Origin of the sequence: Mesorhizobium sp. YM1C-6-2, from assembly GCF_003666685.1 — a bacterium.
Lineage (GTDB): Bacteria > Pseudomonadota > Alphaproteobacteria > Rhizobiales > Rhizobiaceae > Mesorhizobium_K.
Window position 1 is genome coordinate 1 of the sequence record NZ_RCIZ01000005.1, and the last position, 374,594, is coordinate 374,594.

The 374,594-nt window shown below is 64.7% G+C and carries 373 protein-coding genes, 7 tRNA genes, 1 other RNA gene and 4 pseudogenes; 150 read left to right on the plus strand and 235 right to left on the minus strand.

Annotation, left to right across the window (positions count from 1 at the left end; translation table 11 throughout):
• Window positions 1–135: 135 nt before the first annotated feature.
• From D8676_RS14075 to D8676_RS14085, 3 genes are all read right to left on the minus strand, one after another.
• Window positions 136–1,494 carry a DUF3300 domain-containing protein gene (locus tag D8676_RS14075; RefSeq protein WP_121581649.1) on the minus strand — a complete coding sequence of 453 codons (1,359 nt, stop codon included), beginning with the start codon at window positions 1,492–1,494 and terminating at the stop codon, window positions 136–138.
• Between the two features lie 568 nt (window positions 1,495–2,062).
• Window positions 2,063–2,138, minus strand: a tRNA-Lys gene (locus D8676_RS14080).
• 147 nt (window positions 2,139–2,285) lie between these two features.
• Window positions 2,286–3,197, minus strand: coding sequence for a PhzF family phenazine biosynthesis protein (locus tag D8676_RS14085; RefSeq protein ID WP_121581651.1), 912 nt, complete (start codon window positions 3,195–3,197; stop codon window positions 2,286–2,288).
• A gap of 110 nt (window positions 3,198–3,307) precedes the next feature.
• Between D8676_RS14085 and D8676_RS14090 the strand changes: the two genes are divergently transcribed.
• From D8676_RS14090 to D8676_RS14100, 3 genes are read left to right on the plus strand one after another with little or no spacing between them, the layout of a single operon-like run.
• Window positions 3,308–4,642: an efflux RND transporter periplasmic adaptor subunit gene (locus D8676_RS14090; RefSeq protein ID WP_121581653.1), complete on the plus strand. Its 1,335-nt coding sequence runs from the start codon at window positions 3,308–3,310 to the stop codon at window positions 4,640–4,642.
• Complete coding sequence (locus tag D8676_RS14095) at window positions 4,642–5,358, plus strand: ABC transporter ATP-binding protein (RefSeq protein WP_121581655.1); 717 nt, start codon at window positions 4,642–4,644, stop codon at window positions 5,356–5,358. The genes D8676_RS14090 and D8676_RS14095 overlap by 1 nt, the downstream gene beginning before the upstream one ends.
• Complete coding sequence (locus D8676_RS14100) at window positions 5,358–6,566, plus strand: ABC transporter permease (RefSeq protein WP_121581657.1); 1,209 nt, start codon at window positions 5,358–5,360, stop codon at window positions 6,564–6,566. The genes D8676_RS14095 and D8676_RS14100 overlap by 1 nt, the downstream gene beginning before the upstream one ends.
• Window positions 6,567–6,571: 5 nt before the next feature.
• Here the strand turns inward: D8676_RS14100 and D8676_RS14105 are convergent, their stop codons facing one another.
• Together D8676_RS14105 and D8676_RS14110 are read right to left on the minus strand one after the other, a co-directional pair.
• Complete coding sequence (locus D8676_RS14105) at window positions 6,572–7,291, minus strand: hypothetical protein (protein WP_121581659.1); 720 nt, start codon at window positions 7,289–7,291, stop codon at window positions 6,572–6,574.
• A 10-nt stretch (window positions 7,292–7,301) separates the two neighbouring features.
• Window positions 7,302–8,414: an endonuclease/exonuclease/phosphatase family protein gene (locus tag D8676_RS14110; RefSeq protein ID WP_121581661.1), complete on the minus strand. Its 1,113-nt coding sequence runs from the start codon at window positions 8,412–8,414 to the stop codon at window positions 7,302–7,304.
• A 174-nt stretch (window positions 8,415–8,588) separates the two neighbouring features.
• Between D8676_RS14110 and D8676_RS14115 the strand changes: the two genes are divergently transcribed.
• On the plus strand, window positions 8,589–9,026 hold the full coding sequence (locus D8676_RS14115; RefSeq protein ID WP_121581663.1) for a BA14K family protein: 438 nt from the start codon (window positions 8,589–8,591) through the stop codon (window positions 9,024–9,026).
• Window positions 9,027–9,154: 128 nt separating this feature from the next.
• Window positions 9,155–9,448, plus strand: coding sequence for a PilZ domain-containing protein (locus D8676_RS14120; protein WP_121581665.1), 294 nt, complete (start codon window positions 9,155–9,157; stop codon window positions 9,446–9,448).
• Between the two features lie 72 nt (window positions 9,449–9,520).
• Here the strand turns inward: D8676_RS14120 and D8676_RS14125 are convergent, their stop codons facing one another.
• The 10 genes and pseudogenes from D8676_RS14125 to D8676_RS14170 all read right to left on the minus strand — a co-directional run bounded on the left by D8676_RS14125 (window position 9,521) and on the right by D8676_RS14170 (window position 22,062).
• Window positions 9,521–9,754 (minus strand): hypothetical protein, encoded by a 234-nt coding sequence (locus tag D8676_RS14125; protein ID WP_121581667.1) that lies wholly within the window; start codon window positions 9,752–9,754, stop codon window positions 9,521–9,523.
• Window positions 9,755–9,768: 14 nt separating this feature from the next.
• A complete protein-coding gene (locus tag D8676_RS14130; RefSeq protein ID WP_121581669.1) occupies window positions 9,769–10,836 on the minus strand; it encodes a hypothetical protein in 1,068 nt (355 codons plus the stop codon).
• A gap of 201 nt (window positions 10,837–11,037) precedes the next feature.
• Window positions 11,038–12,057, minus strand: a complete 1,020-nt coding sequence (gene ilvC / locus D8676_RS14135) for a ketol-acid reductoisomerase (protein ID WP_121581671.1) — start codon at window positions 12,055–12,057, stop codon at window positions 11,038–11,040.
• Window positions 12,058–12,083: 26 nt separating this feature from the next.
• Complete coding sequence (locus D8676_RS14140) at window positions 12,084–12,731, minus strand: TetR/AcrR family transcriptional regulator C-terminal domain-containing protein (RefSeq protein ID WP_121581673.1); 648 nt, start codon at window positions 12,729–12,731, stop codon at window positions 12,084–12,086.
• 76 nt (window positions 12,732–12,807) lie between these two features.
• The gene (locus D8676_RS14145) at window positions 12,808–13,866 is read right to left on the minus strand and encodes an acyltransferase (RefSeq protein ID WP_121581674.1); all 1,059 of its coding nucleotides are present in this window, start codon (window positions 13,864–13,866) and stop codon (window positions 12,808–12,810) included.
• A gap of 76 nt (window positions 13,867–13,942) precedes the next feature.
• Complete coding sequence (locus D8676_RS14150; protein WP_121581676.1) at window positions 13,943–15,553, minus strand: ABC-F family ATP-binding cassette domain-containing protein; 1,611 nt, start codon at window positions 15,551–15,553, stop codon at window positions 13,943–13,945.
• Window positions 15,554–15,715: 162 nt separating this feature from the next.
• Complete coding sequence (locus D8676_RS14155; protein ID WP_121581678.1) at window positions 15,716–17,821, minus strand: EAL domain-containing protein; 2,106 nt, start codon at window positions 17,819–17,821, stop codon at window positions 15,716–15,718.
• A gap of 245 nt (window positions 17,822–18,066) precedes the next feature.
• Window positions 18,067–19,911, minus strand: a pseudogene (locus D8676_RS14160) (potassium transporter Kup); the annotation flags it as partial.
• Window positions 19,912–20,089: 178 nt separating this feature from the next.
• Window positions 20,090–20,830 (minus strand): pyridoxine 5'-phosphate synthase, encoded by a 741-nt coding sequence (locus D8676_RS14165; protein WP_121581680.1) that lies wholly within the window; start codon window positions 20,828–20,830, stop codon window positions 20,090–20,092.
• Window positions 20,831–20,934: 104 nt separating this feature from the next.
• The gene (locus D8676_RS14170) at window positions 20,935–22,062 is read right to left on the minus strand and encodes an ATP-dependent RecD-like DNA helicase (protein WP_121581682.1); all 1,128 of its coding nucleotides are present in this window, start codon (window positions 22,060–22,062) and stop codon (window positions 20,935–20,937) included.
• Between the two features lie 155 nt (window positions 22,063–22,217).
• Here D8676_RS14170 and D8676_RS14175 point away from each other — a divergent pair, with 155 nt between their 5' ends.
• The 3 genes from D8676_RS14175 (at window position 22,218) to D8676_RS14185 (ending at window position 24,779) form a co-directional block, all read left to right on the plus strand.
• Entirely contained in the window at window positions 22,218–22,931 is a 714-nt protein-coding gene (locus tag D8676_RS14175; RefSeq protein ID WP_121581684.1) for a gamma-glutamylcyclotransferase, read from the plus strand.
• Between the two features lie 208 nt (window positions 22,932–23,139).
• Window positions 23,140–24,393 (plus strand): PQQ-dependent sugar dehydrogenase, encoded by a 1,254-nt coding sequence (locus D8676_RS14180; RefSeq protein WP_121581686.1) that lies wholly within the window; start codon window positions 23,140–23,142, stop codon window positions 24,391–24,393.
• A 53-nt stretch (window positions 24,394–24,446) separates the two neighbouring features.
• Window positions 24,447–24,779 (plus strand): cytochrome c, encoded by a 333-nt coding sequence (locus D8676_RS14185; protein WP_121581688.1) that lies wholly within the window; start codon window positions 24,447–24,449, stop codon window positions 24,777–24,779.
• A 12-nt stretch (window positions 24,780–24,791) separates the two neighbouring features.
• Here the strand turns inward: D8676_RS14185 and D8676_RS14190 are convergent, their stop codons facing one another.
• From D8676_RS14190 to nthA, 3 genes are read right to left on the minus strand one after another with little or no spacing between them, the layout of a single operon-like run.
• The gene (locus D8676_RS14190; protein WP_183097102.1) at window positions 24,792–25,130 is read right to left on the minus strand and encodes a nitrile hydratase accessory protein; all 339 of its coding nucleotides are present in this window, start codon (window positions 25,128–25,130) and stop codon (window positions 24,792–24,794) included.
• Window positions 25,117–25,776, minus strand: coding sequence for a nitrile hydratase subunit beta (gene nthB, locus D8676_RS14195; protein ID WP_121581692.1), 660 nt, complete (start codon window positions 25,774–25,776; stop codon window positions 25,117–25,119). The genes D8676_RS14190 and nthB overlap by 14 nt, the downstream gene beginning before the upstream one ends.
• Entirely contained in the window at window positions 25,773–26,390 is a 618-nt protein-coding gene (nthA, locus tag D8676_RS14200) for a nitrile hydratase subunit alpha (protein WP_121581694.1), read from the minus strand. The genes nthB and nthA overlap by 4 nt, the downstream gene beginning before the upstream one ends.
• A 319-nt stretch (window positions 26,391–26,709) precedes the next feature.
• On the opposite strand from nthA, the gene D8676_RS14205 reads away from it, so the two are divergent.
• The gene (locus D8676_RS14205) at window positions 26,710–26,916 is read left to right on the plus strand and encodes a hypothetical protein (protein WP_121581696.1); all 207 of its coding nucleotides are present in this window, start codon (window positions 26,710–26,712) and stop codon (window positions 26,914–26,916) included.
• A gap of 109 nt (window positions 26,917–27,025) precedes the next feature.
• Here the strand turns inward: D8676_RS14205 and D8676_RS14210 are convergent, their stop codons facing one another.
• The 3 genes from D8676_RS14210 to D8676_RS14220 form a co-directional block, all read right to left on the minus strand.
• The gene (locus D8676_RS14210; protein WP_121581698.1) at window positions 27,026–27,622 is read right to left on the minus strand and encodes a LysE family translocator; all 597 of its coding nucleotides are present in this window, start codon (window positions 27,620–27,622) and stop codon (window positions 27,026–27,028) included.
• Between the two features lie 139 nt (window positions 27,623–27,761).
• Complete coding sequence (gene ilvN, locus D8676_RS14215; RefSeq protein WP_121581700.1) at window positions 27,762–28,334, minus strand: acetolactate synthase small subunit; 573 nt, start codon at window positions 28,332–28,334, stop codon at window positions 27,762–27,764.
• A gap of 53 nt (window positions 28,335–28,387) precedes the next feature.
• Window positions 28,388–30,169, minus strand: a complete 1,782-nt coding sequence (locus D8676_RS14220; RefSeq protein ID WP_121581702.1) for an acetolactate synthase 3 large subunit — start codon at window positions 30,167–30,169, stop codon at window positions 28,388–28,390.
• A gap of 371 nt (window positions 30,170–30,540) precedes the next feature.
• Here D8676_RS14220 and D8676_RS14225 point away from each other — a divergent pair, with 371 nt between their 5' ends.
• A complete protein-coding gene (locus D8676_RS14225; RefSeq protein WP_121581704.1) occupies window positions 30,541–32,367 on the plus strand; it encodes an ATP-binding protein in 1,827 nt (608 codons plus the stop codon).
• 20 nt (window positions 32,368–32,387) lie between these two features.
• On the opposite strand, the gene D8676_RS14230 is transcribed toward D8676_RS14225, so the two are convergent.
• From D8676_RS14230 to miaA, 3 genes are read right to left on the minus strand one after another with little or no spacing between them, the layout of a single operon-like run.
• On the minus strand, window positions 32,388–33,110 hold the full coding sequence (locus D8676_RS14230) for a gamma-glutamylcyclotransferase (RefSeq protein WP_210210726.1): 723 nt from the start codon (window positions 33,108–33,110) through the stop codon (window positions 32,388–32,390).
• 48 nt (window positions 33,111–33,158) lie between these two features.
• Window positions 33,159–33,950, minus strand: a complete 792-nt coding sequence (locus tag D8676_RS14235; RefSeq protein ID WP_121581706.1) for a GGDEF domain-containing protein — start codon at window positions 33,948–33,950, stop codon at window positions 33,159–33,161.
• A gap of 56 nt (window positions 33,951–34,006) precedes the next feature.
• Entirely contained in the window at window positions 34,007–35,002 is a 996-nt protein-coding gene (gene miaA, locus D8676_RS14240) for a tRNA (adenosine(37)-N6)-dimethylallyltransferase MiaA (RefSeq protein WP_121581708.1), read from the minus strand.
• Between miaA and serB the strand changes: the two genes are divergently transcribed.
• Window positions 34,986–35,873 carry a phosphoserine phosphatase SerB gene (serB, locus tag D8676_RS14245; protein ID WP_121581710.1) on the plus strand — a complete coding sequence of 296 codons (888 nt, stop codon included), beginning with the start codon at window positions 34,986–34,988 and terminating at the stop codon, window positions 35,871–35,873. The two genes, miaA and serB, sit on opposite strands and share 17 nt — an antisense overlap.
• Window positions 35,870–36,430 (plus strand): GNAT family N-acetyltransferase, encoded by a 561-nt coding sequence (locus D8676_RS14250; protein ID WP_121581712.1) that lies wholly within the window; start codon window positions 35,870–35,872, stop codon window positions 36,428–36,430. The genes serB and D8676_RS14250 overlap by 4 nt, the downstream gene beginning before the upstream one ends.
• On the opposite strand, the gene D8676_RS14255 is transcribed toward D8676_RS14250, so the two are convergent.
• The 8 genes from D8676_RS14255 to D8676_RS14290 form a co-directional block, all read right to left on the minus strand.
• On the minus strand, window positions 36,427–36,687 hold the full coding sequence (locus D8676_RS14255) for a pilus assembly protein HicB (RefSeq protein WP_121581714.1): 261 nt from the start codon (window positions 36,685–36,687) through the stop codon (window positions 36,427–36,429). The genes D8676_RS14250 and D8676_RS14255 overlap by 4 nt on opposite strands.
• On the minus strand, window positions 36,684–37,109 hold the full coding sequence (locus tag D8676_RS14260) for a putative toxin-antitoxin system toxin component, PIN family (RefSeq protein ID WP_121581716.1): 426 nt from the start codon (window positions 37,107–37,109) through the stop codon (window positions 36,684–36,686). The genes D8676_RS14255 and D8676_RS14260 overlap by 4 nt, the downstream gene beginning before the upstream one ends.
• Window positions 37,110–37,157: 48 nt before the next feature.
• Window positions 37,158–38,702, minus strand: a complete 1,545-nt coding sequence (locus tag D8676_RS14265; RefSeq protein ID WP_245426815.1) for a DegQ family serine endoprotease — start codon at window positions 38,700–38,702, stop codon at window positions 37,158–37,160.
• A 115-nt stretch (window positions 38,703–38,817) separates the two neighbouring features.
• Complete coding sequence (locus D8676_RS14270) at window positions 38,818–39,003, minus strand: DUF2065 family protein (protein WP_121581718.1); 186 nt, start codon at window positions 39,001–39,003, stop codon at window positions 38,818–38,820.
• 13 nt (window positions 39,004–39,016) lie between these two features.
• Window positions 39,017–40,000 carry a protease modulator HflC gene (locus tag D8676_RS14275; RefSeq protein ID WP_121581720.1) on the minus strand — a complete coding sequence of 328 codons (984 nt, stop codon included), beginning with the start codon at window positions 39,998–40,000 and terminating at the stop codon, window positions 39,017–39,019.
• Window positions 40,000–41,115, minus strand: a complete 1,116-nt coding sequence (hflK, locus tag D8676_RS14280) for an FtsH protease activity modulator HflK (protein WP_121581721.1) — start codon at window positions 41,113–41,115, stop codon at window positions 40,000–40,002. Before hflK ends, D8676_RS14275 begins: the two co-directional genes overlap by 1 nt.
• Window positions 41,116–41,230: 115 nt before the next feature.
• The gene (locus D8676_RS14285; protein WP_121581723.1) at window positions 41,231–41,752 is read right to left on the minus strand and encodes a dihydrofolate reductase; all 522 of its coding nucleotides are present in this window, start codon (window positions 41,750–41,752) and stop codon (window positions 41,231–41,233) included.
• 14 nt (window positions 41,753–41,766) lie between these two features.
• Complete coding sequence (locus D8676_RS14290; RefSeq protein WP_121581724.1) at window positions 41,767–42,561, minus strand: thymidylate synthase; 795 nt, start codon at window positions 42,559–42,561, stop codon at window positions 41,767–41,769.
• 171 nt (window positions 42,562–42,732) lie between these two features.
• On the opposite strand from D8676_RS14290, the gene D8676_RS14295 reads away from it, so the two are divergent.
• The 6 genes from D8676_RS14295 (at window position 42,733) to D8676_RS14320 (ending at window position 46,791) form a co-directional block, all read left to right on the plus strand.
• Complete coding sequence (locus tag D8676_RS14295; RefSeq protein ID WP_245426817.1) at window positions 42,733–43,860, plus strand: multicopper oxidase domain-containing protein; 1,128 nt, start codon at window positions 42,733–42,735, stop codon at window positions 43,858–43,860.
• Entirely contained in the window at window positions 43,857–45,065 is a 1,209-nt protein-coding gene (locus D8676_RS14300; RefSeq protein ID WP_121581728.1) for a metal transporter, read from the plus strand. The genes D8676_RS14295 and D8676_RS14300 overlap by 4 nt, the downstream gene beginning before the upstream one ends.
• A gap of 42 nt (window positions 45,066–45,107) precedes the next feature.
• Window positions 45,108–45,466, plus strand: a transfer-messenger RNA (tmRNA) gene (gene ssrA, locus D8676_RS14305).
• 49 nt (window positions 45,467–45,515) lie between these two features.
• Window positions 45,516–45,812 carry a nucleotidyltransferase family protein gene (locus D8676_RS14310; protein WP_121581730.1) on the plus strand — a complete coding sequence of 99 codons (297 nt, stop codon included), beginning with the start codon at window positions 45,516–45,518 and terminating at the stop codon, window positions 45,810–45,812.
• Window positions 45,802–46,146, plus strand: a complete 345-nt coding sequence (locus D8676_RS14315; RefSeq protein WP_121581732.1) for a HepT-like ribonuclease domain-containing protein — start codon at window positions 45,802–45,804, stop codon at window positions 46,144–46,146. Before D8676_RS14310 ends, D8676_RS14315 begins: the two co-directional genes overlap by 11 nt.
• A 78-nt stretch (window positions 46,147–46,224) precedes the next feature.
• Complete coding sequence (locus D8676_RS14320; RefSeq protein WP_121581734.1) at window positions 46,225–46,791, plus strand: AAA family ATPase; 567 nt, start codon at window positions 46,225–46,227, stop codon at window positions 46,789–46,791.
• 60 nt (window positions 46,792–46,851) lie between these two features.
• On the opposite strand, the gene D8676_RS14325 is transcribed toward D8676_RS14320, so the two are convergent.
• Complete coding sequence (locus D8676_RS14325) at window positions 46,852–48,060, minus strand: multidrug effflux MFS transporter (protein ID WP_121581735.1); 1,209 nt, start codon at window positions 48,058–48,060, stop codon at window positions 46,852–46,854.
• Window positions 48,061–48,229: 169 nt separating this feature from the next.
• Between D8676_RS14325 and D8676_RS14330 the strand changes: the two genes are divergently transcribed.
• The 5 genes from D8676_RS14330 (at window position 48,230) to D8676_RS14350 (ending at window position 50,793) form a co-directional block, all read left to right on the plus strand.
• Window positions 48,230–48,910 (plus strand): TetR/AcrR family transcriptional regulator, encoded by a 681-nt coding sequence (locus tag D8676_RS14330; protein ID WP_121581737.1) that lies wholly within the window; start codon window positions 48,230–48,232, stop codon window positions 48,908–48,910.
• Between the two features lie 129 nt (window positions 48,911–49,039).
• On the plus strand, window positions 49,040–49,735 hold the full coding sequence (locus D8676_RS14335) for a hypothetical protein (RefSeq protein WP_121581739.1): 696 nt from the start codon (window positions 49,040–49,042) through the stop codon (window positions 49,733–49,735).
• Window positions 49,736–49,812: 77 nt separating this feature from the next.
• Window positions 49,813–50,355 (plus strand): SspB family protein, encoded by a 543-nt coding sequence (locus tag D8676_RS14340; RefSeq protein ID WP_121581741.1) that lies wholly within the window; start codon window positions 49,813–49,815, stop codon window positions 50,353–50,355.
• 7 nt (window positions 50,356–50,362) lie between these two features.
• Window positions 50,363–50,551 (plus strand): DUF4169 family protein, encoded by a 189-nt coding sequence (locus D8676_RS14345; RefSeq protein WP_121581743.1) that lies wholly within the window; start codon window positions 50,363–50,365, stop codon window positions 50,549–50,551.
• An 8-nt stretch (window positions 50,552–50,559) separates the two neighbouring features.
• Complete coding sequence (locus D8676_RS14350; protein ID WP_121581745.1) at window positions 50,560–50,793, plus strand: ribbon-helix-helix domain-containing protein; 234 nt, start codon at window positions 50,560–50,562, stop codon at window positions 50,791–50,793.
• 52 nt (window positions 50,794–50,845) lie between these two features.
• Here the strand turns inward: D8676_RS14350 and D8676_RS14355 are convergent, their stop codons facing one another.
• The 3 genes from D8676_RS14355 to D8676_RS14365 form a co-directional block, all read right to left on the minus strand.
• Complete coding sequence (locus tag D8676_RS14355; protein WP_121581747.1) at window positions 50,846–54,943, minus strand: AsmA-like C-terminal region-containing protein; 4,098 nt, start codon at window positions 54,941–54,943, stop codon at window positions 50,846–50,848.
• A gap of 116 nt (window positions 54,944–55,059) precedes the next feature.
• Window positions 55,060–55,584: a hypothetical protein gene (locus tag D8676_RS14360; protein ID WP_121581749.1), complete on the minus strand. Its 525-nt coding sequence runs from the start codon at window positions 55,582–55,584 to the stop codon at window positions 55,060–55,062.
• Between the two features lie 73 nt (window positions 55,585–55,657).
• The gene (locus D8676_RS14365; RefSeq protein ID WP_121581751.1) at window positions 55,658–57,088 is read right to left on the minus strand and encodes an FAD-linked oxidase C-terminal domain-containing protein; all 1,431 of its coding nucleotides are present in this window, start codon (window positions 57,086–57,088) and stop codon (window positions 55,658–55,660) included.
• Between the two features lie 107 nt (window positions 57,089–57,195).
• Between D8676_RS14365 and D8676_RS14370 the strand changes: the two genes are divergently transcribed.
• Both D8676_RS14370 and D8676_RS14375 read left to right on the plus strand, forming a co-directional pair.
• Window positions 57,196–57,681, plus strand: a complete 486-nt coding sequence (locus D8676_RS14370) for a thioesterase family protein (RefSeq protein WP_121581753.1) — start codon at window positions 57,196–57,198, stop codon at window positions 57,679–57,681.
• A 177-nt stretch (window positions 57,682–57,858) separates the two neighbouring features.
• Window positions 57,859–58,056, plus strand: coding sequence for a hypothetical protein (locus tag D8676_RS14375; protein ID WP_121582066.1), 198 nt, complete (start codon window positions 57,859–57,861; stop codon window positions 58,054–58,056).
• 39 nt (window positions 58,057–58,095) lie between these two features.
• Here the strand turns inward: D8676_RS14375 and D8676_RS14380 are convergent, their stop codons facing one another.
• The gene (locus D8676_RS14380) at window positions 58,096–58,971 is read right to left on the minus strand and encodes a dienelactone hydrolase family protein (RefSeq protein WP_121581756.1); all 876 of its coding nucleotides are present in this window, start codon (window positions 58,969–58,971) and stop codon (window positions 58,096–58,098) included.
• A 282-nt stretch (window positions 58,972–59,253) separates the two neighbouring features.
• On the opposite strand from D8676_RS14380, the gene D8676_RS14385 reads away from it, so the two are divergent.
• Window positions 59,254–59,919 (plus strand): L,D-transpeptidase, encoded by a 666-nt coding sequence (locus tag D8676_RS14385; RefSeq protein ID WP_121581758.1) that lies wholly within the window; start codon window positions 59,254–59,256, stop codon window positions 59,917–59,919.
• A 10-nt stretch (window positions 59,920–59,929) separates the two neighbouring features.
• Complete coding sequence (locus D8676_RS14390) at window positions 59,930–60,484, plus strand: OmpA family protein (RefSeq protein ID WP_121581760.1); 555 nt, start codon at window positions 59,930–59,932, stop codon at window positions 60,482–60,484.
• A gap of 117 nt (window positions 60,485–60,601) precedes the next feature.
• On the opposite strand, the gene D8676_RS14395 is transcribed toward D8676_RS14390, so the two are convergent.
• The gene (locus D8676_RS14395; RefSeq protein WP_121581762.1) at window positions 60,602–61,138 is read right to left on the minus strand and encodes a glyoxalase superfamily protein; all 537 of its coding nucleotides are present in this window, start codon (window positions 61,136–61,138) and stop codon (window positions 60,602–60,604) included.
• Between the two features lie 284 nt (window positions 61,139–61,422).
• Here D8676_RS14395 and D8676_RS14400 point away from each other — a divergent pair, with 284 nt between their 5' ends.
• Both D8676_RS14400 and D8676_RS14405 read left to right on the plus strand, forming a co-directional pair.
• Complete coding sequence (locus tag D8676_RS14400; RefSeq protein ID WP_121581764.1) at window positions 61,423–62,265, plus strand: hypothetical protein; 843 nt, start codon at window positions 61,423–61,425, stop codon at window positions 62,263–62,265.
• A gap of 51 nt (window positions 62,266–62,316) precedes the next feature.
• A complete protein-coding gene (locus D8676_RS14405; protein WP_121581765.1) occupies window positions 62,317–65,046 on the plus strand; it encodes a UvrD-helicase domain-containing protein in 2,730 nt (909 codons plus the stop codon).
• 108 nt (window positions 65,047–65,154) lie between these two features.
• On the opposite strand, the gene D8676_RS14410 is transcribed toward D8676_RS14405, so the two are convergent.
• Together D8676_RS14410 and D8676_RS14415 are read right to left on the minus strand one after the other, a co-directional pair.
• On the minus strand, window positions 65,155–65,988 hold the full coding sequence (locus D8676_RS14410) for a DUF1194 domain-containing protein (RefSeq protein WP_121581767.1): 834 nt from the start codon (window positions 65,986–65,988) through the stop codon (window positions 65,155–65,157).
• Window positions 65,989–66,097: 109 nt separating this feature from the next.
• On the minus strand, window positions 66,098–67,081 hold the full coding sequence (locus D8676_RS14415; RefSeq protein WP_121581769.1) for an AraC family transcriptional regulator: 984 nt from the start codon (window positions 67,079–67,081) through the stop codon (window positions 66,098–66,100).
• Window positions 67,082–67,478: 397 nt separating this feature from the next.
• On the opposite strand from D8676_RS14415, the gene D8676_RS14420 reads away from it, so the two are divergent.
• The 3 genes from D8676_RS14420 (at window position 67,479) to D8676_RS14430 (ending at window position 70,874) form a co-directional block, all read left to right on the plus strand.
• The gene (locus D8676_RS14420) at window positions 67,479–68,873 is read left to right on the plus strand and encodes a DUF2778 domain-containing protein (RefSeq protein WP_183097103.1); all 1,395 of its coding nucleotides are present in this window, start codon (window positions 67,479–67,481) and stop codon (window positions 68,871–68,873) included.
• Window positions 68,874–68,967: 94 nt separating this feature from the next.
• On the plus strand, window positions 68,968–69,258 hold the full coding sequence (locus D8676_RS14425) for a DUF3175 domain-containing protein (protein WP_121581772.1): 291 nt from the start codon (window positions 68,968–68,970) through the stop codon (window positions 69,256–69,258).
• A gap of 137 nt (window positions 69,259–69,395) precedes the next feature.
• Window positions 69,396–70,874: an MATE family efflux transporter gene (locus D8676_RS14430; protein WP_121581774.1), complete on the plus strand. Its 1,479-nt coding sequence runs from the start codon at window positions 69,396–69,398 to the stop codon at window positions 70,872–70,874.
• Window positions 70,875–70,890: 16 nt separating this feature from the next.
• Here the strand turns inward: D8676_RS14430 and D8676_RS14435 are convergent, their stop codons facing one another.
• A complete protein-coding gene (locus tag D8676_RS14435; protein WP_121581776.1) occupies window positions 70,891–71,175 on the minus strand; it encodes a hypothetical protein in 285 nt (94 codons plus the stop codon).
• 577 nt (window positions 71,176–71,752) lie between these two features.
• On the opposite strand from D8676_RS14435, the gene D8676_RS14440 reads away from it, so the two are divergent.
• Entirely contained in the window at window positions 71,753–72,613 is an 861-nt protein-coding gene (locus D8676_RS14440; protein ID WP_121582067.1) for an SDR family NAD(P)-dependent oxidoreductase, read from the plus strand.
• A 62-nt stretch (window positions 72,614–72,675) separates the two neighbouring features.
• On the opposite strand, the gene D8676_RS14445 is transcribed toward D8676_RS14440, so the two are convergent.
• Entirely contained in the window at window positions 72,676–73,311 is a 636-nt protein-coding gene (locus D8676_RS14445; RefSeq protein WP_121581778.1) for a DapH/DapD/GlmU-related protein, read from the minus strand.
• Window positions 73,312–73,347: 36 nt separating this feature from the next.
• Window positions 73,348–73,818, minus strand: a complete 471-nt coding sequence (locus tag D8676_RS14450; protein ID WP_245426834.1) for a CreA family protein — start codon at window positions 73,816–73,818, stop codon at window positions 73,348–73,350.
• 100 nt (window positions 73,819–73,918) lie between these two features.
• Between D8676_RS14450 and D8676_RS14455 the strand changes: the two genes are divergently transcribed.
• Genes D8676_RS14455 through D8676_RS14465 form a run of 3 tightly spaced genes read left to right on the plus strand, consistent with a single transcriptional unit; the run spans window position 73,919 to window position 75,610 of the window.
• Window positions 73,919–74,122: a hypothetical protein gene (locus tag D8676_RS14455; RefSeq protein ID WP_147448198.1), complete on the plus strand. Its 204-nt coding sequence runs from the start codon at window positions 73,919–73,921 to the stop codon at window positions 74,120–74,122.
• A 34-nt stretch (window positions 74,123–74,156) separates the two neighbouring features.
• Entirely contained in the window at window positions 74,157–74,735 is a 579-nt protein-coding gene (locus D8676_RS14460; RefSeq protein ID WP_121581784.1) for an SCO family protein, read from the plus strand.
• Between the two features lie 2 nt (window positions 74,736–74,737).
• On the plus strand, window positions 74,738–75,610 hold the full coding sequence (locus tag D8676_RS14465; RefSeq protein WP_121582068.1) for a 50S ribosomal protein L11 methyltransferase: 873 nt from the start codon (window positions 74,738–74,740) through the stop codon (window positions 75,608–75,610).
• 5 nt (window positions 75,611–75,615) lie between these two features.
• On the opposite strand, the gene D8676_RS14470 is transcribed toward D8676_RS14465, so the two are convergent.
• Window positions 75,616–75,807 carry a hypothetical protein gene (locus D8676_RS14470; protein ID WP_121581786.1) on the minus strand — a complete coding sequence of 64 codons (192 nt, stop codon included), beginning with the start codon at window positions 75,805–75,807 and terminating at the stop codon, window positions 75,616–75,618.
• Between the two features lie 195 nt (window positions 75,808–76,002).
• On the opposite strand from D8676_RS14470, the gene D8676_RS14475 reads away from it, so the two are divergent.
• Window positions 76,003–77,847: an aminopeptidase P family protein gene (locus D8676_RS14475; protein ID WP_121581787.1), complete on the plus strand. Its 1,845-nt coding sequence runs from the start codon at window positions 76,003–76,005 to the stop codon at window positions 77,845–77,847.
• A 13-nt stretch (window positions 77,848–77,860) separates the two neighbouring features.
• On the opposite strand, the gene D8676_RS14480 is transcribed toward D8676_RS14475, so the two are convergent.
• The 3 genes from D8676_RS14480 to ligA all read right to left on the minus strand — a co-directional run bounded on the left by D8676_RS14480 (window position 77,861) and on the right by ligA (window position 81,190).
• Complete coding sequence (locus D8676_RS14480) at window positions 77,861–78,157, minus strand: AzlD family protein (protein ID WP_121581789.1); 297 nt, start codon at window positions 78,155–78,157, stop codon at window positions 77,861–77,863.
• The gene (locus tag D8676_RS14485; RefSeq protein ID WP_121581791.1) at window positions 78,154–78,906 is read right to left on the minus strand and encodes an AzlC family ABC transporter permease; all 753 of its coding nucleotides are present in this window, start codon (window positions 78,904–78,906) and stop codon (window positions 78,154–78,156) included. Before D8676_RS14485 ends, D8676_RS14480 begins: the two co-directional genes overlap by 4 nt.
• Window positions 78,907–79,009: 103 nt before the next feature.
• Window positions 79,010–81,190 carry an NAD-dependent DNA ligase LigA gene (gene ligA / locus D8676_RS14490; protein WP_121581793.1) on the minus strand — a complete coding sequence of 727 codons (2,181 nt, stop codon included), beginning with the start codon at window positions 81,188–81,190 and terminating at the stop codon, window positions 79,010–79,012.
• Between the two features lie 626 nt (window positions 81,191–81,816).
• Here ligA and D8676_RS14495 point away from each other — a divergent pair.
• Window positions 81,817–82,977, plus strand: a complete 1,161-nt coding sequence (locus tag D8676_RS14495; protein ID WP_121581795.1) for an acyltransferase — start codon at window positions 81,817–81,819, stop codon at window positions 82,975–82,977.
• 142 nt (window positions 82,978–83,119) lie between these two features.
• Here the strand turns inward: D8676_RS14495 and rplQ are convergent, their stop codons facing one another.
• From rplQ to rpsL, 31 genes are all read right to left on the minus strand, one after another.
• A complete protein-coding gene (gene rplQ / locus D8676_RS14500) occupies window positions 83,120–83,551 on the minus strand; it encodes a 50S ribosomal protein L17 (protein ID WP_121581797.1) in 432 nt (143 codons plus the stop codon).
• Window positions 83,552–83,657: 106 nt separating this feature from the next.
• The gene (locus tag D8676_RS14505; protein WP_121581799.1) at window positions 83,658–84,668 is read right to left on the minus strand and encodes a DNA-directed RNA polymerase subunit alpha; all 1,011 of its coding nucleotides are present in this window, start codon (window positions 84,666–84,668) and stop codon (window positions 83,658–83,660) included.
• Between the two features lie 140 nt (window positions 84,669–84,808).
• Complete coding sequence (rpsK, locus tag D8676_RS14510; RefSeq protein WP_121581801.1) at window positions 84,809–85,198, minus strand: 30S ribosomal protein S11; 390 nt, start codon at window positions 85,196–85,198, stop codon at window positions 84,809–84,811.
• A gap of 134 nt (window positions 85,199–85,332) precedes the next feature.
• On the minus strand, window positions 85,333–85,701 hold the full coding sequence (gene rpsM / locus D8676_RS14515; RefSeq protein ID WP_121582069.1) for a 30S ribosomal protein S13: 369 nt from the start codon (window positions 85,699–85,701) through the stop codon (window positions 85,333–85,335).
• 194 nt (window positions 85,702–85,895) lie between these two features.
• Window positions 85,896–86,477, minus strand: a complete 582-nt coding sequence (locus D8676_RS14520; RefSeq protein ID WP_121581803.1) for an adenylate kinase — start codon at window positions 86,475–86,477, stop codon at window positions 85,896–85,898.
• Window positions 86,474–87,814: a preprotein translocase subunit SecY gene (gene secY / locus D8676_RS14525; RefSeq protein ID WP_121581804.1), complete on the minus strand. Its 1,341-nt coding sequence runs from the start codon at window positions 87,812–87,814 to the stop codon at window positions 86,474–86,476. Before secY ends, D8676_RS14520 begins: the two co-directional genes overlap by 4 nt.
• 136 nt (window positions 87,815–87,950) lie before the next feature.
• Window positions 87,951–88,427 (minus strand): 50S ribosomal protein L15, encoded by a 477-nt coding sequence (gene rplO / locus D8676_RS14530; protein ID WP_121581805.1) that lies wholly within the window; start codon window positions 88,425–88,427, stop codon window positions 87,951–87,953.
• Between the two features lie 24 nt (window positions 88,428–88,451).
• Window positions 88,452–88,649, minus strand: coding sequence for a 50S ribosomal protein L30 (rpmD, locus tag D8676_RS14535; RefSeq protein ID WP_121581806.1), 198 nt, complete (start codon window positions 88,647–88,649; stop codon window positions 88,452–88,454).
• A gap of 23 nt (window positions 88,650–88,672) precedes the next feature.
• Window positions 88,673–89,242 (minus strand): 30S ribosomal protein S5, encoded by a 570-nt coding sequence (rpsE, locus tag D8676_RS14540; protein WP_121581807.1) that lies wholly within the window; start codon window positions 89,240–89,242, stop codon window positions 88,673–88,675.
• Between the two features lie 130 nt (window positions 89,243–89,372).
• Window positions 89,373–89,732, minus strand: coding sequence for a 50S ribosomal protein L18 (rplR, locus tag D8676_RS14545; protein ID WP_121581808.1), 360 nt, complete (start codon window positions 89,730–89,732; stop codon window positions 89,373–89,375).
• Window positions 89,733–89,865: 133 nt separating this feature from the next.
• Complete coding sequence (rplF, locus tag D8676_RS14550) at window positions 89,866–90,399, minus strand: 50S ribosomal protein L6 (protein ID WP_121581809.1); 534 nt, start codon at window positions 90,397–90,399, stop codon at window positions 89,866–89,868.
• A gap of 34 nt (window positions 90,400–90,433) precedes the next feature.
• A complete protein-coding gene (gene rpsH, locus D8676_RS14555; protein ID WP_121581810.1) occupies window positions 90,434–90,832 on the minus strand; it encodes a 30S ribosomal protein S8 in 399 nt (132 codons plus the stop codon).
• Window positions 90,833–90,844: 12 nt separating this feature from the next.
• Window positions 90,845–91,150: a 30S ribosomal protein S14 gene (gene rpsN / locus D8676_RS14560; RefSeq protein ID WP_121581811.1), complete on the minus strand. Its 306-nt coding sequence runs from the start codon at window positions 91,148–91,150 to the stop codon at window positions 90,845–90,847.
• Window positions 91,151–91,177: 27 nt separating this feature from the next.
• Window positions 91,178–91,759, minus strand: a complete 582-nt coding sequence (gene rplE, locus D8676_RS14565) for a 50S ribosomal protein L5 (protein WP_121581812.1) — start codon at window positions 91,757–91,759, stop codon at window positions 91,178–91,180.
• Entirely contained in the window at window positions 91,752–92,063 is a 312-nt protein-coding gene (gene rplX, locus D8676_RS14570) for a 50S ribosomal protein L24 (protein ID WP_121581813.1), read from the minus strand. Before rplX ends, rplE begins: the two co-directional genes overlap by 8 nt.
• Before the next feature lie 11 nt (window positions 92,064–92,074).
• Window positions 92,075–92,443: a 50S ribosomal protein L14 gene (gene rplN, locus D8676_RS14575; protein ID WP_024924768.1), complete on the minus strand. Its 369-nt coding sequence runs from the start codon at window positions 92,441–92,443 to the stop codon at window positions 92,075–92,077.
• A gap of 76 nt (window positions 92,444–92,519) precedes the next feature.
• Window positions 92,520–92,762 (minus strand): 30S ribosomal protein S17, encoded by a 243-nt coding sequence (gene rpsQ / locus D8676_RS14580; RefSeq protein WP_121581814.1) that lies wholly within the window; start codon window positions 92,760–92,762, stop codon window positions 92,520–92,522.
• 10 nt (window positions 92,763–92,772) lie between these two features.
• A complete protein-coding gene (gene rpmC, locus D8676_RS14585; protein ID WP_121581815.1) occupies window positions 92,773–92,973 on the minus strand; it encodes a 50S ribosomal protein L29 in 201 nt (66 codons plus the stop codon).
• A gap of 14 nt (window positions 92,974–92,987) precedes the next feature.
• Window positions 92,988–93,401 carry a 50S ribosomal protein L16 gene (gene rplP / locus D8676_RS14590; RefSeq protein WP_121581816.1) on the minus strand — a complete coding sequence of 138 codons (414 nt, stop codon included), beginning with the start codon at window positions 93,399–93,401 and terminating at the stop codon, window positions 92,988–92,990.
• A gap of 28 nt (window positions 93,402–93,429) precedes the next feature.
• Complete coding sequence (gene rpsC / locus D8676_RS14595; protein ID WP_121581817.1) at window positions 93,430–94,152, minus strand: 30S ribosomal protein S3; 723 nt, start codon at window positions 94,150–94,152, stop codon at window positions 93,430–93,432.
• Entirely contained in the window at window positions 94,152–94,541 is a 390-nt protein-coding gene (rplV, locus tag D8676_RS14600) for a 50S ribosomal protein L22 (protein WP_121581818.1), read from the minus strand. Before rplV ends, rpsC begins: the two co-directional genes overlap by 1 nt.
• A gap of 2 nt (window positions 94,542–94,543) precedes the next feature.
• Window positions 94,544–94,822: a 30S ribosomal protein S19 gene (rpsS, locus tag D8676_RS14605; protein ID WP_121581819.1), complete on the minus strand. Its 279-nt coding sequence runs from the start codon at window positions 94,820–94,822 to the stop codon at window positions 94,544–94,546.
• A 16-nt stretch (window positions 94,823–94,838) separates the two neighbouring features.
• Window positions 94,839–95,672 carry a 50S ribosomal protein L2 gene (gene rplB, locus D8676_RS14610; RefSeq protein ID WP_121581820.1) on the minus strand — a complete coding sequence of 278 codons (834 nt, stop codon included), beginning with the start codon at window positions 95,670–95,672 and terminating at the stop codon, window positions 94,839–94,841.
• Window positions 95,673–95,695: 23 nt separating this feature from the next.
• Window positions 95,696–95,989 (minus strand): 50S ribosomal protein L23, encoded by a 294-nt coding sequence (locus tag D8676_RS14615; RefSeq protein ID WP_121581821.1) that lies wholly within the window; start codon window positions 95,987–95,989, stop codon window positions 95,696–95,698.
• The gene (rplD, locus tag D8676_RS14620; RefSeq protein ID WP_121581822.1) at window positions 95,986–96,606 is read right to left on the minus strand and encodes a 50S ribosomal protein L4; all 621 of its coding nucleotides are present in this window, start codon (window positions 96,604–96,606) and stop codon (window positions 95,986–95,988) included. The genes D8676_RS14615 and rplD overlap by 4 nt, the downstream gene beginning before the upstream one ends.
• 2 nt (window positions 96,607–96,608) lie before the next feature.
• Window positions 96,609–97,322: a 50S ribosomal protein L3 gene (rplC, locus tag D8676_RS14625; protein WP_121581824.1), complete on the minus strand. Its 714-nt coding sequence runs from the start codon at window positions 97,320–97,322 to the stop codon at window positions 96,609–96,611.
• 59 nt (window positions 97,323–97,381) lie between these two features.
• Window positions 97,382–97,690, minus strand: coding sequence for a 30S ribosomal protein S10 (rpsJ, locus tag D8676_RS14630; protein ID WP_006205468.1), 309 nt, complete (start codon window positions 97,688–97,690; stop codon window positions 97,382–97,384).
• Window positions 97,691–97,759: 69 nt separating this feature from the next.
• A complete protein-coding gene (gene tuf, locus D8676_RS14635) occupies window positions 97,760–98,935 on the minus strand; it encodes an elongation factor Tu (RefSeq protein ID WP_121581825.1) in 1,176 nt (391 codons plus the stop codon).
• 66 nt (window positions 98,936–99,001) lie between these two features.
• Window positions 99,002–101,092, minus strand: coding sequence for an elongation factor G (gene fusA, locus D8676_RS14640; protein ID WP_121581826.1), 2,091 nt, complete (start codon window positions 101,090–101,092; stop codon window positions 99,002–99,004).
• Between the two features lie 29 nt (window positions 101,093–101,121).
• Window positions 101,122–101,592 (minus strand): 30S ribosomal protein S7, encoded by a 471-nt coding sequence (rpsG, locus tag D8676_RS14645; protein WP_121581827.1) that lies wholly within the window; start codon window positions 101,590–101,592, stop codon window positions 101,122–101,124.
• A gap of 62 nt (window positions 101,593–101,654) precedes the next feature.
• Window positions 101,655–102,026 carry a 30S ribosomal protein S12 gene (gene rpsL, locus D8676_RS14650; RefSeq protein ID WP_106775706.1) on the minus strand — a complete coding sequence of 124 codons (372 nt, stop codon included), beginning with the start codon at window positions 102,024–102,026 and terminating at the stop codon, window positions 101,655–101,657.
• A gap of 502 nt (window positions 102,027–102,528) precedes the next feature.
• On the opposite strand from rpsL, the gene D8676_RS14655 reads away from it, so the two are divergent.
• Complete coding sequence (locus D8676_RS14655; RefSeq protein ID WP_121581828.1) at window positions 102,529–102,810, plus strand: transcriptional regulator; 282 nt, start codon at window positions 102,529–102,531, stop codon at window positions 102,808–102,810.
• Window positions 102,811–102,816: 6 nt separating this feature from the next.
• On the opposite strand, the gene D8676_RS14660 is transcribed toward D8676_RS14655, so the two are convergent.
• Both D8676_RS14660 and D8676_RS14665 read right to left on the minus strand, forming a co-directional pair.
• The gene (locus D8676_RS14660; protein ID WP_121581829.1) at window positions 102,817–104,229 is read right to left on the minus strand and encodes an APC family permease; all 1,413 of its coding nucleotides are present in this window, start codon (window positions 104,227–104,229) and stop codon (window positions 102,817–102,819) included.
• Between the two features lie 147 nt (window positions 104,230–104,376).
• Window positions 104,377–105,624, minus strand: a complete 1,248-nt coding sequence (locus tag D8676_RS14665; protein ID WP_121581830.1) for an acyltransferase family protein — start codon at window positions 105,622–105,624, stop codon at window positions 104,377–104,379.
• 205 nt (window positions 105,625–105,829) lie between these two features.
• Here D8676_RS14665 and D8676_RS14670 point away from each other — a divergent pair, with 205 nt between their 5' ends.
• Complete coding sequence (locus D8676_RS14670) at window positions 105,830–106,765, plus strand: Gfo/Idh/MocA family oxidoreductase (protein ID WP_121582070.1); 936 nt, start codon at window positions 105,830–105,832, stop codon at window positions 106,763–106,765.
• Window positions 106,766–106,772: 7 nt separating this feature from the next.
• Here D8676_RS14670 and D8676_RS14675 read toward each other — a convergent pair whose 3' ends face one another.
• The 10 genes from D8676_RS14675 to D8676_RS14720 all read right to left on the minus strand — a co-directional run bounded on the left by D8676_RS14675 (window position 106,773) and on the right by D8676_RS14720 (window position 120,420).
• Window positions 106,773–107,441: an O-methyltransferase gene (locus D8676_RS14675; protein WP_121581831.1), complete on the minus strand. Its 669-nt coding sequence runs from the start codon at window positions 107,439–107,441 to the stop codon at window positions 106,773–106,775.
• A gap of 86 nt (window positions 107,442–107,527) precedes the next feature.
• A complete protein-coding gene (gene rpoC / locus D8676_RS14680; protein WP_121581832.1) occupies window positions 107,528–111,727 on the minus strand; it encodes a DNA-directed RNA polymerase subunit beta' in 4,200 nt (1,399 codons plus the stop codon).
• Between the two features lie 131 nt (window positions 111,728–111,858).
• Window positions 111,859–115,995, minus strand: a complete 4,137-nt coding sequence (rpoB, locus tag D8676_RS14685) for a DNA-directed RNA polymerase subunit beta (RefSeq protein ID WP_121581833.1) — start codon at window positions 115,993–115,995, stop codon at window positions 111,859–111,861.
• Window positions 115,996–116,234: 239 nt separating this feature from the next.
• On the minus strand, window positions 116,235–116,612 hold the full coding sequence (gene rplL, locus D8676_RS14690) for a 50S ribosomal protein L7/L12 (protein ID WP_121581834.1): 378 nt from the start codon (window positions 116,610–116,612) through the stop codon (window positions 116,235–116,237).
• Between the two features lie 56 nt (window positions 116,613–116,668).
• A complete protein-coding gene (rplJ, locus tag D8676_RS14695; protein ID WP_121581835.1) occupies window positions 116,669–117,187 on the minus strand; it encodes a 50S ribosomal protein L10 in 519 nt (172 codons plus the stop codon).
• 392 nt (window positions 117,188–117,579) lie between these two features.
• On the minus strand, window positions 117,580–118,281 hold the full coding sequence (rplA, locus tag D8676_RS14700; protein ID WP_121581836.1) for a 50S ribosomal protein L1: 702 nt from the start codon (window positions 118,279–118,281) through the stop codon (window positions 117,580–117,582).
• A gap of 4 nt (window positions 118,282–118,285) precedes the next feature.
• Window positions 118,286–118,714, minus strand: a complete 429-nt coding sequence (rplK, locus tag D8676_RS14705) for a 50S ribosomal protein L11 (protein ID WP_121581837.1) — start codon at window positions 118,712–118,714, stop codon at window positions 118,286–118,288.
• A gap of 164 nt (window positions 118,715–118,878) precedes the next feature.
• Window positions 118,879–119,418: a transcription termination/antitermination protein NusG gene (nusG, locus tag D8676_RS14710; RefSeq protein WP_121581838.1), complete on the minus strand. Its 540-nt coding sequence runs from the start codon at window positions 119,416–119,418 to the stop codon at window positions 118,879–118,881.
• A 57-nt stretch (window positions 119,419–119,475) separates the two neighbouring features.
• The gene (gene secE, locus D8676_RS14715; RefSeq protein ID WP_121581839.1) at window positions 119,476–119,679 is read right to left on the minus strand and encodes a preprotein translocase subunit SecE; all 204 of its coding nucleotides are present in this window, start codon (window positions 119,677–119,679) and stop codon (window positions 119,476–119,478) included.
• A gap of 336 nt (window positions 119,680–120,015) precedes the next feature.
• Window positions 120,016–120,420: a MerR family transcriptional regulator gene (locus tag D8676_RS14720; RefSeq protein ID WP_121581840.1), complete on the minus strand. Its 405-nt coding sequence runs from the start codon at window positions 120,418–120,420 to the stop codon at window positions 120,016–120,018.
• Window positions 120,421–120,477: 57 nt separating this feature from the next.
• Between D8676_RS14720 and D8676_RS14725 the strand changes: the two genes are divergently transcribed.
• Window positions 120,478–121,272 carry a glutaredoxin family protein gene (locus D8676_RS14725; protein ID WP_121581841.1) on the plus strand — a complete coding sequence of 265 codons (795 nt, stop codon included), beginning with the start codon at window positions 120,478–120,480 and terminating at the stop codon, window positions 121,270–121,272.
• 68 nt (window positions 121,273–121,340) lie between these two features.
• Here the strand turns inward: D8676_RS14725 and D8676_RS14730 are convergent, their stop codons facing one another.
• Genes D8676_RS14730 through D8676_RS14745 form a run of 4 tightly spaced genes read right to left on the minus strand, consistent with a single transcriptional unit; the run spans window position 121,341 to window position 124,688 of the window.
• A complete protein-coding gene (locus D8676_RS14730) occupies window positions 121,341–121,955 on the minus strand; it encodes a DsbA family protein (RefSeq protein WP_183097104.1) in 615 nt (204 codons plus the stop codon).
• A complete protein-coding gene (locus D8676_RS14735; RefSeq protein WP_121581843.1) occupies window positions 121,952–123,310 on the minus strand; it encodes an ATP-binding protein in 1,359 nt (452 codons plus the stop codon). The genes D8676_RS14730 and D8676_RS14735 overlap by 4 nt, the downstream gene beginning before the upstream one ends.
• A complete protein-coding gene (locus D8676_RS14740; RefSeq protein WP_121581844.1) occupies window positions 123,307–123,972 on the minus strand; it encodes a response regulator in 666 nt (221 codons plus the stop codon). Before D8676_RS14740 ends, D8676_RS14735 begins: the two co-directional genes overlap by 4 nt.
• A gap of 56 nt (window positions 123,973–124,028) precedes the next feature.
• Complete coding sequence (locus D8676_RS14745; protein WP_121582071.1) at window positions 124,029–124,688, minus strand: L,D-transpeptidase; 660 nt, start codon at window positions 124,686–124,688, stop codon at window positions 124,029–124,031.
• A 220-nt stretch (window positions 124,689–124,908) separates the two neighbouring features.
• Between D8676_RS14745 and dsbD the strand changes: the two genes are divergently transcribed.
• The 3 genes from dsbD to D8676_RS14760 are packed head-to-tail and all read left to right on the plus strand — an operon-like array spanning window position 124,909 to window position 128,165.
• The gene (gene dsbD / locus D8676_RS14750) at window positions 124,909–126,732 is read left to right on the plus strand and encodes a protein-disulfide reductase DsbD (protein WP_121581845.1); all 1,824 of its coding nucleotides are present in this window, start codon (window positions 124,909–124,911) and stop codon (window positions 126,730–126,732) included.
• 1 nt (window position 126,733) lies between these two features.
• A complete protein-coding gene (locus D8676_RS14755; RefSeq protein WP_121581846.1) occupies window positions 126,734–127,540 on the plus strand; it encodes a TlpA disulfide reductase family protein in 807 nt (268 codons plus the stop codon).
• A gap of 19 nt (window positions 127,541–127,559) precedes the next feature.
• Entirely contained in the window at window positions 127,560–128,165 is a 606-nt protein-coding gene (locus D8676_RS14760; protein WP_121581847.1) for a DsbA family protein, read from the plus strand.
• A gap of 90 nt (window positions 128,166–128,255) precedes the next feature.
• Here D8676_RS14760 and D8676_RS14765 read toward each other — a convergent pair whose 3' ends face one another.
• The 5 genes from D8676_RS14765 to tuf (D8676_RS14785) all read right to left on the minus strand — a co-directional run bounded on the left by D8676_RS14765 (window position 128,256) and on the right by tuf (D8676_RS14785) (window position 131,429).
• Window positions 128,256–128,711, minus strand: a complete 456-nt coding sequence (locus D8676_RS14765; protein WP_245426819.1) for a DUF411 domain-containing protein — start codon at window positions 128,709–128,711, stop codon at window positions 128,256–128,258.
• The gene (locus tag D8676_RS14770) at window positions 128,708–129,343 is read right to left on the minus strand and encodes an SCO family protein (RefSeq protein WP_121581849.1); all 636 of its coding nucleotides are present in this window, start codon (window positions 129,341–129,343) and stop codon (window positions 128,708–128,710) included. The genes D8676_RS14765 and D8676_RS14770 overlap by 4 nt, the downstream gene beginning before the upstream one ends.
• Window positions 129,340–129,852 (minus strand): copper chaperone PCu(A)C, encoded by a 513-nt coding sequence (locus D8676_RS14775; protein ID WP_121581850.1) that lies wholly within the window; start codon window positions 129,850–129,852, stop codon window positions 129,340–129,342. Before D8676_RS14775 ends, D8676_RS14770 begins: the two co-directional genes overlap by 4 nt.
• 212 nt (window positions 129,853–130,064) lie before the next feature.
• Window positions 130,065–130,140: transfer RNA gene (locus D8676_RS14780), tRNA-Trp, on the minus strand.
• Between the two features lie 113 nt (window positions 130,141–130,253).
• A complete protein-coding gene (gene tuf, locus D8676_RS14785; protein WP_121581851.1) occupies window positions 130,254–131,429 on the minus strand; it encodes an elongation factor Tu in 1,176 nt (391 codons plus the stop codon).
• Between the two features lie 320 nt (window positions 131,430–131,749).
• Between tuf (D8676_RS14785) and D8676_RS14790 the strand changes: the two genes are divergently transcribed.
• The 3 genes from D8676_RS14790 (at window position 131,750) to xth (ending at window position 134,204) form a co-directional block, all read left to right on the plus strand.
• On the plus strand, window positions 131,750–132,049 hold the full coding sequence (locus tag D8676_RS14790) for a DUF1236 domain-containing protein (protein ID WP_121581852.1): 300 nt from the start codon (window positions 131,750–131,752) through the stop codon (window positions 132,047–132,049).
• Window positions 132,050–132,175: 126 nt separating this feature from the next.
• A complete protein-coding gene (locus tag D8676_RS14795; protein WP_121581853.1) occupies window positions 132,176–133,381 on the plus strand; it encodes a glycosyltransferase family 87 protein in 1,206 nt (401 codons plus the stop codon).
• A gap of 52 nt (window positions 133,382–133,433) precedes the next feature.
• A complete protein-coding gene (gene xth / locus D8676_RS14800) occupies window positions 133,434–134,204 on the plus strand; it encodes an exodeoxyribonuclease III (protein WP_121581854.1) in 771 nt (256 codons plus the stop codon).
• A 7-nt stretch (window positions 134,205–134,211) separates the two neighbouring features.
• Here the strand turns inward: xth and D8676_RS14805 are convergent.
• Window positions 134,212–134,285 (minus strand) — tRNA-Gly (locus D8676_RS14805).
• Window positions 134,286–134,390: 105 nt separating this feature from the next.
• Window positions 134,391–134,475 (minus strand) — tRNA-Tyr (locus D8676_RS14810).
• A gap of 182 nt (window positions 134,476–134,657) precedes the next feature.
• Here D8676_RS14810 and D8676_RS14815 point away from each other — a divergent pair.
• Window positions 134,658–135,533: an RNA methyltransferase gene (locus tag D8676_RS14815; protein WP_121581855.1), complete on the plus strand. Its 876-nt coding sequence runs from the start codon at window positions 134,658–134,660 to the stop codon at window positions 135,531–135,533.
• Between the two features lie 5 nt (window positions 135,534–135,538).
• Here the strand turns inward: D8676_RS14815 and D8676_RS14820 are convergent, their stop codons facing one another.
• The 3 genes from D8676_RS14820 to gcl form a co-directional block, all read right to left on the minus strand.
• Entirely contained in the window at window positions 135,539–136,426 is an 888-nt protein-coding gene (locus D8676_RS14820; protein ID WP_121581856.1) for a 2-hydroxy-3-oxopropionate reductase, read from the minus strand.
• A 126-nt stretch (window positions 136,427–136,552) separates the two neighbouring features.
• The gene (hyi, locus tag D8676_RS14825) at window positions 136,553–137,350 is read right to left on the minus strand and encodes a hydroxypyruvate isomerase (protein WP_121581857.1); all 798 of its coding nucleotides are present in this window, start codon (window positions 137,348–137,350) and stop codon (window positions 136,553–136,555) included.
• 11 nt (window positions 137,351–137,361) lie between these two features.
• Entirely contained in the window at window positions 137,362–139,143 is a 1,782-nt protein-coding gene (gene gcl / locus D8676_RS14830; protein ID WP_121581858.1) for a glyoxylate carboligase, read from the minus strand.
• 202 nt (window positions 139,144–139,345) lie between these two features.
• On the opposite strand from gcl, the gene bhcR reads away from it, so the two are divergent.
• Window positions 139,346–140,164 (plus strand): HTH-type transcriptional regulator BhcR, encoded by an 819-nt coding sequence (gene bhcR / locus D8676_RS14835; protein ID WP_121581859.1) that lies wholly within the window; start codon window positions 139,346–139,348, stop codon window positions 140,162–140,164.
• Window positions 140,165–140,229: 65 nt separating this feature from the next.
• Here bhcR and D8676_RS14840 read toward each other — a convergent pair whose 3' ends face one another.
• On the minus strand, window positions 140,230–140,541 hold the full coding sequence (locus tag D8676_RS14840; RefSeq protein ID WP_121581860.1) for a BA14K family protein: 312 nt from the start codon (window positions 140,539–140,541) through the stop codon (window positions 140,230–140,232).
• Window positions 140,542–140,667: 126 nt separating this feature from the next.
• Complete coding sequence (locus D8676_RS27340; protein WP_183097105.1) at window positions 140,668–140,841, minus strand: hypothetical protein; 174 nt, start codon at window positions 140,839–140,841, stop codon at window positions 140,668–140,670.
• 169 nt (window positions 140,842–141,010) lie between these two features.
• Here D8676_RS27340 and D8676_RS14845 point away from each other — a divergent pair.
• The 8 genes from D8676_RS14845 to D8676_RS14880 all read left to right on the plus strand — a co-directional run bounded on the left by D8676_RS14845 (window position 141,011) and on the right by D8676_RS14880 (window position 146,063).
• Window positions 141,011–141,085 (plus strand) — tRNA-Thr (locus tag D8676_RS14845).
• 85 nt (window positions 141,086–141,170) lie between these two features.
• On the plus strand, window positions 141,171–141,512 hold the full coding sequence (locus D8676_RS14850; protein ID WP_121581861.1) for a hypothetical protein: 342 nt from the start codon (window positions 141,171–141,173) through the stop codon (window positions 141,510–141,512).
• Between the two features lie 98 nt (window positions 141,513–141,610).
• Window positions 141,611–143,110, plus strand: coding sequence for an Asp-tRNA(Asn)/Glu-tRNA(Gln) amidotransferase subunit GatB (gene gatB / locus D8676_RS14855; protein ID WP_121581862.1), 1,500 nt, complete (start codon window positions 141,611–141,613; stop codon window positions 143,108–143,110).
• Window positions 143,110–143,607 (plus strand): GNAT family N-acetyltransferase, encoded by a 498-nt coding sequence (locus tag D8676_RS14860; RefSeq protein WP_121581863.1) that lies wholly within the window; start codon window positions 143,110–143,112, stop codon window positions 143,605–143,607. Before gatB ends, D8676_RS14860 begins: the two co-directional genes overlap by 1 nt.
• Window positions 143,608–143,813: 206 nt before the next feature.
• The gene (locus D8676_RS14865; protein WP_121581864.1) at window positions 143,814–144,212 is read left to right on the plus strand and encodes an NADH:ubiquinone oxidoreductase subunit NDUFA12; all 399 of its coding nucleotides are present in this window, start codon (window positions 143,814–143,816) and stop codon (window positions 144,210–144,212) included.
• Between the two features lie 122 nt (window positions 144,213–144,334).
• A complete protein-coding gene (locus D8676_RS14870; RefSeq protein WP_121581865.1) occupies window positions 144,335–144,769 on the plus strand; it encodes a DUF2155 domain-containing protein in 435 nt (144 codons plus the stop codon).
• Between the two features lie 5 nt (window positions 144,770–144,774).
• A complete protein-coding gene (gene blaOXA / locus D8676_RS14875) occupies window positions 144,775–145,608 on the plus strand; it encodes a class D beta-lactamase (protein ID WP_210210727.1) in 834 nt (277 codons plus the stop codon).
• A gap of 77 nt (window positions 145,609–145,685) precedes the next feature.
• Window positions 145,686–146,063 carry a hypothetical protein gene (locus tag D8676_RS14880; protein WP_245426821.1) on the plus strand — a complete coding sequence of 126 codons (378 nt, stop codon included), beginning with the start codon at window positions 145,686–145,688 and terminating at the stop codon, window positions 146,061–146,063.
• 18 nt (window positions 146,064–146,081) lie between these two features.
• Here the strand turns inward: D8676_RS14880 and aat are convergent, their stop codons facing one another.
• The 6 genes from aat to D8676_RS14910 form a co-directional block, all read right to left on the minus strand.
• The gene (gene aat, locus D8676_RS14885; RefSeq protein ID WP_121581866.1) at window positions 146,082–146,699 is read right to left on the minus strand and encodes a leucyl/phenylalanyl-tRNA--protein transferase; all 618 of its coding nucleotides are present in this window, start codon (window positions 146,697–146,699) and stop codon (window positions 146,082–146,084) included.
• A gap of 21 nt (window positions 146,700–146,720) precedes the next feature.
• On the minus strand, window positions 146,721–148,067 hold the full coding sequence (gene accC / locus D8676_RS14890; protein ID WP_121581867.1) for an acetyl-CoA carboxylase biotin carboxylase subunit: 1,347 nt from the start codon (window positions 148,065–148,067) through the stop codon (window positions 146,721–146,723).
• Window positions 148,068–148,085: 18 nt separating this feature from the next.
• Window positions 148,086–148,559, minus strand: coding sequence for an acetyl-CoA carboxylase biotin carboxyl carrier protein (accB, locus tag D8676_RS14895; protein ID WP_121581868.1), 474 nt, complete (start codon window positions 148,557–148,559; stop codon window positions 148,086–148,088).
• A gap of 26 nt (window positions 148,560–148,585) precedes the next feature.
• Window positions 148,586–149,020, minus strand: a complete 435-nt coding sequence (aroQ, locus tag D8676_RS14900) for a type II 3-dehydroquinate dehydratase (protein WP_121581869.1) — start codon at window positions 149,018–149,020, stop codon at window positions 148,586–148,588.
• Between the two features lie 136 nt (window positions 149,021–149,156).
• The gene (locus D8676_RS14905; RefSeq protein ID WP_121581870.1) at window positions 149,157–149,978 is read right to left on the minus strand and encodes a DsbA family protein; all 822 of its coding nucleotides are present in this window, start codon (window positions 149,976–149,978) and stop codon (window positions 149,157–149,159) included.
• Between the two features lie 60 nt (window positions 149,979–150,038).
• Complete coding sequence (locus D8676_RS14910; protein ID WP_121582074.1) at window positions 150,039–151,430, minus strand: M48 family metalloprotease; 1,392 nt, start codon at window positions 151,428–151,430, stop codon at window positions 150,039–150,041.
• A gap of 127 nt (window positions 151,431–151,557) precedes the next feature.
• Here D8676_RS14910 and D8676_RS14915 point away from each other — a divergent pair, with 127 nt between their 5' ends.
• Entirely contained in the window at window positions 151,558–152,706 is a 1,149-nt protein-coding gene (locus D8676_RS14915) for an aminotransferase class I/II-fold pyridoxal phosphate-dependent enzyme (RefSeq protein WP_121581871.1), read from the plus strand.
• Between the two features lie 16 nt (window positions 152,707–152,722).
• Here the strand turns inward: D8676_RS14915 and D8676_RS14920 are convergent, their stop codons facing one another.
• Both D8676_RS14920 and D8676_RS14925 read right to left on the minus strand, forming a co-directional pair.
• A complete protein-coding gene (locus tag D8676_RS14920; protein WP_121581872.1) occupies window positions 152,723–152,971 on the minus strand; it encodes a ParB N-terminal domain-containing protein in 249 nt (82 codons plus the stop codon).
• Window positions 152,972–153,165: 194 nt separating this feature from the next.
• Window positions 153,166–153,603, minus strand: a complete 438-nt coding sequence (locus D8676_RS14925; RefSeq protein ID WP_245426823.1) for a hypothetical protein — start codon at window positions 153,601–153,603, stop codon at window positions 153,166–153,168.
• Window positions 153,604–153,855: 252 nt separating this feature from the next.
• On the opposite strand from D8676_RS14925, the gene D8676_RS14930 reads away from it, so the two are divergent.
• On the plus strand, window positions 153,856–154,902 hold the full coding sequence (locus D8676_RS14930) for a DUF1176 domain-containing protein (RefSeq protein ID WP_121581874.1): 1,047 nt from the start codon (window positions 153,856–153,858) through the stop codon (window positions 154,900–154,902).
• Window positions 154,903–154,915: 13 nt separating this feature from the next.
• Here D8676_RS14930 and D8676_RS14935 read toward each other — a convergent pair whose 3' ends face one another.
• The 7 genes from D8676_RS14935 to D8676_RS14965 are packed head-to-tail and all read right to left on the minus strand — an operon-like array spanning window position 154,916 to window position 161,178.
• A complete protein-coding gene (locus D8676_RS14935; protein ID WP_121581875.1) occupies window positions 154,916–155,797 on the minus strand; it encodes an alpha/beta hydrolase in 882 nt (293 codons plus the stop codon).
• A 3-nt stretch (window positions 155,798–155,800) separates the two neighbouring features.
• Window positions 155,801–157,411, minus strand: a complete 1,611-nt coding sequence (locus tag D8676_RS14940) for a molybdopterin-binding/glycosyltransferase family 2 protein (protein ID WP_121581876.1) — start codon at window positions 157,409–157,411, stop codon at window positions 155,801–155,803.
• Window positions 157,408–158,124: an XdhC family protein gene (locus tag D8676_RS14945; RefSeq protein WP_121581877.1), complete on the minus strand. Its 717-nt coding sequence runs from the start codon at window positions 158,122–158,124 to the stop codon at window positions 157,408–157,410. Before D8676_RS14945 ends, D8676_RS14940 begins: the two co-directional genes overlap by 4 nt.
• A 9-nt stretch (window positions 158,125–158,133) precedes the next feature.
• The gene (locus D8676_RS14950) at window positions 158,134–158,472 is read right to left on the minus strand and encodes an XdhC family protein (protein ID WP_121581878.1); all 339 of its coding nucleotides are present in this window, start codon (window positions 158,470–158,472) and stop codon (window positions 158,134–158,136) included.
• Window positions 158,473–158,493: 21 nt separating this feature from the next.
• Entirely contained in the window at window positions 158,494–159,723 is a 1,230-nt protein-coding gene (locus D8676_RS14955) for a VWA domain-containing protein (protein ID WP_121581879.1), read from the minus strand.
• 5 nt (window positions 159,724–159,728) lie between these two features.
• Entirely contained in the window at window positions 159,729–160,661 is a 933-nt protein-coding gene (locus D8676_RS14960) for a MoxR family ATPase (protein ID WP_121581880.1), read from the minus strand.
• A gap of 22 nt (window positions 160,662–160,683) precedes the next feature.
• The gene (locus D8676_RS14965; protein WP_121581881.1) at window positions 160,684–161,178 is read right to left on the minus strand and encodes a flavin reductase; all 495 of its coding nucleotides are present in this window, start codon (window positions 161,176–161,178) and stop codon (window positions 160,684–160,686) included.
• Window positions 161,179–161,363: 185 nt separating this feature from the next.
• Between D8676_RS14965 and D8676_RS14970 the strand changes: the two genes are divergently transcribed.
• From D8676_RS14970 to D8676_RS14995, 6 genes are all read left to right on the plus strand, one after another.
• Window positions 161,364–162,437, plus strand: a complete 1,074-nt coding sequence (locus tag D8676_RS14970; protein WP_121581882.1) for a branched-chain amino acid ABC transporter substrate-binding protein — start codon at window positions 161,364–161,366, stop codon at window positions 162,435–162,437.
• The gene (locus tag D8676_RS14975; protein WP_121581883.1) at window positions 162,437–163,444 is read left to right on the plus strand and encodes a P1 family peptidase; all 1,008 of its coding nucleotides are present in this window, start codon (window positions 162,437–162,439) and stop codon (window positions 163,442–163,444) included. Before D8676_RS14970 ends, D8676_RS14975 begins: the two co-directional genes overlap by 1 nt.
• 108 nt (window positions 163,445–163,552) lie before the next feature.
• Window positions 163,553–164,077: a hypothetical protein gene (locus D8676_RS14980; protein WP_245426825.1), complete on the plus strand. Its 525-nt coding sequence runs from the start codon at window positions 163,553–163,555 to the stop codon at window positions 164,075–164,077.
• A gap of 61 nt (window positions 164,078–164,138) precedes the next feature.
• Entirely contained in the window at window positions 164,139–165,446 is a 1,308-nt protein-coding gene (purB, locus tag D8676_RS14985; RefSeq protein ID WP_121581884.1) for an adenylosuccinate lyase, read from the plus strand.
• Window positions 165,446–166,018, plus strand: a complete 573-nt coding sequence (locus tag D8676_RS14990; protein WP_121581885.1) for an alpha/beta hydrolase — start codon at window positions 165,446–165,448, stop codon at window positions 166,016–166,018. The genes purB and D8676_RS14990 overlap by 1 nt, the downstream gene beginning before the upstream one ends.
• A gap of 61 nt (window positions 166,019–166,079) precedes the next feature.
• Window positions 166,080–166,259, plus strand: a complete 180-nt coding sequence (locus D8676_RS14995; protein ID WP_147448199.1) for a hypothetical protein — start codon at window positions 166,080–166,082, stop codon at window positions 166,257–166,259.
• Between the two features lie 36 nt (window positions 166,260–166,295).
• Here the strand turns inward: D8676_RS14995 and D8676_RS15000 are convergent, their stop codons facing one another.
• Window positions 166,296–167,111 (minus strand): VOC family protein, encoded by an 816-nt coding sequence (locus tag D8676_RS15000; RefSeq protein ID WP_121581887.1) that lies wholly within the window; start codon window positions 167,109–167,111, stop codon window positions 166,296–166,298.
• A gap of 147 nt (window positions 167,112–167,258) precedes the next feature.
• On the opposite strand from D8676_RS15000, the gene D8676_RS15005 reads away from it, so the two are divergent.
• Window positions 167,259–167,807 (plus strand): alpha/beta hydrolase, encoded by a 549-nt coding sequence (locus tag D8676_RS15005; RefSeq protein ID WP_121582076.1) that lies wholly within the window; start codon window positions 167,259–167,261, stop codon window positions 167,805–167,807.
• Here the strand turns inward: D8676_RS15005 and D8676_RS15010 are convergent.
• Complete coding sequence (locus D8676_RS15010) at window positions 167,804–168,586, minus strand: HpcH/HpaI aldolase/citrate lyase family protein (protein WP_121581888.1); 783 nt, start codon at window positions 168,584–168,586, stop codon at window positions 167,804–167,806. The two genes, D8676_RS15005 and D8676_RS15010, sit on opposite strands and share 4 nt — an antisense overlap.
• Window positions 168,587–168,688: 102 nt before the next feature.
• Entirely contained in the window at window positions 168,689–169,006 is a 318-nt protein-coding gene (locus D8676_RS15015; protein WP_121581889.1) for a DUF1476 domain-containing protein, read from the minus strand.
• A 255-nt stretch (window positions 169,007–169,261) separates the two neighbouring features.
• On the opposite strand from D8676_RS15015, the gene purC reads away from it, so the two are divergent.
• The 8 genes from purC to D8676_RS15055 all read left to right on the plus strand — a co-directional run bounded on the left by purC (window position 169,262) and on the right by D8676_RS15055 (window position 174,640).
• Window positions 169,262–170,056: a phosphoribosylaminoimidazolesuccinocarboxamide synthase gene (gene purC / locus D8676_RS15020; protein ID WP_121581890.1), complete on the plus strand. Its 795-nt coding sequence runs from the start codon at window positions 169,262–169,264 to the stop codon at window positions 170,054–170,056.
• A gap of 28 nt (window positions 170,057–170,084) precedes the next feature.
• Window positions 170,085–170,327, plus strand: coding sequence for a phosphoribosylformylglycinamidine synthase subunit PurS (gene purS / locus D8676_RS15025; RefSeq protein ID WP_121581891.1), 243 nt, complete (start codon window positions 170,085–170,087; stop codon window positions 170,325–170,327).
• 20 nt (window positions 170,328–170,347) lie between these two features.
• Window positions 170,348–170,581, plus strand: coding sequence for a hypothetical protein (locus D8676_RS15030; RefSeq protein ID WP_121581892.1), 234 nt, complete (start codon window positions 170,348–170,350; stop codon window positions 170,579–170,581).
• Complete coding sequence (gene purQ / locus D8676_RS15035; RefSeq protein ID WP_121581893.1) at window positions 170,578–171,258, plus strand: phosphoribosylformylglycinamidine synthase subunit PurQ; 681 nt, start codon at window positions 170,578–170,580, stop codon at window positions 171,256–171,258. Before D8676_RS15030 ends, purQ begins: the two co-directional genes overlap by 4 nt.
• A gap of 78 nt (window positions 171,259–171,336) precedes the next feature.
• On the plus strand, window positions 171,337–171,750 hold the full coding sequence (locus D8676_RS15040; protein WP_121581894.1) for a hypothetical protein: 414 nt from the start codon (window positions 171,337–171,339) through the stop codon (window positions 171,748–171,750).
• Between the two features lie 179 nt (window positions 171,751–171,929).
• The gene (gene purL, locus D8676_RS15045) at window positions 171,930–174,158 is read left to right on the plus strand and encodes a phosphoribosylformylglycinamidine synthase subunit PurL (RefSeq protein WP_121581895.1); all 2,229 of its coding nucleotides are present in this window, start codon (window positions 171,930–171,932) and stop codon (window positions 174,156–174,158) included.
• Window positions 174,159–174,172: 14 nt separating this feature from the next.
• Complete coding sequence (locus D8676_RS15050; RefSeq protein WP_121581896.1) at window positions 174,173–174,406, plus strand: BolA family transcriptional regulator; 234 nt, start codon at window positions 174,173–174,175, stop codon at window positions 174,404–174,406.
• A 6-nt stretch (window positions 174,407–174,412) separates the two neighbouring features.
• Window positions 174,413–174,640 (plus strand): hypothetical protein, encoded by a 228-nt coding sequence (locus tag D8676_RS15055; RefSeq protein ID WP_121581897.1) that lies wholly within the window; start codon window positions 174,413–174,415, stop codon window positions 174,638–174,640.
• Here the strand turns inward: D8676_RS15055 and D8676_RS15060 are convergent.
• Entirely contained in the window at window positions 174,634–175,425 is a 792-nt protein-coding gene (locus D8676_RS15060; protein WP_121581898.1) for a phosphodiester glycosidase family protein, read from the minus strand. The two genes, D8676_RS15055 and D8676_RS15060, sit on opposite strands and share 7 nt — an antisense overlap.
• 165 nt (window positions 175,426–175,590) lie before the next feature.
• On the opposite strand from D8676_RS15060, the gene grxD reads away from it, so the two are divergent.
• Window positions 175,591–175,923, plus strand: coding sequence for a Grx4 family monothiol glutaredoxin (gene grxD, locus D8676_RS15065; RefSeq protein WP_121581899.1), 333 nt, complete (start codon window positions 175,591–175,593; stop codon window positions 175,921–175,923).
• Window positions 175,924–176,015: 92 nt separating this feature from the next.
• On the plus strand, window positions 176,016–177,269 hold the full coding sequence (locus D8676_RS15070) for a multidrug effflux MFS transporter (protein ID WP_121581900.1): 1,254 nt from the start codon (window positions 176,016–176,018) through the stop codon (window positions 177,267–177,269).
• On the opposite strand, the gene ttcA is transcribed toward D8676_RS15070, so the two are convergent.
• The 4 genes from ttcA to D8676_RS15090 form a co-directional block, all read right to left on the minus strand.
• Complete coding sequence (gene ttcA / locus D8676_RS15075; protein ID WP_121581901.1) at window positions 177,248–178,126, minus strand: tRNA 2-thiocytidine(32) synthetase TtcA; 879 nt, start codon at window positions 178,124–178,126, stop codon at window positions 177,248–177,250. The two genes, D8676_RS15070 and ttcA, sit on opposite strands and share 22 nt — an antisense overlap.
• Before the next feature lie 15 nt (window positions 178,127–178,141).
• Window positions 178,142–179,071, minus strand: coding sequence for a glutaminase (locus D8676_RS15080; RefSeq protein ID WP_121581902.1), 930 nt, complete (start codon window positions 179,069–179,071; stop codon window positions 178,142–178,144).
• 75 nt (window positions 179,072–179,146) lie between these two features.
• Window positions 179,147–179,764, minus strand: coding sequence for a 30S ribosomal protein S4 (rpsD, locus tag D8676_RS15085; protein ID WP_121581903.1), 618 nt, complete (start codon window positions 179,762–179,764; stop codon window positions 179,147–179,149).
• 223 nt (window positions 179,765–179,987) lie between these two features.
• Entirely contained in the window at window positions 179,988–180,176 is a 189-nt protein-coding gene (locus tag D8676_RS15090) for a DUF3008 family protein (RefSeq protein WP_121581904.1), read from the minus strand.
• Window positions 180,177–180,254: 78 nt separating this feature from the next.
• On the opposite strand from D8676_RS15090, the gene D8676_RS15095 reads away from it, so the two are divergent.
• Window positions 180,255–180,980, plus strand: a complete 726-nt coding sequence (locus D8676_RS15095; protein WP_121581905.1) for a DUF4336 domain-containing protein — start codon at window positions 180,255–180,257, stop codon at window positions 180,978–180,980.
• On the opposite strand, the gene murI is transcribed toward D8676_RS15095, so the two are convergent.
• Both murI and D8676_RS15105 read right to left on the minus strand, forming a co-directional pair.
• On the minus strand, window positions 180,970–181,785 hold the full coding sequence (murI, locus tag D8676_RS15100) for a glutamate racemase (RefSeq protein WP_121581906.1): 816 nt from the start codon (window positions 181,783–181,785) through the stop codon (window positions 180,970–180,972). The genes D8676_RS15095 and murI overlap by 11 nt on opposite strands.
• Complete coding sequence (locus D8676_RS15105) at window positions 181,778–182,656, minus strand: RNA methyltransferase (RefSeq protein WP_121581907.1); 879 nt, start codon at window positions 182,654–182,656, stop codon at window positions 181,778–181,780. Before D8676_RS15105 ends, murI begins: the two co-directional genes overlap by 8 nt.
• 84 nt (window positions 182,657–182,740) lie before the next feature.
• On the opposite strand from D8676_RS15105, the gene D8676_RS15110 reads away from it, so the two are divergent.
• Window positions 182,741–183,094 carry a TfoX/Sxy family protein gene (locus tag D8676_RS15110; protein WP_210210728.1) on the plus strand — a complete coding sequence of 118 codons (354 nt, stop codon included), beginning with the start codon at window positions 182,741–182,743 and terminating at the stop codon, window positions 183,092–183,094.
• Window positions 183,095–183,250: 156 nt separating this feature from the next.
• Window positions 183,251–185,254, plus strand: a complete 2,004-nt coding sequence (locus D8676_RS15115) for a PhoX family phosphatase (RefSeq protein ID WP_121581909.1) — start codon at window positions 183,251–183,253, stop codon at window positions 185,252–185,254.
• A gap of 69 nt (window positions 185,255–185,323) precedes the next feature.
• Here D8676_RS15115 and D8676_RS15120 read toward each other — a convergent pair whose 3' ends face one another.
• Window positions 185,324–185,638 carry a hypothetical protein gene (locus tag D8676_RS15120; protein WP_121581910.1) on the minus strand — a complete coding sequence of 105 codons (315 nt, stop codon included), beginning with the start codon at window positions 185,636–185,638 and terminating at the stop codon, window positions 185,324–185,326.
• 251 nt (window positions 185,639–185,889) lie between these two features.
• Between D8676_RS15120 and D8676_RS15125 the strand changes: the two genes are divergently transcribed.
• Window positions 185,890–187,104, plus strand: coding sequence for an NADP-dependent isocitrate dehydrogenase (locus D8676_RS15125; RefSeq protein WP_121581911.1), 1,215 nt, complete (start codon window positions 185,890–185,892; stop codon window positions 187,102–187,104).
• Here the strand turns inward: D8676_RS15125 and D8676_RS15130 are convergent, their stop codons facing one another.
• The 3 genes from D8676_RS15130 to recA form a co-directional block, all read right to left on the minus strand.
• Complete coding sequence (locus D8676_RS15130; protein ID WP_121581912.1) at window positions 187,105–187,389, minus strand: TfoX/Sxy family protein; 285 nt, start codon at window positions 187,387–187,389, stop codon at window positions 187,105–187,107. It lies immediately after the preceding gene.
• Window positions 187,390–187,409: 20 nt separating this feature from the next.
• A complete protein-coding gene (gene alaS / locus D8676_RS15135; RefSeq protein WP_121582077.1) occupies window positions 187,410–190,082 on the minus strand; it encodes an alanine--tRNA ligase in 2,673 nt (890 codons plus the stop codon).
• 1,060 nt (window positions 190,083–191,142) lie between these two features.
• Window positions 191,143–192,237 carry a recombinase RecA gene (gene recA / locus D8676_RS15140; RefSeq protein ID WP_121581913.1) on the minus strand — a complete coding sequence of 365 codons (1,095 nt, stop codon included), beginning with the start codon at window positions 192,235–192,237 and terminating at the stop codon, window positions 191,143–191,145.
• A 284-nt stretch (window positions 192,238–192,521) separates the two neighbouring features.
• Here recA and D8676_RS15145 point away from each other — a divergent pair, with 284 nt between their 5' ends.
• Window positions 192,522–193,484 carry a carbohydrate kinase family protein gene (locus D8676_RS15145; protein ID WP_121581914.1) on the plus strand — a complete coding sequence of 321 codons (963 nt, stop codon included), beginning with the start codon at window positions 192,522–192,524 and terminating at the stop codon, window positions 193,482–193,484.
• On the plus strand, window positions 193,481–194,398 hold the full coding sequence (locus D8676_RS15150; protein ID WP_121581915.1) for a pseudouridine-5'-phosphate glycosidase: 918 nt from the start codon (window positions 193,481–193,483) through the stop codon (window positions 194,396–194,398). The genes D8676_RS15145 and D8676_RS15150 overlap by 4 nt, the downstream gene beginning before the upstream one ends.
• Before the next feature lie 61 nt (window positions 194,399–194,459).
• On the opposite strand, the gene D8676_RS15155 is transcribed toward D8676_RS15150, so the two are convergent.
• On the minus strand, window positions 194,460–194,783 hold the full coding sequence (locus D8676_RS15155; protein WP_121582078.1) for a TfoX/Sxy family protein: 324 nt from the start codon (window positions 194,781–194,783) through the stop codon (window positions 194,460–194,462).
• Between the two features lie 94 nt (window positions 194,784–194,877).
• On the opposite strand from D8676_RS15155, the gene D8676_RS15160 reads away from it, so the two are divergent.
• The gene (locus D8676_RS15160) at window positions 194,878–195,375 is read left to right on the plus strand and encodes a GFA family protein (protein WP_121581916.1); all 498 of its coding nucleotides are present in this window, start codon (window positions 194,878–194,880) and stop codon (window positions 195,373–195,375) included.
• A 165-nt stretch (window positions 195,376–195,540) separates the two neighbouring features.
• Here the strand turns inward: D8676_RS15160 and sufA are convergent, their stop codons facing one another.
• The 10 genes from sufA to D8676_RS15210 form a co-directional block, all read right to left on the minus strand.
• Window positions 195,541–195,927, minus strand: a complete 387-nt coding sequence (gene sufA, locus D8676_RS15165; protein WP_121581917.1) for a Fe-S cluster assembly scaffold SufA — start codon at window positions 195,925–195,927, stop codon at window positions 195,541–195,543.
• Between the two features lie 49 nt (window positions 195,928–195,976).
• Window positions 195,977–196,297, minus strand: a complete 321-nt coding sequence (locus D8676_RS15170) for a hypothetical protein (protein ID WP_121581918.1) — start codon at window positions 196,295–196,297, stop codon at window positions 195,977–195,979.
• A gap of 20 nt (window positions 196,298–196,317) precedes the next feature.
• Window positions 196,318–196,797 carry a DUF4375 domain-containing protein gene (locus D8676_RS15175; RefSeq protein WP_121581919.1) on the minus strand — a complete coding sequence of 160 codons (480 nt, stop codon included), beginning with the start codon at window positions 196,795–196,797 and terminating at the stop codon, window positions 196,318–196,320.
• 59 nt (window positions 196,798–196,856) lie between these two features.
• Window positions 196,857–197,279, minus strand: a complete 423-nt coding sequence (locus D8676_RS15180) for an SUF system Fe-S cluster assembly protein (protein ID WP_245426828.1) — start codon at window positions 197,277–197,279, stop codon at window positions 196,857–196,859.
• 5 nt (window positions 197,280–197,284) lie between these two features.
• Window positions 197,285–198,526 (minus strand): cysteine desulfurase, encoded by a 1,242-nt coding sequence (locus D8676_RS15185; RefSeq protein ID WP_121581921.1) that lies wholly within the window; start codon window positions 198,524–198,526, stop codon window positions 197,285–197,287.
• An 89-nt stretch (window positions 198,527–198,615) separates the two neighbouring features.
• Complete coding sequence (gene sufD, locus D8676_RS15190; RefSeq protein ID WP_121581922.1) at window positions 198,616–199,887, minus strand: Fe-S cluster assembly protein SufD; 1,272 nt, start codon at window positions 199,885–199,887, stop codon at window positions 198,616–198,618.
• Window positions 199,888–199,903: 16 nt separating this feature from the next.
• Complete coding sequence (sufC, locus tag D8676_RS15195; protein WP_121581923.1) at window positions 199,904–200,659, minus strand: Fe-S cluster assembly ATPase SufC; 756 nt, start codon at window positions 200,657–200,659, stop codon at window positions 199,904–199,906.
• Window positions 200,660–200,672: 13 nt separating this feature from the next.
• Complete coding sequence (locus D8676_RS15200; protein ID WP_121581924.1) at window positions 200,673–201,044, minus strand: hypothetical protein; 372 nt, start codon at window positions 201,042–201,044, stop codon at window positions 200,673–200,675.
• Window positions 201,041–202,561 (minus strand): Fe-S cluster assembly protein SufB, encoded by a 1,521-nt coding sequence (gene sufB / locus D8676_RS15205; protein ID WP_121582079.1) that lies wholly within the window; start codon window positions 202,559–202,561, stop codon window positions 201,041–201,043. The genes D8676_RS15200 and sufB overlap by 4 nt, the downstream gene beginning before the upstream one ends.
• Before the next feature lie 230 nt (window positions 202,562–202,791).
• The gene (locus D8676_RS15210) at window positions 202,792–203,955 is read right to left on the minus strand and encodes a cysteine desulfurase family protein (RefSeq protein WP_121581925.1); all 1,164 of its coding nucleotides are present in this window, start codon (window positions 203,953–203,955) and stop codon (window positions 202,792–202,794) included.
• Between the two features lie 228 nt (window positions 203,956–204,183).
• On the opposite strand from D8676_RS15210, the gene D8676_RS15215 reads away from it, so the two are divergent.
• On the plus strand, window positions 204,184–204,858 hold the full coding sequence (locus D8676_RS15215; RefSeq protein ID WP_121581926.1) for an alpha/beta hydrolase: 675 nt from the start codon (window positions 204,184–204,186) through the stop codon (window positions 204,856–204,858).
• 168 nt (window positions 204,859–205,026) lie between these two features.
• On the plus strand, window positions 205,027–205,461 hold the full coding sequence (locus D8676_RS27345) for a hypothetical protein (RefSeq protein ID WP_183097106.1): 435 nt from the start codon (window positions 205,027–205,029) through the stop codon (window positions 205,459–205,461).
• Between the two features lie 56 nt (window positions 205,462–205,517).
• Here the strand turns inward: D8676_RS27345 and D8676_RS15225 are convergent, their stop codons facing one another.
• Window positions 205,518–206,654, minus strand: a complete 1,137-nt coding sequence (locus tag D8676_RS15225; protein WP_121581927.1) for an anhydro-N-acetylmuramic acid kinase — start codon at window positions 206,652–206,654, stop codon at window positions 205,518–205,520.
• A gap of 102 nt (window positions 206,655–206,756) precedes the next feature.
• Here D8676_RS15225 and tyrS point away from each other — a divergent pair, with 102 nt between their 5' ends.
• Window positions 206,757–208,010: a tyrosine--tRNA ligase gene (gene tyrS / locus D8676_RS15230; protein WP_121581928.1), complete on the plus strand. Its 1,254-nt coding sequence runs from the start codon at window positions 206,757–206,759 to the stop codon at window positions 208,008–208,010.
• Between the two features lie 156 nt (window positions 208,011–208,166).
• A complete protein-coding gene (locus D8676_RS15235) occupies window positions 208,167–208,556 on the plus strand; it encodes a RidA family protein (RefSeq protein ID WP_121581929.1) in 390 nt (129 codons plus the stop codon).
• A 28-nt stretch (window positions 208,557–208,584) separates the two neighbouring features.
• On the opposite strand, the gene D8676_RS15240 is transcribed toward D8676_RS15235, so the two are convergent.
• Window positions 208,585–211,899 carry a DUF3971 domain-containing protein gene (locus tag D8676_RS15240; protein ID WP_348629016.1) on the minus strand — a complete coding sequence of 1,105 codons (3,315 nt, stop codon included), beginning with the start codon at window positions 211,897–211,899 and terminating at the stop codon, window positions 208,585–208,587.
• Window positions 211,900–212,081: 182 nt separating this feature from the next.
• Here D8676_RS15240 and D8676_RS15245 point away from each other — a divergent pair, with 182 nt between their 5' ends.
• Window positions 212,082–212,549 (plus strand): peroxiredoxin, encoded by a 468-nt coding sequence (locus D8676_RS15245; RefSeq protein ID WP_121581931.1) that lies wholly within the window; start codon window positions 212,082–212,084, stop codon window positions 212,547–212,549.
• Between the two features lie 338 nt (window positions 212,550–212,887).
• The gene (locus D8676_RS15250; RefSeq protein WP_121581932.1) at window positions 212,888–214,174 is read left to right on the plus strand and encodes a M23 family metallopeptidase; all 1,287 of its coding nucleotides are present in this window, start codon (window positions 212,888–212,890) and stop codon (window positions 214,172–214,174) included.
• A gap of 5 nt (window positions 214,175–214,179) precedes the next feature.
• Here D8676_RS15250 and D8676_RS15255 read toward each other — a convergent pair whose 3' ends face one another.
• The 23 genes from D8676_RS15255 to D8676_RS15365 form a co-directional block, all read right to left on the minus strand.
• Complete coding sequence (locus D8676_RS15255; RefSeq protein ID WP_121581933.1) at window positions 214,180–214,488, minus strand: Dabb family protein; 309 nt, start codon at window positions 214,486–214,488, stop codon at window positions 214,180–214,182.
• Between the two features lie 31 nt (window positions 214,489–214,519).
• Window positions 214,520–216,133: a GMC family oxidoreductase N-terminal domain-containing protein gene (locus tag D8676_RS15260; RefSeq protein ID WP_121581934.1), complete on the minus strand. Its 1,614-nt coding sequence runs from the start codon at window positions 216,131–216,133 to the stop codon at window positions 214,520–214,522.
• 126 nt (window positions 216,134–216,259) lie between these two features.
• Window positions 216,260–217,021 carry a 3-ketoacyl-ACP reductase gene (locus tag D8676_RS15265; RefSeq protein ID WP_121581935.1) on the minus strand — a complete coding sequence of 254 codons (762 nt, stop codon included), beginning with the start codon at window positions 217,019–217,021 and terminating at the stop codon, window positions 216,260–216,262.
• Window positions 217,018–218,523, minus strand: coding sequence for a GMC family oxidoreductase (locus D8676_RS15270; RefSeq protein ID WP_121581936.1), 1,506 nt, complete (start codon window positions 218,521–218,523; stop codon window positions 217,018–217,020). The genes D8676_RS15265 and D8676_RS15270 overlap by 4 nt, the downstream gene beginning before the upstream one ends.
• A gap of 6 nt (window positions 218,524–218,529) precedes the next feature.
• Window positions 218,530–219,645 carry an ABC transporter ATP-binding protein gene (locus tag D8676_RS15275; RefSeq protein ID WP_121581937.1) on the minus strand — a complete coding sequence of 372 codons (1,116 nt, stop codon included), beginning with the start codon at window positions 219,643–219,645 and terminating at the stop codon, window positions 218,530–218,532.
• A gap of 4 nt (window positions 219,646–219,649) precedes the next feature.
• Window positions 219,650–220,534: a carbohydrate ABC transporter permease gene (locus tag D8676_RS15280; RefSeq protein ID WP_121581938.1), complete on the minus strand. Its 885-nt coding sequence runs from the start codon at window positions 220,532–220,534 to the stop codon at window positions 219,650–219,652.
• On the minus strand, window positions 220,531–221,466 hold the full coding sequence (locus D8676_RS15285; protein WP_183097107.1) for a sugar ABC transporter permease: 936 nt from the start codon (window positions 221,464–221,466) through the stop codon (window positions 220,531–220,533). The genes D8676_RS15280 and D8676_RS15285 overlap by 4 nt, the downstream gene beginning before the upstream one ends.
• A 189-nt stretch (window positions 221,467–221,655) precedes the next feature.
• Window positions 221,656–222,900, minus strand: a complete 1,245-nt coding sequence (locus D8676_RS15290; RefSeq protein ID WP_183097119.1) for an ABC transporter substrate-binding protein — start codon at window positions 222,898–222,900, stop codon at window positions 221,656–221,658.
• A 64-nt stretch (window positions 222,901–222,964) separates the two neighbouring features.
• Complete coding sequence (locus D8676_RS15295) at window positions 222,965–224,476, minus strand: aldehyde dehydrogenase family protein (protein WP_121581939.1); 1,512 nt, start codon at window positions 224,474–224,476, stop codon at window positions 222,965–222,967.
• 25 nt (window positions 224,477–224,501) lie between these two features.
• Complete coding sequence (locus tag D8676_RS15300; RefSeq protein WP_121581940.1) at window positions 224,502–225,278, minus strand: enoyl-CoA hydratase/isomerase family protein; 777 nt, start codon at window positions 225,276–225,278, stop codon at window positions 224,502–224,504.
• The gene (locus D8676_RS15305; protein ID WP_121581941.1) at window positions 225,271–226,884 is read right to left on the minus strand and encodes an acyl CoA:acetate/3-ketoacid CoA transferase; all 1,614 of its coding nucleotides are present in this window, start codon (window positions 226,882–226,884) and stop codon (window positions 225,271–225,273) included. Before D8676_RS15305 ends, D8676_RS15300 begins: the two co-directional genes overlap by 8 nt.
• Complete coding sequence (locus D8676_RS15310) at window positions 226,881–227,927, minus strand: LacI family DNA-binding transcriptional regulator (protein WP_121581942.1); 1,047 nt, start codon at window positions 227,925–227,927, stop codon at window positions 226,881–226,883. Before D8676_RS15310 ends, D8676_RS15305 begins: the two co-directional genes overlap by 4 nt.
• A 161-nt stretch (window positions 227,928–228,088) precedes the next feature.
• Window positions 228,089–228,388 (minus strand): hypothetical protein, encoded by a 300-nt coding sequence (locus D8676_RS15315; RefSeq protein WP_121581943.1) that lies wholly within the window; start codon window positions 228,386–228,388, stop codon window positions 228,089–228,091.
• Window positions 228,389–228,522: 134 nt separating this feature from the next.
• Window positions 228,523–228,870 carry a hypothetical protein gene (locus D8676_RS15320; RefSeq protein ID WP_121581944.1) on the minus strand — a complete coding sequence of 116 codons (348 nt, stop codon included), beginning with the start codon at window positions 228,868–228,870 and terminating at the stop codon, window positions 228,523–228,525.
• Between the two features lie 389 nt (window positions 228,871–229,259).
• Complete coding sequence (locus tag D8676_RS15325; RefSeq protein WP_121581945.1) at window positions 229,260–231,314, minus strand: AIPR family protein; 2,055 nt, start codon at window positions 231,312–231,314, stop codon at window positions 229,260–229,262.
• On the minus strand, window positions 231,314–232,279 hold the full coding sequence (locus D8676_RS15330) for a PD-(D/E)XK motif protein (RefSeq protein WP_121581946.1): 966 nt from the start codon (window positions 232,277–232,279) through the stop codon (window positions 231,314–231,316). The genes D8676_RS15325 and D8676_RS15330 overlap by 1 nt, the downstream gene beginning before the upstream one ends.
• Window positions 232,272–234,932: a Z1 domain-containing protein gene (locus D8676_RS15335; protein WP_121581947.1), complete on the minus strand. Its 2,661-nt coding sequence runs from the start codon at window positions 234,930–234,932 to the stop codon at window positions 232,272–232,274. The genes D8676_RS15330 and D8676_RS15335 overlap by 8 nt, the downstream gene beginning before the upstream one ends.
• Entirely contained in the window at window positions 234,929–236,407 is a 1,479-nt protein-coding gene (locus D8676_RS15340) for an ATP-binding protein (RefSeq protein ID WP_121581948.1), read from the minus strand. The genes D8676_RS15335 and D8676_RS15340 overlap by 4 nt, the downstream gene beginning before the upstream one ends.
• Complete coding sequence (locus tag D8676_RS15345; protein WP_183097108.1) at window positions 236,407–236,826, minus strand: very short patch repair endonuclease; 420 nt, start codon at window positions 236,824–236,826, stop codon at window positions 236,407–236,409. Before D8676_RS15345 ends, D8676_RS15340 begins: the two co-directional genes overlap by 1 nt.
• Window positions 236,826–238,430, minus strand: a complete 1,605-nt coding sequence (locus tag D8676_RS15350; RefSeq protein WP_121581950.1) for a DNA cytosine methyltransferase — start codon at window positions 238,428–238,430, stop codon at window positions 236,826–236,828. The genes D8676_RS15345 and D8676_RS15350 overlap by 1 nt, the downstream gene beginning before the upstream one ends.
• A 14-nt stretch (window positions 238,431–238,444) precedes the next feature.
• Entirely contained in the window at window positions 238,445–238,894 is a 450-nt protein-coding gene (locus tag D8676_RS15355; protein WP_121581951.1) for a dCMP deaminase family protein, read from the minus strand.
• A gap of 2 nt (window positions 238,895–238,896) precedes the next feature.
• Window positions 238,897–240,879 (minus strand): HEAT repeat domain-containing protein, encoded by a 1,983-nt coding sequence (locus D8676_RS15360; RefSeq protein ID WP_183097109.1) that lies wholly within the window; start codon window positions 240,877–240,879, stop codon window positions 238,897–238,899.
• Between the two features lies 1 nt (window position 240,880).
• Window positions 240,881–241,963, minus strand: coding sequence for a hypothetical protein (locus tag D8676_RS15365; RefSeq protein ID WP_210210729.1), 1,083 nt, complete (start codon window positions 241,961–241,963; stop codon window positions 240,881–240,883).
• 194 nt (window positions 241,964–242,157) lie between these two features.
• Here D8676_RS15365 and D8676_RS15370 point away from each other — a divergent pair, with 194 nt between their 5' ends.
• The 7 genes from D8676_RS15370 to D8676_RS15400 all read left to right on the plus strand — a co-directional run bounded on the left by D8676_RS15370 (window position 242,158) and on the right by D8676_RS15400 (window position 249,496).
• Window positions 242,158–243,039, plus strand: a complete 882-nt coding sequence (locus tag D8676_RS15370; protein WP_147448200.1) for a hypothetical protein — start codon at window positions 242,158–242,160, stop codon at window positions 243,037–243,039.
• A 108-nt stretch (window positions 243,040–243,147) separates the two neighbouring features.
• Window positions 243,148–243,624: a hypothetical protein gene (locus tag D8676_RS15375; protein WP_121581955.1), complete on the plus strand. Its 477-nt coding sequence runs from the start codon at window positions 243,148–243,150 to the stop codon at window positions 243,622–243,624.
• Window positions 243,624–245,528 carry an ATP-binding protein gene (locus D8676_RS15380; protein WP_183097112.1) on the plus strand — a complete coding sequence of 635 codons (1,905 nt, stop codon included), beginning with the start codon at window positions 243,624–243,626 and terminating at the stop codon, window positions 245,526–245,528. Before D8676_RS15375 ends, D8676_RS15380 begins: the two co-directional genes overlap by 1 nt.
• An 80-nt stretch (window positions 245,529–245,608) precedes the next feature.
• Entirely contained in the window at window positions 245,609–245,866 is a 258-nt protein-coding gene (locus D8676_RS27920) for a DUF6634 family protein (RefSeq protein ID WP_348629018.1), read from the plus strand.
• 8 nt (window positions 245,867–245,874) lie between these two features.
• On the plus strand, window positions 245,875–246,639 hold the full coding sequence (locus tag D8676_RS15390) for an ATP-dependent Zn protease (protein WP_183097113.1): 765 nt from the start codon (window positions 245,875–245,877) through the stop codon (window positions 246,637–246,639).
• A 618-nt stretch (window positions 246,640–247,257) separates the two neighbouring features.
• Complete coding sequence (locus D8676_RS15395; RefSeq protein WP_147448201.1) at window positions 247,258–247,689, plus strand: hypothetical protein; 432 nt, start codon at window positions 247,258–247,260, stop codon at window positions 247,687–247,689.
• A 616-nt stretch (window positions 247,690–248,305) separates the two neighbouring features.
• Window positions 248,306–249,496, plus strand: coding sequence for a hypothetical protein (locus tag D8676_RS15400; RefSeq protein ID WP_147448202.1), 1,191 nt, complete (start codon window positions 248,306–248,308; stop codon window positions 249,494–249,496).
• A 63-nt stretch (window positions 249,497–249,559) separates the two neighbouring features.
• Here D8676_RS15400 and D8676_RS15405 read toward each other — a convergent pair.
• Window positions 249,560–249,636: transfer RNA gene (locus D8676_RS15405), tRNA-Asp, on the minus strand.
• A 220-nt stretch (window positions 249,637–249,856) separates the two neighbouring features.
• On the opposite strand from D8676_RS15405, the gene D8676_RS15410 reads away from it, so the two are divergent.
• Window positions 249,857–249,932 (plus strand) — tRNA-Val (locus D8676_RS15410).
• A gap of 172 nt (window positions 249,933–250,104) precedes the next feature.
• Here D8676_RS15410 and D8676_RS27925 read toward each other — a convergent pair.
• Entirely contained in the window at window positions 250,105–250,911 is an 807-nt protein-coding gene (locus D8676_RS27925; RefSeq protein ID WP_121581961.1) for a molybdopterin cofactor-binding domain-containing protein, read from the minus strand.
• Between the two features lie 6 nt (window positions 250,912–250,917).
• Window positions 250,918–252,321, minus strand: a complete 1,404-nt coding sequence (locus D8676_RS27930) for a xanthine dehydrogenase family protein (RefSeq protein ID WP_348629019.1) — start codon at window positions 252,319–252,321, stop codon at window positions 250,918–250,920.
• Between D8676_RS27930 and D8676_RS27685 the strand changes: the two are divergent.
• From D8676_RS27685 to D8676_RS15480, 11 genes and pseudogenes are all read left to right on the plus strand, one after another.
• A pseudogene (locus D8676_RS27685) lies at window positions 252,256–252,525 on the plus strand (S-(hydroxymethyl)glutathione dehydrogenase); the annotation flags it as partial. The gene D8676_RS27930 and the pseudogene D8676_RS27685 overlap by 66 nt on opposite strands.
• 462 nt (window positions 252,526–252,987) lie before the next feature.
• On the plus strand, window positions 252,988–253,692 hold the full coding sequence (locus D8676_RS15435) for a GntR family transcriptional regulator (protein ID WP_121581963.1): 705 nt from the start codon (window positions 252,988–252,990) through the stop codon (window positions 253,690–253,692).
• A gap of 50 nt (window positions 253,693–253,742) precedes the next feature.
• On the plus strand, window positions 253,743–254,885 hold the full coding sequence (locus tag D8676_RS15440) for a mandelate racemase/muconate lactonizing enzyme family protein (RefSeq protein ID WP_121581964.1): 1,143 nt from the start codon (window positions 253,743–253,745) through the stop codon (window positions 254,883–254,885).
• Between the two features lie 89 nt (window positions 254,886–254,974).
• A complete protein-coding gene (locus D8676_RS15445) occupies window positions 254,975–256,015 on the plus strand; it encodes a succinylglutamate desuccinylase/aspartoacylase family protein (RefSeq protein ID WP_121581965.1) in 1,041 nt (346 codons plus the stop codon).
• 80 nt (window positions 256,016–256,095) lie between these two features.
• Window positions 256,096–257,589 (plus strand): M81 family metallopeptidase, encoded by a 1,494-nt coding sequence (locus D8676_RS15450; RefSeq protein ID WP_121581966.1) that lies wholly within the window; start codon window positions 256,096–256,098, stop codon window positions 257,587–257,589.
• 51 nt (window positions 257,590–257,640) lie between these two features.
• Window positions 257,641–258,816, plus strand: coding sequence for a mandelate racemase/muconate lactonizing enzyme family protein (locus D8676_RS15455; protein ID WP_121581967.1), 1,176 nt, complete (start codon window positions 257,641–257,643; stop codon window positions 258,814–258,816).
• 28 nt (window positions 258,817–258,844) lie between these two features.
• Entirely contained in the window at window positions 258,845–259,867 is a 1,023-nt protein-coding gene (locus D8676_RS15460) for an ABC transporter ATP-binding protein (protein WP_245426831.1), read from the plus strand.
• Entirely contained in the window at window positions 259,864–260,898 is a 1,035-nt protein-coding gene (locus tag D8676_RS15465; RefSeq protein WP_121581969.1) for an ABC transporter ATP-binding protein, read from the plus strand. The genes D8676_RS15460 and D8676_RS15465 overlap by 4 nt, the downstream gene beginning before the upstream one ends.
• A gap of 24 nt (window positions 260,899–260,922) precedes the next feature.
• A complete protein-coding gene (locus tag D8676_RS15470) occupies window positions 260,923–262,467 on the plus strand; it encodes an ABC transporter substrate-binding protein (protein ID WP_121581970.1) in 1,545 nt (514 codons plus the stop codon).
• 66 nt (window positions 262,468–262,533) lie between these two features.
• Window positions 262,534–263,478: an ABC transporter permease gene (locus D8676_RS15475; protein WP_121581971.1), complete on the plus strand. Its 945-nt coding sequence runs from the start codon at window positions 262,534–262,536 to the stop codon at window positions 263,476–263,478.
• Window positions 263,475–264,344, plus strand: coding sequence for an ABC transporter permease (locus D8676_RS15480; protein WP_121581972.1), 870 nt, complete (start codon window positions 263,475–263,477; stop codon window positions 264,342–264,344). Before D8676_RS15475 ends, D8676_RS15480 begins: the two co-directional genes overlap by 4 nt.
• Window positions 264,345–264,810: 466 nt before the next feature.
• Here the strand turns inward: D8676_RS15480 and D8676_RS15485 are convergent, their stop codons facing one another.
• Both D8676_RS15485 and D8676_RS15490 read right to left on the minus strand, forming a co-directional pair.
• Window positions 264,811–265,569 carry a FecR domain-containing protein gene (locus D8676_RS15485; RefSeq protein WP_121581973.1) on the minus strand — a complete coding sequence of 253 codons (759 nt, stop codon included), beginning with the start codon at window positions 265,567–265,569 and terminating at the stop codon, window positions 264,811–264,813.
• 11 nt (window positions 265,570–265,580) lie between these two features.
• A complete protein-coding gene (locus D8676_RS15490; RefSeq protein ID WP_121581974.1) occupies window positions 265,581–266,846 on the minus strand; it encodes a porin in 1,266 nt (421 codons plus the stop codon).
• Between the two features lie 818 nt (window positions 266,847–267,664).
• Between D8676_RS15490 and D8676_RS15495 the strand changes: the two genes are divergently transcribed.
• From D8676_RS15495 to D8676_RS15520, 6 genes are read left to right on the plus strand one after another with little or no spacing between them, the layout of a single operon-like run.
• Window positions 267,665–269,269 carry an ABC transporter substrate-binding protein gene (locus tag D8676_RS15495; protein ID WP_121581975.1) on the plus strand — a complete coding sequence of 535 codons (1,605 nt, stop codon included), beginning with the start codon at window positions 267,665–267,667 and terminating at the stop codon, window positions 269,267–269,269.
• A 37-nt stretch (window positions 269,270–269,306) separates the two neighbouring features.
• Entirely contained in the window at window positions 269,307–270,296 is a 990-nt protein-coding gene (locus D8676_RS15500; protein WP_121581976.1) for an ABC transporter permease, read from the plus strand.
• Window positions 270,293–271,123, plus strand: coding sequence for an ABC transporter permease (locus D8676_RS15505; protein WP_121581977.1), 831 nt, complete (start codon window positions 270,293–270,295; stop codon window positions 271,121–271,123). The genes D8676_RS15500 and D8676_RS15505 overlap by 4 nt, the downstream gene beginning before the upstream one ends.
• Window positions 271,120–271,914, plus strand: a complete 795-nt coding sequence (locus tag D8676_RS15510; RefSeq protein WP_121581978.1) for an ABC transporter ATP-binding protein — start codon at window positions 271,120–271,122, stop codon at window positions 271,912–271,914. Before D8676_RS15505 ends, D8676_RS15510 begins: the two co-directional genes overlap by 4 nt.
• A complete protein-coding gene (locus D8676_RS15515; RefSeq protein ID WP_121581979.1) occupies window positions 271,911–272,687 on the plus strand; it encodes an ATP-binding cassette domain-containing protein in 777 nt (258 codons plus the stop codon). Before D8676_RS15510 ends, D8676_RS15515 begins: the two co-directional genes overlap by 4 nt.
• On the plus strand, window positions 272,680–273,789 hold the full coding sequence (locus tag D8676_RS15520) for an aminotransferase class V-fold PLP-dependent enzyme (protein ID WP_245426832.1): 1,110 nt from the start codon (window positions 272,680–272,682) through the stop codon (window positions 273,787–273,789). The genes D8676_RS15515 and D8676_RS15520 overlap by 8 nt, the downstream gene beginning before the upstream one ends.
• 8 nt (window positions 273,790–273,797) lie before the next feature.
• On the opposite strand, the gene D8676_RS15525 is transcribed toward D8676_RS15520, so the two are convergent.
• The 6 genes from D8676_RS15525 to D8676_RS15550 all read right to left on the minus strand — a co-directional run bounded on the left by D8676_RS15525 (window position 273,798) and on the right by D8676_RS15550 (window position 278,266).
• A complete protein-coding gene (locus D8676_RS15525) occupies window positions 273,798–274,340 on the minus strand; it encodes a MerR family transcriptional regulator (RefSeq protein ID WP_121581981.1) in 543 nt (180 codons plus the stop codon).
• A gap of 129 nt (window positions 274,341–274,469) precedes the next feature.
• The gene (locus tag D8676_RS15530; protein WP_121581982.1) at window positions 274,470–274,793 is read right to left on the minus strand and encodes an integration host factor subunit alpha; all 324 of its coding nucleotides are present in this window, start codon (window positions 274,791–274,793) and stop codon (window positions 274,470–274,472) included.
• 157 nt (window positions 274,794–274,950) lie between these two features.
• Window positions 274,951–275,922 (minus strand): beta-ketoacyl-ACP synthase III, encoded by a 972-nt coding sequence (locus tag D8676_RS15535; RefSeq protein ID WP_121581983.1) that lies wholly within the window; start codon window positions 275,920–275,922, stop codon window positions 274,951–274,953.
• Between the two features lie 9 nt (window positions 275,923–275,931).
• Window positions 275,932–276,996 (minus strand): phosphate acyltransferase PlsX, encoded by a 1,065-nt coding sequence (gene plsX, locus D8676_RS15540; RefSeq protein WP_121581984.1) that lies wholly within the window; start codon window positions 276,994–276,996, stop codon window positions 275,932–275,934.
• A gap of 157 nt (window positions 276,997–277,153) precedes the next feature.
• Window positions 277,154–277,711, minus strand: coding sequence for a DUF177 domain-containing protein (locus tag D8676_RS15545; RefSeq protein WP_121581985.1), 558 nt, complete (start codon window positions 277,709–277,711; stop codon window positions 277,154–277,156).
• Between the two features lie 12 nt (window positions 277,712–277,723).
• The gene (locus tag D8676_RS15550) at window positions 277,724–278,266 is read right to left on the minus strand and encodes a ubiquinol-cytochrome C chaperone family protein (RefSeq protein ID WP_121581986.1); all 543 of its coding nucleotides are present in this window, start codon (window positions 278,264–278,266) and stop codon (window positions 277,724–277,726) included.
• Between the two features lie 123 nt (window positions 278,267–278,389).
• Between D8676_RS15550 and D8676_RS15555 the strand changes: the two genes are divergently transcribed.
• Window positions 278,390–278,938, plus strand: coding sequence for an outer membrane protein assembly factor BamE (locus tag D8676_RS15555; RefSeq protein WP_121581987.1), 549 nt, complete (start codon window positions 278,390–278,392; stop codon window positions 278,936–278,938).
• Window positions 278,939–279,022: 84 nt separating this feature from the next.
• Here the strand turns inward: D8676_RS15555 and D8676_RS15560 are convergent, their stop codons facing one another.
• Both D8676_RS15560 and D8676_RS15565 read right to left on the minus strand, forming a co-directional pair.
• Window positions 279,023–281,164, minus strand: coding sequence for a sodium-translocating pyrophosphatase (locus tag D8676_RS15560; RefSeq protein ID WP_121581988.1), 2,142 nt, complete (start codon window positions 281,162–281,164; stop codon window positions 279,023–279,025).
• 230 nt (window positions 281,165–281,394) lie between these two features.
• On the minus strand, window positions 281,395–282,603 hold the full coding sequence (locus D8676_RS15565) for an MFS transporter (RefSeq protein WP_121581989.1): 1,209 nt from the start codon (window positions 282,601–282,603) through the stop codon (window positions 281,395–281,397).
• A gap of 79 nt (window positions 282,604–282,682) precedes the next feature.
• Between D8676_RS15565 and D8676_RS15570 the strand changes: the two genes are divergently transcribed.
• Complete coding sequence (locus D8676_RS15570; RefSeq protein ID WP_121581990.1) at window positions 282,683–283,369, plus strand: metalloregulator ArsR/SmtB family transcription factor; 687 nt, start codon at window positions 282,683–282,685, stop codon at window positions 283,367–283,369.
• Window positions 283,370–283,384: 15 nt separating this feature from the next.
• Here the strand turns inward: D8676_RS15570 and nusB are convergent, their stop codons facing one another.
• The 7 genes and pseudogenes from nusB to glyA form a co-directional block, all read right to left on the minus strand.
• A complete protein-coding gene (gene nusB, locus D8676_RS15575) occupies window positions 283,385–283,885 on the minus strand; it encodes a transcription antitermination factor NusB (protein ID WP_121581991.1) in 501 nt (166 codons plus the stop codon).
• Between the two features lie 2 nt (window positions 283,886–283,887).
• Window positions 283,888–284,376: a 6,7-dimethyl-8-ribityllumazine synthase gene (ribH, locus tag D8676_RS15580; RefSeq protein WP_121581992.1), complete on the minus strand. Its 489-nt coding sequence runs from the start codon at window positions 284,374–284,376 to the stop codon at window positions 283,888–283,890.
• A 101-nt stretch (window positions 284,377–284,477) separates the two neighbouring features.
• Complete coding sequence (locus D8676_RS15585) at window positions 284,478–285,095, minus strand: riboflavin synthase (RefSeq protein ID WP_121582082.1); 618 nt, start codon at window positions 285,093–285,095, stop codon at window positions 284,478–284,480.
• Window positions 285,095–286,219: a bifunctional diaminohydroxyphosphoribosylaminopyrimidine deaminase/5-amino-6-(5-phosphoribosylamino)uracil reductase RibD gene (ribD, locus tag D8676_RS15590; RefSeq protein ID WP_121581993.1), complete on the minus strand. Its 1,125-nt coding sequence runs from the start codon at window positions 286,217–286,219 to the stop codon at window positions 285,095–285,097. The genes D8676_RS15585 and ribD overlap by 1 nt, the downstream gene beginning before the upstream one ends.
• 3 nt (window positions 286,220–286,222) lie before the next feature.
• The gene (gene nrdR / locus D8676_RS15595; protein ID WP_121581994.1) at window positions 286,223–286,687 is read right to left on the minus strand and encodes a transcriptional regulator NrdR; all 465 of its coding nucleotides are present in this window, start codon (window positions 286,685–286,687) and stop codon (window positions 286,223–286,225) included.
• 104 nt (window positions 286,688–286,791) lie between these two features.
• Window positions 286,792–287,561: pseudogene (locus D8676_RS15600) on the minus strand (isocitrate lyase/phosphoenolpyruvate mutase family protein).
• A gap of 95 nt (window positions 287,562–287,656) precedes the next feature.
• Window positions 287,657–288,970 (minus strand): serine hydroxymethyltransferase, encoded by a 1,314-nt coding sequence (glyA, locus tag D8676_RS15605; RefSeq protein WP_121581995.1) that lies wholly within the window; start codon window positions 288,968–288,970, stop codon window positions 287,657–287,659.
• A gap of 477 nt (window positions 288,971–289,447) precedes the next feature.
• Here glyA and D8676_RS15610 point away from each other — a divergent pair, with 477 nt between their 5' ends.
• Window positions 289,448–290,671 carry a serine hydrolase gene (locus D8676_RS15610; protein ID WP_121582083.1) on the plus strand — a complete coding sequence of 408 codons (1,224 nt, stop codon included), beginning with the start codon at window positions 289,448–289,450 and terminating at the stop codon, window positions 290,669–290,671.
• Window positions 290,672–290,730: 59 nt separating this feature from the next.
• Here D8676_RS15610 and D8676_RS15615 read toward each other — a convergent pair whose 3' ends face one another.
• From D8676_RS15615 to D8676_RS15635, 5 genes are all read right to left on the minus strand, one after another.
• The gene (locus tag D8676_RS15615) at window positions 290,731–291,981 is read right to left on the minus strand and encodes a L,D-transpeptidase family protein (RefSeq protein ID WP_121582084.1); all 1,251 of its coding nucleotides are present in this window, start codon (window positions 291,979–291,981) and stop codon (window positions 290,731–290,733) included.
• Between the two features lie 289 nt (window positions 291,982–292,270).
• Window positions 292,271–292,786: a MarR family winged helix-turn-helix transcriptional regulator gene (locus tag D8676_RS15620; RefSeq protein WP_121581996.1), complete on the minus strand. Its 516-nt coding sequence runs from the start codon at window positions 292,784–292,786 to the stop codon at window positions 292,271–292,273.
• 205 nt (window positions 292,787–292,991) lie between these two features.
• Window positions 292,992–293,411 carry a DUF6163 family protein gene (locus D8676_RS15625; RefSeq protein ID WP_121581997.1) on the minus strand — a complete coding sequence of 140 codons (420 nt, stop codon included), beginning with the start codon at window positions 293,409–293,411 and terminating at the stop codon, window positions 292,992–292,994.
• Window positions 293,408–294,451 (minus strand): enoyl-CoA hydratase/isomerase family protein, encoded by a 1,044-nt coding sequence (locus tag D8676_RS15630; protein WP_121581998.1) that lies wholly within the window; start codon window positions 294,449–294,451, stop codon window positions 293,408–293,410. Before D8676_RS15630 ends, D8676_RS15625 begins: the two co-directional genes overlap by 4 nt.
• Before the next feature lie 102 nt (window positions 294,452–294,553).
• On the minus strand, window positions 294,554–294,904 hold the full coding sequence (locus D8676_RS15635; protein WP_121581999.1) for a glyoxalase superfamily protein: 351 nt from the start codon (window positions 294,902–294,904) through the stop codon (window positions 294,554–294,556).
• A gap of 89 nt (window positions 294,905–294,993) precedes the next feature.
• Between D8676_RS15635 and D8676_RS15640 the strand changes: the two genes are divergently transcribed.
• The 4 genes from D8676_RS15640 to D8676_RS15655 all read left to right on the plus strand — a co-directional run bounded on the left by D8676_RS15640 (window position 294,994) and on the right by D8676_RS15655 (window position 299,256).
• Window positions 294,994–295,806, plus strand: coding sequence for a DUF2066 domain-containing protein (locus D8676_RS15640; protein ID WP_121582000.1), 813 nt, complete (start codon window positions 294,994–294,996; stop codon window positions 295,804–295,806).
• Between the two features lie 70 nt (window positions 295,807–295,876).
• Window positions 295,877–296,908: a porphobilinogen synthase gene (gene hemB / locus D8676_RS15645; RefSeq protein WP_121582001.1), complete on the plus strand. Its 1,032-nt coding sequence runs from the start codon at window positions 295,877–295,879 to the stop codon at window positions 296,906–296,908.
• 152 nt (window positions 296,909–297,060) lie between these two features.
• A complete protein-coding gene (locus D8676_RS15650; RefSeq protein ID WP_121582002.1) occupies window positions 297,061–297,414 on the plus strand; it encodes a DUF423 domain-containing protein in 354 nt (117 codons plus the stop codon).
• 66 nt (window positions 297,415–297,480) lie between these two features.
• Entirely contained in the window at window positions 297,481–299,256 is a 1,776-nt protein-coding gene (locus tag D8676_RS15655; protein WP_121582003.1) for an SLC13 family permease, read from the plus strand.
• A gap of 9 nt (window positions 299,257–299,265) precedes the next feature.
• On the opposite strand, the gene D8676_RS15660 is transcribed toward D8676_RS15655, so the two are convergent.
• On the minus strand, window positions 299,266–299,967 hold the full coding sequence (locus D8676_RS15660) for a DUF2270 domain-containing protein (RefSeq protein WP_121582004.1): 702 nt from the start codon (window positions 299,965–299,967) through the stop codon (window positions 299,266–299,268).
• 101 nt (window positions 299,968–300,068) lie between these two features.
• Window positions 300,069–300,212: a hypothetical protein gene (locus D8676_RS27350; RefSeq protein ID WP_183097114.1), complete on the minus strand. Its 144-nt coding sequence runs from the start codon at window positions 300,210–300,212 to the stop codon at window positions 300,069–300,071.
• Between the two features lie 150 nt (window positions 300,213–300,362).
• Between D8676_RS27350 and D8676_RS15665 the strand changes: the two genes are divergently transcribed.
• Window positions 300,363–301,427: a LacI family DNA-binding transcriptional regulator gene (locus D8676_RS15665; protein ID WP_121582005.1), complete on the plus strand. Its 1,065-nt coding sequence runs from the start codon at window positions 300,363–300,365 to the stop codon at window positions 301,425–301,427.
• Window positions 301,428–301,429: 2 nt separating this feature from the next.
• Here the strand turns inward: D8676_RS15665 and D8676_RS15670 are convergent, their stop codons facing one another.
• Together D8676_RS15670 and D8676_RS15675 are read right to left on the minus strand one after the other, a co-directional pair.
• The gene (locus D8676_RS15670; RefSeq protein ID WP_183097115.1) at window positions 301,430–301,927 is read right to left on the minus strand and encodes a VOC family protein; all 498 of its coding nucleotides are present in this window, start codon (window positions 301,925–301,927) and stop codon (window positions 301,430–301,432) included.
• A 15-nt stretch (window positions 301,928–301,942) separates the two neighbouring features.
• Window positions 301,943–302,377 carry a VOC family protein gene (locus tag D8676_RS15675; RefSeq protein ID WP_121582006.1) on the minus strand — a complete coding sequence of 145 codons (435 nt, stop codon included), beginning with the start codon at window positions 302,375–302,377 and terminating at the stop codon, window positions 301,943–301,945.
• A 190-nt stretch (window positions 302,378–302,567) separates the two neighbouring features.
• Here D8676_RS15675 and D8676_RS15680 point away from each other — a divergent pair, with 190 nt between their 5' ends.
• From D8676_RS15680 to D8676_RS15690, 3 genes are all read left to right on the plus strand, one after another.
• Window positions 302,568–303,038, plus strand: a complete 471-nt coding sequence (locus D8676_RS15680) for an RDD family protein (RefSeq protein ID WP_121582007.1) — start codon at window positions 302,568–302,570, stop codon at window positions 303,036–303,038.
• Window positions 303,039–303,174: 136 nt separating this feature from the next.
• The gene (locus D8676_RS15685; protein ID WP_121582008.1) at window positions 303,175–303,930 is read left to right on the plus strand and encodes an arginyltransferase; all 756 of its coding nucleotides are present in this window, start codon (window positions 303,175–303,177) and stop codon (window positions 303,928–303,930) included.
• A gap of 134 nt (window positions 303,931–304,064) precedes the next feature.
• The gene (locus D8676_RS15690) at window positions 304,065–304,964 is read left to right on the plus strand and encodes a DMT family transporter (RefSeq protein ID WP_121582009.1); all 900 of its coding nucleotides are present in this window, start codon (window positions 304,065–304,067) and stop codon (window positions 304,962–304,964) included.
• A gap of 1 nt (window position 304,965) precedes the next feature.
• On the opposite strand, the gene D8676_RS15695 is transcribed toward D8676_RS15690, so the two are convergent.
• The 6 genes from D8676_RS15695 to D8676_RS15720 all read right to left on the minus strand — a co-directional run bounded on the left by D8676_RS15695 (window position 304,966) and on the right by D8676_RS15720 (window position 311,433).
• The gene (locus D8676_RS15695) at window positions 304,966–305,445 is read right to left on the minus strand and encodes a CAP domain-containing protein (protein ID WP_121582010.1); all 480 of its coding nucleotides are present in this window, start codon (window positions 305,443–305,445) and stop codon (window positions 304,966–304,968) included.
• A 23-nt stretch (window positions 305,446–305,468) separates the two neighbouring features.
• Entirely contained in the window at window positions 305,469–306,692 is a 1,224-nt protein-coding gene (locus D8676_RS15700) for an AI-2E family transporter (protein WP_121582011.1), read from the minus strand.
• A gap of 88 nt (window positions 306,693–306,780) precedes the next feature.
• Window positions 306,781–307,836, minus strand: coding sequence for a GH25 family lysozyme (locus tag D8676_RS15705; protein WP_121582012.1), 1,056 nt, complete (start codon window positions 307,834–307,836; stop codon window positions 306,781–306,783).
• 231 nt (window positions 307,837–308,067) lie between these two features.
• On the minus strand, window positions 308,068–308,265 hold the full coding sequence (locus D8676_RS15710) for a hypothetical protein (RefSeq protein ID WP_121582013.1): 198 nt from the start codon (window positions 308,263–308,265) through the stop codon (window positions 308,068–308,070).
• 157 nt (window positions 308,266–308,422) lie between these two features.
• Entirely contained in the window at window positions 308,423–310,945 is a 2,523-nt protein-coding gene (gene secD / locus D8676_RS15715) for a protein translocase subunit SecD (RefSeq protein WP_121582014.1), read from the minus strand.
• Between the two features lie 95 nt (window positions 310,946–311,040).
• Window positions 311,041–311,433 (minus strand): hypothetical protein, encoded by a 393-nt coding sequence (locus D8676_RS15720; RefSeq protein ID WP_121582015.1) that lies wholly within the window; start codon window positions 311,431–311,433, stop codon window positions 311,041–311,043.
• Between the two features lie 805 nt (window positions 311,434–312,238).
• Here D8676_RS15720 and D8676_RS15725 point away from each other — a divergent pair.
• Together D8676_RS15725 and D8676_RS27050 are read left to right on the plus strand one after the other, a co-directional pair.
• Entirely contained in the window at window positions 312,239–316,033 is a 3,795-nt protein-coding gene (locus tag D8676_RS15725) for a vitamin B12-dependent ribonucleotide reductase (protein ID WP_121582016.1), read from the plus strand.
• 262 nt (window positions 316,034–316,295) lie between these two features.
• The gene (locus tag D8676_RS27050) at window positions 316,296–316,940 is read left to right on the plus strand and encodes a hypothetical protein (protein WP_147448204.1); all 645 of its coding nucleotides are present in this window, start codon (window positions 316,296–316,298) and stop codon (window positions 316,938–316,940) included.
• Between the two features lie 360 nt (window positions 316,941–317,300).
• Here the strand turns inward: D8676_RS27050 and D8676_RS15730 are convergent, their stop codons facing one another.
• Both D8676_RS15730 and D8676_RS15735 read right to left on the minus strand, forming a co-directional pair.
• A complete protein-coding gene (locus D8676_RS15730; protein WP_121582017.1) occupies window positions 317,301–317,588 on the minus strand; it encodes a GIY-YIG nuclease family protein in 288 nt (95 codons plus the stop codon).
• A gap of 69 nt (window positions 317,589–317,657) precedes the next feature.
• On the minus strand, window positions 317,658–317,837 hold the full coding sequence (locus D8676_RS15735; RefSeq protein WP_121582018.1) for a hypothetical protein: 180 nt from the start codon (window positions 317,835–317,837) through the stop codon (window positions 317,658–317,660).
• A 325-nt stretch (window positions 317,838–318,162) separates the two neighbouring features.
• Between D8676_RS15735 and D8676_RS15740 the strand changes: the two genes are divergently transcribed.
• Window positions 318,163–319,653 (plus strand): catalase, encoded by a 1,491-nt coding sequence (locus D8676_RS15740; protein WP_121582019.1) that lies wholly within the window; start codon window positions 318,163–318,165, stop codon window positions 319,651–319,653.
• Between the two features lie 152 nt (window positions 319,654–319,805).
• The gene (locus D8676_RS15745; protein ID WP_121582020.1) at window positions 319,806–320,084 is read left to right on the plus strand and encodes an acylphosphatase; all 279 of its coding nucleotides are present in this window, start codon (window positions 319,806–319,808) and stop codon (window positions 320,082–320,084) included.
• A 4-nt stretch (window positions 320,085–320,088) separates the two neighbouring features.
• Here the strand turns inward: D8676_RS15745 and D8676_RS15750 are convergent, their stop codons facing one another.
• On the minus strand, window positions 320,089–320,505 hold the full coding sequence (locus D8676_RS15750; protein ID WP_121582021.1) for a hypothetical protein: 417 nt from the start codon (window positions 320,503–320,505) through the stop codon (window positions 320,089–320,091).
• Between the two features lie 179 nt (window positions 320,506–320,684).
• Between D8676_RS15750 and D8676_RS15755 the strand changes: the two genes are divergently transcribed.
• Together D8676_RS15755 and D8676_RS15760 are read left to right on the plus strand one after the other, a co-directional pair.
• Window positions 320,685–320,867, plus strand: coding sequence for a DUF1508 domain-containing protein (locus tag D8676_RS15755; protein WP_121582022.1), 183 nt, complete (start codon window positions 320,685–320,687; stop codon window positions 320,865–320,867).
• Window positions 320,868–320,930: 63 nt separating this feature from the next.
• Window positions 320,931–321,488, plus strand: coding sequence for a type 1 glutamine amidotransferase domain-containing protein (locus D8676_RS15760; RefSeq protein ID WP_121582023.1), 558 nt, complete (start codon window positions 320,931–320,933; stop codon window positions 321,486–321,488).
• A 66-nt stretch (window positions 321,489–321,554) separates the two neighbouring features.
• On the opposite strand, the gene D8676_RS15765 is transcribed toward D8676_RS15760, so the two are convergent.
• From D8676_RS15765 to D8676_RS15800, 8 genes are all read right to left on the minus strand, one after another.
• The gene (locus D8676_RS15765) at window positions 321,555–322,019 is read right to left on the minus strand and encodes an SRPBCC domain-containing protein (RefSeq protein WP_121582024.1); all 465 of its coding nucleotides are present in this window, start codon (window positions 322,017–322,019) and stop codon (window positions 321,555–321,557) included.
• Window positions 322,016–322,381, minus strand: a complete 366-nt coding sequence (locus tag D8676_RS15770) for a metalloregulator ArsR/SmtB family transcription factor (RefSeq protein ID WP_121582025.1) — start codon at window positions 322,379–322,381, stop codon at window positions 322,016–322,018. The genes D8676_RS15765 and D8676_RS15770 overlap by 4 nt, the downstream gene beginning before the upstream one ends.
• Window positions 322,382–322,526: 145 nt before the next feature.
• Window positions 322,527–325,652, minus strand: coding sequence for an efflux RND transporter permease subunit (locus D8676_RS15775; protein WP_121582026.1), 3,126 nt, complete (start codon window positions 325,650–325,652; stop codon window positions 322,527–322,529).
• Window positions 325,649–326,857 (minus strand): efflux RND transporter periplasmic adaptor subunit, encoded by a 1,209-nt coding sequence (locus D8676_RS15780; protein ID WP_121582086.1) that lies wholly within the window; start codon window positions 326,855–326,857, stop codon window positions 325,649–325,651. Before D8676_RS15780 ends, D8676_RS15775 begins: the two co-directional genes overlap by 4 nt.
• A 40-nt stretch (window positions 326,858–326,897) precedes the next feature.
• Window positions 326,898–327,584, minus strand: a complete 687-nt coding sequence (locus D8676_RS15785; protein ID WP_121582087.1) for a TetR/AcrR family transcriptional regulator — start codon at window positions 327,582–327,584, stop codon at window positions 326,898–326,900.
• A 398-nt stretch (window positions 327,585–327,982) separates the two neighbouring features.
• Window positions 327,983–330,337 carry a DNA topoisomerase IV subunit A gene (locus D8676_RS15790; RefSeq protein ID WP_121582027.1) on the minus strand — a complete coding sequence of 785 codons (2,355 nt, stop codon included), beginning with the start codon at window positions 330,335–330,337 and terminating at the stop codon, window positions 327,983–327,985.
• Between the two features lie 160 nt (window positions 330,338–330,497).
• Window positions 330,498–332,282 (minus strand): aspartate--tRNA ligase, encoded by a 1,785-nt coding sequence (gene aspS / locus D8676_RS15795; RefSeq protein ID WP_183097120.1) that lies wholly within the window; start codon window positions 332,280–332,282, stop codon window positions 330,498–330,500.
• A 103-nt stretch (window positions 332,283–332,385) separates the two neighbouring features.
• Complete coding sequence (locus D8676_RS15800; protein WP_210210730.1) at window positions 332,386–332,805, minus strand: GNAT family N-acetyltransferase; 420 nt, start codon at window positions 332,803–332,805, stop codon at window positions 332,386–332,388.
• A gap of 245 nt (window positions 332,806–333,050) precedes the next feature.
• On the opposite strand from D8676_RS15800, the gene D8676_RS15805 reads away from it, so the two are divergent.
• Together D8676_RS15805 and rnd are read left to right on the plus strand one after the other, a co-directional pair.
• Window positions 333,051–334,298, plus strand: a complete 1,248-nt coding sequence (locus D8676_RS15805) for an MFS transporter (protein ID WP_121582030.1) — start codon at window positions 333,051–333,053, stop codon at window positions 334,296–334,298.
• An 84-nt stretch (window positions 334,299–334,382) separates the two neighbouring features.
• A complete protein-coding gene (rnd, locus tag D8676_RS15810) occupies window positions 334,383–335,540 on the plus strand; it encodes a ribonuclease D (RefSeq protein WP_121582031.1) in 1,158 nt (385 codons plus the stop codon).
• Between the two features lie 127 nt (window positions 335,541–335,667).
• Here rnd and guaB read toward each other — a convergent pair whose 3' ends face one another.
• Window positions 335,668–337,167: an IMP dehydrogenase gene (gene guaB / locus D8676_RS15815; protein WP_121582032.1), complete on the minus strand. Its 1,500-nt coding sequence runs from the start codon at window positions 337,165–337,167 to the stop codon at window positions 335,668–335,670.
• Window positions 337,168–337,404: 237 nt separating this feature from the next.
• Here guaB and D8676_RS15820 point away from each other — a divergent pair, with 237 nt between their 5' ends.
• Complete coding sequence (locus D8676_RS15820; protein ID WP_281034285.1) at window positions 337,405–338,865, plus strand: MFS transporter; 1,461 nt, start codon at window positions 337,405–337,407, stop codon at window positions 338,863–338,865.
• On the opposite strand, the gene D8676_RS15825 is transcribed toward D8676_RS15820, so the two are convergent.
• From D8676_RS15825 to glp, 6 genes are all read right to left on the minus strand, one after another.
• Entirely contained in the window at window positions 338,862–339,575 is a 714-nt protein-coding gene (locus D8676_RS15825) for an RlmE family RNA methyltransferase (RefSeq protein WP_121582088.1), read from the minus strand. The genes D8676_RS15820 and D8676_RS15825 overlap by 4 nt on opposite strands.
• Window positions 339,572–340,924, minus strand: a complete 1,353-nt coding sequence (locus D8676_RS15830; protein ID WP_121582034.1) for a Ppx/GppA phosphatase family protein — start codon at window positions 340,922–340,924, stop codon at window positions 339,572–339,574. Before D8676_RS15830 ends, D8676_RS15825 begins: the two co-directional genes overlap by 4 nt.
• A gap of 306 nt (window positions 340,925–341,230) precedes the next feature.
• Entirely contained in the window at window positions 341,231–344,023 is a 2,793-nt protein-coding gene (fdhF, locus tag D8676_RS15835) for a formate dehydrogenase subunit alpha (RefSeq protein WP_121582035.1), read from the minus strand.
• Window positions 344,023–345,696 carry an NAD(P)H-dependent oxidoreductase subunit E gene (locus D8676_RS15840; protein WP_121582036.1) on the minus strand — a complete coding sequence of 558 codons (1,674 nt, stop codon included), beginning with the start codon at window positions 345,694–345,696 and terminating at the stop codon, window positions 344,023–344,025. The genes fdhF and D8676_RS15840 overlap by 1 nt, the downstream gene beginning before the upstream one ends.
• Before the next feature lie 155 nt (window positions 345,697–345,851).
• Window positions 345,852–346,085, minus strand: coding sequence for a sulfurtransferase TusA family protein (locus D8676_RS15845; RefSeq protein WP_121582089.1), 234 nt, complete (start codon window positions 346,083–346,085; stop codon window positions 345,852–345,854).
• Between the two features lie 89 nt (window positions 346,086–346,174).
• Window positions 346,175–347,431, minus strand: a complete 1,257-nt coding sequence (glp, locus tag D8676_RS15850) for a gephyrin-like molybdotransferase Glp (RefSeq protein WP_121582037.1) — start codon at window positions 347,429–347,431, stop codon at window positions 346,175–346,177.
• A 136-nt stretch (window positions 347,432–347,567) separates the two neighbouring features.
• On the opposite strand from glp, the gene D8676_RS15855 reads away from it, so the two are divergent.
• Window positions 347,568–348,461, plus strand: coding sequence for a formate dehydrogenase accessory sulfurtransferase FdhD (locus tag D8676_RS15855; RefSeq protein WP_121582038.1), 894 nt, complete (start codon window positions 347,568–347,570; stop codon window positions 348,459–348,461).
• Window positions 348,451–349,080, plus strand: coding sequence for a molybdenum cofactor guanylyltransferase MobA (mobA, locus tag D8676_RS15860; protein WP_121582039.1), 630 nt, complete (start codon window positions 348,451–348,453; stop codon window positions 349,078–349,080). The genes D8676_RS15855 and mobA overlap by 11 nt, the downstream gene beginning before the upstream one ends.
• Here mobA and D8676_RS15865 read toward each other — a convergent pair.
• From D8676_RS15865 to D8676_RS15885, 5 genes are all read right to left on the minus strand, one after another.
• Window positions 349,077–351,026 (minus strand): molybdopterin biosynthesis protein, encoded by a 1,950-nt coding sequence (locus D8676_RS15865; RefSeq protein ID WP_121582040.1) that lies wholly within the window; start codon window positions 351,024–351,026, stop codon window positions 349,077–349,079. The genes mobA and D8676_RS15865 overlap by 4 nt on opposite strands.
• A gap of 10 nt (window positions 351,027–351,036) precedes the next feature.
• The gene (locus tag D8676_RS15870; protein ID WP_348629017.1) at window positions 351,037–352,137 is read right to left on the minus strand and encodes a molybdopterin-binding protein; all 1,101 of its coding nucleotides are present in this window, start codon (window positions 352,135–352,137) and stop codon (window positions 351,037–351,039) included.
• A 72-nt stretch (window positions 352,138–352,209) separates the two neighbouring features.
• Window positions 352,210–353,043, minus strand: coding sequence for an extracellular solute-binding protein (locus D8676_RS15875; RefSeq protein WP_121582090.1), 834 nt, complete (start codon window positions 353,041–353,043; stop codon window positions 352,210–352,212).
• Between the two features lie 20 nt (window positions 353,044–353,063).
• Window positions 353,064–353,786: an ATP-binding cassette domain-containing protein gene (locus D8676_RS15880; protein WP_121582042.1), complete on the minus strand. Its 723-nt coding sequence runs from the start codon at window positions 353,784–353,786 to the stop codon at window positions 353,064–353,066.
• A gap of 3 nt (window positions 353,787–353,789) precedes the next feature.
• Window positions 353,790–354,482 (minus strand): ABC transporter permease, encoded by a 693-nt coding sequence (locus D8676_RS15885; RefSeq protein WP_121582043.1) that lies wholly within the window; start codon window positions 354,480–354,482, stop codon window positions 353,790–353,792.
• Between the two features lie 91 nt (window positions 354,483–354,573).
• Here D8676_RS15885 and D8676_RS15890 point away from each other — a divergent pair, with 91 nt between their 5' ends.
• Window positions 354,574–355,449, plus strand: a complete 876-nt coding sequence (locus D8676_RS15890) for a helix-turn-helix transcriptional regulator (RefSeq protein WP_121582044.1) — start codon at window positions 354,574–354,576, stop codon at window positions 355,447–355,449.
• Window positions 355,450–355,543: 94 nt separating this feature from the next.
• On the opposite strand, the gene D8676_RS15895 is transcribed toward D8676_RS15890, so the two are convergent.
• Window positions 355,544–356,785, minus strand: a complete 1,242-nt coding sequence (locus D8676_RS15895) for an acyltransferase (protein ID WP_121582045.1) — start codon at window positions 356,783–356,785, stop codon at window positions 355,544–355,546.
• Window positions 356,757–358,496, minus strand: coding sequence for a DUF4091 domain-containing protein (locus D8676_RS15900; RefSeq protein ID WP_121582046.1), 1,740 nt, complete (start codon window positions 358,494–358,496; stop codon window positions 356,757–356,759). The genes D8676_RS15895 and D8676_RS15900 overlap by 29 nt, the downstream gene beginning before the upstream one ends.
• A 43-nt stretch (window positions 358,497–358,539) precedes the next feature.
• On the opposite strand from D8676_RS15900, the pseudogene D8676_RS15905 reads away from it, so the two are divergent.
• Window positions 358,540–358,731, plus strand: a pseudogene (locus D8676_RS15905) (substrate-binding domain-containing protein); the annotation flags it as partial.
• 29 nt (window positions 358,732–358,760) lie between these two features.
• On the opposite strand, the gene D8676_RS15910 reads toward D8676_RS15905, so the two are convergent.
• The gene (locus D8676_RS15910; RefSeq protein WP_121582047.1) at window positions 358,761–358,967 is read right to left on the minus strand and encodes a DUF6494 family protein; all 207 of its coding nucleotides are present in this window, start codon (window positions 358,965–358,967) and stop codon (window positions 358,761–358,763) included.
• Window positions 358,968–359,057: 90 nt separating this feature from the next.
• Here D8676_RS15910 and D8676_RS15915 point away from each other — a divergent pair, with 90 nt between their 5' ends.
• The gene (locus D8676_RS15915) at window positions 359,058–360,362 is read left to right on the plus strand and encodes a hypothetical protein (RefSeq protein WP_121582048.1); all 1,305 of its coding nucleotides are present in this window, start codon (window positions 359,058–359,060) and stop codon (window positions 360,360–360,362) included.
• 2 nt (window positions 360,363–360,364) lie between these two features.
• Here the strand turns inward: D8676_RS15915 and D8676_RS15920 are convergent, their stop codons facing one another.
• On the minus strand, window positions 360,365–362,404 hold the full coding sequence (locus D8676_RS15920; protein WP_121582049.1) for a 4Fe-4S binding protein: 2,040 nt from the start codon (window positions 362,402–362,404) through the stop codon (window positions 360,365–360,367).
• A gap of 102 nt (window positions 362,405–362,506) precedes the next feature.
• Between D8676_RS15920 and D8676_RS15925 the strand changes: the two genes are divergently transcribed.
• The 10 genes from D8676_RS15925 (at window position 362,507) to D8676_RS15970 (ending at window position 371,811) form a co-directional block, all read left to right on the plus strand.
• Window positions 362,507–363,253, plus strand: a complete 747-nt coding sequence (locus D8676_RS15925) for a biotin/lipoate--protein ligase family protein (protein WP_121582050.1) — start codon at window positions 362,507–362,509, stop codon at window positions 363,251–363,253.
• Entirely contained in the window at window positions 363,244–363,786 is a 543-nt protein-coding gene (locus D8676_RS15930) for a DUF6505 family protein (RefSeq protein WP_121582051.1), read from the plus strand. Before D8676_RS15925 ends, D8676_RS15930 begins: the two co-directional genes overlap by 10 nt.
• Window positions 363,783–364,799, plus strand: a complete 1,017-nt coding sequence (locus D8676_RS15935) for a DUF6352 family protein (protein WP_121582052.1) — start codon at window positions 363,783–363,785, stop codon at window positions 364,797–364,799. Before D8676_RS15930 ends, D8676_RS15935 begins: the two co-directional genes overlap by 4 nt.
• 11 nt (window positions 364,800–364,810) lie before the next feature.
• The gene (locus tag D8676_RS15940; RefSeq protein WP_121582053.1) at window positions 364,811–365,323 is read left to right on the plus strand and encodes a DUF3305 domain-containing protein; all 513 of its coding nucleotides are present in this window, start codon (window positions 364,811–364,813) and stop codon (window positions 365,321–365,323) included.
• Window positions 365,320–366,033: a DUF3306 domain-containing protein gene (locus D8676_RS15945; protein WP_121582054.1), complete on the plus strand. Its 714-nt coding sequence runs from the start codon at window positions 365,320–365,322 to the stop codon at window positions 366,031–366,033. Before D8676_RS15940 ends, D8676_RS15945 begins: the two co-directional genes overlap by 4 nt.
• A gap of 89 nt (window positions 366,034–366,122) precedes the next feature.
• The gene (locus D8676_RS15950) at window positions 366,123–366,926 is read left to right on the plus strand and encodes a Cro/CI family transcriptional regulator (RefSeq protein WP_121582055.1); all 804 of its coding nucleotides are present in this window, start codon (window positions 366,123–366,125) and stop codon (window positions 366,924–366,926) included.
• 41 nt (window positions 366,927–366,967) lie between these two features.
• Window positions 366,968–367,177, plus strand: coding sequence for a formate dehydrogenase (locus D8676_RS15955; protein WP_121582056.1), 210 nt, complete (start codon window positions 366,968–366,970; stop codon window positions 367,175–367,177).
• A 7-nt stretch (window positions 367,178–367,184) separates the two neighbouring features.
• Window positions 367,185–370,106 carry a formate dehydrogenase subunit alpha gene (locus D8676_RS15960; protein WP_121582057.1) on the plus strand — a complete coding sequence of 974 codons (2,922 nt, stop codon included), beginning with the start codon at window positions 367,185–367,187 and terminating at the stop codon, window positions 370,104–370,106.
• A 16-nt stretch (window positions 370,107–370,122) separates the two neighbouring features.
• A complete protein-coding gene (gene fdh3B, locus D8676_RS15965) occupies window positions 370,123–370,719 on the plus strand; it encodes a formate dehydrogenase FDH3 subunit beta (protein WP_121582058.1) in 597 nt (198 codons plus the stop codon).
• A gap of 63 nt (window positions 370,720–370,782) precedes the next feature.
• Window positions 370,783–371,811, plus strand: coding sequence for a formate dehydrogenase subunit gamma (locus tag D8676_RS15970; protein WP_121582059.1), 1,029 nt, complete (start codon window positions 370,783–370,785; stop codon window positions 371,809–371,811).
• Window positions 371,812–372,038: 227 nt separating this feature from the next.
• Here D8676_RS15970 and D8676_RS15975 read toward each other — a convergent pair whose 3' ends face one another.
• Together D8676_RS15975 and D8676_RS15980 are read right to left on the minus strand one after the other, a co-directional pair.
• Window positions 372,039–372,254 carry a hypothetical protein gene (locus tag D8676_RS15975; protein WP_121582060.1) on the minus strand — a complete coding sequence of 72 codons (216 nt, stop codon included), beginning with the start codon at window positions 372,252–372,254 and terminating at the stop codon, window positions 372,039–372,041.
• Between the two features lie 69 nt (window positions 372,255–372,323).
• A complete protein-coding gene (locus D8676_RS15980; protein WP_121582061.1) occupies window positions 372,324–372,995 on the minus strand; it encodes a hypothetical protein in 672 nt (223 codons plus the stop codon).
• A gap of 859 nt (window positions 372,996–373,854) precedes the next feature.
• Between D8676_RS15980 and D8676_RS15985 the strand changes: the two genes are divergently transcribed.
• Complete coding sequence (locus tag D8676_RS15985) at window positions 373,855–374,523, plus strand: transposase domain-containing protein (RefSeq protein ID WP_121582062.1); 669 nt, start codon at window positions 373,855–373,857, stop codon at window positions 374,521–374,523.
• Window positions 374,524–374,594: the final 71 nt, after the last annotated feature.

The window sequence follows — 374,594 nt, forward strand, 5'->3', positions numbered from 1 at the left end:
AGCTCGGCTATCGCAGCATCCTGCGCAAAGGCGAGTGCCGGAAGTGCCGCCGCCAGACCGAGAGAGAGCGCCGCCGCACAGGTCGAACGGATGAGCTTGCCTTGGAACATCTTCTTCATGGTCCGATCCTCCCTATCAGCGCCGGCGTCCGCCGCCGCCACGCCCGCCGCCCCCTCGCCCGCCATGAACTTTCCGCGGACCGCCGCGCTGGCCGCCACCCATCGATTTGTGGCCGCGGTTGGAGCTTATCTTGGCCGACTTGCCGCGCTGCGGATTGCCAAGGCCCGACGACTTCTTGGGACGATTGTCAGCCCTCTGCCCGGGCTTTGGCTTGCCGCCCTTGCGCGAAGCCTGTGGCCGCTGTTTGTCGCCCTTGGCGGCCGCCTTGCGGTTGGCGGGCTTGCTCGCGGCCGGGCGCTTGTCGCCTGCGGGCCTGGCTTTCGCGCCACCCTGCGCCTTGAGGCCGTCCTGCACGCTCTTGCGCACGTCCTTCGTGCCGCCGGGCCTGTTGCCGGGTCGATCGCGGGTCTCCGCTCTCTTGATGTCCTTGGCCCGGTCGCGCAGGGCATTGTCGCCATTCTGCTTGACCCGGTTCTTGAACTCGTTGCGGTCGAAGTTGTTCAGCTTGTCGCGGTCGATATTGATCTTGTCGCGGTCGATGTTGTTCCAGTCGACGTCGTTGAAGTCGATCTTGCCGTTGAAGTCGCGGTTGTTGAAGCAGTGGTTGCAGTCGATGTCGATGTCGCCGCCGTCCCAATCCCCTCCCCAGACGCCCCAGTCGTCCCAGTCGACGACCGCGCCCCAGAACGCTCCGGTTATCGCCCCGGCGAAGAAGGTGGCGGTCGGATACCAATAATAGGGATAGGGTTCGGGATAGTAGGAGATCGGTGCCGGCGCATAGTCCTCGACGTAGAGCATCTCGGGCTCGTACCGGGGAACGTAGACCTTTTCCGGATCGGCCGGCCTGATGACGACGTTCTCGTTCTCCTCGCTGACCTGGACCTTGTCGTCGCTCTTGATGATGCCCTTGGCGACGGCCTCGTCGCGCAACTGCTGGATGGCGACGAGCACGTCCTTCTGCTGGTAGGCGATCGCGTTGCCGAAGGCCTGCGTCCAGTCGAGATCGTCGCTCATCATCTTGACGATCTCCGGATAGTTGAGCAGCGACACCACGCTGCCGTCCCACCCGTCCTTGGGCTTCAGGCTCTTGTCCTTCTGGTATTGCTCGAGGAAGCGCGCCGCCTCGACGATCTGCAGAGGGTAGAGCGAAGCCCCGGAGATCAGCGCGACCAGCTCGTCCGGATAGAGCGCGATCCGCGCCACCAGGACTTCGAGCTCATCATCGCTCAAGGGCTTGGGCGAGCTCGCATCCTCGGCAGCATCCGCTGCCGCGGTCTGTTCCTGCGCAAAGCTTGCAGCCGGCGGCAATGCCGTCAGCAGCAGAGCGATGGATGCAGATGCAAAAGCTAACCTCAACCCGCCACTTCCGATCATCGCACATCTCCTCAGCCCGCGCCAAGCCAATGTCATTGCGATCTGGCGGACGATCGTTCGACGGTCCGCGACCGGATCGAACGTGCCCACCTTGGAGGATTGCCGACAATGGCCGACCCTGTCGGATCAGTGCGCTACCAAGATTTCGCCGGAGCGGCACGTAACTTACGGTAAGCTACCAGCGTCGCGCATAGCAGGCGAACATCGGCGTCATTGCGTGTCTCCGATCGCCGCAGGCAACATCAAGGCATCGGGGATGGAAACGCTGAATCCGAGCGGAGAAGGCGCCAACCTGCCTGTCCGTGCTTGGGAGGCGGCGCATGGACACGGGGCTAGAGTGAATCAGCGAGGGCGTTTTTCATGTCGGCGATCTGCTGTTCAAGGACGGAGGGCCGCACGGCCTGAAAACGACCTCTGAAGAAGTCATCATTCGAAAGCCGCGGCAGCATCTGCGGGGGGAGATGATCCGCAGGTCCGCATGTCAGTCCTGGCCCGCGCCCGCATGGAAAACCAATGGCAGCGCGATATGCAGGCCTGACAGCAAGGGGGAAGGATCGATGGATCTGCTTGGTGGGTGATGCAGGGATCGAACCTGCGACCCGCTGATTAAGAGTCAGCTGCTCTACCAACTGAGCTAATCACCCACGAGCCGGCGAACCGGAAGTCGCGGCGGATATAGCCACAGCGCCCCGCCCTGTCCAGCCCCTAAGCTGGTGAAGTTTGAAAAGGCTGTCGACTGCGACGAAAAAGACTTGGCTGCCGCGGGTCTGAGCAGCCCGCCCGCCCGGAGATCAGGCGTACAGAACGCCCTCGGCCACCTTGACCGCATGACCGCCGATGCGCGCGCGCTGCATCCTGCCGGCCTCGACGTCGATCTCCAGCCGGATACTGGACGGGCGGCCCATCTCGATCCCCTGTTCGATCCAGTAGCGCCCGGAGCCGTCCACCTGGCTGTCGAAATGGAGAATCACCCCGGAGAAGGCGGCCGCGGCCGAGCCCGTCGCCGGGTCTTCGTAGGACGGGTTGCCCGGCACGAACATGCGCGCGTGGAAGGCGCTGTCGTGATGGACCGTATCGCGGCAGTAGACATAGGCGGATGCCGCGAGCCCTTCGCCCTTGGACGGCGCGAGTTCCATCCAGGAGGCGTTGTCGAAGCGGACCCGCGCGGCAGCGTCGAGGCTGGCGACCGGCACGGTCACGTAGGGAACGCCGGCCGACCAGAGGCCCGGGCGATGATTCTCGAAGCCGATCTCATGCGCCGGGAGGCCGAGGGCCGCGCCAAGCGCCGCCGAATCGGCCGAGAGGGACAGCTGCTCGGGAAGTTTCGGCAGGTCGAACTCGGCGAAGGTCGCACCCCTGCCCTTGCTGACCGCGCAGCGCACCGGCCCGACATTTTCTTCCAGCACGAACATGCCCGCGGTGCCGTCGTCGCCCGCCTGCTCCGCAAGCGCGATCGCCGAGCCGACCGTCGGGTGGCCCGCGAAAGGCATCTCGTAGTCTGGCGTGAAGATGCGGATCCGCGCGCGGTGGCGCGGATTGTCGGGCGGCAGCAGGAACACCGATTCCGACAGGTTGAACTCGCGCGCTATTCGCTGCATGGCGGCGGCGTCCAGGCCTTCGCAGTCGACGACGACGCCCAGCGGATTGCCGGACAGCGCGGTGTCGGTGAAAACATCATAGACGAAATATTTACGCGATTTCATGGGCTTGCGGCTCGCCTCAAATGAAACATGAGCGAAATTTAACTTGTAATTGCAGCCGTTCGGGACGACCTCTTCCCCCGAAGGGATATTCTGAACCATAGGGGTCCGCAATGGACCAGATCGTCGACCGGGACCGCAACCGGCCGGACACTGACAAAGACGGGCGGCCGCTGGGCCGGCCCGAAGGCGAAGCGACGCCCTCCGCGCAGCAGGCGCTGGGGCTTGGCTCCGCCGGCGTGCGCGGCAGGCACCGCAAAGGCTGGCTCTATGCGCTGGCGGCGGCGGCACTCGCCGCGGCCGGCATCGGCTACTGGCAGTTCGGCAGCGCCGCGCCACAGGTAAGCTATGCAACGGCCCCCGCCGAGATCGGCGACATCACCGTCGAGGTCTCCGCCACAGGCACGCTGCAGCCGCTGATCCAGGTCGACATTTCGAGCGAGCTTTCGGGCGTCATGCGTTCGGTGGCGGTGGAAGAGAACCAGCGCGTCAAGCAGGGCGAGGTGCTGGCCGAGCTCGACACCACCAGGCTGTCGGCGCAGATCGACCGCGCCGAGGCTTCGGTGAAGTCGGCCGAAGCCAAGATCCTGGAAGCAAAGACGACGCTGACAGAGACCGAACAGGCCTTTGTCCGCGCCGAGCAGCTTCTGAATCGAGGCATGACGTCGAAGCAGGCGCTGGACACCGCGACCGCCGCACGCGACCGCGCCGACGCCAACGTCGCCATGGCGGAAGCCAACCTCGCCATCGCCGAGGCCGAGCTGAAGCAGCAGCAGGCGGACCTGGTGAAAAGCAAGATTTACGCGCCGATCGACGGCATCGTGCTGACCCGCTCGGTCAATCCCGGCCAGACGGTCGCTTCCTCCATGCAGGCGCCTGTGCTCTTCGTGCTCGCCGCCAATCTCGAGAACATGGAGCTGAAGGCGGCGATCGACGAAGCGGATATCGGCGGCGTGAAACCCGGCCAGACGGCGCGCTTCACCGTCGACGCCTTCCCGGAGCGCAGCTTCGACGCGGACATACGTGACATCTCATTCGCCTCGGTCACCACCGAGGGCGTGGTGACCTACAATGCCCGCCTCGACGTTGACAACAGCGAACTGCTTCTGCGGCCGGGCATGACCGCGACGGTTGCCGTGGTGACACGCGAGGCGAAGGGCGTCGTCACCGTGCCCGCCGCAGCCTTCCGCTTCAGCCCGCCGGCGGCAGGCGAGCGCCGCGGTTTCAGCATGCGCGACCTCTTCATGCCGCGCATGCGCATGGGCCGCCGCGGCGGCGAGCAGCAAACAGGCGGCGAAGCCGGCATGCGCACGCTCTACGTGCTGAAGAACGGCGCGCCGCAGGCAGTCGAGGTGAAGACAGGCGCGACCGACGGCGAGGTCTTCGAGATCGTCTCGGGGCTGGCCGAGGGCGACCAGGTCATCACCGCCATCCGGCAGGCACGCTGATGAACCTCGCGGTGCGGCAGAAACCGCTCATCACCTTCGACCAGGTCTGGAAGACCTACGGCAAGGGCGAGGCAAAGGTGCATGCGCTGGCTGGCATCGACCTTTCCATCGACCGTGGCGAGTTCGTCGCCATCATGGGACCGTCCGGCTCCGGCAAGTCGACTGCGATGAACATCATCGGCTGCCTCGATACGCCGACATCGGGCCGCTACGGCTTCCTCGACGTCGACGCCGGCCGGCTCGACCGTGGCAGCCGCGCGACGCTGAGAAACCTCTACATCGGCTTCGTCTTCCAGGGCTACAACCTGCTGCCGCGCACAACCGCGGTGGAGAATGTCGAACTGCCGCTGATCTACCGCGGCGTCGCCTCGGCCGAGCGCCGCGAACTGTCGATGAAGGCGCTCGAGGATGTCGGGCTGAAGGGGCGCGAGACGCATACGCCGGCCGAGCTTTCGGGCGGCCAGCAGCAGCGCGTGGCGATCGCCCGCGCCATCGTGACCCGCCCTACCCTGCTCGTCGCCGACGAACCGACCGGCAATCTCGACACGGCGCGCAGCCACGAGATCATGGACCTGCTGACAAGGCTCAACGAGGAACTCGGCCTGACCGTCGTCATGGTGACGCACGAGGCCGACATCGCGGCCTACGCGCAGCGCACGATCCGCTTCCTCGACGGGCATGTGGCGTCGGACAGCCTCAATCTGGAGGCTGCGTGATGCTCTGGGAGACCGTCCGCCTCGCGCTGCTTTCGGTCCGCCGCAACGCGCTGCGCTCCTTCCTGACACTGCTCGGCATCGTCATCGGCGTCGCGGCGGTCATCGCCATGATCACCATCGGCTCGGGAACCACCGAGAAGGTACGCGGTGATATCTCGAAACTCGGCAGCAACCTGCTCGTGGTGCGCGCAGCGCGGCCCGACCGCTCGGGCTCCACCTCCTTCACGCCGAAGCAGCTCGACGACAGGGATGTCGCGGCGCTGGCGAACGGCCTGACCAACGCGAAGGCGGTTGCCGCAGCGGCGCAGAAGCAGGTTCGCGTCGTCTACGGCGCGCAGAACGTGGCAGCTGAGGTGACCGGCACCGAGCCGGACTTTTTCATCGCCCGTGACTGGAACATCGCGCTCGGCCGCGCCTTCACGGAATCGGAAGTGCGCGGCGGAACCAGCGTGTGCGTTATCGGCGAGACGGTGCGCAGCCAGTTCTTCGGGACCGGCGACCCGATCGGCCAGGCGATCCGCGTCAACCGCTCGAGCTGCAAGGTGATCGGCGTGCTCGAAGCCAAGGGCACGTCGGGCTTCGGCATGGACCAGGACAATGTGGTGATGATGCCGCTCGCCGGCTTCCAGCGCCGCGTCGCCGGCAACCGCGACGTGGGCTCGATCTATGTGGCGGCCGCCGACGGCGTGCCGACATCGGTGGTGCAGGACGACATCGAGACGATCCTGCGCGACACCAGGCGCATCGCGCCGGGTGCCGACGACAATTTCGAGATCCGCGACATGACGCAGATCGCCGACGCCATGGCCAGCGCGACGACGACGATGACCGGCATGCTGGGCGCGGTGGCCGGCGTCAGCCTGCTCGTCGGCGGCATCGGTATCATGAACATCATGCTGGTCTCGGTGACCGAGCGCACGCGCGAGATCGGCATCCGCCTCGCCATCGGCGCGCATGAGCGGCATATCCTCGTACAGTTCCTGGTCGAGGCGACGGTGCTGTCGCTGCTCGGCGGGCTGATCGGCATCGCGCTTGGCCTGAGCCTCGCCGGCGCGGCGTCAGCGGCCTTGTCCATACCGTTTGCCCCGAGCGCGGCGGTGATCCTGCTCGCCGTCGGCTTCTCGGCGCTGATCGGCATGGTGTTCGGTTTCTTCCCGGCCCTGCGCGGCGCGAGGCTCGATCCGATCGAGGCGCTCAGGCATGAGTAGCGAAACTAGTCGCTTCTGCCATTCTGGAAATGCCACTCAATCATCGGCTGCATATGCCCCATCAGCCCGTCGGGTAAATCGCGCGCGTCGCGGATGATCACCGGCTCCTCGATCTCCGGTTCGCTCTCGCCCGCAACGAAGTCGCGGATGCACGACGCGATCTCGTCGGCCGTCCCGTCGAGGAAATAGCGGCGGAAAATGACGGTGCCCTTCTCGGTGGCGAGCGCGTAATGGCGCTTGCCGCGCGGCACGCCTGAAATGTCGAGGCCTGTCTCCTCGAGCACCTCGCGCACCATGTTGCCGTGCGCGTCGACCATGCCATCGGGAAAATCCTCGGGCTCGAAGGAGCCGGCGGCGAAGTAGACGCGGCCGGCATTGACCGTATGCGCGGCCATGCGGATCGCCACCAGTGCATTGTCACTCGACACCAGCATCGGATGCGCGAAGGCATGCGCGGCCGTGGCAACGCGATCCTTGCGCCAATGGAGAAAGGTCGAATAGCGGACGGCGTGGCAGCGCCCGAACAGCTTGCCCGCATCGTAGCCGAATTCCGAGAGCAGCACGACGGTGCCGTCGAAGAGCGCGGGCTTGGCGGCGACCTCACGACGCCAGTTTTCGGCGATCGCCTCTTCCCTGCCGCGCTCGAACGGGTGCTGCGCGGGATCGAGCCGGACATCGATCTCGTCGACTGGCAGGATGACGCCGAGGGGCAGCGCGAAACTCAAGCGAGGCTCCTCACGCAATGTCCAGTGTGACCGCGACTGGACAGTGGTCCGACGCCTTGGGGCGGTCCCAGCCGATACGAGGATAGCGCTCGACCTCCTGGCCCGGCGGAAAGGGCGTGCGCCAGGGCTGGCCGCCACGCACAATGTCGGGGATCGCCTTGGCATTGCGTCGCGCCAGCGCCGGCGAGACCAGGATATAATCGAGCTGGCAGAGATGCCGCTCCTGCGGGCCGCGCGTATGGTAGAGCGTCCACCGGTCGAGCTCGGGCCGGCGCTCGACGATGTTTTCGCAGAAATCGCCGGCGGTGAGCACATTGAGGCTCGACTGCGCCTCCACGACCGGTTCGAACTGAAAGCCGCTATGCGCCTCGCCCGAGATCAGCACGCGCTCGCGATAATCGTTCATGTCGCCGCAGATCACCCAATGCTTGGCGCCGGCGTGGTCCTTGCCGAAGCGCTCCTCGATGATCCTGCGCACGGCCTGGGCCTCGGCCATGCGGATCGGCATCGTCGCCTCGCGTCCGTCGAGCCCGTTGCGCGGGCTGCCCATCGACTTGAAATGCACGGAGTAGATGGTGAGCGGCCGGCCGCCGACCGTCACGTCGATCTCCAGGCAGTCGCGGCGGAAGATGCGCTCGTTCTCGGCTTCGCCGAGCGCCGCGAGTTCCGGCGTATGCAGGCCGAACTCGGCGTAGGTGACATGCGCGTGGCTGGTCATGCGCACGAACTCGATCGGCTGCCCGTGCGCGGTTTCGGCGCGCAGCATCACGGCGACGTCGATGCCGCGCGAATCGTTGCCCGAGGTCGTGTATTTCTGCCGGTAGCCCTGCCCCACCATCTTGAACAGATAGCCGTATTCGAAGGCCTTCAGCGCCTCCATGTTGTCGACCTCCTGCAGGCACAGGATGTCGGCGCGCGTAGCGGCGATGGCGAGCGCGGTAAGCTGGCGCGTGTCGTCCGCATGGGCGATGGTGCGGGCCTGCTCCAGCAGCCGGTACTCGGCCTCGTTGCGGATCTCGAACAGCGCGAGCGTACGGTCCTGGTGAAGCTGGTTGCGGAAGCCGGAATAATCGAACCTGTTCATCAGGTTCTCGACATTGAAGGTGGCGAGGCGCAGCGACATGGGCGCGACCTTTGCCCGCAAGCGCCGCCAATGACAAGAGCCAGCCAGGCAGACCACGGTGCGCCGATGCGGCGGGTCCTGCCGTGCCATTCATCCTGCGTTCAGGCGAGGCCCGGGATAATCCGGGCTTCCTTCGGAACGTGGGCGTGGGGCTGTGCTTCTTGGAGGACCGACATGAATTTCCGGTTCCATCGGCGCATCGGCCACGGGCTGATCGCGCTCGGCGTGCTGGCCGTTCTCGCCGTGCCCGCGGCAGCGACGCCCCTTGCCGGCGCCAGCCGCGCAAACACGGCGCCTGCGGCCGCGGATATCCGCCCGGACACCCTCAACATCAACCATCGCCGCTACCGGTGTTATAGCGGCTGGTGCGGCAACAGACACTGGCGCGACGACGACTGGCGGTACCGTAACTACCGCCGCAACTACTATGTGCAACCACGCCTCTATTACGGCGCGCCCGCCTACAGATATGTCCAGCCGCGCCGCTACTACCGCACGGGTTCGGCGCACGTCGCCTGGTGCTACGACCGCTACCGTTCCTACCGGGCATGGGACAACACCTATCAGCCTTATCACGGTCCACGCCGGCAGTGCTGGTCGCCCTACCGCTGACGGCCGAGGGCTGCGTGCAACGCGTGCAGCCCTCGGATTTTGCTGGAGAATTCGAAGAATTTAGCGTTAACGGCTCGTGAAGCATATGCACCTACGGTGCCCGTCACTCAAACGGGTGAGCAGCACGGATGGCCGCACCAGCCGACTCCAAGCCGGAAAGGGAGCACAGGCGGCGTGTGCTCAAGGGCGCGGCGATCCTGTCCGGCGTCGCCAATTCGGCCGTCTCCTGCACGATCCGCAACATGCACGGCAACGGCGCCGAACTCGTCGTGCCGGTCGAAGCCAGGATTCCGGAGGAATTCCTGCTCTACGTGCCGGCCGATGGCATCGGCTACCGTGCGACCCTTCGTTGGCGCAAGCTCGACCGCTGCGGCGTGCAGTTTTCCGGGACCGAGCCGAAGCCGCACTGGCACTACGGCTGACTGTCCAGGCTTGTCGGCCTGCGGGACGACAGGCATTCGCGATCGGCGTCGAAAACCTCGCAGAATTGACGATCAATAAGCGGTGTTCGCTCCGACGACGTCGACCACCACGTCCAGCCCCTTGAATTCCGTCGGCAGTTGCGAGGCCGTTTCCGGCTTCTTGACGAGAACGTTGATCGCCAGGTCGTCGCCGGCGGCATTCAGCCCGATGCCGATGCCCAGAAGTTCCTCGTCGGCGCCGAACTTTTCCTGAAAAGCCCGCTGGATTTCCGTGGCCTGCGCCATCGAATGTTTGAGTTCGCTCACGCGCCTCCGCCTTGTCAGATCAAGGTGATGCCGAGTTGGGTCAGTACCGATGATATAGGATTGCATCCGGTAACACCAACATTGCCGGCCCCGCCGACATTGGACCCGGCAAAGAGGAGGGCGACCGGCTGACCGCTGCCGTCGACGATCAGCGATCCGCTGTCGCCGGGACGCGAGAACGGCGCCACCGGTGTGTTCGCCATCTCGACCAGGATCTGGTTGTCGAATCGCGCCACCCCGATGCCCATGTTGACCTGGTAGTTGTTGACGTTGACGGCCCTGACCCTGCCCCGCGTATGGCGCGTCGTGCGTCCGGTCTTGAAGACGGTCATGCCGGGCATGGCTGTCGCGACCGACGACGGGTTAACGGTGATCGCAGGCATCGGCACGTTGGCGCTGTCGTAAAGCGTCGCGCGGTCCTCTTGCCGGCCGTGCTGTAATATCGTGGCGAAGGCCGCGTCGACGGCGTTGGGCACGCCACCGAACTGGATCGGCACGAAGCGGGACAGCACCGCAACCGCGTCCCTGCCCGGATTGCCGTTGTCGAGTGCGCCCGGCTGCATGATCGGGGTCTGCAGCGCCACCCTGTTCACGTCCGCCAGCACGTGATTGTTCGACAGGACGCCGACATGGCCGGTCTGTCCGTCTTTGGCGAAGCAGCCCATCGTACCCGCGTAGCCGACAGTCACCGGCGAGGCGCTGCATCCCAGCCGTATGGGATTGTTGCGCACCTGGGTCCAGGACGCGTCCTGGCGGCCGATGTAGAGCACCTCCGCCTCACCATGCGCCAGCGTCACGATCCTTTCGACGATCTGGCTGCCTTGGACCGCCTCGTCCTGGACCAGCACCGCCAGGCGGGAATCCTCCTCGCCCATTCCTTCCGCGACGCCGAGCGCGATCTCGTCGGTCTGCTTCCTCGGCAACTCCACCGGGTCTCCCCCCGCTTCGAACGCGACGGTCGCGGCCGGGTCGACGAACAGGCCGGGAAGCGGCGTCATGCCGGCGGCGGCTGGCACCTCGACAAACTCGAAAACCTCGCGGAAGACCCGCGCCTGGACTTCCAGAGCTGAATCGAACTTCATGGCACAATTCCCCTATTGATTGCATTAGCAATGCATTAATAAATATCATAGGTTGCTTTCGACGAGAAGCAGCCTGGGCATCTCAGGGGAAGGTAAAAAAAGCCGACGAGTTGCCCCGCCGGCTTTCTGGTCTCTTTTGGCGATCGCCGCGCGCCCGCAGGGCGAAGCCCGGCGACGCGCAGCAAGAAGGCGTGGATCGCCTCAGTTCTTGGTCTTGTCCACCAGCTGGTTCTTGGCGATCCAGGGCATCATGGCGCGAAGTTTCGCACCGACTTCCTCGATCTGGTGGCTGTCGTTCATGCGACGGATGCCCTTGAAGCGCGAGGCGCCCGAACGGTATTCCTGCATCCACTCCGAGGTGAACTTGCCGGTCTGGATGTCCTTCAGCACGCGCTTCATCTCGGCCTTGGTCTCGGCGGTGATGATGCGCGGGCCGGAGACATACTCGCCCCACTCGGCGGTGTTGGAGATCGAGTAGTTCATGTTGGCGATGCCGCCTTCGTAGATCAGGTCGACGATCAGCTTCACTTCGTGCAGGCACTCGAAGTAAGCCATCTCGGGCGCGTAGCCGGCTTCCACCAGCGTCTCGAAGCCAGCGCGGATAAGCTCGACCAGACCGCCGCAGAGCACCACCTGTTCGCCGAACAGGTCGGTCTCGCACTCTTCCTTGAAGTTGGTCTCGATGATGCCCGAACGTCCGCCGCCGACGCCGCAGGCGTAGGACAGGCCGAGGTCGAGTGCGTTGCCGGACGCGTCCTGATGCACGGCGACCAGGCACGGCACGCCGCCGCCCTTCTGGTATTCGCCGCGCACCGTGTGGCCCGGGCCCTTCGGCGCGACCATCAGCACGTCGACCGTCTTCTTCGGCTCGATCAGGCCGAAATGCACGTTGAGGCCATGTGCGAAGGCGATCGCTGCGCCGTCGCGGATGTTGTCGGCGATCTCGTTCTTGTAGATGTCGGCCTGCAGCTCGTCGGGTGCAGCCATCATCATCAGGTCGGCCCACTTGGCGGCTTCCGCCACGGTCATCACCTTCAGGCCGTCGGCCTCGACCTTCTTGGCGGTGGGAGAACCGGCCTTGAGGCCGATGCCGATCTCCTTGACGCCGGATTCCTTGAGGTTGAGCGCATGCGCCCGACCCTGGCTGCCGTAGCCGATGATGGCGACCTTCTTGCCCTTGATCAGATTGAGATCGGCGTCGCGATCGTAATAGACACGCATGGATAATTTTCCTTCCTGGTTGAATGTCAGAGTGGTGGATTTTTCGAGCGCCCGCCGGCGCCGAAAAGCGTGAAGAACTGGTCGACGGCGTGTTTGGCCTCCCGCTCGACCGCCGCCGCGGAGAGTTTCAGCGGATCGCCAAGCAGAAGCCGGATCTGCACGTCGCGGCCGACCAGGCCGAAAAAGGTACGGAACGCCTCTTCGGCGTCGTCGAAGGCTAGCAGCCCGGCCGCCCTGCCCGCTTCGAGCAGCGGCTTCAGCCGCTCGCCGATGGCGAAGCGGCCGTTGTCTAGCACCAGCCGGCCGAGATTGCTCCTGCCCGAGCCGGCATGGCCAACAGCGACCCGGTTGAGCGCGACCGACGTGCGGCTCGAGATGACCTTCAGCCAGTTGGCGGCGAAGGCTTCCAGGCTGTCGTGCAGCGCCTCGGCATCGAGCTTCTGCTGGTCGTAATTGCCGGCGCGGACTTTGGAGGCCTGCCAGCGCACGGTCGCGGCGAGCAGCCCGTCGCGGTCGCCGAACCATTTATAGAGCGTTTCCTTGGAGCAGCTCGCACGCCGCGCCACCGCGGTCATGGTAAGCTGGTCGCCGCCCTCGACCAGAATGTCGAGCACAGCGTCGAGCACCGCCTGCTGGCGCTCGGTGGGAGCTTCCTTTTCCAATGTTTCAGACACTGCCGCGAACCGTACCGTACGTTACGGTTCGCCTACTACGACTTGCCGCGCTGCGCAAGCCTGCTGACATGACGCCTTAAGCGACCGCCAAGCTCCGGTCGCGCCAGCGGCGCAGGGGTTTCTCGATCCAGATGCGGATCATGGCGGCAAGAGCGATCGAAATTGCGGCAGTGATCGTAAACGTCTCGGTCGGGCTCATCACCTCGCGCAGGACACGGACAACAGGATAGTGCACGAGATAGATCGAATAGGACAGCAGGCCGCAGGCTACCAGCGGCCGCCATGCAAGCATCCGGAAAAACAGGCTGTCGCGGCAGTGTACGGCGGAGAGAACCACCGACGCCGACGCGAACTCTGCAGCGATCGTTCCATTGGTGAACTGGAACCATGACGGCAGGGTCATCGCGGCTGTCAGTATCGCCAGAAGAGCAAGACCAGCCCATCCGATCGCCTCGCTGCTGGGCTTCCAGGGGATGAGGCCGGCGATCGAACCGAGCATTAGACCGCTCAGGCGAGCGTCAAACCGAAAATAGGTCCAGTGCCAGTCGGCGAAAAACCAATAATCAAAGATGCGCCAACCGGTCGCCGCGACATAGAGGCCGAAGAAAATCACGGCGAGCTTCGCCGCTTCGATACGACGGGTCAACAGGATCGCGAGCGGCCAGACCAGATAAAAATGCTCCTCGACCGACAGGGACCAGGTGTGGCGCAGAAGTTCGGGTTCACCCCAGAAAGGGTAGGAATAATCCGTCAGGTAGAACATCGCGAGCAGCACGTCGCGCTGCCAGTCCGTATCAGCAATCAGTGGAACGCAGCAGGCATAGAGCACAAGCATTGCGAGCAGCGGCGGCCACAGTCTCAGCGCCCGCCGCCAGTAGAAGCGCAGAACGTCGATCCTGCCGGTTGCCGCAACCTCGGCCCGCAAGAGGCGGGTGATCAGGAACCCGCTAAGCACGAAGAAAAGATCGACGCCGAGAAATCCTCCGGACATGAAGGGAAAAGCGGAGTGAAAGCCCACAACGGCCAGAGCAGCAAGCCCGCGCAACCCGTCCAGCGCCGGATTATATTCCAGCGCAGGAGTGCTCAGCGATCCCGACGAACGGGAGACAGCTTCGATGGTCGAGGCGTAGGTCATACGCTGTTCAACGTTGGCTCAGGGGTGAGGTTTATCGAACAGCAGTAAATGAAAGATGGAGCACGCATCGTCGGCTTCACAGGCCATCGGCCGCCATCGACCCCGCACCGCCAAGCTTGATGCGTCGCCCAATTCCGACATTGGCGAGAAAAGCCTCGTCGTGGCTGACGATCAAGAGGGCGCCGTCATAGGCGCGGAGCCCCGCCTCCACGGCTTCGATGGAATCGATGTCGAGATGGTTGGTCGGCTCGTCGAGGATGATCAGAGGCGGGGGAGCAGCGCCGCCAAGCACGCAGGCAAGCCCCGCCCGCAGAAGCTGCCCTCCGCTCAGTGTACCGGCCCGTTGCAGGGCGGCGTCGGCGCGGAACATGAAGCGCGCAAGCGCTGCTCGGCAGGCATTCTCGTCCGCATCGGGATTGAACCGCAGAAAATTGTCGCGGATCGAGCTTTCCGGGTCGAGAAGGCTCATCCGCTGGTCGAGCACGGCAAACGGCGTCATGACCGAAACCGTGCCGCTCGACGGCGCGAGCGTGCCGGCGATGAGGGAAAGCAGCGTCGTCTTGCCCGAACCGTTTGCGCCGGTGATCGCGATGCGTTCTGGGCCGACAACCTGCAGCGAGAAATCGCGAAGCACCGGTCGGCCGGGCACATAGCCGGCATCGACTCCGTCCAGCCTGAGCACCGTCCTGCCCGCCGGCAGGCCGGTGGAGCAGAGCGCCACGTTGAGCGGCTGCAGCACTTCGATCCGCCGCCGCGCGTCGGCGGCCACCTCCTCGGCCCGCACGCCCTGGCGTTCGGCGAGCCGCGCACCCTGCCCGCGCGTACCCTCGGCGCGGTTCTTCAGGCCATTGGCAAGTATCTTGGGCATGTCGCCTCTGGCGGCCTTGCGCCGGCCGCCGCCGTCGCGCCGGTCCTGCCGCTCGGTGCGTTCCTGCGCCGCCTTCTGAAGCAGGGCGACCTGCTTCTCGGCATCGGCGAGATCCCGCTCGGCCGCCGCCAGTTCGAGCGACTTGCGCTCGCGGTACCGGCTCCAGTTGCCGCCGCAGCGGGTCACCCCCAAACTCGTCATCTCGACGATCGCGTCCATCGTCTCCAGAAGCTCGCGGTCGTGGCTGACGACGATCGCGCCGGCCCGCCAGGTCGACAGAAGGGAGATCACCGCGGCGCGGCCATCCCGATCGAGATTGTTGGTCGGCTCGTCGAGCAGCAGAAAATCCGGCTCGGCGAAGACGAGGGCGGCGAGCCCTGCCCGCGTCCGCTGCCCGCCCGAAAGCGAAGCAAGCTTCGTCCGCGGGGCGGCGTCGAGCCCGATGCGCGCCAGCGCCGCCTCGATACGGGCCTCGAGCGTCCAGTCTGCCTCGGCGACCTCGTCGGCTTGCGCGTCGCCGCGCTCCGCCCGTTCGAGCAAAGCCAGCGCGTCCGATACGCCGAAGAGATCGGCGACCGTCTCGCGCTCGCCGACCTGCACCGTCTGGCGCAACAGGCCGAGCCGTCCCTCGACGGTGACGCTGCCCGCCTGCGGCCGCAACTCGCCGGTAATCAGCCTGAACAGCGTCGTCTTGCCGACGCCGTTGCGGCCGACAAGGCCGGCGCGCTCGCGCCCGAACTGCAGATTGAGGTTTTCGAAGATTTGCCGGCCGTCGGGCAAAGCCCACGCCAGACCGGCGAGCGTGATGGAAGCAGACATGATTTCTCCGATGGCAAAGCGACTGGCATTGCTGTCGGCTGAAAATCACATCGATCTGCTTCTCCTGATAATTGGCTGGACGTCAGATAGCCCGTTCGGTCCTGTTTCGCAACCCGAGGGCCGGCGGCAGAGCCGATCGCCCCTGCTGGCACTGGCCGGAGGCTAGAAGGCGACGGAACGCGCCAGCGCCGGCGGCTGGAAAATCTCGGTATAGGCGCTGCGGGACGGACGTCGTTCGTTGCCGGTCCGTGCGCGGCCGTCGACCAGACCGGCGATCTCGGAAGCGGGCTGCGGCCGGCCGAACAGGTAGCCCTGCACCTCCGAGCACCCCTGCTCGCGCAGGAAGTCGAGATGCTCCTGCCGCTCCACGCCTTCCGCCAGCACCGTGATGTCCAGGCTGTTGGCGAGCAGGATCGTCGCCTTGACGATCGCCGTCGAGGCCCTGTCCGTTCCGACGCCTTCGACGAAGGAACGGTCGATCTTGATCTTGTCGAAGGGGAATTTCTGCAGCGTCGACAGCGACGCATAGCCCGTGCCGTAGTCGTCCATGGCGATGGCGACGCCGAGCAGCTTCAGCTGCCGCAGGATCTGCAGCGTGCCGTGCAGATCGTCGATGATGCTCGCTTCGGTGATCTCGAGTTCCAGCCTCGCGGGCGGCAGGCCGGTTTCGATCAGCGCCTCGTGAACGATGCGCGACAGGTCGGACTGGCTGAGCTGGGCGGCGGCGATGTTGACCGACAGCTTGAGCGGCTTTGCCCAGCGTGCGGCTTCGGCGCAGGCGCTGCGCAGCACCCATTCGCCGATCGGCAGGATCAGCCCGGTTTCCTCGGCGATCGGAATGAACTCGCCAGGCAGCACCAGCCCGCGATGCGGATGGTTCCAGCGCAGCAGCGCTTCGAAGCCAATCACTTCGCCGGTCGCCACCGCGATCTGCGGCTGGTAATAGAGCGTGAGTTCGTCGCGCTCGATGGCGCCGTTCAGTTCCATCGTGAGAGCGCTCCTGGCGCGCCTGCCCTCATCCATCGAGTGGTCGTAGAAGCAGATCTTGTTGCCGGCCTGCCGCTTGGCCCGGTACATGGCGAGATCGGCAACGCCGATCAGCTCGTCGGCGTCGCGGGCGTCCGAGGGGTAGAGGCTGACGCCGAGACTGGCCCCGACCGAGAAGCTGCGCTCCTGTCGCACCACCGGCAGCGAAATGCAGCCGACCAGCCGGCGGGCGAATTCGAGCGCATCGCTGGCGCCGTCGACCCCCTGCTTCACGGCCACGAACTCGTCGCCGCCGGCGCGGGCGACGAATTCGCCGACGCGCATGGTTTCGCCGAGCCTGGCGGCAAGCGCCTGCAGCAGCGCGTCGCCGGCGCGATGGCCGTGGACGTCGTTCACATCCTTGAAGCGGTCGAGGTCCATCACGATGACGGCGACCTTGCCCTCCTCCGCGGCGCAGGCCTTCAGCACATCAGGAAGGTGCGAGGCGAGATGGGCGCGGTTGGGCATGCCGGTGAGCGCGTCGTGCAGGGCCGCGTGCCGGAAACCGTCGAGCACCTCGCGGCGCGAGCGCGCATCGATGACGTAAAGTCCGAGCCCGGCAACGACCGAAAGGATCGCCATCACGCTGATGGCCACGAGCTCGCTGGAAAACGCCTGCGGCAGCAGCCCGAACGACGGCCCCGGGACGAAGGTCGCCGCACCCATGGCGGTGAAGTGCATGGAGCAGATGGCGAGGACGAGCAGGCCCGCGCCAAGCGTCTGGCCGCGCACGGTGGAGACACGTGCGCAGCGGTTGACCGCGAGCGTCGCCAGCAGCACGCCCAGGACGACGGAGGCGACGACGAGATCTGCCGCCCACTCGACATGACCCGCCACCTGGAGCCCGGCCATGCCGGTAAAATGCATGGCGGCAATGCCGAGGCCAATCACCGCTCCTCCGGCTTCGATCATGAAGGTGGGGCCGCCGGCGGCGGCAAGGTGCAGTCCCGCCGCGGTGAAGACCATGGCGATGGCGAGCGAGGCCAGCGTCAGCGTCGGCTCATATGTGTAGCCGGTCGGCGGGTCGAAGCCGAGCATCGCGACGAAATGGGTGGTCCAGATGGCGGTGCCGCCGGCCATGCCCGAAAGCAGCACCCATACGAGCCGGTTGGAACCCTGGAGCTGTCTTGCCCTGTCGAACAGCCCCATGGTCATCATGGAGCCGGCGACGCATACGATGGCCGCAACGAGCACATACCAATAGTTGTGTTCGTAGGCTAGGCAAGTAAGTACGCGAAGCATTCCGGCCCCCGGCAGTCCCCCGCGGGCAATATCACCTTGAATCCAAAAGAATTTCCTAAGGGATCAGGTAAAACTGCGAGATGCCGATGCTGTCCGTGGCGGTGGGTATTTTCGCACCGCGCCGGATCGATGGGCCGATGCCATCCTTTCGAAGTATTTTCCGCTTGGCCGGCGCCGCTGGCGCGAGCGCCTATGGCACGGCACCTCGAGCGAACGCGCCAGACTGCGCAATTCGCCCGCTCGTGTCAGATGGCGACCTGCGTGCCGATCTCGACCACGCGGCCGGTGGGAATCTGGAAATATTCGGTAGCGTCGGAGGCGGTGCGCGCCAGCCCGATATAGAGCCTGTCCTGCCAGAGCGGCATGCCCGAATTCGCGGCCGGCTTAAGCGACCGGCGGGAGAGGAAGAACGACGTCGTCATGATGTCGAACTTCCAGCCCTGCTTGCGGCAGATCGCCATCGCCTTCGGAATGTTCGGCTGCTCCATATAGCCGAAATTGAGCGTCACCCGCATGAACAGCTCGTTGATCGGCTCAAGCGTGGCGCGGTCCTTTTCCAGCACCGTCGGCTGCTGCGCGGTGACGACCGAAAGGATCACGTTCTGCTCGTGCAGGACCTTGTAGTGCTTGAGGCTGTGCATCAGCGCAGTCGGCGCGCTCAGCGGGTCGCTGGTGAGGAAGACAGCCGTGCCCGGCACCAGGATCGGCGGCTTCTTGGCGAGGTTCGCGGCCAGGAAGTCGAGCGGAATCTCGTTCTTGCGCGTCTTCTCGAAGAGATGCCTCGAGCCGCGGACCCAGGTCCACATGATGAGGCACATCAGAAGCGCGACGCCGATCGAGGCCCAGCCGCCGTCGGCGATCTTGGCGGCGTTGGCCAGGAAGAAGCCGGTGTCGACGACGAAAAAGACCGCGATCAGGCTGGCCGTGGCGGTAAGCCGCCATTTCCAGCGGTGACGCATGACGATGAACAGCAGGATCGTCGTCACCAGCATCTCGCCGGTCACGGAGATACCGTAGGCGGCGGCCAGCTTGCTCGAAGCGCCGAAGCCGACGACGAGCACCATGACGCCGAGCGCCAGCATGAAGTTGACGCGCGGCAGGTAGATCTGGCCCGACTGCATCTCGGACGTGTGCTGGATCTCGAAGCGTGGCAGCAGGCCGAGCTGCACCGCCTGGCGCGTCAGCGAATAGGCGCCGGAGATGACGGCCTGGCTGGCGATGACGGTCGCCGCCGTGGCCAGACCGACCATCGGCAGCAGCGCCCATTGCGGCAGCATCTCGAAGAAGGGGTTTTGCGGCGTGCCGCCATGCGCCAGCACGAACGCCCCCTGCCCGAAATAGTTGAGCAGCAGGCAGGGGAACACGATCGCCGCCCAGGTGAGCACGATCGGCCGGCGCCCGAAATGGCCAAGGTCGACGTAGAGCGCCTCGGCGCCGGTGACCGCAAGGAACACCGCGCCGATGGTGACGAAGGCCACCTGCGGCTGCGCGGCCAGGTAGGAGAACGCGTAGTAGGGATTGATCGAATAGAACACCGTGGGGTCGTCGGCGATATGCGTGAGGCCGGCAACGCCGAGCACGACGAACCAGGCCAGCATGATCGGCCCGAAGACAATGGCGACGCTGCCCGTACCGAAGCGCTGGACAGCGAAGAGCACAGCCAGGATGACGAGCGTGATCGGCACGACATAGGGATCGAAGGCCGGGGTCACGACCTTCAGGCCTTCCACCGCCGACAGCACCGAGATCGCCGGCGTGATGATGGCGTCGCCGAAGAACAGCGCCGCTCCGCACACGCCGATGGTGAGGATCGCTGCGCTGGCGCGCGGATAGGCGCTGCGGGCGAGCGCCATCAGCGACAGCGTGCCGCCCTCGCCTTCATTGTCGGCGCGCAGCACGAAGATCACATATTTGATGGTGACGATGATCGTCAGCGCCCAGACGATGAGCGATAGGACGCCCAGGATCTCCATGCGCAGGGCCGTGCCGCCGCCCGACGCGGCATGCAGCGCCTCGCGGAACGCGTAGATCGGGCTCGTGCCGATGTCGCCATAGACGACGCCGAGCGCGCCAATCATCAGGACGCCGGTTCTGCTCGAAACGGGGTGTCCCGGCTGGCCGGCAGCTTCGGTTCCGCCGCCGGCTGGTTGGTGCGTCATCAAACGCTACTCCGACAAAACGGGCGCGGCTCTACACCCCTCCTCCGCCTTTTGCAATTGCTGCACTGCAAAAAAGCGGTGCAAGCAGGAGCGACCCGCATGGTGGAGCCTACCACCCGCACGCTTTGAGGAAACGGCCGATCGTACCGGCCATGCCATATTCCAGCGCGTCGGCGGTCAACCCGTGGCCGATGGACACTTCCGCGAGGTGCGGGATCCTCTCGGCCAGCGCCGGCAGGTTTGCGACGGTGAGGTCGTGGCCGGCATTGACGGCGAGCCCCGCCGCCTGCGCGGCGTCGGCGGTCTTCTGGAGCCTGTCCAGCTCACGCTTTGCCGCGTCTGGATCGTCGTGGAACGCACCGTATGGCCCGGTGTAGAGTTCGATGCGATCGGCTCCCGTGTCGCGCGCGGCGGTAATGTCCTCGGCGTCGGGGTCGGAGAAAAGCGAGACGCGGAAACCGCCCTTCTTCAATCTTCTGACGATTGGCGTCAGGAAAGATGCCTGGGCCGTGAAATCCCAGCCATGGTCCGATGTCGGCTGCGCCGGATCGTCGGGCACCAGCGTCACCTGATTCGGCTGGTTCGCCTCCACGAGGCTCAGGAAATCCTCGGTCGGATAGCCTTCGATGTTGAACTCGGCGGCCGGGAACTCGTCGTCGATCAGCGCCCTGAGTTCCGGCAGGTCGGAATGGCGGGTGTGTCGCTGGTCGGGCCTGGGGTGGACCGTCAGCCCATGCGCGCCGGCGGCGAGCGCGATGCGCCCGAGCCCGGTGACGCTCGGCCACGGCAGGTCGCGCCGGTTGCGCAGCATCGCTATGGCGTTGAGATTGACGGAAAGCTTGGCGGGCATGGTACGGACCTCGGCCTTTCGGGACCGCCTCTATACAGGCTTCGGCCACGCCATGCAGCGGATTTCCGCTGACCCAGCGGGATCCGCCGCATTACCTGACGATATCACCTGACGATGGTCAGGCGTTCGGCCGCCCGCGTGATCGCGGTGTAGAGCCAGCGCTGGCGCGTATCCTTGAAGGCCCAGCTCTCGTCGAAGAGCACGATCTCGTTCCATTGCGAGCCCTGCGCCTTGTGGACGGTCAGCGCGTAGCCGTAGTCGAAATCGTCGAAACGCTTCTTCTGCTGCCAGGGGATCTCCTCGTCCGGATTCTCGAAGGCGGCCTTCAGCAGCTTGATCTTGGCGACGCCGCGGTCCGGATCGTCCTCCTCCGGCGAGACGAGCAGGTTGATGCCGGGCTTCACCGTCTCGCGCGACGACGTCATGACCTTCCACAGCGAACCGTTGAGCAGGCCTTTCGCGGGATCGTTGCGCAGGCACACCAGCTTGTCGCCTGCCTGCGGGTAGTTGGCGGAAAAACCCTTGAGCTCGCGCAGGCGCGCATTGTAGCGGCGGCGCGTGCGGTTGGTGCCGACCAGCACCTGGTCGGCCTTGAGCACCAGCTCCTGCGTCACCTGCTCGCGGCCGATCACCTGCGCCGTGCCGTAGTCGCCGTGCATGAATTCGCGCCCTTCGCGCACGTCGAGCGCCAGTCGGATGATCGGATTGTCCCGCGCCTGCCGGTGGATCTCGGTCAGGAGCACGTCTGGCTCATGCTCGGTGAAGAAGCCGCCGCCCGAGATCGGCGGCAGCTGCGCCGGGTCGCCGAGCACGAGAATGGGCGTGCCGAAGGACTGCAGGTCCTTGCCGAGCTGCTCGTCGACCATCGAGCATTCGTCGATGATGATGAGTTTTGCGCGCGCCACCGGGCTCTGGCGGTTGAGCGCGAAGGTCGGGTTGATCGACGTCTTGCCGGTCGATTCGTCCTCGACCGCCTCCTCGCCGCGCGGGCGATAGATAAGCGAATGGATGGTGCGGGCGTTGGTGGCGCCCTTGGAGCGCAGCACCTGCGCGGCCTTGCCGGTGAAGGCTGCGAACTGCACCTGCCCGTCGACATGTTCGGCGAAATAGCGCGCGAGCGTCGTCTTGCCGGTTCCGGCATAACCGAACAGGCGGAAGATCTGCGGCCGGCCGTCCTTCAGCCATCGCGCCACCGCCTTCAGCGCGTCGTCCTGCTGGGGAGAAAATTCCATGCGCCTGACTGGCAGGATTCGGGTTTGAGGGGCAAGGACGCATCGTCCTGCGCCGCGATACGAACAAACAGGGAACATGGACGCGCCGTGTTTGTCAAGCGCTTTACATGGCAAGGTCCTGCGCTAGCATCCGCTTATCTGGATGGGGACCTCCAATGCCGAATCGGCGCGCTTTGTCGCTCACGCCCGAACTCGTGGCCTCATGCGAACGCGAAGTGGCCGATCCAGGTCCTGCCGCCGGCCTGGTCCAACTGACCGACGCCGAGGTTTCGGCCAAGGCAGAAGAGCTGGACCGCGAGTGCGGCGACGCTCCGCTCTGGCTGTTCGCCTACGGCTCGCTGATCTGGAAGCCGGATTTCGAGGCGGTGGAGGCGAAGCGTGCAGTAGCCCGCGGCTGGCACCGGTCCTTCTGCATCGAACTGCCGCGCTGGCGCGGGTCGCCGGACCTGCCCGGCCAGATGATGGCAATCGTACGCGGCGGCACCTGTCATGGCGTCGCCTTCCGGCTGCCTGACGAGAACCGCGTCGCCCAGCTCTACCGGATGCTCAACAGGGAATCCGACTACGAGGGTGATCTCGACAACGCTCGCTGGCTGAACATCGACAGCGCCGAGGGAAAAGTGCGCGCGCTGGCCTTCTGGGCAGCGCCGACAAAAAGCTTTCCCTTCCTGAAACTGTCGCCGGAGGAAACCGCAAAACGCATCGCGCGCGCCTGCGGCCATCTCGGCTCCAACGCGGCCTATCTCTACAACACCATCGTCAAGCTCGAGGAATACGGCATCCACGACCGCAACCTCTGGCAACTGCAGGAGCTAGTGGCCGACGAGATCAGGCGGCAGCGGGACATGAACGGAGCGGCGGTGCTGTAGGCCTCCCGCCGCACGGAACCACGCCGCCGGCTCGATATACCCGATATTGCATTGCACAAAGATCAAGACATCCAATTCATTTGGACGGATTGAATAATACTTTTGTCTCAACTTTATTGCTCTGCAGGCTCCAACAGTTGTTGCCAAGAGCTTTCATGTTATGCTTCGGCGTTAGGGCGGGCGGCTCTTGACTGAAGTGGAGGAGGAAATGAAAGACCGCCTATTTGCTTCGACGGCCGCGCTTATCCTCGCATCTACCGGGTTGGCGCAGGCACAGGACAACATGCAGAAGCTTGAAAACATGCAGACGACCGGGACCGGGTCGGATGCCTTCCAGTTTGTGCCGCAGGACGACGAAAACGCCGCACAGCTCCGCAAGAACCTGGAGAACGTCAAGCTCCCAGACGGTTTCAAGATCAATCTCTACGCGGTCGTTCCCGACGCCCGCCACATGGCCGTGGGTCCGCAGGGCATCGTCACCTTCGTCGGCACGCGCAAGGACGCGGTGTGGGCTGTCACCGACCGCAACAAGGACGGCACCGCCGACGAGGTGAAGCGGTTTGCGCCGTCGCTGGAGTTCGCCATCCCCAACGGCGTGTGCTTCTCCAAGGACGGGTTCCTCTACATTGCCGAACGCAATCGCGTGCGCACCTTCCCGGCGGCGGAGTTCTTCTACGAAAGCCCCGACGTGGCGGTGGGCGACGTCGTCAAGGAGGGCGAGCTCATCCCGGGCGCCGACGAATCCTTCAACCACACCGCACGCGTCTGCGCGGTCGGTCCCGACAAGAAGATCTACATACAGATCGGCCAGCCCTTCAACGTACCCTCGCCCGAGAAGCAGGAGGAGTTCAAGAAGTCGGGCATTGGCGGCATTATCCGCATGGATCAGAACGGCGCCAACCGCGAGATCTTTGCCGACGGACTGCGCAACCCGGTCGGCTTCGACTTCGATCCCGCCACCGGCGACCTGTGGACGAACGACAACCAGGTCGACGGCATGGGCGACGACACCCCGCCCGGCGAATTGAACCGCGTCACCGAGATGGGCCAGAACTTCGGCTTCCCATGGTATGGCGGAGGCAAGGTCCGCACCGAGGAGTACAAGAACAGCGAACCGCCCGCCGACGTGGTCTTCCCCGTCGTCGAAACGATCGCGCATGCAGCCGATCTCGGCATGGTGTTCTACACCGGCCGGAAGTTTCCCGACCGCTACAAGCAGGGCGTCTTCACGGCCCAGCACGGTTCGTGGAACCGCACCGACCCGGCCGGCGCGCGCGTGCTGTTCACGCCGCTGAACGAGGACGGCACCGCCGGGGAGCAGGAGGAATTCGCCGCCGGCTGGCTGACCGCCGATGGCGAATACATCGGCAGGCCGACCGCGCTCACGCAACTGCGTGACGGATCGCTGCTCGTTTCCGACGATTTCGCCGGAGCGATCTACCGCATCTCCTACGGCGACTGAGCAAACCGGAGGTCACGGCAAATCGCCGTGACCTCTCTTCGGGGATCTCCACCATGCTTCGCTATCTTGCCGGCGTCGCCGGCTTTCTCGCGATCCTGCCGGCGATGCCGGCGCCCGTGGCGGCGGCCGACGCGGCGGCAGGCAAGACCAAGGCCGCCAAATGCAGCGTCTGTCACGGCCTCGACGGTCTCGCAAAGAACCCGGACGCGCCAAATCTCGCCGGCGACAGCGCCAACTACATCCGCAAGCAACTCGGCGCCTACAGGAGCGGCGAGCGCAAGGATCCGCAGATGAGCATCATGGCCAAGGGTCTCAGCGACGACGACATAGCCGACCTCGCCGCCTGGTATTCGAGCCTGAAAGTGACTGTCGAGATGCCGAAATAGGCGGCCCCCGCGCTACCGCTGCGGATCGTTCTCCAGGAGGATCGGCTTGCCGTGTGGGGTTGCATGCGCGGCGCGTTCCCAGGCTGCGGCCAAGGCGTCGACTTCCGCCGTCGGCGCCACGCCTTTCGAGACGAGAAGTTTTTCCAGCGCCGCCAGCCAGTGCTCATAGTAGTCGTGGCCGTCGTCGGAGGCATCCTGCCTCTTCACTTCCGCCGACAGCGCCTCGGCCCATTCGCCCCACGAAAACAGCCCCTTCTCGTGCAGGGCGACCGTCAGCGCAAAAGCTTCCGCCTGCCATGGCTCGGCAAAGACCGGCTCGTCGATGCCGGGCGGGAGTTCACGCTGGTTCAAGATAGCTCTCCCAGGCGTCGATCGAGACGGTCAGCGTCGGGTCGGCGTCCTCGCCCCAGATCTCACGCCCGTCGAAGACGACGGTGTAGACCCATTGCGGATTCTCGCCTTCGCCATGCGCATTGGTGTCGGGGAAGACGTACCCTTCACGCACGGCCTCGACCACGCCGTGCCTGCCGCGCGCATAACGCGGCAGCCTGGTGTGGCCGGTCGGGCTGAAATTGCGGGTGACGATCCGGTCGCCCGTCTTGAAGCGCGGCGGCGTCCCGACCGGCCGGTCGCAGGGGCCGCCGCGCGCAAGGACGGCCGGCACGTCAGCGGCCTTCAGCACGCGCTTCGGCTGCGTGGCGCCATCAACCGCCCTGCCCTCGGCAAGGTCGCGCTCGCTGACGAAGCCGTGGCGCTTGAGCAGCCGCTCCAGCCCCTTGATCCAGATCTCGTAATAGGTCGAGGACAGGTAGTCGACCGGATGGCGGTTCTCCCGCGCGTGGCGGCTCTCGTCGATGTTCCAGAACCCAAAGGTGCCGGCGCAGAGCGTGACGCCGAGCGCACGCTTTTCCCAGTCGGCATGGAAGACCGGCTCGTCCGTCTCGGGCGCGACCGGCCCGAGCCCCATCTGGCCGCCGAGATCGTGCGGGCCGTTCATGCGGCTTCGGGCTCCAGCGCCACGCCGGTGCCGATCATCGAGTCGCGCGTGACCAGCCCGGCGAGATCGTCCTCGCTCCAGCCTTCGGTGCCGGCGGGCCGCTGCGGCACCACGAGGTAGCGCAGCTCGGCGGTCGAATCCCACACGCGGACCTTCTTGTCCTTCGGCAGCGTCAGCCCGAACTCTTCGAGCACGCCGCGCGGGTCGATGACGGCGCGGCTGCGATAGGGAGGCGCCTTGTACCAGACGGGCGGCAGGCCGAGCACGCTCCACGGATAGCAGGAGCAGAGCGTGCAGACGACCAGGTTGTGGGTTTCGTCTGTGTTGAAGGCGGCCTGCATGTGCTCGCCCTGGCGGCCGGTGAAGCCGAGCGAGGCGATCGCGGCGGTCGCGTCCTGCCGCAGCCAGTCGGCATAGGCCGGGTCGCTCCAGGCGCGCGCCACGACCCTGGCGCCGTTGCGCGGCCCGACCTTGGTCTCGTAGGTGTCGACGATGACGTCGATCGCGGCGGGGTCGATCAGCCCTTTCTGGGTCAGGATCGTCTCCAGCGCGCGAACCCGCGCGGCCATCGGGTCGAGCTCGTTGTCGTGATGATGGTCGTGATCGTGTGACATGGCCACAAGCTACGACCTTGCCGGCTCCCGGACAAGGCGGCGGCGGGGTTCCGCGGCTACCACCGTCAAATTTGACAAGCTTGGCCCGGTGGCCGAGAACAGCGCCTATGTTGCCCGTTTCTTTTGCCCTGCTGATAGTCTGCAAAGGCGGCCTTCTCATAGGCTGACTGCCTGGCGCCACTACCTGCGAGAGCAAGAGCGGCGCCAGGATAGGCGACCAAAATCCCAACCGAATTCTTGCGGACTGCCTGCGGCGGATTTGCTGCGCGCGTATGCGCGCGCTCGCCAAAGCCGGCGGCCATCACCTGGATTATGCGATATGACCTTCAGATACAGCTTCACCTTCCCGATCAGCGGCCCCAACAAGCTGCCACGCTTCAAGAAATGGGCCGAGGAACATGCACAGGAAGTCGAGATCAGCCTGCCCCTTCAGGTTCCGATCAAGAGCGAAGCCATGACCATCCGCCTGAAATCCGCCGACGATCGCGAGAAGCTTGAGACCAGGCTGACCGGCGTCAAACTCTAGCGCCTGAGCAACGGTGGCGGGCCCCGCCCGCCACCGCCCGGGCCGTCTAGCCCGACGGTCGCTGTGCCTGAGCCCGCCGCTCGTGCGGCCAAGGACGGCAGGGGCGGAATTATCCAAGCATCGGCCAGAGGCTGGCGGCGAGCAGCACGCCCATGGCGACGTTGAACCATTTGAGCCGGACAGGATCGGCGAGGAAGCCGCGCAGCGCCATGCCGAAACCCGCCCAGGTCGAGACGCTGGGCAGGTTCACCACCGCGAAGGCGCCAGCCACGATGAGCATCGAGAGGAACGGCGCCTGCGGGTTGGTGTAGATGGCCATCGCGCTGACCGCCATCACCCAGGCCTTCGGATTGACCCATTGGAACGCTGCGGCCTCGAGGAAGGTCATCGGCCGCGCTCCGGAGTCGGCGCCGCTACCTATCGAGCGCGACATGGCGATCCGCCAGGCGAGATAGAGAAGGTAGGCGCCGCCGAGCACCTTGAGCGCCAGATGAAGCGAAGGAAACGCTGTCAGCATCGCGCCGAGCCCCAGGCCCACGCCAAGCAGCAGCGACAGAAACCCGCCGCCGATGCCGAGCATATGCGGGACGCTGCGCACGAAGCCGAAATTCACGCCTGAAGTAAGCAGCATCAGGTTGTTCGGCCCCGGCGTGATCGAGGTCGCGAAAGCGAAGGCCAGCAGGGCCAGGAAAGCGTCAAGGGACATCGGATTCACACAAGGTCAGCACTGCTGACTTAAATTATCGGTCCGAGCGGCGGACGCGCCATAACCGTCAAGCGGTTATGCCAGGGGTGGCGCCAGGATTGCGCGTATGTCCCGGATGGCTCGGGCTGCAGCCGGAGGGCTACATCCCCTGCGGGCCGCGGTTCATGGCGGCGACGCCGGTGCGGCAGATCTCGACCAGCCCGAGCGGCTTCATGATGGCGATGAACTGGTCGACCTTGGAGCCCTTGCCGGTGATCTCGAAGATGAAGTGCTCGGTGTTGGCGTCGATGACGCTGGCGCGGAACGCGTCGGCGAGTCGCAGGGCCTCGACGCGATTGTCGCCCTTGCCGGCGACCTTCACCAGCGCGAGCTCGCGCTCCAGCGGGCGGTCCTGACCGAGTTCCCTGGCGCGAACGGTGAGGTCGACCACGCCGTGCACCGGCACGATGCGCTCGAGCTGATGCTTGATCTGCTCCAGCACATGCGGCGTGCCGCGCGTGACGATGGTGATGCGCGACAGGTGCTTCTCGTGCTCGGTCTCGGAGACCGTGAGGCTCTCGATGTTGTAGCCGCGGCCGGAGAAGAGGCCGATGACGCGCGCAAGCACGCCCGGCTCGTTGTCGACGAGCACCGAGAGCGTGTGCGTCTCGGGAAGCTCGGTCTCCTTGGCGATGAAATAGGCGGAGCCGGTGGGTTGAAGCTGGGCGTTCATGTCTGAATCTCGATCTCGGGAACTTGTGCTAACTTGCTGTACGGCCGGCGTTTTTACACCAGCTCCCTGCCCTTGGCGTCGATGGCGTTGGCCACCGCCTCGTCGGTCGCCTCGTCGGGGAGCAGCATCTCGTTATGCGCCTTGCCCGACGGGATCATCGGGAAGCAGTTGGCGAGCGCGGCGACGCGGCAGTCGAAGATCACCGGCTTCTTGACGTCGATCATCTCCTTGATCGCGGCGTCGAGATCGCCCGGCTTCTCACAGCGTATGCCATGCGCGCCATAGGCCTGGGCGAGCAGCACGAAGTCCGGCATCGCCTCGGTGTAGGAATGCGACAGCCGGTTGCCGTGTAGCAGCTGCTGCCACTGCCGCACCATGCCCATGTACTGGTTGTTGAGGATGAAGATCTTGATCGGCGCCTCGTACTGCACCGCGCAGCTCATCTCCTGGATGGTCATCTGCACCGAGGCGTCGCCGGCGATGTCGATGACCAGCGCGTCGGGATGCGCGATCTGCACGCCGAGCGCGGCCGGCAGGCCGTAGCCCATCGTGCCCAGTCCGCCCGATGTCATCCAGCGGTTCGGCTGGTCGAAGTGGAAATGCTGCGCGGCCCACATCTGGTGCTGGCCGACCTCGGTGGTGATGTAGGTGTCCTTGCCCTTGGTCGCCTCGAACAGACGCTGGATGGCGTATTGCGGCATGATGACGTCGTCGTTCATCCGGTAGGCGAGCGAGTCGCGCGCGCGCCAGCGGGCGATCTGCTCCCACCAGGGATGCAGCGTCTTCTTGTCGGTCTTGGCGGTCGCCCGCCACAGCCGCACCATGTCCTCCAGCACGTGGCCGACATCGCCCAGTATGCCGATGTCGGCCCGCACGTTCTTGTTGATCGAGGACGGGTCGATGTCGACGTGGATCTTCTTCGAGTTCGGCGAGAAGGCGTTGATGCGGCCGGTGATGCGGTCATCGAAGCGCGCGCCCAGGCACAGCATCACGTCGCAGTCATGCATGGCCATGTTGGCCTCGTAGGTGCCGTGCATGCCGAGCATGCCGAGCCAGTTCTTGCCCGATGCCGGATAGGCGCCGAGCCCCATCAGCGTCGAGGTGATCGGGAAGCCGCTCAGCTCGACCAGCTCGCGCAGCAACTGGCTCGCCTCCGGGCCGGAATTGATGACGCCGCCGCCGGAATAGATGATGGGCTTCTTCGCATTGGCGAGCAGCGCGACTGCGGCCTTGATCTTCTCCAGGTCGCCCTGGACCTTCGGCTGATAGGAGGTGCGCGGCGCGGTCTGCGGCGGCGTATAGATGCCCTTGGCGAACTGGACATCCTTCGGGATGTCGACGACGACAGGGCCAGGCCGGCCCGTCGTGGCGACGTGGAAGGCTTCGTGGATGATCGCGGCGAGTTCGTTGACGTCCTTCACCAGCCAGTTGTGCTTGGTGCAGGGGCGCGTGATGCCGACAGTATCGCATTCCTGGAAGGCGTCCGAGCCGATCAGCGCGGTCGGCACCTGCCCGGTCAGGCAGACGAGCGGGATGGAATCCATCAGCGCGTCCTGCAGCGCGGTCACCGCATTGGTGGCGCCAGGGCCGGAGGTGACCAGCATCACGCCCGGCTTGCCGGTCGAGCGCGCATAGCCTTCCGCCGCATGGCCGGCGCCCTGCTCGTGGCGGACCAGGATGTGCTGGATGTCTTCCTGCTGGAACAGCTCGTCATAGATCGGAAGGACCGCGCCGCCCGGATAGCCGAACAGGTGGAGGACGCCGTTGTCCTTCAGCGCCTGCACCACCATTTCGGCGCCGGTCATCTCACGCCGTTCGTTCTGTCCGTTGCTCATCGGTCCGTTCCGTTTCTGCTCGCCATCGGCGAATTTCAGTCTTTAGTCCAGGTAACAAAAAAGGCCCCCGAGGGAGCCTTGGCATTTGCGCATGGGGTGCTGTCGCCCGGCGGTCACACCGCCTTGCCCATGCGCATTCCTACTACGAGAATGAGTGTCGTTTTCATGGGCGCGGACTTTAAGGGCGGAATCCGGGGCGAGTCAATCACTGATTTCGCCGTCAGACATTACTTGCCGAGCAAACGGCCGCCGCTGCCGACGGATGCAATTTTAGCGGCGGGTTCAATCTCTTCTCAACCATCCCCCCTCACCCGGCTTTAACTGCGAATGGGTAACCTCTCCGGACAGGCAGGCGGACAGGGACAGACTTGATGTACGCACAGGAGAACTCCCGCGGAGAGGCGGTTCCGCAGGAGCGGCGCGACGCCGCCCAGAACGACTCGCGCATCCTCGGCCATGTCGTGCGCTGCGACGGAGCGCGCGCCACCATCGCCGCCTTTGCCGACACCGAGGAAGGCACAGTGACCGGCCTCTGGACGGTCGGCCGCATGATCTCCATCAATCTCGGCACCGCCCGCACCGTCGGACTGGTCTATGCCATCGGCAAGGCCGACCTCGCCTGGAACCAGGGCCGGCAGAATGCCATCGAGGTCAATGTCGAGCTGATCGGCGAGGTGCGCGACCGCGAGGCGCCCCAGCCGCCCGTCTTCGATCGTGGCATCACCGTCTATCCCCACATTGGCGCGATCGCCCACCGCATCCGCGCGCGCGACCTGCAGGCCGTCTACGACCTCGCCGACCGTCATGCGATCACCATCGGCCAGCTTTCGCAGGACGAAAACATCGAGGCGCGCATCGCGATAGACGACACGCTGGCGCGCCACTTCGCCATCGTCGGCACGACCGGCGTCGGCAAGTCGACTGCGGTCTCGCTTCTGATGCGCAAGGCGATCGAGGCCCGTCCGGATCTGCGCGTCCTCATTCTCGACCCGCACAACGAATTCGCCGGCTCGCTGCCGGAATATTGCGTGCGCGTCGACGCGGGTTCGCTCGACCTGCCGTTCTGGATGTTCCGGCTGGAGGAATTCACGGAGGTTCTGTTCCGCGGCCGCGAGGCGGACCCCGAGGAGGTCGACATCCTGCGCGATCTCATACCGATGGCGAAGAACCTCTATCGCAACCCGGCCGGCGGAGCTTTCCTGCGTCGCGGCGTCGATGCGCTGACCGCCGACACGCCGGTGCCTTACCGCATGGCCGATCTGATCAAGCAGATCGACGAGCGCATGGGGCTTCTGGAGAGCAAGAACGACCGCCCGATCCTGAAGTCGCTGAGGACGCGCATCGAATCCGCTGTCGCCGACCCGCGCTACAAGTTCATGTTCAACTCGCGGCTGATCGAGGACACGATCCACGAGACGATCGGCAACATCTTCCGTGTTCCGCATGAGGGCCGGCCGGTCACCTGCTTCGAGATGGCGGGCATGCCCTCCGAAGTGGTCAACTCGGTGTGCTCGGTGCTCGCGCGCCTCGCCTTCGACCTGGCGCTGTGGAGCGAAGGCAAGCTACGCTTGCTGGTGCTCTGCGAGGAGGCGCATCGCTACATGCCGGCCGATCCCAGGCTGGGCTTCGCGCCGACCAGGCACGCTCTGTCGCGCATCGCCAAGGAAGGCCGCAAATATGGCTGCTACCTCGGCGTGGTGACACAGCGCCCCGGCGAACTCGACCCGACCATCCTGTCGCAATGCTCGACCTTCTTCGCCATGCGGCTCGCCAACGAGCACGACCAGTCGATCATCCGCTCGGCGATCGCCGATTCCTCGGCGTCGAGCCTCGCCTTCCTCTCCTCCATGGGCCAGCGCGAGGCGATCGCCTTCGGTGAAGGCGTCGCCACCACCATGCGCCTGAAATTCGAGCGGCTGGACGCCAGGCTCATCCCCGGCACCCAGAAGAGGCATCAGGAGGAGATGGCGGCCGGCGACGGAAGCGATGTCGACCTCATCAACATCGTCGAGCGCCTCCGCAACGTGCCCAAGGCGCAGTCGAACCTCGCCTTCGCCGAGCCCGTCAGCGCCCAGCTGCAGCCGGGCGACCCTGGCTACCGCAAGCCGGAGTCGCCTGCCCCGCGTTCGGTGCCCGACCAGGACGACATCGATTTCGGCTACGGGCTGAAGCCCGGCCGCTTCGGTTCGCGGACGTAGGAAGAGCCGACGTCAGCATTCTATCCACCAGAAGCCGCGGGGACGGGCGCGGCTTCGATCCGTTCGGCCACCAGATCCTGCAGTCGCCACAAATAGGCGTCGCTCAAACCGAGTTCTTCGAGGTGACTGACCGTACTGAGCAGGTACTCGGCCATAGAACCCAGACGCCCCACCGCATTGGCCAGGACATCGGCCACTTCTTCCGCCGTCAGATTGCCTACATAGGAGCCCGAATTGCGGTCGATCGCAAAAGTCAGCGCCCGTAGCGGCCCCTCCTCCGTCGCCAGGTTGATCCAACGGGCGGGAAAAGGATGCGGGATGACATGGATCTCTCGCCGCAGCAGCGAAAGAAGGTTCGCTTCGACGGACCGGCCGGGCAGCCTGTATGCGAGCCCTTTGCAACTGCCGCCACGATCAAGTGCAAGCATCAGGCCGGGCCGCCGTTCGGTCCCGCGAAACCATTTGTCCCAGCCGAGACAGAACGATCGGCGCCATCCCCTCACAAGCGCCTTCCGCGTGTCGGTGAATTCGAACGCCGGGTTCCAGATCAGGGACCCGTACGCAAAGACCCACAGGTCGTTCTGGCTCGGGGCGGCCGTCAGGATGTCGTTCGCCAGCTTGCGGCGATCCTCGTCGGTGGCGGGTCTTCGATCTGACGCGAAAGACGCCGGCGAGATGTCTCCCGCATCGAGCATGACGCGCGCAATGTGTTCCGGCGTAAGGCGCAGTGGATGTTTCGCCATGGCTGCTCGACCCGAAGGCCGGCCATCATGCAGGGATAGCCCGGAATCTCAAGCGCAGACGCGGTTCCTGCCGGTCTTCTTGGCCTGGTAGAGCTGCTGGTCGGCCCGCCGGAACAGCCCGTCGGCATTCTCCTTGCGATCCCATACGGCAAGGCCGACGCTGGCCGTCACCTTCAGCCGGACGCTTCCGGACACGATTACCATGCCGGCCACCGCCTTGCGGATGCGCTCGGCGAAACGCACGAGCGTGTCGACGTCCATGTTGGGTGCAACCACGGCGAACTCCTCGCCGCCCAGCCGCGCCACCACGTCGTGATAACGGGTCATGTCTTTCAGGCAGCCGGCCACCGCCCTCAGCACCTCGTCGCCTATGTCGTGGCCGTGCGTATCGTTGATCTGCTTGAAATGGTCGAGATCGACGATCATCAGCCCGACCGGCTTCTCGATACGACGGAACTCGCCCAGATATTCCTTCAGCGCATCGTCGAAATAGCGCCGGTTCTGCATGCCGGTGAGTGCGTCGGTGAGCGCCGCATATTCGAGCTTCTGCGAGCGCGCCGACAGCGTCTCGGTCATGGCGCGCAGCTTGTTCTCTTCCCTGACCTGCCTGCGGATGAGCGGGAAGATGAAAAACAGGCCGAAGACCAGCCCCGTGGCAAGCAGCAGCCCGGTGGCGAAGAGGAGTTTCGACAGATAGGCGACGTCCGCGTAGCGTTCCGGCTCCGCCAGCCCGTTTGCGATCGAAAACAGCACGTCATAGGCGTGAAAGATCATCACGCCGGCCGCAAGGATGACCGCGATGAACAAGAAGAAAGCGGCTTCGGACTTGTGCAGGCGCATATTCTCCCCGCCGACGGCACCGTTCCCGCTTATGCCATCGGCGACCTTACGGAGGGTTAATCGGCGCGGTTGCTGGAGCCCCCGCCCGGACGGCCCGGCAAGGGCCCCGGCGGGTCCATGACGTGCGAAACATCCGGCTGGCGCAGGCGGCTCCAATGCGCGCCAAGCTGATGGCGGAACCAGGTCGACTGGCGTTTGGCATACTGCCTGGTCGCGATCTTGGCGCGTTCGATCGCCTCCGCCATCGGGATCTCGCCCGCCAGCGCGGCCCCAAGCTCGCGCACGCCGATCGCCTTCATGGCCGGCAGTTGCGGGTCCAGCCCGAGCGCCTTAAGCGCCTTCACCTCCTCCAGCGCGCCTGTGTCGAGCATCGCATCGAAGCGCCGGTCGATGCGGCCGACGAGTTCGGCGCGGTCGGGCTCGATGACGATGAAACGGGCGCTTTCGAGATCGATCAGCGGCGTACCGCGTTCCCCCTGCCATTCTAGGATCGAGCGACCGGAGGCCTCCAGCACCTCGAGCGCCCGGACGATGCGCTGGCCGTCGCCGGTGCGCAGCGTCGCCGCCGCCTGCGGGTCTTCGCGCATCAGGATGCGATGCAGCCTTTCGGGGCCCTTCTCCGCAAGTTCGCCGCGCCAGCGCTCGCGGACCGGTCCGGGGATGTCCGGCATCTCGGAGATGCCTTCCTCCAGGGCGCGGAAATAAAGCCCCGTGCCGCCGACGAAGATCGGCCGGGCCGTCGAAAACCGGCCGCTGCCGGCGAGCGAGATCACGTCGCGCAGCCAGGCACCGGTCGAATAGGCGACGCCGGGATCGACATGGCCGTAGAGCAGATGCGGCGCGCGCCGCATCTCGTTGGCGCCCGGCCGCGCCGTCAGAACGTCGAGCACCGAATAGACCTGCATCGAATCGGCGTTGACGACGACGCCCCCGAGCGTCTCGGCAAGCTCCAGCGCCAGCCGCGACTTGCCGCTCGCGGTCGGGCCCGCTATCAGGATCGCGTTCCTGATGCCTCCCTTCCCGCCGGATTTTTCGATGCCGCTCGTCGCCACGCTGATTTCCCATCCCGCCGCGCGTCGTCTGTCGCGGCCGCTGGCGACTATGGCGTCCCAGGCGGTCGGCGCAAGCGCGATCTCCTGGCTCGGCGAGGAGATCGCCTGCGATCTTGTCCTGCCCGCCGGCATGGACAGGAAAGAGGCCGCCGCTGCGCTCCACGAAAAGCTCGCCTCCGAGCCGATCGACATCGTCGTCCACGACGCATCCGCCAGGCGCAAGAAGATTCTGCTCGCCGACATGGATTCGACCATGATCGACCAGGAATGCATCGATGAGCTTGCCGACGAGGTCGGGCTGAAGGAGCGCGTGGCGGCGATCACCGCCCGTTCCATGAACGGCGAGATCGCCTTCGAGCCGGCGCTCCGGGAGCGCGTCGCACTGATGAAGGACCTCGAGCTTTCGGTCGTCGACCGCATCATCCGGGACCGCCTGACGCTGGCGTCCGGCGGCCGGGCGCTGGTGCAGACGATGCGTCAGCACGGCGCATGGACGGCGCTCGTCTCGGGCGGCTTCGACGTGTTCACCTCGAAGATCGCCGAAAAGCTCGGCTTCCACGAGAACCGCGCCAACCGCCTTGTCGTCGCAAATGGTCGGCTGACGGGCGAGGTCGCCGAGCCGATCCTCGGCCGCGCCGCAAAGGCCGAGGCGCTTTCCGACATCGCCCTCAGCCACCATGCCGACGCCGAGGATGTGCTCGCCGTCGGCGATGGCGCCAACGACCTCGACATGATCCAGCTTGCCGGCATGGGCGTCGCCCTCCACGCCAAGCCGGCCGTCGCGGCCGAGGCGAAGATCCGCATCGACCACGGCGACCTCACCGCTTTGCTCTACCTGCAGGGCTATCGCGAGGAAGAATTCGCCGGATGACGCCGATCCGCACCGAGCGGCTGATCCTGCGCAACTGGGAGGAGCGCGACCGCGACCTCTTCCACCGCATCAATTCCGACGACCGCGTGATGGAGTTCTTCGATTTCCGCCGCGACCGGGAAAACGCCGACGTCGTCATGGATCGCATGCGCGAGGAGATCGCGCGCGACGGTTTTGGCTGGACGCCCGCCGAGATCGCCGCAACAAGCGAATGCATCGGCTTCATCGGCCTGCACCGGGCGGAGGTCCCCGGCGTGGCGCCGGAGGGCGCGTTCGAGATCGGCTGGCGCCTGGCGCCGGAATTCTGGGGCAACGGCTTTGCAAGCGAAGGAGCCCGGGCGCTGCTCGATTTCGGCTTCGATCGGCTTAAACTCGACGAGATATTCTCCTTCGCCGTGCGCAGCAATGTCCGCTCGACCGCGGTGATGGAGCGCCTCGGCATGCGCCGCGATCCGTCAGCCGACTTCGACCACCCCCGCGTCGCCGACCCGCAGCTCAAGGGGCATGTGCTCTACCGCCTCAAGCGCGAGGACTGGCTGGCCGACTCCGATCACTAGCGGCGCGGGGGCGGAAGCTCGTCACCAGGTTCAGCCGCCCGCGATGGAACGCGATCTAGAAGTGCAGCAAGACCTTCGCCGGTCGCCTTGCCCGCCCGGCGCTTCAGGAACGCTTCTGCGGTTTCGATCGAGCCAACTTTCTGCGCAACGGCCGAAGCTATCCATTGATTGAGGGAAACGCCGTCCCGTCGGGCCAGGCGCGCAGCGGCCTCTTTGACTGAATTTGGAAGCTTCAACGGATAGGTAGCTTTGCTCATTTTCGTATCCTTTGAAGAAGATCGGCAGGACGGAGGATATCGATCTCGAACCTGCCTTGGACCGCCGCAAAATCACGTACATTGTGCGTTACCAAGGCTTCCGCTCGACCGTTGATCGCTGCCTCTAGAACGAGTTCATCCTTCGGATCCGCCAATATCGGACGCCACAAGAAATGAACTTCCACAGGTTCGGATAGCGCGGCGAACTCGCCCAGGAGCAGATCCACCTCAGGCAACCCAAATCCATGTACAGCAAGTTGCTCGGGCCTCGTAAGCACGGCTTCGTACTCAAGAAAAAGCGCCGTGGTGACGAGCGGACGAATTTGTTTCGCCGCAACTGCCTTTAGAATCTCAAACGACGCGCCGGCATTGCTCCTGAGGCCGGACGCCAACACATTAGTGTCCAGCACCGCGCGCAGCATCACTTTACATGATATGACATCCTATAGGATGTATCAAGTGGAAAGCGTTCAATCCATCCGCACCGTCACGAAGCGCAGCTCGCCCGTCTTCGAGGACAGCATCAGGAGCGCGTTCTTGCGGCCCTGCTCCTTCAACGCGGCGACGCGGTCAAGCACGTCCTTCGGCGCCGAGACCGATTCCTGCGCGATCTCGGTGATCACGTCGCCGGCGGCGATGCCGCGCTCGGCGGCGGCCGAATCCGGCGCCACTTCGGTGACGACCACGCCCGAGACATCCGGACCGATGCCGAACTTGGTACGCGCTTCCTCGGTCAGTTCGCCGACCGTCATACCGAGCACCGAGGCGGTGGCGACGGGGCCGCCGTCTTCCCCGGGCTGCGCGCCTTCCGCCTCGACGAGCTTCTCGCCCTCCTCGAGACGGCCGAGCGTGACCTTGACGGTGACTTCCTCGCCCTTGCGCAGGACGACCACCTCGACCTCCTTGCCGACCGGGCTCTCCGCCACGGCCAGCGGCAGTTCGCGGCTCTCGTTGATATCCTTGCCGTCGAACTTGATGATCACGTCGCCGACCTCGATGACGCCGTTGTCGACCGGCCCGCCCTTGATGATGCCGGATACCAGCGCGCCCCTGGCGAGCTTGATGCCGAGGCTTTCGGCGATCTCGTCGGTCACCGGCTGGATGCGCACGCCGAGCCAGCCGCGGCGGGTCTCGCCGAACTCCCGCAACTGCGAGACGACGCCGATCGCCATCTCCGCGGGGATCGAGAAACCGATGCCGATCGAGCCGCCAGACGGCGAGATGATCGCCGTGTTGATGCCCACGACCTCGCCATACATGTTGAACAGCGGGCCGCCGGAATTGCCGCGGTTGATCGCGGCGTCGGTCTGGATGAAGTCGTCATAGGGACCGGCGTCGATGTCGCGGTTGCGCGCCGAGATGATGCCGACCGTGACCGTTCCGCCGAGGCCGAATGGGTTGCCGATCGCCATCACCCAGTCGCCGATGCGCATCTTGTCGGAATCGCCAAACTTGACCGCCTTCAGCTTTTTGAGCGTCGGATCGACCTTCAGCACGGCGATGTCGGTCTTGGGATCGGTGCCGACCAGCTCGGCCTTCAGCTTGGAGCCGTCGGAGAAGTTGACCTCGATCTCGTCGGCGTCGGCGATCACGTGGTTGTTGGTGACGATGATGCCCTCTTCCGCATCGACGACGAAGCCGGAGCCCAGCGACTGGACCTGCTGCGGGCCACCTCCGCCTTGCCGGTCCTTGAAGAACTCATCGAAGAAGTCCTGGAAGGGCGAACCTTCCGGCGCCTGCGGCAGCGGCACGGTGCCCTGCCCTTCGCTGCCCGTTATCCGCTGCGAGGTCGACACGTTGACAACTGCGCCGAGCAGACCCTCGGCGAGATCGGCGACCGAAGCGGGCCCGGCCTGCGTGACATGCGGCGCGGCGGGAGCGGACGCCGGCGGCTGGGCTTCCGTCCCGGAGCTCGTCTGCGCGAAGGATGGAGCCGCCGAGACGCCGGGGAGCACGGCAAGCGCCGCGGCCAAAAGAAAATTGCGCAGGGCAGGCATAGGATGGTGGCGGTTCATGCGGCTGCTCCCGGTCGCTTCGATGGAAACCGCCCGGCACGCGGGCTGGCATCATGTTCGCAAGAAATAAGGCCTGTTTTGGGCTTTGGCTACGAATGCGAGAATAAATTCTCCATTATCCTCGCACCAGCCAGACGACGCCGACGCCCAAAGCTATCGACACCAGCCCAAGCACCCGCAACACATTCTCGGGCGTGCCCAGGACCTCCGTCGCCAGCCGTTTAGCAAGACCCGGAAAGCCGCCATAGACCAGGCCCTCGACGACGAGGACCAAGCCTATCGCGGCCAGGAAATCGGACACGGGCCAACCCGGTTCAGGGGTTGGCGCCGGTCGCCTCGGACGGCGTCGGGGCCGGTTCCGGTATCGCTCCGGTCGCCCCCGCGGCCGGCGCGGGCGCGGCTGGAGCCGGTTGCGCCGCCCCGCCCTGCTTGGTCAGGAAGTAGCGGAAGAAATCCGAATCCGGCGACAGCACCATCGTCGTGCCGGTTCCCAGCAGCGCGTTCGAATAGGCGATCATCGAGCGGTAGAACTCGAAGAAGCCCGGGTCGCGCTGGAAGGCCTCGGCGAAGATGGCGTTGCGTTCGGCCTCGCCTTCACCGCGCAGGATCTCCGATTCCTTGCGCGCCTCGGCGACGATCTCGACCACTTCGCGGTCGGCGCGGGCGCGGATGCGCTGCGCCGCCTCACGACCGCGGGCGCGCAGCCTTTCGGCCTCCGCCAGACGCTCGGCCTTCATGCGGTCGTAGGTCTGCTGCGAGACTTCGGCCGTCAGGTCGGTGCGGCGGATACGCACGTCCTCGATCTGCAGGCCGAGCGAGGTCGCGTCCGGACGAAGCTGGTCGCGCACCTCGCGCATCATCTCGGCGCGCTCTTCCGACAGCGCCGATTCGAAGCCGCGCACGCCGTAGACCCGGCGCAGCGCCGCGTCGAGGCGGGTGCGCAGCCGCGCCTCCGCCTGGCTGACGCTGCCCGAGACCGCCTGGCGGAACGTCCGCGGATCGGAGATGCGGTAGGCGACGAAGGCGTCGACCTCATAGAACTTGCCGCCGGAAACCTGGACGCGGATGTCGTCGAGGTCGAAGCGCAGGATGCGGTCGTCGATGATCTGAACGTTGTCCGCCTCGAAGAAGGCGAACGGCGCCTTGAAATAGATGCCGGGCTCGCTCTTGACGTCGACGATCTCACCGAAGCGCAGCACGATCGCCTGCTGGCGCTCGTTGACCACGAAGATCGACGAATAGATCAGGAACAGGATGACGGCCGCGATGACCGCGATGAAGGGAAGACGGTTTGCCATCAGTTTGCCCCCTGCACCTGGCCCTGGGTCGCCGGAGCGGCCCGCTTCTGCAGTTCGGGCAGCGGCAGGTACGGCACCACGCCCTGCCCATCCTGGCCGACGATCACCTTGTTCGAATCCTTCAGCACCTTCTCCATCGTCTCGATGAACAGGCGCTCGCGGGTGATGTCCGGCGCCTTGGCGTATTCGTTGTAGACTGAGATGAAGCGCTGCGCCTCACCCTGTGCTTCCTGCACGACGCGGTTCTTGTAGGCGGCCGCCTCTTCGCGGACCTGTGCCGCCTCGCCGCGCGCCTGGCCGAGCTGCTGGTTGGAATACTGGTTCGATTCCTCGACGAAACGGTCCTCGTCCTGCTCGGCGCGCTGCACCTCGTCGAAGGCGTCGGCCACTTCGCGCGGCGGCGCCGCATCCTCGATCGAGATCGCGTTGATCGCCAGCCCGGCGCCGTAGCTGTCGAGCGTCGTCTGGATGATGTCGCGCACCGCGTCGGCTATGCCCTGGCGGTCGTCGCGGAAAATGTCCTGCGCCGGCCGGCGGCCGACCGCCTCGCGCATGGCGCTCTCGCCGATCTGGCGCACCATCTCGTCGGGATCGGCAACGTTGAACAGATAGGCTTCCGGGTTGGAGACCTGGTAGGCGATCGAGAAGCGAACGTCGACGATGTTCTGGTCGCCCGACAGCATCAGGCCGGACGAGGTGTTGCCGCGCGCCTCGCCCACCTGGATGAGCTTTTCGGCGGTGTTGGCGTATTCGACCGTTTCGATCGGCCACCAGTGGAAATGCAGGCCCGGTTCCGAAAGCTCCTGCTTCGGCTTTCCGAAACGCAGCTCGACCGCGAGTTCGTCCGGCTGCACGGTGTAGATCGACTGGAAGAGCCACAGCGCCACGAGCGCCAGGCCGATCAGGCCGAACAGCGCCGGACTCGCGCCGCCGCCGCCCGGCAGCGCCTGCTTCAGCCTGTCCTGGCCGCGGCGGATGATATCCTCGAGATCCGGAGGATTGCCTTGCGGGCCGCCCGGACCGCGCGGTCCCTGGCCCCACGGGCCTCCGCCGCCGCCATTACCGCCGCCGCCGCCCCACGGACCGCCGCCGCCGCTCTTGTCGTTCCAGGGCATGAATGTCCTTTCGGTACTCTTTTGACCCAGGCGCCCGGCAATAGCCCGCACGCCTCCCTGCGCCTTCTATAGGGATGAGCGGCTTAGCTTTCAACGCGCCGCTTTTTATTGGATTTCAATGCACTGCCGCGCGCCGCTCGTAAACGGCGTAACGTGTCGCATGGGTGTCCTTCTCGCCGGCAGGGAAATCCTCAGCACCGGCAAGATACCAGATTTCCGGGTCTATCGGCGGAAAAACCGTATCGCCGTCGACCTTTGCGAGCACATGGGTGACATGGAGCCTGTCGGCGAGCGGCAGCGCCTGGGCGTAGATTTGGCCGCCGCCGATCACGCAGATTTCATCGGCGCCGGCCATGCAGCGCGCCCGTGTTCTGGCAAGAGAGATCGCATCGTCCAGCGAAGAGACGGTCTCCGCGCCCTCCGCGCGATAGGTCTTGTCGCGGGTGACGACGATGTTCAGCCGCCCCGGCAACGGCCGTTTCGGGAAGCTCTCCCAGGTCTTGCGGCCCATGACGATCGGCTTGCCCATGGTCTGCGCCTTGAAGCGCTTGAGATCGGACGAAAGCCGCCAGGGCAGCCCGCCCTCGCGACCGATGACGCCGTTCTCGGCAATCGCCACATAGATCGCGATGTGCATGCGCGGTGCTCCGGCTAGACCGCGATCGGCGCCTTGATCGTCGCGTCCGCCTCATAATTCTCGAGGCGGAAATCCTCGAAGCGGAACGCGAACAGATCATCCACCGCCGGATTGATCCACATGGTCGGTAGCGGTTTCGGCCGGCGCTGGAGTTGCTCGCGCGCCTGTTCGAAATGATTGGAGTAGAGATGCGCGTCGCCGAGTGTGTGAACGAAGTCGCCCGGCTTCAGCCCGGTCACCTGCGCGACCATCATGGTGAGCAGCGCGTAGGACGCGATATTGAAGGGCACGCCGAGGAAGATGTCAGCCGAGCGCTGGTAGAGCTGGCAGGACAGCCTGCCGTCGGACACGTAGAACTGGAACAGGCAGTGGCAGGGCGGCAGCGCCATCTGGTCCACTTCCTCCGGGTTCCAGGCCGAGACGATGAGCCGGCGCGAGTTCGGGTTCTTCCTGATCTGGATAAGCAGGTTGGCGATCTGGTCGATCTCGCCGCCGTCCCGGGTCGGCCACGAGCGCCACTGCTTGCCGTAGACCGGGCCGAGCTCGCCCTTCTCGTCGGCCCACTCGTCCCAGATGGTGACGCCGTTGTCGTTGAGATATTTGATGTTGGTGTCGCCGGCCAGGAACCACAGCAACTCGTGGATGATAGACTTGAGATGCAGCTTCTTGGTGGTCGTGACCGGAAACCCCTCCGAGAGATCGAAGCGCATCTGGTAGCCGAACACCGAACGCGTGCCGGTGCCGGTGCGGTCGCCGCGGTCGGAACCGTGGTCGAGGACGTGCTGCAGGAGATCGAGATATTGCCGCATGTGTCTCTGTCGAATCTGTCGGGACGGGGACGAATATAGACGACGGCATGCCCTACGGCCACCGAAAGCGCTTATCCACACCCCGCCGCATGCCCCTCTCCCGTCCGGATTGCACGGTCCGGTTTCCCGTGGCATAATTGCAAATGGTTCTCAATTGCAGAAAGCGCTTCCATGGCTGGAATGTGGTTTCGCGAGGCAATCAGCAGGCGTGGCTTGCTGTGGGGCGGCGCGGCGGCGGCGACCGGCAGCGTCATCAGCGCCGGAACGTCGTTCGGCCAGAACGCGCATGACGGGCACACGGCGGTCGCCCGGACTGGCTATTCCTCCGCCCCTGCCGACCACGGCGGCGCGCACGGGGCGATGATCACGGTCGGCGAAGTCGACGATATCCGCAACGGTTTTGCCCCCGCCGCGCTGCTGACGGAGTGGGATACCGGCACGGTAAGCAGGACCCCGGATGGCCGCGTGCTTCGCACCTTCGAGGTCGATGCGATCGACAAGGAGATCGAGATCGCGCCCGGCATCTTCTTCCCGGCATGGACCTATAACGGCCGCGTGCCCGGTCCTTCACTCAGGGCGACGGAAGGCGATCGGCTGAGGATCGTTTTTCGCAATCTCGGCTCGCATCCGCACTCGATGCATTTCCACGGCATCCATGCGGCACGCATGGACGGCGTTCCCGGCGCAGGCCTGATCGGCCCCGGCGAAGAGTTCGTCTACGAGTTCGATGCAAGACCGTTCGGCTGCCACCTATACCATTGCCACGCGCTGCCGCTGAAGCGGCACATACACAAGGGCATGTACGGGCTCTTCGTGATCGATCCCGATCCGCAGCGGCACCCCGAATTCGCCGATGTCGCGCGGTCCCGCCTGCTCGGGACGCAGGAGAATGCCGCCTGGCAGGAATTCGCCATGGTGATGAACGCGTTCGACACCAATTTCGACAGCGAGAACGAAATCTACGCGGTCAACACCGTCGCTCACGCCTACATGAAAAAGCCGATCCGCATCGTTCGCGACCGGCCGGTCCGCATCTACCTCGCCAACATCGTCGAGTTCGATCCGGTCAACTCCTTCCACCTCCATGCCAATTTCTTCGATTATTTCGAGCAAGGCACGACGCTCACCCCGACGCTGAAGACCGTCGATCTGATAACCCAGGTCCAGGCACAGCGCGGAATCCTCGAATTCACCTATGCCGAGCACGAGCCGGGGCTCTACATGTTCCACCCGCACCAGTCCGAATTCACCGAACTCGGCTGGGTCGGAATGTTCGACGTGGTGGAGACGGTCGCATGAACGAGGCTCCGCACATCGCCGTCGCCGCGCCGCTCCCGCCTGCCAAAACACAGCGTCGTCTCGCGTGGTTCTGGCTTGCCCTGCCGTTCGTTGCGATCCTGCTGGCGGTTGCCTGGCTGGTCGCAACGGACCCGCTGAAGAGTTTCCAGAACGGCGCCCCGCCGGTCGAGAACCTGACCTTCGAACGGACGATCCTCTCCGCCGACGGCATCAGCTTCCTCGTCCGCGCGGGCGGTTCCGGCCCCATGACGATCGCCCAGGTCCAGGTGGACGACGCCTACTGGCAATTCGAACAGGACCCTCCGGGCCCCCTCGCCCGCGGATCGACCGCCTGGATCGCGGTGCCGTTTCCCTGGGTTCTGGGTGAAGCCCACGCCATCAACATCGTCACCAATACGGGTGCGACCTTCCGCCACGAGATCCCGGTGGCTGTGCCGACCCCCGTCCAGGACAGGGCGAGCCTCACCTCGCAGGCGATCCTCGGCATCTTCGTCGGGCTGGTTCCCGTCGCCGTCGGCATGCTGTTCTATCCTGTGCTCAGGGGCGTCGGCCGCGACGGCATGAATTTCCTGCTGGCGCTGACCGTCGGCCTGCTCGCCTTCCTGGCGGTGGACGCGACCGCCGAGGCGTTCGAACTCGCCGGCGAGGCCGCTCCCCTGTTTCAGGGGCAAGTCATGGTCGTGCTCGCGGGCGCCACCGCCTTCCTGTTCCTGATGGCGGCCGGACGCCGCCAGGGCGCGCCGACCGGGCTTTCGCTGGCAACCTTCATCGCGCTCGGCATCGGACTGCACAATCTCGGCGAGGGGTTGGCGATCGGCGCCGCCTTCGCGGCAGGCGCCGCCGGACTCGGTACCTTCCTGGTGCTCGGCTTCATGGCCCATAACGTCACCGAGGGCATCGGCATCGCCGCCCCGCTTCTGAAGGTGCGGACGCCGCTCTGGACCTTCGCCGCGCTTGCCTTGCTGGCCGGCGGTCCGGCCGTCGTCGGGCTGTGGATCGGCAGCCTCGCCTACGCGCCCCAGTGGTCTGCCTTGGCGCTGGCCGTGGGTGCTGGCGCGATCCTACAAGTCATCGTCGAGGTGACGGCCTATCTCATGCGCGCCGACGGCAGGGGCCGCACGGCGCTGACGGCGCCCGCCACGATCGCCGGATTGGCCGCGGGCGTCGCCGTCATGTACCTGACGGCGATGCTGGTGAAGGTCTGACGCCGGCCTTGGAAATCATTTCATATGGATGAACGTCGCTGACCGCTTCACATCGGGCGTCGCTATGCCTATATTCGTCGCGTCAGCTTGTCTGACTATGGCGATAAACAGGCGATGTAATAAGCCGTTCGGACCCGGGGGCGGTACCCGGCGCCTCCACCACAAGCCGCTGGCCACTTGGCGGCTTCTGATGGGGGCGAAATAGGATCGACGAAGGTGTAAAGATCGTTCTTTTGCCCGGCATTGTACCACCGTTATCGGGCTAAACCTTATAGTTGCCAACGACAACTATGCTGAGGCACGTCTCGCTGCTTAATGCGGCGCGATAGTCTCGAATCAAGCCCTAGGGGTTAGCCCCTCTAGGCGGGGTTCGGAGGTACCTGGCAACAGAAACCTCCACCTTCTCCTCCCAATCTTCCTCAGGACCTCGGCAACTGGTATCCTCGCGTCATGACGCTGGAACAGGCACTTCAGACCCTACGCAGGGCGGAAGCGGGGCTTCGCGCCAAGGGAATCGTGCATGCCGGCATCTTCGGCTCTACCGCGCGCGGCGAACAGCATGCGGCGAGCGACATCGACGTCATCGTCGATTTCGATCCCTCTGCCCGGATCACGGTTTACGATTATGTGGGCATCAAGGACGATATCGCGGAGCTTTTCGAACAGCCGGTCGACGTCATCGATCGCCAGGGCCTGAAGCCCCATCTGCGCGAACCCGTGACGCGCGACCTCGTCTATGCCTTCTGAACGCGCCAGGTCGGCCCTCATTGACATCCTGCGCAACATCGAGCTTGCAGAAAGCTTCGCGCAACACTTGTCGATCGAGCAGTTCAAGACCGACATCCAGCGCATATATGCGACCACTCGAGCCCTGGAGATAATCTCCGAGGCTTCGCGACGCCTGCCGGACAACCTGAAAGCGCGGCATCCGGCCGTTCCGTGGAAGCAAATCGCCGGCGCCGGCAATGTGTACCGCCACGGCTATGAGATGATCGCGGCAGAGGTGCTCTGGCAGACTGTGCAGACAGGACTGACCGGCCTTCGCAAGGCCGTCGAGGCTGAACTCGCTTCATCCGGATAAGCGTCGGTCCAGGCGAGCAACACTCCGAAACCACCGATTTTTGCAGCCCATGAGTGCCCACTCTGAAAGGAGCCCTTTTTGCAAAATCCACACGACCGTTTCTTCGTGCTGACCGGCGGGCCGGGGGCCGGCAAGACGACGTTGATCGAGGCGCTGAAGGCGCGCGGCTTTGCGACCACCGACGAGGCCGGCCGCGGCGTCATCCGCGAACAGATGCAGGGCGGCGGCGACGGCCTTCCCTGGCTCGATCGCGAACGTTTCGCCGAACTGATGTTCGATTGGGAGCTCCGCTCATATCGGCAGGCGGAGCGGCAGGACGGCCCGGTCATCTTCGACCGCGGCCTTCCCGACACGATTGGCTATCTCAGGCTGGAAGGGCTGGAGGTGCCAGCCTGGATGGAAGAGGAGGCGTTGCGCCTCCGCTACAACAGGCGCGTCTTCGTCGCGCCGCCGTGGAAGGAGATCTACGGCAGGGACGAAGAGCGGCGACAAGACTGGGAAGTCGCCGTGCGCACCCATGCCGTCATGGTCGAGACCTACACGGAGCTCGGCTATGAGCTTATCGAGCTGCCGCTCGTCTCCGTGGCGCAACGTGCCGCCTTCGTGCTTGCCGAGACCGGCGCCGAAGTTCCGCCACGGGCGTAGCAACCGGCAACGAAAAGGCCGGGCGGACCCGGCCTCATCCCGACGACGTCCTTCAGTCTCTCATTCGGCCGCCGCGACGGCCTCGGCCTCTACGCCTGGCCTCAGCGTGACCAGCGTCAACAGGAGCGCGATCGCCGCGCAGACCGCGATGGAAGCCATCATGGGCAGCGGCTTGCCGCTGGCGAAGATGCCGGCGACCGTCATGGCGGCGACGCCGGTGACCATATGCAGCGTGCCCATCAGCGCGGCGGCCGTTCCGGCGATCTTGCCATGAGCATCCATCGCCAGGACCGAGGTCGTCGGGATGACGAGGCCGAGGAAGCCGTAGCCGACGAAAAGCGTCGCCGCGAGCACCCAGAGCGAATCCATCCCCGCCGCCATCAGGACGCTGCCGGCGATCATGGACACAGCAAAGCCCAGCACCGCCGGACGGACGACGCGAACGAGGCCGAACCTGTGCGTCAGCCAGCCGCTGGTCTGCGAAACCCCGAAGAAGGAGATCGCATTGACCGCGAAGAAGACGCTGTAGGCCGACGGCGACAGGCCGTAGTGGTCGATGATGACGAAGGACGAGTTCGCCAGATAAACGAAGAAGCTGGAGACGCCGAAGCCGCCGATCAGCACCAGGCCGAGGAACGTCCGGTCGCGCATCAGATATCCGTAGCCTCTCCAGGCGGAACCGAAGGAACTGTCGCCCCGGCGGGCGGCCGGATGCGTTTCCTCCATGCCGAAGGCGAGCAGGAAGAAGCCGAGGACCGCCGCGATCGCGACCGCCCAGAACACGGCCCGCCAGCCGAACGCCTCGATAATGAAGCTTCCGGTCAATGGCGCCAGGATGGGCGAGATGCTGAAGACCAGCATGAGCAGCGACATCAGCTTGGCGGCTTCCGGACCCGTATGCAGATCGCGGACCACTGCGCGCGGCACGACCATGCCGGTGCTGGTGCCGAGCCCCTGAAGCAGGCGGAAGAAGATCAGCCATTCGATGCTGGGCGCGAGGGCAGCCCCGATGCTGGCGAGGACGAATACGACCAGGCCGCCATACATGACCGGCTTGCGGCCATACATGTCGGCGAGAGGCCCGACCACCAGCGGAGCGACGGCCGAGGCCACGAACATCACGACGAGCGTCATCTGCACGGCGAACGGGCTTGCACCGAGGTCGGCCCCGATGGTGGGCAGTGCCGGCAGGTACATGTCGATGGAGAACGGTCCGACGGCCGAAACGAGGCCGAGCACAAGTGCGATGCGGAGGAAACCGGAATTCATGATGCAGACTTTCAATTCGATCGCCAGCAGCCGGATTCGAACCTGACCGCCGACACAAGAGCGTATGATGCCCGTCTCCGCTGACTCCCCCGCCATCGCAACAGATATCAATACAGTCCAATTTTTTAGACAGCGTTGTCTAATTCGTCAATCCGGGCTACAAAGCTTCATGGCGCTTTCTGACATCGCTCCTGACATCCAGCCGGCCCGAAGCCATGCGGCGAAACGCGTTTCGATCCTGGAAGCTGCCACTGATGTCTTCTGCCGGGAGGGCTATGCCGGCGCCAACATCGACATGATCGCCGCCGAAGCCGGGGTGTCGCGCCAGACGATCTACAATCATCACGGCGACAAGGAAAAGCTCTTCGTCGCCGTCGTGCGCGCGCTGACCGAGCGCGCCAATGCCGGCATCTTCGCCACCCTCGCCACCTTCCCCGATCATCCGGCCGACATCGAGGCGGAGCTCGTCGCGTTCGCTGTCAGGCTGAACCGCAACTGCATCTGCAACAGCGACGGCAAATATCTGCGCAAGCTGCTTGAGGCCGAGGGCCAGCGCTATCCGGAACTCTTTGCCGGCTGGCGCCAGGACGGGCCGGGCAAGATCTGGGCGGCGCTGGCCGCGCGCTTTGCCCGCCTCGCCCATGGCGGCCATCTCGACGTCGACGATCCCGACGTCGCCGCGCGCCAGTTCATGGCGCTGATCAATGCCGATCTGCACGTTTCCATGGTGCTCGGCGAGCAGCTCGGCGAGGAGCGCGTGCGCGAGGCCGCGAAGAACGCGGTGCGCACTTTCCTGCGCGCCTACGGCAGGCCGTCCGCCCTCCCCCGGCAATCCCGGACGGTCAACTGAAACCGATTCCGGTTTCCTGACCGATGCGATAGAACGGACCGGCTTTCAGGTTCCGGAAGTGTCGGGCCGCGCCCCTCAGACACGAATGTCGTCGTGATCGAGAGGCCGGGTTGGGGGAGGAACTGTTTCTTGTCGGCGAGCGAGGCGCTTCGGCATTTTCCGTGGCGCCGGCAGTTGAGGGTCTTCGCCTTCGCATTGCTGGCGCTGCTTTTGGCGGCCGATCTTCTCCTGATCGGCCTGCATGTCCTGTGGGGATACGACCACTGGATCTGGAACATGGAGGACGAGACCGGCCTCAGCGAACGGTTCCAGCACCTGAAATGGGCCGTGGCGGCCGTCCTGCTGCTCATCCTCTTCATGCGCAGGCGCGCCTTGATCTATGCCGCCTGGGCCCTGCTGTTCGCCTACTTCGCCATCGACGATTCGATCCGGCTTCACGAACGGGTGGGCTCATGGCTGGTGCGGGTGCTCGACCTCAGGAGTTTCGAGGACATCTATCTCGAGCATTTCTCGTATTTCTATCTGCGCGCGCAGGAGTTCGGCGAACTCATCGTGGCGGCGAGCCTCGGCGTCATCATCGTCGTCGTTCTCTTTGTCGCCTGGCCCCGCCCCGACGCTGTCAGCGAGAAGATCGTGGCCAAGCGGCTGATCGCCTGGCTTCTCCTGTTCGCCGTCTTCGCGGTCGGGTTCGACATGCTCCACACGATGGTGTGGGAAATCTATCCGCCGGCTATCGAACTGGTCGGCGTGATCGAGGATGGCGGCGAGATGATCTGCGCCAGCATCCTCGTCTACGGCCTGACGCTGGAACTCGCGCGGGCCTGAACGGGTTCCTATAACTGTTTACGCCGGGCCCAAGCTTGATTACAGCTAATCGGACGATTCAACGGGCGCCAGACCGCATGGCCGAAGACCATATCCGCTACGACATTCTCGCCCAGGAGGCTTTGCGCGGCGTCATGCGCAAGGTCCTGGCCGAAGTGGCGCGGACGGGGTTGCCCGGCAACCACCACTTCTTCATCACCTTCCTGACCGGCGCGCCGGGCGTGCGCGTCTCGCCGCGCCTGCGCGAAAAATATCCCGAGCAGATGACCATCGTGATCCAGTTCCAGTACTGGGACCTGAAGGTCAGCGACACCGGCTTCGAGGTCGGCCTCTCCTTCTCCGACGTGCCCGAGCGGCTGGAGATCCCCTTCTCCGCGGTGCGCGGCTTCTACGATCCGTCGGTCAATTTCGAGCTCGAGTTCGACGTGAAGACCGAGGCGCCTGCAGCGGTCGAGGAGAAGCCCGCCAAGCCGCAGGCGGATACGAAAGCCGCCGCGCCGGCGAAGAAGTCCGAAGGCAAGAAGAAGCCGGCCGAGGCCGCCAAGGAACCGGCCGCAGAGGCGCCGCCGGCCGGCAAGGGCGCCGACGTCGTTTCGCTCGACGCCTTCCGCAAGAAGTAGCCTCTCCATGTCGAACGTCGTCAACCTCCGCATGGCCCGCAAGCGCAAGGTTCGGGCCGCGAAGGAACAGGCGGCCGTCGAAAGCCGCGCCCTCCACGGGCGCTCCAAGGCGGAGAAGCTGCGCGACCGGACGCAGGCTGAAAAGGCTGCAAGCTTCGTCGAAGGCCACAGGCTCGGCGACAGCGACAAGGCCTGATTGCGACCGTGAGCCTGGTCCGCAAGCACTCCGTCACCATTCGCGGCCACCGCACGAGCTTCTCGCTGGAGAAACCCTTCCTCGACGATCTGCGCGCCATCGCGGCGACGCGAAACATCACCCTCGCGGCGCTTGTGGCTGAAGTCGACGAAGGACGGCCGCGCGAGGCCAATCTTTCCTCCGCGCTGCGGATTTTCGTGCTCGATCAAGCGAAGCGGAATTCGAAGCTCACCGCCGGCTAGACGTCTTCGTCCTGGACATCGCCGCTGCCAACCCCCGCAGCCCGTACCGGGATTAGGGAGCCCCCTGCAACATCCTCATGAAGCCGTCATCGGCAAGCGGAGCAAAAGCATCCGGCGGAGCATCCGGCCGGCCGACATCGGCGCGCGGACGCGGCGTGTTCTCGGTCCCTGAAGCAGGCGGCGCGGTTTCGGCTTCGCGGCGCGCTGCCTCCTCGATCGCGCGCGCGGCCCGCTCTTGCCGGATGCGTTCCTCCTGCCGCGCCTTCTCCTCCGCCGCCAGCCGGGCGCGTGTCTCGGCCTCCACCTTTGCCGCTGCTTCGGCCTCGCGTTTCGCAGCCTCCGCCTCCAGGCGCGCCCGCTCTTCGGCCTCGCGCCTGGCCTTCGCCTCCGCTTCCAGCCGTGCCTTTTCCTCCGCTTCGAGCTTGGCGGCGGCTTCCGCCTCCAGGCGGGCGGCCGCCTCGGCCTGCTGCCTGGCTTCCTCGGCGGCGATCCTGGCGCGCTCCTCGGCCGCTCTCCTCGCCTCCGCCTCGGCTTTCAACCGGGCCTTTTCGGCCTCGGCCTGCCGCTCGCGCTCCTCCGCCTCCGCTTTCAGCCGGGCTTCTTCTTCGGCCTTGCGCCGCGCTTCGGCCTCGGCTTCCGCCTTGCGCCTCGCCTCTTCCTGCTCCTTGCGCCATGCCTCGGTGGCGCGGTCGTGCTCTTGCTGCAGCGCCGCGTAGTAGCGCGCCTCACGCCGCAGCCTCTGCTTTTCGAGAAGCGCCGACTGCATCCCCTCGACCCGCGCCTGCTCGGTCTCCAGCGCGCGCTGCGTCAGGAACTGCGCGAGCGGCTCGCTGTCGAAGCGGCGGACCGGCGCCCTGATCGGACCTTGCAGGCTGAAGCGCAGCGCCGGCTCCGAGCCCACCAGCGCTTCCTGTCCGGCTTCATAGGTCAGCGTGCCGTCGATAGAGACCTCGCCGGTGTTGAAGTCGGTCTGGAGATTGGCCTCGATCCTTCCGGCGGCATTGCTCAGCGTCAGTGGCGGCGCGCGCAGCACGCCCGCCGCGACCGTGAACGCCGCCTCGCCGGGATCGGCCTCAAAGCTGCCGGCGCCGGCGACGATCGGCGCAAAACCCGCCGTCTTGGCCGCGTCGATGTCCTTGCCGAACTCGTCGGCGCGGGCGATCAACTGAGGCAAGGCGAGCGGGTTGACGCCGTCGACCACCAGCGAGCGGAAGGCCGCGGTGCCCGAGCCCGAAAGCGTCGCCACCAGCCCGCTGACCGACTTGCCGCTGGCCGAGAGCGCCGTCGACATGTCGCCCGAGCCGCGCAGGCCGGCGTCGCCGAGGGCAGACGCGATGTCGGCGCCGGAAAGCTTCATCTGCGCGGAAAGGAGCCCGGTGCCGTCATTGTTCTTGAGCTCGAACAGACCGGTCAAGGCGCCGCCGTGCAGCTTGCCGGAAACATCGGAAAGCCTGAGGCTCTGGTCGTCGAGCATCAGCGCCAGGCTGGCGTCGTAGACGCTCACCGCCGGCCCCGCCGTCACCGTCGCGGCCGAGACGCCGAGCTCTGCGCTGAACGGCGCGGTGACCTTCGGCGCAAAGGGAACGGACGACCAGCCATCGCCCGTGCCTTCGAGCGCCGGCTCGCCGAGCACCATCGCCGCCAGCGGCTCGAGATTCATCTCGTCGAGCGTCAGTTGTCCGGTGAGGTGCGGCTTGCCGCTCTTGACCGCCGCGTTGAGGTCGCCGGCGACAGCGCCCTCGTTCACCGTTCCCGTCAGCCGGTCGAGCACGAGCAGCCCGTCGGCGTAGTCGGCATCCGCCTCCAGTTCGACGCGCATGCCGGTACCCATCGCCGGCAGCGCCACGCTCGCCGTCATCAACCACGGCTCTATGTCCGGCGCGCTGAGCCGCGCCGCGCCTTTCACGGCGACGCCGCCGTCGGCGAGCCTCGCCGTGCCGGCAAAGCCGGTCGAGAAGTCGCCTGCCCTCAGGCTGGCCGAGGTCGCCATCTCGCCCGACAGCTTGCCCTTCAGCGAGAAGTCGGTCTCGCCGGGGCCGGTGAGCCCGAGCGGCAGCACCGGCAGCCCGTAAAGCGCGAGCAGCTCGGTCGCATCGTCGTTGCGTCCCGAGAGCACGACCGAAACGTCGGCGTCGGCCGCCTGCCCCGGCCGGGCGCTGCCCGACATCGTCGCCGACAGGGCCGTGCCGCCGGCGGTGCCGTTGGCGCTGGCGGCGATGCCAGTGGTGCCGTCGTCATTGGCCGCGGCGGTCGCCACGACGTCGAGCCGCGCATCCTGGAACAGGCCGGGATAAGCCGCGGCGCGCGCCTGCAGCGCCTGGACCATCACGTTGGCCCCATAGCGGCCGGCGGCCGCGTCGAGCAGCGGCGCGAGATCGACGGCGATCAGCGAGGCATCGATGTTGCCGGAGGGGTTTTCTGGGAAGTCGCGCACGGTGCCGGTCGCGCTGACCGTCGCGCCGGCAAGGTCGCCAATCGACAGGCGGTCGATCTCCAGCAGACCCTCGCGCAGCCTCAACGCCGTATCCACCGATTGCGCCGTCAGGCCGGCGGCACTGACCGGACCGGCCTTCACCTCCAGGTCGAGGTCGCCGTCGGCGAAACGGTTCACGCCGACATCGCTGACGAAAAGCGAGGCGAAGGCAGCCAGTCCGTCGACGTCGAGCGCGCCGCCGGAGAGTTTCAGCACGGTCGCCGGTTTTGCGTCCAGCGGCTGCCGGCGCTCGGCCTCGCCGCGGAAGGTCGCGCTGCCGAGCCCGAGTTCCAGATTGCTGAAGGCCTGGCGTTCCTGCGTCAGGTCGACATCGGCGCGGAAGCCGGCGGCGGGAAGCCGCCTGATCGCATCGTCGACATCCTGCGCGACCCAGGCGGCGAAGCCCGAGGGCTGGCCGACCGCGAGCAACAGCGAGCCCGAGAAGCCGAAATCGCCTTCGGTGCGCAGCATGCCGTCGGCTTCGAGCGTCGAACGTCCGGGCAACGTCGCGGCAAGCGACTTCACCGTCCAGCCGCCGGTCGCCGGCTCGGCGGACAGGCGTACGTCGCGGACCGTCGTGTCGCCGGCCACGACGGCCGGCAGATTGACCTCGAGCGTTCCCGGTATCGAGGGTTTCGGCAGGTCGAGCAGCGCTTCCTGCAGCGCCGCAAGCCGCTCGGCCAGCGTCAGGCCGCTGCCGGATGCGTCGACGCCGATCGCCTCGTCGAAGCGCACCTGCGCCCCGTTGAGCGACAGGGCGAAGCGCGGCTCGGCCCCGAACTCGACGAACCCCTTGCCGTCGGCCGAGTACGGATTGTCGAGCGGCCCCGTCTCGAAGCGGAACGGGTCGAGCGCCAGCCGTTCGTTGTCGAGCGCGAACTTGCCCTTGATGCGGAAACCGGGGCCCTTTGCCGCCGGCGGCGGCGCTTCGCCCTCGACCTGGTCGCGGCGCGCCGCCAGGTGAAAGTCACCGGCATATTTCGCCGCCGCGCCGCCGTCGAAGCGCAGTTCGCCGTCTGATTCGATCGAGACCTTCTGCACCTCGGGCTCGGCCTGTATTCGGAGCCGCATGGCGCCGTTGCTGGCCTGGCCGGTGTTGACCGTCACCGCCGTGCGCAGGCCGTCGACGCGCATCGAACCGATCATGCGCCACGGACCTGCGATCGAGCGGGCCGACACCTCCGTGTTGATCTCGGTCAGCCGGTGCGTACGGCCGCTGGCGGCATGGCGCAGGCTCACCTGGCCTTCGGTGATGGTTAGCTTTTCGATCGAGATGGCGTTGAAGGGCGTGGAAGGCCGCACCGCCCAGTCGATCGCGCCGTCGGCCGCGACTTCGATCGTCGCCTTCGGCCGCACCAGGCGCATGTCGAAGATATGGAAGTCGCCGGAGAGCAGCGGCGCAAGCTCGGCGTCCATCGAGAAGGTCTCGGCGGTCATCGCCGGCTCGCCGTCCGGACCTCCTGCCACTTCGACGTCGGAGAAGGTCACCGACGGGAACGGTAGGATCGTCGCCGTCGCTTCCCCGTGCACGGTGACCTTGCGCCCCAGTATGGCGCTCGCCTCGCGCTCGAAACCGGCACGGTAGCTCGACCATTCGACAAAGTAAGGGGCCACCAGCGCCGCAGTCAGCGCCAGCACGAAGAGTCCCCCGAAGATCACGAACAGCCGTGCCAGCATCGGTCCTGAAAGCGTGCCTGAAACCCGCCGCTAGTTTACCTGCATCGGCGTGTCGATAAAGTGGCGATTTCAACGCAGTGCGGCGGGACGCGAAGAGCGCGCCCGACGCACCCGGCCTAGCGTGCGTCGCGCTTTGCCTGGGCCACGGCTGCGGCCTTGCGCTGGCGGCCGCGTTCCATCGGCCGGATCAGGCTTTTGCTCTTGCTGCTTTCGACGGCCCGCATGCCCGCATGCGCCCGGCGGGAGTTGAAATCGGCGGGGCGCTCGGCGGTCTTCTCCTTCTTGAGCGCAAGCGCATGTCGCGCGTTGTCGACAAGCTCGATTCGCGCCGCGAGCTGGCGCCGGCGCTCATGCTCGCCGTTGAGGCGGCGCATGCTCCTCGCCAATACGCCGAGCTTTACCCTGGTGCCGTCGTCCTTGGCCGCCGGCCGCGCTCCCTTCGGCGCTGCCTTGCCGCGCATCTCGCGACGTTTGCGGTTGGCTTCCGACTGCGCGCGGTCACGGCGCTCGCGCAGTGTCTTCAGGAGATCGCGCAGCTCGGCATCCGAAAGGTCCTGGACTGTCGGATGATAGGAGTTCTGGACGAGCGTCCATTCCTCGGCGCTCAGCGCCCGCTCTTCCTGTTTGCGCGAAATGGCCATATCCGGGATTCCTCGCCTGACGATGCTGTCGGCACGAAGTGTCCGGCCAAATCACCCTGGGGTCAAGCTCGGCTCAGGAAGCCCTGTTTCCGGCGCCCGGCCAGATCTTGCCCGGATTGAGAATGTTGTAGGGATCGAGCGCCGCCTTGATGGTGCGCATGACGTCGACGCCCTCGCGGCCGATCTCCCCTTCGATGAAGCCGATCTTGCCCTGCCCGATGCCGTGCTCGCCGGTGCAGGTGCCGTCCATGCGCTGCGCCCGCGCGTTGAGCCGGGCGCAGAACTCTTCGGCCAGCTCGATCTCCTTGGGATTGTCCATGTCCATCAGGACCATGGTGTGGAAATTGCCGTCGCCGACATGGCCGACGATCGGCGCGATCAGCCCCATCTCGGCGATGTCTGCCTCGGTCTCGGCGATACATTCGGCCAGCCGGGAGATCGGCACGCAGACGTCGGTGGAAAGCCCGCGCGAGCCGGGGCGCAGTGTCAGCGACGCCCAGTAGGCGTCGTGGCGCGCCTTCCAGAGCTTGTTGCGCTCCTCCGCGACGCTGGTCCAGATGAACGGCCCGCCGCCGAACTCGCTGGCGATCTCGCCGAAGGATTCCGCCTGTTCGGCCACACTTGCATCGCTGCCGTGGAATTCGAGGAAGAGGCACGGCCCTTCGGGGTAGTCGAGCTTCGAATAGTTGATCAGCGCGCGCATCTGCAGCGCGTTGGCAAGTTCGATGCGCGCTACCGGGATGCCCATCTGGATGGTCGCGATCACTGCCTCGCAGGCCTGTTCGACGCTCGGGAACGGGCAGACGCCGCCCGAGATCGCCTGCGGAATGCCGGCGAGCTTCAGCGTCAGCGAGGTGATGATGCCGAGCGTCCCCTCGGAGCCGACGATGAGCCGCGTCAGGTCGTAGCCGGCCGAGCTTTTCTTGGCGCGCTTGCCGGTGGTGACCACGCTGCCGTCGGCCATCACCGCCGTCAGCGACAGCACGTTCTCGCGCATTGTGCCGTAACGCACGGCATTGGTTCCGGAAGCGCGCGTCGCCGCCATGCCGCCAAGGCTGGCGTTGGCGCCGGGATCGATTGGGAAGAACAGTCCGGTGTCGCGCAGGTAGTCGTTGAGTTCGTGCCGCGTCACCCCGGGCTCCACCGTGCAGTCGAGATCCTGCGGGTTGACCTCGATGACGCGGTTCATGCGCGAGGTGTCGAGCGAGATGCCGCCGCCCGGCGCGTTGACCGCGCCTTCGAGGGAGGTGCCCGTCCCGAAGGCGATCACCGGCACCCGGTGCTCGGCGCAGGCGCGCACGACCTCCTGCACCTCCTCCGTGCTCTCGGCGAACACGACGCCGTCCGGCGCCTGGTTCGGGATGTAGGTGGTGGTGTGCCCGTGCTGCTCGCAGATTGCCTGCCCGGTCTGCAGGCGCTCGCCGAAGCGCTGCTTCAGCACGCCGAGCACCGCGGCGATGCCGGCTTCATTGCGTTCCACTTTGTTGAGGTCGCTGAGAGCCATGATTTCCTGCGCATTTGGGCCAGCCCGGCCCTTGTTCTCCGGCTATGGACGCGTAGTGTCACCAGCGGCGCGGCTTGTCCAGCGTCCCAAGGAACAGGCCACGACCGATGACGACCATTGCCGCGCCCATCGTCTCCCGCACCATGGAGATCGAGAAGGACTGGATAGACTACAACGGCCACCTCAACATGGCCTACTACAACGTGCTCTTCGACCGCGGCTCGGACGAGGCCTTCGAGCTGATGGGCATGGGCCCGGCCTATGCGCGCGACCGCCGGCTCACCATCTACACGGCCGAAGCCCATGTCTGCTACGTGCGCGAGTTGCATCTCGGCGACAAGGTGACCGTCAGCTTCAACCTCATCGACAATGACGAGAAGCGGCTGCGCGCCTACCAGGAGATCCGCCACGCCGACGGCTGGCTCGCGGCGACCTCCGAGACGCTCTCCCTCCATGTCGACATGAGCGGGCCGAAGGTCGCCCCCTTCCCGTCCGACGTGATGGCGCGCGTCGAGGCCATCCGCGCCGCCCACGCCGCCCTTCCCATGCCGGAGCGGGCCGGCCGCTCGATCGCCATCAAGCGCAAGCCCTGAGCACGGCTCAGGGCGCCTGCCGCTATTGCGGCGATGCAACACCTTGCGGCCGAATTAACCTTTACAGTCCGTTAACGTGCAAAAGCCGCCAGGCCGCCATTGATCCCCGCCGACGACTCGGCAGAGATTTGCCAGCGTTCGGATCGGAGACCCGGGCGAAGGTGGCTTGGGATGCAGATGAAGCAGGACATCGGGTTGGTTGCGCATCGGCTGGCGGACGACCAGCGCATCAGCGACTATGATTTCTGGCGGGCGCTGAAGAACCTCGACAACGAGATCTACCGCAAGGCCGGCGAGCACCAGCCGATCCCGATCGAGATGATCCGCTGGCGCGCCATCATCAAACAGGCCCGCTCGCGGCGGGGCGTCCACTAGCCCGCCGCTCCTGCATGCGGCAACGCGGAATGGCTGCCGCTAAGCCAGCTTCTCCTTGAAGAAGGCGATCGTGCGGCCCCAGGCCAGGTCCGCTGCTGCCTTGTCGTAGCGCGCGGCCGAGGTGTCGTTGTTGAAGGCGTGCTGCGCGCCCTCGTAGATGTAGACGGTAAAATCCTTGCCAGCCGCTTCGAGCGCCGCCTTGTAGGCGTCGATACCGGCATTGATGCGCTCGTCCTGCCCCGCATAATGCAAGAGCAGGGCCGCCTCGATCTTCGGCACGTCCGCCGCGTCCGCCTGGCGGCCGTAATAGGCGACGCCCGCCAGCAGGTCCGGCTCGGCGACGGCAAGGTTGTTGACCGCGCCGCCGCCCCAGCAGAAGCCCATCGCGCCGACCTTGCCGGTGCCGAGTTCATGGTTCTGGAGGAAGTCGACGGTGGCGACGCCATCGACGACGACCTGCCCCGGATCCAGCTTGCCGATCATCTCGCGGGCCTTTTCCTCGTCGCCGGGCGTGCCGCCGAGCGGCGACAGATAGTCCGGCGCGAGCACCAGGAAACCTTCCAGCGCCACGCGGCGCGCCACATCCCTTATATGCGCGTTGAGCCCCCGGTTTTCGTGGATGACGATCACGGTCGGGAGCTTGCCGTTCTGGTCCGCCGGGTGGACGAGGTAGCCCGTCATCTCTTCCGTTGCGCCCGGCCAGCTCACGTCGGCGCCCTTCAGCCGGGGATCGTCGGCCGGCACGATCTCGGCGGCCGCCGGATTGGCGGCGAGCAGTGGCGCGATCGTTGCCGCGGCCGCGCCGGAACCCGCGAGTTTCGTCAGCTTCTCCATGAAGCCACGGCGGTCGAGCGTGAGATGGGTGTATTCGTCATAGGCGTCGATCATCGCCTGGGTGATGTCGGGTCGGGTCATGTCGCTCCTCCTCCATTCCTCTGCGGCAGAACTAGTCCCGCCGTCGCCAGCGTCGAGTCACAGATGGGTGATGTAGCAGCAAGCGGCCGCTCCCGACAGGTGTTTGCCGATCAAGCAAAACGGACGTCCGGGCCCCCATTCAGGAAGTCGAAAGAAGCCTTCGGTTAGCTTTCTGCCTGGGCGGGTCTACCGGCCGCTTGGCCAAGTTGCCGGAAAACCGGCGTTATTGTATGCTGCCGCCAAACATCCGGCCGGATCACGGCCGTGCCGTGGAGGGGAACCATGGAACTGAACCGTCGCGAACTGCTGCTCGGCGCAGCGGCCACGGCTGCTGTCGGCGCCGGCATCGTGCCCGCCGAGGCACAGAAGAAGACGTCCTGGTTCGCCGGAACCGCGGTCGACAACGGCGTCACCTTCAGGCTGACCAACTTCGCCGTCATCGACAAGCGGTGGCACAAGCAGATGGTCAAGTACAAGTCGTCGGAGCCGGCCGGCACGGTCGTCGTCGATACCCGGCACCACTTCCTCTACCTCATCATGGAGAACGGCACCGCCATCCGCTACGGCGTCGGCGTCGGCCGCGAGGGCTTCCAGTGGTTCGGACGCGCCAATATCGACCGCAAGGCGTTGTGGCCGAAGTGGACGCCGCCGCCGGAGATGCGCCAGCGCCAGCCCGACCTGCCCCTCTCCGTCGAAGGCGGCTCGCCGACCAACCCGCTCGGGCCGCGCGCCCTGTACCTTTTCAACAATGGCGGCGACACCGGCTACCGGCTGCATGGCACGCTCGAGCCGGGCAGCATCGGCAAGGACGTGTCATCCGGCTGCATCCGCATGTTCCCCGAACATGTGATCGACCTCTACCAGCGCTGCCCGATCGGAACGGCCACGCAGGTCCTGCCCCATATCGCGGACCGGGCGCCCCCGGTCGACGACGTCCAGAACGGTTGAGCCAATAGAGATGATCGTAGCTTTGAAGATGGCGAGGGCCGGCGTGTTCGCCGGCCTTTTGATGTTTGCCGCCTCGTGTTCCACCACCAGCGACGGGCTCACCCCGTCCAATCCGAGCGATACGCTCGCCTCGCAGGCGGGCGGCTACACCGATGACCCGGCTGCGGGCTTCGAGAACGTAAAGCCGGGCACGGAGGAGGACTTCATCCTTTCCGCTGGCCGGCGCATCTACTTCGCCGAGGGCTCCGCCACCCTCGACGAAACGGCGAGGGCGACGATCGACAACCAGGTCGCCTTCCTGCAGAAATATCCAAAATGGTTCGCCAAGCTGCAGGGCTTCGCCGACGATCCCGGCGGCAATGCCAAGATGGTGCAGCTTTCGCAGCAGCGCGCCGACGCGGTGATGAACTACATGATATCAGGCGGCGTCGCGCCCAACCGCTTGTGGGCGAAGGGCTACGGCAAGGACCGCGAGGTGCGCTCCTGCAGCGAGCGCGCCTGCAAGGTGCAGAACCGCCGCGTCGTCACCAACCTGCGCCTGCAGCGCGAGGACAACGGCAGCTGATCCGCCTTCCTGCCCTCCTCGAACGCGGCTCCGGGACTCGTCAGACTGAACCTCTCAACGCCGTCATCCTCGGGCTTGTCCCGAGGATCTGCCGGCGCGAATCCCGATTGCTGTCGGCTATTGCTCCATGAAGCGGATGCGGTTGCCGAACGGGTCGATGACCTCGCATTCCAGCCCCCAGTCCTGCTTGTTCAGGCCCGGCCGGTTGTATTTGTAGTCCTTGCCGATCAGTGATTTCTGCCAGGCCTCGACGCCCTTCATGTAGACGACCGAGGTGCAGCCGGGACTGGCGTCGCCCGAATGCTCGGAGAGATGCAGCCGCATGCCGCCGAGCGACACCTGGCAGTAGAGCGGCGCGCCCGCGTGGAACCGGTGTTCCCAGTCGACGGTGAAGCCGAGGAAATCCCGATAGAACTCCATCGCCCGGGCCTCGTCGAAGATGCGCACGATCGGCACCGGCTGGCTAAACGAGATGCCATCGCTCGGGCCGGCCGCCTCCCTTTCCAGCCTGGCGGACAAGATATTCCAGTTGTCGTAGCCGAACTGACGCGCGACGATCTCGAGCGCCTCGCTATGGCTGATATCGATATTCTTTTCGGCAAGCGACTGGCGGATGGACTTCGCCATCACCTTTGCGTCCTGTGCGGTTCGCATGGTTTTCGATCCTCTTCGGCAGGCGAAAGCGTCATCGATGTCCGCATTGCCGATGCCTTCGCCCTGACGGAAGGGATCAGACTCGAGAGAAGCGACGCATTCGCCATACCCTTGCGGGCGCGGACTGCCGGCTGCGTCGAGCCGGCGTCACGCTAGCCCAGCACAACCTCAAGCGTCAATTCGGCCACATTATCCCGACCTCGCAAATCGCAGGCGTGCCTTGACTTGCGTTTCCCCCACCCCCCAAGATGCCGACCGTATCCAAAGTTCGGGCGCGGGGGAAAATGAAGAAAATTTCAAATATACTGGTTGGACAACTTTTCCTTCTTGTCCTTTGGTTCGGCCCGGGACTGGTTTCCGAAACCGCTGCACAAGAGCAACCGACACTCCAGAGCATCAATGACATCAATGGATTTCACGATTTCTTCGCCGCAATAAAGCGGTCGTTCCACGACGGTTTCGACGAGTTTTCGGGGCCAAAGCCCGAGAAGTTGGTGGATGCGTGGGCCGTAGCATCTGAAGAGGCATTCAACGCGGACCGGCTAGTCGCGGCCGTGGAGGCGCGGATGGCAGGCAAACTGACCGATGCGGAACTTCGTGAGCTCTACGGGTACTTTTCATCACCCTTAGGTCTCAAGGTGAGTGCTCTGGAGATCGCCAACGCGAAGGCGGGCGACACAAAAGCCAGGGAAGTTGAAGGCCAGCGTATCTTCAAGGATTTGGCGGCGAAGGATCCTGAACGCGTGGCGCTGTACAACCGTATGCTCGAAGGACTCGGCGCCATCGATTTTGCCGAAGTTGTCACCCTGAACATGACCTACGGCATGGTGGCCGGAATGTTTGCCGCAGCGGAAACGCCGGTAACCGACGAGGTTATGCTTGCTTTGGTCAAACAAGCGACTGCGGACATACGGCAAACCGCCGAAAAGATCATCCAGGCAGACACCGCAATAACCTATCGCGATCTGCCGGGCGAAGAACTTGAGAAGCATGTGGAATTTCTCGAAACACCAGCCGGCACACGCTACTACGAACTCAGTCTGCAAGCTGTCGACCAGGTCTTGAGCAAGGAAGCGCGTGATTTCGGCAGCCGCCTTTTCGCTGCGCTGGGAATGCGCAAGGCATAGCCTCACGTTCGAAGCTGGCCTTTCCCTTCCGAATCACTACATTCGGAACAAATGGTGGACTTTCCCGACGACATGCCGTTCTTCGACGAGGAGCCGAAGCCCAGTGGGCGTGCTCCCGGCGCTCCGCGTCCGCGTGAAGACGCGCCTGCGCCGGCCCCGCGTGCCGGTGGTCTGGGAATTGCCGCGCGCGCGATGGCGGCGCGTCAGGGCCACAACCAGCCGCCTGACTATCTGAAGGGCCTCAATCCCGAGCAGCGGCTCGCCGTCGAGACGACCGAAGGCCCAGTGCTGGTGCTCGCCGGCGCCGGCACCGGCAAGACGCGGGTGCTGACCACCCGCATCGCCCACATCCTCGCCACCGGCCTCGCCTACCCCTCGCAGATCCTCGCCGTCACCTTCACCAACAAGGCCGCGCGCGAGATGAAGCAGCGCGTCGGCATGCTGATCGGCGACGAGAATGTCGAGGGCATGCCCTGGCTCGGCACCTTCCACTCGATCGGCGTCAAGCTCCTGCGCCGCCATGCCGAGCTGGCCGGACTGAAGAGCGATTTCACCATCCTCGACACCGATGATGTGATCCGCCTCCTCAAGCAGTTGATCCAGGCGGAGAGCCTCGACGACAAGCGCTGGCCGCCACGCCAGTTCGCCATGATGATCGACGGCTGGAAGAACAAGGGTTTTGGTCCGAACGACATTCCGGAAGGCGACGCGAGGAGTTTCGGCAACGGCAAGGGGCGCGAGCTCTTTCGCGCCTATCAGGAGCGGCTGAAGACCCTCAACGCCTGCGATTTCGGCGACCTTTTGTGTCATCCAATCAGGATTTTCCGCGAAAATCCTGACGTGCTGAAGGAATATCATCGCAGGTTCAAATACATCCTCGTCGACGAATACCAGGACACCAACACCGCGCAGTATCTCTGGCTGCGGCTGCTCGCGCAAAGGCCGCAGGCGAAGCCCGATCAAAGCGGGCTCCCTTCGGCCGAAGGCCGCAAGTCCGACCGGACGTCCGAGCCTATGCGAGGCCCCCGCGGAGGGCCCGCGCCGGCAGGCGCGGAACCGCCCGTGAGCGAAAATAATCAGCAGCAGATAAACATTTGCTGCGTCGGCGACGATGACCAGTCGATCTATGGCTGGCGCGGGGCCGAGGTCGATAACATCCTGCGCTTCGACAAGGATTTTCCGGGCGCCACCATCATCCGGCTGGAGCGCAACTACCGCTCGACCGCGCACATACTGGGGGCCGCGTCGCACCTCATCGCCCACAATGAGGGCCGCTTCGGCAAGACGCTGTTCACCGACCGCGACGACCCCGACGACGGCAAGGTCATCGTCCATGCCGCCTGGGATTCGGACGAGGAAGCGCGCGCCGTCGGCGAGGAGATCGAGCAGGCGCAGCGCCGCGGCCACAGCCTGAACGACATGGCCATTCTCGTGCGCGCCTCCTTCCAGACGCGCTCCTTCGAGGATCGCTTCATCGAGATCGGGCTGAACTACCGCGTCATCGGCGGCCCGCGCTTCTACGAGCGGCAGGAAATCCGCGATGCGATGGCTTATTTCCGCGTCGTTGCGCAAGGCGCCGACGATCTCGCCTTCGAGCGCATCGTCAACGTGCCCAAGCGCGGGCTTGGCGAAGCCACCATCCGCCAGATCCACGACACGGCGCGCGCTCTCGGCGTGCCGATGCTCGCCGCCGCCGCCCAGCTCGCCGAAAGCGACGAGCTGAAGCCCAAGCCGCGCGCGGCGCTTCGCGAGGTCGCCGCCAACTTCGCCCGCTGGCAGGCCGCGCTCGAGACCACGCCGCACACCGAGCTCGCCGAGACCATCCTCGAGGAGTCCGGCTATACCGACATGTGGAAGAACGACCGCTCGGCCGAAGCGCCCGGCCGGCTCGAAAACCTCAAGGAACTCATCCGCTCGATGGAGGAGTACGAGTCGATGCGCTCCTTCCTGGAGCATGTCGCGCTCGTCATGGACGCCGAGCAGAACGCCGAGCTCGACGCCGTCAACATCATGACGCTCCACTCGGCCAAGGGGCTGGAGTTCGACACCGTCTTCCTGCCGGGCTGGGAGGAAGGTCTCTTCCCCCACCAGCGCGCGCTGGACGAGGGCGGACGCTCGGGGCTGGAGGAGGAGCGCCGCCTCGCCTATGTCGGCCTCACCCGCGCCAAGAAACATCTGCACATCTGGTTCGTCTCCAACCGCCGCATCCACGGCCTCTGGCAGTCGACCATACCGTCGCGTTTCCTCGACGAACTGCCGGAGGCGCATGTCGAGGTGTCCGACACCGGCAACTCCTATGGCGGCTACGGCAATCCTTATGGCGGCGGCTCCTTCGCGTCGGGACGCGGCGGAGCCAGAGGGGGGGATCGCCGCAATCCCTACGGCGCCTCGCGCTTCGACAATGTCGACTCGGCCGGCAACGGCGCCTTCTCCAACACCTACGCCACGCCGGGCTGGGCGCGCGCCCAGGCGAACCGCACCGAAGCGACCGACCGCAACTGGGGTTCGCGTTCCGGCCACCAGGTCGAGCGCATAGGCTATGGCGAGACGGACTCGGGCTACGGCGCCGGTCGAACCTCGGTGAAGGGCCGCACCATCGAGGGCGAACTTGTCGCCAAATCCGTCTCCGACACACCCTCCCCCTTCAACATCGGCGACCGCGTATTCCACCAGAAATTCGGCAACGGCAACGTCGCGGCGATCGAGGGCAACAAGCTCACCATCGACTTCGACAAGGCCGGCCAGAAGAAGGTGCTCGACGGCTTCGTGCAGCCTGTCTAGAGCAATTCCAGCAAAAAGTGTGCAGAGGTCTCGCGTCCAGAATTGCTGTAAAAGCAAATAGATAGAGCGGTCTCCTGATTCGGATAAGGCGAACCGTGCCAGGCGCCGTCATTCCCTGATTGGGCCGATCAACGCCGTCTCGTCGCCCGCTTCCGTCAGTTCCGCGCTCAGCGTCGCGTCCCTGATCTCGCGCAGCAGCTTGCGCCTGATCGCGTCCGAATAGTCGGATATGGCCCAGACCGGCTCCACGAACGCGCCGGCGCCGCCGATCACGCGGTCCCGAAAATAGGCAAGCATGTCGGCCGGCGTCATCGTCTCCTCGCCTCCCTCGACGACCCCGTCGAGCGGGCTCTTGTAGATGACCGCCATGGCGTTGATCGTGGCGCCGCGCTCCAGCAGGCGCTCGCGCGAGCGGTCGAGGTCGAGCGCACGATCGTCCGGCCCGTCCCCCGACAGATTGACGACGATGCGGCCGGCCGAAAGGGTGCTGCCGTCGATGAGCAGGAGCGCGTGGTCCAGCGCCGCCGCGATCGACGTCCCCCGGCGAAGCGTCGACGGTTTGTTGCGTTCGATCCTTTCGGCGAATTCCCAAGCGCTTGTGACGCCGTCAATCACCATCCACGGAACGACGGTCCGCTGGCGCCGCGCGCCGCCCCACTCGAAATAGGTCACGGCGATCCGGCCGGCCGGCCCGCCGGTGATGGCCTTTATGATTTCGGGGTCGCGGAACGCCCCGGCGAACCCTGCCGCCTGCAGGAATTTTTCCTCGGCGTCCATCGAGGTCGAGACGTCGGCTGCGATGACCAGTTGCACGTCGACGAAGGATGAATCGACGCCGTCGGTGCCCGCCATGCCGGACGAAGGCAGGCACGCTGTGAATGCCAGCAGGAACATCGCCCAGGCAAGCCGGGTGGCAGTCTGGCGAAGAATTTTGAGCGGCACTGTTCCTCCAACGGCCAGAGCGCACGAGCGGCCCCGGCCGCGAGCCTTGCCGTTCTAGGAGAATCGGGCTTTGCCGTGCGTCCAAACGCCGTGCCCGGCGTCTCCGATGTCAGGAGACGAGCCGGACCTGTCGGAACGCTGTCGGGCTCATGCCGAAATGGCGGCGGAACGCCCGCGCGAAAGTCGCGCCGCTGCTGAAGCCGCAGGACGCGGCGATCTGTTCGATCGGTTTAGCGACGTCTGCCGCGAGCATCGCCGAAGCCTGCCTGAAGCGGCGGGCCTCGACGACGTCGCCGATCGTCTGGCCGTTGCCCTCGAACACGCGGAAAAGCTGCGAGCGCGAGCATCCGACTGCTTCGGCGACCGCCCGCGCCGTCAGGTGGGGATTGCCGATATTGACGCTTATGTAACGGCAGGCGGCGGCGAAAAGGGCGTCGGCGTGGCGGCCGGCGTCGAGCGATCCGCCGCGACGTGATGCCTGCGCGAGCGCACCCAGCGCAAGGTCGGCCGCGACCTTCATGGCGATCTTCGCCGTGTCGGCGTCGAGCGCCTCCCCCATCGCCGCCATTGCCTGCAGATGCGCCTCCAGAAGCTGCGCCAGCCCGCTGGGAGCAAGCGCGAGGAAACCCTTGTCGAGCAAGGAACCGCCGTCGTCGAGGTTTTGCACGACCAGCGCCCGCGGCAGCGCCAGATAGAGGTGCGAATGGCCGGAGGTGATGGTGCTGAGCGGCCGGGTGCCGTCGACCACCGAGACGCCCGAGGCCGGCGTGATCACCCTGTCCTCGCTGCCCGGCTGCGCCAGCCGCACCTTGCCCGACGTCGCCATGCTCAGCATGACGAAGTCTCCGCACGGTTTCGAAAAGCGGGCGATGGTGTCGTCGCTTCGCCCTGATCCGAACTCGACGCCGTCGGGGCTGAGGATGCGGACGAGGTCCGCCCGGTAGTTTCCGAGCCCGTCGCGGTCGGGCAGGTCGAGGTCGACGAGGAAATTCAGGCTCCGCCAGTAGTCGAAGCGCTGGCGTGGCGGCAGATGCCGGGTGGATATGCGGTCGATGCGCGGCAGGCCCGTATCGCTGCCCGGTTCCCGTTTCATGCCGCCCCCACGGCTTTGAGGCACCGGTTCTTCAGTGCCTGGCCTGCGTCCACTCCCGATCGATCAATTCACCTGTTTTCGCCCGGAAACCGGCTCGCACGCAACCCTTGCAGGCCAACGGTCGAAAAGCGAACCCGTTTTGGCCGCAAAATCTCCTTGATTGATTGACACTCCTTCAGCGTGCCTGGGGTGCGGTTTCGACCGCGAAAACGACAGTAAAGACGGGTTTTAAGCCTGCATCGGGGACGGGGCAAAGATTGGTTAACCATCTTTGTCCATCCTTTAGACAATCGGCAACACGAACGGGCGCGGCTTTTTCAGCCGCGTCGGACATGTGGCAGCCGCTGCCGCGCACATGCTGTGTGCGCTGTATGTGTGTGTGAGAGAGACGGGTTACATGGCGTTTTTGCGTAGGGGGACCGGGGACAAGGGTCCTGGCTCGAGCCTTCTGTCGAGGGCACTTCTGAAAACCCTTCGCTGGGCCGCTATCCCCTGTCTGGGGGTCGCGCTGGCCTCCTGGTCGGTGGCGACGCTCGCCGGCCTGCATTCCGCCGCCACGCTCGCCTATACCGGCACGATCGCGCCCTCGCCCCTGTCGATGGAAGCGCAGGCTCCCCGCCTGCCGCACCAGAAACCCGCCGCAAGCGCCCCGAAGAAGCTCGTCGTCCCCGCCGCGAAAGCGGCGAGCCTGGCCTCGCTCTTGCCTGCGCAGACCACGGCAAGGCTCGCTCCGGCAGCGCTCGTGGAAGAACCCGCCGACCCGTTCGGCAAGGTCGTCGCCGAGGCGAAGCTGTCGCGCGAAAAGCTGCTTGCCGCCTTCGCCAGCGCCGGCATGGCGATCGAGGAGGCAAGCGCTGCCGAGCCGGTCAAGCTCGCTCTGGCGATGCCGAGCGCCGAACGTTTCCATCGCTTCAGCGAGGATGCCGCGCTCTCCCAGGCGGCTGCTCCGGCCAATGCCGCCGCGTCCGATGTCGACCCGCTGTCGCCGCTTGTCCTGGGCGCGATCGGCCTCAACACCGAGATTGCCTACGCTGCCGCTGAGGCAAGCCCGCAAAACCCGGTCCAGCTCGCGCTCGCCTCGCTGGCTCTCGATCCCTACGGCATGGGCGGGGCCGAAACCGGCGACGACTACATGCCGGACGCGGTGGACCTGCCGCCGGCCAAGCCCGAATCCAGGCCCGCCAAGGCCGACGCGAAGCCCGAGCGCAAGCCGACGGACATCGCCAGGGAAGAAGCCGCCCCGGCCCGCAAACCCGGCAGGGCGCAGCGCGAGGAGCCGCAGCAGGAGCTCGCCTATGCGCGGCCCGACAAGCCGGAAGGCAGCGTCGGCCGGGCCTTCAGGAACCTCTTCAACGACACGCCGAACGCCGGCAACAAGGTCGCGATCTACGACATCTCCGCGGCCGTGGTGCACATGCCCGACGGCACCAAGCTCGAGGCGCATTCCGGCATCGGCAAGATGGCCGACAACCCGCGCTACGTGCATGTGAAGATGAACGGTCCGACGCCGCCCAACACCTACAAGCTGACGATGCGCGAGAAGCGTTTCCACGGCGTCGAGGCCGTCCGCATGACCCCGGTCGGCGACCAGACCATGCACGGCCGCGACGGCATTCTCGCGCATTCCTATTTGCTGCGCGGCGGCCGCGCGGAATCGCACGGCTGCGTCGCCTTCGCCAACTACCCCAAATTCCTCAAGGCCTTCAAACAGGGCAAGATCACGCACATGGTCGTGGTGCCGAGCCTCTCCAAGGCGCAGCTTCGCCTCGTGTCCAACGGGCGCGGCGTGTAGTCCCGGCGTCACCCCGCAGGCGTCATCTGCGGGCCGGAACGTTTCCCGCGCTGGCCTGTTAGCCCTCGTCGTCAACGGATGAGGAGGGCGAGCCATGCCCGCCGCAAAAAAGACCGCAGGAAAATGGTCGCACGAGGTCACCGAGCACAGCGACGCGCTGGCGCTTGAGTCCGACGTCTTCAAGTCCGACGATCCCCGGGAGATCGCCAGATCGCTGAAGAAGTCCGCCGAGGCGAGCCAGAAGCGCAAGTCCGAGCCCTTCCGCTCGGCCATGTCCATGCTCACCTTCTACATCAACCGCGCCGGCAAGAACCTGCCGCAAAAGCGTAAGAAGGTGCTCGAAAAGGCGAAGGACGAGCTGCGGCACGAATTCGGCCGCGCCTGAAACCAGGAAAACGGGAACCGGTTTCGGTCCCGCTTTGCGCAAACCGAAGCACCAGTGCCGGCAGGCGGCGACTGGCCCCATCGCCGCCATCGGTCTTCCGCATTCCCTCCCCGCGCTTGCCGTGCTAGCCCAAGGCAATGTCCGCCTCCATTAAAGGCAAGCGCCGCGCCGGCCACGACCTCACCAGCGGCCCGATCACCTCGACGCTGCTCCTCTTCGCGCTGCCGGTGCTCGGCTCGAACGTATTGCAGTCGCTGAACGGCTCTATAAACGCCGTCTGGGTCGGCCGCTTCCTCGGCGAAACGGCGCTGGCCGCCACCTCCAACGCCAACCTCGTGCTGTTCCTGATCCTCGGGACCATGTTCGGCATCGGCATGGCGGCGACCATACTGGTCGCTCAGTCGGTCGGCGCCAGGGATCTGCCCCACGCCAGGAAGATCGTCGGCACCAGCGCCACCTTCTTCTTCGCCGTCTCCATCGTCTTCGCCGTCGGCGGCTGGTTCCTGGTCGACGCGATCCTGAACGTGCTGGGCACACCATCGGATGCGCTGCCGCTCGCCCGTTCCTATCTCAGGATCATCTTCATCGCCGTGCCTGCGATGAACCTGCTCACCTTCGTCATGACTATCCTGCGCGGCGCCGGCGATTCGCGCACGCCCTTCTATTTCATGGCGCTCGCCGTCGTGCTTGATGTCGTGCTGAACCCGCTGCTCATCGCCGGCGTCGGCCCGGTGCCGGCGCTGGGCATCGCAGGCTCGGCGCTGGCGACGCTGGTCAGCCAGGCGGTCGCGGTCACCGCCATCCTCGTGCTCCTCTACGCCAGGAAACATCCGCTGCGGCTGGCCGGCGCCGACCTCGCTTTGTTCAGGCCCGATCCGGCGCTGCTTCGGATCGTCGTCGCCATGGGCGTGCCGATGGGCCTGCAGATGATCGTCATCTCGGCCTCGGCGCTGGTCCTGATGGGCATCGTCAACAGTTACGGTTCGCAGACGGCGGCAGCCTACGGTATCGCCGCGCAGCTCTGGACCTATATCCAGATGCCGGCGCTGGCGATCGGCGCGGCGGTGTCCTCCATGGCGGCGCAGAACGTCGGCGCCGGCCGCTGGGACCGCATCGGCCGCATCACCGGTTCGGGCATCGGCTTCAACCTTGTGCTGACCGGCGTGCTGGTGGCGCTGCTCTATGTCTTCGACCGCGCGGTGCTCAGCCTTTTCCTGACCGGCAGCAGCGCCGCGATCGACCAGGCGGTGCATATCAACAACCTCGCCTCCTGGTCCTTCATCCTGTTCGGCGTCACCATCGTGCTTTTCGCCACGGTGCGCGCCACCGGCGCGGTGACGGCGCCTCTCGTCATCCTCATCATCTCGGTGCTCTTCGTGCGCACCGGCTTCGCCTACGGCCTGCAGGGCTGGCTCGGGCCCGACGCGATCTGGTGGAGCTTTCCGGTCGGCTCGGTCGCCTCGCTGGCGCTCGCCGCGGGCTACTACCGCTTCGGCGGCTGGCGCACTCTCCGCATGATCAAGGACGAGCGCGTGGCCGCCGGCGAACCGCCCGATACCGGCCTTGGCGTGCCGCGCGGCAGGGCGGGACTGTCCGAAGCCGCCGAGGACGAGTGACGGCTGCCAGCGGCAGCTACTGGCGCATTTCCTTGAGTTTCTCGGCAGCGCTTGCGGCAAGGTCGGCGTAGCGCGTTTCCAGCGCCGTCGCCTTGTCGACCACCGGGAAATCGTGGCCCATGCCCTCCAGCGCCGCCTTCAGCTTCTCGACGAACTCCGCCTGCTTCTCCAGTTCCGAGAAAAGCGCCTTCACCTGCTCCAGCGTGATGTCTGGATCGGACAGCATCTTCGGCACGATCTTGCGCATCTTGTTGCCGGCGCGGATTTCTTCATCGAGGATTTTCAGCCAGTCCGTCGCCATACCCGTTCTCCTGCCCCACTCTGTCCGCGCCCCACTCCGAGACATAGCTTTCGCCCGGCAATCCGCAAAGAGACGGACGAGCATAACGGCAAACGCCGGAAGGTGAACAGATTTCCGTCCTCCCCGCGCCAAACCTCTGATTTCGCTGGAAAATTAAAATAGTTGGCGGAATTCGATTCACAGCCTTCGGGCCTTCCGTACAATGGCGGCATCTCCCTCGCGGGAACACGGGTCATGAACCGGATGAGCGTGGAGGGGACGGTACCGGTTCGGTCGCGCGGAGGTGGCGCGGCTGGGTGATGAGCCCCGAGGACCGGGCCCTGACCGAGGTCGCGCGGTGAAACGATTCTGCGTCCCCTCCAGGTAGGGCAAGCAAGCCGGCGGGGCACGGGAAACCGGCCACGTAATACAATTTGAGAGGCTCGGGTCCCGTGCCCCGCTTCCCACCTTTCCAGGCAATGGCCAGATGCGAAAGCAGGCGTGGCAACGGTGAAGCACGTACTTCTTTCGCCGGAGGTGCATGGAAAAAATCGGCTGAGCCATTAGATTGCCAGTCGACAGCATCGAGGAGAGCGACATGACCGCCGAGATCACCGATATTCCCGCCCTCGCCAAGGGTCGCACGGCGGTTATCACCGGAGGCGCAAGCGGCATCGGACTGGCCACGGCGAAACGCCTCGCCGGAGCCGGCATGAACGTCGTCATCGCCGACCGCGCAGGCGCGGCGATCGATGCGGCGGCGCTCGCCGTGGCCGAGTCGGCCGGCAGCCGGGGCAAGGTGCTTGCCGTCGCCTGCGACGTGGCGAGGCCCGACGACCTCAAGGCGCTGGCGGGCAAGGCCTATGAACAATTCGGCGAAGTGTCGTTGCTGATGAACAATGCCGGGATCGGCAACAACCCCGGCAAGCCGTGGGAAAACCTCGACGCCTGGAAGCGGCTGATCGACATCAACTTCTGGGGCGTCGTCCACGGCGTGCAGGCCTTCGCCGCGCGGATGCTCGAGCAGGACAGGCCGGGGATGATCGTCAACACCGGCTCGAAGCAGGGCATCACCACGCCGCCCGGCAATCTCGCCTACAACGTCTCCAAATCCGCGCTGAAGACCTACACCGAAGGACTGGCGCACGCCCTGCGCAACGAACCCGGCGCGAAGGTCTCGGCGCATCTGCTGATTCCCGGCTTCACCTTCACCGGCATAACCGAAGGCCATACGACGAAGCCGGCGGGCGCCTGGACGGCCGAGCAGGTCGTCGACTTCATGCTCGCCTCGCTGGCGCGCGGCGACTTCTACATTCTCTGCCCCGACAACGAGACCGAGCGCCGCACCGACGAGCGGCGCATGGCCTGGGCGATGGGCGACATCATCGAGAACCGCCCTGCCCTGTCGCGCTGGCATCCTGATTACGGCCAGGCTTTTTCAGAATTCCTGAAAGACTGAACTTGAGCAGGCCCGGGAAAGGTGGACACCAGTTTTCCCGGAGCGCCGCGAAGGAAGAAAATTCAGCGGCCCGACCAGCGCTCGAGAAACTCTTCGATCGGCAGCGCCTGCATGTCGGGAATGGCGTCGGCGAGCTTCGCCACCGGCCAGTCCCACCAGGCCAGCGCCTCGATACGCTCGGAAATCTCCGGTGCGAAACGCTGCCGCAGCCGCCTCGCCGGCGCCCCTGCCATGATCTCGTAGGCATCGACGTCTCGGGTGACGACCGCGTTGGCGCCGATCACCGCCCCGTTGCCGATCGAAACACCCGGCAGCACGACCGCGCCATGGCCGATCCATACGTCGTGGCCGATGCGCACCCGCTTGCCCTGCCGCCGCGCCTTGAAGCCTCCGTCGACGCCCAGCCAGCGGAAATATTCGTTCGGCCGGTAGCTGACCTTGTGCTGCGTGATGCGCTCGATCGGATGCTCCAGAGCGTTGATGCGCGTGTTTGCGGCAATCGAGCAGAACTTGCCGATCTCGGTATAGATCGCCTCCGCATTGCGCTCGAAATAGGTGAAGTCGCCGACCGTGACCTCGCGCAGGACGACGCGCTCGCCGATCGCGGCATAGCGCCCGAGCCGGCAGGCCTTCAGCTCCGCCGTCGGGTGGATGCGCGGCTCCGGATCCTTGAAACGCAGCTCGTCGGGCTTGTCCATTGCCTGGCCATACGCCGCCCGCCGCCCGCCGGCAAGCTATTGGGGCTTGCCCTTCTCCCAGACGACCTCCTGCCCGAACAGCGGCACCGTCGTCATCGACATCTTGGCCGAGCCGTCCTGCACCTGGCGCGAATGGGCGAGATAGATCAGCGTGTCATTGGCCTTGTCGTAGATGCGGTTCACCACCTGCTCCTTCCAGATCAGGCTGATGCCCTGCTTGAAGATTTCCTCGCCACCCTCGTCGAGATCGATGTCGCCGATCTTGATCGGCCCGGTCTGCTGGCAGGAGATGGCGGTGTCGGAGGGATCCTCGAACCAATTGCCCTTCTGCAGCCGGTCGATGACGCCGCGGTCGAAATAGGAGACGTGGCAGGTCACGCCCTCGACCTTCGGGTCCTTAACCGCCTCGACGATGATATCATTGCCGAGCCAGTCGACGCCGACCTCGCCGACCTGCTGGGCAGAGGCCGGGCCGGCGGTCGTGGCCAGCGCCAGAACCGCGAACATCGAAAAGAGCTTTTGCCGCATCGAAATCTCCTGGAACGTCCGGCTCTGAGTTGGGCGTTCGCCCGCCGCCTTGCAAGTCCGCCTGCTCGAACGCGGCATCATGGCTCTTTTTCGCGTCGCGGCGAAAGGCTATATCAGGCACATGAAGCAGCTTTCGCATATGCCTGCCGCGACGATCACGAAGATCGCGCTCGGCGTTGCGTTGCTTGCTGCGGCGACGGGGCTTGCCTTCGCATCCTGGATCGACAAGGGCGCCGCCATCTTCATGGCGACGGTCGAGTCCGGGCTCGCATGGTGCTTCTGACGCCGCCGACGCCAACAGACGGACACTTTCAGACATGATGCGCAGCATTCTCGTCGGTATTCTCGTCCTGATGGCAGCCGGTGTCGGCTTCCTCACCTTCGACTGGTACCGCAGGTCGACCGGAGCCGAAGCCTATGGGGCGCCTTTCACTCTCGTCGACCAGAAGGGCGCGCCGATCACCGAAGCCGCCTTCCGCGGCCATCCGAGCGCCGTCTTCTTCGGCTTCACCCATTGTCCCGAGGTCTGTCCGACGACGCTCTTCGAGCTCGACGGATGGCTGAAGCAGCTCGGCGACGAGGGCAAGAACCTGCGCGCCTATTTCGTCACCGTCGATCCGGAGCGCGACACTGCCGAGACCATGAACGCTTATGTCGGCAACGTGTCCGAGCGCATCACCGGCATCACCGGCGAGCCGGACAAGGTCCACGCGATGGCCAAGGATTTTGGCATCTACTGGCGCAAGGTCGATCTCGAAGGCGGAGACTATACGATGGACCATACCGCCTCCGTCATCCTGCTCGACAGCAACGGCGCCTTCGCCGGCACCATCGCCTACCAGGAAAATCCGGACACCGCGCTCGCCAAGCTGAAGCGCCTCGCAGCCGAAGGATGACCGTGCCGCAGACGCGCCTTCACGTCGTCACCGACAATGCCGGCGCCGACCGGCTCTTCCCGGCATTGGAGGCCGCCTTCGAAGAGGACGGGCTGCCGCTTTCGGTCTTCGATCTCGACGAGGCCAACGGCATCAAGGAAGTCTCGCTTTACGCGACCGAGGAGGTCGAGCAGGTCGAGCAGCGGCTCCGTCTGATCATGGACGACGCCGGGGTCGATGCCGAGATCGGCCGCGAGGTCCTGCCGGACATCGACTGGGTCGCCAAGTCGCTGGAGGGACTGCAGCCTGTCCGCGCCGGCCGTTTTCTCGTCCACGGCTCGCATGACCGCCACAAGCGGCGCACCGGCGACCTCGCGATCGAGATCGAGGCGGGGCTCGCTTTCGGTACCGGCCATCACGGCACGACCTCCGGCTGCCTCGAGATGATCGAGACTGTGGTGCGCCGCGAGCGTCCGAAGAATGCGCTGGACCTCGGCACCGGCAGCGCCGTACTTGCCATCGCAGTCGCCAAGCTTGCCCATATCCCGGTGCTGGCTACTGACATCGACCCCGTCGCAACGAAGGTCGCCGCGCAGAATGTCAGGCTAAACCGGGTCTCGGCCTATGTGGAGACCCGGACCGCACCGGGCTTTGCCGACCCGATCTTCCGAGCTCGCGCCCCTTTCGACCTGATCGTCGCCAATATCCTGGCCCGCCCGCTGATGCGGCTTGCGCCCGACATGGCGCGCTCGGTCAGGCTCGGCGGCTCGCTGATCCTGTCAGGCATTCTGGAGCGCCAGCGCAACGCCGTGCTCTCGGCTTATATCGGCCAGAATCTCCGTCACGTCCGCACGCTCACCCGCGGCGAATGGGTGACGCTCCACCTGAAGCGCTGAGGTGTTCAGAGATAGGTTCGGATCGAATTCGGACGCTTGCTCAACTCGGCCCGGCTGTAGCCGTATCTGAGGAGCGTATCGTCGTCGAACGCCAGGAGCACGCCGTTTACGTAACGATTGGCTTCACGCTGGCGCGCTTCCACGATGGCATCGAGGAGGCTTCTGAAGAATCCGCTCTTGCGGTTCGTGGCGGTCACAGTCGTTCTCCTTTCAGAACGAAATCGCAACTCCTCCACGCCTCGAAACTAGGTGCTTCGCTTCCCCGCGAACAGCGCCAACAATGCATGCCTGCCATCCGTTTCCCGCATGAGCCGCTTGGCACAAGCGCCGCGCGTTGCAACGTTTTTGCGAGACAGGTAGGTTCCTGCCCGGTTTGATGCGGAAAGCACCTCATGTTCCAGAGCTTCGATGAAGTGAACGACCCCACACTGGGCCGTGAGCGCGTGGCGCGGCTGCGCGAATGGCTGACCAGGAACGACCTCGACGGCTTCATCGTGCCGCGCTCCGACGAGCACCAAGGCGAATATGTGGCCGCCCGCTCGGAACGCCTGAAGTGGTTGACCGGCTTTTCCGGCTCGGCCGGCGTCGCCATCGTGCTCGTCGGCCGCGCCGTCGTCTTCGTCGACGGGCGGTATACGCTGCAGGTGCGCGACCAGACTGACCCGCAAGTGTTCGCCTATGAAAGCCTGATCGACAACCCGCCGCCGAAATGGATCAAGGCCAATCTCGGCAAGGGCGCGCGCCTCGGCTTCGATCCCTGGCTGCACACGATCGGCGACGTGAAGGCGCTGAGGGAAGCCGCGGAAAAAACAGGCGCGGAGCTTGTTCCGGTGGACGCCAATCCGATCGACCAACTGTGGGCCGACCAGCCGGCTGCGCCGCTGGAGCCCGTCGAAATCCACCCGATCGAGTACGCCGGGGAGTTGGCCAAGGACAAGCTCTCGCGGCTCGCCGCGGCGATTGCCAAGGAAGGCGCCACGCACACTGTGCTGACCGACCCCTCCTCGCTCGCCTGGGCCTTCAACATCCGCGGCGCAGACGTGCCGCATACGCCGCTTGCGCTCGGCTTCGCCGTCCTCGCGGCCGAGGGGCCGCATCTGCTTTTCATGGACAAGCGCAAGTTGCCAATGAAGACGGAGGCCTACCTCACCCAGCTTGCCGATCTGCGCCCGCCATCCGCCTTGGAAGCCGAACTCGTGGCCCTTGCGAAAAGCGGCGCCAGGATCGCGCTGGACCCCGTGCTGGCGGCAGACAGGCTGCGCACACTGGTCACCGAGAATGGCGGTGCGGTCGTCACTGCGCCGGACCCGGCCCGCATCCCGCGCGCCACCAAGAACGGCGCGGAAATCGCCGGCGCGCGCGCCGCTCATCGGCGCGACGGCGCAGCGGTGGTGAAGCTGCTGTGCTGGCTGGATGCCCAAGCGCCGGACACGCTGGACGAGATCGCCGTCGTCACCAAGCTCGAGGAGAAGCGGCGCATTACCGGCGACGAGACGCAGATGCCGCTACGCGACGTCTCCTTCGCCACCATCGCAGGCGCCGGTCCGAACGGCGCGATCATGCACTATCGCGTTTCCAGCGCCACCAACCGGCCGCTGAGGAGCGGCGAGCTCTTCCTGCTCGATTCCGGCGGACAGTATCAGGACGGCACCACCGACATCACCCGCACTGTGCCGATCGGCCAGCCGACCGAGGAAATGCGTACGCGCTACACGCTTGTGCTGAAGGGGATGATCGAGATCTCGATGCTGCGCTTCCCGCCGGGCGTGCGCGGCTCGGACCTCGATGCGGTGGCAAGGCTGGCGTTGTGGAAGGCCGGCCTCGACTACGCGCACGGCACCGGCCATGGCGTCGGCTCCTACCTCTCGGTGCATGAAGGGCCGCAGCGGCTGGCCAAGACCGGCACCGAGAAGCTGCTCGAAGGCATGATCCTGTCCAACGAGCCGGGCTACTACAAGCCGGGGAGCTACGGCATCCGGCTGGAGAACCTGATCCTGGTGACGCCGGCCGAAGCATTGCCGGACGGCGACATAGCCATGCACGGTTTCGAGACGCTGACCCTCGCTCCCTTCGACAAGCGCATGCTGAAGACCGACCTGCTCAACCGCGACGAGGTGCACTGGCTCGACGAGTACCATGCCCGCGTGATGCGCGAGATCGGGCCGATGGTCGGCGGCGAGGTGCTGGCCTGGCTCGAGAAGGCGACCGCGCCGCTCCCGCACGACGACAAGGGCTGAGCGGCGACGCCCATCAGCCCATGAACTGCCGCGCGGCGATCAGGACGACCGCCCCGATCAGGAAGATCGCAAGCAGGCCCGCGCGCAGCGAGACGATGGCGGCCACTGCGAGCGCAAGCAGCTCCGCCGGCCCGGCAGAGACCGCGGCCGGCGCGACCAGCGTGGTGAGGACGGCTGCCGGCACCGCGTTCAGCCCGGCCTCGACGCGGGGATGGATGCGCTCGAAGCGCGACAGCACCAGATGGCCGCCGACGCGCGTCAGGTAGGTCGCCACCGCGCCCCAGAAGATGATCCACAGCGTGGTGCTCATAGCTCGGCGCCCTCTTGCGCGCCAGGCCCGACCTCGACCTTGTTCGAGCGAACAGGCATGACGGCGGCGAGGAGGATGCCGGCGGCGGCGCCGACGGAGACATGCCAGGGCGAGCCGATCGTCCGGTAGGCGACGACAGAGGCGATCGCACTGGCGATCACCACCGGCAGCCACATCGGCCGCTTGCGGAAACCCATGACCAGTCCGAGGAAATAGATCGGCAGCAGGAAGTCGATGCCGAGCGCATGCGTGTCGGGGATGAGCCGCCCGAATGTCGCGCCGAGCCAACTCATGAAGACCCAGGACACGTAGATCGCCAGACCCATGCCCGCATACCAGGCGAAGCCGACCTTCTCGCCCGACTCGGCCTTGCGCTCGGCTTCCGCGAAGAGCGGGTCGGTGAGAAGGAAATAGCCGGCAGCCTGCTGCGCCAGCGGCCAGTGGGAAAGCTTGCGGCCAATCGAGGCGGAATAGAGCACATGCCGGAAATTGACGGCGAAGATCGACAGCACGACGAGCCACGGCGCAATCTTCTGGCCGAACAACTCGATGCCGACCATCTGGCTTGCACCGCCATAGATCGCGGCGCTCATCAGCGTCGCCTCCCCGACGGTCATGCCATTGTCGACCGCCAGCGCCCCGAACAGGACACCGAATGGCGCCGACGCCACCATGACGGGAAAGCCGAGCTTGGCCCCCGCCCAGAAATCGCTGAGGGTGCTGCTTTCGGAGATGGCTTCGGCAGACATTGTTCGGGGAGTTCCGTTGAGCACGGACATATAGGTATGCCGCGCCGCCAAGTCAGATGAATTCGCTTGAGCCATCTATCAAAGCTGGTGATGCCAGCGGTTGTCAGCCGGGCTTGCCGACGCGCTCGAACCACTGATCCTCGTCGATCACCTCGATGCCGAGCTCGGTCGCCTGCTTGAGCTTCGAGCCGGCGCCCGGGCCGGCGACGACGAGGTCGGTCTTCTTCGACACCGAGCCGGCGACCTTGGCGCCCAGCCGCTCGGCCATCGCCTTCGCCTCGTCGCGCGACATCTTTTCGAGCGAGCCGGTGAAGACGACGGTCTTGCCGGCGACCGGCGAGGACACGTCCGCGACCGGCTCCTCGTCCTGCGGGGTGACGCCAGCGGCGAGCAGCGCCTCGACAGCCTCGCGATTGTGCTCCTCGGCGAAGAAATCGACGAGCGCTTCGGCGACGATGCCGCCGATGCCGTTGACGCCGACGATCTCCTGCCATTCGGCATTGCCGGGATCGCCCTTGCCTTCCGGCGGCTTCGCCGCCTCGGCGACCGTCCGCAGCTTGTCGAAGCTCAGGAAATGCCGCGCCAAGCGCTTGGCATTGGTCTCGCCGATATGGCGGATGCCGAGCGCGAACAGGAAGCGCGACAGATCGACCTTGCGGCGCGCGTCGATGGCGTCGAACAGCTTCTTCACCGACACTGCCCCGAAGCCGTCGATCTTCTCGAGCTTCTCCAACGACGCTTCCAGCGTGGCAGGCAGGCTTTCCTGCCGTCGTTTCAGCGTGAAGATGTCAGCAGGTGTCGAGATCTTCAGCGCCTCCTTGTCGGTGTTGAAGAAGAACTCGATCTGCTTCTCGCCAAGACCTTCGATGTCGAAGGCGTTGCGCGAGACGAAATGGCGGATGCGCTCGACCGCCTGTGCGGGACAGATCAGCCCCCCGGTGCAGCGCCGCACCGCCTCGCCCTCCTCCCGCACGGCATGGCTGTCGCAGGCCGGGCAGCGGTCCGGGAAAACGTAGGGCACGGAATCCCTGGGGCGCTTTTCCGGCAATATGTCGAGTATCTGAGGGATGACATCGCCGGCGCGCTGCACGATGACGGTGTCGCCGATGCGAATGTCCCGGCCCTCTCGGATCGGCTCGCCCTTGTTGCCTATGCCCTTGATGTAGTCCTCGTTATGGAGCGTCGCATTGACGACGACCACGCCGCCGACCGTCACCGGCTCCAGCCGCGCCACCGGCGTCAGCGCGCCGGTGCGACCGACCTGGATGTCGATCGCGGTCAACACTGTCGTCGCCTTCTCGGCGGGGAACTTGTGCGCGGTCGCCCAGCGGGGGCTGCGCGAACGGAAACCGAGACGTTCCTGCAGGTCAAGCCGGTCGACCTTGTAGACGACGCCGTCTATGTCATAGGGCAACTCGGCGCGCTCGGCTTCGATCTCGCGATAGTGCCGGAGCAGTTCCTCGGTGGATTTGCAGCGGACCATCTGGTCGTTGACGCGAAAACCCCAATCGGCAAAGCGTCTCACCACGTCATACTGGGTGGTTCCCAACGGCTCGCTGGTCTCGCCCCAGGCATAGGCGAAGAATTTCAGCGGGCGCGACTTCGTCACCTCCGGGTTCTTCTGGCGCAGGCTGCCGGCGGCCGAGTTGCGCGGATTCGCGAAGGTCTGGCCGGTCTCGGCCATGCGCTTCTGCAGGTCGAGGAAATCATCGCGGCGCATATAGACCTCGCCGCGGACCTCGACGATGTCGGGCGCGTCCTTGGGCAATTGCTGCGGAATCTCTCCAATGGTGCGGATGTTGGCGGTGACGTTCTCACCCGTGGTGCCATCGCCGCGGGTCGCCGCAGTCACCAGCCGCCGCTGTTCATAGCGAAGCGACATGGAAAGCCCGTCGATCTTGGGCTCGGCGGTGAAGACGAGCTCGGCATCGGCCGAAAGGCTGAGGAAGCGCCGGACGCTGGTCACGAAGTCGACCACGTCCTCGTCGGAAAAGACGTTGTCCAGGGAAAGCATCGGCCGCGAGTGCCGGACCTGCGCGAAGGTGGCCGAGGGCGCCGCACCCACGCGGCGAGAGGGCGAATCATCGCGGATGAGCTCGGGAAAACGCGCCTCGATTTGCGCGTTGCGCAGCTTCAGCGCATCGTATTCGGCGTCCGAGACGGTCGGTGCGTCCTCGGCATGATAGCGGCGGTCGTGGCCGGCGATCTCGTCGGCGAGCCGCGCCAGTTCGGCGGCGGCCTCTTCCTGGGTCAGCGATTCGACTGGTGTTGCCGGCTTGGACATAGGGGGTTCCGTATTTTGGCGGGACTATGAGCCGAGCGACGCAAAAGGTTCAAGGGTGGGGTTGTGGACTGCTGCCAGCAGTTGACGCGTTTCGTCGTCGCCACGCCCTGCTTTCGCAGTCTGACCATTGTGGGAGGCGGCGCATGGCTGCGACGTCTTCTAAGTAATCTAGTTGACGCGCTGCCATGCGCCGCCGGCGTTTTTCCCGCTGCCGTGCCCGGCCCATCCCCTTCCGATAGGCTGGAGGAGCGGGCGCGCAGGCCAGCTACGGGACCGGAGCCGCCCGCGTGACCAACGCGGGACGCGATCCAGCGCCACACTTGCCTGGATGGAGGTCGTGCACACCCGTTCCCACAAGCAAGCTGCTGACAGGGAGTATGCGGGAGGCGAAGAGGCTGTGAATCAATAGGTCAGGCGAGAATGCCAAGAAATCGTACAAGCCATTGATTTCAGGGCGGTAAAAGATTTGTGAGCAAGGAAATTTGTTCACGCTGGTCGGAGGCATGTCGGACATCAGGGAAATTCCCCTTGGATGACCGTTAACCTTTCATTAAGAAACTTCTCCGCGCTGCGCGATGCGATGCTAGATATCGTGGCAAGGCCCCCCGACCTCCAGAGTTTCTGAAATGACCCACGTCGCTTCGGTCCAGGACCGCCATGCGATAGCGATCGACGCGGCGCCGAAGAAGGCGCAGGCGAAACCGCGTGAGCATATTGCCTACATCGAATATTTTCGGGCAGTGGCGATCCTGCTGATCGTCGCCGGCCATACCTATGCAGTCTCCTGGACGCATTTCGTCAACGAAGATCCGCAAATGCGGGTAACGTGGCTCAATGTCATCCCGGCACTGATCACCGGAGGCACAGCCTATTTCGTCTTCATCTCGGGCTTCCTCTACCGGCAGGTCTTCTACGGCCGCGTGTCGTTCGGCGATTTCATGCGCAAGAAGGCGCTCTATGTCGGCCTGCCCTATGCCATCCTCGCGACCCCGCTTGCCCTGGCGGAGATGTGGCTCGGCCCGTTCTCCGTTACCGTGATGAAAGAAGGCGTCGCCTACCCGCACAGCTATTTCGTCGACTTCATCGTGCTGTTTTCGACCGGCCGCATGGTCACGGCCTATTGGTACATCCCGTTCATCTTCCTCGTCTTCCTGGCGTCGCCTTTGTTCGACCGCTTCATCGAGTTGTCCAAAGGCTGGCGCGCCGCGGTCATGGCCGCATCGATCGCCGTCGCGTTCTGGGTCGTGCGGCCAGTCGACAACCTGAACCCCGTCCAGTGCTTCTTCTACTTCGCCAACATCTACATGTTCGGCATCCTGTTCTGCGAATATCGCAAGCCGATCATGAACGTCATCAGCCGGCCGATCGTCATTGCCGGATTGGCGGTGGCGATCCTTGCCATTGCCTCGGTGCAGGCGATGGTCATGCATTATCCCGGCAATCTGGAGCGCATGCCGGAAGACGGCCTGGGTTTCGTCGGCTTCGACGCGATGCTCGTCCAGAAATATGTCGGCATCCTGCTGTTCTGCGGCCTGCTTGCGCATGTCGGAGGCTGGCTGAAGCGGCCGCTGAGCTTCATTGCCGAGCACAGCTTCGGACTGTTCTTCATCCACGGCATCGTGATCGCGGTGCTGATGCGGCTTCCAGAACCGTTCTCGCCGCATGTCGGAGAGCCGATCGCCGATCTCGCGCTCTACAGCTTCTCCGTGATCGTCATCAGCCTGACGATCGTCGTGATCGGCAAATACATCACCGGAAAATACAGCCGCTACGTGATCGGCTGCTGAAGCCGATCAGCTATCGCTTCGGATCTGCCCACGGGTCCTGGGCCGCGGCTGCTTCAAACTGATGCCACAGACGCGCGCCACTGCGGGCGCAACGAAAAAGGGGCCCGAAGGCCCCTTAAACTGTTTCGCGAAAGCGAAAGGATCAGGCCGCGACGGCCTCGCCCTCGGCATCAGCCGCCTCGGCGCGGGCGCGGTCGCCAGCACCCTTGGCCGAGGTGTCGCGATCGACGAACTCGATAACCGCCATCGCGGCGTTGTCGCCGTGACGGAAGCCCGCCTTCATGATGCGCAGGTAACCGCCGTTGCGCTGCGCATAACGCGGCGCGACGGTCTCGAACAGGCGCTTGACGACGCTTTCGTTGCCGATCTGGGCGATAACCTGACGGCGAGCATGCAGGTCGCCGCGCTTGCCCAGCGTGACGAGCTTCTCGACGATCGGGCGCAAATCCTTCGCCTTCTCGAGCGTGGTGACAATCTGCTCGTGCTCGATGAGAGACACAGCGAGGTTGGCGAACATCGACTTGCGGTGGCTTACGCTGCGGGCGAAGCGACGGCCTTTGAAACCGTGGCGCATGGCTGTCTTCCTTCTTCAGTTGTTCAAGAGGCCACGGCCTCTGATGGTTTTCCGCATGGCCATCGGACCGGACGAACCGGTCCTCGGAACCATGCTCTATTCAGGCTCAGTACTGGTCTTCGTAACGCTTTGCGAGGTCTTCGATGTTCTCCGGCGGCCAATCCGGCACTTCCATGCCGAGGTGCAGGCCCATGGCCGCCAGCACTTCCTTGATCTCGTTCAGCGACTTGCGGCCGAAGTTCGGGGTGCGCAGCATCTCCGCCTCGGTCTTCTGGATCAGGTCGCCGATATAGACGATGTTGTCGTTCTTCAGGCAGTTGGCCGAGCGGACCGAAAGCTCCAGCTCGTCGACCTTCTTCAGCAGAGCCGGGTTGAAGGCGAGCTCGGTGACCGCCTCGGCCGCGACTTCCTTCTGCGGCTCGTCGAAGTTGACGAAGAGGCCGAGCTGGTCCTGCAGGATGCGCGCGGCGAAAGCCACGGCGTCCTCGCCGGTGACCGAGCCATTGGTCTCGATCGTCATGGTCAGCTTGTCGTAGTCGAGGACCTGGCCCTCGCGGGTGTTCTCGACCTTGTAGGAGACCTTCTTGACCGGCGAATAGAGGCTGTCGACCGGGATCAGCCCGATCGGCGCATCCTCGGCGCGGTTGCGGTCGGCCGGCACGTAACCCTTGCCGTTGTCGACGGTGAACTCCATGCGGATCTCAGCGCCCTCGTCGAGGGTGCAGATCACGTGGTCGGGGTTCAGGATCTCGACGTCGCCCACGGTCTGGATGTCGCCGGCGGTGACGGCGCCCGGACCCTGCTTGCGCACGACCATGCGCTTGGGGCCGTCGCCTTCCATCTTGATGGCGATTTCCTTGATGTTGAGAACGATGTCGGTGACGTCCTCACGCACGCCGGCGATCGAGGAGAACTCGTGCAGCACGCCGTCGATCTGGACGGCGGTGACGGCAGCGCCGCGCAGCGACGACAGGAGCACGCGGCGAAGCGCGTTGCCCAGCGTCAGGCCGAAGCCGCGCTCGAGCGGCTCGGCGACCAGCGTCGTCAGGGTCTTGCCCTTCGACGAGAAGTCTATCTTGTTCGGCTTGATCAGCTCTTGCCAGTTTTTCTGGATCATTCAGGTCTTCCTTCCGTTGTGCCGCCACCATCCAATCGTGGCGGTCGCCCTGGAAAGCCGTGGAGGAGCGTTTCGTAATTCAAGGGCAGGACCCGAAGCCCCTGCCCCAACGCTCGCGCGGCGGTTCTACGCTTATATAGTCAGACGCGCCGCTTCTTGCGCGGGCGGCAGCCATTGTGCGGGATCGGCGTAACGTCGCGGATCGAGGTGATGGTGAAGCCGCCGGCCTGCAGCGCGCGCAGCGCCGACTCACGGCCGGAACCCGGACCGCAGACCTCGACCTCGAGCATGCGCATGCCGTGCTCCTGCGCCTTCTTGGCGACATCCTCGGCAGCCATCTGGGCGGCGAACGGGGTCGACTTGCGCGAACCCTTGAAGCCCTGGGCGCCGGCCGACGACCAGGCGATCGTGTTGCCCTGCGCGTCGGTGATGGTGATCATCGTGTTGTTGAAGGTGGAGTTCACGTGGGCGGTGCCCGACGAGATGTTCTTGCGTTCGCGACGGCGGACGCGTCCGGCTTCCTTGGCCATGTCTTACCTTTCTATCGATCTCAACGCCGCCGTAATGCCAGCGGCTACACCAGGAGAGAGGGAAGTAAGGGAATTGGGCAGTAGGGGAATAGGGACGGACCCAACCTGCTGCCTTACTCCCCTACTCCCCTAAATTACTTCTTCTTGCCGGCGATCGCCTTCGCCGGACCCTTGCGGGTGCGGGCGTTGGTGTGCGTGCGCTGACCGCGGACCGGCAGGTTGCGGCGATGGCGCAGGCCGCGGTAGCAGCCGAGGTCCATCAGGCGCTTGATGTTCATCGAGGTCTCGCGGCGCAGGTCGCCCTCGACCTGGTAGTCGCGGTCGATCGTCTCGCGGATCTGGAGCACTTCGGCGTCCGTCAGCTGGTTGACGCGGCGGTCGACCGGAATGCCGACCTTGTCGACGATCTCCTGGGCGAACTTCTTGCCGATGCCGTGAATATACTGGAGCGCGATCACGACGCGCTTGTTGGTCGGTATGTTGACGCCTGCTATACGGGCCATCTTCATCTCCATCTGAGCCGGGTTCAGCCTTGCTGTCCGGCGGGTTGTCGTTGACCCGCGTCCGGTGGAGGCCGGCCCTTGCGGGTATCTTCCAATTCAATAAGGCCGCCTTGTCCCTCGGGACCGGGCAGCCTCACGCCTGATTTGGAGATGCGCCGCTATAGTCCAGCGGCGCAATCCAGTCAACCGTTAGTTCAGGCCTTGAGCAGATCGTCGATCTGCTGCGTCACCGAATCGATGTCGGCCATGCCGTCGACCTGCCTGAGCTGACCCTTGGCGTAATAATAGCCGATCAGCGGCGCGGTCTTCTTGTAGTATTCGCGCAGGCGCTCGGGGAACACCGCGGGGTCGTCGTCCTTGCGCACCGGCTTGCCGGCGGCTTTCGTCTCCTCCGCCCGCTTGGCGATGCGGCCGACCAGCGCCTTGTCGTCTACGACGAGCTCGACGACGACGTCGAGCTTCTGCCCGCGATCCTTCAGCATCTTCTCGACCGCGTCCGCCTGGGCGAGCGTCCTGGGATAGCCATCGAGGATGAAGCCGCCGGCGCAGTCCTGCTGGTCGATTCGCTCGGCGACGATCGCGTTGACGATCTCGTCGGAGACGAGCTCGCCGGCGTCCATCACGGCCTTGGCCTTCTGGCCGACCGGCGTCTGGGCGGCAACCGCCGCGCGCAGCATGTCGCCCGTGGAGAGCTGCGGGATGCCGTGTTTCTCAACCAGTCTCTGCGCTTGCGTTCCCTTGCCCGCGCCCGGCGGTCCGAGCAGTATCAGCCTCATCTTCCCTTCTTACCCCCGCGGAGCTTCGACTTCTTGATCAGTCCCTCATACTGGTGCGCGATCAGGTGACCCTGAATCTGCGCGACCGTGTCGAGCGTTACACTGACAACAATCAGAAGCGAAGTGCCACCAAGGTAGAAAGGCACGCCAGTCGCCGAAATGAGGAATTCCGGCAGCAGGCAGACGACGACCAGGTAGACGGCGCCGACGGCGGTGATGCGGGTGAGCACGTAGTCGATGTATTCGGCGGTGCGTTCGCCCGGACGGTAGCCGGGGATGAAGCCGGAGTGCTTCTTCAGCTGGTCGGCCGTGTCCTTCGGATTGAACACGATTGCCGTGTAGAAGAAGGCGAAGAAGGCGATCATCGCGGCATACAGCGCCATGTAGAGCGGCTGGCCGTGGCCGAGCGCAGCGAGCATCGTCGACGCCCAGCCGGGCATGTCGGTGGTCGCCGAGAAACCGGCAACGGTCGCCGGCAGGAGCAGCAGCGACGACGCGAAGATCGGCGGGATAACGCCCGAGGTGTTGAGCTTCAACGGCAGGTGCGACGTATCGCCCTGGAACATCCGGTTGCCGACCTGGCGCTTCGGATACTGGATGAGAAGGCGGCGCTGCGCACGCTCGAAGAACACGATCGCCGCGATCACAACGATCGCCAGCACGATGATCGCCAGGATCAGGCCGGTCGACAGGGCGCCGGTGCGGCCGAGTTCCAGCGTGCCGCCGATGGCGCTGGGCAGGCCGGCGACGATGCCGGCGAAGATGATCAGCGAAATGCCGTTGCCGATGCCGCGCGCGGTGATCTGCTCGCCGAGCCACATCAGGAACATGGTGCCGCCAACCAGCGTGATCACCGCCGATATGCGGAAGAAGATGCCGGGATCGGTGACGATGCCGTTGCCGCCTTCAAGGCCGACCGAAATGCCGTAGGCCTGGACGATGGCGAGCAGCACGGTGCCGTAGCGGGTGTACTGGTTGATGACCTTGCGGCCCTGCTCGCCTTCCTTCTTCAGCGCCTCAAGCGTCGGGATGACCGACGTCATAAGCTGCATGATGATGGAGGCGGAGATGTAGGGCATGATGCCCAGCGCGAAGATCGCCATGCGCTCGACGGCGCCGCCGGCAAACATGTTGAACATGCCGAGCACGCCGCCAGACTGCTGCTGGAAGGCCTGGGCGAAAGCGTCGGGATTGATTCCGGGAAGCGGAATGTAGGTGCCGAGGCGGTAGACGAGGAGAGCGCCGAGGGTAAACCAGATGCGCTTCTTGAGATCCTCGGCCTTGGCGAAGGCTGCGAAATTCAGATTCGATGCTAGTTGTTCAGCAGCCGATGCCATGCAAGATTCTCCGCTTGGTCACGCCGAGGTGCGCCCGTGGCGGGCATCGCGTGTCGCCGAGGTTCCGAGATAGGCTCCGGGCGACCAAGTTGCAAGCGGCGGCAATCCCCTTGCCGCCGCCCGTCTGAAGGGCCCGTTACTCGGCAGCTTCCGCTTTCGCGGGAAGCTTGACCGAACCCCCGGCCTTCTCGACTTTCTCGATCGCGGCCTTGGAAGCGCCGGCGATATCGAAGGAAAGCTTCGCCTTGAGGTCGCCGTCCGACAGCAGACGCACGCCGTCCAGCGCGCGGCGGATGACGCCGGCCTTGATCAGCGCTTCGGCGTCGACGGTCGCCTTGGCGTCCAGCTTCTTGGCGTCGACCGCCTGCTGGATGCGGGCGAGCGACACGACGTTGAAGTCCTTCGCGTTCGGATTCTTGAAGCCGCGCTTCGGCAGGCGACGATAGAGCGGCATCTGGCCGCCCTCGAAGCCGTTGATGGCGACGCCGGAACGCGACTTCTGGCCCTTCACGCCGCGGCCGCCGGTCTTGCCCGAGCCGGAACCGATACCGCGCCCGAGGCGCTTCTTCGAGTGGGTCGCGCCCTCGTTGTCCCTGAGGTCGTTGAGTTTCATCGTCTTTCTCCTCGCGCCCTGCCCTTACTTCTCGTCGACGACGCGAACGAGGTGGGAAACGGCGGCGATCATGCCGCGAACCGAAGGAGTGTCCTCCAGCGTGCGGCGCCTGTGCATCTTGTTGAGGCCGAGGCCGACCAGCGTCGCGCGCTGCTCCTTAGGCCGGCGGATCGGGCTGCCGATCTGCTCGACGGTCACGGTCTTGGTAGCTTTCTTGGCCATGGTGCTGATCCTGTGGCTCCGACCTACTCTTCAGCCGCGACCGCGTTGCCGCGGCGAGCCTGGAGGGTCGAGTACTTGATGCCACGCTGAGCGGCCACATCCTTCGGATGCTTCTGGCTCTTCAGCGCGTCGAAGGTAGCGCGAACCATGTTGTAGGGGTTCGACGAGCCCATCGACTTGGCGACGACGTCATGCATGCCGAGCGTCTCGAACACAGCGCGCATCGGACCGCCGGCGATGATGCCGGTACCGGGCTTGGCAGCCCGCAGGAGAACCTTGCCGGCGCCGTGGCGGCCTTCGACGTCGTGATGCAGCGTGCGGCCCGAACGCAGCGGCACGAAGATCAGGTCGCGCTTGGCGCTCTCAGTCGCCTTGCGGATGGCCTCCGGCACTTCACGCGCCTTGCCGTGGCCGAAGCCGACGCGGCCCTTCTGGTCGCCGACCACCACGAGTGCGGCGAAGCCGAAGCGACGGCCACCCTTGACCACCTTGGCGACGCGGTTGATGTGGACCAGCTTGTCGACGAATTCGCTGTCGCGCTCTTCGCGGTCCCGGCCACGATCGCGGCCGCCTTCTCTACGTTCCTGTGCCATATCCTGTCCTTGTTCTTTTCCGGAAGCACGGGTTGAGTTTGCCAGCCCTATTGGGCTGGCGGCGAAAATCGGTCTTCTTCCTGCACAATCCTGGATGAAAAGCCAGCAGACTTTTCGTCCAGGCCAACAATTAGAAGTTCAGGCCGGCCTCGCGGGCGGCGTCGGCCAGCGCCTTGACGCGGCCGTGATAGATGTACGGCCCACGATCGAAGACGACTTCCTTGACGCCGGCCTTGGCGGCGCGCTCGGCGACGAGCTTGCCGACAGCGGCGGCAGCGGCGGTGTCGGCGCCGGTCTTCAGCGAACCCTTCAGGTCCTTCTCCAGGCTCGAAGCCGAGGCGATGGTGTGGCCCTTGGCGTCGTCGATGATCTGCGCGTGGATGTTCTTCGACGAACGATAGACCGACAGACGCAGGCGGCCGTTGGCGACAGCCTTGATCTGGCGGCGGATGCGCTGGGCGCGACGCTGGGTGGATTCTTTCGAAGCCATGTCTTTACTTCCTTGCCTTCCTTAACCGGAGGCCGCCATGTGCGGTAAGCGAATGCACTTCCCGCGGCAGAGCCTCCGTGGCGTTGGTATCAGATGAATGGCAGGACCGATCGATCCTACCATCATCCACTCGTTACTTCTTCTTGCCTTCCTTGCGCACGATGCGCTCGCCGGCATACTTCACGCCCTTGCCCTTGTAGGGCTCGGGACCGCGGTACTTGCGGATCTCGGCGGCCACCTGGCCGACCTGCTGCTTGTCGATGCCGGCCACGGTGATTTCGGTCGGCTTCGGCACGGTGATCGTGATGCCCTGCGGGGGCTCGTAGACCACGTCGTGGCTGAAGCCGAGCGCGAGCTGCAGGTTCTTGCCCTGCAGCGCCGCACGATAACCGACGCCGCTGATCTCAAGCTTCTTCTCGAAGCCTTCCTTCACGCCGTTCAGGATGTTGACGATCTGGGTGCGGGACATGCCCCACTTCGACCGTGCATCCTTCGACTGGTCGCGCGGCTCGACGGAGATCTCGTTGTTCTCCATCTTGACCAGCACTTCTTCGTTGACGACGAACTTCAGCTCGCCCTTCGGACCCTTCGCCGTGACGGTCTGGCCGCTGACCGTTGCGGTCACGCCCTGCGGCACGGATACGGGTTTCTTGCCAATACGAGACATTGTCGTCTCCTCGTTCTCGTGTCTGTTCAGCCGATCAGAATATCTGGCAAAGCACTTCGCCGCCGACGTTCTGCTCGCGCGCCTCGTGGTCGGCCATCACACCTTTCGGCGTCGAAAGGATGGCGATGCCGAGGCCGTTGGCGACGTGCGGGATCGACTTGGCCGAAACGTAGACGCGACGGCCCGGCTTCGACACGCGGGCGATCTCGCGGATCACCGGAGCGCCGTCGAAATACTTCAGCTCGATCTCGATCTCGGACTTGCCGTTGTCGAAGTCAGTCTGGCTGTAGTCGCGGATGTAGCCTTCCGACTTCATCACGTCGAGCACGCGGGCGCGCAGCCGGGAAGCCGGCGTCGACACGCTCGACTTCTTGCGGCCGTAAGCGTTGCGGATGCGGGTGAGCATATCGCCCAGAGGATCACTCAAAGACATGTCAGTCCTCCTTTACCAGCTGGACTTGACGAGCCCGGGGATGACCCCCGAGTTGCCGAGTTGACGAAGCGCAACGCGCGACATGCCGAGCTTGCGATAGTAGGCGCGCGGACGGCCGGTGACTTCGCAGCGGTTGCGGATGCGGATCTTGGATGCGTTGCGCGGCATCGCGGAGAGCTTCAGCTGGGCGCGGAAGCGTTCCTCGAGCGGCTTCGACTGATCCATGATGATCGCCTTCAGCGCCTTGCGCTTCGCAGCGTCGCGCGCCACGAGCCGGCGGCGCCTGTTGTTCTTCTCGACTGAGCTGGTCTTTGCCATTTCAGATTCTTCCTTTGCTCGCTGCCGTTACTGCCGGAAGGGGAAGTTGAAGCCCTTGAGCAGCGCCCTGGCTTCGTCGTCCGTCTTGGCGGTCGTACAAACGATGATGTCCATGCCCCAGATCTGATCGACCTTGTCGTAGTTGATCTCCGGGAACACGATGTGCTCCTTGATGCCCATGGCGTAGTTGCCACGGCCGTCAAAGCTCTTCGGGTTCAGGCCGCGGAAGTCGCGGACGCGCGGCAGCGCGATCGTGACCAGGCGGTCCAGGAACTCGTACATGCGCTCCTTGCGGAGCGTCACCTTGGTGCCGATCGGCATGTCCTCACGCACCTTGAAGCCGGCGATCGACTTGCGGGCGCGGGTGATGACGGCCTTCTGGCCAGCGATCAGCGCGAGGTCCTCGGCCGCGACCGAAGGCTTCTTGGAGTCGCCGGTGGCCTCGCCAACGCCCATGTTCAGCACGATCTTGTCGAGACGCGGGATCTGCATCTCGTTGTCGTAGTTGAACTGCTCCTGCAGGGCCTTGCGGATATTCTCCTCATAGACCTTCCTGAGGCGCGGCTGGTTGGCGGCTTTCGCCTGGCCTTTTTCTGCTGCCTTAGCCATTGATGACCTCTCCCGAGCGCTTGGCGAAACGCACCTTCTTGTCGCCCTCGACGCGGAAGCCGACGCGGGTCGGCTTGCCGTCCTTGGGATCGGCGATCGCGAGATTCGACAGGTGGATCGGCGCTTCCTTAGTGATGATGCCGCCTTCCTGCGATTGGGTTTGCTTCTGGTGGCGGCGAACCTGGTTCACGCCACGCACGACGGCCTTGTCTTCCTTCGGCAGGACCGACAGCACCTCGCCGGTGCGTCCCTTGTCCTTGCCGGCCAGAACGACGACCTTGTCGCCTTTCTTGATCTTCTGCATTTTCCGGCTCCTTACAGCACTTCAGGCGCCAGCGAGATGATCTTCATGTGGTTCTTGGCGCGAAGCTCGCGCGGAACCGGCCCGAAGATACGGGTGCCGACTGGCTCTTTCTTGTTGTCGACCAGAACGGCCGCATTCTTGTCGAAACGGATCACGCTGCCATCGGGGCGGCGGATGTCCTTGGCCGTGCGAACCACGACCGCCTTCATCACATCGCCCTTCTTAACGCGGCCGCGCGGAATGGCTTCCTTGATCGAGACGACGATGATGTCGCCGACCGAGGCATACTTCCGCTTCGAACCGCCCAGCACCTTGATGCACATGACACGACGGGCGCCGGAATTGTCCGCGACGTCGAGGTTTGTTTGCATCTGAATCATGACTGGCCGCCTTCTTCATTCACCGGGGACCGGCTCCCGCCTTCCCGCTCATCCAAAATTCGTTATTGCGCCCAACTTACTGAGCTTGGGCCTCGGTGATCACGACCCAGCGCTTGTCCCGGGAAATCGGCTTCGATTCCTGGATGTAGACCTGGTCGCCCACCTTGCAGGCGTTGTTCTCGTCATGCGCCTTGTACTTCTTGGTGGAGCGCACGACCTTCTTCATCACCGGATGGGTGAAGCGGCGCTCGACCTTTACGACGACCGTCTTCTCGTTCTTGTCGCTGACGACGGTTCCCTGCAGAATGCGCTTTGGCATGATCTTGTCCTTATGCCTTCTTGGCCGAAGCTTTTTCGGCAGAGATAGTCTTGATGCGCGCGATGTCCTTGCGGACCTGCTTGACGCGCGCAGTCTTCTCGAGCTGGCCGGTGGCCTTCTGGAAGCGCAGGTTGAACTGCTCCTTCTTGAGGCTCGCCAGCTCGTCGTTGAGCTGGTCGGCGGTCTTGGTTCTGATCTCGGAGGCCTTCATCGTGCCATCCCTTCCTATTCTGCGATGCGCTGGACGAAGCGCGTCCTGACCGAGAGCTTGGCCGCGCCGAGGCGGAGCGCCTCGCGGGCGATCTCCTCGGAAACGCCGTCGATCTCGAACATGACGCGGCCGGGCTTCACGCGGCACGCCCAGTAGTCGACCGCGCCCTTGCCCTTGCCCATGCGGACTTCGGTCGGCTTCGAGGTCACCGGAACGTCCGGGAACACGCGGATCCAGACGCGACCGGCACGCTTCATCTCACGCGTGATGGCGCGGCGGGCCGCCTCGATCTCGCGCGCGGTCACCCGGTTCGGCTCCAACGCCTTCAGCCCGAAGCCGCCGAAATCCAAATTGGTGCCGCCCTTGGCGGCGCCGTGGATGCGGCCCTTGAACTGCTTGCGGAACTTTGTGCGCTTTGGCTGCAGCATCGTTCTAACTCCAAATTCCTAATGCGGCTCAGGCGTTCTCGCGGCGACGGCCGCGTTCACGATCGCCACCGCCATGCGAATGATCGCCTTCGGTGGCGCGGCGCTCAGAAGCCATCGGGTCGTGCTCGAGGATCTCGCCCTTGAACACCCAGACCTTGACGCCGCAGGTTCCGTAGGCGGTCTGCGCCTCGGCGGTGCCGTAGTCGACGTCGGCGCGCAGCGTGTGCAGCGGCACGCGACCCTCGCGGTACCATTCCATGCGGGCGATTTCGGCGCCGCCCAGACGGCCCGAGCAGTTGATGCGGATGCCCTCGGCGCCGAGACGCATTGCCGACTGCACGGCGCGCTTCATGGCGCGACGGAAGGCGATGCGACGCTCGAGCTGCTGCGCGATCGACTGCGCGACCAGCGTGGCGTCGGTCTCCGGCTTCCTCACCTCGACGATGTTGAGGTGGGTCTCGGACTTCGTCATCTCCATCAGCTTCTTGCGAAGCTTCTCGATGTCGGCGCCCTTCTTGCCGATGATCAGGCCCGGACGGGCGGCGTGGATCGTGACGCGGCACTTCTTGTGCGGACGCTCGATCACCACCTTCGAGATCGCGGCCTGCTTGAGTTCCTTCTCAAGATACTCGCGGATCTTGATGTCCTCGTGCAGCAGCTTGGAATACTCGCCGGTGTTTGCGTACCAGCGCGAGTCCCAGGTGCGGTTGATGCCGAGGCGGAAACCGATCGGATTGATTTTCTGGCCCATTATGCGGCCTCCCCTTTTTCCTCGACTTCACGAACGACGATCGTGAGGTGAGCGAACGGCTTCTCGATGCGGCTGGCGCGGCCGCGGCCACGAGCGTGGAAACGCTTCATGACGATCGACTTGCCGACATAGGCCTCGGCCACGATCAGCGCGTCGACATCGAGGTCGTGGTTGTTTTCCGCGTTGGCTATCGCCGATTCCAGCGTCTTCTTCACCGTCTCGGAGATACGCTTGCGCGAGAACTCCAGGTCGTTGAGCGCTGCCGCGACCTTCTTGCCGCGGATCAGTTGCGCAACGAGGTTCAGCTTCTGCGGGCTGATACGGATGGTGCGGAGGACCGCACGCGCCTCGTTGTCAGCAAGCCTGCGCGGAGCTTTGGCCTTGCCCATCTTTATTTCCTCTTCGCCTTCTTATCCGCGCCGTGACCGTAATAGGTCCGGGTCGGAGCGAACTCACCGAACTTGTGGCCGACCATGTCCTCGTTCACGGAGACCGGGATATGCTTCTGGCCGTTGTAGACGCCGAAGGTGAGGCCGACGAACTGCGGCAGGATGGTGGAGCGGCGGCTCCACATCTTGATCACCTCGTTGCGGCCGCCGTCGCGAACCTTGTCTGCCTTCTTGAGCAGATAGCCGTCGATGAACGGGCCTTTCCAGACTGAACGTGTCACTTCAGACTACCTCTTCTTAGCTCTTGCGCTGGTGGCGCGAGCGAACGATGAACTTGTCGGTCGACTTGTTCGACCGCGTCTTCTTGCCCTTGGTCGGCTTGCCCCACGGGGTGACCGGGTGGCGGCCGCCCGAGGTGCGACCCTCGCCGCCGCCGTGCGGGTGGTCGACCGGGTTCATGGTGACGCCGCGGTTATGCGGGCGCTTGCCGAGCCAGACCTTGCGGCCGGCCTTGCCGAGGTTGATGTTGCCGTGGTCGGGGTTCGACACGGCGCCAACAGTGGCAAGGCACTGACCGGAGACGATGCGCTGCTCACCCGAGTTGAGGCGCAGGATCGCCATGCCCTGGTCGCGGCCGACGAGCTGGGCATAGGAGCCGGCCGAACGCGCGACCTGGCCGCCCTTGCCGGGCTTCAGCTCGACATTGTGGATGATCGTGCCGACCGGCATGGCCGCCAGCGGCATCGCGTTGCCGGGCTTCACGTCGACCGAGTTGCCGGCGATGATCTTGTCGCCGGGAGCGAGGCGCTGCGGGGCGATGATGTAGTTCAGCTCGCCGTCCTCGTACTTAATCAGCGCGATGAAGGCGGTGCGGTTCGGATCGTATTCGAGCCGCTCCACCGTCGCCGACATGTCGAACTTGCGGCGCTTGAAATCGATGATGCGGTACGAACGCTTGTGACCGCCGCCGATGAAGCGGGCCGTGATGCGGCCGTAGTTGTTGCGGCCGCCCGACTTGGTCAGGCCTTCCGTCAGGCCCTTGACCGGCTTGCCCTTGTAGAGAGCCGAACGGTCGACAAGCACCAGCTGGCGCGTGCTCGGCGTTACGGGATTATATGTCTTCAGTGCCATTTTTGCTGTCCTCGCGCCTTTGCTCAGAGGCCCGTCGCGACGTCGATCGAGTGGCCGTCGGCCAGCGTGACCACCGCCTTCTTCACGTCGCCCTGACGGCCGATCGTGCCACGGAACCGCTTCAGCTTGCCCTTGCGGACGAGCGTGTTGACGGCCGTGACCTTGACGCTGAACAGCGCCTCGATGGCTGCCTTGATCTCAGGCTTGGTCGCCTTCTTGGCGACGTTGAACACGACCTGGTTCTGCTCCGAGGCCATGGTCGACTTTTCGGTGATCGCCGGGCTGACAATCACGTCGTAGTGGCGAAGGTCAGTCATTTAAAGCGCTCCTCGAGAGCCTCGACGGCGGCCTTCGAAAGGACCAGCGTGCCGCGGCGCAGAATGTCGTAGACGTTGATGCCCTGGATCGGCAGCACGTCGATGTTCGGGATGTTGGTGGCAGCCCGCTTGAAGTTCACGTCGAGTTCGGCGCCGCCGATGACCAGCGCGTTCGACAGGCCGAGCTTCTCGAAGCTCGCCGCGAGCGCCTTGGTCTTGGCCTCGTTCAGCGTCAGCTCGTCGAGGATGATGATGCTCTCCGACTTCGCCTTGGCCGACAGCGCATGCTTCAGGCCGAGAGCGCGAACCTTCTTGGGAAGGTCGTGCTCGTGGCTGCGAACGACCGGGCCGTGGGCCTTGCCGCCGCCGCGGAACTGCGGTGCGCGAGCCGAATGGTGACGAGCGCGGCCCGTACCCTTCTGCTTGTACATCTTGGCGCCGGTGCGCGAGATCTCGGCGCGGCCCTTGGTCTTGTGCGTGCCCTGCTGCTTCTTGGCAAGCTGCCAGCGAACGACGCGCTGCAGGATGTCCTCGCGCGGATCAAGCCCGAAGATCGCTTCGTTGAGCTTCAGCTTGCCGGCGTCCTTGCCGGCGAGGGTGGTGATCTTGAGATCCATTGTTATGCTCCCTCGGCGGCCGTGTCGGTCTTGGCTTCAGCCTTCGCCCGCAGCGCTGCCGGCTTCGGCGCGTCCTTCGGCAGGTCGGCCTTCGCCGCGTCGCGGACCAGGATCCAGGCGCCCTTGGTGCCGGGAACGGCGCCGCGGATGAGGATCAGACCGCGGTCGGCGTCGGTGGAAACCACCTCGACGTTCTGCGTGGTCACGCGGGTCGCGCCCATGTGGCCAGCCATCTTCTTGCCCTTGAACACCTTGCCCGGGTCCTGGCGCTGGCCGGTCGAGCCGTGCGTGCGGTGCGACACCGAGTTACCGTGGGTCGCGCGGCCGCCACCGAAATGGTGACGCTTGATGACGCCCTGGAAGCCCTTACCGGTGGTGGTGCCCGTCACGTCGACCTTCTGGCCGGCGACGAAATGGTCGACGGTGATCTCGGCGCCGACGTCGAGCAGGTTCTCGGCGGAAACGCGGAACTCCGCGAGCTTCGCCTTGGGCTCGACCGAAGCGGTCGCGAAATGGCCGCGCATCGCCTTCGACGTGTTCTTCACCTTGGCGAGGCCAACGCCGAGCTGGACGGCAGTGTAGCCGTTCTTCTCTTCCGTGCGCTGCGCCACGACCTGGCAGTTCTCCATGCGGAGAACAGTGACCGGCACATGCTCGCCGGCGTCGTTGTAGACGCGGGTCATGCCGACCTTCTGTGCAATTACACCTGAACGCATTTTTTCGTTCTTCCTTCAGAGGAGCCCTTGGGCGAACCCGACAGGCTCATGTCTTTGCCTTAGAGCTTGATCTCGACGTCCACGCCCGCCGCGAGGTCGAGCTTCATCAGCGCATCGACGGTCTGCGGGGTCGGGTCGACGATGTCGAGCAGGCGCTTGTGGGTGCGCATTTCGAACTGCTCGCGGCTCTTCTTGTCGACGTGAGGCGACCGGTTGACGGTGAACTTCTCGATCCGCGTCGGCAGCGGGATGGGGCCGCGGACGTTTGCGCCGGTGCGCTTGGCCGTCGAGACGATCTCACGCGTCGACGCGTCGAGGACGCGATGATCGAACGCTTTAAGTCGGATGCGGATATTCTGTCCGTTCATCTGGTCATTCCTTGTTCTGGCGCGGCGCGGGCGTTACCCCGCCCGCGACAGATCTGTTCTTCTTTGTTCTTACTCGACGATTGCGGCGACGATGCCGGCGCCGACGGTGCGGCCGCCTTCGCGGATGGCGAAGCGCAGGCGCTCTTCCATGGCGATCGGCACGATCAGCTGCACGTCGACCGTCACGTTGTCGCCGGGCATCACCATCTCGGTGCCGGCCGGCAGCGTCACGATGCCCGTCACGTCAGTCGTGCGGAAATAGAACTGCGGACGGTAGTTGGTGAAGAACGGCGTGTGGCGGCCGCCCTCCTCCTTGGTCAGGATGTAGGCCTCGGCCTTGAACTTGGTGTGCGGCGTCACCGAACCCGGCTTGGCCAGAACCTGGCCGCGCTCCACACCCTCACGGTCGATGCCGCGCAGCAGCGCGCCGATGTTGTCGCCGGCCTGGCCCTGGTCGAGCAGCTTGCGGAACATCTCGACGCCCGTGCAGGTCGTCTTCACCGTCGGACGGATGCCGACGATCTCCAGTTCCTCGCCGACCTTGACGATGCCGCGCTCGACGCGACCCGTCACAACCGTGCCGCGGCCCGAGATCGAGAACACGTCCTCGATCGGCAGCAGGAACGGCTTGTCGATCGGACGCTCAGGCGTCGGGATGTAGCGGTCGACCTCTTCCATCAGCTTCCGGACCGCGTTCTCGCCGATCTCCTTGTCGCCGTCTTCCAGCGCAACGAGGGCCGAACCCTTGATGATCGGAATGTCGTCGCCGGGGAACTCGTACTTCGACAGAAGCTCGCGAACCTCAAGCTCGACAAGCTCGAGAAGCTCGGCGTCGTCGACCATGTCGACCTTGTTCAGGAACACCACGATCGCCGGAACGCCGACCTGGCGGGCGAGCAGGATGTGCTCGCGCGTCTGCGGCATCGGGCCGTCAGCAGCCGAAACGACCAGGATCGCGCCGTCCATCTGCGCCGCACCCGTGATCATGTTCTTCACATAGTCGGCGTGGCCGGGGCAGTCGACATGCGCATAGTGACGGTTCGGCGTCTCGTACTCGACATGCGAGGTCGAGATCGTGATGCCGCGCGCCTTCTCCTCAGGCGCAGCATCAATCTGCTCATACGCCTTGAACTCGCCAAAAAACTTCGTGATCGCCGCCGTCAGCGACGTCTTGCCATGGTCAACGTGACCAATCGTGCCAACATTCACATGAGGCTTGGTGCGCTCGAATTTACCTTTTGCCATGTGAGGTCTCCATTCCTGCCGCCCGGTTACGGGCTTTAATTAAGGTTTCGCGTCAAGCCTTTGGAATTACGCGTATTTCTTCTGGACTTCCTGAGCGACCGCGGTCGGCACAGGCTCATAGTGGTCGAACTGCATCGTGTACTGGGCGCGGCCCTGCGACATCGAACGCAGGTTGTCCACGTACTTGAACATGTTCGCCAGCGGCACCATCGCGTTGACGACGACGGCCACGCCGCGCGTCTCCTGGCCCTGGATCTGGCCGCGACGGCTGTTCAGGTCGCCGATGACGTTGCCGACGTAATCTTCCGGCGTCACCACCTCGACCTTCATGATCGGCTCCAGCAACTGGACGCCGAGCTTCGGGGCAGCTTCCTTGAAGCAGGCACGCGAAGCGATTTCGAAGGCGAGCACCGAGGAGTCGACGTCGTGGAACGCACCGTCGACCAGCGTCGCCTTCACGCCGATCATCGGGAAGCCGGCGAACGGGCCGGAACCCATCACGCTGAGCAGGCCCTTCTCGACGCCCGGGATGTATTCCTTCGGAACCGCACCGCCGACGATCTTGGAGTCGAACGAGAAATCCTCGCTCTCGGTGTTCGGCTCGAAGATGATCTTGACGCGGGCGAACTGGCCCGTACCGCCGGTCTGCTTCTTGTGCGTGTAGTCCTGCTCGTGCTTGCGGCTGATCGTCTCGCGATAAGCAACCTGCGGGGCGCCGATATTCGCCTCGACCTTGAACTCGCGACGCATGCGGTCGACGAGGATGTCCAGGTGCAGCTCGCCCATGCCGGCGATGATCGTCTGGCCGCTTTCCTCGTCCGTCTTGACGCGGAAGGACGGATCCTCGGCCGCCAGACGGTTGAGCGCCAGGCCCATCTTCTCCTGGTCGTTCTTCGTCTTCGGCTCGATGGCGATCTGGATAACCGGATCGGGGAACTCCATGCGCTCCAGGATCACCGGATGCAGCGGATCGCAGAGCGTGTCGCCCGTGGTCGTGTCCTTGAGGCCGGCCAGCGCAACGATGTCGCCAGCATAGGCTTCCTCGATGTCCTCGCGGGAATTCGAGTGCATCTGAAGCATGCGGCCGACGCGCTCTTTCTTACCCTTCACGGTGTTATCCAGGGACACGCCCTTCTTCAGGACGCCCGAATAAATACGCGCGAAGGTCAGCGAGCCGACGAAGGGATCGTTCATGATCTTGAATGCCAGCATCGACAGCGGCTCGCTGTCAGACGACTTGCGAACAACCTCGGCGTCGGTCTTAGGGTCGATGCCGCGGATGTCCGGAACCTCGTCCGGAGCCGGCAGGAAGTCCACCACCGCGTCGAGCAGCGGCTGAACGCCCTTGTTCTTGAAGGCGGTGCCGCAGAATACCGGGTGGAACTTGACGGCGATCGTGCCCTTGCGGATCAGCGCGCGCAGCTCGTCGTTCGACGGCGCGTTGCCCTCGAGGTAGGCGTTCATCGCCTCGTCGTCCATCTCGACGGCGGTCTCGATCAGCATCTCGCGATACTGCTCGGCCTTCTCCTTGAGATCGGCCGGGATCTCGACGACGTCCCAGGCGGCGCCGAGCGACTCGTCGCGCCATACCAGCGCGTTCATTTCGATCAGGTCGACGACGCCCTTGAAGTCGCTTTCAGCGCCGATAGGCAGCTGCATCGCGACCGGGATCGCGCCGAGACGCGACTTGATCATGTCGAGGCAGCGGTAGAAGTCGGCGCCGATCTTGTCCATCTTGTTGCAGAAGATCATGCGCGGAACATGATACTTCTCGGCCTGACGCCAGACGGTCTCGGTCTGCGGCTCGACGCCGGCGTTGGAATCGAGCAGCGCGATGGCGCCGTCGAGCACGCGCAGCGAGCGCTCCACCTCGATGGTGAAGTCGACGTGGCCGGGGGTGTCGATGATGTTGAAGCGGCGCATCTTGCCGTCGCGACCCTTCCAGAAGGTCGTGGTGGCAGCGGACGTGATCGTGATGCCGCGCTCCTGCTCCTGCTCCATCCAGTCCATGGTCGAGGCGCCGTCATGCGTCTCGCCCATCTTATGGTTCTTGCCCGTGTAATACAGGATACGCTCGGTCGTCGTCGTCTTGCCGGCATCGATGTGGGCCATGATGCCGAAGTTACGATAGTCGTGGAGATTATATTCGCGGGCCATGGGAGCTGCCTCTTAAGTCTCGTTCGCGCTTACCAGCGGTAGTGCGCGAAAGCGCGGTTGGCTTCCGCCATCTTGTGGGTGTCTTCACGCTTCTTCACGGCGGTGCCGCGGTTGTTGGCCGCGTCCATCAGCTCGCCGGAGAGGCGGTCGACCATGGTGGTCTCGTTGCGGTTGCGCGCAGCCGAGATCAGCCAACGGATGGCGAGCGCCTGGCGACGCTCCGGACGGACGTCGACCGGAACCTGGTAGGTCGCACCACCGACGCGGCGGGAACGGACCTCGACATGCGGCGCGACATTGTCGAGCGCCTGATGGAAGACCGTGACCGGCTCTTGCTTGGTCTTGGCCTGAACCTGGTCGAGCGCACCGTAGACGATGGTCTCGGCGACCGACTTCTTGCCGTCATACATGACGGCGTTCATGAACTTGGTGACGACGAGATCGCCGAACTTCGGGTCCGGGTTGATCTCACGCTTATCTGCACTGTGACGACGGGACATGCTCTTGTCTCTCTTGTCTCAAGCCCGGCGCACAAACGAAAAGCGCCGAAGCCGGGGAACCCTTACTTCGGACGCTTGGCGCCGTATTTCGAGCGGCGCTGCTTGCGGTTCTTCACACCCTGCGTATCGAGCACGCCGCGGATGATATGATAGCGGACGCCCGGAAGGTCTTTCACGCGGCCGCCGCGGATCATCACGACGGAGTGCTCCTGGAGGTTGTGACCCTCGCCAGGAATGTAGCCGATCACCTCGAAGCCGTTGGTCAAGCGGATCTTCGCAACCTTGCGCAGCGCGGAGTTCGGCTTCTTCGGCGTCGTCGTGTAGACGCGCGTGCAGACGCCCCGCTTCTGCGGGTTCTGCTGCATGGCCGGGACCTTGTTGCGCGTCGCCGGCGCCTGGCGCGGCTTGCGGATCAGCTGGTTGACGGTAGGCATTAAACCCTCTTGTCTCTCAATTCCTATCTTGAGCCCGCTTCGGACCCGTCTTGCCTTCGAGGCGTCGTCCGCATTTCCATACGCAAATTCGGGCCACAAACCGCGCTTTGCGGTGCTGCCCGAACAAAAAGCAGAGGAAGCGGAAGCCGCTTCGTGCGTGCCGGAAATGTGCAGTCGCTCGTAAGACGAACCCTGTTTGAGGCAAACTCCGGGGCGAGCCGCCCTGGAAAGCAAAACCTCACATCGGCTCAGATTGCGCGGCTTCTACTCGCAACGCCCCGAAGCGTCAAGCCCGGTGCCGCGTTTTCTCATCCCAAATAGGCGCATGCCTGTCATGCTTCAAGAGCGCGACATTTTCTTGCGCGATCTCGCAACTGCGAAACACATTGTGACCGGCTTTGGACTGTAACGACCGCCGCGATGATGCGAAAATCGTCCGGTCATGCGAATCTCTCCACGATACGGCCGAGCGCCCGAGTCGCTGCGCGAAGGAATCACCGCGATGAACGACAATGAGGAGCGGCCGGTCACGATCATCATCGGCCGGGTCCGGCGGGCGAAGAACGCTCCCTGGGACGGCGTGCATCTTCTGCTGACGGCGCCCGACGACGAGACGGCAGTCCGCCTGGCGCTGACCGCCCTCACCCGCGAGGGATATGTCGAGGCGGAGCTCGACCAGATCGGCGACATGGAAGGCGAGCCCGACGAGGAGCCGCACATGTCCGCCTACCAGGGCGCGCTCGAAGGCGAGGTCTCGATCGTGATGGTGAAGGACGAGCGCTAGCCCGCCTCAGTTCCTCGGCCCGTCGCCGCCAATGTCGGCCATCTCCGGTTCCGCCGGCTGGACACCCATCGACCGGTTGATGGCGACCGTCACGAACCAGAGCACTATGCCGATCGCGATCAGTATGCCGGCGATCAGGTACTGGACCGGGTCGCGGCCGGTCCACGGCCCTGCAAAGAAGGCGCAGGCAATGGCGCCGGCGACCGGCAGGAACGTCGGCGTCCTGAAGTGCTCGTGCCCGACCTTGTCCTTGCGCAGCACCAGCACCGCGACGTTCACCACGGTGAAGACGCAGAGCAGGAGCAGCGCCGTGGTGCCGCCGAGCGCGGGCACCTCGCCGACGAAAGTGATCAGGGCGAACGCCAGCAGCGTGGTGAAGCCGATCGCCACATAGGGCGTGCGCCTGACGGCATGCACCTTGCCGAGCGGCGGCGGCAGGACGCGCTCCCGGCTCATGCCGTAGACCAGCCGGCTCGCCATCAGCATGTTGATCAGCGCGCTGTTGGCCACCGCGAACATCGTGATGAAGCCGAATATCCAAAGCGGGAAATTCGGCGCGCCCGCCTGCACGACCTTCAGGAGCGGCGTTTCGCCTTCTCCAAGCTCCTCCGGCGAAACCAGCGTGATGGAGGACACCGAGACCAGCACGTAGATCACGCCGGTGATCAGAAGGCCCGCGAGCAGTATCTTCGGGAATATCTTCGACGGATTTTGCGTCTCCTCGGCCATGTTGACCGAATCCTCGAAGCCGACCATGGCGAAGAAGGCGAGCGTGGTGGCGCCGATCACCGCCCAGAAGGCGCTTCTGTCGGGGGCTGCGTGAAACTGGGTCACCCGCGAGAGATCCCCCTCGCCCGCGCCGATCGCCCAGAGGCCGATCAGGATGATGATCAAAAGGCCGGTGAGTTCGATGACGGTCAGCACGACGTTGGCCTTGACGCTCTCGCCGACGCCGCGAAAGTTGACGATCGCCACCACAGCCATGAAGGCCAAGCCGACCAGCGTTATGCCCAAGGCTGCGAAATCGAAGCCGAAAGCGGTCGACAGATTGGCGGCAAAGGCCCGCGACGCCGTGGACGCCGAGGTGATGCCCGAGCACATCACCGCGAAGGCGACGATGAAGGTGACGAAGTGGATGCCGAACGCCTTGTGCGTGTAGAGCGCGGCACCGGCGGCCTTCGGATACTTTGTCACCAGCTCCAGATAGGAGAAGGCGGTCACCAGCGCGACGATGAAGGCCACGAGGAACGGAAGCCAGACGACACCGCCGACCTGGTTGGCGACCTGTCCGGTCAGCGCATAGATGCCGGTGCCCAATATGTCGCCGACGATGAATAGAAGGAGCAGCCAGGGGCCGAGCACGCGGTGCAGGCTGGGCTCGACAGGCGTCGCGGTCCGGTTTGCAGCAACGTCCGCCATCAGTCCCTCCGTCGAATGAATAGGTCGTTGGAAAGAAAGTCCTTGGTTGAGTATGGGGCGATGCCGGGCGAAATCAAACTACCGTTTTCGCGCCATGCTGACAGAAGGCGCCATGGAATCCGCTGCAGCGCCCGCATTCCGGCGCATTCAACGGGCCGTGGGTTCCAGCAGCGGCAGCGGCTGCAAGGCTTTTTTCTCGCGCAGCGGCAGACCGAACAGCGGCCTCAGCACGGCCACCCTGCGAATCAACTCATAGCTCAGGACGCAGCCGAGGATCGTCGCCCCAAGGATCGCCGCCACCTCGATGGCCAGCGGCACCTCGTGCATGGTGAACCAGTAACCGGAAACCACGATGATCGTCTGGTGCACGATATAATAGGGGAACACCGCCGCCGTCAGATAGGTCAGCGCACGGCTGGGGCGGTTTGCGAACCGGCGAGCGAGGCCGAGCAGCATCACGAAGATCGACCACGCGTAGAGCGCCCGCAGTAGCAGCGCGGCGTAGAGCAACCTCGTGTCGGCCGCCATGTCGAACTGGTTCAACCAGGCCGTCAGCAACAACCCGCCGAGAACAAGCGAAAGGCCGATGGAGGCCGGCAAGGCATGGTCGACGGCGTTCCAGAAATCCTCGTTCTTCGCCGCAAGGAAGCCTATGAGGAAGAATGTGAAGGTCCGGGCGACGCCGGCCCAATCGCCGAAATCCGTCGATGAAAGATAGACTTCCAGTATTGCGACATAGAGGACGAACGGGATCGCGGGAACGAAAAGCAGTCGCCACGACCGGCCGCGGGCGAGCCAGCCGAAGAAGGGATCGCCAAGCGCGCCGGTTGCGGCTCTCAGCACCGGCAGGGCCGCCGCCACGATCAACGTGTAGGCCAGGATGGCGGCCACGTACCAGAGGTGATGTAGGTCGGGCAGGCTGAACGCGTACCGGCCCAGGCCAAGATAGTCGCGATAGAAGGCAAGAAAGCCGGGCGGGATCTCGCCGAGATAGCGCAGCGCCACATAGCTTTGCGGCACACAAATCACCAACGCTCCGAATGCCAGCGGCACGAACAGCCTAGTGGAGCGCGCCAGCACAAATCCACCCAGGGGAGCCTTGTCGATGGCAAAACGGACCGCAACGCCGGAGATGAAGAACAGGAGCGCCAGTCGCCACGGATTTATCAATCCCATCACGGGTTCGATGGCAGGGGAACTGTAGCGGCTCTTAACGTGCGCATCCCAGGTCACGTAGAGGATGCCTACGTGGTAGAAGATCAGGACGCCGAAGGCGCATACCCGCAGCCAATCGAGATCGTATCGCCGTCCGGGGCCGATTCCCGGCGTCTCGGCGCTTGGGGCGGGATCGCGTGCCGACGTCCCATGTTCTGCCGGTGCGTATGACGTCGTCATTGCAGATCCCGGGGCCTGACGCCGCTAGAACGCAGACAAGCTACGAATCGCGGTGCGCGGGTCAAGCGCGGTGTTTCATCCGACGAAAATTTCCGGGCTTGTTCCGCGGCCGGTGCAGAGATCTGCCGATTTGGAGCCGTGGCGCCCGCTTGCGCGGCCTCCTTGTTCTGCTAATCACCGCCTGAAACCAGTCGGGATGGAACCCATGTCGCCAAACCAAACGCCCATAAGGCTCGGCATCGTCGGTGTCGGCAAGATCGTGCGCGACCAGCATCTTCCCGCATTGGCCAAGGACAATGACTACCGTCTCGTCGCTGCCGCGAGCCCGCATGCCACGGTAGACGGAATCCCCAATTTCAAGACCATCGAGGAGATGCTGGCCTCCGGCATCGAGATCGACGCCGTGTCGCTCTGCATGCCGCCGCAGGTCCGCTACCATGCGGCACGCGCTGCGCTCGAGGCCGGCAAGCATGTCTTCCTCGAAAAGCCGCCCGGCGCCACCGTCAGCGAGGTCGAGGATCTGAAGGCGCTCGCCGCCGAAAAGGGCGTGTCACTCTTCGCGAGCTGGCATTCGCGTTATGCGCCGGCTGTAGAAGCCGCCCGCGCCTTCCTTGCCGGCACGACTGCGCGCAGGGTTAGCCTCGTCTGGAAGGAGGATGTCCGCAAATGGCACCCGGGCCAGGCGTGGATCTGGGAAGCTGGCGGCTTCGGGGTCTTCGACCCGTTCATCAACTGCCTGTCCATCGTCACGCACATCCTGCCGCCGCTGCACATCACGCGCGCCGAACTGGATTTTCCCGCTAACCGCGATGCGCCGGTTGCCGCACGCATGGCATTCGCCGGCTCAAACGGCCTGACCGCCGATGCCGAGATCGACTGGCTGCAAACCGGCCCGCAAAGCTGGGACATCATCGTCGAAACGGACGCCGGAAAAATGACCCTTTCAAACGGCGGCGCAAAGCTCGCCATCGACGGGCGCATCGTGCATGAGGAGCCGGAGCAGGAATATCCGATGCTCTACCGGCGCTTTGCCGAGATCGTACGGGCTGGAAAATCCGACGCCGACATCGCGCCGCTGCAGCATATCGCCGACGCCTTCATGCTCGGCAGGCGCAACGTGGTCGGGGCGTTCTACGACTGACCTGAGCTTATTGCCCGACGATGGCGATTGCGAAGCCGTCATAGCCCTTGGCGCCGACGGTCTGGATCGCCGTGCCTTCGAGCCCGGCCTCCTTCGCGAGAAAGGAGAAGGCCGCCCTCGCCCCCTCGACATTGGGGTCCCGCCCGCTCTCGTCGAGCACCGCGCCGTCGCGGATGACGTTGTCGCACACGATCACGGTTCCCGGCCTGGACAGCCGCATAGCCCAGGCGAGATAGTTCGGATTGTTCGGCTTGTCGGCATCGATGAAGACAAGATCGAAGGGCGCAGATTTCTCGGCGCCGAGAGCTTCCAGCGACTGCAGCGCCGGACCCACGCGCAGGTCAATCAGATCGGCAAACCCCGCCACCTTGAAGTTCACCCGCGCGACATCCGCATGATGCGGGTCGAGCTCCAGCGTCACGAGACTGCCGTCCTTCGGCAGCGCGCGGGCGAGCCATATGGTCGAATAGCCACCGAGCGTGCCGATCTCAAGAATGCGCTTTGCCCTGTTCATGCGCGCCAGCAGATAGAGCAGCTTGCCTTGCGCCGGCGAGACGTCGATCGCCGGCAGGCCGCCGCTGCGGTTCGACCGCAGCGCCGCTTCGAGGACCGTATCGGCGGGCAGCAGATTGTCGACGATGTAGTCGTCGACTGCGCTCCAGGTCTTCTCGTTCATGGCTTTCCTCCGCGCTAGGGTTCTTCCGGCACCAAACAAAAAGGGGCCCGATCGGGCCCCTTTCCAGTTTTCCTGCCAGCGCTGCCTTACTCGGCGGCGTTGGTCATGTCGGTGAGCATCGCGTCGGCCGTCTCCGCGCCGCTCGCCTTGCGGCGCTCGTCGAGGATGAGCTCGTCGCGATGGGTCGCGATGCGCCGGATCGCGCTCATCTGACCGCCGGTGCCGGCCGGGATCAGGCGGCCGACGATGACGTTCTCCTTGAGGCCCTGGAGCATGTCGGTCTTGCCGGCAACCGCCGCTTCCGTCAGCACGCGGGTCGTCTCCTGGAAGGAGGCGGCCGAGATGAAGGACGGCGTCTGCAGCGAGGCCTTGGTGATACCGAGCAGCACCGGCTGGCCTTCGGCGGGCGTCTTGCCCTCCTCGATCAGACGGTCGTTGATCTCCTCGAGCTCGATCACGTCGACATGGTCGCCAGGGATGTAGGTCGAGTCGCCCTGAACCGTGATCTCGACCTTCTGCAGCATCTGGCGAACGATCACCTCGATGTGCTTGTCGTTGATCAACACGCCCTGCAGCCGGTAGACCTCCTGGATCTCGTTGACGAGGTAGGAAGCCAAGGCTTCCACGCCCTTGATCGCCAGGATGTCGTGCGGCGCCGGGTTGCCGTCGAGGATGTAGTCGCCCTTCTCGATGGCGTCGCCGTCCTGCAGATGGAACGGCTTGCCCTTCGGGATCAGGTACTCGACCGGCTCCAGGGTGGAGTCGTGCGGCTCGATGATGACGCGACGCTTGTTCTTGTAGTCGCGCCCGAAGCGGATCGTGCCGTCGATCTCGGCGATGATAGCGTGATCCTTCGGACGACGCGCCTCGAACAGCTCGGCCACACGCGGCAGACCGCCGGTGATGTCCTTGGTCTTGGCGCTTTCCATCGGGATACGCGCCAGCACGTCGCCGGGCTTCACATGAGCGCCCGGATCGACCGAGAGGACCGCTTCCACCGAAAGCTGGAAGCGGGCGTCGCCGCCCTTGGAGAGCTTCGCCACCTTGCCCTTCGAGTCGAGCACGGTGATCGCCGGCTTGAGGTCGGAACCGCGCGGCGTGGACCGCCAGTCGATGACCTCGCGCTTGGTGATGCCGGTCGATTCGTCGGTCGTCTCCTGCACGGAGAGGCCGTCGACCAGATCCTCGAACGCCACCTTGCCGGCCAGTTCGGTCAGCACCGGGCGGGTATAGGGGTCCCACTCGGCGACGCGCTGGCCGCGCTTCACCTTGTCGCCGTCATCCACGTAGATGCGCGAACCGTAGGTGACGCGGTGCGTGGCGCGCTCCTTGCCGGCCTCGTCGAGGATCAGGATCGCCATGTTGCGGCCCATCACCACGAGGTGGCCGTCGGAGTTGCGGACCACGTTGCGGTTGCGGATCTGCACCGTGCCCTCATACGAGGCTTCCAGGAAGGACGAGTCGACGACCTGCGCCGTGCCGCCCATGTGGAAGGTACGCATGGTGAGCTGCGTGCCCGGCTCGCCGATCGACTGCGCGGCGATGACGCCGACAGCCTCGCCCTGGTTGACAGGGGTACCGCGTGCCAGGTCGCGGCCGTAGCAGACCGCGCAGACGCCGGTCCTGACCTCGCAGGTCAGCGCCGAACGGATGCGGACGGACTGGACGCCGGCCTTCTCGATCACCTCGATGTCGCGCTCGTCCATCAGCTTGCCGCCCTTGACGAGCAGGTCGCCGGTGACCGGATGGTTGATGTTCTCGAGCGCGGTGCGGCCAAGGATACGCTGGCCGAGCGAAGCGACCACCTGGCCCGCATCGACGATCGGCTGCATGGTGAGGCCCTTTTCGGTGCCGCAGTCGAGCGAGTTGACGATGCAGTCCTGAGCGACGTCGACGAGGCGGCGCGTCAGATAGCCGGAGTTGGCCGTCTTCAGAGCCGTGTCGGCGAGACCCTTGCGGGCGCCGTGCGTCGAGTTGAAGTACTCGAGAACGGTCAGGCCTTCCTTGAAGTTCGAGATGATCGGCGTCTCGATGATCTCGCCCGACGGCTTGGCCATCAGGCCGCGCATGCCGGCAAGCTGGCGCATCTGGGTCGGCGAACCACGCGCGCCCGAATGCGACATCATGTAGATCGAGTTCATCGGCTTCTGGCGGCCGGTGTTCTCGTCGAACTCGACCGCCTTGATGCGGGCCATCATCTGGTCGGCCACGCGCTCCGAGCACTTGGCCCAGGCGTCGACCACCTTGTTGTACTTCTCGCCCTGGGTGATCAGGCCGTCATTGTACTGCTGCTCGTACTCCTTGGCGAGCGCCTCGGTCTTGGCGACCTCGCCTGCCTTGGTGTCCGGGATCAGCATGTCGTCCTTGCCGAACGAGATGCCGGCCCTGCAGGCATGGCTAAAGCCGAGCGCCATGATGCGGTCGCAGAAGATCACCGTCTCCTTCTGACCGCAGTGGCGGTACACGGTGTCGATCATCTTGGAGATGTTCTTCTTGGTCATCTCCTGGTTGGCTGTCTCGAACGGCACGTTGACGTTCTTGGGCAGCAGCTCGCCGATGATCATGCGGCCGGGCGTGGTGTCGTAGATCTTCGACACGAGCTTGCCCTTGGCATCGACCGTCTTGAAGCGGCCCTTGATCTTGGCGTGCAGCGTCACCGCCTTCGTCTCCAGCGCATGCTGCAGCTCGCCCATGTCGGCGAACATCATGCCCTGGCCCGGCTCGTTCTCGTTGACGATCGACAGGTAGTAGAGGCCGAGAACCATGTCCTGCGACGGCACGATGATCGGCGCGCCGGAGGCCGGGTGCAGGATGTTGTTGGTCGACATCATCAGCACGCGGGCCTCGAGCTGAGCCTCGAGCGACAGCGGAACGTGGACGGCCATCTGGTCGCCGTCGAAGTCGGCGTTGAAGGCCGTGCAGACCAGCGGATGAAGCTGGATCGCCTTGCCTTCGATCAGGGTCGGCTCGAACGCCTGGATGCCGAGGCGGTGCAGCGTCGGCGCGCGGTTCAGAAGCACCGGATGCTCGCGGATCACCTCGTCGAGGATGTCCCAGACTTCCGGCTTCTCCTTCTCGACCAGCTTCTTCGCCTGCTTGACGGTCGAGGAGTAACCCTTGGCGTCGAGGCGGGCGTAGATGAACGGCTTGAACAGTTCGAGCGCCATCTTCTTCGGCAGGCCGCACTGGTGCAGCTTGAGCTCCGGACCGGTCACGATGACCGAGCGGCCGGAATAGTCGACGCGCTTGCCGAGCAGGTTCTGGCGGAACCGGCCCTGCTTGCCCTTGAGCATGTCGGACAGCGACTTCAGCGGACGCTTGTTGGCACCGGTGATGACGCGGCCGCGGCGGCCGTTGTCGAACAGCGCGTCAACCGCTTCCTGAAGCATGCGCTTCTCGTTACGGATGATGATGCCGGGAGCGCGCAACTCGATCAGCCGCTTCAGACGGTTGTTGCGGTTGATGACGCGGCGATAGAGATCGTTCAAGTCGGACGTCGCGAAGCGGCCGCCGTCCAGCGGGACCAGCGGGCGCAGGTCCGGCGGGATCACCGGCACGACCTTCATGATCATCCATTCCGGACGGTTGCCGGACTCCATGAAGTTCTCGACGACCTTCAGCCGCTTCAGATACTTCTTCTGCTTCAGCTCGGACGTCGTCGAGGCAAGCTCGGAACGCAGCTCGCCCGCGATCTTCTCGAGATCCATCGCGGCCAGCAGGTCATGGATGGCCTCGGCGCCGATCATTGCGGTGAAGCTGTCCTCGCCATATTCGTCGACGGCAATCATGTATTCTTCCTCGCTGAGAAGCTGGTGCTCCTTCAGCGCGGTGAGGCCGGGCTCGGTGACGATGTAGTTCTCGAAGTAGAGGACGCGCTCGATGTCCTTCAGGGTCATGTCGAGCAGCGTGCCGATGCGGCTCGGCAGCGACTTCAGGAACCAGATGTGCGCGACCGGGGCGGCGAGCTCGATGTGGCCCATGCGCTCGCGGCGCACGCGCGACAACGTGACTTCGACGCCGCACTTCTCGCAGATGACGCCCTTGTACTTCATGCGCTTGTACTTGCCGCACAGGCACTCGTAGTCCTTGATCGGACCGAAGATGCGCGCGCAGAACAGACCGTCACGCTCGGGCTTGAACGTGCGGTAGTTGATGGTCTCCGGCTTCTTGATCTCGCCGAACGACCAGGACAGAATCTTTTCAGGGCTCGCCAGCGATATCCGGATCGAATCGAACACCTGCACGGGCGCCTGGGGATTGAAGAGATTCATGACCTCTTGGTTCATGCCGTTCTCCTTTGCGGGGTTCGGGGCAACCCCATTTCCAGTTCAGTACCGGGCGTTGCCGCCCAAAGGTCCGGCGTTGGCCGGGAAATCCGTCCGGCGCGCCGCAGCCTCTGCCGCAGCGCGCCTTCCTGTTATTCTGCCGCGTCGGGCAGACGGGTCGGCTGTTCGTCGACCTTCGTGTTTTCGAGCTCGACGTTGAGGCCCAGCGAACGCATCTCCTTGACGAGAACGTTGAAGCTCTCCGGAATGCCCGCCTCGAAGGTGTCGTCGCCTCTGACGATCGCCTCGTAGACCTTGGTGCGGCCCGCGACGTCGTCCGACTTGACCGTCAGCATCTCCTGCAGCGTGTAGGCGGCGCCGTAGGCTTCGAGCGCCCAGACCTCCATTTCGCCGAAGCGCTGGCCACCGAACTGCGCCTTGCCGCCCAGCGGCTGCTGGGTGACGAGCGAGTACGGACCGATCGAACGCGCGTGGATCTTGTCGTCCACGAGGTGGTGAAGCTTGAGCATGTAGATGTAGCCCATGGTCACCTTGCGGTCGAACGGCTCGCCGGTACGTCCGTCGTAGAGCGTCGACTGGCCGCTGGTGTGCAGACCCGCCTCCTCCAACATCTCGTTGATGTTGATCTCATGCGCGCCATCGAACACCGGCGTGGCGATGGAAACGCCGCGCCGCATCTGCTCGCCGAGACGCACGATCGACTCGTCGTCGTACTGCCGGACCTGCTCGTTGCGGTCGTTGGCCGGGATCAGATGCTCGAGCGTCTTCCTCAGCGGCTTGATGTCTCCAGCCGCCTTGTAGGCGTCGATCAGCTCGCCGATCTTCCTGCCCATTCCGGCGCAGGCCCAGCCGAGATGCGTCTCCAGAATCTGGCCGACGTTCATGCGCGACGGCACGCCCAACGGGTTGAGCACGATGTCGGCATGGGTGCCGTCCTCAAGGAAAGGCATGTCCTCGACCGGAACGATCTTGGACACGACGCCCTTGTTGCCGTGACGGCCGGCCATCTTGTCGCCGGGCTGCATCTTGCGCTTCACGGCAACGAAGACCTTGACCATCTTCATGACGCCCGGAGGCATTTCGTCGCCGCGCTGCACCTTCTCGACCTTGTCCATGAAACGCTGCTCGAGCGCCTTCTTGGACTCGTCGTACTGGCCGCGCAGGGCTTCCAGTTCGCCCTGGAGCTTCTCGTTGTCGACGGCGAACTGCCACCACTGCGAACGCGGATAGTCCTCAAGCACTTCCTTGTTGAGCTTGGAGCCCTTCTTGAAGCCCTTCGGTCCGGCGATAGCCTCCTTGTTCTTCAGCATGTCGGACAGACGGCTGTAGACGTTGCGGTCCAGGATGGCCTGCTCGTCGTCGCGGTCCTTGGCGAGACGCTCGATCTCCTCGCGCTCGATCGCCATGGCGCGCTCGTCCTTCTCCACGCCGTGGCGGTTGAAGACGCGCACTTCGACGACCGTGCCGAAGGTTCCCGGAGGCATGCGCATCGACGTGTCGCGCACGTCGGACGCCTTCTCGCCGAAGATGGCGCGCAGAAGCTTCTCTTCCGGCGTCATCGGGCTCTCGCCCTTCGGCGTGATCTTGCCGACCAGGATATCGCCCGGCTGCACTTCCGCGCCGATGTAGACGATGCCCGCCTCGTCGAGGTTCTTCAGCGCTTCTTCCGAGACGTTCGGAATATCGCGCGTGATCTCCTCCGGCCCGAGCTTGGTGTCGCGAGCCATGACCTCGAACTCCTCGATGTGGATCGAGGTGAAGACGTCGTCGGCCACGATACGCTCGGAGAGCAGGATCGAGTCCTCGTAGTTGTAGCCGTTCCACGGCATGAACGCGACGAGCACGTTGCGGCCGAGGGCCAGATCGCCGAGGTCGGTCGAGGGACCGTCCGCGATGATGTCGCCCTTGTTGACCTTGTCACCCATCTTCACCAGAGGACGCTGGTTGATGCAGGTGTTCTGGTTCGAACGCTGGAACTTCATCAGCCGGTAGATGTCGACGCCGGACTTGCCCGGGTCGAGATCCTCCGTCGCGCGGATGACGATACGCGTCGCGTCGACCTGGTCGACCACGCCGCCGCGGCGAGCGCCGATGGCGGCGCCGGAGTCGCGGGCGACGATCGGCTCCATGCCGGTGCCGACGAACGGAGCCTCGGCGCGCACCAGCGGCACGGCCTGACGCTGCATGTTCGAGCCCATCAGAGCGCGGTTGGCGTCGTCGTTCTCAAGGAACGGGATCAGCGCCGCGGCAACCGAGACGAGCTGCTTCGGCGACACGTCCATCAGGTCGACGTTCTCGCGCGGAGCCATCATGACTTCGCCGGCGTGGCGACAGATGACGAACTCGTCGACGAAGCCGCCCTTTTTGTCGAGCTCGGCGTTGGCCTGCGCGACGTAGTGCTTGGCCTCTTCCATCGCGCTGAGATAGACGACGTCCGGGGTCACCTTGCCGTTCACGATCTTGCGGTACGGCGTCTCGATGAAGCCGTACTTGTTGACGCGAGCGAAGGTCGCAAGGCTGTTGATCAGGCCGATGTTCGGGCCTTCCGGCGTCTCGATCGGGCAGATGCGGCCATAGTGCGTCGGGTGCACGTCGCGCACCTCGAAGCCGGCACGCTCGCGGGTCAGACCGCCTGGTCCAAGCGCCGACAGGCGGCGCTTGTGGGTGATCTCGGACAGCGGATTGGTCTGGTCCATGAACTGCGAGAGCTGCGAGGAGCCGAAGAACTCGCGCACGGCGGCAGCCGCCGGCTTGGCGTTGATCAGATCCTGCGGCATGACCGTGTCGATCTCGATCGAGGACATACGCTCCTTGATCGCGCGCTCCATGCGCAGCAGGCCGACGCGGTACTGGTTCTCCATCAGCTCGCCGACCGAACGCACGCGGCGGTTGCCGAGATTGTCGATGTCGTCGATCTCGCCCTTGCCGTCGCGCAGCTCGACCAGCGTCTTGACCACGGCAAGGATGTCCTCCTTGCGCAGCACGCGCACGGTGTCCTCGGCGTCGAGCTCAAGGCGCATGTTCATCTTGACGCGGCCGACGGCCGAGAGGTCGTAACGGTCGGCATCGAAGAACAGCGAGTTGAACATCGCCTCGGCCGTCTCCAGCGTCGGCGGCTCGCCAGGACGCATGACGCGGTAGATGTCGAACAGCGCATCCTGCCGGCTCTCGTTCTTGTCGATCGCCAGCGTGTTGCGGATGTAGCCGCCGACATTGATGTGGTCGATGTCGAGGATCTGGACTTCCTTGTCGCCGGCCTCGAGCAGCACCTTCAGCGTCTTCTCGTCGATCTCGTCGCCGGCCTCGAGGAATATCTCGCCGGTCTTGTAGTCAACGATGTCCTCGGCGAGGTAGGTGCCCAGAAGGTCCTCGTCGGTCGCCTTGATGGCCTTCAGCCCCTTGTCGTGGAGCTGCTTGGCCTGGCGGGCGGTGATCTTCTTGCCCTGCTCGACCACGACCTCGCCGGTGTCGGCGTCAATGAGATCGTTGACGGCCTTCAGGCCCTTGAAGCGGTCGACGGAGAACGGGATGCGCCAGTGGTCCTTGGAGCGCTTGTAGGTGATCTTGTTGTAGAAGGTCGACAGGATCTCCTCGCCGTCCATGCCGAGCGCCATCAGCAGGCTCGTCACCGGAATCTTGCGGCGGCGGTCGATACGGGCGTGCACGACGTCCTTGCTATCGAACTCGATGTCGAGCCAGGAGCCGCGATAGGGGATCACGCGGGCAGCGAAAAGCAGCTTGCCCGACGAATGCGACTTGCCCTTGTCGTGGTCGAAGAAGACGCCCGGCGAACGGTGCATCTGCGAGACGATCACGCGCTCGGTGCCGTTGATGATGAAGGTGCCGTTCAGCGTCATGAGCGGCATGTCGCCCATGTACACGTCCTGCTCCTTGATGTCCTTGATCGACTTCGCGCCGGTGTCCTCGTCGATATCGAACACGATGAGGCGCAGCGTCACCTTCAGCGGCGCGGCATAAGTCAGATCGCGCTGACGGCACTCGTCGACGTCGAACTTCGGACCCTCGAACTCGTACTTGACGAATTCGAGCATCGACGAACCGGAGAAATCGGAGATCGGGAACACCGACTTGAAGACGGCCTGCAGACCCTCGTCGGCACGTCCGCCTTCCGGTTCCTCGACCATCAGGAACTGGTCATACGAAGCCTTCTGAACCTCGATGAGGTTCGGCATCTCCGCGACTTCGGGGATATTTCCGAAGAATTTTCTAACGCGTCTGCGGCCATTGAATGAAAGGGTCTGGGCCATCGTCGCTCCTTAGCTTGCTCTTCTTGGGGCGCGGCCTCGGCCTGCTCGCGCCTTGCAGATTCCTCCGGGCCTCGGCTGGCGGCCCGCTAAAACGGTGAAAAACCCGTTTCCTGAAGGCCGTTTTCGGCCTTCAGGAAAGAGGTTCCCCACGACTTGCCCCCGTTACGCGGGCGTTCCCTGCCCGGCCTTGTCGCCGGCGGGATCGGCGGACGGCTTGCGCCGCCCGCCAAACGCAACGCTTACTTCAGGTCGACCTTGGCGCCGGCTGCTTCGAGCTGGGCCTTGAACTTCTCGGCGTCGGCCTTGGAAACGGCTTCCTTGACCGGCTTCGGAGCAGCCTCGACCAGATCCTTGGCTTCCTTGAGGCCAAGACCGGTGATGGCGCGGACTTCCTTGATGACGTTGATCTTCTGAGCGCCGGCATCCGTCAGGACGACGTCGAACTCGGTCTTCTCCTCGACCGGAGCAGCAGCGGCGGCAGCACCGCCAGCAGCAGCGACAGCCACCGGAGCAGCAGCCGAAACGCCCCACTTCTCTTCGAGGAGCTTCGAGAGCTCGGCCGCCTCGAGGACGGTCAGCGCGGAGAGGTCTTCAACGATCTTTGCGAGATCAGCCATTTTTTCATTCCTTCAAAAGTTTGAACACGTGTTGTCGGTGATGGCGAAGAACGGCCTCATGCCGCCTCGTCCTTCCGGGCATAGGCGCCGATGACGCGCGCGACCGAAGCCGCGGGTGCATTGACGACCTGGGCGATCCGGGTTGCCGGCGTGGCGATCATGCCAACCAGCCTGGCGCGCAGCTCGTCGAGCGACGGGAGCGTGGCAAGTGCCTTCACACCGTCGGCATTGAGAGCGGTCGCTCCCATCGCGCCACCGAGAATGATGAGCTTCTCATTCCCCTTGGCGAAATCGGAGGCGACCTTCGGCGCCGTGATCGGATCTTCCGAATAAGCGATCAGCGTCTGTCCCTTGAACAGATCGATGATGCTCTCGGATTCCGTGCCCTGAAGAGCGATCTTGGCGAGACGGTTCTTCGCGACTTTGACGGTGCCGCCGGCCTGACGCATCTTCGAGCGAAGATCGTTCATCTGCGCGACGGTGATACCGGCATAGTGGGCCACGACGACTGATCCGGCGCCCTTGAAAGCGTCGTTCAGGTCCGTGACGAGTTCGCGTTTTTCCGCTCTGTCCACTGCCTATCTCCAGTTGACCGCCTTCCCATTTGCGGGATTGCGGCCGGTTGCCTTCTGCCGGCCGGGCTTTCCATTCCTGGATCACCCGAACGACGGTTCAGAGGATCCTGCCCCCTTTCGCCACACCGGCCCGGCTTCATCCGGAACTCCGATGCGCAGACAAAAGGCAAACACGGTTCAAACCTTTCTTTGGAGCCCTGGGCTCCGCTGTCGGGTCCGTACCCGTCTCATGCAGGCCATGCGATTAAGGCCGTGGCTGAAGAGCTTCGGGCCGCCTGCAATCTCGGACAGGATGACCGGAAACATCTCTGCCTCCGGTATCCGGGCCGCTTGTGAGGCCCGGAATTCTTGTTGTAGATCGGCTGTTTAACTGCCGATCCTAAATCGAAACATCAAGGCGCGACGGTCAGGCTCGCGATGTCGAGCCTCAGGCCGGGGCCCATCGTCGAGGTGACCGACACCTTCTTGATGTAGTTGCCCTTGGCGCCAGCCGGCTTGGCCTTGGTGACCGCGTCGGCGAAAGCGCGGACGTTCTCTTCCAGCGCCTTAACGTCGAAGGAAGCCTTGCCGACACCGGCGTGCACGATGCCCGCCTTCTCGACGCGGAACTCCACCGCACCGCCCTTGGAGGCCTTCACGGCACCCGCGACGTCGGTGGTGACCGTGCCGACCTTCGGGTTCGGCATCATGCCGCGAGGGCCGAGCACCTTACCGAGACGACCGACCAGCGGCATCATGTCCGGGGTGGCGATGCAGCGGTCGAAGTCGATCGTGCCCTTCTGCACGATCTCGACGAGGTCCTCGGCTCCGACGATGTCGGCGCCGGCGGCCTTCGCCTCATCGGCCTTGGCGCCCTTGGCGAACACGGCGACGCGCACGGTGCGGCCGGTGCCGTTCGGCAGGTTGACCACGCCGCGGACCATCTGGTCGGCATGGCGCGGGTCGACACCGAGGTTCATCGCGACCTCGACCGTCTCGTCGAACTTCGCCGTCGCGCGCTCCTTGAGCAGCTTCAGCGCCTCGTCGAGCGGATAGGCCTTGTTGCGGTCGATGCCCTCGCGGGACTTGGCTACACGCTTTGCAATCTTTGCCATCGTCTTAGCCCACCACTTCCAGACCCATCGAGCGGGCGGAGCCCTCGACCATGCGCATGGCCGCCTCGACGTCGTTCGCGTTCAGGTCCTTCATCTTCGCTTCGGCGATCTCGCGCACCTTGTCGCGGGCGATCGTGCCGGCCTTCGTCTTGCCCGGCTCCTTCGAGCCCGACTTCAGGTTGGCGGCCTTCTTCAGGAAATAGGTCACCGGCGGCGTCTTCATGACGAAGGTGAACGACTTGTCCTGATAGTAGGTGATCACGACCGGAATCGGCGATCCCTTTTCCATTTCCTGCGACTGGGCGTTGAACGCCTTGCAGAATTCCATGATGTTGATGCCGCGCTGACCAAGCGCCGGACCGATCGGGGGCGACGGGGTCGCCGATCCTGCCGGAACCTGGAGCTTGAGCTGGCCCGCTATTTTCTTAGCCATTCTCTCTGCCTCTGTTTCGGGCCGGACAAATCGTCCGGCGGTTGCAGTCCGGTGGTCCGGTTCCGGCGGCCGGCTATTTGAGCCGCCCTCGCCTCCCACCCGTTCCGGCCGTGAAAGCTCTCACGGCCCTCGTCCCGCCAGTCGCCCGGCGGCGAACGATCCGATCAGCCCTTCTCGACCTGACCGAATTCCAGATCGACGGGCACGGCGCGCCCGAAGATCGAAACTTCCACCTTGAGCCGCGCGCGCTCCTCGTCGACGTCCTGGACGGTGCCGTTGAACGAGGCGAAGGGTCCGTCGGACACGCGAACCTGCTCGCCGATCTCGAACGTCACCGAAGGCTTCGGCCGCTCCACGCCCTCCTGGACCTGGTGCAGGATGCGCTCGGCCTCCTTCTCGGTGATGTACATCGGCTTGGCAGAATGCTTGTCCTCGCCGAGGAAGCCGGTGACGCGCGGCGTGTTCTTGACCAGGCTGATGACCGCGTCGTTGAGGTCAGCCTTCATCAGCACATAGCCGGGGAAGAACTTGCGCTCGGCATCGACCTTCTTGCCGCGGCGCACCTCGACGACCTTCTCGGTCGGGACGACGATCTGCTCTATGCGGTCACGCAGGCCCTTCTGCTTGGCCTTGTTGTCGATGTCCTCCGCGACCTTCTTCTCGAAGTTCGAATAGGCGTGGACAATGTACCACCGCGCAGTCATCCCAAGAAATTCTCCAAAAACGTCCGCTACCAGATCGCCAGTATCAAAATCGCCGCGTCAGCGCCCGATTCCGAGGATGAGTTCGACCCCGAAGGCCATGACCTGATCGGCCGCGAAAAAGAAGAGCATCGCGATAATCGCGAAGACCAGAACCATCACCGTCGAGATCATGGTTTCGCGCCGGGTCGGCCACGTCACCTTCCCCGTTTCCGCCCTTACCTGCTGCAGGAAGGTAAAGGGGTTCGTAGTCTTTGACGCCATGTGCCGCTTGTCCTGCCGCCTTCGGTTAATCCGAAGAGTTCTCTATTTCCGTGCCCGGAAACGCCTCGCCGCACCAAACTCAACCGCGAATCACGATACGTTCAGGCAAGCAATTAAGGCGCGCAAAGACGGTTTCCCCCCTCAGCGCGCCGTAGGTTTCTGGAGGCGATATATAGGCTGGCGCAGAAATTAACAAGTCCCGATTGCACAAAAGCCGCCGCTCGCACTGCACTCAAGGCCTCCAACGACCGCGAACGCTGCAAGTAGTGCGGCGGGCGGCTCCAGTCAAATGGCAGCTTTTGGCCCAATACTCCGGAAGCAAGCCGTCGCCACACGTCACAGATCGAAGGAAGCCAGGATGGGGCATGGCCCGGCACTTCCTTCGGCACACTCGCTGGCCAGCCGCCGCAGCGAGTCGCGGGCGCGCTGCATCTCGGCGATCTTGTCGTCCAGAACCTTGATGCGCCGCCTTGCGAGTTCCCTTGCGCGGCTGCGATTCTCGCCGGCATCGAGCGCCAGAAGCTCCTTGATCTCCGCCAGCGTGAACCCTGCCGCCTGCGCCTGCCTGATAAACCGCAGGCGGCGCACGTCTTCGCGGTCGTAGCGACGAACTCCCGTTTCGCGCGTTGGGGTCTGGAGCAAGCCATTGCGCTGGTAGAAACGGATCGTTTCCACCCCTACGCCCCCCGCAGCGGCAAGCCTGCCGATCGTCAGCGGTTTTGCCTCTTGACTCTGTACCATGGTACGGACCCTATATCACTGCCGACGAGTTCACAAGACACAAGAAGGAGACGTGATATGTCGGCCACGGCAAGTCGCCAGTCGGACCACAAGAAGGCAGTCCTCCACCGGATGGTGCTGCCCGAGCACACCTGCCCCTACGGCCTCAAGGCCAAGGATCTGTTGCAGCGGTCGGGCTACGAGGTCGAGGACCATCACCTAACCACGCGCCAGGAGACGGACGCGTTCAAGGCGCGGCATGGCGTTGCGACGACGCCGCAGATCTTCGTCGGCGGCGAGCGCATCGGGGGATATGACGATCTCCGCAGGTTCCTCGGCAAGCCCGTCGCGGACCCGAAGGCGACTACCTACCGTCCGGTGATCGTGCTGTTCGCGATGACCGCGCTGACGGCAATGGCGGCGAGCTATGCCGTCACGGGCAACGCCTTTACCGTTCGGGCGGCCGAGTGGTTCATCGCCTTCTCGATGGTCGTGCTGGCGCTGCTGAAGCTCCAGAACGTCGAGAGCTTCGCAACGATGTTCCTGAACTACGACCTGCTCGCCAAGCGGTGGGTGCCCTACAGCTACATCTACCCTTACGCCGAGGGCCTGGCGGGCGTGCTGATGGTGGCCGGCGCCCTGACATGGCTGTCGGTTCCGGTCGCGCTGTTTATCGGCACGATCGGCGCCGTGTCCGTCTTCAAGGCCGTCTACATCGACAGGCGTGAGCTGAAGTGCGCCTGCGTCGGCGGGTCGAGCAACGTGCCGCTCGGTTTCATCTCGCTGACCGAGAACCTGATGATGATCGCCATGGCGATCTGGATGGCGCTGGCGGCATTCGGCCTCGCGGTGGGTACCGCTCACCCGATGTAGGCTGAGGGCTTGCCTGCCAAGGCTTGCAGTGCGCGGCCGGCCGGGACACCCCGGCCGGCCGCGGCTTTTCAACTCGGCTGCTGGCGGTCGCCTCTCGCCTGGCCGATCGCCGTGCGGATTTCTTCCGGGTTCAAGGGTTTTTGGTAAAGCTGCGATCCGATTATGAAGGCAGGCGTACCCTGCAGTGAAAAGGCGCGCGCCTGCGCCCGGTTGCGCTCCAGCAGCGCGTCGATCCCGTCGATATGAAGTTCGAGCGCGTCCCGGACCTTGCCCACGTCGATGCCGCTGTCGCGCATGGCGCCGTCGATACTGCGCTGCGTCAGTCCGCCCTCGATCTCCATCACGGCGGAATGTGCGGCGGCATACGAACCGAGCCGGTCGGCCGCAAGCACCATGCGCGCCGCGTACAACACGAGATCGCCGTTGATCGGCCAGTCCTTCATCACCTGGCGGATGCCGCCGTCCTCGTCGACGATGCGCTTGAGATGCGGATGGACGGCCTTGCAGGATGGGCAGGCGTAGTCGAAAAACTCGGCGATCGTCACGTCCCCGGCTGGATTGCCGAGCACGGGAAGAGCCGGATCGAACAGGATCTCGGACAGCGGAGGAAGCTCGCGCGCGCCAGCGCCCGTGGAGGCGATCGCTACGACGGATGCGCCCAGGAACTGCCGTCTCGAAATCACGATTCGCCGGTTCCGCCCGGCAGCGACAGCACCGCCGACAGGCCATGCGGGTCGCGGTTCCGCAGCAGCAGCGAGCCGCCCATCCGCGTTGCGGCTTCTTCCGCGATCGAGAGCCCAAGGCCGCTTCCTGCCGGCGACCTGTCGCGGCCACGAAAGAACCGCTCGGTGACGCGGGGCAGCTCGCTTGCCGGGATGCCGGGACCGTCATCTTCGACACCGATGTCGACGCCAGCGCCGGCCTGCGTGATGCGAACGGTTACCTTGGCGCCATCGGGAGAGTGCCTGACCGCGTTCTCGATCAGATTGCGCAGGGCCATCGTGAGGAAGGCGGGATCGAAGCAGGCTTCGACGTCCGCATCATTCTTTTCGACCGCGATCGCGAGGTTTCCGTTCGGCGGCATCTCGGCCACGACCCGCTCGACGATTTCGACAGGGCGGCCCCTGGTCAGCGCCGGCGCATTGTCTGTCGCCTCGATGGCCGCCAGGTCGAGAAGCTGCCGGACAAGCCGGGACGTGCGGTCGACGCCCGCCGATATCTGCCGGAGCGCATTGGCATGAACGTCGCCATCGCTGCTGGCGAGCGCGATCTGGGCCTGTGTCTTCAGGCCGGCAAGCGGGGTCTTCAGCTCATGCGCGGCGAAGGCGGTGAAGCTTTTCTCGCGCTCGCGCGCGTCGGCGACGCGCCTGAACAGGCCGTTGAGCGCGTGAACGGCCGGCGCGATCTCGCTGGGCAGCTTCTGGTCGGGCAGCGGGCGCAGGTCGGTGGCCGGACGCGAGGAGAGCGTATCGGCCATGTCGTTGAGGGGAGCCATCCCGCGTCTCACGCTCACCCAGATGCCGCCCGCGAGAATCGGCAGGATGAGCCCGGCAGGAAGGACCAGCCCCTTGATGACATCGCTCACCAAGTGGTCGCGCACCCAGATGCTGTCGCCGACCATGACGCGGACGCCGAGGTCCGTGTTCTCGATGGTGTAGATCCGCCAGGCCTCGCCATCGACCGTCCTTTCCGAAAAACCGCTCCGCGCGTCGGTCAGGCGCTCTTCCGGCGCGTGTTCGGAGCGCCCGACGAGGGCGCCGTCCAGCGACCAGATCTGACAGGAAAGCTGGCGCTCGTAGTGCTGCTGCCCCATTTCGAAATGTGCGGCGGCATCGCTCCCGCCCTCGGCAAGCGCCACCTCGACGCGGCGGTCCGTCAGCAGCGAGTTCACCATGCGCGCGGCCTCCATGAGACGGGCGTCGAGGACGCGTTCGAGCTCGGCCTGGGTGCCTAGATAAATCCACGCGACGGCCAGCAGCCAGACCAGCCCCGTCGAGCCGAGAAGTACGGTGAGCAGCCTCGTCCTGATGGAACTCACGGGCTCTCCTCCGCCAGCCTGTAGCCTAGCCCGCGCACCGTCCGGATGAAGCTCGTCCCGAGCTTGGCGCGCAGGTGATGGACGTGAACCTCCACGGCGTTGCTCTCGACCTCTTCCTGCCAGCCGTAGAGCGTCTCTTCCAGGGTCGACCGGGAAACGGTCGAGCCGGGGCGCTCCATCAGGACGCGGAGCACGCCGAACTCCCGCCTGGTCAGGGCGAGCGGCTTGCCGTCGAGGCTCGCCACCTGGCGAGCCGGGTCGAGAGTCACACCCCGCCATTCCAGCATTGCGGTAGCGCGTCCCGTGCCACGCCGCGCCACCGCGCGCACGCGGGCGGCCAGCTCGTCGAGATCGAACGGCTTGCCGACATAGTCGTCGGCGCCGGCGTCAAGGCCGGCAATCCGATCCGGCACCTGGTCGCGGGCCGTCAGCAACAGAACGGGCGTAGCGTCCTTCCGCCGCCGCAGGGAGGACAGGATGTCGAGCCCCGACCCGTCCGGCAGCATCAGGTCGAGCACCAGCGCATCATAGGACTGGGTCTCAAGCGCGGTGAACGCTTCCTCGCAGGTCGCCACCGCGTCGACGGTGAAGCCCGCCAGCCCGAGCCCCACTGACAGGCCGTCAAACAGCATGGGATCGTCTTCGACTATGAGAATCCGCATGTATCGTTCCCCGGGACGGCCCTGATCCTATAGGCCGGCTCCTCGCGCCGGCGTCTTCATCCTACCAGAAGATGCTTCATGGACGGGTCGGGAATGACCATGATGCGGCTTCCGTCGCGGACCTCGCCATGCAGGTGAATGATATCCTGGTTGACCAGCCGGATGCAGCCGGAGGACACGGCCTTGCCGATGCTCCAGGCTTCGGGAGTACCGTGGACGCGGTAGAGCGTATCCTTGCCGTCCTTGTGAATGTAGAGGGCGCGGGCGCCAAGCGGATTCTTTAGGCCCGGATCCATGCCGCCATTCGCTATGCTGTAGGGTTCCAGCGTCGGCTGGCGCGCAACCATGGAATCCGGCGGCGTCCAGCGCGGCCATTCGCGCTTGTAGGCGACGATCGCGCGGCCGGACCAGGCAAAGCCTTCGCGTCCGACGCCGATGCCGTAGCGCGTCGCGCGCCCGTTTCGCTTGACGTGGTAGAGATACTTGTTCGGCGTGTCGACGATCAGGGTGCCCGGCTCCTCGTCCGTCGGATAGTCGATCTCGGTTCGCCAGAAGCGGCGATCCAGTTTCTTGATATCCACCTCCGGGATCGGAAACCTCTCGGTCGGCACCGCCTGGTACATCGCCGGCACGACAGGTTTGGGAGCGGGTGCCACGCTCTTCGCGGCCGCAACCGGAACCTCGCCCTGTGTCGCGACGCATCCGGATACCGTCATTGCGCCCAACCCTATCAGGAAAGAGCGCCGGCCGACGCTCCCGCTGCGTGTCCCTGCCTTGCCGCTGGCCGCAACGGTCTCGAAGTCGCGCGTCATCTGGAATACCTCTGCTGTTTCCACGCGGCTCCCAAACCTTCCTACCTTAAGGCTGCCTTAAGCTCAGTCGCCCACCCGACCGGAGAACGAGGTTCAACCTCCGATACGGACAAGCGACGAGGCGATGAAGAAGACTGTTATCGGCATACTGGGAATGCTTGCATTTCAGGTCTTCGCGCCTGCCGCCGCATCACCCGGCGAGCCGCTTCCGGTGGACCGGGCGTTCGCGATCTCGATCCAGCATGGCTCCGGCGGATCGCTGTCGCTCGAATGGGATATCGCCGACGGCTACTACCTCTACCGCGACCGGGTTGCTGCGCGGATACCGGACGGAGCCGCGCTGACGGTCGAGACCACGCCCGGCCTCGTCAAGGACGATCCGAACTTCGGATCTACGGAAATCTACTATCGGCACGCCGAGGCGGTCGTTCCCGATCCAGGGTCTGGCCCCATCGAGATCACCTACCAGGGCTGCCAGGAAGACGGCATCTGCTACGCGCCTGAGATACGTCTCGTCGACCCCGTCACATTGGCCGTTTCGGACCCGGCTCCGCTCGGCGCATATCCTGCGGTGAACTGGGAAACGGAAGCAGCGGCGCCTCCGGCCGCCGAGGCGGGAGCACCGCAGGCAGCAGGTCCGGCAGACTTCGCACTGGCGCCGGACGACGGGCTGGTTCAGTCGCTGCTCGGCAACGGCGGGACGCTTCTCGTCATTGCCACGTTCCTGCTCTTCGGGCTGCTGCTCGCCTTCACCCCTTGCGTCTTCCCGATGTATCCGATCCTTGCCGGCGCATTGGCGCGGCAAGGCGACCGCCTGACGGCGCGCCGCGGCTTCGTCCTCTCGGCCATCTACGTCATCGCTCTCGCCTCGGCCTTCGCAATGCTGGGCGCCGCCGCCGGCTGGTCCGGCCAGAACCTGCAGATGGTGCTGCAGTCGCCGTTCACGGCCGCGGCCGTCGCCGTCATATTCGTCGCCCTCGCCTTGTCCATGTTCGGCCTGTTCGAGCTGCAATTGCCGACCGCCCTGACCAGTTGGGTCGCCGCGCGCACCGGAGCAACGGCCGGGTCGAAGCGCTCGGTCGCCTTGCTCGGTTTCTCGTCCGTGCTGATCGTCGGGCCGTGCGTCACGGCGCCGCTCGCCGGTGCGCTTCTCTATATCGCGCAGACGGGTAACGTCGCCCTCGGTGCCGCGGCGCTGTTCATGCTCGGCATCGGCAAGGGCTTGCCGCTGATCGTCATGGGAACTCTCGGCGGCGGCGCCCTGCCGCGGGCCGGCGCGTGGATGGAAGACGTCAAGCGCGTATTCGGCTTCGGCTTTCTGGCGACCGCCATCTGGATGGCGACGCCCCTGCTGCCACCCCGGCTGGACCTGGTGCTCTGGGGCGTCCTGCTGATCGGCGTGGCGAGTTTTGCGTTCACGGCCAGACGGTCCGAGGGCACGGTCCTGATGGCAAGCCGCGCTGTCGGCGCCGTCGCGCTGATCTACGGGGCAATCCTGATGGTCGGAGCCTCGGCGGGCGCCACCGATCCGCTGAAGCCGCTCGCAACGCTCGCCGCACGCGGCCAGTCCCTCCCCGCCGCGGAAGAACTTCAATTCGCGACGATCTCGACGTCGCCGGACCTGCAAGGGAAGCTCGACGCGGCGAACGGCCGGCCGACGCTTGTCTACTTCACCGCCGACTGGTGCGTGACCTGCCACACGATCGAACGCTCGGTTCTGCCCGACGACGCCGTGCGCCGGGGACTGGCCGGATTCCAGCTTGTCAAAGCCGACCTGAGCGATTTCGACTGGGACAATGCCGCGCTGATGGAAAAGCTCCGCGTGGCCGGGCCGCCGACCATGCTGTTCTTCGACGCGAACGCCCGCGAGGCTGCCGGCACCCGGCTGGTTGGAGCAGTGACCGTGGACACCCTGTTACGGTCGGCAGCCCGGCTGGAGAACCTCTGAGATGAACGCTGTCTCCCTCGGTCCGATCGTGATGGCGGCGGATCGCTTCGCAGTCATTCTCGGCATATTCGCCTTCATCATCGTGACGGGAATCCTCGCGCGCCGGATCGACCAACGCTTCAACGCCTGGTCCTGGTGGGTCCTGATCGGTGGGATCGTGGCGGCTCGCGCAGGCCACGTGCTGGTCCACTGGCAGAACTTCGCCGCGGAACCGCTTCGCATGTTCGCTCTCTGGGAAGGCGGTTTCCACTGGCCGACCGCGCTCGCCGCGGTCGCCCTCAGCGTCTTTCTGGTGCTTCGAACCGCGCGGCTGCGCCTGTGGGCGCTGCTTCCCCTGGCGCTCGGCCTCGTCGTCTGGAACACCGCCTTGCAACTCTCCGGCGAAACGCAGGCGATTGCCCTTCCCGCCGCGACATTCGAGACCCTCGCTGGCAACGGTCGCGTGCTCGACGCAAAACCGGCGACCCCCAAGGTGATCAACCTGTGGGCCAGCTGGTGCCCGCCCTGCCGGCGCGAAATGCCGATGATGGCCGAGATGGCGTCGAGTTCCGAAGAAACGGAGTTCATCTTCGCCAATCAGGGCGAGAGCCGGCAGATCGTCGAGCGCTATCTCGCCCAAGCTGGCCTTTCCCTCGACACCGTCCTTCTCGACCAGTTCGGCGACCTCGGACGCCACTACCGCGCGCCAGGGCTCCCGGCGACGCTCTTTGTCGGCGCCGACGGCGTCCTGTCGCATGCCCATCTGGGCGAGATCTCACGCGAGACCCTGCAGTCCAACATCGACCGCCTGCGGGCGACCTATCCCTAACCTTGAAGGCGCAGATACGATGATGAACCGAAGGGACGTCCTGAAGATTGCGGCGGCCGGATCGGCGGTGACGGCGCTTTCCTTTCCCGTACTCGCGCAATCGTCTCCTGGCGTCGAGGAGGTGCTGTTCGATCCCGAAATACCGGCTCTCGGCAACCCCGGCGGCAATGTCACGGTGGCCGAGTATTTCGACTACCAGTGCCCCTTCTGCAAGCGCGGCCATGAGGATCTGATGGACGTCGTCAGGAAGGATGGCAATGTCCGCCTCGTGATGAAGGACTGGCCGATCTTCGGCGGCGCGTCCGTCCATGCGTCAAGCCTGGTGCTGGCGTCGGGCGACAGCTACGAGAGGGCGCTGAATGCGCTGATGGCGACCCCCGGCCGCCTCGGGAAGGACGAGGTGGACGCCACCCTGAGCAAGGCCGGTCTCGATCCCTCCACCCTGCTTGCCGCCTTCAAGAAGGACATGGACCGCGTCGACGCCATCCTCGCCCGCAACATGGACCAGGCAAACGCCTTCGGTTTCGGCGGCACGCCTGCCTTCATCATCGGCACCCGCATCTATCACGGCGCGATGGACAGGCAGGCGCTGCTCGACGCCATCGCTACGGCGCGGGCGGGCTAGGGCCGTGCGCAGGACCGGCTGCGTCCGGAACGGGATTGTCGGGCTGGACGCGTCATTGGCGACCGGCTTGCGGCCGCCAACGGCGAGCGTTCATCGATAGCTTGCAAAAACTTCTGTCGTCCCGTCACGCTTCACGAGAAGGACGTCGTAGGGATCGGCATCGGGTCCAGCCTCGCCCATCCCCGGGGAGCCGTAAGGCATGTCGGGCACGGTCAGGCCGATCGCATCCGGGCGCTCGGCAAGCAGCCGCTGGACGTCCCGCGCCGGCACATGCCCTTCGATCACATAGCCGTCGATCTTGCCCGTATGGCAGGAGGTCAGGCCGGGCTTCAGCCCGGCTTCCGTCTTCACCTGCATCAGGTCGGCCATCGGCAGGTTCCTGATTTCCGTCTCGAAGCCGTTCTCCTCCATGTGGCGGGTCCAGCTGATGCAGCAGCCGCATCCGGCGGTGCTCAGCACCTCTATCGTCTGCGCCGCCGAAGCGACGCCCGGGAGAAGCGTGAAGGCCGTGGCGGCCGCCCGCAGCATTGCACCAAGTCCGTTCATGTTCCTGTCTCCGGTGTCGTGTTCGCGATCAGGCGGCGCAGCTTCGCCGTCTGCGTTTCCCTGGGCTCATGCAGGTCCAAAATGCCTTTGAACCGGCCGGCCGCGTCCATGAGGATAATACCCGCCGTGTGGTCCATCGTGTAGTCCCCTCCCTCGAGGGGAACCTTCCGATAGTACGCCTTGAAGGCCTTCACCGCCGCGTCGGTCTCCTCGATCGTGCCCCGCAGCGCCGTGATCCTCGGGTCGAAGGCGGACATGTAGGCGGCGAGTTGCTCCGCCGTGTCGCGCTCGGGATCGACGGTGATGAACAGCACTTCCAGCCGGTCGGCGTCCGGACCGAGATCCGCCAGAAGCCCACTCAGCTCGTACAGCGTCGTCGGACATATGTCCGGGCAATGGGTGAAGCCGAAGAACACGGCGTAAGGCCTGCCGAGGAGATCCTTGTCGGAAAGAGCGCCGCCGCGGTGCGTGGCAAGACGAAACGGTCCCCCGACAAGAGCGGCGCCTGTGTCCTGCGAGGGTTGCGGCAGGCCTGCGGTCCTGTAGGCCAGCCCTGCGTAGACGGCGATGACAGCGGACAGAATGGCTATGCCGGTCCAGGCTGCAATCCGGATCGCCCGCAGCCACGTCATTGCGCTGATTCCCCGTGGCCGCCGTGGTGGGCAGAAGCCGGCTCTTCCTTCGCCGGACCGCGCATCGGCTCGACAGCGAACTCCACGTCGACCGCTCCGGCTTTTTCGAACGTCAGGCTGGCGGGAAACTTGCCGCCTTCTTCAGGCAGTCCCGAGGGCTTGATGAACATAATATGCGTCCCGCCCGGCTTCAGTTCCACCGTCTCGCCCGGAGCGATCTCGATGCCGTCCGCGGCCGGCCGCATCCGGGCGACGCCGTCCTCCACGGACGAGACATGGATTTCCACCCGCTCCGCGAGCCGGGAACCGCCGCCGACAAGGCGGTCAGACTCTGAACCGTTGTTGGTGATGCTCACATACCCACCGACTACGGGGGCCGAAGGCGGCGCCTTGCGCGACCAGGGATGCGCGATGGTGAGTGAGCCCGCCGTGTAGTCGTGTGCAAGCACCGGCAGCGCCCAGGACAGGCAAGCGGCCGCAGCGGCGAGAACGACCAGGTTTCGGGTCATCGTCTTCCTTTCAACGGCTGATGAGGCCGGGCGCGCCCGCGGTAGTCCGCCCGACGCCGGCCTCACGGCATGCGACCGCCACACCATATGCGAAACGTCTCCGACGTGCCCGCGAAGGATTGCCGCATCCGCGGCTTCAAGCGACATGCATGCCGCGATGCCGTGGCGAGTGAACTGCGTCGGACTCTGCAGGAATAATCAGGGAGATGATTTGGCAGGGGCAGCAGGGCTCGAACCTGCGACCTGCGGTTTTGGAGACCGCCGCTCTACCAACTGAGCTATACCCCTAACGCGGTGGCTTCATTTCACAAAGCCTTGGCCGTTTCAAGACCCTTGCGCCGCTGTTCGCAAACAAAGAAGGGCGGCCGAAGCCGCCCTTCAGAAGCCGGGGTGACCCGGATTTACTCGACGATTGCGGCGACGATGCCGGCGCCGACGGTGCGGCCGCCTTCGCGGATGGCGAAGCGCAGGCGCTCTTCCATGGCGATCGGCACGATCAGCTGCACGTCGACCGTCACGTTGTCGCCGGGCATCACCATCTCGGTGCCGGCCGGCAGCGTCACGATGCCCGTCACGTCAGTCGTGCGGAAGTAGAACTGCGGACGGTAGTTGGTGAAGAACGGCGTGTGGCGGCCGCCCTCCTCCTTGGTCAGGATGTAGGCCTCGGCCTTGAACTTGGTGTGCGGCGTCACCGAACCCGGCTTGGCCAGAACCTGGCCGCGCTCAACACCCTCGCGGTCGACGCCGCGGATCAGCGCGCCGATGTTGTCGCCGGCCTGGCCCTGGTCGAGCAGCTTGCGGAACATCTCGACGCCCGTCACCGTCGTCTTCGTCGTCGGACGGATGCCGACGATCTCGACTTCCTCGCCGACCTTGACGATGCCGCGCTCAACGCGACCCGTCACAACCGTGCCGCGGCCCGAGATCGAGAACACGTCCTCGATCGGCAGCAGGAACGGCTTGTCGATCGGACGCTCAGGCGTCGGGATGTAGCGGTCGACCTCTTCCATCAGCTTCCTGACCGCGTTCTCGCCGATCTCCTTGTCGCCGTCTTCCAGCGCAACGAGGGCCGAACCCTTGATGATCGGAATGTCGTCGCCGGGGAACTCGTATTTCGACAGAAGCTCGCGAACCTCAAGCTCGACAAGCTCGAGAAGCTCGGCGTCGTCGACCATGTCGACCTTGTTCAGGAACACCACGATCGCCGGAACGCCGACCTGGCGGGCCAGAAGAATGTGCTCGCGCGTCTGCGGCATCGGGCCGTCGGCAGCCGAAACAACCAGGATCGCGCCGTCCATCTGCGCCGCACCCGTGATCATGTTCTTCACATAGTCGGCGTGGCCGGGGCAGTCGACGTGCGCATAGTGACGGTTCGGCGTCTCGTACTCGACATGCGAGGTCGAGATCGTGATGCCGCGCGCCTTCTCCTCAGGCGCAGCATCAATCTGCTCATACGCCTTGAACTCGCCAAAAAACTTCGTGATCGCCGCCGTCAGCGACGTCTTGCCATGGTCAACGTGACCAATCGTGCCAACATTCACATGAGGCTTGGTGCGCTCGAATTTACCTTTTGCCATTTGATCTTTCCTAGGGCAGCAAGACAGGACGAATTTCGAATTCGGGGCGATTAGCGACAAAGGCCCGAAAACACAAGGGCCTTTGAGATCGCGGGCGGACCCGGGGCGCTTCGCAAGCCCGGCCATGCCAGCTCGCAGGGACGCAGAATCAGCTGTCGTCCCGACCCTGCACTCGCGACGGGCGCGCCGACATTCCTTGGAACCGGCACTGCGAGCCTGCGTTAGCCAGCCGACATCGTCTCGAACGAAAGCCGAGTGCTGCGCCTCCCACGCAGCGCCATGGGGGACGACGTCGCAAGTCAACCTCAAGGAGGCCCAAGATGAAATTACGTATCGCAGCTACAGGACTGGCGCTTCTTGCCGGCGTTTCCCTCGCTTCGGCCCAGACCGTCATCATCCAACCCGAGCAGGAAGTGGTGATCAAGGAATACGTCCAGAAGAAACCGCTCGCCTCGATCGATCTGCCCGGCGTTGAGCTCAATATCGGCTCGACCGTCCCGGACGAGGTCGAACTCCATGCCGTCGAGGTGCCGGACGTGAGCTACGAATATGTCGTCGTCGACAACCGCACCGTGCTGGTGGAGCCGGGCACACGCAGGATCGTGCACATCTACGACTGAGTGCACCCCGCCTAGACCCCCGTCCCAAACGAGGCCCGCTCTGCGTGAGCGGGCCTCGTCGCGGCTGCCGAAACCAATCCTTAATCCCGGAACCGAATACTGCCGCCCGAGTGCGGGGCGAGCATCATGTCAATTGAAACGGCGGGCGAGCGCGCGGGGGGAAGCCGGCGCCAGCGCCTGCTGCACCTCTGCGTGTTCGGCATCGTGGTGGCCTATGCGTCGCTGTTCGCGGCCACTTTCTCGATGGGCATCTGGCTGGTCGACAAGGAAGGCGCGCCGATCGCGGCGGACTTCGTCGCCTTCTGGGCAGCCGGAAAGCTCGCGCTTTCCGGGCATGCCTCGGACGCCTATGACTGGGTGATCCACAAGCAGGTCGCGATATCCAACGGCATCGAAGCCAAGGACGCTGCCTCCTATTTTTCCTTTCAGTATCCGCCGACCTTCCTGCTCCTGACCCCGCTGATGGCGCTCCTGTCCTATCCCATCGCGATGTTCCTCTGGAGCGCGGTCGGCCTGCCGTTCTATCTGGGCGCCATCCGGCTCATCGTCGGCGGCTGGCAGGCCACGCTCGCCGCGCTGGCCTGGCCGGCCGTGTTCTGGAACATCGTGGTGGGGCAGACCGGGTTCCTCACCGCCGCCCTGCTCGGCGCCGGCATCGCGCTGATCGACCGACGCCCGGCGCTCGCCGGCATGCTTTTCGGCCTGCTCACCTACAAGCCGCAATTCGGCCTGCTCATCCCGGTGGCGCTGATCGCGGGTGGACGCTGGCGCGTCGTCGTCTGGGCCGCACTCTCCTGCCTGGCGCTGGCCGCCGCCTCGGTCGGCGCGTTCGGCCCGGGCGCGTGGACGGCGTTCTTCGATTCCATCAGCCGCATCAACGAAGCGATCCTCACTTCCGGCAGCACCGATTTCAGGAAGCTGCAGAGCCTTTACGGCTATCTGCGCGCGCAGGGTTTCGACGCAGCGACCGCGTGGACCGTACACGCCGCGCTGATTGCCGTCCTCGCCATCGGCGTCGCCTGGATCTGGCGCTCCGACCGGTCCTTCGACCTCAAGGCCGCAGCACTTGCAGTCGCCACCATCCTCGCTTCGCCCTATGCGTTCATCTACGATTTCGTGACGCTCGCCATACCGCTCGCCTTCCTCGGACGCACCGGCTTCTCGAACCGGGAAGCGGCTGTCGTGTTCGCGGCCGTCCTTTGCGTGGGATGGGGACCGTCCGACCATCTCGCCACAGGCCTGGTCGCCGGCCTGCTCGTGCTCGGGCTGGTCGTCATGCGGGCGGCCACGGCGCAGCCGGACGGTTTCCGGCAGCAACTGCACGCTGCCTAAGCCGGACACGAGCGACATTTTCCTTCGCCGCCAGTACGGCTAGTCTGGCGTCATGCTGATCGCCACGTTCAACATAAACAACGTCAATCGCCGGCTGGGCAATCTCGTCGACTGGCTGGCCGAGCGCAAACCCGACGTCGCCTGCCTGCAGGAACTCAAGGCCGAGCAGGGGAATTTTCCCGCCGCCGAGCTTTCCCAGGCAGGCTACCGCGCTGTCTGGCAGGGGCAGCGCACATGGAACGGGGTCGCGATCCTAGCGCGCGGCGTCGAACCGGTCCTCACCCGCACGGCCCTCCCCGGCGACCCCCTGGATACCCAGGCCCGCTACATCGAGGCGGCCGTGAACGGCGTGCTGATCGCCTGCCTCTACGCGCCGAACGGAAATCCGCAGCCCGGCCCGAAATTCGATTACAAGCTTGCCTGGCACGAGCGGCTGCGCCTTCACGCCACCGCGCTCAGAAAGACCGGCGCGCCGGTGGTGCTCGCCGGCGACTACAATGTCGCGCCGACCGAGCTCGACATCTATCCGACCAAGTCCTACGCCGACAACGCGCTGGTCCAGCCCGAGAGCCGGGCCGCGTTCAGGAAGCTCGTCGGGCGAAGCTGGACCGACGCGCTGCGCGCAAAATATCCCGACGAGCGGATCTACACGTTCTGGGACTACAAGCGTCAGCGCTGGCAGCGCGATGCGGGGCTCAGGCTCGACCATTTCCTGCTGTCGCCGCCCGCAGCCGAACGCCTAGCAGACGCCGGCGTCGACCGCGGCGTGCGCGGCTGCGAAGGCGCCAGCGACCACGCGCCGGTCTGGATCAGGCTGAGATAGGAAGATCTGGAGCGGGTGAAGGGAATCGAACCCTCGTATTCAGCTTGGAAGGCTGCTGCTCTACCATTGAGCTACACCCGCACCGCGCTGCTTGGCAGCCACCTGTTCTGGCACAGCCGCCCCGAAAAAGCGATTCGGTCAAAAGCAACTGCTTCAGAGGCGATGTGCCGGCTTCCGGTGCGGCAGTGGTGGAGGAGGTTGGATTTGAACCAACGTAGGCTGAGCCAACGGATTTACAGTCCGTCCCCTTTAACCACTCGGGCACTCCTCCGTACTGCGTACCGGAGCCTGCAACGAGGCATTCACCGACCTGGGGGCACGTGCCCCTCAATCGGCGAAGCGCCTTATGGCTGCATGGTTCTGGACTGTCAACCGCGACAACCCGGCGCGGACGGATAATTTCGGATCGCGCCCGCCATAGGCAACCGCCCGCGTTGACGATATAGGACGGCGATGAGCGACGACAAGAAAAGACCGGGCCAGGCGGGGACGCCGAAGGACAAGCATTACGCGAATCTCAGGCGCGCCTTTCGCGACCAGAAGGCTGGTGGAAAACCCGGCAGCGCACCGGCCTTCCGCCCACGTCCAACGATTGCGCCCGGCGAGGCCGCGCCCGACGGACTGGTGCGGCTCTACGGCCTGCACACGGTGCGCGCCGCGCTCGACAATCCCGGCCGCAAGATTTCCCGCATGCTGGTGACCCGCAACGCCGCCGAGCGGCTGGGGCTCGCCGATCTTGCCGCCCTGCCCTTCGCGACCGAACTGGTCGAGCCCAAGGACATCGACAAGATCACGGGTTCGGAGGCGGTGCATCAGGGCGTCGTCATCGAGGCGAAACAGCTGAACCCCAAACCGCTGGACGCGCTCGGCGACACCCGTCTCGTCGTCGTGCTCGACCAGGTCACGGACCCGCACAATGTCGGCGCGATCATGCGCTCGGCGGTTGCTTTCGGGGCCGGCGCGCTGATCACCACCTCGCGCCACAGCCCGACCGAATCCGGCGTGCTCGCAAAATCCGCCTCCGGAGCGCTGGAACATATCGACCACATCGAGGTGAAGAACCTCGCCGATGCGCTCGGCAAGCTCCACGAAACAGGCTTCCAGACAATCGGCCTCGATTCCGACGGCCCCGCCGAAATGGAAAAGACCCTTTCCGGCGAGAAGATCGCGCTGGTGCTCGGGGCGGAAGGCAAGGGACTGCGCCAGAAGACGCGCGAAACGGTCAACGCGCTCGCCAGGCTCGACATGCCTGGAGCGATACGTTCGCTCAACGTGTCGAATGCAGCGGCTGTGGCGATGTACGCGGCGCGTAAGTTTTTGGGGCAATAGCGCCCCTACTTCCCCACCTCGTGACCCGCCATAATCTCCAGCGCCTTCACCAGCCCCGAATGATCGTCCTTGGCGCCGCCATTGGCCGCGCATGAATTGAAGAGCTGCTGCGTGGTCGACGTGTTCGGCAGTGCGACGCCGAGCGATTTTGCGCCTTCGAGTGCGAGATTGAGATCCTTCTGGTGCAGCTCGATCCGGAAGCCCGGCGCAAAGGTCCGCTTGATCATGCGCTCGCCGTGCACTTCGAGGATGCGCGAGGCCGCCAGCCCTCCCATCAGAGCCTGCCTGACCTTGGCCGGATCGGCGCCAGCCTTGGACGCGAAGACTAGGGCTTCGGCGACCGCCTCGATGGTCAGCGCGACCACGATCTGGTTGGCGACCTTGGTTGTCTGGCCGACGCCGTTGGGGCCGACCAGCGTGATGTTCTTGCCCATCTTCTCGAAGACCGGCTTTGCCCGGTCGAACGCTTTCTCCTCGCCGCCGACCATGATGGTCAGCGACGCCGCCTTGGCGCCCACCTCGCCGCCAGAAACCGGCGCGTCGAGATAATCACAGCCGAGCGCATTGATCCTTTTCGCGAACTCCTTGGTCGCGATCGGCGAGATCGAACTCATGTCGATGACCAGCTTGCCCCTGGACAGGCCCTCCGCCACGCCGCGCTGGCCGAACAGAACCTCCTCCACCTGAGGCGTATCCGGCACCATCAGGATGACGATGTCGGCGGCCTTCGCCACGGCGTCGTGGCCGTCCACCGCCTTGAGGCCTTTCGCCCCCAGGTCGGCCGGCGGCGGCTTGCGGTGGCTGCTGGTGACGACATTATAGCCGGCATCGAGCAGGTGCCCCGCCATCGGCGCGCCCATGATGCCGAGCCCGATGAAGCCTATGGTTTCCATGTGATTTTCCTCATCCTGAATCGACAGCGCCGCCCCTCACCTGCCTGCGGGGAGAGGAGAAACTGCCCCAACGCTGGCGTCCGCTCTCCCCGATTGTGGAGAGAGGTTAAGGCTCGGAGGCAAACTTCATGCGGCCGCGCTGCCTGCCTTGTTCATCTGTTTGAACCACCCGAGCCCGGCCTCGGTGCCGTCTCTGGGTTTGTATTCCGCTCCGACCCAGCCCTCGTAGCCGATGCGGTCGAGGTGTTCGTAGAGGAAGGGATAGTTGATCTCGCCCGTCCCCGGCTCGTGACGGCCGGGATTGTCCGCAAGCTGGATATGCGCGATGCGGCCGAGGTTTTGCTCGATGGTACGGGCGAGATCCCCCTCCATGACCTGCATGTGATAGATGTCGTACTGGAACCAGAGGTTCTTCGAACCGACGCGGTCGATGATCGCCAGCGCCTGCCTGGAAGTGGTCAAGAAAAACCCGGGAATGTCGCGTGTGTTGATCGCCTCGATCAGCAACCTGATGCCGGCTTCTTCCAGCTTCCTCGCCGCGTAGCTCAGATTGTGGACGAAAAGGTCCTCCAGCTCCGCCTGCGAGACGCCCTCCGGCGCGATGCCGGCGAGGCAGTTCACTTGGCCGCAGCCGAGCGCCCTCGCGTAGGTGATCGCCGTGTCGACGCTCTTCCTGAACTCGTCGACGCGGTCGGCCAGCACGGCAATGCCGCGCTCGCCCTTCGCCCAGTCGCCCGGCGGCAGGTTGAAGAGCACCTGGGCGAGCCCGTTCTTCTTCAGCCGCGCCGCGACCACTTCCGGCGCGTGATCGTACGGGCCGACATATTCGACGCCCTTGAAGCCGGCGCGGGCAGCCGCGTCGAAACGGTCGAGGAAATCATGCTCGGTGAAGAGCATCGACAGGTTGGCGGAAAATCTCGGCATCTTGCGTTTCCTCAATCCAGCAGGACGACCGCCGTCGGCGCGTCTTCGTTCTTTTCGGCAAGTTCCTCGAACTCGGTGACCTTGTCGATCTCGGTGCCCATCGAAATGTTGGTGACACGCTCGAGGATGAATTCCAGAACGACCGGAACCCGGTGTTCCTTCATCAGCCGCTTCGCCTCCTTGAAGGCGCCGGCGAATTCTTCTGGCCGGCGCACGCGGACTGCCTTGCAGCCCATCGCCTCCGCCACCGCGACATGATCGACGCCGTAGCCGGCCTCGGGATCGTCCGACCGGTTCTGGTTCTCGAAGGCGAGGCTCACCTCGTAGTCCATCGAAAAGCCGCGCTGCGCCTGGCGGATCAAGCCTAGATAGGCGTTGTTCACGACGACATGGATGTAGGGCAGCCTGTGCTGTGCCCCGACCGCCAGTTCCTCGATCAGGAACTGGAAATCATAGTCGCCCGACAGAGCGACGATGTCGGCGTCCGGCCTCGCCGCCCTCACCCCGAGTGCTGCCGGCAGCGTCCAGCCAAGAGGCCCGGCCTGGCCGCAATTGATCCAGTTGCGGGGGCGATAGACGTGCAGGAACTGCGCACCGGCGATCTGGCTGAGGCCGATCGTGGTGACGTAGGTGGTGTCGCGCCCGAACGCCTTGTTCATCTCCTCGTAGACGCGCTGCGGTTTCAGCGGCACCTGGTCGAAATGCGTCTTGCGCTTCATCGTCTTCTTGCGCTGCTGGCACTCTTTTGCCCAGCCCGACCAGTCGGCGAGCTTGCCCGCCGTCTTCCATTCGGTGGCGACGTCGAGCAGCATCTTCAGCGCAGCACCGGCGTCGGAGGCGATGCCGAGGTCCGGCGCGAAGACGCGGCCTATCTGGGTGGGCTCGATGTCGACATGGACGATCTTCTTGCCCTTGGTGTAGGTCTCCACCGAGCCGGTATGGCGGTTCGCCCAGCGGTTGCCGATGCCGAGCACGAAATCCGCCTCCAGCATCGTCGCATTGCCGTAGCGGTGCGAGGTCTGCAGCCCGCACATGCCGGCCATCAGCCGGTGGTCATCCGGGATGGTGCCCCAGCCCATCAGAGTCGGGATGACGGGCACGCCGGTGATTTCGGCGAACTCGATCAGCAGGTCGGAAGCATCGGCATTGATGATGCCGCCGCCGGCGACGATCACAGGCTTCTCGGCCGCATTCAGCATCACCAGCGCCTTCTCCGCCTGGCCACGCGTCATCGCCGGCTTGTAAACGGCGAGCGGTTCATAGGCGTCGATGTCGAACTCGATCTCGGCGAGTTGCACGTCGACCGGCAGGTCGATCAGCACCGGCCCCGGCCGGCCCGAGCGCATAAGGAAAAAGGCCTTCTGCAGCGCCATCGGCACCAAATAGGGTTCCATCACGGTGACCGCCCACTTGGTCACGGGCGCGGCGATCGCCGCGATGTCGACAGCCTGGAAATCTTCCTTGTTGAGCCGCGCGCGCGGTGCCTGCCCGGTGATGCAGAGGATCGGGATCGAATCCGCGGACGCCGAATAGAGCCCGGTGATCATGTCGGTGCCGGCCGGCCCCGACGTGCCGATGCAGAGCCCGATATTGCCTGCCACAGCGCGGGTGAACCCCTCGGCCATGTGGGAGGCCGCCTCGACGTGCCGCGCGAGCACATGCCGGATAGAGCCTCGCGCCTTCAGCGCCGAATAGAACGGATTGATTGCCGCGCCCGGCACGCCGAAGGCGCAGGATATGCCTTCTTTTTCGAGAACGAGAACCGCCGCGTCGACAGCGCGCATCCGGGCCATGACCGTGCTCCTGTTGATTGGATAGCCGGAGCATCGCAGGCCCGAGCTTGTTTTTCAATTTTTCCAGAATATTTTTTCATTTATCAGAGAAAATCCGTAGAAGGCTGTTTTCCAATTGTTTTCGGTTTTTCGATTTCCAGGTCGATTCATGCGGCCGAAAAATTTTTTCATTTTGGCAAGGAAAATCGCTAGAGGTCTACGCATGGAAACGGTCGAAAAGCGCCAGCGCGGACGCCCGCGCTCTTTCAACGCCCCCGCCTACGCCACGTCGGTGCAGGCCCTCGACCGGGGCTTGAAGATCCTCGCGATCGTTGCCGACGGCGATGCGCTTTCGCTCAGCGAGGTCGCGGCGCGGAGCGACATCGCCGCCTCCACCGCCTACCGCATGCTGACCACGCTGGCCTCGCACGGCATGGTCGAGTTCGACAGCCAGGCGCAGCTCTGGTCGGTCGGCGTCGAAACCTACCGCATGGGCTCGGCCTTCCTGCGGCGCAGGAAACTTGTCGACCGAGCCCGCACCGTCATGCAGGAGTTGATGGAGGCAACAGGCGAAACAGCGAATCTCGGCGTCGCCGAAGATGACTGCGTGGTGTTCGTCAGCCAGGTCGAGACACACCAGGCGATCCGTGCCTTCTTCCGGCCTGGCACGCGCAGCCCGTTCCACGCATCGGGCATCGGCAAGGCGATCCTGTCGCATCTGACGCCGGAGCGTATTGCGGCGATCGTGCGCAAGGAAGGGCTGGAGGCCTATACGGACAAGACGCTCGCCGATCCGGCTTCGCTGGCCAGCGACCTCGCGGAAAGCCAGGCGCGCGGCTTCGCCATCGACGACGAGGAACGCAACGAGGGCATGCGCTGCGTGGCCGCGGCGATCTTCAACGAGTTCGGCGAACCGGTCGCCGGTATTTCCGTCTCCGGCCCGACCGTACGCGTGACGCCTCAGCGCGCCACGATGCTTGGCCCGCTGGTTGCCCGGGCGGCGGCGGAAGTCACCAAGGCGATCGGCGGCAAGACGCCCTGACACGCAAGGAGGGACGCCTGGCGTCCCTCCCCCGGAAAGCGCTGAAGCCGATCGATCACCTCCCTTCACAGCCTGCAGCGACGCGGATAGCCGTCGAACGCGATGTAGGTGTCAGTGCGATGGTCATAGGTTCTGTAGCGGGCGTAGCAGCGGTCGACGTGGCTACCCCAAGAGCTGCGGTAATAGCCGTCGTAATATGGCCCGCGGCCGGCATTGGCGATGCCGAGGCCGAGCACAAGGCCACCGACGCCGGCGATCGCGGCCACTTCGCCCTTCGAAAGCTTCTTGGCCTCCGACTGCCCGACGGTGCCCGCCATGGCGCTGGCGATCACGCTCAGCGAAAGCAGGCTGGAAACGAGTTTGGTCCTGAACGACATGATGGTCTCCTGTTCCCGAGGCGTCCGTCCGCCTCATGACCATCAGTCGCGCCGTCGCCGGAAAAGGTTCGAAGCCGTTCGATTTTTCTTCTTGAGCGGCGCGCACGGCCGCAGATCGGCCGTCGCTCAAAATGCGCCGATGCCGGTGACGTGCCTCAGATAGAAGGCAAGCGCGATGAAGCCGGCGACGATCGCCCAGCCCTTCCAGTCCACCCTGGAGGCCCTGATGTCGCGGATCAGCTTCATGAGCACGATCCAGGCGAGGATCACGATCAGCGCAATCACGACGAATCTGAGCATCGCAGACATCTCCCCACGGCCCATCGAGCGGCCGCACCCCGGATGTAGGAAGCCTTCGCTCCTATTTCAGGCCCGGTCCATCCCCGGTTTGTCTTGCGCACCGAGTTTGCATGCCGACGCGCCGTTCCCCATTTTACAGGCGCGCCAGATATGCTAACGGGCGGCCCGTGCCCTTGTAGCTCAGCGGTAGAGCAGCGGTTTTGTAAACCGAAGGTCGGCGGTTCAATCCCGTCCGGGGGCACCATTCCTTTCCGCCTGGCGCATTCCGTTGCCCCAAAATCTCCACTATGCTTGAGCCACGAAACATTGGCAGTTGCTGGGCTTAACTGATGACCGGAATGCGCAGGATCGGCGTTATCGTCGTTGCGGGCAGCATGATGCTCCCGCTCGCCGGCTGCTCGCGCACGTCGGACGGCACGATCGTCATGGACAAGCCGGTGACGCTGCCCACCCTCACCCTGCCCTCTGCGGAGCCGCTCGTCCCGTCCTGGATGAAGCGTAAGCCCGAGCCGGAGCCGGTTTCCGTAGCCCAGAATTTCCCGCCGCCGCCTGAGAAGAAGAAGGCGCCGACGCCACGGAAGACGCAGCCTCCGGTGGTCGCCACGGGTTCGGGCAATCTCGCCTGCAAGAACGTCAGCGAAGGCGGACGCGTGCGCATGATCTGCGAGTAGGCCTCGCGCCTCATGGTCAAGGGGGCGAATGCCTCGCCCTTGCCACTCCCCGCCGTTTGCACTAGCGAAAACCAAACTCATTCGAGACACAGGCCGCCATGTCCATCATCGATACCCGCACGCCAGACGCAAAGCGCCTCGTTCCCGGAGCGACAGGCGATTGGGAGATCGTCATCGGCATGGAGGTCCACGCGCAGGTGACCTCGGAGGCGAAGCTGTTCTCGGGCGCTTCCACCTCCTTCGGCGCCGAGCCCAACTCGAATGTCAGCCTGGTCGACGCGGCCATGCCGGGCATGCTGCCGGTCATCAACGAGGAGTGCGTGCGCCAGGCGATCCGCACCGGTCTCGGCCTCAAGGCGAAGATCAACCACAAGTCCGTCTTCGACCGGAAGAACTACTTCTACCCGGACCTGCCGCAGGGCTACCAGATCTCGCAGTACAAGCAGCCGATCGTCGGCGAAGGCATGGTCACCATCTCGGTCGGCCCCGACAGGCAAGGCCAGTTCGAGGACGTCGAGGTCGGCATCGAGCGCCTGCATCTCGAGCAGGACGCCGGCAAGTCGATCCACGACCAGCATCCGACCCTCTCCTATGTCGACCTCAACCGCTCGGGCGTCGCGCTGATGGAGATCGTGTCGAAGCCCGACATGCGCTCGTCGGACGAGGCGAAGGCCTATCTGACCAAGCTCCGGACGATCGTGCGCTATCTCGGCACCTGCGACGGCAACATGGACGAAGGCTCGATGCGCGCCGACGTCAACGTGTCCGTGCGCCGGCCTGGCGAAGGCTTCGGCACGCGCTGCGAGATCAAGAACGTCAACTCCATCCGCTTCGTCGGCCAGGCGATCGAATACGAGGCGCGCCGCCAGATCGCCATCCTCGAGGACGGCGGCAAGATCGACCAGGAGACGCGGCTGTTCGATCCGAACAAGGGCGAGACGCGCTCGATGCGCTCCAAGGAAGAGGCGCACGACTACCGCTACTTCCCCGATCCGGACCTGCTGCCGCTCGAATTCGACCAGGCCTATGTCGACGCCCTGGCGAAGGACCTGACCGAACTGCCCGACGACAAGAAGGACAGGCTGGTGAATAGCCTCGGCCTCTCGGCCTACGATGCGTCGATTCTCGTCTCGGAAAAGGCGATCGCCGACTATTACGAGAAGGTGGCCAGCGGCCGCGACGGCAAGACGGCCGCCAACTGGGTGATCAACGACCTGCTCGGCGCGCTCAACAAGGCCGGCAAGGGCATCGAGGAAGCTCCCGTTTCGCCCGAGCAGATCGGCGCGGTGATCGACCTCATCAAGGAAGGCACCATTTCCGGCAAGATCGCCAAGGACCTGTTCGAGATCGTCTGGAACGAAGGCGGCGACCCGCGCCAGCTCGTCGAGAGCCGCGGCATGAAGCAGGTCACCGACACCGGCGCGATCGAGAAGGCGGTGGACGAGATCATCGCTGCCAACCCCGACAAGGTCGAGCAGGCGAAAGCCAAGCCCACGCTCGCCGGCTGGTTCGTCGGCCAGGTCATGAAGGCGACCGGTGGCAAGGCCAACCCGCAGGCCGTCAACGACCTCGTCAAGGCGAAGCTCGGCATAGAGTAGTGTTTGTCCGGACCGCCAGCGAACGCGATCTGCAGGCCGTACGCGACCTGCTCGTCGAAACCTGGCACGCCACCTACGACGCGATCTACGGGCCGGAGCGTGTCGCAGCCATCACCGACGACTGGCACTCGCTCCCGTCGCTGAGGCGCCTGCTCGACCAGCCGGGCAGCGAATTCCTCGTCGCCGACGACGGCAGGCAACTCGGCGGCACGGCCTATGCCCTGGCGGATTCGGCCGGCACCACCGTCATGCTGCACCAGCTCTACGTGCTGCCGGCATTTCAGGGCCGCGGCATCGGCGGCATGCTGCTTGACGAGATCATCGAGAGTTTTCCCGATGCGACGCTGTTCAAGCTCGAGGTCGAGGAGGCGAACGCCAGGGCTATCGGCTTCTATCTGTCGCAGGACTTCGTGCAATCCGGCCGCACCGCCAACTGCGGCGCCGAACAGTCCGGCATCCCTGCCCTTCTGTTCGAACGCAGGAGAGGAAGGGGTTAAGCCGCAATTCGCCTGAGGCAGGGTGATCTGCTTCGTCGTGTTGCGCCCGGACGTGCCGACCGGCACGCAGCCGACCGCAGCAGGCGGTCAGCCGCGCCTGTCGGTCAGCTTTTGGCCGGAATTGCGGCGCGGCTTTGCCCTTGCCATTCATCCACGCCGACGCCATAAGCGGTACCCGAGCGACGCCTTCCGGCGACGAGGAATCGATGAAGAAGTTTTGGACGCAGTTTTTCACCTGGTGGAACAGCCAGACGCTCGGCACCCGCTTCCACACCTGGCGCTTCGGCAAGCGCGTGGGCGAGGACGAGGCCGGCAACGTCTATTATGAAGGCGGAACCAATTCGGACGGTCGCACCCGGCGCTGGGTGATCTACAACGGCTACGCCGAAGGCTCGGCCGTGCCGCCGGGCTGGCATGGCTGGCTTCATCACCGGGTCGATACGCCGCCCTCCGCGGAAAACTACAAGCCGCGCGAGTGGCAGAAACCGCATCTGCCGAATCTCACGGGCAGCCCGGCTGCCTATCGTCCGCCGGGTTCGATCCTGGGCGACGCGCGCCGGCCGCAGGTGACCGGCGACTACGACGCCTGGACGCCAGGAAACTGATGTTGCGTGGCGGTGCGGCGGGTCATTTATCGCCACAATTGCCGGTTAGTTGCGTTGCAGGTTTCATGATAGGCAAACGGTCCACGCGTTTTGGACCGGGCGTCACTTCCGGTGCTTCCCAGATGCTTCCTGCCACCCCAGCCACGCTTGCCAGAACGGCACGGATCGCCCTCGCCGCGCTTGCCGCCAGCGTCTCCATCGGCTTGTCGCCGGCGAATGCGGAGCGCATCAGCAATCCCGTCGCCGAGTTCACCGGCGTCGACAAGATCACCGGCCGCATCATCACCTTCGACGTCTATATCGACGAGACGGTGCAGTTTGGAGCACTGCAGGTGACGCCGCGCGTCTGTTACTCGCGGCCGGTCACGGAAGAGCCGAAGACCGATTCCTTCGTCGAGGTCGACGAGATCACGCTCGACCGCAAGATCCGCCGCATCTTCACCGGCTGGATGTTCGCCGAGAGCCCCGGCCTCAATGCCGTGGAGCACGCCGTCTACGACGTCTGGCTGAAGAGCTGCAAGCAATCGTCCGACGTCCCTGCCCCCGAGACGAACTGATAAGCATGCACGACATTTCCCACCGGCTTCAGCGCGCGTTGGCCATGCTCGTGGTCGGCGCCGGCGCGAGCCTTGCCTCCATTGCCGGAGCGGCGGCGGCCGACAAGGTCTGCACGGTGCTTGCCGACGCCGCGACCGGAGCGGTCCTCAAGCAGGAAGGCGAATGCGACCGGCGGGTGCCGCCCGCCTCGACCTTCAAGGTCACCATTGCCCTGATGGGATACGATGCCGGTTTCCTGAAAGACGAGCACGATCCGAAGCTGCCCTTCAAGGAAGGCTATCCCGACTGGATCGAATCCTGGCGCACCGACACCGATCCCGCCGCGTGGATGGAGAATTCCGTCGTCTGGTACTCGCAGCAGGTGACGCAGGCGCTCGGCAAGGAAAAATTCGCGGGATATGTCGAGGCGTTCGACTACGGCAATGCCGACGTGTCGGGCGACAAGGGCAAGGACAACGGATTGACCCGCTCCTGGCTCAGCTCATCGCTGCGGATATCTCCGCTGGAGCAGCTCGACTTCCTGACGAAGGTGGTCGGCAGGAAGTTGCCCGTCAGCACTCATGCCCATGAGATGACCGAGGCGATCATGACGGAGCACGACCTGCCGAACGGCTGGACCGTGCGCGGCAAGACGGGAGCCGGCTTCTCGGTGAACGCCGACGGCACGCCGAACCGCGAGCACCCGTTCGGCTGGTTCGTGGGTTGGGCGAGCAAGGGCGACCGCACGATCGTCTTCGCGCGCCTCAGCGAATTCTCGGCGCGGCAGAAAATGCGCCCGGGCCTCGGCACGCGCGACAGCGTGCTCGAACAACTGCCGGCGATGCTCGACGCCCTCTGATCCGGCACCGAATTCCAGGAACCATCCCCGCGCCGGCGTCGTTTGCCGATATCCCCGACAACAGGAGGATTTCGCAAATGACGGGTACCGAGACGGACCTGCTGGCCATAGAGAAGAAATTCTGGACCGGCGACGAGGCGTATTATCGCGAGCACGTCGACACGGCCTGCCTTGTCGCCTTCGCGGAGATGTCCGGCCTGCTGAGCAACCGGGATCTCGCGGCGACCGTCAAGGACGGCAATCGCTGGAAGAAGCTGGAGCTCGACAGCAAGGGCGTGGTCCGACCGACCGACGACATCGCCATCCTGACCTACGAGGCGACGGCCGAACGCGCCACCGGAGAGCCCCACCACGCCATGGTCAGCACCGGCTATGTCAGGCGCAGCGACGGCTGGAAGATGATGTTCCATTCCCAGACGCCGCTTGGCGCCGAAGGGAAGAAGCGGGCCGGCTGACCGTTCGACTGCCTGGCATCAGGGCCCGAAATCCGCCTCGCCCTTGACCGCTTCCTGCAGCAGCTTCTCGTAGCGCCCGCGCGGCACGTCCATGGCGCCGAAGCGCTTCAGGTGCTCGGTGGTGAACTGGGTGTCGAGGAGCATGAAGCCGCGTTCGCGCATCCGCTCGACCAGATGCACAAGGCAGACCTTCGAGGCGTCGGTCTCGCGCGAGAACATGCTTTCGCCGAAGAAGGCGCGGCCGAGCTTGACGCCGTAGAGCCCGCCGACAAGCCGGCCCTCTCGCCATGCCTCGACCGAATGGCAATGCCCCTGCTCGAAGAGCCTTATATACGCCTCCCTTATGGGCGCGTTGATCCAGGTCGACTGGCGCTCCTCGCGCTCCTCGGCGCAGGCATCGATGACGCCGGCGAAATCGGTGTCGACGCGGATGTCGAAACGGCCCTGCCGAATGACCTTCTTCAGGCTCTTCGGCACATGGAAGGCATCGAGCGGGATGACGCCGCGCATTTCCGGCCGCACCCAGAACACTTCCGGGTCGTCGGCGCTTTCGGCCATCGGAAACACGCCCGAGGCATATGCCTTCAGCAGCAGCTCGGTGGGAATGCTGTAGCCGGGCGCGTAGGGGCGAGTCATCCGCGCTCCCCCCTGCCGGCGCTACTCCGCCGTCTCGGCCAGATATTTTTCAAGCCAGTGAATGTCGTATTCGCCATTGGCGACATCCGGGTTGCCGACGAGGTCGCGGAACAGCGGCAAGGTGGTCTTGATGCCGTCGACGACAAACTCGTCAAGCGCACGCCTCAGCCGCATCATGCATTCGACCCGGTTCCGGCCGTGCACGATCAGCTTGCCGATCAGGCTGTCATAATAGGGCGGAATACGGTAGCCGGAATAGACCCCGCTATCGACGCGTATGCCGAGGCCGCCCGGCGTATGGAAATGGGTGATCGTGCCTGGCGACGGCGCGAAGGTGCGCGGGTCCTCGGCATTGATGCGGCATTCGATGGCATGGCCATGGAAGCGCACCTCGTCCTGCCGCACGGACAGGCCGCCGCCCGAGGCGACGCGGATCTGCTCGTGCACGAGGTCGATGCCGGTGATCGCTTCGGTGACCGGATGCTCGACCTGAAGGCGGGTGTTCATCTCGATGAAATAGAACTCGCCATTCTCGTAGAGGAACTCGATCGTTCCCGCCCCCGAATAGCCGAGATCGGCGACGGCGCTGGCGCAGATGTTGCCGATACGGGAGCGCTCCTCGGCGTTGAGGGCCGGCGAATTCGCCTCCTCCCAGACCTTCTGGTGGCGGCGCTGCAGCGAGCAGTCGCGTTCGCCGAGATGGATGCCGCGGCCCATGCCGTCGCCGAACACCTGGATTTCGATATGGCGCGGCTTCTCGAGATATTTTTCGATATAGACGGCGTCGTCGCCGAAAGCCGCGCCAGCTTCGGACTTGGCCGTGGCAAGCGCGATGTCGAGTTCGGTCTCGTCGCGCGCGACCTTCATGCCGCGTCCGCCGCCGCCGGCCGACGCCTTGATGATCACGGGATAGCCGATCTCGGCGGCGACGCGCCGCGCTTCCTTCTCGTCGGAGATCGCGCCGTCCGAACCCGGGACGACGGGAATGCCGAGGCGCTTGGCGGTGCGCTTGGCCTCGATCTTGTCGCCCATGGTCCGGATATGGTCGCCGGACGGACCGATGAAGGTGATGTTGTGAGCGGCGAGGATGTCGGCGAACTTGGCGTTCTCGGACAGGAAGCCGTAGCCCGGATGCACGGCGTCCGCGCCGGTGATCTCGCAGGCCGCGACGATCTGGTGGATGTTCAGGTAGCTGTCGCGCGACGGCGGCGGGCCTATGCAGACGCTTTCGTCGGCGAGGCGCACATGCATGGCGTCGGCGTCGGCGGTCGAATGGACGACGACCGTCTGGATGCCGAGCTCCTTGCACGCGCGCAGCACGCGAAGGGCGATTTCACCGCGGTTGGCTATGAGGATTTTCTGGAACATGCGCCTCTTCTTCCGGCGCTATTCGATGACGACGAGAGGCATGCCGTATTCGACCGGCTGGGCATCCTCGACAAGGATGGCCGTCACCGTGCCGGAACGCGGCGACGGAATCTGGTTCATTGTCTTCATCGCCTCGATGATCAGCAGGGTCTGACCCTCCTTGACCGCCTGGCCGACCTCGACGAAGGGCTTGGCGTCTGGCGACGGGGCGAGATAGGCGGTGCCGACCATCGGCGAAGGAACCGCGTTTTTCGACGCTTCGGCCGGCGCGCCCCCGGCGGGAGACGCCACCGGCGCGGCGGCGGGAAGCGGCAGCGGGGCGGCATAGGCCGGCGCCGGCGCGGCGACTGCGTGGACGGCCGGAGCCTGCCGCGACACGCGCACCTTGAAGTCGTCGAGCTCGACCTCGATCTCGGTCAGGTTCGTGTCGTTCAGGATGCCCGCGAGATCGCGGATCAGCTGCTGGTCAATGCCGGTCTTTTTTGTCGTCATTTCAAGGCCTTTTCATTGTCCGGTCGTCAAATCCGCGCCGCCAGCGCCTGGAGCGCGAGCTCGTAGCCGATCGGTCCGAACCCGCAGATCATCCCCAATGCATGGGGAGCGACTTTGGAAACATGGCGGAAGGGTTCGCGGGCATGGATGTTCGACAGATGAACCTCCACGACCGGTGTTGGCGTCACTGCGCGGATGGCGTCGTGGATCGCGATGGAAGTGTGTGTGTAGGCGCCGGCATTGAGCACGACGCCCTGCGCCTTCTCGCCGGCCTCCTGGATCCAGTCGACCAGGACGCCCTCGTGATTGGACTGACGGAAGTCCACCTCGACGCCGAGCGAGGCAGCCGCCCGACGGCAGTCGGCTGCGATGTCGTCGAGGGTCTTGTCGCCATAGATCCCAGGCTCGCGCTTGCCGAGCAGATTGAGATTGGGGCCGTTCAGAACGAAGATCGTCTTCAAGCAATGGACCTTTTCTCGCGCCGGCCGTCCCGGCGCGCCGCAACCTCTATAGTGGGCTTAGTCCGCCGCGAAAAGAGCGCAAGAGCCTAGTTTTGCTGTCCACAGCAGGCTGTATGCGAGCGGCGCCGGGGAACTGCTAGTTGGAAGCCTCCGGCGCGGCGGCACGGGTTTCGGCGATCTTCTGGGCCAGCACTTCCTGCCCGAGCGCGCCGAACACGACCTCATTGCCGATCACGTAGGACGGCGTCCCGGTGATCGCCAGGCGGTTCGCCAGCTCGTAGGTCTTTTCGAAGGCATCGTTGATCGCCGGGTTCTTCATCTCCTCGCGAAGCTTCGCCTCGTCAGCGCCGAGCGCCAGCGCGACCTTGATGGCGGCAGCTTCGGTGGCGCGGCCCTGGCCGCCGAGCAACTGATTGTGGAAGTCGCCGTATTTTTCCGGCATCAAGGTGCGGAAGGCCATCGAAACGACGTGCGCCTTGGTCGAATCCGGCCCGAGGATCGGGAATTCCTTGAGCACGAAGCGCAGGTCCGGATCGGCTGCGGTCAGCGCCAGCATGTCTTCCTGGGCGCGTTTGCAGAAGCCGCAATTGTAGTCGTAGAACTCGACGATCGTGGTCTTGCCGTCGGGGTTGCCGACATAGCCGTCATAGGCTGCGTTGAAGATGTCGTCCTTGGCGGATTCGATCACCTCGAGGTTGGCGACGCGCTGCTCCTCGCGCTGCTTCATCTCCAGGGCCTGCTGCATATCGAGCAGGATTTCTGGATTCTGCAGCAGGTATTCGCGGACGATGGTCTCGACCTCGGCGCGGTTCGCGCCGCCCTCGGCGGACGCCACGGCTACCGCCTGCGGCGCGTCGTTGGCCATCGCGACCTCCGGACGGCCGGCGACATAGCCCGCCGCAAGCATTCCGACGGCAACGGCGATACCCGTCGCGCCCAACCATATCGCCTTGCTCATCGTCGCTCGTCCTCTATTCGGTGACAGACACGGCTCTGTCGGAGCCGGTGCCCAAAAGGTTCATTTCTTCTTTTTGGGCGTCTTGTAGTTAATGATGTCCTGCGCCCTGACCCAGCCGGGGGCGCCGCGCTTGAACTTCTGCTGGGCGCGCATGGCAAAGATCTTGGCCTGCTGGTAGTTGCCGCCGTAATAATAACCTTCGGCGGTCGCGAGCTCGGCTTCCGGAACCTCGCCCAATTGACCATAAGCCTGCGCCAAATAGGCATATCCGTTGAAGTTTTCCTTGTCGCGCGACAGGCCTTCCTGGATGACGTTGACGGCCTTCTTGAGGGACTCTGTCTTGCCGGTGGCGATCAGGGCCTGGCCGTAGGAAATCTGCAGGATACCGGACTTGGCGGGATCGAGCTGAACGGCGCGGGCATACGCCTCGGCGGCCTTCTCGGGCTCGTTGGCGCGCAGGAGGACGTCGCCGCGCAACTCCTGGAAATACGGGTTCTTCGGCTGGATCTTGATCAGCGCGTCGGCCTTCTTCAGCGCGTTGCGCGGATTGCCGAAGAGAAGCGCGGCCTGCGCCTCGCCATACTGGGCGGCCAGGCTACCCGGCATCTTCTTGAACAGGCGCGAGGCGGCGGCCTGCCCTTGCGTGTACACCGCGATCTTGGCGCGCATCATGTCGTGACGCTGCTGCAGCGCCTCGGAATCCTTGTTCCCGAAATGCGGGCTCGACTTCACCAGCGTCTCGAGGTTGGCGATACGATCGCGCGGCGTCGGGTGGCTGAGCTGGTAGGGATCGACCTTGGTGCCTGAAAGCGACAGCGCGCTCTGGAAGCGTTCGAAGGTAACGAGCATGCCGTTGCCCGACTGGCCGGTCGCCTCGAGATATCTGATCGCCGACTGGTCGGCGGCCGACTCCTCGGAACGCTGGTAGCCGAGCAGGCCGCGCCGCGCCGCCTCGGTTCCGCCCGCCATCAGGCCCGCGCCGGCCGAAGCAAGGCCGCCCGTGTCGGTGGCAGCGCCCGCCACCATCGCGCCGACGCCGAGCAGCGAGGAAATGACGGCCATGGTTTGCGCGCGGGCGATCTGCTCGCGCAGGCGGTCCTGATGGCCGCCGGCGATATGGCCCGCCTCGTGCGCGATCACGCCGATGATCTCGTTCGGTGTCCCGGCCTGCAGCAGCGCGCCCGTATTGATGAACATGCGGCGGCCGGCGACGAAGGCGTTGAAGCGCTGGTCGTTGACCAGGATGATATCTATGCCCGACTTCGACAGCCCGGCGGCCTTGAAGATCGGCCGCGCATAGTCGCGCACCAGCGCCTCGATCTCCGCATCGCGCACGACCGGCACGCTCTGGGCATGGGCCGCGACGACGCTGGCCGACGCGACGAGCAAGGCGAGCAGCAGCGCTGCGGCGGCGCGGACAAGACCTGTCGTCGAGCGAAGCAAGAGAGTCATGACGGAAAGCACAGGTAAACGAGCAAAGGGGCGATGGAAAGGCTGGGCCGGAATCATCATGAACTTGTGATCCCCATACCAATCGGGCATTTGTGCGGCGCGGTCGGCGACGGAGCAAGGATAAACGATGACGGTAGCGATCTCGAAACGCGGGGATGTCGAGCCGTTTCACGCCATGGACATCCTCGCCGAGGCGAACCGGCTGAAGGCCCTCGGGCAGCCAATCGTGTCGATGGCGGTCGGCCAGCCGTCCGACCCCGCTCCGCAGCGGGTTCGCGATGCCGCGGCCAGGGCGCTGGCCGACGGACGGATCGGCTATACGGATGCGCTGGGCCTCGCCACGCTGCGCCAGACGATTTCCGCTCATTATGCCGAGCACTACGGCGTCGAGGTTCCAGCGAGCCGCATCGCGGTGACCACCGGTTCCTCGGCGGCGTTCAACCTCGCCTTCCTCGCCATGTTCGATACCGGCGACCGCGTTGCCATAGCCGCGCCGGGCTACCCCGCATACCGCAACATCATGGCGGCGCTCGGACTCGAGGTGGTCGAGATCGAGCTGGCGGGCGCCGCCTACCTGCATGCCGAGCATTTGCGCCAGGCACATGCCGAGCGCCCGTTGAAGGGCGTGCTCTTCGCCAGCCCGGCCAATCCGACCGGGGCGGTGATACCCGCAGGCGACCTGCAGGAACTGGTGGAGACAGCGCATGAACTCGGCATCGCCGTCATTTCGGACGAAATCTATCACCGCCTCGCCTATTCGGCGCCGGACGTGACGGCGCTGAGCTTCGGACCTGATGTCACGGTCATCAATTCCTTCTCGAAATATTATTGCATGACGGGATGGCGGATCGGCTGGATGGTGCTGCCCGAGACGCTGGTGCGGCCGGTCGAGCGGATCGCGCAGAGCCTCTACATTTCAGCGCCGGAAATCTCCCAAATAGCGGCCATCGAGGCGTTCGCCGCGAGTGACGAACTCGAAGTTGTCAAGGCCAGATATGCCTGGAACCGCGAGCTCCTGCAGCGCCGCCTGCCCGAACTCGGCTTCACGCTCGCCGCGCCGATGGACGGGGCGTTCTACGCGTTCTGCGATGTCTCGAAGCTGACCAACGACAGCATGGCCTTCGCGCGCAGGATGCTGTCGGAGGCGCAAGTGGCGGCGACGCCCGGGCGCGACTTCGATCCGCTGGCCGGCCACCGCTACATGCGGTTCTCCTATGCCGGCAGCCATGACGACATGGCGCTTGCCATGGATCGCATCGAACGGTGGCTGCGGTAGCGGCGGCTCTCGCCGCCTAGTGCTTGCGCGCCTGCACCAGATAGGCGTCGATCTCGGCCTCGCCGAGCCATTTCATGGCTTCCAGGCGATGCAGGCCTTCGACCAGGATATGGCGCTTGCCGTCGTGACGGACCTGGATCGGCGTCTTCAGGCCGTTCTCGACGATGTCCTCGGCGAGCACCCTCACGGTCTCGGGATGCAGCGTCTTCCTGCGCGCCGCCGGCACGTAGATGCCCTCGACCGGAACCCTGATCACCCTGAGCATGCTGCTCCTCCCCGAACGACGCCCGCCGGCATCAAGGGATAGAGGGTTTGGCCGGCAAGGCCAAGCGCTGGCGGCGCATGGATTGCCGGCATGCTGCTGGACGCCAATGTGCTGATTTTGCCGAAACCCAGGTCTGCCCGACCTGGTTGCAGCGAAAAGCGCAGGCCGTTTACAAATCCGCAGGCCGGCTGCGCTCAACCCTTGGCCTTGGCCAGAGCCCGTCGCTTGGCTTCGTCGATCAGCCCGTTCGCTACCTGCATGCGCGTCAGCGCCAGTTGCCTCATCTGCGGCGCAACCCGATCGGGGTGGTTCTTCAGCGCAAAGGCGCGCCGCAGCCTGCCGAAATCGGCCGGCGCCGCGTCCGCGAGGCCGAGTTCCAGTGCGATCGCGTCGGGTTCGATGGAAGGCGTTTTTTCCGGTCCGGCCCCCGACTGAGCGGTTTCCTCGACGCCGACCTCATCGAGCAGCGCTTCGAGCTCGGCCTCTATGGCCTCGCCCGCCTCGCGGTATTCCGATGCGGCGTTCTCGTCGGAAACCTTGATGCGGCCCGAGTGCAGTTCATCGGCAACGGCCAGGTAGTCGAACGGGATCGTCGGCCGCGGACCGGGGTCCACAGGTTTGTCGGCCGCCACGAACAGGTCGTCGAGCAGCGAAGCGAAATCTCGGTTCGGGCCCGTGGCAGCCTCCCTCTACGCAGGAACATCGGGTCTGGAGCGATAGCCCTAGCCCAGCCTGCGTTAAAAATCGGTCGGCGAGAACGTAAACAGTTTAGCTTTACCCGCCGCTTTTACACGCGCGCATGGCTCCCGCCCCGCGACGGTTCACCAAGCGTCACCCGCACGCCGCAATCGATGTTATGCTCGCCCAAACAGGGAGATTCGACGATGCGGCCCTTTCATCTCGCGCTGCCGGCGGCGGCCTTTCTGTCCTGTCTTTCCGGCATACAAGCCCGCGCGCAGGACATGCCCTACCTCGACGACCGGTCGAGCGCGGCGACGATCGTCAAGTCGCTCTACAATGCGGTGAACCGCAAGGAATATGCCCGTGCCTGGGAGTATTTCGGTGAAGAGAAGCCTGCCAAGGACGTCGAGGCCTTCGCGAAGGGGTACGAGAACACGGCGAAGGTGGAGGTGACCACCGGCAATATCGCCTCGGAGGGCGCGGCCGGCAGCATCTTCTACCATGTGCCGGTTGCGATCCGGTCGGTCAGCACGGACAACAGCGAGAAGGTCTTCGCCGGCTGCTACACCGCGCGGCTCGCCAATCCGGCGATCCAGGAACCGCCGTTCCGTCCGCTGCATATCGAAAAAGGCAGCCTGAAGCCGTCCGATCTCTCCTACGACGAGGCGCTGCCGGAAAGCTGCCCCGACGCGCCGGCGCCGGAAGCGACCGACACGGTCCTGCCACAGGCCAAGGCCGCGTTCGAGGCGTCGCATTCGGCCTGCGACCCACATTCTCCGGGCGCCAACCAGCCCGAGGTTGCGGAATACCAGATCCGGTTCCGCAATGCGTCGGACACCGACGACCAGCCGGAAAGGGAGATGCGGCTCTTCCGCTTCTACTGCGGCGCCGGAGCCTACAACGAGACGCACATCTACTACCAGTATGACGAGGCCGACGGTCTGCGCGAACTGCAGTTCGCGACGCCCGAACTCGACATTCGTTACGAGAACGACGATTTCGAGGGCAAGGTCGAAAGCGTCTCGATCATCGGCTACACGACCGAGGATACGCTGGTGAACTCATCCTATGACGAGGCGGAGCATTCGATCACCTCGCACAACAAATGGCGGGGCATCGGCGACGCCGGGACGACAGGGACGTGGATTTTCCGCAATGGCAGCTTCACGCTCGTGAAATACGACGTCGACGCCTCCTATGACGGCGAGGTCAACCCCGAGGCGGTGCTCGATTTCCACACCGCGCCCTGACGCTGCAAACCAGTCAGGGCGAAACCGATAGCATCCAGTTGAGCGCCTCGCGCCAGTCCGTCATGCGGATCGGCGTGCCGTGGGTGCCGGTCTCGAAGCGCACGAACCGGACCGGATAGCCGGGGGCGCGCGCCGCAATCGAGCGGTAGAACGCCTCCTGCTTCTCGACCGGAAACACCGTGTCGTGGCTGCCCTGGCTGAAAAACACCGGCACCTTGCCCTTGAAGGCGGCGCTGGACAGAAAACCCTCGTCCCAGAGGGAGCCGAGGAGCAGCAGGCCTGAAAGCCGCGTGACGACCGAGCGGTCGGATGCAAGCTCCCAGCAGAGCATTCCGCCCATGGAGCCGCAGGCGACGAATATCTTCGCGCCCGGCGATTGTTCGGCATAATGCGAGATCAGCGCGGCGATCTCAGCGGCGCCCTGTTCGCCGAAATCGGAAAAGTCCGGTGACAGATAGAGCCCGTCATTGCCGGCCATCAGATTCTTGATGCGGTTGAAATTGCCGCCGAAGGTGAAGTCGTCGACGCCCTGCTTTCGGCTGCCGCCGCGCCCGTGCAGATAGATGGTGATGACCGCCGCACCTTTGGTCCTGCCGACCGCGAAATGCCTTATCGTGCCCGCGTCGGTCTTCAGGGCGAGATCCTGCTGGACCTTGCGAACACCGGTCGCAACATATTTGCCGCGCACCCTCCGTTCCGGCACTTGGTCGCGCTTGTCGATGTCGCGCGCCTCGCTGTAGTCGACCACAAGATATGCGCCGCCCGCCTCCGACGAGAGAATGCCGGGATAGGCGAACAATTCGTCCTTGAAGGGTTTGAGCGGCTGCGCGTAAGCCTGCGCGCCGAGCGCAGGCACGAGAAGCAAGGCGAGGGCCAGCGAGAAGCGCAAGGACATGCGTCAGTCTTGAAGCACGCCGCCGGCGCTTTCAAGGGCGTCGCGCGTGTCGACGTCGATCGCCGCGGCTTCGCCGATCTCGACATCGACGACCGGCATGAGCCCGGCCTCGACCAGATGGCGCGCGCCCGTGTCGCCTTCGAGCTGGGCCACGGCCCCGAAAAGAGCGCGCGGCAGAACGACGGGATTGCCGCGCTTGCCGTCATGCGTGGCGCGCACGATCGTCTGTCCTGCCGCCTTCCTGAACGCCGCCAGGAGCCGATCGAGATCGGCCGCGGAGACGCCGGGCATGTCGCCGAGCATGATCAGCGCCCCGGCAGCGTCTTCCGGGACCACGGCGATGCCGGCCTTGAGGGAGCCGGCGAGCCCGGAAACGAAGTCCGGATTGTGCGCCACGCCGACGTCCAGCCCCTGAAGGGCCTCGCGGATGCGTGCTGCCTGATGGCCGGTGACGACGGTGACGCCAGAGACCTTCGCCGCCAGCGCGCGCTCGGCGGTCTGGCGGATCAGCGGCTGCCCGGAAAAATGCGCCATCAGCTTGTTCGGCCCGCCCATGCGGCTCGAGCAGCCCGCGGCAAGCACCACGGCGTGCACTTTGGTCTCGGCGGCGGGCGCCGGGGTTTCGCGCGGCTGGGGCCGCGTGGGGATTTCCATCAGCAGGCCGCCGACGCCCATGCGGGCGATATCGCCCGACGCGACGTCGATCCCAGTCGTCAGGCGGTCGAGCACCCAGTCGAAGCCGTTCTCCTTGGGGCTGCGCGCACAACCGGGCGCGCCGACGACCGGCTTTCCGCCGAGTTTTCCGAGAACCAGAAGGTTGCCAGGGTCGACCGGCATGCCGGCGCGCATCACCTCGCCCCCGGCCCGCCGGATCGCCGCCGGTATGACATCGTCGAAATCGCAAAGCGCCGAGGCGCCGAAGACGAAGATCATGTCGCTGGCGGGCGCCAGCGCATCGATCGCCTCGGACAGTGGGCCGATCTCATGCGGGGTGCGCAATTCGTCGCCGATGGTGCTGCCCGACCGCGCCAGACGGCTCGCCATCACGCGGCTGGTCTTGGCAAGGACGCTGTCCTTCAGGCTCGGCAGCACCGTCTGGACGACGCCGACGGTCATTGGCCGATAGGAATGTACCGCGAATATCTCGGACCCCGCCAGGATGGAGGCAGCCCTGTCGGCGAGCGCGCGCTCGACGGCAAAGGGGATGATCTTCACCGTCGCCACCATGTCGCCCTGCACGACCGGCTTGAATTCGGCGACGGTCGCCAGCGTGATGGCGGGATCGACCGCGTTCAGTCGGTCGACCAGCGATCTGTCGACGGTAAAGACACCGGCCTCCAGCGCGTGCAGGTTGACGCGGCCCGTGGCGGCAGGTTTCGCTTCGATGCCGCGGAAACGCATGGCGCCGGCAATCCTCGCAGCCGCCGCATCCTCATCGAGATCGTCGTCCGACAGAACGGCGGCCACGATCTCGTCGACGCCCGCAGATTTCAGGAACGCTATGTCGTCGGCGGTCAGGCGGTGCGCCTTGCGGAAGCGTCGGTCGCCGGCCGTCGTCGCATGGGCGAGCATCGCGCCTTCGGCTTCCTCCACCCGCACTGGCCCGAATTTCATGCCGCTTCGCCTTTCGACCGGCGTTCGCCGGACATGCCGCGCGAGCGAAACGCACGCACCACCTGCGCCAGTACCGCAACGGCGATCTCGGCGGGGCTAGCAGCGCCTATGTCGAGGCCGATCGGTGCGGCGATGCGCTCGATCTCCTCCGGCTTCGCGCCGAGAGCGAGCAGACGCTCGACGCGCTTGGCATGCGTCTTCCGGCTGCCCAGCGCGCCGATGTAGAAGCAGCCTGCGTCGAGCGCGGCCTTCAGGGCGAAATCGTCGATCTTGGGGTCATGTGTCACCGCTGCGAGCGCGGAGTAGGCGTCGAGCGGCCGCGCGCCGAGAACGGTTTCCGGCCACTCGGGATAAAGGTCCACGTTCGGGAAGCGCTCGGGGCTGGCGAAGGCGGTGCGGGGATCGATGATCTCCAACGGATATCCCGCAATGCGGGCCATCGGCGCCAGGGCCTGGCTGATGTGGACGGCGCCGATCACCACCAGCCGCGGCCGCGGCAGGTGCGCGTTGAGGAAGAACCTCCTGCCGTCGGCCTCGACCGCACCGGATTTGCCCGAGCGGAACGTGTTCGCCAATGCAGCGCCCAGTTCGCCGCCCACCGCCTCGCCTTCCCGCACCAGCGTGGTGCCACCATTTTCGAGATCGGTGACAAGAACCGCTGCGCGGCGGGCGCGGCGCTCCTCGTTCAGGGCCTTGAGTGCGGAGATGTCCATGGCTTCGCCTCAGCCCAGCCGCTCGACATAAACCTTGATGCGGCCGCCGCAGGACAGGCCGACCTGCCATGCGGCCTCGTCGGCAACGCCGAATTCCAGCATCCTGGCCGTGCCGCTGTCGATCACGTCGATCGCCTCGGTGACGACCGCTCCCTCGACGCAGCCGCCCGAGACCGAGCCGTGGAAATTGCCCTCCGCATCGATCACCAGATGGCTGCCGACCGGCCGCGGCGCCGAGCCCCATGTCTCGACCACGGTAGCGACCGCCACCGCGCGGCCTTCGTCCTTCCAGCCTTCGGCGATGATCAGCGGATCGCGGGCGTCATCGAGATGAGCTGTGTTTTCCATCAAAAAACCTCCATCGCGATCTTATGCGGCTCTGGCTTCGAGCCACAAGCGCGGATCGACATTGCGTGAAGCGGAACGGTCCAGCGACCCGCAGAGATCTGCGAGCGCGTTCAGATTGTGCACGGTGCGGAACTCGTCGACGTGAGGCAACATCGCCTTCACCCCGCGCGCCCGCGCCTCGAAACCGTCGAAGCGCAGCAGCGGGTTCAGCCAGATCAGCCGCCGGCAGGATTTCTGAAGCCTCTCCATCTCCCTCGACAGGCCCGTCGTATCGTCGCGTTCGAGCCCGTCGGTGATCAGCAGCACGACCGCCCCCTGCCCCAGCACGCGGCGCGACCAGAGCCGGTTGAACTCGGCCAAAGTGTCGCCGATGCGCGTGCCGCCAGACCAGTCCTTGACGGCGGCCGAACATTCGGCGAGCGCCTCGTCGGGATCGCGATGGCGCATCTGCCGCGTCAGGTTGGTCAGCCGCGTGCCGAAGACGAATGTGTGCACGCGCCGCCGCTTCTCGGTCAGGGCATGCAGGAAGTGCAGGAAGATGCGCGTGTACTGGCTCATCGAGCCGGAGATGTCGGCAAGTACGACCAGCGGCGGATGGACCTCGCGCGGCGAGCGGAAACGCGGCAGGATCAGTTCTCCGCCGGTGCGGGAGGCGAGCCGCATCATGGCGCGCGGGTCGACGCGGCGACCGCCGGGATCGGCCTTGAAACGGCGCGTACGGACGGTGTCGAAGGGCAACTTCAGCCTGGAGATCGCCTGTTTCGCTTCGGAAAGCTCGGCAGCGGTCATCTGCGCGAAATCCTTGCCGCGCAGAAGCTCGTTGCCGGACACGGTGAAGCGCGCGTCCATTTCGATCTCGGGCGTGTCCTCGGCTGGCTGCTGCCTGCGATGCCCCTCGAACAGGGCGTCGCCGACGCGGCTCTCGGCCGGGCGCGGCTTTTGCCGCTCCCTGCGGTCGGGCGCAACCGGCGAGAACATGGCGAGCATCTTCTCGATCAGCTCGCGCGACTTCCAGAACAGCCGGAAGGCCTCGTCGAAGGTCGCATGGTCCTCGCGCCGCGACACCAGCACTGCATGCAGCGTCCAGTAGAAGTCGTCGCGCGAGCCGATGCCGGCGGCAAGCACGGCCTCGATCGCATCCTTCACCGATGCAGGCCCGACCCGCATGCCGGCCTTGCGCAGCGTCCGCGCGAAATAGACGATGTTGTCGGCGATGCGGCCGTCCGGATTGGCAGCGACCGGCAGGGCCATGCCCGTCACTCCGCCGCGGCGGAGAGTTCGGCCTTGACCTCCTTGAGGATACGCCGGCCTTCGCCTTGCTCGATGCGCGCGATGTCGTCCTGGTACTTCAACAGAACGCCGATCGTATCGGATACCGTTTCGGGATCGAGCGCCACCTTGTCGAGTTCGGTCAGCGCGCTCGCCCAGTCGATGGTCTCGGCGACGCCCGGCACCTTGAACAGCTCGATCTGCCTGAGCTTCTGGATGAAGCTGACGACTTCCGCCGACAACCGCTTGTTGGCTTCCGGAACCTTGCGGCTGACGATCTCCAGCTCGCGCGCGGCGTCCGGATAGTCGACCCAGTGGTAGAGGCAGCGCCGCTTCAGCGCGTCATGGATCTCGCGCGTGCGGTTGGTGGTGATGACGACGATCGGCGGCTCCTCAGCCTTGATCGTGCCGAGTTCGGGCACCGTGACCTGGAAGTCGGAGAGGATTTCGAGCAGGAAGGCCTCGAAGGCTTCGTCGGTGCGGTCGAGTTCGTCGATGAGAAGCACGGGGGCGGCCCCTGCCTTGCCGGTCAGCGCATCGAGCACCGGCCGGCGGATCAGGTAGCGCTCGGAGAAGACGTTCTTCTCCATGTCCCTGCGGTCGACCTTGCCGGCCGCCTCCTCCATGCGGATCTCGATCATCTGCGCGGCATAGTTCCACTCGTAGACAGCCGAGGAGACGTCGAGGCCCTCATAGCATTGCAGCCGGATCAGCCGGCGGCCCAGCGATTGCGCCAGCACCTTGGCAATCTCGGTCTTGCCGACGCCCGCCTCGCCTTCGAGGAACAGCGGGCGCTTCATGCGCAGCGACAGGAAAAGCACGGTCGCGAGCGAGCGGTCGGCGACATAATCCGCGCCGGCGAGCAGATCGAGCGTCTCGTCGATTGTCTCGGGCGCCTGGCGCGGCTTGAGCTCGTTCATCGGATCCAAAATCCTGCGGCCTTCAGAAGATACGGTAGCCGCGGTTGAAATACATCAGCGGGTGGACGTCATTGCCGATGCGGATGCCCGCCACCTTGCCGAAAAGGATGCGATGGGTAGCGTGATCCTTGGTGTCGATGATCTCGCAATCGAACACCGCAAGCGCGCCGAGCAGCGTCGGCGCACCGCTCGCGATACGGTCCCATTCCGCCAGCGAGAAACGCTCTTCGACCGGAAGACCGGTCTGGCCTGAAAAAGCCTCGGCAAGCGCCTGCTGGTCGCTCGCCAGCGTGTTCAGCGCAAAATTGCCGTTCCTGATAAAGGCATCGTTCTTCACGTTCTCGCGGTTGAGGCAGACGAGAACGGTCGGCGGCGTATCCGACACGGAACACGCGGCGATCACCGTGGCGCCGCGTTTGCCTGCCTCTCCGTCCGTGGTGACGACGTGGACCGCACCCGCAAACCGCGCCATCGCATCACGATAGGTCTGCGGCCCTACTTCGTTCTTCTTCAGCACTCTGAATTCCTGAGACTGTTTGCCAACCGCTATATATGGCCGGAAATCATGCCCCACAAGCGACGGCACCAACGGTCGCCGGCGGTCCAATTCGTTTGTTGCGCTCGGGCAGACCAGCCTTTACGTCTTGCCGGGCACCGTCGGTGGGCTCCATCCTGCCGCAAAGGGAGAATCACCGCCGCCGCATGCGCCCTCCGATCCGAATGCTTTCTGCCCTTGCAGCGCTCATGCTTGCCGGCGAAGCCGGTGCGCAGGCGTCGATCGGACTTTCCGCGCCGCTGAGCGGTCCTTCCGCCATACTCGGCCAGCAGATGCGTACCGGCGCGGCCATGGCGGCCGAACGCCTCGCCGACCCGACGGTCCGGCTCAGCATCGCGGATGACGGCTGCACGGCCGACGGCGGCGCCAGGGCCGCGCGCGAGCTGGTGGCGGCGCGGGTCCAGGTCGTGGTCGGCTTCCTGTGCAGCGAAGCGATAGAGGCGGCGCTGCCCATCCTGAAGCAGGCAAACATCCCGACGATCACCGTCGGCGTTCGCACCGACAGTCTGACCGACCGCCGGAGCAAGACCGGCTGGCCCGTCTACCGGCTCGGCCCGCGCGCCGACGGCGAGCGCGAGGCGGCCGGCCGCCTGCTTGCGCGGCTTTGGGAACGCGAACTTTTCGCAATTGTCGACGACGGCACGATCTACGGCCGCGAGCTTGCCGAAAGCGTGCGCATCGCGGCGGAAAAGGCAGGACTGACGCCGGTGTTCGTCGATACGTTCAGGCCACAGCTCGACAATCAGATCGGACTGGTCGGCCGCCTGCAGCGGGCCGGCGCCACGCATGTCTTCGCCGGCGGCGACCGCGACGACATAGCGGTGATCGGGCGGGACGCTGCGCAACTGGGGAACGGGCTGACGGTGGCGGCAGGCGAGACGCTGCGCTCGATCGGCGAACCGCCGCTGGCACCCGGCACGCTGATGATCGGCCTGCCCGACTGGCCCAACGTCGCGCTGCCCCCCGTGGCAGCGGCGTTCGCCGAGCGCAGGATCCTGGCGCAGGGTTACGTCCTGCCCGCCTATGCCGCCGTCGAGATCGCGCATGCGGCGATCGCCGACGCGGCGAGCACCGGCGGATCGCCCGGCGAGCTTTCCGGCCGCGATTTTTCCACGGCTATCGGCACGGTCAGCTTCGACGACAAGGGCGACCTGACCGAAAGCCCTTACCGCCTGTTCCGCTACGACGGCCAAAAATTCAATCCGGTGACAGTGCCCTGATGTTCAAGACCGGCGCCAGGAACCTGATCACCGACGTCGCCGGGCTGCGCGTCGGCAATGCTTCCGACGAAAAGCTCAAGTCCGGCGTCACCGTCGTTCGCTGCGACACGCCGGCGGTCGCCGGCGTCCAGGTGTTCGGCGGTGCACCGGGAACGCGCGAGACGGACCTGCTCGAGCCGCACAATACGGTCGACGCGGTGAACGCCATCGTGCTGTCGGGCGGCTCCGCCTTCGGGCTCGACGCGGCATCCGGCGTCCAGGCGGCGCTGCGCGAGAAGGGCATCGGCTTCCACGTGCTCGGCAACCACGTTCCGATCGTGCCCGCCGCCATCCTTTTCGACCTGGCGAATGGCGGCGACAAGGATTGGGGGCGCTATCCGCCCTATCGCGAACTCGGATACGAAGCCGCACAGAACGTATCGCAGGACTTTGCCATCGGCACCGTAGGCGCCGGAGCCGGCACGCTGGTGGCCGGCCTGAAGGGCGGGCTCGGCTCAGCCTCGGCCCTGCTCGACAGCGGCATCCACATCGGCGCGCTGGTGGCGGTGAACTCGGTCGGCTCGGTCACGGTCGGCCACGGCAAGCATTTCTGGGCCGCCCCCTTCGAGATCGGGGACGAGTTCGGCGGTCAGGGCTACCCCTCGCCCTTCCCTGCCGAGGCCCGCAATATCCTGCTGAAATTCCGCGACAACGTGGCCGGCGCCAACACGACGATCGCCGTCATCGCGACCGATGCGGTGCTGACGCCGGCTGCAGCCAAGCGCTTCGCGATCGCCGCCCATGACGGGTTTGCGCGCGCGATCTGGCCGACGCACACGCCCGCCGACGGCGATCTTGTTTTCGCGCTCGCCACCGGCGCCAGCGGCAGGGAGCTTCCGGACGACGACGCCATCGACTTCTACGCTACGGCCGGCGCTACGATGGCGCGCGCCATCGCACGCGGCGTCCATGCAGCGACACCCGCGGAGAACGATCTTTTCCCGACCTGGTCGTCCCGGCACGGCTGAGTCCGGAACGCTACGTTAGGATTCTGCCGCGATACTGACCATCCGGGCAACCAAGAGACGACATATGCATATCGCCCTCCTGCCCGGCGCATTCGGCGCGGAACGGGCATGACAACGGTTTCAGCCGCCAAGCACAGGTCCTGGCTGTCGGGTGCGCTGACCGGCGCACTGCCTCCAGTGCTGCCGGCGCTAGGCGGGGCGGTGCTCTGGGGCGCCGCCATGGGCGCCTGCGCGCTGATGATGCTGGTGCTGGAAAACTGGGAAACGCTGCACAAGATACGCACGGTCGCGGCCCTCTTCGCGCTCGGCGGCGCCCTGGCCTTTCCGCTCGGGCTTATCCTGGCGCGTTTCCTGTCCCACCGGCGACCACGCGATACGGCGTTCGCGGCAGCCTTCCTGTCCTTCGCCTTCGCGACTGCCTGCATCACCGGCGCGCTCTATGCGCTGGACTATCGCACCTACTACGCCCAATGGCATGCCGACGCGTTCACGCGGATTTGGTTCCTCCAGTTCGCGCATACTTTCGCTGCCGCCCTCTATCAGTTCGCCGTGCTTGGCCTCAGGCTTTTCTTCCCATTCGGCTTCATCTGCCTGCTCGTCGCTTCCGCCTGGTTTGCCCGCCACCCGCGTTGAGCATTCTCCTGACGTCTGTTAGGGAGCGGCGGTAAAAAAACCGACAGGAACCGCTCCCGAGATGATCCCCCGCTATTCGCGCCCTGACATGGTCGCCATCTGGTCGCCGGAAACCCGCTTCCGCATCTGGTTCGAGATCGAGGCGCATGCGTGCGACGCGCTTGCCGAAATCGGCGTCATCCCGAAGGAAGCCGCCAAAACCATCTGGGAAAAAGGCGGCGCAGCGACATTCGACGTCGAGCGCATCGACGAGATCGAGCGCGTCACCAAGCACGACGTCATCGCCTTCCTCACCCATCTTGCGGAATTCGTCGGGCCGGATGCACGCTTCATCCACCAGGGCATGACCTCTTCCGACGTGCTCGACACCTGCCTTGCCGTGCAGCTCACCCGCGCCAGCGACATATTGCTTGCCGACCTGGACGCGCTTCTCGTAGCCCTGAAAAAGCGCGCCTTCGAGCACAAGGACACGATCACCATCGGGCGCAGCCACGGCATCCACGCCGAGCCGACCACCTTCGGCGTCAAGCTCGCGCTTGCCTATGCCGAGTTCTCGCGTGCCCGCGAGCGGCTCGTCGCAGCCCGCGAGGACATCGCGACCTGCGCGATCTCCGGCGCCGTCGGCACCTTCGCCAACATCGACCCGCGCGTCGAGGAGCATGTCGCCGCAAAGCTCGGCCTCAGGCCGGAGTCGGTCTCCACGCAGGTCATCCCGCGCGACCGGCACGCCATGTTCTTCGCGACGCTCGGCGTGATCGCCTCCTCTGTCGAGCGGCTCGCGACCGAGATACGGCACCTGCAACGCACCGAGGTGCTGGAGGCGGAGGAATATTTCTCGCCCGGCCAGAAGGGCTCGTCGGCCATGCCGCACAAGCGCAACCCGGTGCTGAGCGAGAACCTGACGGGCCTTGCACGCATGGTGCGCTCCTATGCCATGCCGGCGATGGAGAACGTGGCGCTGTGGCACGAGCGCGACATCTCGCACTCCTCGGTCGAGCGCATGATCGCGCCGGACGCCACGGTGACGCTCGATTTCGCGCTTGCCCGGCTGACCGGGGTCATCGACAAGCTCGTCGTCTACCCCGACAACATGCTGAAGAACCTCAACAAGTTCCGCGGCCTAGTGCATTCGCAGCGCGTGCTGCTGGCGCTGACGCAGGCCGGCGTCAGCCGGGAGGACGCCTACCGCCTCGTGCAGAGAAACGCCATGAAGGTATGGGAGGAAGGCGCTGACTTCCTTGAAGAACTTCTGGCCGACACGGAAGTAACCGCCGCGTTGTCGGAAGCCGAGCTGCGCGAGAAATTCGATCTCGGCTATCATACCAAGCATGTAGACACGATCTTCCGGAGGGTTTTCGGAGAAGCGTAATGATCAGGACAGACGGCGGTTTCGACTTCCTGGCAGTGCCGGGACGCGGCAATTCCAACCCGGATCACTGGATTTCACACTGGTGCGGCGCGTTTCCAAACTCCTCCCGCGTCCTGCAGGCGAATTGGGACAAGCCTGAACCGGCTGCCTGGATCGCCCAGCTCGATGCTGCCGTCGCTATGGCGCCGCGCCGCGTCGTGCTCCTGGCGCATTCTGTGGCGGTCGCGACCACCGTCAAATGGGCGGCACAGGCGAATGAAAGCCAACTCTCGAAAGTCGCCGCAGCCTTCCTGGTAGCGGCCTCGAACGTCGAGGATCCGGATCCCTCCTTCGACCTGATTCGACCTTTTGCGCCTATGCCATTGAAGAGCCTTACTTTTCCGGCCCTGGTGGTGGCCAGCCGGACCGACCCGCGGGTCACTTTCGAGAAGGCGCAGGAGTTCGCGAGCGCCTGGGGAGCGGATTTCGCCGACGCAGGCGATCTCGGCCATATGGGCAACGAGGCGAAGCTCAGATTGTGGCCGAACGGCCTGCTGATGTTGGGCCGTTTGCTTCAAAAGGCGGGCCTTTAGGCCAAGGAACTGTCTGCAACCGCCAAACGTTGTCCGCGACAATCAATCAGGGATGATGATCATGTCGCTCGAAAATGCCGAAGGTCGCCATATCGGAAGAGCCGGTTGGGTCGCGGTCGGGGCGCTGATTGCAAGCGTGGCGTTCGTGATGTTTTTCATCGCTGCAGACCTATTCCAGACCGTCGGCGACGAGATGAAGGCGGACTCCCACGACCCCGCACTGATCATCGAGGGCAAATAGCCTCCGATTGGCCGATTCAGGCTCTTAGCACCTTATCTATCCAGGCTTGCCGGGGAGAACCTTGATCTCCGTGCCCCAAGGGTCCTCGTACGAGGTCTTCCCTTCAGCGTCGGACGACCGCAACTCGACCCATGAAAGCCCGGACCGGCCCTTGTCGCGCTGTCCGGCGCCGGCGCTCTGCCAGGTATTCGCGCCGATATGGTGGTGATAGCCGCCGGTCGACATGAAAACCGCCTGCGCGCCATATTTCGCCACGGTGTCGAAACCAAGCGTCTTCTGCCACCAGTCTTCGGCGGCGAGCGGGTCGCCGACCCTGAGGTGCACATGGCCGACGAGTGCGTTCTCAGGCGCGCCTTTCCAGCCCGGATCTCCCGACGGAACCGAAGCACGCACGCCGGCGACATCCATCCGCTGGGTCGCCATGGCGACGGAGTTTCCGTTCCACGCCCATTCGGTCGGCGGCCGGTCCGCATAGATCTCGATGCCGTTGCCCTCGGGATCGGTCAGGTACGCTGCTTCGCTGACCAGGTGGTCCGACGCGCCGTCGATCGGAATCCGGCTTTCGGCGGCAAAATTGATCCAGCGACCGAGATCGGCGCGCGAGGGCAACAGGAAGGCCGTATGGAAAAGGCCTGCGCTGCGAGGATCGTCCGGCTTGGCCGCCTTGTCGCCTTCGATGACCAGCAGCGGCCTGCCCTTGGCGCCAAGCGTGATCGTCTCGCCGTCCGCCGAAAGCTGCTCCAGCCCCACGACCGCGCTGTAATAGTCCGCCAAGGCCTTTGCGTTGCGGGCCTTTAGCCCGACTTTCGCAACGCTGATCGGTGTCGTGGCCGCAAATGGAAGTTCGCTCATGTCCTGCTCCGCTTCTCTTCGCCCTGAGCATAAAGATCAGCCCGAGTGGCCGTTCACACAAGCAGCAAAAATCCGAACAAGGTGTTCACCAGCAGTTGACACGCTGCAATGGTTGCGTGCCTGCCGCATGGTAGCTACATGCGCGGCATGAAAGTCAAAGACGCAGATATATTGTTTGTCCCCGGCTATACGAATTCCGGCCCGGATCATTGGCAGAGCCGCTGGCAATCGAAGCTCTCGACCGCACGGCGCGTCGAGCAGGCCGAGTGGTCGAAGCCGGTGCGCGAGGACTGGACGGCGGCGATGTCCAACGCGGTGAACGCCTCCGAGCGGCCGGTGGTGATCGTCGCGCATTCGCTCGGCGTGCCGACCGCGATCCAGGCGATCCCGCAGTTCAGGAAGCCGGTCGTCGGCGCATTCCTGGTCGCTCCGCCCGATGTCGCCAATCCGTCAATTCGTCCGAAGCATCTGATGACCTTCGGTCCCTACCCGCGCGACCCGCTGCCTTTCCCCTCTGTGGTGATCGCCAGCCGCAACGACCCCTACAGCACCTTCGAGGTCGCGGAGGAGAACGCCGCCGCCTGGGGTTCGCTGTTCATCGATGCCGGCGAACGCGGGCACATCAATGCTGATTCCGGCCATGGGCCATGGCCGGAAGGCTCGCTAACCTTCGCGAAATTCCTGTCGCAGCTTTAGGATTTCGCCCCGTCGAGCGACGCGCGCACGGCCGAGAGCAGCGCCTCCGAGCCCAGCCGCATGACGGTATGTTCCGAGCCCATCGCGAGCAGCTGGTAGCCCATCGAGGCGTAACGGCCGGCAGTCGTCGGGTCGACAACGTAGATGCCGGCGTATTTGCCTGCCTTGCGGGCGCGACCCGCGATCTGCTCGATCGCCTGCATCATGTCCTCAAGCGTCGCGTTGACGCGCGCGCCGTTCGTCCAGGCGATCGAGAAATCCGACGGGCCGAGGAAGATCGCATCGATGCCTGATGTGTCGAGAATGCGGTCGAGGATGTCGACCGCCGCCCGCGTTTCGATCATGGCGAAGGAGAGCGTGCGCTTGTTGCTCTCGCGCAGCCATTCCGCGAAATCGCCCTTTCCATGCCGCGGGAAGCCATAGGTGGGTCCCCAGGAGCGTTCGCCGACGGGCGGGTATTTCATCGCCGCGGCAAAACGCTGGGCGTCCTCGATGGAATTGACCATCGGCGCGATGACGGCCTCAGCGCCCATGTCCAGCGCCCGGCTCGCCATGTCGAAACGCCCGACCGGAATGCGGACCAAAGCAGGCTTTCCGGCACGGACGACCGGCAGGATGCCGCGCAGCACGCTGTCCTCGTTGTGGCCGCCATGCTGCATGTCGAGGGTCACGGCGTCGAAGCCTTGCGCGGAAAGTATCTCGACGGTCAGCGCATCCGGCACGCCCGACCACGCGCTGCAAACCGTTTCACCCGCAGCCAGCCGTGCTTCCAGCGACATTCAATCCTCCTCAGATCGCGCCTTTGTCGGGCCGATGATACGAAAAAGCAAAGAAAAACCGCCCGTTTCCGGGCGGTTTTTGTTGAGCCAGGCGGTTCGGGCTCAGCCTTTGACCTGTTCGATCGCCTGGGCCATCAACTCGTCCATGGTGCGACGGATCTGGTGTTCCGATTGCGTCACGCCGGCAGCATCGAAATCCGCCTTCACCTTGCGCAGGACGTCGTGGTCGCCGGCTTCCTCGAAATCGGCCGAAACGACTTCCTTGGCGTAAGCCTCGGCGTCGTCGCCCGATTTTCCGAGTTTTTCGGCAGCCCAGAGCCCAAGCAGCTTGTTGCGCCGGACAGTGGCCTTGAACCGCAATTCTTCGTCCATGACGAACTTGCGTTCGAAGCCCTTTTCGCGGTCGCTGAAGTCGCTCATCAAAAATCCTCCGATGGGTGGCGGTCGTCGAGACCGGGATATGGTGGCTGATTGCACAAATCAAAAGGCTAGGCCGCGGTCAATACGGACAACTATGCTGCGGTGCGGTATTTCGCAGCGGAAAGCGGTTGATCGACCGCATTGCACATTGAGCAAACGGTCCGATTCGGATAGACCGGCATTGAACGTGACGGCCTTGGCATTATGTCTGATAGGCCGTTTGGCTGCGCTTGCCCGCAAAATCCAGGAAATCAGATGAAAAATCGCCGCCGCATTTATGAAGGCAAGGCCAAAATCCTTTATGAAGGACCTGAGCCCGGGACGCTTGTTCAATTCTTCAAGGACGACGCCACCGCCTTCAACAAGAAGAAACACGAGGTGGTCGACGGCAAGGGCGTGCTCAACAACCGGATTTCGGAGCACATCTTCAACCATCTGAACCGGATGGGCATTCCTACGCACTTCATCCGCCGGCTGAACATGCGCGAGCAGTTGATCAAGGAAGTCGAGATCATTCCGCTCGAGGTGGTCGTGCGCAACGTTGCCGCCGGTTCGCTGGCCAAGCGCCTCGGCCTCGAGGAAGGCACCGTGCTGCCACGCTCGATTATCGAGTTCTATTACAAGGCCGACGCGCTGGACGACCCGATGGTGTCGGAAGAGCACATCACGGCCTTCGGCTGGGCAAGCCCGCAGGAAATCGACGACATCATGGCGCTTGCCATCCGCGTCAACGACTTCCTATCCGGCCTGTTCCTCGGCGTCGGCATCCAGCTCGTCGACTTCAAGATCGAGTGCGGTCGTCTCTTCGAGGGCGACATGATGAGGATCGTCGTGGCCGACGAGATTTCGCCCGATTCCTGCCGCCTGTGGGACGTCGCCACCCAGGACAAGCTCGACAAGGACCGTTTCCGCCGCGACATGGGCGGGCTGGTCGAGGCCTATCAGGAAGTGGCGCGGCGCCTCGGCATCATGAACGAGAACGAGCCGCCCCGGCCCACCGGACCCGTGCTCGTCGCCACCGGCGACGGCCGCCGCGGCAAGCCGCACTGACCTTCAACCGAACTGGAGCATTCGCAGCGTGATCAAGGCCCGCGTCACCGTCACCCTCAAGAACGGCGTGCTCGACCCGCAGGGCAAGGCCATCGAGCATGCCCTCTCCGGCCTCGGCTTCGGCGGCGTCGGCTCTGTCCGTCAGGGTAAGGTGTTCGACCTCGAGTTGCAGGAGACGGACAAGGCCAAGGCGGAAGCCGAGCTCAAGGCCATGTGCGACAAGCTTCTGGCAAACACCGTCATCGAGAATTACAATGTCTCTCTAACCTGAGGTTGTGGCGGAGAGACGCTGTGACGGACGTTTCCAACGAACTGATGTACGAACTGCTCATGCGCGTGCACGGCGATATCGCTGAAATGAAGTTCGACCTTCAGGAGATCAAGCGTCGGATGACAGGCTCCGAAGAGGCGCTTGCCGGCGTAAACCGAAGGCTCGACCGTCACGACGAACGCCTGGACCGCATAGAACGCCGTCTCGAACTGCGTGAACTCGCTGAACCGCAAAGGCCCTACGACCCGCAATGAAAACCGCCGTAGTCCTCCTCCCCGGCCTAAATCGCGACCGCGACATGATCGCGGCGTTGACCAAGATCTCCGGCAAGGCGCCGGTCACGGTCTGGCAGACCGATACCGAGATCCCTGATGTCGACCTGATCGCCATTCCCGGCGGCTTCTCCTTCGGCGATTATCTGCGCTGCGGGGCGATCGCAGCCCGCTCGCCCGTCATGCGCGCGGTCGCCGAGAAGGCGGCAAAGGGCGTGCAGGTGATCGGGGTGTGCAACGGCTTCCAGATTCTCGTCGAAGCCGGCCTCCTGCCCGGCGCGCTGATGCGCAACAGCTCGCTGAAATTCGTCTGCCGCGAGGTCAAACTCCAGGTGGCGAACGCCAACACCGCCTTCACCCGCAACTATGCGCCCGGCCAGATCATCCGTGCGCCGATCGCCCATCATGACGGCAATTATTTCGCCGACGACGAGACGCTGAAGCGCATCGAGGGCGGTGGCCAGGTCGTGTTCCGCTATGCCGAAGGCACCAACCCCAACGGTTCGATCAACGATATTGCCGGCATTATCAACACGAACGGCAACGTGCTTGGGCTGATGCCGCATCCGGAGAACCTGATCGAGGCCGCGCATGGCGGTACCGACGGCCGTGGCCTCTTCGAGAGCGCGCTCGGCATCCCGTCCCGGCAGGCCGCCTGAACTTCAAAGGCTTGGTAATTCTCATTTAAGACCGGTTGATCCACCATGCGGTCCCGCACGGGCGATTCGAGAGGCCGCATGACAAAGACCATTCTGGCGTTTGCCGGCGTTGCCGCCTCGCTGCTTGTCATTTCCGCCTGCCAATCGGACAAACGCCCGGCCAATCCCGGTGGGTCAGGCAAGAGCGCGTCGTTGCGCGTCATGGAGCAGGTGGCAATCGCCGCGCACAAATGCTGGATCGCCAGCAAGGACCCGGCCTTTGCGAAATATTCCATGGCCAACGAGCTGAACAATTTCGGCGGGACGCCGCGTTTCCTGCTCGTGCCGAAGAACAATTACGGCGGCAAGCCGCTGCTCGTCGTGCAGGCCCGCGGCCATTCGAGTGAGGTCGAGGTGTTCGGCCCCATGATGAACGAGCCGGTCGCTTCGAGAATCGGCGGCGACATCGGCCGCTGGAAATCCGGCGACGGAAGCTGCGGCGCCGCCGCCTGATCACACTGGCGGGGAACCGTTCGCAGGCGTCGCAAACTCGGGTGAAATGGTCGACAATCCAATTCGGGACATGACGGCCAAGGCCGAGCTGTAGATTAGCTCTACAAAGGCTGCATTTTTCTTTGCAGTGCGGTATGAGGCGGCGCGCCCTCCCCGCCATTCGGAGCCGACTGCCGCCCATGACCGCCCAGACCAACATCGCCATCACGCCCGAACTCATCAAGGCGCATGGGCTGAAGCCGGACGAATACCAGCGCATCCTCGACCTCATCGGCCGCGAGCCGAGCTTCACCGAGCTCGGCATCTTCTCGGCCATGTGGAACGAGCACTGCTCCTACAAATCCTCCAAGAAGTGGCTGCGCACGCTCCCCACCAGCGGCCCGCTGGTCATCCAGGGGCCCGGCGAGAATGCCGGCGTCGTCGATATCGGCGACGGTGATTGTGTGGTCTTCAAGATGGAGAGCCACAACCATCCGTCCTACATCGAGCCCTACCAGGGCGCGGCTACCGGTGTCGGCGGCATCCTGCGCGACGTCTTCACCATGGGCGCGCGGCCGATCGCGGCGATGAACGCACTGCGCTTCGGCGCGCCCGACCATCCAAAGACGAGACATCTCGTCGCCGGCGTCGTGTCCGGCGTCGGCGGCTACGGCAATTCCTTCGGCGTGCCTACTGTCGGCGGCGAGGTCAATTTCGACGCCCGCTACAACGGCAACATCCTGGTCAATGCGTTCGCTGCCGGCATCGCCAAGACCGATGCGATCTTCTATTCGAAGGCGGAAGGCGTCGGCCTGCCGGTCGTCTATCTCGGCGCCAAGACCGGCCGCGACGGCGTCGGCGGCGCGACGATGGCCTCGGCTGAATTCGACGACAAGATCGAGGAGAAGCGCCCGACCGTCCAGGTCGGCGACCCCTTCACCGAAAAGTGTCTGCTCGAAGCCTGCCTCGAACTGATGGCCTCGGGCGCCGTCATCGCCATCCAGGACATGGGTGCGGCCGGCCTCACCTGCTCGGCCGTCGAGATGGGCGCCAAGGGCGACCTCGGCATCCTGCTCGACCTCGACAAGGTGCCGGTGCGCGAAGAGCGCATGTCGGCTTACGAGATGATGCTGTCGGAGAGCCAGGAGCGCATGCTCATGGTGCTCAGGCCCGAGAAGGAGAAGGAAGCCGAGGCGATCTTCAGGAAGTGGGACCTCGACTTCGCCGTCGTCGGCCACACGACCGACGATCTGCGCTTTCGCATCGTCCACCAGGGCGACGAAGCGGCTAACCTTCCGATCAAGGATCTCGGCGACAAGGCGCCGGAATACGACCGGCCCTGGGTCGAGCCGAGGAAGCGCGAGCCGCTCGCCGCGGACGACATCCCGCAGGCGGACGTCGCGGATGCGCTGCTGAAGATGCTCGGCGGCCCTGACCTCTCCAGCCGCCGCTGGGTGTGGGAGCAGTACGACACGCTGATCCAGGGCAATTCGCTGCAACTGCCCGGCGGCGACGCCGGCGTCGTGCGCGTCGAGGGCCACGCGACCAAGGCACTCGCCTTCGCCTCCGACGTCACGCCGCGTTATTGCGAGGCCGACCCGTTCGAAGGCGGCAAGCAGGCCGTCGCCGAATGCTGGCGCAACCTGACCGCCACCGGCGCCGACCCGCTCGCGGCGACCGACAACCTCAATTTCGGCAACCCCGAACGCCCCGAGATCATGGGGCAGTTCGTCCATGCGATCAAAGGCATCGGCGAGGCCTGCCGGGCGCTCGGCTTCCCGATCGTGTCCGGCAACGTCTCGCTCTACAACGAGACCAACGGACAGGGCATCCTGCCGACCCCCACGATCGGCGGCGTCGGCCTCCTGCCCGACTGGTCGAAGATGATGCGGGTCGGTTTCGCTGGCGAAAGACAGGTGATCCTGCTCGTCGGCGCGCCACCCGCCTGGGGAACGCATCTGGCGCAATCGATCTACATGCGCGACATCCACGGCCGCACCGACGGCCCGCCGCCGCCTGTCGACCTGGCGCATGAAAAGCGCGTCGGTGACTTCGTGCGCAAGCTGATCCGCAGCGGCACGGCGACCGCCGTGCATGATTGCTCCGACGGCGGTCTCGCCGTCGCGCTGGCCGAGATGGCGATCGCCTCAGGCATCGGCGCCACCATCCCCGGCCTGACCGGCACCGATCCGATCCCGGTTTTCTTCGGCGAGGATCAGGGACGCTATCTGGTGACGCTCGACCTCGATCCGCAAAGCGACGGGATGACCGCGATCTGGGACGAAGCCAAGTCGCTCGGCATCCATGCTCCGTGGATCGGCACCACCGGCGGCGCGGAATTGAAACTCGGCGGGGCGCGTGCGATACCGGTGGCCGAACTGAAGTCCGTTCACGAATCGTGGTTCCCGCGCTTCATGGACGGCAAGTAAGCGGAGACTTTTGCATGGCGATGGATGCGCACGAGATCGAAAGGCTGATCAAGGAGGGCATTCCTGACGCCAAAGTGACGATCCGCGATCTCGCCGGCGATGGCGACCACTATGCGGCGGAAGTCGTGGCCGAGAGCTTTCGCGGCAAGAGCCGCGTGCAGCAGCACCAGATGGTCTACGACGCGCTGAAGGGCAATATGGGCGGCGTGCTGCACGCACTGGCGCTTCAGACCAGCGCGCCGGACTAGACCCGCATGTCCGCGTTCGGCGACTTCGTCAAAGGCGTCGTGACTGACGTGCTCGAGGACATGCTCCGCAAGACATCGTCGAGCAGGCGTGGCAAGCGGCGCAAGCGCACGACCTCAGCGACCGCCGCCGAACGGCTGCGACGCCTCGAAAAGCCGGCCAAAGCCCCGAAGCGCCAGGCAAGTCGCCGCAAAACCGTTCGCACCCGCTCCAAGGCAAAGCGCCGCGCCTACTGAGCGCGCCCCACCGCCTTCCTCCTGACAGCCAGCATCGGTCCGGCCGGATATTTTCCGCCGACCAGATATTTCCGGCCGTCATGCAGCGCGGAGATGGCGCCGTCGAGGAAGAGCGCGTCGCTGCAGCCGAGTTCATCCCGGAAGAGCCGTGCGAAGCTTCCAAGGCTTACCGGCCCGCGTGAGATTGCCAACACCACCCGCTGCTGGTCGTCCACGCCGACACCGTTGCGGATATGGCGCGATGTCCCGTTTTCCTCGAAGCGCGGATGGACCTCGCCGTCGATCACCAGCATCGGTCCGGATTGTGTCGCCAGCCTCGGCCTGATGCCGGCCGCCGCATAGGCAGTCGTCTCGAGCACCCCGGCATTGCCGGCCTCGTCGACGTAGAACACGCCGTTGGGCTTCATGAAGAAGTTCCCCGGCGCGTCGGCCAGATTGAGCGGCGATTGCTCATGGCCTCCCTCCACATAGAGGCCGACCGGGGAAAAGTCCTCGTGATACATGCCTGCGTTCATGGCGAGGATGAAAGGCTCGACGGCAGCCAGCCTCGCAAGATCGCGAAGCGGCTTTCCCGCCTGGTCGGCGCGCGCGAGGACGATCTCATACGCGTCCAGCGCGATTTCGCAGACGATGTAGGACACAGCTTCGAAGGCGAGTTCCCGGCACGTCTCGGGAAGATCGTCAGCCGGCCTGGGAGTGGGAGCCGGCAATGGCTGCCTCCACCACCAGGCGAACCCGATGGCGATCAGCGCCGCGCCGAAAGCCGTGAGAAGCCATGTCTTCATGAGTATCCGGAGAGAATGTCCAACCGCTGATCCGCACCCGCATGACCAGGCGCCTTTGCGGCCTTTCCGTGACGGGTGCCGTTCGCGTCTTGTTTCGGGTCGCCTGTCGGTTTATTTGAGTGTCATGTTTCGAGCCTGACTCCCACAGGCATGAAAGGACAAGCGATGAGCGGAATCAGCGAGTACATCGACAGCGAGGTCAAGGGCAACGACGTCGTCGTCTTCATGAAGGGAACTCCGGGTTTCCCGCAGTGCGGCTTCTCCGGGCAGGTCGTGCAGATCCTCGACTATGTCGGGGTCGACTACAAGGGCGTCAACGTGCTCACCTCCAACGAGCTGCGCCAGGGCATCAAGGACTATTCGAACTGGCCGACCATCCCCCAGCTCTATGTGAAGGGTGAGTTTGTCGGCGGCTGCGACATCATCCGCGAGATGTTCCAGTCTGGCGAGTTGCAGTCGCTGTTCGACGAGAAGGGCGTGGCCGTCAAGGCCGCCTGATAAGCTAGTACCGGTACCGCCCCCAGGGGGCGCCTGCTTTCGAATGCGCCGGTCTCCGGCGCATTTCCTTTTGCATTTCGGAATTTTTTGTCATGGATCAGCAGGCCACTCCTGCCTTGCAGGCTTACAAGCTCTCGCTTCCGCGCTGGGAATTCATCACGCTCGCCGCGGCGCTGATGGCGCTGAACGCGCTCGCCATCGACATCATGCTGCCCGGCCTGCAGCAGATCGGCGCCTCGCTCGGCGTCGAGAACGAGAACCATCGGCAATATGTGATCACCGCCTACATCGCCGGCTTCGGCATCGCGCAACTCGCCTTCGGGCCGTTGTCCGACCGTTTCGGCCGGCGGCCGCCGCTGCTCTTCGGCCTTGGCGTCTATGTGGCCGCCGCGCTGGGCGCGGCATTCGCGCCGAGCTTCATGACGCTGCTCATCCTCCGCTTCGTGCAGGGAATGGGCGCCGCGGCGACCCGCGTCATCACCGTCTCCATCATCCGCGACGTGTTCGGCGGCCGCGCCATGGCCGAGGTGATGTCGCTGGTGTTCATGGTGTTCATGGTGATCCCGGTCGTCGCGCCGGGCCTCGGGCAGATCGTGATGCTGTTTTCCGAATGGCACATGATCTTCGTGATCATGGCGCTGATCGCGCTCGCCTTCACCGTCTGGACGGCATTCCGGTTGCCCGAAACGCTGCATCCCGAATACCGCCGCGCCTTCGACCTGCGCACGATCGCCGGCGGCTTCCGCATCGTGCTCACCAACCGCGTATCGCTCTGCTATACGCTGGCCACCACTTCCGTCTTCGGCGCGCTGTTCGGCTTCATCAACTCCGCCCAGCAGATCTATGTCGGCATATACGGGCTCGGCGTCTGGTTCCCCGTCGTCTTCGCGGCGATCGCCGGCATGATGGCCGTCTCGTCCTTCGCCAATGCGCGGCTGGTAGGCCGCTTCGGCATGCGCAAGCTGTCGCATGGCGCGCTTGTCAGCTTCATCACCATAACGACGATCTGGTTCGTGCTGTCGCTCTTCGGGCAACTGCCGATCTACGTGTTCGTGCCCTTGTTCGCCATCGCCATGCTGGCGTTCGGCTGGATCGGCTCGAACTTCAACTCGATCGCGATGGAGCCGCTCGGCCATCTCGCGGGCACGGCGTCATCCATCCAGGGTTTCATGCAGACGGTCGGCGGCGGCCTCATCGGCGCGACGATCGGCCAGCTCTTCGACGGCACCACGACGCCGCTCGCGGCTGGCTTCTGCGCCGTGTCGGTCACCGCGCTGGTTTTCGTCCTGATCGCGGAGCGCGGCCGGCTCTTCCAGCCGCACAATCAGCCCAAGGCGTCGGGCTGATCAGCCTTCGACGTCAACAAGCCGGCAAAGTCGAACAGATTGCGGTCGAGAAGGTGCGACGGGCGCACATTGGTCAGCGCCCTGATCATCGTGTCCTTGCGGCCGGGCATCTTTGCCTCGATGTCCGACAGCATCGCCTTCATGGCGTTGCGCTGCAGCCCGTCCTGGCTGCCGCAGAGGTCGCAGGGGATGATCGGAAACTGCATCGCCTCGGCGAACTTCTGGAGATCGGCTTCGGCCGAGAAGGCGAGCGGCCTGAGCACGAAGAGATCGCCCTCGTCGTTCAGCAGCTTCGGCGGCATCGCCGCGAGCCGGCCGCCGTGGAACAGGTTCATGAAGAAGGTCTCGAGTATGTCCTCGCGGTGATGGCCGAGCACCAGCGACGAGCAGCCCTCCTCGCGCGCGATGCGGTAGAGATGCCCGCGCCTCAGCCGCGAGCAGAGCGAACAATAGGTGCTGCCCTCGGCGATCTTGTCGGTCACCACTGAATAGGTGTCGCGGTATTCGATGCGGTGCTCGATGCCGTTCCTCGTCAGGAACTCCGGCAAGATATGCTTCGGGAAATTCGGCTGGCCTTGGTCGAGATTGCAGGCGAGCAGATCGACCGGCAGCAGGCCGCGCCATTTCAGGTCGAGCAGGATGGCGAGCAGCCCGTAGGAATCCTTGCCGCCGGAAAGCGCCACCAGCCAGCGATCACCGGGTTTTATCATCGCAAACTGCTCAGCCGTCTCGCGCGTCTGGCGCACGAGGCGCTTGCGCAGCTTGTTGAAGCCGACCGAGGACGGGACGTCGCGGAACATCGGATGCGCTCCGCCTTCGGCGTCGGCAAGCGGATCGTCGGTAATGGCGATGTTCATGGCCAGAATTCCCGGTTACGCGCCAAAGATAGACCATCCGGTGCGCTGCGCCAGCATCTCCAGCGCCTGCGAGCCGAGCAGCGAATTGCCGTTTTCGTTGAGACCCGGCGACCACACCGCGATGGAAGCCTTGCCGGGGGCGACCACCAGTATGCCGCCGCCGACGCCGCTTTTTCCTGGCAGACCGACCCGGTAGGCGAAGTCGCCCGAGCCGTCATAATGGCCGCAGGTCAACATCAGCGCATTGATGCGCCGCGCCCTGCCGCGCGAAACGACCGAGCGTCCCGTCGCCGGATTGTACCCGCCGGCGGCGAGGAACAGGCCGGCGCGCGAGAGCTGCCGGCACGTCATGGCAAGCGCACAATGATGGAAATAGACGCCCAGCACATGCTCGGCCGGATGATCGAGCTTTCCGAAGGCGCGCATGAATTGCGCGAGCGCCACGTTGCGGAAACCGGTCTCGGTCTCCGAGCGCGCGACGCGCTGGTCGATGACGATGGAATCGTCGCCCGCCAGGAAGCGGACGAACTGGACGATCTCGCCGATCGTCTCCTTCGGCTGGTGCCCGGCCAGGAGCACGTCGGCCACGGCGATGGCGCCGGCATTGATGAAGGGATTGCGCGGCTTGCCCTCTTCGCGCTCCAGCTGGACGATCGAGTTGAAGGGGGTGCCGGACGGCTCGCGGCCGACCCGGTTCCAAAGCCGGTCGCCAACCATGCCGAGGGCCAGCGTCAGCGTGAACACCTTGGACACGCTCTGGATCGAGAAGGGCGTGTCGGCGTCGCCGGCCACGAACTCCTGCCCATCGACTGTGGTGACAGCTATGCCGAAATGGGCAGGATCGACCTCGGCCAGCGGCGGTATGTAGTCCGCGACCTTGCCGCGCTCGGTGCGCGCGGCGATCTCCTGGTGGATCTCATTGACCAGCGTCTGCAGATCGTCCATCAGCGATCTCCCATTCCACAGACGAAAAAGCCGCCCGGAGGCGGCTTTCTCACAAATTCAGCGCGCTGAACCCGATTAGCGCGAGTAGAACTCGACCACCAGGTTCGGCTCCATCTGCACCGCGAAGGGCACTTCTGCGAGGCCGGGAACGCGGTTGTAGGTCGCGACCATCTTGTTGTGATCGACCTCGATGTAGTCAGGAACGTCGCGCTCTGCGAGCTGCACCGCTTCCAGAACGGTGACGAGCTGCTTCGACTTCTCGCGCACCTCGATCACGTCGCCGACCTTGCAGCGATACGAGCCGATGTTGGTGCGGCGGCCGTTCACGTTCACATGCCCGTGGTTGATGAACTGGCGGGCGGCGAAAATGGTCGGCACGAACTTGGCGCGATAGACGATGGCGTCGAGGCGCGACTCCAGCAGGCCGATCAGGTTCTCGGAAGTGTCGCCCTTGCGGCGGTTGGCTTCCTCGTAGATCTTGCGGAACTGCTTTTCCGAAACGTCGCCGTAGTGACCCTTCAGCTTCTGCTTGGCGCGCAGCTGCAGGCCGAAGTCGGACAGCTTGCCCTTGCGGCGCTGGCCGTGCTGGCCGGGGCCGTATTCGCGCTTGTTGACCGGGGACTTCGGGCGGCCCCAGATGTTTTCGCCGAGACGGCGGTCGATCTTGTATTTCGCGGATTCGCGCTTGCTCATCGCATTCCCTTTCAAAACGATGCACCCGAAAGCCCATGCCCCGGGTGAAGGAAACGCGCCCTCCTCTGGCCTCCGTTTTCGAGACCTGACAGGGTTTCCCACGCACGCTTTGCGGAAAAACCCACGGGACACGTCAAATAAAACACCGGGCATTGCTGCCCGGCGATGGCGGCGAGATAGGCCAAAGCCGGCGAATTGTCAACGCTTGCAGCAGGCCGACGCGTCAGTGCTTCGGCGTCTTCTTCGGCAGGCCCTTGCGTTTGGTCTCGGCGAATTCCTCGAGTTGCTTCTCGCTCATCGACTCGTACATGCCGCGAGAGGCGCCCTTCAGCTCGCTCTTCTTCGTGTCGCCCCGTTTGGCCGAAAGTGCCGCTCCGGCCGCCTTTTGCTGAACTTGGGATTTGGCAGGCATTGCATAGCTCCCTTTCAGGTTGACTGCCAATCAAACGTCGTGACGATTGCCAGGTTCCGAGCGGGAGCCACGCGAAGTATGGCCGGTTATGACGCCTACCAACCCCAGAACCGGCTGGTCGAGATCGGCGAGCGCATCTGGGTCGCGGACGGACCGGTGCTGCAGTGGTTCGGCATGCCCTTTCCGACGCGCATGACGGTCGTGCTCCTTGAGGACGGCGGCGTCTGGGTCCACTCACCTATAGCGCCCGCTCCCGAACTTGTGACCGCCGTGGAGCGGCTGGGGCCGGTGCGGCACCTCGTATCGCCCAACAAGATCCATCACGTCTCCATCGGAGCCTGGGCAACACGCTTTCCGGACGCGGTCACCTGGGCCTCGCCGGACGTGCGCCGAAGATCGTCCGTGCCGTTCGACCGCGACCTGGAAGATCGGCCGCCGCCGGACTGGGCTGCATGCATCGACCAGCGTATCGCGCGCGGATCGAGGTCGTTGGAGGAAGTCGTGTTCTTCCACAGGCCATCGCGGACGCTGATCCTCGCCGACCTCATCGAGAACTTCGAGCGCGAGCGTCTGCACGGCCTGTTTGCCCGGGCGCTGGCGCGTCTCGGCGGCGTGCTCGCGCCCAGCGGCAAGACACCGCTCGACCTGCGCCTGTCCTTCCTCCGCGGCATGGACAGGATGCGCGGCACCGTCGACTGGATGCTAGCCTGCGCGCCCGAGCGCGTCGTCATCGCGCATGGGCAATGGTTCGCGCGAGACGGCGCCGCCGTCGTGGCGCGGGCATTCGCCTGGGTCAGGCGGTGACGGGCTGCCGGACCGTCAGGCCGAACCCCTGCATCAGCCGGCTCGTGGCGAATTCCGGCTTGCCTGACGTGAAGACCGCGATATCGGCGCGTTCAGCCGCCGCCGCGGGCAGAACGGGCGCACGCTGCGCTGCCAGCAGCGACAGCGCCCGCCTGGCGATCGCCTCGGCGGGATCGAGCCAGTCGACCGGCCAGGGCGCTGTCTTGCGCATGCGGTTCGCCAGGAACGGGTAGTGCGTGCAGGCGAGCACGACGATGTCGGTGCGCGCCCCGTCCTGCTCGATGAAGCAGGGCGCTATCTCGGCGCGCACGGCCTCCTCGTCGACGAAACCGTCGCGCATGTAGATTTCCGCGAGCGCGGCGAGCTTGTCGCTGCCGACAAGCCGGACATGGCATCTCGACGCCCACTGCGTGATCAGGTCACGCGTATACTGGCGCTTCACCGTGCCCGGCGTCGCAAGCACGGAGACGAGGCCCGAGCGTGTCCGTTCCGCCGCCGGCTTGATGGCTGGCACGGTGCCGACAAAGGGATGGCCGGGAAACCGCTCCCGCAAGGCCTCGATCACCAGCGTCGAGGCGGTGTTGCATGCGATCACCGATATCTCGGGATCGTAGCGCTCCAGCAGGTCGGCAAAGAGGGTCAGGATGCGCTCCCTCAGCGCGGGCTCCTCCCAGGCTCCATAGGGGAAACCGGCGTCGTCGGCGACATAGACGAAGCGGCGGTCCGGGATCAGCACGCGCGCCTCGCGCAGCACGGTAAGCCCGCCTATGCCCGAATCGAACATCAGGACCGGCTGGTCAGCCATCGCTGCGCTCCTTGTCCTGCGGCGCGGGCTTGCGGCGATAATCGCCTTCACCATGCGCCTCGCGGTCGGACCGGGCCTTGCGTTCCGGGTATCCCCGGCCGCGCGGGGTCTTCGGCGAGAAATAGTCGAGCGAGGCCAAGACGCCGCGCAGCACCTTTATCTCGGCCTCCGTGAAGCCAGGGCGGGTGAGCACGGCGCGCAGATTGTCGAGCATCTTCGGCTTCTTCGTCGCCGGCCGGAAATAGCCGCGCGCATCGAGCGCCGCTTCCAGATGATCGAGCAGGCCGTGGACGTGATGTTTTTCGGCCGGCGTCACGTCCGGGCCTGCGAAATTGGTGTCCGTCTCGCTTTCCAGGCCCGACTTCATCCACTCATAGGACATCAGCAGCACCGCCTGCGCGATGTTCAGCGAGGCGAATTCGGGATTGACCGGGAAGGTGACGATCTCGTCGGCGAGCGCTACCTCCTCGTTGTAGAGGCCGAAGCGCTCGCGCCCGAACAGGATGCCGGTCTTCTCACCGGCGCTTGCCCGCGACTTCAGCGCCCTGCCCGCCTCGACCGGACCGCGCACTGGCTTGAAGCCGTCGCGCTCGCGCGCCGTGGTCGCGAAGACGAAGTTGAGATCGGCGACGGCCGAAGCGAGATCGTCAAAGAGCCTGACGCCGTCGATGACGTGGTCGGCGCGGCTCGCCGCGGCCCGCGCCTTGTCGTTCGGCCAGCCGTCGCGCGGATTGACGAGCCTGAGCTCGGACAGCCCGAAATTCGCCATGGCGCGCGCGACCATGCCGATGTTCTCCCCAAGCTGCGGCTCGACCAGGATGATGGCCGGACCAGCTGCCGGCCTTGCTTTCTTGTTGTCTGAATCGTTCATGGCGCCAAGTGACTGTCGTTTGCGGCTTTTGCGCGTCCCTGCCATAATCCGCCGTGAAAATGAAGTTTCGGCAAAAGGCTGGCCGTGACGAACGAGCTTGCTGAAAGGATCAGGGCCAGGCTGGGCGGCGATCCCAATGTCGGCGAGATCCGCATGTTCGGCGGCATCTGCTTCACACTGAACCGCAACATGCTGGTAGGCACGATGAAGGACGGGACGCTGCTTGCTCGCGTCGGCGAGGAGCAGGAGGAGGCTGCGCTCGCCAAACCCGGCGCCTCCAGGATGAATTTCACCGGCCGGGAGATGAAGGGGTTCATCATCGTTGCGCAAGGCGCGCTCGACGACAAGGCGCTGAAAGGCTGGATCGCCATGGCGACTTCCTACGTTGGCGCGCTGCCGCCGAAGGCTGAGAAAGAGTCCAGGCGAAAAAACGCCTGAAGTCCCCTCCTTCCCGACGGCCAGCCTGCCCCTGATGTCGTTGGCCGGGCCAACCTTTCCCGGGACAGCGTGGATTGCTTCACATGGCTGTTACAGCCCCCGCCTACGACCGTCACTGGTTCCCAGCCACGCAACCAGTCACGGAGCAATCGAACCATGACCGAACACCCCCCTGTTGCCGCCTCCGGTTTCAGAACCAGCCTTCTCGAGGAAGCGGACGGCCCGGCGCACAATCCCACTGCAAATCCCACCATGGGCGAAATCATCGCCATCCGCTTCTCGCGCCGCGACCTGCTCAAGGGCGCGCTTGCCGTTTCCGCCATCTCGGCGACCGTCGCGCCCGCTGCTCTCCTGACCGCCGAGAGCGCGCGCGCCGCCGGTGCGTCGGCCTTCACCTTCGGAGAGGTCGAGGCGGGCGTTGACGAGAACCATCACGTCGCGACCGGCTACGACGCCGACGTACTGCTGCGCTGGGGCGACCCTCTCTTCCCCGACGCTCCCGAGTTCGACCCGACCGAGCAGAGCGCCGAAAGCCAGAGCAAGCAGTTCGGCTACAACAACGATTTCGTCGGCTACATCCCGTTGCCAGATGCGGCAAATCCCGCCGAGCACGGCCTGCTCGTGGTCAATCACGAATATACCAACGAACACCTGATGTTCCCGGGCATCGTCACCATCGTGGAGGGCAAGGCCGAGGTCGCGCCCGCCGACAAGAACCGCGTCGACATCGAGATGGCCGCACATGGCGGCACGATCGCCGAGATCCGCAAGGTCGACGGCAAGTGGCAATTGGTGAAGGACTCGCCCTACAACCGCCGCATCACCGCGACGACCGAAATGGAAATTACCGGCCCTGCGGCCGGCAGCGAGCGCCTGAAGACCGGCGCCGACCAGACCGGCAGCAAGGTTCTCGGCACGGTCAACAACTGCGCCGGCGGCGTGACGCCCTGGGGCACCTACATCATGGCCGAGGAGAATTTCCACGGTTATTTCATTGGCGAATTGCAGGCCGGCCACAAGGAAACAGCCAACTACGAGCGTCTCGGCGTGCCGGACGCGACCTATGAATGGGGCCGCTTTTACGATCGCTTCGATCTTTCCAAGGAGCCTAACGAGCCGAACCGCTTCGGCTGGATCGTCGAGGTCGATCCCCTAGACGCCAACTCGGTGCCGAAAAAGCGCAGCGCGCTCGGCCGCACCAAACATGAGGGAGCGGAATCGATCGTCTCGAAGGATGGCCGCGTGGTCTTCTATCTCGGCGACGACGAGCGCTTCGACTACGTCTACAAATTCGTCACCGCCGGCACCTTCAACGCCAACGACCGCGCCGCCAACATGAACCTGCTCGACGAAGGCACGCTCTACGTTGCCCGCTTCGCCGCGGACGGCACCATCGAATGGCTGCCGCTCGTCCACGGCGAGGGGCAGCTCACCGCCGAGAACGGCTTCGCCAGCCAGGCCGACATCGTCATCGAGACACGCAAGGCGGCCGACCTGCTCGGCGCGACCAAGATGGACCGCCCCGAGGACGTCCAGCCCAACCCGGTCAACGGTCGCGTCTATGTCATGCTCACCAACAATACCAAGCGCCAGGCGGATCAGGTCGAGCCTGCCAATCCGCGCGCGGACAACGCCTTCGGCCACATCATCGAGATCGCCGAGGCGGACGGCGACTTCGCGGCAACGTCAGGCAAGTGGGAAGTGCTGCTGCAATGCGGCGATCCCTCGGTCGCGGAGGTTGGCGCCACCTTCTCGACCGAAACGACCAGGAACGGCTGGTTCGGCATGCCTGACAACTGCGCCATCGACGCGGCGGGCCGGCTCTGGGTCTCGACGGACGGCAACAATCCCAAGGCCACCGGCCGCACTGACGGCCTGTGGGCGGTCGATACCGAAGGCGATGCGCGCGCCACGTCGAAGCTGTTCTATCGCGTGCCGGTCGGCGCCGAACTCTGCGGCCCGACCTTCACGCCCGACGACCAGTCGCTGTTCGTGGCCGTCCAGCATCCGGGCGACGGCGGCGACGACTGGGAGCCATTCGGCCGCCCCTCCTACTACGAGGACCTGTCGACCCGCTGGCCCGATTTCAAGGACGACGTTCCGGTGCGTCCGGCCGTCGTGGCGATCACCAGGCAGGGCGGCGGCAAGATCGGCGCCTGAGCCGGCTTGTCGCAGTCACGGGCAACGGCGCGGCTTCCCGCGCTGTTGCTTCAGGCGGGCAGGTTGGGACTATTGTTCCCCGGCCTGAATGGAGAGCGCGCTCATCGAGGCGAATGTCTCATGGCGGCAGAGATAGATCGCCTTGCCCGGCAGCTTGGAAAAATCGCCGCCTAGCTCCAGGCAGAGATCGGCAAGCTGATAATCCTTCCAGACGAGCCGCCCCCCGGCGAACACGGGCCGGTCGGGCAGCGGCAGCTTGACGCCGATCTGTTCCTCGACGCGTCGATCCAGTTCGGGTTGGTCCTGTGCCGCGGCGGGCGTGCAGGCGAGAGCTGCAAGCATCGAAAATGCAAGCGGCGCGGAAATGATCGGCTTGGTCGGCATGGCTGGCTGGTCCCTTCGCTAGGAGATATGCCGGAGAGAACGGCCGCCCCCAGCGCTTATTCCCTCCGCACAGTTGAAAAATCATCGTCGCAGCCACTGCGCGCCGCTACGGAGGGATGCTTATTCGTCGGCGGCCGATGGCCACCGTTTCAGGCACCGCCGGCCGCTTTGCCTTCCTCGCATCGGGTGCTATAGGGGCCGCATTCCCAATCCCACGGGCGCTTTGGCCCAACTCCCGAACGAGGCATAGAATGGCGAAGATCAAGGTGGACAATCCTGTCGTCGAGCTCGACGGCGACGAGATGACCCGCATCATCTGGCAGTTCATCAAGGACAAGCTGATCCACCCCTATCTCGACATCGACCTCAAATATTACGACCTCGGCGTCGAGCACCGCGACGCCACCGAAGACCAGGTCACGATCGACGCGGCAAATGCTATCAAGAAATACGGCGTCGGCGTGAAATGCGCCACCATCACCCCCGACGAGGCGCGCGTCGAGGAATTCAAGCTGAAGAAGATGTGGAAGTCGCCCAACGGCACGATCCGCAACATCCTCGGCGGCACCATCTTCCGCGAGCCGATCATCATGAAGAACGTGCCGCGCCTCGTGCCGGGCTGGACGCAGCCGATCATCGTCGGCCGCCACGCCTATGGCGACCAGTACCGCGCCACCGACTTCAAATTCCCCGGCAAGGGCAAGCTCTCGATCAAGTTCGTCGGCGAGGACGGCAAGACGATCGAGCACGAAGTGTTCGACGCACCGTCGGCGGGTGTCGCGATGGCGATGTACAATCTCGATGACTCGATCCGCGAATTCGCGCGCGCCTCGCTGAACTACGGCCTGCTGCGCAACTACCCGGTCTATCTGTCGACCAAGAACACCATCCTCAAGGTCTATGACGGCCGCTTCAAGGACATCTTCCAGGAAGTTTACGAGCAGGAGTTCGAGGCGCAGTTCAAGGAAAAGAAGATCTGGTACGAGCACCGCCTGATCGACGACATGGTGGCCTCCAGCCTGAAGTGGTCGGGCGGCTACGTCTGGGCCTGCAAGAACTATGACGGCGACGTGCAGTCCGATACGGTCGCGCAAGGCTTTGGCTCGCTCGGCCTGATGACCTCGGTGCTGATGACGCCGGACGGCAAGACGGTCGAGGCCGAGGCCGCGCACGGTACCGTCACCCGCCACTACCGCCAGCACCAGAAGGGCGAGGAGACCTCGACCAACTCGATCGCCTCGATCTTCGCCTGGACGCGCGGGCTCGCGCATCGCGCCAAGCTCGACAACAATGCCGAGCTCAAGAAGTTCGCCGACACGCTGGAGAAGGTCTGCATCCAGACGGTCGAGTCCGGCTTCATGACCAAGGACCTGTCGCTGCTGATCGGTCCCGACCAGCCGTGGCTGTCGACCACCGGCTTCCTCGACAAGATCGACGAGAACCTCAAGAAGGCGATGACCGCCTGATCAGGCTTTCAGGGCGGGGGCTTGTTCCCCCGCCTGCCCCGCGCTGGCTTTCAGCGCTGCCTTCTCCACTGGCGACAGGTCGAGCCAGTGACGGCCCTGCAGCGCGGCCTCCAGGGCGTAGAGCGCGTTCAGCGTGACGTGCGAGCCGAACCGGAATTTCAGCCGCCGCCAGGTTTCGACCGCACCAAGCTGCCGTAGCTCGGCTGCCGTCTTCACGTCGATTTCGGCCAGCATCCGGACGGTCGCCGGCCCGAGATTCTTCAGATCGTCGAGCCGGTCCGGCATTGGCTGCCCCAGGGGTTGCGTCAGGCCGCTTCGAGGGCCGCCCTGACCGCCGCAATGGCATCGGCCGCCCTGGTCGCATCCGGACCGCCGGCCTGGGCCATGTCGGGACGGCCGCCGCCGCCCTGACCGCCGAGCGCGGCGGATGCGGTGCGCACCAGATCGACGGCGCTGAAGCGCTTGGTCAGATCGTCGGTGACGCCGACGACGACGCTCGCCTTCCCGTCCTCGCCTGCGCCGACGAAGACAACGACGCCGGAAACCAGAGACGTCTTGCCGGCGTCGGCAAGCGACTTCAGATCCTTCGGTGCAACGCCGGTGACCGACTTGCCGAGGAAGCCGACGCCGGCCACGGTTTCCTTCTCCGTGGTGCCGTCGCCGCCGGCGGGCGCGCCGCCGCCAAGCGCCAGCTTCTTGCGGGCGTCCGACAGCTCGCGCTCCAGCTTCTTGCGCTCATCGAGCAGAGCTTCCACCCGCGCGGGCACGTCGCCCGGCGCGACCTTCAGCGTCGCCGCGACCGATTTCAGGCGGCGGTCCTGCTCGTCGAGATGCCTTCGCGCAGCCTCGCCGGTCAGCGCCTCGATGCGGCGCACGCCGGCCGCGACCGCGCCGTCCGACACGATGCGCACCAGGCCGATATCGCCGGTCGACCTCACATGGGTGCCGCCGCAGAGCTCGACCGAATAGGGCCGGTTGGCCTTGGCGCCGTGCAGGCCGGTGCCCATCGAGACGACACGCACCTCGTCGCCGTACTTCTCGCCGAACAGCGCCATCGCGCCCTCGGCGATGGCATCGTCGACCGACATCAGACGCGTGGTGACCGGGCTGTTCTGCACGACGATCTCGTTGGCCATGCGCTCGACTTCCTCGAGCTCTTCATTGGAGATCGGCTTGTTGTGCGAGATGTCGAAACGCAGGCGCTCGGGCGCGACCAGCGACCCCTTCTGCGCGACATGGGTGCCCAGCACCTCGCGCAGCGCCTCGTGGATCAGGTGCGTGGCGGAGTGGTTGGAACGCAGCCGCGTGCGGCGCGCATGGTCGACCTTCAGTTCGACGGCGGCTCCCACCTTCACCGAGCCTTTCGTGACCTTGCCGTAGTGCACGAAAAGGCCGTCGGCCTTCTTCTGCGTGTCGGTCACGTCGATCGAAAAACCTTCGCCCGAGATGGTTCCGGTGTCGCCCATCTGGCCGCCGGACTCGCCGTAGAACGGCGTCTGGTTGACGACCACGGCGACCGCTTCGCCCGTCTCGGCGGTGTCGACGACGGCGCCGGCCTTCACCAGGGACAGCACTATGCCTTCGGCAACTTCCGTCTCGTAGCCGAGGAACTCGGTCGCGCCGGCCTTCTCGCGAACGGGGAACCAGACTGTCTCCGTCGCCGCCTCGCCGGAACCGGCCCAGCTCTTGCGGGCTTCGGCCTTCTGGCGCTCCATCGCGTCCTGGAAGCCATCGAGGTTGACCGAAATCTCGCGCTGGCGCAGCGCATCCTGGGTCAGGTCGAGCGGGAAGCCGTAGGTGTCGTAGAGCTTGAACGCCGTCTCGCCGTCGAGCATGTCGCCGGCCTTGAGCCCCGCAGCCGCGTCCTCCAGCAGGCCAAGCCCGCGCGACAGCGTCTTGCGGAACCGCGTCTCCTCCAGCTTCAGCGTCTCGGTGATGAGCGCCTCGCCGCGCACCAGCTCCGGATAGGCCTGGCCCATCTCGCGGATCAGGGCCGGCACCAGCTTCCACATCAGCGGCTCGGATGCGCCGAGCAACTGCCCATGGCGCATGGCGCGTCGCATGATGCGGCGAAGCACGTAGCCGCGCCCCTCATTCGAAGGCAGGACGCCGTCGGCGACCAGGAAGGCGGAGGAGCGCAGATGGTCGGCTATGACCCGGAACGACGCCACTGTATCGGCATCGGGACCGCGGCCGAGCGCGGAAGCGGTGAAGTCGATCAGATGGCGGAAAAGATCGGTCTCGAAGACGCTGTCCACGCCCTGCAGGATGGAGGCCATGCGCTCCAGGCCCATGCCGGTGTCGATCGAAGGGCGCGGGAGATCGATGCGCTCCTCCTTCGTCACCTGCTCGTACTGCATGAAGACGAGGTTCCAGAACTCCAGGAAGCGGTCGCCGTCCTCCTCCGGGCTGCCGGGAGGGCCGCCCCAGATGTGCTCGCCGCGATCGATGAATATCTCCGAGCACGGACCGCACGGACCGGTATCGCCCATCGCCCAGAAATTGTCAGAGGTCGGGATGCGGATGATGCGGTCGTCTGAAAAGCCGGCGATCTTCTTCCAGAGCGCGGCGGCGTCGTCGTCCGTATGGTAGACCGTGACGAGCAGCTTGTCCTTCTTCAGCCCGAAATCCCTGGTGATCAGGTTCCAGGCGAGCTCGATGGCCCGTTCCTTGAAATAGTCGCCGAAGGAGAAGTTGCCGAGCATCTCGAAGAAGGTGAGATGGCGCGCGGTGTAGCCGACATTGTCGAGGTCGTTGTGCTTGCCGCCGGCGCGCACGCTCTTCTGCGCGGTGGTGGCGCGCGAATAGGAACGCTGCTCCAGCCCGGTGAAGACGTTCTTGAACTGCACCATGCCGGCATTGGTGAACATCAGCGTCGGATCGTTGCGCGGCACCAGCGGGCTCGAGGCGACGACCTCGTGTCCGTGCTTCCTGAAATAGTCGAGGAATGTCGACCTGATCTCGTTTACGCCACTCATGCGGTTGCCTTCTGGTGCACCGGCCGGATCGGCCGGGAAATTCAAGTTCAGGCCTTTTAGCGGCCGCTCCTATAGCTGTCCAGAAACTCGGATGGAGCTGAGTGGCGCCGGCGTCCACCTCCCCCTTGAGGGAGGTCGGTGAGCCCGAGCGTAGCGAGGGCGAGCCGGGTGGGGTCGGAGGATGCAGCGCTCCGGCGGTTTTCTTGTGTACCGCGATTCATAGATCCCCCCTCTGCGTCTTCTTGCGCTGAGCACTTCGCCGGCGACCCCACCCGTCCAACCGCCTCCGGCGGTTGTCCACCCTCCCCTCAAGGGGGAGGGGTACCGGCGCGTTTCATCATCGCCACGCCTCGTTTCCGATCTGGCCGTTGAAAGAAGTCGGGAAGACGGGAGGGTCGTGACCACCAGTCTAGTTTTAATGTGGGTGGTCGCTCGACCCAGCCTGACCCCTTGGCGTCAGGCGGCGGAAGGCTTTGGGCCTCCGCCCCCGTCCGGTGTCTGTCGCCACCTTCGGCCGGGCACACGTCCTGTCGGCCACGAGATACTCCAGTGGTCCGGGACGTACGGTGCTCCGTCTGCCTCCGTCGCAGAGCCGACCGATAATCTGGCCGCCTCCGCCGGGCATGCCGGCCTGTCGGGCGCCCTCGGGACCGTGGAACCGCTTCCACGGGTGGGAGGTCACCGCCGCCCTCCCCGTCATCCGGTCCATGACCCGGGTTCCCGCGAGAGCGATGCAAGGATTATGTGGGAGGTCAGCGGGTTGTGAATGAACCGGCCGGGGACCGCGAGCAGAAATCGTACAAGCTATTGATTTCAGTGGGACAAAAGATTTTTGAGGGCAGAAATCTTTTCACGGGAGCCAGATGAGGAGATGCCTGCGCCGCCCTGCCATCCTCTCCCCGCAAGCGGGGAGAGGCAAAGCGCTGCTATGGCCGTGCCTCCCCATCCCCCGGGAACAGGCACCGCGAGCGGCGAAGGTCACGGGGCACGGCTTCCCGTCAGCCAAAACAAAACCGCCGGCAGAAGCCGGCGGTCCGTCATGCATCGATTACCGTCGGCGTCACATGCCGCCGGCCGCAGCGTCGTCCTCGTCGAAATCTTCGCGCGAGCCGTTCTCGAGGAATTTCTCGGCGATCAGGCCGGCATTCTGCCTGAGCGCCAGCTCGATCTCGCGCGCCGTGTCGGGATTGTCGCGCAGGAACGTCTTGGCATTCTCGCGGCCCTGGCCGAGGCGCTGCGAATTGTAGGAGAACCAGGCGCCCGACTTCTCGACCACGCCGGCCTTGACGCCGAGGTCGACCAGTTCGCCGGTCTTCGACACGCCCTCGCCATACATGATGTCGAACTCGACCTGCTTGAAGGGCGGCGCCAGCTTGTTCTTCACCACCTTGACGCGGGTCTGGTTGCCGACCACCTCGTCGCGGTCCTTGACCGAGCCGATGCGGCGGATGTCGAGACGCACCGACGCATAGAATTTCAGCGCGTTGCCGCCCGTGGTGGTCTCGGGCGAGCCGAACATGACACCGATCTTCATGCGAATCTGGTTGATGAAGATGACCATCGTGTTGGAGCGCGAGATCGATGCAGTCAGCTTCCTGAGCGCCTGGCTCATCAGGCGGGCCTGCAGGCCCGGCAACGAATCGCCCATCTCGCCTTCGATTTCGGCGCGCGGGGTGAGCGCGGCGACCGAGTCGACCACGAGCACGTCGATCGCGCCGGAGCGCACCAGCGTGTCGCAGATCTCCAGCGCCTGCTCGCCCGTGTCGGGCTGCGAGATCAAGAGGTTCTCGAGGTCGACGCCGAGCTTGCGGGCATAGACCGGGTCGAGCGCGTGTTCGGCGTCGACGAAGGCGCAGATGCCGCCCTTCTTCTGTGCCTCGGCGACCGTGTGCAGCGCCAGCGTTGTCTTGCCCGAGCTTTCCGGCCCGTAAATCTCGATGATGCGGCCGCGCGGCAGGCCGCCGACGCCGAGCGCGATGTCGAGCCCCAGCGAGCCGGTCGAGACAGTCCCGATCTCGACCACCTGCTCGTTCTGGCCGAGCCGCATGATCGAACCCTTGCCGAAGGCACGCTCGATCTGTGAAAGCGCGGCATCCAGAGCCTTTGTTTTGTCCACCGTATTGTCCTCTACGAGCCGCAATGAATTTTGCGCCATGATATCACCCCTTGCTCCTCAATGAAGGCCGGAACTTCTCTGCGTCACAACATGTGTACTCGTTTTGTTCCTATTTTGCAAGAGGCGCTATCTAACTGACTGAATTCGCTTAATAGGATTTGTTACAGTTTCGTTCCCGTGCGGCAAACTATCCACGTCCATAGAACTTCATAACAAGACCGCAGCGGCGGCCGCGACGCCGCCGCTGATTCGGATCGGCGCGGTTGCCTCTCACCCATCCCGCACCCTAATGTCCAGGCGATTTGCAACGTCGCAGGCATCGGATGAGAGCTTCCAGAATCCTCGCGATCGGCGGCGCGCATGTCGACCGGCGCGGCCAGATGACCGGCACCTTCGTGCCGGGCGCCTCGATCCCCGGCACGATGCGCGAGGACGTCGGCGGCGGCGCCTTCAATGCGCTGCGCAGCGCCGTCCAGCGCGGCGCGGAAGGCGCGATGATCTCTTTGCGCGGCGGCGACGCCGCCGGCGGCGCTGTCGGGCTGGCGATCGCCGAGGCGGGCATCCTCGACCTCTCCGCGGTGTTCCTCGACCGCGCGACCCCGAGCTACACCGCGCTGCTCGACCGGGATGGCGACGTGGTGGCGGCGCTGGCCGACATGCAGCTCTACGAGACGGCCTTCCCCAAACAGCTCAGGCGGGCGAAACTGCGCGAGGAGATTGCGGCCGCCGACGCCGTGCTCTGCGACGCCAACATCCCGGCCGTCGGGCTACAGCGGCTGGCTTCCCTCGCCGAAGGCAAGCCGCTTTTCGCGATCGCCATCTCGCCGGCGAAAGCGGTGCGGCTCGCGGAAATCCTGCCCGCGCTCGCCTGCCTCTACATGAACCGGCGCGAGGCGGCGGCGCTCGCCGGCTTGGGCGTCGAAGATCCGGTCGAGGCGATCGTCGACAGGCTGCGGATGCTCGGCCTTCCGCGCGGCGTCATCACTCAGGGCGGCGACCCGGTGGTCGGCTTCGACGCCATCGGGATCACGGCGGTGCCACCGCCCGCGCCGCGAAAGGTGGCCGACGTCACCGGCGCCGGCGATGCGCTGGCCGGCGCGATGACGGTCGCGCTGCTCGGCGGGACGCCGTTCGGCAAAGCGTTGCTCGAAGGCATGGCGGCCGCCCTGCTCGCGGTCGAGAACCCGGCTTCGGTGCCGGCGCTTTCGAAACAGGCGTTCGCCGAGGCATTGGCTCTTGTGTCCGAAGCGGCGGAAAGGCAAATGAGAGCGGGAGCACAGCCATGACGCCAGAAACCGCCCGCCCCTATGTCGATGTCCTGCCCGCCGTGGCCACGGCGCTTGCGGCCGGCCGACCGGTCGTCGCGCTCGAAAGCACGATCATCACGCATGGCATGCCCTATCCGCAGAACAGCGTGATGGCGGCCAATGTCGAGAAGATCATCCTCGGGGAAGGCGCGACGCCCGCCACGATCGCCGTGGTCGGCGGACGCATCAAGATCGGCCTTTCCGACGGCGAGCGGGAAGCGCTGGCGGTGGCGACCGGCCCGATGAAACTGTCCCGCGCCGACCTCGCCTACGCCGTCGCCGAGGGTCGCACCGGCGGCACGACGGTCGCGGCGACGATGATCTGCGCGCACATGGCCGGCATCCGCGTTTTCGCCACCGGCGGCATCGGCGGCGTGCACAAGGGCGCGGAGGAGAGCTTCGACGTCTCCGCCGACCTCGACGAACTGGCGCGCACGCCCGTCATCGTGGTGTCGGCGGGCGCGAAGGCGATCCTCGACATCGAGAAGACGCTGGAGGTGCTGGAGACGCGCGGCGTGCCGGTCGTGGCCGCCGGCTCGGACGTGATGCCCGCCTTCTGGTCGCGCGAATCCCCCTACCGCGCGCCGCTCCGGGTCGACGATCCGAAAGCCATCGCGCGGCTGTTCGCGGCCAGGAAGGCGCTGGGGCTCGGCGGCGGCATGCTGATCGCTAATCCGGTTCCCGAGAGCGACGAAATACCGGCCGGCGAAATGGCCGGTTATATCGAGGTGGCGTATCGGGCGGCGCAGGAGCAGAGGGTCGCCGGCAAGGCGGTGACGCCGTTCCTGCTCGCGAAAATCCTCGAGCTCACCGACGGCGCGAGCCTGAAGACCAACATCGCGCTGGTCGAGAACAATGCGCGGCTCGCTGCGAGGATCGCCAAGGCGCTTTAGGTTCCAGTGCCGGTGATCCTGATTCCGGGTTCCGCTGCGCTACCCCGAAATGACGACGGTTCTACTTCCCGGCCCGCCGGCCTGCCTCATAGGCTTTCCTCGCCCAGGGCGTCATCTCGTCGGCGCTGTCGGCGGCGCCGTCGGGCAACGACCAGTAGGGCATGGCGACCGTTTTGCCGTGGCGCGAATGCACATAGGTCCATCGCCTGCCGCCGGCTGCCTCGTAGTCGGGCGCAACGACGGCGTCGCCCTTCAGCATGAGTTCGCCGCGCAGTTCCACCGCGATGATGACGCCGTCGAAATAGATGCCCTTGCCGCCGAACATGCGGCGGATCGAGACAGGCCCCAGGCCGGAGAACAGATCGGATATCGCGTCGGCGTCCATGGGCAGGAGTATGTCAGCAGGGATGGCGACTGTCATTGCCGGGGGACAGTGGAAACCCATATCCTCCTGACACCAACGGAGGTCGTGCTCGAAAATGCCGGTTCTGCTCAAAGGGTCCTGCCGCTGCGGCGCGGTCGGTTTCGAGGTCGAAAGCCACACGCCCGCACCGTTCATGCTCTGCTACTGCTCGATCTGCCGCAAGCAGCAGGGCGGCGGCGGTTACGCGATCAACCTCGGCGGCGTCTACGAGACGCTGAAGGTGAAGGGCAAGCGCGCGATCGGGGTCTACCGGGCCGAGATCGAGGACGACGAGCGGACGCGCTGCGAGGTGTCGACCGGCGAACGCAATTTTTGCAAGAAATGCGGCTCGGCGCTGTGGCTCTACGATCCGACCTGGCCGGAGCTGGTGCATCCCTTCGCCTCGGCGATCGACAGCGAGCTGCCGAAACCTAGGGAGCGTGTCCACATCATGCTGAAATACAAGGCGTCTTGGGTGGAGCCCGACATCCGCAAGGGCGACAAGACGTTCGACGCCTATCCGGACGAATCGATCGCCGACTGGCACAAGCGCACGAAGATGTGGGTGGAGTGAAAGCAGCGACGCTTTCCCTCCCCATCGCGGAAAGCGTGCCGAGCGAAGCGAGGCGGGCGGGGTAATTATGAAGCGTGGGGCGCAAAGAAAACGTCGCGTGCTGCCTCCGGCTACCCCACCCGGCCCTTCGGGCCACCCTCCCCTCAAGGGGGAGGGAAATCAGCGCTACGCCGCGCTGGCGGCGCGGGCTTCGGCGAGCGCCTTGAGGTCGGCTGGCTTCAGCTCGACGGATTCGCCGCAGCCGCAGGCGGAGCTCTGATTGGGGTTGCGGAAGGTGAAGCCGGTGCGCAGCGTCGTCTTCTCGAAATCCATCTCGGTGCCGAGCAGGAAGAGAGCCGCCTCGGGCGCGACCCAGACCTGCGCGCCGTTCTTCTCGACGTGGTCGTCGCCGGTTTTCGGCTCGGTGACGAGGTCGACCGTATATTCCATACCGGCACAGCCGCCCTTCTTGATGCCAAGGCGCACGCCCCTGGCATTGTCGCGGGCAGCGACGATCTCGTTGACGCGCTCGGCGGCAGCGTCGGTCATCGAAATGACGGCGAAGCGTCCCATGTCATTCTCCAAGCCATGCAGGTTAAAGGCCTGCCGGATGATTCATCCCTTAAAATGGTGAAGTTTTTGGCCCGATGCAAGCAGCACAGGCTAAAGCCGTACGAGCTTCACTCCTGGCATTGAAGGTTGCGGCAAACTCCATCACATCCTCCAGCGTCTCGCCCTCGTGTTGGGTGGTGACTATGAAGCGGCTCCGATCGGAACCATCGCCTATGACAAAATCGTCTATCAAGTCTTCTACTGCAGCCGCATTCTCCCCGACGACCGCGATCAGCACCACGCCGTGGCGCAGGCAGTCCTCGACAAATGGACCAAGAGCATCCGGATTACCAAGCGGCAGTTGCAGCACAATTCTGGGAGCGAGCTTCATTTGACTTCGAGTATCAACAGCTATCTGTTCAAAAGCGCCTTTGCGAACTCGTCAGCCCGGTCTCTATAGCGAGCCCATTCGTCATTGGTGACGGAATAGTACATTGCCTGGGCGGCGCCCCAGCATCGGTCGTTCTTATCGCAGATAGCCTCGACCTGGAGCATACGCTCGTCCCGGTCAAACGGCACCTCGCCGCCGAACTCGTCCTTTGCTGAGCGGGCTGAAGCCGCGAACTTAGCTTGCCCGGTCATTTCGAGACCGCGTATGGCCTCGTCGATCATCGCACCATAGGAATTGTCGAAGTACTGATTGAAGCCACCGTTTTCGACTTCAGCTGTGAGCCACCAAGCGGCGACAACCTCCGGTACGTTTGCAGGCAAACGCTGGATCAAAGCATCGTAGAGCGGACGGTGTTCGAGCGCAGCCCAAAACTCGTCCTTGTATTTATCAAAGAGTTGAGCGCCACCAGACAGCTCGGTGTCCAGTTTCTCTGTCGCCATCGGTTTTTCCGGAGCAACCACAACCAACACCGTCAATGCGGCGGCGCAGGCAGCCCTTCTCAATACCACCCCACCGCGACCTGGGCCTCTTCGGACATGCGGTCGGGGGTCCAGGGCGGGTCGAAGACCATGTCGACCTCGACGTCGGAGACGCCTTCCACCGCGCCGACGGCGTTCTGCACCCAGCCCGGCATCTCGCCGGCGACCGGGCAACCGGGCGCGGTCAGCGTCATCTGGATCTTGATGGTGCGGTCGTCCTCGATGTCGATCTTGTAGATCAGACCGAGCTCGTAGATGTCGGCAGGGATTTCCGGGTCATAGACGGTCTTCAGCGCCGAGACGATGTCGTCGGTGAGCCGCGCCAGCTCGTCGGCGGGGATAGCCGAAGCCTGCGCAGGGGCGGCTTCCGCCGGAGCCGAGGCTTCGGCCGGGAGGCCTGCTGAAGCGTCTGCCGTTTCGGTCGTGGTCTTAACCTCTTCCATAGCCATCACCCGAAGAATTTCCGCGCTTTTTCCAGCGCCTCGACCAGCGCATCCACCTCGGCGCGCGTATTATACATGCCGAAGCTCGCCCTGCATGTGGATGTAACGCCGAACCGTTTCAACAGAGGCTGGGCGCAATGGGTTCCGGCGCGGACCGCGACACCCTGCCGGTCGATGACCATCGACACGTCGTGCGCATGGATGCCCTGCAGCTCGAAGGAGACGATGGCGCCCTTGCCGGGCGCGTCGCCGAAGATGCGCAGCGAGTTGATCGAGCGCAGCCGCTCATGCGCGTAGTCCTTGAGATCGGCCTCGTGGGCTGCGATACGCTCGCGGCCGACCGTCTCCATGTAATCGAGCGCAGCGCCCAGCCCGATCGCCTGCACGATCGGCGGCGTGCCGGCCTCGAAACGGTGCGGCGGGGCGTTGTAGGTGACGTTTTCCTCGGTCACTTCCTCGATCATCTCGCCACCGCCCATGAAGGGGCGCATGCGCTCCAGCATCTCGCTCTTGCCGTAGAGGACGCCGATGCCGGAGGGGCCGTAGACCTTGTGGCCGGTGAAGACGAAGAAATCGCAGCCGAGTTCCTGCACGTCGATCGGCATGTGCACGGCGCTCTGGCTGCCGTCGACCAGCACGGGAATGTTCCGCTTGTGGGCGATCTCGACGATCTCCTTGATCGGCGTCACCGTGCCGAGCGCATTCGACATCTGCGTGATGGCGACGAGCTTGGTGCGATCGGTCAGCCGCTTTTCGAATTCCTCGATGTGGAACGCGCCCTGGTCGTCGACCGGCACCCAGACCAGCCTGGCGCCCTGCCGCTCCCTGATGAAGTGCCAGGGCACGATGTTGGAGTGATGCTCCATGATGGAGATGACGATCTCGTCGCCCTCCCCGATGTTGGGCATGCCGAAACCGTAGGCGACGGTGTTGATAGCGGCGGTCGTGTTCGAGGTAAAGACGATGTTGTCCGTGCTCGGCGCGTTGAGGAAACGGCGCACCGTCTCGCGCGCCTTCTCATAGGCGTCGGTCGAGGCGTTGGAGAGAAAATGCAGGCCGCGATGCACGTTGGCGTAATCGCTGGCATAGGCGTGCTGGATAGCGTCCAGAACCACCTGCGGCTTCTGCGCCGACGCGCCGTTGTCGAGATAGACCAGCGGCTTGCCGTAGACTTCCCGCGACAGGATCGGGAAATCGCGGCGGATCGCCTCGACGTCGTAGGGGGTGGTGGAGATTTTCTGGTCCATGTTTTCCGGCGAATAGCGAATAGCAAATAGCGAATAGATCGCGACCGCTATGCCACCCTATTCGCTACTCCCTATTCGCTATTTGCTTCTCACCCATGTTCGGCGAACCACTTGTCGAGCCGGCCTTCCAAGGCGTCGACAATGGCCTCGTCCTCAAGTTCCTCGATGACCTCGGCGACGAAGGCTTTCACGAGAAGGCCGCGCGCGGTCTTCTCCTCTATGCCGCGCGCCATCAAGTAGAAGAGATGGTTGCGGTCGATCTCGGTGACGGTCGCGCCGTGGCCGCACTGCACGTCGTCGGCGAAGATCTCGAGTTCCGGCTTGGTGGAGAACTCGCCATCGTCGGAGAGAAGCAGCGTGTTGCACGCCATCTTCGCGTCGGTCTTCTGCGCGTACTGGTGCACGTTGATGCGGCCCTGGAAGACGCCGCGCGCCTTGCCGGTGACCACGTTGCGGATGACTTCCGTGGACTCGGTGTGCGGCACGGCATGGTCGAGCACCATGGTCACGTCGGTATGGGTATCGCCGGCAAGAAGATTGATGCCGCGCAGCGTGAAGGTCGAGCCCTCGCCCTTGGCCGCGACATTGATCTCCTGGCGCACCAGCTTGCCGCCGGCGTTCATGACGAACACGACGAGCTTAGCATCCTTGCCGATCCAGGCGTTGAACTGGCCGAGATGCGTGGCCGCCGCGTCGGGCTGCTCCTGCACGATCAGCCAGGTGAGTTCGGCGCCGTCGCCGACGGTCACATTGGCGACCGAGCTGACGAAGGCATCGCCCGTTCCGGTCTGGCGCTCGACGATGACGGCCTTGGCTCCGTTGCCGACGCGCACCGGCAGCCGCACATGCGTCTGGCCGCCGGCCTGGACGTTCTGCAGCTCGATCGGCTGGGAAAGCTCGACGCCCTCGGCGATATCAAGAAAATAACCGTCCGCCACGAAAGCGGTATTCAGCGCGCCGACCGCGTCGTCGGAGCCGCGCGGCTCGAGCGCCGGCGCGAAGCTGCCGTCGGTGAGCTTGTCGGCCACGCGCGTGACGGTGACGCCCTCGACCTTGGCGGTCTTCTCCGAGGAGCGACCGTTCAGCACCGAAAACACGGCCGAACCTTCCAGCACGGGCGCGACGGCCTCGGCCTTCGCCGTCTCGTCGAAGGCCGGCACAGAGGTCAGCAGCCGGCGCAGGTCCGTATAATGCCAGGACTCAACGCGCTTGGTCGGCAGGCCGGTCTTGACCTGCTCTATCGCGTCATCGCGCTTGACCATGACGGCGCCGTCGCCGGGAAGCAGCGACAGGCGTTCGCCGAAGGCGTCGACCAGGGCGGTCTCGGCCGGCGTGAGCTGGGGTACAGCGTGGATGTTCATTCGCTCGCCTCCGGCCTCAGGCCGCCTCGCCGATGATGCCGGCATAGCCGTTCTCTTCGAGCTCCAGCGCCAGGTTCTTGTCGCCCGACTTGATGACCTGGCCGCGGTAGAGCACGTGCACGCTGTCGGGGACGATGTATTCCAGAAGCCGCTGGTAGTGGGTGATGACGACCATCGCACGGTCCGGCGAACGCAGCGCGTTGACGCCGTCGGCAACAATCTTCAGCGCGTCGATGTCGAGGCCGGAGTCGGTCTCGTCGAGCACGCAGAGCTTCGGCTCCAAGAGCTTCATCTGCAGGATCTCGGCGCGCTTCTTCTCGCCGCCGGAGAAGCCGACATTGAGCGGACGCTTCAGCATCGCCATGTCCATGGAGAGATCGCCGGACGCCGCCTTCACCCGCTTCAGGAAATCGGGAATCGACAGCGGCTCCTCGCCGCGCGCCTTGCGCTGCGCGTTCATCGCGACCTTGAGGAACTCCATCGTCGCGACGCCCGGTATCTCCATCGGATACTGGAAGGCGAGGAAGATGCCCTTCGCGGCGCGCTCGGCCGGGTCAAGATCGAGGATCGACTCGCCGTCGTAAAGAATGTCGCCTTCGGTGACTTCGTAGTCCTCACGGCCGGCGAGCACGTAGGAGAGCGTCGACTTGCCGGAGCCGTTCGGCCCCATGATGGCGGCGACCTCGCCCTTGTTCACGGTGAGGTTCAGCCCGCGGATGATCTCGGTGCCGTCTTCGGCGATGCGGGCGTGGAGGTTTCTGATCTCAAGCATATTAGGCCTTCTTCTAATTCTGTCCGCGCCTTGCGATACTTTCGCGCGCAGAGACAACGGCATCCGCGATATTATCTACGTATTGAGCCGAAGTGGCGTCATCATCGAAGGGCCACCGGCCAACTGTCAGGCTAAACGAACAAACATCGATGACTTCGTTTCGCTCCAAATCCAGATCCAACAGATATATCCAATGGCTTGGACCAAAAGAGGCCTTGAAGCCACGCACCAGCACTTGCCAGTTCTTGTTGCGCTCAATCTCCAGATCGATCAAATCTTCGTTTTTAGGGAACCGCTCGTAAAACGCGGTTGTCCTAACCTCTTGGATAATCGCGTCGGTAAAACGCTCCCATCGCAGGTCGATCGTGCCTATGCGTTGAATCACCCCACACTGCCTTCCAAACTGATCCCAATCAGCTTCTGCGCCTCGACGGCGAATTCCATCGGCAGTTCCTGGATGACTTCCTTGACGAAGCCGTTGACGATGAGCGCGATGGCTTCCTCCTCGGGAACGCCGCGCTGCATCACGTAGAACTTCTGGTCCTCGGAAATCTTCGAGGTGGTCGCCTCGTGCTCGAACTTGGCAGTCGCGTTCTTGGCTTCCATGTAGGGCACGGTGTGCGCGCCGCACTGGTCGCCGATCAAAAGCGAGTCGCAGTTGGTGAAGTTGCGCGCGTTGGTCGCCTTGCGGTGCGCAGAGACCTGGCCGCGATAGGTGTTCTGCGAGAAGCCGGCGGCGATGCCCTTGGAGATGATGCGGCTCCTCGTATTCTTGCCGAGGTGGATCATCTTGGTGCCCGAGTCGACCTGCTGGTAGCCGTTCGACACGGCGATCGAGTAGAACTCGCCTTGGCTGTCGTCGCCGCGCAGGATGCAGGACGGGTATTTCCAGGTGATCGCCGAGCCGGTTTCGACCTGCGTCCACGAAATCTTCGAGCGGTCGCCGCGGCAGTCGCCGCGCTTGGTGACGAAGTTGTAGATGCCACCCTTGCCCTGCGCGTCGCCCGGATACCAGTTCTGCACGGTCGAGTACTTGATCTCGGCGTCGTCGAGCGCGATCAGCTCGACCACGGCGGCGTGGAGCTGGTTCTCGTCGCGCTGCGGCGCGGTGCAGCCCTCGAGGTAGGACACGTAGGCGCCCTCCTCCGCGATGATCAGCGTGCGCTCGAACTGGCCGGTGTTCTTCTCGTTGATGCGGAAGTAGGTCGACAGCTCCATCGGGCAGCGCACACCCTTCGGCACGAAGACGAAGGAGCCGTCGGTGAAGACCGCCGAGTTCAGCGTGGCGTAGAAATTGTCGGTCGTCGGCACGACGGTGCCGAGATATTTCTTCACCAGTTCCGGATGCTCGCGGATCGCCTCCGAGATCGAGCAAAAGATGACGCCGGCCTTGGCCAGCTCTTCCTTGAAGGTGGTGACGACGGAGACGCTGTCGAACACCGCGTCGACCGCGACCCTGCGCGGCGCGGCGCCGTTGTCGTTCGCTTCGTCGAGCCCGTCATCGTTTGCGGGCTTCTGCACGCCGGCGAGAATCTCCTGCTCCTTGAGCGGGATGCCGAGCTTGGCATAGGTCTTCAACAGCTCGGGATCGACTTCGTCAAGCGAGGTCGGGCCGGGCGTCGATTTCGGCGCCGCATAATAATGAATGTCCTGGAAGTCGATCTTCGGATAGTCGACGCGCGCCCAGGTCGGCTCGTCGAGCGTCAGCCAGCGGCGATAGGCGCCGAGCCGCCATTCGAGCATCCAGTCCGGCTCGTTCTTCTTGGCCGAGATGAAACGGATGATGTCTTCCGACAGGCCCTTCGGGGCCTTGTCCATCTCGATCTTGGTCTCGAAGCCGTATTTGTATTGATCGACATCGATCTTGCGGACTCGCTCGATCGTCTCCTGCACAGCAGGCATCGCGTTCTCCATCCATGCAGGGTTCAAGGCCCTGCCGTTTTCAAACTATGGCGCCGCTGGGACGGCGTAAGTTCGATATATAGTGCATCCGTTCCGGGAATTCACCCCGGCGGACGGCATGACACCGTCCCGAAAACGCACCGGCTCAAGGCCTTTCGGCCCAATTCCACTTTCCTTCGAGCACGATCCTGTCCAGGAAACCGGTTCCCTCAGGGATCATGCCCGGCCGCTCACGCGGCCTGCGTCGTCCTTCCCGTCCTGCGCGCCAGCATCTGCGCGAGCGCCTTCGCGAACAGGTCGATGTCCTTCGCCATGGTGCCGCGACCGATCGACACGCGCAGCGCACCGTCATTGTCGAAGCCCATCGCCTTCAGCACGTGGCTCGGCCCGACCCTGCCGGACGAACATGCCGAACCCGCCGAGAGCGCGACGCCGGCAAGATCGAATCCGATCTGCGCCGTCTCCGCCTTCAGGCCGGGAATAGCGAAGAATGTCGTGTTGGCAAGACGCTCGGCGTCGCGTCCGAAAATCTCGGCGTCGGGCGCCAGCGACAACACGGTATCCTCGACGCGGTCGCGCATCGCGGCGAGTTCGCCCGCGTGCGACAGCCCGTTCCGCGCGACTTCGGCCGCCGCGCCGAAGCCGGCGATGCCGGCGAGATTTTCCGTGCCGGCGCGGTGGCCCTTCTCCTGGCCGCCGCCGGTGACGAGCGGCTTCGGCATCATCAGGTCCGACGCGGCGACGAAAGCGCCGACGCCCGAGGGCCCGCCGATCTTGTGCGCGGAGAGAATAATATAATCGGCGAGACCGCCGGCTAGGTCGAGCGGGATGCGGCCGGCCGCCTGCACCGCGTCGAGCACGAGCACGCCGCCGGCTGACTTCACGATCTCGCCAATCTCGTGCACGGGTTGAATGACGCCCGTCTCGTTGTTGGCGAGATGGATGGCGACGAGCGGCAGGCCCTCCTCGCGATCATGCGCGGCGAGCGCGGCGGCGAGCGCAGAGAGATCGCAGACACCGTTCGCATCGACAGCGATGCGCATGGCGCGCTCGGGAGAAAACCGTCCGCCGCCGAGCAGGCAAGGATGATCGGCTGCCGAGACATAGAGCTTCGACATGCGGATATCGCCGCGGCCCATCCGCCACTCCGGCGTCAGCAATGTCGAGGCGGCCTCGGTCGCGCCCGAGGTGAAGACGACGTGGTCGGGCTTCATGTTGACGAGTGCGGCGACTTCGCGGCGCGCGTCCTCGACGATGCGGCGCGCGTTGCGGCCCTCGCCGTGAACCGACGAGGGGTTGGCGGACGCGTCGAGCACGGCAAGCATGGCCGCCCGCGCCTCGGATAGCAGCGGCGCGCTCGCATTGTAGTCGAGATAGGCGCGGTAGCCGGTCATTTTTCGTTCGATCCGTCGGCTCGGAGGGCAATCTATAGGGAAGGCGCGTTATTTCCTTGAATTTACAAGGCCAGCCGTCCTATTTACCCGCTTTGCCGGTCGGGTGGCACGCCACCCAGTTTTGAACAATTCTAAACTAGCTTCTAGGAAGGCGCGCGTCCCGCGTCAATGGCTGCGGGAAGAATTGAACCGGCCGGCAGCGTGCAAGATGCGGTAAATGGAGTTTTTATGCCTGAGGTTATTTTCGCGGGTCCGGCAGGTCGCCTCGAAGGACGCTACCAGCCGTCCAAGGAGAAGAGCGCGCCGATCGCGATCATCCTTCACCCTCACCCGCAGTTCGGCGGGACGATGAACAACAAGATCGTCTACGATCTTTTCTACATGTTCCAGAAGCGCAACTTCACCACGTTGCGCTTCAACTTCCGCGGCATCGGACGCAGCCAGGGCGAGTTCGACCACGGCACCGGAGAGCTGTCCGACGCGGCAGCCGCGCTCGACTGGATCCAGTCGCTGCATCCGGACTCGAAGACGTGCTGGGTCGCCGGCTATTCCTTCGGCGCGTGGATCGGCATGCAGCTGCTGATGCGTCGTCCGGAGATCGAAGGCTTCATCTCGATCGCGCCGCAGCCGAACACCTACGACTTCTCCTTCCTCGCTCCGTGTCCGTCGTCGGGCCTGATCATCCACGGCGATGCCGACAAGGTCGCGCCGCCGAAAGACGTGCAAGGTCTGGTCGACAAGCTGCACACGCAGAAGGGCATCACCATCACGCAAAAGACGTTGCCCGGCGCCAACCATTTCTTCTCGAACGACTCCGAACTTCTCATCGAAGAATGCGCGGACTATCTCGACCGTCGTCTCGCCGGCGAGCTGTCGGATCCTCGACCGAAACGTCTGCGCTGATCGTCTCGGCGCCGATCAATAATGACGCGCGCTTCACTAGTGTGACCTTGGCGACAGTGTCGCGGTGGAAAGTTCTGTCGGGCGCTCTACAACTACTCGACAGCCGACTTACTGCATGTCAGGCTCCACTTGTGACGAATCACAATCCCTAGACGAGGGGGAACTCACGTGAGCAAGACTGACACTACCAAGAAGCGTGCCATGGCCGCGACAGCACCGAAGGCGAAGACGACGGCGAAACCCGCCGCCAAGAAGCCGGCGGCGAAAGCTGCGGCGAAGCCTGCTGCCAAGGCCGCTGCGAAACCCGCCGCCGCCAAGAAGGCGCCGGCCAAGAAGCCTGCCGTGAAAGCCGCGGCGAAGCCTGCTGCAAAAGCTGCTGCGAAGCCTGCCGCCAAGAAGGCGCCGGCCAAGAAGCCCGCTGCGAAAGCTGCGGCGAAGCCTGCTGTCAAAGCTGCTGCGAAGCCTGCCGCCAAGAAGGCGCCGGCCAAGAAGCCTGCCGCGAAAGCTGCTGCGAAGCCTGCTGCCAAGACGACGGCCAAGCCCGCTGCAAAGAAGGCTCCGGCAAAGAAGCCTGCTGCAAAGAAGGCTCCTGCCAAGAAGTAAAGTCTCACAGCTCAGGCTGTGTTTTTCGAAGGGCGTTCGGTTCTACCGCGCGCCCTTCAGTCTATTGAGGACTTCGCATTGAGGACCCCGCCGCTCACCGGCCTGTCGCATCCGGTCGTCGTCGGGAACGTCAGCGGCAATCCGTTCAAGGAGCGCACGGCGAGATAGGCCCAGGCCTCCGCCTCGGTGGCGTCGCCGTCGAGCTTCACGTCCTCGGCGACAACGACCCTGGCGCCGCTCTCCTGCGCGCCGACACTGAGATCGCCGACGATGTGCGGGTTCTTGCGGCCGCCGCCGCAAATGATCCAGAGCTTCGGCGCCTCTGGTAAATGCTCCGCCGATTTCAGGATCGCCTCTGCCGATACCGTAGCCAGCGTCCGCGCCCCGTCCGCGAGTTCGAGGCCCCGCGCCGGCTCCAAAGTAAAATCGTTTCGGTCAAGAGATTTGGGACCGCTCTTCTCGAAGAACTTGTTGTCGAGATAGCGATCGACAACGGTGCGGATGACACCGCCTTCGCTGGCGATCGCGCCGCCGGCGTCGAAGGGCACGCCGCCCTCGCGCGCCACCCACTGGTCGATGAGCGTGTTGCCCGGTCCCGTATCGAAGGCGACCGGATCGCCTTCGCGCGGCACGTAAGTAATGTTGGAGATGCCGCCGATATTGACGAAGACCATCGGGAAGTCGCCGGCGAATTCCGCCGGCAGCGAATGCGCAAGCGCCGCATGATAGGCAGGCACCAGCGGTGCGCCCTGCCCTCCATGCTCCATGTCGTTGGCGCGCATGTCGTGGACAACGGGAATGCCTGTCTCCCGCGCCAGCAGCGCGCCGTCGCCAAGCTGCACGGTCAGGCCGAGATGAGGACGGTGCAGCACCGTCTGTCCGTGGAAGCCGATGACGTCCACGGCTTGCCATGCTGCCGGAGCCGCGGCGAGAAAATCGCGCACCGCGCGCGCGTGGCGCAACGTGATCTCGCGCTCGAGCGCGGCGAGATCGCCGGGCCGCTCGTCTCGCTTCGCGATCGACTTCGCCGTATCGAGTGAGGCCTCGATCCGGCGGCGAAAGGCTGCGTCATAGGGCACCGACAGCGAGGGTCCGGTGGCGGCGACAGTCTCGCCGTCCGTCTCCAGCGCCGCGACATCGATGCCGTCCATCGACGTTCCGCTCATCAGGCCAAGCGCACGCAGTGCTGTCATTTTCGCCGCCGTTCTTGTGATTCCCCGCCGCCGGATGCTAAACGCCCGCGATCATACTTGCCATCGCGGCCAAGGCCGCAGGCGATCTCTCGGGAAAACGAAATGTCCGCCTTCAAGTCCGATTTCCTGCGCGTCCTCGACGAGCGCGGTTTCATCCACCAGATCTCCGACCCGGAAGGTCTCGACGCGCTGTTCAAGGCCGAGACGGTGAGCGCCTATATCGGCTTCGATCCGACAGCCCCCAGCCTGCATGCCGGCGGCCTCATCCAGATCATGATGCTGCACTGGATGCAGCAGACAGGCCATCGTCCGATCGCCTTGATGGGCGGCGGCACCGGCATGGTCGGCGATCCGTCCTTCAAGGACGAAGCGCGCAAGCTGATGACGGTCGAGACGATCCAGGAGAACATAGACGGCATCAAGAAGGTCTTCTCGAACTACCTCACCTTCGGCGAAGGGCCGCGCGATGCGCTGATGGTCAACAATGCCGACTGGCTGGTGAAGCTGAACTATCTCGAATTCCTGCGCGATGTCGGCCGGCACTTCTCGGTGAACCGGATGCTCTCCTTCGATTCCGTCAAGCTCAGGCTGGATCGCGACCAGTCGCTGTCGTTCCTCGAGTTCAACTACATGATCCTGCAGGCCTACGACTTCGTGGAGCTGAACAAGCGCTACGGCACGCGGCTGCAGATGGGCGGCTCGGACCAGTGGGGCAACATCATCAACGGCATCGACCTCGGCCACAGGATGGAAACGCCGCAGCTCTTCGCGCTGACCTCGCCTTTGCTGACGACTTCGTCCGGAGCGAAGATGGGCAAGTCGCTCAACGGAGCGGTGTGGCTCAACGCCGACATGCTGAGCCCCTACGAGTTCTGGCAATACTGGCGCAATACGGAGGACGCCGACGTCGAGCGTTTCCTGAGGCTCTACACGACGATGCCGCTCGACGAGGTGGCGCGGCTGGCAGCGCTCGGCGGATCTGAGATCAACGAGGCCAAGAAGGTGCTGGCGACGGAAGTGACCGCCATGCTGCATGGCCGCGCCGATGCCGAGCAGGCCGCCGAGACCGCGCGCAAGACGTTCGAGGAAGGCGTGACCGCCGACACGTTGCCGACGGTGACTGTCGATCGCGCAGCGATCGCGGAAGGCGTCGGCATCCTGTCGCTCTTCGTCAGCGCCGGGCTCGCATCGTCCAACGGCGAGGCGCGCCGCCACGTCCAGGGCGGTGCGGTGCGCGTCAACGACCAGCCGGTCGCGGACGACCGCCGCATCGTCACCGAGGCGGACGTGACCGCCGATGGCGCGATCAAGCTGTCGCTCGGAAAGAAGCGGCACGTCCTTGTTCGGCCGAGTTGAGCCCCCAAAACTGCAAGGCGGAAAACTTCACGTCCGAAGGTTGAAATACGCAGCATAGGTCATACGTGTCCGCATACGCCGCGTATGCGAACAATGCGCTGCTGCCGATGTGTCCCGAATGGGACGCGTCGGTCATCCCTCACAGGAGTTTTCAGCATGAAGCGCGAGGCAATTTCTCCCGAGCATCCGCACGCCAATTTCAAGGCGCATGCCTATTCGCCCGCCATCAGGTCCGGCGATCTTCTCTTCGTCTCAGGCATGGTCGGCGCGCGCCAGGACGGCTCACCCGAACCTGACCACAAGAAGCAGGTCGAACTCGCTTTCCAAAACCTGCAGGAGACGCTGAAGGGCGCAGGCGCAACCTTCGACGACATCGTCGACGTGACGATCTTCATGACGGACCCCGAAAGCCAGATCGACACCGTCCTTGAAGTGAGGGATCGCGTGTTCATGCAGGACCCGCTCCACAACATCACGGCGCTCGGTGTGAACTGGCTGGCCGGTTTCGATTTCGAGATCAAGGTGATCGCCCGCATTCCATCGTAGGCGGAAGGCGACGCAGGCTCGATCGCCCTCAGCGGAATTCGAAGATGGACCGGAAGATGCCGGGCGCGATGACGGAGAGCGGGTTGATCTGCACGGCAGGCTGATCCGCGTCGCCCTCGAGCTTGAAGGTCACGCCGATCAGGCCGCGGTCGCGGCCGTTGCCGAGCAGCGCGCCGATGATCGGTATTTCGCCGAAGATGCGGTTGAGACCATAGGCCGGCATGAAGGTGCCGGTCATGTCCATGTTGCCCTTGGTGTCGTAGAGCATGCCCTGGAAGCTCGCGCCGACCAGCGGCCCGCGCAGGATGCCGTTCGACAGGTTGAGATAACCCGGCCCCTTCTCGATCTGCGAATAACAGCGCTCGAAGGCGACACGCGAGGTGTCGATATCGCGCCTGACCGCCTGGTTGAGGCTTCTCTCTCCGCCCGGCGGCGTAGTCGAGACGATCGAACTCAGCCTGGGCTCGTTGACCAGGAAGAAATCGCGCGCGTCGACCTGCCCGGTCATCGGGCCCTCGGCGCCGCCGGTCAACGAGAGGTCGATCCGGCCGCCTTCCATGTGCTTGTAGATGTCGAGGAAGCGCAGGATCGCGCCGGCGTCCGTCGAGCTCATGCGCATGGCGCGGCCGTTCCCTTCGGCGCCGTTGCGCAACTGCACCTTGGCGCCCGAACCCGCGACTGCATCGACTTCCAGCCGATCCACCCTGTCGCCGCGGCCGCGATATTCGAGCTTCAGGTTGGAGAGTTTCTCGTCGTTGAAGCCGGTGACCGACTTCACGTCCACGCTGACCGAAACGGATCCGCTTTCAGAGGCCTTGGTGGCGGTGCTGGTGTCGGTGGTAAACTGCCGGACCACGGAGCGCGCGTCGAGCGATTTGCCGGTGACGTCGACGGCATATCCCTTGCCGGATTGTTTTACGGTTATTGCGACGTCGTCGTTGCGGTTGAGCCGCACCCGGCTGAACTCGGCCTGCGACAGAGCACCGTCCGAAAGCGTGACGGAACCGGCGATGCCGAAGGTCGCGCCGCTGAGATTGAAGTCAGACAGCGTCGACTTGCCGTCCGCGTTCTCGAGCAGGAAGGTGACATTGCCCGCTATGCCCGGCCCCTTCGTCCATCCTGCCCAGGGGATGTTGAGCTGCGCGCCGGTAAGATCGGCGGTGACCAGCTGCCCGCCGCCTTCCTGTGAATCGAGCGCCACCTTGACCGGTCCCTTCACCATGGCATCCAGACCGGGCACAAGCTGCTCGCGCGTCTTCTCGTCGAGGACAAGCGTGATCGTGCGCTTGCGTTCCACATCGCTCGTACCGAGCGGCTCGACCGCGGCGATCTCGGCGGACACGCCGCTGAGCTTGGCCTTGGCGGCGATGACGGCTTTCGTCTTCTCGACTGATATCGTGCCTTCGGCTTCGGTAACGACCTGGCCGTCGATCGGCCTGGCGATCGACAAGCCCTCGTAGTCGAGCGCCACCAGCCAGTTCAGCCGGTCCCGGTCGACGCCTTTCTGCAGCGGGATGTCGGCCTTCACATTGCCGGAAACCTGGCCCGTGAAGTCGTCCGGCACCAAGCCGACATAGCGCATGGCGTTGATCGGATCGTAGGAAGCGAGCTCGGCAACCGCCGGCGCCTCGCCGGCGACGTCGATGTCGAGCGCGCCGACGACGGGCTGCACATTCGCCTGCTTAACGACCAGAACACCGTTGCTGGCGGCGACGGTGCGGCCGCTCGGCAGATAGACCGTGCCGGACTGAAGGGTGATGTCGACGTCGTTGCCGCGGTAGTCGACCGTGCCCTTCGCGTCGCGCACCGGAGGAATGAGGCCGGCGGTATCGAAACGCGTGCCTTCGAGCTGGAAAGTGCCGAAGGATTCGTTCGCGGTCAGCGGCAGCTCCGCGCCGCTCGGGCGTCCGGGCTCGACCTGATATTGCAACTGCGCTTCCGAGACGCGGCCGCCGAAGACGTTGTTGAGGACCCAGTTGCGGGCACCGCGGGCGGAAAACCACGGCCAGAGCTGCTTGACCTGCGACACCGGCATGTCGTGCACGTTGAAGGCAACGGACAGGCCGGGCGCCTTGCCTTCGACGAAGCGCATGGTGGCGGTGCCCAGCGCTTCGCCGCGCCCGCCCTTCACGACGATGTTGTCGAGCGACAGGATCCTGTCCCGGGTCAGGTACGTCCCGGCGACCTGGAGCGCGGTGGCCATCGCCGGTTCGGGCGATCCTTCGGGCGCGACGGTCGAACGCGCGCTGACGAGATTGAACCGATAGGCCGGCGCGTCATCGGGATTGTCCGTGGCGGGGCGCGGGCCGAGCAGACCCTTGAAGTCGAACTGCGACCGGCCGGTCGACACCTGCAGCCGTTCGATCTCGACCCTGTCGGCGCCGCTGACGAAGCGGGCGGCAACATCGACGCCGCCGGCGATGATGCCGCGCGGTCCGAGGTCGAGCGCGGAATCGGCGAGCTTCAACGATGCGTTTAGCTCTGCCTCGCCGGCGCCGTTGCCCTCGGCACCGGTGAGTTCCAGCTCGACCGCGCCCAGCCGGCTGGCGCTGTCGCCACCTGTCGCCGCTTCCTCAGGTTCCGAGGCGTCGGCCGCGAATTCGAGGTTGGAGATCTGCCCGGTCGAACGGTCGCGCGTGGCCCGGGCTGACAGTTCCACGGTGCGGCCGCCGACTTCCAGTTCCGACGACAGAGCCAGACCGTCCCCCTTGGTGTCGGCGAGGTCGGATTCGACGACGCGGACGCTGACGATCCCCTCGCCGGCCGGCAGCACCAGTTCGACATTGTCGAGGCCAATGCGCCGAAGCGACTTCGCGCCCATGGCGTCGAGCGCCTTGTGGACGAAGGCGAAAACGGCGCCGGCGACGCGGTCAGGCTCGACCAGGCCGCGCTCGTCGGTGAAGGCGGCCAAGAAGTCCGGACCGTCGCCAGAGCGCAGGCCCTCGACCATAATGCGGGCATCCGACAGGCTAGCGCTTGAAACGCGCACGTCGCCCGACAGGAGCGGCAGCAGGCGGACGCCGAAGCGCACGGCGCGGGCCTCGGCGATCATCTGGCCGTCGTCCGCGCGCTTCAGGCTGACGTCGCTGACTTCCAGGGCAAGCAGGCTCATGCCGTCGAGAGTGATGCGCGCAGGACCGACCACGGCGTTGACATCGACGCCGGCAGCCTTCTCCAGCGCCTGCTCGGCGGCGACGCGCAGCCGCTCCGAGCCGATGCCGGAAGCGCCGACAGCATAGATCGCGGCAAACGCCAGCAGGACGAGCGCGGCCGCGCCGCCGGCGATGCGCAGCAGGATCGTCCCGGCACGTTGCGGCAGCCATTTGCGGGCAGGCTTGCGCACTGTCCCGGCGGACGGCAGAGTTGCCAGATCGGCTATCTCGCAGCGCCGGAACCGTATCTTTTCATGCCTAGGTGGTTCGTGCTCCACACGATTTTCCGTATCTCGCGTCGGCGCCGTAGACGACTCCTGCCGCAACACTATATCCCTGCAGCCGTTCATGTAACCCAATCAAGGGCATAGCTATGGCCGAATTGACGCCAGGAGACGACGCGCCGCAATTCTCACTGCCTGCCGACGGCGGCGGAGAGGTCCGGCTGACAGAGCTTCGCGGCAAAATCGTGGTGCTGTTCTTCTATCCGCAGGACAACACCCAGACCTGCACCGTCGAAGCGATCGATTTCTCGAAATTCAACGACGCCTTTCGCGAGGCGGGCGCGGTCGTGATCGGGATATCTCCCGACAGCCTGAAGAAGCACGCCAATTTCAGGAAAAAGCACGGGCTGACGACGCCGCTTGCCGCCGATGAATCACGCGAGGCGATCGAAGCCTATGGCGTGTGGGGCGAGAAGACGATGTTCGGCAGGAAATACATGGGCGTCATCCGCTCGACCTTCCTCATCGACCGCGACGGGAAGATCGCGCGCATCTGGCGCAAGGTCAGGGTTCCCGGCCACGCCGAAGAAGTCCTCGAAGCAGCAAAGGCGCTTTGACGTTTTTTCCGACCGTGGAACAATATCTTTCCAGCGACGTTTCTTCATCTGAAAACATCGTGGGAGAACAATATGTTACGCGGAGTTTTGCTCTGGCTGCTCGGGATTCCAATTCCCATCATCATCCTGCTATGGCTCTTCCTGGATTAGCCTAGCAGTCCGCCCAGTACGCGTATCCTGCGTAGCAAAGCCCTCGCCGTCCTTCACGGAGACGAGGGCTTTCTTTTGCCTCCACCATTGCCGCCGACCCCGCCGCAACGAACCCCGCTAAGGGCTTTGTTAACCTTAACGATGTGTAATCGCCGCATTGTAATCTAGCGGCGTGGGCACTCGTTCCAGTGGCAGAAGCAAATCGGTCAACGGTCTTCGGCAAGCGCAACGAACCACACACGGTCATCATCGCGCGCGGCGACGACATCCGTCATTTCCAGGTCCGTCCGTGGCTCGTGGCGGTTGCCGGCTCGGCATTCGCCGCGATGGCGATCGGCTATCTGCTGGCGACCACCTATCTGGTGCTGAGGGACGACCTGATCGACGCCACGACGGCGCGGCAGGCTCGCCTGCAGCAGGCCTATGAGGACCGCATCTCGGCGCTGCGGGCGCAGGTCGACCGCATCACCAGCCGGCAGATGCTCGACCAGCAACTGATGGAAACGAAGGTCGGCGAACTGCTCGAGCGGCAGACACAGCTCACGGAGCGGCACGGCCGCCTCGCGCCGATCACCGACCGGTTCGGGGCGGACGCCGCGGCCTTGCCGGCCTCGGCCCCGCTGCCGCCGGACAAGCCGGAGGACGGGTGGGAAAACGGGCCTGACCTGCGCGCCACGCTCGACACCGCCGCTTCCGGCCAGCCGGTCCTGGCTGGCGCTTCGGCCCAACCCTTCTCCTTCTGGTCGACGCGCAATTCGCCATCGGTAGAGGGCGAATCCTCCGCCGACCGCGCCGACCGGCTGTTCGTCGCCATCAACCAGTCGCTGCGCACGATCGAATCCGAGCAGCTTTCGCGCATCAACACGCTCGCCCAGGACGCCTACCAGACGGCCGACGCGATCTCGGACGTGCTGGAGGATGCCGGGCTGCGGGTCGAGGCCGGCAGCGGCATCGGCGGTCCCCTCGTGCCGATCGACAACCCCGCGCTCTTCGACGCCAAGGTCAAGGAACTCGACGAAGCGCTTGAAATGCTTGACCGGATGAAATCCGAAGCGCGCCGCCTGCCGATTGCCAACCCCTCGCCCGGCCACTCCGTCTCCAGCACGTTCGGCGTGCGCAAGGACCCGTTGCTGGGATCGCCGGCGCTGCATTCCGGGATGGATTTCCGTGCGCCGATGGGGTCGGAAGCACACGTCACGGCGCCAGGCACGGTGGTGAGCGCCGGCTGGAACGGCGGCTACGGCCGCATGGTCGAGGTCGAACACGCCGACGGCTTCACCACGCGCTACGGCCATCTGAGCAAAATCCTGGTCAAGAAGGGGCAGCAACTGTCTGCCGGCGATATCGTCGGCAAGGTCGGCAGCACCGGCCGCTCGACCGGTCCGCACCTGCACTACGAGGTGCGCCGCAACGGCGAGGCGCTCAATCCTTCCCGCTTCCTGAAGGCAGGCAGGAAAGTCAGCCAGTACCTCTAGTCAGCCTAGGCTCCCACATCGAAGACAAAGAGCCTGTCGGTGCCGCCGTCGATTGCGCCGACAAGGCGTGCGCCGGCCTTCTGGTGATCCGGATGGACGAGGTAGGCGTCGCGTGCCGCGGCGTCGCGGAAGTCGATGGTGAAACCATCGGTGTAACCGCGCGCGAAGGGTTCCGGGCTGACATTGGGGCCGAAGGTCATCCCACCCATGCCATCGACGACATTGCGCAGCGCGTCCAGCTCGGCATGGATCGCCGCACGCTCCGCGTGGCCGACGTCGGCGCGGAAGGAAAAGAAAACGCAATGTCTGATCATTGGCTCAACACCCTCAAGCGGCCGTGCGGCTTTACGAAAAGACGACCGGGGCCAGAGGCTCGCGGCCGAGAATGATGTCGGAGCCCTTTTCGCCGACCATGATGGTCGGTGCGTTGGTGTTGGACGACGGCACGCGCGGCATGATCGAGGCGTCGCAGACACGCAGGTTCTCGATGCCGCGCAGCCTGAGGTCCGGCGTCACCACCGCCATCTCGTCATGGCCCATGCGGCAGGTGCCAACCGGGTGGTGATCGGTCTTGGCGCTGTTGCAGGCATAGTCGAACAGCTGCTCGTCGGTCTGCAGCGACGGGCCGGGCAGCACCTCGCGCTCGACGAACGGTTTCAACGCATTCTGCCGCATGATCTCGCGAGCGATGCGCAGGCCCTTGATCGAAATCTCGCGATCGTAGGGATCGGCCCAGTAGTTCGGGTCGATGAGCGGCGCAGCAGCGGGGTCGCTGCCCGACAGCCTGACCGAGCCGCGCGAGCGCGGCCTGAGGAAGGCCGAGTTCAGCGTCACGCCCGGATTCTTCAGCTTCTCGACGCCGGCCTCGATGCCGGAGCCAAGCCCGAGATGGAACTGGATGTCGGGCTGCGCCGCGGTCGGATCGGCGTACCAGAAGCCACCTGTCTCGAAGAGGCTGGAGGCCACCGGCCCCTTCCTGAAGAGCAGGTATTGCAGCCCCGCCCAGGCCGAGCGGTGGAGCTTTGCGTAATTGTCATAGGTGAAGTCGCCGGAGCATTCGGCGATGACGAAAAGGTCGAGATGGTCCTGCAGGTTCCGGCCGACGCCGGGCAGGTCGTGCACCGGCTTGACGCCGACCGACTTCAGGTGATCGGCCGGGCCGATGCCGGAGAGCATCAGCAGCTTGGGTGAACCGATGGCGCCGGAGCTGACGATGACTTCCCGGTCCGCATGCAGGATTTCCGGCTGGGCGCCGGGGTTGGCGACGATCTCGACACCGATCGCCCTACCCTCCTCGATCACCACGCGGGTGACCATGACGCCGGTGCGCACGGTGAGGTTCTTGCGGCTGGCAATCGGCTGCAGATACGCGACTGAGGCCGAGGAGCGGCGGGCGTTCTTCTGCGTGAGCTGGTAGTAGCCGAGGCCCTCCTGGCTGACGCCGTTAAAGTCCGGGTTGAAAGGGATGCCCATCTCCTGGCCGGCGCGGAAATAGGCCTCGCAGATCGGCAGCGGCGAGACGGGATTGGAGACGCCGAGCGGGCCGCCATAGCAGTGATAGTCGTTGGCGTAGCGCTCGTTGTTCTCGGCGCGCTTGAAATAGGGCAGCACGTCGCGATAGCCCCAGCCTGACAGCCCCTCCTCCTTCTCCCAGGCGTCGTAGTCGCGTGCATTGCCGCGCGTGTAGATCTGCGCGTTGATGGAGGAACCGCCGCCGATCACCTTGGCCTGGGTGTAGCGGAAGACGCGGCCCTTCATGTGCTTCTGCGGCACGGTCGACCAGCCCCAGGAGGCGATGCCTTTGGTCATCCTGGCGAAGCCGGCCGGCATGTGGATCAGCGGATGCCAGTCGCCGCCGCCGGCTTCCAGCAGCGTGACCGAGTTGCCGGGGTCTTCGCTCAGCCTGTTGGCGAGGACGCAGCCTGCCGGCCCGCCGCCGACGATGATGAAGTCGCTCATGGGAGTGCTCGCCGAAGGAACGCTTGCGTGGTCGAGAAAGACCCCCTCTCCGTCTCGGGCTTCGCCCGAGCCACCTCTCCCCCGCTTCGCAGGGGCGAGGAACCCAAGTCCTGCAAGCGCGCCATCTCAAAGCCTCCGCACCGACAGCGCGCCGTCAACATTGAGGATCGAGCCGGTGGCGAAGCCGAGCGTGCCGGCGGCGAGCGTCGCCACCGCCAGACCGACATCGGCCGCCTGGCCCCAGCGGCGTGCGGGCACCAGCCCCTCGCCGATCAGGCCGTCATATTTGTCCGCCACGGCCGCCGTCATGTCGGTGCGGACGATGCCCGGCCGGACCTCGAAGACGGCGATGCCGTCAGCTGCGAGGCGCAGCGCGAGGTTCTTCACCCACATGGAGAGGCCTGCCTTGGAGACACAATAGTCGGGGCGTTCGGGCGAGGCGAATTCGGCGCTGACGGAGGTGATCGTGATGATCGAACGGCCCGGCTTGACGGGGGCGGCGAGCATGGCGCGGGCGACGGTTTGCGAAAGGAAGATGGTGCCGCGCAGGTTGACGTCGAGAACACGGTCGAAGTTCTCGGGCGTGAGTTCCAGCAGATCGCCACGCACGGGCGAGGCCATGCCGGCGTTGTTGACGAGGCAGTCGATCGAGCCGAATTCCTTCCCGGCGGTTTCGAGAACGCCGGCGTGGGTGGAGAGGTCGCCGAGGTCGAAGGCCTTGTAGGCGAGCCGGCCATTGTTGCGCTCGACACCCGCCTGCAGTTCGTCGCTGGGCGCCGGTGCGAGATCGGCGGCGAGGATGTCGAAGCCAGAGGCGGCCAATATCTCGGCGATGGCGAGGCCGATACCGCGATTGGCCCCGGTGACGATGGCAGCGCGACGGGTCATGACGCGAGCTCCGTCCGGCGAATATAGTCCGCCACGCGCAGGGCCTGTGCGGCAACGGTGAGCGACGGGTTGACCGCCGCCGAGGTGGGCAGAAAGCCGGCGTCGACGACGAACAGGTTCTTGTGGTCGAAGGAACGGCACCAGGGGTCGCAGACATGGCCGGCAGGATCGTTTCCGATCCTGGTCGTCCCGCATTGATGCGACGGCAGGCGGCCGTCGACGAGCTGGCTGAGCAGGATGGGATAGCCTGCCGCGCGCATGCGTTCCTTGACCCGCGCAACCAGGGTCTCGTGCGCCTTCATGTTCGAAAAACGCCATTCGAGGATGACCTGCGATCCGTCGAGCCGCACGCGGCTTTCCTTGCGCGGCAGGTCTTCTGAAACGAGATACCAGTCCACCGAACGGCGGCTCAGCATATTCAGCGCAAACTCGGGGACGGCAGAGAGCCGGCTCTTCAGGATTTGCCCGGTGACGCGGCCGAGCAGCTGAACCTGGCCGAGCGGCCCCGAGCCATTTCCGTCGTCGAAATAGAAATCGTTGAAGTGGATGGTCTTCTGGTAGACGGAATCGTTGACCGTGCGTGGGTCGACCGCGAGCATGAAGGTCGCGTTGTGGTTCATGAAGTTGCGGCCGACCTGGTCCGAGCTGTTGGCGAGTCCGTCAGGATTGCGCCCGTCGGCCGAGCTTAGCAGCAGCGTGGCGGAGCGGATGGCCCCTGCCGACAGGATCACCAGCTTGGGCGACAGCCGCTTTTCCTCGCCCTTCTGGCGGTAGACGATCGAGGCGATGCGGTTCTTCTCGTCGGTCTCCAGCCTGACGACGTCGGCGCCGGTCTGGAGATCGATGTCGGGATCCTCGAGAGCCGCGGCCAGCCCGCAGCTCTCGGCGTCCATCTTGCCCGTCAGCGTGTCGGGATAGGCGTCGAACGGCGTCTTGGCGCGGGCAAGCCAGCGGTCGATGTCTACGCCGAGCGGCAGGCTTGCCGGATGCAGTCCGACCGACTTCAGGCGCTCGCGGACCTTTGCGATCGCCGGTTCGTCGGGCACCGGCTTGAAAGGATAATCCCTGGAGTGGAAGGGCTCGGTGGGGTCTTCGCTTGTCGTGCCCCGGACCTGGTAGAGCTGCTCGGCCTTCGAGTACCAGGGCTCCAGTTCCTCGTAAGGGAACGGCCAGGCCGGCGACACGCCGCCTCCCGGGAATTCGAGCTCGGAAAAGTCTTGCCTGCGGTAGCGGAACAGCACTGCGCCGTAGAACTTCGTGTTGCCGCCGACGACATGATAATTGCCGGGGTTGAAGGGCTTGCTCTGTGCGTCGAGCCACATCTCCTTGGGACGGAAATGCGCACGCTGGAAGATGGCGCGGGCGTCGCGCGTCTCGGGCGAGTCGAGCAGGCGCTCGCCTTTCTCCAAAATGGTGACCTTGGCGCCGCTGCCGGCCAGTCCGGCCGCGACCGTCGCGCCGCCCATTCCGGAGCCGATGATGACGATGTCGGGAGAGGCCATTTCGCGTCAGTGAATCCGGTTCTCGGTCGCCGGATCGAAGAACACCGTCTTGGTGAGATTGAAGGTGAGCGGCGTCACCGTGCCGGGCTGGACGTTGGCGTCGGCCCTGAGACGCGCGACAACGCCCTTGCCGCCGAGATTGGTGACGGCGAAAGTGTCGGAGCCGGCGGGTTCCACGACCTCGATGTGGAGGTCGGCGGTTGCCGTGCTCGACGCGTTGCGGTCGGCGCCATCGGGGTCGGTCAGCGCCTCGGGACGGACGCCGAACACCACCTTCTTGCCCTTGAAACCGGCCAGACCGGAGGGCGGATCGGTGACGGCCAGCGACACCGGCGGGCGGCCTTCGCGCTCGAAATTGACGGTGAGGCCGCTGCCGTTTCCCCCGATGGTCGCGGGCACCAGGTTCATCGCCGGCGAGCCCATGAAGTCGGCAACGAACATGTTGACCGGGTTGTTGTAGATCTCGGCCGGCGTGCCGAACTGCTGGAGGATGCCGTCCTTCAGCACGGCGATCTTGGTCGCCAGCGTCATCGCCTCGATCTGGTCGTGGGTGACGTAGACGATGGTGGTGCCCATGCGCTGGTGGAGCCGCTTGATCTCGGTGCGCATGTCGATCCTGAGCTTGGCGTCGAGGTTGGAGAGCGGCTCGTCGAAGAGGAACACCTGCGGGTCACGCACCAGCGCGCGGCCCATGGCGACACGCTGGCGCTGGCCGCCCGAGAGCTGCGACGGTTTGCGGTCGAGCAGATGGCCGATCTGCAGCAGGCTGGCGACATCGGCGATGGCCTTGTCGCGCTCGGGTTTCGGCACGCCGCGTATCTCCATGCCGAAGGCGATGTTCTGCGCAACCGTCATGTTGGGGTAGAGCGCGTAGGACTGGAACACCATGGCGATGTCGCGCTTCGACGGGTGGAGGTCGTTGACCCGCCGGCCGCCGATCCTGATCTCGCCCGAGGTGATCGGCTCCAGCCCGGCGATGGTGTTGAGAAGCGTGGACTTGCCGCAGCCGGACGGGCCGACCAGCACCAGGAAACCGCCCTCCTCGATCTCCAGCGTGACGCCCTTCAGGATGCGCGTCGCACCGAAGGACTTTTCGAGGTTCTGGATCTGCAGGAACGACATCGGCCTAACCCTTGACCGCGCCGGCCATCAGGCCGCGCACGAAATAGCGTCCGGAGACAATGTAGACGACGAGCGTGGGAAGCGCGGCCAGCACCGCACCGGCGAAATGCACGTTGTATTCCTTCACGCCCGTCGACGAGTTGACGAGGTTGTTCAGCGCCACCGTGATCGGGATGGAATCGAAGTCGGCGAAGGACGCGCCGAACAGGAAGTCGTTCCAGATGTTGGTGAACTGCCAGATGACGGTGACGACGATGATCGGTCCCGACGACGGCAGCAGGATGCGGCGGAAGATCTGGAAGAAGGAGGCGCCGTCGATCTGCGCGGCGCGCACCAGCTCGGTCGGGAAGGCCTCGTAATAATTGCGGAAGAAGAGCGTGGTGAAGCCGAGGCCGTAGACCACGTGGATGAGCACGAGGCCGGTGACCGTGCCGGCAAGGCCGAGCTCGCCGAGGATGCGGGCGGACGGGATAAGCACGATCTGGAACGGGATGAAGCAGGCGAGCAGCATCAGGCCGAAGACCATGTTGTCGCCGCGGAAGCGCCATTTGGTCAGCACGTAGCCGTTGAGCGCGCCAAGCAGGGTCGAGACTGCGACGGCCGGCACCACCATCAGGATGGAGTTCAGGAAGTAGGGTTTCAGCCCGGTCGGCGAGACGCCGATCTGCGCCGTCGACCAGGCCGAGAGCCAGGGCTCGATGGTCCAAGTGCTCGGCAGGTCGAGCATCTGGCCCTGGCGGATCTCGTCCAGCGGCTTCAGCGAGTTCACCACCATCACGTAGAGCGGCAGCAGATAATAGACCGCGAAGAGGATGAGCAGGGAGTAGATGACGGCACGGGCAATGATGCCGGTGCGGGCGGCGTTGTCCTGGGAGGGAGCGGCACTCATGAGCGGCGCCCTCCCCTCAGCTCGGAATAGAGATAGGGCACGATGATCGAGAAGATCATCATCATCATGATGATGGCGGACGAAGCGCCCATCGCCATCTCGTTGCGGCCGAAGGTGAACTTCTGCATGAACAGCGCGGGCACCCAGGTGGCGGTACCGGGGCCGCCGTCGGTCATGGCGACGACGAGGTCGTAGGACTTGATGGCGAGGTGCGCGAGCACGACGAAGGCCGACAGGAAGACCGGGCGCATCAGCGGGATGATGATGCGGCGGTAGATCATGACGGTCGAGGCGCCGTCGATCTGTGCTGCTTTTATCACCTCGTTGTCGACGCCGCGTAGGCCGGCCAGGAACATCGCCATGACGAAGCCCGACGACTGCCAGACCGCGGCGATGACGATGGTGTAGATCGCCATCTTGCCTTCCTTGATCCAGCGGAAGGAAAAGCTTTCCCAGCCCCATGTGTGCATGACGTGCTCGAGGCCGATGGAGGGGTCGAGGAACCACTTCCAGGCGACGCCGGTGACGAAGAAGGAAAGCGCCATCGGATAGAGGTAGATCGGGCGCAGGAAGCCCTCCCCGCGGATCTTCTGGTCGAGCAGGATGGCGAGGCCGAGGCCGAGCACCGTGCAGACCGCGATGTAGAGCACGGAAAAGATCGCCAGGTTCTTCAGCGAGACGATCCAGTTCGGGTGGTTGAACAGGCGCACATAATTGCCGAAGCCGACCCAGGTGGAAAAATCGGGCAGGAGCTTCGAGCCGGTGAAGGAGAGCACGGCGGTGAAGAGGATGAAGCCGTAGACGAAGAGCAGGATGAGCGCGAAGCTCGGCGCCAGCACCAGCTTCGGCAGCCATTCCTGCAATGTTTCCCTGGCTCCGCGGTCGGCGCCCTGCGTCAGGACAGGCACGATCTCCGCTTGTGTCTGGGTCATGCGACCGCTCCGGTCAAATATCGAAAAGGTAGCGCCGCCCCTCACCTGCCTGCCGGCATCCTCTTCCCCGTACGGACAGGGAGAGGAGAGCTGGCCGCAGCGTCGGCGCCCCCTCTCCCCGTTCTCACGGGGAGAGGGTAAGGGTGAGGGGCCGCACGATTTTGGCCGAGTTGCCCCAAACCGGGATCGTTACTGCGCTGCCGCCACGGCATTCGCCAGTTCCTCGGCGGCGGCCTTGGAGTCCAGCTCGCCGTTGAAGTGGCGGGTGATGACGTCATACATGGCGTTCTTCACCGCCGCCGGGTTGGCGTGGCCGTGCGCCATCGAGCCGAACAGCTTGCCGCTCTTGTCGGCTTCGGCGAGATCGGCCATCGCCTTCTTGCCGCAGTCGTCGAAGGCGTCGTTCGGCACGTCGGTGCGGGCGGGCGCCGAGCCCTTGACGACGTTGAAGGCCGACTGGAAGGCCGGGTCCTCGATCGCCGAGGCCATCTTCAACTGCGCCGCCTTGTTGGCGTCGCCGACCTTGAACATCATGAACTGGTCGGAGTTGAAGGTGACCGCACCCTGCGTGCCCGGGAAGCGGATGCAGACGAAGTCCGCGCCCGGCTTCAGGCCGGCCTTGAGGAATTCGCCCTTCGCCCAGTCGCCCATGAACTGCATGCCGGCCTTGCCCTCGATGACCATGGCGGAAGCGAGGTTCCAGTCACGGCCGGAGAAGTCGGCGTCGACATATTCCTTGAGCTTGCCCATCTTGTCGAAGACGCCGACCATCTTGTCGCTGTTCAGCGCAGCGGGATCGAGGTCGATCATCGAGGCCTTGTAGAAGTCGGTGCCTTCGGCGAGCACGACGGCGTCGAAGATGGTGGCGTCCTGCCAGGCCTGGCCGCCATGGCCGATCGGCGAGATGCCGTTCGCCTTCATCTTGTCGAGTACGGCGATCAGTTCGTCCCAGGTCTCGGGCGCCTTGCCGCCGGCAGCGTCGAGCGCCTTCTTGTTGATCCAGACCCAGTTGGTCGAGTGGACGTTGACCGGCGCGGCGATCCACTTACCGTCATATTTCGAGAAGGCCTGGAGGGCCGCCGGGATCACCGCATCCCAGTTTTCCTCCGCGGCGACTTCACCGAGATCGCCGACGACACCCTGCTTGGCCCAGTCGGTGATGTCGAAGCCGAGCGCCTGCACGGCAGTCGGCGGGTTGCCGGCGGTGACGCGGGCGCGCAGCGCCGTCATCGCCTGCTCACCGCCGCCGCCGGCGACGGGCATGTCCTTCCAGGTGACGCCTTCCGCTTCGAGGTTCTTCTTCAGCACGTCGAGCGCGGCAGCTTCGCCGCCCGACGTCCACCAGTGCAGGACCTCGACTTCCTCCGCGAAGGACGGCGCGGCATAGGCAGTCAGCGCCGTCGAAAGCATCGTTCCGATAAGCAATTTGCGCAACATGATACTACCTCCCAAAGTTGCGGTTATGCGACCGGCGGACACCCGCCGGGTTCTTCCCAACTCAGCCGACCCACCAACCGGTGCGCTGGCCGCGATGAAACTGGATCGTCTTCTCCTCGGTATAGTCCTCCACGGCGCGCCTCCCGAGTTCGCGCCCAAGGCCGGACTGCTTGTATCCTCCGAACGGCAGTTCGGGATAACCGTCCATGAAGGTGTTGACCCACACCGTTCCGGTCCGGACGCCCCGCGCCACTGTCATGCAGGTGTCGATGTCCCTGGACCAGACGCCCGCAGACAGACCATAAGGCGTGTTGTTGGCGATGCGCAACGCTTCTTCAATCGTTTTAAACGAGAGCACCGAAAGCACCGGGCCGAACACCTCCTCGCGGGCGATGGCCATGCCTTCGGTGACACCGGAGACGATGGTCGGGTCGAGATACTGGCCGGCATTGGATGCTCTGGCGCCGCCCCCCGCCAACACCTCGCCGCCCTCGCCTTTCGCCGCCGAGACGTAGCCCGAGACCTTGGCGAGATGATCGGTCGAGATCATCGCGCCGACCTTGGTGCCGTCGTCGAGCGGGTCGCCCACACGGACTTTCGCCGTCAGTTTCCTCACGGCGGCCAGAAAATCGCTCGCTATGTCCTGGTGGACGATGAGGCGGCTGCCGGCGTTGCAGCATTCGCCGGCATTGAAGAAGCCGCCGAAGACGGCGGCATCGGCCGCAGCCTCGAGGTCGCCGTCGGGGAAGACGATCTGGCCGTTCTTGCCGCCGAGCTCCATCGAGACCTTCTTCAGCGAGTTCGCCGCGCTCGCCATGGTGAGCTTGCCGACGCGCGTCGAGCCGGTGAATGAGACCATCTCGACCGAGGGATGGGCGACCATCGCGGCTCCAACGTCAGCGCCGAGGCCGGCGACGATATTGACCACGCCGGCCGGCACGCCGGCTTCGAGCAGGACGTCGCCAAGCAGGAAGGTGGAGGCCGACGTCATCTCGGACGGCTTGACCACCGCCGTGCAGCCGGCGGCAAGCGCAAAGGGCAGCTTCTGGCTGACGATGAGGAACGGAAAATTCCACGGCGTGATGATGGAGACGACGCCGACCGGCTCACGCAGCACGACGCCGAGCATCGCATCGCCGAGATTGGCATAGGAGTCTCCCGACAGCGTGCGGGCGAGCGAGGCGGCGTAGCGCCAGATGTCGACCGCACCGCCAATCTCACCGCGCGCCTGGGCGATCGGCTTGCCGGATTCCAGCGCGTCGAGGCGGGCTATTTCTTCCAACCTGGCTTCGATGAGGTCGGCAGCCTTGAGCAGGACGTTGGCGCGCTCGCCAGCCTTCATGCGCGGCCAGGGGCCGCTCTCGAACGCCTTGTGCGCAGCCTGCACGGCGAGATCGACGTCCTTCTCATTGGCCTGCGCGTAGCGGGACACGACGAAGCCGTGGCCGGGGCTGCGGCGCTCCAGCGAGCGGCCGTCGACAGCCTCGACCTGTTTTCCGTCGATGAGGAGCCTGTAGCTCTTCGGCGCGCCGGAGGCCTCTGACGGCATGGAGATGTTGAGCGGAGCGTTCATTGAGGAATCGAGTCCGGTTTCGTCCCTAAGTTCTTGAAAATTCTGCCTTGCGCTTTTGCTTGAAGGCCTTCACGCCTTCCTTGAGGTCGCCGGTCAGCGCGATGAAGCCGCTGGCCAGCGCCTCGGCCGCGGCGGCGTTTTCCTCGCCTTCGGCGACCGCGATCATCAGCTTGGCTGCTTCGGTGGCGAGCGGTCCGCGCTCGGCGATTTTTTCCGCCCAGGCCTTTGCTTCGGGGAGCGCCCTGCCCGTCTCGACGACGCGATCGACGACGCCGAGCGACAGCGCCTCGGGCGCTAGCAGCATCTCGCCGCCGAGCACCAGCCGGCGCACGGTCTGCGCGCCGAAGCGGCGCACGGCGCGCTGCGTGCCCGACCAGCCGGGCACGACGCCGATCGACGTCTCTGGGAAGCCTAGTTTCACCTGAGTCTCGGCGACGCGAAGATCGCAGGCAGCGGCAAGTTCCAGCCCGCCGCCGAGCGCATGGCCGGAGAGCACGGCGATGGTCGGCTGGCTGAGCCGCGCCAAGCGGTCGAAGACGCGGTGGCCGTAGCGCACCCATTTCACCTGGAAATCGGCGGCTGACAGGGCGGACCAGGCCTCGACGTCGCCGCCGGCGCAAAAACCCTTGCCCTCGCCGCAGAGGAGGACGACGCGCACGCCATCTGCATCCTCAGCGGCGTCGAGCGCCGTTTCCAGCGCCCGCAGCATCGGGATGTCGAGCGCGTTGAATTTTTCCGGGCGGCGCAGCGTGACGATGCCGACCGCGCCGTCTTGTTCGAAGGTGACCAGATGCTCAGACATGGGCGCCCTCCCCGAGGGGACTCGCCGGCTTGCGCGGCAGGGTGAGGCCGATCGGCGCTTCGGCGAAGAGGCAGGCGTCCATCGTCTTCAGCTTCGGCGACACGATCAGCGGGAATTCGGACTGGTCGAGAACATGCGACTGGAGGTCGACGCCCGGTGCGATCTCGGTCAGCACGATGCCATCAGGCGTCAGCCTCATGACCGCGCGCTCGGTGACATAGGTGATGTCCTGGCCCTGCTCGATGGCGCGGCGGCCGGAGAAGGTGACGTGCTCGACCTCGTTCACCAGTTTCTTCAGCCTGCCGTCCTTCTCGATCACCAGCTTGCCACTTTCGACCGAAAGTTTCGCGCCGGCGTTGAACATGCCGGAGAAGACGATCTTTTTCGCGCGCGCGGTGATGTCGACGAAGCCGCCGGCGCCCGCCGTCACATGCGGTCGGAAGGAGAGTTTTGAGACATTCACCGACCCGTCGCGGCCGATCTCCAGGAAGGAGAGCAGCGAGGCGTCGAAACCCGCACCCTGGAAATAGGTGAACTGGTAGGGCGACGGCACGAAGGCGTCGGCGTTGGAGGCGCAGCCGAAGGCGAAGTCGAGCAGCGGCACGCCGCCGACCGCGCCCTGTTCGATGACCCAGGTGACGTCACCGTGCAGGCCTTCTTCGAGCAGGATGCGGGGAACGTTGGCCGAGATGCCGAAGCCGAGATTGACAGCGCTGCCGGTCTGGAGCTCCTGTGCCACGCGGCGGGCGATCACCTTCTGGATGTTGAACTCCGGCACGCGGAAGCTGTCGAGCGGACGCATGACTTCGCCCGATATGGCGGGGTCGTAGAGCGTCTGCGTGGTCTGCTTCTGCTCGGGATCGACGACGATGTAATCGACCAGCATGCCGGGCACGCGCACGTCGTGCGGACGCAGCGAACCGTCCCTGGTGACGCGCTTGACCTGGGCGATGACGATGCCGCCATTGTTGCGGGCGGCGAGCGCCTGGTCGAGGCCGCCTAGATAGGCGCCCTCGTGCTCGTAGGTGAGGTTGCCGCGTTCGTCGGCGGTGGTGGCGCGGATGATCGCGACCTCCGGCTTGATCGCCGGGAAATAGAGCCAGTCCTCGCCCTCGAACTCGATCTTCTTGACGATCGGCTCGGCGGCGGCCTTCTGGTTCATCGCGCAACCCTGCCGATCAGGGTCGACGAAGGTATCGAGGCCGACCTTGGTGAGCACGCCGGGGCGTTTGGCGGCAGCCTCGCGGTGCATGTCGAACATGATGCCGGACGGGACGTTGTAGGCGGCGACCTCCTCGTTGCCGATCATCTGCCAGATCAGCGGCGGTTCGGCGCTCGACGGCCCGGACGGATAGGAGCCGCCGATGATCTTCTTCAGCAGGCCGCTTTTCGCGATGTGGTCGACGCCCTTGATGCCGCTCATGTCGCCGGCGGCGATCGGATGCAGCGTGGTGAGGTCGCGCGGATGGCCCTCGCGGTCGAAGCGCTCGCCGATCGCCTTCAGCATCAGGTCGGGGCAGCCGAGACCGGAGGACGAGGAAACGGAAACGACCACGCCATCCCCGATGAGGGCGGCTGCCTGAGCGGGAGTGACGAGCTTGCTCACGAAAAAACCTCGTCCTTCGACGCGTTGAGATCGGGACCGCAGCTTTCGCGGACCACGAGATTGACGGCCCCGACATGGTCTTCGGCGCGCGTGGTGCGCGACTGGATCATCCTCAGCACCGAATGCGCGGCGCGCTCGCCGAGCCCTGCCGTGTCCACGGCGACCGAGGTCAGCGCCGGAACATAATGCTGGGCCTCGACCACGTCGTCGAAGCCGACCACGGCGAAGTCGCGCCCCGGCTCCAGGCCGCGCTTGCGCAGGGCAAGCATCGCGCCGAAGGCAACCGCGTCGTTGAAGCAGACGGCGGCGGTAGGCGGATCGGGCAGCGTGAGCGCGGCATCGAGGCAGGCCATGCCGCCCCTGCGGTTGGTCTCGCCCTCGACGATCGTCATGTCCTCGGGCGCGATTCCATTCGCCTCGCACCCCTCGCGAAAGCCATCTGCCCGTTCGTGGTAGACGACCATGTCGGAGAAGCCGCCGAAGAAGGCGAGCCTGCGGTGGCCCTTGCGGATGAGATGGGCGGCGGCGAGCGCCGCGCCCCGATGATTGTCCGGTACCACGGCGGGCACGCGGCCATCCGGCATGCGGCGCATGGCAAGCACGACCGGGATGCCGGCCTGGCGCATCCGGTTGAACGCCTCGGCGGTGGTGCCCCGGGCGGGCGAGACGATGAGGCCGGCGACACCCTGCTCCATCATCGACTTCAGCACCTCCTCCTGGCGGACGGGATTTTCGGCGGTGTTGGCGATGAAGGGAACGACACCGGCCGACTGGAAGACGCGCTCCATGCCGACGGCGAGCTCGGCGAAGAAGGGGTTGGTCAGGTCGTTGATGACCATGCCGATGACGTTGGAATGCGCCTTGCGCAGATTGGCGGCGCCGCGGTTGTAGACGTAGCCGACATCCTCGATCGCCTTGCGGACTTTTGTCGCCGTCTCGGGGCGGATCAGGCTGCTGCCCTGGAGGACCAGCGAAACGGTCGACTTCGACACGCCGGCCTCTCGGGCGATGTCGAGGATCGTCGCCTTCTCGCGCGCGGCCAAGCCCTTCCTCCTCCGCCTCTTTCGTTTGATTTATTGGAACGTTCTAAAACGAGCTGGAAATGCTGTCAATCGGCTAGCATATGGATCCTCGTCTAGTTGGAACGTTCCATTGCAGGCCGAATGAGTCGCGCGCGACGACGGACTCCAGGGAATATGCTGCGCTAGCGGCCCGAGCCGGAGGCGCGGATGCATTTGCGCACCCGGCAGTTCAGCGTGTCGGCGGCCGGGACGCTGCGCAGTTCGGCCCGTTGGCTCGAACTGCAGAAGGTACGGTCGCGCACATAGCGGTCGAAAAGCACGAGCGAGGGATTGCCGGGTGCGGGATAGCGCAGGATCGCCTGGCCGTCATTGAGTGCCGCCTGCACGCGGGCGCAGCTCATCGAACTGCTCTGGTAGCGCTCGATGGCCGAGGCCTCGCCAGACAGCACCAGCGCCGCAATGAGGATCGCAAGCCGCCGCATCGGATATCCCCTCGCGGCCTTTCCCCGCATGCCGGAGCCTGCCGCAACGTCATGTTAGCAAAGGCAGGTGCAGCGCCGGCATGACAATGTCGTGAGGCGATTCGCCGGCCTCGAATCACATGAGGCGACGAAACTCAGCGATAGTCGAAGAACTGGATGTCCTCGCAGCGATAGACCGGGCAGGACGGCGTGTCGGAAGCCGGGATAGAGGCCCTGTCGGTCGTCTGGCCGCCCGGGCAGAAGAGCCGGTTCTTGACGTAGCGATCGTAGAGCGGCAGGCCGGTTCTCGGCGACCGGTACTTCATGATGGCCGCACCGTCGCGGTCTATGGTCGCCTGGATCTTGGAACAGGTCATCGAGGTGGAGGTGTAGCGGCTGATCGCCTGGGCGTCGGCCGCCGGCAAGGAAAGACAGGCGGCCAGACCGAGCAGAAAGAACTTCCCGGCACCGATCTTCGACGGTTTCCCTGCAGCGCACGGCATGGTGATGTCCTCCCCCGGATAGCGCCATCCTGAACCTGCTTCAGGCTCCGCGCAAGGAGGGTCGTGGCAGCGTATGCCGCAACTGCGGAGGTTTCCACGAAGTGGGAGAAATGGCGCGAGTGACGGGGCTCGAACCCGCGACCTCCGGCGTGACAGGCCGCAAGATCATCCTTATTTTTCAATGAAAGTTTCAACTTTTGAATCCTGCGAACGTGCTCCAGGAATCCCTAAAGTTGAAACTGCGGAAGCCGGTCTTAGATCCTCGTCCGCCAAAGCTGCCGCTCAGTCAGGCCACGAGCGTACTATTTTCAACCCGCCGTGGAAAGTGTACTGCCACAAGGGCGCTGGCGCCCATGCACGAGGCAAAGGCTCAGCGTCAACACCCCGATTTATATGATGCCTTCCTGTTGCGCTTTGCCCAGAATCTCGATCAAAACGGCGCTCTGCCGCTCGGTCGGAATCCTCGCGGGCATCTGTGCCGCGATCTGGAGGACGCCGACTTCCTTGGGTGTCAGCAGCCGGCGGCTGGAACCTTCGCGGAGGATCGCCGACCACTGAGCGGGTGGCACCTCGAAGACCTGCCGCTGCACCTCGATCCCGTTGTCGATCTTCTGCGTCTGTCGTGCGGTCTTTGCCTCGTGACGATTGTCCTCGGCTGACGCAAGTCCGGTCCAGAAAGCCTCGGGCAAGAGCTCCGCGATGTTGTCGGCCTGGTCCAGCAGCCGCGTCCAGCAGCCCTCCCGCTTGCACCATTCGGAGATGTTCGAGATGCCCTGCGGCGGCCGGATGATGTCCTCGTTGATGGCGGTGGCGATAGTGACAAGCGCTTCGGACAGAACTACGTCAACTGCCTGAGCGGCCCAGATGCGCTGATAGTCGACGCTGACCTTCCGACGCTTCGTGATCTCGCCTAGCATGGATAGCGTGTAGGCCACGATGTTCGCGCGGTAGCCACCATTGTACCAGGGCTGCGACGAGACCAGCTTCTCGGTCGCTCGGAACAGGATGCCGCGGGCGATCGCCCGCCTGAAATACAGCTCGTTGAAGCCGTCGGACGACTTCTCCCATTCCTTCCCGATCCGCAGCGCGTAGCGGGCGAAGTTCTTCTGGCTGCCGAGATTCACCCACCTGGGATGATCGTCAAAGACGTTCTCGAACTTGGCGAGGTCCGTCTTCGTGAACATCTGCGTCTTCGGATACTCGGCACGGAACCGCTTCTGCTCGCCGGGGGTGAGCTTCGACTGCGCGTCCACATACTGGCCGCGCGCCCGCTCGTAGAACCACTTGGTCTCGCGCTGGGCTCCCTGCTGCGCCGGCGCCCAGACCCGACGCGAGAATTCGGCTATGCGGACATGGAAGGGATGGTTGGAGAAGAAGTCGGCCGCGTTCACCCGGTTCTGCGTGTTGGCATATTCCGAAATACGGGGAACGACCATCTCGCTCTGCTCGCTGTCGATCACCGACAGCTTCATCTGAACGAAGATGCCCGACAGGTCGGCCTTGTCGCGGCGCTGGGTATGGAAGAGTGAGGCGGTCGTCTGGCCCCCGTTTACGATCTGAAGGTCGGTCATGCGGACGATCTGAAGTCCGCTGTCGGTCATCCGCGTCTCGACCTCCTGCGCGGTAGCGGTGATGCCGTTGTTGTAGGCGAAGAACATCTGCGGCTCGTTGAGAATGGTCGCCCGGATGCCCTTGTTCACCTGCGCGCGGGCTTGGAGAAAGGTCCGGACATTCTGTTCCAGCAGCCGCGCGCTGTATCGGTCGTAGAGCGCCGCGAGGATCGTCGCCGGCATGACGATCAGATAGGAGTGATAGGAGTCCTCGCCGAGATTGGCCGGAAGACAGGCGATGCCGTTTCCGAACAGCTCCACGAAATCGATATCGAGCGGTTCCTTGTGGCCGCGTGAGCTGCGCTGGCGCTGAAACCGCGCCATATCCCAGATGTGATAGGTCGCGCGGATGCCGCCAACCTCGCCGTCCAGAAAGGCTTGGAAGCGATCACTCAGGACCCGTTCCGAGGTCAGGTAGAAGTTGACATGGCGAAGCATCGACCTCCGGTCGGCTATTTGCCTGACCAGTCCGTATTCAGGGGTGGTCACATCGGGTTCGAGCGTCCCCTGAAGGCTCGCCTCGAAGAAATTAACGACACGCTTGAAGACGGTGTCCACGTCGGTGCGAGTGAGCGTCTCCAGCTCGCGGCGGCAGTCGAAGTCGGCGACGAAAATGTCGAGCGCGCCCTCGTCGTTGAACCAGTAGCCGTCGACCCGCATACCGCGTTGAGCACGGTAGTGGCAGTGTTCGAATCCCTCGATGAAACCAGTCTCGATCAATTCGATGGAGACCGCCTCCATGAAGGCTTCCAACTGATAGGTGCTATTGGCCTCGGCATCAGCCAGCGTCTCCTGGCGGAAGTCGTGGAAGAACTCCTCTACGGTCTGCTCCATTAGTTCCCCCCGAAAACTCTTCCGTTGTCGCATTCGTAAGGCGCAATGGCTTCCAGCCGGATATCGTAGGCGACACTGTCGATGCCGGTCGGCAATTGCGACCGCATGAGCCGCGGAAAGTGCTTAACAACGAGGTAGCTGCGCACATCGCTCACGACGAAGTGCGGCTGGTCATAGTCGGGCAGCGGTGCATAGCCGTGCGCGACCAGCTTGCGGTCTAACGCCTCGATGGCTTCCGCCTCGGCGAGCTGCATCTGCACCGCGGCGACGATCTCATTGAGGGACTGCGCTCCTGCCGCATCGGGCAGGCTACTCAGCCGGTAGATGCGCAGAAACAGTTCATCGTTGAGCGATTCGAGCTGATCCTCCGAGGAGATACGGACGGTGCTGCGCTCAGTGCCGGACAGCGATTTGATCTCGACCGCTGTGTTGCCGAAGATGAAATCCTGGTGGGATTTTTCCGGGCCTAGCCAGGCTTCGACGGCGGTGGCGGTCGATGGCTGGCGTTCGACCAGCTCTAGGAGAAAGGTGAGTTCGGCGAAGAGGCCGCGCACCTCCTCGGCTGACAGGTGCTGGCTGCGACCGGACAGGAAGGTCTTCCAGCGCCGGATGTGCACCAGCGCGACTGCGAGCGAGCTAGCGGAATCGGTGGCGCGTTCCAGTGCAGATGCGAGGGTGCGGCAGAGGCTCTCAAAAAGATCGCGATCGACCTGTTTTTCAAGGGTGAGAACAAAGCGCTGCTGTCCCGGCTCGCCCCCGCGAAGATCGACGTCAATGCCATGCACCGTGACCATATTCTTCCGGAACTGGTGGGTGTGGTCGCCCTTAAGCTCAACAATGAACAGGCAGGCACCGGTCGTGTCGCGTCCCCAGAAGCAGGGCACGGCGGTTTCGCCGGAAACCTGACGGACGTTGAAATCCGCACCGGGCACCGCGATGTTATCCCACGGCGAGGACTCAGACATCGTAATCTTCGTCCTCGTCCGGGTCATCTCCATAGCCCTGCATCTGCTGGAGCCAGACCTTGTTAACGACCACGTTGATGGTGGTCGAATAGTCTCCGTAGGGAAAGCTCATGCCGAAAGCGGCGATCGGCCCTACCACGGCTCCATCCCTAGGTTCGAGGCTGTGGATCATGAGGAGCGGCCTGTTCCGGACCATCCGGTAGTGCGTATCGGACAGCGCTCCGGTTCCGTCCTCGCCGACCGCCAGCGCTTCCGCCTCCGTGCGCTGCGCATCGTTGAGCCCGAGCTTTTCGTCGCCGCGGGAGGCGACACGATCCTTGTTCAGGCGCCAAGCGGTTCCGTTCGGCTGATCCTTGCCGACGACACGCACTTGGTTTCTCAGCGTAAACGGCCCGCTATCGCCCGGAGCGCCTCCGGGGGAGATGAGCAGGACGTCGGCAACCTGCCGCTTTTCCGCGATCCGTTCGAGATAGTTCACCACATCCGATTTGATGCCGGCGAACATTGAGTGCGTCTCGAAACGGGTCAGGAAATCCTCGATCACCGCGATCGGGACGTCGCGGAAGATCAAGCCCTTACCTGTATCCTCCTCCGCGTGCCCACCGAAGCCGCCGCGCCAGAGTTCGGCTATAAGCTTGAAGTTCCGGGCATTCACCTCCGGATCAGTCGAGACGACGTAGCTCTCCCGCAACCGTCCGCTGAAGCTCTGTTCGACCGTGACCTCTTGGCCGGACCGCATCTTGTTGGCGGCGGTGATCAGCAGGCTGTCCGGGTGCGAGCGGACATAGAGGCCGAAATCCTTCGGACTGAGGCCGTCGCGCCGCATCCGCTTGACCTGCTGGGTGAGTTCTTCGGCTGCGTCGGCGATATGGGAATACCAGTTAATGGAATCGCGCGAGAGATGGACACGGCAGAGATCCTCGAAGCCCGGCCGGTAGCCGAACCAGCGGCCCATCTGCATCAGCGTGTCGTACATCTTGGTATTGCGATACATATAGCTGACGGTCAGACCCTCGATCGTCAGGCCGCGTGACAGGCTGAGACCGCCGACGGCAATGGCAGTGAGGCCGACGCCCTCCTTCTCGTATCGGGTGTAGTCGAGCGCCTCGTCGCTCTTGCTGTTGATGACGTAGAGGTGGAGGTGATCGAACACGCCATTAAGCGCGGCCTTGACCTCAGGCCAAGTGAAGCCCGCATTGGCATATTCGGTATCGAACGCCGCCTTGAGCCCCTGCATGTACACGTTCGCCGAAGAGACCGATTCCGGCATCAGATAGTTGGTCCGGATCGCCTCCCTTATCCTCTTCTCGCGAAGGCTGAGGAAGTCGCGCACGGCCTGCTGCACCGGTACGAAGCGCGATACGTTGATCATCATCGAGCAGTGCTTGCCGGTCTGCCCGCGCAGGTTGCGGATGGCGCGCGCGACAATGAACTCGTCGAGGGCGCGGTAGAGGCTCGGCGGCAGCTCCGGGACGGGGTCGTCCCGCTTGTGCCTGTAAGGAAGGAAGTCCTCACAGTCGTCGATCGGTTTCACGATCGACTGGCTGGTCTCGTCGTCGAGGAACACCTTCTCTGCGCCGAAATAGGTGGTCGGCGCGTCGAGGCAGTAGATGAAGTCGCGTGGGAACAGCTCCTCGCGCACATCATCGTCATAGGCGTCGGGATTGATGAAGATGTTCGCGAATGGCGTCGCCGTGTATCCGACATAACAGGATTTCGCGAACAGCCCCAGGATGCGCCGGATCATGGCGTTCGTTCGGGTCGGGTCGAGATCCTCCTTGTTGGTGTTGATTGAGGCGTTGTCGGCCTCATCGTCGATCAACAGCATCGGCACATCGGAAATCCGGTCGTCGCCCTCAGCGTTGAGCGCCTTCAGCCATTTGTGCAGTGCTGTAAGCGTCGTGACGTTCTTCTTGATGATGAGGATGATCGGCTTGGAGAAATCGTTGATCTTCCAGCCGCTCTTTGCCGCGGTGTTCTTGTTAAAGTCCTCGTTGATGTTGGTGAGCGTCGCCGGATGCGGATAGCCAGGGTCGAGCCCGACACCGATGGAGCGTCGATCCTCCGGATCGCTGGACCGCCCGATGAACGCTTCGTCGATTCGTTCTTGTGTCTGCTTGCGCAGGTTGTTGTGAATGCCGGCGATGACGATGATGAACTTGTAGCCGGCGTCGGCCGCGCGGGCGATCAGGCCGGTATAGTTGGCGGTCTTGCCGGACTGGACGTGTCCGATGACCAGGCCGCGGCGGTTCCAAGTCGTGCCCTCGCTAAGCGGGTCTTGGAGATGCCCAAGGATACGGCCGGTCACGTCACTCAGCGACTGCACCATCCGGGGCGGCCAGCCGTCCTTCAACAGGAAGTTCTCGTAGGCGCCGCCATAGGTCCAACTGATGTCCTCGCGCTTGCGGACCCACTGGTCGTCATGCTTTGCGGCGACGTCAACGAGCGAGACACCTGCGCCCATGCGCGTATCGACCGAGATCATCGCCTCGGTAATGATGTTGCGGAGGTCACCGGTGTAGCCGAAGATCGCGGCGATCTGCCCCGCCTTCTCCTCCACCTGTTCCCGCGTCGGCGTATCGGTCAGGTTGGCCAGACCCGAGATCAGCGCATTGGCAATATTGCGTTCCTCGGTGATGATCGTGGCGGTCATGCGAAAGCCTCTGCGATGAATTTCTCGGCAGCCTCGATCTGCCCGTCGAAGAGGCGCGTCGATCGCACGATCTGGAGGAATGCCTGCGGGTCGCCCGGCCCGTCGCCGTAGAGCACCTGCTTCAGGCTTTTCAGCCGATCCAGCGTCTGCTCCCGGTCCACGGTCGTCTGGCTCACCTCGCGCGGATGCGTCGAATAGTCCGAGTAGATCATCTCAACCGGCAGGGCGGCGGCGATTGAATCGAGCAGCACGCGCAGCGAGGCGGCATCGTCAGGGGACAGGCGGACGCCGAGAGAAGCGACGAGCGGGTGTTCCGCGTTGATGGCGAACCGGATACCGCCATGATCGGCGTAGCGTTCCCAGAGCGGAGCCTGATTCTCCTGGAACAGCTTCTGGCCGCGACCGCGATGGACGGTGACGCTGCGGGCGGTGATCTGGCTGATGATCTGCCGCAGGCGCTCGCGCACGCCGTGCGGCGGCCGGGCGCGCGACTTCTTGATGTCGATGGTCCAGGCTTCATCGAGACTGTTCGGGAAGTCGATCTGGACCCGCGCCAGCTTGGTCGCCTCGCCCTTGGGCACCAGCCGGAACCAGTCGCCCCAGGCCATCAGACGGCCGTTGCGGTAAACGTAGGCGCCCTGGTTCGAGATAAAGTCGCTGCGGTCCTGATAGTAGTCGTACTCGGACGCCGACAGCCGGCTGTGGTGCGGCAGGATGTAGGGCTGCATCACGACCGGCACGTCGTCGATCCAGACCTTCTCCTCGCGGAGCATCTGCGTCGCCTCGTTCTTCCGGCAGAAGGGATCAAAGGCAGCGACCGGGTGGCCGTTGATGCGGATGGACAGCTTCCGCCGCCCCTTCACCTCGCCGGCGAGGAAGCGGTGGAAGACGAGCGACAGATGCCGTTCGACAACCGCCAGCTTCTCGTTGACGATCTCGTCCCGCTTCTGCCCGGTCTCGTCCTCGAACAACCGATCGAGATCCCGCCAGATGACCAGTGTCCCGGTCTCGCCAAGCGTCTCGAAGAAGGGCTGTTCCGCGATCTCACCGGGCTCGAGAACAGAGATGAACCAGTCGTCGTCCTCCTCGATTCGGGCGAGGCTCCATTCGGCGCCGGCGCGTTCGCCTTTTACGGCACTTACCACGGTGAGTCGGCGGCACTGCGAGAACGACGCGGTCTTGAGGCCGAGGCCGAAGCGCCCGAGGTCCTTCGGGCCTCGCTCCTTGCGTGGATCGGTGGCGCCGTGGCGCATCGCCGCGATCACCTCATCCTCCGACATTCCGCGGCCGTTGTCGGCAATGACGAGCACCGGCGCGCTTCGGCTCATGTCGCAGAAGATCTGAATATCGGTCGCATCGGCCGAGATGCTGTTGTCGATCAGGTCGGCAACGGCGGTTTCGAGGGAATAGCCGAGATCGCGGAGGGAAGCCGTCAGACTGGCGGCGCTGGGAGGCAGATGATGCGACCGCGCCATCAGCCGCCGCCCCGGAGTTCATTGGTGAGGCGGCGGACAACGCTTTCCGCGTCGGCCTTCAGCTTGCACTCCCACACGGTGAGGACGGTCCAGCCGGCAGCTTCGAGCGCGATCCGGTTGCGCGCGTCACGGCTGACATTGCCGTCGAACTTCTCCTGCCAGAATTCGCGGCGTGTAGTGGGAGTGGTCGCGTTCCGACAGCCAGGATGTCGGTGCCAGAAGCAGCCGTGCACGAAAATTGCCGTCCGGTATCTGGGCAGGACGACATCCGGCCGGCCGGGTAGCTGCCTCGCATGAAGGCGGAAGCGGAAGCCGGCGCGGTGGAGCAGCGACCGCAGAAGCATCTCTGGGGCAGTGTCCCGCCCCCTGATCCGCGACATGTTCCAACTGCGCCGCTCGCTGGTGAGAGTGTCTGCCATCATCGACCGCCCCGGATCGAGTCGAGCACCTCGGCGACGATTTCAGCGATCTGCTGCGCAAGTTTGGGGGGCACTGCATTGCCGACCTGGTGATACTGCTCGGTGCGAGGGCCGGCGAAGAAGTAGTTGTCCGGAAATGTCTGAAGACGGGCGGCTTCGCGCACAGTCAGGCTCCGGCACTGCGCGGGGTCGTAGTGAATGAAGTAGTGGCCGTCCTTTGAAATGTGCGAGGTGACCGTCGTCGATACCTGCTCCGCAAGCTGCACTCGGAAGCGGTCGGAGAACATCTTGCCGCTGCGGCCTTCCTCGACATTCTGGTGATCGGGAAGGAGATTGGGGGGGAAATCAGCGAGCTTGGGACTGCGCCCGGTCTCCTGAGCGAAGGTCGCCGCATAGAGGTAGCGGCGCAGGTCGGAGGCCATGTGGCTGCGCGCCTCGTGCGCGGTCAGGACCGGCAGGCGTTCGTCATATAGACTGCGCAGCACGTCATGGTTCGGGCGCCGCACGACATAACGGGTGGACGAGGTGAAGCGCGGCGAATGCACTTCGATGAGCTCCTCGAATTTGAGCTTCCGTGCCACCTGGCCCGCATAGACCGCACCGTTGAGCTGCCCGCGGATGTTCATGGTGGAAATCTGCCGGACAGCGCTCAGCCACGCGTCCCGGCTGTCCTTCTCCTTGGACAGACCACTTCGGATCACAGGGAGGGAGCCGATTGTGTCTCGGACGGTGGGAGCGGCCATCTTCCGGAGAAGGGATGGCCGAACCTTCAGGTCGCTGCGGATACCAACGATGAACATCCGGTGCCGCGCCTGCGGAATACCGTGGTCCTCCGCCCGCACCAGGAAGAGCCGGGGATCCACCTCGCCCTCGGCCATCTCTTCCTCGGTGAGAGAATAGAGCCTGTAGGCAAGGTCAGCTGGAGCAGCTGGAATTGCGGTCGCCGGTCGTTGAAGGTCGCGCACTATGCGGTTGATGGCAGACTTGCCCTCGATCGTGGCCGACAGCAGCCCCTTCACATTCTCCATAACGAAGATCGGCGGCCGGTGATCGGCGATGATACGAAGATACTCGAGGTAAAGGGTGTGCTTCTCATCCTGCTCGAATCTTGGATCGCCCTTCATGCGGGAGCGACCGACCAGCGAGTAGGCTTGGCACGGAGGGCCGCCGACAAGCACCCAGTGTTTTTTTCCGGACAGCCGATCCTGGATAATCCCCCGGACCTCGCTGTGCGTGTCGGCTCCTAGGGAGATTCGCAGCGCGCTTCGTGCGGCCTCGGCATGTGCCATCGGGTGCCGGGCATATAGTTCGGTCAGTGTTATGCAGCCAGCGAGATAATTGTAATAGTCGTCCGGGGCTTCGCCTGCAGGGAAGTGCCGGAAGAAATGCCTCAGGGTTAGCGTCTGATGCGAGATCGCATCGCGCTCGATCGAGACCACGCTGCGGAACCTCTGCCGCCGGATGCCGTCGACAGCAGCTGCGAATCCCTCCCCGAGCCCACCTGGCCCCGCGAATAGGTCGACCACAGGATAGCCATGCTGCAGAACAGCATTTCTTGGGATCGTGTTAAGTTGAACTGCCGGCAATGATGCGAATTTCTCCATTATAGCAAGTCAGATTATCCGCCTCTCGGCTCCATGAATCGGACCCGAACGCCTGCTTCCTTGAGGAGCTCAATGGAGACCTTAAAGCCTTCTCCCCACTGCGCATCGGAAATATCCGGCTCTTGACACACCAGTTCTGACAATCCGACTTGGACGATGGCGCGCGCGCAATCAACGCAAGGAAACCACGGCAAATAAAGCCGGCAGCCGTCAAGCGGAATGCCGTTGCGTGCGGCGGTATAGATGGCGTTGCGCTCGGCATGCTCAGTCCACAGGTACTTGCTTGGGCGCTCGTGGCGAGCATCATGGTCATCGTTCAGGCCACGTGGAAATCCGTTGAATCCGATCGACCGAATGCTGTTGTCCGGTGCGACCACGACGCACCCCACCTGGCGGCTGCGATCCTTGCTCCAGCTGCCGATAAAGCCGGCAAGGTCCATGAATCTTAGATCCCAGTCGGCCATGATCAGTTCCCTGCAGGAGCCACAGTGGGCTGGTATAGTCTTTCAGCAGCATTGAGGCAGCCGCGCCATAGATCGCGATTACTCAAATTATCGGTAGCTAAAAATTGTGACCTTACACAGTCGCGGACAAAATCGAGCCACCCTTCGGGTGCTTTTGCGGGATCTATCAGCAAGCTCGATCGCAGTTCCCGCTCCACCCTGTCCGAAGAAGAGATTGCTCGTGCGCGCTGCTGGATCGCTGTGCAAGCCGTTGCTCGTAGCGGGGGATCGGCAATCGCCGACAGTTCGACTGCCGATCGAACCGCACCATATCTCACGTCTTGGTCTTCATCCTGATCGAGGAGTTGAAGAAGCTGCTCCAGAGCTGGATGGTACGGCAAGGAGCCGAGCACATGAGCGATCCGCCACCTCACCGTGGCGTTGGCGCCGTCTTGAAGCCACTGAATCAAGTGTGAAATCATCCACTCGCCATTCGAGGCTCGCTTGGAAACGTTAGCAACCGTCCAACCCATGATCGAGTCTTCTTCTTTTATCCTTGCCAGCGCCTCGACGGGGATCTCGCCAGTTCCTGCAAGGCCAAAGAGGCCCTTCCAATCGATGAACCACTGCGTTTCCGAGTCGACCAGCTGAACCGCAGCGCAGACTTCACCGAAGTTCGCCGCGTCACGGAAGGGTTTTGCATCAGTCAATTGCATGAGCCTGAGTGCGTCATCGGCACGCTGGCTTGTCGCCAATACCGGATCGAAGCGCTTGTCCGCCAGCATTGCGAAAATGACGGTTCGCATCTCGGGGCCGACCGGATCATCGGATTCCCTAGCTTGGGCCAACGCATAGCCCGCCGCATACAGATTCCAGTCGTACAGCTTTTGTAGAAAAAGATCCGCGTGATTTCCGTCGAGCAACTCGAACGCGAGTTCGATAGCGTCGAAAGAACTTGCTTCAAAACTGAGGGTTCGGAAGAGCAAAGGGCCCCAAGTGTCCGCATCTTGTTTTGAGACATAATATGCAGCCAGGAAGTCATGGACGATGTGGTGCTGGAAGAATCCCCCTGCCTCGTTAAAGCAAACCGTTCCTGATTCCTTTAGCTTGGCTATGATCGGCTGGCCTACCGCCAGCTCGAATGCTTCCCGTCCGAACATACGTGAGCGCGATTGCAGGTACGCGTTGTAAGCGGCTTCCGAGACCACAAGGAGTTCGGTTTCGGACAGTCCACCGTGCTGGCGCACTAGCCGATCCAACGTGGCCGCTCGGCCACTGCCGCCTGATCCCGCCCTCAACTCAGCATCTAGGAAGAAAGGCGATCTTCGAATGTCATCTGTAGAAAGGACGGCATCCTTGCCGAGATGCTTGCGAACCTCATCATGAGCCAGCGGGAGGGGAGAGCCGATCCACCATCGATTCAGGTTCGGAAGCTCGCGACGTACGAGCCGATCAGCGACGAGAACGGACATATTAATATGGGTAGCTACAATTTCGTCTAGCACCGCGAGGATCTCGAGCCCTACCTTGGCGCTGATCTCGTTGAGTCCGTCAACGAAAACGATCTTGCGGGACTTGGGAGGTAGACGGTCGATATCGATCGCGCCGAGTCCGAGACCCGAGAACCGCCGGAACAAGAAATCCGCGCCGTCCCCCACATTGTCTCGGGTCCACTCCGCCCATTCCGTATAGTCACCGCCGGTCCACTGCTTCAGGTCGATGAAGATCGCAACGTGTCCGGCCGCCAATGCTCGGTTATGGAGACGCCGAAGCAGCCACGTCTTCCCGTCCCCGCCTCGCCCCGAAAGGATAGCCCGGCCAGTAGCGAGCGCGTCCTTCAGGATCTGGTCTTCGCGGAGCGTTGTTACGAAGGTGCCTGAGAGGATGTCATCATAAGATTTTGACCAGCCGGTGAGTAGGGCAAACGGGGGCTTTTGCGCTTGCCACAACTCACCAATTTCGCGAGCCAACTGCCGAACACGATCTACCAGCTTGTCGCTTTGCATCTCAATGTCCGCCAGGATCTGCTGGAAGCGTCTGTACGAACTCACTTGCAACAAGTGCAGCCGCATGAGCGGCAAAGGCCTTCCACTGCGCGCGTTGTTCGTTGTTTTCCTCGTCTGCTACGAGATCCGATATTCCGCGGATGATCACGTATCGGGGATGGTACCAAAACGATCCCCGGCCGTGGCAGACTGCCCGTGCCATTCCAATCGATTCCATGTCGACAGCCAACGGCTTGTCGAAAGGCTTAAGAAGTTCCCGCTGCATTTCGCTCCGGACATCCCCGAGCACTTTCTCGGCAGAAACGATGCCGCCTATATGAATCCTGCAGGGCGCATCCTCAGCAGGCGGATGGATCATGCCATCGAGGTGGTCTCGAACCTTGAACCTTTTTGAAATCGGCGTGCAGACATTCTTCCTCAAAGGTTCTGAAGGATGGTCGACCGCATAGGAACGGACGCGAATGCTCCCGTTGTCGATCTTCAAGAACTCCACATAGTTCACTTGGTCAGCAAACAGGACGTCGCCTGGACGAATGCCATCCCTGCCGATGTTACCTTCGTTGCAGAGCCCACCCGCCACGCCCAGAAGAATGAGAATCTGTGGCCTGAGATCTTCCATAAAGTCAGTTACGTCAGCGGAAACAGGTACGTTCGACCGATCAGAGGCTTGGATCAAGACGACGTCCCACTCGCGCGCCGCAGAATCGGCTGCCACGAAATAGCCGGTGCCGGGGATGTTCACTTCAAGGCCGAATACCTTCTGAGCTGCCTCGAACTCCTCTTCGATAATCGTGACAATCCCGACCCGCGCCCGTCCATTGCGCCCGTGAGGCGCGCCGCGTATTCCACGATCAGCAGTAATGCCGGGCAACATAGCCCAGAGGCCGTCTATCCAGCCGATCCGCGCAAATGCATCAAGAACTGACACCGAATCTAATCCCCCCCGATATAACCCCATCCTCTCTTGCCATTGTGTGTCATGCGAGACAATGTTTTTGCTGTTTTGTTCTTGCCGACGACGGATCTGATCCGCTCGCGAGTGGGCGCTGCGCCTTTGCGCACCTAATGCACTGAAATTAACCATACCGGCGCCTTTTGTTTGAGATCTCGCTCGGATCCCGATCGGTTGCGGCCGTTCACGCTGCGGCATGGACGTAATCGGCCTCCGTCTGATGCGCCAACACCAGACCAAGGCCTGACCCGCAACCTAGTAAGAGGTCTTGGGCTATGAGAATTGATAGACAGCATTTCCGCCCCCCGACAGGGGACCGGCAGAGTTTGACGGGTTATCGACGCCAAATTCGACAATCGGCAGGATCACCGCCGCCCAACCCCTCCGACAACGACATCGACAGGCTGGTTGATGAAACCATGAAGTCGGCACTCGCCGGCGTGGGCCGCGATGACATCACCTTCGGGGAATATGCGTCACTCTTCGGTTTTTTCCGCTCAGCGGTCATGCAAGAAGGTCGGCTTCTCGAAATGGCCATTAAGTTGGCGGTTCAGCGGAACCCGGAACTGAGGTTATTGCCGGCGAAGCCGATGCCGATTGTGCCGGCGGCCCAGGAGATGCTGAAGCGGACGCCTTCCGACGAGATCAAGGGGGTCCGTTTTCCGTCCCGGGTGCATGCGACGGAGTCCTACAAGCCCGATCTCTTCGTGGTGAACAGGACATCTCATAGCGGACTGATCCTGGACATCAAGCGGTCCCTCAGCTCCTACCGTCCGAAGGAAGTGGACCGGCTGCGGTTCAGGATGCTGGCCGTAGCAGCGATTGCTCCGGAATGGGTGGCGGAACATCGGGGGCCGCTGCTGGTGAAGATTGAGACCGCGATCGTCGACGGCGCGGACGAGATGTCCGATCCCGAGCGCGGCGTCTTTAGGATTTCCGAAATCGACGACCTCATCGAAACCGAGGGCGCCGCCGAATTCATTAGGCAGGTCCGGGAGACGTTCTCCGGGCGGGTCCAGAATGAACTCGCGCGCCAGTGCCGGATGCTGGCGGGCGAACCTACCGAATCCCGCAAGGTCCCCAGGGCGAATCCCTCAGCCGACGACCCTGTGCCGCCTCCGGACGAGTTGGCCTCTGTCGTTCCGTTGCAGCCGTCTGCGATGCAACAGCCCCGTTTCGGATACGCCCGAAGACCCGGTCTGCACTGACGGCAGCGGGCGATCCCCACCTCCATTGTCGAAATCACCGACCGCGGCCTGCCCGCGGAACGGGAGGAGTATGTCTCCATGAGAAAACCAGTCCCCTGGACGGAGCCTTTGCGGCTGACCGTCGAAACGCCGAAAACCCGCCGCCGGAAGCCAACGAATCCTGCAGATGCTGGGAACGGCATCGGAGCAGAAGCCCCGAGGTCGAAACCTCGTACGTCGCCCCGCTCGCCGGTCCGCAAACTGACGCCGACCGTGACGCCGAGCAAGGCAACGGCCTCGAAGCAGTTGCTGACCCTGCTCGGGCACAATGAATCCTGCGCCACGCTCCGGCGCGCTGGCGGCATCGTGTCCTGCGACTGCCGGATCAAGGCCATGGAAGACCCGGCCATCACGGTGGGCCTCGCTATCCACTTTGCCCGGATCAGCCTCGCGCAACGGGCTCCTCTCCCTGCCGTCATCATCGAACTTCTGGCGCGGCGGGTCGAGGAAGGCGATCCGGCCTGCGTGATGGTTGCGGAATGGCTCGAAACCTGCGGGCTCCTCGACCTGAAACCTTTGCGCAATTCGAAGCGGAGGCCTGGGTGATGGATACCCGTCTTGCAGACCATCTCCTTTGGCGCCTGCGCCACCGTGCCGAGGCTGACGCCATCGACCATGCGGTGGAGCGTGGAATCCTAGTCGAAGAACTCCGCACCGCCGAAGGGCGCAAGGTGCGCAGCTTTGCGCCAGGACCTGCCACCGCCGGAAAATCCGAGGCCGAGATCGCGCGCCTGCTTCAGGGTGGCGCCAGTGCGGGTTCCAGATCATCACGACGCGCGGCGGAAGACGACGAATACGGCATTGCACTGGAGGCGTTGCAGGGTTCGGTCGACCGCAGTGCAAAAGGACTCCGGAAGGGTCGCGCTGAAACGCAATCCCACGCTCTTCCGGACATGGCAAGCCTGCTGCAGGCCGTGCGCCGATCAGCGGAGCCCCTGCGGGCGGTAGACGTCGCCACCATGCTGCTCGTCGCCCAGCCGGTTACCATGGGAGGGATATCTGTTGCAGATATCCTGGAGGCGCTGCGCGTCCCCAGTCCCATCATCACCGTTACCGGACGGGTTGCAGGATTCGAGGAGACATTCCTCGACCTGCTCGGAAGCGGCCTCATCCTCCCCGGCAAGATCGCGACATGCAAGGGCACGGTTCTCTCGCGGGACGGCTATGGCTTGCGCTTCGCGTATGATTCCGACGCTCGCTGGCACATGGTCGCCTTCCAGGGAAGCGAGTACGACTCGGAGGACCAAGAGAGAACCGCGAGGCAGGTCTTCGTCGCCGCACGAAGCGTCCATCCGATCATTGGCGTCTGCGAGGACGGGGATCGGCTGCCAGGACTTCTTCGGCAGGCCGCCCGCATCAACCTCATCTGCGGCCCGCTTGATATGGGCATCGTTCGCCGGACGATGAGCGTGGTTCTCGGTGAGGCGCCGGAAGACGGCATCACCCACGAGCATGCCTCCGTGCTTACGCTCGCCGATCTGGCGCTGGCAATCCGGCCGGGCACGTCCGTGGAGCGGGCCCTCCAGCTTCTGGATGATCTTGCCCGCATGCGGCTGGCGTCGGCCGCAGATGATGGAAACGGCAGCGGCGCCGCGAACAAGGATTCCGGTCGGCAAACGACCAGCTGCTCGAGTGCCTCAAAATCCAGCCGAGGCAGTCCCGGATCGGGCAGCGAGCGGATCGAACCGGCCGTGCTGACAGGCACCGACCGTGATCAGTTCATTCCTCGCATCGAGACACTGACTGGTTACGGCAAGGCCAGGGATTGGGCTCTGGCCCTCAAGCAGGATCTCGCGCTCTGGCAGGCGGGAACGCTCTCCTGGCAGGACATGGGCGTAAAATTGCTGCTCAGCGGTCCGCCGGGAACGGGTAAGACCGAATTTGCCAAGGCGCTCTGTAACACACTCGGCATTCCGTTGATTGCCACGTCTGTCGCGACCTGGCTTGAGCCTGGTTATCTCGGCGATGTCCTGAAACGGATGTCCGCCTCCTTCGAAGAAGCGGAGGCCGCCGCACCCTCGATCCTGTTCATCGACGAGATCGACGGCATCGGCAGGCGCGGCAGCTCAGGTGAATGGAATTCATATTGGGATTCGGTCGTGAACAGAGCGCTCGAGCTACTGGGAGGCGCTGCAAAAACATCCGGCGTCATTGTCGTCGCAGCCACAAACAATCCTGGTGCCCTTGACCGTGCGCTGTTGCGTTCCGGAAGGCTGGAAACGCACATCCCCATTCCGCGGCCCGACACCACGGCGCTGATCGGCATCATTCGCCATCACTTGAAAGACGATCTCGCCTCCGTCGTAGCGAGTGCTCCACCACGGCCAGCCCGTTCGGCCGAGGCCGGGAGCTCAGAGCCTGCCGAGGTGGTCGTTGCTGGTTCTGCCGAGACGTGGCCCGAACCGAGATCCCGTCGACATCCTGCCGAAAACAGAGGCACTCCCTCATGATGACGTTCGATCCATACAACGCTAGCCAGGACAAACGTTTCGATCGCGAGTTGGCGCGCCTTCGTGCCCTCGTGGACGATATGGAGAAGATCCGGTCAGGTGCACCGCCTGACCGCCTCGCGGCGGGAGCACCGATCCTTGACCACTGGGTAGTGACACAGAGGCCGGAGGCGTGTCTCGCCGGGCGGTCGACGGGTCATCCGAAGCTGCCCGGTGCGGCTCGGCGCATCGTTACGAGCGACCTTTGGTTGATGTCGAAGGATCGTCGCTGGGCGCGGACACTGTCACGCTGGTATCGCCTCGGCCGCCCAGCCGATCGCCCATTCGGTGATTCATGAGGCCTTTCATGATCGAGCAGAACGATGCCAGCGAGTCTGCCCGCGACGTGCTTCACCGGCTGGCGCTGAAGGCACGGGGGATGAGTGGCGCTGACGTCGAGCGGCTGGTTCGCGATGCGCGCCAGAAGGCACGACGCGAAACCAGACCGCTCGCGTTCGCCGACATCCATGACATCCTCACCTCCGCCCGGCCGGAGCGGCCACAGCCACTTCGCTGGCGCATGGCGATCCACGAGGCCGGTCATGCCGTCGCCAGGCTCGTTCTCGACCTTGGACGTGTCACCGCCGTTAGCATCGACGGACCTGCTGGGGGCTACACCGAAGGCGAAACACCGACAATGGAAGCAGAAACGGAACAGTTCTTCACGGCGTTGCTCGTCATCCGGCTCGCCGGACGCGCTGCCGAGGAAGAAATGCTTGGTTCTGTTACCGCCGGCGCGGGCGGATCGCCGGACAGCGATCTGGGCCAAGCGACCGAGCTCGCCGTGGCGATGGAAACCGCGCTCGGTTTTGCCGAGACATCGCCGCTGCTCTACCGCCCTGTCGAAGACCGTTCCTCGCTGCTCGCGTACAACCCGCTGCTGGCCGAGCGCGTCAGCGCACGGCTCGACGCAGCCTATGAAAGAGCCCGTGACCTCATCCATCGAAGCAGCGATGCGATCCGGGTCCTCGCCGGCGAGCTCATGGCGCACGACACCCTGGAAGGGATGCACCTCGTTGCCGTCCTGAGGGAGGTAAGGAAGCGGATGATGAGCGAGGAGCCGCTGACATGACCTCGATTTCGACCGATATTGGAAGGCCGGATGACCATCGCTCAACTTGGTTAATACATGCTAGGGAGACCGTCGGCAGGAGGGTTCAGCAAGGGTCATTCTGTACTCCATTCCGCACAGTTTGGTGGCGTCTCAAACCGCCCCAACACGCTTTGCCAGAGGCCGTGTCCGCAACGTGCGTGCCAAGGATTCGACATCGCGGGCGAAAAAGCCGCCAGTCGGCCTCGTTTTTGGGACCATCGAATCCCTGGTTGAAGGATTGGGTCCTGCGATTTTCCCGAAAATCGGCCTTATCAGCAGCTCCACTTCGCAAGAACTCGTTTGTCGCGAATCCTAGTCGAACGTGGCCGCATTTTGCGCCTTGGATAACACTTGTAACTACATCATCCGGATAGTGAGTTGGAAGGCAGTTTTTATTGGAAGCAAAAGTGGCGTCTATGACGTTGATCTGCAACCCATCGATCCGTTGTTATTTGCCGTCACTGGCTACGGCGACCAAGAACGGAGGGTTGACGGCAGCAATACATCGTACAATCAATGGTGCCGCTCCATATCGGGTGAACCAAGAAGGACGATCACGAAAGAGGCCAAGAGATGACAAAGGGCAGGAGAAGCGTGTTGGGAAACATCGCCGCGGCGCCATCAGCGAAACGTCCAGTGGGTGTTATGCGGGCGATAGCGAGAGCCCTGGAGGAGGTATCGACGCCCACGCCCGGTTCCCTGGTGATCCAATGGCTTGCCGGCCAGTCCGGCGCGCCGAGCATCGCCCTCAAGATCCTCGCGTTCGCCACCGGTGGGACCGCGAACTGCGCTGGCGGCCACAGTTGCGCTCGCCTTTATCTGGCGCTGCAGGGAATGGCTATTCCCGTCGGCGACACCACCCCCGGGATGGACTTGGAGCGGCGCGAATGGTGGCTGCTGGCGATGGCCGAGCACGCCACCGGACGATGGAGAGGCAACGCACAGGGCGTGAAGGCCATCGCTGCGGCGCAGCCTCTCATCTGGGAGCAGGCACAGGCAGCCACCAAAGCGTGGGAGAAGACGGAGTAGGAGCAGGAAACCCGCTTTCCCCGGACCGAATAGCATCGGCATCCAGCCGACAGAAGGGTCACATCAGATGAGTATGATAGTAGACGATGGAAAACCCAAATCGAAGCTTCGTCAGGCAAGGGGCCGTAGGCGCACACCACGGCTTTTCAGTGCACGGAGAAGCCCAGCGAACCAAACCCACCAGGAGATAGACACCGGGTCGGTCCCCGGCGTGTCCGTATCCGTGCTCGGGGTGGTGCACGACCCGGCGGCCAGCCCCCGTAACTGGGCAAGAGACCTTCGCCCCGCCAACGACAACAGGCGCTCGTCAGGGACTCCGACCGATGCGCGCAGCCAATGACAATGTGCCCACATCTGAGAGTATCAGGTTCAAAGTCGAGCCGCGCCTCGTTCCACCAAACAAAGCCGCCCGCCGGCTCCACCTAACCCATTCCGAGTTTCAGTCGAAGCTGCGGAACCTGATCCAACATGGTTTCCCGCACCCCTGTCCAGTGACAGGACATTTCGACTTGGTCGCGATCGACAATTGGCTCGACGGCTTGGCTGGGTTGGCCTCAGAAACTGAGGCGCCTCAGCCAATACTAGACCGCAAAATCAGGGAGCGTATCGCAAGGCTATGACCAACGTTCTCCCTCATTACCGGTCACGCAAGAATGGGCTGATGTACTGGGTCCCGACGCCGAAGATGAAGCTGATGGGCTTTAGGTGCGTCGCCTGCGGCAAGGATGGTCCGAAGGCAAGGGCAATCGCGGCAGACTGGGAGGCACGATACCAGGAAGCAAGAAAGGTAAAAACCGAAGGATCGACACGCAAGTATCCGCGCCATTCGATCGGTGAGGCGTTCGAGAAACTCCGAAGAACCAAGGGTTGGAAGCGGAAGCCGCTTGCTACTCGTGAGGAGTGGGAACGAGCGTGGAAAGCCATTGAGCCCGTTTTTGGTGATCTGCATCCGAAGCGGGTTACGTTTCTCCATCTCGACGAATGGTACGAAACGCTGCTCGAGACTAAGGGCGATGACTATGCGTGGCGCTGCATCAAGATTTGGCGCGCTCTCTACAACAAGATGGCTGCGATGCAGCTGTGTCCTGCCTATGCCGATCCCGCTGACGGCATTCGTAGACGGAAGCCTAAACCCCGAGACCAGACCTGGCTCTACCATGAGGTGAAGCGACTGTCCGATCGAGCATGGACTGAAGGCTATCGCGGCTTAGCCTGCATCATCGATATCGCCTGGGATACCGGATTCAACCCAGGTGATATTCGTACCCTCACTCCGAAGGAGGCAGTTGAGATCGGCGCCGACTGGGGGTTCGATACCCGACGTAGTAAGACAGATCGCAAGGCACTCGGGCTCCTGTCGGAGACTACGAAATCGCGGATACAGGCTTATCTGGATGGATTGGGTTACGAGCTATTGGATAGTTCACCGATATTTCGGACGCGCGGGTATGCACCCGGTCCCAAGGGGGGACGGCCGAGGCAGGGAGTGCCTTACACAAAGAACTCACTGATTGACGACTTCTCGACGGTTCGCGCGCTGGTGTTTGGGCGCGATGAAAAGCGGCAACTCAGGGACATGCGCCGCGCTGGTGCGATGGAGGCGTTGGCAGGGGGCGTCAGCCTTACCGATTTGGCCACTACCATGGTCAACGACATCGACGACAACAACGAGCTCCGCAGGACCTACGGACCCACTCAAGCGGAGTCACTCCGAGCTACCGCCGAATCCCGCAAGATAGGCCGACTTAGGCAGGCTTCGGAACTAAACAAGATCAAAAAGTTGAAACTGACGCCGCGAGAAAGTTGAAACGCAGGAAAATCTGCATGACTGATTCATGGCGAAAACCCTTATGCTACAAGGGTTTGAAAATGGCGCGAGTGACGGGGCTCGAACCCGCGACCTCCGGCGTGACAGGCCGGCACTCTAACCGACTGAGCTACACCCGCGCATGAGACGCGCACGTGATGGCGTGTTGCGTCGTGGCGGCTGGATAAGGGGTTAGATCGGTAGTGTCAAGCGCTGCAATCTCACAGAAAGCGCGAATACCGAAAGAGATCGCTTCGGTCGCCGACCAACCTTTCCGGCCCGGTGCGGCAAGTCACGAGAACGGCCTGATTTTCCTTGCGGAGCAAAGCTGAAATGCTTAAACGTCCGGGCCTGATTTCCGGGCGATTAGCTCAGTTGGTAGAGCGCTTCGTTTACACCGAAGATGTCGGCGGTTCGAGCCCGTCATCGCCCACCATTCCCCGCCGAAATTGGACTGCGTATCATTTAACGGGTAAGCCCCGGGCAAAGAGAAGCCGGATCGAGCCCGGCTCTCCTTCGATGCTTCCGCCCTTCTCAGGGATAGCTGCCGGAATTCGGCGCTCCGGCCGGCGCGACCTGTCCGCAAACCGATTGGCTCAGAATATTTCCTAAACCGTCCGGTCCTGAAGTGCCTGCCATATTCGGTGAGGCGTGATCGGCATTTCGATGTCGCTTATGCCGACTTGCCGCAGCGCATCCAACACCGCGGACGCAACCGCTGGAGTGGCGCCGACAGTTCCAGACTCCCCTACGCCTTTGCTGCCCAACGGATTGGTGAGGCATGGCCACCTTTCGTCAGTGTGGCAGTCGATCATCGGGAGGTCGTCGGCGCGAGGCATGCAATAGTCTTGCAAGGATGCGGTCAGTAATTGGCCGGAAGAGCGCTCGTAGATGACTTGTTCCATGAGCGCCTGCCCGATGCCCTGCGCCACGCCGCCCTGCACCTGCCCTTCGACAATCATGGGGTTCACGACGACGCCAACGTCGTCAACGCAGGTAAAGCTCGCGATCGATACAGCTCCGGTCTCCGGATCGATCTCCACCTCGCAGACATAGGCGCCATTGGGCCAGCTACCTGACGTGATTTCGCCGGTGTGCCGGCTCGCGATGGCCTTCTCGTTCCGTTCTGCCGCAAGATCAAACAAATCCACACTTCGATCCGTACCCACGATGCGGAAACGACCGGCCTCGTAAGCGATATCCTCGACCGCCGCCTCAAGATAATCGGCCGCCGCGGCTTTGCATGAGGCAAGCGCTTCCCGTGCGCCGACAACGATCGCGCTTCCTCCGACGATCAGCGACCGTGAACCGAAACTGCCGAAGCCGCGGGCTCGGTCGGTGTCGCCGGTCACTACAACGATACGGGACGGCTCGACTTCGAAGGTAGCTGCTACCATTTGCGCAAAGGAGGTCACCAGGCCTTATCCCATCGGCTGGGTCGCCGAAACGACCTCGATCGTCCCGTCCGCACGAATGGAGATGTCCACGTTTTCGGTATAGGCATGCGCGCCAGTCCACTCGACGAACATCGCAAAACCCTGTCCGCGCAGACGACCTTTCATCGCGCTCTCAGCTCTGCGGACTTCAAAGCCTGTCCAATCGGATTCGTGCAGGGCTCGGTCAAGAACGGCTTCGAAGCCGCCGGAGTCGTAGACCTCGCCCGTCGGCGTCCTGTAGGGCATCTGCCTGGGCGAAATCAGGTTGCGGCGCCTCAACTCGATGCGGTCAATACCGATCTGTGCTGCTGCTTTGTCCATCAGGCGCTCGATGAGGAAAATCGCCTCCGGACGACCGGCACCGCGATAAGGCGCAGTCGGCTGCGTATGCGTGAGCAGACCCTGTGCCTCGATATCCACGCACGGGATATCGTAGACATTCGTAATCACTTTGCTGCCTAGGGTCGTGGCGATAAGAGGACCGGCGGGCGTGGGATAAGCGCCGAGGTTGGTGCGACTCTTGACTCGAAGGGCGAGGATCCTACCCTCGCGATCGAGCGCAAGCGCCCCGTCCGTTAGCTGGTCGCGTGCATGCGCCGAACCTGCGAACTCGTCCGACCGAGACGCGGTCCAGCGCACCGGTCGATGCAGATATTCCGCAAAATAGATCGCAATCGCATCTTCTGGGTAGAGATACCCCTTCATGCCAAAGCCCCCGCCTATGTCGGGGACGAGGATCCTGAGGCGGTCGCCGCACCAGTTGAAGACGTGCTTCGTAAGTGCTTCATGCACGGCCGTCGGATTCTGGCTGGCCGTGTACAGGACGATACGATCGCTTCCGCCGTCAGGCATGGCGAGAACCGAGCGCGGTTCGAGCGGCGCGGCCGAAAGGCGCTGATTAGTGACGGACAGTTCAGCAATGTGAGCTGCTTGCGCGAAAGCGTTGTCGACCGCCGCCTGATCGCCGAGCCGTCGCGCTACGACAGCATTCGTGCCGGCGTTCGGCCAGACCAGAGGAAAATCTTTCCCCGCCCCCTCCAAGCCGATTACCGGAGCCAGTTCCTCAACCTCGAAAGCGATCGCTTCCGCTGCATCATGCGCCGCTTGCTGAGATGTGGCCACGACAGCCGCTACCGGCTCACCGATATGGCGAACAAACTGCCGAGCGAGTGGCCACCGGGGCGGCACCTTCATCGAAGAGCCATCAGGCGCCCTATAGTCTCGCAGAACAGGAATGGGGTTCAGACCAGCCCTCGCCAAGTCTTCTCCCGTAGCCGCTGCAACGACGCCGTCCGCTCGACGGGCTGCTTCTACATCGACTGCTGGGGCCAGTCGATCGTCATCGGGGTGGCAGGCGCCGGCCAGGAGATCTCGACGCGGCCGTTCCAGCTGGTCACCGGGCGCACCTGGAAGGGCACCGCCTTCGGCGGCGCACGTGGCCGCACCGACGTGCCGAGGATCGTCGACTGGTACATGGACGGCAAGATCCAGATCGACCCGATGATCACCCACCGGCTGACGCTCGACGAGATCAACAAGGGTTTCGACCTCATGCATGCCGGCGAAAGCATCAGGAGCGTCGTCGTTTACTGATCGCCTTGAAGACAACGCCGCGCTGAAGGTTCTGTGTTCCCAAAATACTGCGCCTCCCAGTACGGCGTCGGCCGGCGGCACGGCTCGAGACGTGCCGCCGGCTGGTCCGGGTGCTAATTAAAACATCGCTGCTGCTATCAGAAAGAAGCGATTATTCGGAAAAGGCTGCTACCCACTAACCCCGACCCGGAAGCGGACCTTCATTTCACGCTGTCCGAAGCCGCCCGTGTGCTTTCAGCTACAAACATAGAGCGAATCCATTTCGTTTCTCCAGGCGGTGGATAAAAGTCGATGCTAGAAGATCGTTCCGCCTGACTTATGTCTCAGATTGGGGCCAAGGCACCGCGTGTCACAGCGGTCGATCCCAGGCTGTGCAGCTTGACATTCTGTATACCGTATGCGGAAAATGCCGGCATAGGTACTCCGATCCAACATACGGAATGAGAGTTTTACGGGAGTCTGATGAGCAGCCGGAGCGACGAGCAGATTCAAGATCGTGCCTGGGGTGGCGCTCCGATACAGCGCGGCAGGACGACCGCCGATGAGGTCGAGGAACGCCTTATCCTTGCGATTGCGCGGGGCGACAAGGCGGCCGGAGAGCGCGTCACCGAAAGCGAGGTTGCAGCGGCCCTCAATGTCAGCCGGGTCCCGGCGCGGGAAGCCATGCAGAAGCTCGAGCTGAGAGGCATTCTCGTCAGCGGCCCGGAATACCGCGGCCTGCGCGTTGCCGACTACAGCCCGCGAAGGATCGCCGAACTGTTCGAGCTGCGGCTTGCAATCGAAACCATCATCTTCAAGCATGTGATGCGCCCCGGGAACAATCGCGCACCGCTTGTGAAGGACCTCAACAAGATCCTGAAGACCATGGGCGTCCTCTCCGGCTCAGGCGATCCGGTGGCTCTGAGCTCCATCGATCTCGACTTTCACCGGACCGTAGCGCGGCACTCGGGCAACGAACTCGCCGCGCAGATATGGGACGGCCTGGCGCAGCACATGATCATCGTTTTCTGCCGCGACTGGGCAGCAGCGTCGGACCGCACCGGTGAAGTGCAGTTGCACGCGCGGTTGATCGACTTCGTGCGCGACGGCAATCCCGCCGACATCGAGACGATGCTTGTCAATCATTTCGCGACGCCCCAGGCCCGCCAGGGTACCAGGAGGCCCTAGGGGATCGCACAGGCCCTGCCCCGTCCGTACGCAACTCAAGGAACGACAGCATGAAGATCACGAGCGTCGAGGCGCTGGGGCTTTTTGGAAAATCGCCCAAGGGAGGCTGGAGCAACGAGATCCAGCCGGATGACTCTATCCATGCGCTGGTCTTCGTCAGGTCGAGCGAGGGACACCTCGGCATCGGCAGCGTCTTCACCGACGCCCGGCTGGTCGAAGCGGCTCTGGAGGTGCTGCGCCCTCTCCTGATCGGCGAAAGCGCAATCGAGCCGATGCGGGTCAGCGAAAAGCTGCACCAGAACACATTCTGGATGGGCCATGGCGGCTCGATCACCCATGCCATCAGCGGCGTTGACATCGCTCTATGGGATATCTTCGGGCAGGCAACCGGCCAGCCTGTCGGGCGGCTGCTGGGCGGCAACTACCGGTCGAAAGTCAAAGCCTATGCATCCATCCTAATGGAAATGCCCGATCTGATGCGGAAGCGGACAGCCTTCTATCGAAACCAGGGATTCCGCGCGATCAAGATCGGCTGGGGTCCGTTCGGGCGCCGCGAAAGCGCGAAGCTGGACGAGCAGATCGTGCGCGCCGCGCGTGAAGGCGCCGGCGACGATTGCCTGCTCATGGTGGATGCGGGCGCCAGCGACGCGTTCTGGCCGAACGGTCTCAACTGGGCGGTAAACACAGCCGCTATGCTCAAAAACTACGACGTGCACTGGTTCGAGGAGGCGCTGCGCCCCGACGCGATCGACGATTTCCTGAGCCTGCGCCAGCGCAGCCCCGTGCCCATCGCAACCGGGGAATGCATCACGCGCCGGCAGAACTACCTGCCCTGGTTCGAGAAGCGGGCTCTGGACATCGTGCAGCCCGACGTGACCAAGGTCGGCGGCATCTCCGAGCAGATCCAGATCGCCCGCATGGCGAACGCCTTTGGCGTGAAATATATCGGCCACGGCTGGAACACGGCAGTAGGCCTCGCTGCCGATCTCCAGATCGCCGCGGCCGTGCCAACGGCCGACCTCGTCGAGTATATCGGGGGTTCGCCTTACATCGATGACATCACCGTCGGCGGCTGGTCCCTCGACGGCGACGGCATGATTGCCATTCCGGACGGTCCCGGCCTTGGCATATCCTTGAACAAGGATGCGCTGCGCGACGTCACACGGGATCTGCACCGGGTACTCGGGGCCTGAATCGCGTGTTGACATACGGTATACCGTATGCAAATTTTTCGATGACAAGGCGCCGGACCGGGCGCAGGGAATGACGGGGGAACACCATCTTGGCGCTACAGGTTGAGAAAAGCCGTATCACGAACCCGATCGATTTCGACCGCGCCGGACGGCAGGCCGGTTATCTGCGCGCTCCGCTGTCGCGCAACACGTCAGGCTGGGGGGTGGTCGAGATTCCTATCATCTCGATAAAGAACGGGTCGGGTCCGACCGTTCTTCTGACCGGCGGCATCCATGGCGACGAGTATGAGGGGCCGATCGCCATCTCCTATCTGGCGAGGTCGCTCGACCCGGCGAAGGTCCAGGGCCGGGTGATCATGATTCCGGCCTACAACATCCCCGCGGTGCTGAACGACACGCGCCTCAGCCCGGTCGACAACCGCGACATGAACCGCTGCTTTCCCGGCAACGCCAAGGGCACGTTCTCGGAAATGCTCGCGCATTTCCTCGATGGCCACATCCTGCCGCTTGTCGATGTCTCGGTCGACATGCACACGGCAGGCCACAGCTTCGATTCCGCGCTGTCGACCAACATGCACTATCTCCCCGACGCGGACATGCGCAGGAAGACGATGGATGCGGCTTCGGCATTCGGTGCGCCCTACAACACGGTTTTCTGGGGTGTCGACGAGGGAGCCACCTTCACCTCCTGCGTGGAACGCCGCGGCGCCATCTCGCTCGGCACCGAACTGGGCGGATGGGGGCGTGTGAACGTGGAGGGCGTTCGCATCGGCCGGCGTGGCGCGGAAAACGTCCTCAAGCATTTCAACGTGATCGAGGGCAGTCCCGAAACGGTCCAGCGAGACGGTTCGAGGGGCACGCGCCACATGATGGTCCGCGACAACGCCTGCTACTCCTTCGCCCCTTCAGCAGGCCTGTTCGAGCCGACGAATGTCGTCGGCGACGCCGTGAAGGCCGGGCAGCCGGCAGGCTGGATTCATTTCGTGGAGGATGTCGACAGGGATCCCGTCCAGATCGACTACCGTAGTGACGGCGTCCTGTGGATGTCGGCTGGTCCCGGACGCATCTCCCGCGGCGACGCCGTGGCCGTGGTCATGAGCGACTACGAGGACGCCCTTGCGGCGGGCTGAGACATGGAAACCGCAACGGCACTGCAGGCTATGTTGCGGGCAGGCTTGGATCCGCGACCGCGCGCAATCGAGGCCGGGACATGAGGATCCTCATCGCCGAATGCATGCAGGAGATTTCCTCCTTCAATCCTCTGCAGTCGCAGTATGAGGACTTCAGGATTGAAACCGGCGAGGCGCTGCTGACGCGGCGCGGCCTCAACACGGCCATCGGCGGCGCGCTTTCGGTGTTTGACGGGCGCACCGACGTCAGCGTCGTCCCCACCATATCGGCACGCGCCGACAGTGCCGGCATGCTGTCGGAAGAAGGGTGGCGGCGGCTCATGGCCGAGGTGCTGCAGGCGGTCGCCGCGCATGTCGGCATGGTGGATGCTCTCTATATCTCCCTGCACGGCGCCATGGGCGCTGTCGGTGAACCGGACCCGGAAGGATTGTTGCTGGAGGAAATCCGGGAGGCCTTCGGGCCCGACGTGCCGATCGTGATTTCGCTGGACCTCCACGGCATCCTCACCGACAGGATGCTGCGGCAGGTCGACGGCCTGACGGCTTACAAGACCTATCCGCATGTCGATTTCGCCGATACCGGCGAACGCGCGGCGCGGCTGCTGCTGAAGATCGTTGATACCGGCGCGAGGCCGACCATCGCGCGCGTCGTCGTTCCCTTGCTGGCGCGCGGCGACGAGTGCGTGACAAAAAACGGCCTCTACGGCGACGTGCTCGCCGATGCCCTGCTCCTGGAACGCTCGGGCGCCGCGCTCGCGGCGGAGGTGCTGATCGGCAACCCGTTTACCGACGCACCGGAACTTTGCACGCAGGCGGTCGTCGTCACGGAACAGGCGGACGGTGGCGCGGAGGCAGCAGCGGTGGCCCTCGCCGAAGCGATGTGGGCCGGCCGTCACAGGCTGGTCAGCAAATACGTGTCGGTCGACAAGGCGGTGGCTCTCGCCCGTCACCTCGATGGCCCGGTCGTGTTCACCGATGCGGCGGACGCGACCTCGTCGGGCGCTAGCGGCGATTCCAACGTGCTCATCAGAGCCTTGCGCGATGGCGGATATTCACGTCGCGTTCTCGCCCAGATCGTCGATGCCGCTGCTGCAGCGGCGGCTCACGATGCCGGTGTCGGCGCGATGATCGAGGTGCAGCTCGGCGGCACCGTCGACAGGCTTCGCTTCCAACCCATGACCGTCACGGCAACCGTCCAATCGCTCTCGACCGGCAGGGCGGTCCTGGAAACGATGGGGCTGCCTTTGGACGCCGGCCCAAGCGCTGTTTTGAGCTTCGGAAATTTCACCCTGCTCGTCATCAGCAGGCCGGCATTCCTCTTCGACCGCTCGCTGTACCTCGCCAACGGCCTCGACCCCAGGCGCTTCGACCTGATCGTCGTCAAGTCGCCGCACACCGAGTTCCACATGTACGACCAGTGGGTGGAGCGGAACCTGAATGTCGACGCGCCGGGCTCTACCTCGGCCAATGTCGGGACGCTCGGCCACCGGCTTTGCCGACGCCCCATCTACCCGATCGAAGCCGACACAAGCTTCGTCCCCGAGCCACAAACCTACACACGCCGCCTCCACTGAAGAGGCGGGCGAACTCGAACGCCTGATCGCGCAAGGAAGGTAAAGGACACCATGAAGATCGATAGCGTTGATTTCTTCTACCTGGCGATGCCGGAGGTGACCACCGAGGCTGATGGAAGCCAGGATGCGCTGGTGGTCAGGGTGAGCGCGGGCGGGCATGTCGGCTGGGGCGAATGCGAGGCGGCTCCCCTGCCCTCCATCGCGGCGTTCGCATGTCCGATGTCGCATGGTGCCTGTCGTCCGGTATCGGACTCGGTTCTGGGCGAGACGCTCGACGGCCCCGCCGACATCCGCCGCATGTCGGCAACCGTCGCCTACAACAGCATGGACCTGCTGCAGGCCGCCCACACATGGTCGGGCATCGAGATGGCCATGTGGGACCTGCTCGGCCGCGCCCGCGGCGTCCCGGCCTGGAAGCTTTTGGGCTATGACGCCGCCTATCCGAAAATTCCCTACGCCTCGGTGCTCTTCGGCTCGACGCCGCAGGCGACGCTGGAACGCGCGCTGGAGATGCACGGGCGCGGCTTCCGCGCGGCCAAGTTCGGCTGGGCGCCGTTCGGCGACTCGCTTGCCGGCGACATCGCCCATCTCGACGCCGCGCGCGAAGGCCTCGGGCCGGACGGCATCCTGCTCATCGATGCCGGGCAGATCTTCGGCGACGATGTCGAGGCGGCGGCACTGCGCCTCGACGCCATGGAACGCAACCGGGTGACATTTTTCGAGGAGCCGTTCCACGGCTCGGCCTACCGGGCGTACGGCGCCCTCAGCCAGCGCGTGAAGACCGTGAAGACGGCCGGCGGCGAAGCTGCCCACAACCGCTACATGGCCGAACACCTGATCGACTTCGGCGGGGTCGGCTACATCCAGATCGACTGCGGGCGCATCGGCGGCTTGTCGCCGGCCAAGGAGGTCGCCGACTACGCGGTGGCGCGGGGCGTCACCTACATCAACCACACCTTCACCTCGAATCTGGCGTTGAGCGCTTCGCTGCAGCCCTTCGCCGGGCTGAAGGACCACGTGATCTGCGAATATCCGACGACGTTGAAGCAACTCGCGGTGGACATGACGCTCGATCACATCAAGCCGGATGCCGACGGCCAGATAAACATCCCCGACGCGCCCGGCTTCGGCATCGAGATCAATCCGGAAGCGCTGCGGCGATACGCACTGGATGTCGAGATCAAGGTGGGTGGCCGCCAGATCTTCGCCAGCCGCCGCGACGTGTAGAGAAGAGAGGCGGGGCGAGCGTGCAGCGATGACCGACCTGTTGCTCGATGTCAGGGAACTCAGTGTCAGCCTCGCCGGACGCGGGGCCGGCGCGACGCTTGTCGATGGCGTCAGCTTCTCGGTCGCCGCCGGCGAGGTCGTCTGCATCGTCGGCGAATCCGGTTGCGGCAAAACCGTGACCGCACGCTCGATCATCGGCCTCAATCGCACCGATCCGAATTTCGAACTGTCGGGCAACGTTGCGTTCAGGGGCCAGAACCTGCTGGAACTGGACGAGGAAAGCATGCGCCGCCTGCGCGGCGGAAGCATTGCGATGATCTTCCAGGATCCGATGAGCAGCCTGAACCCCCTCCAGCGGATCGGCGCGCAGATCGACGAAGCCCTGTCGATCCACACGCAACTCGACCGCACCGCACGGCGGCGACGCACGCTGGAGCTGCTTGCCGAAGTCGGAATCCCCAGCCCGGACACGCGGATCGACGATTATCCACATCAGTTTTCGGGCGGCATGCGCCAGCGCGCGATGATTGCGCTCGCGCTGGCGGGCAATCCCGCCCTCCTGATCGCCGACGAGCCGACGACTGCCCTCGACGTCACCATGCAGAAGCAGATTCTTCTTCTCATCAAACGACTGCGCGCCGAATACGCGATGGCTGTGATCTTCATCACGCATGATCTTGGCGTGGTGGCCGAGATCGCCGATCGCGTGCTGGTCATGTATGCGGGCCGCTGCGTCGAGAGCGGCCCGGTGCGCGATGTCCTGCGCGCGCCTCAGCACCCCTACACGGCACGGCTCCTGGCCTCCATTCCCGCAGCCAACCGCGTAAAGACCCGGCGTCTGCCGACCATCAAGGGAGCCACGCCCATGCTGGCCGACGGCAGGCCGAAGGGGTGTGCGTTCCGGCCGCGCTGCGACTTTGCATTCGAGCAATGCAGCGACGAACCGCCGCTGGCGCCGCTCGAAGACGGCGCGCATCTTTCGCGCTGCTGGCTGGTGCCTAGCGTCGAACGGAGCCCCGCCGACCTCAAGATTGTCGAGGTCCTGCAATGAGCGCCCAACCCTTGCTGAGCGTGCGGGGCATACGAAAGCTCTTTGCGATCCGGGGCGGGCTGTTCAGGCGCGTCAAGGCGGAGCTGCGGGCCGTCGACGGCGTAAGCTTCGACATCGCCGCTGGCGAGACCCTCGGGCTGGTCGGTGAATCCGGCTGCGGAAAATCCACGCTCGCGCGCTGCGTCGCGCGGCTCCACGAACCGACCGACGGCAGCATCGTCTTCGAGGGAGAGGACATCGCGCACAAATCCATGCGCGAGATGCGCCCGTTGCGGCGGCGCATACAGCTCGTGTTCCAGGATCCGATGGCGAGCCTGAACCCCCGCAAGCGCGTCGGCTCCATCTTGCGCGATGCCTCGCGCATCCAGGGGCTGGGGGGATCGCGGCAGGAAGAGCGCGACCGCGTCGTGGAACTGCTCGATCATGTGGGCCTGGCGGCGGCCTATGCCGACAGGCATCCACACGAGCTTTCCGGCGGACAGCGGCAGCGCATCGGCATCGCGCGGGCGCTGGCGCTGAACCCTCGCCTCATCGTCGCCGACGAGCCGGTTTCCGCGCTCGACGTGTCGGTGCAGGCGCAGATTCTGAATCTGCTCAAGGAGCTCCAGGAAAAGCTTGGGCTCAGTATTCTTTTCATATCGCATGACCTCGGCGTCATTCGCCATGTCTCGGACCGAATCGGGGTCATGTATCTCGGCAAACTGGTCGAGCTGGCGCCGGCGGAAGCGTTTTATCAGGGGCCGCTGCACCCCTACTCGCAAGCGCTGCTCGCGGCGGTGCCCATGCCCGATCCCGACGCCGCCACCCACGCCGACAAGGCGATTGAAGGCGACATCCCAAGTCCGATCAACCCGCCGTCCGGATGCCGGTTCCATACACGCTGCCCGATCGCTGCGGATATCTGCTCGCGCGTCGAGCCGGCTTTGGAACATCACGGAGAAGGCCGGCAGGTCGCATGCCATCTGGTGACAACCTCGACAACGGGAGGCCCCACGGGCGCGCAAGCGGTCCGCACTTTTTCGCGTGAATAGTCAACTTCAACAGGGGAGCAAGACATGACCATTGGAACAGTGCATTTGAACAGGGCGCAATTCCTGCGTCTTCTTGGAGGAACCGCCGCAGCCGCGATGCTGCCAGTCGGGTTGGCGATGAGCCCGGCAGCACTGGCGCAAGGGAGCGGCGAACTGATCGTCGGCATCTCGAGCGACATCAACACGCTTGATCCGCAGATGTCACCCAACGACGTGTTTCGTCACACTATCCGCTCGACCGTGTTCGAGGCGCTGGTCTTCATCAACCCCGACACGCTCAAGGCCGATCCCATGCTGGCGGAAAGCTGGGAGATCGCGCCCGATGGCCTGACCGCAACCTTCAAGCTGGAATCCGGCGTCACCTGGCATGACGGCTCGCCATTCACCGCAGCCGACGTGGTGTATTCCTTAAAGCGCGTCCAGAACAAGGAAGTCGGCAGTCCCTTCGCGCCGCAGCTGGTCGCGGTTTCCGGCGTCGAAGCCGTCGACGACTTGACCGTCAAGCTTACCCTCGCCAATCCCGTACCCGGCATTCTCGCAAACCTGGCGGTGATCCAGATCGTCAAGGAAGCCAATATCGGGGCGATCAACACGGCGCCGATCGGCACCGGCCCGTTCAAGTTCGCAAGCTGGGCACCGGGCGATCATATCCGCGTCGAGCGTTTTGCAGAGCATCGCAACGCGCCGCAGATCGGCGCGATAGAGTGGCGCATCGTTCCCGATTCACAGGCCCGTCTCGCCGGCATGCAGGACGGGACGCTGCAGATGGTCGCCCTGGTCGAGGGCAAGGATGTCGTGCAGGCACAGGCGGCCGGCATCGAGGTCATCCAGACCAAGCCGTACATCCTCTACGAAAACTTCAACATCAACACCAAGCGCGCGCCATTCGACGACAAGCGCGTCCGTCAGGCCCTCGCCCATGCGTTCGACCGCGAGAGCTATGCAAAGGCCGTCTGGTTCGGCCTGGCGCGACCGACGATCAATCCGGTCCCGCAGGAAATGGCGACCTATTGGCCGGAATCGGCCAGCATGTATCCTTTCGACCTGGATAAGTCCGCGGCGCTGCTCGCCGAGGCCGGCTTCAGCAAGGACAACCCCCTGAAGATGGAGATCCTGACGATCCAGGGTTTCGACTCCCTGAAGTCCATGGCTCTGATCCTCCAGGACAACCTCAACCGCCTCGGCCACCAGGTGACGGTGCGGGAGCTCGAGGTCACCGTGTGGCTGGACCGGGTGCTCAACAAGCCCGACTACGACGTCACGACGGACAACTTCAACACGGGTCCCGAAGATCCGGCCAGCATGTTCAACTCGCCCAACCTCGCCCCGACCTCGAACGTGAATTACTGGAACCCCGACGGATACGCCGATCTCGTCAAGCGGGCCGGCGCGGAGCTGGATCATGCGAAGCAGATCGAGCTCTATCAGGAGCTCCAGAAGCTGCTGCTCGACGAGATGCCGCAGATCACGGTCAACCACCTTCCGCTCTTTTTCCTTGGAAACGAAGGAGCAAAGTCGCTGGTCATCGGCCCGAGCGGCATCGACGACTATACTAAAGTGACCCAGTAGGCATTTTTCATACTCCAGAACGGGGCCGGCGGTGCAAGGATCACCGCCGGCCATCAAGGTTTGAACATGGGAACGTATCTTCTCGGCCGCATGCTCGGTGGATTGGCGACGCTGATCTGCGTCAGCGCGCTGGCATTCTTCGCCACGGCACTCGCGCCGGGTAACCCCGCCGCCGTCCTGCTGGGCAACATGGCGACGCCAGAGCGGGTGGAGGCGGTGACGCGCCAGATGGGCCTCGACCAGCCCCTGCCCACGCGCTACCTGATATGGCTCAGGGAAACCGTGCAGGGGAACCTCGGCACGTCGAACCTCAGCTTCAAGCCGGTCAACGACCTGTTGATGACTGCATTGCCGCCGACGCTGCAGCTTGCCTTCTCGAGCCTCATCATCGCCGTCGTCATAGCGCTTCCGATCGGACTTCTGCTGGCCCAGAACGAGCGACGCTGGTGGAGCCGTCCCGTCTCCGCGCTGATCACGGTCGGCATATCGGTGCCGGGCTTCTGGGTGGGGCTCCTTCTGATCATCACCTTTTCGGTATGGCTGAAGCTGCTGCCGTCGGCAGGCTATGTGCCGCTTTCGCGCGGCGTCTGGGGCAATTTCCGCTCCATGATCCTGCCCGTCCTCACATTGACGATCTATCTGGTTCCACCGCTTGTTCGTTTCGTGCGCATGACCGCGCTTGAAGTCCTGCGCGAAGGCTATGTCGACACCGCCCGCGCCAAGGGCGTCAAGCCGTCGGCCATCCTGATGCGGCATGTGGCGCCCAACACGATGATCACGACGGTGACCTATATCGGGCTTCAGCTTGGCGTCCTCATTTCAGGCGCCATCGTGATCGAGGTGATCTTTTCGATCCCCGGGCTTGGCCGACTCGGCATGAACGCAGTGCTGAACCGGGATTATCCGGTCATCCAGGGCGTCGTCCTCGTGGCGGCCTGCGGCTACGTGCTGGTCAATCTGCTGATCGACCTCGCCTATGTGCTGATCGATCCAAGGGTACGGACACAATGAGCGCGACCGCAACCAGCCCGGGGCGGGAGCGGCGCAGACAGGCCGGCGTCCTTGGGTTCCTCATCCGCCGCTCGCCGGTCGCGCTCGCGCTGGTCGCCCTCTTCCTGCTGGCGGCATCGATCGGCCCGATCGTCGCTCCGCATTCGATGACCGACACGAACCTCGCAATGGCGCTGCAAGGCCCGAGCGCCGAGCACTGGCTGGGCACCGATCCGCTGGGACGCGACGTCCTGAGCAGGCTGCTTGGCGCCTCGCGTGTCGCCGCACAGGCGTTTCTCATCGTCGTCCTGCTCGGCGGCGTGATAGGCACCACGCTCGGGCTGATCGCGGGCGGCCGGGGAGGCATCGTCGACTTGCTGGTGTCCAGGATAACGGAGATCCTGCAGGGCTTCCCCACCATCCTCGTGGCCATCGTCATCGTCGCGCTTCTGAGCCCCTCGCTCACCAACGCCATGATCGCGGTGGGGCTGGCGGCGGTGCCGGATTTCGCGCGCGTGTCGCGAAGCGTCGCGATCCAGTTGCGCGATCGTGAATTCGTCGATGCCGCGCGTGGCCTTGGCGCAAGCGAACTGCGCATCCTGTGGAGCGAGATCCTTCCCAACATGATCGGCCCGCTGGTCGTTGTCGCGAGCTTCGACGGGGCGCAGGCCGTGTTGTGGGAGGCCTCGCTGAGTTTCCTCGGCCTCGGCGTACAGCCGCCCGCCCCCTCCTTCGGCTCCATGCTCCGGGAGGCGCAGAGCTTTCTGGCGATTCAGCCGTCGCTGGCGATCGTCGTCGGCCTTGCCGTTTCGGGCTTCATCCTGGGCCTCAATCTTCTGGGCGACGCGCTTGGCGAGTACTTCCAGAAACCAGGAAGAAACATATAACGCGAATTCATGCCTGTTTGCCTCACCAACTCCGGGAGAACGACTATTGCGAGAGCTTCAACGCGAAGCTCTCTGCGACCAACTCGTTTTGCAGCGGGGGAGAAAACCGTTCATCCGTCGTAGATGAGATCGAAGCCGCGTTCGAGCAGCCAACGCAAAAGCTGCCCGTCCGCTAGCGGCCCCAAACCAGACAGTGTGAAATAACAATGCACACTTTTGGTTGCCGATCACGAATATAGGCGCTTAGCTACCCTTTACGTGCTGTTCGGCGCACCCGTGTCGGTCTGGGATTCATTCGTCTCCAAATCTCGCTCGAAAGTTCTTCTGCTGCTAAGGCAAGCGCGGAGGTATTCGTCACATAACTCGGTGACACCGAAATTGGACTGCGTATCATCTGACACGCGTAAACTGCGCGCAAAGAAAAAGCCGGGGCGGGCCCGGCTTTCCTTCGATGCTTCCGCCCTTCTCAGGGATAGCTGCCAGAATTCGGCTGCGGGCGTTCCGGCCGGCCGGCGCCGCCGGGGTCGGTCCGCTGCAGGCCGTTGCCGGCGCCGGCCAGGCCGCAGCTGCCGCTGGCAAAGCCGTAGAAGCCGCGTGTCAGCCGCTGCCTGCCCGACAGGAACGGGAAAGCGCTGTTGGTGCCGACGGTCTGGAAGATGGTGCGGTCGACGCGCGCTGCGTCGCTGACGCCGCCGCTCGGGGTTGCGATCACGACATCGCAGCGGCGGCGCAGTTCCTGGCAGCCGTTGACGCCGCAGAATTGCGCGGCGCCCTCAAGCAGCACGACGGAGGTCAGGCCACCCGGGCCGACGAAGATATCGAGCCGGGTGCCGCGAACGCCGATGGTGCCCGCCGGCGTCACGATCTCGTAGGCCTGCGACTTCGACTTGCCGCTGATCCAGCGGAACGAACCGCGCGCGGCGTTGAGGGTGAGCTGGTTGAACGTATTCGAATCGTTGAAGACGAAGCGGTCGATGACCACCGAGGAACTGCCGCCGACGGCGAACTTGGTGCCGTCCCGGAACGTGAATTCACCCAGGCCGCTCTGCGAGGTGGTGATGCGCTCGTCGCGGTAGACGGGAGACTTCAACGCAAGCGGCCCGCTTGCGCCGGTCACCGCCGTCTTGATGAGGGTCGCCTGCCCCACCTGCTCCTGGGCAAACGCCACCGACGTCGACAGAAGAGCAGCCAGCGCCGCAATCGTCTTTTTTGCCAATCCCCGCATAGGACGCTCCATCAGCCGCCGAAATTCGCCTGGGCACGAACGAAGAAGCCCCAGTTCTCCGTAGGGACTTCGCGACCGTCCCAGTATTCGTTCCAGTTCTGGAACTCGTCGTTGAAATTGTCGATGTAGGCGATCTCGGGGGTGATGACGAAGTTCGGGACGAGCTCGTAAGCCACGTTGGCCACGACCGCGAAATCCTCCATCTGGTCATAGGAGACCTGGAGGTTGAAGGTCGCCTTGTCGGTCAGCATGAATGAGCCGCCGGCCCAGAGCGCCCAGTTCCCGCCCCAGGGCGCATAATAGTTAGGGCTGTCCTTCACGCTGAACTCGTGAAAGCCACTGTCGTCAACGTAGAAGTCCCGGAAGCCAAGCGTATCCGCCTCATCATCATATGAGGCCCACCCCGCCATCGCGAACAGCGACAGCCTGTCGGTCGGATAGAAGTCGACGCGCGCCTTGACCGCGCCTTCCTCCCAAACCGAATCGTAACCCGCCACAACGGACACCCCGCCCCACGCGCCCTGCCAGCCGACGCCGCCGACGAGATGGGGCGTGTAGCTGTCCAGCGTATACAGATTGGGGTCGTCGAATGCCGGAGCCAGGAAAGGGGCGATCAAGTTTCCATCACCGACTTCCAGCGCCACCGTCACGCCAAATCCGCTGTCGTTTGACCAGCCGTAGGCCATCTGGTGGGTGCCGTAAGGACCGTAACCGATGATGTCGTCGTTGATGACGCCGCCGGCATATCCGGTGAAGGTGGAGAACAGCGAATCCGTCTTGCCGACGCGAAAACCGCCCAGTTGCAGATAGGCGTGTTCGATCGACACGTTGGTCACACTGTCGGTGAAACCGTTGTCGTCCGGCGGAAACGCGTCATACGTCTCCGTCTCCCAGTCGAAATTGATCGCCGAGTAGGTACGCAACGTGCCGAGTTCGGTCTCGGCGCGGGAATCCAGACGAAGCTGGAAGCGCGCACGCGTGTCATAGGTGTCATTCAGGTTTTCCCACCAGAAGGGAACCCCCTCAGCCCGATCCTTCTTGTCGATGACATCCGTCAGGCCGAGCGCCTTTGCCCCTACATCCATGCGGATATAGCCACTCACCTTGAGGCAGGTTTCGGTGCCGGGAATGTAATAGAAGCCGACGCCATAGGTGTCGCAGACGCGGACATATTCCATCGGCTCGGGTTCGGCGATCACGACGGCATCGGCCGCGCGCGCCGCAGGAACCGCTGCAAGCATCGCGACCGATGCAAGCACGAAACGCCTGAATTGCATTCCCGCCTCCGCCCAATGCCACCTGATTGGGAAGCGTGCCAACTTCCCAATCCACGTTTGAAACACTCCGCCTATTGCCGCAACGACAACCTTTAGTGGAACCGAAGTTAAAACAGCTTCCATCGGCAGGTGTTGCTATTGAGCCACAATCGTTGGGAGGTCAAAATCATTTGGAAGCAGCAGATATTATTCAGGTTGCACGCGCGGGAGCCGTCAGTGCTTCGAAATCCGTGTTGCAGCGGTAGCCAGGCTCGCAGTCACCTCCGAGTGCAGGTCGGCTTGAGACGCTTCTGAAGCACGAAGCGAATCACTGCACATCTTCCGCGAAAACGGAATAGCCGCCGGCCCCGGGGAATGTTGCTATTGCCGGGCGGGTCCACCCACCCGCTTCTGGCCGGCGCCTCACCCCAAGCCCCACGCCCTTGGCGCCGGCCACTCTCCCGGCGGAAGCACGCACCGTGCATGGTCCGCCGGCGGAGAAGTTTTATTCCGCGATAACGCAATAGCCGAATCGCATCCGCCTATGCTCTTCTAGTCAGGCGGCGGACCTTTGCGGGCCCGTCCGGCCGGCGCTCCTCAGGCAACACTCCCATTGAGCGCCGGCCACTTCACCGGATTGCCGGCACCCCTCTCCTCCCGGATGCCGGCAATCTGTGCACCCCAGGCGGCCGCTCCGTCCCTCACTCAGCCGTGGCAAGAATTTTCCCGACCGTGGCTCGGTGAAAAAAAGCTTTCCTGGCGTTAGGCTGCCCTCAGCCGGTAACTCTCCTTCCGCCTCTTCTCGCGATGCCGCGATCGTTGCCGTCATGGAGCACCCCATGTCCCAGTTCCTGCTCACCCGTCGTGCGCTGCTGCAGAGCACGACGATGCTTGCCGCCGCCACCGCCCTGCCCTGGAAGGCGCTGGCCCAATCCGGCGGGCGCCTGATCGTCGCCGCCGATTCCGAGCCGAAGAACCTGAACCCGGCGATCGTCGCTTCGAACGGCGTCTTCTTCGTCGCCAGCAAGGTGGTCGAGCCGCTCGCGGAAGCCTCCTTCGACGGCAAGGACGGGCTCGCGCCGCGGCTGGCAACGAGCTGGGAGGGCTCCGCTGACGGCCTCTCCGTCACCTTCAAGCTGCGCGAGGGCGTGACCTGGCACGACGGCAAGCCCTTCACCTCCGCCGACGTCGCCTTCTCGGCGCTCAACGTCTGGAAGCCGCTCCAAAATCTCGGCCGGCTGGTGTTCGCCAATCTCGAGGCGGTCGAGACGCCGGACGAGCACACCGCGATCTTCAAGTTCTCCAAGCCGACGCCGTTCCAGCTCATCCGAAACGCGCTGCCGGCCGTCACCGCCGTCGTCGCCAGGCATGTCTATGAGGGCAGCGCCGACATCGCCGCCGATCCGGCAAACGCGAAGCTCATCGGCACCGGGCCGTTCAAGTTCGAGGAACACAGGCCGGGCGAATATTACCGGCTGGCCAAGAACGAAAACTACTGGGGCGAAGGCCAACCCAAGCTCGACGAGATCGTCTACCGCGTGCTGCCGGACCGGGCGGCGGCCGCCGGCGCGCTCGAAGCCGACGAGATCCAGCTCGCCGCCTTCAGCCAGGTGCCGCTCGCCGACCTCGACCGTATCTCGAAGGTCGAGGGGATAAAGGTCTATTCGACCGGTTATGAGGGGCTGACCTACCAGCTCGTGGTCGAGATCAATCATCGCCGCCAGGAACTCGCCGACCTCAAGGTGCGCCAGGCGATCGCGCATGCGATCGACAAGGATTTCGTCGTCAAGACGATCTTCCTCGGCTACGCCAAGCCGGCGACCGGCATCATCCCGGAGAATGCGCCGGAGTTCTACGATGCCAGCGTACCCACCTACGCCTTCGATGTCGCCAAGGCCAACGCGCTGCTCGACGAGGCGGGCTATCCGCGCGGCGCCGACGGCAACCGCTTCTCGCTAAAGCTGCTGCCGGCGCCTTATTTCGCCGAGACGAAGCAGTTCGGCGATTATCTGCGCCAGGCGCTCGCGGCGGTCGGCATCGACGCCGAGATCGTCAACAACGATTCCGCCGCGCACCAGAAGGCCGTCTACACCGACCACGCTTTCGACCTCGCCATCGCGCCGCCGGTGTTCCGCGGCGATCCGGCGATCTCGACCACCATCCTGGTCAGGAGCGGAACGCCTGACGGCGTGCCCTTCTCCAACCAGGGCGGCTACAAGAACGAGGCGCTCGACCAGTTGATCGACAAGGCCAACGAGACGGTCGACGTCGCCGCCCGCACGGAACTGTTCAGGCAGTTCCAGAAGCTCGTCGCGGAGGACCTGCCGCTCATCAATGTGGCGGAATGGGGCTTCATCACGGTCGCCCGCGACAGCGTGAAGAACGTTTCCAACAACCCGCGCTGGGCGGTGTCCAACTGGGCGGATACCGAACTGGAATCGTGATAGACAACGGGGAGCTTTTCCTGGGGTCGCATCGCCAGTGAGACGTGCTTTCCTCCTCGCCAGGCGCAGGCTGGTCAGCAGCATACCCGTGCTGCTGATCGTGATCGCCGGCACCTTCTTCCTGCTGGAGGCGGCGCCCGGCGACGCGGTCGACGCCTATCTTCTGTCGATCGGCGGCGGCGACCCGGCGCTGGTGCAGTCGCTGCGCGAAAGCTACGGCCTCGACCAGTCCGTCTTCGCCCGGCTCTGGCTCTACGTCACAGCGCTTTTCCGCCTCGATCTCGGCTGGTCCGTCGTCTTCGGCCGGCCGATCCTCGACGTGATCCTGGAGCGGCTGCCCAACACGCTCTGGTTGATGGGCAGCGCGGTGGCGCTGTCCTTCGGGCTGGGCTCGGCTCTCGGCATCGTCTCCGGCGCGCGACCGGGGAGCGCCACGGACCGCGCGCTCTCGATCGGCTCGCTGGCGCTCTATGCGGTGCCGAGCTTCTGGCTCGGTCTCGTCTTCAGCGTCGTCTTCGCTGTGCAACTGCGCTGGTTCCCGACCTCGGGCATCGAGACGATCGCGTCGGGCAAGGAAGGGTTTGCACGCGCGCTCGACATCGCCTGGCATCTGGTGCTGCCGGTGGCGGCGCTCGGCTTCATCTACCTCGCGCTCTTCCTGCGCATGATGCGCGCCGGCATGGCCGAAGCCTGGCGCCAGGACTTTGCGCTTGCCGCCCGCGCCAAGGGTCTTCGCCGCCATCGCATCGTCGTCCGCCACATCGCGCGCAACGCGCTGCTGCCGCTCGTCACCATGCTCGGGCTGCAGGCGGCGACCATGCTCGGCGGCAGCGTCGTCATCGAGAGCGTCTTCGCCATCCCCGGCTTCGGCCGGCTGGCACAGGAGGCCGTCGCCGGGCGCGACGCGCCGCTGCTGACCGGCATCATCGTGGTCAGCGCGGTGCTCGTCATCCTGGTCAATCTCGCGGTCGACATCGCCTACGGGCTGCTCGACCCGCGCGTCGGCGCCGCGGAAGTCCCGACATGAGCGTGCTGTCCCGGCTGCTGCGCTCGCCCGAAGGCGCGATCGGCCTCGCCCTGCTCTCCCTGCTCGCGCTGATGGCGATCTTCGCCGGCGTGATCTTTCCCGACGATCCGCTCTCGATCGTCGGCCCGGCGCTGGTCCAGCCTTTCACCGACGCCTCACTGCCCTTCGGCACGGACCGGCTCGGCCGCGATGTGCTCGCCGAGCTGGTGCATGGGACGCGCGCGTCGCTCGCCGTCGGCATCGCGGCGGCGGTCGTCGCCCTGGTGATCGGCTCCCTCGTCGGCACGCTCGCGGGCTTTGCCGGCGGGCTGGTCGACGAAGCGCTGATGCGCGTCGTCGACGCCTTCCAGATCGTGCCGAGCTTCCTGCTGGCGCTCGCCTTCGTCAGCGTCGCCGGCGCCTCGCTTCCCGTGGTCGTGCTCGCCATCGCGCTCGGCGCATGGACCGCGCCGGCGCGCCTCGCCCGCGCCGAGGTGCTGTCGATCCGCGAACGCGACTATGTCGCAGCCGCCCGCGTCATCGGCATGCACCCGCTGGAGATCGCGTTGCGCGAAGTGCTGCCTAACGCCCTGGGCCCGGTGCTGGCGCTGTCCTCGGTGATCGTCGCGAGCTCGGTGCTGATCGAGGCAGCGCTCTCCTTCCTGGGCTTGAGCGATCCCAACATCGTCACCTGGGGCTCGATGATCGCCGAAGGGCGCAACGTGCTGCGCTCCGCACCCTTCCTGTCGATCTTTCCCGGCATCGCCCTGATGCTCACCGTGCTCGGCGTCTATCTGTTCTCCGAGGGCCTTGCCGAGGCGCTCGCAAAACGCAGGGCGCGGGCATGAGCAAGACATTCGCCCGCCTTTCCGGCCTGACGGTCGGCTACGATGCGGATGGGCAGACCGGCGCGGCGCTGGAAGCAGTCGATCTGGAGATCGTCCCGGGCGAGCGGCTCGCGATCATCGGCGAAAGCGGCTCGGGCAAGTCCACGCTGGCGCTGACGCTCGCCGGTCTGCTGCCGGACAACGCCCGCGTCACGGGACACATCGCCTGGCCGGCCTATGGCGAAGCGCCGCTCGCCGGCCGCGACTATGGCTTCGTGTTCCAGGATGCAGGCGCCAGCCTCAACCCGGTGCTGTCGGTCGGCGAGCAGATCGCCGAAGTCGCACAGCGCCACCTTGGCATGGGCTGGCACGAGGCCTATGGCCGCGCGCGCCATCTCCTGGAGCGCGTGCGCATACCGCAGCCGGACGCTGCGCTGCATACCTATCCGCACCAGCTCTCCGGCGGCCAGCGCCAGCGCGTCTGCATCGCCTCGGCGATCGCCGCACGGCCCAAGCTCTTGATCGCCGACGAGCCGACCAGCGCGCTCGACATGGTGGTGCAGGCGGAAATCGTAGCGCTGCTCGAAGAACTCGTGCGGGAGGACGGCATGACGCTCCTCTTCGTCACGCACGACATCGCGCTCGCGTCGGGCTTCGCCGACCGCATCGCGGTGTTCCGGGCCGGCCGCCTGGTCGAGGCCGGCCCGACGGCCGAGGTTCTGTCGCGGCCCAGGGACGCCTACACCGCCTCGCTGATCGCTTCGCATATCGACCTCGCAACGCCGCCGCTGGTTGCGGAGGACGCTGCATGAGCGCGCCCCTGCTTTCCGCGACCGGCATCTCCAAAACCTACGCCGGCGGCGGCCGCCGGATCGCGGCGCTCGACAATGCTTCGATCACGGTCGGACGCGGCGAGACGCTCGGCCTCGTCGGCCCGTCCGGCAGCGGCAAGTCGACGCTTGCGCGCGTGCTGCTGCGATTGATCGAGCCCGACGCCGGCCGCGCCGATTTCGACGGCGTCGACCTGCTTTCGCTGCGCGGGGAAGGCCTGCGCGCCACGCGGCGGCGCATCCAGATGGTGTTCCAGGACCCGCTCGCCGCCTTCAACCCTCGCGCCACGGTCGGCAGCGCGCTCACCGATCCGCTGCGCATCCACCGCATTGGGAACGGCGCGGAGCAGCCTGCCGCGGTCGCCCGGCTTCTGGAGCGCGTCGGGCTCGATCCCACCTTCGCCTCCCGCGCCATCCACGAGATATCCGGCGGGCAGCGCCAGCGCGTCGCCATCGCGCGCGCCATTTCGACGAGACCGGAGCTGATCGTTCTCGACGAGGCGGTGTCGGCACTCGACGTATCGGTGCGCGCAAAAATCCTCGACCTGCTGGTCGGCCTGCAGCGCGAGCAGGGCATCGCCTACGTCTTCGTCTCGCACGACCTCGCCGTGGTCCGTGCGATCTCGCACAGCATCGCGGTCATGGACGCTGGCCGTATCGTCGAACATGGCCCTGCCCGCGACATCGTCGCCAACCCGCAATCGGCGACCGGCCGCGCGCTGGTCGCGGCCGTCCCGCGCCTCCTTCATGCGTAGAGCTCTCATGCCCGATCCCTCGCCCTTCCTCGACCTGCCGCCCTACCCTGCCGATAGCTATCCGCGCCTGGCCGACCGCATGGGCAGGCTTCTGCGAACGAAAAACGACGTGCTTCCCATCCAGGGCGAGGCGATCGTCGCGCTCGAAGCGGTGGCCGCGAGCATCGCTTCGCCTGGCGTCGCGGCGCTCAACGTCGTCACCAGTCCGTACGGCGCGCTGTTCGGCGAATGGCTGAGACGCGGCGGCGCGGCGGTGACGGACGTTGCCGCCGAACCGGCCAAGCCGATTTCCCTCGCGGCTTTCCAGGCGGCGTTCGATGCGGCGCCCGGCGTCAACCTCGTCTCGCTGGTGCATGCGGAGTCGGCGAGCGGCATCCTCAACCCGCTGCCCGAGATCGCACGCCTCGCCAAGGCGCGCGGCGCGGCCATCGTGCTCGACGCCGTCGCCTCCTTTGGCGGGCATGAACTCGACGTCGATGCGCTCGGCGTCGACGTGGCGGTGATCGGGCCGCAGAAGGCGCTTGGCGGATCGTCCGGCCTGTCAGCAGTCTCCATCAGCGAAAAGGCCTGGCGGCTGATCGATCGGCCGGATGCTCCAATCAATTCGACGCTTTCGCTGATGGACCTGAAGCGCAACTGGCTCGACGCGGGGCGCGGCGTTCTCCCCGGCATGCCCTCAGCGCTCGAATTCTTCGCGCTGGAGGCATCACTCGACCGCATCGAGGCGGAAGGCCTGGACGCGGCGGTTGCGCGCCACCGCATTGCCGGCGAGGCCACGCGCGACGCAGTTCGGGCGCTCGGCCTGTCGACCTGGGCCAGGGATGCGTCCTCGTCCGATCTGGTGACGGCGGCGGTGCTCCCGGAAAGAGTCGGCGTTTCCGATCTGCTACGCCGCGCCACTTCGTCGGACGCCGATCTCTCGGCCGGGGTGGGTCCGGGCGCGGAGCATCTCATTCGCCTCAATCACGCGGGGCCGCGTGCGCGGCGGGAGCCGATGCTTGCAAATGTCATTGCTGTCGCCGAGGCGCTGTCCGCCCTGGGTCTCGACGCCGACCTCGATGCAGCGAGAGCGGCGATAGACCGCCACTACGGCGCGGCCTGACGCCGCCTTCAGCGCACCTGGTCGAGCAGGCGCTTGCACTCCAGGAGATCGAACAGCGCTTCCTGCAGCAGCGCGCGGTTGTCGCGCGAGAGCTTGCCTTCGCCGGGCTGCACCGGACCGTCATCGTCGGGCTTGCCGAGCCCGAAGAAGCGGCGCGGCTTGGCCTTCGCCTCGCCGACCAGCATCTCGTCGTCGCCGGCGCGCGGCTGCGCGGCTGCGGTCAGCGGCACCTCGGCCTCGGCCTGCTTGCGCTGCGCGATCGCCTCGACCGCCGCGCGGTCGCCGCTGCCGATCGCTATCAGGAACTGGTTGCCGTTTTCGCGCAGCAGCTTCTGCACGCCCTTGATCGTATAACCCTGGTCGTAGAGCATATGGCGGATGCCCTTGATCAGGTCGACGTCCTGCGGGCGATAGTAGCGTCGGCCGCCGCCGCGCTTCATCGGCTTGATCTGCGTGAAGCGCGTTTCCCAGAAGCGCAGCACGTGCTGCGGCAGGTCGAGATCTTCGGCCACTTCGCTGATGGTGCGGAAGGCGTCGGGGCTCTTGTCCATGGCGCGGCCCTTTCGTGAAAGTCCGAATCGCCACTCATTTCAGCGGTTTGCGCGCTAATATTCAAGCCGCGGCCTATCTACGCCGCAGCTTATGCACCGAAAGCCGCCTCGCGGCGCTTCGCTTGCCGGCTACTTTTCGGACTTCGCCTTGCTGCTCTGATGAGCCCGCAGAATGCGGTTCTTCAGCACGTTCGACGCCTTGAAGGTCATGACGCGCCTGGGCAGGATCGGCACTTCCTCACCGGTCTTCGGATTGCGGCCGACGCGCTCGTTCTTCGAACGCACGTGGAAGGTTGCGAAGGAAGAAAGCTTCACGGTCTCGCCGCGAACGATCGCCTCGCAGATCTCGTCGAGGACAGACTCCACGAGCGCCGCGGACTCCGTGCGCGAAAGACCCACCTTGCGATAGACGGCTTCGGCTAGGTCGGCGCGAGTAAGTGTTTTTCCTCCCATGCGACCTTACAACCCATCCCCTCGGATAAAAACAATAAACGATACAAAACGGCGGAACGTTAGGGAATTGGCTACACTAGGTCAAGGACCGAACCCGTCGCTTCAAGTCGCGACGGGAAAGTGTTGCAGTTCTGTCCGCATTTGCGAATGACGTGCGCTACCAGCGCAACAGCACCGCGCCCCAGGTGAAGCCGCCGCCCATCGCTTCCAGCAACACCAGGTCGCCTTTCTTGATGCGGCCATCGGCGACCGCGACCGAAAGCGCCAGCGGCACTGAGGCGGCAGACGTGTTGCCGTGAAGCTGCACGGTGGTGACGACTTTCTCTTCGGCAATGCCGAGCTTTTTGGCAGACGCATCGATGATGCGCTTGTTGGCCTGGTGAGGCACGAACCAGTCCAGATCCTCCGAGGTGATGCCGGCCTTCGCATAGGTGTCCTCGATCACGTCGGTGATCATGCCCACCGCATGCTTGAAGACTTCGCGGCCTTCCATCCGGAGATGACCGACGGTGCCGGTGGTGCCCGGTCCACCATCGACGAAGAGCTTGTCCTTGTGCACGCCGTCGGAGCGCAGGCTAGACGCGATGATGCCGCGGTCCGCAAGCCTGCCCTCGTTGTCCTCCGCCTCCAGCACCAGCGCACCGGCGCCGTCGCCGAACAGCACACAGGTCGAACGGTCGGTCCAGTCGAGGATGCGCGAGAACGTCTCGGTGCCGATCACCAGCACACGCTTGGCGAGCCCGCCCTTGAGGTAGAGGTCGGCGGTGGTGATGGCATAGACGAAGCCGGAGCACACCGCCTGCATGTCGAAGGCGAAGCCGCGCCGCATGCCGAGCCGGGCCTGGATGTCGACCGCGGTGGCCGGGAAGGTGTTGTCCGGCGTCGAGGTCGCGACCACGATCAGATCGATGTCGTCGGGCGTCAGGCCGGCATTCGCCAGGGCGGCGCGCGCCGCGGCCTCGCCCAGCGACGCCGTCGTCTCGCCCTCTTCGGCGATGTGGCGCTGGCGGATGCCCGTGCGCTGCACGATCCATTCGTCGGACGTCTCGACCATGCCTTCGAAGTCGGCATTCTTCATGATGCGGCGAGGCAAGGCGGAGCCGATCCCGCGCACGACTGATCTGATCATGAAAAGGCTCTATTCCTTGTCGTTTTCCTCGGCGGCTCTCGCCACGATCTTCTTGGGGTGCCGCGCGTGGAAGAGGTCGAGGTCGGCCTCGATTCTGTCGAGCAGGCCGTTCCGCACCATGTCGTAGCCGAGCTCGACGGCGGCCGCAAAGCCTTCGTCGTCGGTGCCGCCGTGGCTCTTCACGACCAGCCCGTTGAGGCCGAGGAAAACGCCGCCGTTCGACTTGCGCACATCGAGCTTCTCGCGCAGCCGGTCGAATGCGCCCTTGGCGAGGATATAGCCGATCCGCGCCATCAGCGTGCGTTCCATCGCCGCCTTCAGGAAGCTCGCCATCAGCCGCGCGGTACCCTCGGCCGTCTTCAGCGCGATGTTGCCGGAAAAGCCTTCGGTGACGAATACATCGACCGTGCCCTTGCCGAGGTCGTCACCCTCGACGAAGCCGTGATAGCTCATCGACATCAGACCGGCCTCGCGCAGCAGCTGACCGGCCTCCTTGACCTCTTCCTGGCCCTTGATCTCCTCGACACCGACATTCAAGAGCCCGACGGTCGGCCTGTTTATGCCGAACAGCGCCCGCGACATGGCCGCACCCAGAATGGCGAAGTCGATCAACTGGTGCGCATCGGCGCCGATCGTGGCGCCGACGTCGAGCACGATGCTCTCGCCGCGCATGGTCGGCCAGATCGAGGCTATGGCAGGCCGGTCGATGGTCGCCATGGTGCGCAGGCAGAATTTCGACATCGCCATCAGCGCGCCGGTGTTGCCGGCCGAGATGCAGCAGTCGGCCTGGCCGGCCTTCACCGCCTCGATGGCCTTCCACATCGACGATTTCCAGCGGCCGTGGCGCAGCGCCTGGCTCGGCTTGTCGTCCATGCGCACGGAGATCTCGCAATGGACGAACTCGCTGATCGCGGCGACCTTGGGATATTTCTCGAGCACCGGCCGGACTTCGTCGGCCTGGCCATAGATGAGGAAGCGCACGTCGCTGCGACGCTCGGCGACCTTCATCAGGCCGGGGATAACCACGGAGGGACCGTGGTCGCCGCCCATTGCATCGATTGATATTCTGATCACGAGGCCATGATCCGTCTGGGTTGCATCATTATGCCGGCAATTTGCTTGAGGCCGACGTGGGCATTTCGCATGTCGGTCAGGAGGGTCGGCGAAAGTCGGGGCAAAATAGCGTTTTTCGCCCGCCGCACAACCGCGATTTCATTGCCCGGAGGACTATTCAATCTTTCCGCCTGAGTTGGCGCAGCTTCTCCTGGAGCGGGCCCTCTGGCCCCGTCGAAGCCTCATCGTCGCCCCGTCCAGCCAGCGTCGCGCCCGCCTTCCTCGGGTAAGGATCGATGCCGAGGCCGAAAAACTCCTCGGCCAGCGCGCCGACGTCGATCGTGTCGCCGGAGAAGGTTTCCGGGCTGTCCGGACCTTCCGCATCGACATGGATCTCGCCGCCCCCGTCGAAACCCAGCCGCCCAAGCTTCGAATCCTCCGGCAGGAACAGCCCGTCGACGGTTTCGTCGATTCGGGAATGCAGCGGATCGAGCGTGACCACGCACTCCTGCGTGATATCCGCCTCGACCCGGCCGGACACCTTGACCCCGTTCCGCCGCCACGGTGCGACAAGAAGCTCCGCGTGGAATCGCTCCACGGAGACGAGCCCGTGCGCGACAGCCAGCGCCTCGCGCTGACGGGCGTCCGCGTCGATGACGACAGGCATGCCCTTCTGCGGCAACCGCGTCACCGAGGCCGTGAAGGATACCGGGCTTTTGTCCTGGTCGTGGTGCATGGGTACGCTCCGTCAGACCGGCGCTGGCGCCGGGAAGCTGATCCGTCCGGCGCGGATCGCCTCGGAATCCTGAGCGGCGAGCCTGTCCACTGCGCCGACGACATAATCCGCCAGGTGAGCGGCCTCGGGCCAGGACGCAGCCTCGGGCAGGATGTTGCGCGAAAGCGCCGCGACAAGCGCTTCCCTGTCGCCGCGCCCCAGCGCGTCGTCATAGGCGGCGGTGCGGCCGTAATACATCTTCGCCAGCTTCTTCATACGCTTCGGGATGCCCATATCGCCGATGCCGAGCTCACGCAGCGAATGATCGACGTCCTCGAAGAAATCGTCGATCAGGATCTGCGCGATCTCCCGCGAGGCCTCGCTCTCCTCATGCATGCGGTGCTGGAACAGGAACATATGCAGCGACAGCATCTCGAAGCGGCCGAGCGGCGTGTCCGGCACGTTCCAGTCCGAATAAAACGGGGCCTGCCGTGCGGCTGCCACGATTGACGCGTAAAGCGCCTCCGTTATGGCACGGTTCGCGTTGCGTTCGCGGCCGAACAGGCGCTGGAACATGAAGAAGGTCTCCCGGCGATTCTCTTCGCCCGCGGCGTTGTTGCATCGTCGCCGAAGCTGGTTTACCGGTTTTGCCGCCCCATGCAAGATTTGGGACAAGCATGCCGGCATGGTTCGGTCCGGATGCCGAATTTGAAGGAGTTGTTGTTGCCAGCGTTGAAATTCAAGACCTCCCTGCCGGGATCCGCCGGCGCGGCGACGCTCATCGTGGCGGCCGCGGCGATTTCGGGCTGCAACAGCTCCCAGACCTTCGCCGGCCTGACACCCGGCGAGACGCTGACCCAGGGCTATGTCATCGACCAGCAGTCGATCGACCTCGTGCCTGTCGGCTCCAGCCGCGAGCAGGTGCTTCTCGCTCTCGGTAGCCCCTCGACGACGGCGACCTTCGACAATGAGGTGTTCTATTACATCTCCCAGACGCGCAGGCGTCCGGTCGCCTTCATGAACCCCAAGCTCGTCGACCAGCGCATCCTCGCCGTCTATTTCAACAAGGAAGGCCGCGTCGAGAACATCGCGAATTACGGCCTGAAGGACGGCAAGGTCTTCGACTTCATCTCGCGCACCACGCCGACCGGCGGCAAGGACCAGAACTTCCTCGGCCAGATGCTTTCGGGCGTCGGCAACATCGGCCAGAACGCCGCGAAGAACATCATGGGCGGCGGCGGCCAGTAGGTCGCCCTCCAACGCCGCTTTCCGGCAGAAACGAAAAAGCCCGCGGGATCGCTCCCGCGGGCTTTTTGTCGAGTGGGCGGCGGCTCAGCCGTGCGCGAGCACGGCGAGCAGCAGCAGCGCGACGATGTTGGTGATCTTGATCGCCGGGTTGACGGCCGGACCGGCGGTGTCCTTGTAGGGATCGCCGACCGTGTCGCCGGTCACCGAGGCCTTGTGAGCCTCGGAGCCCTTGAGGTGCTTGACGCCGTCCTTGTCGGTGAAGCCGTCCTCGAACGACTTCTTGGCGTTGTCCCAGGCGCCGCCGCCCGAGGTCATCGAGATGGCGACGAAGAGGCCGTTGACGATGACGCCCAGTAGCGACGCGCCGAGCGCTGCGAAGGCCGAGGCCTTGGAGCCGGAGATCAGCAGCACGCCGAAATAGACGACGAGCGGCGCCAGCACCGGCAGCAGCGACGGGATGATCATCTCCTTGATCGCCGCTCTAGTCAGCAGGTCCACCGCGCGGGCGTAGTTCGGCTTGGAGGTGCCGGCCATGATGCCGGGATCCTCGCGGAACTGACGCCTGACCTCTTCGACGATCGAGCCCGCCGCACGGCCGACGGCCGTCATGGCGATGCCGCCGAACAGGTAGGGGATCAGGCCACCGAAGATCAGGCCTGCCACGACGTAAGGGTTCGACAGGTCGAAGGAGACCGTGCCGAGGTCGGCGAAGTACGGATACTGCGCCGCGTTGGCCGCGAAGTACTGCAGATCGTAGCTGTAGGCCGCGAACAGCACCAGCGCACCGAGGCCAGCCGAACCGATGGCGTAGCCCTTGGTGACCGCCTTGGTGGTGTTGCCCACCGCGTCGAGCGCGTCGGTCGAATGACGCACCTCCGGCGGCAGGCCCGACATCTCGGCAATGCCGCCGGCATTGTCAGTGACCGGGCCGAAAGCGTCGAGCGCCACGATCATGCCGGCAAGGCCGAGCATGGTGGTCACCGCGATCGCCGTGCCGAACAGGCCGGCGAGCTGGAAGGTCGCGATGATGCCGCCGACGATGACGATGGCCGGCAGCGCCGTCGATTCCAGCGAGACCGCAAGACCCTGGATGACGTTGGTGCCGTGACCGGTGACCGACGCCTGCGCGATCGAGTTGACCGGGCGCTTGTCGGTGCCTGTGTAGTACTCGGTGATGACGACGATCAGGCCGGTCACCAACAGGCCGATCAGGCCGCAGATGAACAGGTTCTGACCGGTGATCGTCATGCCGTTGGCGGTGCCGATATCGCCCCAGCCGATGGTGAGCGAGGTTGCGGCGCCGAGCCCGATGATCGACAAGATGCCGGTGACGATCAGCCCCCTGTAGAGCGCGCCCATGATCGATCCGTTCGAACCGAGCTTGACGAAGAACGAGCCGATGATCGAGGTGATGATGCAGGCGCCGCAGATGGCGAGCGGATAGAGCATGACGGAGCCGAGCACCGCCGTGCCGCCGAAGAAGATGGCAGCGAGCACCATGGTGGCGACGACCGTCACCGCGTAGGTCTCGAAGAGGTCGGCCGCCATGCCGGCGCAGTCGCCGACATTGTCGCCGACGTTGTCGGCGATGGTCGCCGGGTTGCGCGGATCGTCCTCCGGAATACCGGCCTCGACCTTGCCGACGAGATCGCCGCCGACGTCCGCACCCTTGGTGAAGATGCCGCCGCCGAGACGGGCGAAGATCGAGATCAGCGAAGCGCCGAAGCCCAGCGCGACCAGCGCGTCGATGACGGCGCGGTTGTCAGGAGCGTAGCCCATCGGACCGATGAGGATCCAGTAGTAGACGGCGACGCCGAGCAGAGCGAGACCTGCGACCAGCATGCCGGTGATGGCGCCCGACTTGAAGGCGATGTCGAGGCCGGCGGCCAAGCTGTTGGAAGCCGCCTGAGCGGTGCGCACATTGGCGCGGACTGACACATGCATGCCGATGAAGCCGGCCGCACCCGACAGCACCGCTCCGATCAGGAAGCCGAGCGCCGCGGTGAACGACAGGAGCCACCAAGCCAGCAAGAGGACTACGACGCCGACGATGGCGATGGTGGTATACTGCCGCGCGAGGTAAGCCTGCGCGCCCTCCCGGATGGCAGCTGAGATTTCCTGCATGCGCGCGTTGCCCTGGTCGGCCGCGAGGACCGAGCGTGTCGCCCAGATGGCGTACAGGACAGAAAGCAAGCCGCAGGCAATGACGACATAAAGCATGGTCATGCCAATTTCCCTGATTGATGGCCCAAAGAACCCCTCCCGGGCCTTGTGGAATGGTAACCGACGGCCGGCTGGCCGAAACGGACCCCACCTGCGGCATATCGAAACAGGCTTCCGAACGTCAAGATATTGTTCAGCTTTTGCCCGGTTTTCCGGCACCTTGCACGCGCCGCCCGCATCGATCCGGGACGACGGCAGATAAGATCGATTGAAATGGTCGTCCCTGGCGCGGCTTACGCCAGCGACTTCCGACGCGCGGTCAATCGCAATCCGGCAAGACCCACCAGGCAGATGCCGGCCACCGGAAACACGATCCAGTTCAGCATCTCCCATCCCCACGCATTGTAGACGGCGCCCGAAAGCAGGGAGCCGAGCGCCACGGTGGTGAAGAGGATGAAGTCGTGCAGGCCCTGGACCTTGCCCTTCTCGGAGTTGCGATAGCTGCTGGCGACCATCGCCGTCGCGCCGATGAAGCCGAAGTTCCAGCCCAGCCCGAGCAGGATGAGCGCAGTCCAGAACTGCCAGAGCTGGATGCCCGACAACGCGACCAGCGCGCAGGCGATCAGCAGGACCAGGCCGGTGGCGACGATCGTTTCCTTGCCGAAGCGAGATATCAGCGCGCCGGTGAAGAAGCTCGGCCCGAACATCGCCATGACATGCCAGGAAATGCCGAGCGCCGCATCGTCGGGCGTGAAGCCGCAGCCGACCATGGCGAGCGGTGCGCCGGTCATCACGAAGCTCATCAGCGCATAGGTCCCGACCGCGCAAAGCAGTCCGATTGCGAACTGCGGCTGCATGACGATCTCGGAAAGCTCACGCGCCGGTTCGCCGGCATGCTCGCCGTGGAACGTGGTCTTGTCGCTCACCCGCAGGAACGACAGCAGCAGGGCGCCGACCGCAGCGAGGCCGAGGATCGCCGCGAAGGCACCCGCGAACATGACCGGCGCAAGCAGGTCGCGCGTGAAGATGACGATCTGCGGGCCTATGATGGCGGTGAAGACGCCGCCTGCGAGCACGAAGGAGATGGCGCGCGCCTTGAATTCCGGCGGCGCGTTGTCGGCCGCCGCGAAGCGGAACTGCTGCACGAAGGCGCCGCCAAGGCCGATGACCATCAAACCGGCGGCGAACATCCAGAAATTCGACTGGAACAGCGCGAACGTCGCCAGCAGCCCGCCGAGCGCCGTGGTCAGGGTCCCGACCTGGAAGCCGTTGCGCTGGCCGAGCCTGCGGATGATCCAGGCCGCCGGAATTGCACCGATCGCCACGCCGACGTTGAAACCGGTGATGGGCGCCGTCGCCAGCGACTTGTCGGCGTCGAGCAGAAAATGGCCGGCGATCGCGCCAAGCGAAAAGGCAACCACCGCGGCCGAGCCGACGATGGCCTGCGCGGCGGCGAGGATCAGAGCCGTGCGGCGAGCCTCAGTGGCGTTGGTCTGGTTCATATGTGCCGGCCGGTACTTTTATTGAGGGTATTAAGATGATACATTCAATTGAACAATTGAATGTATCTCGGCAGGCGATATGTCAAGCCAGAATCCGGAACGTCTCGTCTATAGCCATGTGGCCGAATTGGCGAGGGCGTTCGGCCATGAGCACAGGCTGAAACTTCTGGATCTCATGAGCCAGGGCGAGTGGTCGCTCGACGAGCTGGCGAAGCGCAGCGGGATCAGCGTCGCCAACGCCTCGCAGCATCTCCAGACGCTTCGCCGGGTCGGGGTGGTCACGGCGCGCCGCGCCGGCAAGAACGTGCTGTTCAGCCTGGCCGACGGGCCTGTCTTCGACGCCGTGGTGGCCATGCGGGCGCTGGCCGAGCGCAACATCGCCGAGGTCCGGCTGGCGGTCACCGACTATTTCGGGGGGCTGGACGATATGGAGCCCGTTTCGCTGGACGAGATACGGGCGCGCATGCGCGACGGAAATGTCGTGCTGCTCGATGTCCGCGACGAGGCCGAATACCGGCAAGGACACCTGCCCGGCGCGATCCATATTGCGAGCGACGAACTGGAGGCCAGTCTTTCGCGGCTGCCCAGGGATCGCGAGGTCATCGCCTATTGCCGGGGCCGATACTGCATCCTGTCATCCGACGCCGTCGCGTTGCTGCGACGGAACGGATTTCGCTCGCGCCGCCTCGAGGACGGCTATGCGGAGTGGAAAGCAGCGAACCGGAGCGAAGCAAGCGACGAAACGACCGGCCTTCGAACCGGATAGGGTTCCATCCGTGAACTAGGACGCGTCCTTGCCTCGGCCCTCGCCGCGGACGCGGCGCGACACGCGGTCGAGCACCGCGTTCACCAGCTTCGGCTCGTCCTCGGAATAGAAGGCCTTGGCGATGTCGACATATTCCGAAACGATGACTGGCACGGGCACGTCCTCGCGCTTCATCAGTTCATAGACCCCTGCCCTCAGGATCGCCCGCAGGGTGGAATCCAGCCGCGACAGCGGCCAGTCCTCGGTCAGCGCCTGCCGTATCACCGGATCGACAGTCTTCTGGTTCTCCACCACGCCCGAGAGGATGGCGCGGAACCATTGCGGGTCTGCCTCGCGGTACTGGGCGCCGTCTACTTCCTTGCCGAGCCGGAACGCCTCATATTCGGCGGTGATCTCCAGAAGCCCGCTGCCGGCGACGTCCATCTGGTAAAGTGCCTGAACGGCGGCGAGCCGCGCGGCACCGCGTTTGTTCGCCTGGCGTATGGTCGGCTGGCCGCCGGATGGCTGCTGCGTCACCGTCAGGCTCCCAACCGCTCGCGCAGCGCGATCATGGTCAAGGCAGCGCGGGCCGCGAACCCGCCCTTGTCGCCCTCGTTCTTGCGAGCGCGGGTCCAGGCCTGCTCTGCATTCTCGGTCGTCAGGATGCCGTTGCCGATGGCAAGCGATTCCCGCGTCGCAAGATCCATCAGGCCGCGCGACGATTCATTGGCGACGATGTCGAAGTGATAGGTGTCGCCGCGGATGACCGTGCCGAGCGCGACGAAACCGTCATAGTCGGTACCACCCTCGTCCGCGCCGTCCAGCGCGAAGGAGATCACGGCGGGGATTTCCAGCGCGCCGGGGACGGTGACCACGTCATAGGTCGCACCGGCCTCGTCGAGCGCAGCTTTCGTACCCTCCAACAGGGTGTCGGCGAGGTCGTCGTAGAAACGCGCCTCGATGATCAAGAGGTGGACCTTCCCCTTAGGCAGGGCGAAGGCTTTTCCGTGGTTCGAAGTAACGGCCATGCTGGTCTCCAAGTGGGCGGTGACTTAGGCCGAACGGAATGCGACCGCAAGCGATACGTGCTATGCTAATACGCCGTGGCTGAACTCGGCGAGACGAAAGTTCAAAGGCCGTCCCTGGCCGCCTCCGCCAGACGCGCGGCATAGCGCGCCATGGTGTCGATTTCGAGGTTCACTTCGTCGCCTTCGCGCCGCTCGCCCCAGGTCGTCACCGTCAGCGAATGATGGATCAGCAGCACATCGAAACGCGTGCCGTCGACCTTGTTGACGGTGAGCGAGGTGCCGTCGAGCGCGACCGAGCCTTTCGGCGCGATGAATTTTGCAAGCTCGCGCGGCGCTTCCAGCGTGAAGCGCACGGCGTCGCCTTCCGTCTCGCGCGCGACGACCCTGGCCTTGCCGTCGACATGGCCCGACACGATGTGGCCGCCGAGTTCGTCGCCGATCTTCAGCGCGCGTTCGAGATTGACCTTCGTGCCTGTCGCCCAGGCTGACGCGGTCGTCAGCCGCAGCGCTTCCTCCCACGCCTCGACCTCGAACCAGCGCGCGTTGGCGCGTTCGTCGGGCAGCCTGGTCACGGTGAGGCAGACCCCCGCACAGGAAATCGACGCACCGATGGCGATGGTCGTGGGATCATAGGCCGTCTCGATACGCAGCCGCACCCCTTCCGGCAGCGGCTCCGCTGTCGCAACCCTGCCAACGTCCGTGACGATACCCGTGAACATCAGATCGGCCTTGCCCATTCGGCGACGCGGTCGTCGCCATAGCTCGCTTCCCGCAGCAGGCGGAAGCCCGCCGGCATATGGTCCTCGTCGATCGGTGCCGCAAGGCCACCCTCCCCGATGATCACCGCGCCGCGGAAGATGACGATGCGGTCGACGAGATCCTCATCGAGAAAATATTTCGCTGTCGCCGCGCCGCCTTCGACGAGCACGCTCGACATGCCCTTCGCGGCGAGATCCTCGAGCAGTTCCGGCAGGGCAATGCGTCCGTCAAATGTCTCGGTCGCGAGGAAATTGGCGCCTGTGCGCTCGAGTTCAGCCCGGCGTGCCGGATCGCCACCGGAGCAGGCCGCGACCAGCAGCGGCACTTCCCTGGCGGTCTGCACCAGCCGGGACGTCAAAGGCAGCCTGGCCGTGCGGTCGAGAACGATGCGCACCGGCGAACGGCCGGCCAGACCCGGCAGCCTCACCGTCAGTTCAGGATCGTCCGCGACGGCGGTGCCGATGCCGATCACAATGGCGTCGCTTGCCGCCCGCATCAAATGCACCTGCCGACGCGACACCTCGCCCGTGATGGCGATCTGCCCCTCGCCCGGCCGACCGATCATGCCGTCTTGCGAAAGCGCAAGCTTGAGAGTCACTTCCGGGCGTTTCTTGAGGGACCTGGTCAAATAGCCGGCCATGGCGTCGGCGGCCTCTTCGGCGAGCATCCGCTCGACGACTTCGATGCCCGCCTGCCGCAGGATCGCATATCCCTTGCCCGAGACGCGGTCATCCGGATCGGTCGCGGCGCCGACGACGCGCGCCACGCCGGCAGCAACCAGGGCGTTGGCGCAGGGCGGCGTGCGGCCGTGATGGGCGCATGGCTCCAGCGTCACATAGGCGGTGGCTCCACGCGCCAGTTCACCGGCTTCCGCAAGAGCCACCGGCTCGGCATGCGGCCTGCCGCCTATCGCCGTCACGCCGCGTCCGACGATCACCGGCCCTCGCCCGTCATCGCGGACGATCAGGGTGGCGACGGACGGGTTGGTCGAGGTCAGCCCCGAGTGTTTCAGCGACAGCCTGATCGCCGCCGCCATGTAGCGATGGTCCAGCGCTGCCTGCTCTTCTGAACTTGTCGCGGGCATTTTTCAGCCGACGTCCTCATCGCCCTTCAGCTCGCCCAGAACCTCATGGAAATCCTTGGCCTCGCGGAAATTGCGGTAGACCGAGGCGAAGCGCACATAGGCGACGTCGTCGAGCGACTTCAGCGCCTCCATCACCAGCCGGCCGATTTCGGCGGACGGGATTTCGGTCTCGCCGGAGCTTTCGAGTTGGCGCACGATGCCGGTGACCGCACGATCGATCCTCTCGGGCTCGACATTGCGCTTCCGCACCGCGATCTCGACCGAGCGCAGCAGCTTGTCGCGGTCGAAGGGCACCTTCCGGCCAGACTTCTTCACCACCACCAGATCGCGCAATTGCACCCGCTCGAAGGTGGTGAAACGCCCGCCGCAGACCGGGCAGACGCGCCGGCGGCGGATCGCCCCTCCGTCCTCGGCAGGACGGGAGTCCTTCACCTGTGTGTCTTCCGACTGGCAGTAAGGGCAACGCATAACAGGCCTTCGTATTGCAGCGATTCTCGGATCGCTCAACGCTTAGCGCATGGTCCGGGAAAGTGGAAATCGGTTTTGGCCCGCCGTTCCCGGTTCCGGCCAGTTCAGCCGGAAATCGCCGCGCGGGCCTCGTTCTCCAGCCACACCGCCATCCGGCGCCACGGAACCGGGCCGTAGCTGATGCGCGCGACGCCGAGTTCGGCAAGCCGCTGTTTCGGCGGGGCTCCCGGAAGCGCGATGATGTTGACCGGAAGCGTGACGGAGCCACCAGCCTGTCGATCAGGCGTTCGTCGACGAGGCCGGGGGCGAAGAAGCCGTTCGCACCGGCCCCCTCATAGGCCCGGGCGCGCTCGATCGCCTGATCCACGAGCTTTTCGTCGTGCTGGTCGGGCTTGGCTTTCAGGAAGAGGTCCGTGCGGGCGTTGACATGAGCCGGGATGCCGGATGCCTTGACCGCCTCGACAGCGGCGGCGACGCGGCGAACCTGAGGCTCAATGTCGTGGAGACCCGAGCCGCCGACAACCTGGTCTTCAAGGTTGAACCCGACCGCGCCCGCCTCAATGACGCGGGCGACAGTGCGGCCGACGGTTTCGGGCTCGACGCCGTAGCCACCCTCGATATCCATAGAGACCGGCAGATCGACCGCCGCCACCACACGGCGGATATTGTCGAGCGCGAGGTCGAGCGGGATCTTCTCGCCGTCGGGATAGCCGAACGCAGTCGCGACCGGCCAGCTACCGGTCGCGATCGCCTTGGCGCCCGCGCCGGAGACGATCTTTGCGCTGCCCGGGTCCCAGATGTTGAAGAGGACGACGGGATCGCCCTTCACGTGCAGCGCGTGGAAGGTGCGGGCGTGTTCGATCTGGCTGGCCATGACTGCGGCTCTCCGGGTTCGGGTCGAAGATGACGCAGCCTACACCGGAAAACCGCGTTTCCGCGACAATCGTTTCACGGTGAGGCCGCGACCGTTCAGCCCAGATACGGATACAGCGGGAACCTGTCCGTCAGCGCCAGCACCTTCTGCTTCACCGCTGCCTCGACCGCGGCGTTGCCCTCGTCGGAATTGGCGGCCTTCAGCCCGTCCAGCACCTCGGCGATCAGCCTGCCGATCTCGCGGAATTCGGCGGCGCCGAAACCGCGCGTCGTGCCGGCCGGAGTGCCCAGCCTGACGCCGGAGGTGACGAAGGGCTTTTCGGGATCGAAGGGGATGCCGTTCTTGTTGCAGGTGATGTTGGCACGGCCAAGTGCCGCCTCGGCGCGCTTGCCGGTGGCGTTCTTCGGCCTCAAATCGACCAGCATCAGATGGTTGTCGGTGCCGCCGGACACGATGTCGAGCCCGGTTTCCTTCAGGCTTTCGGCAAGCGCCCTGGCGTTGGCGACGACGTTTTGCGCGTAGAGCTTGAAGTCGGGCTTCAGCGCCTCGCCGAACGCCACCGCCTTCGCCGCGATGACATGCATCAGCGGGCCGCCCTGCAGGCCGGGGAACACCGCCGAGTTGATCTTCTTGGCGATGTCCTCGTCATTGGTGAGGATCATGCCGCCACGCGGGCCGCGCAGCGACTTGTGCGTGGTGGTGGTGACGACATGGGCGTGCAGCAGCGGCGACGGGTGCTGGCCGCCTGCCACGAGGCCGGCGATGTGGGCCATGTCGACCATCAGATAGGCGCCGATTTCGTCGGCGATCTCGCGGAAGCGCTTCCAGTCCCAGATCCTGGAATAGGCGGTGCCGCCGGCCAGGATGAGCTTCGGCTTGGCCTCGCGGGCAATCCGCGCGACTTCGTCCATGTCGAGCAGGTGGTCGTCCTTACGCACACCGTAGGAGACCGGCTTGAACCATTTTCCCGACATGTTGACCGGCGAGCCATGCGTCAGGTGCCCGCCGGAGTTCAGGTCGAGGCCCATGAAGGTGTCGCCGGGCTGCAGCAGCGCCAGGAACACGGCCTGGTTCATCTGGCTGCCGGAATTGGGCTGCACATTGGCGAACTTGCAGTCGAACAGCTTTTTCGCCCGCTCGATCGCCAGTTCCTCGGCGATGTCGACGAACTGGCAGCCGCCGTAATAGCGCTTGCCGGGATAACCCTCGGCGTATTTGTTGGTCATGATCGAGCCCTGCGCCTCGAGCACGGCGCGGGAAACGATGTTCTCCGAAGCGATCAGCTCGATCTCATGACGCTGACGGCCGAGCTCGGAACGGATCGCGCCGAAGATTTCCGGATCGGCATCGGCGAGGGTCGTTCCGAAGAAGGAAGCGGAATGGGGCGTGGCGGCCGTTGCTGTTGCCATGGCGGTCAGTCCTCGAGGTCTGTGTTACGGTGGGGAAGCGTATTCGCGGGGCCATTAACACAGTTGTCCCGGCCCCGCCACGTTCGCACATGCGAAGTTTCATCGCAGCTTTGCGACAGCGGGCTCAGGCAGCCGCGCGGGGAAAGCGATCTTCGCCCCGCCCCGGCAAACCGGATGGCAGACACCGGCCGGGGAACCGAATACGGTCCGCAGGACGTTACGATGACGGCGCAAGCCGCCGTGGTCACCATCCCATGTGGCGATCAGCGCTTCGTTTCCAGGACCGGGATGGATTCGGTCATCGTGCCGAGGCGCCGAACTGCACTGGAGGTTTTGCCGATGCCGCGATCGATTTCCGGGCCTGCTCTCCAGACCGCAACCGCAGCAGGACAGACCGCGGTTGCGGCGGCCATACTTGCCGTCGGGCTCTATGCCTCGATAACGCCCACGACGTCCCGTGCACAGGAGAACCTGACAATGTCGGCGCAAGAATCCGATCCCGTGAAGCTTGGGTGGATGGTCGGGTCGCCCCCGCCCGCGGAAAAGATCATCCGTTTTTCAGATCCGGACTATTTCAGCTTCCCCAAGCTGCGCTGGACCGTCTGCCACTTCCGCCAGCTCATGCCGACGGTCGGCGTCAGCCGCGGCCTGGGTGCTCCCGTTCCGATGGAGCGTCGGATCGATGACAGCATAGACCAAGTCATCTTCACGCCACTCGGCGGCGGCCGGATGAGCTGGGCTCAATCGCTGGCGGTCAACTACACCGACGGCATCGTCATCCTGCACGACGGCGTCATCGTCTATGAGCGTTATTTCGGCTGCCTCGATGACATCGGCCAGCACGCGGCGATGTCGGTGACGAAATCGCTGATCGGGCTGCTCGGCGAGATGCTGGTCGCGGAAGGAACGCTCGACGAATCCGCGAAGGTCGCATCGATCGTGCCCGAACTGGCCGCCAGCGCGTTCGGCGACGCCACGGTCCGGCAGGTGCTCGAAATGACCACCGGCCTCCGCTACAGCGAGGACTACGCCGATCCGGACGCCGATGTCTGGCGCTACGGAGCGGCCGGCAATCCGCTGCCCAAGCCGGACGGCTATACCGGCCCGCGCAGCTATTTCGAATATCTCCAGACCGTCGTCAAGGAAGGCGAGCATGGCACCGCCTTCGGCTACAAGACCATCAACACCGACGCGCTCGGCTGGATGATTGCGCGTGTGACAGGCAAATCCGTCGCCGATCTGTTGTCGCAGCGTATCTGGAGCAGGATGGGCGGCGAGCAGGACGGCTATTTCACCGTCGATTCCATCGGCACGCCCTATGCGGGCGGTGGTTTCAACGCCGGATTGCGCGACATGGCCCGGATCGGCCAGCTCATGCTGGACGGCGGCATGGTCAACGGCGAGCGCTTGGTGCCGGAAGCGGCCATAGCCCGCATTCGGGCCGGCGGCGACAAGGCCGCGTTCGAGAAGGCGGGCTACGCGCTGCTCAAGGGCTGGAGCTACCGCGGCATGTGGTGGCTTTCCCACAACGAGCACGGCGTGTTCATGGCGCGCGGCGTGCACGGGCAGGCGATCTACGTCGATCCGGCGGCCCGCATGGTGATTGCGCGCTTTGCATCCAACCCCGTGGCAAGCAACGCCGCCAATGACCCGACCTCCCTGCCCGCTTATGACGCCGTGGCAAGACATCTGATGAAGTAGTTCCCGGACAACTAAAAAGGCCGCCCGGAGGCGGCCTTTCACAAACCGTGCCTGGCTGCTTACAGCGCCTGGCTGAGCTGCAGCTCGTCAACACCGTCGCGGCCGTAGATGTCGTCGCGGAAATGCGCGACGCCGTCGCCGGTCGACCAAGCCGAGATGTAGGTGAAATAGACCGGCACCGGCTGGGAGAGCTGGACCGGGACGCTTTCACCGCTCTTGATCGTCGCCTCGAAGTGCTGGCGGTCCCAGCCGGGCGTGTCGCGCAGCAGCCAGGTGACGAGGTCGCGCACGTTCTGGACGCGCACGCAACCCGAGGAATCGAAGCGCATCAGCTTGTTGAACAGGCCCTGCTGCGGCGTGTCGTGCATGTAGGTAGCATGCGGGTTCGGGAAGTTGATCTTCACCGACGCCATGGCGTTGATCTTGCCCGGATCCTGGCGGAAGCGGAACTTCGCCGCGTCCTCCGTCGACCAATCGATGGTCGTCGGGTCGACTTCCCCGTTCGGGCCGAGGATGCGGATCGAATTCTCCGCCAGATATTGCGGGTTCTTGCGCATCAGCGGGATGATGTCCTTGCGGACGATCGATTCCGGCGCATTCCAGTACGGATTGACGATGATCTCGTTGATCGCCGAGTTGAGGATCGGCGTCTGGCGGTCGATCTTGCCGACGATGGCCGTGTGCCTGAGCACGACGCGGTCGTTCTCGACCGCCTCGATCTGCGCGGCCGGGATGTTCACCATCACATAGCGCGGGCCGAGATCGCCGGACATGGTGCGCAGCCGCACAAGGTTGGTCTGCAACTGGCCGAGCCTGACATCGGCGGAAATATTCATCGCCGCATAGGAATATTTGCCGAGCACGCCGTCCGCGGGCAAGCCGTGACGCATCTGGAAGCGTTTCACCGCCGCATCGACATAGGTATCGAAGGACTCGGAGATGCCGGCGCTGGCCGGCAGGTCGCCGGAGACCATCAGGCGCTTGCGCAGCGCGACAACATCGGGATCGACGACGCCGAGCTCGAGCTTCTTCGTCGCCGGAACCATCGGCCAGCCGCCCTGCGCGACGATGTTGGAGTACTGTCCCACCGCCTGCTCGATATACATGACCGTCTGCGGCGAGAAGATCGGCAGGTTGGAGGCGACCTTGTCGCCGTCACTGGCGCGCGCGTCGAAGGTGTCGTCCCAGTTGCCGCGGCCATTGGACTGCAGGATCTCGGAGATCACGTCCTGCGCTTGAACCTGACCGGAAAAGGCGGCCATTGCCAGCACGCCTGCGCCGGAAAGGAAGAAACGTCGGCTCGTCTTGATCGTCATGGTTCTCTTCTCGTCGTCGCCGGGCTCGGACACCGTAGCCCCAACATTATGGCGGCCAGTGTTAACAATTAGCCAACCATCACCTCAACTCGCCGGTCTCGCGCTGGATGCGGCATCGGCGGCGATCTTCGCCAGCCGCAATCTGCGGCCCATCCCTTACTCGGGTAATTCATCCGATTATGGCGGCAGAATGGCTTTGGCCACACACGACAACGTGAAACAGCCAAAAAGAAGCGGCCGCTGCCTTTCGGCAACGGCCGCCCGGCTGTCCTTCAGCCTTGTCCTACATGCGGTACGCGATGGTGTCGTTCCAGAAACGGTCGAGGCGCTGCAGCGCGCGGTTCATCTGCGTGAACTCTTCCTGGTTGATGCCGCCGACGTGCTCGATCGAGCCGATGTGGCGCTCGTAGAGCCCCGCCACGACCTCGGCGACCTGCTGGCCTTTCGGCGTCAGGCTGACACGGACCGAGCGGCGGTCGATGCGCGAGCGCTGATGGTTGATGAAGCCGAGGTCGACCAGCTTCTTCAGATTGTAGGAGACGTTGGAGCCGAGATAATAACCGCGCGAACGCAGCTCGCCAGCGGTCAATTCCGCATTGCCGATGTTGAACAGAAGCAGCGCCTGGATGGCGTTGATGTCGGAGCGGCCGTTGCGGTCGAACTCGTCCTTGATCACGTCCAGCAGGCGGCGGTGCAGCCGCTCCACGAGCTGGAGAGATTCCATGTAGAGCGAGCGGATCGCCTCACGGCGGTCATCGGAAACGTTAGCGGTCTTCGCCGCCGGACGCGAATTGATCATTGTCTTTGCCTCTCGTCTGTCGCCCGGTGATTGTTTTGTTTCTCACCTTGATCGCGACACTATCGAATGCGCATAAAATTCGACTTAAACGTCAGGCCTAACAAGGGGTTAAGTGGGATAGCTTTGGGAAGAGAGTTAATGAAAACCCCGTCCGGCGAAGAAAATTAACCTAAAGGTTTAGGCGTCGCCGGACCAGACCGCAGCGCTACCGCTCGGCGTTGCGGTGCTGCCAGTGGATGAGCACGCGGAAGCCGATGTAGAGCACCGCCACGCCGAGATGGCTCGACACGATCAGCAGCCGGTGGCCGTAGAGATCCGGAAACAGGAAATACATGGCCGTCTCGGTCACGGCGCAGATCACCCAGATCACCGGCCCCCATGAGGCGAGCATCCAGAGCCCTATCGCCGCGAAAGGATAGAACACGGCAAGCGTGACGGCCGCCACCTGCCATTGCACCGGCATCAGGTCGAAGCGCCAGAGCGGCCCGTCATAGACGCCGATCAGCCGCACCCAGTAGAGCACGCCGAAGAGCAGGCAGTAGCCGGCGACCAGCCGCTGGAACCAGACGAAGGCCTGTTCGGCCAGGCTCGGTCCCAAGGGTCCGCGGTCGGTGAGATCGGTCACAGCCGGAGCTCCCCCTCGGGAAGCGGCGCGAAATAAGCGTCGACAGTTTCCGTGCCGACGTCTTCCAGCCGCGCCGGCTGCCAGTCCGGAGCCGAGCCCTTGTCGATCAGCGCCGCCCGAATGCCTTCGTAGAGGTCGTGGCTCTGGAGCATGCGGTTGAGGATGCGGAACTCCATCTTCATGCACTCGTCCATCGACATGGTCGAGCCGGCGGTGAGGGCACGGAAGGTGACGTGCAGGCTGGTCGGCGAACGCAGCCGTATGGTTGCCAGCGTATCGGCGGCGAACTTGTCCGAGCCCGCGTCCCGCTCCAGGCTGGCGACGATGTCTTTCAGCGAGCCGAGCGAAAAGTGCTTCGCGATGGCTTGAAGGCAGACCCCGTCCGTCTTGCGGCGCGCCGCCCTGAAGAATTCGCGCAGCTCGGTGCCCGGATCGCCGCTTTCGGCGATCTCTTCGGCGATGGCCGGCAGATAGGTGGCCTCGACCGTATGCGTGGCGATGCCGGACCAGAGCGCATCGCCATATTCGATCTTGTTGCCGGTCAGCCCGAGATACATGCCGAAGCTGGAGCCGAGATCGGGCAGCACATAGCTGCCGCCGACATCGGGGAAGAAGCCGATGCCGACCTCCGGCATGGCGAAGACCGCATTCTCCGTCATCACCCGGTGCGAGCCGTGCACCGAGATGCCCATGCCGCCGCCCATGCAGATGCCGTCGATCAGCGATATGTAGGGTTTCCGGAAGCGGTTGATCTGCGCGTTCAGGCGGTACTCGTCGGCGAAGAACTCCGCGAGCCGCTTGCCCTCCTGCCAGGCCTTGTAGACCGCGAGGATGTCGCCGCCGGCGCAGAACGCCCTGCCCTCGGCCTTGAGGATGACGACCTCGACGCCGCGATCCTCCTCCCACGCCGTCAACGCCGTGCTCAGCGCCTTGACCATGCGGTGCGTCAGCGCGTTGAGGGCCTTCGGCCGCGTCAGCGTGACGATGCCGGCCTTGCCGCTGCGCTCGAACCGGATCTCATCGCCGCCGCCAAAATCCATGCCGCCAGAATCCCTCTCCGACCCCGTGCCGGGATTGAAGTGCTAAAGGCTGGCGGATAGGCGCGTCAATGCCGGCGCCCGTCCGGTCGGCAAATCGCGGCCTTATCGGTGGGAAAGGATGTTGACGATCTTGCCGAACGGGTCGCGGACGAAGAAGCGCCTGACACCCCAGGGCTCGTCGGTGATGCCATAGACGATCTCGAAGCCCGCCGCGACGGCGCGGGTGTGGATCTCGTCGACATCGTCGACCTCGATCGAGAGATCCGGGACGGGCGTACCGGAGCCGCCCTCGCTCGCAAAGCTCACCTGCGGCGCGGCCTGTCCAACGTCGGCGAATGTGACGATCCAGCCGTGGTCCATCACGATCTCGAGCCCTAGCAGCCCTTGATAGAAGGGGCGCGCCTTGCCGGGATCGGGCGTGGCGATGTTGGCGACGATACGTCGGACGGTCATGTTTCCTCCTTCGGCTCTGTCATCTCGCGATGCCGGTCGGTTCATGCTACCCCTCGCAGGCTACATTACATTCATTCGGCCATGGATCGATGCGCCGCCTGATCTTCCTTTCGCTGCTCTGCCTCATCCTGCCCGCGGCCGGCCTGGCAGCCGACGCGGCGGACGAGTTGTACAGCGCCAGGGCGATCGTCACCGGCAAAAGCGACAAGAACCGTCAGCTCGGCTTCCAGGACTGCCTGGACAAGGTCCTGGTCCGCGTCTCGGGCGACCAGCGCCTGCTGGCTAAGCCCGGACTTGCCGGATTGAAGGCGCATGCCGGGGATCTGGTTGCCTCCTTCGCCTACCGGGACCGCCTGGAGGGCGTGCCGATCCACGACGAACAAGGAAGCTACGACCGGCCTCACGACCTCACCTGCGCCTTCGATCGCGGGAAGCTCGATGCGGTGCTTGCCGGCCTTGGCAGCAGGCCGTGGCTTGCGGAGCGGCCGACGATCGCGCCGCTGCTTGCGGTGGAGCGCGGCGCGAAGCGCTTCGTGTTGGCGGCCGACGGCGACGAAGACCCGTCCATGCCCGTGTCCTTCGCGGCGGCAGCCGAGCCTCTGGCGATGAAGATCGCCCTGCCGGACACAGCCGAAATCGCAGCCGCCGGTCTCGGTGATGGAAATCTGTGGCAGGCCGGCCAGGGCCAGCTTGAGGCTGCCGCGAAAGCATCCGGCCGCGCCGTGCCCCTGCTCGGCCGCCTCAGATGGAGCGACGCCGATCTCGGCTGGGTTGCCGATTGGCGCCTCCCGTTCGAGGGCCGCATTTACGATTGGCAGGTTCGCGGCGTCAGCTTCGACGAAGCGTTCCGGGTCGCGATGCGCGGCGCTGCGCAGGTCCTGTCCGGCAACGGCCAGCCCTGACCGCCCAAATCGCCGCATTGGTCATCCGGACGCCGCGTGCTAAAAGCCGGCCAATTCCGGAGTTTTGCCGATGAACAAGTTCACCTCCCCCCGCCAGACCGCTGCCCGCACCGTCGACGAGATCACCGGCTCGCGTCGGCTGCGACGCATGCGCAAGGCCGACTGGTCGCGGCGGCTGGTGCAGGAGAACCGGCTCACGGTCGACGACCTGATCTGGCCGATCTTCGTCATCGACGGCGAGAACCGCCGCGAGGAGATCGCGGCCATGCCCGGCGTCTTCCGCATGACGGTCGACCTCGCCGCAAGGGAGGCTGAGCGCGCGGCAAAACTCGGCATCCCCGCGATCGCCACCTTCCCGAACGTCGACCTGTCGCTGCGCGACGAGACCGGCTCGCACATCCTCGACGCCGACAACGTCATCAACCGCGCCACCCGCGCGATCAAGGCCGCGGTGCCCGAGATCGGCGTTATCACCGACGCGGCGCTCGACCCCTTCACCAGCCATGGCCATGACGGCATCCTGCGCGACGGCATCATCGTCAACGACGAGTCGGTCGCCCAGGTGACCGCCGCCGCCGTCCTGCAAGCGGAGGCCGGCGCCGACATCATCGCGCCGTCGGACATGATGGACGGCCGCATCGGCGCCATCCGCGACGCGCTCGACGCGGCAGGCTTCCAGGACGTCGCCATTATGTCCTATGCGACGAAATTCGCCTCGGCCTTCTACGGCCCCTACCGCGAGGCGGTCGGTACCGCCGGCCTGCTCAAGGGCGACAAGAAGACCTACTATATCGACCACGCCAATTCGGACGAGGCGGTGAGGGAGGCCGAGCAGGATCTCGCCGAAGGCGCCGACATGATCATGGTCAAGCCCGGCCTGCCCTATCTCGACATCATCCGCCGGCTGAAGGACGAGTTCCAGGTTCCGACCTTCGCCTACCAGGTGTCGGGCGAATACGCGATGATCCGCGCGGCCGCTGAGAACGGCTGGATCGACGGCGACAAGGCGATGCTGGAATCGCTGCTGTCGTTCAAGCGCGCCGGCTGCGACGGTATCCTCACCTATTTCGCGCCGAAGGTCGCAGAAATGCTCAGGGCTTAGCCGCCGCGGCTCCCGCCTGTGGGAACCGACAAAATAGCACTGCAAAAATCATGCAGGCGAAGTAAGCTCCCCGGCCACAGACACGATTGAGTCCTCATGCCGGAAGCGCAGTTCCCAGCACTGTCGATCCTGCCAAAGGGCGCTAGCGCCCGATGCTAGCCCGTCTGCTCATCCTTGCAGCCGGCCTCTGCGGCGCGGCGGGCGTCGCCCTCTCCGCAGTGGCGGCGCATGGCGGCGCGGCCAATACCGCAACCGCCGCGACCTTCCTCGTCGTGCATGCGCCCGTGCTGCTGGTCGTCGGTATTGCCGTGTTCAACAACATCATGCGCTGGGCGGCGATCGTGCTGCTCATCGGCGTCGCGCTCTTCGCCGGCGACCTGGTGTCGCGCGACTTCGCCGACGACCGCCTTTTCGCGATGGCGGCGCCGATCGGCGGCGGGCTGATGGTCGTCGGCTGGCTGGGCATCGCCGCCTCCGCGCTCTTCCCGCGCAGGCTCCTCGGCTGAGCGCCGCACCCGTTCCGGCAACGAAATTGCGCATCACGCGTTCTTGAGCGCCAGTCGCGAGTCGTTATGCTCACATTGCCTCAACTGCTTTCCTTCGCCGTAATCGCATTGATGATGGCAGCCTTCGTCTGGGGCCGCCTGCGCTACGATCTCGTGGCCGTCCTCGCTCTTCTCGCAGCGCTCGCCGTCGGCGTCGTCCCGCTCGAGGATGCCTTTTCCGGCTTCAGCAACGACATCGTGATTATCGTGGGCAGCGCGCTTCTGGTCAGCGCCGGCGTCGCCCGCAGCGGCATCATGGAATACGCGCTGAGGCGCTACCTTCCCGACGTTTCCTCCATCCGCATGCAGCTCGCGCTGCTGGTCGTGACCGTCGCCCTGCTGTCCGCCTTCGTCAAGAACATCGGCGCGCTCGCCATCATGATCCCGATCGCCTTTCAGTTTGCGCGCCGCTCCAACACATCGCCTTCCACCTTCCTGATGCCGATGGCCTTCGCCTCGCTGCTCGGCGGGCTGATGACGCAGATCGGCACCTCGCCCAACGTCGTCGTCGCGCAGGTCCGCCAGGATCTCACCGGCAAGCCGTTCACAATGTTCGACTTCACGCCGGTGGGATTGCTGCTGACCGTCACGGGCTGCGTCTTCCTCATCCTGTTCTACTGGATATTGCCGCAGCGCACGCGCAAGGATGGCGGCCTCCACGAGGCGATCGACATCAAGAACTATGCCGCCGAGGCAAAGGTGGTCGCCGACTCCACCGTTGCCGACAAGACGGTCGCCGACCTGCTCAAGATCGCAGGCGGAGACGTTCTGGTGACCTCCATCATCCGTTCCGACAACCTGCGACTGACGCCGTTTCCGGACGTGGTCCTGCGCGCCGGCGACAGGGTCCTGGTCGAAGGCGACCATGAGGCTCTCGACAGGCTCGTCGCCCAGGCCAAGCTCAGCCTCGACAGCGACCGCAAGGTGGGCGAAGGCGGCGGCGCGGAAACGGTCGCGATCGAGGCTGTGGTCGGCGAGAATTCCAGCCTGATCGGCTGGTCGGCGGAAAACCTGCTTCTCTACGACCGCTTCAACGTCAACCTGCTCGCCGTGAGCCGCCAGAACGAGCGTTTCGACCAGAAGCTCGGCACGATCACCTTGCGGTTCGGCGACGTCGTGGTGCTGCAGGGCAGCGAGGCGACCATGCCGCGTTTCCTGCGCGATTTCGGCCTGCTGCCGCTCGCCGAAAGATCCGTGCGTCTCGGCAGCATGCGGCGCGGCATCGTCCCCGTGCTCATCCTGGCCGCCGCCATGGGAGCAACCGCTTTCGGCCTGTTGCCGGTGCAGGTGGCGTTCTTCGCGGCGGCCGTGGCCATGGTCATCTTCCGCGTCATACCGATCCGCGAAGTGTACGGCTCGATCGACGGCCCCATCCTGGTGATGCTGGCGGCGCTGATCCCGGTCAGCGATTCCCTGCGCGGCACCGGCGCCACCGACGTCATCGCCTCGGTGCTTGCCGATCTGGGGGCAAGCCTTCCCGGCTACGGTGCGCTGGCGCTGATCATGGTCGCGGCCATGGCGGTCACGCCTTTCCTCAACAACGCCGCCACGGTGCTCGTCATGGCACCGATCGCGGCAGGTTTCGCGTCCACGCTCGGTTACCAGCCCGAGCCTTTCCTGATGGCGGTGGCGATCGGGGCCGGATGCGATTTCCTCACCCCCATAGGCCATCAGTGCAACACGCTGGTGATGGGACCCGGGGGCTACCGCTTTTCGGACTATCCGCGGCTCGGCCTGCCGCTTTCGCTGCTCGTCGTCGTCGTCGCCGTGCCGGCGCTGATGGTGGTCTGGCCGCTGAACTGACCGGACCCTTCACACATGCACGTCACCCTCTGCGACGTCGCCTTCGACCCGGCCCGCCGTGAAGGCGAGGACGAGAAGGGCAATGTTGAACGCCGCCACCGCGGTGACGACGAGCCATCCGGGTAGCAGCCCGAACGCGGCGTTGTTCACGGCCTCGCTGGCCGAATGCACGAGGCCTCCGGGCGCCGACCCGCTCTGCAGGCTCGGCGTCGATATCTTCAGCACCCAGGCAAACAGCAGGATCATGAACATGAAGATGTAGTTGCGGCGCAGCCTGCGGGCGAAGGCCGTCCTGTGCGATATGAGAAACTTCGGCGTCCTGAGGCTTTCGCCGAGGATTGCCAGCCAGTTCGCGGAATGCTCTTCTCGGGGCGAGAACAATTGCGCGAAATAGTGCCGCTCCAGTTGCCGCACCCGTGCGCGGTAGACGTCGAAGAAGCGGTAGCGCCGGGCCTCTATCCAGAGCAGAAGCATGATCAGCAGCATGGCGAAGAGCAGCACGCCGTGATGGGCGCTTGACGTCGAAAGCGAGAGCGAGAGCATTGCGGCGACGACCGTGATCGCCCAGTTGGTGGTGCGGTCGATGCGGTCGCGCCAGCCCGCCATGCGGGCGATCTCGGCGCGATGGAAATGCGAGATCGTGGTCACGAACTCGGCGGGCGACAGCGGTCCCTGTCCCTGGCTCAACTGGCGTGGCAGCTCATTTTGCATGACAGCCGGACACGGCCCGCCTTGATCGGGCCCTCCTCCACTCCGTCATTTAGCACACCGGGAAAACCAGTCGAGGCGCGAACATCGATGTGGCGGGCAGATCAGTGAACCTCTTGCTCGCGCCTGAAGCGCGGCAGGCGCCAGGCCGGAAGCTCGCGATCCTTGCGCGACGGCCGCTCGGGGCGCGGTGGGATGCCCCAGTAATCCCGGTTGATCTCTTCGAACAGATAGTTGACCGGATGCATTGCATGCTCCTTCTTGAATCGATCCAATCGATATCCAGATTTCTGTCTTGGATCGATTCAAAATAATAGTGGAACACGCATCGAAGTCAAGCATATTTGAACCGATCCAAGCCTGATGATATATGACTTTCGATAACCGGAGCATCGGGCGTGGACGCAAAACTCAGGCCGGTCAGGCTGGCGGATGTCGCGAAGGCGGCGGGCGTGTCGCACGGCACCGCCTCCAACGTCTTCTCGCGGCCGGAGATCGTGCGCGAGGAAGTGCGCGAACGGGTCAAGGCTGCCGCCGAAAAGCTGGGTTATGGCGGTCCCGATCCCAAGGGCCGGCTGCTGCGCGCCGGCAAGGTCAACGCCATCGGCGTCGCCACTGCCGAGCCGCTTTCCTATTTCTTCGACGACCCCTTTGCCCGCGTCGTCATGTCGGGCATCAGCGAGGCCTGCGACCGCACGGGTGCCGGTATCTCGCTGGTCTCGGCCGCCAATGACGAGCAGCTTGCCTGGAACATCCGCAGCGCGCTGGTCGACGGCTTCATCGTCTTCTGCCTCGAAGGCGGCTCCCGGCTGGTCGAACTCACCCGCGAGCGCGGCCTGCCTTTCGTGGCGCTCGACTTCGGCTTCGACGATGAGACGATCGCGGCCATCGGCGTCGACGACGCCGCCGGCGCGCGTCTTGCCGCGCGCCACCTCACCGGCCTCGGCCACAAGCGTTTCGCCATCCTCTCGCTGGAGTTCGACGAGGGATCGCACGGTCCCGCTTCCGTAGAACGCGCCAAAGACGCCATCTACGCCGGCACCCGCGACCGTACGGCCGGTTATATCGAGGCAATCACCGAAGCCGGCATCGATCCCACCTCCGTGCCGATCTACGAGACGCTGAACGACGAGGCGACCACCTCCGCCGGGCTGGAGCACTTCTTTGCCCTGGAGAACCCGCCGACAGCAATTCTGGCGATGTCCGACAAGGTCGCCCTCCATGCGCTCGACTGGCTCGCGGCGCGCGGCATATCGGTGCCCGGCGACGTCTCGGTCATCGGTTTCGACGGGGTGCCGGAAGGCGATATCTCGGAGCCGGCGCTTACAACCATCGCCCAGCCCATGGCCAGGATGGGCCGCAGCGCCGTCGAAATGATCTTGTCCTTCGACGGCGCGATCCGCCGCGAGACGCTGGACGTCGAGCTCCTCATCAGGAATTCGACGGCAGCGCCTCGGGGCTAACATCAGGCAGCCTTCGTTCCCTCGTAAGCTTTTCTGAGCGGCTCTATCTCGAGCTTCACCATTTCGAGCATGGTTTCGGCCACGCGTTTGACGCGCGCCGAATCCTTGCCCTTCATCATGTCGAAGAGCTCAGCCGGGGCGATCTGCCAGGACACGCCGTATTTGTCCTTCAGCCAGCCGCAGGCCTCGTAGGAACCGCCCTCGCCCAGCGCATCCCACAGACGGTCGATCTCTGCCTGGTCGTCGCAATTGATCAGGAAGGACACCGCATGGTTGAACTGGTCCAGCGGGCCGGCCTCCATGGCCTGGAACTGGACGCCGCCGAGTGTGAACTCGACGATCTTCACCGAGCCGGGTGGTCCGCTCGGCGATTCGGCCTGCAGCGTCCAAATATTGTCGACGCTCGAATTCGGGATGAGCGAGACATAGAAGCGTACCGCTTCCTCGGCTTGCCTGGCATACCAGAGAAAGGGCATGACCTTCGATACCTTGGCAGGCATGGCTGTTCCTCCAGGTTAGGCCGCTGCTGGCTGATCGCCCCCCGACTGCGTGGCCGCCTCGACGTCCATCCACATCACTTCCCAGATGTGACCGTCCGGATCCTCGAAGCTGCGCCCGTACATGAAGCCGAAATCCTGCGTCGGCGTCGGGTCGAGCGAACCGCCGCCTGCCTTCGCCTTGCCCACCATGGCGTCGACGTCCTCGCGGCTGTCCGCCGAAAGCGCGATCAACACCTCGCTCGAGGTCCTGGCGTCAACGATCTTCTTGGGCGTGAACTCGGCGTATTTCGCGTGTGTCAGGAGCATCGCGTAGATGGTGTCCGAAAACACCATGCAGGACGCCGTATCGTCGCTGAATTGCGGGTTTTTCGTCGCTCCGATCGCCTCGTAGAACGCGGTGGCGCGCTTCAGGTCGGTGACCGGCAGGTTGACGAAAATCATCTTCGGCATGTCTCTTCTCCTTTGTTCACCCATATGACGATCTGGAACTCGGGGATTCGACATCCAGTCAAAAAATTTTACGCGCGTCCGGATCGGTGGCCGGACGGCCTCCGTTTTGATGGCTTTTGCTTGAATCGGCGGCCGCCCTTCACCATCTTCGCCTGGCAGGCGCACGACGCCGCACCACAGGAGAACCAGAGTGAACGCCCGCATTCTCGACGGCGAGATCATTGCATCCCGGCTCGACGACGTCAGTGTCTATGACGGCGTGCGTACGAGGCGTATCTTTGCGTTCCTCATCGATTACCTGATCGTGGCGCTGCTGCTCATCCCCTTTGCGATCCTGGTGTTTTTCCTCGGCCTTTTGACCTTCGGCCTCGGCTGGTCGCTTTTCGCGGTCCTCGGTCCGGCCGTCGCGCTCGTCTATGTCTGGAGCACGCTTGGCGGCCCCAACCAGGCCACCTCGGGCATGCGCATGATGGGCATCCGGCTCGACCGCCTCGACGGCAGGCCCGTCGACGGGCTGCTCGCCGTCGTGCATTCGGTGCTCTTCTGGGCAGGCAACGTCGTGCTGACGCCGCTCATCCTGCTCGTCTCGCTCTTCGCCGACCGCAAGCGGACGCTGCACGACCTGCTGCTCGGCACGGTCGTCACCCGCTCCGACCGCTGACGCACTCGCTCGATTGCCCTGGCCGCTTGACGGGAAAGGCCGGGCGTCGAATCATGTCGCGCACAATCCAGTTGAATTTTTTGCGACAGGCTTCAAGGTAGAGCGATTCGCAAGGAGTAGAATGTCCCGGCACGCGATGACGCACCATCCGACACAGTCGCCGCAGTTCTTCCTGACCGCGCCGTCGCCCTGCCCCTATGTCGACGGCCAGTTCGAGCGAAAAGTCTTCACTCACCTAGTCGGCGACAAGGCTCCGGAGATGAACGATCTCCTGACCCAGGGCGGCTTCCGCCGCTCGCAGAACATCGCATACCGTCCGGCCTGCGAGAGTTGCCGCGCCTGCATCTCGGTGCGCATCCTCGCCGACGAGTTCAAGGCCACCAGGAACATGCGCCGCGTCATCCAGCACAATGCCGACCTGATCGGCGAGATGCACGACGCCGAGCCGTCCACCGAGCAATACTCCCTCTTCCGCACCTATCTCGACGCGCGGCACCGCAAGGGCGGCATGTCCGACATGACCGTGCTCGACTACGCCATGATGGTCGAGGACACCCATGTCGACACCAAGGTCATCGAGTATCGCCGGCGCGGCCCGGACACCTTCATCACCGGCCGGGGCGTCGGCGAACTGATCGCGGTGGCGCTCACCGACAAGATGGCCGACGGCCTGTCGATGGTCTATTCCTACTTCAATCCCGAGTTCGCCGACCGCTCGCTCGGCACCTTCATGATCCTCGACCACATCGCGCGCGCCCGCGCCGCCGGCCTGCCCCATGTCTATCTCGGCTACTGGGTCAACGGCTCGCGCAAGATGGACTATAAGGTGCGCTTCCTGCCACAGGAGCATCTCGGCCCGAAGGGCTGGGAACGCTTCGACGGACACCCCTGACCCTCGGGCAGACCCGACGACCAGCCGGCCCGTAATGCTACGCCGCCGCTATACCGCAGCATTTTGCCCGTGAGGCCGACCTGGCCTCGCGTCGCTAAATGCTGAGGAACCAAAATGCTCTGCGACGGTGCGAGATGCCAGCAACCAACACCAATCATGCCAAAGGCCTGCTTATCACCGGCATAGGCGGCCTCGCGCTCACCATCGACATCCCGCTGCTGAAACTGTCCGGCGGCGAGGCCTGGTCGGTGCTGTTGATGCGCACCGGCACGACCTTCCTCTCCGCCCTCGTCATCTGGGCGATCTGGCGGCTGATCACACCGTCGGCGCCGAAGCTGGTCCCCGGCCGCAAAGGCCTGATCGTCGCCGGCCTCTACGGCCTCGGCTCGATCTTCTTCATCACGGCGGTCTACAACACGACGACCGCGAACCTCGTCTTCATCCTCGCCTTCAACACCATGTTCGCGGCGCTGCTGTCATGGATCTTCCTCGGCGAGCGGCCGCGCGGCGGCACCCTTCTCGCCATGGCCGCGATGATCCTCGGCATCCTCATCATCGTCTGGGACTCGGTCGGCACTGGCAACCTGTTCGGCGACCTGATGGCCGCCTGCGCGGCGCTCAGTCTTGCAGCGGCCATCACCATCTCGCGCGCCAGCAACGACGACATGGGATTTACCGCGCTCGTCGGCGTCATCTTCCCCTTCGCCGTGGCGGCGTTCATGGTCGGCGGCACCGGTTTCCGCGTCGACGAGCCCTGGTGGCTCCTCTTCAACGGCGCGGTGATCATGCCGCTGTCGTTCTTCTGCCTCGCCCAGGGGCCGCGCTACATCTCCGGCCCCGAGGTCGCGATGTTCTATCTGCTGGAGACGGTGCTCGCGCCTGTCTGGATGTGGCTGATCTTCCACGAGACGCCTTCGCGCGCCAGCCTGACCGGCGGCATCATCCTCATCACGGCGCTCGTTGCACATTCCATCTGGCAACTGGCCGAGGGACGCAAGCGCCGCGCCGCGCTGGCAGTCAGATATCCGGCGTAGGCTATCTGCCCAGCACCAGCGCCCAGTATTTCCGCCCCTGCCCGTCTTCGGCCGACGCCAGCCCGTAATGGGCGAAGCGGGGGTCGAGCATGTTGCGGCGATGGCCTTGCGAATCCATCCACATCTGGAACAGCTTCTCGGTGCTCATCGCACCATGGGCGACGTTTTCGGCCGCCGCGCCCTCGACGCCGTTCTCCTTCATGCGAGTGGCGAAATCCTTGCGCCAGCCGGTGCGGTGGTTCATCGACGACGCGCTGGCCATGTAGCCCGCCTGCTGCGCCGCAGCCTTCTCCAGCCTCCTGTCGGGCGACAGCGGCGGCAGGCCGTGGTCGGTGCGGATCGAGGTCAGATACATCTCGCCGGAAGCCGACGCGCCAACGCCTGCGCCGCCCTTCACGCCCTGGCAGCCGGCAACGGCCAGTAGCCCCAGCAGCACAAATATCGCGGCCGGCCGGTATGGCCGTGTGGTGTCGTTGGTCATGCGTTACCCGAGACGTGGAAACCCTACGTCTTCAATCCGATTGTGGCTTTTGCCGGGCCGGCTTCGCCTTCAGGCGCGGCTTCCACGACGGCCGGCAGTTCGGCGATCGGCTCGGGGGCCGCTTCGACCGCCAGTTCCGCCTCGCGCAGCCACTCGCGCCAGATCGACACCAGCAGCGCCATCAGCACCGGGCCGATGAACAGCCCGAGCAGGCCCATCGTCTTCACGCCACCGATCAGCCCGAAGAAGGTCGGCAGGAAAGGCAGCTTGATCGGCCCGCCGACGAGTTTCGGCCGCAGCGTCTTGTCGACGATGAAAAGCTCGATGGAGCCCCACAGGAAAAGCGCAACGCCGGCGAATGGCGAACCGCTGGCGACCAGGTAGATCGACACCAGCGTGAAGGAAAGCGGCGCGCCGCCGGGGATCAGCGCCATCAGGCCGGTGAGCGCACCGAGCGTGACCGGCGACGGCACCCCGGCGATCCAGTAGGCGATGCCAAGCACCACGCCCTCGCCGATCGCAATCAGCGTCATGCCGGTGACGGTCGAGCTGATCGTCGCCGGCACCACGCGCGAGATGCGCTCCCAACGCATCGGCAGGATGCGTTCGCCGAGCCGGTCCACCTGCGCGGCGAACCGCTCACCGTCGCGATAGGTGAAGAACAGCGCGATCAGCATGAAAAGCAGGGTGAGCAGCAGGCTGAAGGCGCTGCCGCCCGCCGCCACCACGCCGCGGTAGATACTGCCTATGTTGGCGCCGCTGACGAGCTGGATGATCTCGCCGATGCCGCCGGGATGGGCCAGATGCCTCGTCCACTGCTGGTCGAGCCACTCGCCGACGATCGGCAGTTGGGCGATCCATCCGGGCGTCGGTGCGCCGAGGCGGTTGGTTTCCAGAGCCCAGCCGACCCATTCCCGTATTTCGGTGATCGCGTAGCTGCCGGCCAGCGTGATCGGCACGATGAGAAAGGCCAGGATCAGCAGCAGCGCGATGCTGGCGGCGATCGTCCGGCTGCCGCCGACCGCGTCCAGCAGCTTGCGGTAGAGCGGCCAGCTCGCGAAGGCGATGACCAGCGCGGCAAGGACGGGAACGATGAAGCCGTGGAAGAAATAGACGCCGGCCAGTATCACCAGCAGCAGCAGCCAGCGCGCTGCCGAAAGCGGGGCGATCACCGCCGCCCGCGTCGGCGCAGCCGCGCCGAAGAGCGGCCGTTCCCGCTCGACTGCCCTGATCCTAGGTTCCTTCAACGGCGCTTTTCCCAGCTTAACCTGTCACATAGTGCATAAAGACCGCGACAGGCAAATGGCGGGAGATGGCGCCCTCGATCAAACTCGCCTACTGCGACGCGACCAGCGCCTGTCCGCCGACCCAGCGGCGCCATTGCGCTTCGGTACCGTTGAACACGTTGAGGTCGATCTTGCCCTTCACGCCCTGCGACAAGCCCGATCCGGAATATTGCCAGAACACGAAGTCGCGGCCCGGATAGACCTTCGAGGGATGCTCGGCCACGGCGCGCAGCCAGAACGGGTAGTTCTTGAAATGGCCGCGCAGATTGTCGGCGTAGAAGTCGGGGGCGGTGTAGATGACCGGCCGCTGGCCGTAATGCGCCTCCAGCCGGTCCATGAAGACCTGCATCTTCTCGCGCCGCTTCTCGGGCAAGAGCCTGCGCTTGCAGCTCGACTGGCCGTTGTATTCCACGTCGATGACGGGCGGCAGCGCGCCCTCGACCTTGGGCACGTTGCGGATGAACCAGTCGGCCTGCTCGCTCGCCACCCGGCACCAGTAGAAGAAATGATAGGCGCCGCGCTTCAGGCCGGCCTGATGCGCCTCGCGCCAGTTCTTCTTGAACATGGGGTCGAGATGGTCGCCGCCGTCGGTCGCCTTGATGTAGACGAAATTGGCGCCCTGGGTGCGCAGCGTCGGCCAGTCGATGTCGCCCTGCCAGCGGGAGACGTCGACGCCGTGCACGGCATAGTTCTTGGGCGACAGCTTGCCGAAATTGATCGGCTTGGCGTCGCGGAAACGGTGCCGATGGATGGGTCCAACGGCCGCCTTGGCGACTTTCGACTTTTCCGGGACAACGAGCGCCACACGCTCCATGGCCTCGACCGCGCTCGGCTCGTCGTCGCCGACCAGCGCGCTCGGCACCACCGGCGGCATGCCGGCATCGGCGAGAGTGGTCATCTCCTCGTTGATGCTGACGATTTCGGCCTGTGCCGTGGCCGCGGCCGCGGAGACGGGCGCGTTCGGCCGCGGGATGGAACTCGTGGTTTCCGTGGAGGGTTTCAGCCTGTCGAGACCGAGCGCGTCGATGCCCTTGCTGCTGGCCGTACAACCGGCGAGGCCGATCGCGGACATTCCCAGGCATGCCAGGAGAAGAAACGAACGCATGTTGCCCCGTACGCGTTACAAACCGAAGGCAGGTCGGCACGTGCAGACCCGAAGACTCAAGTCGCTAGCGGGGAAATACCAACAAAGTTTGAATCAAATCCTTAACGGGACGGCCGGCGACGACGAATCGCTGGCGGTTTGGGTTAAGACGACGTCAAAAATCCGGAAAAAATGCAGCGGGGGCGCCTGGAGGCAGGCGCCCGGGGTCGGCTCAGTGCGAGCGGACGGAGGTCAATAGCACAGATGACGTGCCTGACAGGAGGCGATGACATGGGCCGGCGGTACCAGGCCTTTTTCGATCGCGACGATGCGATGCCGTTCGAGCATGCCGCGCAATTCCTCGGGACGCACGCTGTCGCGCGCCATCACCAACTTCACCATCGGATCGTCCAGCAGTTCGTCTAGTACGGTAGTCGTGCCCTCGGTCATCTTTCGCCTCCTCGAAAGCGCCCCGCTCACCATAGATAGGAAGGTAAACGTGGCTCGCCAATGATCGTTAGGCGGCAATGTTGTGACTTTTTTCGTACCGCCGGATTCCAGTCACGCCGGAGCCGCCGCAGGGATGGCGGCTCCGGCAAGGGCGGCGTCAGGCCTTGACGAGGTTGGCCGACGCGGCCGCCTCCTCGCGCTGGTGGCGGTGCTTCCACCAGTCGCCGAGGAGAAGCAGGATGGGCGCCGCGATGAAGATCGAGGAGGTCGTTGCGACGACCACGCCGAACACCATCGGCACGGCGAAATTCTCCACCGCGCTGCCGCCCCAGATCGCCATCGGCGCCATGGAGAGCAGGATCGCCACCGAGGTGTAGATGCAGCGCGCGAACACCTGGTTGATGCTCATGTCGATTATCTCGCGCAACGGCATCTTCTTGTAGAGCCGGAGGTTCTCACGCATGCGGTCGTAGACCACCACCTTGTCGTTCACCGAATAGCCGATGATGGTGAGCAGTGCCGCGATAGCCGTCAGGTTGAAGTCGAGCTGGAACAGCGCGAAGAAGCCGACCATCTTGGTGGTGTCGAGTATCAGCGTCGCGATCGCGCCGATCGCGAAATTCCACTCGAAGCGCCACCAGATGTAGGCGAGCATCGCGAGCGCCGCGAGGACGACGGCCATGACGCCCGACTGCGCGAGCTCGCCGCTCACTTTCGGTCCGACGACGTCGGTCTTGTCGAACTTGACCGCCGGGTCGAGCTTGAGCACGGCCTGCTTGACCGCGTCGACCGCCTTGGTCTGCGCCTGCTCGCCGCCTTCCTGCCGCTGCACGCGGATCAGAACGTCGTTGTCGACGCCGCCGACCTGCTGCAGCGTCACCTCGCCGACGCCGATGTCGCTCAGCGTGGAACGCAGCGTGGCGAGGTCGGCCGGCTGCGAGGTCGTTATCTCGACCTGGATGCCGCCCTTGAAGTCGATGCCGTAGTTGAGGCCGGGCTTGATGAACAGCGCGACCGACGCCAGCGAGAGCAGGATCGACGTCGCGATGCCGAGATAACGCCCCTTCATGAAGGCGATCGAGGTCTTGTCGGGGAAGAAGCGGACCAGCGGCTCGATGGTGATCGTCTTCAGCTTCTTCCTGCGTACCACGCTGGCCATCAGGATGCGGGTGACCGACACCGCCGTGAACATCGACAGGCAGGTGCCGAGGAACATGGTGATGGCAAAGCCCTTCACCGGGCCGGAGCCGAACATGAAGAGCAGGCTGGTGGCGATCAGCGACGTCACATTGGCGTCGACGATGGTCGAATAGGCCCGCTTGAAGCCGTTATCCAGGGCCGCGAAGGCGCTGAGCCCCTTCTTCGCCTCCTCGCGTATCCGCTCGTTGATCAGGATGTTGGCGTCGACGCCGAAGCCGATGCCGAGGATGATGCCGGCGATGCCGGGCAGCGTCAGCGTCGCGCCGATGATGTTGAGAACGCCGAAGGTGAGCACGAGGTGCAGGAACAGCGCGAAGTTCGCGATCATGCCCCACGAGCCGTAGAGCGCGACCATGAACAGCACGACCGCGGCGAAGCCGGCAATGCCGGTGTAGATGCCCATCTTGATGACGTCGCCGCCGAGGTCGGGACCGACGGTGCGCTCCTCGATGACGGTGAGCGGCGCCGGCAGCGCGCCGGCGCGAAGCAGCGCCGACAGCGTCGAGGTCTCGTCGACGGTGAAGTTGCCGCTGATCTGGCCCGAACCGCCGGTGATCGGCTCGCGGATGACCGGCGCCGAGAGCACCTTGCCGTCGAGCACGATGGCGAAGGGCCGGCCGACATTGGCGCTGGTGATCTCTGCGAATTTCCGGGCGCCGATGCTGTCGAAGCGGAAGGTGACCAGGGGCTCATGCGTGCGCTGGTCAAAGCTGGCGCGCGCGTCCGTCAGATGCTCACCGTCGAGCGCGACGCGGTCCTCGACCGGATATTGGGCGCCGGACTTGGCGTCGGGCAGCATGGTGACGCCGACCGGCAGCGGCTCTCCATTGGCAGTGTTCGCCAGGAGATGGAAGGTCATCTTGGCCGTCGAGCCGAGCAGCTGGCGCAGCCGCGTCGGATCCTGGAGGCCCGGAAGCTGCACGAGCATGCGGTTCGAGCCGACGCGCTGGATGGTCGGCTCGGCGACGCCCACCTGGTCGACGCGCTGGCGGACGATCTCGAGGCTCTGCTGCAAGGCGGCGTTAAGCCGGTCGTTGATGCCGGCATCAGTCAGCGCGACCTTGATCAGCTTGCCTTCGGTGGTGACGTCGAGGTCCTTCTGGCCGGTGATGCCGATCTGCGTCGCCATGGCGCCGATCACTTCCTGCGCCTTCGCGAGCTGGTCCGGATTGTCGATTGTCACCGTGATGACGCCGGACGAGATGCGCGCCGAGCGCGAATCGATGCGCTCCTTGCGTAGCGTGTTGCGCATGTCGTCGAGCAGCGAGCGCAGCCGGTCGGTCTTCAGCGCGGCGGCGTCGACCTCGAGCACCAGGTGCGAACCGCCCTGCAGATCGAGGCCTAGGGTGATCTGCTGTTTGGGAACCCAGCTCGGCAAGGCCGCAAGCTGCTGGGGGGTGAACATGTTGGGAAGCGCGGCGAGGACGCCGGCGAGTATGAGGATGACGTAAGTCACCACGACCCATCTTGGGGTGCGCATGTCGGTTGATCCTGTCGGTGGACCATCGCCGGCGCCATGCGCGCGGTCGAAGCCCTAAATCGAAGATGCAGCCACGGCGGGCCGCGGTTCAGCGATCAGGATCCGGCAGGGGGAGCGCGGGCATCGAAGGGCGATGCCGCGATGGAGACAGAGGAGACGGCTACCGGCAGCGCCTGGTCGGCGCCGGCCGCGACATCGGCCAGCTCAAAGCCTTTCGCGGGAACGAAGGCTTTCGACTTGCCGCCGTCCCAGGATGCAGCCTTGAGGTCGCGGGCTTCGCCGGCGAGCATCTGCTGCTTCGAGACGAACGGGGCACGGCGGTGGCCGCCGGCGCCGAGATCGGTCGGCGCGGACTGCGACGTGGCCGGGGCCGACCCAACCTGCTGGGCGGGCGGCCCGTAGCCGCCGGCGAGCATGACGGCAAGCAACAGGAAAAACGCCGACAGCATGTCGGTCGTCCTTCCGAGATGTGCATTGAGCCGCGTCATGGTCCGGCCGGTAAGTCCTGCGGGCGATCGCCTGCATATAGTGCGGAATTGAGGCAATGGATAGTCAGCGGCGTCATTCGCCCCGTGGGCGGGCGCGTAAGGACGCGTGAGGGATTGCGCCGCCCTCGCCTTCCGCCGGGCCTTGGATGACGGACAGATGGAGGGCACGCGGGCGGGCCGCCCTTGCCCGATTCTGCGATTCTCTCCCTGCAAGCCAGGAATCGACGGGAGGCCGGTTTTTGCAAAATCCTCCCCATTATCCACATAGCCGGCACACAACATGTTGGGGTCGTAAAAGTTACAAAAACGAATCCTTGACGGCTCGAAACGAGTCGCCTCTTATTGGTCATGCGCTCCGGTTTCGAGCGTGGCCGGAAGAAGTCCGCGCCAGTAATAAGTTTCCAGATTTTTGCGAGGTTTTCAGTGGCTCGTTCCGGCCTCCGGAGCGGCTCCCTGACCTTGGATTTGCGTGCGTCGGGGGACGGAAAAGGGGAATTGCCGGACTGGAATAAATTGCCTGTTAACACTATATTTAGCGTTTGCAGGCATACTCGACACTAGATAATGTGATGTTCCCCTGAATGGGGAATCGACCAAAGTTTCAAATTGAGGGACCCTCGCGGGTTCGTCGGCAGGCCGGGAAATCAAGGCTCCGCAGGGAGCCTCGGGGACAAGGCGGCGGACGGGTCGGCGAGGCACGAGGAAGCCGCAGTCATGCGACTGCGGCAATGGCGGACATGCGTCTTCGCGGGTTGACGGGAAAGCCCGATCGGCAGACGCTACATGTAGATAAAGGACCGGGACCATGCATATCCAGCGGCGCTTCACCAAGGCAGGACAATCCGCCTATTCGGAGATCGAATTCCGCAAGGCGCTTTCGGAGATCAAGAACCCGGACGGGTCGGTCGTGTTCCGCCTCGACGACATCGACGTGCCGGCGCAGTTCTCCCAGGTCGCCGCCGACATCCTCGCCCAGAAATATTTCCGCAAGGCCGGCGTGCCGGCGCGGCTGAAGAAGGTCGAGGAGAACAACGTTCCCTCCTTCCTGTGGCGCTCCGTTCCCGACGAGGCCGCCCTTGCCGAACTGCCCGAGGCCGAGCGCTATGGTTCCGAGCGCGACGCCCGCCAGGTCTTCACCCGTCTCGCCGGCACCTGGACCTACTGGGGCTGGAAGGGCGGCTACTTCAAGTCGGAGGCGGACGCGCAGTCCTTCATGGACGAGCTCTGCTACATGCTGGCCACCCAGCGCGTCGCCCCGAACTCGCCGCAGTGGTTCAACACCGGCCTGCACTGGGCCTACGGCATCGACGGCCCCGGCCAGGGCCATTTCTACGTCGACCCCTTCACCGGCAAGCTGACCAAGTCGAAGTCGGCCTATGAGCATCCGCAGCCGCATGCCTGCTTCATCCAGGGCGTGCAGGACGACCTCGTCAATGACGGCGGCATCATGGACCTGTGGGTGCGCGAGGCGCGCCTGTTCAAATACGGTTCGGGCACCGGCTCCAACTTCTCCATGCTGCGCGGCGAAGGCGAAAAGCTGTCTGGCGGCGGCCGCTCGTCCGGCCTGATGTCCTTCCTGAAGATCGGCGACCGCGCCGCCGGCGCCATCAAGTCGGGCGGCACCACGCGCCGCGCCGCCAAGATGGTCATCGTCGACGCCGACCACCCCGACATCGAGGCCTTCATCGACTGGAAGGTCAACGAGGAGCAGAAGGTCGCCTCGCTGGTCACCGGTTCCAAGATCGTCAAGCAGCACCTGGCGAAGATCATGTCCGCCTGCGTCAACTGCGAGGCCGACAATGGCGACTGCTTCGACCCCAACAAGAACCCGGCGCTGAAGCGCGAGGTGCGCGCCGCCAAGAAGAACGCGGTGCCGGAGAACTACATCAAGCGCGTCATCCAGTTCGCGCGCCAGGGCTACACCTCGGTCGACTTCAAGACCTACGACACCGACTGGGATTCGGACGCCTACCTCACCGTCTCCGGCCAGAACTCCAACAACTCGATCTCGCTGAAGGATAACTTCCTGCGCGCGGTCGAGACGGATGGGGACTGGGCGCTCACCGCCCGCAAGGACGGCAAGGTGATGAAGACGCTGAAGGCGCGCGAGCTCTGGGAGAAGATCGGCTACGCCGCCTGGGCGTCGGCCGACCCGGGCCTGCACTTCAACACCACGATGAACGACTGGCACACCTCGCCGGCCGGCGGCCCGATCCGGGGATCCAACCCGTGCTCGGAATACATGTTCCTCGACGACACGGCCTGCAACCTGGCGTCGATCAACCTTTTGCCCTACCGCAACGCCGACGGCACCATCGACATCGCCGCCTACGAGCACACCGTGCGCCTGTGGACCATGGTGCTCGAGATTTCGGTCATGATGGCGCAGTTCCCCTCCAAGGAGATCGCAAAACTCTCCTACGAGTACCGTACGCTCGGCCTCGGCTACGCCAATATCGGCGGCCTCTTGATGACCTCCGGCATCCCCTACGATTCCGACGAGGGCCGCGCCATCGGCGCCGCGCTCACCGCGATCATGACCGGCATCGCCTATGCGACGTCGGCCGAGATGGCCGCCGAGCTCGGCGCCTTCCCGGACTATGACCGCAACGCCAACCACATGCTGCGCGTCATGCGCAACCACCGCCGCGCCGCCTATGGCGACAAGGACGGCTACGAGAAGCTGGCGGTGGCGCCGGTGCCGCTCGTCCACGCCGACCTCAAGCAGGCCGAGCTCGGCGAGCACGCCAAGGCCGCCTGGGACCGCGCCATCGAGCTCGGCGAGGAGCACGGCTACCGCAACGCTCAGGCGACGGTGATCGCGCCGACCGGCACGATCGGCCTGGTCATGGACTGCGACACGACCGGCATCGAGCCCGACTTCGCGCTGGTCAAGTTCAAGAAGCTCGCCGGCGGCGGCTACTTCAAGATCATCAACCGCGCCGTGCCCGAGGCGCTGCGCACGCTCGGCTATTCCGAGGCCGACATCGCCGAGATCGAGGCCTACGCCGTCGGCCACGGCAACCTCAACCAGGCGCCCGGCATCAATCCCGGCGCGCTGAAGGCGAAGGGCTTCACCGACGAGAAGATCGCCGCCGTCAACGCGGCGCTTGCCTCGGCCTTCGACATAAAATTCGTCTTCAACCAGTGGACGCTCGGCGCCGACTGGGTGAAGGAGACGTTCGGCTTCACCGACGAGCAGCTTTCGGACTTCTCCTTCGAGATGCTGCCGGCGCTCGGTTTCTCGAAGAAGGACATCGAGGCCGCCAACATCCATGTCTGCGGGGCGATGACGCTGGAAGGCGCGCCGCACCTGAAGGCCGAGCACCTGCCGGTGTTCGACTGCGCCAATCCCTGCGGCAAGATCGGCAAGCGCTATCTCTCGGTCGACAGCCACATCCGCATGATGGCGGCCGCCCAGCCCTTCATCTCGGGCGCCATTTCCAAGACGATCAACATGCCTAACGAGGCGACCGTCGAGGACTGCAAGAACGCCTATATGCTGTCCTGGAAGCTGGCGCTGAAGGCGAACGCCCTCTACCGCGACGGCTCGAAGCTGTCGCAGCCGCTCAACGCCTCGCTCATCGCCGACGAGGAGGACGACGAGGACGACGTGGTCGAGGCGCTGGTCGCCCAGCCCGCCGCCGCCCGCGCGACGCAGGTCACCGAAAAGATCGTCGAGCGCGTGGTCGAGCGGCTCTACCGCGAGCGCGAAAAGCTGCCGAACCGCCGCAAGGGCTACACCCAGAAGGCCGTCGTCGGCGGCCACAAGGTCTACCTGCGCACCGGCGAGTTCGACGACGGCCGGCTCGGCGAGATCTTCATCGACATGCACAAGGAGGGCGCCGCCTTCCGCGCGATGATGAACAACTTCGCCATCTCGATCTCGCTCGGCCTGCAATACGGCGTGCCGCTGGACGAGTATGTGGAAGCCTTCACCTTCACAAAATTCGAGCCGGCCGGCATGGTCGTCGGCAACGACGCCATCAAGAACGCGACCTCGATCCTCGACTACGTCTTCCGCGAGCTCGCCGTCTCCTATCTGGAGCGCCACGACCTCGCCCATGTCGACCAGTCGAATTTCGACAACACCGCGCTCGGCAAGGGCATCACTGAAGGCAAGGCGACGCCCTTCTCGAAGGGTCTCTATCGCGGCGTCTCGCCGGTGAAGCTGGTGTCGAAGCTCGGCCAGGCGGAGCCCAAGGGTTTTGGGGGTTCCTCCGGGACCACCACGCCGGCCCGCGCCGCGCCGACCGCCTTCTCCGGCTCGAACGTCCGCGCACTGCAGACGGCCGCGGTGCAGGCGGTGCGCCCCGACACCGACGGGTCGGTCGCCTTCAAGCGCGACTATGAGGAGCGGGCGAACGAGCTGGCCGAGGAGATCGCCGAGGAAGAGGCAGCCGCCTCCCCCGCGCTCTTCACCGACGCCGCCGCGCAGGAAGCCGCCGACGCCAAGGCGCTGGCCTCACAGCGCCGCGCCCAGGCGGTGATGCAGGGCTACACCGGCAGCGAATGCTCCGAGTGCCACAACTTCACCATGGTGCGGAACGGCACCTGCGAGAAGTGCGACACCTGCGGCGCGACGAGCGGGTGCTCGTGAAATCGCTGAAAGCTAAAACGTAACATCATCGGCCCGGTCCTAGGATCGGGCCGAAACGGCGAAAGGAACAAAACATGAAAACACATAAGGAGAGCTTTATGTGATCCATAAACACCAAAGCCGACCCAAGCGGGTCGGCTTTGGCTACCGCAAATCGGAGAACCGCTGCGGGGCGAAAGAGTGCGACACTCCTCCTGTGACAAGGCGACTATATGGGGAGTCGGACTATTGAGTCGAGGCGGAAGCGTAACAGGAGATGGTAATGACCACTTTTGGAACTTCCGCATACATGAAGTTGTTGGCGTTAAACCCACAACCACGAGAGACGGAAATCAGAAAGCGTTTTGCTGGTTCGAAACGGTCGTACGATTTTCATAAAGCTATGCGCAAAATAGTCACGGAATACGTCAGCGGCAGAGTAGATTGGTCTGCCACTGAAGCTAGGCTCTTAGCGATAAAGAAGCCCGCAGAACGAACGTCCGCTATATCTGCAGCGCATGCTCTGATGAATTGGATCAATGGACGTCCGATAAAGCTTCTGCAGAAGGCTGACGTACAAGCAGCGAGTCCCAACGACATTTTTTCGGTAAGGTTTTCTCCCGATTTCGAAATTGAAATCGCCGGAAAACCAACGAGGATTCATATTTGGAATACGATTAGGCCACCAATAGCGGCTAGGGAGTCTGTAGGAATGCTTGGACTCTTTGTGTCGGATGATGCTCCTCAATCCATGGGAGTTTTGTCACTACGAAGCGAGGAGCTATTCCTGCCTTCAAGCGCTGTGAGAGCACGCGAATTGGCGAAACTACTGGCGTTGGACATCGAAAAACGCATGTCGCGAATTGCCGCTGAGTCTGGAACACGCCCCTCGAAGGAGGATGGGAGCGAGAGGCGTCCAGAAATCTAAGCACACGACCTTCCCTCCTCCTCACAGGGGAAGGGAAGGTGACCCCAGCCGAGCCACCGAGCCTGTGAAGGGGTGAGAGCCAGGTCGGATGAGGGGTGCTCGACGGAAGCGCCCTCACCTTCGTCATCCTAGGGCGGAGCAAGGAGCGAAGCGACGCAGCGCAGACCCTAGGATCCATGCCGTTACATTTCGGCAGCGCTCCGGCGGTTCAGAACCGGCGCCCAGCCCTCGCCGCCGGCAGACACGATCAACGTCACGGCATGGATCCTCGGGTCGCACTCCGCTTCGCTGCGTTTGCCCGAGGATGACGAAAGCGGGAGAGGTCGCCGCCAATCGCAGAGGCAGCGCCTGCAGGATCCCTCACCATCCTGTTCCCCGAAACAACTCGAACCACTCGGGATTCGTCTTCTCGATCAGCTCGATCTTCCACTGCCGCGGCCAGCGTTTCAGCGATTTTTCGCGCTGGATCGCGTCGCGGATGTCGAAATGCTCCTCGAACCACACGAGCCGCTGCACCCCGTAGCGTGAGGTGAACCGCGATCCAGTCCCGCTCTTATGCTCGAACATGCGGCGGCCAATGTCATTGGTGACACCGATGTAGATGGTGCCGCGCTTCTGGCTGGCGGTCATGTAGACGTAGCCGGTCATTCCGAAAGGCTAGTGTCTAATAGTCGTGCTCGTAAATGCCCGATGCTTTGCAACCGGGCGCAACGACCCTCACCGCTCATCCAGGCGTTGCAGCGTAACCGACGAGGTGACGGTGCGGTCGACGGCGGCGAATTCGCCCATGGCGGGCGGCAGCGCGGTCATCGGGCGGGTGTGGGGGCTCGCCATCTCCAGCAGGCCGGTACTGACGGCGAAGACCACGACGGCGGCGACGGTCAGCATGGTGCGCATCGAATTTCTCCGAATGTGACGCAACTGAAACGTACCAGCCGGAAATTGTTTCCCGCTTAACGACAGTGGTTTCCGCTTTCTTGCCGTCGCCCACCTTTCGCGGGGCGGAATCCCACACAAAACGTCCTGTCCGGCGCGGCTTTGCCCCGCTTTCATCGGGAGACGCCGCCGCGAAGCTCGCTTATTGCTCACGCCCTCCTCACGGGCAGCCGGCGGCGACATTAAGCCACAATTTAATCCCGGTGCTGACGCAGTGTTCACTGGAATTGCAAAGCCCGTGCCGTTAGGTATCTAGCGACGCAGCTTTCTTTGCCACGAGGGTACCATGTCAGACCAACACAACGTCCGATCCACCACCGGCTCCGGCGCGCCAGCGCCAAGCGACCGCAACTCGCTTTCCATCGGCCCGGACGGCCCCATCGTGCTCCACGACGTCCATTTCCTCGAGCAGATGGCGCATTTCAACCGCGAGAAGGTTCCGGAGCGCCAGCCGCATGCCAAGGGCGCCGGCGCGTTCGGCGTGTTCGAGACGACCGAGGACGTCTCGCGCTACACCAAGGCGGCACTGTTCCAGAAGGGCGCGTCCTCCGAGATGCTGGCCCGTTTCTCCACCGTCGCCGGCGAGATGGGCAGCCCCGACACCTGGCGCGACGTGCGCGGCTTCTCGCTGAAGTTCTACACCGACGAGGGCAATTACGACCTGGTCGGCAACAACACGCCGGTCTTCTTCGTCCGCGACCCGATGAAGTTCCCGCACTTCATCCGCAGCCAGAAGCGACTTCCCGATTCCGGCCTGCGCGACAACCACATGCAGTGGGATTTCTGGACCAACAACCCCGAGAGCGCGCACCAGGTGACCTATCTGATGGGCGTGCGCGGCCTGCCGCGCACCTGGCGCCACATGAACGGCTACGGCTCCCACACCTATATGTGGGTCAACGCCAAGGGCGAGCGGTTCTGGGTAAAATACCACTTCCACACCAACCAGGGCATGGAATTCTTCACCAATGAAGAGGCGGCGGCCGTGGCCGGCGCGGATGCCGATTTCCACCGCCGCGACCTGTTCGACGCGATCGCGCGCGGCGAGCATCCGAGCTGGGTGCTTTCGGTGCAGGTCATGCCCTATGCGGACGCCAAGACCTACCGCATCAACCCGTTCGACCTGACCAAGACCTGGCCGCATGCGGACTATCCGCTGATCAAGGTCGGCACGATGACGCTGAACCGCAATCCGGAGAATTTCTTCGCCCAGATCGAGCAGGCGGCGTTCTCGCCGGGCAACACGGTTCCCGGCATCGGCCTGTCGCCGGACAAGATGCTGCTCGGCCGCGCCTTCGCCTACAACGATGCGCAGCGCAACCGCATCGGCACCAACTTCCACCAGTTGCCGGTGAACCAGCCCAAGGTGCCGGTGAACACCTACATGTTCGACGGCCACATGGCCTACCACCACTCGGGCAATGCCCCGGTCTATGCGCCCAACAGCGGCGATCGCACCTGGACGGACGAAACCGGCCCGGTGGCGGAAGGCTGGGAAGCCGATGGCGAGATGGTCCGCAGCGCCTACACGCTGCGCGGCAATGACGACGATTTCGGCCAGCCCGGCATCCTGGTGCGCGACGTGTTCAACGACGATCAGCGCGCCAAGCTGGTCGACCAGGTCGCCGGCAGCCTGCTCGGCGGCGTGCGCGAGCCGGTGCTGAGCCGCGCCTTCCAGTACTGGAAGAGCGTCGACGCCGACGTCGGCGCCCGCATCGAGCAGAAGGTGCGTCAGGGAAGCGCCTCCAAGCCCGCCGAAGGCATGGGCGAAGGCTGAATAACGCCCGCGCGGCACCCGCTCTCCAGGCAGGCGCCGCGCGGTCGGAACCGTTTCGCCGCCGCGCTCTTGTATCGTCAGGCGCGGCGGCGCTTACCGGGCGGCGCGCCTTATCTTCTCCTTCGGAGGAGACGTCGAACAGGAACACGCCCATGCCCGACAAAGCCCTCCTCGTCTCGATCCGCGGTCGCGTCCAGGGCGTCGGCTTTCGCATGTGGACGGAGCGGGAGGCTGAGGTCTTCGGCTTGCGCGGCTGGGTGAAGAACGAGCCGGACGGCTCGGTGACGGCGCTGATCGGCGGTTCGGACGAGGCCGTCGAGAAAATGCTCGACCTCCTCGGATCCGGTCCGCGCGGCGCCGCCGTCACCGGCGTGACGACAAGCCCCGCCGACCCTGCCGACCTGCCCGCCGGTTTCGCACAGCGGCGCTAGCGCCCTACTCCCGCGAAGCCAGGCACGGATCGAGCATCACCTGCTTCTCGCCGACACGCGAATAGCCGCCACCGAACATCACCACGTCACCCGGCCGCATGTCGTTGGCGCTGTAGGCGACGCACATGACCTGCACGCCCGGTTCCGGGCACATGATGAGGTATGCAAGCACCCCGTCGGACTCGACGGCCGACAGCGCGCCGCTGACGGTGAGCGTTATCCTGCGATCGACTTCGGGCGCGCGCTCGATCCAGTGGCCGATCGTCTCGCAGGTCGCCGGTTCCTCCGCATAGGCCTCGCCCGGCCGGAACGGGCCGGCCGGATCACAGCATTCCTCCGCCCGCAACTGCGCAGCCGGCAGGAGGGCGAGCGCAAGCGCCGATAGCAGCGCGCGTCGGCAGACACGGGTCGATCCGATCATGGAAATCCTCGAAGCATGGCCCCCAACTGCCCGGCCGCGCATGTTCGTTACGGACATGGCCGCAGCAAGGCACAACCGCCTGGTCGAAAAATAACAACCTGAGATTGCTCTCAATTCGTGGCGCAACCCCGCCGAATCGGCGGACAAGACCGCCTTTCGAATTGAGGGAAGAGAAAATCATGGCAAGCTGCAAGGATCGTGACGGCGACACCTGGGAGATCTATTATGGAAGCGACGGCTGGCGTTGGCGGCGCACCGCCTCCAACGGCCGCATTGTCGGCTCGTCCACCCAGGGTTATTCCAACTACAGCGACTGCGTCGCCAACGCACAACGCAACGGCATGACCTGCACGCCGGCATAAATCGATCGGAACCGGCCTCCGTCCCGTCCGTTGCTCCTCCTCAACCCCGACAAGGAGGAACCGATGGACATTTCCGGAAAACGCATCGCCATTCTCGCCACCGACGGCTTCGAGCAGTCCGAGCTCGAGGTGCCGCTGAAGAAGCTGCGGGCGGCCGGCGCGACCGTCGACGTGGTGGCGCTCAAGGCGGGCGAGATCAAGGGCTGGGAGAAGAAGGACTGGGGCCGCGCCGTGCCGGTCGACCGCTCGCTCGACGAGGCGAAGCCGTCGGATTACGACGCGCTGGTGTTGCCGGGCGGCCAGATGAACCCCGACCTGCTGCGCGTCGAGCCGAAGGCGGTCGATTTCGTGAAGAGCTTCTGGAACGACAGCAAGGTGATCGGCGCCATCTGCCACGCGCCGTGGCTGCTGGTCGAGGCAGGCATCGTGAAGGGCCGCCGCGTCACGTCCTACAAATCGATCAAGACCGATGTCGTCAACGCCGGCGGCAAATGGGAGGACTCTGAGGTCGTCACCGACCAGGGCCTCGTCACCAGCCGCCATCCCGGCGACCTCGACGCCTTCTCGGCCAAGCTGATCGAGGAGATCGCCGAGGGCCGCCACGAACGCCGCGCGGCATAGCTGCCTTCCTCGGTGGGAACTGGCGGCGGGAGCGATGCGCAGAGGTGCCGGGCAGAGGCGGCTCGCCTAGAGCACCTTCTCCATGCGCCGGTAGCTCTCCTCCATGCCGTCTTCCATGCCGGTGGCGAGCATCGCCTCGCGCGTCGCCGCGTCGGGCAGCGTCATCCTCATGGTCATCAGCGTGCCCTGCCCGTCCGGCGCGAACCGCGTCTCGACATGATTGTCGGGCGTCGGGTCGGGCAGGTGCATGCGCTCGACATGCTCGATGCGGCTATGGGGCTCGAGCGCGATGAATTCGCCGGTGAGGTAAAAGCCGCCGCCCTTGCCGTCGCTCCATTCGTAGCGGATCTTGCCGCCCGGCCGCGCGTCGTTGATGCAGACCGGCATCGTCCAGCCTTCCGGCCCGAGTAGCCATTTCTTCAATAGCTCCGGCTCGGTATGGGCGCGGTAGACTTTTTCCGGCCGAGCCGCGAAACGGCGCGTCACCACGACATGCGTGTCGCCTTCGGTCTTCAGCGTCAGCTTGCTCATCGTCTTCCCTTCTCTTCTGAATTCTCACGGGCCGGCTCGCCGCCTTCGGCTTCCATCTCAGTCAGCAACGCATCCAGCCGGTCATAGTTGGCAGTGAGAGCCTCGCGCAGCATCGCGAGCCAGCGGTCGACTTCCGAAATCGCTGATATCTCAAGCCGGCACGGCCGCCGGGTGCCGTCGACCCGCTGCGAGATCAGCCCGGCGTCGGAGAGCACGCGGATGTGCCTGGAAACCGCCGGCTGGGACATGTCGAATGGCGCGGCCAGTTCCGTCACCGTCGCCTCGCCAAGCGCCAGCCGGGCAAGGATCGCCCGTCTGGTGGGGTCGGCGAGCGCCGAAAACGCAGCGTCTAGATCCACGATTAGCTAGCCCCATTAATATAACTAACTTGCTATATAACAAATTAGCTATCTTCAAGCAACCAGGCTTGGGACATGGGCTATTGAAAATGGTCGTCTCGGGTGGACGCGACGCGAAAAGACCTCCCCCTTAACGGAAGGTAGGGGCTTACTCAGCCGCGACCGGCAGTTCCCTCGGCGCCAGCCTGTTCGCGTTGGCCGCGTGATGGTGCTCCGGTTCGTCGGCCTCGTTCGGCCGCACCAGCCAGCGCCACAGCCTCGCCGTACCGATCGCCGCATCGTCCATGATCGTGTAGAAGGACGGCACGAAAATCAGCGACAACAGCGTCGAGACGAGCAGGCCGCCGACCACCGCGATCGCCATCGGCGCACGGAACTCGCCGCCGTCGCCGAGCGCCAGCGAGGCCGGGATCATGCCCGCCGACATGGCGATGGTGGTCATGACTATCGGCCGCGCGCGCTTGCGCCCCGCGTCGATGATCGCGTCGCTGCGCGACACGCCCTGCTTGACCTCCTCGATGGCGAAATCGACCAGCATGATCGCGTTCTTGGTCACGATGCCCATCAGCATCAGGATGCCGATCACCACCGGCATCGAGACCGCCGAATTGGTGAGGAACAGCGCGGCCGCGACACCGCCGATCGCCAGCGGCAGAGAGCCAAGGATGGTGAAGGAGTGGAACACCGAGCCGAACAGCAGGATCAGCACCACCAGCACCAGCATCAGCCCGGTCGACATGGCGGTCGCGAAGCCGGCGAAGACCTCGCCCATCACCTCGGCGTCGCCAGTCTCCTGGATGCGCGTGCCCTCGGGCATGTCCTTCACCGCCGGCAGCTGCCAGACCGCGCCCAGCCCGTCGCTGAGCTCGACGCCGGGCGCCATGTCGGCACCGATGACGACGCGCCTCTCGCGGTTGAAGCGGGCGATCGAGGACGGGCCCTGGCCGAAGCTGATCTTCGCCACCGAGGACAGCGGCACGGTCACTCCGGACGGCGTCGTCACCGGAAGCTGGCTGACCACGTCGATGTCGTCGCGCGCGGCCTCGGTGAGCTGCACGCGGATCGGAATCTGGCGGTCGCCGACGGTGAATTTCGCGAGGTTCTCGTCGATATCGCCCATGGTCGCGACGCGCAGCGTCTCGGCAATCGTAGCGGTCGAGATGCCGAGCTCGGCAAGCCGGGTCAGGTCCGGCTGGATGATCACTTCGGGCCGGTCGAGCGCGGCGTTGGAGGTGATCGCGCGGAACATGCCGGTCGCCGCCATCTGGCTCTGGATCTTGCGGGCCTGGCTGTCGAGCAGCGCACCATCCGTGCCCATCACGCCGAAGGCGAGCTGCCGTTCGCCGCGGTCGTTGACGAAATAGGCCCGCAGATCGGGAATGCTTTCCATCCTGTCGAGCAGGATGCCTTCGATCTCATGCTGCGGCACGTCGCGTTCGGACTTGTGCTTGAGGTCGGCGATGACGGTCGCGCGGCGTGTCTCCTGCGTGCCGGTTGGGCTCGCGCCGCCGATGACGTAGACGTTCTCCACCTCGGGCACGTCGAGCATCAGTTTCGTCACCTCGTCGGTGGTGGCGCGCGTGTCGTCCAGCCGACTGCCGGGCGGCAGCTCGAGCGAGAAGGTGATGCGGCTTGCGTCCTCGCGCGGTATGAAGCCCGACGGCAGGAAGCCCATCGCGTAGATCGAGCCGATGAAGAAGGCGATGCCGGCGGCGAGCGTCACCCAGCGGAAGCGCAGGCTGGCCTTCAGGAGCCGCTCGTAGCCGCGCATCACGATGCCGGGCCTCGGCTCGGCATGGCCGTGACCGCGCAGGAAATAGGCCGCCATCATCGGCGTGATCAGGCGCGCGACCAAAAGCGAGAAGAACACGGCAACCGCGACGGTGAGGCCGAACTGCTTGAAATACTGGCCGGCGATGCCGCCCATGAAGGAGACCGGCGCGAAGACCGCCATGATGGTCGCCGAGATCGCGATGACCGCAAGCCCGATCTCGTCGGCCGCCTCGAGCGCCGCGCGGTACGGCGACTTGCCCATCTTGATGTGCCGGACGATGTTCTCGATCTCGACGATCGCGTCGTCCACCAGGATGCCGACCACCAGCGTGATGCCGAGCAGGCTGACCAGATTGAGCGAGAAGCCCATCATGGAGAGCGCCCAGAAGGTCGGGATGATCGAGAGCGGCAGCGCCGTCGCGGACACCAGCGTGGCGCGCCAATCGCGCAGGAAGAGGAACACCACGATGACGGAGAGTGCGGCGCCCTCCATCAAGGTTTCCATGGCGGAATCGTAGTTGCCGACCGTATAGCTGACCGAGTCGTCGACCTTGGTGATGGTGACGTCCGGATAGGCTTTCTGCAGATCGGCGACCGCCGCCGCGACCCGCTCGTTGACCTCGACGTCGCTCTCGCCCTTGCCGCGGAAGATGGCGAAGGAGACGACCGTGCCGTTGTTCACCCGCGCGAAGGTCTTCGGCTCCTCCCAGGCGTCGGTGACGGTCGCGATGTCGGAGAGCTTCACCTTGCGGCCGCCCGACAGCGGGATCTCCAGCGCCTTGAGGTCGGCGACCTTCCCGGCGCCGCCGAGCGTGCGGATCGACTGCTCGCGGCTGCCGAACTTGGCGTTGCCGCCGGTCATGTCGGCATTGACGAGGCGCAGCGCGCGGTTCACGTCGCCGGCGGTGACGCCGAGCGCATTCAGCCGGTCAGGATCCAGCTCGACCTTGATCTCGCGGGTCACGCCGCCGTAGCGGTCCGCCTGCGCGACGCCTTTCAGCCCCTGCATCTTGCGGATGATCGTATCGTCGACGAACCACGAGAGTTCCTCGATCGTCATCGCGGGCGCGGCAACCGCATAGGTCAGGATCGCCTGCCCTTCGACGTCGATGCGCGCCACCACCGGATCGTCCGCCGTCGGCGGAAGGTCGGAGCGGATGAGCTCGACGGCGTCCTTCACGTCGTTGACCGCCGTCTGCGTATCGACCTCGAGGCGGAATTCCACCGTCGTCTGCGACACGCCTTCGGTCAGTTGCGAGGTGACGTTCTTGACGCCCGAAATGTTGGCGACGGCGTCCTCTATGCGCTTGGTGATCTGGGTCTCGAGCTCGCTCGGCGCGACACCCGGATCGGTCACGGTGACCGAGACCAGCGGGATGTCGATATTGGGAAAGCGCGTGACCGGCAGTTTGGCGAAGGCCATCAGGCCGAGCGCGACCAGCACGATGAAGAGCAGGATCGCCGGGACCGGATTGCGGATCGACCAGGCGGAGATGTTCATGGCTTGACGGCTCCCGTCGCCTCGATCCGCACCGGCGTCACCAGGTCGCCGTCGGCAACGAAGGTGCCCGCGCGAGAAACCACTTCTTCGCCCTCGGAAAGGCCCGACGCAATCTCGACCATGTCGTCGGTGCGGGTACCGAGCGTGACGGTTCGCGTCTCCACCTTGCCGCCCTCCACGCATTGCAGAAACGCGTCGGTGCCGGCGTAGAGGACCGCCGAGACAGGCACCGCGACGCCTTCGCGCCGCACAAGCTCGATCTCGCCACGGGCGAAATTGCCGGCACGGACCGGCGAACCGGGCTTAAGCGCGATGCGGATGGAGCCCAGGCGCGAGGCGCGGTCCACCTCAGGCGAGATCCTGCGGATCGATCCTTCGATCAGCCCTTCCAGGCCGGACAGCGAGATTGTCGCCTTCATGCCATTCGCCAGCCGCGGCAGCTCCGTTCCCGAGATCGTCGCGGCCAGTTCGAACTCACCGTCGATAGCGATGCGAAAGAGCGGCGCGCTGCCGGCCATCACCACGCCGCCGAGCGTGGCGTTGCGGGCAAGGATCAGCCCGTCCGCGGGAGCGCGCAGCTCCGTCTTGCCAATCTGCACGAGCACGTTCTGGCGCTGCGCCTCGACGACGCCGAGCTGCGCTTCGGAAGACTTCAGCGCCTTCTCGGCCGAGTCGAGCCTGGCCTTGGCGCTGTCGAGCGCATTCACCGCGTTGTCGCGCTGGGCGTCGGGCGCAAAACCCTTCTTCTGCAGCGCGACGGCGCGGTCGAGCGCTTCCCTCGCCTGCCTGACGCCGACCTCCGCGTCGCCGATCTGGGCGCGCATCTGGGCGATGTTGGCCTCGGCCTGCGCGCGGCTCGCCTCGATCTGCGCGAGCTGCGTATCGAGCATCGAGCGGTCGAGCACGGCAAGCACGTCGCCTTTCTTCACGACATCGCCCTCGTCGGCATTCAGCGTGATCACCGTGAGGCCGTTGAGGTCCGTTCCGACCGCGGCCTCTTCGCGGGCGACAATCGTGCCGTTGACCGACAGCGTCTCGACGAGCTCGCGCCGCTCGGCCGCGACGACGCGGATCGACGGCGGCACCTGCCTGACGACGGGCGCTGCCTCGCTCGCGGCGAAGGAAGCCGCCGGGACGCCACCGAAAATGGTGGCGGCGAGCAGCGCCCCTGCAGCGCGCACAAAAGGACTTGGCTTGGCGGGCATGAGGATCACCAGAAGAGAAGAGGTGGAGCTGTTTTCGGGATCAGGCTTGTTCGGCCGGCACGTTTTCGGCCTGCACTTTTCCGGTCGGCTTCAGCATGCCGGCAAGCATGCCGCGGAGTGCCGTTTCGATCCGGTCAAGCGGGATGCCGCGCGCCGGCAGGTCGTTGATCGCTATGCCCTCGCCGACCGACATCAGGACGGCCATGAGCGTTTGCAGATCGACGACAGGGTCGATCTCGCCGCGATCGATCGCACCCTGCACCAGCGGGGCAATCATCTCGGCGATCTCCCGCTTGTGGCCGTCGACCGTTTCGCGGATTGTCCCGTTGCGGTTGGATTCCGAGCGCATTTCGGCAAACAGCGCCGCACTGCCCTTTTTGTGGGTATGCGTGATGTGCGCCATTGCGCCGTCGACCAGTCCCTCGATGGCGGATGTCGCATCGCGGAAGACGCCAAAACAGGTCATGTCGTCCTCGCGGTCGGCCGCGCAGATGGCGGCGACGATCGCTTCCTTGGAAGGGAAATAGCGGTAGAGCGCGCCGGGGCTCATGCCGCATTCGGCGCAAATCTGCTGCATAGAAGCGCCCTGGAAGCCGGAGCGGACAAAGCAGGCCTGGGCAGCATCGAGGATGCGCTGGATCTGCTGGTCGCGGCGCTCGGCCCGCGTCTGCCCCTGCCCTTCAAGCGGCTCGGCCTGCGTGGCCTCGAAAAAAACACCGTCTTCCATCACGGTCTCCATAGAGCGAACATTCGCTCTCATTTCATGCGAATGATTGTTCTCAATTTATGCGAATGATCATTCGCGGTCAATATTTTGCGATGCAAAAAATTTTGCAGGCGATCTGGCAGCGGCCGCCGTAGGCCTGTTCGTCATTCCGGGGCCGCGAAGCGGAACCCGGAATCCAGAGCGTAAACCTTGAGAAAATGGGTGTCAGGATGGCTTGAGCGATTCAGAGGGACGCGCCGAACTGGACCGGGACCAGCGTGCCGATTCCGGGTTCCGCTTCGCGGCCCCTGAATGACGGAGAATCCGCAGCCAATCTGTAGGCTTCAAACGGAAAAAGCCGCTACGTCTGCGCACGCTCGCGTACGCAGGCAGAAAACGGCCTTAAATCCTAGAAAACGCTACCCGAATTTGCCGGTACGCGGAAAACCCTTGGGCACGATGCGGCCGGCCGAGGCGCGAGCGCCGAACCATTCGGCCAGTTCCTCGCGGCTGCGCGTAAAGGTGCGGTCTGCGGAATCCTGCCAGGACAACCCCTCGGCGACCGAGAAGGTCTTGAGGTCGATCACGCCGCCATCCTTGTATTTCTGCAGCCTGACGCCCTTGCCGCGCGCCATCTCCGGTATCTCGGAAAGCGGGAAGATCAGCATCTTGCGGTTCTCGCCGACGATGGCGAGATGGTCGCCCGCAAAGACCGCGCAGTGCTTGGCCTCGTCCGGCGCCTTGACGTTCATCACCTGCTTGCCCTTGCGGGTGTTGGCGACGACCTCGGCCTCGGGAACGATGAAGCCGTTGCCGGCGTGGCTAGCGAGCAGGAGCTTGCGCTTGGGGTCGTGCACGAAGGCGGTGACGATGTCCTGGTCGTTCTCCATGTCGACGATGATGCGGATCGGCTCGCCATGGCCGCGGCCGCCGGGCAGCCGGTCGGCGCCGATCGTGTAGAACTTGCCACCGGTGGTGAAGACGAGGATCTTGTCGGTGGTCTGCGCCGGGAAGGCGAGTTTCAGGCTGTCGCCTTCCTTGAAGGTGAGCAGCGAGAAGTCGGTCAGGTGGCCCTTCATCGCCCGCAGCCAGCCCTTCTCGGAGACCACGACGGTGATCGGCTCCTTCTCGATCATGGCGTGGTGGATGTCGGCGACGTCGTGCTCGGGCGCGTCGGCGAAATCCGTCCGGCGGCGGCCAAGCTCCGTCGAGGGCCCGAATTTCTTCAGGGTCTCGCCGACTTCCCAGCGGATGGTCTTCCACTGCCTTGCCGGCGAGCCGAGCAGCGCCTCGATCTGCTTCTTCTCGGCGGTAAGCGCCTCATGCTCCTTGCGGATCTCGATCTCCTCGAGCTTGCGCAGGGCGCGCAGGCGCATGTTGAGGATGGCTTCCGCCTGGTTGTCGGTGAGCGACCAGCGGGCCATCATGACCTGCTTTGGCTCGTCCTCCTCGCGGATGATGCGGATCACCTCGTCGATGTTGAGATAGGCGATCAGGTAGCCGGCGAGGATTTCGAGGCGCCTCTCAATCTCGCCGAGCCGGTGCCGGGAACGGCGCAGCAGAACGTCCTTGCGGTGTTCCAGCCACTCCGACAGCACGCTCTTCAGCGACAGCACGTTCGGCACCTTGCCGCGCGACAGCACGTTCATGTTGAGCGGGAAGCGTGTCTCGAGCTCGGTCAGCTTGAACAGCGACTCCATCAGCAGGCCCGGGTCGACGGTCCGGCTCTTCGGCGTCAGCACGATGCGGATGTCCTCGGCGCTTTCGTCGCGCACGTCTTCCAGCAGCGGCAGCTTGCGGGCCAGAAGGAGCTCAGCGATCTTCTCGATCAGCTTCGACTTCTGCACCTGGTAGGGGATCTTGGTGACGACGATCGTCCAGGTGCCCCTGCCCTGATCCTCCTGCTGCCACATGGCGCGCAGGCGGAAGCCGCCGCGTCCGGTCTCGTAGGCCTCGATCATCGAGGCCCAGCCGTCCACCACCATGCCGCCGGTCGGGAAATCGGGGCCCCTCACCTTGCATTCGTGCAGGATGGCCTCGGCACGCTTCACCGCGTCCTTGTCTTCCTTGCGCAGCTCTTCCTGGTGGCGCCGCTCGATGTCGGCCCACTGATCGGGCGACGTCATCAGGTCGGCGACGGACGCATCGCGATTGTCGATCAGATAAAGCGCTGCAGCGCAAAGCTCGGCGGCGTTGTGCGGCGGGATCGAGGTCGCCATGCCGACCGCGATGCCGGACGAACCGTTGGCGAGGATGTTTGGAAAGGCGCCGGGAAGGACGACGGGCTCCTCGTCTTCCTCGTTGTAGGTCGGGCGGAAGTCGACAGCGTCCTCGGTGATGCCTTCGAGGAGATCGGTCGCCACGGCCGTCATGCGCGCCTCGGTATAGCGCATGGCCGCCGGGTTATCGCCGTCGATATTGCCGAAATTGCCCTGACCGTCGACCAGCGGGTAGCGAACGGCGAAGTCCTGCGCGAGGCGGACCAGCGCATCGTAGATCGACTGGTCGCCGTGCGGGTGGAACTTGCCCATCACCTCGCCGACGATGCGGGCGCATTTTGCAAAGCCCTGGTCGGGGTTGAGGCGCAGAAGCCGCATCGCATGCATGATGCGCCTGTGCACCGGCTTCAGCCCGTCGCGCACGTCCGGCAGCGCACGATGCATGATCGTCGACAGCGCATAGGCGAGGTAGCGCTCTTCCAGCGCTTTCTTCAGGTCGACCGGCTCGATGTGGTCGCCCCCGCCGGAAGGGGGCGGAACAAGGCTTTTTCCCATGGCGTGGGGTTATCCGAGTGGCTGATTCGCGGCAAGTACCGCTTGAGAAACCGCGCCGTCAGCCGTTCTTCCGTCGGCGTAGCCGCGTAGTGAAAAGGCCCGGCAAGGTGGCCGGGCCTTTTCCTGAATCAAATGAATCGCTTGACGGCGACCGCTGAACCTATTTCTGCGGCGGGATCGTCCGCAGGTGCAGTTCACGCAGTTGCGTCGGCGTCGCCTCGGACGGCGCATTCATCAGCAGGTCGTAGGCCTGCTGGTTCATGGGGAACATGGTGATCTCGCGCAGGTTCTGCGCGCCGACCAGCAGCATGACCACGCGGTCGACGCCGGCAGCCATGCCACCATGCGGCGGAGCGCCGTACTGGAAGGCGCGATAAAGGCCACCGAAATTTTCCTCGACCGTGTCGCGGTCGAGGCCGACCAGTTCGAACGCCTTGACCATGGTTTCCGGCAGGTGGTTACGGATGCCACCGCTGGCGATCTCAAAACCGTTGCAGACCATGTCGTACTGGAACGCCTTGATCGACAGCGGATCCGCGCCCGTCAGTGCATCGATGCCGCCCTGCGGCATCGAGAACGGGTTGTGGCCGAAGTCGATCTTCTTCTCGTCCTCGTTCCACTCGTAGAAGGGGAAATCGACGATCCAGCAGAGTTCGAAGCGGTCGCGGTCGACGAGATTCAGCTCCTCGCCGGCCCGGGTGCGCGCAGCGCCCGCGAACTTGACGAATTTCTTCGGGTCGCCGGCGACGAAGAACGCGGCGTCGCCGTCTTCCAGCCCGAGCTGGACGCGGACCGCTTCCGTCCGCTCCTCGCCGATGTTCTTGGCGATCGGACCGGCGCCCTCGAGCTTGTCGCCTTCCTTGCGCCAGAAGATGTAGCCAAGGCCCGGCTGGCCCTCGCCCTGCGCCCAGGAGTTCATGCGGTCGCAGAAGGCGCGTGACCCGCCCGTCTTCGCCGGAATGGCCCAGACTTCAGCCTTGGCGTCGTTGGCGAGGATGTTGGCGAACACCTTGAAGCCGGAGCCGCGGAAGTGCTCCGAGACCTCCTGCATCTCGATCGGATTGCGCAGATCGGGCTTGTCGGAGCCGTATTTGCGCATGGCCGTGTCGTAAGGAATTCGCGGGAACTCCTGGGTGACCGGCTTGCCCTCGGCAAACGCCTCGAAGACGCCGCGCATGACGGGCTCCATGGTGGCGAGCACGTCGTCCTGCTCGACGAAGCTCATTTCGAGGTCGAGCTGGTAGAATTCGCCCGGCAGGCGGTCCGCGCGGGGATCTTCATCCCTGAAGCAGGGCGCGATCTGGAAATAGCGGTCGAAGCCCGACACCATGATAAGCTGCTTGTACTGCTGCGGCGCCTGCGGCAGCGCGTAGAACTTGCCGGGATGGATGCGGCTGGGCACCAGGAAGTCGCGCGCGCCCTCGGGCGAGGAAGCGGTCAGGATCGGCGTCGAAAACTCGGTGAAGCCCGCTCCTTCCATGCGCCTGCGCATCTCGGCGATGATCTTCGTGCGGGCGACGATGTTCTTGTGCAGCGTCTCGCGGCGCAGGTCGAGGAAGCGGTATTTCAGGCGGATATCCTCGGGATAATCGGGCTCGCCGAATACCGGCAGCGGCAGTTCCTTAGCCGCCGACAGCACCTCGATTTCGCGGGCGAACACCTCGATTTCGCCGGTCGGCAGGTTCGGGTTTACGGCTTCCGCCATACGCGCCTTGACCTCGCCGTCGATGCGGATGACCCATTCGCCGCGGACCGCTTCGGCTGTCTTGAATGCCGGCGAATCCGGATCGGCGACGATCTGCGTCATGCCGTAATGGTCGCGCAGATCGATGAAGAGCAGGCCGCCATGATCGCGCACGCGGTGAACCCATCCGGAGAGCCGCACATTCTTTCCGGCATCGGATTTCTTCAATTGTGCGCAGGTATGGCTGCGGTAGCGGTGCATCGTCATATCTTGTTCCGGAACATTCAAAGATGCCGGCAACCGTAGCCGGCCTAAAATTCGCGCGGAAAAGCGCATGCAAGGGGCAGTTTGTCAAGGAAAAGGGCTATTTGGCGAGCATCAGGTACCAGAACAGCGCAACCTCGCGCGTGCCGGGATGCAGAGCCCTGTAAAGATGCTTGTCATAGCCGCCCAAAACGAATCCATAACTTTCGTAGAATCGGCACGCGGCAAGATTGTTGGACTGGGTTTCGAGCCTGATCCCGGCAAGCCGGCGTTCGGATGCCCAGTGCCTTACGGCATCCATCAGGGCGCGCGCGGCGCCGATGCCGCGATACGCCTTGTCGACCGCGATGTCGTCGACGACGGTAAAGCCGTTCCAATCGACGGCGGCCAGCGCATAGCCGATCGGTTCGTCACGCCCGTCAAAATCCGCAACGATCGCGAACAGGTCGGATTCCCGCGCATGGCGGGCGAATTCCGCCTCATCGAAGCCATATGTTTTCGTATAGGGCGTCACGGGCACGATCTCGCCGACCGAGTCGACGAATGGGCCACGCGCCTCCTTTGCGATGGCAAACGAAAAGTCTGCTCGACTTAGCGCTTGCGCATCGTCCAGCCTTGCGGTCCTTATCCGGGGTACTTTCGATTGACGTCGGGACATTCCAAAATTCTTCCCTCAAACGACAGCGGCCTATCGCCCTCGTTCCGGATAGCACAAAGGCGCATGGCCGCGTGCACCGCCATCCCTAGAGATCGCCGCGGCCGCTGATGTCCTCGATCCGCCCCCTGATCCCCCTCCTCATCGCAGCCGGCATACTGCTCGGCGGCAACGGACTGCAAAGCACGCTGATCGCGCTGCGCGGCGCCGAGGAAGGCTTCTCGCCGGCCACCATCGGCTTCATGGGAACCGCCTATTTCGGCGGCTTCCTGCTCGGCTGCGTCTTCGTCACGCGCATCCTGAAGGCGGTCGGCCATATCCGTTCCTTCTCGGCGCTGGCGGCGATCGCCTCGGCGGGCACCCTGCTCATCGTGCTGATCATCGATCCGGTGTTCTGGTCGGCGATGCGCTTCGCCACCGGCTTCTGCTTCGCGGGACTGTTCACCATCATGGAAAGCTGGCTGAATTCCGGCGTGCAGAACCGCGACCGCGCGCGTGTGCTGGCGCTCTACCGCATCATCGACATCGGCTCGGTCACCGGCGCACAGTTCCTTATTCCGGTGTTCGGCGCAGGCGGATTCGCCATTTTCGCCATCATGTCGATCATGATCACGCTGTCGCTGGTGCCGGTATCGCTGGGCGACCGCTCCAATCCGACAGCACCAGAGGACGTGAAGCTCGACCTCGCCCGCGTATGGCGGATTTCGCCGCTCGGCGCGGCCGGCTGCGTCGCCGTCGGCCTGACCAACAGCTCGTTCCGCACGCTTTCGCCTGTCTATGCCGAGCAGATCGGCATGTCGGTGACCGACGTCGTCACCTTCGTCAGCATCGGCATCATCGGCGGCGCCATCATCCAGTATCCGCTCGGTCACCTCTCCGATCTCTGGGACCGGCGACGCATCCTGCTCATCACCACGTGCGGCGCCATGCTTTCCGCCCTGTCGCTCGTCTTCCTGGCCGGAACGGGGCCGCTCGCCAACTTCGTGCTGGTCTTCGTGTTCGGCTCCTTCGCCATGCCGCTCTATTCGCTCTCGGCCGCACACGCCAACGACCGCGCAGGCAAGGGCGAATTCGTGCTCGTGAACGCCGCGCTTATGCTGTTCTACTCCTTCGGCGCGATCGGAGGACCGCTGCTCGCCGCCTTCTTCATGCAGCGCTTCGGCCCACACTGGCTGTTCATCTTCTGCGCGACGATCTACGCTGTGTTCATCCTGATCATCGTCTATCGCATGCTGGCCCGCGATGCCGTCCCTGCGAGCCGGCGCGGACCCTTTACGGCGCTGCTGCGCACGTCGCCGATATTTGCCCGCCTGGCGCGGCGGAGCGGCGGCTCCGGCAAAGGTCCGACGGAGGAGTGACGGCCAACCTTTCGCCGTCTACGCTTGACGAATGCGCCATTGGCTGGAATGGAAGCGGATCATCCTGTTGATCGAAGACTTTTCATGCATGTGATTACAACCCAGGCTGAGCTCGACTCCGTCATGGACGAATTGGGGAAATCCGAATTCGTCACCGTCGACACCGAGTTCATCCGCGAAACCACCTTCTGGCCCGAGCTCTGCCTGATCCAGATGGCAGCGCCCGGCGTGACCGCGCTGATCGATCCTTTGTCGCCCGAGATCGACCTGAAGCCGTTCTTCGCGCTGATGTCCGACGAGGCCGTCACCAAGGTCTTCCACGCCGCGCGGCAGGACATCGAGATCGTCTTCCATCTCGGCGGGCTGATCCCCCACCCGGTCTTCGACACCCAAGTGGCGGCGATGGTCTGCGGCTTCGGCGACAGCGTCTCCTACGACCAGCTCGTACAGAAGATCACCGGAGCGCAGCTCGACAAGTCGTCGCGCTTCACCGACTGGCGGCACCGTCCCCTGTCGGACAAGCAGCTCGCCTACGCGCTTGCCGACGTGACCCACCTGATCGACGTCTACCAGCACCTCAAGGTCGAACTCGCACGCGAGGACCGCGCCCATTGGCTGAATGAGGAGATGGAGATCCTCACCTCGCGATCCACCTACGATCCCAAGCCCGAGGATGCCTGGAAGCGGCTGAAGATGCGCCTGCGCAAGCCGCAGGAGCTGGCGGTGATGCAGTCCGTCTCGACCTGGCGCGAGCACGAAGCGCGCGAGCGCAACGTACCGCGCGGACGCGTGCTCAAGGATGACGCGATCTACGAGATCGCCCAGCAGCAGCCGCGGGATGCCGCCGCGCTGGCCAAGCTGAGAACCACCCCGAAAGGCTGGGAACGGTCGGCGACGGCGACGGCTCTGCTCGGCGCGATCAATGCGGCTCTCGCCATCCCCAGGGATCAGATGCCCCGGCTGCCGAAGGCGCCGCAGCATACCGAGGGATCGAGCGCCGCAGCGGAACTGCTCAAGGTGCTGCTGCGGCTGGTCGCCGAAAAGGAAGGCGTCGCGGCCAAGGTGCTGGCGTCCAGCGACGATATCGACCGTATCGCAGCGGAAGGCACCGAGGCCGATGTGCCGGCGTTGCACGGCTGGCGCCGCGAAGTGTTCGGCGAGCAGGCGTTGCGGCTGGTGCGCGGCGAGATCGCGATCAAGTTCGAGCGCCGCAGGATTGCGGTCTTCGAGATCGGGACCTGAACGGCGGGCAGTTAGAGCGTTTCCGTTTTCTCCGAATCGCGGAACCGCTCTATCTATTTGTTTTACGCAATTCCGGGCGCAAAACCGCTGCGCACTTTTGCTGGAATTGCTCTAGCCCGCCGTCCGCTCACATGCCGGAATAATTCGGGCTTTCGCGCGTGATCGACACGTTATGCGGGTGGCTTTCGCGCAGGCCGGCAGGCGAGATGCGCACGAAGGTCGCCCTCTCCCGCAGTTCGACAAGATCGCGCGCACCGACATACCCCATCGCCGCCCTGAGGCCACCGGCAAGCTGGTGGAGTACGCCGGCAACCGGTCCCTTGTAGGGAACCTGCCCCTCGATGCCTTCGGGCACGAGCTTCAGCGTGTCGCGAACCTCGGCCTGGAAATAGCGGTCGGCGGAGCCGCGCGCCATCGCCCCGACGGAGCCCATGCCGCGATAGGCTTTGAAGGAGCGGCCCTGGTGCAGGTAGACATCGCCCGGGCTCTCCTCGGTGCCGGCAAGAAGCGAGCCGACCATGGCAGCGCTTGCGCCTGCCGCGAGCGCCTTGGCGAGGTCCCCGGAAAACTTGATGCCGCCGTCGGCGATGATCGACACGCCGGCGCGCTGCGCGGTCTCGACCGCCGACATGATCGCCGAAAGCTGCGGCACGCCGACGCCAGCCACGACGCGCGTGGTGCAGATGGAGCCGGGACCGATGCCGACCTTCACGGCGTCGGCGCCGGCGTCTATCAGCGCCTGCGTCCCTGCGGCGGTGGCGACGTTGCCGGCCATGATGCGCACCGAATTGGAAAGCTTCTTGGCGCGCGCCACGGCGTCAAGCACACGCTGCGAGTGGCCGTGCGCGGTGTCGACGACCAGCAGATCGACACCGGCGTCGATAAGCCGCTCGGCGCGTTCCAGGCCATCTTCACCGACTGTGGTCGCCGCAGCAACACGCAGCCGGCCCTGCGCGTCCTTGGACGCGTTCGGGTTGAGCTGCGACTTCTCGATGTCCTTCACCGTGATCAGCCCGACGCAGTTGCCCGCGGGGTCGACGACCAGCAGCTTCTCGATCCGGCGCTGGTGGAGCAACCGCTTGGCTTCTTCGGGATCGACCGTCTCCTTCACCGTGACCAAGTTCTCCTTGGTCATCAGTTCGTAGACTTTCTGGGACGGGTCGGAGGCAAAGCGCACATCGCGATTGGTGAGGATGCCGACCAGCCGGCCCGTCTTCTGTCCGCCGGCGCCGGCGTTCTCGACAACCGGAATGCCGGAAATGCCGTGCGCACTCATCAACGCGCGGGCGTCGGCCAGCGTCGCCTCGGGGCCGATGGTGACGGGGTTCACCACCATGCCCGATTCGAACTTCTTCACCTGGCGGACCTGCTCGGCCTGCTCGGCGGGCTTGAAGTTGCGATGGATGACGCCGATGCCGCCGGCCTGCGCCATCGCGATGGCAAGCCGGGCTTCGGTCACGGTGTCCATCGCTGCCGACAAGATCGGGAGATTGAGGTCGATGTCGACGGCGATCCGGGTCCGGAGATCGGTCTCGCCCGGCATCACCTCGGAATGGCCCGGCTGGAGGAGTACGTCGTCGAAGGTCAGCGCGGTGGCGCCGGTTGAGGTTTCGATGATCTTCGCCATGGCCGATCCTTTTAAAAACGAAGCAGGCGCGGAACCCATTGGACCGCGCCGACTCGAATATTCCCTTTCAGGATGGCAGCGGCTGGTAACACGTCCGGCCGTCAAAGAAAAGCGGCTGGCCCGTGGATTTTCGGTCGCAGTACGATGGCGGCAGACGATGCTCTCGACACGGGCGTCGGCCGGAGCCAGCAACCGACAAAACACGCGACAGCGCGGCCCGCGTCATGATAACGCGCATTGCAGGATGATTGCCGATCCTCCTCTGCGTCCGCCGCCCCGGACATCGCCATGAACAGAACCGTCCCGCTCATACTCGCGGTCGCGCTTTTCATGGAGAACATGGATTCGACGGTCATCGCGACCTCGCTTCCGGCCATCGCGGAGGACATCAGCACCTCGCCGATCGCGCTGAAGCTGGCGCTGACCGCCTATCTCGTCTCGCTCGCCATCTTCATCCCGGTCAGCGCCTGGGTGGCCGACAAGTTCGGCGCCAAGCGCGTCTTCCGCATCGCAATTGCCGTCTTCGTGACCGGTTCGATCGCCTGCGCAGTATCGGGATCGCTGACGGAGTTCGTGCTGGCGCGGTTCCTGCAAGGCATGGGCGGCGCGATGATGACGCCTGTGGCGCGGCTGGTCCTCGTGCGCTCCACCGCCAAGCGCGACCTCGTTTCCGCGATGGCGTGGCTGACCATTCCAGGCGTCATCGGCCCTTTGGTCGGGCCACCGATCGGCGGCTTCATCACCACCTATGTGAGCTGGCACTGGATATTCCTCGTCAACGTGCCGATCGGCTTCGCGGGAATCTGGCTGGCCGGACGTTTCCTGCCCGAAATCCCGCCAAGCGGGGTGAAACCGCTGGATGTAGTCGGTTTCCTGCTATCCGCCGTCGCCGCTTCAGGAGTGGTTTTCGGCCTGTCGGTGGTCAGCCTGCCGGCCCTGCCACCGATCGTCGGCGTCATCGTGCTTCTCACCGGGATCCTGGCCGGCGCGGCGTATCTGCGTCATGCCCGGCGGCGGGCGCATCCCGTTCTCGATTTCAGGCTGTTCCGCAACCGGGTCTTTCGCACGGCGATAGCCGGCGGCTCGATCTTCCGCATCGGCGCCGGCGCCACGCCCTTCCTGCTGCCACTTCTTTTCCAGCTTGGCTTCGGGCTGACGCCTTTCCAGTCGGGTATGCTGACCTTCGCATCGGCCCTCGGCGCGCTGGCGATGAAGTTCCTGGCACCGTTCACGTTGCGCGCCGGCGGCTTCCGGAACGTCCTGCTCGGCACCGCGGCGTTTTCCGGCTGCTTCATCGCCGCGAGTGCGCTGTTCACGCCCGAGACCCCGCACGCAGTGATCATCGCCGTGCTGGTCGGGGCGGGCTTCCTGCGCTCGCTGTTCTTCACGTCGACCAATGCGCTGGTGTTCGCCGACATAGACGACAAGGATGCCAGCCAGGCGACCGCCATATCGGCGGCGTCGCAGCAGATCACCGTCGCGATCGGCGTCGCCGTCGGCGGCGGCATCCTCGAAGGCATGACCTACCTGACCGGGGAGCCGATCGGGCCGGCCGCCTTTACGACGGCCTTCGTCGTGGTCGGGGCGATCACCCTGTTCGCGCTGGTGCCGTTTGCCACCCTGCCCAAGGACGCGGGAAGTTCGGTCTCGGGCCATCGGGTGCGCGGGCCGGCGGGCGAAGAACCGCCGGCGGCCTAACTGTCGCTGTCAGGCTGGTCGCGGCCCTTGAAATCCTTGGCCAGCAGATAGAGCTCGACCGATTCGCCGCGCGAGGCCGGCGGCTTGACGTGATGGACCGAGCGGAAATTCCTCTTCAGGAGATCGAGCACGGCGTGCTCCGTGCCGCCCTGGAACGTCTTCGACAGGAAATGCCCGCCGGGCTTCAGCACCGAGATGGCGAAATCAGCAGCCACCTCGCAGAGATGCTCGGTACGGATATGGTCGGTACGGCGATGGCCGGTCGTGGGGGCCGCCATGTCCGAGATCACGATGTCGGGCTCGCCGCCAAGCACTTCGACCAGCTTGGCCGGCGCCGCGTCATCAAGAAAATCCATCTCCAGCACGGCAGCGCCGGGCACCGGATCCATGCCGAGATAGTCGATGCCTACGACATGCGGTTTCTCGGCGTTCGACTTGGTGCGGGCAGCCGCGACCTGGCACCAGCCACCAGGAGCGGCGCCGAGATCGATGACCTTCATGCCGGGCTTCAGCAGCTTGTAACGGTCGTCGATCTCGATCAGCTTGTAGGCTGCGCGCGAGCGATAGCCCTCGGCCTTTGAGCGCTGCACATAGGGATCGTTCATGTGCCGCTCGAGCCAGCGACGCGACGATTCCTTCAGGCCGCGCTTCTTCTTGACCTTGGTGCGCAGGACGCGGTCTGCACCGGGCTTCGCGGGCTTTTTCGTCATGCTCGGGCTCCGCCTCGCCAGCCGCGCCGCCATACGCCCGAGTCTCCCATCAACTCCGAAAGGATGCCTTCGCGCAGGCCGCGGTCCGCGACACGCAGACGCTCGGCCGGCCAGATGCCGCGGATCGCCTCAAGGATCGCGCAGCCGGCAAGCACAAGGTCGGCCCTGTCCGCGCCGATGCAGGCGTTGTTGACGCGTTGCTGGAAATCCCAGCCGAGCAGCTTCTCGATCATGCGGTCGACGCTGCCGCCATCCATCCAGAGGCCGTCGACGCGGCGGCGGTCATAGCGGTCGAGGTCGAGATGCACCCCGGCGAGCGTGGTGACGGTGCCGGACGTGCCGAGCAAATGAAATTTCCCGCCATGCATGACATGATCGAGGCCGTTGCGGCCGGAAAAGCTGTCGAGCAGCGACCGTACGTGACCGATCATGGCGGCGAAGCTCTCGCGGGTCACTTCGCGTCCGCCGAATTTCTCGGCGAGCGAGACGACGCCGACCGGCAGCGACGTCCAGGCGACGATATGACTGGCCAGTCGCGGCGACCGCTGCCCCCTGACGTCGATCAGCGCGATCTCGGACGAGCCGCCGCCGATGTCGAACAGCACGACGCCTTCGGTGTCTCGCTCGACCAGCGAGCCGCAGCCGGAGACGGCCAGACGCGCTTCGGTCTGGCGGTCGATGATTTCGAGCGTCAGGCCGGTCTCGGCCTTCACCCGCGCCAGGAACTCGGCGCCGTTCGCCGCCGACCGGCAGGCCTCGGTCGCAATCAGCCGCGCCTTCTCGATCGAGCGGTTGCGCAGCTTGTCGCCGCAGACCTTCAGCGCCTCCACGGCGCGGTCCATCGCGGCTTCGGACAGGCGTCCGCTCGTCACAAGGCCCTCGCCGAGCCGGACGATACGCGAGAAAGCGTCGATGACGCGGAACTGGCCGGGCCGGCCGGGCACCGCCACCAGCAGACGGCAATTGTTGGTGCCTAGATCCAGCGCTGCGAAGACAGGCAGGTCATTGGGATGAGGCTGGCGCGGCTCGCGTCGCCCCGTCGCAGGCTCCGCGGTACGTGCGGCCGTCGCGACCGCCGGAGCCGGTTTCGGCGGCTCTGTGCGGGCATCCGGCGCCGATGCGGGAACGCCTGCGGCCTGGCCGTCACCGCGCGCGAAAACCTTGCGTCCGCGCCTGCGCTTGCGGCGTCTCTTGCCCTTGGGTTTCGGATGCGATCCGCTGTCTTCGCCGACGGCGGCCGGGACGGCTCCCCTGTCGGCTAGAGAAACCTCCGCGCCCGTCGACGGCAACGGAAAGGTTCCCGGCGCACCCGCTTCCGACGCGCCAGCGCCGGTGTCGCGGTCTTCCACCTTGCTATCCTTCGATGCGCCGCGCGAACCTTAAGGACGCTGCACGCGCTTGTTTTGAGTTACCCTCAAGATAGCAGCGGGCGGCGCAATCACCAAGTGCGGTGTCGCTGAATTTCGTTTCGCCGATAAAACGGACGAACGGGGGCGAACGCTATTCGCTGTCGTATTCGCCCGGCACGCACAGACCGCTGTCGAGTGCTCGAGCGTCGCATCCCTTGGGCCGCGCGTTCCGGTCGGTGGTCGTGCTCTGGCATCCGATCAGGGCCAGAGCCATGGTCAGCAAAACAAGTCGCCGCATTGCATTCCTCATAGAGCCGCTTCGGCCATCTCCGATGCCGGCACAATTCGCGCGGCGCAGTACTTGAACTCCGGGATCTTTCCGTAAGGATCGAGCATCGGGTTGGTGAGCATGTTGGCCGGGCTCTCGTTGAAGCAGAACGGCATGAACACCATGCCGTCGGCGACCTCCCGGTCGGCGCGCAGAATGGCCTCGACCGTACCGCGCCGCGTCTCCACGGCGATGACGTCGCCTTGCGCCAGGCCACGACGCTTGATCTCGTAGGGGTTCATCGCGGCGATGCCATAGGGCTCGATGGCGTTGAGCACGCCGGCACGCCGGGTCATGGCGCCGGTATGCCAGTGCTCCAGCAGGCGGCCGGTGGTGAGGACCAGCGGATACTCTTCGTCGGGCACCTCGTCGGGCGGCAGCAGGTCGGTCGGCACGATGCGCCCGCGCCCGTCCGTGGTCGGGAAACCGGTGGTGAAGACGATCTCGTTGCCGGGAACATCCGGACCGTCGGCGGGATAGATGACGGATTCCTCGCGCTCGATGCGCTCCCAGGAGATATGCTTCAGCGAGGGCATCACCTTTGCCATCTCGGTGTAGACCTCCGAGACGTGGCCGTAGTTCCAGTCGAGGCCCATGCGGCGGGCAAGCTCGACGATCAGGTCGAGGTCCTGGCGCGCTTCGCCAGGCATGTCGAGCGCCGGGCGGCCGATCTGCACCTGTCGGTTGGTATTGGTGTAGGTGCCGAGCTTTTCGGCATGGGCCGAGGCCGGCAGAACCACGTCGGCATGCCAGGCCGTCTCGGTCAGGAAAATGTCCTGGACCACCAGATGTTCAAGCTTGGCGAGCGCGGCGCGGGCGTGGCTCTGGTCCGGGTCCGACATCGCCGGGTTCTCGCCCATGATGTACATGCCGCGGATTTCACCCTCGTGGATGGCATCGACGATCTCGACCACCGTCAGCCCGCGCTTCGGATCGAGCGTCTGGCCCCAGAAATTCTCGTACTGGCTGCGGATGTCGATGTTCTCCACCGACTTGTAGTCGGGGAAATACATCGGGATCAGCCCGGCGTCCGAAGCGCCCTGCACGTTGTTCTGGCCGCGCAGCGGGTGAAGCCCGGTTCCGGGACGCCCGACATGGCCGGTGATCAGCGCCAGCGCGATCAGGCAGCGTGAATTGTCGGTGCCGTGAGTGTGCTGCGAGACGCCCATTCCCCAGAAGATCATGGAGCGCTCGGACTTGGCGTAGGTGCGCGCCACATCGCGCAACACCTTGGCGTCGATGCCGCAGACCGGGGCCATCGCCTCGGGCGAAAAATCCTTGACCTTCTCCTTCAGCGCCTCGAAGCCCGAGACATTGGCCTGGATATACTGCTCGTCGTAGAGCTTCTCCTCGACGATGACATGCAGCAGCGCGTTGAGCATGGCGACGTCGCTGCCGGGCTTGAAGCGCAGGGCGTGGGTTGCGTGGCGCATCAGGTCCTGGCCGCGGGGGTCCATGACGATCAGCTTGGTGCCGCGCTTCACCGCCTGCTTGAAATAGGTGGCGGCGACCGGATGGTTGGTGGCGGGCCGTGCTCCGATGATGATCACGCACTCCGCCTTCATGGCGTCCATGAACGGCGCCGAGACGGCGCCCGAGCCGACGCCTTCCATCAGCGCGGCCACCGAAGAGGCGTGGCAGAGCCGCGTGCAGTGGTCGACATTGTTGGTGCCAAAACCCTGCCGCACGAACTTCTGGAAGAGATAGGCTTCCTCGTTCGAGCCTTTTGCCGAGCCGAAGCCGGCCAGCCCCTTGCCGCCATGCTCGTCGCGGATGCGCTTCAGGCCGCCGGCGGCGCGCTCCAGCGCTTCTTCCCAGGTGGCTTCGCGGAAGATCGTCAGCGGATCGACGCCCCGCAGGTCGATGTCGCCTGCCTTGGGTGCGTCATCGCGGCGGATCAGCGGCTTGGTCAGCCGTTCGGGCGACATCGCGTAGTCGAAACCGAAGCGGCCCTTGACGCACAGCCGGTTCTCGTTGGCCGGACCGTCGCGCCCATCGACCTGCACGATCCGGTTGTCCTTGACCGCCACCTTGGTCTGGCAGCCGACGCCGCAGAACGGGCAGACCGAGTCGACAACACGGTCGAATTCCTGGACGACGCGGGTCCTGCCCGCCTCATCCATCAGCGATTTCTCGTAGAGCGCCCCGGTCGGGCAGGCCTGGACGCACTCGCCGCAGGTCACGCAGGTCGACAGGCCCATCGGGTCGTGCATGTCGAAGACCGGGACCGAATGGTTGCCGCGTTCGGCCATGCCGATAACGTCGTTGACCTGCACCTCGCGGCAGGCGCGCACGCAGGCGCCGCAGGTGATGCAGGCGTCGAGATTCACCGCGATGGCAGGGTTCGAGATGTCGAACTCGGGCCGCATGTCGTCACTGACGAACCGGGATTCGTAGCGACCCCGCGCGATGCCCATCGAATCGGCCCATTTCCAGAAGGCCGACTGGTTATCGGGACCGTCGCTTGCCGGACGCATGTTGCTGGCGAGAAGCTCGAACACCATCTGGCGCGATTTTTCGGCGCGCTCGGTGTCGGTCTTCACGATCATGCCGGCGGCCGGCTTGCGTATGCAGGAGGCGGCCAGCACGCGCTCGCCTTCGATGTCGACCATGCAGGCGCGGCAATTGCCGTCAGGACGATAGCCCGGCATGTCGACATGGCACAGATGCGGGATCTTCGTGCCTTCGCGCTTGGCGACGTCCCAGATCGTCTCGTCTTCCTGGGCGGTGACGGTTTTGCCGTCGAGCGTGAATACGACGCTGTTTGCCATCAGAGGTCACTCCGGAAATGCGTCAGCAGATGGTTGACCGGGTTGGGCGCCGCCTGGCCCAGGCCGCAGATCGATGAATCACGCATGACCATTTCGAGGTCGCGGATGTCGTTCTCCGGCAGCGGTCCGTCTTCCTTCAACAAGGTCACCAGCTTTTCGGTTCCTTCGCGGCAGGGCGTGCACTTGCCACAGCTCTCATGCTTGAAGAACTTCATGAGATTGAGCGTGACGTCCTTGATGTTGTCGGCCTGCGAGAACACCACCACGGCATGCGAACCGACGAAGGCGCCCTGCTTGGCAAGCTCGCCGCCGAAATCGAGCGGTATGTCTCCCAGCATGGCGGGCAGGATGCCACCGGAGGCGCCGCCCGGCAGATAGGCCTTGAACTCATGTCCGTCGGCCATGCCGCCGCAATAGTCCTCGATCAGCTCGCGGACGGTGATGCCGGCAGGCGCCAGCTTGACGCCGGGCTCCTTCACGCGGCCAGAAACCGACCAGGAGCGGATGCCGGGATGGCCGGGCTTGCCCATGCCTGCGAACCAGGCTGGCCCCTTCTCGACGATGTCACGGATCCACCACAGCGTCTCGACATTGTGGTTGAGGGTGGGACGACCGAACAGGCCGACCTCCGCGATATAGGGCGGGCGGTGGCGCGGCATGCCGCGCCGGCCCTCGATGCTTTCCAGCATCGCGCTCTCCTCGCCGCAGATATAGGCGCCGGCGCCCCGGCGAAGCTCGATGAAGCCAGGGCTGACGATGCCGGCCGTCTCCAGCGCGGCGATCTCGGTGCGCAGGATGGCCAGCACCGCCGGATATTCGTCTCGCATGTAGAAATAGATGCGCTCGGCCTCGACCGCATGGGCCGCGATCAACGCCCCCTCGAAGGTACGGTGCGGATCTTTTTCGAGATAGATGCGGTCCTTGAACGTGCCGGGCTCGCCTTCGTCGCCATTGATCGACATCAGGCGCGGGCCCGGATAGGAGCGGACGAAGCCCCATTTCTTGCCGGCCGGAAAGCCGGCGCCGCCGAGGCCGCGCAGGCCTGCATCGCCCAGCATGGCGATGATCTCGTCGGTGGTCCGCGCCCCAGCGCGAACCTGCTGCAAAAGCTGGTATCCGCCCGCCTGGCGATACGCGTCGAAACCGACATAGTCGGGCACCTCGACACCGACCTCGCCCGCCGCGGCCATGCGCAACAGGCTCTCAGCAGAGGCCTCGTCGACTTCGCGGTCACCGATGCGCGCCGCAGGCGCGCCGGCGCAACGGCCCATGCAGGGTGCTCGCACCACGCGGATCGCCGCCGGATCGGCGCTCGCCTGCAATTCGCCGAGCAGCGCCTCGGCGCCGCCCAGCATGCAGCTCACCGAATCGCAAACGCGGATCGTCAGCGGCGCCGGCGGCGTGCCACCTTCCTTCACCACGTCGAAATGATCGTAGAAGGTCGCCACCTCGTAGACCTCGGCCTGCGACAGGCGCATATCCTCCGCCAGCGCCCGCAAATGCCGCGCCGACAGGCAGCCGTAGCGATCCTGGATCAGATGCAGGAACTCGATCAGCAGGTCGCGCCGCCGCTCGCGAGCGCCAAGCAGTTCCCGGACCTCGGCCAGCGCGCCATCGTCGAGCGCCCGCCCCTTGGGTCCGCGGTCCCGCGGCCGTCGATCCTGCATGGTCATGCTCTCATCTCCCCGAGCGAAACGCCCGTCACTCTTAACGACATTTCGGGTATCCGAGGATGTTGATTATGAGGCACGATATGTTCCCTGCACGACCCGATCTGCGCATTGCCTCGCAAGATCATGGAACCGCGAGAGACCCAGGCGCAACTCCGTCACGTCGTCGCAGCCTGCATCTTCTCGATCACGAACACGATGCGGTCGCCGTCGCGCTGCGTCGATTCAAGACTATCCCCTATCTCATTGAGCAGATTGGGAATATCGATGATCGCCAGTGGGTCGGTGCACTGGACCTCGAGCCGTTCGCCCGGCCTCAGGGATTTCAGCGCCTTGCGGGTCTTGAGCGCCGGCAAAGGGCATTTCAGCCCCGTCAGGTCGAGCTTCGTCATCATGGTGATTCATCATGCCCGACCCGGCGCGGCATCGTCAATCGACGCCAAGGGTTGCGGATTATCAGCCAGACGCCCGCAGCAAGGCCCTAGATCAAGCTCGAATAGGCCAGGAACCGGACGATCTCGCCCGGCTCGACCCGCGTCGTCTGTTCGCCCAGCTCGACGATCCCGTCGGTGGCAACGAGGGACGACAGGAGCCCTGCCCCCTCGCGGGGAAATTTCATCGCCTCGAAGCCTCCGTCGTCGGTCGCGCGCAGGCTGGCCCTGACATATTCCCGCCGGCCCAACTTCTTGCGGTAGGAGAAGGCGGCCCGGACCGCGGTCGGGATTGCCGGCTGCGGCCGTGCTCCCGCCAGAGCGAGGATTGCCGGGCGGGCGATATGCACGAAGGTGACGAAGCTCGCCACGGGATTGCCGGGCAGCCCGATCAGCGGAACTCCCCTGATCACGCCCATGGCGACCGGCCGGCCGGGCTTGATCGCCACGCGCCAGAAGACCAGGCTTCCGACGCTCTCGACGGCAGCCCGCACACAGTCGGCCTCGCCTGTGGACACGCCACCCGAGGTCAGGATCAGGTCGTGCGTCGACGCCGCGTCGCTCAGCCGACCTGCAATCAGGTCCCTGTCGTCGGCCAGGATGCCGAGATCCATGGTCTCGCAGCCCAGGCGCGCGAGCATGGCCATCAGCATGAACCGGTTGGAATCGAAAAGCTGCGCCGGTCCGCGCATGCCTCCCGGAGCCACGATCTCGTCGCCGGTCGAGAACACCGCGACCCGTATCCTGCGTCTGACCTCGACGTCGGCGAACCCCAGGGCGGCGGCGAGCGCGACGTCCTGCGGACGCATGCGGTGGCCTGCGGGCAGAACGGTCTCGCCGAGCGCGATATCCTCGCCGGCCGGGCGCACATTCGCCCCCCTTTTCAGGCCGGGCGGAAGCAGGACGCTGCCGGCACCGTCCACGCGCACGTCTTCCTGCATGAACACCGTGTCTGCCCCGTCGGGCATTGGAGCGCCGGTGAAGATGCGTATGGTTTCGCCTGACAACACCGACATATCGGGTGCCATGCCGGCCTGGACCCTTCCGGCAAGGGCGAAGGCCGTTTCGGCGGTCTGCGGCAGGTCGGCGCCCCGCACGGCATAGCCGTCTACGGCGGAATTGGTGAACGGCGGCAGCGCCAGCGGCGCCCTCATATCCTTCGCCAGGACGCGGCCGTCCGCCTGCGCCAAGGGTACCGTCTCGATCTCCTCGACCGCGCTGAGCTTCGATGCGATCAACGCAGCAGCCTCGTCGATGGGCTGCATCGGCCCGCCGAAAGCGAAGCAATCATCCGAGAGTTGCGCCATCTACCTTCTCAGTCCACCGGCGTGCGGAGTCCGTCGCGCCAATCCGGGCTTTTTTAACCAGCCTCCGTTTCAACAGGCTATAAGGTAGGGGTCAAGCCGAAGCCGGCGCGACCGGAATACGACTTCAGGAGGCCGCATGCACCAGATGATAGCCCAACCGGACCAGCCCGTCGTCATGCCGGACCCACAGGACCCGCGGCTGACTGAACTGGTTGCGGGCGTCGACCATACTGGCGCGGCGGTAGAGGTCCGCGTGCCCGTCGAGCGCGCTCTGACGCTCTACCTCAATGCGCAGGAGATCGTCACCATGATGACGATCAACGACTATCCCGAATATCTCGCGCTCGGCTACCTCCTGAACCAGAACATGCTTCTCGCCGACGATGTGGTGACCGGCGTCGAGTATGACGAGGACCTGCAGGTCGTGGTCGTGCGCACGGAGCGCAACACCGACTACGAGCAGAAGCTGAAGAAGCGGACGCAGACCTCGGGCTGTGCGCAAGGCACGGCATTCGGCGACTTGCTCGAGGCGATCGAGGACATCGCCCTCCCCGCCGCCGTGCTTCGCACCTCCTGGCTCTACGCGCTGACGCACAAGATCAACACCACTCCCTCGCTCTATCTCGAAGCCGGCGCCATCCATGGCTGCGTGCTTTGCAAGGAAGGGACGCCGGTCTGCTACATGGAGGATGTCGGCCGCCACAACGCGGTCGACAAGATCGCCGGCTGGATGTACCGCCATGGCGTCGATCCCTCCGACAAGATCCTCTACACCACCGGCCGGCTGACCTCGGAGATGACGATCAAGACGGTACGGATGGGCATCCCGATCCTGGTTTCGCGCTCGGGCTTCACCGCCTGGGGCGTGGCGCTGGCCCGCGAAGTGGGGCTGACGCTGGTCGGCCGGGCGCGCGGCAAGCGCTTCACCGCGCTTTCGGGCCAGGAACGCATCATCTTCGACCAGGACGCGGCCTCGGTGGACGAGGAAGCGTCGCGACATCGCCGCAAGGGCGCCGAGCATGACGACTGAGCGACTGGAAACGCTGTGTGTCGTGCTGGCGGGCGGGCTCGGCAGGCGCATGGGCGGCGGCGACAAGCCGATGCGCGAAATCGGCGGACGCACGATCCTCGAACACGTCATCGAGCGGCTGGAGAGGCAATGCGACGGGCTGGTGCTCAACGCCAACGGAGACCCCGCGCGCTTCGCCCGCTTCGGCCTGCCGGTCGTCGCCGACACGATCGAGGGCTATCCGGGGCCGCTCGCCGGCATACTCGCCGCGCTGGAGTGGACCGCAGCAAACAGACCCGGCATCGAATGGGTCGTCAGCGCCGCCGGCGATTGCCCGTTCCTGCCGCGCGACCTCGTCGCCCGCCTGCAGCAGGCGCGTTCGGCCGAGGGGGCGGACCTGGCCGTAGCAGCGTCCGGCGGCCAGGCCCATCCGGTCATCGGGCTCTGGAAGGTCGCACTGCGGGACGAGTTGCGCCATGCGCTCATCGACGAAGACCTTCGCAAGATCGACCGCTGGACGGCCCGCTACCGCCTCGCCACCGTGGCCTGGCCGGTCGAGCCGGTGGACCCGTTCTTCAACGCCAACACGGTCGATGATCTCGCCGAGGCCGAACGGCTCGCTGCGCTGGTCGCCAACTAAACGGCCGGCTTGAAACCTGCCCGCTCCAGCGCAGCATGAATCTCGGGTGACCGAAGGGCGGCTACAAAAGCCTGGACCGCCGGCCGCTGCTTGCGCTCCGACACCAGCGCGAAGTCGTAGTGCTCTTCCGTCAGCGGTATAAAGCCGAGCCCGGCCGCATGCGCCACCGGCGCGATGGTGACGCCCCAGTCCGCGCGTTGCTGGGCGACGGCGGCGGCGACAGCGTTGTGCGAGCGCGGCTGGTTCCAGTAGCCGTCGGGGCGGGCCGGGCCGAGCAACTGATCGATCAGGATGCGCGTTCCCGCGCCCTGATTGCGGTTGACCATCATGCAATCGGGATCGGCGAGCGCCGCGCGGACCGCCTCCTCGGCGCCGCGGCCCTCGAAGCGTGCGTCGCCGGGGCGGAACACCAGTCCCTGCATGCGCCGCCAGCCGGGCACCAGTTCGAGGCCCTCGCTCAGGAAGCTTTCATTGTAGCTCTGGGTCTTCGGGTCGAAGAGATGGATCGGCGCAAGGTCGCACTCGCCACGCTTGGCTGCGGCAAGTCCGCCGAGGCTTCCAACCGCCAGCGAGCGCACCGAAATCCCGCCGCGCGAGAGTTCGCCCATGACCAGATCGAGGCCTGTGCAGTGACTGCCGATGACGACGAGGTCGGGAACGCGCACCTGCGGCGTGAACAGAGTGACCGACACGTCGGCGCCGGCGGGCATGTGATCGGCCAGGGCCTCGATACGAATGAAGCCGTCGGCCTGGGTGAAGGAGGTGATGGCGCCCGAGCCCTTGCCGGTCGCATAGGCCGCGAGCCCCTCCTGTCCCTGCACTAGCGACACCATGACGAACTCGGTGCGCCCGAGTTCGGACGGAATGCGGAACGGAATTCGCGCGTTCACCTGCGCGTCGACGCGCGGCGGCAGCCCTGCCATGCGCCTGAGCACCGGCACCACCATGTCGTGGAAGGTGAACATCGCCGAGGTCGGAAATCCCGGCAGGATGATGACCGGCTTGCCGTCGCACACCGCCAGACAGAGCGGCTTGCCGGGTTTCAGCGCCACGCCGTGGGCGATGATGCCCGGCTTGCCGAGCCGGCCGATGATGCGATGGCTGACGTCCCCTGCCCCCTTGGACGTGCCGCCCGACAGGATCAGGACGTCATGCGCCGCGAGCGCGTCGCGCATCGCTTGCTCGAGCTTGGCTTCGTCATCCGGAAAGGCACCCAGAAAATGCGCTTCCCCGCCATTTTCAGTGACGGCCGCGCTTACGATCGGGCCATTGGCATCGTAGATGCCGGCCGGCGGCAGCGGCTCGCCCGGCTGGACGAGTTCGTCGCCGGTTGAGAGGATGGCGACGCGTGGCTTGCGAGCCACCGTTACCTCTGCGATCCCACAGGCGGCGAGCATGCCGATCTCGCGCGAGCCGATCACCGTTCCGGCGCGCAGCACGACCTCCCCTCGCGCCATGTCGGACCCGGCGCTGGAGACGAACTGGCCCGGCGCGACGCCGCGCCTCACCTCGATGACGCCCGCTTCCGCCGGATGCGTGTGCTCCACCATGATGATCGCGTCGGCGCCGCGCGGCAGCGGTCCGCCTGTCGCAATGGGCGTGGCGGTTCCAGCCAACACCGGCAATCGCGGGACCGTACCGCAGGCAATCGTTTCGGTGTTGAGGGCAAGCCGGACCGGGCGCGCCTGCGAGGCGTCGGCAACGTCGGCCGCGCGCAATGCAAAACCGTCGACGTTGGAGCGGTCGAAGGGCGGCACGTCGATCGGCGCCACGACGTCATCCGCCAGCGCCAGCCCGAGCGTATCGGCCACGGCGCGCGTTTCGGTCGGCAGCGGCCTGGGAAACAGCGCTGCCTCGAAGCGCGCCAGCGCCTCCTCGCGCGACAGTATCGTCAGGAACTGTTCCTGGCCGGTGTGCTGCCGGTTCGAGGATGGAGAATTCGTCATGTCGGCTGGCTCAATCCAGGTTGCGGAGCGGAAGGGCGGCAACGGGCGTACCGACGGCATATCCCTCGCTGTTGTCAGGGATTGCAACCCAGGCATCGGCAAGCCGCATCGCATCCAGCGAAAAATCGCCGACGGCGAGCGGCATCCACGTGCCCCGCTCCCTGCCGACCAGGGCGATCTCGCAGAGCCCGACCGCCGATGAGATTTTGCGCGCGAGCGGCAGGGCGATCCCGGCTCGCTCCGACCGGCCCGACAAACGATCCAGGACCGGCTGGACGAGGGCAAGATATCCGGCGAAGGCCTGGTCGGGCAAGCCGGCCAACGCAACCACCGGCGTGCTGCCGAGCCGACCGATCGCTGTGGTTCCGCCGGGAGCTAGGGCAAGCCGGTGCGCGATCAACGCGCCGCGGCGCGCGAGCGCCTCGGCTGTCACGTCGGCGCGACCGTCTCCGGTTCCTCCGACCAGGAGAAGCAGATCGCAGGGCTCACCATCGAGTGCTGCGGCGATCGCGGCCGCGTCACGCGTCTTTATCTCCGTCGCGGCAACTGTCACACCCGCGACCTTCAGGCTCTCCGCCACGAGAAATCGCGATAGCGTCTCGCCGCTCGCGGCGGCGACATCGATCAGGCGGACATGTGGGGTCCGCACGGCAATCTGGCTCAATCCCAGTTTGCGAGCGACCAGCAGGTCTGTGACCGACAGGTTTCGCCCCGCCAGCACCACCGGACGGCCCGCCGCCAGATCCTCACCGGCGCGGCGGATGCCCTGGCCGGGCGCTGCTTCGCCGACGGCCTGGGCCATCGGGCCGCTGCAATCGATGAGATCGGCCTGCAGCACGCAGTCGCAGCCTTCCGGCATGGCGTCGCCCGTCGCCACCCAGGTTGGAGCCGCGGCCAGCATCAGCGGCGAATAGGCTGACGCGCCGACGAGATCGAGCGCGCGGCACGCCCAACCATCCGTGGCGGCGATGCTGTGAGCGGGCTCCGCATCCTGGAGGGCCGGCATCTCGGCCGCAACGCGGCCGAGCGCCTCGTCAAGCGCAACGGAGCGGGAAACAACCGGCGCCAGACCATCGAGAAGCGCGGCAAGCGCCGCTTCGACGCTGGTCAAGGCGCCGGTCGGAGGAAGCGTTCTCATCATGTCCCGATGATGGGACAGACGCCAGTCGCTTTGCAACCGGCCTCAGGAGCGATCCTGCGTCGCGTTCGGGAAGAAGAGCTGCTGCCCGTCGATCTTGTATTCGCCGATCGCCGCCTGCCCTTCCGGCGAGATCAGCCAGTCGATGAAGCTCTGGCCGGCCTCCGCCTTGACGCTGGGATGCTTCTCCGGGTTCACCAGCATGACGCCGTACTGGTTGAACAGCCGCTTGTCGCCTTCCACCACGATGTCGAGGTCGCCGCGGTTCTTGAAAGAGAGCCAGGTGCCGCGGTCGGAAAGGACATAGGCGTTCATGGCGGAGGCGGTATTGAGCGCCGCGCCCATGCCCTGTCCGATCTCCTTGTACCAGGGGCCCTTTGCCGCATCGATGTCGACGCCGGCCACCTTCCAGAGCTTCAGTTCGGCGGAATGGGTGCCGGACTTGTCGCCCCTGGAAACGAAGGGCGCTCCCTTGGTCTGGATCGCCGTGAGGGCGGCGGCGATGTCCTTGCTGCCGCTGATCCCTGCCGGATCGCTCTTCGGGCCGATCAGCACGAAGTCGTTGTACATGACGTCGAAGCGTTTCACGCCAAAACCCTCCTCGAGGAATTTCTCCTCCTGGGCCTTGGCGTGGACGAACACCACGTCGGCATCGCCGCGGCGGGCGGTATCGAGGGCCTGCCCGGTCCCCTGCGCCACGACCTTGACGTCGATGCCGGTCTTCGCCTCGAACAGGGGGAGAATGTGGTCGAACAGGCCGGAATCCTGTGTGGAGGTCGTCGATGCGACGACGATCGACTGGTCCTGGGCCAGGGCAGGCGCGCCGCCGGCCAGCATCAGCAGCGCGGTGAGTGCAGAGAACATTCGGCGAGTCAGCATCTCAATCTCCATTCGGTTGCTCAAAGGACAAGATCGCCGCGCACGAAGGCAGCGGCTTGCGGGGTTGCCGGGCGGTCCAGGAAATCGCTGGCGGCGGCATGCTCGAAAAGACGGCCGCGGACCAGGAAGACGACATCCCCGGCAAGCCTGCGCACCTGGCCGAGATCGTGCGAAGCCATGACGATTTTCGTGCCCGAACGGGCGGCGTCGAGAATGATCTCCTCGACGAAGCGTGTCGCGGCCGGATCGAGACTGGCCGTCGGCTCGTCGAGCAGGAGGATTTCCGGCTGGCGCCCCAGCGCGCGGGCAAGCGCCAGCCGCTGCTGCTCGCCGCCGGACAAGCGGCGCGCCGGCCGCGAGGCAAGAGCGCTGAGGCCGACCCGGTCGAGCAATTCCTCGGTGCGCCGGGTGCGCAAGCCGCGCGGGCAGCCGGCCTGGGCGAGCCCGTAGGCGACATTGGCGGCGGCGGAACGGCGCAGCATCACCGGCTTCTGGAAAAGGATGGCGCGGCGCTCCGGTCCCGCATCGGCCCGGCCGCCCCAACTCACGGCGCCTGTCGACGGTTCGGCCAACCCCATGCAGAGCCGAAGCAGGGAGGTCTTGCCCGATCCGTTGGGGCCGAGGATGAGCGTCGGCGCACCCGGCCCGATCGTCAGGTTCACCCGGTCGAGTATCGTCGTCGCGCCAGCGGTCAGCGACACGTCGTCGAAAGCCAGGGGAAGATCGCTCGCTGCAGCACGCATCCCCTAACCCGCCCGTTGCTCGGACCACAGCCGCACGCCCCAGGCGGCAGCGTTGATCAGCAGGATGAGGAAAATCAGGATGAGGCCGAGGCCCATCGCCAGCGGCAGGTTGCCCTTCGAGGTTTCCAGCGCGATGGTGGTCGTCATGGTGCGCGTGAAGCCGTCGATATTGCCGCCGACGATCATCACCGTGCCCACCTCGGCCGCGGCCCTGCCGAAACCCGCGAGCAGCGCGGTGACGAGGCTGAAGCGGCTGTCCCACAGCAAGGTGGCCACCTGCCCCGCCGGACCGACGCCCATCGCGGTCAGTTCCTCGCGGTATTCGAGCCACAGATCCTCGACCGTCTGGCGCGTCAGCGCGGCAATGATCGGCAGCACCAGAAGCGCCTGCGCGATGACCATGGCGGTCGGCGTGAACAGAAGCCCGAGTTCGCCGAGCGGTCCGGAGCGCGACAGCAGCAGATAGACGGTCAAGCCGACCACCACGGGCGGCAGGCCCATGAAACCGTTCAGCACCACGACAACGGCAGAGCGGCCCGGGAAACGCATCAGCGCGAGCATGGCGCCCAGCGGCAAGCCAACGACCAGGGCGATCGCGACAGCCGACAGGCTGACGGCAAGCGACAGCCGCACGATCGCGAACAGTGTCGCGTCGCCGGACGCGATGAGCTGCCACGCGCTGACTGTTTCCGACATTAGCCTCGCCTACTCACCAAGCCGTTTCACGCAGCTTTTCCCAAAAAGTCAAATTGTTGAAACAGCACAGGAATATGCATAAGAATGCAGGATGAAACTGCTGACCACCTCCGAAGCCGCCGACTATCTGCGCATTGGCGAGCGCAAGCTTTACGAGCTGGTCGCAGAGGGGCACATCCCGTGCAGCAAGGTGGCCGGCAAGTGGCTCTTTCCGCGGCATGAGCTCGACCGCTGGGTGATGTCCGGGCTTGCGCGGCCTTCGGGAATGCTCCCGCACGAGCCGCCGCCGATCGTCGGAGGAAGCCAGGACGACCTGCTCGAATGGACCCTGCGCCAGTCGGGCTCCGGCCTGGCCTCGCTCACCGAGGGCACGGAAGGCGGCGTCGCCCGCCTGCTGCAGGGCGAGGCCGCGGTCGCGGCGATCCATTTTCACAGCGAAGCCGACGACGCGAATGTCGCCGCGGTGGCTGCCATGCCGCGGCTCTACGATGCGGTCCTGGTCGGCTTCGCGCGTCGCGAACAGGGCCTGCTGCTACCGCCGGGCAATCCGAGATCGCTGAACAGCCTCGCCGACGTGATTGCGTCCGGCGCAAGGATAGCCGTCCGGCAACGCGGGGCCGGGGCGGATATGCTGCTTACCCTGCTGCTGGCGGGCATCGGTGCCAAGCCCGGCGACCTCAACCGGCTGGAGCCACCCTGCCTCACCGGTCCCGACCTGGCGGCGACCGTCCGCACCGGGCGCGCCGATTGCGGCATCGCCACGCACGCTGCCGCACGCGCCGCTGGTCTGGATTTCGTGCCGCTGGCCTGGGAGAACTTCGATCTCCTGATGCGGCAGCGAACCTACTTCCAGCCTTCGATCCAGGCGCTTTTGCGGTTCTTGGGCGAGGAAAGCTTTGCCGGGCGCGCCGCCGAGCTTGCCGGCTACGATCCAAGCCCCGCCGGGCAGATTCGGTTCTTCAAGTAAGGCGCCGCTCCTGCCAAGGGCCGCGTCTCGTCTCAGCCGAGATCTATCTCGCCTTCGACGACGTGGTTCAGGCCGGTGGCCTCCAACGGAGTGTTCACCCAGACATATGCTCCGTGACACTCCCCGATCTGTTGGTCCGTCGCTTCACCGCTGAATTTCTCCCCGTCGAAGACTCAAGTTTTTGCCCCCGTACAGCATCGCGTACGAGCCGCAGGGGCCTTTCCGCCACCCAGTCCGTAATCCACGCGATCAACAAGGCGGCCGGGAAGACGAATGCGATTGTCCAGTAGCTCTGGGGCAGGAAAACCGATGCCAAAACGAGAATGGCGTACTGCTGCAGATAGATTGGATATGACAGATCTCCGATTTTTCGGTCGATCGTTTTGCTGAACCTCGGCACCCTCGCGTTCATCAGGAGAACCATGACTAGCGTCAAAAGCGAAAACAACGCGACGTGGAAGACCGATGTCTCGAACGAAATGGTCTTATGTGACAGAAACCCCGGCATGACCGTCGCGACGGTCGTCCATATACATAGCAGGAAGGCGGCAACTGACGCGACGAGTGACGTTCGCGCGGGTTTGGTGGCGACGAAATAAAGAGCAATGCCGAACACGAAGTAGGGAACGAATGAAAATGCCGAAGGCCCGAAGCCGATGATTGCGCAAGCAAACATAGCAGTGGCCACAAGAGAGGCCACTGCAACGGCTGCACGAACGCTCCATTGCCCGATGAAGACCGCCGCAGCCACGACAATGTAGAACAGCACCTCGACCCGCAGAGCCCACACATAAGGCACGAAGAACGCCGCGTTGTCGCAAGGGCCAGGCATGAAGGCAATCGCATTGCAGGCGAGGTTCCCCCGACTGAACAGTTCGGCGCCGGTGTATGGAACGAGATCGTTCGGCAGGTAGGTCGGAGCCATCCGAAGCGCCAGCAGAATCGCCCCGATAGAGAGCACCAGCGAGATGACATAGAGCGGGGCAATGCGCAGGAACCGATTCATCGCGAATGCCACCGGTCTACCGCGATAGAACTTCACAGCCGCCTCCGTCATGACAAAACCGGAGAGCGTGAAGAACATGAGCACGGCAATGGATCCCGTCGCCCAGCTACCCCAATCCGCCTTTGGACCGACGTGTCCGACGTGCTGTACGATGACAAGCATGGCCAGGGTCGTCCGGAAAATCCCGAACGGGCGATAGCCGATAACCTCGCTGGAGCCGTGTGACCATTGTATCCCGTCACGAGGCGAACATACCTCGATCACGGGAATTTTGCCGGCGGCCGATGCAATTGCAGGCGGCCTAGCGGGAAAGGGGGTCACATCCGCCATTGCCTCTGGTGACGCTCTCGAGATATTCGCCCAATCGTTGCCGCTGTTGCTCTAGCTTCTGGGGGTCCTTGGTCCATCGACGCCAGGACCGCGCTACGGGATCGACGAAAGCCTTGGCCTCAAACCGGCAGCCGAGCCCGGCGAGCAGCGCGACGTAATCGTAGTCGTCGACACCGTCGCGAAGCCATTTGAGCCGCATTGATGCGGCGACGCGCGTGCTGAAACCCGGCCACGGCGGATAAACCAGCATCCCCTCGCCCGGGAAGCCGCTGTAGGTCTGGATGTCGCTCCACGGCGCCTTGGTCCAAAGATCGACTTGCCAGTATAGCAACCCCGTCAGTCCAAGGCTCTGGCTGAGAAAGCCGGGCTGGATGCGAAAATTGACCGGCGCAAAGTCGATCTGCCACTTCGGCGAGTATTCATCCTGCACCAGTGCATTGTACGACCAGACCTCGTCTCCCTTTGCCAGCACCTCGCGAATGCGGTCGCCCGCTTTGTCGTACATGTTCGGGAGCACTACCCAGATGTCGACCGCCGAGCGCCCGCTCCCCGACCCGTCGTCGTAGAGTTCTTTCTCGGGCATCATGGTGATGAGATTATCGACGCCTGCTTCATGCAGCGCACGACCCCAGGCTTTCACCAAATCCGGCTGGTACGCGCAGAGATCGATTTCGTCTGCCGAATAATTGTATATCCGAAGCCTATTGTCTTGCAGGGCCAACTCTCGGCGCACTTCGGCAACATCGGGCGGCGGCAGCATCGCGCACCTGACATTGTCGTCGCCGCTCCAAAAGGACAAGCCTGTGGACTTGAGGCCGCTGCCCTCGATCAACTCGGCTTGCTCGGTCGGCGCTACATGAAGCGGCATGAGCCGATGTGCCAACAACACATCCACGATCGAGCGGTTCATCGCCCTATCGCGCGCAGCGACCCGGAACAGCGAATTGAGTGCGGGTTGGAGGGGAAGTGCGAAATCCCAGACTCGTACCTGAACGTCGAGACTTGTCTCGTCACCGCCCGACCGGACGGCAATGCCCAGATTGAATTCGCCGGGGCTAGCGTTTTCCGCGACGCAGACATCGGTCCAGAATAGCCGCGTTGTTTCTCCACTACCGTCGTTTGCCGCTGTGAAGGTCCACTGAGCGCCCTCCAGGGTTCCCTCGATCGGAATCAGAGCATCCGGGTACCAACCCGCGCCGAGCGGCCGGTTGTCGCCACGTGGGTCAGGGCTTGGCTGCCTCACTTCGACATAATGCTCTTTGAAGAGCGCAAGATCCCACTCATGGTCAGAGCGCAATTCCAGATCGATGTCGCCAAGGCCACCACCTTCGCGCCAAACGGCGATCTGAAACGACTCGCATTCGCGGCGGGCTGCGAACAGTTTCAGCGACGACATGGGATTCGGGGGAGCATCTCGCATGACGCGCTCGAGGCTGGGCACCAGCGCAGCCTTCAAGACGCCCTCGGCATGCGTCGCGGATGCCAAGGCACACTGCATGACGAACAGGGCGAAGACGAGCACGCGAAGGGGCATTCTCGTGACCCCCCGTCCGGGGCGTTGAGGAAACTCGGCTGCGAAGACTAAAGGCACGAGCCCGAACTGCCTGTCATCGTTTAATTGGATGAGAAACGCCTTCATGCAGACGGGTGGTGAGCCGGCGAAGAGCGTCGGCACATCGGTGGCGAGGCGCATGCGGCCGATGAACTGCACCGGCGCTATGTCGAAATAGAACCACGAGATGACGTGCCGCCAACGCGCCGCCGGTCTGGATTTCGTGCCGCTGGCCTGGGAGAACTTCGATCTCCTGATGCGGCAGCGAACCTACTTCCAGCCTTCGGTCCAAGCGCTTTTGCGGTTCCTAGGCGAGGAGAGCTTTGCCGGGCGCGCCGCCGAACTTGCCGGCTACGATCCAAGCCCTGCCGGGCAGATTCGGTTCTTCAAATAAGGACGGCCCAGGCCGGGCCGCGCCTCGTCTCAGCCGAGATCTATCTCGCCTTCGACGACGTGGTTCAGGCCGGCGGCCTCCGACGTTATCACGGCCTTGACCGTCAGGCGGCCCTTCCCTTTCAGGCCCTTCTCCGCCACGGCTTTCTCGATTGCCTGCTGCGATGTCACGCCGACCTGCTTGAGGAACTTGCGCATGGAGACGTTGAAGGGATCGGTTTCCATATTCTGGGTCATATGATTGCCTCGAACAGTAGCGAACGATGTTGGCCGCCCGGCAAAGCTTGACGCCCGCGACGGTGGCGCTGCCGGCCAAGGGAGCACGGAATGGTCCGGTGCGCAACGAAGACGACGCTTGCTGCAGGTTTGGCAGCGATTGCTCCCTTTCTCTTCGGCATTGCCGCAGATGCCGTGGAATTGCGCGGCCATGGCGGTCCGGTGCGGGCAATCGCCGTAGCTGCCGACGGACGGACGGCGATCACCGGCAGCTTCGACGCCAAGGCGATCGTCTGGTCGCTGGAAACCGGCGAGGCCCGCGAGGTGCTGCTGTTTCATGACGGCCAGGTCAACGCCGTCGCGGCCCTGCCGGAGGGACGCTTCGCCAGCGCCGGGGCGGACGGCCGCATCGCGATCTGGGATGCTGGCAGGAGCACTCCGAGATCCATCCTGCAAGGCCATTCAGCCCCGGTCGTGGCGCTCGCAGTATCGCCCGACGGCTCGACGCTCGCCTCGGCTTCATGGGACGAGAGCGTGCGGCTCTGGCCGCTTTCAGGGGGCCAGCCGCGCGTCCTCCAAGGCCATCGCGGCAACGTCAACGCGGTTGCATTCCTCTCCGACGGCACGCTCGCAAGCGCAGGCTACGACGCGGCCGTCATTCTTTGGCCGCCCAAGCCTGATGCTGCGCCCCTTCGGGTCACGCTCCCGGCGCCGCTCAGCACGCTTGCGGCAACGGCCCAAGACCGGCTGTTCGCCGGAGGCGCCGACGGCAAGCTGCGTGAGCTCGATCGCAGTGGCGCGATCCTGGCCGAAGTACAGGTTTCATCCAGGCCGGTCGTCGCCCTCGCCGCCTCGGGCGACGGAACCTATATCGCCACTGCCGGGATCAATGATGCGATCGTGCTGCTCGACGCCAAGAGCCTGAAGCCCGTTCGCACCTTTGACGCGGCCGGCGTGCCGGTATGGTCCCTCGCCTTCCCGGCCGGCGGCGGGACGCTTCTGGCCGGCAGCGCGGATCGCGTGGTGCACGAATGGGACATCGAGACCGGGCAACGGCTTGGAAACGCACCGGACGGTGCGGCCGATCCGATGGCCAGATACGCGGGCAATCCGGATGCCGAGGTCTTCCGGGCCTGCATCGCCTGCCACACGCTCGACCCTGACGACGGCAACCGCGCCGGCCCCACCTTGCACGGCATCTTCGGCCGCAAGATCGCGTCGGTGCCGGGCTACCACTACTCGCCGGCTTTCAGGGAAATGGACATCGTCTGGACGCCGGAGACGGTGTCGAAACTGTTTGAGCTGGGTCCGAGTCAATACACGCCAGGCACAAAGATGCCCGAGCAGACGATCGGCGATCCCGGGGATCGGGCGGCGCTGATCCGATTCCTGCAGGCCGAGACCGGCGGCGACTGAATTCAGACGGGCTTGTCTTCCGAAGCCTTGCGCGCCCGCAGATAATCCTCCGTCGTTCGCGGCGCCGGACGGGGCGAGGTTTCGTAAGGATCGAAACCCTCGTTCATGGCAGCGTCGACGCGGCAATTGTCGCACATCCGCACCAGATCGAGCCGCCGTGCGTTCTCCCCCGCGAACATCCAATGCTTGCCTTCGAGCTTGGCGACGATCCGCTCGACCGTGCTCTTGGTGCCGAAGGGATTGCCGCAACGGATGCAATCATAGGGCTCTTCTTCCTTGACCGCCTGGCGCGGCGCGCTCCAGGCGGAGAAATCCACCCGCGGCGCAAGCGTGATCACCTTTTCCGGGCAGGTCGCCGCGCAAAGTCCGCATTGGACGCAGGCGCTCTCGGAAAAATAAAGCGCCGGGTGGTCCTCGCTGTCGGAGAGCGCGCCCGTCGGACAGGCCGACACGCATGAGAGGCAAAGCGTGCAACCCTCGACGTCGAATTCCAGCCCGCCGAACGGCGCGGCCGACGGCAACACCACGCGGTCGACCGGCGTCGGCGCGGCGCGATGCAGTTCTGTCATCGTGCTTCTCAAGAGGCTGCGCTTGTCTCCGAGCGGCAGGAAGGTCGCCGGCTTCCTTTCATTCGCGCCCGGACTCACCTGGTCGAGCGCCGTTCTCAGGATGTCCGGGTCGTCTGCCTCGATCACTCCGCAGATTTCCGCGCCGTAGCCCAGCGACTGGCCTAAACGATTGGCGATGGTGACGTTCCGGGCCAGGCCGGTGATCTCATGTTTGGGTTTCGCCGAGGCGAGCGCCCTCACCGCCACTGCGCCCCAGGCGACAGGCGCGGTCCACGCCTCGATCCCGAGCTGCGTGATCTCGTTGACGGCGACCGGCAGCACATTCGCTGGCAGTCCCCGGCCGAAGCGCGCCAGCGCATCGACAAGCGCGTCGCCATGGTTGCCGTCGTGGAAGAGGACGACCGGATCGCTCCCGCCTGCCTCTCGATAGGCGACCAAAAGCGTGCGCAGCCGGCGAAGCAGGGCCTCTCCGTCCGGGACGGCGTAGGCGGCGGCGCCTGTTGGACAGGCAGCGGCGCAATTGCCGCAGCCGGCGCAGACCTCAGCGTCGATGGCGACGTGGTTTCCGGCAGGCGTGATCGCGCCGGTCGGGCACAGGTCGAGGCATCGCGTACAGCCCGTGATGCGGGAGCGCGAATGGGCGCACAGGTCGGCCGAGAAATCGATATAGCGCGGCTTGTCGAATTCCCCGACGAGGCCGGCCGCCTTGGCGATCGCGGCAACGACTCCGGCCCGGTCGGCAGGGTCCGCCCTCAGATAGCCCTCGCGCAGCTCGTGGGCCGGGAACAGGGCAACGCCACCGGAGAGATCGAGGATGATGTCCGCTTTCGAGATCGCACCGTCGCGTGATGTCCCGAAGTGCAGCCGATCGCGCGACGAAGGCGCAGGCAGCGCGAAGTCGTCGACCGTCAGCTCGAAGGCGCCGAGATGGCCATGTGCGTTCCGGATCGTTCCCTGCACGACGGGGAAATCCCAGACGCGATGGGGCGCGATTTCGTCAGGACGGGAGAGCAGGACGGTGACGTCCAGCTCGTCGGCGAGCTGCCGGCCTGCTTCTATCGCCGCCTCGTCGCGGCCATAAACCAGCACCACCCCGTTGCTCTCAAGCGTGACGAGCGCAGGCGGTGCGACCGGCTCAATCGCCATCGCCAGGAGTGCCGCCGCCTTCGGTCCGGCGGCGGCTGCGTCCTCCGACCAGCCGGCAGTCTCGCGGATGTTGGCGAATGCGAGATCGCCGGCAAAGCCGACTTCCTCCGCGACTTCGCGGAAAAGCGGCGCCTGCTGCGTGCAGGCGATGGTGACCGCTCCTCCCGCGCTCAATGCGCTTCGGACCCGGCCGAGTTCGGCGCCACAGAGATGATCTCCGGACTGGACCTCTGCGTTCGTGCATGCGCGGGCCACGCTGCCACCGTAACCAGGCATGGTCCGCTCGCAGGAGCAGACAAAAATCGTGCGCGGTTTGTCCAGGCTCATTGCGCCTCCCCGCGGCGCGGCACCGCCCGCTGCGGTAGCGCCTTCACTTTAGAAGCATTATAAGGAGAATACGGTCGTCGTCATCAGAAATGGACCGGCATCATGTCTGTGGGCGCTTCGGTCATCGACCGCGCCATCGATCTGCCTCCGCTCTACAGCCTCGTTGCCCTGCGAGAGGCCGGCGACGCCTTCGCGCATGCCTGCTCCATTGCCGGCGAGGACGGCGCAGGCACGCTGGTCTGGGCGCGACGCTACGATCTCGCCGAATTCGCGGTCGTCCTGGAGCCTGAAGAGCCGTTCGCACATGCGCGCCTTGCAATCTATGCCGGCATGAACGCGCTTGCCGATGCGCTCGCGACGCATGCGCCGCCGTCGCGGCCGATTACCTTAGACTGGCCCGACGCGGTTCGCGTCGATGGGGTCCTCGTCGGCGGCGGCCGCCTGGGCTGGCCTCCGGGAACACGCGACGACGAGACGCCGGAATGGCTGGTCTTCGGGGCGATGATCCGAACGGTGGCTGTCCGCACCGGCGAGCCGGGCCTGCGGCCGCTGTTCGGCGGACTCGACGAGCTGGGCTTCGAGGACCCCGATGCAGGCGAGATCATCGCCAGCTTCTCCCGCCACCTGATGACCGCGTTCGATGAATGGAGCGATGGCGGTTTCGAGCCCATCGCCAGGCACTGGCTGAACCGCCTCGGCCCAATCGGCCAGGAAGCCCGGATCGCCGACAACGGTGACCTGCTGCGCTCGCAAAAGCCGGGACAGGAAACCTCAGAAAGACAAAACCTGGCGGAGGCGATCGCATCGCCGTCCTGGCTCGATCCGGCGACTGGAACGCCATGGCTGTGAAGCTGCCGCGCACGATCCGCCTCGATCCCTCGGATACCTTCGTCTATTCCCGCGCCGCCGAACCCGGCGAATGGGCCGCCACCGGCACCTTTCTGTTCTTCGGCGCCGATGTCGAAAGCCTCTCCGGCAAGGAAAGGCAGGCGTTCCGCGCCGGCTTTCTGGGCATCGAGAGCTTCGGCTGGTCTACCCTCGTCGTCGTGACCGAGGCGACCGCAGAGGAACGCGCGGCGGCGGTCGAGAGGCTTGCCGAGCAACTCGTTGCGCGTTGCGGCGCGCCCGGCATGGAGGCCGCTCGCCCAGCCGCCGAAGAGGAGATCGCCTTTGCGCAATCCCTCTGCGACCATCCGCCGAACACCTTGATTGCCCTCAGCCGCGCTGGCGAGGACGGCAGCGTCAGGGAGTCCTTCCGCACCCTCCACCGGAAGGTGAGCCGGCTCGATCCGGCTATGGCGTTCCGCGTCATCGAGGTCGAGGAAGAGGACGGGCCCGTCGAAGAAGTGGACATCCGGGCATTGGCGGGAAGGCACGAGTGAAGGATTTCTGGGTTTCTTCGGGTCATCACCTCCTCGATCGCGACGAAGCCGGCCGGCTGATCGTGACCGACGCCTTTCTCAAGGCCTATTTCGCGCGCCCCGAGCTGCTGCCGCCCGAAGAGGCGTGCGAGGCCGAATTGCGGCTGCATCACGAACTTTTGATGCACGATCCGCGCCGCCCGGTCGGTCCGGACGAGATCGCCGCGATGGACGACCCGGATGCGCGGGAGAACTGGGAGTTCATGGTCGCCTTCCGCGACCGCCTCCTTGCGGCCCCCTCGCTCGAAGCCGCCTATCTGGAACTGGCGCGCGGCTCGGCTGCCAACACTCCCCCGCTGTTCATGAACCAGCTTGCGCAGGTGGTGCTGCGCAATGCGCTCGACGGCGAGGACGATCCTTTCGTCCTGCGCGCGGCCGAACTGTTCTACCGGACGCAGCGGGTGACCTTCCATGAGGGCGCGCTGCTGCTCGCCGACGCCGAAACCATAGAAGTCCACGAGCAGAACCGTCACGCCTCCCCCCTGCTCACCATGCTTGGCGGACCGGCCGTCACCGAACTCGAAATCCTCGAGGAGAAGAATGCCGGGAGCTATTTCGGCAGGAGCGACGCGTTCGACATGGTGCTTGGTTTCGGCGGCGTGGACAGCACGGCGCGGCGCGGTCTCGCCACCGCCATGGCGGCGTGGATCCGCCATCTGCTCGCCGTCGACGTGACGATCGAGCCGGTCGAGCGGATCGAAGACGACGATTGGGCATGGTTCGTCGGCCTCGACGCCGAAGCGACGCGCATCGGCAATGCGCTGTGGACGGGCAAGGAACTCGACCCCGAAGCAGCGGAGCGCATCATCGCATTGTTCCGGCTCGGCTTTTCCGACATCGGCGAAGTCAGGCCAGAGGTCGGCGCGCGGCCGATCTGGCTGATCTTGGCGGAGACGCCGGACCGGACGATCCGCATGAAGCCGCAGAACCTCGTCGCCGGACTGCCGCTGCGCGCCGCGGCGCCGGCAAGCTAGGGGATCGCGGCTTGATCAGGGAAACAGTCGAAGTCGGGGTGATCGTAGAGCGGCGAGCGCTGAAGAATCCGTGGGTCGATCATGCCTGGATGCCGGTTGCCGTGCTCGCCGGCGCACCGGCGGCTGCACCCTGGACAGAACTCCATGGAACCGCCGAAGTGACGCGCTATTATGCGGGAAAGGCAGAGCTCGAATTCTTCGGATCGGACACGACGATGTACCGGGAAAACCTGCGTTCGCCGCAGCCGAGCCTCTGGGTGGCGCTTCGGCCTACGGACGCGCCTCCAGGGGTGGTGCTGCATCTGGTGACCGTCGATCCCGCCGACGCCGAGGCGCTGACCGGGACCGGTACCGACATCATCGAGGCCGTCCCCATGCCTGTCGAGATACAGCAGTTGCTCGCCGCCTTCGTCGAGGCGCATCACGTCGAGCGCCCCTTCGTCAAACGCCAGCGGGACCGCGCGGACCCGGAGGCGATGGCCAGGCGGGATCCGAGTTCCGATCCCGGGGACGACGAGGAATGAGCGACGACGGCGGCAACGACAACGTCTTTGCCCGGTGGTCGCGGCGCAAGCTGTCCGCACGCCTGGAGGAACCGGCCCCCGGCGATGAAAACCTGTCGCCCGAGGTGGTTGCGGAGGAAGTTGGCGCCGCATCGCAGGAACAGGAAGCGGCGGAAACCGAAACGGACGAGCCCGCCGAGCCCCTCCCCCGCATCGAGGACCTTACCCCCGAGAGCGACCTTTCAGCCTTTCTGCGAAAGGGCGTGCCGATGGCGCTCAAGAGCGCCGCGATGCGCAAGATGTGGTCGCTCGATCCGGGAATCCGCGACTATGTCGGTCCCTCCGAATATGCCTGGGACTTCAATCAGCCAGGCTCCATGGGAGGGTTCGGCCCACTGGAAGCAAAAGAAACTGTCGTCGGCTTCCTGTCGAAGACCGTTCGCGCCATGGAGCCCGATGCGGAACCGACCGCCGGCGGGCAGCCCGATGCCTTTCCTGAACAACCGGCGGTTGTCCAGCCTGATACGGTAGCCGACGCCGACACGCCGGAACCTTCAGCGGTGACAGACCCGCTCGAACCCGACCCGCCCCCCGACGCCGCAGACCCGCCGGAAGCCGCCTTCGGTGATGCGGAGCCGGCAAAGCCTCGGCATTCGACCGATGACACCGGGCAGTCGCAAGTATCCGAACCAGTCGTCGGACTCCGCCACGGCGGCGCGATGCCGCGCTGAGCCGGCGCCTTGAGGTCACGAATTCTTTCCCTGACCAGGGATTGCATTATCCCCATAGGGAAATACTATGACCTTGCGGTACCGAGGGCATGGTTATGCATAGGGAAGCGGGTTTGGAGCAAGCCATCAGGGCAATGGGCGGAGTTTCCGCCTTGGCCCGCAGTCTTGGTGTTGCTCAACCGACGGTTTCGCTGTGGCGTCGTGTCCCGTCCGAACGGGTTCTTTCCGTCGAAGCTCTTACCGGCCTGCCGCGGACCGTATTGCGCCCCGATCTTTACCCGGCGCCGACGGAGCATCCCGCGAATATCGATGATATCGACCGCGCGCGATCGGACGAATACGCCCTCCTCGCATCACTGCTGCTGACGCCGCCTGATGCCAATCTCCTGGCTCGGCTTTCCAGTCTTCAGGGCAGCGACGACACGCTCGTGGGACGCGCCCACGCGGCACTTGGCCAGGCAGCCGCAGCCGCTTCCGCCGATGACGTCGCCCGCGAATATTTCCATCTCTTCATCGGCGTCGGTCGCGGCGAGCTGATCCCTTACGCCTCTTACTACCTGACCGGCTTCCTCAACGAACGGCCGCTCGCCCGCCTGCGCGGAGACATGAAGCGCCTCGGCATCGAGCGGGCCGCCGGCCATTTCGACCCCGAGGATCATCTCGGCACGCTCTGCGAGGTCATGAGCGGCCTTGCCGGCAATCGCTTCGAGATTCCTGCCAGCGAAGAGCAGGATTTCTTCGAACGGCATGTCGCGCCCTGGGCCGGGCGTTTCTTCGCCGACCTGAAGAACGCGAAGGCCGCGAAATTCTACCGGGCGGTCGGCGCCCTCGGTCAGCTCTTCATCGACATCGAAACCGAAGCCTTCGCCATGGAGACGCGGCGAAGCGCTTAGACGCTGCCTTGGGCCGAGCCCGCAAAAGAGGAGGAAGGAAGATGCAGGACACGCGACGGACGGCGCTAAGCCGCCGCAACTTCCTTCGAGCCTTCGGCGGCGCCTCGACCACTGCGGTTGCAGCCGCCGCGTTCGTTCCCACCGAGGCCCAGGCCTACAATCCGGGAGAAGAGGAGACGCGGGCGCGCTACCAGGAGACGGATCACGTCAAGGCGTTCTATCGCGTGAACCGCTATCCCCAGAAGAAGTGAGGTTGCCATGCTGACGAAGCGCAAGGGCGGACAGGCAAGCCGCACGAGACTGCAGACCCTGGTGGGGGGCGCCGCATCGGCTCCCGTCGACCGTCGAACATTCCTGCGCCGCTCCGGCCTCGCCGTCGGCGGGATGGCCGCGCTCGGCTCGTTCCAGCTCGGCACGGTCAACAAGGCCGCCGCGATCAGCCCGCCGCAGCCGGGAGTGCCGATCGAGATAAAAAAGAGCATCTGCACCCATTGCTCGGTCGGGTGCACGGTGACGGCCGAGGTCCAGAACGGCGTCTGGACCGGCCAGGAGCCGTCCTGGGACAGCCCGTTCAATCGCGGCTCGCATTGCGCCAAGGGCGCCAGCGTGCGCGAGCTCGTGCACAGCGACCGTCGCCTGAAATACCCCATGCGACTCACCGGCGGCCAATGGGAGCGCGTCAGCTGGGACGAGGCGATCAACGGCATAGGCGACAAGCTTCTCGAAATCCGTGAGAAGTCCGGGCCGGAATCCGTCTACTGGATGGGGTCGGCGAAGTTCTCCAACGAAGGCACCTATCTCTTCCGCAAACTTGCCGCCCTGTGGGGAACGAACAACCAGGACCACCAGGCCCGCATCTGCCATTCGACGACGGTTGCCGGCGTAGCCAACACCTGGGGCTACGGCGCGATGACCAACTCCTACAACGACATCCGAAATTCCAAGACGATGCTTATCCTCGGCGGAAATCCGGCTGAGGCGCATCCGGTCGCCATGCAGCACCTGCTCGAGGGCAAGGAGCTCAACAACGCCAACCTCATCGTCATGGATCCGCGCTTCACCCGCACGGCAGCGCACGCGACGGAATATGCGCGCTTCAGGTCAGGCACCGACATCGCGCTGCTCTGGGGCATGCTCTGGCACATCTTCGAGAACGGCTGGGAGGACAAGGAATTCATCGCCCAGCGCGTCTACGGGATGGACGAGGTCAGGAAGGAAGTCGCCAAATACACCCCCGACGAGGTGGAAACGATCACCGGCGTCCCCGGCGACCAGTTGAAGCGCATCGCCGAGATGTTCGCGACGCAGAAGCCGGCGACCATCATCTGGTGCATGGGCCAGACACATCACACGGTCGGGACGGCCAACACGCGGGCGAGCTGCATCCTGTGCCTCGCCACCGGCAATATCGGCAAACCCGGCACCGGCGCCAATATCTTCCGCGGTCACGACAACGTGCAGGGCGCCACCGATATCGGGCTCGATGTGGTCACCCTGCCCTTCTACTACGGGCTGACGGAAGGCGCCTGGAAGCACTGGTCGCGCGTCTGGGAGATTCCCTACAACGACCTGGTCGGCCAGTTCCCCTCCAAGGAACTGATGGAGACGCCCGGCATCCCGCTGACGCGGTGGTTCGATTCGGTTTCGTTGCCGAAGGAGGACGTCCAGCAGCCCGACGTCATGCGGGCGATGTTCGTCCAGGGCCATGCGAGCAACAGTATCGCCCGCATTCCGGAGTCGATTAAGGGGCTCGCCGGCCTCGAACTGCTTGTCGTGGCCGATCCGCATCCGACCACCTGGGCCTCGCTCGCGGTGCAGGCAGGACGTCAGGACAACACCTATCTGCTGCCGGTCTGCACGCAGTTCGAGACCTCGGGGTCGCGCGTAGCCTCCAACCGGTCGCTGCAGTGGGGCGAGCAGATCGTCCCGCCGAGCTTCGAGCAGAAGGACGACTACCAGGTCCTCTACCTGCTCTCGCAGAAGCTCGGCCTCGCCGACTGGATGTTCAAGAACATCGCGGTCGAAGGCGATCGCCCGGTACCCGAGGACATCCTGCGCGAGATGAACCGCGGCAGCTGGTCGACGGGCTATTGCGGCCAGTCGCCGGAGCGGCTCAAGGCGCATATGAAGAACCAGCATAAGTTCGATCTGGTCACGCTGCGCGCACCGAAGGACGATCCGGAGGTGGGCGGCGACTATTACGGCCTGCCCTGGCCGTGCTGGGGCAAGCCGGAGATCCGCCACCCCGGAAGCCCGAATCTCTACAGCACCGGGCGCCACGTCATGGACGGCGGCAGCCCGTTCCGCGCCCGCTTCGGCGTCGAACGGAACGGCGAAACGCTTCTCGCCGAGGGCTCCTACACGGAAGGCTCCGAACTCACCGACGGCTACCCGGAGTTCACCATGGCTGTGCTGCAGAAGCTCGGCTGGGACCAGGACCTGACGCCAGAGGAACGCGGGATCATCCAGACGATCGGCGACGACATGGGCGGCATCGGCAAGGTGTCGTGGTCGACCGACCTGTCGGGCGGCATCCAGCGCGTCGCGCTCAGCCATGGCTGCCATCCCTACGGAAACGGCAAGGCCCGTGCGGTCGCGTGGAACCTGCCGGACCCGGTGCCGATCCACCGCGAACCGATCTATTCACCCAAGGTGGACCTGGTCGCGAAATATCCGACCTATCCGGACGCCAAGCAGTTCCGCCTGCCGAATATCGGCTTCAGCGTGCAGAAGGCGGCGGTGGACAACGGCATCGCGAAATCGTTCCCGATCATTCTGACGACCGGCCGCCTGGTCGAATACGAAGGCGGCGGCGAGGAGACCCGGTCGAACCGGTGGCTGGCCGAGCTGCAGCAGGAGATGTTCGTCGAGATCAACCCCGCCGATGCCACCGACCGCGGCATCAGCGACGGCGCCTGGGTCTGGGTCAACGGAGCGGAGAACGACTCCAAGGCGCGGGTAAAGGCGCTGGTGACCGAGCGCGTCGGCAAGGGCGTCGCCTTCATGCCCTTCCACTTCGGCGGCTGGTTCCAGGGCAAGGACCTGCGGGACAACTACCCGGAGGGGACCGACCCCTACGTGCTCGGCGAAAGCGCCAACAGCATCACAACCTACGGCTACGACCCGGTGACGGGCATGCAGGAGCCGAAGGTCACGCTTTGCCAGATCGCGGCGGCGTAAGAGGGAGGAACCACAAATGGCCAGGATGAAGTTCCTTTGCGACGCCGACCGCTGCATCGAATGCAACGCCTGCGTCACCGCCTGCAAGAACGAGCACGACGTGCCGTGGGGCATCAACCGGCGCCGCGTCGTCACCATCAATGACGGCAAGCCGGGCGAACGCTCGGTGTCGATGGCCTGCATGCACTGCACCGACGCGCCATGCGCGGCGGTGTGTCCCGTCGATTGCTTCTACACGACGGCGGACGCAGTGGTGCTGCATTCGAAAGACCTGTGCATCGGCTGCGGCTACTGCTTCTACGCCTGCCCGTTCGGGGCGCCGCAATATCCGCGCGTCGGCAATTTCGGCAGCCGCGGCAAGATGGACAAGTGCACCTTCTGCGCAGCCGGCCCGGAGCCGGATTCGACCGAAATCGAATATGCGAAGTACGGCGCCAACCGCCTGGCCGAAGGCAAGCTGCCGCTCTGCGCTGAGATGTGCTCGACCAAGTCGCTTCTCGCCGGCGACGGCGAGATCATCGCGGCAATCTACAAGGAGCGGGTGACGCAGCGCGGCTACGGCTCGGGCGCGTGGGGCTGGCAGACAGCCTATCGGGAGACGGTCAACGTCTAGACCAGCAAGCGTATGGCGGGCGTTGGATTCCCGCGGCGAAACAAGCTCAGGAGGACGAAGCAAATGCGGATCTGGAGCCTTGGCCGACTGATTTCGCCGGCTGTCGCAGCGTTCATTCTGGCTCTCGGCCTGCTTGTTGTTCCGGCGGGCGCGCAGGAAGGTCCATCGGCAAGCAACCCGACCGCCGAGGCGGTGAACGAGCAGCAGCTCCTCGATGAGCTCAACAAGGTCCAGGGCCGCGTCACCATCCCGGACCGCAAGGCTGCGACGCTGCAGCAACCGCAAGGCCGCGAATATCAGGACTTCCATGAAGGCGTGCTGCCGTGGATCGGCACCATCGCCATCGTCGGCATGTTGCTCGTGCTTGCGCTTTTCTACTTCGTCAGGGGCCGGATCCGTACGCAGGCGGACGAATCGGGCGCCAGGATCCTCCGCTTCAATGCGCTGGAACGCCTCGCCCACTGGATCACTGCAACCGCCTTCATCGTTCTTGCCGTCACCGGCCTGAACTTCGTCTTCGGCAAGCGCCTGCTGATGCCGTTGATCGGACCCGAGGCGTTCTCGACCTGGTCGGTCTGGGCGAAATACGCGCATGATTTCGGATCCTGGGCGTTCATGGCCGGCGTGCTCCTCATTCTGGTCTTGTGGGTCTGGGACAATCTCCCGGATCGCTACGACGCGAACTGGCTGAAATCCGCCGGGGGTCTGTTCGACCGGTCGAACAAGACCCATCCGCCGGCAGGACGCTTCAACGCGGGGCAGAAGTTCATCTTCTGGGCTGTCGTGCTCGGCGGAATCGCGCTGTCGGTCTCAGGCATCTTCATGCTGTTCCCGTTCTACTTCACCGACGTCAACGGCATGCAGATGGCCCAGTATATCCATGCGACCGTGGGCGTCCTGATGATCGCGGTCATCATCGCGCACATCTATATCGGCACGGTCGGCATGGAAGGCGCCTACGACGCGATGGGATCCGGCACGGTGGACCTGAACTGGGCCAAGGAGCACCACAGCGCCTGGGTGGAGGAGCAGCAACGCAAGGCCAGCGGCCGCGTACCGCCGCCGCATACGGCTCCCGAACCTGCGGAATAGAATAGGCCATCTCCTGTAAAATCAGAAAGCCCGGACCGATCGGTCCGGGCTTTCTTTTGATACCGTCCCGGCTCGTTTCCTTACCGCTGCGAAGGCCGGCGGGTCCTTTATGTGCAGTCGGTCATGCATCACCAAGGGTGACTGCGTCGGCTAAAGGTCTGGAGCAGCCCGGATACGTCCGGGACGATAGGCGGGCCGGAGCCGCTCCGGTTCGTCGTTTCCCTGTCTTAGGACGACGTTTCCGTACCACTGTCAGTGGCATTGTTGCCGGGGTCGCCCGACCAGTTCTGGCCGACGAGATTGTGGCCGGGATCGCCGACCCGCGTGCTGTCGGTGCTGTAGACCTGCCACGCAGGCTTTTGCTGCTGTACGTCGAGGAGAAAATAGCCGGCCCCAAACGCTATTGCGATCGCAACAACCATTCCCGTCAAGATCATGCCCATCGCCGCTTACTCCTTTCCTGTTGCCTTTGGCGGCAGCCAATAGCCGGGCCGCCGCCACAATATTCTCCCCTATTGCGGCGTCTGCTCGCCTTCAGCCGGAGCGGCGGCCCCGGAGGGCTCGGCAGCCGGCTTCTGCTGATACTGCAGGTCGAGCGCCGCCAAGGCGATCAGCGGCGGCGGCATGGCGACGCCGGCGACCCGCATTTCACGGGCCGTCTTCTGGCATTGCGCGATGTCGTTCGCAGAAGCGAGCTGTTCGGCCGCCTCGATCGTCAGCACCGACTCCTTGGGCGTGCTGGTTACATCGGCCGGGGGCAGCGGCGCAGCCCTGCTCTCCTTCTGAGGCGCATTGGTCGCCGATCCGCTCGCTGCATTGTCCTTGCCCGGCTTGGGGGCGTCGGTCGCCACGCCATCCTGACCGGTGATTTTCTGCGCCGAGCCGGTCCCGCCCTCCGTCTTCGCCGGATCGCCGGAACCGGTGGTCCCCTGCTTGGCGGCGCTATCCGATTGCTGAGCCGGGGCGGCTGCCGGTTTTGCCGCGGCCGGTGCGGGCGCCTCAGGCGGCGCCTTCATGAAGGCGAGGACTTCCTGGCACAGATTGGCCGGGCCGCTTTGCTGCGCGGCAGCCGCCTGATCGGCCGGCGCCTCAGTTGCGGGAGCAGCCGGCTGAGGCGTGGCGGTCTGTGCCAGGGACGTCGACGCCGACAGCGCGAGGATTCCTGCAAGGACGAACGTTCTCATGCCTGGCTCCTTCCCTTTTGTTCAGACGATTTCCCTTGTTGCCCAGACGATGGTCGCCGAATTTCACGCCGTAAGGTGCAGGACCATCGCACGACTTGCAAGTTCGAACCAAATGGCTGTCGCCAGCTTACGTTCCATCGCAGCGTTGCGCCATGGGATGGCGGTACGATCCGCCTTAAATGTGCCAACGGCGCTTTCGGCGATTCAACGACAGCGTCCCTTCGTTGGGACGGCAGAAATCAGTCTGTCGCGTAACGCACGAAGGGAATGCACGGGATAGACAGGGATAGAACTAAGGCGTTTCCAGGAGATGGATTTTGCCGATTTGAAGAATTTCGAAAAATTCTTGGCTGGGGAACCTGGATTTGGAGACAGCCAAAACCATATCCCCAGCTAGACCATTGAGATCACTGGGAAATCCGGACTGGCGAAGAGGCCTCGCCACAATTTGTGCATCACCTCTGTGCCCAGATCTCGGGGTGACGTCAAGGGTGATCGAACGCTTAGCATCTCAGGTAGACTGAGCGGGACGGAAGTCAAACTTTGCCCAGCCTGCGATCTCTGAGCTGAACGAAGGGTGGTCTCGCAAGACTGCCAGCCATATGATCGCTGCCCGCAATGGGGCTGGTTGCAGCCTGTCGAGCTTTTGCACGAAATCGCAGAAACTGGCCGGCGTGCCAACGGTCGCCCGCGCAGCATTGAAGCTACTGACCGATGCTTTACATCAACTCTTGCCTTGCGCTTTCCATCCGGCGAAAACGCTCTTGGGGCTTTTTTCATGCTTGGGTAATGGGACGAACCGGTTGTGACAGCGTGATCGTTGATTCCCCAAATGAGCGCTTAAATCCGCGGGGGAAGAATGAGCAACATAGAAGGAAATGCATTTCGGTTCTTGTTGCAGGAGGGTGACCGGCCCTTTCTCCCGTCTCGATGCTATATCGAAGCAGACCCCAAGATCCAAAATCGCAAGCAATGGATACTTCATCTCAGCCGCCCAGAGGGGGCGCCCTGGCTCTTCGAGATAGACGATATCAAGGCCTGGATGCTCCACGGGAAGCCCGTTCGCCAGATCATCTTTGACCGTTCAGATAAGAACACGCCCTTTCGCGACCTGGACCGGGACGCGATCTTCCGCGAGTATCTTCGGCACCTGTTCGAACGAATCCCAGCAGAATATCGGAGCCGACGCAAATACGCGCTCATGCCGTCAATATCTGACGACGACTCCCGGACGCGCTACCGGGATGCTATCGAAGCAACCATACCGGAGGTCACGGTTCTTCCTGAACCCGAGATGGTCGCCGAATATTTTCGCCTTCTCGAGCGTAATCTGGAACTAGTACCTGGCAGGAACAACGTCATCCTGGTCGTTGATACTGGCGCGTCGACTGCCAACATGACGCTTATCGTTACTCGTCGTGACCGCACAATCGTCGACGTCGATGCGACCGGAGCCCAGCGGGACTTGCGGCTTCGCGCCCTGCGTGGCGACAGCGCCGGTAACGCTGGTCACTGGGTAGATTGTTGATTGCTGCTGAGAAGTGACCCGGGGGAGCGTGTAATTTTCATTGAGAAGTGACCCATGTTTGAACCCGTCCC

What these genes read in the sequence shown, in the direction of transcription:
- mobA (WP_121582039.1), top strand. Translation starts at nt 348,451, where the DNA reads ATGACGACTGAGCGACTGGAAACGCTGTGTGTCGTGCTGGCGGGCGGG.
- D8676_RS15695 (WP_121582010.1), bottom strand. Translation starts at nt 305,445, where the DNA reads ATGACCAACGACACCACACGGCCATACCGGCCGGCCGCGATATTTGTG.
- D8676_RS14415 (WP_121581769.1), bottom strand. Translation starts at nt 67,081, where the DNA reads ATGAAACGGGAACCGGGCAGCGATACGGGCCTGCCGCGCATCGACCGC.
- D8676_RS15360 (WP_183097109.1), bottom strand. Translation starts at nt 240,879, where the DNA reads ATGCAAAGCGACAAGCTGGTAGATCGTGTTCGGCAGTTGGCTCGCGAA.
- D8676_RS14945 (WP_121581877.1), bottom strand. Translation starts at nt 158,124, where the DNA reads ATGGACATCTCCGCACTCAAGGCCCTGAACGAGGAGCGCCGCGCCCGC.
- D8676_RS15245 (WP_121581931.1), top strand. Translation starts at nt 212,082, where the DNA reads ATGGCCGAATTGACGCCAGGAGACGACGCGCCGCAATTCTCACTGCCT.
- D8676_RS14075 (WP_121581649.1), bottom strand. Translation starts at nt 1,494, where the DNA reads ATGATCGGAAGTGGCGGGTTGAGGTTAGCTTTTGCATCTGCATCCATC.
- D8676_RS14210 (WP_121581698.1), bottom strand. Translation starts at nt 27,622, where the DNA reads ATGTCCCTTGACGCTTTCCTGGCCCTGCTGGCCTTCGCTTTCGCGACC.
- D8676_RS15285 (WP_183097107.1), bottom strand. Translation starts at nt 221,466, where the DNA reads ATGACCCAGACACAAGCGGAGATCGTGCCTGTCCTGACGCAGGGCGCC.
- rpoC (WP_121581832.1), bottom strand. Translation starts at nt 111,727, where the DNA reads ATGAACCAAGAGGTCATGAATCTCTTCAATCCCCAGGCGCCCGTGCAG.
- D8676_RS15650 (WP_121582002.1), top strand. Translation starts at nt 297,061, where the DNA reads ATGCTAGCCCGTCTGCTCATCCTTGCAGCCGGCCTCTGCGGCGCGGCG.
- D8676_RS14425 (WP_121581772.1), top strand. Translation starts at nt 68,968, where the DNA reads ATGCCCGCCGCAAAAAAGACCGCAGGAAAATGGTCGCACGAGGTCACC.
- D8676_RS15945 (WP_121582054.1), top strand. Translation starts at nt 365,320, where the DNA reads ATGAGCGACGACGGCGGCAACGACAACGTCTTTGCCCGGTGGTCGCGG.
- D8676_RS14110 (WP_121581661.1), bottom strand. Translation starts at nt 8,414, where the DNA reads ATGTCGCTGCGCCTCGCCACCTTCAATGTCGAGAACCTGATGAACAGG.
- purQ (WP_121581893.1), top strand. Translation starts at nt 170,578, where the DNA reads ATGAAAACCGCCGTAGTCCTCCTCCCCGGCCTAAATCGCGACCGCGAC.
- D8676_RS15300 (WP_121581940.1), bottom strand. Translation starts at nt 225,278, where the DNA reads ATGTCTGAGCATCTGGTCACCTTCGAACAAGACGGCGCGGTCGGCATC.
- secY (WP_121581804.1), bottom strand. Translation starts at nt 87,814, where the DNA reads ATGGCATCGGCTGCTGAACAACTAGCATCGAATCTGAATTTCGCAGCC.
- rpsM (WP_121582069.1), bottom strand. Translation starts at nt 85,701, where the DNA reads ATGGCCCGTATAGCAGGCGTCAACATACCGACCAACAAGCGCGTCGTG.
- D8676_RS15235 (WP_121581929.1), top strand. Translation starts at nt 208,167, where the DNA reads ATGAAGCGCGAGGCAATTTCTCCCGAGCATCCGCACGCCAATTTCAAG.
- secD (WP_121582014.1), bottom strand. Translation starts at nt 310,945, where the DNA reads ATGCGCACCCCAAGATGGGTCGTGGTGACTTACGTCATCCTCATACTC.
- D8676_RS14260 (WP_121581716.1), bottom strand. Translation starts at nt 37,109, where the DNA reads ATGCTGCGCGCGGTGCTGGACACTAATGTGTTGGCGTCCGGCCTCAGG.
- rpmD (WP_121581806.1), bottom strand. Translation starts at nt 88,649, where the DNA reads ATGGCCAAGAAAGCTACCAAGACCGTGACCGTCGAGCAGATCGGCAGC.
- D8676_RS14205 (WP_121581696.1), top strand. Translation starts at nt 26,710, where the DNA reads ATGACCTTCAGATACAGCTTCACCTTCCCGATCAGCGGCCCCAACAAG.
- D8676_RS14980 (WP_245426825.1), top strand. Translation starts at nt 163,553, where the DNA reads ATGACAACGGTTTCAGCCGCCAAGCACAGGTCCTGGCTGTCGGGTGCG.
- D8676_RS15730 (WP_121582017.1), bottom strand. Translation starts at nt 317,588, where the DNA reads ATGACCGGCTACGTCTACATGACCGCCAGCCAGAAGCGCGGCACCATC.
- rpsQ (WP_121581814.1), bottom strand. Translation starts at nt 92,762, where the DNA reads ATGCCAAAGCGCATTCTGCAGGGAACCGTCGTCAGCGACAAGAACGAG.
- D8676_RS14370 (WP_121581753.1), top strand. Translation starts at nt 57,196, where the DNA reads ATGACGACCATTGCCGCGCCCATCGTCTCCCGCACCATGGAGATCGAG.
- nrdR (WP_121581994.1), bottom strand. Translation starts at nt 286,687, where the DNA reads ATGCGTTGCCCTTACTGCCAGTCGGAAGACACACAGGTGAAGGACTCC.
- D8676_RS15750 (WP_121582021.1), bottom strand. Translation starts at nt 320,505, where the DNA reads ATGATCGGATCGACCCGTGTCTGCCGACGCGCGCTGCTATCGGCGCTT.
- D8676_RS15050 (WP_121581896.1), top strand. Translation starts at nt 174,173, where the DNA reads ATGGCGATGGATGCGCACGAGATCGAAAGGCTGATCAAGGAGGGCATT.
- D8676_RS14420 (WP_183097103.1), top strand. Translation starts at nt 67,479, where the DNA reads ATGGCGTTTTTGCGTAGGGGGACCGGGGACAAGGGTCCTGGCTCGAGC.
- rplN (WP_024924768.1), bottom strand. Translation starts at nt 92,443, where the DNA reads ATGATTCAGATGCAAACAAACCTCGACGTCGCGGACAATTCCGGCGCC.
- D8676_RS14935 (WP_121581875.1), bottom strand. Translation starts at nt 155,797, where the DNA reads ATGTCCTTGCGCTTCTCGCTGGCCCTCGCCTTGCTTCTCGTGCCTGCG.
- D8676_RS14155 (WP_121581678.1), bottom strand. Translation starts at nt 17,821, where the DNA reads ATGCTTCGCGTACTTACTTGCCTAGCCTACGAACACAACTATTGGTAT.
- D8676_RS15010 (WP_121581888.1), bottom strand. Translation starts at nt 168,586, where the DNA reads ATGTCGCTGGAAGCACGGCTGGCTGCGGGTGAAACGGTTTGCAGCGCG.
- D8676_RS14265 (WP_245426815.1), bottom strand. Translation starts at nt 38,702, where the DNA reads ATGAACCGCCACCATCCTATGCCTGCCCTGCGCAATTTTCTTTTGGCC.
- D8676_RS15005 (WP_121582076.1), top strand. Translation starts at nt 167,259, where the DNA reads ATGAAAGTCAAAGACGCAGATATATTGTTTGTCCCCGGCTATACGAAT.
- D8676_RS15560 (WP_121581988.1), bottom strand. Translation starts at nt 281,164, where the DNA reads ATGACCATGCTTTATGTCGTCATTGCCTGCGGCTTGCTTTCTGTCCTG.
- D8676_RS15440 (WP_121581964.1), top strand. Translation starts at nt 253,743, where the DNA reads ATGAAGATCACGAGCGTCGAGGCGCTGGGGCTTTTTGGAAAATCGCCC.
- D8676_RS14250 (WP_121581712.1), top strand. Translation starts at nt 35,870, where the DNA reads ATGACGCCGATCCGCACCGAGCGGCTGATCCTGCGCAACTGGGAGGAG.
- D8676_RS14455 (WP_147448198.1), top strand. Translation starts at nt 73,919, where the DNA reads ATGGCTCTTTTTCGCGTCGCGGCGAAAGGCTATATCAGGCACATGAAG.
- D8676_RS14495 (WP_121581795.1), top strand. Translation starts at nt 81,817, where the DNA reads ATGACCCACGTCGCTTCGGTCCAGGACCGCCATGCGATAGCGATCGAC.
- D8676_RS15775 (WP_121582026.1), bottom strand. Translation starts at nt 325,652, where the DNA reads ATGAACATCTCCGCCTGGTCGATCCGCAATCCGGTCCCGGCGATCCTG.
- D8676_RS27920 (WP_348629018.1), top strand. Translation starts at nt 245,609, where the DNA reads ATGGAGAAGATCCGGTCAGGTGCACCGCCTGACCGCCTCGCGGCGGGA.
- rplQ (WP_121581797.1), bottom strand. Translation starts at nt 83,551, where the DNA reads ATGCGCCACGGTTTCAAAGGCCGTCGCTTCGCCCGCAGCGTAAGCCAC.
- purC (WP_121581890.1), top strand. Translation starts at nt 169,262, where the DNA reads ATGAAAAATCGCCGCCGCATTTATGAAGGCAAGGCCAAAATCCTTTAT.
- D8676_RS15215 (WP_121581926.1), top strand. Translation starts at nt 204,184, where the DNA reads ATGCCTGAGGTTATTTTCGCGGGTCCGGCAGGTCGCCTCGAAGGACGC.
- rplL (WP_121581834.1), bottom strand. Translation starts at nt 116,612, where the DNA reads ATGGCTGATCTCGCAAAGATCGTTGAAGACCTCTCCGCGCTGACCGTC.
- D8676_RS15630 (WP_121581998.1), bottom strand. Translation starts at nt 294,451, where the DNA reads ATGGATTTTGGCGGCGGCGATGAGATCCGGTTCGAGCGCAGCGGCAAG.
- D8676_RS14775 (WP_121581850.1), bottom strand. Translation starts at nt 129,852, where the DNA reads ATGACCCGAAACCTGGTCGTTCTCGCCGCTGCGGCCGCTTGCCTGTCC.
- D8676_RS14485 (WP_121581791.1), bottom strand. Translation starts at nt 78,906, where the DNA reads ATGTCTGCCGAAGCCATCTCCGAAAGCAGCACCCTCAGCGATTTCTGG.
- D8676_RS27050 (WP_147448204.1), top strand. Translation starts at nt 316,296, where the DNA reads ATGACCACTTTTGGAACTTCCGCATACATGAAGTTGTTGGCGTTAAAC.
- D8676_RS15475 (WP_121581971.1), top strand. Translation starts at nt 262,534, where the DNA reads ATGGGAACGTATCTTCTCGGCCGCATGCTCGGTGGATTGGCGACGCTG.
- D8676_RS14475 (WP_121581787.1), top strand. Translation starts at nt 76,003, where the DNA reads ATGTTCCAGAGCTTCGATGAAGTGAACGACCCCACACTGGGCCGTGAG.
- rnd (WP_121582031.1), top strand. Translation starts at nt 334,383, where the DNA reads ATGCATGTGATTACAACCCAGGCTGAGCTCGACTCCGTCATGGACGAA.
- D8676_RS14760 (WP_121581847.1), top strand. Translation starts at nt 127,560, where the DNA reads ATGATGAACCGAAGGGACGTCCTGAAGATTGCGGCGGCCGGATCGGCG.
- D8676_RS14365 (WP_121581751.1), bottom strand. Translation starts at nt 57,088, where the DNA reads ATGGCTCTCAGCGACCTCAACAAAGTGGAACGCAATGAAGCCGGCATC.
- D8676_RS15890 (WP_121582044.1), top strand. Translation starts at nt 354,574, where the DNA reads ATGAAACTGCTGACCACCTCCGAAGCCGCCGACTATCTGCGCATTGGC.
- D8676_RS15325 (WP_121581945.1), bottom strand. Translation starts at nt 231,314, where the DNA reads ATGGAGCAGACCGTAGAGGAGTTCTTCCACGACTTCCGCCAGGAGACG.
- rplR (WP_121581808.1), bottom strand. Translation starts at nt 89,732, where the DNA reads ATGGCTTCGAAAGAATCCACCCAGCGTCGCGCCCAGCGCATCCGCCGC.
- D8676_RS14295 (WP_245426817.1), top strand. Translation starts at nt 42,733, where the DNA reads ATGGCTGGAATGTGGTTTCGCGAGGCAATCAGCAGGCGTGGCTTGCTG.
- D8676_RS14100 (WP_121581657.1), top strand. Translation starts at nt 5,358, where the DNA reads ATGCTCTGGGAGACCGTCCGCCTCGCGCTGCTTTCGGTCCGCCGCAAC.
- D8676_RS15345 (WP_183097108.1), bottom strand. Translation starts at nt 236,826, where the DNA reads ATGGCAGACACTCTCACCAGCGAGCGGCGCAGTTGGAACATGTCGCGG.
- D8676_RS14815 (WP_121581855.1), top strand. Translation starts at nt 134,658, where the DNA reads ATGAGCGACGACAAGAAAAGACCGGGCCAGGCGGGGACGCCGAAGGAC.
- rplV (WP_121581818.1), bottom strand. Translation starts at nt 94,541, where the DNA reads ATGGGCAAGGCCAAAGCTCCGCGCAGGCTTGCTGACAACGAGGCGCGT.
- D8676_RS15925 (WP_121582050.1), top strand. Translation starts at nt 362,507, where the DNA reads ATGTCTGTGGGCGCTTCGGTCATCGACCGCGCCATCGATCTGCCTCCG.
- D8676_RS15950 (WP_121582055.1), top strand. Translation starts at nt 366,123, where the DNA reads ATGGTTATGCATAGGGAAGCGGGTTTGGAGCAAGCCATCAGGGCAATG.
- guaB (WP_121582032.1), bottom strand. Translation starts at nt 337,167, where the DNA reads ATGGCGAAGATCATCGAAACCTCAACCGGCGCCACCGCGCTGACCTTC.
- D8676_RS15080 (WP_121581902.1), bottom strand. Translation starts at nt 179,071, where the DNA reads ATGGACGATCTGCAGACGCTGGTCAATGAGATCCACCAGGAGATCGCC.
- D8676_RS14230 (WP_210210726.1), bottom strand. Translation starts at nt 33,110, where the DNA reads ATGGCGAAACATCCACTGCGCCTTACGCCGGAACACATTGCGCGCGTC.
- D8676_RS14740 (WP_121581844.1), bottom strand. Translation starts at nt 123,972, where the DNA reads ATGCGGATTCTCATAGTCGAAGACGATCCCATGCTGTTTGACGGCCTG.
- D8676_RS14380 (WP_121581756.1), bottom strand. Translation starts at nt 58,971, where the DNA reads ATGACCCGACCCGACATCACCCAGGCGATGATCGACGCCTATGACGAA.
- D8676_RS15960 (WP_121582057.1), top strand. Translation starts at nt 367,185, where the DNA reads ATGCTGACGAAGCGCAAGGGCGGACAGGCAAGCCGCACGAGACTGCAG.
- D8676_RS14430 (WP_121581774.1), top strand. Translation starts at nt 69,396, where the DNA reads ATGTCCGCCTCCATTAAAGGCAAGCGCCGCGCCGGCCACGACCTCACC.
- D8676_RS15175 (WP_121581919.1), bottom strand. Translation starts at nt 196,797, where the DNA reads ATGGCGACAGAGAAACTGGACACCGAGCTGTCTGGTGGCGCTCAACTC.
- D8676_RS15485 (WP_121581973.1), bottom strand. Translation starts at nt 265,569, where the DNA reads ATGCGGGGATTGGCAAAAAAGACGATTGCGGCGCTGGCTGCTCTTCTG.
- D8676_RS15885 (WP_121582043.1), bottom strand. Translation starts at nt 354,482, where the DNA reads ATGTCGGAAACAGTCAGCGCGTGGCAGCTCATCGCGTCCGGCGACGCG.
- D8676_RS14325 (WP_121581735.1), bottom strand. Translation starts at nt 48,060, where the DNA reads ATGAATTCCGGTTTCCTCCGCATCGCACTTGTGCTCGGCCTCGTTTCG.
- rplK (WP_121581837.1), bottom strand. Translation starts at nt 118,714, where the DNA reads ATGGCTAAGAAAATAGCGGGCCAGCTCAAGCTCCAGGTTCCGGCAGGA.
- rpsG (WP_121581827.1), bottom strand. Translation starts at nt 101,592, where the DNA reads ATGTCCCGTCGTCACAGTGCAGATAAGCGTGAGATCAACCCGGACCCG.
- D8676_RS15515 (WP_121581979.1), top strand. Translation starts at nt 271,911, where the DNA reads ATGAGCGCGCCCCTGCTTTCCGCGACCGGCATCTCCAAAACCTACGCC.
- D8676_RS15585 (WP_121582082.1), bottom strand. Translation starts at nt 285,095, where the DNA reads ATGTTCACGGGTATCGTCACGGACGTTGGCAGGGTTGCGACAGCGGAG.
- D8676_RS15865 (WP_121582040.1), bottom strand. Translation starts at nt 351,026, where the DNA reads ATGACGAATTCTCCATCCTCGAACCGGCAGCACACCGGCCAGGAACAG.
- D8676_RS14460 (WP_121581784.1), top strand. Translation starts at nt 74,157, where the DNA reads ATGATGCGCAGCATTCTCGTCGGTATTCTCGTCCTGATGGCAGCCGGT.
- D8676_RS15725 (WP_121582016.1), top strand. Translation starts at nt 312,239, where the DNA reads ATGCATATCCAGCGGCGCTTCACCAAGGCAGGACAATCCGCCTATTCG.
- tyrS (WP_121581928.1), top strand. Translation starts at nt 206,757, where the DNA reads ATGTCCGCCTTCAAGTCCGATTTCCTGCGCGTCCTCGACGAGCGCGGT.
- purL (WP_121581895.1), top strand. Translation starts at nt 171,930, where the DNA reads ATGACCGCCCAGACCAACATCGCCATCACGCCCGAACTCATCAAGGCG.
- D8676_RS15040 (WP_121581894.1), top strand. Translation starts at nt 171,337, where the DNA reads ATGACAAAGACCATTCTGGCGTTTGCCGGCGTTGCCGCCTCGCTGCTT.
- D8676_RS15185 (WP_121581921.1), bottom strand. Translation starts at nt 198,526, where the DNA reads ATGGACCAGAAAATCTCCACCACCCCCTACGACGTCGAGGCGATCCGC.
- D8676_RS14315 (WP_121581732.1), top strand. Translation starts at nt 45,802, where the DNA reads ATGCCTTCTGAACGCGCCAGGTCGGCCCTCATTGACATCCTGCGCAAC.
- D8676_RS15455 (WP_121581967.1), top strand. Translation starts at nt 257,641, where the DNA reads ATGAAGATCGATAGCGTTGATTTCTTCTACCTGGCGATGCCGGAGGTG.
- aat (WP_121581866.1), bottom strand. Translation starts at nt 146,699, where the DNA reads ATGACTCGCCCCTACGCGCCCGGCTACAGCATTCCCACCGAGCTGCTG.
- D8676_RS14920 (WP_121581872.1), bottom strand. Translation starts at nt 152,971, where the DNA reads ATGCTCAGGGTGATCAGGGTTCCGGTCGAGGGCATCTACGTGCCGGCG.
- D8676_RS15505 (WP_121581977.1), top strand. Translation starts at nt 270,293, where the DNA reads ATGAGCGTGCTGTCCCGGCTGCTGCGCTCGCCCGAAGGCGCGATCGGC.
- D8676_RS14170 (WP_121581682.1), bottom strand. Translation starts at nt 22,062, where the DNA reads ATGGAATTTTCTCCCCAGCAGGACGACGCGCTGAAGGCGGTGGCGCGA.
- D8676_RS15155 (WP_121582078.1), bottom strand. Translation starts at nt 194,783, where the DNA reads ATGGACGCCGACGCGATATCCGATCTGTTCTCCGGCCTGGGGCCTGTC.
- D8676_RS14660 (WP_121581829.1), bottom strand. Translation starts at nt 104,229, where the DNA reads ATGGCGGACGTTGCTGCAAACCGGACCGCGACGCCTGTCGAGCCCAGC.
- gatB (WP_121581862.1), top strand. Translation starts at nt 141,611, where the DNA reads ATGTCCATCATCGATACCCGCACGCCAGACGCAAAGCGCCTCGTTCCC.
- D8676_RS15000 (WP_121581887.1), bottom strand. Translation starts at nt 167,111, where the DNA reads ATGAGCGAACTTCCATTTGCGGCCACGACACCGATCAGCGTTGCGAAA.
- D8676_RS15150 (WP_121581915.1), top strand. Translation starts at nt 193,481, where the DNA reads ATGACGCCAGAAACCGCCCGCCCCTATGTCGATGTCCTGCCCGCCGTG.
- D8676_RS15785 (WP_121582087.1), bottom strand. Translation starts at nt 327,584, where the DNA reads ATGGAAGACGGTGTTTTTTTCGAGGCCACGCAGGCCGAGCCGCTTGAA.
- D8676_RS15685 (WP_121582008.1), top strand. Translation starts at nt 303,175, where the DNA reads ATGACGCACCATCCGACACAGTCGCCGCAGTTCTTCCTGACCGCGCCG.
- D8676_RS15570 (WP_121581990.1), top strand. Translation starts at nt 282,683, where the DNA reads ATGTCAAGCCAGAATCCGGAACGTCTCGTCTATAGCCATGTGGCCGAA.
- D8676_RS14285 (WP_121581723.1), bottom strand. Translation starts at nt 41,752, where the DNA reads ATGCACATCGCGATCTATGTGGCGATTGCCGAGAACGGCGTCATCGGT.
- bhcR (WP_121581859.1), top strand. Translation starts at nt 139,346, where the DNA reads ATGGAAACGGTCGAAAAGCGCCAGCGCGGACGCCCGCGCTCTTTCAAC.
- accC (WP_121581867.1), bottom strand. Translation starts at nt 148,067, where the DNA reads ATGTTCCAGAAAATCCTCATAGCCAACCGCGGTGAAATCGCCCTTCGC.
- rpsE (WP_121581807.1), bottom strand. Translation starts at nt 89,242, where the DNA reads ATGGCACAGGAACGTAGAGAAGGCGGCCGCGATCGTGGCCGGGACCGC.
- D8676_RS15120 (WP_121581910.1), bottom strand. Translation starts at nt 185,638, where the DNA reads ATGCCGACCAAGCCGATCATTTCCGCGCCGCTTGCATTTTCGATGCTT.
- D8676_RS15555 (WP_121581987.1), top strand. Translation starts at nt 278,390, where the DNA reads ATGCCGAATTTGAAGGAGTTGTTGTTGCCAGCGTTGAAATTCAAGACC.
- D8676_RS14120 (WP_121581665.1), top strand. Translation starts at nt 9,155, where the DNA reads ATGGCCGCACCAGCCGACTCCAAGCCGGAAAGGGAGCACAGGCGGCGT.
- gcl (WP_121581858.1), bottom strand. Translation starts at nt 139,143, where the DNA reads ATGGCCCGGATGCGCGCTGTCGACGCGGCGGTTCTCGTTCTCGAAAAA.
- D8676_RS15705 (WP_121582012.1), bottom strand. Translation starts at nt 307,836, where the DNA reads ATGCGTTCGTTTCTTCTCCTGGCATGCCTGGGAATGTCCGCGATCGGC.
- D8676_RS14405 (WP_121581765.1), top strand. Translation starts at nt 62,317, where the DNA reads ATGGTGGACTTTCCCGACGACATGCCGTTCTTCGACGAGGAGCCGAAG.
- fdh3B (WP_121582058.1), top strand. Translation starts at nt 370,123, where the DNA reads ATGGCCAGGATGAAGTTCCTTTGCGACGCCGACCGCTGCATCGAATGC.
- D8676_RS15760 (WP_121582023.1), top strand. Translation starts at nt 320,931, where the DNA reads ATGGACATTTCCGGAAAACGCATCGCCATTCTCGCCACCGACGGCTTC.
- D8676_RS15115 (WP_121581909.1), top strand. Translation starts at nt 183,251, where the DNA reads ATGACCGAACACCCCCCTGTTGCCGCCTCCGGTTTCAGAACCAGCCTT.
- D8676_RS14770 (WP_121581849.1), bottom strand. Translation starts at nt 129,343, where the DNA reads ATGACGTGGCTGCGGGCGATCCGGATTGCAGCCTGGACCGGCATAGCC.
- D8676_RS15340 (WP_121581948.1), bottom strand. Translation starts at nt 236,407, where the DNA reads ATGGCGCGGTCGCATCATCTGCCTCCCAGCGCCGCCAGTCTGACGGCT.
- D8676_RS14225 (WP_121581704.1), top strand. Translation starts at nt 30,541, where the DNA reads ATGTACGCACAGGAGAACTCCCGCGGAGAGGCGGTTCCGCAGGAGCGG.
- D8676_RS15525 (WP_121581981.1), bottom strand. Translation starts at nt 274,340, where the DNA reads ATGGACAAGAGCCCCGACGCCTTCCGCACCATCAGCGAAGTGGCCGAA.
- D8676_RS15915 (WP_121582048.1), top strand. Translation starts at nt 359,058, where the DNA reads ATGGTCCGGTGCGCAACGAAGACGACGCTTGCTGCAGGTTTGGCAGCG.
- D8676_RS14165 (WP_121581680.1), bottom strand. Translation starts at nt 20,830, where the DNA reads ATGCCCGCCAAGCTTTCCGTCAATCTCAACGCCATAGCGATGCTGCGC.
- accB (WP_121581868.1), bottom strand. Translation starts at nt 148,559, where the DNA reads ATGACGACAAAAAAGACCGGCATTGACCAGCAGCTGATCCGCGATCTC.
- D8676_RS15910 (WP_121582047.1), bottom strand. Translation starts at nt 358,967, where the DNA reads ATGACCCAGAATATGGAAACCGATCCCTTCAACGTCTCCATGCGCAAG.
- D8676_RS14755 (WP_121581846.1), top strand. Translation starts at nt 126,734, where the DNA reads ATGAACGCTGTCTCCCTCGGTCCGATCGTGATGGCGGCGGATCGCTTC.
- rplP (WP_121581816.1), bottom strand. Translation starts at nt 93,401, where the DNA reads ATGCTGCAGCCAAAGCGCACAAAGTTCCGCAAGCAGTTCAAGGGCCGC.
- D8676_RS15280 (WP_121581938.1), bottom strand. Translation starts at nt 220,534, where the DNA reads ATGAGTGCCGCTCCCTCCCAGGACAACGCCGCCCGCACCGGCATCATT.
- rpsK (WP_121581801.1), bottom strand. Translation starts at nt 85,198, where the DNA reads ATGGCCAAGGAAGCCGGACGCGTCCGCCGTCGCGAACGCAAGAACATC.
- D8676_RS14930 (WP_121581874.1), top strand. Translation starts at nt 153,856, where the DNA reads ATGCGGCCCTTTCATCTCGCGCTGCCGGCGGCGGCCTTTCTGTCCTGT.
- D8676_RS15365 (WP_210210729.1), bottom strand. Translation starts at nt 241,963, where the DNA reads ATGGTTAATTTCAGTGCATTAGGTGCGCAAAGGCGCAGCGCCCACTCG.
- D8676_RS15745 (WP_121582020.1), top strand. Translation starts at nt 319,806, where the DNA reads ATGCCCGACAAAGCCCTCCTCGTCTCGATCCGCGGTCGCGTCCAGGGC.
- D8676_RS14345 (WP_121581743.1), top strand. Translation starts at nt 50,363, where the DNA reads ATGTCGAACGTCGTCAACCTCCGCATGGCCCGCAAGCGCAAGGTTCGG.
- D8676_RS14505 (WP_121581799.1), bottom strand. Translation starts at nt 84,668, where the DNA reads ATGATCCAGAAAAACTGGCAAGAGCTGATCAAGCCGAACAAGATAGAC.
- rplE (WP_121581812.1), bottom strand. Translation starts at nt 91,759, where the DNA reads ATGGCTAAGGCAGCAGAAAAAGGCCAGGCGAAAGCCGCCAACCAGCCG.
- D8676_RS14340 (WP_121581741.1), top strand. Translation starts at nt 49,813, where the DNA reads ATGGCCGAAGACCATATCCGCTACGACATTCTCGCCCAGGAGGCTTTG.
- ligA (WP_121581793.1), bottom strand. Translation starts at nt 81,190, where the DNA reads ATGTCCAAGCCGGCAACACCAGTCGAATCGCTGACCCAGGAAGAGGCC.
- D8676_RS15450 (WP_121581966.1), top strand. Translation starts at nt 256,096, where the DNA reads ATGAGGATCCTCATCGCCGAATGCATGCAGGAGATTTCCTCCTTCAAT.
- D8676_RS14255 (WP_121581714.1), bottom strand. Translation starts at nt 36,687, where the DNA reads ATGAGCAAAGCTACCTATCCGTTGAAGCTTCCAAATTCAGTCAAAGAG.
- D8676_RS14145 (WP_121581674.1), bottom strand. Translation starts at nt 13,866, where the DNA reads ATGACCTACGCCTCGACCATCGAAGCTGTCTCCCGTTCGTCGGGATCG.
- rpsL (WP_106775706.1), bottom strand. Translation starts at nt 102,026, where the DNA reads ATGCCTACCGTCAACCAGCTGATCCGCAAGCCGCGCCAGGCGCCGGCG.
- D8676_RS15125 (WP_121581911.1), top strand. Translation starts at nt 185,890, where the DNA reads ATGGCGAAGATCAAGGTGGACAATCCTGTCGTCGAGCTCGACGGCGAC.
- D8676_RS14090 (WP_121581653.1), top strand. Translation starts at nt 3,308, where the DNA reads ATGGACCAGATCGTCGACCGGGACCGCAACCGGCCGGACACTGACAAA.
- D8676_RS14300 (WP_121581728.1), top strand. Translation starts at nt 43,857, where the DNA reads ATGAACGAGGCTCCGCACATCGCCGTCGCCGCGCCGCTCCCGCCTGCC.
- D8676_RS15675 (WP_121582006.1), bottom strand. Translation starts at nt 302,377, where the DNA reads ATGCCGAAGATGATTTTCGTCAACCTGCCGGTCACCGACCTGAAGCGC.
- D8676_RS15565 (WP_121581989.1), bottom strand. Translation starts at nt 282,603, where the DNA reads ATGAACCAGACCAACGCCACTGAGGCTCGCCGCACGGCTCTGATCCTC.
- D8676_RS15090 (WP_121581904.1), bottom strand. Translation starts at nt 180,176, where the DNA reads ATGCCTGCCAAATCCCAAGTTCAGCAAAAGGCGGCCGGAGCGGCACTT.
- D8676_RS15355 (WP_121581951.1), bottom strand. Translation starts at nt 238,894, where the DNA reads ATGGCCGACTGGGATCTAAGATTCATGGACCTTGCCGGCTTTATCGGC.
- D8676_RS14360 (WP_121581749.1), bottom strand. Translation starts at nt 55,584, where the DNA reads ATGGCCATTTCGCGCAAACAGGAAGAGCGGGCGCTGAGCGCCGAGGAA.
- rplC (WP_121581824.1), bottom strand. Translation starts at nt 97,322, where the DNA reads ATGCGTTCAGGTGTAATTGCACAGAAGGTCGGCATGACCCGCGTCTAC.
- D8676_RS15610 (WP_121582083.1), top strand. Translation starts at nt 289,448, where the DNA reads ATGTCGGCGCAAGAATCCGATCCCGTGAAGCTTGGGTGGATGGTCGGG.
- D8676_RS14725 (WP_121581841.1), top strand. Translation starts at nt 120,478, where the DNA reads ATGTCGGCCACGGCAAGTCGCCAGTCGGACCACAAGAAGGCAGTCCTC.
- rpsH (WP_121581810.1), bottom strand. Translation starts at nt 90,832, where the DNA reads ATGTCTTTGAGTGATCCTCTGGGCGATATGCTCACCCGCATCCGCAAC.
- D8676_RS15335 (WP_121581947.1), bottom strand. Translation starts at nt 234,932, where the DNA reads ATGACCGCCACGATCATCACCGAGGAACGCAATATTGCCAATGCGCTG.
- hflK (WP_121581721.1), bottom strand. Translation starts at nt 41,115, where the DNA reads ATGCCCTGGAACGACAAGAGCGGCGGCGGCGGTCCGTGGGGCGGCGGC.
- sufD (WP_121581922.1), bottom strand. Translation starts at nt 199,887, where the DNA reads ATGAACATCCACGCTGTACCCCAGCTCACGCCGGCCGAGACCGCCCTG.
- D8676_RS15780 (WP_121582086.1), bottom strand. Translation starts at nt 326,857, where the DNA reads ATGCCCGCCAAGCCAAGTCCTTTTGTGCGCGCTGCAGGGGCGCTGCTC.
- D8676_RS15660 (WP_121582004.1), bottom strand. Translation starts at nt 299,967, where the DNA reads ATGCAAAATGAGCTGCCACGCCAGTTGAGCCAGGGACAGGGACCGCTG.
- D8676_RS14865 (WP_121581864.1), top strand. Translation starts at nt 143,814, where the DNA reads ATGAAGAAGTTTTGGACGCAGTTTTTCACCTGGTGGAACAGCCAGACG.
- D8676_RS15350 (WP_121581950.1), bottom strand. Translation starts at nt 238,430, where the DNA reads ATGGAGAAATTCGCATCATTGCCGGCAGTTCAACTTAACACGATCCCA.
- D8676_RS15710 (WP_121582013.1), bottom strand. Translation starts at nt 308,265, where the DNA reads ATGACCGAGGGCACGACTACCGTACTAGACGAACTGCTGGACGATCCG.
- D8676_RS15390 (WP_183097113.1), top strand. Translation starts at nt 245,875, where the DNA reads ATGATCGAGCAGAACGATGCCAGCGAGTCTGCCCGCGACGTGCTTCAC.
- D8676_RS14390 (WP_121581760.1), top strand. Translation starts at nt 59,930, where the DNA reads ATGATCGTAGCTTTGAAGATGGCGAGGGCCGGCGTGTTCGCCGGCCTT.
- D8676_RS14910 (WP_121582074.1), bottom strand. Translation starts at nt 151,430, where the DNA reads ATGACTCTCTTGCTTCGCTCGACGACAGGTCTTGTCCGCGCCGCCGCA.
- D8676_RS15530 (WP_121581982.1), bottom strand. Translation starts at nt 274,793, where the DNA reads ATGGGAGGAAAAACACTTACTCGCGCCGACCTAGCCGAAGCCGTCTAT.
- D8676_RS14955 (WP_121581879.1), bottom strand. Translation starts at nt 159,723, where the DNA reads ATGGCCCTGCCGGTCGCTGCCAATCCGGACGGCCGCATCGCCGACAAC.
- D8676_RS14795 (WP_121581853.1), top strand. Translation starts at nt 132,176, where the DNA reads ATGTCAATTGAAACGGCGGGCGAGCGCGCGGGGGGAAGCCGGCGCCAG.
- D8676_RS15255 (WP_121581933.1), bottom strand. Translation starts at nt 214,488, where the DNA reads ATGATCAGACATTGCGTTTTCTTTTCCTTCCGCGCCGACGTCGGCCAC.
- D8676_RS15975 (WP_121582060.1), bottom strand. Translation starts at nt 372,254, where the DNA reads ATGGGCATGATCTTGACGGGAATGGTTGTTGCGATCGCAATAGCGTTT.
- D8676_RS15070 (WP_121581900.1), top strand. Translation starts at nt 176,016, where the DNA reads ATGGATCAGCAGGCCACTCCTGCCTTGCAGGCTTACAAGCTCTCGCTT.
- D8676_RS15435 (WP_121581963.1), top strand. Translation starts at nt 252,988, where the DNA reads ATGAGCAGCCGGAGCGACGAGCAGATTCAAGATCGTGCCTGGGGTGGC.
- fusA (WP_121581826.1), bottom strand. Translation starts at nt 101,092, where the DNA reads ATGGCCCGCGAATATAATCTCCACGACTATCGTAACTTCGGCATCATG.
- D8676_RS15510 (WP_121581978.1), top strand. Translation starts at nt 271,120, where the DNA reads ATGAGCAAGACATTCGCCCGCCTTTCCGGCCTGACGGTCGGCTACGAT.
- D8676_RS14180 (WP_121581686.1), top strand. Translation starts at nt 23,140, where the DNA reads ATGAAAGACCGCCTATTTGCTTCGACGGCCGCGCTTATCCTCGCATCT.
- D8676_RS14185 (WP_121581688.1), top strand. Translation starts at nt 24,447, where the DNA reads ATGCTTCGCTATCTTGCCGGCGTCGCCGGCTTTCTCGCGATCCTGCCG.
- D8676_RS14235 (WP_121581706.1), bottom strand. Translation starts at nt 33,950, where the DNA reads ATGCGCCTGCACAAGTCCGAAGCCGCTTTCTTCTTGTTCATCGCGGTC.
- D8676_RS14440 (WP_121582067.1), top strand. Translation starts at nt 71,753, where the DNA reads ATGACCGCCGAGATCACCGATATTCCCGCCCTCGCCAAGGGTCGCACG.
- ribD (WP_121581993.1), bottom strand. Translation starts at nt 286,219, where the DNA reads ATGCCCGCGACAAGTTCAGAAGAGCAGGCAGCGCTGGACCATCGCTAC.
- D8676_RS15825 (WP_121582088.1), bottom strand. Translation starts at nt 339,575, where the DNA reads ATGACGAAAAAGCCCGCGAAGCCCGGTGCAGACCGCGTCCTGCGCACC.
- rpoB (WP_121581833.1), bottom strand. Translation starts at nt 115,995, where the DNA reads ATGGCCCAGACCCTTTCATTCAATGGCCGCAGACGCGTTAGAAAATTC.
- ribH (WP_121581992.1), bottom strand. Translation starts at nt 284,376, where the DNA reads ATGGCCGTTACTTCGAACCACGGAAAAGCCTTCGCCCTGCCTAAGGGG.
- D8676_RS14745 (WP_121582071.1), bottom strand. Translation starts at nt 124,688, where the DNA reads ATGACGGTATCCGGATGCGTCGCGACACAGGGCGAGGTTCCGGTTGCG.
- D8676_RS14915 (WP_121581871.1), top strand. Translation starts at nt 151,558, where the DNA reads ATGACGGTAGCGATCTCGAAACGCGGGGATGTCGAGCCGTTTCACGCC.
- D8676_RS15755 (WP_121582022.1), top strand. Translation starts at nt 320,685, where the DNA reads ATGGCAAGCTGCAAGGATCGTGACGGCGACACCTGGGAGATCTATTAT.
- D8676_RS15620 (WP_121581996.1), bottom strand. Translation starts at nt 292,786, where the DNA reads ATGATCAATTCGCGTCCGGCGGCGAAGACCGCTAACGTTTCCGATGAC.
- D8676_RS15210 (WP_121581925.1), bottom strand. Translation starts at nt 203,955, where the DNA reads ATGACCGGCTACCGCGCCTATCTCGACTACAATGCGAGCGCGCCGCTG.
- D8676_RS15170 (WP_121581918.1), bottom strand. Translation starts at nt 196,297, where the DNA reads ATGAAGCTCGCTCCCAGAATTGTGCTGCAACTGCCGCTTGGTAATCCG.
- D8676_RS14395 (WP_121581762.1), bottom strand. Translation starts at nt 61,138, where the DNA reads ATGCGAACCGCACAGGACGCAAAGGTGATGGCGAAGTCCATCCGCCAG.
- D8676_RS14310 (WP_121581730.1), top strand. Translation starts at nt 45,516, where the DNA reads ATGACGCTGGAACAGGCACTTCAGACCCTACGCAGGGCGGAAGCGGGG.
- D8676_RS14115 (WP_121581663.1), top strand. Translation starts at nt 8,589, where the DNA reads ATGAATTTCCGGTTCCATCGGCGCATCGGCCACGGGCTGATCGCGCTC.
- D8676_RS15970 (WP_121582059.1), top strand. Translation starts at nt 370,783, where the DNA reads ATGCGGATCTGGAGCCTTGGCCGACTGATTTCGCCGGCTGTCGCAGCG.
- D8676_RS15460 (WP_245426831.1), top strand. Translation starts at nt 258,845, where the DNA reads ATGACCGACCTGTTGCTCGATGTCAGGGAACTCAGTGTCAGCCTCGCC.
- D8676_RS14175 (WP_121581684.1), top strand. Translation starts at nt 22,218, where the DNA reads ATGCCGAATCGGCGCGCTTTGTCGCTCACGCCCGAACTCGTGGCCTCA.
- D8676_RS14960 (WP_121581880.1), bottom strand. Translation starts at nt 160,661, where the DNA reads ATGAACGAGCTCAAGCCGCGCCAGGCGCCCGAGACAATCGACGAGACG.
- rplA (WP_121581836.1), bottom strand. Translation starts at nt 118,281, where the DNA reads ATGGCAAAGATTGCAAAGCGTGTAGCCAAGTCCCGCGAGGGCATCGAC.
- D8676_RS15470 (WP_121581970.1), top strand. Translation starts at nt 260,923, where the DNA reads ATGACCATTGGAACAGTGCATTTGAACAGGGCGCAATTCCTGCGTCTT.
- D8676_RS14150 (WP_121581676.1), bottom strand. Translation starts at nt 15,553, where the DNA reads ATGTCTGCTTCCATCACGCTCGCCGGTCTGGCGTGGGCTTTGCCCGAC.
- D8676_RS15260 (WP_121581934.1), bottom strand. Translation starts at nt 216,133, where the DNA reads ATGAGCGACTTCATCATCGTCGGCGGCGGGCCGGCAGGCTGCGTCCTC.
- D8676_RS15320 (WP_121581944.1), bottom strand. Translation starts at nt 228,870, where the DNA reads ATGCCGTGCGCTGCAGGGAAACCGTCGAAGATCGGTGCCGGGAAGTTC.
- rplB (WP_121581820.1), bottom strand. Translation starts at nt 95,672, where the DNA reads ATGGCACTGAAGACATATAATCCCGTAACGCCGAGCACGCGCCAGCTG.
- ttcA (WP_121581901.1), bottom strand. Translation starts at nt 178,126, where the DNA reads ATGAACATCGCCATTACCGACGATCCGCTTGCCGACGCCGAAGGCGGA.
- rpmC (WP_121581815.1), bottom strand. Translation starts at nt 92,973, where the DNA reads ATGAAGGCCTCCGAGATCAGAACCAAGACCGCCGACCAGCTCAACGAC.
- D8676_RS14655 (WP_121581828.1), top strand. Translation starts at nt 102,529, where the DNA reads ATGAACGACAATGAGGAGCGGCCGGTCACGATCATCATCGGCCGGGTC.
- D8676_RS15875 (WP_121582090.1), bottom strand. Translation starts at nt 353,043, where the DNA reads ATGCTGACTCGCCGAATGTTCTCTGCACTCACCGCGCTGCTGATGCTG.
- alaS (WP_121582077.1), bottom strand. Translation starts at nt 190,082, where the DNA reads ATGAGTGGCGTAAACGAGATCAGGTCGACATTCCTCGACTATTTCAGG.
- rpsC (WP_121581817.1), bottom strand. Translation starts at nt 94,152, where the DNA reads ATGGGCCAGAAAATCAATCCGATCGGTTTCCGCCTCGGCATCAACCGC.
- D8676_RS14375 (WP_121582066.1), top strand. Translation starts at nt 57,859, where the DNA reads ATGAAGCAGGACATCGGGTTGGTTGCGCATCGGCTGGCGGACGACCAG.
- D8676_RS15275 (WP_121581937.1), bottom strand. Translation starts at nt 219,645, where the DNA reads ATGTCGTTCCTGCAGATCCAGAACCTCGAAAAGTCCTTCGGTGCGACG.
- D8676_RS15535 (WP_121581983.1), bottom strand. Translation starts at nt 275,922, where the DNA reads ATGATCAGATCAGTCGTGCGCGGGATCGGCTCCGCCTTGCCTCGCCGC.
- D8676_RS15015 (WP_121581889.1), bottom strand. Translation starts at nt 169,006, where the DNA reads ATGAGCGACTTCAGCGACCGCGAAAAGGGCTTCGAACGCAAGTTCGTC.
- D8676_RS14675 (WP_121581831.1), bottom strand. Translation starts at nt 107,441, where the DNA reads ATGAACGAGAAGACCTGGAGCGCAGTCGACGACTACATCGTCGACAAT.
- D8676_RS14095 (WP_121581655.1), top strand. Translation starts at nt 4,642, where the DNA reads ATGAACCTCGCGGTGCGGCAGAAACCGCTCATCACCTTCGACCAGGTC.
- D8676_RS14670 (WP_121582070.1), top strand. Translation starts at nt 105,830, where the DNA reads ATGTCGCCAAACCAAACGCCCATAAGGCTCGGCATCGTCGGTGTCGGC.
- D8676_RS15315 (WP_121581943.1), bottom strand. Translation starts at nt 228,388, where the DNA reads ATGCGGCGGCTTGCGATCCTCATTGCGGCGCTGGTGCTGTCTGGCGAG.
- sufA (WP_121581917.1), bottom strand. Translation starts at nt 195,927, where the DNA reads ATGGGACGCTTCGCCGTCATTTCGATGACCGACGCTGCCGCCGAGCGC.
- D8676_RS15895 (WP_121582045.1), bottom strand. Translation starts at nt 356,785, where the DNA reads ATGGCGGATGTGACCCCCTTTCCCGCTAGGCCGCCTGCAATTGCATCG.
- rplF (WP_121581809.1), bottom strand. Translation starts at nt 90,399, where the DNA reads ATGTCTCGTATTGGCAAGAAACCCGTATCCGTGCCGCAGGGCGTGACC.
- rplO (WP_121581805.1), bottom strand. Translation starts at nt 88,427, where the DNA reads ATGAAACTCAACGACCTCAGGGACAACGAGGGCGCGACCCACTCGAAG.
- D8676_RS14880 (WP_245426821.1), top strand. Translation starts at nt 145,686, where the DNA reads ATGACGGGTACCGAGACGGACCTGCTGGCCATAGAGAAGAAATTCTGG.
- D8676_RS14995 (WP_147448199.1), top strand. Translation starts at nt 166,080, where the DNA reads ATGTCGCTCGAAAATGCCGAAGGTCGCCATATCGGAAGAGCCGGTTGG.
- D8676_RS15805 (WP_121582030.1), top strand. Translation starts at nt 333,051, where the DNA reads ATGTCCTCGATCCGCCCCCTGATCCCCCTCCTCATCGCAGCCGGCATA.
- D8676_RS14970 (WP_121581882.1), top strand. Translation starts at nt 161,364, where the DNA reads ATGCGCCCTCCGATCCGAATGCTTTCTGCCCTTGCAGCGCTCATGCTT.
- D8676_RS14850 (WP_121581861.1), top strand. Translation starts at nt 141,171, where the DNA reads ATGACCGGAATGCGCAGGATCGGCGTTATCGTCGTTGCGGGCAGCATG.
- sufB (WP_121582079.1), bottom strand. Translation starts at nt 202,561, where the DNA reads ATGCCTGCTGTGCAGGAGACGATCGAGCGAGTCCGCAAGATCGATGTC.
- D8676_RS14435 (WP_121581776.1), bottom strand. Translation starts at nt 71,175, where the DNA reads ATGGCGACGGACTGGCTGAAAATCCTCGATGAAGAAATCCGCGCCGGC.
- nthA (WP_121581694.1), bottom strand. Translation starts at nt 26,390, where the DNA reads ATGTCACACGATCACGACCATCATCACGACAACGAGCTCGACCCGATG.
- D8676_RS15465 (WP_121581969.1), top strand. Translation starts at nt 259,864, where the DNA reads ATGAGCGCCCAACCCTTGCTGAGCGTGCGGGGCATACGAAAGCTCTTT.
- D8676_RS14840 (WP_121581860.1), bottom strand. Translation starts at nt 140,541, where the DNA reads ATGTCGTTCAGGACCAAACTCGTTTCCAGCCTGCTTTCGCTGAGCGTG.
- D8676_RS15380 (WP_183097112.1), top strand. Translation starts at nt 243,624, where the DNA reads ATGGATACCCGTCTTGCAGACCATCTCCTTTGGCGCCTGCGCCACCGT.
- rpsD (WP_121581903.1), bottom strand. Translation starts at nt 179,764, where the DNA reads ATGAGCAAGCGCGAATCCGCGAAATACAAGATCGACCGCCGTCTCGGC.
- D8676_RS15265 (WP_121581935.1), bottom strand. Translation starts at nt 217,021, where the DNA reads ATGACCCGTCGCGCTGCCATCGTCACCGGGGCCAATCGCGGTATCGGC.
- D8676_RS14085 (WP_121581651.1), bottom strand. Translation starts at nt 3,197, where the DNA reads ATGAAATCGCGTAAATATTTCGTCTATGATGTTTTCACCGACACCGCG.
- D8676_RS15930 (WP_121582051.1), top strand. Translation starts at nt 363,244, where the DNA reads ATGGCTGTGAAGCTGCCGCGCACGATCCGCCTCGATCCCTCGGATACC.
- D8676_RS14615 (WP_121581821.1), bottom strand. Translation starts at nt 95,989, where the DNA reads ATGACTGACCTTCGCCACTACGACGTGATTGTCAGCCCGGCGATCACC.
- D8676_RS14790 (WP_121581852.1), top strand. Translation starts at nt 131,750, where the DNA reads ATGAAATTACGTATCGCAGCTACAGGACTGGCGCTTCTTGCCGGCGTT.
- D8676_RS15740 (WP_121582019.1), top strand. Translation starts at nt 318,163, where the DNA reads ATGTCAGACCAACACAACGTCCGATCCACCACCGGCTCCGGCGCGCCA.
- D8676_RS14385 (WP_121581758.1), top strand. Translation starts at nt 59,254, where the DNA reads ATGGAACTGAACCGTCGCGAACTGCTGCTCGGCGCAGCGGCCACGGCT.
- D8676_RS14870 (WP_121581865.1), top strand. Translation starts at nt 144,335, where the DNA reads ATGCTTCCTGCCACCCCAGCCACGCTTGCCAGAACGGCACGGATCGCC.
- D8676_RS14820 (WP_121581856.1), bottom strand. Translation starts at nt 136,426, where the DNA reads ATGGAAACCATAGGCTTCATCGGGCTCGGCATCATGGGCGCGCCGATG.
- D8676_RS14950 (WP_121581878.1), bottom strand. Translation starts at nt 158,472, where the DNA reads ATGGAAAACACAGCTCATCTCGATGACGCCCGCGATCCGCTGATCATC.
- rplD (WP_121581822.1), bottom strand. Translation starts at nt 96,606, where the DNA reads ATGGATCTCAAGATCACCACCCTCGCCGGCAAGGACGCCGGCAAGCTG.
- D8676_RS14220 (WP_121581702.1), bottom strand. Translation starts at nt 30,169, where the DNA reads ATGAGCAACGGACAGAACGAACGGCGTGAGATGACCGGCGCCGAAATG.
- rpsJ (WP_006205468.1), bottom strand. Translation starts at nt 97,690, where the DNA reads ATGAACGGACAGAATATCCGCATCCGACTTAAAGCGTTCGATCATCGC.
- D8676_RS14330 (WP_121581737.1), top strand. Translation starts at nt 48,230, where the DNA reads ATGGCGCTTTCTGACATCGCTCCTGACATCCAGCCGGCCCGAAGCCAT.
- D8676_RS15920 (WP_121582049.1), bottom strand. Translation starts at nt 362,404, where the DNA reads ATGAGCCTGGACAAACCGCGCACGATTTTTGTCTGCTCCTGCGAGCGG.
- D8676_RS15840 (WP_121582036.1), bottom strand. Translation starts at nt 345,696, where the DNA reads ATGACCATGCAGGATCGACGGCCGCGGGACCGCGGACCCAAGGGGCGG.
- tuf (WP_121581825.1), bottom strand. Translation starts at nt 98,935, where the DNA reads ATGGCAAAAGGTAAATTCGAGCGCACCAAGCCTCATGTGAATGTTGGC.
- D8676_RS15225 (WP_121581927.1), bottom strand. Translation starts at nt 206,654, where the DNA reads ATGACAGCACTGCGTGCGCTTGGCCTGATGAGCGGAACGTCGATGGAC.
- D8676_RS15495 (WP_121581975.1), top strand. Translation starts at nt 267,665, where the DNA reads ATGTCCCAGTTCCTGCTCACCCGTCGTGCGCTGCTGCAGAGCACGACG.
- D8676_RS15330 (WP_121581946.1), bottom strand. Translation starts at nt 232,279, where the DNA reads ATGTCTGAGTCCTCGCCGTGGGATAACATCGCGGTGCCCGGTGCGGAT.
- D8676_RS15670 (WP_183097115.1), bottom strand. Translation starts at nt 301,927, where the DNA reads ATGCCTGCCAAGGTATCGAAGGTCATGCCCTTTCTCTGGTATGCCAGG.
- D8676_RS14130 (WP_121581669.1), bottom strand. Translation starts at nt 10,836, where the DNA reads ATGAAGTTCGATTCAGCTCTGGAAGTCCAGGCGCGGGTCTTCCGCGAG.
- D8676_RS14765 (WP_245426819.1), bottom strand. Translation starts at nt 128,711, where the DNA reads ATGAACGGACTTGGTGCAATGCTGCGGGCGGCCGCCACGGCCTTCACG.
- D8676_RS15690 (WP_121582009.1), top strand. Translation starts at nt 304,065, where the DNA reads ATGCCAGCAACCAACACCAATCATGCCAAAGGCCTGCTTATCACCGGC.
- D8676_RS14520 (WP_121581803.1), bottom strand. Translation starts at nt 86,477, where the DNA reads ATGAGGCTGATACTGCTCGGACCGCCGGGCGCGGGCAAGGGAACGCAA.
- D8676_RS27350 (WP_183097114.1), bottom strand. Translation starts at nt 300,212, where the DNA reads ATGCATCCGGTCAACTATCTGTTCGAAGAGATCAACCGGGATTACTGG.
- murI (WP_121581906.1), bottom strand. Translation starts at nt 181,785, where the DNA reads ATGGCTGACCAGCCGGTCCTGATGTTCGATTCGGGCATAGGCGGGCTT.
- D8676_RS14275 (WP_121581720.1), bottom strand. Translation starts at nt 40,000, where the DNA reads ATGGCAAACCGTCTTCCCTTCATCGCGGTCATCGCGGCCGTCATCCTG.
- D8676_RS15095 (WP_121581905.1), top strand. Translation starts at nt 180,255, where the DNA reads ATGGCCGGTTATGACGCCTACCAACCCCAGAACCGGCTGGTCGAGATC.
- D8676_RS27340 (WP_183097105.1), bottom strand. Translation starts at nt 140,841, where the DNA reads ATGCTCAGATTCGTCGTGATTGCGCTGATCGTGATCCTCGCCTGGATC.
- D8676_RS14450 (WP_245426834.1), bottom strand. Translation starts at nt 73,818, where the DNA reads ATGTTCGCGGTTCTGGCGCTGGCCACGACCGCCGGCCCGGCCTCTGCC.
- D8676_RS15545 (WP_121581985.1), bottom strand. Translation starts at nt 277,711, where the DNA reads ATGCACCACGACCAGGACAAAAGCCCGGTATCCTTCACGGCCTCGGTG.
- nthB (WP_121581692.1), bottom strand. Translation starts at nt 25,776, where the DNA reads ATGAACGGCCCGCACGATCTCGGCGGCCAGATGGGGCTCGGGCCGGTC.
- serB (WP_121581710.1), top strand. Translation starts at nt 34,986, where the DNA reads ATGCCGCTCGTCGCCACGCTGATTTCCCATCCCGCCGCGCGTCGTCTG.
- D8676_RS15955 (WP_121582056.1), top strand. Translation starts at nt 366,968, where the DNA reads ATGCAGGACACGCGACGGACGGCGCTAAGCCGCCGCAACTTCCTTCGA.
- hyi (WP_121581857.1), bottom strand. Translation starts at nt 137,350, where the DNA reads ATGCCGAGATTTTCCGCCAACCTGTCGATGCTCTTCACCGAGCATGAT.
- D8676_RS15130 (WP_121581912.1), bottom strand. Translation starts at nt 187,389, where the DNA reads ATGCCGGACCGGCTCGACGATCTGAAGAATCTCGGGCCGGCGACCGTC.
- blaOXA (WP_210210727.1), top strand. Translation starts at nt 144,775, where the DNA reads ATGCACGACATTTCCCACCGGCTTCAGCGCGCGTTGGCCATGCTCGTG.
- aspS (WP_183097120.1), bottom strand. Translation starts at nt 332,282, where the DNA reads ATGCACCGCTACCGCAGCCATACCTGCGCACAATTGAAGAAATCCGAT.
- D8676_RS15845 (WP_121582089.1), bottom strand. Translation starts at nt 346,085, where the DNA reads ATGACGAAGCTCGACCTGACGGGGCTGAAATGCCCTTTGCCGGCGCTC.
- D8676_RS14480 (WP_121581789.1), bottom strand. Translation starts at nt 78,157, where the DNA reads ATGAGCACCACGCTGTGGATCATCTTCTGGGGCGCGGTGGCGACCTAC.
- D8676_RS15055 (WP_121581897.1), top strand. Translation starts at nt 174,413, where the DNA reads ATGTCCGCGTTCGGCGACTTCGTCAAAGGCGTCGTGACTGACGTGCTC.
- D8676_RS15270 (WP_121581936.1), bottom strand. Translation starts at nt 218,523, where the DNA reads ATGGCCTCTCCCGACATCGTCATCATCGGCTCCGGAATGGGCGGCGCG.
- D8676_RS15980 (WP_121582061.1), bottom strand. Translation starts at nt 372,995, where the DNA reads ATGAGAACGTTCGTCCTTGCAGGAATCCTCGCGCTGTCGGCGTCGACG.
- D8676_RS15855 (WP_121582038.1), top strand. Translation starts at nt 347,568, where the DNA reads ATGCACCAGATGATAGCCCAACCGGACCAGCCCGTCGTCATGCCGGAC.
- D8676_RS14665 (WP_121581830.1), bottom strand. Translation starts at nt 105,624, where the DNA reads ATGACGACGTCATACGCACCGGCAGAACATGGGACGTCGGCACGCGAT.
- fdhF (WP_121582035.1), bottom strand. Translation starts at nt 344,023, where the DNA reads ATGGCAAACAGCGTCGTATTCACGCTCGACGGCAAAACCGTCACCGCC.
- purB (WP_121581884.1), top strand. Translation starts at nt 164,139, where the DNA reads ATGATCCCCCGCTATTCGCGCCCTGACATGGTCGCCATCTGGTCGCCG.
- sufC (WP_121581923.1), bottom strand. Translation starts at nt 200,659, where the DNA reads ATGCTTGAGATCAGAAACCTCCACGCCCGCATCGCCGAAGACGGCACC.
- D8676_RS15490 (WP_121581974.1), bottom strand. Translation starts at nt 266,846, where the DNA reads ATGCAATTCAGGCGTTTCGTGCTTGCATCGGTCGCGATGCTTGCAGCG.
- D8676_RS14355 (WP_121581747.1), bottom strand. Translation starts at nt 54,943, where the DNA reads ATGCTGGCACGGCTGTTCGTGATCTTCGGGGGACTCTTCGTGCTGGCG.
- glp (WP_121582037.1), bottom strand. Translation starts at nt 347,431, where the DNA reads ATGGCGCAACTCTCGGATGATTGCTTCGCTTTCGGCGGGCCGATGCAG.
- recA (WP_121581913.1), bottom strand. Translation starts at nt 192,237, where the DNA reads ATGGCGCAAAATTCATTGCGGCTCGTAGAGGACAATACGGTGGACAAA.
- D8676_RS15550 (WP_121581986.1), bottom strand. Translation starts at nt 278,266, where the DNA reads ATGTTCCAGCGCCTGTTCGGCCGCGAACGCAACGCGAACCGTGCCATA.
- D8676_RS15635 (WP_121581999.1), bottom strand. Translation starts at nt 294,904, where the DNA reads ATGACCGTCCGACGTATCGTCGCCAACATCGCCACGCCCGATCCCGGC.
- hemB (WP_121582001.1), top strand. Translation starts at nt 295,877, where the DNA reads ATGAACAAGTTCACCTCCCCCCGCCAGACCGCTGCCCGCACCGTCGAC.
- D8676_RS15060 (WP_121581898.1), bottom strand. Translation starts at nt 175,425, where the DNA reads ATGAAGACATGGCTTCTCACGGCTTTCGGCGCGGCGCTGATCGCCATC.
- D8676_RS15640 (WP_121582000.1), top strand. Translation starts at nt 294,994, where the DNA reads ATGCGCCGCCTGATCTTCCTTTCGCTGCTCTGCCTCATCCTGCCCGCG.
- tuf (WP_121581851.1), bottom strand. Translation starts at nt 131,429, where the DNA reads ATGGCAAAAGGTAAATTCGAGCGCACCAAGCCTCATGTGAATGTTGGC.
- D8676_RS15985 (WP_121582062.1), top strand. Translation starts at nt 373,855, where the DNA reads ATGAGCAACATAGAAGGAAATGCATTTCGGTTCTTGTTGCAGGAGGGT.
- D8676_RS14990 (WP_121581885.1), top strand. Translation starts at nt 165,446, where the DNA reads ATGATCAGGACAGACGGCGGTTTCGACTTCCTGGCAGTGCCGGGACGC.
- nusG (WP_121581838.1), bottom strand. Translation starts at nt 119,418, where the DNA reads ATGACTGCGCGGTGGTACATTGTCCACGCCTATTCGAACTTCGAGAAG.
- rpsN (WP_121581811.1), bottom strand. Translation starts at nt 91,150, where the DNA reads ATGGCAAAGACCAGCTCAGTCGAGAAGAACAACAGGCGCCGCCGGCTC.
- xth (WP_121581854.1), top strand. Translation starts at nt 133,434, where the DNA reads ATGCTGATCGCCACGTTCAACATAAACAACGTCAATCGCCGGCTGGGC.
- D8676_RS15180 (WP_245426828.1), bottom strand. Translation starts at nt 197,279, where the DNA reads ATGGAAGAGGTTAAGACCACGACCGAAACGGCAGACGCTTCAGCAGGC.
- D8676_RS14445 (WP_121581778.1), bottom strand. Translation starts at nt 73,311, where the DNA reads ATGGACAAGCCCGACGAGCTGCGTTTCAAGGATCCGGAGCCGCGCATC.
- D8676_RS14720 (WP_121581840.1), bottom strand. Translation starts at nt 120,420, where the DNA reads ATGGTACAGAGTCAAGAGGCAAAACCGCTGACGATCGGCAGGCTTGCC.
- ilvN (WP_121581700.1), bottom strand. Translation starts at nt 28,334, where the DNA reads ATGAACGCCCAGCTTCAACCCACCGGCTCCGCCTATTTCATCGCCAAG.
- D8676_RS15160 (WP_121581916.1), top strand. Translation starts at nt 194,878, where the DNA reads ATGCCGGTTCTGCTCAAAGGGTCCTGCCGCTGCGGCGCGGTCGGTTTC.
- secE (WP_121581839.1), bottom strand. Translation starts at nt 119,679, where the DNA reads ATGGCGTCAAAGACTACGAACCCCTTTACCTTCCTGCAGCAGGTAAGG.
- D8676_RS15105 (WP_121581907.1), bottom strand. Translation starts at nt 182,656, where the DNA reads ATGAACGATTCAGACAACAAGAAAGCAAGGCCGGCAGCTGGTCCGGCC.
- D8676_RS14290 (WP_121581724.1), bottom strand. Translation starts at nt 42,561, where the DNA reads ATGCGGCAATATCTCGATCTCCTGCAGCACGTCCTCGACCACGGTTCC.
- D8676_RS15520 (WP_245426832.1), top strand. Translation starts at nt 272,680, where the DNA reads ATGCGTAGAGCTCTCATGCCCGATCCCTCGCCCTTCCTCGACCTGCCG.
- D8676_RS15765 (WP_121582024.1), bottom strand. Translation starts at nt 322,019, where the DNA reads ATGAGCAAGCTGACGCTGAAGACCGAAGGCGACACGCATGTCGTGGTG.
- grxD (WP_121581899.1), top strand. Translation starts at nt 175,591, where the DNA reads ATGAGCGGAATCAGCGAGTACATCGACAGCGAGGTCAAGGGCAACGAC.
- D8676_RS14905 (WP_121581870.1), bottom strand. Translation starts at nt 149,978, where the DNA reads ATGAGCAAGGCGATATGGTTGGGCGCGACGGGTATCGCCGTTGCCGTC.
- D8676_RS15880 (WP_121582042.1), bottom strand. Translation starts at nt 353,786, where the DNA reads ATGCGTGCTGCAGCGAGCGATCTTCCCCTGGCTTTCGACGACGTGTCG.
- D8676_RS15295 (WP_121581939.1), bottom strand. Translation starts at nt 224,476, where the DNA reads ATGAACGCTCCGCTCAACATCTCCATGCCGTCAGAGGCCTCCGGCGCG.
- D8676_RS14400 (WP_121581764.1), top strand. Translation starts at nt 61,423, where the DNA reads ATGAAGAAAATTTCAAATATACTGGTTGGACAACTTTTCCTTCTTGTC.
- ilvC (WP_121581671.1), bottom strand. Translation starts at nt 12,057, where the DNA reads ATGCGTGTCTATTACGATCGCGACGCCGATCTCAATCTGATCAAGGGC.
- D8676_RS15480 (WP_121581972.1), top strand. Translation starts at nt 263,475, where the DNA reads ATGAGCGCGACCGCAACCAGCCCGGGGCGGGAGCGGCGCAGACAGGCC.
- rplX (WP_121581813.1), bottom strand. Translation starts at nt 92,063, where the DNA reads ATGCAGAAGATCAAGAAAGGCGACAAGGTCGTCGTTCTGGCCGGCAAG.
- D8676_RS15790 (WP_121582027.1), bottom strand. Translation starts at nt 330,337, where the DNA reads ATGGGAAAAAGCCTTGTTCCGCCCCCTTCCGGCGGGGGCGACCACATC.
- D8676_RS15145 (WP_121581914.1), top strand. Translation starts at nt 192,522, where the DNA reads ATGAGAGCTTCCAGAATCCTCGCGATCGGCGGCGCGCATGTCGACCGG.
- D8676_RS15735 (WP_121582018.1), bottom strand. Translation starts at nt 317,837, where the DNA reads ATGCGCACCATGCTGACCGTCGCCGCCGTCGTGGTCTTCGCCGTCAGT.
- dsbD (WP_121581845.1), top strand. Translation starts at nt 124,909, where the DNA reads ATGAAGAAGACTGTTATCGGCATACTGGGAATGCTTGCATTTCAGGTC.
- D8676_RS14940 (WP_121581876.1), bottom strand. Translation starts at nt 157,411, where the DNA reads ATGAAATTCGGGCCAGTGCGGGTGGAGGAAGCCGAAGGCGCGATGCTC.
- D8676_RS15400 (WP_147448202.1), top strand. Translation starts at nt 248,306, where the DNA reads ATGACCAACGTTCTCCCTCATTACCGGTCACGCAAGAATGGGCTGATG.
- glyA (WP_121581995.1), bottom strand. Translation starts at nt 288,970, where the DNA reads ATGGCAACAGCAACGGCCGCCACGCCCCATTCCGCTTCCTTCTTCGGA.
- D8676_RS15655 (WP_121582003.1), top strand. Translation starts at nt 297,481, where the DNA reads ATGCTCACATTGCCTCAACTGCTTTCCTTCGCCGTAATCGCATTGATG.
- D8676_RS14975 (WP_121581883.1), top strand. Translation starts at nt 162,437, where the DNA reads ATGTTCAAGACCGGCGCCAGGAACCTGATCACCGACGTCGCCGGGCTG.
- D8676_RS15720 (WP_121582015.1), bottom strand. Translation starts at nt 311,433, where the DNA reads ATGACGCGGCTCAATGCACATCTCGGAAGGACGACCGACATGCTGTCG.